The 461,373-nt window shown below is 46.1% G+C and carries 333 protein-coding genes and 2 tRNA genes (2 of these 335 cut by a window edge); 197 read left to right on the top strand and 138 right to left on the bottom strand.

From position 1 onward, the window contains the following. Positions 1-274, top strand: partial view of a DUF3857 domain-containing transglutaminase family protein gene (locus tag AAHN97_RS13235; protein ID WP_343308106.1) — the end only. Its footprint begins 1,631 nt before the window's first position; 274 of the gene's 1,905 nt are visible here — the last part of the coding sequence; the start codon falls outside the window, past its left edge; it ends in the stop codon at positions 272-274. Positions 275-439: 165 nt separating this feature from the next. Here the strand turns inward: AAHN97_RS13235 and AAHN97_RS13230 are convergent, their stop codons facing one another. Next, on the bottom strand, positions 440-1,714 hold the full coding sequence (locus AAHN97_RS13230; protein ID WP_343308105.1) for an OmpA family protein: 1,275 nt from the start codon (positions 1,712-1,714) through the stop codon (positions 440-442). A gap of 253 nt (positions 1,715-1,967) precedes the next feature. Here AAHN97_RS13230 and clpB point away from each other — a divergent pair, with 253 nt between their 5' ends. Together clpB and AAHN97_RS13220 are read left to right on the top strand one after the other, a co-directional pair. Then, a complete protein-coding gene (gene clpB / locus AAHN97_RS13225) occupies positions 1,968-4,568 on the top strand; it encodes an ATP-dependent chaperone ClpB (RefSeq protein ID WP_343308104.1) in 2,601 nt (866 codons plus the stop codon). A gap of 472 nt (positions 4,569-5,040) precedes the next feature. Continuing rightward, complete coding sequence (locus AAHN97_RS13220; protein ID WP_343308103.1) at positions 5,041-5,526, top strand: nucleoside deaminase; 486 nt, start codon at positions 5,041-5,043, stop codon at positions 5,524-5,526. Positions 5,527-5,528: 2 nt separating this feature from the next. On the opposite strand, the gene AAHN97_RS13215 is transcribed toward AAHN97_RS13220, so the two are convergent. The 4 genes from AAHN97_RS13215 to AAHN97_RS13200 form a co-directional block, all read right to left on the bottom strand. After that, entirely contained in the window at positions 5,529-5,879 is a 351-nt protein-coding gene (locus AAHN97_RS13215; protein ID WP_343308102.1) for an anti-sigma factor family protein, read from the bottom strand. Between the two features lie 23 nt (positions 5,880-5,902). Next, positions 5,903-6,472 (bottom strand): RNA polymerase sigma factor, encoded by a 570-nt coding sequence (locus tag AAHN97_RS13210; RefSeq protein WP_343308101.1) that lies wholly within the window; start codon positions 6,470-6,472, stop codon positions 5,903-5,905. 96 nt (positions 6,473-6,568) lie between these two features. Continuing rightward, the gene (locus tag AAHN97_RS13205) at positions 6,569-7,618 is read right to left on the bottom strand and encodes a tetratricopeptide repeat protein (RefSeq protein WP_343308100.1); all 1,050 of its coding nucleotides are present in this window, start codon (positions 7,616-7,618) and stop codon (positions 6,569-6,571) included. Then, positions 7,611-8,165: a hypothetical protein gene (locus tag AAHN97_RS13200; RefSeq protein ID WP_343308099.1), complete on the bottom strand. Its 555-nt coding sequence runs from the start codon at positions 8,163-8,165 to the stop codon at positions 7,611-7,613. Before AAHN97_RS13200 ends, AAHN97_RS13205 begins: the two co-directional genes overlap by 8 nt. 72 nt (positions 8,166-8,237) lie before the next feature. On the opposite strand from AAHN97_RS13200, the gene AAHN97_RS13195 reads away from it, so the two are divergent. Next, positions 8,238-8,999, top strand: a complete 762-nt coding sequence (locus AAHN97_RS13195; RefSeq protein ID WP_343308098.1) for a C40 family peptidase — start codon at positions 8,238-8,240, stop codon at positions 8,997-8,999. Positions 9,000-9,058: 59 nt separating this feature from the next. On the opposite strand, the gene AAHN97_RS13190 is transcribed toward AAHN97_RS13195, so the two are convergent. From AAHN97_RS13190 to purE, 5 genes are all read right to left on the bottom strand, one after another. After that, positions 9,059-9,433 (bottom strand): sulfite exporter TauE/SafE family protein, encoded by a 375-nt coding sequence (locus tag AAHN97_RS13190; protein ID WP_343308097.1) that lies wholly within the window; start codon positions 9,431-9,433, stop codon positions 9,059-9,061. A gap of 6 nt (positions 9,434-9,439) precedes the next feature. Further along, the gene (locus AAHN97_RS13185) at positions 9,440-9,979 is read right to left on the bottom strand and encodes an inorganic diphosphatase (protein WP_074239015.1); all 540 of its coding nucleotides are present in this window, start codon (positions 9,977-9,979) and stop codon (positions 9,440-9,442) included. A gap of 235 nt (positions 9,980-10,214) precedes the next feature. After that, complete coding sequence (locus AAHN97_RS13180) at positions 10,215-10,676, bottom strand: hypothetical protein (protein WP_343308096.1); 462 nt, start codon at positions 10,674-10,676, stop codon at positions 10,215-10,217. Between the two features lie 90 nt (positions 10,677-10,766). Then, positions 10,767-11,729, bottom strand: coding sequence for a PhoH family protein (locus tag AAHN97_RS13175; protein WP_343308095.1), 963 nt, complete (start codon positions 11,727-11,729; stop codon positions 10,767-10,769). A gap of 100 nt (positions 11,730-11,829) precedes the next feature. Beyond that, the gene (purE, locus tag AAHN97_RS13170) at positions 11,830-12,285 is read right to left on the bottom strand and encodes a 5-(carboxyamino)imidazole ribonucleotide mutase (protein WP_343308094.1); all 456 of its coding nucleotides are present in this window, start codon (positions 12,283-12,285) and stop codon (positions 11,830-11,832) included. A gap of 227 nt (positions 12,286-12,512) precedes the next feature. Here purE and AAHN97_RS13165 point away from each other — a divergent pair, with 227 nt between their 5' ends. Both AAHN97_RS13165 and AAHN97_RS13160 read left to right on the top strand, forming a co-directional pair. Next, on the top strand, positions 12,513-15,113 hold the full coding sequence (locus tag AAHN97_RS13165) for a PAS domain-containing protein (RefSeq protein ID WP_343308093.1): 2,601 nt from the start codon (positions 12,513-12,515) through the stop codon (positions 15,111-15,113). Between the two features lie 6 nt (positions 15,114-15,119). Further along, positions 15,120-15,512, top strand: a complete 393-nt coding sequence (locus AAHN97_RS13160; RefSeq protein WP_074239010.1) for a response regulator — start codon at positions 15,120-15,122, stop codon at positions 15,510-15,512. On the opposite strand, the gene rpe is transcribed toward AAHN97_RS13160, so the two are convergent. Genes rpe through thrA form a run of 5 tightly spaced genes read right to left on the bottom strand, consistent with a single transcriptional unit; the run spans position 15,513 to position 21,721 of the window. Next, complete coding sequence (gene rpe / locus AAHN97_RS13155) at positions 15,513-16,169, bottom strand: ribulose-phosphate 3-epimerase (protein ID WP_343308092.1); 657 nt, start codon at positions 16,167-16,169, stop codon at positions 15,513-15,515. It lies immediately after the preceding gene. A gap of 27 nt (positions 16,170-16,196) precedes the next feature. Then, entirely contained in the window at positions 16,197-17,012 is an 816-nt protein-coding gene (locus AAHN97_RS13150) for a tetratricopeptide repeat protein (protein ID WP_343308091.1), read from the bottom strand. 19 nt (positions 17,013-17,031) lie between these two features. After that, positions 17,032-18,327, bottom strand: coding sequence for a threonine synthase (gene thrC / locus AAHN97_RS13145; protein WP_343308090.1), 1,296 nt, complete (start codon positions 18,325-18,327; stop codon positions 17,032-17,034). 6 nt (positions 18,328-18,333) lie between these two features. Next, positions 18,334-19,272 (bottom strand): homoserine kinase, encoded by a 939-nt coding sequence (locus AAHN97_RS13140; RefSeq protein WP_343308089.1) that lies wholly within the window; start codon positions 19,270-19,272, stop codon positions 18,334-18,336. 7 nt (positions 19,273-19,279) lie between these two features. Then, on the bottom strand, positions 19,280-21,721 hold the full coding sequence (thrA, locus tag AAHN97_RS13135; RefSeq protein WP_343308088.1) for a bifunctional aspartate kinase/homoserine dehydrogenase I: 2,442 nt from the start codon (positions 21,719-21,721) through the stop codon (positions 19,280-19,282). Positions 21,722-22,338: 617 nt separating this feature from the next. Between thrA and AAHN97_RS13130 the strand changes: the two genes are divergently transcribed. The 30 genes from AAHN97_RS13130 to AAHN97_RS12985 all read left to right on the top strand — a co-directional run bounded on the left by AAHN97_RS13130 (position 22,339) and on the right by AAHN97_RS12985 (position 61,632). After that, positions 22,339-23,496, top strand: coding sequence for a homogentisate 1,2-dioxygenase (locus tag AAHN97_RS13130; protein ID WP_343308087.1), 1,158 nt, complete (start codon positions 22,339-22,341; stop codon positions 23,494-23,496). Between the two features lie 15 nt (positions 23,497-23,511). Further along, positions 23,512-24,504: an aldo/keto reductase gene (locus AAHN97_RS13125; RefSeq protein ID WP_343308086.1), complete on the top strand. Its 993-nt coding sequence runs from the start codon at positions 23,512-23,514 to the stop codon at positions 24,502-24,504. A 29-nt stretch (positions 24,505-24,533) separates the two neighbouring features. Further along, on the top strand, positions 24,534-25,664 hold the full coding sequence (hppD, locus tag AAHN97_RS13120) for a 4-hydroxyphenylpyruvate dioxygenase (RefSeq protein ID WP_343308085.1): 1,131 nt from the start codon (positions 24,534-24,536) through the stop codon (positions 25,662-25,664). Between the two features lie 328 nt (positions 25,665-25,992). Continuing rightward, on the top strand, positions 25,993-26,799 hold the full coding sequence (locus AAHN97_RS13115; protein ID WP_343308084.1) for a L,D-transpeptidase family protein: 807 nt from the start codon (positions 25,993-25,995) through the stop codon (positions 26,797-26,799). Between the two features lie 309 nt (positions 26,800-27,108). Continuing rightward, positions 27,109-27,681, top strand: coding sequence for a gluconate 2-dehydrogenase subunit 3 family protein (locus AAHN97_RS13110; RefSeq protein WP_343308083.1), 573 nt, complete (start codon positions 27,109-27,111; stop codon positions 27,679-27,681). Positions 27,682-27,711: 30 nt separating this feature from the next. Then, a complete protein-coding gene (locus tag AAHN97_RS13105; protein WP_343308082.1) occupies positions 27,712-29,406 on the top strand; it encodes a GMC family oxidoreductase in 1,695 nt (564 codons plus the stop codon). An 81-nt stretch (positions 29,407-29,487) separates the two neighbouring features. Next, the gene (locus AAHN97_RS13100; protein ID WP_343308081.1) at positions 29,488-31,188 is read left to right on the top strand and encodes a GMC family oxidoreductase; all 1,701 of its coding nucleotides are present in this window, start codon (positions 29,488-29,490) and stop codon (positions 31,186-31,188) included. A 32-nt stretch (positions 31,189-31,220) separates the two neighbouring features. Further along, complete coding sequence (locus AAHN97_RS13095; RefSeq protein WP_343308080.1) at positions 31,221-33,035, top strand: glycoside hydrolase family 35 protein; 1,815 nt, start codon at positions 31,221-31,223, stop codon at positions 33,033-33,035. A gap of 147 nt (positions 33,036-33,182) precedes the next feature. After that, on the top strand, positions 33,183-33,623 hold the full coding sequence (locus tag AAHN97_RS13090) for a CBS domain-containing protein (protein ID WP_343308079.1): 441 nt from the start codon (positions 33,183-33,185) through the stop codon (positions 33,621-33,623). A gap of 249 nt (positions 33,624-33,872) precedes the next feature. Continuing rightward, complete coding sequence (locus AAHN97_RS13085; protein ID WP_074238995.1) at positions 33,873-34,319, top strand: NADH-quinone oxidoreductase subunit A; 447 nt, start codon at positions 33,873-33,875, stop codon at positions 34,317-34,319. Then, positions 34,300-34,938 (top strand): NADH-quinone oxidoreductase subunit B, encoded by a 639-nt coding sequence (locus AAHN97_RS13080; protein WP_343308078.1) that lies wholly within the window; start codon positions 34,300-34,302, stop codon positions 34,936-34,938. The genes AAHN97_RS13085 and AAHN97_RS13080 overlap by 20 nt, the downstream gene beginning before the upstream one ends. Next, a complete protein-coding gene (locus tag AAHN97_RS13075) occupies positions 34,935-35,720 on the top strand; it encodes an MBL fold metallo-hydrolase (RefSeq protein ID WP_343308077.1) in 786 nt (261 codons plus the stop codon). Before AAHN97_RS13080 ends, AAHN97_RS13075 begins: the two co-directional genes overlap by 4 nt. Before the next feature lie 85 nt (positions 35,721-35,805). Beyond that, on the top strand, positions 35,806-37,545 hold the full coding sequence (gene nuoC, locus AAHN97_RS13070) for an NADH-quinone oxidoreductase subunit C/D (RefSeq protein WP_343308076.1): 1,740 nt from the start codon (positions 35,806-35,808) through the stop codon (positions 37,543-37,545). Positions 37,546-37,559: 14 nt separating this feature from the next. Continuing rightward, complete coding sequence (gene nuoE, locus AAHN97_RS13065; protein WP_343308075.1) at positions 37,560-38,024, top strand: NADH-quinone oxidoreductase subunit NuoE; 465 nt, start codon at positions 37,560-37,562, stop codon at positions 38,022-38,024. Between the two features lies 1 nt (position 38,025). After that, positions 38,026-39,291: an NADH-quinone oxidoreductase subunit NuoF gene (gene nuoF / locus AAHN97_RS13060; RefSeq protein ID WP_343308074.1), complete on the top strand. Its 1,266-nt coding sequence runs from the start codon at positions 38,026-38,028 to the stop codon at positions 39,289-39,291. Positions 39,292-39,302: 11 nt separating this feature from the next. Continuing rightward, on the top strand, positions 39,303-42,017 hold the full coding sequence (gene nuoG / locus AAHN97_RS13055; protein WP_343308073.1) for an NADH-quinone oxidoreductase subunit NuoG: 2,715 nt from the start codon (positions 39,303-39,305) through the stop codon (positions 42,015-42,017). A 2-nt stretch (positions 42,018-42,019) separates the two neighbouring features. Continuing rightward, on the top strand, positions 42,020-42,985 hold the full coding sequence (gene nuoH, locus AAHN97_RS13050) for an NADH-quinone oxidoreductase subunit NuoH (RefSeq protein ID WP_343308072.1): 966 nt from the start codon (positions 42,020-42,022) through the stop codon (positions 42,983-42,985). A gap of 11 nt (positions 42,986-42,996) precedes the next feature. Further along, positions 42,997-43,512 carry an NADH-quinone oxidoreductase subunit NuoI gene (nuoI, locus tag AAHN97_RS13045; RefSeq protein WP_343308071.1) on the top strand — a complete coding sequence of 172 codons (516 nt, stop codon included), beginning with the start codon at positions 42,997-42,999 and terminating at the stop codon, positions 43,510-43,512. Positions 43,513-43,522: 10 nt separating this feature from the next. Next, positions 43,523-44,050, top strand: a complete 528-nt coding sequence (gene nuoJ / locus AAHN97_RS13040) for an NADH-quinone oxidoreductase subunit J (RefSeq protein ID WP_343308070.1) — start codon at positions 43,523-43,525, stop codon at positions 44,048-44,050. Beyond that, positions 44,047-44,352, top strand: a complete 306-nt coding sequence (nuoK, locus tag AAHN97_RS13035) for an NADH-quinone oxidoreductase subunit NuoK (protein ID WP_074238985.1) — start codon at positions 44,047-44,049, stop codon at positions 44,350-44,352. The genes nuoJ and nuoK overlap by 4 nt, the downstream gene beginning before the upstream one ends. A gap of 18 nt (positions 44,353-44,370) precedes the next feature. Further along, positions 44,371-46,233 (top strand): NADH-quinone oxidoreductase subunit L, encoded by a 1,863-nt coding sequence (nuoL, locus tag AAHN97_RS13030; protein WP_343308069.1) that lies wholly within the window; start codon positions 44,371-44,373, stop codon positions 46,231-46,233. A gap of 19 nt (positions 46,234-46,252) precedes the next feature. Continuing rightward, positions 46,253-47,764, top strand: a complete 1,512-nt coding sequence (nuoM, locus tag AAHN97_RS13025) for an NADH-quinone oxidoreductase subunit M (RefSeq protein WP_343308068.1) — start codon at positions 46,253-46,255, stop codon at positions 47,762-47,764. Positions 47,765-47,771: 7 nt separating this feature from the next. Continuing rightward, positions 47,772-49,211 (top strand): NADH-quinone oxidoreductase subunit N, encoded by a 1,440-nt coding sequence (locus tag AAHN97_RS13020; RefSeq protein ID WP_343308067.1) that lies wholly within the window; start codon positions 47,772-47,774, stop codon positions 49,209-49,211. Between the two features lie 74 nt (positions 49,212-49,285). Next, complete coding sequence (locus AAHN97_RS13015; protein ID WP_343308066.1) at positions 49,286-49,888, top strand: RNA polymerase sigma factor; 603 nt, start codon at positions 49,286-49,288, stop codon at positions 49,886-49,888. A gap of 68 nt (positions 49,889-49,956) precedes the next feature. Beyond that, complete coding sequence (locus AAHN97_RS13010) at positions 49,957-51,084, top strand: FecR family protein (RefSeq protein WP_343308065.1); 1,128 nt, start codon at positions 49,957-49,959, stop codon at positions 51,082-51,084. A 136-nt stretch (positions 51,085-51,220) separates the two neighbouring features. Further along, positions 51,221-54,568 carry a SusC/RagA family TonB-linked outer membrane protein gene (locus AAHN97_RS13005; RefSeq protein WP_343308064.1) on the top strand — a complete coding sequence of 1,116 codons (3,348 nt, stop codon included), beginning with the start codon at positions 51,221-51,223 and terminating at the stop codon, positions 54,566-54,568. 10 nt (positions 54,569-54,578) lie between these two features. Beyond that, the gene (locus tag AAHN97_RS13000) at positions 54,579-56,153 is read left to right on the top strand and encodes a RagB/SusD family nutrient uptake outer membrane protein (protein ID WP_343308063.1); all 1,575 of its coding nucleotides are present in this window, start codon (positions 54,579-54,581) and stop codon (positions 56,151-56,153) included. Positions 56,154-56,362: 209 nt separating this feature from the next. Continuing rightward, positions 56,363-59,614 carry a S41 family peptidase gene (locus AAHN97_RS12995; protein ID WP_343308062.1) on the top strand — a complete coding sequence of 1,084 codons (3,252 nt, stop codon included), beginning with the start codon at positions 56,363-56,365 and terminating at the stop codon, positions 59,612-59,614. Positions 59,615-59,870: 256 nt separating this feature from the next. Then, positions 59,871-60,929, top strand: coding sequence for a sensor histidine kinase (locus AAHN97_RS12990; RefSeq protein WP_343308061.1), 1,059 nt, complete (start codon positions 59,871-59,873; stop codon positions 60,927-60,929). Further along, positions 60,916-61,632 (top strand): LytR/AlgR family response regulator transcription factor, encoded by a 717-nt coding sequence (locus tag AAHN97_RS12985; RefSeq protein WP_343308060.1) that lies wholly within the window; start codon positions 60,916-60,918, stop codon positions 61,630-61,632. Before AAHN97_RS12990 ends, AAHN97_RS12985 begins: the two co-directional genes overlap by 14 nt. Positions 61,633-62,037: 405 nt before the next feature. Here the strand turns inward: AAHN97_RS12985 and AAHN97_RS12980 are convergent, their stop codons facing one another. After that, positions 62,038-63,303: an aspartate kinase gene (locus AAHN97_RS12980; protein WP_343308059.1), complete on the bottom strand. Its 1,266-nt coding sequence runs from the start codon at positions 63,301-63,303 to the stop codon at positions 62,038-62,040. A gap of 145 nt (positions 63,304-63,448) precedes the next feature. Here AAHN97_RS12980 and fbp point away from each other — a divergent pair, with 145 nt between their 5' ends. From fbp to AAHN97_RS12955, 5 genes are all read left to right on the top strand, one after another. Then, on the top strand, positions 63,449-64,456 hold the full coding sequence (fbp, locus tag AAHN97_RS12975; protein ID WP_343308058.1) for a class 1 fructose-bisphosphatase: 1,008 nt from the start codon (positions 63,449-63,451) through the stop codon (positions 64,454-64,456). 61 nt (positions 64,457-64,517) lie between these two features. Further along, positions 64,518-65,045, top strand: a complete 528-nt coding sequence (locus AAHN97_RS12970; protein WP_343308057.1) for a CAP domain-containing protein — start codon at positions 64,518-64,520, stop codon at positions 65,043-65,045. A gap of 77 nt (positions 65,046-65,122) precedes the next feature. Then, positions 65,123-65,890: an ABC transporter ATP-binding protein gene (locus tag AAHN97_RS12965; protein ID WP_343308056.1), complete on the top strand. Its 768-nt coding sequence runs from the start codon at positions 65,123-65,125 to the stop codon at positions 65,888-65,890. 5 nt (positions 65,891-65,895) lie between these two features. Further along, entirely contained in the window at positions 65,896-66,426 is a 531-nt protein-coding gene (locus tag AAHN97_RS12960) for a YfiT family bacillithiol transferase (protein WP_343308055.1), read from the top strand. A 14-nt stretch (positions 66,427-66,440) separates the two neighbouring features. Then, positions 66,441-67,004, top strand: coding sequence for an NUDIX hydrolase (locus AAHN97_RS12955; protein WP_343308054.1), 564 nt, complete (start codon positions 66,441-66,443; stop codon positions 67,002-67,004). 84 nt (positions 67,005-67,088) lie between these two features. Here AAHN97_RS12955 and AAHN97_RS12950 read toward each other — a convergent pair whose 3' ends face one another. From AAHN97_RS12950 to AAHN97_RS12940, 3 genes are all read right to left on the bottom strand, one after another. Then, a complete protein-coding gene (locus AAHN97_RS12950) occupies positions 67,089-68,378 on the bottom strand; it encodes a bifunctional folylpolyglutamate synthase/dihydrofolate synthase (RefSeq protein ID WP_343308053.1) in 1,290 nt (429 codons plus the stop codon). 8 nt (positions 68,379-68,386) lie between these two features. Continuing rightward, complete coding sequence (locus AAHN97_RS12945; protein WP_343308052.1) at positions 68,387-69,877, bottom strand: DUF5723 family protein; 1,491 nt, start codon at positions 69,875-69,877, stop codon at positions 68,387-68,389. A 74-nt stretch (positions 69,878-69,951) separates the two neighbouring features. Continuing rightward, a complete protein-coding gene (locus tag AAHN97_RS12940; protein ID WP_343308051.1) occupies positions 69,952-70,839 on the bottom strand; it encodes an energy transducer TonB family protein in 888 nt (295 codons plus the stop codon). Positions 70,840-70,968: 129 nt separating this feature from the next. Here AAHN97_RS12940 and AAHN97_RS12935 point away from each other — a divergent pair, with 129 nt between their 5' ends. After that, complete coding sequence (locus tag AAHN97_RS12935; protein WP_343308050.1) at positions 70,969-72,195, top strand: MFS transporter; 1,227 nt, start codon at positions 70,969-70,971, stop codon at positions 72,193-72,195. On the opposite strand, the gene AAHN97_RS12930 is transcribed toward AAHN97_RS12935, so the two are convergent. The 3 genes from AAHN97_RS12930 to AAHN97_RS12920 are packed head-to-tail and all read right to left on the bottom strand — an operon-like array spanning position 72,158 to position 75,082. Beyond that, positions 72,158-73,453, bottom strand: a complete 1,296-nt coding sequence (locus tag AAHN97_RS12930; protein WP_343308049.1) for a radical SAM protein — start codon at positions 73,451-73,453, stop codon at positions 72,158-72,160. The genes AAHN97_RS12935 and AAHN97_RS12930 overlap by 38 nt on opposite strands. 1 nt (position 73,454) lies before the next feature. Then, positions 73,455-74,012: a hypothetical protein gene (locus tag AAHN97_RS12925; RefSeq protein ID WP_343308048.1), complete on the bottom strand. Its 558-nt coding sequence runs from the start codon at positions 74,010-74,012 to the stop codon at positions 73,455-73,457. A 35-nt stretch (positions 74,013-74,047) separates the two neighbouring features. Further along, the gene (locus tag AAHN97_RS12920) at positions 74,048-75,082 is read right to left on the bottom strand and encodes an agmatinase family protein (protein WP_343308047.1); all 1,035 of its coding nucleotides are present in this window, start codon (positions 75,080-75,082) and stop codon (positions 74,048-74,050) included. Between the two features lie 134 nt (positions 75,083-75,216). Between AAHN97_RS12920 and AAHN97_RS12915 the strand changes: the two genes are divergently transcribed. The 8 genes from AAHN97_RS12915 to AAHN97_RS12880 all read left to right on the top strand — a co-directional run bounded on the left by AAHN97_RS12915 (position 75,217) and on the right by AAHN97_RS12880 (position 85,627). Then, entirely contained in the window at positions 75,217-75,618 is a 402-nt protein-coding gene (locus tag AAHN97_RS12915) for a cytochrome c maturation protein CcmE (RefSeq protein WP_343308046.1), read from the top strand. A gap of 65 nt (positions 75,619-75,683) precedes the next feature. Next, the gene (ccsA, locus tag AAHN97_RS12910) at positions 75,684-78,176 is read left to right on the top strand and encodes a cytochrome c biogenesis protein CcsA (RefSeq protein WP_343308045.1); all 2,493 of its coding nucleotides are present in this window, start codon (positions 75,684-75,686) and stop codon (positions 78,174-78,176) included. 69 nt (positions 78,177-78,245) lie between these two features. Continuing rightward, positions 78,246-79,244 carry an alpha/beta hydrolase gene (locus AAHN97_RS12905; RefSeq protein ID WP_343308044.1) on the top strand — a complete coding sequence of 333 codons (999 nt, stop codon included), beginning with the start codon at positions 78,246-78,248 and terminating at the stop codon, positions 79,242-79,244. A 38-nt stretch (positions 79,245-79,282) separates the two neighbouring features. Beyond that, positions 79,283-79,882: a DUF4294 domain-containing protein gene (locus AAHN97_RS12900; RefSeq protein WP_343308043.1), complete on the top strand. Its 600-nt coding sequence runs from the start codon at positions 79,283-79,285 to the stop codon at positions 79,880-79,882. A gap of 147 nt (positions 79,883-80,029) precedes the next feature. Next, positions 80,030-82,102, top strand: a complete 2,073-nt coding sequence (locus AAHN97_RS12895) for a tetratricopeptide repeat-containing sensor histidine kinase (RefSeq protein ID WP_343308042.1) — start codon at positions 80,030-80,032, stop codon at positions 82,100-82,102. Positions 82,103-82,531: 429 nt separating this feature from the next. Next, on the top strand, positions 82,532-83,260 hold the full coding sequence (gene bshB1 / locus AAHN97_RS12890) for a bacillithiol biosynthesis deacetylase BshB1 (protein ID WP_343308041.1): 729 nt from the start codon (positions 82,532-82,534) through the stop codon (positions 83,258-83,260). Between the two features lie 127 nt (positions 83,261-83,387). After that, entirely contained in the window at positions 83,388-84,755 is a 1,368-nt protein-coding gene (locus AAHN97_RS12885; RefSeq protein WP_343308040.1) for a Fic family protein, read from the top strand. Positions 84,756-84,943: 188 nt separating this feature from the next. Beyond that, entirely contained in the window at positions 84,944-85,627 is a 684-nt protein-coding gene (locus tag AAHN97_RS12880; protein WP_343308039.1) for a GNAT family N-acetyltransferase, read from the top strand. On the opposite strand, the gene AAHN97_RS12875 is transcribed toward AAHN97_RS12880, so the two are convergent. Then, a complete protein-coding gene (locus AAHN97_RS12875; RefSeq protein WP_343308038.1) occupies positions 85,560-87,134 on the bottom strand; it encodes an ABC-F family ATP-binding cassette domain-containing protein in 1,575 nt (524 codons plus the stop codon). The genes AAHN97_RS12880 and AAHN97_RS12875 overlap by 68 nt on opposite strands. A gap of 171 nt (positions 87,135-87,305) precedes the next feature. Beyond that, a complete protein-coding gene (locus AAHN97_RS12870; RefSeq protein WP_343308037.1) occupies positions 87,306-87,803 on the bottom strand; it encodes a hypothetical protein in 498 nt (165 codons plus the stop codon). A 62-nt stretch (positions 87,804-87,865) separates the two neighbouring features. Here AAHN97_RS12870 and AAHN97_RS12865 point away from each other — a divergent pair, with 62 nt between their 5' ends. Beyond that, positions 87,866-88,357, top strand: coding sequence for a thioredoxin family protein (locus AAHN97_RS12865; RefSeq protein ID WP_343308036.1), 492 nt, complete (start codon positions 87,866-87,868; stop codon positions 88,355-88,357). A 340-nt stretch (positions 88,358-88,697) separates the two neighbouring features. Here AAHN97_RS12865 and AAHN97_RS12860 read toward each other — a convergent pair whose 3' ends face one another. The 4 genes from AAHN97_RS12860 to AAHN97_RS12845 form a co-directional block, all read right to left on the bottom strand. Beyond that, a complete protein-coding gene (locus AAHN97_RS12860) occupies positions 88,698-90,575 on the bottom strand; it encodes a metallophosphoesterase (RefSeq protein WP_343308035.1) in 1,878 nt (625 codons plus the stop codon). A 9-nt stretch (positions 90,576-90,584) separates the two neighbouring features. After that, positions 90,585-92,120, bottom strand: coding sequence for a SusD/RagB family nutrient-binding outer membrane lipoprotein (locus AAHN97_RS12855; RefSeq protein WP_343308034.1), 1,536 nt, complete (start codon positions 92,118-92,120; stop codon positions 90,585-90,587). A gap of 21 nt (positions 92,121-92,141) precedes the next feature. Then, a complete protein-coding gene (locus AAHN97_RS12850) occupies positions 92,142-95,486 on the bottom strand; it encodes a SusC/RagA family TonB-linked outer membrane protein (protein WP_343308033.1) in 3,345 nt (1,114 codons plus the stop codon). A gap of 109 nt (positions 95,487-95,595) precedes the next feature. After that, entirely contained in the window at positions 95,596-96,555 is a 960-nt protein-coding gene (locus AAHN97_RS12845) for a FecR family protein (protein WP_343308032.1), read from the bottom strand. Positions 96,556-96,681: 126 nt separating this feature from the next. Between AAHN97_RS12845 and AAHN97_RS12840 the strand changes: the two genes are divergently transcribed. The 18 genes from AAHN97_RS12840 to AAHN97_RS12755 all read left to right on the top strand — a co-directional run bounded on the left by AAHN97_RS12840 (position 96,682) and on the right by AAHN97_RS12755 (position 120,221). Next, positions 96,682-97,233: an RNA polymerase sigma factor gene (locus AAHN97_RS12840; RefSeq protein ID WP_343308031.1), complete on the top strand. Its 552-nt coding sequence runs from the start codon at positions 96,682-96,684 to the stop codon at positions 97,231-97,233. Between the two features lie 26 nt (positions 97,234-97,259). After that, the gene (locus AAHN97_RS12835; RefSeq protein WP_343308030.1) at positions 97,260-98,588 is read left to right on the top strand and encodes a glycoside hydrolase family 27 protein; all 1,329 of its coding nucleotides are present in this window, start codon (positions 97,260-97,262) and stop codon (positions 98,586-98,588) included. A 596-nt stretch (positions 98,589-99,184) separates the two neighbouring features. Further along, positions 99,185-99,739 (top strand): peroxiredoxin, encoded by a 555-nt coding sequence (locus AAHN97_RS12830; protein ID WP_074238944.1) that lies wholly within the window; start codon positions 99,185-99,187, stop codon positions 99,737-99,739. A 63-nt stretch (positions 99,740-99,802) separates the two neighbouring features. Then, the gene (locus AAHN97_RS12825; protein ID WP_343308028.1) at positions 99,803-100,390 is read left to right on the top strand and encodes a carboxymuconolactone decarboxylase family protein; all 588 of its coding nucleotides are present in this window, start codon (positions 99,803-99,805) and stop codon (positions 100,388-100,390) included. 116 nt (positions 100,391-100,506) lie between these two features. Continuing rightward, entirely contained in the window at positions 100,507-100,746 is a 240-nt protein-coding gene (gene rpmB, locus AAHN97_RS12820) for a 50S ribosomal protein L28 (protein ID WP_074238942.1), read from the top strand. A gap of 32 nt (positions 100,747-100,778) precedes the next feature. Continuing rightward, positions 100,779-100,961, top strand: coding sequence for a 50S ribosomal protein L33 (gene rpmG / locus AAHN97_RS12815; protein WP_074238941.1), 183 nt, complete (start codon positions 100,779-100,781; stop codon positions 100,959-100,961). 95 nt (positions 100,962-101,056) lie between these two features. Next, positions 101,057-101,227, top strand: coding sequence for a DUF4295 domain-containing protein (locus AAHN97_RS12810; RefSeq protein WP_074238940.1), 171 nt, complete (start codon positions 101,057-101,059; stop codon positions 101,225-101,227). Between the two features lie 172 nt (positions 101,228-101,399). Next, positions 101,400-103,793, top strand: coding sequence for a glycoside hydrolase family 95 protein (locus AAHN97_RS12805; RefSeq protein WP_343308027.1), 2,394 nt, complete (start codon positions 101,400-101,402; stop codon positions 103,791-103,793). Positions 103,794-103,869: 76 nt separating this feature from the next. Further along, positions 103,870-104,832 carry a signal recognition particle-docking protein FtsY gene (gene ftsY / locus AAHN97_RS12800; protein WP_343308026.1) on the top strand — a complete coding sequence of 321 codons (963 nt, stop codon included), beginning with the start codon at positions 103,870-103,872 and terminating at the stop codon, positions 104,830-104,832. A 182-nt stretch (positions 104,833-105,014) separates the two neighbouring features. Beyond that, complete coding sequence (locus tag AAHN97_RS12795) at positions 105,015-105,899, top strand: cupin-like domain-containing protein (RefSeq protein ID WP_343308025.1); 885 nt, start codon at positions 105,015-105,017, stop codon at positions 105,897-105,899. Between the two features lie 215 nt (positions 105,900-106,114). After that, positions 106,115-107,422 (top strand): 30S ribosomal protein S12 methylthiotransferase RimO, encoded by a 1,308-nt coding sequence (rimO, locus tag AAHN97_RS12790; protein WP_343308024.1) that lies wholly within the window; start codon positions 106,115-106,117, stop codon positions 107,420-107,422. Positions 107,423-107,493: 71 nt separating this feature from the next. After that, on the top strand, positions 107,494-109,284 hold the full coding sequence (locus AAHN97_RS12785; RefSeq protein WP_343308023.1) for a DEAD/DEAH box helicase: 1,791 nt from the start codon (positions 107,494-107,496) through the stop codon (positions 109,282-109,284). Positions 109,285-109,373: 89 nt separating this feature from the next. Then, on the top strand, positions 109,374-111,341 hold the full coding sequence (gene glgB / locus AAHN97_RS12780) for a 1,4-alpha-glucan branching protein GlgB (protein WP_343308022.1): 1,968 nt from the start codon (positions 109,374-109,376) through the stop codon (positions 111,339-111,341). A gap of 178 nt (positions 111,342-111,519) precedes the next feature. Beyond that, positions 111,520-112,413, top strand: a complete 894-nt coding sequence (locus AAHN97_RS12775; RefSeq protein ID WP_343308021.1) for a DUF4382 domain-containing protein — start codon at positions 111,520-111,522, stop codon at positions 112,411-112,413. A 117-nt stretch (positions 112,414-112,530) separates the two neighbouring features. Further along, positions 112,531-113,100 carry a toxin-antitoxin system YwqK family antitoxin gene (locus tag AAHN97_RS12770; RefSeq protein WP_343308020.1) on the top strand — a complete coding sequence of 190 codons (570 nt, stop codon included), beginning with the start codon at positions 112,531-112,533 and terminating at the stop codon, positions 113,098-113,100. 245 nt (positions 113,101-113,345) lie between these two features. After that, positions 113,346-115,274 carry an ATP-binding protein gene (locus tag AAHN97_RS12765; RefSeq protein ID WP_343308019.1) on the top strand — a complete coding sequence of 643 codons (1,929 nt, stop codon included), beginning with the start codon at positions 113,346-113,348 and terminating at the stop codon, positions 115,272-115,274. Positions 115,275-115,649: 375 nt separating this feature from the next. After that, on the top strand, positions 115,650-118,745 hold the full coding sequence (locus tag AAHN97_RS12760; RefSeq protein ID WP_343308018.1) for a SusC/RagA family TonB-linked outer membrane protein: 3,096 nt from the start codon (positions 115,650-115,652) through the stop codon (positions 118,743-118,745). 18 nt (positions 118,746-118,763) lie between these two features. Then, entirely contained in the window at positions 118,764-120,221 is a 1,458-nt protein-coding gene (locus tag AAHN97_RS12755) for a RagB/SusD family nutrient uptake outer membrane protein (protein ID WP_343308017.1), read from the top strand. A gap of 56 nt (positions 120,222-120,277) precedes the next feature. On the opposite strand, the gene AAHN97_RS12750 is transcribed toward AAHN97_RS12755, so the two are convergent. From AAHN97_RS12750 to AAHN97_RS12725, 6 genes are all read right to left on the bottom strand, one after another. After that, on the bottom strand, positions 120,278-122,626 hold the full coding sequence (locus AAHN97_RS12750) for a S8 family peptidase (RefSeq protein ID WP_343308016.1): 2,349 nt from the start codon (positions 122,624-122,626) through the stop codon (positions 120,278-120,280). 160 nt (positions 122,627-122,786) lie between these two features. Then, entirely contained in the window at positions 122,787-123,647 is an 861-nt protein-coding gene (locus tag AAHN97_RS12745; RefSeq protein ID WP_343308015.1) for a hypothetical protein, read from the bottom strand. Then, positions 123,644-124,006, bottom strand: coding sequence for a hypothetical protein (locus tag AAHN97_RS12740; protein ID WP_343308014.1), 363 nt, complete (start codon positions 124,004-124,006; stop codon positions 123,644-123,646). Before AAHN97_RS12740 ends, AAHN97_RS12745 begins: the two co-directional genes overlap by 4 nt. Before the next feature lie 15 nt (positions 124,007-124,021). Then, a complete protein-coding gene (locus tag AAHN97_RS12735; RefSeq protein WP_343308013.1) occupies positions 124,022-125,227 on the bottom strand; it encodes a sterol desaturase family protein in 1,206 nt (401 codons plus the stop codon). Positions 125,228-125,461: 234 nt separating this feature from the next. Next, the gene (locus AAHN97_RS12730) at positions 125,462-127,855 is read right to left on the bottom strand and encodes a glycoside hydrolase family 31 protein (RefSeq protein ID WP_343308012.1); all 2,394 of its coding nucleotides are present in this window, start codon (positions 127,853-127,855) and stop codon (positions 125,462-125,464) included. 293 nt (positions 127,856-128,148) lie between these two features. Next, positions 128,149-129,174, bottom strand: a complete 1,026-nt coding sequence (locus tag AAHN97_RS12725) for a WD40/YVTN/BNR-like repeat-containing protein (protein ID WP_343308011.1) — start codon at positions 129,172-129,174, stop codon at positions 128,149-128,151. Between the two features lie 114 nt (positions 129,175-129,288). Here AAHN97_RS12725 and AAHN97_RS12720 point away from each other — a divergent pair, with 114 nt between their 5' ends. Further along, positions 129,289-132,417, top strand: coding sequence for a sensor histidine kinase (locus AAHN97_RS12720; RefSeq protein ID WP_343308010.1), 3,129 nt, complete (start codon positions 129,289-129,291; stop codon positions 132,415-132,417). Between the two features lie 84 nt (positions 132,418-132,501). Next, complete coding sequence (locus AAHN97_RS12715; protein WP_234979631.1) at positions 132,502-133,131, top strand: response regulator transcription factor; 630 nt, start codon at positions 132,502-132,504, stop codon at positions 133,129-133,131. A 157-nt stretch (positions 133,132-133,288) separates the two neighbouring features. On the opposite strand, the gene murQ is transcribed toward AAHN97_RS12715, so the two are convergent. Genes murQ through AAHN97_RS12685 form a run of 6 tightly spaced genes read right to left on the bottom strand, consistent with a single transcriptional unit; the run spans position 133,289 to position 142,491 of the window. Next, complete coding sequence (murQ, locus tag AAHN97_RS12710) at positions 133,289-134,122, bottom strand: N-acetylmuramic acid 6-phosphate etherase (protein ID WP_343308008.1); 834 nt, start codon at positions 134,120-134,122, stop codon at positions 133,289-133,291. An 11-nt stretch (positions 134,123-134,133) separates the two neighbouring features. Further along, positions 134,134-135,591, bottom strand: a complete 1,458-nt coding sequence (locus AAHN97_RS12705; protein ID WP_343308007.1) for a sodium:solute symporter — start codon at positions 135,589-135,591, stop codon at positions 134,134-134,136. A 29-nt stretch (positions 135,592-135,620) separates the two neighbouring features. Next, the gene (locus tag AAHN97_RS12700) at positions 135,621-137,258 is read right to left on the bottom strand and encodes a serine hydrolase domain-containing protein (RefSeq protein ID WP_343308006.1); all 1,638 of its coding nucleotides are present in this window, start codon (positions 137,256-137,258) and stop codon (positions 135,621-135,623) included. 53 nt (positions 137,259-137,311) lie between these two features. Next, positions 137,312-138,640 carry a RagB/SusD family nutrient uptake outer membrane protein gene (locus tag AAHN97_RS12695; RefSeq protein WP_343308005.1) on the bottom strand — a complete coding sequence of 443 codons (1,329 nt, stop codon included), beginning with the start codon at positions 138,638-138,640 and terminating at the stop codon, positions 137,312-137,314. Positions 138,641-138,651: 11 nt separating this feature from the next. Further along, positions 138,652-141,684: a SusC/RagA family TonB-linked outer membrane protein gene (locus AAHN97_RS12690; RefSeq protein WP_343308004.1), complete on the bottom strand. Its 3,033-nt coding sequence runs from the start codon at positions 141,682-141,684 to the stop codon at positions 138,652-138,654. A 60-nt stretch (positions 141,685-141,744) separates the two neighbouring features. Further along, entirely contained in the window at positions 141,745-142,491 is a 747-nt protein-coding gene (locus tag AAHN97_RS12685) for a DeoR/GlpR family DNA-binding transcription regulator (RefSeq protein ID WP_343308003.1), read from the bottom strand. Between the two features lie 123 nt (positions 142,492-142,614). Between AAHN97_RS12685 and AAHN97_RS12680 the strand changes: the two genes are divergently transcribed. Both AAHN97_RS12680 and AAHN97_RS12675 read left to right on the top strand, forming a co-directional pair. Beyond that, positions 142,615-143,817 carry an anhydro-N-acetylmuramic acid kinase gene (locus tag AAHN97_RS12680; protein WP_343308002.1) on the top strand — a complete coding sequence of 401 codons (1,203 nt, stop codon included), beginning with the start codon at positions 142,615-142,617 and terminating at the stop codon, positions 143,815-143,817. A 63-nt stretch (positions 143,818-143,880) separates the two neighbouring features. Next, positions 143,881-144,798: a DUF6268 family outer membrane beta-barrel protein gene (locus AAHN97_RS12675; RefSeq protein WP_343308001.1), complete on the top strand. Its 918-nt coding sequence runs from the start codon at positions 143,881-143,883 to the stop codon at positions 144,796-144,798. Between the two features lie 38 nt (positions 144,799-144,836). Here the strand turns inward: AAHN97_RS12675 and AAHN97_RS12670 are convergent, their stop codons facing one another. From AAHN97_RS12670 to AAHN97_RS12650, 5 genes are all read right to left on the bottom strand, one after another. After that, positions 144,837-146,972: a c-type cytochrome domain-containing protein gene (locus AAHN97_RS12670; RefSeq protein WP_343308000.1), complete on the bottom strand. Its 2,136-nt coding sequence runs from the start codon at positions 146,970-146,972 to the stop codon at positions 144,837-144,839. Between the two features lies 1 nt (position 146,973). Then, positions 146,974-147,987, bottom strand: a complete 1,014-nt coding sequence (locus AAHN97_RS12665; RefSeq protein WP_343307999.1) for a 6-bladed beta-propeller — start codon at positions 147,985-147,987, stop codon at positions 146,974-146,976. 2 nt (positions 147,988-147,989) lie between these two features. Beyond that, positions 147,990-149,444, bottom strand: coding sequence for a DUF1501 domain-containing protein (locus tag AAHN97_RS12660; RefSeq protein WP_343307998.1), 1,455 nt, complete (start codon positions 149,442-149,444; stop codon positions 147,990-147,992). A gap of 3 nt (positions 149,445-149,447) precedes the next feature. After that, positions 149,448-151,760 carry a PSD1 and planctomycete cytochrome C domain-containing protein gene (locus AAHN97_RS12655; protein WP_343307997.1) on the bottom strand — a complete coding sequence of 771 codons (2,313 nt, stop codon included), beginning with the start codon at positions 151,758-151,760 and terminating at the stop codon, positions 149,448-149,450. Positions 151,761-152,223: 463 nt separating this feature from the next. Further along, positions 152,224-152,379, bottom strand: coding sequence for a hypothetical protein (locus AAHN97_RS12650; RefSeq protein ID WP_159442241.1), 156 nt, complete (start codon positions 152,377-152,379; stop codon positions 152,224-152,226). A gap of 369 nt (positions 152,380-152,748) precedes the next feature. Here AAHN97_RS12650 and AAHN97_RS12645 point away from each other — a divergent pair, with 369 nt between their 5' ends. The 5 genes from AAHN97_RS12645 (at position 152,749) to AAHN97_RS12625 (ending at position 158,892) form a co-directional block, all read left to right on the top strand. Beyond that, the gene (locus AAHN97_RS12645; protein ID WP_343307996.1) at positions 152,749-154,644 is read left to right on the top strand and encodes a DNA topoisomerase IV subunit B; all 1,896 of its coding nucleotides are present in this window, start codon (positions 152,749-152,751) and stop codon (positions 154,642-154,644) included. Positions 154,645-154,655: 11 nt separating this feature from the next. Next, positions 154,656-155,507, top strand: a complete 852-nt coding sequence (locus AAHN97_RS12640; protein WP_343307995.1) for a DUF1835 domain-containing protein — start codon at positions 154,656-154,658, stop codon at positions 155,505-155,507. A gap of 5 nt (positions 155,508-155,512) precedes the next feature. Next, on the top strand, positions 155,513-155,926 hold the full coding sequence (locus AAHN97_RS12635; RefSeq protein ID WP_343307994.1) for a hypothetical protein: 414 nt from the start codon (positions 155,513-155,515) through the stop codon (positions 155,924-155,926). A 25-nt stretch (positions 155,927-155,951) separates the two neighbouring features. Beyond that, a complete protein-coding gene (locus AAHN97_RS12630) occupies positions 155,952-158,489 on the top strand; it encodes a DNA gyrase/topoisomerase IV subunit A (protein WP_343307993.1) in 2,538 nt (845 codons plus the stop codon). Between the two features lie 76 nt (positions 158,490-158,565). After that, positions 158,566-158,892, top strand: a complete 327-nt coding sequence (locus tag AAHN97_RS12625; protein ID WP_343307992.1) for an ArsR/SmtB family transcription factor — start codon at positions 158,566-158,568, stop codon at positions 158,890-158,892. Between the two features lie 199 nt (positions 158,893-159,091). On the opposite strand, the gene AAHN97_RS12620 is transcribed toward AAHN97_RS12625, so the two are convergent. From AAHN97_RS12620 to AAHN97_RS12600, 5 genes are read right to left on the bottom strand one after another with little or no spacing between them, the layout of a single operon-like run. Further along, positions 159,092-160,081 carry a hypothetical protein gene (locus tag AAHN97_RS12620; RefSeq protein WP_343307991.1) on the bottom strand — a complete coding sequence of 330 codons (990 nt, stop codon included), beginning with the start codon at positions 160,079-160,081 and terminating at the stop codon, positions 159,092-159,094. A 28-nt stretch (positions 160,082-160,109) separates the two neighbouring features. Then, positions 160,110-161,240 (bottom strand): glycosyltransferase, encoded by a 1,131-nt coding sequence (locus tag AAHN97_RS12615; RefSeq protein WP_343307990.1) that lies wholly within the window; start codon positions 161,238-161,240, stop codon positions 160,110-160,112. Beyond that, positions 161,237-162,178 (bottom strand): glycosyltransferase family 2 protein, encoded by a 942-nt coding sequence (locus AAHN97_RS12610; RefSeq protein WP_343307989.1) that lies wholly within the window; start codon positions 162,176-162,178, stop codon positions 161,237-161,239. The genes AAHN97_RS12615 and AAHN97_RS12610 overlap by 4 nt, the downstream gene beginning before the upstream one ends. A gap of 4 nt (positions 162,179-162,182) precedes the next feature. Further along, a complete protein-coding gene (locus AAHN97_RS12605) occupies positions 162,183-162,668 on the bottom strand; it encodes a DUF4199 domain-containing protein (protein WP_343307988.1) in 486 nt (161 codons plus the stop codon). A 16-nt stretch (positions 162,669-162,684) separates the two neighbouring features. Next, positions 162,685-163,950, bottom strand: coding sequence for a dihydroorotase (locus tag AAHN97_RS12600; protein WP_343307987.1), 1,266 nt, complete (start codon positions 163,948-163,950; stop codon positions 162,685-162,687). 164 nt (positions 163,951-164,114) lie between these two features. Here AAHN97_RS12600 and AAHN97_RS12595 point away from each other — a divergent pair. From AAHN97_RS12595 to AAHN97_RS12570, 6 genes are all read left to right on the top strand, one after another. Beyond that, positions 164,115-164,188: transfer RNA gene (locus tag AAHN97_RS12595), tRNA-Pro, on the top strand. 396 nt (positions 164,189-164,584) lie between these two features. Continuing rightward, a complete protein-coding gene (locus AAHN97_RS12590; protein WP_343307986.1) occupies positions 164,585-167,575 on the top strand; it encodes an SMEK domain-containing protein in 2,991 nt (996 codons plus the stop codon). A 163-nt stretch (positions 167,576-167,738) separates the two neighbouring features. Beyond that, complete coding sequence (locus AAHN97_RS12585; RefSeq protein WP_343307985.1) at positions 167,739-168,707, top strand: hypothetical protein; 969 nt, start codon at positions 167,739-167,741, stop codon at positions 168,705-168,707. A gap of 126 nt (positions 168,708-168,833) precedes the next feature. Continuing rightward, positions 168,834-169,964 (top strand): TlpA disulfide reductase family protein, encoded by a 1,131-nt coding sequence (locus tag AAHN97_RS12580; RefSeq protein ID WP_343307984.1) that lies wholly within the window; start codon positions 168,834-168,836, stop codon positions 169,962-169,964. Positions 169,965-170,020: 56 nt separating this feature from the next. Further along, the gene (fdhD, locus tag AAHN97_RS12575) at positions 170,021-170,875 is read left to right on the top strand and encodes a formate dehydrogenase accessory sulfurtransferase FdhD (RefSeq protein ID WP_343307983.1); all 855 of its coding nucleotides are present in this window, start codon (positions 170,021-170,023) and stop codon (positions 170,873-170,875) included. Between the two features lie 11 nt (positions 170,876-170,886). Continuing rightward, on the top strand, positions 170,887-173,313 hold the full coding sequence (locus tag AAHN97_RS12570) for an FdhF/YdeP family oxidoreductase (RefSeq protein WP_343307982.1): 2,427 nt from the start codon (positions 170,887-170,889) through the stop codon (positions 173,311-173,313). Here AAHN97_RS12570 and AAHN97_RS12565 read toward each other — a convergent pair. Beyond that, positions 173,258-173,935, bottom strand: coding sequence for a helix-turn-helix domain-containing protein (locus tag AAHN97_RS12565; protein ID WP_343307981.1), 678 nt, complete (start codon positions 173,933-173,935; stop codon positions 173,258-173,260). The genes AAHN97_RS12570 and AAHN97_RS12565 overlap by 56 nt on opposite strands. Positions 173,936-174,039: 104 nt before the next feature. Between AAHN97_RS12565 and AAHN97_RS12560 the strand changes: the two genes are divergently transcribed. From AAHN97_RS12560 to AAHN97_RS12525, 8 genes are all read left to right on the top strand, one after another. Continuing rightward, complete coding sequence (locus AAHN97_RS12560; RefSeq protein WP_343307980.1) at positions 174,040-174,432, top strand: YbjN domain-containing protein; 393 nt, start codon at positions 174,040-174,042, stop codon at positions 174,430-174,432. Positions 174,433-174,455: 23 nt separating this feature from the next. Further along, the gene (locus tag AAHN97_RS12555) at positions 174,456-175,166 is read left to right on the top strand and encodes a PspA/IM30 family protein (protein WP_343307979.1); all 711 of its coding nucleotides are present in this window, start codon (positions 174,456-174,458) and stop codon (positions 175,164-175,166) included. A 6-nt stretch (positions 175,167-175,172) separates the two neighbouring features. Then, positions 175,173-175,829: a hypothetical protein gene (locus AAHN97_RS12550; RefSeq protein WP_343307978.1), complete on the top strand. Its 657-nt coding sequence runs from the start codon at positions 175,173-175,175 to the stop codon at positions 175,827-175,829. A 62-nt stretch (positions 175,830-175,891) separates the two neighbouring features. Continuing rightward, the gene (locus tag AAHN97_RS12545; protein ID WP_343307976.1) at positions 175,892-177,919 is read left to right on the top strand and encodes a flotillin family protein; all 2,028 of its coding nucleotides are present in this window, start codon (positions 175,892-175,894) and stop codon (positions 177,917-177,919) included. 17 nt (positions 177,920-177,936) lie between these two features. After that, positions 177,937-182,757, top strand: coding sequence for a DNA repair ATPase (locus tag AAHN97_RS12540; protein WP_343307975.1), 4,821 nt, complete (start codon positions 177,937-177,939; stop codon positions 182,755-182,757). 363 nt (positions 182,758-183,120) lie between these two features. Further along, complete coding sequence (locus tag AAHN97_RS12535) at positions 183,121-183,402, top strand: hypothetical protein (protein WP_343307974.1); 282 nt, start codon at positions 183,121-183,123, stop codon at positions 183,400-183,402. A 42-nt stretch (positions 183,403-183,444) separates the two neighbouring features. Further along, positions 183,445-185,046 (top strand): ABC transporter substrate-binding protein, encoded by a 1,602-nt coding sequence (locus AAHN97_RS12530; RefSeq protein ID WP_343307973.1) that lies wholly within the window; start codon positions 183,445-183,447, stop codon positions 185,044-185,046. Continuing rightward, entirely contained in the window at positions 185,043-185,798 is a 756-nt protein-coding gene (locus tag AAHN97_RS12525) for a 7-carboxy-7-deazaguanine synthase QueE (RefSeq protein WP_343307972.1), read from the top strand. Before AAHN97_RS12530 ends, AAHN97_RS12525 begins: the two co-directional genes overlap by 4 nt. A gap of 12 nt (positions 185,799-185,810) precedes the next feature. Here AAHN97_RS12525 and AAHN97_RS12520 read toward each other — a convergent pair whose 3' ends face one another. The 5 genes from AAHN97_RS12520 to AAHN97_RS12500 form a co-directional block, all read right to left on the bottom strand. Then, positions 185,811-187,178: a PQQ-binding-like beta-propeller repeat protein gene (locus AAHN97_RS12520; RefSeq protein WP_343307971.1), complete on the bottom strand. Its 1,368-nt coding sequence runs from the start codon at positions 187,176-187,178 to the stop codon at positions 185,811-185,813. Positions 187,179-187,230: 52 nt separating this feature from the next. Continuing rightward, complete coding sequence (locus AAHN97_RS12515; protein ID WP_343307970.1) at positions 187,231-187,620, bottom strand: hypothetical protein; 390 nt, start codon at positions 187,618-187,620, stop codon at positions 187,231-187,233. 49 nt (positions 187,621-187,669) lie between these two features. Then, positions 187,670-188,038, bottom strand: coding sequence for a nuclear transport factor 2 family protein (locus tag AAHN97_RS12510; protein WP_343307969.1), 369 nt, complete (start codon positions 188,036-188,038; stop codon positions 187,670-187,672). A gap of 75 nt (positions 188,039-188,113) precedes the next feature. Then, entirely contained in the window at positions 188,114-188,887 is a 774-nt protein-coding gene (locus tag AAHN97_RS12505; protein ID WP_343307968.1) for a response regulator transcription factor, read from the bottom strand. Positions 188,888-188,889: 2 nt separating this feature from the next. Next, positions 188,890-192,024, bottom strand: coding sequence for a ligand-binding sensor domain-containing protein (locus AAHN97_RS12500; protein ID WP_343307967.1), 3,135 nt, complete (start codon positions 192,022-192,024; stop codon positions 188,890-188,892). 209 nt (positions 192,025-192,233) lie between these two features. Here AAHN97_RS12500 and AAHN97_RS12495 point away from each other — a divergent pair, with 209 nt between their 5' ends. Further along, positions 192,234-193,799, top strand: coding sequence for a family 43 glycosylhydrolase (locus tag AAHN97_RS12495; RefSeq protein WP_343307966.1), 1,566 nt, complete (start codon positions 192,234-192,236; stop codon positions 193,797-193,799). 98 nt (positions 193,800-193,897) lie between these two features. On the opposite strand, the gene AAHN97_RS12490 is transcribed toward AAHN97_RS12495, so the two are convergent. Continuing rightward, positions 193,898-195,412, bottom strand: a complete 1,515-nt coding sequence (locus AAHN97_RS12490; protein ID WP_343307965.1) for a family 43 glycosylhydrolase — start codon at positions 195,410-195,412, stop codon at positions 193,898-193,900. 252 nt (positions 195,413-195,664) lie between these two features. On the opposite strand from AAHN97_RS12490, the gene AAHN97_RS12485 reads away from it, so the two are divergent. The 4 genes from AAHN97_RS12485 (at position 195,665) to AAHN97_RS12470 (ending at position 198,628) form a co-directional block, all read left to right on the top strand. Beyond that, positions 195,665-196,579 carry a hypothetical protein gene (locus tag AAHN97_RS12485; protein ID WP_343307964.1) on the top strand — a complete coding sequence of 305 codons (915 nt, stop codon included), beginning with the start codon at positions 195,665-195,667 and terminating at the stop codon, positions 196,577-196,579. 85 nt (positions 196,580-196,664) lie between these two features. Beyond that, positions 196,665-197,111 carry a hypothetical protein gene (locus AAHN97_RS12480; protein ID WP_343307963.1) on the top strand — a complete coding sequence of 149 codons (447 nt, stop codon included), beginning with the start codon at positions 196,665-196,667 and terminating at the stop codon, positions 197,109-197,111. A 5-nt stretch (positions 197,112-197,116) separates the two neighbouring features. After that, positions 197,117-197,626, top strand: coding sequence for a hypothetical protein (locus AAHN97_RS12475; RefSeq protein WP_343307962.1), 510 nt, complete (start codon positions 197,117-197,119; stop codon positions 197,624-197,626). A gap of 189 nt (positions 197,627-197,815) precedes the next feature. After that, a complete protein-coding gene (locus AAHN97_RS12470) occupies positions 197,816-198,628 on the top strand; it encodes a hypothetical protein (protein ID WP_343307961.1) in 813 nt (270 codons plus the stop codon). Between the two features lie 381 nt (positions 198,629-199,009). Here the strand turns inward: AAHN97_RS12470 and AAHN97_RS12465 are convergent, their stop codons facing one another. Beyond that, complete coding sequence (locus tag AAHN97_RS12465) at positions 199,010-199,696, bottom strand: HNH endonuclease (protein ID WP_343307960.1); 687 nt, start codon at positions 199,694-199,696, stop codon at positions 199,010-199,012. Positions 199,697-199,724: 28 nt separating this feature from the next. Between AAHN97_RS12465 and AAHN97_RS12460 the strand changes: the two genes are divergently transcribed. Then, positions 199,725-200,291 (top strand): Crp/Fnr family transcriptional regulator, encoded by a 567-nt coding sequence (locus tag AAHN97_RS12460; protein WP_343307959.1) that lies wholly within the window; start codon positions 199,725-199,727, stop codon positions 200,289-200,291. A gap of 59 nt (positions 200,292-200,350) precedes the next feature. Next, entirely contained in the window at positions 200,351-201,214 is an 864-nt protein-coding gene (locus AAHN97_RS12455; protein WP_343307958.1) for an alpha/beta fold hydrolase, read from the top strand. A 21-nt stretch (positions 201,215-201,235) separates the two neighbouring features. On the opposite strand, the gene AAHN97_RS12450 is transcribed toward AAHN97_RS12455, so the two are convergent. The 4 genes from AAHN97_RS12450 to AAHN97_RS12435 all read right to left on the bottom strand — a co-directional run bounded on the left by AAHN97_RS12450 (position 201,236) and on the right by AAHN97_RS12435 (position 205,756). Then, positions 201,236-202,243, bottom strand: coding sequence for an ABC transporter permease (locus AAHN97_RS12450; protein WP_343307957.1), 1,008 nt, complete (start codon positions 202,241-202,243; stop codon positions 201,236-201,238). Further along, the gene (locus tag AAHN97_RS12445; RefSeq protein ID WP_343307956.1) at positions 202,185-203,183 is read right to left on the bottom strand and encodes an ABC transporter ATP-binding protein; all 999 of its coding nucleotides are present in this window, start codon (positions 203,181-203,183) and stop codon (positions 202,185-202,187) included. Before AAHN97_RS12445 ends, AAHN97_RS12450 begins: the two co-directional genes overlap by 59 nt. A 6-nt stretch (positions 203,184-203,189) precedes the next feature. Continuing rightward, the gene (locus AAHN97_RS12440; protein WP_343307954.1) at positions 203,190-204,017 is read right to left on the bottom strand and encodes an NEW3 domain-containing protein; all 828 of its coding nucleotides are present in this window, start codon (positions 204,015-204,017) and stop codon (positions 203,190-203,192) included. 170 nt (positions 204,018-204,187) lie between these two features. Beyond that, the gene (locus AAHN97_RS12435; RefSeq protein ID WP_343307953.1) at positions 204,188-205,756 is read right to left on the bottom strand and encodes a serine hydrolase domain-containing protein; all 1,569 of its coding nucleotides are present in this window, start codon (positions 205,754-205,756) and stop codon (positions 204,188-204,190) included. A 48-nt stretch (positions 205,757-205,804) separates the two neighbouring features. On the opposite strand from AAHN97_RS12435, the gene AAHN97_RS12430 reads away from it, so the two are divergent. From AAHN97_RS12430 to AAHN97_RS12415, 4 genes are all read left to right on the top strand, one after another. Next, a complete protein-coding gene (locus AAHN97_RS12430; RefSeq protein ID WP_343307952.1) occupies positions 205,805-206,563 on the top strand; it encodes a sialate O-acetylesterase in 759 nt (252 codons plus the stop codon). Between the two features lie 73 nt (positions 206,564-206,636). Further along, entirely contained in the window at positions 206,637-208,562 is a 1,926-nt protein-coding gene (locus tag AAHN97_RS12425; protein WP_343307951.1) for a beta-L-arabinofuranosidase domain-containing protein, read from the top strand. Positions 208,563-208,603: 41 nt separating this feature from the next. Further along, positions 208,604-210,376, top strand: coding sequence for a carboxypeptidase-like regulatory domain-containing protein (locus tag AAHN97_RS12420; RefSeq protein ID WP_343307950.1), 1,773 nt, complete (start codon positions 208,604-208,606; stop codon positions 210,374-210,376). A 128-nt stretch (positions 210,377-210,504) separates the two neighbouring features. Then, positions 210,505-211,182, top strand: coding sequence for a hypothetical protein (locus AAHN97_RS12415; protein WP_343307949.1), 678 nt, complete (start codon positions 210,505-210,507; stop codon positions 211,180-211,182). Between the two features lie 100 nt (positions 211,183-211,282). Here the strand turns inward: AAHN97_RS12415 and AAHN97_RS12410 are convergent, their stop codons facing one another. The 3 genes from AAHN97_RS12410 to AAHN97_RS12400 are packed head-to-tail and all read right to left on the bottom strand — an operon-like array spanning position 211,283 to position 213,928. Further along, positions 211,283-211,504, bottom strand: coding sequence for a hypothetical protein (locus AAHN97_RS12410; RefSeq protein ID WP_343307948.1), 222 nt, complete (start codon positions 211,502-211,504; stop codon positions 211,283-211,285). Between the two features lie 3 nt (positions 211,505-211,507). Beyond that, positions 211,508-212,221, bottom strand: coding sequence for a hypothetical protein (locus AAHN97_RS12405; RefSeq protein WP_343307947.1), 714 nt, complete (start codon positions 212,219-212,221; stop codon positions 211,508-211,510). A gap of 9 nt (positions 212,222-212,230) precedes the next feature. Further along, positions 212,231-213,928, bottom strand: coding sequence for a hypothetical protein (locus AAHN97_RS12400; protein ID WP_343307946.1), 1,698 nt, complete (start codon positions 213,926-213,928; stop codon positions 212,231-212,233). Between the two features lie 217 nt (positions 213,929-214,145). On the opposite strand from AAHN97_RS12400, the gene AAHN97_RS12395 reads away from it, so the two are divergent. Genes AAHN97_RS12395 through AAHN97_RS12380 form a run of 4 tightly spaced genes read left to right on the top strand, consistent with a single transcriptional unit; the run spans position 214,146 to position 216,848 of the window. Then, a complete protein-coding gene (locus tag AAHN97_RS12395) occupies positions 214,146-214,781 on the top strand; it encodes a hypothetical protein (RefSeq protein ID WP_343307945.1) in 636 nt (211 codons plus the stop codon). Between the two features lie 3 nt (positions 214,782-214,784). Continuing rightward, on the top strand, positions 214,785-215,438 hold the full coding sequence (locus AAHN97_RS12390) for a hypothetical protein (protein WP_343307944.1): 654 nt from the start codon (positions 214,785-214,787) through the stop codon (positions 215,436-215,438). Then, a complete protein-coding gene (locus AAHN97_RS12385; protein ID WP_343307943.1) occupies positions 215,414-216,196 on the top strand; it encodes a sensor histidine kinase in 783 nt (260 codons plus the stop codon). Before AAHN97_RS12390 ends, AAHN97_RS12385 begins: the two co-directional genes overlap by 25 nt. Then, the gene (locus tag AAHN97_RS12380) at positions 216,189-216,848 is read left to right on the top strand and encodes a response regulator transcription factor (RefSeq protein ID WP_343307942.1); all 660 of its coding nucleotides are present in this window, start codon (positions 216,189-216,191) and stop codon (positions 216,846-216,848) included. Before AAHN97_RS12385 ends, AAHN97_RS12380 begins: the two co-directional genes overlap by 8 nt. Here AAHN97_RS12380 and AAHN97_RS12375 read toward each other — a convergent pair. Both AAHN97_RS12375 and AAHN97_RS12370 read right to left on the bottom strand, forming a co-directional pair. Next, positions 216,843-218,579, bottom strand: coding sequence for a glycoside hydrolase family 97 protein (locus AAHN97_RS12375; RefSeq protein WP_343307941.1), 1,737 nt, complete (start codon positions 218,577-218,579; stop codon positions 216,843-216,845). The two genes, AAHN97_RS12380 and AAHN97_RS12375, sit on opposite strands and share 6 nt — an antisense overlap. A 101-nt stretch (positions 218,580-218,680) precedes the next feature. Next, positions 218,681-219,187 (bottom strand): hypothetical protein, encoded by a 507-nt coding sequence (locus AAHN97_RS12370; protein ID WP_343307940.1) that lies wholly within the window; start codon positions 219,185-219,187, stop codon positions 218,681-218,683. Between the two features lie 108 nt (positions 219,188-219,295). Between AAHN97_RS12370 and AAHN97_RS12365 the strand changes: the two genes are divergently transcribed. From AAHN97_RS12365 to AAHN97_RS12355, 3 genes are all read left to right on the top strand, one after another. Next, positions 219,296-219,763 carry a hypothetical protein gene (locus tag AAHN97_RS12365; protein WP_343307939.1) on the top strand — a complete coding sequence of 156 codons (468 nt, stop codon included), beginning with the start codon at positions 219,296-219,298 and terminating at the stop codon, positions 219,761-219,763. Between the two features lie 304 nt (positions 219,764-220,067). Then, entirely contained in the window at positions 220,068-223,094 is a 3,027-nt protein-coding gene (locus tag AAHN97_RS12360; protein ID WP_343307938.1) for a SusC/RagA family TonB-linked outer membrane protein, read from the top strand. Positions 223,095-223,105: 11 nt separating this feature from the next. Next, on the top strand, positions 223,106-224,797 hold the full coding sequence (locus AAHN97_RS12355; RefSeq protein ID WP_343307937.1) for a RagB/SusD family nutrient uptake outer membrane protein: 1,692 nt from the start codon (positions 223,106-223,108) through the stop codon (positions 224,795-224,797). A gap of 67 nt (positions 224,798-224,864) precedes the next feature. Here AAHN97_RS12355 and AAHN97_RS12350 read toward each other — a convergent pair whose 3' ends face one another. From AAHN97_RS12350 to AAHN97_RS12335, 4 genes are all read right to left on the bottom strand, one after another. Next, on the bottom strand, positions 224,865-225,257 hold the full coding sequence (locus AAHN97_RS12350) for a hypothetical protein (protein ID WP_343307936.1): 393 nt from the start codon (positions 225,255-225,257) through the stop codon (positions 224,865-224,867). Positions 225,258-225,382: 125 nt separating this feature from the next. Continuing rightward, the gene (locus AAHN97_RS12345) at positions 225,383-226,879 is read right to left on the bottom strand and encodes a TlpA family protein disulfide reductase (RefSeq protein ID WP_343307935.1); all 1,497 of its coding nucleotides are present in this window, start codon (positions 226,877-226,879) and stop codon (positions 225,383-225,385) included. Positions 226,880-226,969: 90 nt separating this feature from the next. Next, positions 226,970-228,178, bottom strand: a complete 1,209-nt coding sequence (locus tag AAHN97_RS12340; protein ID WP_343307934.1) for an alpha/beta hydrolase — start codon at positions 228,176-228,178, stop codon at positions 226,970-226,972. Between the two features lie 98 nt (positions 228,179-228,276). Then, on the bottom strand, positions 228,277-229,152 hold the full coding sequence (locus AAHN97_RS12335; RefSeq protein WP_343307933.1) for an AraC family transcriptional regulator: 876 nt from the start codon (positions 229,150-229,152) through the stop codon (positions 228,277-228,279). A gap of 163 nt (positions 229,153-229,315) precedes the next feature. Between AAHN97_RS12335 and AAHN97_RS12330 the strand changes: the two genes are divergently transcribed. Genes AAHN97_RS12330 through AAHN97_RS12320 form a run of 3 tightly spaced genes read left to right on the top strand, consistent with a single transcriptional unit; the run spans position 229,316 to position 233,161 of the window. Continuing rightward, positions 229,316-231,703: a glycoside hydrolase family 127 protein gene (locus AAHN97_RS12330; protein ID WP_343307932.1), complete on the top strand. Its 2,388-nt coding sequence runs from the start codon at positions 229,316-229,318 to the stop codon at positions 231,701-231,703. A gap of 50 nt (positions 231,704-231,753) precedes the next feature. Further along, on the top strand, positions 231,754-232,611 hold the full coding sequence (locus tag AAHN97_RS12325) for a dienelactone hydrolase family protein (RefSeq protein ID WP_343307930.1): 858 nt from the start codon (positions 231,754-231,756) through the stop codon (positions 232,609-232,611). A 1-nt stretch (position 232,612) separates the two neighbouring features. Then, positions 232,613-233,161 (top strand): DUF1543 domain-containing protein, encoded by a 549-nt coding sequence (locus AAHN97_RS12320; protein WP_343307929.1) that lies wholly within the window; start codon positions 232,613-232,615, stop codon positions 233,159-233,161. Here AAHN97_RS12320 and AAHN97_RS12315 read toward each other — a convergent pair. Continuing rightward, a complete protein-coding gene (locus AAHN97_RS12315) occupies positions 233,158-234,060 on the bottom strand; it encodes an NAD(P)/FAD-dependent oxidoreductase (protein ID WP_343307928.1) in 903 nt (300 codons plus the stop codon). The two genes, AAHN97_RS12320 and AAHN97_RS12315, sit on opposite strands and share 4 nt — an antisense overlap. Positions 234,061-234,174: 114 nt before the next feature. Between AAHN97_RS12315 and AAHN97_RS12310 the strand changes: the two genes are divergently transcribed. After that, on the top strand, positions 234,175-234,522 hold the full coding sequence (locus AAHN97_RS12310) for a nuclear transport factor 2 family protein (protein WP_343307927.1): 348 nt from the start codon (positions 234,175-234,177) through the stop codon (positions 234,520-234,522). On the opposite strand, the gene AAHN97_RS12305 is transcribed toward AAHN97_RS12310, so the two are convergent. Beyond that, positions 234,494-235,453, bottom strand: a complete 960-nt coding sequence (locus tag AAHN97_RS12305) for an alpha/beta fold hydrolase (RefSeq protein WP_343307925.1) — start codon at positions 235,451-235,453, stop codon at positions 234,494-234,496. The two genes, AAHN97_RS12310 and AAHN97_RS12305, sit on opposite strands and share 29 nt — an antisense overlap. Positions 235,454-235,605: 152 nt before the next feature. On the opposite strand from AAHN97_RS12305, the gene AAHN97_RS12300 reads away from it, so the two are divergent. After that, positions 235,606-238,278 carry a family 78 glycoside hydrolase catalytic domain gene (locus AAHN97_RS12300; RefSeq protein ID WP_343307924.1) on the top strand — a complete coding sequence of 891 codons (2,673 nt, stop codon included), beginning with the start codon at positions 235,606-235,608 and terminating at the stop codon, positions 238,276-238,278. Positions 238,279-238,285: 7 nt separating this feature from the next. After that, positions 238,286-238,684 carry a hypothetical protein gene (locus AAHN97_RS12295; protein ID WP_343307923.1) on the top strand — a complete coding sequence of 133 codons (399 nt, stop codon included), beginning with the start codon at positions 238,286-238,288 and terminating at the stop codon, positions 238,682-238,684. Here AAHN97_RS12295 and AAHN97_RS12290 read toward each other — a convergent pair. The 3 genes from AAHN97_RS12290 to AAHN97_RS12280 form a co-directional block, all read right to left on the bottom strand. After that, positions 238,658-239,314: a DUF2306 domain-containing protein gene (locus AAHN97_RS12290; protein WP_343307922.1), complete on the bottom strand. Its 657-nt coding sequence runs from the start codon at positions 239,312-239,314 to the stop codon at positions 238,658-238,660. The genes AAHN97_RS12295 and AAHN97_RS12290 overlap by 27 nt on opposite strands. 93 nt (positions 239,315-239,407) lie before the next feature. Continuing rightward, the gene (locus AAHN97_RS12285; RefSeq protein ID WP_343307921.1) at positions 239,408-239,887 is read right to left on the bottom strand and encodes an SRPBCC family protein; all 480 of its coding nucleotides are present in this window, start codon (positions 239,885-239,887) and stop codon (positions 239,408-239,410) included. Continuing rightward, positions 239,871-240,200: an ArsR/SmtB family transcription factor gene (locus tag AAHN97_RS12280; RefSeq protein ID WP_343307920.1), complete on the bottom strand. Its 330-nt coding sequence runs from the start codon at positions 240,198-240,200 to the stop codon at positions 239,871-239,873. Before AAHN97_RS12280 ends, AAHN97_RS12285 begins: the two co-directional genes overlap by 17 nt. 87 nt (positions 240,201-240,287) lie before the next feature. Here AAHN97_RS12280 and AAHN97_RS12275 point away from each other — a divergent pair, with 87 nt between their 5' ends. From AAHN97_RS12275 to AAHN97_RS12265, 3 genes are read left to right on the top strand one after another with little or no spacing between them, the layout of a single operon-like run. Further along, positions 240,288-240,839 carry a hypothetical protein gene (locus AAHN97_RS12275; RefSeq protein ID WP_343307919.1) on the top strand — a complete coding sequence of 184 codons (552 nt, stop codon included), beginning with the start codon at positions 240,288-240,290 and terminating at the stop codon, positions 240,837-240,839. Between the two features lie 51 nt (positions 240,840-240,890). Next, a complete protein-coding gene (locus AAHN97_RS12270) occupies positions 240,891-241,244 on the top strand; it encodes a VOC family protein (protein WP_343307918.1) in 354 nt (117 codons plus the stop codon). Between the two features lie 11 nt (positions 241,245-241,255). Next, positions 241,256-241,834 carry a hypothetical protein gene (locus AAHN97_RS12265; RefSeq protein ID WP_343307917.1) on the top strand — a complete coding sequence of 193 codons (579 nt, stop codon included), beginning with the start codon at positions 241,256-241,258 and terminating at the stop codon, positions 241,832-241,834. 38 nt (positions 241,835-241,872) lie between these two features. Here the strand turns inward: AAHN97_RS12265 and AAHN97_RS12260 are convergent, their stop codons facing one another. After that, positions 241,873-243,174: a RagB/SusD family nutrient uptake outer membrane protein gene (locus AAHN97_RS12260; protein ID WP_343307916.1), complete on the bottom strand. Its 1,302-nt coding sequence runs from the start codon at positions 243,172-243,174 to the stop codon at positions 241,873-241,875. Between the two features lie 11 nt (positions 243,175-243,185). Then, positions 243,186-246,095, bottom strand: a complete 2,910-nt coding sequence (locus AAHN97_RS12255; RefSeq protein ID WP_343307915.1) for a SusC/RagA family TonB-linked outer membrane protein — start codon at positions 246,093-246,095, stop codon at positions 243,186-243,188. A gap of 196 nt (positions 246,096-246,291) precedes the next feature. On the opposite strand from AAHN97_RS12255, the gene AAHN97_RS12250 reads away from it, so the two are divergent. From AAHN97_RS12250 to AAHN97_RS12235, 4 genes are all read left to right on the top strand, one after another. After that, positions 246,292-247,956, top strand: a complete 1,665-nt coding sequence (locus AAHN97_RS12250) for an ATP-binding response regulator (RefSeq protein ID WP_343307914.1) — start codon at positions 246,292-246,294, stop codon at positions 247,954-247,956. A gap of 185 nt (positions 247,957-248,141) precedes the next feature. Next, entirely contained in the window at positions 248,142-249,131 is a 990-nt protein-coding gene (locus AAHN97_RS12245) for a terpene synthase family protein (protein ID WP_343307913.1), read from the top strand. Between the two features lie 94 nt (positions 249,132-249,225). Then, positions 249,226-250,863 carry a hypothetical protein gene (locus AAHN97_RS12240; RefSeq protein WP_343307912.1) on the top strand — a complete coding sequence of 546 codons (1,638 nt, stop codon included), beginning with the start codon at positions 249,226-249,228 and terminating at the stop codon, positions 250,861-250,863. Positions 250,864-251,007: 144 nt separating this feature from the next. Further along, positions 251,008-251,175, top strand: a complete 168-nt coding sequence (locus AAHN97_RS12235) for a phosphatidate cytidylyltransferase (RefSeq protein WP_153658177.1) — start codon at positions 251,008-251,010, stop codon at positions 251,173-251,175. 33 nt (positions 251,176-251,208) lie between these two features. Here AAHN97_RS12235 and AAHN97_RS12230 read toward each other — a convergent pair whose 3' ends face one another. The 8 genes from AAHN97_RS12230 to AAHN97_RS12195 are packed head-to-tail and all read right to left on the bottom strand — an operon-like array spanning position 251,209 to position 260,342. Beyond that, positions 251,209-251,823 (bottom strand): hypothetical protein, encoded by a 615-nt coding sequence (locus AAHN97_RS12230; RefSeq protein ID WP_343307910.1) that lies wholly within the window; start codon positions 251,821-251,823, stop codon positions 251,209-251,211. A 46-nt stretch (positions 251,824-251,869) separates the two neighbouring features. Then, positions 251,870-253,147, bottom strand: coding sequence for a sensor histidine kinase (locus AAHN97_RS12225; RefSeq protein ID WP_343307909.1), 1,278 nt, complete (start codon positions 253,145-253,147; stop codon positions 251,870-251,872). Further along, positions 253,128-254,501, bottom strand: a complete 1,374-nt coding sequence (locus tag AAHN97_RS12220) for a sigma-54-dependent transcriptional regulator (protein WP_343307908.1) — start codon at positions 254,499-254,501, stop codon at positions 253,128-253,130. Before AAHN97_RS12220 ends, AAHN97_RS12225 begins: the two co-directional genes overlap by 20 nt. A 22-nt stretch (positions 254,502-254,523) precedes the next feature. Then, on the bottom strand, positions 254,524-255,687 hold the full coding sequence (locus AAHN97_RS12215; protein ID WP_343307907.1) for an ABC transporter permease: 1,164 nt from the start codon (positions 255,685-255,687) through the stop codon (positions 254,524-254,526). 14 nt (positions 255,688-255,701) lie between these two features. Then, positions 255,702-256,946 carry an ABC transporter permease gene (locus AAHN97_RS12210; protein ID WP_343307905.1) on the bottom strand — a complete coding sequence of 415 codons (1,245 nt, stop codon included), beginning with the start codon at positions 256,944-256,946 and terminating at the stop codon, positions 255,702-255,704. 17 nt (positions 256,947-256,963) lie between these two features. Then, positions 256,964-257,629, bottom strand: coding sequence for an ABC transporter ATP-binding protein (locus AAHN97_RS12205; RefSeq protein ID WP_343307904.1), 666 nt, complete (start codon positions 257,627-257,629; stop codon positions 256,964-256,966). Between the two features lie 11 nt (positions 257,630-257,640). Then, positions 257,641-259,089, bottom strand: a complete 1,449-nt coding sequence (locus AAHN97_RS12200; protein WP_343307903.1) for a TolC family protein — start codon at positions 259,087-259,089, stop codon at positions 257,641-257,643. 5 nt (positions 259,090-259,094) lie between these two features. Beyond that, positions 259,095-260,342 carry an efflux RND transporter periplasmic adaptor subunit gene (locus AAHN97_RS12195; protein ID WP_343307902.1) on the bottom strand — a complete coding sequence of 416 codons (1,248 nt, stop codon included), beginning with the start codon at positions 260,340-260,342 and terminating at the stop codon, positions 259,095-259,097. 190 nt (positions 260,343-260,532) lie between these two features. On the opposite strand from AAHN97_RS12195, the gene AAHN97_RS12190 reads away from it, so the two are divergent. Further along, positions 260,533-262,257, top strand: a complete 1,725-nt coding sequence (locus AAHN97_RS12190) for a cellulase family glycosylhydrolase (protein WP_343307901.1) — start codon at positions 260,533-260,535, stop codon at positions 262,255-262,257. Between the two features lie 143 nt (positions 262,258-262,400). Continuing rightward, positions 262,401-262,856 carry a DUF5362 family protein gene (locus AAHN97_RS12185; protein ID WP_343307900.1) on the top strand — a complete coding sequence of 152 codons (456 nt, stop codon included), beginning with the start codon at positions 262,401-262,403 and terminating at the stop codon, positions 262,854-262,856. Positions 262,857-263,225: 369 nt separating this feature from the next. Here AAHN97_RS12185 and ggpS read toward each other — a convergent pair whose 3' ends face one another. Next, positions 263,226-265,460 carry a glucosylglycerol-phosphate synthase gene (gene ggpS / locus AAHN97_RS12180; RefSeq protein WP_343307899.1) on the bottom strand — a complete coding sequence of 745 codons (2,235 nt, stop codon included), beginning with the start codon at positions 265,458-265,460 and terminating at the stop codon, positions 263,226-263,228. 251 nt (positions 265,461-265,711) lie between these two features. Between ggpS and AAHN97_RS12175 the strand changes: the two genes are divergently transcribed. Beyond that, complete coding sequence (locus AAHN97_RS12175; RefSeq protein WP_343307898.1) at positions 265,712-267,532, top strand: AMP-dependent synthetase/ligase; 1,821 nt, start codon at positions 265,712-265,714, stop codon at positions 267,530-267,532. Between the two features lie 170 nt (positions 267,533-267,702). Here the strand turns inward: AAHN97_RS12175 and AAHN97_RS12170 are convergent, their stop codons facing one another. Genes AAHN97_RS12170 through AAHN97_RS12155 form a run of 4 tightly spaced genes read right to left on the bottom strand, consistent with a single transcriptional unit; the run spans position 267,703 to position 273,854 of the window. Then, complete coding sequence (locus AAHN97_RS12170; protein WP_343307897.1) at positions 267,703-270,747, bottom strand: efflux RND transporter permease subunit; 3,045 nt, start codon at positions 270,745-270,747, stop codon at positions 267,703-267,705. A gap of 18 nt (positions 270,748-270,765) precedes the next feature. Then, positions 270,766-271,818: an efflux RND transporter periplasmic adaptor subunit gene (locus AAHN97_RS12165; RefSeq protein ID WP_343307896.1), complete on the bottom strand. Its 1,053-nt coding sequence runs from the start codon at positions 271,816-271,818 to the stop codon at positions 270,766-270,768. Between the two features lie 8 nt (positions 271,819-271,826). Next, positions 271,827-273,185: a TolC family protein gene (locus tag AAHN97_RS12160; RefSeq protein ID WP_343307895.1), complete on the bottom strand. Its 1,359-nt coding sequence runs from the start codon at positions 273,183-273,185 to the stop codon at positions 271,827-271,829. Between the two features lie 54 nt (positions 273,186-273,239). Then, positions 273,240-273,854, bottom strand: a complete 615-nt coding sequence (locus AAHN97_RS12155; protein ID WP_343307894.1) for a TetR/AcrR family transcriptional regulator — start codon at positions 273,852-273,854, stop codon at positions 273,240-273,242. A 70-nt stretch (positions 273,855-273,924) separates the two neighbouring features. Between AAHN97_RS12155 and AAHN97_RS12150 the strand changes: the two genes are divergently transcribed. The 16 genes from AAHN97_RS12150 (at position 273,925) to AAHN97_RS12075 (ending at position 300,421) form a co-directional block, all read left to right on the top strand. Further along, the gene (locus tag AAHN97_RS12150; RefSeq protein ID WP_343307893.1) at positions 273,925-274,479 is read left to right on the top strand and encodes a GNAT family N-acetyltransferase; all 555 of its coding nucleotides are present in this window, start codon (positions 273,925-273,927) and stop codon (positions 274,477-274,479) included. After that, complete coding sequence (locus AAHN97_RS12145) at positions 274,476-275,861, top strand: endonuclease/exonuclease/phosphatase family protein (RefSeq protein WP_343307892.1); 1,386 nt, start codon at positions 274,476-274,478, stop codon at positions 275,859-275,861. The genes AAHN97_RS12150 and AAHN97_RS12145 overlap by 4 nt, the downstream gene beginning before the upstream one ends. Before the next feature lie 161 nt (positions 275,862-276,022). Further along, on the top strand, positions 276,023-278,482 hold the full coding sequence (locus tag AAHN97_RS12140; RefSeq protein ID WP_343307891.1) for a TonB-dependent receptor domain-containing protein: 2,460 nt from the start codon (positions 276,023-276,025) through the stop codon (positions 278,480-278,482). A 278-nt stretch (positions 278,483-278,760) separates the two neighbouring features. After that, positions 278,761-279,234: a hypothetical protein gene (locus AAHN97_RS12135; RefSeq protein WP_143197388.1), complete on the top strand. Its 474-nt coding sequence runs from the start codon at positions 278,761-278,763 to the stop codon at positions 279,232-279,234. 33 nt (positions 279,235-279,267) lie between these two features. Continuing rightward, entirely contained in the window at positions 279,268-280,707 is a 1,440-nt protein-coding gene (locus AAHN97_RS12130) for a hypothetical protein (RefSeq protein ID WP_343307890.1), read from the top strand. A gap of 19 nt (positions 280,708-280,726) precedes the next feature. Further along, positions 280,727-281,710 (top strand): hypothetical protein, encoded by a 984-nt coding sequence (locus AAHN97_RS12125; protein WP_343307888.1) that lies wholly within the window; start codon positions 280,727-280,729, stop codon positions 281,708-281,710. A gap of 45 nt (positions 281,711-281,755) precedes the next feature. Continuing rightward, complete coding sequence (locus tag AAHN97_RS12120; RefSeq protein WP_343307887.1) at positions 281,756-285,262, top strand: hypothetical protein; 3,507 nt, start codon at positions 281,756-281,758, stop codon at positions 285,260-285,262. Between the two features lie 30 nt (positions 285,263-285,292). After that, positions 285,293-289,714 carry a DUF6443 domain-containing protein gene (locus AAHN97_RS12115; RefSeq protein ID WP_343307886.1) on the top strand — a complete coding sequence of 1,474 codons (4,422 nt, stop codon included), beginning with the start codon at positions 285,293-285,295 and terminating at the stop codon, positions 289,712-289,714. An 11-nt stretch (positions 289,715-289,725) separates the two neighbouring features. Further along, the gene (locus AAHN97_RS12110; RefSeq protein WP_343307885.1) at positions 289,726-289,983 is read left to right on the top strand and encodes a hypothetical protein; all 258 of its coding nucleotides are present in this window, start codon (positions 289,726-289,728) and stop codon (positions 289,981-289,983) included. 77 nt (positions 289,984-290,060) lie between these two features. Continuing rightward, on the top strand, positions 290,061-290,729 hold the full coding sequence (locus AAHN97_RS12105; RefSeq protein ID WP_343307884.1) for a hypothetical protein: 669 nt from the start codon (positions 290,061-290,063) through the stop codon (positions 290,727-290,729). Further along, on the top strand, positions 290,692-291,270 hold the full coding sequence (locus tag AAHN97_RS12100; RefSeq protein ID WP_343307883.1) for a hypothetical protein: 579 nt from the start codon (positions 290,692-290,694) through the stop codon (positions 291,268-291,270). Before AAHN97_RS12105 ends, AAHN97_RS12100 begins: the two co-directional genes overlap by 38 nt. 108 nt (positions 291,271-291,378) lie before the next feature. Then, positions 291,379-291,606: a hypothetical protein gene (locus AAHN97_RS12095; protein ID WP_343307882.1), complete on the top strand. Its 228-nt coding sequence runs from the start codon at positions 291,379-291,381 to the stop codon at positions 291,604-291,606. Between the two features lie 48 nt (positions 291,607-291,654). After that, the gene (locus AAHN97_RS12090) at positions 291,655-291,861 is read left to right on the top strand and encodes a hypothetical protein (protein ID WP_343307880.1); all 207 of its coding nucleotides are present in this window, start codon (positions 291,655-291,657) and stop codon (positions 291,859-291,861) included. 50 nt (positions 291,862-291,911) lie between these two features. Continuing rightward, positions 291,912-295,631: a hypothetical protein gene (locus AAHN97_RS12085; RefSeq protein ID WP_343307879.1), complete on the top strand. Its 3,720-nt coding sequence runs from the start codon at positions 291,912-291,914 to the stop codon at positions 295,629-295,631. Between the two features lie 74 nt (positions 295,632-295,705). Continuing rightward, entirely contained in the window at positions 295,706-300,151 is a 4,446-nt protein-coding gene (locus AAHN97_RS12080; protein WP_343307877.1) for a DUF6443 domain-containing protein, read from the top strand. A gap of 18 nt (positions 300,152-300,169) precedes the next feature. After that, positions 300,170-300,421: a hypothetical protein gene (locus AAHN97_RS12075; RefSeq protein ID WP_343307876.1), complete on the top strand. Its 252-nt coding sequence runs from the start codon at positions 300,170-300,172 to the stop codon at positions 300,419-300,421. A 147-nt stretch (positions 300,422-300,568) separates the two neighbouring features. Here the strand turns inward: AAHN97_RS12075 and AAHN97_RS12070 are convergent, their stop codons facing one another. Both AAHN97_RS12070 and AAHN97_RS12065 read right to left on the bottom strand, forming a co-directional pair. Continuing rightward, positions 300,569-300,712 (bottom strand): hypothetical protein, encoded by a 144-nt coding sequence (locus tag AAHN97_RS12070; RefSeq protein WP_343307875.1) that lies wholly within the window; start codon positions 300,710-300,712, stop codon positions 300,569-300,571. Positions 300,713-300,731: 19 nt separating this feature from the next. Beyond that, positions 300,732-300,923: a zf-TFIIB domain-containing protein gene (locus tag AAHN97_RS12065; RefSeq protein ID WP_343308275.1), complete on the bottom strand. Its 192-nt coding sequence runs from the start codon at positions 300,921-300,923 to the stop codon at positions 300,732-300,734. Positions 300,924-301,035: 112 nt separating this feature from the next. Between AAHN97_RS12065 and AAHN97_RS12060 the strand changes: the two genes are divergently transcribed. From AAHN97_RS12060 to AAHN97_RS12040, 5 genes are all read left to right on the top strand, one after another. Continuing rightward, a complete protein-coding gene (locus tag AAHN97_RS12060; protein ID WP_343308274.1) occupies positions 301,036-301,716 on the top strand; it encodes an RHS repeat domain-containing protein in 681 nt (226 codons plus the stop codon). 64 nt (positions 301,717-301,780) lie between these two features. Next, complete coding sequence (locus AAHN97_RS12055; protein WP_343307874.1) at positions 301,781-302,197, top strand: hypothetical protein; 417 nt, start codon at positions 301,781-301,783, stop codon at positions 302,195-302,197. A gap of 161 nt (positions 302,198-302,358) precedes the next feature. After that, positions 302,359-303,006, top strand: coding sequence for an SMI1/KNR4 family protein (locus AAHN97_RS12050; RefSeq protein WP_343307873.1), 648 nt, complete (start codon positions 302,359-302,361; stop codon positions 303,004-303,006). A gap of 468 nt (positions 303,007-303,474) precedes the next feature. After that, positions 303,475-303,987: a hypothetical protein gene (locus AAHN97_RS12045; protein WP_343307872.1), complete on the top strand. Its 513-nt coding sequence runs from the start codon at positions 303,475-303,477 to the stop codon at positions 303,985-303,987. Positions 303,988-304,220: 233 nt separating this feature from the next. After that, on the top strand, positions 304,221-304,448 hold the full coding sequence (locus AAHN97_RS12040; protein ID WP_343307871.1) for a hypothetical protein: 228 nt from the start codon (positions 304,221-304,223) through the stop codon (positions 304,446-304,448). Positions 304,449-304,570: 122 nt separating this feature from the next. On the opposite strand, the gene AAHN97_RS12035 is transcribed toward AAHN97_RS12040, so the two are convergent. The 4 genes from AAHN97_RS12035 to AAHN97_RS12020 form a co-directional block, all read right to left on the bottom strand. Further along, positions 304,571-305,347 carry a TerC family protein gene (locus AAHN97_RS12035; RefSeq protein WP_343307870.1) on the bottom strand — a complete coding sequence of 259 codons (777 nt, stop codon included), beginning with the start codon at positions 305,345-305,347 and terminating at the stop codon, positions 304,571-304,573. Positions 305,348-305,365: 18 nt separating this feature from the next. Next, positions 305,366-305,611, bottom strand: coding sequence for a zf-TFIIB domain-containing protein (locus AAHN97_RS12030; RefSeq protein ID WP_343307869.1), 246 nt, complete (start codon positions 305,609-305,611; stop codon positions 305,366-305,368). 95 nt (positions 305,612-305,706) lie between these two features. Next, complete coding sequence (locus AAHN97_RS12025) at positions 305,707-306,048, bottom strand: hypothetical protein (RefSeq protein WP_343307868.1); 342 nt, start codon at positions 306,046-306,048, stop codon at positions 305,707-305,709. Positions 306,049-306,444: 396 nt separating this feature from the next. Then, complete coding sequence (locus AAHN97_RS12020) at positions 306,445-307,266, bottom strand: hypothetical protein (RefSeq protein ID WP_343307867.1); 822 nt, start codon at positions 307,264-307,266, stop codon at positions 306,445-306,447. Positions 307,267-307,397: 131 nt separating this feature from the next. On the opposite strand from AAHN97_RS12020, the gene AAHN97_RS12015 reads away from it, so the two are divergent. From AAHN97_RS12015 to AAHN97_RS12005, 3 genes are read left to right on the top strand one after another with little or no spacing between them, the layout of a single operon-like run. Further along, a complete protein-coding gene (locus AAHN97_RS12015) occupies positions 307,398-308,342 on the top strand; it encodes a hypothetical protein (protein WP_343307865.1) in 945 nt (314 codons plus the stop codon). Between the two features lies 1 nt (position 308,343). Further along, entirely contained in the window at positions 308,344-308,781 is a 438-nt protein-coding gene (locus tag AAHN97_RS12010; protein WP_343307864.1) for a DUF3592 domain-containing protein, read from the top strand. 7 nt (positions 308,782-308,788) lie between these two features. Further along, positions 308,789-309,109 carry a ribonuclease E inhibitor RraB gene (locus AAHN97_RS12005; RefSeq protein ID WP_343307863.1) on the top strand — a complete coding sequence of 107 codons (321 nt, stop codon included), beginning with the start codon at positions 308,789-308,791 and terminating at the stop codon, positions 309,107-309,109. A gap of 69 nt (positions 309,110-309,178) precedes the next feature. Here AAHN97_RS12005 and AAHN97_RS12000 read toward each other — a convergent pair whose 3' ends face one another. Then, on the bottom strand, positions 309,179-310,159 hold the full coding sequence (locus tag AAHN97_RS12000) for a terpene synthase family protein (RefSeq protein ID WP_343307862.1): 981 nt from the start codon (positions 310,157-310,159) through the stop codon (positions 309,179-309,181). Between the two features lie 331 nt (positions 310,160-310,490). Here AAHN97_RS12000 and AAHN97_RS11995 point away from each other — a divergent pair, with 331 nt between their 5' ends. Further along, positions 310,491-311,636: a molybdopterin molybdotransferase MoeA gene (locus tag AAHN97_RS11995; protein ID WP_343307861.1), complete on the top strand. Its 1,146-nt coding sequence runs from the start codon at positions 310,491-310,493 to the stop codon at positions 311,634-311,636. Here the strand turns inward: AAHN97_RS11995 and AAHN97_RS11990 are convergent. From AAHN97_RS11990 to AAHN97_RS11975, 4 genes are all read right to left on the bottom strand, one after another. Further along, positions 311,629-312,549, bottom strand: a complete 921-nt coding sequence (locus AAHN97_RS11990; RefSeq protein WP_343307860.1) for a PorP/SprF family type IX secretion system membrane protein — start codon at positions 312,547-312,549, stop codon at positions 311,629-311,631. The genes AAHN97_RS11995 and AAHN97_RS11990 overlap by 8 nt on opposite strands. Positions 312,550-312,583: 34 nt before the next feature. Further along, on the bottom strand, positions 312,584-313,264 hold the full coding sequence (locus tag AAHN97_RS11985) for a gliding motility-associated C-terminal domain-containing protein (RefSeq protein ID WP_343307859.1): 681 nt from the start codon (positions 313,262-313,264) through the stop codon (positions 312,584-312,586). 113 nt (positions 313,265-313,377) lie between these two features. Next, positions 313,378-315,699 carry a BamA/TamA family outer membrane protein gene (locus AAHN97_RS11980; protein ID WP_343307858.1) on the bottom strand — a complete coding sequence of 774 codons (2,322 nt, stop codon included), beginning with the start codon at positions 315,697-315,699 and terminating at the stop codon, positions 313,378-313,380. 7 nt (positions 315,700-315,706) lie between these two features. Further along, the gene (locus tag AAHN97_RS11975) at positions 315,707-320,614 is read right to left on the bottom strand and encodes a translocation/assembly module TamB domain-containing protein (protein ID WP_343307857.1); all 4,908 of its coding nucleotides are present in this window, start codon (positions 320,612-320,614) and stop codon (positions 315,707-315,709) included. A 336-nt stretch (positions 320,615-320,950) separates the two neighbouring features. Here AAHN97_RS11975 and AAHN97_RS11970 point away from each other — a divergent pair, with 336 nt between their 5' ends. The 3 genes from AAHN97_RS11970 to AAHN97_RS11960 all read left to right on the top strand — a co-directional run bounded on the left by AAHN97_RS11970 (position 320,951) and on the right by AAHN97_RS11960 (position 324,387). Beyond that, on the top strand, positions 320,951-321,811 hold the full coding sequence (locus tag AAHN97_RS11970; RefSeq protein WP_343307856.1) for a DUF6089 family protein: 861 nt from the start codon (positions 320,951-320,953) through the stop codon (positions 321,809-321,811). Between the two features lie 233 nt (positions 321,812-322,044). Then, entirely contained in the window at positions 322,045-322,368 is a 324-nt protein-coding gene (locus AAHN97_RS11965; protein ID WP_343307854.1) for a hypothetical protein, read from the top strand. A 93-nt stretch (positions 322,369-322,461) separates the two neighbouring features. Beyond that, positions 322,462-324,387: a menaquinone biosynthesis decarboxylase gene (locus AAHN97_RS11960; protein WP_343307853.1), complete on the top strand. Its 1,926-nt coding sequence runs from the start codon at positions 322,462-322,464 to the stop codon at positions 324,385-324,387. Between the two features lie 246 nt (positions 324,388-324,633). Here AAHN97_RS11960 and AAHN97_RS11955 read toward each other — a convergent pair whose 3' ends face one another. After that, positions 324,634-326,217, bottom strand: coding sequence for a peptide chain release factor 3 (locus tag AAHN97_RS11955; RefSeq protein WP_343307852.1), 1,584 nt, complete (start codon positions 326,215-326,217; stop codon positions 324,634-324,636). A 111-nt stretch (positions 326,218-326,328) separates the two neighbouring features. On the opposite strand from AAHN97_RS11955, the gene AAHN97_RS11950 reads away from it, so the two are divergent. From AAHN97_RS11950 to AAHN97_RS11935, 4 genes are read left to right on the top strand one after another with little or no spacing between them, the layout of a single operon-like run. Continuing rightward, positions 326,329-327,579, top strand: coding sequence for an ABC transporter permease (locus AAHN97_RS11950; RefSeq protein WP_343307851.1), 1,251 nt, complete (start codon positions 326,329-326,331; stop codon positions 327,577-327,579). Positions 327,580-327,598: 19 nt separating this feature from the next. After that, positions 327,599-328,606, top strand: coding sequence for a tRNA (adenosine(37)-N6)-threonylcarbamoyltransferase complex transferase subunit TsaD (gene tsaD, locus AAHN97_RS11945; protein WP_343307850.1), 1,008 nt, complete (start codon positions 327,599-327,601; stop codon positions 328,604-328,606). Positions 328,607-328,617: 11 nt separating this feature from the next. Then, complete coding sequence (locus AAHN97_RS11940) at positions 328,618-330,714, top strand: alpha-L-fucosidase (protein WP_343307849.1); 2,097 nt, start codon at positions 328,618-328,620, stop codon at positions 330,712-330,714. Continuing rightward, entirely contained in the window at positions 330,714-331,412 is a 699-nt protein-coding gene (locus AAHN97_RS11935; protein ID WP_343307848.1) for a tRNA1(Val) (adenine(37)-N6)-methyltransferase, read from the top strand. The genes AAHN97_RS11940 and AAHN97_RS11935 overlap by 1 nt, the downstream gene beginning before the upstream one ends. On the opposite strand, the gene AAHN97_RS11930 is transcribed toward AAHN97_RS11935, so the two are convergent. Then, positions 331,375-332,610: an NAD(P)-dependent oxidoreductase gene (locus tag AAHN97_RS11930; RefSeq protein WP_343307847.1), complete on the bottom strand. Its 1,236-nt coding sequence runs from the start codon at positions 332,608-332,610 to the stop codon at positions 331,375-331,377. The genes AAHN97_RS11935 and AAHN97_RS11930 overlap by 38 nt on opposite strands. A 54-nt stretch (positions 332,611-332,664) precedes the next feature. Between AAHN97_RS11930 and AAHN97_RS11925 the strand changes: the two genes are divergently transcribed. The 3 genes from AAHN97_RS11925 (at position 332,665) to AAHN97_RS11915 (ending at position 334,004) form a co-directional block, all read left to right on the top strand. Then, positions 332,665-333,006, top strand: coding sequence for an iron-sulfur cluster co-chaperone HscB C-terminal domain-containing protein (locus AAHN97_RS11925; protein ID WP_343307846.1), 342 nt, complete (start codon positions 332,665-332,667; stop codon positions 333,004-333,006). Between the two features lie 6 nt (positions 333,007-333,012). Further along, positions 333,013-333,096 (top strand) — tRNA-Leu (locus AAHN97_RS11920). 155 nt (positions 333,097-333,251) lie between these two features. After that, a complete protein-coding gene (locus AAHN97_RS11915) occupies positions 333,252-334,004 on the top strand; it encodes a ThuA domain-containing protein (protein ID WP_343307845.1) in 753 nt (250 codons plus the stop codon). A 27-nt stretch (positions 334,005-334,031) separates the two neighbouring features. Here the strand turns inward: AAHN97_RS11915 and AAHN97_RS11910 are convergent, their stop codons facing one another. Both AAHN97_RS11910 and AAHN97_RS11905 read right to left on the bottom strand, forming a co-directional pair. Then, positions 334,032-334,538 carry a hypothetical protein gene (locus tag AAHN97_RS11910; protein WP_343307843.1) on the bottom strand — a complete coding sequence of 169 codons (507 nt, stop codon included), beginning with the start codon at positions 334,536-334,538 and terminating at the stop codon, positions 334,032-334,034. 138 nt (positions 334,539-334,676) lie between these two features. After that, complete coding sequence (locus tag AAHN97_RS11905) at positions 334,677-335,213, bottom strand: hypothetical protein (RefSeq protein WP_343307842.1); 537 nt, start codon at positions 335,211-335,213, stop codon at positions 334,677-334,679. A gap of 785 nt (positions 335,214-335,998) precedes the next feature. Here AAHN97_RS11905 and AAHN97_RS11900 point away from each other — a divergent pair. The 3 genes from AAHN97_RS11900 (at position 335,999) to AAHN97_RS11890 (ending at position 342,021) form a co-directional block, all read left to right on the top strand. Next, a complete protein-coding gene (locus AAHN97_RS11900) occupies positions 335,999-339,961 on the top strand; it encodes an MBG domain-containing protein (protein WP_343307841.1) in 3,963 nt (1,320 codons plus the stop codon). A 60-nt stretch (positions 339,962-340,021) separates the two neighbouring features. Beyond that, a complete protein-coding gene (locus AAHN97_RS11895) occupies positions 340,022-340,984 on the top strand; it encodes a PorP/SprF family type IX secretion system membrane protein (RefSeq protein ID WP_343307839.1) in 963 nt (320 codons plus the stop codon). An 80-nt stretch (positions 340,985-341,064) separates the two neighbouring features. Then, complete coding sequence (locus tag AAHN97_RS11890) at positions 341,065-342,021, top strand: SGNH/GDSL hydrolase family protein (RefSeq protein WP_343307838.1); 957 nt, start codon at positions 341,065-341,067, stop codon at positions 342,019-342,021. Here AAHN97_RS11890 and AAHN97_RS11885 read toward each other — a convergent pair. Continuing rightward, positions 342,018-342,866, bottom strand: a complete 849-nt coding sequence (locus AAHN97_RS11885; RefSeq protein WP_343307837.1) for a hypothetical protein — start codon at positions 342,864-342,866, stop codon at positions 342,018-342,020. The two genes, AAHN97_RS11890 and AAHN97_RS11885, sit on opposite strands and share 4 nt — an antisense overlap. Positions 342,867-342,965: 99 nt before the next feature. Further along, the gene (locus tag AAHN97_RS11880) at positions 342,966-343,679 is read right to left on the bottom strand and encodes a glycine-rich domain-containing protein (RefSeq protein ID WP_343307836.1); all 714 of its coding nucleotides are present in this window, start codon (positions 343,677-343,679) and stop codon (positions 342,966-342,968) included. A gap of 84 nt (positions 343,680-343,763) precedes the next feature. Here AAHN97_RS11880 and AAHN97_RS11875 point away from each other — a divergent pair, with 84 nt between their 5' ends. From AAHN97_RS11875 to AAHN97_RS11840, 8 genes are all read left to right on the top strand, one after another. Continuing rightward, entirely contained in the window at positions 343,764-344,660 is an 897-nt protein-coding gene (locus AAHN97_RS11875) for a hypothetical protein (protein WP_343307835.1), read from the top strand. Positions 344,661-344,746: 86 nt separating this feature from the next. Then, a complete protein-coding gene (locus AAHN97_RS11870) occupies positions 344,747-345,109 on the top strand; it encodes a DUF2200 domain-containing protein (RefSeq protein ID WP_343307834.1) in 363 nt (120 codons plus the stop codon). Between the two features lie 182 nt (positions 345,110-345,291). Next, positions 345,292-349,392: a hybrid sensor histidine kinase/response regulator transcription factor gene (locus tag AAHN97_RS11865; RefSeq protein WP_343307833.1), complete on the top strand. Its 4,101-nt coding sequence runs from the start codon at positions 345,292-345,294 to the stop codon at positions 349,390-349,392. Between the two features lie 397 nt (positions 349,393-349,789). Beyond that, positions 349,790-352,933, top strand: a complete 3,144-nt coding sequence (locus AAHN97_RS11860) for a SusC/RagA family TonB-linked outer membrane protein (protein ID WP_430516966.1) — start codon at positions 349,790-349,792, stop codon at positions 352,931-352,933. Between the two features lie 27 nt (positions 352,934-352,960). Continuing rightward, positions 352,961-354,538 carry a RagB/SusD family nutrient uptake outer membrane protein gene (locus AAHN97_RS11855; protein WP_343307831.1) on the top strand — a complete coding sequence of 526 codons (1,578 nt, stop codon included), beginning with the start codon at positions 352,961-352,963 and terminating at the stop codon, positions 354,536-354,538. A 19-nt stretch (positions 354,539-354,557) separates the two neighbouring features. Continuing rightward, on the top strand, positions 354,558-355,772 hold the full coding sequence (locus AAHN97_RS11850; RefSeq protein ID WP_343307830.1) for a glycan-binding surface protein: 1,215 nt from the start codon (positions 354,558-354,560) through the stop codon (positions 355,770-355,772). A 28-nt stretch (positions 355,773-355,800) separates the two neighbouring features. Beyond that, the gene (locus tag AAHN97_RS11845; protein ID WP_343307829.1) at positions 355,801-357,003 is read left to right on the top strand and encodes a glycoside hydrolase family 5 protein; all 1,203 of its coding nucleotides are present in this window, start codon (positions 355,801-355,803) and stop codon (positions 357,001-357,003) included. Between the two features lie 131 nt (positions 357,004-357,134). Continuing rightward, positions 357,135-362,003, top strand: coding sequence for a PKD domain-containing protein (locus tag AAHN97_RS11840; RefSeq protein ID WP_343307828.1), 4,869 nt, complete (start codon positions 357,135-357,137; stop codon positions 362,001-362,003). Between the two features lie 456 nt (positions 362,004-362,459). On the opposite strand, the gene AAHN97_RS11835 is transcribed toward AAHN97_RS11840, so the two are convergent. Further along, complete coding sequence (locus tag AAHN97_RS11835; RefSeq protein ID WP_343307827.1) at positions 362,460-363,215, bottom strand: hypothetical protein; 756 nt, start codon at positions 363,213-363,215, stop codon at positions 362,460-362,462. 87 nt (positions 363,216-363,302) lie between these two features. On the opposite strand from AAHN97_RS11835, the gene AAHN97_RS11830 reads away from it, so the two are divergent. The 3 genes from AAHN97_RS11830 (at position 363,303) to AAHN97_RS11820 (ending at position 366,276) form a co-directional block, all read left to right on the top strand. Then, a complete protein-coding gene (locus tag AAHN97_RS11830; RefSeq protein WP_343307826.1) occupies positions 363,303-363,647 on the top strand; it encodes a hypothetical protein in 345 nt (114 codons plus the stop codon). Between the two features lie 19 nt (positions 363,648-363,666). Next, positions 363,667-365,133 carry a family 43 glycosylhydrolase gene (locus AAHN97_RS11825; RefSeq protein ID WP_343307825.1) on the top strand — a complete coding sequence of 489 codons (1,467 nt, stop codon included), beginning with the start codon at positions 363,667-363,669 and terminating at the stop codon, positions 365,131-365,133. 141 nt (positions 365,134-365,274) lie between these two features. After that, positions 365,275-366,276, top strand: coding sequence for a bestrophin family protein (locus AAHN97_RS11820; protein WP_343307824.1), 1,002 nt, complete (start codon positions 365,275-365,277; stop codon positions 366,274-366,276). 28 nt (positions 366,277-366,304) lie between these two features. On the opposite strand, the gene AAHN97_RS11815 is transcribed toward AAHN97_RS11820, so the two are convergent. From AAHN97_RS11815 to AAHN97_RS11795, 5 genes are all read right to left on the bottom strand, one after another. Next, positions 366,305-368,956: a GH116 family glycosyl-hydrolase gene (locus AAHN97_RS11815; RefSeq protein WP_343307823.1), complete on the bottom strand. Its 2,652-nt coding sequence runs from the start codon at positions 368,954-368,956 to the stop codon at positions 366,305-366,307. After that, entirely contained in the window at positions 368,956-370,764 is a 1,809-nt protein-coding gene (locus AAHN97_RS11810; RefSeq protein ID WP_343307822.1) for a RagB/SusD family nutrient uptake outer membrane protein, read from the bottom strand. Before AAHN97_RS11810 ends, AAHN97_RS11815 begins: the two co-directional genes overlap by 1 nt. An 18-nt stretch (positions 370,765-370,782) precedes the next feature. Beyond that, positions 370,783-373,935: a SusC/RagA family TonB-linked outer membrane protein gene (locus AAHN97_RS11805; protein WP_343307820.1), complete on the bottom strand. Its 3,153-nt coding sequence runs from the start codon at positions 373,933-373,935 to the stop codon at positions 370,783-370,785. Positions 373,936-374,028: 93 nt separating this feature from the next. Next, a complete protein-coding gene (locus AAHN97_RS11800) occupies positions 374,029-375,054 on the bottom strand; it encodes a FecR domain-containing protein (protein WP_343307819.1) in 1,026 nt (341 codons plus the stop codon). 61 nt (positions 375,055-375,115) lie between these two features. Further along, positions 375,116-375,679 (bottom strand): sigma-70 family RNA polymerase sigma factor, encoded by a 564-nt coding sequence (locus AAHN97_RS11795; protein WP_343307817.1) that lies wholly within the window; start codon positions 375,677-375,679, stop codon positions 375,116-375,118. A gap of 122 nt (positions 375,680-375,801) precedes the next feature. Between AAHN97_RS11795 and AAHN97_RS11790 the strand changes: the two genes are divergently transcribed. The 8 genes from AAHN97_RS11790 to AAHN97_RS11755 all read left to right on the top strand — a co-directional run bounded on the left by AAHN97_RS11790 (position 375,802) and on the right by AAHN97_RS11755 (position 409,990). Then, the gene (locus tag AAHN97_RS11790) at positions 375,802-376,362 is read left to right on the top strand and encodes an RNA polymerase sigma factor (protein WP_343307816.1); all 561 of its coding nucleotides are present in this window, start codon (positions 375,802-375,804) and stop codon (positions 376,360-376,362) included. Between the two features lie 50 nt (positions 376,363-376,412). Beyond that, complete coding sequence (locus tag AAHN97_RS11785) at positions 376,413-377,381, top strand: FecR family protein (RefSeq protein ID WP_343307815.1); 969 nt, start codon at positions 376,413-376,415, stop codon at positions 377,379-377,381. 66 nt (positions 377,382-377,447) lie between these two features. Beyond that, entirely contained in the window at positions 377,448-380,864 is a 3,417-nt protein-coding gene (locus AAHN97_RS11780; RefSeq protein WP_343307814.1) for a TonB-dependent receptor, read from the top strand. A gap of 10 nt (positions 380,865-380,874) precedes the next feature. Further along, positions 380,875-381,672 (top strand): hypothetical protein, encoded by a 798-nt coding sequence (locus AAHN97_RS11775; RefSeq protein ID WP_343307813.1) that lies wholly within the window; start codon positions 380,875-380,877, stop codon positions 381,670-381,672. Between the two features lie 9 nt (positions 381,673-381,681). Further along, entirely contained in the window at positions 381,682-382,443 is a 762-nt protein-coding gene (locus AAHN97_RS11770; protein WP_343307812.1) for a hypothetical protein, read from the top strand. Between the two features lie 312 nt (positions 382,444-382,755). Further along, a complete protein-coding gene (locus AAHN97_RS11765) occupies positions 382,756-407,070 on the top strand; it encodes a Calx-beta domain-containing protein (RefSeq protein WP_343307811.1) in 24,315 nt (8,104 codons plus the stop codon). A 92-nt stretch (positions 407,071-407,162) separates the two neighbouring features. Beyond that, positions 407,163-408,143, top strand: coding sequence for a PorP/SprF family type IX secretion system membrane protein (locus AAHN97_RS11760; RefSeq protein WP_343307810.1), 981 nt, complete (start codon positions 407,163-407,165; stop codon positions 408,141-408,143). A gap of 17 nt (positions 408,144-408,160) precedes the next feature. Then, positions 408,161-409,990: an OmpA family protein gene (locus AAHN97_RS11755; protein WP_343307809.1), complete on the top strand. Its 1,830-nt coding sequence runs from the start codon at positions 408,161-408,163 to the stop codon at positions 409,988-409,990. Between the two features lie 129 nt (positions 409,991-410,119). Here AAHN97_RS11755 and AAHN97_RS11750 read toward each other — a convergent pair whose 3' ends face one another. Genes AAHN97_RS11750 through AAHN97_RS11720 form a run of 7 tightly spaced genes read right to left on the bottom strand, consistent with a single transcriptional unit; the run spans position 410,120 to position 422,500 of the window. After that, entirely contained in the window at positions 410,120-411,466 is a 1,347-nt protein-coding gene (locus tag AAHN97_RS11750; protein WP_343307808.1) for a Gfo/Idh/MocA family protein, read from the bottom strand. Positions 411,467-411,470: 4 nt separating this feature from the next. Beyond that, complete coding sequence (locus tag AAHN97_RS11745) at positions 411,471-412,172, bottom strand: 3-keto-disaccharide hydrolase (protein ID WP_343307807.1); 702 nt, start codon at positions 412,170-412,172, stop codon at positions 411,471-411,473. A gap of 4 nt (positions 412,173-412,176) precedes the next feature. Continuing rightward, positions 412,177-412,566 (bottom strand): hypothetical protein, encoded by a 390-nt coding sequence (locus tag AAHN97_RS11740; RefSeq protein ID WP_343307806.1) that lies wholly within the window; start codon positions 412,564-412,566, stop codon positions 412,177-412,179. Positions 412,567-412,584: 18 nt separating this feature from the next. Continuing rightward, on the bottom strand, positions 412,585-414,438 hold the full coding sequence (locus AAHN97_RS11735) for a RagB/SusD family nutrient uptake outer membrane protein (protein ID WP_343307805.1): 1,854 nt from the start codon (positions 414,436-414,438) through the stop codon (positions 412,585-412,587). A gap of 22 nt (positions 414,439-414,460) precedes the next feature. Beyond that, on the bottom strand, positions 414,461-417,556 hold the full coding sequence (locus AAHN97_RS11730) for a SusC/RagA family TonB-linked outer membrane protein (protein ID WP_343307804.1): 3,096 nt from the start codon (positions 417,554-417,556) through the stop codon (positions 414,461-414,463). A gap of 32 nt (positions 417,557-417,588) precedes the next feature. Next, on the bottom strand, positions 417,589-419,385 hold the full coding sequence (locus tag AAHN97_RS11725; protein WP_343307803.1) for a RagB/SusD family nutrient uptake outer membrane protein: 1,797 nt from the start codon (positions 419,383-419,385) through the stop codon (positions 417,589-417,591). A 10-nt stretch (positions 419,386-419,395) separates the two neighbouring features. Next, entirely contained in the window at positions 419,396-422,500 is a 3,105-nt protein-coding gene (locus AAHN97_RS11720) for a SusC/RagA family TonB-linked outer membrane protein (RefSeq protein ID WP_343307802.1), read from the bottom strand. Positions 422,501-422,868: 368 nt separating this feature from the next. Here AAHN97_RS11720 and AAHN97_RS11715 point away from each other — a divergent pair, with 368 nt between their 5' ends. Then, entirely contained in the window at positions 422,869-423,876 is a 1,008-nt protein-coding gene (locus tag AAHN97_RS11715; RefSeq protein ID WP_343307801.1) for a LacI family DNA-binding transcriptional regulator, read from the top strand. A gap of 30 nt (positions 423,877-423,906) precedes the next feature. On the opposite strand, the gene AAHN97_RS11710 is transcribed toward AAHN97_RS11715, so the two are convergent. From AAHN97_RS11710 to AAHN97_RS11695, 4 genes are read right to left on the bottom strand one after another with little or no spacing between them, the layout of a single operon-like run. Next, a complete protein-coding gene (locus AAHN97_RS11710) occupies positions 423,907-424,284 on the bottom strand; it encodes a DUF4430 domain-containing protein (protein WP_343307800.1) in 378 nt (125 codons plus the stop codon). Beyond that, on the bottom strand, positions 424,284-425,375 hold the full coding sequence (locus AAHN97_RS11705) for a hypothetical protein (protein WP_343307799.1): 1,092 nt from the start codon (positions 425,373-425,375) through the stop codon (positions 424,284-424,286). Before AAHN97_RS11705 ends, AAHN97_RS11710 begins: the two co-directional genes overlap by 1 nt. Next, positions 425,296-425,721 carry a hypothetical protein gene (locus AAHN97_RS11700; protein ID WP_343307798.1) on the bottom strand — a complete coding sequence of 142 codons (426 nt, stop codon included), beginning with the start codon at positions 425,719-425,721 and terminating at the stop codon, positions 425,296-425,298. The genes AAHN97_RS11705 and AAHN97_RS11700 overlap by 80 nt, the downstream gene beginning before the upstream one ends. Positions 425,722-425,733: 12 nt before the next feature. Next, the gene (locus tag AAHN97_RS11695; protein ID WP_343307797.1) at positions 425,734-432,309 is read right to left on the bottom strand and encodes an RHS repeat-associated core domain-containing protein; all 6,576 of its coding nucleotides are present in this window, start codon (positions 432,307-432,309) and stop codon (positions 425,734-425,736) included. 240 nt (positions 432,310-432,549) lie between these two features. Here AAHN97_RS11695 and AAHN97_RS11690 point away from each other — a divergent pair, with 240 nt between their 5' ends. Both AAHN97_RS11690 and AAHN97_RS11685 read left to right on the top strand, forming a co-directional pair. Beyond that, complete coding sequence (locus AAHN97_RS11690; RefSeq protein WP_343307795.1) at positions 432,550-435,510, top strand: ligand-binding sensor domain-containing protein; 2,961 nt, start codon at positions 432,550-432,552, stop codon at positions 435,508-435,510. Positions 435,511-435,562: 52 nt separating this feature from the next. Next, positions 435,563-436,180: a response regulator transcription factor gene (locus AAHN97_RS11685; RefSeq protein WP_343307794.1), complete on the top strand. Its 618-nt coding sequence runs from the start codon at positions 435,563-435,565 to the stop codon at positions 436,178-436,180. A gap of 282 nt (positions 436,181-436,462) precedes the next feature. On the opposite strand, the gene AAHN97_RS11680 is transcribed toward AAHN97_RS11685, so the two are convergent. Beyond that, the gene (locus AAHN97_RS11680) at positions 436,463-436,987 is read right to left on the bottom strand and encodes a DsbA family protein (RefSeq protein WP_343307793.1); all 525 of its coding nucleotides are present in this window, start codon (positions 436,985-436,987) and stop codon (positions 436,463-436,465) included. Between the two features lie 5 nt (positions 436,988-436,992). Continuing rightward, positions 436,993-437,454 carry a redoxin domain-containing protein gene (locus AAHN97_RS11675; RefSeq protein ID WP_343307792.1) on the bottom strand — a complete coding sequence of 154 codons (462 nt, stop codon included), beginning with the start codon at positions 437,452-437,454 and terminating at the stop codon, positions 436,993-436,995. Positions 437,455-437,606: 152 nt separating this feature from the next. Here AAHN97_RS11675 and AAHN97_RS11670 point away from each other — a divergent pair, with 152 nt between their 5' ends. From AAHN97_RS11670 to AAHN97_RS11660, 3 genes are all read left to right on the top strand, one after another. Then, complete coding sequence (locus tag AAHN97_RS11670; RefSeq protein WP_343307791.1) at positions 437,607-437,735, top strand: hypothetical protein; 129 nt, start codon at positions 437,607-437,609, stop codon at positions 437,733-437,735. A 301-nt stretch (positions 437,736-438,036) separates the two neighbouring features. After that, the gene (locus AAHN97_RS11665; RefSeq protein WP_343307790.1) at positions 438,037-439,308 is read left to right on the top strand and encodes a hypothetical protein; all 1,272 of its coding nucleotides are present in this window, start codon (positions 438,037-438,039) and stop codon (positions 439,306-439,308) included. A 24-nt stretch (positions 439,309-439,332) separates the two neighbouring features. Further along, the gene (locus AAHN97_RS11660) at positions 439,333-440,589 is read left to right on the top strand and encodes a C1 family peptidase (protein WP_343307788.1); all 1,257 of its coding nucleotides are present in this window, start codon (positions 439,333-439,335) and stop codon (positions 440,587-440,589) included. 77 nt (positions 440,590-440,666) lie between these two features. On the opposite strand, the gene AAHN97_RS11655 is transcribed toward AAHN97_RS11660, so the two are convergent. From AAHN97_RS11655 to AAHN97_RS11635, 5 genes are all read right to left on the bottom strand, one after another. Then, positions 440,667-441,329: an SGNH/GDSL hydrolase family protein gene (locus AAHN97_RS11655; RefSeq protein WP_343307787.1), complete on the bottom strand. Its 663-nt coding sequence runs from the start codon at positions 441,327-441,329 to the stop codon at positions 440,667-440,669. A gap of 62 nt (positions 441,330-441,391) precedes the next feature. Then, a complete protein-coding gene (locus tag AAHN97_RS11650) occupies positions 441,392-442,657 on the bottom strand; it encodes a serine hydrolase domain-containing protein (protein ID WP_343307786.1) in 1,266 nt (421 codons plus the stop codon). A 12-nt stretch (positions 442,658-442,669) separates the two neighbouring features. Next, positions 442,670-443,464 (bottom strand): SDR family NAD(P)-dependent oxidoreductase, encoded by a 795-nt coding sequence (locus tag AAHN97_RS11645; protein WP_343307785.1) that lies wholly within the window; start codon positions 443,462-443,464, stop codon positions 442,670-442,672. 227 nt (positions 443,465-443,691) lie between these two features. Next, on the bottom strand, positions 443,692-444,858 hold the full coding sequence (locus AAHN97_RS11640; protein WP_343307784.1) for a hypothetical protein: 1,167 nt from the start codon (positions 444,856-444,858) through the stop codon (positions 443,692-443,694). After that, the gene (locus AAHN97_RS11635; RefSeq protein WP_343307783.1) at positions 444,845-445,825 is read right to left on the bottom strand and encodes a DUF2157 domain-containing protein; all 981 of its coding nucleotides are present in this window, start codon (positions 445,823-445,825) and stop codon (positions 444,845-444,847) included. Before AAHN97_RS11635 ends, AAHN97_RS11640 begins: the two co-directional genes overlap by 14 nt. 132 nt (positions 445,826-445,957) lie before the next feature. On the opposite strand from AAHN97_RS11635, the gene AAHN97_RS11630 reads away from it, so the two are divergent. After that, the gene (locus AAHN97_RS11630) at positions 445,958-447,067 is read left to right on the top strand and encodes a DUF2911 domain-containing protein (RefSeq protein WP_343307782.1); all 1,110 of its coding nucleotides are present in this window, start codon (positions 445,958-445,960) and stop codon (positions 447,065-447,067) included. Here AAHN97_RS11630 and AAHN97_RS11625 read toward each other — a convergent pair. After that, positions 447,064-447,921, bottom strand: coding sequence for a pirin family protein (locus AAHN97_RS11625; RefSeq protein ID WP_343307781.1), 858 nt, complete (start codon positions 447,919-447,921; stop codon positions 447,064-447,066). The genes AAHN97_RS11630 and AAHN97_RS11625 overlap by 4 nt on opposite strands. A gap of 13 nt (positions 447,922-447,934) precedes the next feature. Further along, positions 447,935-448,747, bottom strand: coding sequence for a glycoside hydrolase family 16 protein (locus AAHN97_RS11620; protein ID WP_343307780.1), 813 nt, complete (start codon positions 448,745-448,747; stop codon positions 447,935-447,937). 41 nt (positions 448,748-448,788) lie between these two features. On the opposite strand from AAHN97_RS11620, the gene AAHN97_RS11615 reads away from it, so the two are divergent. Both AAHN97_RS11615 and AAHN97_RS11610 read left to right on the top strand, forming a co-directional pair. Next, entirely contained in the window at positions 448,789-449,898 is a 1,110-nt protein-coding gene (locus AAHN97_RS11615) for a helix-turn-helix domain-containing protein (protein ID WP_343307779.1), read from the top strand. A 51-nt stretch (positions 449,899-449,949) separates the two neighbouring features. Then, a complete protein-coding gene (locus tag AAHN97_RS11610; protein WP_343307778.1) occupies positions 449,950-451,827 on the top strand; it encodes a M1 family metallopeptidase in 1,878 nt (625 codons plus the stop codon). Positions 451,828-451,888: 61 nt separating this feature from the next. Here AAHN97_RS11610 and AAHN97_RS11605 read toward each other — a convergent pair whose 3' ends face one another. Continuing rightward, the gene (locus AAHN97_RS11605) at positions 451,889-453,172 is read right to left on the bottom strand and encodes a M64 family metallopeptidase (protein ID WP_343307777.1); all 1,284 of its coding nucleotides are present in this window, start codon (positions 453,170-453,172) and stop codon (positions 451,889-451,891) included. A gap of 19 nt (positions 453,173-453,191) precedes the next feature. Continuing rightward, positions 453,192-453,899 (bottom strand): hypothetical protein, encoded by a 708-nt coding sequence (locus tag AAHN97_RS11600; protein WP_343307776.1) that lies wholly within the window; start codon positions 453,897-453,899, stop codon positions 453,192-453,194. Positions 453,900-454,059: 160 nt separating this feature from the next. Here AAHN97_RS11600 and AAHN97_RS11595 point away from each other — a divergent pair, with 160 nt between their 5' ends. Beyond that, positions 454,060-454,986, top strand: a complete 927-nt coding sequence (locus AAHN97_RS11595) for a bifunctional helix-turn-helix transcriptional regulator/GNAT family N-acetyltransferase (RefSeq protein WP_343307775.1) — start codon at positions 454,060-454,062, stop codon at positions 454,984-454,986. On the opposite strand, the gene AAHN97_RS11590 is transcribed toward AAHN97_RS11595, so the two are convergent. Both AAHN97_RS11590 and AAHN97_RS11585 read right to left on the bottom strand, forming a co-directional pair. Beyond that, positions 454,983-456,134, bottom strand: coding sequence for a DUF1624 domain-containing protein (locus tag AAHN97_RS11590; protein WP_343307774.1), 1,152 nt, complete (start codon positions 456,132-456,134; stop codon positions 454,983-454,985). The genes AAHN97_RS11595 and AAHN97_RS11590 overlap by 4 nt on opposite strands. Positions 456,135-456,272: 138 nt before the next feature. Continuing rightward, on the bottom strand, positions 456,273-456,731 hold the full coding sequence (locus tag AAHN97_RS11585) for a DinB family protein (protein ID WP_343307773.1): 459 nt from the start codon (positions 456,729-456,731) through the stop codon (positions 456,273-456,275). A 108-nt stretch (positions 456,732-456,839) separates the two neighbouring features. On the opposite strand from AAHN97_RS11585, the gene AAHN97_RS11580 reads away from it, so the two are divergent. The 4 genes from AAHN97_RS11580 to AAHN97_RS11565 all read left to right on the top strand — a co-directional run. Then, on the top strand, positions 456,840-458,477 hold the full coding sequence (locus tag AAHN97_RS11580) for an acyl-CoA carboxylase subunit beta (RefSeq protein ID WP_343307772.1): 1,638 nt from the start codon (positions 456,840-456,842) through the stop codon (positions 458,475-458,477). Between the two features lie 45 nt (positions 458,478-458,522). Further along, entirely contained in the window at positions 458,523-458,987 is a 465-nt protein-coding gene (rnhA, locus tag AAHN97_RS11575; protein WP_343307770.1) for a ribonuclease HI, read from the top strand. A gap of 99 nt (positions 458,988-459,086) precedes the next feature. Then, on the top strand, positions 459,087-460,238 hold the full coding sequence (locus AAHN97_RS11570; protein WP_343307769.1) for an HlyD family secretion protein: 1,152 nt from the start codon (positions 459,087-459,089) through the stop codon (positions 460,236-460,238). A 3-nt stretch (positions 460,239-460,241) separates the two neighbouring features. Continuing rightward, a protein-coding gene (locus tag AAHN97_RS11565; RefSeq protein ID WP_343307768.1) for a peptidase domain-containing ABC transporter crosses the window boundary here: on the top strand, positions 460,242-461,373 show its 5' portion. It continues 1,043 nt past the right edge of the window; only the first 1,132 of its 2,175 coding nucleotides appear in the window; it begins with the start codon at positions 460,242-460,244; its stop codon lies beyond the right edge, outside the window.

Below are 461,373 nucleotides of genomic sequence, written 5' to 3'. Positions count from 1 at the left end.
GTTGAAAACGGCCGATAAGGCTGCCGATACGGTGGAACTTAATATTCCGGAGGGATATAAACCGGAGGCTGTTTTCCCGGAACTGGTACATGAAAGCAAGTTTGGTAAGTATACCGCGAAAGTAAAAGTAGAAGGAACGAAAATAACGTATATCCGTACTTACGAAAGAAAGGCAGGCGTATTTCCTGCAAAGGATTTTGCCTTACTGGAAGAGTTCTACAACAAAGTATATAAAGCTGACCGGAGCAGGGTCATTCTTGTGAAAGCAGAATAAAAAAGGGCCGGTTGATCAACCGGCCCTTTTTCGTATTTTTGGATATACCTTACATAGGTATCATACTATTTTAACCTTTCTTCACATAGGCTTCTCCTTGTGTTCTCCTTGTGTTCAGGTTGCCTTCTCCTTGCACTGAGCCTAAGGTTAATTTAATACTATAATTTATTTTTCCCTTACACCCACAGAGATCCTTCTGTCTTTTACCCTTTCTTCATCCGGCGCATCCGCTGCGGCTTTGGCAAACTGTGAACCATATCCCTCGGCACCCAGCAGTTGAACTGGTTTTACATGATGTGCCTGTAAAGCGCTATGCACGGCATCTGCACGTTCCTGCGATAATTTCCGGTTCAGCGTGCTGTCTCCTCTTGCATCTGTATAACCGCCGATCTTTATTTTCAGTTTAGGGAATGCATTCAGTATGGCAACAAGGTTTTGCACCTGTACTTTACTGTCTTCTGTTAATTCCGCGCTGCCTGTTTTAAAGTTCAGGTTGTCGAAATCGAACCATTTATCCTTGCCGCCTTGTGTGGAAGGATCTTTCAGGAAGCTCACCAGCTGATCTTCAATTCCGCCTTTGTATGCCGCCAGTTCTACGCCATCCGGCAGCATTACTTTAATGGATTCACGGGAAACAGGAGGGCTTACATGAGAGATGGCTGAATCTTCCATATGGCTGGTTTGTACGGAGTCTACAGGTGCCATGGTATGCTGGTTGTTACATCCTTTCATGAAGTACCAGAGCAGCAGTATAATAGCCAGTAATACGATCAGCATCCATAACCAGCGGTAGCTTACGGCGCTTTCAACGGCCTTCCCTTCACTGGCGATGGCTTTTCCGGCAGTACCACCGATGCCACTGATGCCGCTCACCATGCTTCCCAGTTTTTTGCCGATATCTCCCAGGCTTCCCAGGCCCAGTATGCTGGCCAGGCCAAGGCCGGAAGGTACCGCCGCCAGGATCTTGTCCTTCTGGCTGTTTAAAAGGCCTATAAGCCCGGAAGCGCTAAGGTTCTGGCTGGCAGCCTGCTGGCCGATGATGCCCAGTGAGGCCGGGGCAGCTGACTGTAATAAGGTTTCTGCAGAAGTGGTTTTAATACCCGCATAAGAGGCTATAGCGCCTGTAATATCCGCGGCTTTACTGCCAAAGAGGGATTTGAGTATCTCGGAGCCTTTGGCCAGTAATTCGGCGGGAATTGCCCCTGCCAGGCTGCCCAGCCGGGAGAAATCCCCGGAAGCAGCTTCTTTGACCAGGCCCGCTAGACTGCCTGCATCGCCCGGGGAACCGGCTTTGTTGAGCAGGCCGGTTAATACGGTGGGTATAATGCCGCCGATGGCCTTCTGAACATTGGATTCGCTTTCGCCAAGGGAGGCGGCCGCTTTATTAGAGAATTCATTGTTAAATACATTCTTCAGGGTGTCGAGCAGGTCGAATGCCATAATGAAAGGTTTTGGTGGTTAAAAAATGAGTGCATGTCTCGAATACTGTTCTATAACAGGGATAAGAGGAAGACAGTTTAATGAGGGGGAAAATTAACAGTGAAACTGTTAAAATAGCAGGCGTAACATATATTAACTGAAATTAATGCAGGCGAAAACGGCTATTCCTGTCATAATTGCTGCTTTTGAGGATTGGACTAACATTTGCGAACCCTAAACAACGAAAAGCTAAAAGGAGACAAAAGCATACAATATGAACTTAAATAATTTCACTATTAAATCGCAGGAAACACTGCAGCAGGCACAGCAACTGGCCTTCGATCACCGTAACCCGGCGATCGAAACAGGTCATATACTTAAGGCCCTGCTCTCCGATGATGATAATAGTATAGAATATCTGCTGAAGAAGAACGATGTGAATACGGCATTCCTGGATACCAAACTCAACGAGATGATCCAGAAGTATGCTGTTATCACAACCGGCGAGGGCGGGCAGGTGTTGAGCAGAGAGGCAAACAATGCCGTTCTCCGCGCAGGTTCCAGCATTAAGGAGTTCAAAGATGAATTCGTTAGCGTGGAACACATCCTCTTGGGATTATTAGGCGGAAGTGACGATACCGCAAAGCTGCTGAAATCAGCCGGTTTAACGGAGAAAGGATTAAAGGCAGCCATCAGCGAATTACGCAAGGGCGGTACTGTTAATTCTCAAACTGCCGATGCACAATACAACAGCCTGGAAAAATACGCCAAGAACCTCAACGAGCTGGCACGTGCCGGTAAGCTGGACCCGGTGATCGGTCGTGATGAAGAGATCCGCAGAACACTGCACATCTTATCCCGCCGTTCCAAAAACAATCCTATCCTGGTAGGTGAACCCGGTGTGGGTAAAACAGCTATCGCTGAAGGACTTGCACACAGGATCATTAACGGGGATATCCCGGATAACCTGCATAACAAGATCATCTATGCGCTGGATATGGGTGCGCTCATGGCAGGTGCCAAATACCGCGGTGAGTTTGAGGAACGCCTGAAAGCCGTAGTGAAAGAAGTGGGAGACAGTAATGGCGGCATCATCCTCTTTATAGATGAGATCCATACCCTCATTGGCGCAGGTGCCATGGAAGGTGCAATGGACGCCGCTAACATCCTCAAACCTGCATTGGCCAGGGGTGAACTGCGTGCGATAGGTGCCACTACACTGAATGAATACCAGAAATACTTTGAAAAAGATAAGGCCCTGGAACGCCGCTTCCAGAAAGTGCTCATTGATGAGCCGAGTGTGGAAGATGCTATTTCCATCTTAAGGGGGCTGAAAGAAAGATACGAGAACCACCATCATGTACTGATCAAAGACGAAGCGATCATTGCTGCTGTGGAACTCTCACACCGCTATATTACGGACCGTTTCCTGCCGGACAAGGCGATTGACCTCATAGACGAGAGCGCAGCTAAATTGCGCCTTGAAATGAATTCCATGCCGGAAGAACTGGATGAACTGGAACGCCGTATCCGTCAGCTGGAAATTGAAAGAGAAGCGATCAAGCGGGAGAATGATGAAGATAAACTGAAAGAACTGGGAACAGAGATCGCCCGCTTAAGTGATGAAAGGAATACTTTCAAATCCAAATGGCAACAGGAAAAAGAACTCGTAGATAAAGTACAGAACGCAAAAGCCAGTATCGAGAACCTGAAACTGGAAGCAGAACAGGCAGAACGCAATGGTGATTTTGGAAGGGTGGCAGAGATCCGTTACGGGAAGATCAAAGAACAGGAGAAACTGGTGGAAGATCTCAGCGCAGAACTGAACACGCTTTCTACCAACCATAAAAGATTATTGAAAGAAGAAGTAGACGCGGAAGATATTGCGCAGAACGTAGCGAAAGCAACCGGCATCCCGGTAACACGCATGCTGCAAAGTGAAAGAGAAAAATTACTGCAGCTGGAAGATGAACTGCATAAAAGGGTAGTAGGGCAGGATGAAGCCATCATAGCGGTAGCGGATGCTATCCGCAGAAGCCGTGCTGGTTTGCACGATCCCAAACGCCCCATCGGTTCTTTCATCTTCCTGGGTACTACCGGGGTAGGTAAAACAGAGCTGGCCAAAGCATTGGCAGACTACCTGTTTGATGATGAAAGCATGATGACGCGGATAGACATGAGTGAATACCAGGAGAAACATGCTGTGAGCAGACTGGTGGGAGCGCCTCCGGGTTATGTGGGATATGATGAAGGCGGCCAGCTGACAGAAGCGGTGAGAAGAAAACCCTATTCTGTGGTATTGCTGGACGAAATTGAAAAAGCGCACCCGGATGTATTCAATATCCTGCTGCAGGTACTGGATGATGGACGCCTTACCGATAACAAGGGACGCGTGGTGAATTTCAAGAACACCATCATCATTATGACCAGCAATATGGGCAGCCATATCATACAGGAGAACTTTGAAAAGATCACGGATGCCAACAGGGAAGAGGTGGTGGACGCAACGAAAGAGGAAGTAATGAACCTGCTGAAACAAACCATCCGCCCCGAGTTCCTGAACCGTGTGGATGAAGTGATCATGTTCCAGCCGCTGATGCGTTCAGAAGTGAAAGGCATAATTAACATACAATTACAACAACTGAAAGAACTGGTTGCAAAGAATGGCATGATATTGGAATTCTCTGATTATGCTTTGGAATACCTGGCAGAACAGGGGTACGATCCGCAATTCGGTGCAAGACCTTTGAAACGCCTGATCCAGAAGGAGATAGTGAACCTGCTGAGTAAGAAGATACTGGGTGGAGAAATTGACCGGAGCAAACCAGTCCTGATAGATGTGTTTGACGGTGTAGTGGTGATCAGGAATAATTAACAAGTCTATTCTATATACGACGATATACAGTTACAGGTAACAAACCGGGAGATTCTTCTCCCGGTTTTTTTTGCCCCAAACAGGTAACGCTCAGGAGATTGCGAAATACAACAAATTAATATTTTGTATAATCTGATTCAGCCCTTATATTGCAGAAGGGAAAGCCGGGAGATGCCCGGTATGCTGAGAACCGTATTTATTGAAAACCTTAACTACAATATGCTGCTGTCAGCAGGCAGCCTTATGCTACCAGCACTTCTTTTTCGCATTGATTAACGGTCAGTGCTACACGATAATTACCTGTTCAGATCGGCGTGATACAAGCAAAGTTTGCCTGCCGGTGAAACGTTGTGTGTGTTAGGATGATAAAGAGAGGTAAAAGGCCTGCAGGAAGGGCGTGGAGTTTGGCTCTGCGCCTTCCCCTGTACGGTGATGGGCCTAAAGCCTTACCTTTGTAAGGAAACTGAACCCTATGTATCATATCGGCGAAAGAGAAAAGAAATTTATGGCAATAGCCGTTGAACTTTCCAGACGGGGCATGCAGCATGGAGATGGAGGGCCTTTTGGTGCTATTGTTGTGCGTGGAGAAGAAGTGGTGGGAGAAGGATGGAACCAGGTACTGAAATACAATGATCCTACGGCGCATGCAGAAGTGGTGGCTATCCGGGATGCCTGTACGAAACTGCAGACCTTTCAGTTAAATGACTGCGAGATCTATACCTCCTGCGAACCCTGCCCCATGTGCCTTGGCGCTATCTACTGGGCGCGTCCGCAAAGAGTGTTTTATGCCAATACCAAGGAAGAAGCTGCCCTGATCAATTTTGATGATTCCTTTATTTACACGGAGATCAATGTGCCGCACCGGCAAAAGAAGATACCTTTCATTCCTTTCCCCAATGAAGCGGCACAGGAAGTATTCCGCCTCTGGGACCAGAAAGGGGATAAAAAATTGTACTGATCTTATCTGCTGGTAAAATGATATAACCAGAACACCGCTATGGCCAGGAACAGTATCAGCAGGGAGATGATGGCAATATAGAGGTAATAATGTTCTTTCCTTTTCTTCCGTGTTTTTTTGCGTAGTTTCTGTAACACATCCCATTTGGCCTGCCTTAACCAGCCGGGGATCTGCTCTTTATGCCTGATAGTAGCCAGCCCTTCCACTGCTTCACTGCATAGTTCACAGTCTGCTATATGGCGCTCCACTTCATGCCTTTCGGCAGCACTCAGCTTGTTTTCCACATAAGCCAGCAACTGGTCCTGGGTAGGACAGGCAGTTTCGGTGAATATGTCTGTGAAATGATCGTTCATAATAATGCTTTCGCTAATGCAAGTTAGCGTTTATTTTTACTGTACTTTTCCAATAATAATTTCAGGTTCCTTTTCCCGTTCTGGATATAGCTCTTCACCTGTAACAGGCTATACCCCGTTTGTTCTGTGATCTCCTGGTAAGATTTCTTTTCCAGGTAGAACATCCGCACGCAGGTGCTTTGTTCCTTATTCAGCAGCTCCAGCGCGTGCTCCATGTTTTCCAGCATAATATCCTTCTGTACATATTCTGCCACATCGGGCACTTCTGCAGCGCCGGGCATCTGCAAATAGCCTTCCTTCAATTCCAGGTCTTTATGATGGCGCAACTGCATCAGGCAATGATTCCGCGCCACCTGGTAGATCCAGGCCTTGAAAAAGATCACATCATGTTTATGGATATCGGATAAAACTTTCAGGAAGATCTGCTGCACGCTATCCCGTGCATCTTCTTCGTTTTTAAGGTATTTCATACATAAACCCAGTAAAAGGATGGCATACCGGTCAAACAAAATGCCTATCCAATCACTGTTGCCATCGGTCTTATACCGCTGCAAGAGTTCCTGGTCTGTAAGATGATCGCTGGGTTGATTCACAGTGTAAAGATAGATTTCTCAATCAAAGATGCAGCAGAAAGAAGAATCCATAAAACAGGAGAAAAATTTAATTCCGGTGCCTGGATGTATGCCCCTTTAGTTCAGGTTATTCAATTCCGTTTGTGCCTGTGTTTTTAAAGGGCCTTCCATGCGAACGATCTCCCGCAGGAGCCTGCGGGCTTTGCCGTTCTGGCCTTTGGTACGGTAGCAGAGTGCCAGTTGATATTTGGCGCGTTCGGAGAACTTATAGTTGGTAGAGAGTTTTCTGAATTGATCGATGGCTTCATTTACATTGCCCTGCTGCTGGTACAACATCGCGGCACGGAAAAGGGATTCATCACCGGAGGCAACGGGTTTGGCAGGTTCTTCTTCTTTTTCCTTTTCCTTTTCTTTCGGCGCTGGAGCCGGTGGCGGCGTGGCGGCTACAGTTTTTTCTTCTTTAGGAGGTTCCTTTACTTCTGGTTCTTTGGGCTGTGTGCGTGTGTTCGTATCCGTTGCAGGCGCTTTTTTGATACTGTCTTTCGCCGCCGGCTTTTTAGTAGCGGCAGCTAACAGCGCGGAATCCTTTGCTGTTAGTCTAAGTTTATTGGTAGTAACGCTGTCCTTTGGTTTGGTGCTGTACTGCGTCTGGATAACAGGCGCTTTTGTTTCACTGGCTACTAACTCCACGGTAGGAGCCGGTGTGCTTTGCTCTGGCGGAATAACGGTACCCGCTGTTTTAACAGGAATGGCTGCCAGTGCGGGCCTGTTCTTCAGGTGTTGTTGTAATAAGAAGATGCTTCCTCCACCCAGTGCCAGGAACATGATCACCCAGAAGTAGGACAGGAGGCTTTCCCTGGTACTGTTACCCTGTACCGTACGGCGTGTTTTTAAGGGAGATTGTTGTTCAACCGCCGCATATTCTCTCTGTAAGTAGAGGCTTAGCTGTTTGCTTAAACGTTCGTAAGGCTCCTGGTTTTGTGTGTGCTGCAGGCTTTCAATAGCATCGTGGCAAAGGTCGCAGTCCACCAGGTGTTGCTCTATCAGGTGTTTTTCCCAATCGGTCATATTCCCGTTCAGGTAACGGGGAAGCTGATCCCTGTTGAGACAGCGCACAGGGGTGAAGATCTTGAAGATCCTTTCTTGTCTTGTAGAATCATTATTCATATGCCTGGTCCATCAAATGAGTAGCTAGTTTCTTCTTCACTCCTTTCAAAGTATGGCGAACTTTATCTTTCGAAATATTCTGCTTTTTGGCGATGTCGCTGAATGACTGTTGCTCCAGGTAGAATTGCGTGATCAGTTGAAGATCCTCTGCATTTAGTTTTGTAAGGGCTTTTTCCAGGTGCGTCATTAAAGCTTCCTTGGCAATAGGGTTATTCCCTGCATGTTCTATACGCGTTTCGAGGCGGTATAATGCCTGGTTGGGATAAAAAACAGGCACACTGCTGCCTTTACCGAAATAAGATTGAACCAATGCGTAAACAGATTCGTTTAACTTACCAAAGGCAGATTGAATGCGGGTATATAATTGCCTGGTGAGTTCCGGTAATGCAACCTCTGCTGTTTTTTCACTGGTGAACCTGGGCAGGCTCACTGCTACCAACAGGTGACTATACCGGTCTAATAAAACACCGGCTGCCTCCCGATCCTGGAATTTTTTGATCCGGAGTAGCAATTCTTTGTCAGTTAAGTTATTTAACAGGAGGTGCATAAGCTTATTACTATATTTACGCAGTTTTGTAGTAAAAGTTCATTCACAATTCATATTATTTAAACAATTAACATGCCATTTGCAATCACGATTGTGCCCATTATGCCCCTGCGTGCTGAGCCTTCCCACAGAAGTGAAATGGTTTCACAGGCATTGTTTGGAGAATGTGTTGAAACAGAGCCACTTATCAACGAAGGTTGGATCAAGGTAAGGATGCAGTACGATGGTTATGAGGGCTGGGTAACGGCAGCTCACCTGGAAACCATTACTCTGGAAGAGTTCAATGCCCCCTTTACGCATATTGCCAACCAGTGGGCGGCCCGTTTGTCTGTGAATGACCAGCCGATGTATATTCCTTACGGTTGCATGTTAAAGCTGGATAACCCTGTTTGGGGTAATGTTAAAGTAGTGCCGGAATCCGGTATAGAGATCTATAAGCAGCCCCGTTCTCCTAAAACGGCCTGGAATACTATTGCACATTCTTTCCTCAATACTGGCTACTTATGGGGTGGTAAATCGGTGTTTGGGATAGACTGTTCCGGTTTTACCCAATCTGTGTATAAAATCCTCGGCATACCGCTCCTGCGGGATGCCTACCAGCAGGCTACACAGGGAGAACTGGTGGCCCTGATACAGGAAGCAAAAGGAGGGGACCTGGCTTTTTTTGATAATGAGGCGGGGAAGATCACGCATGTGGGCATCATGCTCAATGATCAGCAGATCATTCATTCTTCCGGAAAGGTGCGGATAGACCCTATTGATCACCAGGGTATTGTAAATGCAGATACAGGGCTGAGAACGCATAACCTGCGGCTGATCCGCCGCTTATTCTGAAAGTAAAAAAGGCTGACCATCACTGGCCAGCCTTTCCTATAAAAACGATAATTACCGGTCTAGTTCTTGTCAAAAAACAGCATCTTCACGGCCACTGCTATCATGAACAGTGCGAAAATGCGTTTGATGAGTGTTTCAGGGATGTTTACGGCCAGTTTCCCGCCTAAGTAACCACCTGCTACAAAACCTATGGCAATAAAAGCTACCAGCTTATAATCCACAAATCCCTGCTTATAATACTGCATCACCGCCAGGATACCAACGGGCAGCATGAGCATGCCCAGTGAAGTGCCCTGTGCCTGGTGCTGGCTGAGGCCAAAAATATACACCAGTGCCGGTACCAGTATGATGCCGCCGCCTATACCCACAATTCCGGAGAACACACCGGCTACAAGGCCGAGTAATAACAGACCGAGGATGAGGGGGTAAGCCATAAGCAGTTATTTTTGCGGGAAGGTTTTATTATATAGTTCAAAGCTTTCGAGGATGATCTGTTCTGCCTTTGCTTTGTTCTGAAATTCTTCCACTTTTACGGTCTTGTTCTCGAGCTTTTTGTATTCTTCAAAGAAATGACGCATTTCGTCGATAAAGTGAGGCGGCAGTTCAGAGATGTCGTTGATATGGTTCACACTCATATCATGGGCTGCAACAGCAATGATCTTATCGTCAGCTTCGCCGCCATCGATCATTTGCATTACACCGATCACTTTCGCGTCCACCATGCATAAAGGCACGCAATCTATCTGGGAAAGGATGAGGATGTCCAGCGGATCATGATCATCGCAGTATGTTTTAGGAATGAACCCGTAGTTGGCAGGGTAGTATACAGAAGAATATAATACACGGTCCAGTTTCAGTAAACCGCTTTCTTTGTCCAGTTCGTATTTGGCACGCGATCCTTTGGGAATTTCAATGATACCTGTTACCACATGAGGTACTTTATCCCCGGGACTAACGCTGTGCCATGGATTTGTTGTCATAATTCAATGCTTCTTTTAAAATTAGTATATCAATTCACGTTTACAGTTCTAATAGGCCCAAAGCAGCTATAAAAGCCGTTCTGCAGCAACCGGTTCTTCATATACGGGACGGTGGAAAAGGCGCTTGTTTGCTATAAAGGCGCAAAATTAAGGAACAAAAGCGGGAATAGTTATAAAAAATGGAAATAATGGGTTTAAAGGGCCGGCAGGAGCGTGGACTAATGCCGGGCCAATATCAGTTAGCTTTAGTAGTATCCGTTGCCGGGGGAGTGGTCATGGAGTTCATGTCCATTGAACCTGGCGCTACATATGTAGGAAGGATGCTTTCAAGTGTCAGGGATATTTTCCATTGACCGTTTTCTTTGACCAGCTGCAGGGTTTCCTGCTGGTTGGCGGAAGAATTGAGGATGGTAACAGTTGCTTTATCCCCATCCTCTTTATGATCAACGATCTTTAACTGCGCATTTTTGATCTTTTCCCGTTCATTCTCGTTGCGTTTGCCGTCAAAAATGGAGTAAAGGAGTATAACCTGTTGTGATTCTTTGGTAGCAAATTCTTTGGCACGTTCGAAGTTTGATTCCTGAAACGCGTGCATAAATTCCATGGCTACCTCCTGTGGTTCAGGACGTTTCTTACAACTGGTAAAAAGCACTCCCAATACACACATCAAAAAAACAATTCGCCTGTAATAGCTCATGTGGTTGATAGGTTAAAGTTATATTTCATTGACAAAAATAACAGGAATCAAATAATTGCGCAACTTACAATAATGACTGTTAAGATACTGTTAATTAGTATCCTCCTTTGCAGCATCATAGGCCTTGATGATGGCTTTCACAAGGCGGTGACGAACAACATCCTCTTCGTCCAGTTCCAGGTATCCGATACCATCTATATTCCTCAATATACGGGTAGCTTTATCCAGGCCGCTTTTCTGATTTTTAGGCAGGTCGATCTGTGTTTTGTCTCCCGTAATGATGGCTTTGGCAGATGCACCTATCCGGGTAAGGAACATTTTCATCTGAAGATCTGTACAGTTCTGTGCTTCATCCAGCAGGATGAAAGCGTTATCCAGCGTACGTCCGCGCATATAGGCAAGCGGGGCAATTTCAATGATCCGGTTGGTCATGAAATAGCTGAGCTTATCTGCCGGGATCATATCGTCCAGTGCATCGTACAGAGGGCGCAGGTATGGATCGATCTTTTCCTTCAGGTCGCCGGGCAGGAAACCCAGGCTTTCGCCGGCTTCCACCGCAGGGCGGGTGAGGATGATCTTCCGTACGGCCTTGTTCTTCAGCGCCCTTACGGCAAGCGCTACTGCTGTATAGGTTTTACCGGTACCGGCGGGCCCAATGGCAAAAACGATATCGTTTTTGTCTGCCAGGCTTACCATCTTCTTCTGATTGGCAGTTTTGGCACGAATGGTCCGGCCATTGGGGCCAAATACTAATACTTCGTTGGGATTGTGGTCTTTGAAGTGATCTATATTGCTGCTTTCTTCATCGCCAAGGATCTGCTCAAAATAATTTTCGCTGAGTTGACCGTTACGTTCGAGGTAGCTAACAATCTGTCCGATCTTTTCCTTGGCCGTGGCCACTTCCTCCGGGGATCCGGAAAGCTTCAGCTGTGTACCGCGGGATAAGATCTTTAACAGGGGGAACTTCTTTTTTAACAAGTCCAGTTTTCCGTTGTTGACCCCGAAAAATTCAATGGGATTTACATTTTCCAGATTAATGATCGATTCTGTCAAGTGCGGTTCGATTTAAGGTGAGTCTGCATTTCGGATCTGAACGTTGTAAACCGGTTACGAAGAGGATGTCAGCTTTCATCCATCCGGGACAATCATTTCACTAGATCCTGTATCCGTTCTGTTTGAACGCTTCTACGCGCTCTGCTATTTTTTTATCACTTAAAGCCAGGATACGGGCTGCCATAATTCCGGCATTCCTTGCTCCGGCCTTGCCTACCGCCAGTGTACCTACGGGCAAACCTGCAGGCATCTGCACAATAGAATATAAAGCGTCTATACCACCAGGTAAACCACCTTCCAGGGGAACACCCAGTACAGGTAAGGAAGTGTAGGCAGAAACCACGCCTGGCAGGGCAGCAGCCATACCAGCAGCAGCAATAATCACACCAACACCCTGAGGTTGTGCGTTAACAACAATTTCACGTACTTTTTCCGGATTACGGTGAGCGGATGCTACCACCAGTTCGCTTTCAATGCCAAAGAACTGTAAATAAGTCTGTGATTCCTGCATTACGGGCTTATCACTCTCGGAGCCCATGATAATTAATACCTTCATCCTGCTAATTCGATTTTTTAACTTGCTTATGATTAAACGTTTAAAACGACTATTTCGTTTTATCGCTTCAAAGATATTTAAAAGTTACACGCAACCCCGAATACGGGTATGAATTTTTTGAAAACACGGAGAATGATACCCTTATCCCATTATAATAGCACTAAATTGTATAATATATTGAGTACATTTGATACTTCGCAACCGCCTATGCCAAATTGAATGCGTACATGAACAATGCCTTGCTGAACCAGGTGGTGGAGGCTTTACCGGATTCCGCCGCAGTGTTTGACACGAACCTGCAGTTACTGGCAATGAATCAAGCCTTTGTCGAGAATAACAAAAAACACCTGGGCATTGAATTGAAAGAGGGTGATAGCCTGCAGATACTCTGCAAAGGCTACCCGGACCTCGCACAGCAGTCCCTGCACAACTGGAAACGCGCCCTCGCCGGCGAACGTTTCAACTTTGTATTGTCTTTCGGGAATCCCGGCCGTCAGTATGAAATACGGTTCAATCCTTTATTTGATGAAGAAAAGCGCGTCATCAGCGTGCTGATGATCACCCGCAACATTCACCAGGAGGCGCAGGCAGAGGAAAGTGAAGGTTTCTTCCGCAGTGTGCTGGAGAACCTGCCGGTAGGCCTGCACGAATTCACCCCGGATGGCTGGCACCGGAACATGAATAATGCGCAGCGCCGGATCCTGGGCGAAGCACACCCTGCCGTTAATAATCAACCTTATAATGTACTGGAAGACCCCTTCAACCGCCGTACCGGGCTTACGGAACTGCTGGAAGAAGTAAGGATCAGGAAAGCACCGGTTAAAAAGGAAATGTTGCTGAAGTATGCGGAACAACATGAAGGCACCGTTACCCGCATTCAACCCCTTTATTACGAAGCCACCGGCTTCCCGGTGATGGACCGCAACGGGGAGATCGCCTACCTGTTCCTCATCCTCAGCGAGATCACAGAGAAAAAACTGGCCGTACTAAGCCTGGAAAAGAGTGAGCGCCTCCTGCATACTATTGTGGAGAACCTGCCGGTAGGATATATCCAGTTTGATCATTACGGTTTCATCCGCCGCGTGAACCAAACGCAACGGAAGTTCTTTTCCCAGACAGGTATTGAAGAACAGCCGGATGGCATTATGATACATGATCCTTTTTCCCGCCTGTTTGAACTGGACCAGCTCTTCCAGCAGGTGCTGCAAAAAGGCAAGGTGATCAGGATGGAGAAAAAGGTGGATATCCCCATCGGGAAAATGCAACGGGAATTCTTCCTGGACCTCACCATGTTCCCCGTGGAAGACCCGGTGGATAAAGACCAGATCGTGGTAGCACTGGTAAATGATATCACGGATAAGAAACGGCAGGAAATAGAGAATAATAAAACGCAGGACTTCCTGATGCAAACCGGGGAGATCGGTAAAATAGGAGGCTGGGAACTGGATATCATCACCAACCGGTTACGCTGGAGTGCGCAGACGTATAAGATCCATGAACTGCCCCCCTATGCGGCTATGACGATTGAAAAGGCCCTGTCCTTTTACACCCCGGAATCCCTGAAGAGGGTGGAGCAGGCCATGGCTGCCTGCCTGGAAAGGGGCAAGGCGTACGACATACAGGTAACGCTGAACACTGCACGTAATAACGTGATCCAGGCAAGGACCATCGGGAAACCGGAATACAGGAATGGCCGCCTCGTCCGTATCTATGGCGTTATCCAGGATGTAACGGAGCAATTCAAGATCAGGGACCAGCTCACCCGTAACACGGAACTGATGCGCCTGTTCTTTGATACCATAGACATGGGATATGCGGTGATGGATAAAGACGGTAAAGTGAATTTCATTAACCGCAAAGCGCAGGAGATCGTAGATCACGGCAAAGTGATAGGCCGTAATATCTTTGAAGTGTTCCCGATGCTGGTAGGTTCTACTTTCCACGCCAGGATGCAGCAGTGTATGAACCAGCAAACACCGGTTTCGTTTTCCAATTACCGGCCTGAGCTGGACAAATGGTATGAGTTTCTGCTGGCACCCATGCAGGATGGCAGCATCTCTATCTTCACCCGGAACATTACCGACAGTAAAAAGATGCAGCGGGAATTGCGGAAAGCCAACGACCAGCTCTCTTCCCTGAATAAATACCTGGTGAACCAGAACAAGCAGCTGGAAGACTTTGCACACATCACCTCCCATAACCTGCGGGCGCCGATCGCTAACCTGAAGGCGCTGATGCAGATCATGAACGAAACAGATGAAGAACAGGAGAAGGAACTGTACCGCGGCATGTTCCAGGAGGTGATCAAAAACATTGATGAAACATTGAATGATCTGATAGAAGTAGTGCAGATCCGTAAAGACCTGAATGTGGAACGGGAACGCCTGGTGTTTTCAGAGCGTTTGCAGAAAGTGAAAGACATCCTTTTTGTAGATATGGAAACCAGTGGTATCCGCCTCACAACAGACTTTGCAGAAGCGCCTGATATTGAATACCCAAAGATCTACCTGGATAGCATCCTGCAGAACCTGCTCACCAATGCCATCAAGTACCGGTCCCATGACCGCACGCCTACCTTACACCTGCGCAGCTGGACGGTGGACAGTGGTGTGATACTCACGGCAGAGGATAATGGAATGGGTATTGACATGGAACGGTATGGTGCGAAACTATTCGGATTCAGGAAAACATTTCATAAGAACAAGGATGCCAAGGGAATAGGCCTGTTTATCACCAAAAGCCAGATAGAGGCGATGGGAGGAAGTATACAGGCCGAAAGCCAACTTGGCGTTGGAACCAAATTTATCATTACCTTCAGCCCCGAATAGAACTCTATGAAGCCGTTACATTCGATCTTTATAGTAGATGATGACCCCATTCATCAGCAGATCACAGAGATCATGCTGGATCGTTTGAGCATCTCTAATGCCGTTACCAAATTTTCTGATGCGCAGGATGTGCTGGAGCATATCCGCGCCCAGTGCAGTAATGCAAGCGAATTGCCAGACGTGATCCTCCTTGACCTCAACATGCCCGTGATGGATGGCTGGGAATTCCTGGAAGCATTTTCACAGGTACGCCCATCCCTGATCAAACAGATCAAGGTGTATGTATTGACATCCTCTATCGATGAAAAGGATAAAGAAAGGGTGAGTAAGTTCACCTTTGTGGAAGGCTATCTCACAAAGCCACTGACCAATGATGTCATCCTTAGTTTAGGAAAGTAATTATTGTTTTAAAGCCAGGATCGTGGCCTGCGGATCGCGGGATGCGAATACCGTATTGCCTGCCACCAGCACGTCTGCGCCTGCATCAATGATGGCTCTGGCATTATCCACCGTTACCCCGCCATCTATTTCTATCAATGCCTTTGAGCCGCTTGCATCTATCAGTTCCCTTAATTTGCGGATCTTTGTATAGGTATGTTCAATAAAATGCTGCCCGCCGAAACCGGGGTTCACACTCATGATCAATATTACATCTGCATCTGTGATGATGTTTTCCAGCAGGTCTACGGAAGTGTGCGGGTTCAGTGCCACGCCGGCTTTCATGCCTAAGCCTTTGATCTGCTGGATGTTCCGGTGCAGGTGATGGCAGGCTTCTATATGTACAGTGAGGATATGCGCACCCGCTTTGGCGAAAGCTTCTGCATACTTCTCCGGTTCTTCTATCATTAAATGCACATCATTTACCTTCCTGGACAGTTTGGTAACCGGTGTTATAACCGGGAAACCAAAGCTGATATTCGGCACAAAACGGCCATCCATTACATCCAGGTGTAACCAGTCTGCTGCACTATTATTAACCATTTCCACTTCCCTGCCTATTTCCAGGAAGTTGGCGGCAAGCAGGGAAGGAGCGATGAGCGGTGTTTTCTTTTCCAAGGGCTGATGATTTTGAGATGTACAAACCTACTTAAAATTGTTGGCTAATGCGGAATCGAGCAGGGCCCTTGCTTCCGGGTAGTCTTTTTTGAAAGACAGTGCCTTGGTAAGGTCATCCACGCCTGCTGGTTTATTACCCAGCATCAGGAAGGCTCTGCCACGGCTGTAAAAGTTAAGGGCAACTGTAGGGTCTGCCTTTGCTGCCAGGTTGTAGTAGCGCCAGGCTTCCTGCCAGTTACGCTGCTTTGCCATCATATTTCCCAGACCAATATAAGCAGGGCTGTATGCCGGATTCAATTCAACTGTTTTCATATACCGCAGCTTTGCCTGCTTTTCATTCCCCATTTGCTCATTACATACTGCCGTGCCGTAAACAGGTTCCGCCTGCGTGGAATCTATTTCCCAGGCCAGTGCATAATAGTTAATGGCTTTATCCGGAGCATGCTGGTCTAACAGGAGATCGCCGGCCATCATCACGGCTTCATATTCACTGTTCTTACCTTTGAGTGCGATCACTTTTGCCAGGTAGGCAAGTGTGGCCGTATCATCTTTTTTATTGAATGCGATCAGGGCTTTAATGTAGTAAGCTTTATCCAGGTGCTGTGTATCCTTTGCAAGGATAATCGCCTGGCTGTCTGCCGCTTCCAGCTGGTTGTTTTCGATCAGTGCATTGGCCAGTGTGTTGCGTAATTCTGCATTCGTTGGGTTTACCTGCAGGTCTGTCCGCATGTTGGCAATAGCGATGGATAGGGAGTCTGTGATCACCGCTGTTTTTTGCTCCTGCCCGGTTGGCTGGCAGGCAGCAAAAATGATCAGCATAGAAAATAAACGTAAAAACTTCATGGCTCAAACATAAGCGATTTTATTGCATTAACCATGCCTTCATCTGCTCATAATCTGCGTCCATTTTTACGGATACTTTTTGTTTATCGAAGAGCTGCATAACGCGCTCGGGCGTGTCTATTTCTTTTTGCAGATCCTCCGGCATGGTGTTCGCAAATTTCACCGGATGAGCTGTTTCCAGGAAGATGCCGGTATGGCCGGGATGCGACTGCATATATTTTTTCAATCCCAGGTAGCCTACCGCCCCGTGAGGGTCCATGAGATACTGGTGTTTGCTGCATACTTCTTCCATCGCCGCAACGGTTTCTTCATCTGTGAAACGATAGGCGGTGAGACTGGCTTTCAGGCCTCTTTCGTTCTGCGCAAATAGTTGCAGGATACGCACAAAGTTACTGGGGTCTGTTACATCCATCGCGTTGGAGATAGTAGGAACAGGTGCCAGTGGTTCGTAAGTACCGCTTTTGAGATAGCGGGGAACGGTATCGTTTACATTTGTGGATGCAATGAAGTGAAGGATAGGCAGGCCCATTGCTGCAGCCATCATGCCCGCACAGATGTTACCGAAGTTTCCGCTGGGAACAGATACAACAGCATCTTTACGCCATTGTTTCACTTTACGGTAAGCCATAAAGTAATAGAACATCTGGGGTAGCCAGCGTGCTACATTGATAGAGTTGGCGGAAGTCAGCTGCCGGCGTGCCTGCAGTTCCTGGTCCAGGAAAGCGGTTTTTACCATCCGCTGGCAATCATCGAAGGAGCCATTGATCTCTAAGGCACTGATATTGCCGCCGAGTGTGGTGAGTTGTTTTTCCTGCAGTTCACTTACTTTGCCGGAAGGGTAGAGGATCACCACCTGAACACCGGGAACATTATAGAATCCGTTGGCTACCGCACCGCCGGTATCACCTGAAGTAGCTACCAATACGGTAACAGGTTTATCATCTCCGCGGCGGAAATAACCCAGGCAACCCGCCATGAACTTAGCGCCCACATCTTTAAAGGCCAGCGTAGGGCCATGGAACAACTCCAGTGCATATACGTTTTCTTCCACTTCCCTTAAAGGGAATGGGAAGGTGACGGTATCGCGGATGATCTGTTTTAAATAATTATCGGGGATATCCTCGCCCACAAAAGGCTGGATCACCTTGCGTGCAATATAGAGCGGATCATATTCTTCCAGCCGCTCTATGAAATCTTTTTCCAGTTTAGGTATCTCCGCAGGGAAATACAATCCTTTGTCAGGAGCAAGTCCCTGTATAACTGCTTCCCGGAATGAAACACGGTGCTGGTGATTCTGTAAACTATAGTATTGCATAATATTTTAAATTACTCTTACGCCGGAAGTGCTGATCCGGGAAACATAAATTTTGTAATCCACACCCAGGGGGGCGTAGATCTTTTCCATCATATCCGCTACGGAACGGGCATTACTTTCTCCTTTGCTCAGCATGAACACCGAAGGGCCGCTGCCGGAAATACCACCGCCTAATGCGCCGGCTTCTTTACAGCGGATCTTCAGGTCATGGAATGCAGGGATGAGGATGGAGCGGATAGGCTCAACAATCACATCTTCAAGCGAGCGGCTGATCAGGTTATAATCTTCCTGGTAAAGGCCTGCTACTAATGCGCCTACATTACCCCATTGGCGGATCGCATCTTTTAAGAGGATCTTTTGTTTGAGGATCTCCCGTGCATCTGATGTTTTTACTTCTATCTGCGGATGAATAACGGTAACCCAGAGATCATCCGGTGTATGCAGGCGCACGATATCCAGGGGCTGGTAACTCCTTACCAGTGTAAAGCCGCCGATGATGGCAGGTGCCACATTATCCGCATGCGGAGTGCCGGAGGCCAGCCGTTCGCCTTCCATGGCAAAGCGCACCAGGGCTTCCGGGGAGAAGTGATCATTCAGTAATTTATTGGCGCCCACTACGGCTCCTGCAGCGCTGGCTGCGCTGGAGCCTATGCCGCTACCGGGTTGTATATTTTTTTTGATGCTTACTTCAATACCCAGGTCAGGCTGGCCGTATTCCTGCAACATCGCTATCAAAGCCACGCCGGCTACGTTCTGCGTTGCTTCCAACGGAAGTTTTGCGCCTTCAATAGCGGTGATCTTTACGCCGGGCGTAGCGCTGATCCGCAGTTCCATTTCATCACCCGGGGCGTCCAGTGCGAGACCTATTACATCAAAACCGCAGGCCACATTGGCTACTGTGGCCGGAGAAAATACCTTAACGGATTGTAAATTTTGCTTGCTCATAAAATATTTATCTAACGGTTCTGATAATGTCTGCAAATATGCCGGAGGCGGTTACATCTGCCCCTGCACCGGCGCCTTTTACGATCAGTGGTTGTGCGGAATAACGGTTAGTGGTGAACAATACAATGTTGTCTTTCCCTTCCAGGTGATATAAAGGATGTGCCGGGCCGATGGATTGCAGGCCTACAGAGGCAAGCCCGTTATTGTATTGCGCCACAAACTTCAAACGTTCTCCTTTATCTGCCGCTGCCTGTAAAAGCTGCTGGAAATGAGGGGCGTGTACATCCAGTTGTTCGTAGAATGCAGGCACGTCTTTGGCATTCAGGCAGGCATCCGGAAGGAAGGAATTATTTTTGATATCTTCCATTTCCAATACAGCACCACTTTCCCTGGCCAGGATCAGGATCTTGCGCATCACATCTTTACCACTCAGGTCTATCCGCGGATCCGGTTCGGTATAGCCTTCATCCTGTGCGGCTTTTACTACCTCGCGGAAGTTGGCGCCATTCACAAAATGATTGAAGATGAAGTTCAGGCTTCCGCTGAGCACCGCCTGTATGGTTTGTATCTTGTCCCCGCTGCGCACCATATCATTCAGGGTATTGATCACCGGTAAGCCGGCTCCTACATTTGTTTCAAACAGGAAGGAAGCATTGAACTTACGGGCAAGGTCTTTCAGACCTTTGTAATTAGCGTAGTCAGCAGAGCAGGCTATCTTGTTGCAGGTTACAACGGAAATGCCATGCTGCAGGAAGGTAGCGTATAACCCTGCTACCTCATCGCTGGCGGTATTATCCACAAAAACACTGTTGCGCAGGTTCATGGCCTGTACCTTCTGTGCAAATTGAGCGAGATCCATATTATCGCCGGTAGCCAGTTCTTCTTTCCACTGCTGCAGGTTGAGCCCGCTTTCAGAGAAGCGCATTTTCCGGCTGTTGGAAATGGCGATGATCCTTACCTGCAGGCCAAGCTCATCCAGCAGGTATTGCTGTTGTAATTGCAACTGCTCTAATAATTTACCGCCTACATTGCCTGTGCCTGCCACAAAAACGTTCAGCTGTTTGGCTTCTGATTCAAAGAAGGCTTCGTGCATCACATTCAAGGCTTTCCTTACATCGCTTTTATTGATCACAGCGGAGATGTTCTTTTCGGTGGAACCTTGTGCAATGGCCCGCACGTTAATGGCGTTACGGCCCAGTGCGCCGAAGAATTTTCCACTCATGCCGTGGTGGTTCTTCATATTATCACCTACTACCGCCACAATGCAAAGGTCTTTTTCCACGATCAGCGGCTCTATGCGTTTGTCGTGTATCTCCTGTGCAAATTCACTGTCTACCACTGCCTTGGCTTTGAGCATATCACTTTCGTGTATGCCCACGGTAATAGAGTGTTCCGATGAGCTTTGGGTGATCAGGATCACGTTCACCTTTTCTCTAAGTAAGGCATCGAAGAGCCTTTTGGAGAACCCGGGAATTCCTACCATGCCGCTGCCTTCAAGAGTGAGCAATGCAATCTTCTGGATGCCGGAGATGCCGGTGACCGGGAAGGTTTTTTCGCCGTTATCCTGTATCAGTGTGCCGTAATCATCTGGAGCGAAAGTGTTTTTGATCCAGATAGGAATGCGGCGGTTCATTACGGGTTGAATGGTGGGCGGGTAGATCACTTTGGCGCCGAAGTGAGACAGCTCCATGGCTTCCTCATAAGAGATGCGGGGAATGGCAATGGCTTGCGGCACGAGGCGCGGATCGGCTGTCATCATCCCGCTTACATCTGTCCAGATCTCCAGTACATTGGCATCCATGGCTGCGGCTACAATAGCAGCGGTGTAGTCGGAGCCACCACGCCCAAGGGTAGTGGTTTCCTTATCGATAGTAGCGGAAATGAATCCCGGCAATACCACGTATTCAGATTGCTGATGCTGGAAATAACTGGTGATCTGGTGATCGGTGATCTCAAAATCAACGAGCGCATGACCGAACTGCGCATCTGTGGCAATCAGTTCACGACTGTCTTTCCAGGTTGCGGAAAGCCCGGAGTGTTTGAGTTTTTCTGCTACGAGCCAGGAGGAGAGGAGTTCTCCAAAACTCATGATCTTATCCAAAGAGCGTTTACTGAGCTCTTCTACCTGGAAGATACCGTCACATAAAGATTCCAGTTGATTGAGCTGTTTCTTCACCTGGCTAAGCAGGCCGCTTTGTACCGTGATAGGGAATAAGCCACGGATGGTGTCCAGGTGTTTGGCTTCAATTTCCTGCAGGAGGGTTTTGTATTGTTCCTGCCCCTGACCGGCCAGCTGGCCACATTGAATAAGCTTATCCGTTATACCGCTCATCGCCGAAACAACAATCGCCATATTACCCTTACGCTTATACGCAGCTACAATGCTGCAAACCTGCTCTATTGCCTGGGTGCTTCCAACGGAAGTACCTCCGAATTTTAAAACTTGCATGAAAAGTATATTGATGAATAGAAATAGGGCATCCCTGCCTGGGTGTACCATTAAATGGTCGATGGACGATATGTAATAATTAACCCCCTATGGGGTTGTTGTGGTTGTTGTTGTAATAATAGTGCCGTACACGCTCGAAGAGAGTGGCGCGATACGGATAATATGTGAGGAGAATAAATACACTATTATTTTATGACTTTTGCATTACAAAGGTGTGGCATTTAAACCGAAAATGCAAATGGTTGTATCAGATTTAGAAAATATCTAAAAAGGAGGGATTCTTCTCTTTATGAGCCATGATGGAGTGTTTTATGGTAATTGTACTGATGGGAATGTAAATATATTCAGACAATATTGTGACAAATTGGCTTTTAAAGCTACGCTGATGCCCAATTAAAACTTTTCCTTGTTTTATAAAAAATAACTGTAATTTTAAGGCCTCATGCATTCAATGCTATCATATAGTACACAAAGCAGTTACTGCTATCTCATGGCTACTCTTGCCATGGATTCGTCCTTATAATCTCTTCTCTTTTTCCATCTTTTTTTAATTCAATCTGTTATTAATGTATTGCCGATGTTCCGGCTTTATCGTTAATACGCTAATTAAACCCATTATGCCACAGTACCACAAGCTTGGGCAGATCCCGCATAAGCGGCATACACAGTTCCGTAAACCGGATGGCAAATTGTATTCCGAGCAGCTTTTTTCCACGGAAGGTTTTTCTTCCCACTATTCCCTGTTGTATCATTGCCACCCGCCAACGGAGATTGTAAAGGTGGATGAGCCTTACAGTGTGATGCCGCATGTAGCGGAAGAGAAAATGCTGAAACACCGCAGTTTCCAGGGCTTTAACATACAACCGGAAAGTGATTACCTGAAAAGCCGCAAGCCGGTACTGGTGAATAGTGATGTACATATTTCACTCGCTGCACCACAGCACAGCACCAAAGATTACTTCTATAAAAATGCAGATGCGGATGAACTGCTGTTCGTTCATGAAGGCAGCGGTATCCTGCATTCCCAATATGGCATGCTGGAGTTCGGATATGGGGATTATCTGGTAATACCACGCGGTACTATCTATCAGCTGGAATTCTTCAATACAGATAACCGTTTGTTCATTGTGGAATCTTTTAGTCCTATCCGTTTCCCCAAACGTTACCTCAGCCACTACGGTCAGCTGCTGGAAAACGCACCTTTCTGCGAACGGGATATCCGCCAGCCGCAACACCTGGAAACAATAGATCAGGCAGGAGATTTCACCATCCTCATTAAAAAGAAAGGCATCATGTATCCCATCCATTACGGGCATCATCCTTTTGATGTGGTAGGATGGGATGGATGTGAATACCCTTATGCTTTTTCCATTCACGATTTTGAACCGATCACAGGGCGCGTGCATCAGCCGCCGCCGGTGCATCAGACCTTTGAAGGGAATAACTTTGTGGTATGCTCCTTCTGCCCGCGTTTATTTGATTATCATCCGCTGGCTGTTCCGGCTCCTTATAATCACAGCAATATAGACAGTGATGAAGTATTGTATTATGTAGACGGGGATTTTATGAGCCGTAAACATGTTACCCGCGGTATGATCACCCTTCACCCTGCAGGTATCCCGCATGGCCCGCATCCTGGTGCCGTGGAAAAAAGTATCGGCGCAAAGGAAACAAAAGAACTGGCGGTAATGGTAGATACTTTTCATCCTTTACAGATCACAAAAGAAGCACTCGGCATTGAAGACCAGCAATACGTAATGAGCTGGGCAGAATAAAATAAAAATCTAAGCATGGAATACAGACAACTCGGACAAAGCGATCTCCAGGTTTCCGCCATCACTTTTGGCGCATGGGCTATTGGAGGATGGATGTGGGGCGGCTCAGAACGCAAGGACGCCAGGGAAGCCATCAGGGCTTCTATCGACCAGGGCGTTACTTCTATTGATACGGCTCCTATCTACGGTATGGGTACCAGTGAAGAGATCGTGGGAGAAGCATTGGAAGGCATCGCCAGGGATAAAGTACAGATCCTGACCAAATTCGGGCTCACCTGGGAAGGCACCAAAGGGCAGTTCTACTTTAAAAGTAAGGATAACAGCAACAAAGACATCGATATCTATAAGTATGCCGGTAAAGAGAATGTGATCAAAGAATGTGAGGACAGTCTCCGCCGCCTTCGTACAGACTATATCGATCTGTACCAGATCCACTGGGCAGATGAAACAACACCGATCGAAGAAACATTTGAAGCGGTATTACGCTTGCAGGAGCAGGGAAAGATCCGTGCTGCAGGTGTATGCAATTACAATGTGGAACAGATGAAACGGGCAGAGAGCGTGCTTTCCCTCGCTTCCAACCAGGTGCCTTTCAGTATGGTAGAGCGTACCGTAGAAAAAGAGCTGGTGCCTTATTGCATAGAAAATAAAAAAGGTATACTCGCCTACAGCCCTTTACAACGCGGCATCTTAACCGGCAAGATCAAACCTGGTCATCAGTTTGGAGAAGGAGATCACCGCCCCGGCACTAAATTCTATCAGCCGGATAACATTGCGCGGATCAATGCATTCCTGGGATTGATCAAACCGCTGGCGGAAACAAAGAATGCCACGCTGGCACAGTTAGTGATCCGCTGGACGATTGAGCGCCCCGGTATCACCGTTGCACTGGTAGGTGCAAGGGATGCAGGCCAGGCCGTTCAGAATGCAAAGGCCATCGATATCAAACTGGCACCGGAAGAAATAGATTTTATCAACAAGCACTTAAATGCTTTAACCTTAGTATAAATACATACACCAAAACAATCCTTTTTATTATGAACACTGCAGTAGTATCTCCTAAACAGGCTCAAAACCAAGAAGATTTCCTACCGCTCAACGGAACCGATTACGTGGAGTTTTATGTAGGCAATGCAAAACAGGCAGCTCATTTTTATAAAACAGCTTTTGGCTTTCAGTCACTGGCCTACGCAGGCCCGGAAACCGGCGTGAAAGACCGTGTTTCTTATGTGCTGGTGCAAAACAAACTTCGTTTTGTACTCACTACTTCATTACGTCAGGGAACAGAAATTTCCCGTCATGTGGATGAACATGGGGATGGTGTAAAAGTACTGGCCATCTGGGTAGATGATGCACGCGCTGCTTTTGAAGAAACCGTAAAACGTGGTGCAAAACCTTACCTGGAGCCGGTAGTAGAGAAAGATGAATTTGGAGAAGTGGTGCGCAGCGGTATTCATACCTATGGAGAAACCGTTCACCTCTTTATAGAACGTAAGAACTACCATGGTACCTTCCTGCCCGGTTTCAGGCCATGGCAGAGTTCGTATCAGCCTTTACCAACAGGCCTGGAATACGTGGACCATTGCGTAGGCAATGTGGGATGGAATGAAATGAACACCTGGGTGGATTTCTATGCCAAAACCATGGGTTTCCATAACCTCGTATCCTTTGACGATAAGGATATCTCCACGGAATATTCCGCACTGATGAGTAAGGTGATGAGCAACGGCAACGGCCGTATCAAATTCCCCATCAATGAGCCGGCTGAAGGAAAGAAAAAATCACAGATCGAAGAATACCTGGATTTCTATGGCGGCCCCGGTGTGCAGCACGTAGCCATTGCCACGAATGACATCGTGCATACAGTAAGCGAACTGCAAAAAAGGGGAATAGAATTCCTGACCGTTCCTTCATCTTATTATGAAACCTTACTGCAAAGGGTAGGTAAGATCGATGAAGACCTGCAACCGCTGCAGGACCTGGGCATCCTGGTAGACCGGGATGATGAAGGTTACCTGCTGCAGATCTTTACCAAACCATTGCAGGACAGGCCTACCGTGTTCTTCGAGATCATTCAGCGGAAAGGTGCTAAATCCTTCGGAAAAGGCAATTTCAAAGCGCTGTTTGAATCTATTGAAAGAGAACAGGAACTGAGAGGCAACTTATAATTTTCAGGGTTACAACAATATCAATCTCGGCCGGGGCCACCTTAAACGGGTGGCCCCTTTTTTTATGTTTTTAACAGTACTTTAGCCACTAAATCATTAATTTTGACGTTTATATCTATGGATTTAAGAGATTTATTCGGGTATTTGTTCATTTTAGCGGGACTTTTACAACTTTTAACCGCTTATCTGATCTTCGCGGGCCAACGGCATTACGTACTCCGTTTTGCAAACCGCAAGGTTGGTTCAATAATATATATTATTTTTGCATTTGTACTGTTCTACCTGGCGTATTATTACCTGGCCTAGGACCTGGGAAAGCTTAAAACATATGAAGCGTATTTTATTTGGCATTATTATCCTGATGGGCGCTGCGAATGTACAGGCGCAACAATCGTTCCTCGAGAATCAGAAATTATTCCCGAGGGTAGGGGAGGCATTCCGTGAGAAGGAGGAATCCATTAAAAAGGAATTCGCTAAAAAAGGCCTGAGTTACCCGGCCAAACAGATCTACATCCGCTCCTTTAAGCTGGATAGTGAACTGGAGATCTGGGTAAGGAACAATGTAACAGATACTTTCAGCCTGCTCAAAACTTACCGCGTTTGTACGCTCTCCGGTAAAATGGGGCCTAAACGTAAGGAAGGAGACCGCCAGGTGCCGGAAGGGTTCTATTACATCAACGATTTTAACCCCAACAGCAGCTTTCACCTCTCTTTAGGTATCAACTATCCCAATTACTCAGACAGGATCCTCAGTGATCCTAAAAAGCCCGGTGGAGATATCTACATCCATGGTAACTGCCTTACTATCGGATGTATTCCTTTAACTGACGAATTTATTGAAGAAGTATATATCATGGCCGTGAACGCCAAGAACAACGGACAGGATTTCATTCCTGTACATGTGTTCCCCGTGCGTTTCGGCAACTCACGGTCTATGGACTACCTGGGCAGCATTTCCCTCACGGATAATGATGCACAGAAATTCTGGCTGAACCTGAAAGCTGCGTATGACTATTTTGAGAAGAACCGGAAACTGCCGGTGATACTGGTGAACAGCCAGGGTAAATATGTACATACCAATACCCAGGCCAGCACTGAATCCCTGGCACAAACGAAAACTGCTTCGGGTAATTAAAAAAAACTAATAAAAAAAAGGCTGTATCGTTTGATACAGCCCTTTTTTTATGAGGTGTAAATTGTACGCGATTTTTAAGGCATCTATGGCTCAACCATGGGCCAACCATGGGCCATCCCCGGAGCAACCCCGGGACAGCACCGGAATTACCAGGCAAAATCTGACGGAAACTGCCCCGAAACTTCTCATTTTCTCCTCTTTGTGTTAAAATTACACACTATTGTTCCCGGAGCCTCCATTTTATTTTGGAATCTCGATTTTTTTTCGAAACTTACCGGACGGTCATAAAGGTCAAATCAATTTACTATCATGAACAGAAGAGATGCTATCAGGAATGTTGCTATCCTCATGGGAACAGCACTTTCTGCTTCCACGTTAGCGGCTCTGGAGGGGTGCACCAGCTCCGGGCCCAAAAATTATACCCTGCAAACGCCGGAAACCAAGGCCTTGCTGGCAGAGATTGCCGAAACAATTATTCCCGAAACTTCTACCCCCGGTGCCAAAGCCGCAAAAGTGGAAGACTTTATCCTCGTAATGGTAGGTGACTGCTATGACGAAAAAGCACAGAAAGAATTCACGGATGGCCTGAACAAAGTAAATGAGGAAAGCAAAAAGCAATTCTCTAAATCTTTCATGGACATCACTCCTGAACAACGTACTGAGCTTTTAACCGCCATCGATAAGGAAAGAGTGGAATACAACAAACGCAAAGACAAAAAGAAGGATGACCCTGTTCATTACTTCCAGTACATGAAGGAGCTTACGCTGCTGGGGTACTTTACGTCTGAACCAGGTGCTACCAAAGCACTGCGTTATGTAGCCGTTCCCGGGAGGTACGATGCTTGTGTGCCTTATAAGAAAGGTGACAAGGCCTGGGCATAATTTTTCTAATTTCTTCTAACAATTACCGTAATGAACCTGAACATAAAAGCACAGGACCAGCATACGTTTGATGCCATCGTAATTGGCTCCGGCGTAAGTGGCGGATGGGCTGCAAAAGAGCTCACTGAAAAAGGATTGAAAGTTTTAATGCTGGACCGGGGTAAGAACCTCGAACACGGCAAATATGAAACAGCAACCAAAAATCCATGGGAATTCGAACACCGCGGAAAGATCACACAAGAGCAAAAGAAAACCCACGAGAAACTGAGCCGTGACTACCCTTACAGCGAACACAACGAAAAATACTGGATCAACGATAGCGAAAGTCCTTATAAAGAAGACAAACGCTTCGACTGGTACCGCCCTGATATCGTGGGTGGTAAATCCATCATGTGGGGCCGCCAGAGCTACCGCCTGAGTGATATTGATTTTGAAGCAAACCTGAAAGATGGTATTGCTGTAGACTGGCCTATCCGTTATAAAGACATTGCTCCCTGGTACGATTATGTTGAACGCTTCGCAGGCATTAGCGGTCAGGCAGAAGGTTTGCCACAACTGCCCGATGGCCAGTTCCAGCCGGTTATGCCTATGAACTGTGTGGAAAAGGATGTGAAAGCCAAAGTGGAAGCTGCGTTTAAAAACCGCAGGATCACCATGGGCCGCGTGGCCAATATTACTGAAGCGCTGCCCGGCCGTACCAAATGCCAGTTCAGGAATCTTTGCAGCAGGGGCTGTCCGTTCGGCGGATACTTCAGCACGCAATCTTCCACACTGCCTGCAGCTAATGCAACAGGCAATCTCACACTGCGCCCGGATTCCATCGTAAACTCTATTATCTATGATGAGAAAGCCGGCAAAGCAACCGGAGTAAAGGTGATCGACAAACACACCAAGGAGATGGTGGAATACTATGCGAAGATCATTTTCGTAAATGGTTCCACACTGGGGTCCACTTTCGTATTAATGAACTCTATTTCCAGCCGTTTCCCGAATGGCCTGGGTAATGATAGTGGCGTACTGGGTAAATACCTGATGGACCACCATTTCCGCACAGGCGCCTCCGGTATTGCGGAAGGTTATGATGATAAATACTTCTACGGCCGCCGTCCGAACGGCATCTATGTTCCCCGTTACCGTAACCTTAATGGTGACAAACGTGATTACATCCGTGGCTTCGGCTACCAGGGTGGTGCCAGCCGCAGCGGATGGAGCAGGGGAGTTGCTGAAATGGGTGTGGGTAAAGACTTCAAAGAAATGCTTACAGAACCAGGCCAATGGAGCATGGGTATGGGTGGTTTCGGAGAATGCCTGCCTTATGAAGATAACTACGTAGCGCTGGATAATTCCGTGAAAGATGCATGGGGCCAGCCTGTTCTGCGCTTTAATGCAGAGTTCAAAGAGAATGAAATGAAAATGCGTAAGGACATGATGAATGACGCAGCGGAAATGTTGGAAGCTGCCGGCATGAAGAATGTGAAAACGTATGATAATGGTTCCTACCCGGGTATGGCTATCCATGAAATGGGTACTGCACGTATGGGCCGCGATCCTAAAACTTCCATCCTCAATGAATGGAACCAGGTACATTCCGTGAAGAATGTGTTCGTAACAGATGGAGCGGCTATGACCTCTGCATCCTGCGTGAACCCTTCGCTCACTTACATGGCTTTAACAGCCAGGGCAGCGGACTATGCGGTGAAGGAACTGAAAAAAGGAAATCTCTGATCCTGATAAAGGGTACGGAAATACTTTAATAGGTTAAAGAGCCGCCCTCCAGCGGCTCTTTATTTTTACAACCACGTTTACATGAACCTGAACATCAAAGCAGAAAAAGAAAACACCTACGATGCCATTGTTGTAGGATCTGGTATCAGTGGCGGCTGGGCTGCCAAAGAGTTGAGCGAAAAAGGGCTGAAGACCCTTGTGCTGGAAAGAGGCCGCAATGTAGAGCATATTAAAGATTATAAAACGGCCAACTGGAACCCCTGGGATTTCAAACACGGCGGCTGGCAATCCAATGAGATGAAGGGAAATCATCCTATCCAAAGCCGCTGTTACGCATTTGATGAAGCCACACAGGATTTCTGGGTGAACGATAAAGAGAATCCTTACAATGAGGTAAAGCCCTTCAACTGGCTGCGTGGTAACCACGTTGGCGGAAGATCGCTCATGTGGGGCCGCCAGGTATACCGCTGGAGTGATATTGACTTTGAAGCAAACGCTAAAGATGGCCATGGTGTTGACTGGCCTATCCGTTATAAAGACATTGCACCCTGGTACAGTTATGTGGAGAAGTTTGCCGGCATCAGCGGGCAGGCAGAAGGTTTGCCGCAATTGCCGGATGGAGAGTTCCTGCCGCCAATGGAAATGAACTGTTTGGAAAAACATGTGGCCGCAAGGATCAAAGAAACATATAAAGACCGTATCATGACCATTGGTCGTGTTGCACATATTACGAAGGCATTGGAAGGCAGTACCCGGGGTACCTGCCAGTATCGCGACCGATGCGCACGTGGCTGCCCCTTTGGTGCTTATTTCAGCAGCAACGCTTCCACACTGCCGGCAGCGGCAGCCACCGGTAATATGACGTTGCGGCCATTCTCCATTGTACTGGAAGTGATCTTTGACGATGCCACGCAGAAAGCAAAAGGTGTTCGCATCATGGATGCGGAAACAAAAGAAGTGATAGAGTATTATGCGAAGATCATTTTCCTGAATGCTTCTACATTAGGCACTGCTTCCATATTACTTAATTCGGTATCCAAACGATTCCCCACCGGTTTGGGTAACGATAGTGACCAGGTAGGCCGCAACCTGATGGATCATCACTTTGGTGTAGGTGCAGGCGGTTCCTTTGAAGGATTTGAAGATCAGTATGTATATGGAAGAAGAGCAAATGGCATTTACATTCCCCGCTTCCGCAACATCAGCGCTGCTACCAAACGTAATGATTACGTACGTGGTTTCGGTTACCAGGGTGGCGCTTCCCGCGGCCGCCACAGCGAATTAGATGGCATTGGTGTTACCTTGAAAGAATCCAATACAGAACCGGGGCAATGGGGCATGTGGATCGGTGCATGGGGTGAACATTTACCTTATGCAGATAATACGGTTCGTCTCAATAAAGAGAAAAAAGATAAGTGGGGGTTACCCACTTTGGATATTGATTGCAACTTCAGAGAGAATGAAATGGCGATGCGTAAAGATATGCTGGAGAGTGCAAAAGAAATGCTGGAAGCCGCAGGCCTGAAGAATGTAGGAGGAAATGATGAAATGCCGCCTCCTGGCCACTGTATCCACGAAATGGGTACAGCCAGGATGGGCCGTGATCCTAAAACATCCGTGCTGAACGGGTTTAACCAGATGCATGCAGTGAAGAATGTGTTTATTTCTGATGGTGCCTGCATGACTTCTTCTGCCTGCCAGAACCCTTCTATCACCTATATGGCATTAACAGCGAGAGCGGCTGATCATGCAGTTTCTGAATTAAAGAAGGGGAATATTTAATAGATTTACGGCTCAATACAGTGTAACAAAGAATGAAAGAGCTACTCTTAACTACCTGCCTGGCAGTAACCTGCTTTATGGCACAGGCACAGGCTGACCGAAAGCCACACACATTTGCCCTAAGTAAATCTGATTTCCTGCTGGATGGTAAACCTTATCAACTGATCAGTGGAGAAATGCATCCTGCCCGCATTCCGAAAGAATACTGGCGGCACCGTATCCAGATGGCGAAGGCCATGGGCTGTAATACCATTGCCGCTTACATCTTCTGGAACTATCATGAAAGCACTGAAGGTACTTTCGATTTTAAAACAGAGAACCGCAACATTGCAGAGTTTGTAAAGATCTGCCAGGAAGAGAACATGTGGGTGTTATTCCGCCCCGGCCCTTATGTATGCGCAGAATGGGAGTTTGGCGGGTTGCCGCCTTATCTGCTGCGCATCCCTGATATCAAGGTGCGCTGTCTTGATCCCCACTACATGGCAGCTGTGGAGCGTTACGTGAAAGCGCTGGCCAATGAAGTGAAAAGCCTGCAGGTAACAAATGGCGGTCCCATCCTGATGGTACAGGTGGAAAACGAATATGGCAGCTTTGGAAATGATAAAAATTACCTGCTGCGTTTGAAAGAACTCTGGGACCAGAATGGTATCAATGTTCCGTATTACACCGCTGATGGTCCTACGGCTTTTATGCTGGAAGCCGGCTCTATTCCCGGTGCAGCAATAGGTTTGGATTCAGGCGGCTCGGATGCTGACTTTGCAGCAGCTGCACGCCAGAACCCTGATGTACCTTCTTTCAGCAGTGAATCTTATCCCGGATGGTTAACACACTGGGGAGAGAAATGGGCAAGGCCGGGTATTGATGGCATTGTGAAAGAGATCAAATATCTCCTGGATAATAAAAAGTCTTTTAACTTTTATGTGATCCATGGTGGAACGAATTTCGGTTATACTGCCGGCGCTAACTCCGGTGGAAAAGGCTACGAGCCGGACCTTACCAGTTATGATTACGATGCACCTATCAATGAGAACGGAGATACCACCGCTAAGTATAATGCACTGCGTAACCTGATCGGTTCTTATCTGCCAAAAGGTAAAAAACTGCCTAAGATCCCCGCTGCTATACCCACCATCACTTTCCCGGATGTACAGCTGCAGCCTTATACCAGTATCTGGGAACACCTGCCGCAAGCCATTCCATCCGTACAACCTAAAACATTTGAAGCATACGGGCAGGATTATGGTTTCATGTTGTATAAAACAAAACTCATCGGTCACAAGAGCGGAAAGCTCACCATTACAGAGCTGCATGACTATGCTACTGTTTATCTCAATGGAAAATACATTGGTAAGCTGGATCGCAGATTAGGCGAAAACACCATCAGTATTCCAAAGAGTGATGTGAAAGATCCTGTGCTGGAGATACTCGTGGAAGGAATGGGCCGTATCAACTTTGCGCAGTACCTTATAGATCGTAAAGGAATCACAGACCGTGTGGTGTTAAATGGTATGACGCTGATGAACTGGGAAGTGTATGGTTTGCCCATGAACGAAGCATTCATTCATTCACTGAAAGCATCACAGGCAACAGCAGATAAACCTGGTCAGTACTTCAAAGGCAGTTTTCAACTGGCCAAAACAGGCGATACTTTCATTGATGTGAGTGCATATAAGAAAGGAATTGTATGGGTAAATGGCCATAATTTGGGTCGTTTCTGGGAGATAGGTCCGCAGAAAAGACTGTACTGTCCCGCAAGCTGGCTGAAAAACGGAGAGAATGAAATACTCATTTTCGACCTGCATCAGACAACCGCGGCTACTATCTCCGGCCATAGAACAATGGAGTAAAAAATGTAAAATGTAATCCGTTACATGTAAGGGGAAAGAGAGGCGTAGCTTCTTTTTCCCCTTTACTTTTTGATTTTATGGATAAAAAAAATTAACTTAAAGTAAGTTTCACGTAATTGAATTACTCACTTTCTAAAGCCGCTTACCATGGGCAGAGTCAGAAACATCTTGGTGGGCAAAGGACATGCAGTGTACTCCGTGCACCCGGACAGTACCGTTTATGAAGCCCTAAAAGTCCTTGTAGACAAGAACGTAGGTGCATTAGTAGTAATAGATAAAGACAGATTCCTCGGCATCTTCTCCGAACGCGACTATGCGCGCAGGGTGATCCTGAAAGGGCGCGCCTCTAAAGAAACAACCATTCGTGAAATCATGACGGAACATCCCATAACTGTTACGGAGGATGAAACAATAGAAGTTTGCATGAGTAAAATGACCGACAAAAGAATACGGCATTTGCCGGTAGTTGACGATGACGGCCGGCTGATAGGCTTAATATCCATAGGTGACGTGGTTAAGTACATCATGGATGAGCAACGGAATATTATTGAAAACCTCGAATGTTATATACACGGCACTCACCACTAGCCAGGCCTTTTTCCACGTAAGCAATGAGCAACATTGCCCCAGGCACTTTCCGATAACTTTGAACGCAGATGGCGTTCTCTAATTGTTTTATTGTTGCATCTGAAGAACTGATCACAGAGTAGTAGCGTGAAGAAGAGATCTGGTTGTCAGCCGTTGCTGGCATGAATGACAGGATGGCCTTGCAATAAAACAACAGATCGGAGTAATCATTAGCTGGATTTAACAGGTAACAACAATAAAACAAATGCCATGAACCCTTCCTGGCCCTTCCTCGTTTTTGGAGGTATTGTATTGGTATTGGTACTCGCCATCCTTGGCCTGTCCTACGTACTGGGGCAACGACATAAAGATCGTGCCACCGGAGAAGCATATGAATCGGGCATTCTCTCTACCGGTTCCGCCAGGTTACGTTTTCCTTCCCAGTTTTATTTAGTGGCTATGTTGTTTGTGATCTTTGATATTGAGACCGTTTTCGTGATCTCATGGGCCATCGCATTTGATGACCTGGGATGGGCCGGTTTCATTGGTGTGTCTGTTTTTATCTTTATTTTACTGATCGTACTTATATATGAATGGCGCAATGGTGCGCTGGACTTTGGCCCGGATGGAAAAAAGATATTGAAGGCATATTGGAAGATGCGGAAGCAATCAAACACTACACCTAAAACAATTCCAGATGAAGTGGTGGTTAACTGAACCTAAAGATGCCGTGGCCAGCAAGGCCGGTAACTATTCCATGGAAGAAACCCTGGGGCAGAGTGTGATGCTGACGTCTGTTGAGAGCCTTGTAGCCTGGGGCAGAAAAAATTCCATGTGGCCCTTCCATTTTGGATTGTCCTGCTGTTTTGTGGAAATGGCTACCGGTATGACGCCCAAGTACGACCTGGCCCGTTTCGGGGCAGAAGTGATCCGTGGAACGCCCAGGGAAGCGGATGTAATGATCATCGCCGGCACCGTGTTCATCAAAATGGCGCCTATCATCAAACGGCTGTATGAACAAATGATGGAGCCCCGCTGGGTGATCTCTATGGGTTCCTGTGCAAATTCCGGCGGCATGTACGATATTTACAGTGTGGTGCAGGGCGTAGATAAATTTTTACCCGTAGATGTATATGTGCCGGGTTGCCCGCCAAGGCCGGATGCCTTTATGCATGGCCTGGTATTATTACAGCAATCCGTAGGAAAAGAAAAACGCCCGCTGAGCTGGGTGATAGGAGATCAGGGCGTGATCAAACCGGAAAAGATCTCCATGAGAGAAGAACATCGTGAAAAAAGGGAGCAAATGACAGATTTTAAAACAACAGACGAAATATGAAATTGAAAAGGATCACTGCAAACGTATATGAGATACCGTTAGGTACTGTCAATGCTTTTCTCATAGAAGATGAAGAGCTGACATTGATCGATACCGGTACTCCGGGAAGCGCCGTGAAGATCCTGCATGCGATCCGGTCCATTGGCCGTGATCCGGGAGATCTGCGCCACATCCTGCTTACACACAGTCATCCTGACCATGCCGGTGGTGCCGCTGAATTGAAAGTACAAACCAATGCAAAGATCTACATGCATGAGGCAGAGGCAGATCATGTGCGGAACGGCTTTGTGCCCAAACCGGACGTGCCGGTGTTCACCGGTTTCATCAATAAGATGATGTACAACCTGTTCATTAAAAATGCCTCCGGGGATATCGCTGCCACTACCATAGATGAAATCATTGATGATGGTGACTGGTTACCCATAGCAGGCGGAATACATACCATTCACGTACCCGGTCACAGCGCAGGGCAGCTGGCATTTTTCCTGCCCGGGCAAAAGAATGTACTCTTTGCAGCAGACGCAGCTGCTAACATCATGGGGCTGGGATATTCCATCTTCTATGAAGATTTTCAACTGGCTAAGCACAGCCTGGAGAAGTTAGCCACTTTTGATTTTGATATTGCGTGTTTTGGGCATGGCGGTACCATCCGTCATTCTGCCGCCGCACGTTTCAGGAATAAGTTCATGAAACATGCGCAGAAGATCAATAAGCAATCGCAATACATTGTGCTGGATGAAGAATCCGTAATAAGAATAAAAGAACCCGAAGAAAGAATATAAATCTGATACAAGCTCATTGCAGCAAGGGACCAAAGCTTGGTTAAGCTAATCAGCATGGCGCATTGATTCAATTAAACATGTAATCATGCCCCCGAGCATCTTTAATACCCTCTGCTCCCGGTTCGGTGAGAACATTTTCCACGAACAACTCACCCGGGATGAGACGCCCACAATCTGGACGCCACAAGGGAAGATCATTGCCGTACTGGAATACCTCCGCACAGATGTGGAGCAACCCTTCCGCATGCTCTACGACCTTACTGCCATAGATGAGCGCGCCATTAAAGCAAAATTCAACGGCACCGGAGATTTCACCCTCGTTTATCATCTTTTCTCTTTTGAACGCAATGCATTTGTACGTTTAAAAGTCGCGCTGAGGGGCGAACATCCCCAACACCCCAGCTGTACAGACCTCTGGCCCTGTGCCAACTGGTACGAAAGAGAAGTGTATGATATGTTCGGTATTGTGTTTGATGGCCATCCGCTGCTGAAACGCATCCTCATGCCAGTCACCTGGGAAGGGCATCCGCTCCGGAAGGAGCATCCAGCCCGCGCCACGGAAATGGGGCCGTTCCGTCTCTTTGATGAGAAAGAGGATAGGGAGCAGGCAGCCCTGCAGTTTAATCCTGAAGAATGGGGCTTAAAACGCCAAAGCGAAGATTCTGATTTCATGTTCCTCAACATCGGCCCGCAACACCCCGGTACGCACGGCGTACTGCGCATCATCCTGCAACTGGATGGAGAGGATATTGTAGATGCGGTGCCGGATATCGGCTTCCACCACCGCGGTGCAGAGAAAATGGGAGAACGGCAATCCTGGCATACTTACATTCCTTATACAGACCGGATAGATTACCTGGGCGGAGTGAATAACAATCTCGCCTACCTGCTCTCTGTTGAAAAACTGGCAGGTATACAAATACCTGAACGTGCAGAAGTGATCAGGGTAATGCTCTGCGAACTCTTCCGCATTGCCAGCCACCTGGTATGGTACGGCACCTTTGCGCAGGATGTGGGTCAGCTCTCTCCCGTGTTCTATATGTTCACAGACAGGGAACGCATCTTTGAGATCATAGAGGCCATCTGCGGCGGACGAATGCACCCCAACTGGTTCCGCATCGGTGGTGTGGCGCAGGACCTGCCGAACGGATGGGATACGCTCGTGCGTGATTTCGTTAAATACTTTCCAAAAAAATTAAAAGAGTACGATAAAATGGTGATGCGCAATGCGCTCTTCAAAGCACGTACGGTGGGTATTGGTGTATTCACACTGGAAGAAGCGATAGACTGGGGTGCTACAGGTCCCAACCTCCGTGCCTGCGGTATGGAATGGGATATGCGTAAAAAACGCCCGTACAGCGGATATGAAAAATACGATTTTGATATTCCCACCGGGCAGAACGGCGATTGCTATGACCGTGCACAGGTAAGGGTGAATGAAATGTGGCAAAGCCTGCGCATCATAGAACAATGCCTGGAAAATATGCCTGCAGGGCCGTATAAATCAGATCATCCTTTAACCACACCCCCCATCAAACAGTTCACCATGCAGGATATTGAAACACTCATTCATCACTTCCTGAATGTGAGCTGGGGCCCCGTGATACCCGCCGGTGAAGCCATGATCGTTACAGAGGCCACCAAAGGCTGGAACAGTTATTACCTCACGAGCGATGGCAATACATCACCCTACCGCGTGAGGGTGCGCACCCCATCATTCGCGCATATGCAAATGCTGCCTTATATCAGTCGCGGATACACGGTAGCGGATATGTTATCTATCCTGGGCGCGATGGATTATGTGCTGGCTGATATTGATCGTTAAAACTTATATGACGTATGTTAACTACTTCTGAAAAGGAACAGATCGAAAAGGAGATCCGGCAGGTGCCGGTTAAAAAGGCTGCCTGCATTGAAGCATTGAAGATTGTACAGGACCACCGCAGATGGGTATCTGATGAAGGCATCCAGGATGTGGCAGATATCCTGGAAATGAGCCCGGAAGAAGTGGATAGCATCGCAACTTTCTATAACCTGATCTTTCGTCAACCCGTTGGCCGCCACATTATCCTGCTGTGCGACAGCATCAGCTGTTATGTGATGGGCTACAAAGATCTGCATCAGCAGATTGTACAATTACTCGGCATTCAATACGGTCAAACCACACCCGATGGCCGTTTTACTTTGCTTCCCAATCCTTGTCTCGGTACCTGCGATCATGCGCCTGCGCTGATGGTAGACCATGATCTGTACCGGGACCTGAAGAAGGAAGAACTGGAAAACATCCTGGCAAAATATACCTGATATGGAACGTCCCTTAACACAACATATCACTTTCCCTCCGCTCGGTCTTCGTGCATACGAAGCCGTGGGTGGTTATCAGTCAGTACGGAAAGTACTGAAGGATATGGCTCCGCAGGATATCACCGCGCTCGTGAAAGAATCGAATATGAAGGGAAGAGGAGGCGCAGGATTCAGCACCGGCATGAAGTGGAGCTTTGTACCGATGAATGTGAGCGGTCCCAAATACCTCGTGGTGAATGCAGATGAAATGGAGCCGGGTACTTTTAAAGACCGCTGGCTGCTGGAAGGCAATCCGCATCAACTGATAGAAGGTATGATCGTGGCAGCATATGCCATACAGGCTACTGAGTCTTTCGTTTTCCTGCGCTGGGCATACAAAACAGCGGCGATAGAAATACGTAAAGCCATTCATGAAGCCTACGATGCCGGTTATCTCGGTAAGAACATTATGGGTTCAGATTTTTCGCTGGAAATGCATTTGCATACCGGCGTAGGAAGATACATGTGCGGAGAAGAAACCGCCCTGCTGAATTCCCTGGAAGGGAAGAGGGCCACGCCACGCGCCAAACCGCCTTTCCCGCAGGTGAGTGGTTTGTTTGGCAGACCCACCATCGTGAATAATGTGGAAACACTTTGTTATATCCCGCATATCATCAACAACGGTGCTACATGGTTTCAATCATTGAGCCGCACGAATGATGGCGGCACAAAGATCTATGGCGTCAGCGGGCGTGTAAAGAACCCGGGCGCCTGGGAATTACCAATGGGTATTACCATGCGGGAATTAATTGAAGAACATGCAGGCGGCATGCAGGAAGGTTACAGGTTCCGGGGTGTATTACCCGGCGGTGCCTCCACAGACTTTCTTGTAGAAGAACACCTGGATATCAAAATGGATTTTGCCGGTGTGGCGGCGGCAGGCAGCCGTTTAGGCACAGGTACCATGGTGGTGCTGGACGACAGGACCTGCCCCGTTGGTTTCGTGCATAACCTGGAACACTTCTTTGCACAGGAATCCTGCGGTTTCTGTACGCCCTGCCGGGAAGGCCTCCCATGGACGGAGAAACTGCTCCTGGCGATAGAGCGGGGAGAGGGAAGAGAAGAAGACATTGCCATGTTAAGCGCGCATACTAAAATGATGGGCCCCGGCAATACCTTCTGTGCATTAGCGCCCGGTGCCATGGAACCATTGCAAAGCGCACTCAAATATTTCAGAGATGATTTTGAACAACATATCAGGGAAAAGAGATGTCCTTATCATGCTTAATCCGTTAAGAAATGGCAACTATCTATATCGACAACAAACCTTTTGACGTCAAGGACAGTAAGAACCTCCTGGAGGCTTGCCTGCAGCTGGGGCTGGATCTTCCTTACTTCTGCTGGCATCCTGCCATGGGATCAGTAGGCGCATGCAGGCAATGTGCCATTAAAGCCTACAAGGATGAAGAAGATGAAAAGGGCCGCATTGTAATGAGCTGTATGGAGCCGGTGAGAGAGAATGCGCGTATATCCGTAAAAGATATAGAGGCCACGGAGTTCCGTAACCAGGTAATAGGCCTGCTGATGACGAACCACCCGCACGACTGTGCAGTCTGTGATGAAGGCGGTGCCTGCCATTTACAGGATATGACCGTAATGACGGGGCATAGTTACCGCGATTACCGTTTTACAAAACGCACACACCGCAACCAGGACCTGGGGCCCTTCCTGAATCATGAAATGAACCGTTGTATCCAATGTTACCGTTGTGTAAGATTCTATAAAGATTATGCCGGAGGGAAAGACCTGAATGTATTTGCAGCAAATAACAAAGTGTTCTTTGGCCGGCATAAAGATGGTAAACTGGAAAGCGAATTTAGTGGCAACCTTGCTGAGGTCTGTCCTACCGGGGTTTTTACCGATAAAACCCTTTTATCCCACTATACCCGGAAATGGGACATGACCTATGCGCCCTCTATCTGCCAGGGCTGCTCCGTTGGTTGTAACATCAGTGCGGGGGAACGTTATGGTTCCATCCGCCAGATCACCAACCGTTACAATGGAGAAGTGAACGGCTATTTCCTGTGCGACAGAGGGCGTTATGGTTATGAATTTGTAAACAGTTCGCAACGCATCCATCACCCGGCCTTACGCCCGCATCACAATGGCACGCCGGATAAGGATTACATTGTGAACCACGTGGCCAACAAACTCCGCTCCGGAAAGGCCATTGGCATTGGCTCTCCGCGTGCCAGCCTGGAATCCAATTTCGCCTTGCGCCAGCTGGTGGGTGAAAAACATTTTTACCTGGGTATGTCTGATATTGATCAGGACCATACCGCACTGGCACTTAAAATACTGCGCGATGGCCCGGTGCGCACACCTTCCCTGCATGAAATGGAGAAAGCAGATATGGTGCTGATCCTGGGAGAAGATGTGACCAACACCGCCCCGATGATAGCATTGGCAATACGGCAGGCAGTAAGGCAGGAGCCCATGCACAATGCCATGAACGAAGTGCATATTGCTGCATGGCAGGATGCCGCCGTAAGAGAAGCGATGCAGGAAAAGAAAGGGCCTTGTTACATCCTGCATACATTCCCTACACCTTTGGATGAACTGGCCACGCAGATACAACGTGGTGCACCGGATAATCTTGCCCGCCTGGCCTTTGCAGTCAGCCATGAGCTGGATAAAACCATCCCTGAGGTGACAGGGCTCAGTGAAGCAGAAATGGCATTGGTGAAAGAAATAACTGCAGCTTTGCTGGCAGCAGAACATCCTTTGATCATCAGTGGATTTGGCAGCGGGTATGATTCCTTTATGAAAGCTGCAGCCAATATCAGCTGGGCATTACATAAACAGGGAAAACAACCCATGCTGAGCCTTACTGTTCCGGAATGCAACAGCCTGGGCCTTGAAATGCTGGGCGGCCATCGCCTGGATTCTGCACTGGATGTATTACGCCATGGAGATGCAGATACGATCGTGATCCTTGAGAACGATCTGTACCGCAGGGCTGATAAACACGTGATCGATGAACTGTTCCGGCATGCAAAAGAAGTGATCCTGATAGATCATCTGTATAATCAAACCGCGGAACGCGCCACGGTGATCCTGCCTGCAGGCACCTTTGCAGAAGCAGATGGAACGATCGTCAACAACGAAGGCCGTGCACAACGTTATTACCAGGTATTTGTGCCTAAGGGAGAGATCCAGGAAAGCTGGCGCTGGTGTTTGCAGATTGCACAGGCTGCAGGTATTGCACGCCTCAATGGACTGGTGAACCTGGATGATATCACCTGGGCCATGTGTGTGGCCATTCCTGCGCTGGAAAAGGTACAGCAGTTAGCACCGCATGCAGACTTCCGCATAGCAGGTCAGAAAGTACCGCGTGAGCCACATCGCTATAGTGGCCGCACGGCCATGACAGCCAATGAAAATGTAAGTGAGCCTAAACCACCGGATGATATAGATACACCATTATCCTTCACCATGGAAGGTTTCAGGGGAGAAGCACCTGCGCCTTTAATTCCTTTCTTCTGGTCTCCCGGCTGGAACTCCGTACAGGCTATCAATAAGTTCCAGACGGAAATAGGTGGTGCGCTGCATGGCGGAGATCCCGGAAAACGTTTACTGGAACCACGTAAAGATGCAGCTGTTCATTTCTTTACAGAAGCACCGGAACCTTACGTGCCCATTCCGGGGCATGTGCACCTGGTACCTATTTATCAAATCTTTGGCTCGGAAGAATTAAGCATGCATACACGCGGTATTGCAAAAAGTGCTGCGGAATTCTTCTGTATCTATATGAACCCGGAAGACCTGCATGAATGGAATATAGAGCCGGGTGCCTGGTTCAACTTTGAAATAGATGGTCATTCCTATGTGATGAACGCAACACCCAATAACTGGTTGCCACGGGGAATAGCCGCTATCAATGCAGGGCTGCCGAAAGCAGAAGTGGTGGATATTCCACAATGTATCCGTTTCATTCATTCATCAACCGTATAGTTATGCAAGCAACTGCAATCAATTACTGGTGGGTCATAGGCGGCGTATTGTTTACATTACTCAATACCGCTGCAGGCCTGATATGGCTGGAACGCAGAATGCTGGCTTTGTGGCAGGACCGCTACGGACCTAACCGTGCGGGACCTTTCGGACTATTCATTGTGCTGGCAGATACATTGAAGTTATTCTTTAAAGAAGACTGGATACCACCGTTTGCAGATAAGGTAGTGTTTGTATTTGCACCGGCTATTGTAGTAGCGAGCGTATTGATGAGTTTTACAGTGATCCCTTTTGCGCCCAATATATTAGTAGCAGATCTTAATATCGGGTTGTTGTTCTTCCTGGCCATGTCCTCACTGGGTGTGTACAGCATTGTGCTGGGAGGATGGGCCTCCAACAACAAATATGCATTGCTGGGTGCTATGCGCGGTGCTTCGCAGATGATCAGTTATGAAGTGTTCATGGGGCTGGCGCTGATGGGTGTGGTATTACTGAGTGGCAGTTTTAACCTGCGGGAGATTGTGGAGGCACAGAAGGGTATGTGGAATATTGTTCCGCAGTTCCTGGGTTTTGTAATCTTTCTGATAGCAGGTGTGGCGGAAACGCATCGCCTTCCCTTTGATATACCGGAAGCAGAAAGTGAACTGGTAGCGGGTTTCCATGCGGAATATTCCGGGATGAAGTTCGGTATGTTCTTCATTGGGGAATACCTGGGTGTAACACTCGTTTCTGCCATGGTGGTGGCCCTGTACTTTGGTGGCTGGATGGGACCCGCTTTTTTGCCTGGTGTAGTATGGTTTATCCTTAAAACATTTGTTTTTATATCCTTGTTCATCCTCATGCGTGCGGCTATGCCGCGGCCAAGGTATGATCAGTTAATGGAGTACGGATGGAAAGTATTGTTTCCGTTGTCGCTCCTCAACCTGCTGGTAACAGCAGCTATTATACTTATTATGAAGGAAGCTTAAAATTAATTACCATGTTCAGTCTGATCCGAAGCATGTGGCTGGTTTTTCTACATATGTTCCATAAAAGGGAAACCTATCAATACCCGGAAGAAAAAGCCCCGTTGCCGGCACGCTGGCGGGGCCGCATAGCCCTTACGCGGGACCCTGACGGCGGCGAACGCTGCGTGGGTTGTTATCTCTGCGCGGCTGCATGCCCGGTGGATTGCATCTCCCTGCAGGCTACGGAAGACCCTGATGGCAGAAGATATCCGGCCTTCTTCCGCATTAATTTTTCCCGCTGCATCTTCTGTGGTTTCTGTGAAGAAGCATGCCCTACTTATGCTATTCAGTTGCTGCCTGATTTTGAAATGGCGGAATACAACCGGCAGAACCTGGTATATGAAAAGGAACACCTGCTCATTAACAGCCAGGGCAAATACCCCGGATATAATTATTACAAAGTAGCAGGTATGGCTATCGGCGGCAAAGATAAAGGCGAAGCGAACCAGGAAGAACCACCGGTAGACATTAAAAGCTTATTACCATAAAACGTATCAGATGGGAGCAGCATTCTATATCGCAGGCACAATAGCAGTATTATCCACTTTGATGGTGATCACCCGGTATAACATCATGCATGCATTGTTATACTTAGTGGTATCCTTCTTAAGCGTGGCAGTGATATTCTATTTGTATGGCGCTCCTTTTATGGCTGCGCTGGAAGTGATCGTTTATGCAGGTGCCATCATGGTACTCATTATATTTTTTGTAATGATGCTGAACCTCGGCCCGCAAACGGCAGGGGACGAACAATTATGGCTAACGCCGCGGATCTGGATAGGGCCTTCCATTCTTTGCCTGGTATTACTGGCAGAGCTGGGATACCTTATTGTACAGCAATCTTCGGCGGCGGATGATATTGTAGTGGTAGACCCAAAAACAGTGGGCAAAAGTTTGTTCGGTCCCTACATTCTGGCGGTGGAGTTGGCGGGCATGTTGCTGATGGCCGGGATCGTAGGGGCCTATCATTTAGGCCGGCAAAGAAAAAAGATCACTCACAGATTCCTTGAAAGAACATCATCATGATCACCTCCACTACAGCAGGGTTGATCCTTGCAGGCGTTTTATTTGTATTGGGCCTTATCAGTATGCTGATCCGGCGCAATATCATCTTTATGCTGATCTCTGTAGAGATCATGCTCAATGCTGCAGGGCTGGCCTTCATTGTTGCAGCTGCCCGCTGGGGGCAGCCGGACGGGCAGATCATGTTCATGTTCATCCTGGCTATGGCAGCAGCAGAAGTATCTGTGGGCCTGGCCCTGATCTTACAGTTATATCACCAGTTAAAAACATTGGATAGTGATGAAGCCAGTAAAATGAGAGGATAATCAATATAAAAGTATTTTATGCAATGGATCTATCTGATACCGGCACTCCCTTTCCTGGGTGCATTGATCCTGATCCTCTTCTCAGGAAGGATCGGTAAAATGGGCGTATCGCTGATCGGATGCGGCAGTATTGGCCTGGCTGCATTGATCACCTGTATAGCGGGCGCACAGTTCATTTCCGGGAATGTACAAAGCTTTGTACTGCCTTTATGGAACTGGATGCAGATAGGCGATTTTCATGCAGGCATCACCTTAAACCTTGATCCTTTATCCCTTGCCTTTACTTTTGTGATCACTTTTGTAGGTTTTCTCATTCATGTATATTCTACCGGTTACATGGCAGACGATCCGGATTTCTCCCGCTTCTTTGCCTGTATGAACCTTTTTGTTGGCGCCATGCTCATGCTGGTGCTGGCAGATAATTTGTTGCTCCTGTATTTTGGATGGGAAGGTGTGGGCCTTTGCAGTTACCTCCTGATCGGTTTCTGGTATAAAGATCCTGCCAATGGTGCCGCTGCCCGCAAAGCCTTTATTGTAACAAGGGTAGGGGATACGGCCATGGCCATTGCATTGTTCATGCTGGTACAACATACCGGCAGTTTACAACTCAGCACTGTGTTAGCCAAAGCTTCTGTACTCTGGACCACAGGTGACAGCACCGTAGTGATCATTGCATTTTTACTGCTTGGCGGTGCAGTGGGTAAATCAGCACAGCTGCCTTTACAAACCTGGTTACCGGATGCCATGGCCGGGCCAACACCCGTGAGTGCATTGATCCATGCTGCCACAATGGTAACTGCAGGTGTATACCTGATAGCCCGTACCAATGTATTATTCACTTTATCACCTGCGGCACAGGCCGCTGTTGCTATCGTAGGTGCAGTTACGCTATTGCTGGCAGGCTGCAGTGCGTTTGTACAAACAGATATCAAAAGGGTACTGGCTTATTCCACCATCAGCCAGATAGGATATATGTTCCTGGCATTAGGTGTTGGCGCATGGTCTGCTGCTATCTTTCATTTCATCACACATGCCTTTTTCAAAGCGCTGCTCTTTATGAGTGCGGGTGCAATTATTGTAGCCCTGCATCATGAGCAGGATATGTTTAAGATGGGTGGTTTGCGTAAGAAGCTGCAGGGTGTGTTCATAGTATTCCTCATAGGTTCCGCATCGCTGGCAGCGCTGCCTTTTGTTACGGCAGGGTTCTACAGCAAAGACCAGATCGTTTGGCTGGCCTGGACCTCCGCACAGGGCAATGAGATCTATTGGATAGCCTCGCTCATTGGAGCTTTCATAACGGCCATGTATACTTTCAGGATGGTGTTCCTGGTGTTCTATGGAGAAGAGAAAACACATGTACATCACAGGCCGGGTAATAACATGATGATCCCGCTGTACATCCTGGCGGTATTATCCACACTCGCAGGTTTTATTGAACTACCACATACACTGGGACATCTTACATTGCTCAGCGACTTCCTGGCACCTGTATTGCCAGCCGCAGCAGCACATCATGGCAGCACTGCACTGGAGTGGACATCCCAGGGCATTGCTGCCTTATTATCTTTTGGAGGTATTTACCTGGTATGGCGGGTTTTACATGTTCCCTTCCCAGATGGCCTGAAGCAGTTCTGGAAGAACGGTTGGGGATTTGATGCAGCTTATAACTGGGTATTTATAAAACCCTTTGTATACCTGGCCCGCATCAATCGTAAAGATATTGTAGATAAATTATACACCGGCCTGGCTACGATCACCCGTTCTTTCCACCGCATGATGTCTGCCACGCAAAGTGGCATCCTGCGCTGGTATATCATGGGTATTGTAATGGGCGCAGTAGTGATATTGAGTGTGATCATCTGGAGACAATATGCAGTTTGAACCATAAACCCGATAACGCATGATCCTTTTTCTCTTCATACTTATCCCAATTGCCGGTGGCCTGCTGGCCTGGATAAGCGCAGCATGGAACAAAACCCTGCCCCGCTGGATAGCGTTACTCGTTATGCTTTTTGAACTGGTGCTGGCAGCCATGTTATGGTGGCAGCTGGATGATGTGACCCGCTGGAGCAGTGATCAATGGATAGATACCTTTCAACGCCCCTGGATGCCCCGTTTCGGTATCAGCTTTTCATTAGCCATGGATGGTTTGAGCCTGCTGATGCTGGTACTTACTTTTTTCCTGGGTACTTTATCCGTATTGGTATCGTGGAATGAGATCAAAGAGCGCAGCGGTTTCTTTCACTTTAACCTCCTGTTTGTACTGGGTGGCATTACCGGTGTATTCCTCACCATGGATCTCTTCCTTTTCTATTTCTTCTGGGAAGTGATGCTGATCCCCATGTACTTCCTGATAGGCATCTGGGGCCATGCCAACCGTACCTATGCAGCATTTAAATTCTTCATCTTCACACAGGCAGGCGGGTTACTGATGTTACTCGCCATCCTGGGATTATATTTTGTACATGCGCACAGTACAGGCGTATTTACCTTCTCTTATTTTGAATTGCTGGATACACCTATGGAACAGAATGTAGGCCGCTGGCTGATGTTAGGCTTTCTCATAGCCTTCATCGTAAAGCTGCCTGCTTTTCCGTTCCATACCTGGTTGCCCGATGCGCATACAGAAGCGCCTACTGCAGGTTCTGTGATATTGGCAGGCCTGTTGCTGAAAACAGGCGCCTATGGTATCCTCCGTTTTGTGATCCCTTTATTCCCGGAAGCAAGTCACTTTTTTGCACCCTGGATCATGCTGCTGGGTGCCATTGGTATCCTCTACGGCGGTAAACTCGCTTATGCACAAACAGATCTCAAGCGGCTGGTAGCCTATACCAGTGTAAGCCATATGGGATTTGTATTGCTGGGTGCATTTGCATTCAATGCACTGGCCTGGCAGGGAGTGGTGATGCAGATGATCACACATGGTATCAGTACCGGTGCATTGTTCATGATTGCCGGTTCTTTATATGAAAGACTGCATACGCGTGAGTTGGGCAAGATGGGCGGTTTGTGGCCCGCCATACCCAGGATGGGCGTAGTGTCTATGGTGTTTGTGATGGCGTCTCTTGGCTTACCGGGACTGGGGAATTTCGTTGCAGAATTCCTGATACTGGTGGGCAGCTGGCAGGCGCAGCCGGTACTTACTATTGCAGCTACCATAGGTTTGGTAGTAGCCACTGTTTATTCATTGCGGATCATGCAGAAGATTTTTTTTGGTACATCACAAAGGGAATACAAACTGCCCGATCTGTCTTTCCGCGAAGGCCTGATGATGGCGCCTTTAGTGATTGCGATCATCTGGCTGGGCGTATATCCGCAACCGGTGATCAATGCGGTGAAACCAACCATCCCGGCCGTTGTGCAGGCACCACCTGTACAGCCGGTACCTATTGCTATCCATCCAACTAAATAAAACAGGTATGTCAACATCAGATCTTTTAAGTTTAATGCCTTTGGTGATCATCAGCGGATCGGCAGTGATAGCCATGTTGCTGGTAGCCATCAAAAGGAATCACCGCATCATGCATGCTTTTTCTGTGTTGGCATTTATGGCGGCCTTATTATCCCTGTTTGTACAACCCTATACCGTTCCTTACATCATTGCCCCCTTATTTGTAGTGGACGCATTCGCATTGTTTAATACCGGCCTGATACTGGTGGCGGGATTGAGTGTGTTATTCCTTTCATTCAAATATTTTGAACAAAGGGAAGAAAGGAAAGAGGAATACTATATTCTGTTACTGCTCGCCACAGTAGGGGGCATGGTGCTGGTGATCAGCCAGCATTTTATTTCTTTGTTCCTTGGCCTGGAAACCATGAGCATCAGCCTCTATGGCCTGATCGCTTACCTGCGTGCACGCGAGCGTTCTGATGAAGCAGGTATCAAATATCTTTTATTAGCTGCACTCTCTTCTGCTTTTCTATTGTTCGGAATGGCATTGGTATATGCTTTCACCGGTACCATGGAATTTGAAGGGATAGGCGCCTATCTTAAGCAGGCCGGAACGGTACCGGTAACAGTAGTGGCTGGTTTTGGCCTGATGATGATAGGGGTTGGTTTTAAACTCGGCATTGTACCTTTTCATATGTGGACGCCGGATATTTACGAAGGCGCGCCATTACCTGTGGCCGCTTACATCGCCACTGTATCCAAAGGCAGCATGCTGGTGTTGCTTATGCGTTTCTACAGGGACATTGATGGCTATGAATACACCATCCTCTGGTGGGTGTTTGCCATCATTGCCATGGCCAGTATGTTCGTAGGCAACTGGCTGGCTTTGTTGCAACAGAATGTAAAACGCTTGCTGGCCTATTCTTCCATCGCACACATGGGGTATATCCTCATTGCTTTCCTGGCCGGGCAACTGGCAGGCCAGGAGGCCGTGATCTTTTACCTGGTGGCTTATGTGATCACCAGCATTGGTGCATTTGGGGTATTAGCCATCTTATCTGATAAAATAAGGGATGCAGAGTTGCTCGATGATTTTTCCGGCCTCTTCTGGCGGCATCCCTGGCTGGCTACTGTGTTTACAGGCATGTTGCTGTCCCTTGCCGGTATTCCGCTTACCGCCGGTTTTATAGGTAAGTTCTATATTATCGCAGCGGGGGTGGATGCAGGTTTATGGCTGCTGCTGATCTTATTGATCGTCAATAGCGTAATAGGATTGTTCTATTATATCCGCATCATTGCCGTCATGTTCCAGCCCCTTACGGAAAATACGCCTACACTTACCCGGCAGGCTTTGCCTTTCTTTGGCGTCTTTGCATTAAGCGCTTTAATGGGATTGTTAATCTGGCTGGGTGTATATCCTTCCACCCTGATAGCCCTGATCAGGGATATGATGTTAACAATGGGCTAGGGAACACAGAACTTTTTGTACATAATATGAAATTATTATTAACTTCATTTTGCAATCAGGTTAATTTTAATTCCATGTTGTCCTTTCCCGCTAACAGTGAGCACATTAATGAAAGTTCCCTTCTGAAAAAGGCTTCGGCAGGGGACAGGATTGCATTTTCCACCCTGTATACGCATTATTTCCCCCGTCTTTACCGTTTCGTTTTTTTCATTAACCAGTCCCGCGAGGATACAGAAGAAATATTGCAGGATGTATTCCTGAAGATCTGGGATAAGAAAGAATCCCTGCTCCGTATCCGTTCTTTTGAGGATTATATCTTCCGGATGGCCAAGAACAAGCTGTTTGACCTGGCGAAAAAGAACAAAGCGAATTCAAAGATGATCCACCGGCTGATGCCCCTGCAAATGGAGGCCGGCAATGACGCTACGGATGAAGTAACCTTTAAGGAGTATCACCGGGTGGCCATGGAAGCCATTACCCATTTACCGGAGCGCAAACGCACCGTTTTCCTCATGAGTGTGGAGGAAGATATGTCGCTTGATGAAATTGCCTCCGAACTGAAAATATCCCGTTCTGCCGTTAAGAAACATCTCTATGCCGCCGTCCGCACCATTAAAGAACAGCTGCGCCTGCATGCTGAATGGACGGTAGGGATAATTATTTTCCTTTTATTTTGAGAGAGGGGTATCCTTTTTTGTGGTTCAGCAGTCTTTATGTTATGAATCGGGAAGAAGTAATATCCTTAATGGAAAAATACGCCGCCGGCCGCCTGTCTGCTGAGGAAGAACAACGCTTCCGGAGCTGGATGGAAGAGGTAAGCCCTGCGGAGTTCCAGTCCCTGCTGGACGAAGCCCCTCATATTCCTGCTGTTTTTAAAGAATGGCATTCTCCTTCTCCTGCATTTATCCAACAGTTGGAACAGCGGCTGGATGAACGTTCCGGTAAAACAAAGATCTTCACGTTTACCCGTATGGTAGCGGCTGCTTCTGTTATAGTGCTGGCAGTGATCGCAGCTGTCTATTTCAATCAAAAAACACCTTTACAGCAGGTAGCACAGCAGCAGCAACAACAACCTGATATCCGCCCCGGCGGGAACAGGGCCACACTGCGGTTGGGAGATGGTACTGTCATAGCGCTGGATAGTGCTAACGAAGGAGAATTAACCCGCCAGGGGAATACCCGGATCATCAAACTCTCCAATGGCCAGTTGGCCTATCATGGCGGAGATGAACATGCTGCCCCGGTTTTCAATACGATCACTACACCTAATGGCGGCCAATACCAGGTTGAATTACCGGATGGCTCAAAAGCCTGGCTGAATGCAGCTTCTTCTTTACGTTTCCCCAGTTACTTTGCAGGAGAGGAGCGGATGGTGGAACTGGAAGGAGAAGGATATTTTGAAGTAGCTGCCAATGCTGCCAAACCTTTCCGTGTAAAGATCAGGGAAGGCGTGGTGGAAGTACTGGGTACCAGTTTCAATATCAATGCTTATGCAGACGAAAGTGCGTCCAGAACAACCCTGTTGCAGGGTGCTGTTAAAGTGCATAAAGGAACGGAGGCCATGCTGCTGAAACCCGGCCAGCAGGCCGTAATCAGCAATGGCACCATCACAAAATTACCGAACGCAGATACAGAACAGGCGATTGCCTGGAAGAATGGTTTCTTTCAGTTCGATGGGATCGGACTTCCGGAGCTGATGCGCCAGGTCTCCCGCTGGTACAACCTGGAAGTGAAGTTTGAAGGAAAGATACCCGAGCGTGAATTTGCCGGTAAGATCTCGCGGGACGTGAATTTGCGGGATGTGCTGAATGCCCTTCAGATCAATGGCGTGAATTTTAAAAGAACAGGAAATATACTCGTAGTAACACCTTAAACCAAAATCAGAAAAGGAACAGACTGCTTAAAATGAAACCGGGAGTGCAGCAACACTCCCGGTGGACTCGTTCAGGCAGGCTCTTAAAAGCGCGTTTAATCACTATTTCTTCACCAAACCTAAACTGAACAAAAGTATGAAACTACTTGCGTATGGCAAAGCCGTACCACGTTATCGGTATTTGCCTGCTAAATTGTTGCTGGTTATGAAATTAACAGCCTTTCTAATGCTCATTGCAGCGCTTCATGTAAGCGCTGCCGGTTTTGCCCAGAAGATCACGCTTTCCCGCAAGAATGCGCCGCTGGGTAAGATCTTTTCAGATATACAGGCAAAGAGTGGCCTTTCTATTTTATACGATAGCAAACTGATCAGGAGCGCAGGGAACAGAGATATCGATGTAAAGGATGCTACCCTGGAAGAGGTGCTGGACAAATGCCTGGAAGGCCTGTCCCTATCCTATGTGATCATGGACAAAATGATAGTGATCAGAACAAAAACATTACCTGCTATACCTGTTCAGCCACCACAAACAGTCAGCGGTGCTATAACAGACGAAAAAGGATTACCGGTGATCGGTGCTACCGTTTACCTGAAAGAGTTGAAGCGGGGAACACTCACGGATGTACAGGGCAAATTCACCCTGCAAAATGTTCCTCCCGGCAAGTACACGCTGAATGTTACATCCATTGGATTTGAAGCCCGGGAAGAAGTTGTTACGGTAGCCGATCAGATGGTTACCGTACAACTCTCCCTTAAAACCAGCATTAACAACCTGAAAGAACTGATCGTAGTAACAGCACTCGGGATCAGGAAAGCTGCCAAGTCTGTTACCTATAACGTGCAGACCATCTCCGGCAGCGAGGTCAACAACGTAAAAGATCCCAGCCTGGTGAACAGCCTCACCGGTAAAATAGCCGGTATGACGGTGAATACAAGTTCCTCTGGTCCCGGTGGCGCCACTAAAGTGGTGATGAGGGGGAATAAATCTATTTACGGTAATAACAATGCCCTGTACGTAGTGGATGGTATTCCTTTGCCAGACCTTTTTACGCAAAAGACCACTTCTACAGATGGCTTCTCCGTACCCGGCGGCAGCGATGGTATTGCCAACATCAACCCGGATGATATTGAAACCGTCACCGCTTTAACAGGTGCATCGGCTGCAGCCTTGTATGGCAGCCAGGCAGCGAATGGTGTGATATTGCTCACCACCAAAAAAGGAAAAGCAGGAAAGACCACCATCAATTATTCTCTCAACGCCAACTTCAGCCGGCCATTACTGTTGCCTGAATTTCAGAACACCTATGGTGCAGACCCTGCCCCGTCTTTCCAGAGCTGGGGTGCTAAAACGGCTGCCAATGCAGATATAAAGGATTTCTTCCAGACAGGGCAGAGCTATACACATGCCATCAATGTATCTACCGGTACAGATCGCAATCAAACTTATTTCTCTGCTGCCGCAGTGAATGCTACCGGTATCATTCCCCATAATACCTTCGACCGTTATAACTTCAGCATCAGGAATACCAGTACATTACTGGAAGATAAACTGAGCCTGGATGTGAATGCACAATACATCAGCCAGCAGCAGGATAATATTCCTGTTCAGGGACAGTACTATAACGCACTGCCAGGCGTTTATCTTTTCCCCCGCTCGCACAACTTCAGCAGCTTTAAGAACTTTGAACAGTACGATCCCAACCGGAACTTTGCCGTGCAGAACTGGCCTTATGGAGATCTTGGCATGATGCTGCAAAACCCCTACTGGGTAGTGAACAGGAATACCAATATGCTAAAGCGCGACAGGCTCATTGCTTCTATAGCCGCTAAATATACCATCAGCCCATCTTTGAGCCTCACCGGCCGCGTGAAGCAGGACAGGGTGAACGATCAGTGGAACGCAAAGAATTACGCATCTACCGTTGCATTCCTGGGTGGCGTGAATGGAAAGTATGATAACTCAAAGTCTTTTGGAAGACAATCATATGCAGACCTGATCTTAACCTGGAACAGGAAGATGAACGACTTTGCCCTGAATGTAAATGGAGGTGCAAGCATACAGGATATACAGGATAATACAACAGGATGGAGCAACGGATACTTATCACAGTTTGCCAACATGTTCACTTTTGCGAACGTAGACTTTACCCGCTTTGCACCATATGACCGCAACGACCGGATGCAGACACAGGCGGCATTTGCCACTGCCCAGCTGGGTTATAAGGAAATGCTGTACCTGGAAGCATCTGCGCGTAATGAATGGTCTTCTGCCTTATCCTTCACACAAAGCAGATCTTATTTCTATCCTTCCGTAGGGCTCACAGGTATCATCAGCGAAATGGCGCAGTTACCACAGGCGATCACTTTCGCCAAGGTAAGAGCAGCCTATAGTGAAGTGGCGAATGCCATTCCTCTTTACATTTCCATGCCTACCATTCCTATTCCCAACGGTGGCGCCATACAGGCTATTCATGCCAAACCTTTCCAGGAAATGAAACCGGAAAGAACAAGTTCCTTTGAAGCCGGTATCGATCTGCGTTTCTTTAATGATCAGTTCAGTGTTAGTGCCACTTATTATAATACCCATACCAAAAATCAGTTCTTCAAGGTAGAGGTTTCACCTTCTGTTGGTTATAATGCCTACTACATTAATGCCGGTAATATACAGAACCAGGGCATTGAAGCGAATGTGGGATACAATGGCAGGATCGGGAATGTGAACTGGACGCCGGCTCTCACTTTTGCACTGAACCGCAACAAGGTAGTGGAGATGCTGGACTACACAGACCCCTTCACCGGGCAGCGCAGAACGCAGGATGAGTTTATTGTGTCTGACTTTGCCGGTTATCGTTTGATCGTAAAGAAAGGTGGTTCTTATGGTGATATCTATGCAAAGGATGTGAAACGGGATGATAAAGGTGCCATCGTGCTGAATGATAAAGGACTTCCTGAAGTAGGAGATTTTATCAAAGTAGGTAATGCCAATCCCCGTTACCTGCTGGGATGGAACAATGGGCTTACTTATAACCGGTTTAACCTGAACTTCCTGGTAGATGCAAGGCTGGGAGGAGAAGTGGTGTCTTCCACGGAAGCTATCATGGATAATTTTGGTGTGTCCAAACGTACAGAAGAAGCGAGGAATAATGGCGGTGTGATGGTGAATGGTACAAAGGTGGATGCAAAAGGATATTATCAGAACCTTACCGGTGCAACTTCCTCTGCGCTGGCATTGTATACTTACAGTGCTACGAATGTGAGACTGAGAGAACTGTCCCTCGGTTACACCATTCCCGCTGCCGCACTCAATAATAAATTACAGAAGATACAATTATCCCTTGTAGCAAGGAATCTTTGGCTGATCTATAAAAAGGCGCCTTATGATCCGGAGATCACGGCATTTACCACTAACCAGTTCCAGGGTTATGATTATTTCGGTATGCCCAGTTTGAGGAACATTGGCGTAAACTTAAAAGTCACCTTTTAATTAAAAGATCATGAAAAAGCAATTATACATAGGGATATTGATCATCGCAGCTATACTGCCGGTATCCTGCACGAAGAACTTTGACCGCTTCAATACCAATCCGAATGAGTTAACGGATTCGTTATTAAAATATGATTATAAATACGTGGGCGCATTTATTCCGGGTATGCTCACAAGCCTGTATAGTACGGTAGACTGGCAATACCAGTTACAACAAAATCTGAATGCTGATCTGTATTCCGGGTTTATGGGTATCCCCACACCCTTCAACAGCGGAAAGAACAATTCCAATTACTTTATGATGGATTGGAATAACTGGCCTTTTAAAGTGGCCTTTGATAATGTAATGAGCGGCTGGAAACTGGTGAAGGACAGGGGAGAGAAAACACGCCCCGATCTCTATGCGGTAGCAACCATTATTAAAGTGGCTTCCATGCACAGAGTAACGGATGTGTTTGGTCCTATTCCTTATTCTAAATTTGGCTCCGGCGGTTTTTCCACGCCGTACGACAGCCAGGAAAGTATTTACAAAGCTTTCTTTGCAGAACTGGACCAGTCCATTCAATCGCTTACCACTTTTGATAAAACCAACCCTGCCGGCAAAGCACAACTAAAACCCTTTGATCTCCTTTTCGGCGGAGAGTATGGGGATTGGATCCGGTTTGCCAATTCACTGAAACTACGCCTTGCCATGCGCATCTCCTTTGTGAATGAAGCATTGGCGAAGCAACATGCAGAAGCCGCCGTGAACAATGAGTACGGTGTGATAACAGATAATAAGAAGAATGCGATGGTCCGTTCAGGCAGTGGCATTGCGGTAAGCAATTCCCTGTATGTGATCAGCCAGGAGTATAACGACATCCGCATGGGTGCATCCATGGAATCTTTCCTGAAAGGATACAATGATCCGCGGCTGAGTGTTTACTTCCGTGCAAGTGGTATGCCGGGCGCAGGATTCCGCGGGATCCGTAATGGTATTGATATAAAAGCTAAACCGGATTATGAGAAGTTCTCTGCATTGAACATAGAAAGGAATACCCCTATCCGTGTGCTGGCTGCATCTGAAACTTACTTCCTGCGTGCAGAAGGTGCCGTAAGAGGCTGGAATATGAAAGGAGATGCAAAGGCTTTGTATGAAGAAGGTATCCGTACTTCCTTTGCACAATACGACCTGGGTGATGCCGGTACTTACCTGAATGATGCTGCAAGCAAACCTGCGGCGTATACGGATCCGGTGAATGCATTGAACAATGTGGCAGCGAATGCGCCTTATCTCAGCACTATCACTATACGTTGGCAGGAAGGGGATAATTTTGAAACAAAGCTGGAGCGCATCATCACACAGAAGTGGATCAGCCTTTATCCTGATGGTGAAGAAGCATGGGCAGAGTTCAGGAGAACAGGTTATCCTAAATTATTTCCTGTAGTGGTAAATTATAGCGGAGGAAGTATTCCCGGTTTTATCAATCGTTTACCATTCCCCCCGGATGAATATAAAAATAACAAAGATGAAGTTACAAAAGCAGCCACTTTATTGAATGGACCAGATAATGGAGGCACCCGCCTATGGTGGGGCAGACCCTGAATTATGCTTATGAAACCCCTGGAAGGCCGGATATTTATCCGGCCTCTTTTTTATAGCAGTCATAAAATACTTCTGCTTGCTCCGGGCCTTTCATTTCTTTTTTATGCCGCCTGTCAATTTATTGGCTGGCAAAATGCATTTAGCTAAGGATTTTGCTATATTTTGCGACATTGCCCATTGCAGTACAACAAAATATACCCACAACGCTTATGATGCATAACATAATCGGCCTGTCCATCGGTGCTTTCCTCGCCCTTGGCCCTATAACCACACAGGCACAGTCTGAGACAAAATTGCTGAGGAACCCAGCAGTCAGTGAAAAGCACATTGCTTTCATGTATGCCGGCGATATCTGGATCGCTAACCGGAATGGCTCCAACCCGGTGAGACTAACAGTAAATCCTTCCTTTAAACAGGACCCTTACTTTTCTCCGGATGGCAAATGGATTGCCTTTACCGGTAACTACGATGGGAATAACGATGTATACGTTATCTCTGTGGATGGCGGTGATCCCCGCCGTATCACCTGGCATCCTTTCCGCGATGCGGTGAGAGGCTGGGTAGACAATGAGCATATCCTGTATGCTTCCGGCGCTGAATCTCCTACCGGCAGAACCAGCCAGTTATATACAGTGAGTACCAAGGGAGGGCTTGCTGCCGTACATGCTAAAATACCTGAAGCAACGCAGGGCGCAGTTTCTCCTGACGGTAAGTTCACTGCTTATATCAAGAACCCCGATCCTACGGAAGGTGGCGCTACATACCGCCCTTTCAAGAGATACCGTGGCGGATATATGCCTAAGATCTGGATCTTCAATCATGCCAACAACCAGATAGAAGAGATTCCTGCTGCTAATTCCAATAACGTGCGCCCGGTATGGGTAGGAAAGAGCGTGTACTTCCTCAGTGACCGTAATCATACCATGAACATCTTCCGGTACGATACGGATTCCAAACAGGTAACGCAGGTCACAAAATATAACAATGAGGATGTAAAGACTCTCACTACAGACGGTAAAACACTGGCCTTTGAACAAGGCGCCACCATTCACCTGCTGGATGCTGCATCCGGCAAAGTAACCGATGTGGCCGTGAGCATCCGCACAGACCTTCCTTATAAACGTCCACACTTAGAAAAGATAACAAACTTTGAACGGGTGAATATTTCGCCTACCGGCATGCGTTTGTTAGTACAGGGCAGGGGAGAGATCTTCTCTGTACCAAAAGAAAAAGGGGATGTGCGCAATATCTCTAATTCACCCGGTAGCCATGAAAGAGAGCCTGCCTGGTCTCCTGATGGCAAATGGATCTCTTATATTTCTGATATAGATGGTAATTACAAATTGATACTGCGTGATCAGAAAGCATTGGATAAACCCGTTGAAATTGAACTGGGTAAAACCGTTTATTATTTCGGCCTCACCTGGAGCCCTGATAGCAAAAAGATCTTCTACAGCGATGCGCATTTCAATCTCTATTATATAGATGTGCAAAGTAAAAAGATCGTACACATAGATACGAATGGCAATGCCTCCATTCCAAGCGGTAGTTCGAATGTATTTGCACCTGCCTGGTCGCCTGATTCCAAATGGATCACCTATCTCAAAACAAGTGCGAATGGTTATGATGCCGTGTACCTGTATAGCCTTGAATCAGGTAAGTCAACACCGGTTACAGATGGCATGAGTGATGCAGGTAATCCTACCTTCAGTGCAGACGGAAAATATATTTTCTTCCCTGCCAGTACCAATTCCGGCATGGGGCTCAGCGGCCTGCATATGCAAACATACGACCGGAATTCCACCAGCAATGTGTATGCCGTGCTCTTAGCTAAAAATACGCCTACCATCTTCACACCGGAAAGCGATGAAGAAACAGTAAAGGAAGAAAAGAAAGATACTGCCAAAACAGCCGCCGCTAAACCTGCTGATAAAAAAGAAGAGGTTGCACAGATTGATCTGGATGGTATTCAGAACCGGATCATTGCATTACCCCTGGGCAGTGGCCAGTACAGGGGTTTGAACGGCAGGGTGAAAGATAAACTGTTCTTTATTTCCGGCGACGAAGTGCGTTACTACGATCTGAAAGAACGCAAAAGCGAAACCTTTACAAAAGGAAATGGCTTCATCATTAGTGCTGATGGTAAGAAGATGTTGCTGGCGGCGAATAACGGCTATCATATTGTGAGTACAGACCGTAAACCATCTGCCGGAGAAGGAAAGGTAGATGTTTCCGCAGTGAGCATGATGGTGGACCCTGTAGCAGAATGGAAACAGGTTTTTGATGAAGTATATAAAATAGAGAAAGACTTCTTCTATGTAAAGAATATGCACGGGGTAGACTGGGATGCGAATAAAAAACGTTATGCTGCACTGCTGCCCTATGTTAGCCATCGTTCAGACCTCAACTACCTGTTGAATGAAATGATGAGTGAAATGGTGGTAGGGCATAACTATGTAGGCGCAGGTGATATGCCTGGTGGTCCTGTAGTGCCTACCGGTTTATTGGGTGCAGATTTTGAGATCAGCGAAAATAAATACCGCATTAAAAAGATCTACAGCACACTTTCCTGGAATCCTGAGCTGAAAGCTCCACTGGCAGTTCCCGGCCTGAACGTGAAAGAAGGAGAATACATCCTTTCCGTAAATGGCCGCCCGCTGGATGGAGATATCAGTATCTACAGCCTGCTGGAAAATACCGTGAACCGCCAGGTGGTATTAAAAGTGAACGATAAACCTTCCGAAGCTGGTGCCAGGGAGATCATCGTAGAACCGGTGGATGCAGGCAAAGAATCTGAATTACGCAAGATGGACTGGATCGAAGGCAACCGTAAAAAGGTAGATAAACTGAGCAATGGCCAGATCGCTTATGTATATATGTTGAACACCGGGGCGGAAGGGTATACTTTCTTCAACCGTTATTATTTTGCGCAGACAGATAAACATGCTTTACTGCTCGATGAACGCTTCAATGGCGGTGGTTCCGTAGCAGATTACGTAGTAGACTTATTAGACAGGAAAATACTCAGCTACTGGGGTGTAAGGGATGGCAGAAGCTTTACTACACCAGGTAACGGTATCTATGGCCCTAAGGCCATGCTGATCAATGAGTATGCAGGTTCCGGCGGAGATATGATGCCCTGGATGTTCCGCCAGAAACAATTGGGTAAACTGATCGGTAAACGTACCATGGGTATCCTGGTGGGTATCAGCGGATATCCTACTTTGATAGATGGCGGTTTTGTTACTTCTCCGAGTTTCGGGATCTATGATACAAAAGGTAATTGGATCATTGAAAACGAAGGTACCACTGCTGATATTGATGTGGAACAAACGCCTGCTGATGTGATCGCAGGGCGTGATCCGCAGTTGGAAAGAGGGGTACAGGTATTGCTGGAAGAGTTGAAAGCGAATCCTTATAAGCCAGTGCCCAAGCCGGCAGACCCGGTGAGGATAAAATAGTTTTACAGGCGAATGGGCTGAACATTTGTTCAGCCCATTTTCTTATATTTGGGTATACCTTCCCATAGTAATAATACTATTTTCACGTTTCTTCACATAGGCCTTGCAAAGGTCTCTCAAAGGTCTCTCAAAGCTTTATCTCAGGTCAGCCTTTTTAGTTAATATAGTACCATTAAGCATGCTGTATGGCCAAAGGAAACCTCCCTTCAAAGGTTTTTAACGGCGTTCACCTCTTTTTTAACGATTTTTGAAACCAATGAAGAGAGTACTGTTACATGTATTGTTTTGGGTAGCCTATACCCTGCAGGATGCACTTATGGAATATACCTGGACGGCTTCATCACTACCAGGTATCACAGAAAAAGCCCGCTTCCTCATGGCAACACATGCTGCAGTAGCTGCCACTTTACCTAAGCTGATCCTGACTTACTTTATATTGTACGCCGCTATCCCACAGATATTAAAAGGTACCCGGCATATAGCCTGGGTAGTGCTGCAAACAGCTCTGATGTTATGCATTACGCTTGCACTATACAGGATGGTCTTCAATTATTACATCTTCCCTGTTATTTATGATAATGTCATTAAAACAGCGCCACTGTTTAAGCTGAGCCGTCTTTTGCTGGGGGTGATGGATATGGGGTTTGTGAGTGCCACGGCAGTAGCTTTTAAGCTCATCAGGATGCAGCTCTCTGCCAAGGAAAGGGAAAAGAACCTGGTGAAAGAAAAGCTGGAAACAGAATTGAAGTACCTGCGCAATCAAACCAATCCGCATTTCCTTTTCAATACACTGAATAACATTTATGCACTGGCCCGGAAGAAGTCGGACCTCACACCGGAGATCGTAATGAAACTCTCCAAATTACTGCGGTTTATGTTGTATGAATCCGGTAAAGGGCGCATTACCCTTGCGGAGGAAATGAAGATGATGGATGATTACCTGGAACTGGAGAAGATACGGTATAACAACCGCCTCAATATTGTATTTAAGAAAGATATCGATAATGAATTGTATCCTGTATCTCCGCTTTTGTTACTGCCTTTCGTGGAAAACGCCTTTAAACACGGTGTGAGTGAAACCCGTTTCGATTCCTATATTCATATGGAGATCCGTTTGCACCAGGGTTTGCTTACATTTATTATAGAGAACAATAAGGAAAATGAATCGCAGGGCAGTAAGGACAAGATAGGGCTGGAAAATGTAAGGCGGCAGCTGGAACTGATGTACAAGGAGCATCAGTTGCTGGTGTTCAATGAACCGGCTGTATTTAAAGTAGTGCTTACCATTAACCTGGACAGTCATGCAAAAATTTAATTGCATCATAGTAGAAGATGAACCGCTGGCTGCAGAAGTGCTCAGCGATTATATCCGGCAGGTACCTTTCCTGCAGCTGAAAGGTGTTTGCATGGATGCCATCTATGCCATGGAGGTATTACAGGGAGAGCATATAGACCTCATATTCCTCGATATTCACCTGCCTAAGCTCAAAGGGCTTGCTTTCATTAAAGCGCTGAAAAACCCGCCTCAGATCATCATTACATCCGCTTACCAGGAGTATGCGCTGGAAGGGTATGAGCTGAATGTAGTGGATTACCTGTTAAAACCTATTGAATTCAGCCGCTTTTTGATGGCAGTGAATAAAGTGCGGCAGCAGGCTGTACAACCGCTTGTAATGCACTTGCCGGCCAGCGGCCCTGTGGAAAGAGCATACCTGTTCTTTAATGTAAGTAAGAAGAAAGTGAAAGTATACCTGGATGAAATATTGTACATAGAAAGCCTGAAGGAATATATTGGCATCACTACACGTCAGAAGACCATCCTCACCAAGTTTCAGCTGGGTGAAATAGAAGACCTGCTGGCGAAGAATAATTTCCTGCGGATCCACCGGTCTTTCATTGTTGCGAAAGATAAGATAGATGCCTTTACCGCTACGGATATTGAGATAAATGGCAAACCCATCCCTATCGGAAGAAGTTATAAAGAACTGGTACTCCGCATCCTGGATAAGACCCCGTAGTTTCCTCCCTATCAATAACACACATCTCCCCATGAATGCTGCAATACTGTAGCAAACCGGTATCAATTGGCGGGAAAGCACTTCCCATAGAATAAGCAAACGATGTAAGCAGTTACACGATAAATTTATGGGCAGGATTAAATTATGCTTATGAGGTAGTAATACTTACCATGGAGCGTTACGGCGAGGCATGTGGATGACACCAAAAGGGTGCCTTGTCTGTAGCGCTCCTTTTATGCTTTTTCGTTAAACAGTGAACCATTTAACCATTAGGACCTTTCCGGTAAGGGATACGCAATGGAAGTTGGCGTGATGATGCTCAGAGAGGAGTATTTTTTCCATAAGTCGTTGAAAATTATGTTCGCGCTATTCCCCCTTTCATTTGTGTGTCCCCTGCCGGTGAGGTTATTTCATGATCAATTGTACGGTACTGTCTGAACGTTGCTCCAGCAATATCTTCCGGCCTTTTGTTAACTCTTCCAGCAGCCCGTTCTTGAAATGCCTTACTGTTAATAGCTCCAGCCCTTCATTATAAGAGATCTTGAAGCCGCCATGTAATGCTTTGATGAGTAATTCTATCTTTTCCGGGTTATTGTCTATACAGCAGCTGAAACTGATAGCAGCATTCTGCGTAAGATTGATCTTTACTTTTTTGTCATGGAAGATCTCGTAGATATCGCTGATCTTATCCTCGGTGATAAAATCATATGCGCGGGAAGTGATGGTGATCAATACCTGGTTCTTCTTAAGGATGATCAGCGGAGGCAGTTTGCGGCCGTCTGCATCCCCTTTGATCACAGTGCCGGGGAGGTCCTTATCCAGGAAGCATTTAACGTATAATGGAATTTGTTTGTTCTGTAAAGGTTTGATGGTTTTCGGGTGGATCACCTGCGCGCCATAATAGGCCATTTCAATCACTTCATTGAACCCTATCTCCGGGATATTCACCGTGTTGGGAAAGAGTTTAGGGTCTGCATTCTTCAGGCCTTCTACATCCTTCCAGATGGTCTGGCTTTCTGCGTTCAGGAGGTTGGCGAAAACGGCGGCGGAGTAATCGCTGCCTTCCCGGCCAAGGGTAACGCTTTCGTTCTGATCTGTACTGCCAATGAAGCCCTGTGCTATCACAATGTCCACCGCATTGAAAACAGGCAACACCTTCTCATTCACCTGTCGCTGCGTTACCTCCCAGTCGATATTCGCGTCGCGGAAGTTATCATCCGTACGGAATACATCCCTTACATCCAGCCATACATTGGTGATCCCAACCTGGTTGAAGTAAGCGCTCACGATGGCGGTGCTTAGCAATTCGCCGAGGCCTACCAGCTGATCGTAGTAGTAATCATAGTTACGCAGTGGTTTTTCTCCTAATGTCCATTCCGCTTCTGTGAAGAACTGCTGCAGCTGGGTGAAGAGGGGATGCTCCTTAGTGCCAAGAAGGTTCTCTGCCACCTGCAGGTGATGTTGTTCTATGTTATAGAGCAGCTGGGAGGCTATCTCACGTTTACGCATGTAGAAATTCTTCGCTACATTTTCCAGCTCATTGGTTGTTTTACCCATAGCTGATATAACGATGAGCAGTTTATCTTCCGGGTAAGCCTGGATGATCTTGCCTACCTGTTGTATGCGCTCAATAGTTTCTAAACTTGCGCCGCCAAATTTGAAAACCTTCATAAGGAGAATCCTGTTCTGTTAAAAAATTGTTTGGCAAAGTACGGCAACTTTAGAATTGTTTAAAAATCTGTTTCCCAAAAAATGACAGTTTGCTAAATATTCGTACCGTTTAGCTTAATTTAGCGCACCCAAACCTAACACGTATATGAAAATGAACCAACGGGTGATGACCCTGGACGAATTTACCATTCAGGAATTGCGGAACTACCCTGGCGCAACCGGACAGCTTTCCGGGCTCCTGCGGGACATAGGGCTGGCCGCTAAACGTGTGAACGTTGAAGTGAACAAGGCCGGTATCGCAGATATCCTGGGAGAAGCGGGCAGAACCAATGTGCAGGGCGAGTCTGTTAAAAAGCTGGATGAATTTGCCAATGACCAGCTGATCAGCTCCCTCCAGACCAGCATATACTGCTGTGGTGTGGCTTCTGAAGAGAATGAAGAGTTCATTTCCTTTGATGATGAGTTCTCCAGGAACTCCAAATACGTGGTGTTAATGGATCCGCTCGATGGTTCCGGTAATATAGACGTGAATGTTTCCATCGGTACCATATTTTCTGTTTACCGCCGCTTAACCCCCAATGGCAGCTCCTGTGAGCTGGAGGACTTCCTGCAGCCCGGCAGCCAGCAGATAGCGGCAGGTTACATCATTTACGGTTCTTCTACCATGCTGGTATATGCTACCCGCAGAAGTGTACAGGGCTTTACGCTGGACCCCAGCATAGGCGAATTCTGCCTCTCTCACCCCAATATGAAGGTGCCGGACGAAAGTGATATCTTTTCCATTAACGTGGGCTACTATCACCTGTACGAGAAAAAGGTACAGAAGGCCATCGATCATTTTATGGCAAAAGATGCTACGGAAAAGGTCTACCGCCACCGTTTCATTGGCTGCATGGTGTCTGAAATACACCGTACACTGGTACAGGGAGGTATTTTTATGTACCCCGCCTTTGGTAAATATGCGCAGGGGCGTTTACGGCTCTGTTATGAATGTAATCCCATGTCATTTCTGATGGAAAAGGCCGGTGGGCTCGCGTTTTCAGATGGAAATCAGCGCTTACTGGATATCAAACCTACAGAACTGCATCAGCGTATACCCATCTTTATCGGATCTAAAAAGCTCATAGAAGAAGTGCTCCCCATCATCCGTTAAACTTTTGGCGCGATATTGGATCAAACAATTTTCTCTATTAATTAATCGTTTATAGAAAACTATGTTGAACCAGCACTTTTTTAAGGTCCTTTTTTTAGCTGTAGCCGTGATTGTTGCCACACAGGCAAGCGCTTGCAGCAAGTCAGTTTCCGGCAATACTTCTTCCGCCAGTTCAGTAAGGAATAGCGGTGATGAAGAACAAGACATCCTGTTCTATGTGAACAAATTTCGCAAATCGAAAGGTCTGGCCCCTTTATCCCTCAATGAAACACTGAGCGTGGAAGCCCGCAGCCACAGTAAATCGATGGCTAACGGCCGCACCGGTTTCGGGCATGATGGCTTTGAACGGCGTATAGACGACATTTCTAAAAAGCTGGGCCGTGTAAGCGCCGCTGCTGAGAATGTTGCTTACGGGAATTTAAGCGCGGAAGCAGTTGTGGATGGCTGGATCAAAAGTCCCGGCCACCGGAAGAACATGCTGGGCAATTTTAACCTGATAGGTATAGGCACAGCAAAAGGTAAAGGAAATATCGTTTACTTTACACAGATCTTCATCAACAAACCCGCCGATAGAACGGCATCCAAATAACAGCTTACTAACTATTTATTCAGGCAGAAGAGACGCATGTAATTGCGTCTCTTCGCTTTTTATAGTAAATTGGCGGCATGGAAAAACGCAAGATCATCGAGGTGAGGGACCTGGTAAAACAGTATGGCGACTTCACCGCCGTGAAGGGGATCAGTTTTGATGTGTATGAGAACGAAGTGTTCGGCCTGCTGGGCCCCAATGGCGCCGGGAAGTCCACCACCCTGGAGATCATTGAAACCCTCCGGCAGAAAACTTCCGGAACCGTGATGGTAGATGGCTATAACCTGGATGAAGACCCCGAAGCGATCAAGAAGATCATTGGCGTACAGTTACAGACCGCAGGTTACTACCCCGGCCTCAATCTTGTAGAACTGATAGAGATGTTTGGCGGATTGTATAACAAAAAGGTGGAACCCCGCGCTTTACTGAAGGAGTTTAACCTGGAGGACAAGGCCGGCGCTAAATTCAAATCCCTCTCCGGTGGCCAGAAACAACGCTTTTCCATTGCTACCACCCTGATCAATAAACCCCGTATCATATTCCTGGACGAGCCCACTACCGGGCTGGACCCGCAGGCCCGCCGTAATCTCTGGACGCTGATCCAGCAGGTACGTGCCCAGGGCACTACGGTAGTGATCACCACACACTATATGGACGAAGCAGAGTTCCTCTGCGACCGTTGCGCTATTGTAGACAGTGGTGAGATCATTGCACTGGATTCCCCGGATGCTTTGATCGATCAATTGGTAGCAGGTGGTTTTGAAAGGAAGAAAGAAGTGAAGCAGGCGAACCTGGAAGATGTGTTCATTCATCTCACAGGTAAAGATCTCCGCGAAAACTCATAAGATATATGGAAGATTTACGCTTTCCCATCGGCCCCTTTGTTGCACCTGCTATGGTGAATGCAGAGATGCGCAAAAGACTGATCAACGATATCCGTTACCTGCCCTCGCTGCTGGAAATAGCGGTGCAAACACTGGATGCCCATCAGCTGCAAACCCCTTACCGCCCCGGTGGCTGGACGGTTGCACAGGTTGTGCATCATGTGGCAGATTCACATATGAACGGTTTTACGCGGGTAAAGCTGGCACTCACAGAAGATAATCCTACCATCAAACCATACGACCAGGAAGCCTGGGCGGAACTGGCAGATGTGCAGTATACACCCATCAACGTGTCCATCACTTTACTGCATGCATTACACGCACGCTGGGTGGCCGTGCTGGAACATCTGGAGGCAAAAGACTGGGACCGTACTTTCTTTCATCCCGGTAACAATGCTTCTTACGATCTTTCAACGCATTTAGCCAATTATTCCTGGCACGGTTTACATCATCTTGCTCACATTGAGCGCCTGAAAGAACGCGAAGGCTGGAAGTAGTTAATTTGAATTATATGGAATGGAAATTATTATCATCAGAATACCTGCATAAAGAACCATGGCTGACCTTACGGAGAGACAGATGTGCTTTGGCAGATGGCAGGGTCGTTGACCCATATTATGTACTGGAGTATCCGGACTGGGCCAATGGCATGGCTGTAACAGAAGATAACAAAGTGATCCTGGTCCGGCAATACCGCCATGCTATCGGTAAGGTACTGCTGGAAATACCCGGTGGTGTGATAGACACAACAGATGCTTCACCTGAAATAGCCATGAAGCGCGAGCTGCTGGAAGAAACAGGTTACGCTTTTTCGGAAATATACAACCTTGGCGCTGTAGCGCCCAATCCTTCCACGAGTACGAACCTCACGCATATGTTCCTGGCATTGGGCGGAAAAAAAGTACAGGAGCAGCAGTTAGATGATAATGAAGAGATTGAAGTGATACTGGCAGATGTAGCAGAAGTGGAACAGATGCTGAAAGATCACCAGTTCCTGCAAAGCCTGCATGTGTCCTGCCTGTTCTATGGCCTGCAGAAGTACAGGGAGCTTAAAGCTGCGGTGCTGCCGAAATAAAGGCTGCTTATAGTTGCGGCGCAGTCAGGATAAATACATGCCTGCCGGTACAGATAGCTTACAGCCACCGCGCAATAAAGCAACTTAAAGCGGCACCTCTCCCACAATAAACACACTGCCGCATACCAGTACCATATCATCCTGTGCAGCTTGTTCCTGCGCAGCTTTATAGGCTGCAGGAACATCAGCATAGGCATTGCCTTGTAAACCTACGGCATGTGCTATCTGTATGAGGTCTGTTTCCTGCATGGCACGGGGGATCTGGGCTTTGGTAAAATAATAAATGGCATCAGCAGGCAGTTGTTTTAATGCTGCCTCCACATCTTTATCTTTTACAAATCCTATCACTATGTGCAGGCGTTTGTAGGACACTAAGGTCAGTTGTTCCAGTATAGCCCTGATGCCGGCTTCATTATGGCCAACATCCAATACGGTATAAGGATGTTCTTTCACTACTTCCCATCTGCCTCCCAGCCCTGTGAGCTGTTTAACGTTGGATAAAGCAGTAGTGAGGTCTGCGGTGCTGATCTTCCAGCCAGCCTGCTGCAATATTTGTACGGCACTGAGTACACCTAATATATTCTTTTCCTGGTAATGGCCGGGAAGGTCTAATACCAGGGGATAGGATGTTTTATTTAAAACATCTTCTACTGTGATCTTTAAAAGCGTTGCGGAAGATTCATGTGCTGTGATGCGCCAATCCTGGTCTGCAAAGCGGATAGGCGAATGGCGGAGATCTGCTGTTTCTTTAAACACCTGCACTACTTCTTCCTGCGTTTCACTGATCACTACGGGAACATCCGGTTTGATGATACCTGCTTTTTCAGCAGCGATCAAAGGCAGGGTGTCACCCAGTATGTTCATATGATCATAACTGATATTGGTGATCAGGGAGAGAATAGGAGTGATGATGTTGGTACTGTCCAAACGGCCGCCCAGCCCGGTTTCTATAATAGCAATGTCCACCTGCTGCTGTGCAAAATATTCAAAGGCCATGGCCACCGTTACTTCAAAGAAAGAAGGCTGAATGGTATCCATTGATGACCGCATGCGCTGTACAAACTGTATCACATCTTCTTCCGGTATCATCACACCATTTACGCGGATGCGTTCCCGGAAATCATGGAGGTGGGGGGAGGTGTACAGGCCCGTTTTATATCCGGCCTGTTGAAAGATGGCACTGAGCATGTGGCTGGTAGAGCCTTTGCCATTGGTGCCTGCTATATGTACGGATGGGAATTTTGTTTCAGGATGATCCAGTATACCGCATAACTCGCGGATATTGAGCAGGTCGTTCTTCAATGCGGAAGCGCCCACTTTACTGAACATGGGTAACTGACCGTACAGGTAATCGATGGTTTGCTGATAGTTCATATGCCTTGCTATGGTACACTGGGACAACCAAGGTTGTTCTTCCGTTTACGGAAGATGCCTCCGCCGCCTTTATCCCAGCTGCCCCTGTTGAAGCGGATGGGAATTATGCGCAAAGCTACGAATACATCCGCATGATTCACGGTGCTGCGTGCAAGGTTTGAAAACAAACTGGCGGAGCCTATCACCAATGGGCCGGCACGTAATCCGAACCCTGCATCCGCCTGCCCGTAACGGTTTACGGAAAATGGCAGGTATACACCCAGGTGTTGCGTTTCATAACGGGGTGTTACCAGTAATTGCGTCAGCGCATTCGTTTTATGATCATCCTTCTTGCCGCCCAATAAACCGATTGTAGCGCTGGCGCTTACAAAAAAGCGGCCATCGATATTATAATCTCCCATAAGGTTCAGGGAGGTGGGGAGGTTCATGTAAAATTTATCACCTGCATCCGAGTCCACATGCGCGAACTGTGTGCTCATGCGCCTGGCGTATTGGGAAATGCTTTCACCTTTCCTTTTTTCCAGCAGGTGGGCATCATAATCCTGCACCCGCATATCCAGGTTGGCTGCGTAAAGAGATTTGGTGTAGCTGATGCCGCCAATATCCACAATGGAAACGCCTATCCTGGCTTTCCATGTATCTGCATCAGGGTTCCAGGTATCATCTTCAAAATAACTGCCAAAACCATCGGAATCAGGGCGCCATTCATAGATCACACCAATGTCCGCACCAATGCCGGGGTTTTGAAATGGGCTATAGAGTGTGCCGAAACTGCCATCCCAGGCATCCATCTCAGCATTGTATGCGTAATTCAGTTTTCCGCTGTTGATATCTACCCTGCTTCTGCTTTCAAAAACGAAAGCGGCGTCACGGCCTACAGCGTATCCTGCTGCCTGACCGCCCAGGTATTTTAAGGTGATACCGCCCTTCCAGCGGTGATCGCCTACATCTTTAAACACTTTCGCGTAGGTAAAGCCGAATTCGTTCCATGCCTGGCCATAAAAGCCGCCATATTCATCCGCTATTGTACGGTTGTACATACGGGGATTGGGGTAATTCAGGCTGAAGAAATTGGCTGTGGAGGTTTGTATATTCCCGCCGTTGAAGGAAGCGCGCACCCGCCAGGTGAAAGCAATAGACTGGCGCTCATTGATGGCATAGAGGGCGGAGGGCATCATAATGTCCACACTGCCCCAGGCATGTTGCTGATTTTTGGATAGTGTATCCGGGAACCAGTCCACAAACCTTTTCAGGGAGTCGCCGGAAAGGAGGGAGGCTTTGTTGAATTTAATGTAAGTGTTGCCTGCTTTGGCGTCCGCGCCAACAATGTTCACATCCCAGCGGTACCTGCTGCCGGCAGCGCTGGCAGGGTTGAACGGAACGGCATGTATACCGGCATATTGACTGGTATGATAACCAGGGAATGTCTGCGCCTGTAAAGAGGCCGCAGTTAATAGTCCCGCTATCAGCAGTAACAAACTGTATCGGTGTTGCACCATAGATTAATCCTAGGAATGATAAATAAATAATAACGGGAAACTGCACGGAATATTCTGTACGGCCTGTTATCTTATTATTGAGCTTTGAAATAAAAACGGATAGGACCGAATTGTTCTTCCGGTGCATCCGGGCTGGCATTGTACTTCAGACGTTTTGCGGCATCAATGGCGATACGGATCGCCTGTGGGTTGTTGATGGTAGAATTCCTTATGGTATAGGTTGCATTGGTCACATTTCCATCCCGATCAACTTTGATGTTTACTGCTACATAGCCCGTTTCGTTCCCATCCCAGCTAACGGCAGGGCGGTTCACAAGGCTTCTGCCCCTCATGTTGAAATCAGATGCGCCTCTTCCTGCACCAGGTGTTCCGGTATAACCGGTGGCATTAGGATCACCACCAATTACGCCACGGTCTCCCGGTCGGCCTGTATTACCTTCTCCTGTTGAATTGTTGCTGCCATTGGCGCCGTTACCACTATTGGCACTATTGGAAGTACCGCCGGTGAATACCGCTTTAGGCTTTGGTTTCGGTGCAGGAGGGGTAGGGGCAGGTGGTTGTACGGCTTTGGGTTTAGGCGCTTTTTCCGGTTTTATATCTAAAGTTTTGGCAATCTCTTTTGGTTTAGGAGCAGGTTTAACAGGTTTGGCCACTTCCGGCGCCTCTTCTTCATTCTGTGTGGCTAATTCTTCTGTATTTCCTTCCGATTTGTCCGGTGCAGGTGAGTTTTGCGGAGCAGATGGCACCGGCTGGCTGGCAGCAGGCGGATTAGGGTTGAGGGGCTGTTCATCCCCCATACCGTCATCAGATGTACCCAGGTTCACTTCCATGCCCATATCCTGATCAGGCAATGGAGGAGGCGCGGAAAAGCCGATCAGGAACAACGCTACTAACAATAACGCATGTACTCCAATGGTTATACCCAGTGCTTTAAGATTCTTTCCTTGTTTTTGATCTGCCATCTTGTTCCAAAGTTAATATTTTTTTGTTACGGGTTATTCTTTATCCATCAGTGATAATATGTTAAATCTTATTGATCACTTTACATTTGGTAGTTGATAGATGGATGTTTAGCTTCGATTCCATAAATTATGTTCAACCAAACGTTATCGCTCTACAAAAGTGCCTATGGTGGTATCTCAAAACCCATATGGTGGCTGGCATCTGTGCTGCTGATCAATCGTAGCGGCACGATGGTGATTCCTTTCTTAACGGTTTACCTCACGTTTGAATTGCATTTTCCCCTCGAACAGGCCGGATTTACCATCACTGTTTACGGTATAGGCGCCATAGCAGGGGCTGTGCTGGGAGGAAAATTATCCGATAAGCTGGGCTTTTATCCGATCCAGTTCTGGAGCCTGATACTCAATGGAGTAATGTTCATTGTACTGGGCCAGATGCGCACTTTTCCGCAGTTTGTAGTCACCATTTTTATCCTGGGCATGGTGGGAGAAGGTTTCAGACCTGCCAACGCTGCGGCCGTAGTGCATTACAGCGATGAATCCAGCAGACTGCGTTCCTATTCCCTGATCCGCCTGGCGGTAAATATGGGTTGGGCGGTAGGCCCTGCAGTAGGTGGTTTGCTGGCCAGTTTCAATTACAATTTATTATTCTGGGCAGATGGCCTTACCTGTATCGCTGCGGCATTATTACTACGTGTTGTACTGAAGCCCGTACATGGCCCTGTGAAAAAAGAAGTGAAGAAGGAAGTTGTGAAAGGCAGTGGTTCTGCTTACCGGGATGGGCGTTATCTTTTCTTTATTATTCTCGTCATGCTGAACGGGGTTTGCCTGTTCCAGATGTTCAATATCGTTCCTGTATTCTTTAAGGAAAAATTCCTCATGTCTGAAGCCATGATAGGGCTGAGTATGTCTGTGAATGGTGTGGCGATTGCACTGTTTGAAATGATACTGGTGTATAAGCTGGAGAATAAGCGGCCGGATGTACTGTACATTGGTTACGGCGTGATCATGATGGGTTTCTCTTATCTGCTGTTTAATATATTTCCGCCTTATGTGTTTGTGGCATTTATTTATTCCCTGTCTTTCACGCTTGCGGAAATGCTCACCATGCCTTTCATGAATAACTTCTGGATCCACCGCAGCCAGGATCATAACCGCGGGGAATATGCAGGCCTGTATACGGTCGCCTATTGCGTATCCACTATTGTAGCGCCTACTTTAGGAGCATACGTGGTACGTCACCTGGGTTATGCGAACTGGTGGTATACGGTGGCAGCTATCTGCGCACTCACATTTTTTGGATTCAGGTTATTGCTGCCTAAGCGTGCGCAAAGTCCATCTCATAATTCCCATTGATCCTTTCGATAGGCGGGTTGAAATAACCAAATTTGAGATCAGGGAATTCTTCCCGGATCAATTCGATCATTTGTTTCATACCCAGGCAATCACCGGTTTCTGTAACACCGATCTTACCCAGGTACCAATCCGGATCAATGTTAAAACTGCGCCACTGGATCATGCTTAATCCTGTTTCGCGGATCAGTTCCCTTAATGCTTCATATTCTTCCACGCTATCCGTCATGCCGGGGAATACAAAGTAATTGATGGAGGCCCAGCCACCGTGTTCACGCACTACTTTAATGCTTTCCACGATGTCTCTGAAAGTGTAGTTATTGGGGCGGTAGTAAGGTGTATAGATATGTTCACGAACAGAGTTCAGGCTTACGCGGATGCTGTTCAGGCCCACTTTGCAAAGTTCCCTTACAGCATTTGGTTTACTGCCGTTCGTATTGATATTGATACTTCCTTTAGAGGTGTGTTTCCTTATTTCAATAATGGATTCGCGGATGGTTTCCCACATCAGCAAAGGTTCTCCTTCACAACCCTGTCCATAACTTACGATAGGGAAAGGTGCTGTTTCAAGATGTGGCACCGTGAACTCCACAATCTCTGCTGCCGTAGGTTTGAACGTAAGCCGGTCCTGCGGGGATACAATGGTCTCATCTTCCGGTTGAAAGGAGATGCAGCCCAGGCAGTTGGCATTACAGGCAGGAGATGTGGGGATAGGGCATTCCCATCTGCCAATGAAATAATTCCTGGCGGCTGGGCAATGATAGGTTAACGCGCAATTATTGGCGAGGTGTTGCACCAGCCTGTTGTGCGGGTATGCTTCCATCATTTGTTCAACACCACTATGCACTTTCTTGTCATCAAATCCCGCTGCTTCCTGGCGGATATCATTTTCTATCCGCATGGCGGGTACATAGAACTTATCATTGTGCCATCCGGCCGCTACATAACAGAATAGTGGCAGGGTAGGAGCATCTGGTGCTGTTTCAAACGCCGCAATGTAAAAGGCAGTATGTGCAGGCGGAATGAATGCAGCTACAGCCCAGCCTTTTTCACAAAGCCGCATATCGCCGGTTTCCACATCTATGCCAATACCACGGCGGCCGGGCAGTTCATACAACTGTCCGCCCTGCGGCAATTCTATCCATTCATCTTCAGGGATAGGCACGGCATCCCAGCCACTGCGGCCTACAACGTAGAGAGACGTATCTTCAAAAATATTTCCCTTTCCGTCTGAATACAATATATATGGCGATACGTTCATGTTATGATTGGATCCGTTTTTCAAAAAAAGCATTCATCTCTGCTGTTTTCAGTGGGGATATTTCATCGAGTACTTCCAACTGCAGGATCTTGTTGTTCTTATAGTCCAGCGTGAGCAGGTCATTCCGCAAAATTACGTTTTTCATTTCGTTCCAGCCGGTCCTGCGGTTGGAAAAGATGCCGGGGAGCGTAATGCCCGTAGTATCCATCTCTATGAAAGAGGGTTGTAATATTTTAAACTCCGCATAACCGATATAGGCCATGCCTAATCCCGCCAGCAGCATGGTGAAGCCCACAATGGGTTGCAGGTGGGAGAGGAAGTATAAACATCCGCTCATGAGGGTAAAGGCCTGCAGCATGCGCATCAGCGAATTTGCTTCACCGAATTTGCGGATGTTCTTCATGATAAAAGGAAAGAAAATGCTGGCCAGCCCCATGATCACAAAAAGTGCCGCAATCAGCCAGTTGGGATCGGCCATTTTATAGATGCCGATCACATTGAAAAGGAAAAGGATACCCGCCATGCCATGCATTACCGGCTGCAAACGCAGTCGTGTCATAGCATTGGGATGTAGTATTCTGAGTTTGTACATTTTTATTTAACGATCAGGTTACACAATTTAAAAAGCATGCGGGCGCCCACATTGGCATCCCAGTCGTCATGCCCCGCACTCACTTCATTCAGGTCAAATCCTATCAGTTTACGGCCGCTTTCCAGCACTTTCCTGAAGAGGTAGAACACCTGCGGCCCTTCCAGCCCTCCGGCCACCGGCGTACCGGTATGCGGGCACAGCTTGGGATCAAGGCCATCTATATCAAAACTGATGTACACTTGTTCCGGCAGCTGATCTACGATATTATCACAAATATTTTTCCAGCTTTCTCCTTCAAACAGCCTTTCTTTCATCTCCTGGTCAAAGAAAGTAGTCACTTTGCCTTCGCTTTTGCGGATATATTCCAGTTCTTCCTCACAATAATCGCGGATGCCTACCTGTACCAGCTTTTTCAGCTGTGGCACTTCCTGCAGTGCGTTGTACATGATGGAAGCGTGGGAGTATTTGAATCCTTCGTAACTGTCGCGCAGATCGCAGTGGGCATCTATCTGCAAAATACCAAAATCACCTTTATGCTCTCCTATCGCTTTGTAATATCCCAGGGGCGTACTGTGGTCTCCACCTATCAGCCCTACCAGTTTGCCTTTTTGCAGCAGTTCCCGGGTTTGGGTATACACCCAGTCGTTCATCTTCTGCGTACCCCGGTTCACATCTTCGAGGGATCTGCGAAGGAAGTCGTTTTCCTTCACGTCCCCGCCTTCTGCCAGGAATTTGAGGTACAATTCTGCTTCTTTACGGAGATAATCGCTGCGGAGCAGTAGCTGCCTGTCGCTTTCCCGCATAAAAAAGCCCTGTTTCCAGCCGTCTTTTACATCTGCATCGTAGAGGTCTACCTGGTGGGAGGCCTTGAAAATACGTTCCGGCCCTCGGGCTGTTCCGTTGTTATAAGACACTGTCACTTCCCAGGGCACCGGCAACAGCACCAGCCGTGCTTCATCTTCGCTGAAGGGCAGCCCGAATATGTTGTTAGACAGGAGCCCCGGGGCGTTGGGATCAAAATTCGATAGATCAGCCATGATAAATCAGTACTTTGCTTATTTCGCCGCAAAGGTAAAGGTAAAAATTGGTTCCGGCGGGATGAAACCTGACGAATATCAGCCATGGGCATTCAGGTTTTTGGCTATCTTTGTTTATTAATAATCTGGTAAGGATGAAGAAGACAAGTTTAATTTTACTGATTGTAATAGCGGTGTGCGTTGCCGGCATGGTAATGCTGGTAGGGGATTTCAGTACCTATGAAACCTTCGCTACGGCCAAAAAGAAAGAAGGAAAGGAGATCCACGTGATCGGGGCGCTGGACACTGCGAAAGCAGTGGTATATGACCCTGCCAAAGATGCCAATTATTTCAGTTTTTATATGAAGGACAAAAGCGGTGAGATCACCAAGGTGGTCTTCAACGGCACCCGTCCTACCGACTTCGAAAAATCCACAGAACTGGTGCTCACCGGCAAGATGATGGGTAATGAGTTCCATTGCAGCAAGATCTTAATGAAATGTCCTTCCAAATACAAGGAAGAACAAACTGCCTATAGCGCGTCTAAAGATATTTAAGGAAAACAACTGTATATCGTCGTTACCATTTTCCCACCCTTTTTATAACATCTTACGGTAGTATCTTGGAAAATATAAAATATATAGGGGAGCATCTGCTACCCGGCCAGTTAGGCCATTTCTTCAGCATAGTAGCATTTGTAGCGTCTTTCGTTGCTTTGGTGTCGTTCTTCAACAGTACAAGGGCTACGGATGAATTGAAAAAGACCTCCTGGCTCAAACTCGGCCGCTGGGCCTTTTTTGTGCAAACGGCTTCCATCATTGCTGTATTCAGCATCCTTTACTATATCATTGCCAATCACCTTTTTGAATACAAATATGCCTGGCAACACTCTTCCCGCGACCTGGAGGTGAAATACCTGTTTAGTTGCTTCTGGGAAGGGCAGGAGGGCAGTTTCCTGCTCTGGAGCGTATGGCAAAGCCTCCTGGGCTGTGTGCTGATCTTCACCAGCAAAAAGTGGGAGGCCCCGGTAATGACCGTGATGGCCCTTTCCCAATTGCTGATGGGCAGTATGATCCTGGGGATATATATTCCCGGTATTGAATACCGTTTAGGCAGCAATCCTTTCATCCTCATGCGCCAGGATGCACCGGATTCTCCCGTTTTCCAGAATCCTAACTACCTGCAGTTCAAGCAGTTTGTGGAAGGTAACGGATTGAATGAACTGCTGAAGAACTACTGGATGGTGATCCACCCGCCGGTATTGTTCCTGGGTTTTGCTTCCGTGATCATTCCTTTTGCATACGGCGTGGCAGGTTTATGGACCCGCCAGTACGCAGAATGGGTCAAACCTGCTTTACCCTGGACCCTGTTTTCTGCTATGATGCTGGGTACCGGTATCATGATGGGAGCAGCCTGGGCTTATGAATCCCTCACGTTTGGTGGTTACTGGGCATGGGATCCCGTGGAGAATGCCTCCCTGGTACCCTGGCTCACGATGATCGCAGGTATTCATACGATGCTGGCCTTCCGCAGTTCCGGCCATGCCCTGCGTTCCTCTTTCTTCTTTGTGATCATTTCTTACACCCTCATTTTATATTCTTCTTTCCTCACCAAAAGCGGTGTACTGGGGCAAACTTCCGTACACTCCTTTACAGACCTGGGGCTGACTGCACAGCTGCTGGTATCCATGGCTGTATTCGCTATCCCTTCGCTCTTCCTGCTGATCTGGCGGAACAAAGAGATCCCGTCTATGAAGAAGGAAGAAAGCACCTATTCCCGTGAGTTCTGGTTATTTGTAGGCGCCCTCATCCTGATGGTGGCAGCCATACAGATCACCTTCACCACCTCCATCCCTGTGTGGAACAAGGTGCTGGACGGATTAGGACTGAAAAAGCTCTTCAACCTGGAAGACTTTGCACCACCCACCGATGTGGTGTTTCACTATAACCAGATCCAGATCTGGCTGGCTACGGTGATCGGTCTCCTAACTGCTATCATACAATTCCTGAAGTATAAGGACACACCGAAGAACACCGTGATGAAGAAACTGGCCTGGCCTACACTGGTAGCAGTGTTAGCCACCGTGATGATCGGCTGGTTCGGCAAGATCGATTACGTGAATTACGGGGCAGGTTTCCTGGTAGCTATTTACCTGATGCTGTTTGCCAGCATCTATGCTATTGTGGCCAACCTTTTCTATATCTTCGGTGTACTGAAAGGAAAAGCCAAAGCCGCAGGCGCTTCTGTAGCACATATTGGTTTTGGCCTGTCACTGCTGGGCATCCTTATTTCTTCTTCCAAAAAACAGGTGCTGTCGATAGACAGTATGGGCATGCTCGCCGGTTATTTCACGAAAGAAAGCGGCCAGGATTCCAAAGAGAACATCATGCTGCCCAAGGGTTTACCCGTACAGATGGGGCCTTATTTTGTGACTTACAAGGGAGATTCCGTAGGCACGGCAGATAAAGCCAAAACCTTCTTCATCATTGATTATGAAAAGAAGGATAAACTGGAAGATGTGGCCAAAGAGCGCTTCACGCTCTACCCGGATGCCTATCTTTCCATAAGGGGCCAGGAAGGGATCACACCTAACCCGGATTCCAAACATTACCTTACCAGGGACATCTTTACCTACATCACTGCGGTACCCCGCAAAGATGTGGTAACGGACACCCTGCCTTATACAAAGCATACCATCGCTCAGGGCGATACCATTTTCTTCTCCAAAGGTTTTATGGTGCTCAGCTCACTTAAAACGGCGCCGGTACAAAAGAATTATCATGCGGAACCGGGAGATATAGCAGTAGGGGCACAGCTGGACGTACATACCCGCAGCAACGGGGATTTTGCCATGCAGCCCGTGTATTTTATCCGGGACAGCAGTTTCCAGGGTAATATTCCGGACACCATTGCTCCCCTGTCTCTCGCAGTGCGGTTCACCAAGATATTACCGAATGAAAATAAGGTGGAACTGGAGTTGAAGGAAAGCCGTGATCCCATGGATTACGTAGTGATGAAAGCCCTTATCTTCCCATATATCAATGTATTATGGATTGGTATTTTGGTGATGATCGTTGGATTTTTAATGAGTATACGGCAACGGCTCAGGAAATAACTTAACGAAGGGCGGTCTGCAAAGGCCGCCCTTTTTTATTATCTTGGGGCCAACAAACGCTCAGTACCTATGCGCCGCACTATCCGGATCGTCCTGATCACGACCGCCCTATTGGTGATCGTGTACTTCCTGGGCCCTAAACCCGCTCCTCCGGTGATCACCGGAGGCCGTTTACCAGCCGTACCTGCTACACCTGTAGCACTTGAACAATATGTTGCCAAAAAAGAAGCCCAATTCCGCCTTAAACCGGATAATGAGGCCAGGATCCTCTGGCAGGATTCCCTGCACCGTAAAACCCCTTACAGCGTGATCTACCTGCATGGTTTTTCCGCCAGCGAGAAGGAGGGAGATCCCGTACATGTGAACTTTGCCCGCCGCTTTGGATACAATCTTTACCTGTCAAGACTCGATGAACACGGCATGGACACCCCGGAGGCCCTGGCAGGTATGACCGGGGAGGGCTTATGGCGGGATGCCAAAGAAGCGCTGGCCATTGGTAAAATGCTGGGAGACAAGGTGATAGTGATCGGCACTTCCACCGGAGGTACGCTGGCCCTGCTGCTGGCCTCTGAATACCCGGAGGATGTAACAGCCGTGATCAATATGTCCCCCAACATTGCCATTAACGAATCCATGGTGTGGATGCTGGATAAACCCTGGGGCCTGGAAATAGCCCGCCTGGTAAAAGGAGGGGACTATGTGGAAAATAAACCGGATAATGCAGACCGTGCAAAATATTGGTACTCAAAATACCGTTTGGAAGCAGTGGTGCAATTACAGAACCTGGTGGACAATACCATGAAACCGGAAGTATTTGCCCGCATCCATCAGCCGGTGCTGGACCTTTACTACTATAAGAGCGAAAAGGAGCAGGACCCAACGGTAAAAGTGAGTGCCATCCTCGAAATGCATAAAGAACTGGGAACGCCGGACAGCCTGAAGCGCGCAGTGGCCATTCCCAATGCCGGAGCTCACGTAATTGGCTCCAGTATTGTATCTAAGGATGTGCCTGCCGTGGAAAGCGCTATCACGCAGTGGTGGCTGCAGATACTAAAGAATCACAACTAATTCGTAACTTGACATCAATATTTAAACCGTCATTCGTTTTGCATCGTATTCTGATCATCGCTGGTATGTGCCTTCTTTGCCTGGCAGGCACAGCCTCCGCTCAACAGCGGACGGCAACGGATACCGTGGCGGTACGTGCAATCGTAGTCGGAAATGATACCATCCCCTCTATTACCCTCCAGATCGTTGAAGTAGTGGACCGGCTACCGAGACGCCTCCGCAGAGAAAGGGAACGCTGGACGCGCCTCCGTAACGCCGTGTATGTTACGTATCCTTATGCCATCACGGCCGGCAGGGTACTGAAAGATGTGAACCAGGAACTGAATAAGTTCACCAGCAAAAAACAACGCAAAGCCTTCCTCGCTTCCAAAGAACAACTGCTGAAAAAAGAATTCGGTGATAAACTGGAAAACCTCTCTGTATACCAGGGCAAAGTATTGATGAAACTGATCCACCGCGAAACAGGGGAGAACTGTTATGAGATCGTAAAAGAATTGAAAGGTGGATTTAATGCAAGAATGTATCAGACCGTAGCTTTCTTCTTTGGCGGAAACCTGAAGAGCGAATTCAATGCACAGGATGATAAAGACATTGAAATGATCGTACAGGAGATACAATTGTACAACCGCTTTAATTAACAATCCACGCAAAAATATTTGAAAGTTTTCCTCCCGGAAAAAAATACTTTTCATACCCGTATTTTTCGTATCATTATAAAGCAGAACCCATCCGTTACTGGCAGTTAAAGTTTTCTCTCCAACTAATGCTCAGTGAAATCATTCTAAATGAACAATAAGGTTAACCATGTACGGCAGTTGAAAATGCGCTTGCATGATGTGCATGTATGTTTCCTTGTGCTATACCTGTTGGTCGCAGCCTGTAAACAGCCGCCCAGCCAAAGCCAGACGCGTCCTTACCTGGCAGACAGCATTATGGGCATGGCAGATAAATACCTGAATAGTGCGCAGCTGAACCATGCCTTACATTATGTGGACAGCGCTTATAAAGAATTTAAAGATGCCGGTAAAATAGATCTCTGGAAAAAATACTATTTCCTGGCTGATTTTTATCTGTACCATCAGTTTGATACGTTGAAGGCCAGCCTTTATACAGACAGTATGCTGTTGATGGTAGAGGACAATGAAGAACTGTATAAAGTAGAATATGCCAATACCCTGTTTGCATTCGGTAAGCTGCTGGTAGCCGAAAGGAAATATGCCGAAGCTTTTTATTATTACTATAATGGCCAGGTGTTTGCGCGTAAGAACCTGGATAGTTGCCGGCTTGCGCCGTTTAATTCCCAATTGGGCATGGTGCGGTATAAACAGGGCAAGTACCTGGAAGCTGTTCCTTTTTTAATAGATGCGCTGGCGGAGGTGCGTCAGTGTGGAGAGAATGGCAGCTTCAATGATCGTTTCGTTCAACCGCAATCGATGATGAATACGATCGCTTTATGTTACCAGAAAGCCAACCTGCCTGATAGCGCTATATTTTATTACAGGCAGGCATTGAGCTTTGTCAATGAACAGGATCGTTTATATAAGGAAGATACAGCATATGCCAGCACAGCGCGGGGAGTAATATATGGCAATATGGGCGGCACCTATGCCAATATGAATAAGTATGATGAGGCTGTTCGTTATCTGAATGAAAGCATCCGCATCAATAACCGTCCGGGATATGCAATAGGGGATGCACAGACGGCCGTGATCAAATTGGCTGATCTGAATATGCGGTTTAACCGTTTGCCTGAAGTAAAACAATTACTGGACCAGCTGGAAACTTACCTCGTACAGTACCAGGCGAAAAGTCCTGATTATGATGATACCCGTTTAAAGTGGTACCGCCTTAAATGGCGATATTATGATACCACCCATGATACCCAACTGGCCTATGATTATGCCCGGCGTTATTATGATCTGAAGGATTCCATTGCCGCGGCAAGCCAGGGTTTATCCAATGTGGATATGGATGAAAGTTTCAGGAATGCTGCAGAGCTGCTGAAGCTGGAATTGCTCAAAAAAGACAGTCAGCTAAAATCATTTTCCATCATAGCATTGGTGGTGGGATTTTTAATGGCCATCAGTTTCCTGTTTATACTATGGCGCCACTTAAGCCGTATCCGTGAAAGCAACAAGGAGATCCGTATGCAGAATGAACATCTGCAAATGGCATTAAACGCTTTGGAACAAAGCCAGGCGGATAATACGAAAATGATGAAAGTGGTAGCACATGATCTGCGATCCCCCGTTGGCGCCATCACCTCCATTGCCGCCATGCTGCTGGAGTTCAGCAAGCTCAATGAAGAAGACCGGATGATGGTGGAGCTGATCAAAACTTCCGGGCAGAATTCGCTGGACATGGTGGCGGACCTGCTGCAGATCAACTCACAGGTGGAAAAGATCGAGAAAGAGCCGGTGGACCTGCAGCAATTGCTGCATTATTGTGTGGACCTGTTACAGCATAAAGCAGCGGTTAAAAAACAACATATCCATCTGCAGGCAATGCCCGCTACGCTGTTGCTGAGCAGGGAAAAAATGTGGCGGGTGATCAGTAACCTCATTGCCAATGCTATTAAGTTCAGCCCTGTAGGAAAGGATATTACCATCCGGCTGGAAATGGAGCCGGAGGAAGCCATAATAACCGTTGAAGACAATGGCATAGGCATACCCGATAACCTGAAGGATAAGATCTTCGATATGTTCTCCGAAGCAAAAAGGAAAGGTACTGCCGGCGAGCAGCCTTTTGGCCTGGGGCTCGCTATATCAAAACAGATCGTGGAGGCACATGGGGGCAATATCTGGTTTGAAAGCAGGGAAGAGGGCGGCACTGCATTTTATGTGAAATTACCGGCTTGAGGTAGCCTCTAACTGGCCTCGTACGGCCTTGAATCGGCCTTGGATCCGCCTTAAACGGCCTCTAACTGGCCTCGTACGGCCTTGAATCGGCCTTGGATCCGCCTTAAACGGCCTCTAACTGGCCTCGTACGGCCTTGAATCGGCCTTGGATCCGCCTTAAACGGCCTCTAACTGGCCTCGTACGGCCTTGAATCGGCCTTGGATCCGCCTTAAACGGCCTCTAACTGGCCTCGTACGGCCTTGAATCGGCCTTGGATCCGCCTTGAACGGCCTCTAGCTGGCCTCGTACTGGCCTTGAACCGGCCTTAAGCCCGCCTCCAACGGCCTTCTATCGGCCTTAGCCTGCCTGCTATATATTTATCCGGGCGCCGCTTCCTTATTTGGAACATCCCTTCATAACCCCGAACTTTGCCCACCAAAATAAGGACCATGAAACTGGATATACTCGCTATTGCGGCCCACCCGGATGATGTTGAACTGTCCTGCGCCGGTACCCTGATGGTACATGCACAGCAGGGAATGAAAGTAGGGATCGTAGATCTTACACAGGGAGAACTGGGCACCCGGGGCACTCCGGAAGGCCGTTTAACAGAAGCACAGGATGCCTGTAAATTAATGGGCCTCGATGTGCGGGAGAACCTGGGCCTCGCAGATGGGTTCTTCCAGAATTCAAAAGAAGACCAGTTAAAAGTGATCCGCGCCATCCGCAAATTCAAACCGGATATTGTACTGGCCAACGCCATGGACGACCGCCATCCCGATCATGGCCGTGCCGGCCGCCTCATAGCAGATAGTTGCTTCCTTGCCGGCTTACGCAAGATCGAAACGGAAGAAAATGGTGTACCCCAGGAAGCATGGCGCCCCAAACAGGTGTTCCATTTCCTGCAGGACCGTTACCATCAGCCGGATTTTGTAATAGACATTACCTCGGTGATCGAGAAAAAGATAGAAGCGATCAAATGCTTTAAAACGCAATTCCTGGCCGCTAAAGACCATGAACCACAAACGTACATCTCTTCCCCTGAATTCTTTGAAAGTGTGTTGTATAGGGCTAAAATGCTCGGTAAAATGGTGGGTGTGCCTTATGCAGAAGGGTATACTTCTGCAAAGATGCTGGGAGTGAGGAGTATGAAAGACTTTATTAATGAGAATACCTGATAGGATGAAATGCGAGGTGATTATAGCCTCGCATTTTTAATTTATAAGCTTTTGGTTCTTTGCTTAAACAAGAGAATTTAACGAAATTCGTTGGCAACTTAGGCTTTCAAAAGCAAAACAAAGGATAATGGATAACATACTTGAAGATATATATAGGCTGTCAGGGATTCTTTCAAAGCTTTTGCCTATAGAAAAAGAGTTTCAGGATCGCCTTGATAAAAAGATCAGGCTTGAGTTTAACTATAATTCAAATCATATGGAAGGGAATACCTTAACATATGGAGAAACAGAATTGTTGTTAATTTTTGATAAAACAACGGGTAAACACGATCTGAGGGAATATGAAGAAATGAAAGCCCATGATGCTGCATTCGAATTAATGAAAGACTGGGCAAGGGACTATGAAAGACCTCTTTCGGAAGCAGCTTTAAGGTACCTTCACAAAATATTACTTGTACGCCCATATTGGAAAGAAGCATTGACACCAGATGGACAACCTACCCGAAGGGAAATAGAGGTGGGGAACTATAAAACGCAGCCTAATTCAGTTCGGCTGCAGAATGGAGAAATATTTCATTACGCTTCACCAGAAGAAACACCTATGCTGATGGGAGATTTAATTAGCTGGTATCAGGAGGAAGAAAGTAAAAAGGAATTGCATCCCATAGAACTGGCAGCTCTCTTGCATTACAGGTTTGTTCGTATTCACCCGTTTGATGACGGGAATGGCCGGATATCAAGATTATTGATGAACTATGTTTTGTTTAAGCATAATCTGCCACCTGTTGTTATTAAATCTGCTGATAAAAAGAATTACCTATTTGCACTTAATCAGGCGGATGCCGGAGATATAGGGGCTTTTATTAATTATATCAAGCAACAGATGGTTTGGAGTCTTGAGTTGTATATTAAAGCAGCAAAAGGAGAGTCGCTTGATGAAGATGGGGATTTGCAAAAGGAAATAGCGATATGGAAAAAGGAGGCAGCATCTAAGAAAGTTAATGGACTGCACCGGAATGATGGGTTGGTGTATGAAATTTATCATAATGGAGCTATAGCAGAAATGTTCGCAGAATTTGAACAGCAGCATAGGCAGTTTTATGATATGTTTTATTCCAATAAGTTCTATGCATACAAAGACAATACTGCCAGACTGACATTGGAAGAGCTAACGGAAGAGATTAATAGAATAGGACAAAGGGTTGCGGTTAAAAAGAATGAAGTAAATGAATTTAACCCGGAAGAAGATAACTTTAATAGTATTTGGGTGGGGGTATATTTATCAGAATATAAATATAACGACAAAAAAACTTTTGGAGTTACATCGCAACTCCAGGTAAACCTCGAACCATATAATTATATTGTATCTCATGGAAGTCGGGTGTTTTTTAAGAAAGACTATAACCAATATTTAACCAGCGAAGAAAGAAAATTTATAGTCACTGAAAGTATCAAAGATGTATTTAAACAGATAAAGACTGATTCACGAAAATAGTAAAGTTCATCTGACTAATACCACCGCCTCAAAATCTGTGGAACTTACCTGATCTGACTATGACCTTCTTCAAGGCTCTGTTCATCACAAAAACTTTCAGGTTTTTCAAATGATTGATCTCCTCAGGCATGATATGGACATTTTTACTTGGAAGATGAAGAAGATGAGCCCATTAAATCGTTGTTATTATGGATCAGCATATTCTTGAAAAATGGCTTAAAGGCTGGTCGCTGTCACGTGGGCTGCCATTGCCCGTTAAGTACGGCAGCGGGTTCAGGGTGGATGTGGGATGGCCTCAGCAAAAAGCCCGTTATGTTTTCCCGGATTTCAGCCATGAAATTACAGATCTGGCGAATAGTATTGTGGAGCCATGGATCTTTCTTAAAGTATGTGCAAGCCCGGAAGTCTTCAAAAGTATTTTGCCTTCCCATTGGGTGATACAGCCACCTGGTTTTATGATGAATTGTTCCAGGCCTATGTTGTCAAAGAAGATTGATCTGGCAAATGGCTACATACTGGAAGTGAAAGAAGAGATGCCTGTTTCCATAGCAAAAGTGCTTACAAATAGCGGGGATATAGCCGCTATCGGGCGCCTGATCTTTGTGGATGACTTTGTTATCTATGACCGGATAGAAACAAATGAGCTGCATCGCCGAAGGGGACTGGCAACAATTATCCTGAAGACACTTGAAAATATTGCCATTTCCAAAGGCAGCACAAATGGTGTACTGGTAGCAACAGAAGCAGGCAAAGCATTGTACGAAACGCTTGGCTGGACCTTGTCTTCTTTATATACCTCGGTGGTTATTCCCCAAGACCAATCTCCCCTTCAATCCCCACTTCTTCCAGGAACGTCCGGTCATGCGAGATAACGATCAGTGTTCCTGCATAATCTGCCATTGTACGTGTGAGTATCTTTATATTCCGGAGATCAAGATTATTGGTAGGTTCGTCCAGTACGATCATATCCGGTGCATTGTCCTTTACCATCATACAGCAAAGAGAAAGCCGCATCATTTCACCACCACTCAGCACAGCGCAGGATTTATCCCAGCTTTCCGGATCAAAGAGGAAACGGTTCAGCCGCAGCTTTAATTCATGGTCCTGCAACTTTTGCTCATTAAAAGAAGCGATCTGCCCGATCACTGTTTGCTTTCTGTCTATCAATGAATATTCCTGGTCCAGCAGCAGTGAACTGAAAGGTGCGCGGTATAACTCACCTGTGGCCGGTTCCAGTATTCCCATCATCAGTTGTACCAGTGTGGATTTACCGCTGCCATTGGCACCGGTAATGGATATACGGTCTCCGCTGCGGATCTCGAACTCCAGGTTTTCAGGCCATAAAGCCTGAGCGCCATAAGCATGATTTAAGCCGGTAGCTTTCACCAATATTTTACCTGTATGCAGCCGCGCATCCTGGAAGTTGGTTTGCATCTCTCCATGCCATGGTTCCTGTTCCCGTAACTGATCCAGTTCTGTACGCAGGCGGGCTACCTTTTCTTCATGCACATCTTTTAGCCGTGTAGTGGCACCTTCTGCCCAGTTACGGTTAACATTCTGCATGATCTTCGCCATACCGCCGTTCTTTCTTTTCCGCGCGCCCTGTGCATCTTCTTTCTGTTTACGTTCCATCGCTTCCCGCTGTTTCCTTCCTGCTTCGCGGAGGCTGCGTTCTGTATGATCAAGCTTTTGCAGTATCGCAGCTTCTTCTTCCGCCTTTCTTTCTTCATAAAAGGCAAAATCACCACCGTATACATGTATGCCGGTTGCAGAGAGTTCCCATATGGGATTACAAAGTGTGAGCAGGCTTCTGTCGTGGCTCACGATCAATACACCGGCATCCGTGGCTTGCAGCCAGTCGTACAACTGCTGTCTGCCTTGTGTATCCAGGTGATTGGTGGGCTCATCCAGCAATACCAGCTCCGGCTGGTGGATGGTAATCCCTGCGAGGAAAAGTTTTGTTTTCTCGCCACCACTCAGTTGTGTGAAAGGTGTTTCCAGGCTGACATGCGGAAGACCCCACTGGTCCAGCGCCAGCCGGCAGCGTTCTTCCAGCGTCCAGTCATCTGCCAGGGCTTCAAAGTGCGCGATCTCGGAACTCCCTTGCAGTATGGCCTGTAATGCCTGCCAGCGTTCACTGATGTTCAGTACATCAGCAATAGAAAGATGATCATACTGGCCAAAATGTTGTGGTATGTAATAAGGTTTTACGGAAGGAACAAGCACACCTTCCTGCACAGGAATACGCCCCGCAATGATCTGCAGCAGGGTGGATTTGCCGATACCGTTATCGCCAACAAGACCAATTCTTTCACCTTTATAAATGGAAAAGTGTACATCACGGAACAATACCTTCCCTGAGGGCAGGAAATACCTCATATGTTGAGCATTCAATAACATCATGGGTTGACGCATTAAAAAAGTACGGTAGAAAATTGTTTAGGAATTCAGCAGGAGACGCTGAATATATGCCGGAACGGCGCGTGTTATGGGAGAATTATAACTTCATGATGGGCACAAAGTTAAAAAATAAGGTTGCAAAATCAAAATCTAATTTTCCAAAGGCGCAACAAGCGGCTCTTCGATAATCAGCTTTAACATAACAAGCAATTCATGTTTTCCCTTCGGGGTGAGAGTGCCGGAAGCGGCAGGAATAGCAGGATTGGAAAATAGTTTATTACAGTCTAAACTAATATTTACATAACCGGTCACTACATTGTTATTAAGGATCAGCAAAGCATAATGCGTTTCTGAACAAGGCCTCTCAATGGGCCCTTCATAGGTATTACGGTCTCTTAATAAATTGATGATCTTCTTTGCATCGTCTTTCTCGAAGGACTTGAGATACTGAAAGCAGGGAGATATTTCATTGTTTTGAATGATCGATGCCTTTTTTGACTGATCGCAGCCTTTAACATTCTTATAATAATAATCAAAATGCCCATACACCTTTACCACACTTGCAGGGGATGCCTTTATCTCCTTAGATAGCTTAACCTGCCCCGATGCCGGGATGTAGAAAAGGAGGCATAATATTAGCTTGTTCATGTATGTGAAAATAAGCAATTAAGCCTGTATTTTTACTTACTTTGTAACAAATCAAAACCAACATGAAAAAGATAACGCTCCTGCTCAGTTGCCTGCTGATATTTGCTGCGGGTTTTGCTCAAACCACCAGTCAACCCAAACTCTACGACCCTGCTGCAAATGCAAAAGAGGATATCGCCGCTGCGGTGAAAAAAGCAGCCGCCTCCGGCAAACACGTTTTCCTGCAGATGGGTGGTAACTGGTGTGGATGGTGTATTGCTTTCGATAAACTGGTTAAATCCAACGATACCCTGAAAAACTACCTGGCCAGTAACTACGAAGTAGTACACGTGAATTACAGCCAGGAGAATAAGAACGAAGCGGTATTTGCATCCCTGGCGCATCCGGAACGTTTCGGCTTTCCGGTGTTTGTGATCCTGGATGGAAAAGGCCAGCGTATTCATACCCAGAACTCCGAGTACCTGGAAGAAGGGAAGGGACATAGCAGTAAAAAAGTGCTGGCGTTCTTTAAGCATTGGTCGCCCTCGGCATTAAAACCTGTAGCGCAGAAATAAATGAAACGGGCTGTCTTAATCAGGACAGCCCGTTTTGCATTAATGACATAAAGCGCTCTTTGGCAGGTGGATGACTTTCCGATCTTGCATTAATGACATAAAGCGCTCTTTGGCAGGTGGATGACTTTTCGCCCTTGCATTAATGACATAAAGCGCTCTTTGGCAGGTGGATGACTTTTCGCCCTTGCATTAATGACATAAAGCGCTCTTTGGCAGGTGGATGACTTTCCGATCTTGCATTAATGACATAAAGCGCTCTTTGGCAGGTGGATGACTTTCCGATCTTGCATTAATGACATAAAGCATCCTTTAGCAAAGGAATCACTTTTCCTTCCTTGCATTAATGAAATAAAGCACTATCCGGCAAAGGCATCACTTTCCCACCTGTTTTCTGTATATACAGATCAATGGAAGGCGGCCTCCGCAGATCATAATAAATGATCTTCACCGGATGATATCCTGCCTTCAACGCAATCTCTCCACCCAGGGTGATATCCTGATCATATTCCTCGATCAGCAACTGATCATGCACATAGAACTTTAACCAGTTCTCTGCATGGCCGCTGAATTTATACACTCCATCTTCCGCTACATACACATATCCTGTAAATTCAACTGCCCATTCTTCCCCGCGGTGTGTAATCTCTTTAAGGTCATAACTTTTTACCGCAGCCGGTTGGCTAAAGGATAATTTTTCAAAGTCTGCTTTGCTTTTCACAGTGCCTTCCGCATAACGATACAACAGTCCCGGCAAAGGTGCAACACTGCGGCTTCCGGCAAAAGGCACCTGCTTTTCAAACTTCTTCTCCACCACACGGCTGCTTCCTTCTTTACTGAAAGCAACGGCCTTCAATGTACAGCTCTGTTTTAAAGTAATCGGAGCGGTATACAGCGCAGAACGTTTCCCTGGTTCTGTACCGTCCGTTGTATAGCGGAGTTCCAGCCCCGGCAGCGCCCCTTCGAGTGTTACCTTTAATTCATCCGTAAATACATCCGAAGCAGAAGAGAACAGCGGCACAGGCGGTGTTTGACGTACCAGTGATGCATCATGCCATGGTGTGCCCTTCGTGAGATCAAAAGCATCGAATACATTCCCGTCTTCATCAATAGCCTGGAACTGCAATACATTTTCCGCAATCCTTACATAACCAAAATGAAAACCCGTTTTCACTTTATTGGTGAACCAGGAACGGGTAGGTGCAGAGTGTTCCACATCACCACCACTGCCGCCGATATTAATATACCGCACACCTTTATCACCCCGCGGCTTACCCTTTAAGATGGGCCAGGTACGTTCATAGGTATGTATGTGACCATAGAAAACTACATCCACGCCATACTTTTCGTACAATGGCGGCAGGTCTTTGAGATCCGGATCACCGAGTATGGAACGGCCGCCTTTGGCGGTTTCTCCAAAATCATCTGTGTCTGATGAAAAGGGCGGATGATGATGCATTGCTATCTTCCAGGTGGCTGTAGAACGCGCCAGTTCCCATTCCAGCCATTCATATACTTCTGTGCCGGGTTTCACATCATGATCCGTATCAAAGAGAAAGAACTGTGTGTTCCCGTATTTGAAAGTATAGTAGTATTCGGGAGCTGGATTGCTGAGGTACTGGTAATAGTAAGGTGCTCCATGTTCATGGTTCCCCATGATCGTATAGATCGGGTAACTGCGCATAAAGTTATAAGAAGGTGCGAAGAACTCTTCCACCCAATTGCGTTTTACATAACCATAATCCACCAGGTCTCCTCCGTGAATAGCAAAGTTGGGCCGTTCTTTTGCCGCCAGGGCAGTGAGTTTTCCCCAGACAGGTGCATTCTTCTGGGAATCGCTGAACACGGCAAACCCGATAGGTGTATTTTCTTTCACCGCAGTTTTAAAAGGGGAGGCCTCACTAACCAATGTATCACCTCCCCGGAGCACGGTCACCGTGCGGTAGAAATAATCGGTTTCCGCCGTTAATCCTTTCAGTTCTATTTCGTGCATGGTGGCCACATCAGGGGCCGCAGTTTTTAGCGTTAGCACCGGCTGTTCCGCCTCATATAACGCAGGGCCATATTCCACCCAGGATACACCCGGTTCAGATGTTTCCCAGAGTATCCGTATGCTCTGCTGTGTGGCCAGTTGCACGTATGGTTTTATAACGAAGTAAGGTTGCTCTCTGAATGCACTGCTGCCCAGAAAGCATACCAATAGTATCAATATCCTTTGCATAAAATAAATTTAGTTAGCCTTCAGTAACCACATCTGCCCATTCACATCATCGTTCCCATACTGGCGCTGTACAGCATCAGAGAGGTGTACGCTGTTGAAGTCCAGTTCCTTTTGCGGATACATCCAGCGGCTGGGGATCTTATCTGAAGGGATATTCATATTAGAAGCCGGGTTCACAGGGAATACAGGATAACCGGTGCGCCTGTATTCATAGAAAGCATGGCCGGGATCCTGCAGGTAAGTGGAGAGATATTTTTGCAGGAATATTTGTTTCAGTTGCTGATCAGGTTGCGAAGAGAATGTAACGGCAGGTTGTTTTAAATAAACGTTCTGCACATAATCATTAGTGATCTGCATATTATGATGATAACGCGCTTCATCCGGTGTGTTATCTGTTACAAACTTCATCGCTGCGGTTACACCTGCGTTGTAATAAGTGGCGGCATCGCCGCTGATCCATCCTCTTACCACTGCTTCTGCCTGCATGAATTTTAATTCCGCGTAACTCAGCAGGTAAATAGGCTCTCCGGTTGCTAATTCCAGGTAACGGTCGTTAATAGTGGAATAATCCCGTGAGCCTGCAATCTGCGTCAGATTGGAATAGAGCATGGAAGGATCAAGGCCAATATAGGCATTCCAGTTATTCACCGCCATGCCCTGTTCTATCTTCACCGGGGAAGGATTGGTGTAATAGAAAAGACGGCGGTCCTGCAGGTTTTTTAAAGAATCCACGATCACGCTGCTCAGCATGATGTATACGTAGGACTGGTTGCCTTCCTTGTAAAAAGGATACTTCTCGCCGGATTTGTCAAAGAATTTCAACTGGAAATTATCTTCATTCCCCTCAAACAAGGGCATACCGTTCATGATCTTCTGGAAGCGGGTGATCACCTTCAGATCTGTATCCGCCGTTTTACGGAAGAGATTGATCAGTACTTTCAGCTGAAAGGTATTCACCATTTTCCGCCACTTCAGCGTATTGCCGCCATAAATGGGGTCGCCACCAAAATTAACGCCTTTGGCAAAGAGGCTGTCTGCTTTGTCCAGTTCCTGCAGAATGCCCAGGAACACTTCTTTCTGCTGATCATAATCCGGTTTGATGATGCCTTCCGTTTCGCCTTTCAAAGCCTGGGAATAAGGAATGTCTCCCACCTGCATGGTGAGTTCAAAAAAGCGCCAGGCCCGGAGAGCATGGCCCAGGGCAGTATAGGAATTCTTCAGTTCGCTGCTGGTGGCCAGCGATATCATTTTTTCGATATTGTTCAATACCACCAAACGGTCAAAGAACTCTGTACGGCCCAGGCGGTTGTATTGCTCTTCGTTGGCGCTGGAAGACCAGCAGGTGTATTTGCCCAGCATATGCGGGCGCATGAAATCAGTACCTGATTTAAATGTGGTTTTAGTGACGTCCAGCAGCAGGGTAGTGGCCAGCATCTCTGAAGTCACGATGGTTGTTTTGTTCGGATCAGTATTGATCTTCTCAAACTTTGAGCAGCTGCTGAGCAGGATGGCCGCCAGTAATATCGTTATATATTGCTTGTACATAATTACCTTGTTTGTCTTTGATCAGAAAGTAAGCTTGATGTTCATACCAATGTACCGGTTAGAAGGAGAGTTCAGGTCATCCTTACCTTTGTCCGGATCTGCATACTTGAATTGTTTCCTCCAGATCAGCACATTCTGCCCGGTTAAAGCAACGGAAGCAGCACTGGCACCTATTTTCCTGAATACATTCACAGGAAGGTTATATTGAAGTGATACTTCGCGGAGCTTCAGGAATGTGGGATCAAGCGCACCACCCGGCGTGCCATCCGCAAACTCGCGGGAATAGGCTTCGTAGGAAACGGGGATGTCGTTCTTCGCAAACACACGTGTATCTTCTATGATCCTGCCGTATTTATCCTGTTTCATTTCCCCGGAAAGCACTTTTACACCTTTGCCGATGTAAGTGATCTTGTGGTTCACCACCTCGTCATAACGATACTGATTATCGCTTTCAGGATGCGCGCCGGTATCCCACATTTTGTTATTCATGTATTCATACATCAGGCCGCCAACTCTGCCATCGAAACTAAAGCTGAAAATGAAATTGCGGTAAGCGAAGCTGTTGGTAAAACCCCAGATCCAGCTGGGATCCATGTAACCGATACGGGCAGGGTATTTACTCATCAGCGGAAGGCCATTATCCTGGTGCACTACATTCCCCTGCGGGTCTTTTTCCCATGGTTCTGTTACGTAAGCATCTCTGCGCTCACCCACTTTCGTCCACAGGTTATCAGAGGAATATTCCTTGTCCAGCGTTTTGTAATATTCGTGGGAAGTGGACCAATTGAACATGGCATCCCAGCGCAGCACGCCGTTGATAGGTGTACCGCCAATGGTGATCTCCACGCCACGGCGTACATAGGATTCATCCGTATTTACCAGGGTTGTGGTAAAACCGGAGGCGGAAGAGATCTCTGCGTTCGCCTGCTGGTTGTAACTGTATTTGTTGTAGTAAGTGATATCTGCCTGCAGGCGGTTCTTCAGGAAATAGGCCATCGTGCCCACTTCCCAGGTGCGCGCTGTTTTAGGATTGATACTGCCATCGAAGATATTGGTAGGATAACTACCGGTATTAAGCCCTTCCCAAACACCCAGCGCAGTGGCATAGGTTCTGTTGGTAGCATAGATGCCCAGGTCGCCTTTGGATAAAGCCCAGGACCCGCGCACTTTCCAGAAGTCCATCCACTTTGGCATTTTGAACAGTTCCGATAATACCGTGCTGGCGCCCACGGAAGGGTAGAAATAAGAACGGCTGGCTTTTGGAAGGGTAGAACTCCAATCATTCCTGCCTGTTACGTCCACAAAAAATGCACTTTTCCAGGAGAGGGTGAGCTTACCGAAAAGACTGTTCACCTGTTTGGCGGACTGGCCGGCAATTACATCCGGGCGTTCCACAGAAGATGCCAGGGAGTAAAGGCCGGGAATGGAAAGCCCGCCCCTTGTTTTGCCCGTGAGCACATTATTGCGGAAATAATAGATGGTTCCTCCCGCAAGTCCGTCAATACCCAGGTTGCCCACTTTTTTATTGATGGTGAAAAGCAGGTCGTTGTTAATACTGAAACCTGTTAACTGGCTCAGCATGTACAATCCTTTGGATTCATAACCACCACGGGTAGAATTGATATTGATAGGATTACGTTTGGTATCCTCATTGCCATAGTAATCCATACCGCTCCTGAATTGCAGGCGTGCACCGGAGAATAAGGTGTAACCTGCAGAAAGACTGGCATTATAGGTATTCTGATCTATTGCATTCAGTTTTTCATAGGCGATCAGGTAAGGGTTATCGTACCATGTTTTATACATCCAGTTCTGTTCTTTACCCGGTGTAACCCAGTAATCACGGAACTGTGTAACATCGTATTCAGGGCCTGTCCACATCAGCAGGTTATAGATATAACCCTGGTTGCCATAACCGCTGCCCCAGATCTGTGGAGACTTGCGCTTATTGTAACCCACTGTTGCTTCCAGGTTGAACCGGCTGCCCACTTTTATTTCGCCGCCCATGGAGAAATTGATCATATTCCCTTTGGCGTTAGGGTATTGGCCTTTATTATAGATATCGGTTAAAGAAACACGGAAACTTCCGTTCTCCCCGGTTTGTGTAACGCTGATATTATTATTGGTGATGAAACTGGGCTCCAGGAAATTCTTAAAGTTATCCTTACCACGGGAAGTGAGTGGCATCTCTTTCAGTGATTTGCTCACGGGATCCCATTGTACAGCCGTTCTGCCGATATCCAGCCGGTCTCCCCAGATATAATCCGTAGCGCTGTAAGTACCGCCGAGACCGGCACTGTAATTATGCTGTACTTCAGGCAGGGTGAGAAAGCCTGCATTGAACATGGTATTACTATTGAGGGAAACCGTAACACCTTTCCTCCCGCTTTTTTTGGTGGTGATGATGAGCACGCCATCTCCGCCGCGCTGCCCGTATAATGCAGCGGCGGTGGAACCTTTGAGCACATCCATGCTTTCAATGTCATCAGGACTGATATCCCGGAGCGTCATGTTACCATAAGGCACGCCATTGATCACCAGCAGGGGAGTACCGCCTCTCAAAGAGATGGTGGGGGCTTCAAAGAATTCTGTACTGTTTTGAATTAAGAGCCCGGCTACTTTACCGGTGAGGGAAGTGGCAATGTCAACCCCCTTCACACGCTGTACTTCTTCCCCGGCTACTTTCTGTACGGCATAACCCAGTGCTTTTTCATCCCGTTTGATACCCAGGGCTGTTACTACTACCTGTTTAAGCCGCCGCTGGTCTGGTGCCAGGGAGATGTTGATAACAGCAGGCTGGTTTTTCAGTGCTATTTCCTTAGTGATGTAACCAATGAAGCTAATAATGAGGGTGGCATCTGCTTTGGCCCGGATGCTGAATTCCCCTTTTTCATTGGTGGATGTACCTGCATCACCATCCTTTACGCGAACAGTGGCGCCAATGATGACTTCTCCCGTTTCCGCGTCGGTAATAACGCCGGAGCGGATATCGGACACCTGTTGTACAGGCGCTGGCCTGGGTGCGGGCGCAGCATATCGGAGGGATACTGTTTTCCCGTCCAGCATATATTTTAAACCATATTGCTGTAACTGGTCCAGTGCATCCTTTAGTTTGCCTGTTTCCAGGTGTACACGCTCCAGCTTTACTTTTGCCAGGGCCTCTTCCTGGTAGGAGAATTCATAACCGCTGGCCTGCCGCTGAATAACGTCCACCACACGGGCAAGGTCCGTTCTGGCAAGGTCCACTTTGATGTTCTGCGCTATAGCGTATGGCGCATGTAAGAGGGACAAAAGGAACAGGCCCCATGCCTTCCAGTACAGGGGACCGCATTTTTTTGACAACACGCTTTCTGGTTTTTTTGTCATAGCTTTGTTGTTGATTGTTTTATTGTTTAAGTAAAGCACTTCCAATAGCGCTGTCCTGCCCGACAGCGCTTTATTTTTGAGTGCGTGAAAATGATTGATCTGTTACCCCTTACTTTACATAGATACTGTCTCCCCGTTGTTCAAAGCGGATATTCCATACAAAAGAAATATGCTGTAATACCTTACTTAGCGGTACGCTATCAAAAGTGGCGGTCACTGTTCTCTCTGCTATTTCATGGTCTTTACTGAAATGTACATCGTACCGCTGCTCCAGTTGGCTGAACACATCTTTTCCAGGTGTTTTGAAAAACACCAGCTTTCCCGTGGTCCAGGCGCCCAGCTTTTCCGGTGCCTGGTTTTCTATAGATACCGTTTTATTTTCCTTGTTGTAGATCAGCAGTTCACCGGGCACCAGCATCTTTTCCTGTTCCTCATTTGCTGTATCGGATATTACGCCAATGCTTCCCCGCTGCAATCCTACACGCAACTGGCCGGATGAAGTATAGGCGGATACACTGAAAGCTGTACCATATACCCGGGTGGAAGCATTCCCTGCTTTTACAATGAAGGGTTTTTCCTTATCGTGATGCACTTCAAAAAACGCTTCGCCGCTGAGAAATACCGTTCTGTTCTTTTTATTATAGGAAGAAGGATATTTCAAACTGGAATGTTCATTCAGCGTAATGATCGTACCATCCGGCAAAGTGTCCCGCAGCATGATATGTCCGCCGCCGTTATTGCTCACCGTATACCATTGCGGAGGGGCCTGTTGCTGCTGCATCCACCACCAGGCACCCGCGCTAAGGAGCAGCAAGATAGCTGCTGCGCGGCCGATTTCCAACCATAGTTTACGCACAGGTTGCTGCGCCCTGATATTTTCTATCACCCTGGCCTTCATGGAAGCTTTCTGCCGGGGAGGAATCTGATGCGCCACCGGCAGATCCCAGTTATCCTGTATATAGGTATCTATCCAGCCTTCACCCTGCTCTGTTACCCATTGCATTACCTGCTCCCGCTCCTCGCCGGTTAAATGCCCCTTGAAAAAATCTTCCAGTGTTTTCTTATCCATAAATAAGTACGGTAAATATATTTTACAGTATCAACACGTTCGCCATTTAATTTGCCCGTACAGCAATTACACGCTTAATGATTAGTTAACCTTGGCCTTTTATCTTTAACGCAAATAAGGTATCCCTTGCAGAAATATCATGAAAACAGGTTAAAGCGGATCATTGACGAAACACATGACAAGCTCTTTTCCATATTGTTTGCCATGTGCGGAGAAGCACATTTGTGCGAAGATATCATGCAGGAATGTTACATCCGCCTCTGGCAGCATATACACACCGTAAAGGACGATCATGCCATCCTTGCCCTGTTGCGGCAATACGCCCGGAATATATTTCTGGATGAAATGAGAAAGCGGGGGAGGCAGAAAGAATTACTCTTAAAAATTACCCCTGAAGATATTGCCCCATCGCCGGATGAAAAGGTAATGAACGAAGAAAAACACCAGTTGATCCAACAGGCCATCAATAAACTCCCGCAACAGCAGCAACTCATTTTCAGGATGCACAAGGAGCACGACATGAGTTACCGGCAAATAGCCGCCGAGCTGGAGATAGCTACCGGCACAATAGAAAAACAGATGAACCGTGCCCTGCGATCCCTGAAGCATGAACTCATTCACCTGAAAAGGATGGATGCAGGGCTCATTATATATTTCAGCATAATAACTGTATATTAGACAATTAAAATGTCTGATATACAGTTATGAAAATTATCACCTTCCTTTCCTTCATCTTTTTAGCCAATACAGTGAATGCCCAAAACTTCCACAATTGGGCTGCTACACCTCCCATGGGCTGGAACAGCTGGGACTGCTTTGGGCCCACAGTCACAGAAGCTGAAGTAAAAGCAAATGCAGATTATATGGCCCGGCATTTAAAGTCGTATGGCTGGAATTACATTGTGGTGGACATCCGCTGGTATGTAGCGAACGATAAAGCGCATGGGTATAATGAAACCAACCCGGAGTTCACCATGGATGAGTACGGCCGCTTTCTGCCTGCCGTAAACCGTTTCCCTTCAGCGGCCGGCGGAAAGGGATTCAAGCCGCTGGCAGACTATATACACAGCAAAGGCCTGAAATTCGGTATTCATATTATGCGCGGTGTGCCGGTGGAGGCCGTGAAAAAGAATGTAGCCATAAAAGGAACAAAACTGAGGGTAAAGGATATCTATTCTGAGAAAGACCAGTGCCTGTGGCTGCACGATATGTATACCGTGTTGCCAGGGAAGCCCGGGGCGCAGGAGTATTACAACTCCCTGTTTGAAATGTATGCCTCCTGGGGGCTGGATTTTGTTAAGGTAGATGATCTTTCTTCTCCCATCTATTTTGCAGGGGAAGTGGAGATGATCCGCAAGGCGATTGACAGAACAGGCAGAAAGATCGTATTGAGCACATCCCCCGGCGAAACACCGCTGGCACATGCAGGGCATGTACAGCAGCATGCAAACATGTGGCGTACGGTGGGCGACTTCTGGGATAACTGGAAACAATTAAAAGAGCATTTTGAAGTGTTTGAACGCTGGAATAAATGGCGCAAGCCTGGTGCTTTCCCGGATGGGGATATGTTACCGCTTGGCCGTATTGGCATACGTGCGGAAAGAGGGGAGCCCAGGATGGCCCGCTTCACGCGTGATGAGCAATATACACTCATGACCTTGTGGGCCATTTTTAAGTCCCCCCTGATGTTTGGCGGAAACCTGCCGGATAACGACCCGTTCACCCTTTCGCTCCTGACCAATAAGGAGGTATTGCGGGTGTTGAATAAAAGCACCGGGAACCGCCCTCTTTTCAGGGATCAGGATAAAGCGGCCTGGACGGCGGCGGAGCCTGGTATTAAATACCTGGCGCTGTTCAATATCTCCGAAGAGCAAAGGAAGGTGCCGGTAGCGCTGAAAGACATCGGGGTAGGGGTGCCGGGTGTGATCACGGATCTGTGGACGGGCAAAGTACTTGGAACGTTTACAGGAGATTTTGCCCCTGAGATCAACCCGCATGGCGCAGGCCTGTATAAGATCGTAGCTGCTAAGTAAAAAAAATAAGGCGGACCATCTTTTGGTCCGCCTTTAAAGCCTTTAGGGGAAAACTGTCTACATATGCTGCCGGGGCACTGTGGCTGGCTGAGCAAAAAAGTTCCCACGCCCAGGTCCGGGGCGAAACGAACATCACGGTACAATGGAGCCCGCTGCGGTCATACTACCTGTATGCACCCGCCTAAACTAGATGAACAAATCCTGTGTAGCATCAAATTCATCCTGTTTGTTGATACTGTTTTTGATAAACGGAATCAAAGCAAGGCCTACCGTAAGGATCACTAAAAGTACATTTCTAAATTTCATAACCAATCATTTTAATCTTGCTTACTTATATAACTAAATAACGTGCCAAAAGGTTACGTGTATCTACGTAAAAAAGATGCCTTTTGGTTCAAAAAAGAAGAGCTGAAATGCATATCCCTTACTGGTACAGCATCTTATAGAACCTACGTCTATAAAATTTAAAAACAATATAGATAAAGTCGATATCTAGCGTTGGTAAATCTATTTGATTTATAATTTTTTGCGGGGCAACTTTGCGGCGGCTTTACAAAAATAGCATAGCATTAAATCAATAAATCCGACATAGTATCATGAAAAATGCAGTTTTATCAGTAGGGGCGGAGTTCCCGGCGTTCGCAAAAAAGGCAGTTGTATCAATCGAGAAAGGAAAAGAGTTTTATGAGATCTCTTCTGAAGAGATCAAAGCTTCCGGCAAATGGATGGTTATGTTCTGGTGGCCGAAGGATTTCACTTTCGTTTGCCCTACAGAGATCGCTGAATTCAACAAACACTACCAGGACTTCGCAGACCGCGATGCTATCCTGATCGGTGCTTCTACAGATTCTGAATTCGTTCACCTTGCCTGGAGAAATAATCACGATGACCTCCGTGGTTTGCAATTTCCTATGCTGGCAGACACTTCTAAAAGTCTCGCACAGGAACTGGGTATCCTGGAAGCAGAAGAGAAGATCGCTTACCGTGCTACTTTTGTGGTAGATCCTCAGGGTATTGTTCGCTGGACTTCCGTATACGACCTGTCTGTAGGCCGTAACGTAAAAGAAGTACTGCGCGTAATGGACGCACTGCAATCAGATGAGCTGTGCCCCTGCAACTGGCAGAAAGGTGAAGCTACCATCAAAGCTTAATCCAATGAATTATTGTATACCGGGCAGGAACCTCTGCCCGGTATTTCGTTAAAAGAAAAAGATATGTTCACTACAAATACACAGGATACCGCTCAGCAATTATTGCAGGTGGTAGGCCTCCCCGGTACGGAAGTGCCTGCAAAGCTGGCTGCACTTGCTGCCGCTGATGCCCGTTACTTGAAAGATCTTAAGATCAATGTATCCAATGCGCTCGATGCAGCCACGCTTCCTAAAAAGGATGCTTACCTGATAGGGCTTTCTGTGGCCATCAACGAAAAGCTGCCTGCCCTGCAGAGCGGTTTTGAGCAACTGGCCCTCGCTGCAGGTGCTACCGATAAGGAGATAGCTGATATCCTGAGCTGCACCTCCCTGATGAATGCCAATAACGTATACTACCGTTTCCGCCATTTCGTGGAGAAGGAATTCTATACCACGGCGCCGGCAGGTATCCGCATGAGCATAATGGCCAATCCCCTGATCGGAAAAGAGCTGTTTGAACTGGTGAGCCTGGTGATTTCTGCCCTGAATGGTTGCCAGATGTGTGTAACCTCCCACGAAGAGGCCCTGCTGAAACATGGTACAGAACAACAGCGGATCCTGGATGCGGTGAGGCTGGGCGCGGTTATTAAGAGCTTAGGGGTGTTACTTTGAGGTGGCCGGACTGTCCATAAAAAAGGACAGTCCAAAATAGTGTGAATAAAAACACTGGCCAGAATTTGATTATTAAACAAATTAGTGCGACTTTTGCAGTCCAAAATTTTAAGAACATGGCAAGAGTATGTCAGGTGACAGGGAAAAAACCAATTACAGGTCATCACGTATCTTTCTCGAACATTAAGACTAACAGGAGGTTTCTGCCTAATCTGCAAACCAAACGTTTCTTCTTAGCGGAAGAGGATAAGTGGATCACTTTGAAAGTGTCTGCAGATGGTTTAAGAACCATTAACAAACGTGGCCTGTATGCCGTAGTGAAAGAACTGCGCGCAGGTGGCAACAAGGACATCTAATCCATTAAGGATCAACTTAATAAGAATACAAAATGGCAAAGAAAGGTAACAGGGTACAAGTTATACTGGAGTGCACCGAGCATAAAAACTCTGGTCAGCCAGGTACTTCCCGCTACATCAGCAACAAGAACAAGAAAAATACTCCCGAGCGTCTGGAGTTGAAAAAGTACAACCCTATCCTGAGGAAGGTAACTGTACACAAAGAAATCAAATAAGTCAATGCTAATTGCTTTGTAGTTAATCGTTTAGAGTTCATACGATTAGCTCTGGATGATTGACAATTTCAATTAACATTTAACACAATAAGAAAATGGCAAAAGCAGCGAAAACCGCGATCAAGAAAGATGCAAAGGCAGCAGCCGAAGCTAAGGTGTGGACTAAAGTGATCAGAGCGGTACGTTCTCCTAAATCCGGTGCGTATACTTTTAAAGAAGCGATCGTACACAAGGATAAAGTTCAGGAGTTCATCAGCAACAAATAATTCGGCTTTACTAATCATACTGCAAAAAAGCTGTCTCATTACGGGACGGCTTTTTGTGTTTCGGGGAAAGCAGGTTAGAAGGAGTTAAAATAAAACAGGGATTTGCCGGTTTACTGGAATATTCCCGGTCAAATACTCCTTATACTTGCTGGCGTAACCTGAAAACACCGTTATGATGATCCGTTTTATTTTCCTTGTCTTTTGCCTCGCAGCCACACCCGCCGCAGCACAGCAACCTTTAAAGCTCTGGTACAAACAACCCGCCGATAAATGGACGGAAGCCATGCCAATTGGTAACGGCAGATTAGGAGCCATGGTATTTGGCCGTCCGCAGGAGGAACTGATCCATTTGAACGAGGAAACCCTCTGGTCCGGCGGCCCAGCAAACCTGAACCCCAATCCCCAGGCCCCGGAATTCCTTCCCAAAGTCAGGGAAGCACTCTTCAAAGGAGATTACAAAACTGCTGAACAACTCTGTAAAAAGATCCAGGGCCTGTATACGGAATCCTATATGCCATTAGGCAACCTCCTCATAAAACATCGCTTTGGCGGTACACCTGAAGCGCTTTACCGGGATCTGGATATCAGCCATGCTACCACACTCACCCGTTTTTCCGTGAACGGTGTGCAATATACCCGGGAGATCTTTGCCTCCGCGCCAGACCAGGTGATCATGATCCGCCTGCGTTCAGATAAAAAAGGCCAGCTCAGCTTTGATGCATCTACCAATAGTCTCGTTCGTTTTAAGAATATTGCTGCAGGAAAGAATGAGCTGATCATGAAAGGAAAGGCGCCTTCCCATGCAGATCCTAATTATGTAGGATATAACCCCGAGCCTGTTATCTATGATGTGGCTTGCAGGGGAATGCGGTACGAATTAAGGATTAAAGCACAGCTCAAAGATGGTAGTGTTACCACAGATACCGCAGGTCTGCATATCACAAATGCTACAGAAGCCGTATTATATATCTCCGCCGCCACCAGCTTTAATGGCTTTGACAAATGCCCGGATAAAGATGAATCACAGTTAGCTCAGGGATACTTAAATAAAGCTTTTACTAAAAGTTTCGACCAGATTAAAAAGGATCACATCAGGGATTATCAGCAATATTTCAACCGGGTTACGCTTTCTCTCAACAATAATCCTGAAGTAACAAGTTCTACACTCGAGCGCCTGATGGAATATACCCGCGGGGCTGCAGACCCTGCCCTGGAAGCGCTTTATTTTCAGTACGGCCGCTATCTGCTGATTGCCAGTTCCCGCCCCGGCGGTATCCCTGCTAATTTGCAAGGGATCTGGAATCCCATCCTGCGGGCACCCTGGAGCAGCAACTTCACCACCAATATCAATGCGCAGATGAATTACTGGCCGGCGGAAATGGTGAACCTTTCTGAAATGCACCTGCCTTTTATGGAGTTCATTAAGAACACTGCGGTAACAGGCCGGGAAACTGCAAAGAACTTTTACAAAGCCAGAGGCTGGGCGGTGCACCACAACTCGGATATCTGGGCTACTTCCAATCCTGTAGGTGATCTTGGAAAAGGCAGTCCCACCTGGGCTAACTGGGCTATGGGCAGTCCCTGGCTTTCACAGCACCTTTGGGAACATTACGCTTTTACGGGAGATAAGGATTTTCTGCAGAACACGGCTTACCCGCTGATGAAAGAGGCCGCCTTGTTTTGCCTGGATTGGCTGGTAGAAGACCCTAACGGCCTGCTGGTAACAGCACCGGCTTCCTCACCTGAAAATGTATTTATTACAGAGAGCGGGGAGAAGGGCAGTATCTCTATTGCCACAACCATGGACATGTCTATCATCCGCGATCTTTTCACGAACCTGGTAGAAGCCTCGGAGATCCTGGGTAAGGATGAGGCTTTCCGCAATCTGCTCAAAGAAAAACAACGTAAACTCTTCCCTTTGCAGATCGGCAAAAAAGGCAACCTGCAGGAATGGTATAAGGATTGGGAAGATGAAGACCCGCGGCACCGGCATGTATCTCATTTATTCGGGTTGCACCCGGGAAGGGAGATCTCACCCATCGTAACACCAGCTTTTGCCCAGGCGGCCAGGAAAACTTTGGAGATAAGAGGAGATGAAGGGACCGGCTGGAGCATTGCCTGGAAGATCAATTTCTGGGCACGCCTGCACGATGGCGATCATGCCTATAAACTTATCCGCAACCTCTTAAGGCTCACCGGTATGGAAGGAACAGAATATTCCAGGGGCGGCGGCTCCTATGCCAACCTGTTCTGCGCCCATCCGCCTTTTCAGATAGACGGTAACTTCGGCGGTATTTCAGGAATGGGGGAAATGATGCTGCAAAGTCATGCCGGGTTCATACATCTCTTACCTGCCATACCAGCCGGCTGGAAGGATGGAAAGGTAACGGGACTACGTGCACGCGGCGGTTTTGAAGTGGATATGGAGTGGAAGAACGGGAAGCTGTTTACAGCTACTATCAGAAGCATTAAGGGGACTACCGCTAAGGTGCGGTATGGAAACAAAGTGATAGACCTGCAGCTAAAACCGGGACAGGCTAAAAAGCTGGACGGGCTCTTCCTTTAAACAAAACATAATACTTCGTCCAGAACAACCTATTTTTGCACCACGAATTGTAATTGCTAATCCGTAATGTATTTAAATGGGTTTTTTCAATAAACTCTTTTCCCGGGAAAAGAAAGAAAGTCTGGATCAGGGCTTGCAGAAAACAAAAGAAAGCTTCCTTTCAAAAATAGGCCGCGCCATCGCCGGTAAGTCCACCGTAGACGCAGAAGTGCTGGATAATCTCGAAGAAGCGCTTGTTTCCGCAGACGTAGGAGTAGATACCACAGTACGCATCATCAGTAAAATTGAAGAACGCGTAGCTAAAGATAAATATCTGAATACCAGTGAATTGAACAGGATACTGCAAGAAGAAGTTGCAAACCTCCTGGTAGATGCGCCGGATAGTGGCTTTAAGGATTTCGATATCCCTGAAGGTAAAAAGCCCTATGTGATCATGGTGGTAGGCGTGAACGGTGTGGGTAAAACCACCACTATCGGTAAACTGGCCTATAACTTCAAAAAGGCCGGTAAATCCGTAATGCTGGGCGCTGCAGATACCTTCCGCGCTGCCGCAGTAGACCAGCTCACCATCTGGAGTGAAAGAACCGGTGTGCCCATCGTTAAACAGCAAATGGGTTCAGATCCCGCAGCCGTTGCCTTTGATACCGTGCAAAGCGGTGTGGCAAAGAATGTGGATGTGATCATCATAGATACTGCCGGCCGCCTGCATAACAAGCTGCACCTCATGGATGAACTCAGTAAGATCAAAAGGGTAATGAACAAAGTGATCCCCGATGCGCCGCATGATGTATTACTGGTGCTCGATGGTTCCACCGGCCAGAATGCCCTGGAGCAGGCCCGTCAGTTCACGGCCGCTACGGAAGTGACCTCCCTGGCCATTACCAAACTGGATGGTACCGCTAAAGGCGGGGTAGTGCTGGCCATCGCCAATCAGTTTAAAATACCTGTAAAATATATCGGTATAGGAGAGAAAATGGAAGATCTGCAGGTTTTTGATAAGACAGAATTCGTAGACTCATTATTTAGCTTAAATAGTTGATTATTAAATAATTATGTAAAATGCCGGAAGTATCACTTCCGGCATTTTTATTTTGTGTAAACTATACAAATACAATAATTATCAACCTTTTATGCACCCTGCACTTCTAACCCCGCAATTGCTTAAATTTGATTACGTTTTAGTGTTGCAATTGTTTCACCCTTATTAACAATTCGAAATTTATGCAAATACAATCCATAGATCGAGTTGAGAACATATCTGCCCAGGACTTTAAGACCCAATATTATGAGCCACGCAAACCCTTGATCATTACAGGATTGTCGAAAGACTGGCCAGCCCGGGATAAATGGACCTGGGATTACTTTAAATCAATAGTTGGAGATAAAACCGTAGGGGTTTATAACAATACGAGGGCAGGCGCCAAAACGCTTGTCAATGGCGCAGATGATTACATTCCTTTTGGAGAATACCTTGATATGATACAGCAGGGGCCGGTAAGCCTGCGGATCTTCCTTTTTAACATTTTTCAACATGCGCCGCAACTGGTGAATGATTTTACCTGGCCGGATTTCCTTTTAAAAGGTTTCCTGAAACGCTACCCCATGCTCTTTGTAGGTGGAGCCGGCTCCATTGCGCACATGCACTACGATATCGACCTCAGTCATATCATGCATACCCAGTTCGTTGGCCGCAAAAGAGTGCTGCTGCTGGACAATCAGCAATCCACCCTCATCTACCGCATGCCGCTGACCGTGGAAAGTGCGGCGAGCTTCGAGAACTGGCCGGAACGCCTCAACGAAACAGAAACCAAATTTCCTGCCCTTCAGTATGCCCGTGGTTATACCACCGTGCTGGAACACGGGGATACCATGTTCATGCCTGCAGGTTACTGGCATCATATGGAGTACCTGGATGGTGGTTTTGCCATGAGCCTCCGGGCGCTGGATCAGACCCTGAGCGGTAAACTGAACGGTTTATACCATCTCATGGGTAAAAGGAGCATGAATAACCTGCTCATTAAAATGGCCCCGGAGTGGTGGTATCACTATAAACGGAAGGTAGCAAAGCAACGCGCGGAGAAAGAGATCAGGAAGCACCTGGCATAAAACGGGCTTAAAAAGCTGCGTAACACCCTGATAATGGATATTAAATATGTGTGAACACATGTAATTTCAATATTTATCACTAACTTTGCAACTTCTCATTAGTCCTCCACTAAGACTCATAGTCACTCAAACAGCTGCCTGCTGTGTATTTAAAGCGTGTCTGCGTGTCTTCGTGGCAAATGCCTGCCGAAAGTGGGAATTTAAAACATTGCTATTTGAAGACAAGAACTTTAAAGAAAGACAAGGTTAATATTATTACGTTAGGTTGTTCAAAGAACATGGTTGATTCTGAGGTGTTAAGCGGTCAGCTTATTGCCAATGATATCAATGTAGTGCATGAAAGCGAAAAACGCGATCATAACATCGTAGTAGTGAACACCTGCGGATTCATTGATAAAGCAAAAGAAGAATCCATCAATACCATCCTGGAACAGGTAGACCTGAAACAGCGTGGTAAACTGGATAAAGTATTTGTGACAGGTTGCCTGAGCGAACGCTACCGCGGAGATCTTGAAAAAGAGATAGAAGGTGTGGATGCCTGGTTTGGTACCATGGAATTACCCCTTATCCTCAAACGTTTTGATGCGGACTATAAAGCGGAACTGATTGGTGAGCGTTTGTTAAGCACCCCTTCTCATTATGCCTACCTGAAAATTTCCGAAGGTTGTAACCGTACCTGCTCTTTCTGTGCTATCCCGCTGATGCGCGGCCAGCACGTATCTAAACCCATTGAGGCTTTAGTGGCCGAAGCGGAGAAACTGGTAAAGAGTGGCGTGAAGGAGATCATGCTGATTGCACAGGAACTTACCTATTATGGGCTGGACCTGTACAAACAACGCCGTCTTCCCGAACTGTTACATGCACTGGCTGATGTGAAAGGATTGGAATGGATCAGGCTGCATTACGCCTATCCCACCAAATTCCCGATGGAGATACTGGAGGTAATGAAGCAAAGAGATAATATCTGTAATTACCTGGATATGCCTTTGCAGCACATTGCAGACCCCATGCTCAAAGCCATGAAGCGCCAGATCACCCGCAAGGAGATCCTGGACCTGGTGAAATCCATCCGTGAACAGGTGCCGGGTATTGCCCTGCGTACCACGCTCATTGCTGGTTTCCCCGGAGAAACACTGGAAGATGTGGAGGATGTAAAACGTTTCCTGGAAGAAGTGCGGTTTGACAGGGTAGGGGTATTCACTTACAGTCATGAGGAAGGTACTTCCGCACATGACCTGGTGGATGATATTCCTGCAGAAGAGAAAGAGCGCCGCGCGCAGGACATCATGGAAACACAACAGGAGATCTCCCTGGAAAAGAACCAGGAGATGGTTGGTAAAGTATTTAAAGTAATAATAGATAAAAAAGAATCCGGCCGATACCTGGGCCGCACGGAGTTCGATTCAGTTGAGGTGGATAATGAGGTGATCATTAACACGGACAGAAAGTTGAAACCCGGAGATTTTGTACAGGTTAAAATAACCAGGGCGTTCGACTACGACCTGGAAGGAGAGCTGGTTTAAACTAATTTGAAGACCGGCTAATTGATCACCCGGCCTGTTTAAAAAAACAAGCGGGCCAACACAACAAACAGATGATAACATTCGAATCATTAGGACTTCAGGAAAACATTCTGAAAGGCGTTACAGACTTAGGCTTTGTAACCCCAACCCCTATCCAGGAAAAAGCAATCCCGGCCCTTCTCGGAGGAGACCGCGATTTTGTGGGCCTGGCACAAACCGGTACCGGTAAAACCGCCGCATTTGGTTTACCATTACTGCAAAACCTTGATCTTAAAGTACGTCAGCCACAAGGCCTGATCCTTTGTCCTACACGTGAGCTGTGCATGCAGATCACGAGCGATCTTAATAACTTCTCCAAACACCTCGGTGATGTAAGCATCGTAGCCGTATATGGTGGTACCAGCATTGGTTTGCAACTGCGCGAACTGAAACGCGGTGTACACATAGTGGTAGCTACTCCGGGCCGTTTGCTGGATATCATAGACCGTGGTGCAGTTAACTTCGACAATGTACGTTATGCCGTACTGGACGAAGCAGACGAAATGCTGAACATGGGTTTCCAGGAAGATATCAATAGCATTCTTTCCAATACACCGGCAGAAAAAACAACCTGGTTGTTCTCTGCTACCATGCCACAGGAAGTTCGCCGTATTGCACAGAAATACATGAAGGACCCCTTTGAGCTTACCGTAGGCAGCAAGAATGCAGGTAATGTGAACATTGAGCATGAATACTACGTGGTGCGCCCACGCGATAAATATGCTGCGCTGAAACGTATCGTGGATTTCAACCCTGAGATCTTCGGTATCATCTTCACCCGCACCAAGATTGAATCACAGGAGATCGCTGAATCCCTCATCCGTGATGGTTATAACGCTGATGCACTGCATGGCGACCTTACCCAGCAACAAAGGGATAAAGTAATGAAACGCTTCCGTGAGAAATCCATCCAGATGCTGGTAGCTACAGATGTGGCTGCACGCGGTATCGATGTGGATAACGTAACGCACGTAATTAACTACGATCTGCCGGATGATGTAGAGAACTACACACACAGAAGCGGACGTACTGCCCGCGCTGGCCGTTCCGGTGTATCCATTGCCATCATTGGTGCCCGTGATATCGGTAAGATCCGTCAGATAGAGCGCGTACTTGGCAACAAAAAGTTCATCAAAGCAGAAGTGCCCGATGGATTTGCCGTATGCGAAAAACAACTCTTTGCCATGGTGCATAAAGTGCACAACGTGGTAGTGAACGAAGAACAGATAGATCCATACCTGGGCCGTATATACGAAGAGTTTGCAGACCTCACCAAAGAAGAACTGATCCGCCGTTTTGCTTCCCTGGAATTCAATGAATTCCTCGAGTACTACCAGGATGCAGTAGACCTGAACGTGAAAGAAGAACGCCGTGGCGAAGACAGAGGGGGTACATTCTCCCGTGGCAGCGGTAACAGCAAATTCACCCGCCTGTTCATCAACCTGGGTTCTGTAGATAATTTCACCCGTGGCGATATGCTGCGTTTCATTTGCGACAGCACCGGCCTGCGTGGTAACTCCATCGGCCGTATCGACCTGAAAGGCGTTTACTCCTTCTTTGAAGTAGAGAACGATGTGGTGGAAAAAGTACAACAGAGCTTTAAGAAGGTAGAACATAACGGCCGCTCCGTTAGGATCGAAACTTCCCAGGATGGAGATAAACGCGCTGGTGGCGGCGGAAGGCCAGGTGGCAACCGCTCCTATGGCGGCGGTGGCGATCGCAAGAAAAGCTGGTCCGGTAGCGAAGATGGCGGATTCCGTCAACGCAGGGAGTTTTCCAAAAGCGGTAGCGGAAGCGGCGGTGGATACCGTGGTAAACGTTAATCAGTTTTTTCCTGATAATTAATTTAACCCGCAGGCGTTTGTTTGCGGGTTATTTTTTATCTTGTAAAAAATAGCTGTTACAGCAAGGTATGGCGACCCAACAAAAGAAAAATAGCATTCCACTTGATGAAGAGCCCTTCCGCAAGCTAAAACCCGTAGAATCGTTCTCGTTGTTTTCCGCAAAGGACATCCAGTTATTCCAGGAAGGTTCCCACGACAGATTATACGAAAAGTTTGGTTCCCACACCGTTACCTACGAAGGGGTGGCAGGTACTTACTTTGCCGTTTGGGCACCCAATGCCGCCTATGTTTCCGTGATCGGCGACTTCAATGAATGGAACACCTACAGCCATACACTCCTGCCCAGGTGGGATAAATCCGGTATCTGGGAAGGTTTCCTGCCCGGTATTAAAGAAGATCAGCTGTATAAGTACTTCATCCGTTCCAACTCAGGCGAAGAACTCCGGAAAGGAGACCCGTATGCCAACAGATGGGAGCTAAGGCCCAAAACCGCTTCCGTAGTCAGTAACCTGGAGTACAAATGGAAAGATGCCGCCTGGATGAAATCACGCGGCAAAAAGAACAGCCTTAAAAGTCCTTTCTCCGTATATGAAATGCATCTGGGTTCCTGGCGCAGGCCGGATGCCAATAACCACGAAGTATTCTATTCTTATAAAGAAATAGGGGCCATGCTGGTGCCCTATGTAAAAGAGATGGGTTTTACCCACGTTGAGTTCATGCCCGTAATGGAACATCCCTTTGATGGTTCCTGGGGTTACCAGCTCACCGGATTTTATGCGCCTACCGCCCGTTACGGCACCCCGCAGGAATTCATGGCATTGGTGGATGCTTTTCACCATGCAGGGATAGGAGTGATCCTGGATTGGGTGCCTTCCCATTTCCCTTACGATGATCATGGTCTTTATCGCTTTGATGGTACCCATACCTATGAGTATGCGGATATGCGGAAGGGGTTTCATCCTGACTGGAACAGTTATGTTTTCAACTATGCCCGCAACGAAGTCCGGTCCTTTTTGCTCAGCAATGCCTTGTTCTGGCTGGATAAATTCCATATTGATGGTTTAAGGGTAGATGCAGTGGCCTCTATGATCCACCTGGATTATTCCCGCAAAGCCGGTCAGTGGGAGCCTAATGACCAGGGCGGTAATGAAAACCTGGAAGCCATCTCTTTCCTCAAAGAGATGAACAGTACTATCTATTCCCGCTTCCCGGATGTGCAGACCATCGCAGAAGAATCCACTTCCTTTTACGGTGTATCCCGCCCCGTTTTCATGGGAGGCCTTGGCTTTGGTATGAAATGGATGATGGGTTGGATGAACGACACCCTGGATTACTTTAAAAAGGATCCCTACTTCCGTAAATGGTATCATAACCAGATCACTTTCAGTATCATGTATACTTTTAGTGAGAACTTCATGCTACCCCTCAGTCATGATGAAGTGGTGCACGGTAAAAGCCCCATGATCTATAAAATGCCGGGAGACGACTGGCAGCAGTTTGCCAACCTCCGGTTAATGTATAGTTATATGTTCACCCATCCCGGCACCAAGTTGTTATTCATGGGAGACGAAATTGCGGATACCAAAGAATGGAATTATAAGTCTGAACTGAGTTGGGATCTGCTGAAACATAAAACCCACGAGGGTTTGCAGCAGTATGTGAAAGCATTGAACAAGTTGTATACCAGTGAACCCGTGCTGTATGGATCCCAGTTTGACATCAACACCTTTGAGTGGATCAATGCAGACGATCATGAAAACAGCGTGCTGATATATGCCCGTAAAAGCCCTGAAGGGGAGGTGATCCTCATTGCGCTTAACATGACCCCTATACCCCGGGAAGACTATCCGGTGGCTATTCCCTGGAAGAACTCATTTAAAGAGATCCTCAATAGCGATGCTGCTGTTTTCTATGGCAGTAATGTGGTGAATGCCGGTACCCTTAAACCCCGGCCCGGTAAGTATGGCAAGCCATACGACCTGCTGTTGCGCCTCCCGCCGCTTGGTGCCAGCATCCTTAAGATGCAGTCCAAATAATTTGGAACGAAGATTGCTGTCATTCCATCATGCGAAAAATATTTTTTTGCATCGATTAAACCTTTAAAGAAAGACCATATCTAACCACAGTGGGCAATAAGAATTTGCGGCAGGCGTTTCTGTATCAGTATCCATATAAGGTTGAAAAACGATCACTAATCTAAAACCATTCTTTATTATGAAAAACGTGTTCCGCAAGCTGGGCATGCCAATATTGCTATTGGGCACCCTTTCCGTAATCATTTATGCCTGCAGCAAAGACAGTTCCAATGAACCGGCTGCTATTCCACCAGGCCAGCAAAGAGTAAGCCTCATGCTCACAGATGACCCCGGCCTTTTTGACAAAGTAAATATTGATATCAGGAAAGTAGAAGTGTTGATCGATACCTGTGCAAAAGATAAAGACGATGACCGCTGGGATGACCGCGACCGTTGTGGCTGGTGGGAAGACCGCCGCGATAAAGATGATAGTTGTGAAGTATGGGATTCTTTAGGTATCCGCCCCGGTGTATATGACCTGCTGCAATTACGTAATGGTGTAGATACCAACCTTGCTACCGGTACCATCCGTAAAGGCCGTATAGAAAAGATCCGCATTACATTAGGTCCAAACAATTCATTAATGAAGGACAGTATTTCTTATCCGCTGCGTTCTGTGAACGGCCAGGTAAAATTGGTGATCAAAGTAAGGCATAACGAGTGGGATCAGGTATCTGCGGATAACCTGCAACTCTGGCTGGACTTTGACGTACAACGCTCTATCATCCAGGTGAGCAGAGGTACCTTCATCCTCAAACCAGTGATCCATGTATGGACGGTTAAGCAAACAGGTGCAGTGTCCGGTAAAGTATTACCGAAAGATGCACAATCCATTATCACCGTATACAACAACCTTGATTCTCTGTATGCTATTCCAGGCAGGGATGGCGAATACAAAGTACGCGGTTTGAAACCAGGTACTTACAGCGTATTCGTAAATGCAGGCAATGGTTACAGAGATACTACCATTGCAGATGTGAAAGTGGAGCGAGGGAAAGAAACCAAGGTGCCTACCATCACCGTGAAGAAATAATTGAAGTCATATAACGTTAAGAAAGGAGCCTGCAAAAACGGGCTCCTTTCTTGCTTTATGCCGGAAAAAAACTTACATTGTGAATAGAATTAAACAACCATAAAATCCTGAATTCCTGTGAAACAACTTAGTTTACTTATTATACTCGCATGCACTACACTTATCACTTCCGCCCAGGAAGTGACTAACCAGACAGATGCCAAAAAACGTAAGCAGGGCCCATGGATAGAGCAGGTTGAATCTATTCGCGGAGAACCCGGTTTCAGCTGGGAAGGCGTATACAAAAATGACCGTAAAGAAGGTATCTGGAAAAAGTTCACCATCAATGGAGATCTGCTGGCAGAAGAAACATTTAAGAACGGTACCCTCGATGGCCTTTGCAAATACTTCTACCCGGATGGTAAGATCAGCGCGGTAGGCATGATGGTAGCCACAGATATTGAAGGCCAGAAAGATACTATTATGGTGATCGATCCCGTAACACAGGAAGAAAAACTTACCGAGGTAACGCGTAAGGGTAATTCCGTGCGTCAGGGAGAGTGGAGGATTTATGATGAAGAGGGTGTAATGTTAAGGGAAACCTATGAACGGGGAGAGCTGAGTAACTCCGTTATGGGCAACCGCAGACCCGCTAATGCAGCCCCTTTGCCTCATGAACAGGGGGGAGGAAAGAAGAAAAAGAACTGATTATTAATAAGATAGAAGGGGATCGGATTTTTTTGATTTCCGCAATCCATATGCCTGTGAACTGCGTAAATACCCACGAATGCACTTAGCTTAATTGTTAATGACCATTTAGTTTATGTACACGTTCAACCAAAACTGTTTACGCTAACACATGCCTTTTATTCAGCCCGGACAGTGAAATGAAAAACCCGATTTGAACAACTGTTATATTGCTTTACTGTTTGTTTTAATTAAACCTATTCGTGATGGCGAATATCATATCCCAAACACTCCGTACCTGGATGCAGGAGATCTGCATGATGGGCATCCTGCAAAATTCCAATAAGGAAGACGCAAGGAGGATCAAAGTCGTAAATATTGTCAGCCTGGTTACGGGAATACTCGTGGCTATTTATGGTGTGACATTTTACCTGCTCTTACATTCCCTGTACATACTGATACCGGCAGTATTACTTTTTTGCCCGGCATTCTTTGCAATGATCTGGCTGAATTATAAAAAGCATTTCATCGCTTCCCGCATTGGCTTGCATGCCATCTTCATTTCCATTATCCTGTATTATGGCAGCATTCTTGGCCGCGTTACGGAAGTACAGCTGCTGGCCGTGTTCCTGATGAGTGTTGCACTGCTGATCTGGCGCCCCCAGGAAAAAATTCCCCGGTTTATTTGCGCTTTGATGCCAATTATTTGCCTGGTGCTATTGGAGTTCATTTATTATTATGATCTTGTGGAACCTTTGCCACTTACAGAAACCACCCAGAACTTGTACCGCTGGATGGTGATGCCTGTAGTATTGTTCCTTAATTACCTGGCTATCAGCCTGTACCAGCACAATATCATGGACCTGCTCCGTACCCTGCGCAGCAGGAACACTTCCCTGATGAAAAGCCGGAACGAAAATGAGAAACAGCGTAAGCAGCTCCTGGTTTACAGCCAGCACCTGGAACAACTGGTGGAAGAGCGTACCAGTGCCCTCAATAAGGCCAATGTGGCTAAATCGCAGTTCATCAGTGAACTGAGCCATGAAATACGTACGCCTTTGCACGCTATTATAGGCATCAGTGAAATGCTCAGCAATGTGCTGAGCAATGCAGAAGCAGCAGATCCACAGGCAAGGCAGATGGCCAAAAGCCTGGGTGCAACGAGTAATAATATCATGGAATTAATTAACAACGTGTTAGAGTTATCAAAAATAGAAGCCGGTAAAAACGATGACGTGAAGCTGGAACCTTTCTCCCTGAAAGAATGGTTGCAGAATACCGTGAGTATCTACCAAAGTATTGCCAGTACTAAATCCGTAGTACTACACCTGGAAATGGACAGCCGTTTCCCGGAAACCATCATGAGCGATAAAGTGATGCTGGCACAAGTGATCAATAACGTGTTATCCAACTCTATCAAATTTACCCCGGCGGAGAAAGACATCCGGATAAAATGTCTGCACAACAGTAACAGCATCCTGATCCAGATCTGCGATCAGGGTAATGGCATTTCACTCACGCAGCAGGAGGCTATTTTCAGGCCTTTTGAGCAGGGAGATAAAGAAGTGTACAGGCAGTATGGCGGAAGCGGCCTGGGCCTGGCTATTGCCAAGCGCAAAGCAGAATTACTGGGCGGTAACATCCAGGTGAGCAGTGTGCCCGGGGAAGGAAGTAATTTCCTCATCACCCTGCCACTTAAACTAAGCACAGATACCGATAATGGACAATCCTCTTCCACAGCATTGTTGCCGCTGCCGGCAGACACTAAAGTGGTAGTGATGGATGATAACGAAATTGATCACATGATCATGAAGCACTTCCTGGCCCGCATCGGCATTACCCAGGTAAGTTTTGCCCACGATGGGGCAGAAGGGGTAATGATGGCACGCAGCGTGATGCCGGACGTGATCCTGATGGACCTGCATATGCCCGTTATGAGCGGCCGCGAAACCTTCTGCACATTACGGGAAGATGAACAGCTGAAACACATCCCCATTGTAGCTGTTTCATCAGATGCCTTTAAAGAGCAGGAACAGGAGTTCATCCTGCTGGGGATGGATGGTTATATCCGCAAGCCTGTAGACACCAGGGTGCTCCATGCTATATTGCAGAAGTTGTTGCTGTATGGCACCAAACATCTCAATGCCGGTATCAATGGTACCGTAGTAGATAAGGTGGACGAAGCAATTGCATAACCTCTTTTCGGACTACAAATAATTAATATTAATATCTGATTCTCAAACTTTTCATGTTTTGGAATCAAACGTTTGTGTTATTAACTGGATAAGCGGTTATTCTTATCTTGCCCCCATACAGAAATCTAGATCGACGAAACGTGGGAATCCCTTATTATTCCTTTTTACTTAACCTAAACTTATCGTGCTTATGCTGAAGTTTTACTTCCATGCCCTTCATTAATTTTTCGCATACGTGAACCAATTTCCCATCTGGCCTACCGCCACCCATGCCAGGTATGAATCTAAGTTTTACATGCCCCCCTATCATAACTAAATCGGGACTAAATCGGGATACCAAATCTAAATTACTCAACAATCAAAACGCTAATGATTATGAAGCAAGCGCTTTTCCTTTGGCTTGCCATGATGGCGATCCTGCCAGCCATTGCACAGACCAGGACCATTTCGGGGAAAGTCACAGATAACACTTCTGCCCCTATTGCCTTTGCCACTGTCAGTATTAAAGGCAGCAGCTCCGGCTCTATCACCAAAGAAGATGGGACCTACTCTTTACAAGTACCTTCTACGGCCAAAGCTCTGATCTTTTCTTCTATCGGATTAGAAACAAAAGAAATAGCTATCGGCACACAATCCGTGATCAATGTTGTGCTACTCTCCAGCGAAAAAGCACTGGATGAAGTAGTGGTATTAGCTTATGGCAGCCAGAAAAAATCATCCTTTACCGGAAGTGCTTCTACCATCAAAGGAGAAGTACTGGAAGCCCGGCCTGTAGCTTCATTTGAAAAAGCCCTGCAAGGGCAGGCTACGGGTATTACCGTGCAAAGCGCATCCGGTCAGCCCGGTGGTTCCAGCACTGTAAGGATCCGCGGGGTGGGATCATTCCTGGCCGGTAGTCAGCCGCTCTATGTATTAGACGGAGTAGCTATCACAGAAGGAGATTTCACACAGGCTTCAACTACAGCTAACGTACTCGCTACATTAGACCCAAAAGATATTGAAACCATTACTGTACTGAAAGATGCTACTGCAGCAGGTTTGTATGGATCAAGGGCTGCTAACGGTGTGATTGTGATCACCACTAAAAAAGGCCGCGCAGGTAAATCCAATATTAACTTCACTGCTAATAACGGCTGGTCTTCTATTGCAGTAGATCGCCACGCAATGATGAATGCCTCGCAGTATTACAAGTACTGGTGGGATTATTACTATAATGCTAACCTGGCTGCCGGAGATAATCCTGCTACCGCAGCTAACAAAGCTAACATGAGCGATTCCGCTGCGCTTGGAGTAACGGGTATTCCTTATAACAGCACACGCCCTTACGGAGCAGATGGTACGCTCAATCCCGGTGTAAGATTACTCTATGATACAGATTGGAGGGATGCTATCCTGAACCAGGGCCGTACACAGGATTACGGTATTAATGTTTCCGGAGGTAATGAAAAAACAAAGTTCTACCTCGCAGGCAGCTACTTTAATCAAAAAGGTATTGTACTGGCATCCGATTTTAAACGCTATAATGCCAAGATCAATCTTGAAAATAATGCTACCAGCTTCCTGAAAGTAGGTACTAATACCACACTGTCTTATACAGAACAAAATACACCTGCGGGTGCAGGTGGTGCAGCAAACCCCGTTCGGTTTGCAGAAACAGTGGCCAGCGTATATCCTTTATACAGGCTGGATGCACAGGGAGCACCTATTCCAGACCCTGCCGGCGGTTACCTGTACAACTACCGCACACCTGTAGTGTTTGATTACAATCCGGTAGGATTGGGCAAAAAGAACATCTACCAGGCTAAAACGGTAAGAGGTATCGTGAATGGATGGGCTGAGCTCAACTTCCTGAAAGATTTCAGATTCAAAACATCCGGAACAGCGGACTATATAGACATCCTTGAAACACAATTCTACAACCCGGTGAATGGAGATGGTGCGAGTGTAAAAGGCCGTACTATTAAATTCCGTCCGAGAGATATCGTGCTCACCCTCACCAATACATTAACCTACAATCACCAGTTTGGCAGACACGCAGTAGATGTGCTGGTAGGTCAGGAAGCGGTAAAGTACAGGTATGAAAACTTCAGCGCCAACGCTACCGGTTTTCCTTTCGATGGTATCGTGGAACTTTCTGCAGCAGCAACACCTGTAGCTACTTCTTCTTCCATTACAGAAAAAAGGATCTCTTCCCTTTTCTCCAGGATCAACTATAATTTTGCTGATCGCTATTACCTCACAGCCGGTTTACGGAGAGATGGTTCTTCTATTTTTGGAGAAGACAGCCGCTTCGGAACATTCTGGTCAGTAGGTGGCGGATGGAGAATTGGTAGAGAACAATTCCTGCAAAGCCAGGAATGGATAGATGAGCTGAAGATCAAAGCCAGCTATGGTACTTCAGGTAATGATAACCTTACCGGCAGATATGCCCGCCTTGGCTTGTATGGAACTGCTAATAAATACAACGGTTTACCCGGTATCAGTTACACGCAGCTGGAAAATACAAAGCTGCGCTGGGAAACCAATGAAGTACTTGATCTTGGTGTTGAATTCGCTTTCCTGAAACGCTTCAGGGCTGAATTCACTTACTTTTCAAGACAATCAAAAGATGTATTGTTTGATCAGCCCTTATCCAACCTCACCGGGTTCACCACTATTGCTACCAACCTTGCAAAAATGAAGAACTCAGGTATTGAAGCCATGGTAGAGGCTAATATTTTCCAAACCGGCAAGTTTAACTGGACCGCTTCTTTAAACATTACTACTACAAAGAACGTGATCCAGAAAATGAACGTAGACTCCCTCCTCAACGGTGCCCAGCGCTGGAAAGTAGGTCAGGACCGTTACCAATGGTATATCAGGGAGTATGCCGGCGTAGATCCTGCAGATGGCAGACCCCAATGGTACCAGGATTCGGCTACTGGTAAAAAAGTAAAGACCAAAGATTACAATTTCGCTACGAGATATGATCTTGGTTCAGCATTGCCAAAATTCTATGGCGGTTTCAATAACAACCTTTCTTATAAAGATTTCGACCTGAGTATCCTCACCTTTTTCAGTGTAGGTGGTAAGATCTACGATAACTCACTCGCACAACTTTCACATGATGGTGTTACTCCCGGTCAACAATTGGGAACAGACGCATTCAGGGCCTGGAAAAAAGCAGGTGATGTTACCGATGTTCCAAGGTTTGTACCAAGGAACACAGATCTCGGCAACAGTACTTCTTCCCGTTTCCTTTTTGACGGAACATATGCCAGGCTGAAAAATATAACACTGGGTTACAGACTTTCAAAGTCATTGATCAATAGAACACCTTTAGCAAACGTTCGTGTGTATGTGTCAGCTGAAAACATAGCTACATGGGCTAAGCATAAAGGAGTAGATCCCGAAATGGCCATTGGTGGAACAGCAGATAATGATGTTCCCAATGTGAAAACATATTCTGTGGGATTGAATGTTGGTTTCTAACTTGAAAAACTTTTAATTATGAAACGATTACTTTTTATACTTGCTATCACTACTGTATCCTGCAGCAAGGACTTTTTAGATACAAAGCCTTTTGCGCAGATCGATGCAGCTTCCGCTTTCTCTACGCCGGAAAGAGTAGAGGCAGCGATGAATGGATTGTACGATCTCATTACTACCTCAACATACAATACACAGGCATCCTTAACCTCTGATGTAAAAGGCGGGGATCTGCTGGTTGTATCAACAGGTAACTACAACCGCTTTGTAACAGAATACCAATATCTGCAATCACCCACAGCTGGTTATGGCGGAGGATTCTTTACAGGTGGTTACAAGCTGATCACCAACACCAATGTGGCTATCACAGAATTGCCTAAATCAACAACGCTGAGTGAAGCAACCAGGAAAGATTTCCTGGCAGAAGCAAGAGCGTTACGTGCCTGGGCATATCTGCAACTGGTACGCCAGTTTGCACAACCTTTTTCTGTTGATCCCGCCTCACAGGGCATTCCTGTTGTGGACAAAGTATTGGGACCAAATGATAAAATACCAGAAAGAGGTACGGTGAAAGATGACTATGATTTCATCCTGGCAGACCTTCTCTTTGCAAAGGAAAATATCAGTACTACCCGCTCCCATGGTGTAGGACGAATGACGATCAATGTAGTGAATGGTTTACTGGCAAGGGTTTACCAGGATATGCAGATCTGGGATAAATCAGTAGAACACGCAAAACTGGCCCGTGCCGCAACTCCAACTAATCCAGCAGGTTTTCCATTGCCTGCCGGAAGTGTACTGCTGAACGGATTCGTAGATAAAACACCTGAATGGATCTGGACCCTGGTATACCGTTCTGACGACAATACCGGTTACGTGCAGATTGCATCTTTCCTGGATCCTTATGATATTGGATACAGCACTTTCCGTGCAACAAAAACCTTCCTTGATCTTTTTGCAGATGCTGATATCCGCAAGAAACAATTCTTTGTGAACAAAGCCATGGTGGGTGGTGCAGCCGGAAACCCCCTGCAACGGGATGAGATCATGTTCTCCAGAGACGGTTACCTCATCAATAAATTCCTGTTCCGTGGTTCATGGGACCTGAACGTACCAATGATCCGTTCTGCTGAAATGTACCTGATTGAAGCAGAAGGAGAATCTGAACAAGGCCATGATGCTTTAGCACAGGATGCATTGTTTGAAGTACAGAAGAGAGCTATCACAGGCGCTGTTAAATCCGTAAATACCGGAGCAGCCCTGAAGCTGGAGATCCGTAACGAAAGAAGAAAAGAACTTTTCGGAGAAGGCTTCCGCCTGTATGACCTTACCAGGAAGAAAGAAACACTGGTAAGAGCAGCACCGGACCATTGGAAAGCGATTACACTGGCACCGGGGGATTACAGGAATATCCTGCCTATCCCAAGAAGTGAAATAGATGTGAGTGGCATGAAACAGAATACCGGGTATCCACAATAAAATAAAAAAGGCTGACCATTGGGTCAGCCTTTTTTTTGGCCCTGTTTGTGTAAGTTTTACCTGGTGACCATCAGTTTTGCCGTATGCGAAACACCGCCATTACGAGTTTCAACAATGTACATACCGGCAGGTAATCCTCCGATCTCCAGTGGTACATTATTAGTACCCTGCGGTACACGTTTAGTTAGTTTCACCGCGCCATTCATATCCAATACGCGGATTTCTGTGGACTGCATGCCGCCTGTTTTACTGATCTTCTGCTGCCCGTTGAAAGTGACCACTGCGGTTTTGTAAGCAGGGTTAGGGCTAACAGTGATGCCCTTACCGGAAGCGCTGGTTTTGGAGCCAGGAGCAGAACGTGCAGAGAATAATGAACAGTCCACCGCATCAAAATCAAATACCACCGCGGCACCGGTACCACAGGCATTTACCGGTGTTACTGAAATGGTATGTGTACCTGGTCTCCTCACTGGTACTACGAATTCAGTACCGAATGTAGTGAAGTTGTTCGGAGAGCCAGTAGGAGGTGTTACCGTTACATCAAAGTAGTCTGCATGAGATCCCGGAGGCTCCATAATGGGATAAGCATTATTGAAGGGATCTGTATAGCAGATATTCCCGGGATAATTTAAATTTTCGATGTTAACTGTTGTGAGTATTGGAAGTCCTATAGTCACCACTTTATTTACAGCCATGGTTCCTCCGCAGGGAGAAGTATAAGTAGCCGTGAGCATAACAGCTGCATCCATTAACTTGGTTAAGGTTGCGGAATTACCATTTGTGCTGAGGGTTACGCGTGTTTCCCCAACAGGAATGGACCAGCCCTGAAAAGTAAAACCGGGATAGTTGCTGATGCTGTAGGAGGCGGAGGAGCCGCAAAAAACAGCTGGTCCGGAAATACCTGTTTCTATAATTGCCTGCTCTAAAGCCCTGCAGGCATTTGCCCTGCCAAAACCATATATATGATCAAATCCGGCAGGCCCTACATCAGTAGCAGAACGCTGAATGGCGTTAGTGACCTGGCTGACTGTTAAATTAGGATTAATACTAAGGATCAATGCCGCGATGCCTGAAACCTGTGGGCATGCGGCAGAGGTGCCACCGAAATTATTCATATAATTGCCGGCATTGGCCCCATTTGCGCCCATCCGGTCTGTCGTAAATATACCGCCTGCATCATCATCATCTGCAGAGGGAGCAACCACGTCCATGGAAGCGCCCCGTTGACTGTATCCGCAGACAACGCCATTGTGGTCGCAGGCGCCTACTGTAATAATGCCCGGAAGGTTGCTGGGAAAACTGGCATCCTCATTCCCACCGTTTCCTGAAGAAGCTACAACAATACTTCCGAGACCACCTCTGCCCAGGGTCATGGCAGAATTGAATGCGTCTCTAATCGCATTGGAAGGCTCGCCTCCACCCCAGGAGCAACTCAACACATCTGCCGCTCCGGAATTCCAGGCCCAGTTAATAGCTGCAGCAATATCAGCGTCAGAAGCAACGCCCGATGGAAAGATATTGACCGGTATTAACTGAACTCCAGGTGCGACACCTCTGATCCCTAAACCATTATTATGTGTGGCGCCTATGATACCAGTGCAGGCAACACCGTGATAAGCACCCGCATACCCCGGGGCTCCGTTTCCGGAAGGATTTCCGATAGTATACCCGCTTAGCAGCCGGCCTGCATAATCTTCGTGTGCATCCATTCCCTCATCTATTACCGCCACCCGCAATGTCCCTGCCCCTGTTGTGGACAGCCATGCGCCTTCCGCCCTGATATCAACACCTGCAGTGCCCCCGGACTGACCAGTATTGTTCAGATAATACTGATCCGGGTAAAGTGGCCCTCTCCTGTGGGGCTTAATATCACTAAAAAAGTCAGGTTCACACCAGGTTATATTTTTATCTTCTGCTATCCTGTTGCATATTTTCAACAACTCCCGGTAAGGCCCTTTCAGGTATGTTATTTTATACATCCCCGGGCTGCCTAATGATTCATATTTTGAATCCCCCAGTGCATATTTGTCCAATACGGCTTTAATAGCACCTTCTCCATTCTTTAGCTGCAGGAGAATAAAAGGACGGGGAATAATGAATGATTTTTCCGTTCTCAGGATGGGAGTACTGAACAGGATGTTTTTTTCTCTTGATACCGCTTTATTCCAGAATTCATTTCTGGCGTTATGGAACAGGATACCCTGAGTTCCATACAAAATAGCGCTGGATACGCCGCTGTTTTTTGCTAAATTAAGTTTCGCAGATTCAGGCTTGTCAAATTCCACATAAACAGCACTGCTATCTGCTTTTAATGGAATCTTTTTGCCATGGTAAGTGTAATAAAGGTCTTGCCCATATCCATGTATGGACAATAAAAGCATAAGTGGGTAAAACAATTTTCTCATGTCTGTATTTTTAAATGAAGGATTAACGTGCGGGTAACATCACGGGGTAAGGATTTCAGGATATTTGCATGGTTCAGGGCAATCGCGGATAGTTCTTGATATCCTTAGGGCTTACATAAACAAATTAATATTTTTTTAATTAAAAAGAGAACATAATTTATCATTTCAACTTCATCACATGCTCCAAAAGCGGCGGGAGCCCACTCGGATTCACTACATCATTATTCCAGAAACTCATCACACAACTCACATAATGTTCTCTTACCGGGGCACTTACAAAATAAATGGTGAGGGTTTTTCCACCACTCATGCCTGCTAACAGACCAGTAACCCCTTTAAAATCGTACACTGCCTTTTCTGCTTTTACAGCAGCGGCTTCAAAGATTACTTCCACAGGTTCTTCAGACACGATCTTACCACCTTTCTTTGCTTTGATCATATTCTTCTGATTGGTTACACTTTGTGCAGCATCTTCCTGCGTTTGATGCACACTCCAGTTCAATTGCCCGTAATGAGGGCATTGCACATTGTTGATGCCCATCCAGTAACAGCTTCTTCCCAAAGGTATTTTCCTGCCTGCAAAATTGATACTGTCTATTTCAACCGGTGTATATACACTTTTAGGAATGCTTTTATCCCTGATCAGTTTTACAAACGCTCTTTCAAATGCCTGATCTTTTTTGTTGATGGAGGCAAACGTAATAGCCGTTACACCTTCAATGAAATAATAAGAAGTGATCTGCGTAGTACCGGGAACCACTTCGGTGGAAACAGAACTATAGAAGTTGGGAAAGGGAAGCAGGCTGTCTGTTCCCAGCGTTTTAAGATCGTAACGTTTATATTTCTTCTGAATGCCCTTTTCAGTGAAAGGGATGGCTACCTGCTGGCTCGTAATCTCAATACCATCTACATTGAAGAAATCAGTGCCGCTGTTAGAAATGGCCTGCAGCCTGGCAAACAGGTCCTGCCCCATAGCGGTAAGGCCGGAGCATAGGAAGAGGAGAATAAAAAGAACTCTCATTTGGCAAGGTTAAAAGTATAAACAGGTTTACCTTTTGCATCAATTGTTTTTACCCAGTTATCTGCATTCTTAGGATCATTCAGCCGCACACTGTCCACAGGGAAGATGATGAACTCAGTGAACCAGGCCGTGGGAGGGGCGTCTTTCCTGAGCTTAACATATCTTGCCAATACACTGTCCTGAGGCAGCACAGTAAAAGGTTGTGTAACAACAAAGGGACCCATGCTGCTCAATTTCTCCACACTTGCTTTGAAGTTGATAGGTTTATTGGCGTTATTCTTCACATAAAAGGTGGTGGACTGGTAATTGGATACACAGCCTGAAAACAGGACTACACAGGTCAGGAGATATTTTTTCATAGAGGGAATAATTACCTATTGGAATAACCAGCGGTGAAAATATGCTCTGATCCTTGAAAAGTAGAACGTCAGCAATCCAACAAACAGTAATACGCTCATAAATACATACAGGTGTGGAACGTAGAACAGGAAAGCGATGGCCAGCAGCAGCATTCTGCTGTATTCAAGGTAGAAAAACCATTTCTTTTGCTCCAGGATAGCCCCTGAGTTCATCAGGCTCACAATAATGAACAACACAATGAAAACAGATAATCCCGCCGGGATATAATGTTCAAATAAAGTGGTCAGAAAGAGGAGTATAATGCTCAGGCCTGTTTGCAGTACCACATAGATCCGCTGGCCCTTTGTTTGTTCCTGCGGCCCGCGTTGCCTTAGCCATATCAGTTCCAGCTGCGGCCTGATGTTGGGATCAATATCATCGGGTTTGCCGAAGAGTACTTTCCAGCGGCCTTTCCAGCTGGTAGCCCTTTTAAAGGCGGTCCCCAATTCCAGCATGAAGTGGAACTGCTGCCAGAGGAAACTGTGGCTTTTCAGCGGAGTGGTCAATCCATATACGCAAGGTTCAGCATCTTCCTCTTTCGTGAAAGTGCCAAACATTTTGTCCCAGATGATCAACACATCTCCATAGTTCTTATCCAGGTATTTTTCGTTGGAGGAGTGGTGCACACGGTGATGAGAAGGTGTTACCATGAAATACTCCAGGATCCCCAGTTTACCGATAGTTTGTGTATGAATGAAGAAAGGATACAGGCCATGTACCAGCAGGAGGGAAGTGATCATGGCAGGAGAGAAGCCCATTAATGGCAGCACTGCCCAGAACAGGGAACGGAAAGCTGCCTGGAAAACTGTAATACGGGCAGAAACCGTGTAATTGAAGTCCTCACTCTGATGATGCACCACATGTGCCGCCCAGAGGATGTTTACCTCATGTGCAAGGCGATGGTACCAGTACCACACAAAATCTGTGGCCAGGAACAGGAGGAACCAGGTATACCAGGTGGGCTTAAAATGCCACAAGGCAAAATTGCGGTAGATAAAATCAAAGAAGAAATAGAATAACCCCGTTACAAAAATATCCAGTAATCTTTCCGCGATACCTATATTAAGGTTGGCGATGGATTCCGCAAACTGAAAATAATTCTTTCCGGTCCTGCGCGAAACAAGGTATTCAAGTCCTATGAAGAACATGAACCCGCCAATCGAAAATGCTAACAAGTTCAAATGGGCCATGATGTTATTAGTCTATCAAATTTGTGGACAAATATAGTTGATTGGTGTTCTTTAGCCAAGTCTTTTTTATTGTACCTATCTGCTAATGGCAATAAATAAGCCGGAATTTGCGGACTACCCTCAGGCAGCACGCATATTCCGGCCCCGATCGACTGGCAAAAGCGGTATAGTGATCTTGTTTTCAGCTAATTTAAAGACGGAAAACACAGGGGCTACCCCTATCATCTACCTCAGTATTAATTCTTCAAACTTTCTTTCCAGCAGCAGTTCCACAATTCCGTTCACCCAATGCTGCGGCTGAAGTGGTTTAGCTTCTCCGTCTACTACGTATTCTGTTGGCTTGAAGGGCAACCCGTGTACTCTCACCCGGTGATGCAGGTAATCCGCTTCATAACGGCCCACAAACTTCTTTTTCAGCCTGAAATGCTGCGCTTCAGATGTTTGTTTGAAGCGTATCAGGTTATATTGCCCTGTTTTGTAAGCGTAATGATCGCCGGCATCTTCGTACAGTATGCTGTGGGTAGTGCCTTCTCCATGGTATACCTGGAGGATCATTTCCATGATCTGGCGTTCTCCCACATACTGCATGTCAGGATACTGCGGGATCACTGAGCCGCCTTTTATGAACACAGGCATTTCTGCAAGAGGGGTAGGTACTGTTACAGCCTTACCTCCGCTGAAACGCTCGTCGTTGAAATAGTAGTACCAGGTACCTGCAGGCAGGTATACTGATTTTTCTTTCATGCCTTTTTCGCTGACATGGCTGATGAGGATACTGTCTCCCATCAGGAATTCATGATTGAGATCGTGCGTGTTCTCATCTTCCTGCGCCACAAAAGCCAGCGGGCGCAGCATAGGCGTTCCATATGCTGCGTATTGCCAGAATGTGGTGTATAAGTATGGCAGCAGGCGGTAACGCAGCTGGATAAACGATTTTACCACGGCTTCGTATTCCGGCCCAAAGCTCCAGGGATCCTGGTCAAAACCTGTATCGTTACTGGCAGAGTGGGTGCGCATCAACGGGTGGAAAGCGCCCAGCTGGATCCAGCGGGTATACAATTCACCATCCGGTTCCCCGATAAATCCGCCGATATCGCTGCCGGCAAAAGACAAACCGGAAACTGCCAGGCGCTGGCATTGTACGGAAGCCAGCCAGAGATGTTCCCAGGAAGCAATGTTATCTCCCGTCCATACAGAACTCCAGCGTTGTGTGCCGGAATAGGCGGAACGGGTGATCACAAAGGGGCGGTGCGGCATCAGGTGTTTTTTCAGCCCTGCAGCCGTAGCCTTACTCATGAGGTGGCCATATACATTATGTGCTTTACGGTGACTTACATTTTCTCCGTCGTAATCATGTCGTACATCTTCCGGGAATGTGCCCAGTTCGAATACCGCAGGTTCATTCATATCATTCCAAACACCCCGCACGCCGGTATCTGTAAGGCCCTGGAACAGGCTGGCCCACCATTCCCTTACTTTGGGATTGGTGAAGTCAGGAAATACGCATTTACCAGGCCATACATCCCCTTCCATCAAAGCACCATCTGCCCGTTTACAGGCATATCCTTCCTCTACCATTTCCTTATATATGGGATATTCCGGATCTACTTTGATACCGGGGTCTATGATCACCACGGTTTTGAAGCCTTGCTGGGCAAGGTCCTTCAAAAGGCCTTTAGGGTCAGGGAAACCTTCTTTACTCCAGGTAAAGCAGCGGAACCCTTCCATATAATCAATATCGAGGTAAAGTGCATCGCAGGGAATGCCTTTTTCGCGGAAGGTTTTACCTATTTCCTGCACTTTTTTGTCAGGGAAATAGCTCCAGCGGCATTGATGGTACCCCAGTGCCCATAAAGGGGGCAGTTCTGCGGTTCCGGTGATGCGGGCATATGATTCGGCCACCTTTAAAAGCTCGGGGCCATAAATGAAGTAATAGTTCATTTCTCCTCCGCGTGCCCAGAAACTGCTCACATCATCTCTTTCATGACCGAAGTCGAACAGGGTGCGGAAAGTGTTGTCGAAGAAGATACCATATCCTATGCCGTTATGCAGGCCATAGTAGAAAGGAATATTCCGGTATAAAGGGTCGGTATCCTTACTAAATCCGTAGGAATCCGTACCAAAGTTCTCTAACCGTTTACCGCGGAGGTTCAGTTCTGTAGCTTTATCACCCAAGCCGTAAAAAGCCTCGCCTTCCTGTACCAGTTTGGTGCAGTACACGATCTTTCCGCCTTTTTGCAGGTAATATTGCCAGTGAAAACCAGTTTCATCCTGGTTGATGATCCGCCCGTCTATATCCGTGATAGTGATCCGCAGGTTTTCCCGGGATACGAACACCCGGATAGCGGTAGTGATGATCTCAAAGGAATCCGCCCATTCGCGGATGTCGAAGAATTCAGGGGATTCTTCCAGTTTCTCAGTCACAGCATAAGAGAAATCCCGTTGGAATTGCCCATCCGCCGCATAGCGGAACCGAACGATCTTATCGGAAATAACCCGAAGTTCGAGGATGGTGGTAGAGGTATAGAAATAAAAATAGTTCCCTTCCTTTTTCCACGTTTGAATTGTGTCCGGATAATGTTTTATCGAGTACTTACCCGAAGATGTTGCCACTTGCATCGCGCCGATCTATTTCAATTACAATAATAGTTACCAGGGCCTTTAACAGCCTAAATCAATCTAAATTAATGAAAAAATCTACGGTTGTAGTATATTTTTTGTTGCATTTAAAGGACTAAAAGGCGCTTTTACAATAAAAAATGCAGTATTGGCGAAGTTCGCTGAAATATTGCAGTCATATGTGTTAACTTAGGTAACATGTACTTTTTGCTTTAACCTATTGTTCCGGTTGTGATACAATAAGCGTATTAAAAATTACGGCGCTCCTTTCCAGGGCGCCTTTTTCGTGGCCCTTATTGCTTTATATCGAATACTGCTATACGACCTTTTCCTCCTGCCATGTAAACCCTGCTGCCGTTTTTTGCTTTGCGGGTTACGTGATATCCCTGCGGGTCATTACCCAGTGGAAGCCAGGTGCTGCCGCCATCCCCAGAAAGCTCTGTGCCAAAGGGGCCGGTAACGATCAGCCGTTTACTGTCCAGGTATTCAACACTTGTGCGGTAACCGCGGGGAGCCAATACCGGGGCCGTCCAGCTGCGGCCGCCATCTTTGGTGATCAGGCAGTTGCGGTTTTCCTGCATCACATCCTTGTAATCTCCTCCCACAGCAACACCATTTGATCCGTCACGAAAGGCAAAAGAAAAAATACCGGTTGTAGAAAGGCCCTGCGTGGCGGGCCAGGCAGTAATATGCCAGGATTTGCCATTAAAACGGAAGAAACGGGAAACGGTACCTCCGCTGGCAAATGCAAAGTTATTGTCTTTCAGCACCCTTAAAGTAGTGCCGCTGGCAGCAAAACAGGCTTCACCGGAAGATGCTTTGGGGCCCGCCATCGGCTCCCAGGTTTCCCCGCCATTGCTGGTACGGAGGATGGTGAACAGATCGTTAATAGGGTCTCCGATGATCACACCTTCCCGCTCATTCCAGAAATCCATGGCGTCTAAAAAAATGCCTCTTGTGTCGTTGTAATAGGTTTGTTTCCAGTTTTTTCCACCATCAACGGTGAGATATATCCTGGCCGGTTCCCCCGAAGATACAATGACGGCCCTCTCACTGTTAAAGGCTTCTATATCCCGGAAATCCACCGTGTCGCAACCAGGAATATCATACCATTCCCAGGTGCTGCCGGCATCTGTACTTCTGCCCGCTTTACCCTGTGTGCCGGATACCCACAGAATGGAATCCGTTACAACACTCAGGCCGCGGATGCTGTTAATAGGGGAAGTGGTTAATGAACGGATGCTGTAAGGTGATGTAGATATTTGTGCATAGGCAGGTGTTCCCATGAACAGGATGAAAAGCAATATAGCAGGTTTCATATCTGATGATTATAAGAATAATATATAAGAAAAATACGAATAAATTAGAAAGTGTAGCGCAGAATTCTATATTTGCATCTACCGTAAACCAGCTAATAGCTTTATAACCAATTAATGCGATCAGCAATACAACTTGGCATCCTGGTTACCCTATGGTTTATCGCCATTGCCCTACCTGCTCCTGCACAGGACAGGACGTATAATTTCGACGCGTACGGGGTAGACAAAGGAATGTCTCAAAGCAGTATTTACAGTATCATTCAGGGAGATGAAGGATTCCTTTGGATCTCTACTTTTGATGGGGTGAACCGCTTTGATGGCTATGTTTTTAACGAATACCGTTTCAATCCTTCTGAAAACAGGTCTAATCCAAAACCGGAAGAGCGTATCCTGTATAATTCCGTATCCCAGCAGGGGCGTGCTATTATTAAAAGCTTTGGCCTGCAGGGTACCCGCAACCATTCTTTTTACCAGGACAGCCGCCGTCAAATGCTCGTGTCCCATAACCTGGGCATCAGTTTGTACGACCGGTATAAGAACACCTTCCGCGCCATTTTCCTGGACACTACCTATGTAAATGAAAACGAAAGGGACTTCACCCGCAAATTCCTCATCCTGGGAGAAGATGAAGCCACACAAACCCTCTGGGTATGGCGCCCGCTGAAAGGATTATACCTCCTCGATAATATCACTTATGAACTGAAGAAGATCATCCTCTATCCACCCGCGATCGTAAAACGCAAAAAGGTACCACAGGCGGTAGTGAAACAGGGCAATAATATCTGGATGTCCTTCGAATCCCAGCAACTGGTGAAAATGGATATCCATACAGCCCGCTTAACTACTTTCTGCCTGCCTACGCTGGCTGAGAAAACGATCATGAAAGTATTGAACGGAGATTCTTTGCTGTTAGCGAGTGCCGGTCATATCACCATTTTCGATACCAAACGGAATAAGTATACAGACCTTCCCATTGTGGACCGCAATGAACTCGGGGAACTGTTCATACCCACTGCCATAGAAGTAGACGACAGAGGAAATGCATGGATAGGCGGAAATAACGGTATTGTGATCTACAGCATAACCAATCACGAAGTGGTGAATCATATCACCAGCTTTAACACCTTCGAGGCTAATTCCTACAACAAGATCATTTCCCTTTACCGGGACGGGGCCGATAATATGTGGATAGGAACAGACGGAGATGGCCTGAAGAAATATTCGCCCAATAAAAAAGTATTCTCTCTCTACCGTTCTCCGCGGATCACCCACAACATTGTTAAAGCCGTTTATAAACATGACGATGGCCGTTTGTATGTGGGACTGCTGCAGGATGGGCTGGATATTTATGAGAAAGGAGGGAAGTACCTCAAAAGGATCTCCAACGAAACTACACCGGGCAAATTCCCGGTGAACAGCCTGCACAGCATTTGCCGGGAAGACTATGAATCACTCTGGCTGCATTTTGTAAAAGGGAGTATAGGGCTGTTCAACATAAAAACAGAACAATTCCGTGACCTGACGCCGCGTTTGCAGTCACTGGGCCTGCCGGTGCAGGACGATGTCTATCCCTTCATCAGCAAACGCCCCAATGGCGAAACCTATTTCAACTACGGGGAATACCTGCTCATGTTCTCTGAAGCAGAGAAAGGATATAAGGCGGCGATCGTTCACCGTTTCCCCGGGGAGCAGCTGACCTGTTTCTTTGAAGACTTCTGGGGCAACCAGTATATAGGCACCCGGGCTAATCTCTACTGGAGGGATGCGAAGGGGAGTGTATGGGAAAAGATCCCCCTAGAGCTGAAAGACCTGGAGATCAAATCCATCAACAAGAATGCGCATAAGGAACTGTTGTTAGGCACCAATAAGGGCCTGCTCATCCTTACAGAACAATACAAGCTGAAATCCCATTATAACAGCTATGACTATACGGGCATGGTGAGTGATTACGTATATGGGGTACTGTTAGATGACAAAGATGGTATATGGGTCAGTCATAATAAAGGACTCACACAGATCAAGCAGAACTCCGATAACCTGGTGACCTATAACTTTGAAGACGGGCTGCAATCCAACGAATTCAACACGGGAGCCTACTTCAAGTCTATGGACGGGGAGTTGTTCTTTGGCGGTATCCGCGGCGTAACTGGTTTCTATCCCCGTAACTTCAGGAATAACCCCTTCACCCCACAGGTGATCATTAAACGCCTGGAGGTACTGGATAAACCTTTTAAGTCAGATACAACCATTTCACTGCTCAGAAAGGTGGAACTGCCGTATAACCAGAACACCATTGCTATTGAATATGTGCCGCTGGAATTCACCAATCCCCTCAAGAACAAAGTACAGTACATGCTGGAAGGGGCGGACGAGGATTGGCTGATGGCAGGTAACCAGAGCGTGGCGCGTTATACCAATCTGCGGCCCGGTAATTACACCTTCAAGGTGAAAGCCTGTAATAATGATGAAGTATGGAACCCCGTGCCTACCACCCTGGAGATCGTTATCAGGATACCCTTCTGGCAATCACTCTGGTTCAGGTTCCTGTTACTGTTGTTAGTATTGGGTATCGCGTACTACTTCTCTGCCCTCTACCTGGATTACAAGATCAGGAACGAGAAGCTGAAGCTGGAAAAGGAACAGGCGGTAGACCAGGAAAGAGCACGTATTTCCAGCGATATGCACGATGATCTGGGTTCTGGCCTGTCTACTATCCGTTTGCTGAGCGAGATCGCCAAACGGAAGATCAAGGATACCGGGCAAACGAAAGAGATAGAACGCATTTCTGAAGCAGCAGGGGAGCTGGTGGACAAAATGAGTGAGATCATCTGGGCGATGAGTTCCTCCAACGATTCCCTGGCCAACCTCATTGCTTATATGCGGAGTTTTGCGGCAGACTTCCTGGAGCATGCGCATATTCAACATCACTTCATTATCCCGGAAAATATCCCCAACGTTAAGTTAAGCGGAGGTACCCGCCGGCACATTTACCTGGCAGTTAAGGAAGCTTTACACAACGTTTTGAAGCATTCCAAGGCTACAGATGTTATTATTGAGGTAAAAGTTTTTAAAAATATGACCATCATGATCAAGGATAATGGGAAGGGCTTCGATCCTGAAAAGGTACGCCTGTTCGGCAATGGCCTCAAAAATATAGAGAAGCGGATGCAGCAGGTGAATGGTCAGGCAGACATTATCTCTCAGGATGGTACAACAGTTTTCTTAGATATACCATTAAATTAAATTAAATTTGATTTTTATAACATTTTGGTGTTATGACTTTAAACTGAAATGATGGTATATTCGAAAAAAAAGCTACAAAATAGCATGGATATCATCTCTGTGGCTATTGTTGAAGATAATCATGATATCCGGTCTGCCATGGAGCTCCTGATCAATGGCTCGGAAGGATACGCGTGTATTGGAGCTTTCAACAATGCAGAAATTGCTCTTGAAAAGGTGCCCCAATTGTTGCCCAATGTAGTGTTGATGGACTTCAACCTACCCGGAATGAATGGAATTGAATGTATTATCCGGTTGAAAGCTGAATACCCCGACATGCAATTCATGATGCTGACGGTTTATGAAGATGACGACAAGATCTTTATGGCCCTTGAAGCAGGTGCCAGTGGATACATACTCAAGAAAACATCACCTGGAGAATTACTGGACGCTATACGTGACTTACACGATGGCGGTTCGCCTATGAGTTCTCAGATTGCAAGAAGGGTAGTAGCTTATTTCCAGAAACAGGCAAAACCTAATCCCGCACTGGAAGCACTGACCTCCAGGGAAAAAGAGATCCTGGACCAGCTGTCCAAAGGTTTCCTGTACAAAGAGATTGCCGGAAACTTATTCATTAGCATTGAAACTGTGCGCCGGCACGTACATAACATTTACGAGAAGCTGCATGTACGCAGCAGAACAGACGCTGTGAACAAGTACTTTAACAGATAACTGAAAGGGTCCCGGTAAAACCAGGACCCTTTTTTTATTTGGTTGATGTAAGCGTTTACGCATTAAGAACACAAGTGCCGGCGGCGCCTTCTTTATGAAGACCTGTGCGTTTGCAGATTTAAGAACCAATGAATAGTTTGATGTAAGCGTTTATGCGTTAAGAACCAATAGCCATCAGCGCCTTCTTCACAGAGCCATGTTCCACCAGCAATTGTTTTGCCTTTTCATAATCGCTGATATGCGCTCTTTCCATCAGCATTTTCACCCCTCTGTCCACCAGCTTATCGTTGGTAAGTTGCATGTTCACCATCTTATTATCCTCTACACGGCCTAATTGTATCATGAGGGAGGTAGAGATCATATTCAATACCAGCTTTTGCGCAGTGCCGCTTTTCATGCGGGTACTGCCTGTTACAAATTCAGGCCCTACCACTACTTCGATCGGGAAGTCAGCCGTATCGCTCACCGGGCTGCCCGGGTTGCAGGAAATGCTGCCCGTGAGGATCCCGTTCTCCCTGCATTTGCGCAATGCACCAATCACGTATGGCGTAGTGCCACTGGCTGCAATACCTACCACAACATCTTTCTCTGAAATATTGAACTGCTGAAGGTCTCTCCAGCCTTGTGTTTCATCATCTTCCGCATTTTCCACTGCTCTGCGGATGGCACTGTCGCCTCCGGCAATGAGCCCTATCACCAGGTCAAAAGGCACGCCGTAAGTGGGTGGGCACTCAGATGCATCCAGGATGCCCAGCCGCCCGCTGGTGCCAGCTCCCATGTAGAATAAACGGCCGCCAGACAGCATCTTGTCTGCCGCTGCCAGCACAAATGCTTCTATGGCGGGGATCGCTAACTGCACTGCTGCAGGTACCCCGGTATCTTCTTCGTTGATGTGGGTTAGTATTTCTTTCACGCTCATCTGCTCTAAATGCCGGTGGCGGGAAGACTGCTCTGTTACTTTCACAAATTGCTTTTTTGCATCAGGGTTCATGTTCGATCAGATTAAGGGTTACTAATTTCTTTCTTTCCCGGTATTAACCATAGGCCAATGAAAGTTAAAAGGCCATTGATGAAAAGTAGCTCCAGGCCTATCTGGTAACTACCGAATATCTTCGACTGGAACATATCCAGTATAAAACACAATATAGGGGAAATCACTACTACTACAGGCACCAGCGTATCATTTACGCTGCGTTTAGTGAGGATGCCAAAGGCAAAAAGCCCTAGCAGCGGCCCATACGTGAAGGCAGCGATCTTCAGGATCAAACCTATCATGCTCGGATTATTCATCCATTTGAACACCATTACCATCAGTAAAAAGAGTGCGGCAAACGAAAGGTGCACGATCTGGCGGATGCGTTTTTTCTCTTTATCCGGCATATGGTCATTCCGCTGAATCCCCAGGATATCTATACAGAAAGAGGCGGTCAATGCAGTGATGGCACCATCCGCACTGGGGAACAGTGCAGAGATCAGCGCAATGATAAAGATGATGGATACTGCAGCAGGCATATATTCCAATGCAATGGTAGGGAAAAGACTGTCACCACGGGCAGCAATACCTTTACTTTCCGCAAACAGTTGCAGCAATCCGCCGAGGAAGAGGAACAATAGTACCACCAGCATAAAGATCACGGCAAAGGTCATCATGTTCTTCTGAGAGTCTTTCAGTGTTCTCACGCTAATGTTCTTTTGCATCATTTCCTGGTCCATACCCGTCATCGTAATGGAGATGAAGGCCCCCGCCACAATCTGTTTCACAAAGAAATATTTACTGGCAGGGTCAGTAACAAAGATGTTGGAATAACCTTTTTCTGCCAGCGCCTGCGTGCCATCCATGAGGCTCATATCCAGGTTGTTCAGGATATAGAACACACATACAACAAGGCCTATGAGCATACAGGCTGTTTGCAGCGTATCGGTCCATACAATGGTTTTCACCCCGCCTTCAAAAGTATACAGCAGGATCATCAGGAGGATCACAAAGGCTGCTACCCAGAAGGGCAGTCCAAAACGTTCCAGTATTGTAAAATGCAGGATGTTCACCACGAGGTACAACCTGGCTGTGGCACCAAGTATGCGGGAGAGGATAAAGAAGGAGGCGCCTACTTTATAGGAAGCAAAACCCAGCCGCACCTTCAGGTAATTGTAGATGGAGGTGAGGTTCATCCTGTAATAGATGGGCAGCAGTACATATGCCACTACAATATAACCGATCAGGTTACCGATAATGATCTGGAAATAAGAGAAGGATTCTATCCCCACAGTTCCCGGTACGCTTACAAACGTTACGCCGCTGAGCGAAGTGCCTATCATCCCGAAAGCCACGAGCATCCAGTTGGAGCCGCGGTTCCCGATGAAAAAGGATTCATTGTTGGCGTTACGGGAAGTGAACCAGGCCACCACCAATAACAGCAGGAAATAAACGATAACCAGGGAAAATAATAAGACTGGTGACATGCATGTATATTTTGATAAACGTTTCCAATTTAATCATTCTTTTTTTGGATTGCCAGATATACCTGGTCTAATATCCGGCCGCGGATGTTCATGCGCAGCAGCGTGTTCACATTATCAATCACTTCAGGATATACCCTGTTGGTGAGGATAATGCAGATCATATCTGATGCAGGGTCCACCCATACAAAGGTTCCCGTGTAACCCGAATGCCCGTATGACTTTGCAGATGCAAACCGGGAAGGGTATTGCTTCGCAGGATCAGGGCGGTCAAATCCAAGGCCCCTGGGGCTTACGGCGGATTGTTTGGAGGTGAATAGTGCTATTGTGGAGGCCTTGTAAAACCGTTCTCCGCCATATATCCCTTTATTGAGGAACATCTGGTAGAGGATGGCGAGATCGTTGGCATCCGAAAATAAGCCGGCATGCCCGCTCACGTTCCCTGCCATTGCCGCACCCGGATCATGGGCATATCCGCGGATCTGCATGGTGCGGAACCAGCTGTCGTTCTCCGTGGCAGGCACAATGCGGGTACTGTCAAAACGGTTCCTTGGAAGGAAACCTGTGGTTTGTAACCCAAGTGGCAGATAAAGCGAATCCAGCAGGTATTCGTTCATCCTGCGATGAGTGATCTTTTCCACCACTTCCCGCAACATATACATACTCACATCACTGTATACGAACTTACCCCTGGTCAGTACCGGCGAAGCCAGTGTTACCGGCCACATCACCTCTTCAAAGTAATGGGCACGGAGATAATATCCGTCAGCTACTTTCACCGGGTATTGCGCGGAAGAATCTGTGCTGAGATCCGATGGTTGCAGTTTTTCGAAGTGTTTGATATAAGGTGTGTAGCCTGCTTCGTGCAGCAATGCTTCACGGATGCGGATGTCCTTTTTATCATCTATAGTGCGGGCACGGGCTACATACTTACTAACATAATCCTGCAAGCTAAGCCTGCCCTCATCATATAATTTCATCACGGCAGGGGTAGTAGCTGCAATCTTTGTAACAGATGCGAGATCATACAGATCATCTGTGCGTACGGCTCTTGTGCCATAATAGGTTTGATGGCCATAAGCCTGTTCAAACACTACATTGCCATTTTTTACAACGAGCACAACACCACCGGGTGTGGCTTTCCCCCGGATGGCCTGCTCCATGATAAGGGCAATGGAATCGATTTGCAGGGGCTTTTCGGCATAACCCAATCTTATCTTAGCTGTTCCTTTAGATGCCATGCCCCCAAAGAGAAGTTGTGCGGCAGAGAACAGATCGCTTTCTTTTGGTGCCAGGAGCACCGGCGTATTGATGCCGGCAAGTTTCTTAGCATCATTGCCTTGCAGTACCACAATGGCTTTACGTTCCCTGATAAAATCCAGCAGGGCTTTGTCAAATATCGTTTGGGGAGATAAACGGAGAATGAGAAGATCATATAGTTTCAGCCGGTCGTTGAGATCATTCCAATCGCCGGTGGTGTGGAAGAAAGTAACAGGCGCATACTTTGCAACAATACTGTCGAACAGAGGATGGCTGTTATCGCTGATCACGGCAATGCTGTGATGTTGCAGGTCCTTTAGTGGAATTTTTTTGCTGTTATTGTTCAGTAATACCGTTTGTGAAAAAGCATTCAGGCTACAGAACAGCAGAAGGAAAACTATTTTATTCATGCGGAATTATTGAAAGAAGGGAAGCTGTGCAGGCACAGCTTCCCTTGTATACATCAGATTGCCGGATCGGCCGGTGTGTTTGGATTGGTAAGCCTTTCCTGGTCAGGATAAGGATAGAAGTTCCTGTTCCTTTCAAATGTCGTGGGAACAGGGTTTACATTGGTAGGTGGTGCCGGCCTTCCAAACCTGCGGCTGTCTTCTAAGCGAAGGCCTTGCAGGAATAACTCAATACTCCGTTGTTTGTAAACTTCCAGGAGCAAAGCATCTGTAGTTACAGCACCGCTGTAAGGAGGCAGGTTGGCATTTACATCAAAAAGGTCTCCTGCGGCCTGTGTACGTACCGCGTTGATCTGTGTTACAGCATCAGCAAGGTTTCCGCCACTTCTGATAATAGCTTCTGCTTTTAGCAGCCGTACTTCATCAGGCATGTAAATAGGGATAGATTTTGCAATATCATCAAAAAAGCCCTTAAGCGTTTTCAGTGTTTCGCCACCTACAACAACATCCGGTGTTGAGAGGTAAAAAGCAAGTCTTCCATCGCCTGCTTCCACAAAGCCTGCCGGTAAGCCAAAATTTGCACGGGGTTTGAAATTAGCTGAAAAAAATACCTGCTGCTGTACCGGGTTGGGGTTTTGGTTCGTATAAAGGAATCGCGATCTTGAATTGAGATTTACAGCATTGGCTGCGGCCAGTGCTTCAGGGTATTTACCCAACATCATGTTATAGCGAGCGCGATAAGCATTGATCACATCCAATAATACAAGATCACTTCCCAGTACCCTTGTATTGAATTCTGTAGATGGAGGATTGGCTGCCAGTCCTGCTACCGCATCATCCAGCAGTTTTACAGCTGCTGTTAATCCTGCTATCCTTGTAACAAAAGTAGACTTTCCCTCCAGATCTGTCTGGATAGGGAACTGTTCGAAAGCAGTAGCCAGACCTCCTATAGACATGGCTTTGAAAAGATTGCCAAAAGCTACCAGGCCTGATTGCATGGACACTTCCTGTGAAATCACCTGCGGTGTATATTTGATCAGTCTCTCTGCCATTCCCATGCTGCGCAGCATACTACTCCATAATCCGTTTACATTACCATTGAAAGTAGGTAAAGCAGTACCGCCGGCTTCCAGCTCAAGGATGTTAGTGAAGGTGGTTATTCCTTTCAGTTCCCGGGATGTAGTACCAGGTGCGGTGATCAGGGCTTGGAGCCCGCTTGTGGAGTAATATGATTTCACCCCAACAGCCAGGGATATCAAACCTTCGCGCGTGGTGATCACCTGGTCTTCTACCGGGCCGTTCGGATTCTCGTAATCAAGTTTGCAGCTGCCCAATAACAGCATAGCTGCAGACAGGTATATACTATATAATGATTTCTTTTTCATGATGTAAGGTTTTAGAAATTAACGTTCAGTCCCAGTTGGAAGGTTCTTGGTAAAGGCACTTCCACAAAGTCAAATCCTCTTACTGCATTATCCTGACCGGCGGCGTTCACTTCCGGATCATAACCGCTGTAGTTGTCTATTGACAGAAGGTTCCTCCCGGATAAAGTAACCCTGATATCACGGAACCTGCCTGCCTTAGGGGTGATCATATAAGCAGCAGACAATTCCCGTAATTTCACGAAGCCCCCTTTTTCAATCCAGTTTTCAAAGATTGAAAACAGCGCTGCGCTGGTACCTTTTGCTACCTCACCTTTTAATTCAGACTCGTAGCCTTTCAACCCTCCATAGTTAGCATTGTCTCCAAGACGCCTGGTGAAATTGAAAACATCAAAACCAAGCATGCCATCCCATTGCATCCGGAATGTGAATTTTTTATAATTCACCTCATTAATCCATGACAGCACATGTTTGGGATTGGGGTTGCCGATCACTTTACTCAGAATAACACCGCTCGGCTGACCATTGGCATCACGGCCTACTGTATATGTGCCATTAGACTTCTGTACACCTCTTTCTCTCTGGGGAAGACCGCCAGGAGTCAATAAAAGGGAACCATCAGGATTCCTTGCAAAGAAAGTAGCATAGAATGCACCCAGGGAATATCCGTTCACTGCTGCCACCTGGCCAAAACCACCGGCAAACGGCAATACACCATTTCCTTCTACGCCATTAATAACGTTTTTATTATTGGTATAACTGAACGTGGAAACCCAGTTGAGGTTTTTAGTCTGAACGGGCACCCCTTTGATCATGATCTCAAAACCCTTATTCGTCATGGTACCAATGTTGAGGAAGCGATTGTTGAAACCCGTGCTCGGCGCCAGTGTTCTGTTCAGGATCAGGTCCTTTACATCTTTGTTGAAATAAGTGAATTCAAGGCTCAGGCGATCCTTGAACATACTGATGTCAGTACCCAGCTCAAGTTCTGTCTGGCGTTCCGGTTTGATCAGTGGATTACCCAGTTGAGCCGGAGAAACAGAACCCGCGCTACCGCCATAAATAACAGGACTATAATTAGTGAAGCGGTCAAATACACCAATGGCAGTAAGGTTACCCGATTGCCCCCATGCCGCACGTAATTTGAAAGAAGGGATGATGTCTGCCAGTTTGGAATCCCGCCAGAAATCCTCTTCAGAAATAAGATAGGAGCCACTTAGTTTGGGGAAGAACTGCCAGCGGTTATCTTTACCATATACAGACGATGCATCCGTTCTCGCAGCACCCGTGATGTATATCTTGTCAAAGAAACCGAATGTCTGTTGCAGGAATCCTCCATAAATGGTCCTCTCTGCACGGGACTCTGTAGCTACTATAGTACCGTTATTCAACGTCTGGCCAAATGCACCCAGCTGCTGTGCTGTACCACCGATCAGGTAAGTCCTGTCATACTGCATGGTACCACCCAGTCCGGTAGTAGATTCCAGCCAGCTGTTCACCTTCTTGCGATAACTGACGTTGAGGTCAGTATTGGTTTGTAATACCGTTGCATCCGCTCTTCTTGATAAACCTCCGTCATAACTGGGGGTGGTATTTTTGGGTGGAATATAACCGGTAGCATTTTGTGTGTAATTATCCAATCCAAAAATAAGATCAACATTCAGCCCCTCAACTGGTTTTGCATTCAGTTGTACGTTCCCGATAAAACGGTTCACCTTCTGACGGAAATCAAAACGATTGATCGCTTCAAGCGGGTTGGTACGGCGGAGAATAGCCACAGGAGCTGTAGAAGGATAAAGACCGGTAATAGGGTCCTGATCAGGATTGATAAAGTTATTGCTGAATATAAAACCTGTAAGTGCACCATATGCTTCGTTAATACCACCATTGGGTATTTCCCGGCTATTGCTCAACGTATAATTGGCACCTGCAGAAAGCGTAAGTATTTTATTCAGCTTTTGCGAAATATTCACCCGCAGTCCGTTTCTGTTGAAATTGGTGTTTTTGATGATCCCTTCATTATACAAGGTGGATGCTGCAATATAGTATTTGGTATCTTCTGTACCACCGGAAACAGATAAGGTATTATCCGTGCCGATACCCGTGCTGAAGATCTTATCCTGGTAATCATAACGGGTTACCGCAGTCTGGCCTTTGTCGTTCACATCCGTGTTGTTGAAGCGGAAAGGATATTCATTGTATTCCAGTTTCTTGCGGATGCTGTTTGTTTTAAACTGCGTGGAGAAAGATACCTGTGGTTTACCGCTTTTCCCTCTTTTAGTGAAGATCTGTACCACCCCGTTATTTGCGCGGGACCCATAGATCGCAGCAGCCGCGGCCCCTTTGATCACTTCTATCCTTTCGATATCTGCGGGGTTGATGTCCACCAGGCGGTTCTGTGCATATCCGCCGAGGTCTATCAGTTGTTTGGAATCATTGTTCACGATCACACCATCCACAATGTAAAGCGGATCAGAAGAACCTACGATGGTACTTGGACCTCTTAAACGTACACTGATACCACCCGCCGGGTTACCGGAGTTCTGTGTGATCTGTGCGCCCGCTACCTTTCCCTGCAAAGCACCATCAATACCAGTAGCAGCACTGTATTGAATGTCCTTTGCAGAAACGGTAGATACGGCATTGCCCAGCTTCTTTTTGGAAGTAGCCACACTTGTACCCGTAACAATCACTTCATTCAATCCCAACACATCCTCCTGTAATTGCACATCAAAAGAAAATGTTTTGGTAGCGCCTACCTGGAATGTTTTTTCCTGCGGCTTCAAACCTACACCCGTAAAAGCAAGTGTATAACTGCCATCCTTCAGATTGGCGTTGATGGAGTAAGCGCCATTCCCATCTGTGTAAGCACCAGAGGTTGTGTTACGAATCTGAACTGCTATAGATGGAATCCCCTTTCCATCTGCTCCGGTTACTTTTCCGGAGATGCGAACCTGTGCCAGGGCGAGAAGCGACACAAGTTGCAACGACAGGGCAATTGAAGCAAATTTCCAATTGCTCCGCCATAACCATAGCCTTTTTTTCATAATCCTTCTTTTAAAGTATTAATTGTAATTGGTTGGATAAAATCCCGAACATTAAGTGAACTATAAAATCTCTATGCCGGCTTCCCGATATGGTTTTAAAATCTGATCCTGCGGATCCACTTCTGTAATAAGTGTCGTAAGCTTCGAAAGATCGCATACTTTGATGCGTTGTGTAGTGTTAAGTTTCTCTGTGATAGAAAGAGAAATGACCCTGTCTGAAGCCTCGATCATGGCCTTTTTTACTTCCACTACTTCCCAGTCGTTATCCGTGATGCCATGTTTGAGATCAATGGAATTGGTACCCAGGAAGCAGAGGTCTGCTTTGATGCCGTTTAATTTGGAAACTACGCCGCCACCGATGGAGATCTGTGAGTTCTTGGAGATCCTGTCTCCAATGAAGATCACTTCTATGTTCGGATGGTGGATATATTCATAAGCTGCGGGTAAACTAACGGTGATGAAAGTAGCAGATAGCTCAGGCGGCAGCGCCTTGGCCAGTTCTATGATGGTGGTACCGCCGGTAGTGAGTACAAACATACCGTCCTTGATCAGGCGGCATGCTTTCATGGCAATAATTTTTTTACTGTCTAATGCATATACGTGGTCTGAAGCAATGGATAAGTGGAATGATTTGGAGAGCGCTCCACCATGTACCTTGATCAGTTTATCCTGTTTGGCCATTTCATTCAGGTCCCTGCGGATGGTATCCTCTGAAACGTCCATTTCCTGGCACAGGTCTACCGACAATACCTTATTGTGGAGATTCACCTGGCGAAGGATAAATGACTGACGTTCCCTTTTAAGCATGGCGTGAATGATTTTGGTCTCCAGCAATTTACTGCAATAATTCTGATAAAACCGCAAAAAGATGCATATATTTACTGAAATACCCGTAAAAACCAGCAGGATGGCCTGTGTAAACAAATACTGATGAATACGAACATTTCACGTCTTTATGAGATCTCTGGGAAAGCGGAGCGTTTGATTATCGGCTTAATGTCCGGTACTTCCGTGGACGGGCTGGATGTGGCCCTTTGCCGCTTTTCCGGTACCGGCATGGATTCCCGGATAGAACTGGTGGCATTTGAAACAGTGCCTTACGGGGAAGAGTACAAAGGGGAGATCAGCAGTGTGTTCTCCAAAAGGAATGTGGACCTGGAGAAAGTTTGCCTCCTGAACGGCTGGGTAGCGCAACAACATGCAGGCATAATCCTGCAATGCCTGCAGAAATGGGGTAAAAAACCCGCAGAAGTGGACCTGGTCGCCAGTCACGGGCAAACCATCTTCCATGCCCCCAAATCCCTGCATAAACATGCAAAATTCAGCAATGCTACCCTGCAGATCGGGGATGGCGACCATATGGCCGTAGAAACCGGCATTATCACCCTCAGCGATTTCCGGCAGAAACATGTAGCGGCAGGAGGGGAAGGAGCGCCGCTTGCAGCTTATGGCGATTTCCTCATCTTTTCAAAGAAAAACGAAAACCGCATTATGCTGAATATTGGCGGTATTGCCAATTTCACCTATCTGCCGGGTAACCTCAATGCAGATGAAGTGTTCTGCAGTGATACCGGTTCCGGTAATACGCTGATGGATGCCTTCACCCAAAAACATTACCCAGGGCAATACTTCGATGAAAATTCCGCCATTGCTTCCAAAGGAACAGTGCACCCCGCATTACTTAATGCACTGAAAGATCACCCTTTCTTCCAGCAACCCTTCCCGAAAACTACTGGCCCGGAATTGTTCAACATCGCTTATCTCGATAAAGCCATTGAAAGATCAGGTGCAACAGGCATCAGCATCGAAGATACCATGGCCACCCTTAACCGTTTTTCTGCAGAAACCATCACGGAAGCCATCAAAGCAGTTACAAAGGACGGCAGCGGTTTTCATTTTTATGTAAGCGGTGGTGGTATGCACAATCCACTGTTGATGAAAAACATCACGGAATTACTCCCTGGCTGCACCTTTAAAAGCACAAAGGAATTACACATCAACCCGGATGCGAAAGAAGCGGTATTGTTTGCAGTACTGGCCAATGAGGCGGTATGCGGAGGAGCTATTAATTTCGGAAAAGGAAGGAATGGTATTCCGAATGTATCCATGGGAAAAGTGAGTTTTCCGGGTTAGGCATAGGGGTGTTCAATGTTTTACAGGTCTAGATAATATACACACTCAAAACATTGAACCTTTATGCCAAAAAGTTTTGCCATAAGCTTTCTGCTGCTATTCCTATGCATCAGCCAGCGGACATTTGCCCAGTTACCACCTTCCGGTATCACTGTAAACGTTGATTATCTGCCTGCTTCCAAATACAGGAAACCGATAGGCGAAGAGAAATATGAAAAAACGAAAGCCTCTTCCTCCCAGCAGCGCGTTCGTTTTAACGGTAATTTCCTGCTGGCGAATAAAGGAGACCTGGCCTCGGGAAATATCCGCTCCTGGGGAATTACGGTGAACGGATCTTATACACAAATGAACAACAAAGGGTATGAGCAAAAAGTAATACCGGGCGAGTTGCTGGAAATAGATGCCGGTATTCAGCATTTCCGCAGCCTGAAGAATAACTGGGGCTTATATAGTGCCGTGTCCGTAGGCCTTTACACAGATATGGAAAAAATAAACGGCAATGATGTGTTTATCAATGGTGTGGCCATGTTCATCAAACGCAAACCCAAATACGCTTATGGTTTCGGTGCTGGTATAACCAATGCAACAGGCGTACCGCTTATATTACCCGGCCTGTTCTTCCAATGGCAGACCGGCAATAAACTGAAGGTGAATGTTACCCTGCCTGAAAATATCAGTGCTACTTACCTGCTCAGTCAGCAAACAGATCTTACCTTATACTTCCGTCCTAAATTTGGCGTCTATGATGTGGAGAATATGCCGGAAGGGAAACGGCTGATGAGTTTTATCCAGTTGCCTCTTGGGCTTGAGCACACCTGGCATTTGAAAAAGCTGGACCTCTTCTATGGCGGAGGTATCATGCCGCTCAGATCTTTTGACTATAGTGATAAAAGTATTTCCGGCATATTTAAGAATAACCCCTCTCATCAGCTTTCTACCAATGTATTCCTGAACGCAGGTGTTCGCTGGAACTTCAGATAAATGAAAAAGGTGCAGTTACCTACTGCACCTTTTTTTAATCAGTTCACCAATATTTCATCTATAAATATCCAGGCTGGTTTGCCTTTGCCATCATGCCACTGGGGCAGTTTTGCTAAAGGCACCGCTACGATCCTGATGCAGCTTACTTCCTGTGCGGGGAATTCGCATTTGATGCCCGACATCATATTCGGATCATCTTTACCCGGTATCGTGGGTTGCACTTTCTTCAGTAAACGCATTTTAGAAGGCTCCGGACCACCCCATATTTCCACCTTGGTTGGCGGGAAGATATATGCACGTGTATTGCGCATGGTATTCAGTGTGATCTGCTGCACGTTCACGGGCTGTTTGAATAACATTAACAGCTCCATTTCAGTGAACCGGAAGCCCAGCCATTTGCCGCTGCTGATATCAAAATTGCCCGTCTGCAGGTCCCAGAATGTTTTGGGGCCTTCTCCCTGGTACTTTTCATTAGCAGGTTTCAGCAATACGGAGCTATCCGGTTTGTAGGTAGTTTTCAGGAAACGTGCTTCTATAGCATCGCTGCCGTACCAGCCGGTTTTATACGCTTTTGCTTTTACTGTGAAACTGGAATCTACTGTGATGGAATCTTTATAAACAGGTGAGTTCACACTGTCCACCTCAGAGCCATCCAGCGTATACCTGATCTCCACGCCCTTGATAGGATGTGTAATGGCCAGTGTTTGTTTGCTCAGGAAGATAGCATGATCATTGTTGACCATGGGCGCATTCAGTTTCAATGGCTCCTGGCCGCGATTATCATACCCTTTCTCGAAGCGGATATTTTTTACTGCAGCTAATTGCTGCCAGTCTTTTTCTGTAAGCGGCGTATTCCAGCAATACACTTCTTCCAGGCTTTTGCTGGCCCTTAGTTTCTGCAGGTTTTGCAGGTTGACGCCGGTTCCGGAAATAGCCAGTGAACGCAGGTGTTTAAGTCCTGTGAGTTCCTGCAGTGTACTGCCGGTGATGGCAGAGAAATCAAGATTGATCTTCCGCAGATTGCTGAATTGTTTGATGACAGATAGTTCTGCATCTTTCACCGGCATTTTCTGCAGGTGTAATTCCACGATCTGTGTTTTCAAAGGAAGCAGTTCTTCCAATGCTTTCGCACTGTATTGTTCTTTGTTGTAGAAGTTAACGATCAGTGCAGGTGAGTTCCTGGATAAAGGAAAGATCACCCGGTAATTATTGCTCAGTTTTTTTATAGTTGCCTCGCTGGCTGCAGCAAAAGAGAACTGATCTTCTGATACTTCAGGTTTTAACAACTGCGCTGCCAGAATATATAAGCTGTCTTCTTTCTTCAGAGAAGTTACCGTCTTTCTAAAATCACCACCTAAACGGATCCAGTGTTGCAGTACTTCTATCTCCTGCAGGCTGAGTTGTGTTTTGCCTGTAGGGGGCATGTGTTTCTTTTCTTCCATCGGCAGATGGATGCGTTCTATCATCAGGCTGGCCATGGGGTTGCCGGCAATGAACAAAGGCCCGCTCTTTCCACCTTTCAGGATCTGTGCAGGTGTTTCCATCAGCAGTTCGCCTTTTGCCTTATCAGAATTATGGCAGCTGAGGCATTTTTGCTCAAGGATGGGTTTTACCAGGTGCTCAAAGATCACAGCCTGTTCTATAGGTACAGTTACTTTGGAATGTTGCGGAGTAACCGGCGCCAGCAGGAAATCACTTCCATGTGTGAGATTCGCACCAAAATGCCCTGCTACTGCTAAACTTACCAATGTCAGTGCGCTGCCTGTTATCATGATGGATTTTCTCACATAGCGGTACCAGTATAACAGGGAGGCTAACCACACGATAGCGATGCCGGACCATTTATGCCAGGCCAGCATATCTCCTGTGTAACCTTCTTCGCGGGAGAGGAATAAACCCATGATCACCGTAATGGCAGCCGTAAGTGCTCCGGCCAGCCAGAGATGACCGATCAGCGGCCTTAGCGAAGCAGCAAGCTGTTCACTGCGTATGGTCAGCAGGTCCAATACCAGCGCAAGGATCAGTAATACGATAGGGAAGTGTAACAGCAGGGGATGCATTCTGCCTATCACCTGCAACCATGCAGGTAAATGCAGGTGCTGATAAAACACCAGGAGGAAAAGGATAAAAATATTTGCAGCGATCAATAGATTTTCGGCCAGTCTTTTCAACATGCTATACCCGTTTGAATTTATAGGGATATACTTTCCCGGAAGCCCATTGCGCTACATAAATATTTTCTTCATCATCCACACATACATCATGCGGATTGGCAAAGATCTTTTCTGCCTGCAACATAGGTTGCAGTTTACCATCTTTATACTCAGGTGCAGTGCCACCGATATTGGAAACTACTTTGTTGTTTTTATCCAGGATGGTAACAAAACCACTGTTTTCTTTACCAAGATCAGGAGAACGTAATACTGCGGCATAGAGATGATCTCCTTTGATCACCGGGCGACATACGCATGCACCTGGCAATGGTATCACTTCTATTAATTCTCCTGCCATGCTGAAGCGTTTAAAGCAATTGCGCGTACGGTCCGTAACCAGCAGGGTAGGAGTACCGTTACGTTTGTCTATGCAAATGCCGTGTGCATTATCTAGGTGTTTATCTTCTTTTCCTCTTCCGCCGAAAAAGCTTTGCAGTTTTCCTTCGGCATTATAATGCAGGATGTACTGGGAGCCGTAACCATCTGCAATGTAAAAGTCGCCATTGTCTGCCACGGTGGTTTCAGTGGGTACAAAAGCTTTTGCTTCTTTGTATACGCCGCTTTCTTCCGGGAAGTTAATGGTCAGTAATATTTTACCATCCAGTGTGGTTTTAAACACCTGGTGTTTATCCGTATCCGTTATGTAGAGATGATCATGCGCCAGCGTTAAGCCATGCGCACCGGGGAATTCATGGCCCCAGCTGTTGAGCAGTTTGCCGGATTTGTTATAGATGAGGATATTGTTCTTTGTTTCATTGGTAAGCAGGATGATGCGTCCTTTTTTATCCTGCACCATTTCATGGCAATCTTTTACGGGGTATTTGGATGGGTCCAGGTTGCCCCATTTATTGTCCATCCTGTAGCGCATGTTGTTATGGCCATAAACAGCGCCATTGTCTTTTGCGAACAGATCTTTGCTGATGTAAAAACTACCGGCTATTAACGCGGATGCCTGTATAAAATTCCTTCTATCCATTTTTATGCAATAAGATTGGTGATTACATTGCCAGCCACGTCTGTAAGGCGATAGCGGCGGCCAAGGTGTTTATAGATCAATTTTTCGTGGTCAAGGCCAAGGAGGTTCATTACGGTAGCCTGGAAGTCGTGCACATGCACAGGATCTTTGGTAACGTTATAGCCGAAATCATCCGTTTCGCCATATACGATACCCGGTTTTACACCACCGCCTGCCATCCAGATGGAGAAGCAGCGGGGATGGTGATCACGGCCATAATTATCTGCCGTCCACTTACCCTGGCTGTAATTGCTTCTGCCAAATTCACCGCCCCAGATCACCAGTGTTTCATCCAGGAGGCCACGTTGTTTCAGGTCAGTGATCAGTGCTGCAGAAGCCTGGTCCACATCTTTTGCCTGCCCTGCCATTTCATTGGGCAGATTGCCGTGCTGATCCCATCCCTGGTGATACAGCTGTACAAAACGTACCCCGTTTTCGGAGAGTTTGCGGGCCAGCAGACAGTTGGAAGCAAAGGTGCCGGGAACAAGGCAGTTAGGACCATACAGTTTGATAATATCATCCGGCTCTTTGGAAAGGTCCGTGATATCCGGCACTGCCGTTTGCATGCGGTAAGCCATTTCGTACTGCTGGATCTTGGTATTGATCTCTGGGTCACCGAACTGATCATAGGAAAGCTGGTTCAGCTCGGAGAGTTTATCCAGCATTTTGCGGCGTCCGGTGGAATCCATACCTGCCGGATCGTTCAGGTATAATACAGGGCTTTCGCCGCTGCTGAACTGAACACCCTGGTGAATACTATCCAGGAAACCATTTGTCCAGAGTTTGGAATATACACCCTGTCCGTTCCCTTTTCCTCTGGAAAGTAGTACGCAGAATGCAGGAAGGTTTTTGTTCTCACTGCCTAAACCATAACTGAGCCATGCTCCCATACTTGGCCGGTTCCCTTGCTGGGCGCCGGTTTGGAAGAAGGTCAATGCAGGGTCGTGATTAATGGCTTCCGTATACATGGATTTGATGATACAGATATCATCCACCACTTTGGCTGTATAAGGGAACAGGTCGCTGATCCATGCTCTGGACTGACCATATTGTTTGAAGTCATAGAAAGAACCTACCAGCGGGAAGGAGGCCTGGCCGGAAGTCATACCAGTAAGGCGTTGCCCGTTGCGGATAGAAGCAGGTAATTCCTGCCCCATCATCTGGCGCAGCATAGGTTTGTAATCAAAGGTCTCCAGTTGGGAAGGTGCGCCGTTCTGAAAAAGGTAGATCACTCTTTTTGCTTTCGGCGCAAAGTGTGGAATGCCGGGAGGGAATCCCATTTCTTCTGCACCCCCGCCATTCAGCAGATCAGGTATCAGCAGCGAGCCCAATGCTACGCTTCCCAATCCCAGGCTTAAACGGGAAAGGAATCTCCGGCGATTCATATTCAACCCGTGTTCTAAAAATTCTTTGTCCATATATCAGGATTTAGAGAGGGTTTCTTCCAGGTTATAAATAGTGGTGACCACCTGCATCAATGCAGCCAGTGCCGGTTTGTTTGCTTTCTCCGGCAAAGGGTATTCACCCACGTTCAGGATCTTTGTAGCTTCTGCAGGTTTACCCTGGTAATGCTGTTGCTGATCCTTATAATATTCCTGCAGTAATGCGAGTTCTTTTTCACTTGGTTTGCGGCATACGATGAGGCGGAATGCTTTTTCCACCGGATCGCTTTTTTCCTGCATCAGTTTAGCTGCCAATACCCTGGAAGCTTCCAGCACCTGGGGATCGTTCAGCATCACCAAAGCCTGCAGCGGTGTATTGGTATTGGAACGTTTTATTTCACACTGATCGCGGTTGCTGCCATCAAAGATCATCAGCGAAGGTGGAGGCACCGTACGTTTGATGAACGTATACAGTCCTCTCCGGTAGAGGCTTTCACCATGGTCCTGCTGATACCTTGCCAGCAGCCCCCGGCCCGATGTAGCCAGTTCCCACAACCCTTTCGGCTGATAAGGTTTCACGCTCGGCCCACCGATCTTTTTTGTGAGCAGGCCACTGCTGCTGAGTACCAGGTCTCTTACCAGTTCTGCAGGTAAGCGGAAACGTGGTGCGCGGGACAGCCATACATTATCAGGGTCTTTCTGCAATTTTTCTTTCGGTACAACGGCAGACTGACGATAAGTAGCAGAGGTCAGCATTTGCTTCATCAGGCGTTTAATATCCCATCCATGTGTGCGGAAATCCACTGCCAGCCAATCCAGCAGGGCAGGATGGGAGGGGAGTTCTCCCTGCATACCAAAGTCTCCGGAAGTTTTAACAATACCTCTGCCGAATACTTCCTGCCACATACGGTTTACAAATACCCTGGCCGCAAGCGGGTTCTTTGGACTGAATAACCAGTCCGCCAGTCCCAGCCGGTTAGGCGTGGCATTATTAAAGGAAAGAATAGATTTGGGAGTGCCGGGAAATACTTCTGTTCCATGCGCATCATACACACCACGGTTGAGGATATACGTTTTACGCACGGTAGTATCCTGGTCGCCCATTACAGAAACGATCAGGCGGTTGGTATCCGGTTTATTAATAAAGGACAATACACCCTTCACCTCTTCATTGGAGATTTCCATATAAGGCTTCTTGGCGAATGTTTCCGGCCCGCCTACTGTAGATTCCAGTCCTACTTCTTTTACATTATTGAAGAAGGCATACAGTTGATAGTATTCCTGCTGAGAGAAAGGATCATATTTATGGTCATGGCAGTGTGCGCATTCCATGGTAACACCCAGGAATGATTTGGCGAATGAATTGGTACGGTCTGAAACATATTCCACCCGGTATTCTTCATCGATCACACCACCTTCTTCCGTGATCTTATGATTACGGTTATAACCCGTTGCCAGCAATTGTTCGCGGGTAGCGCCGGGGATGAGGTCCCCGGCCAGTTGCCAGGTCACGAATTTATTATAGGGAAGATTTTCGTTGAAAGCATGGATCACCCAGTCACGCCAGGGCCATTGGCTGCGGTAGTTATCATCCTGGTAGCCATGGGAATCTGCAAAGCGCGCTACGTCCATCCAGTGTATGGCCATTTTCTCTCCATACTGTGGCATGGCCAGCAGGGTATCTATGATCTTTTCATAGGCATTTGCGCTATTATCCGCCAGGAAACGGTCCATCATCTCAACCGTGGGCGGCAGCCCGATAATATCCAGGCAGGCACGTTTTAACAGCCTTTCCTTGTCAGCTTCCCCGTTGGGTTTTAACCCGGCATTTTCCATACCCTGCAGAACGAACTTATCTATTTCGTTACGCGGCCATTTTTCATCATCCACTACCGGTGGTTTTACCGGTTGCGGTGCCACAAAGGCCCAGTGCGGTTTATATTTCGCTCCCTGTTTGATCCATTTTTCAATAAGGTCTATTTCATGCTCTGTAAGTGCCAGGTTGGAATTCACCGGCGGCATGCGCAAGGAAGTATCTTCGGTAGTGATGCGTTTGTATACTTCAGACTGGTGTGGTTTGCCCGGTACAAATGCAAAAGCGCCCGGTGTTTCCTTCAGGGCTTTGAATGCACTGTCCCCGATATCCAGCCTTAAACCAGCTTCCCGCTTATTGGCATCGGGGCCATGGCAGGTGAAACATTTGTCTGAAAGGATAGGCCTGATGTGGAAATTGTAGTCTACTTCGTCAGGTAGCTTACTTGTCTGGGCACCTTTGTTTGCTCCAGACCGGTTGCACGCAATGTAAGCCAGTAAACAGATAGCCGCCAGGGCGACACTTAGTCGTTGTCTCATTTAAGTGGAATATGTATGGCCGTTTTTAATACATAGATAATAAAGTATTACAAAACGGGGAATAAATTACAAATGCTTTTCACTGTAGAAGTCAATACCAGACTGCTTGTTCCAAGATAAAGGAATCTTTTGTAGAATACAAAAGTATGCGGGGATAATCCATCAAAATAATAAGATAATGCAGTAAAAAAAGAAAGATCCGCCTCATGAAGCGGATCTTTCTTTTTAACTTTTTCCTGTCACAGGGTAATGACAGGGGCGCCCGTGAATTCTAGTGGGCAGAACGCACGCGCGCAATACGTACTCTTTGAAAATATTTGCGCGCAAAATGTGCCATCAACACCATGGAAGCAATGCACAGACATGCCAGTTTGAATAGTAAGCCGGTTTTCATAGGTATAGGGATTTATAGATCAATGATCCAATAAGTAAAAGATTCAATAATAAATGTGGGAAATTACCCTCAGCGCATCATTTGCCAGGAGTCGAATTTTTGCATCAGCCTGATACACACATCTTTTAAACGATACATGCTTTGCTGCTCTTGCTTTATCAATACAGTTACAATTAGTGCGATCACCAAAACAGATAATACTACTGCAAAGAAAAATGTTTTCATAGTTATAAGGTTTTTCTGTTCTCAAATAGGCTGGGTGTAAATATAGAGAATTTAATCATATAAAATAATAAACGAATGGAATTTTCTGATATTTAGTACCTGGGGTATGTAATTAATAAAATATGCAAATATTTGTAACATGTTATATCACGAAAGTGCTATTTATTTGCCCATGGGCGCGGGGAATTGTGAATCTGCATGTTCAAGGGTTTCATTTACAATAATATAGGTATAGTGTATAAAATCTACTTGGGATATTGTTCTAATCCTTTATTTTTGCCAACGACCGGGTTTTGCTAAAAGAATTAGTAATGGGCCGGGGCGATCCCCTCCCAACGGTTTCAACATCAAGCGATTAATAGAAAGACTATGGCAGAAGATAATAAGTTACATGCCTATACGGAAGACTCCATCCGCTCGCTGGACTGGCGGGAACATATCCGTCTCCGCCCGGGTATGTACATCGGTAAACTGGGAGATGGCAGCAGCATGGACGATGGGATCTACATCCTGATCAAAGAGGTGGTGGATAACTGTATCGATGAACATATGATGGGCTTTGGTAAACAGGTGGATATCAAAGTATCTGAACACAGCGTAACAGTAAGGGACTATGGCCGGGGTATTCCCCTGGGCAAAGTGGTGGATGTAGTGAGTAAGATCAATACCGGTGCTAAATACGACAGTAAAGCCTTCCAGAAATCTGTAGGATTGAATGGGGTGGGTACCAAAGCGGTGAACGCCCTCTCCAGTTATTTTAAAGTAACCTCCTTCAGGGAAGGGAAAGCCAAAGCAGCAGAATTTGAAAGAGGCGTATTGCTGAAAGACCATAAAGAAACCAGTACTTCCGAAACCAATGGTACCCTGGTCACTTTTTCACCTGACGATACCGTATTTAAGAACTATCAATATATACCGGACTTCCTGGAGAACCAGATCTGGAACTATTGTTTCCTGAATGCCGGGCTGACCATCAATTTCAATGGCCAGAAATATATTTCCAAAAACGGCCTGCTGGACCTCCTGCAAAGGAAAACCACCGCGGAGGACCTGCGTTACCCTATCATTCACCTGAAAGGAGAAGATATAGAGGTGGCCATCACCCACGAGAACTCCTACGGCGAAGAATACTATTCCTTCGTGAACGGGCAGCATACCACCCAGGGCGGTACGCACCTGGCCGCTTTCCGCGAAGCATTCGTGAAAACCGTGCGTGATTTCTTCAAGAAAGATTACGATGCCACAGATATCCGCGGCTCCATCTGCGCCGCTATTTCAGTAAGGGTACAGGAACCGGTATTTGAAAGCCAGACCAAGACCAAACTGGGATCAATCGCCGTAGCAGAAGGCGGGCAGTCCATGAAGAACTTTGTGCTGGAATTCTTAACCAAACAACTGGACGATTACCTGCATAAGAACCCTTCCGTGGCAGATGCCATGAAGAAGCGGATAGAACAAAGTGAAAGAGAAAGAAAGGAACTGGCCGGTATCAAAAAACTGGCAAACGACAGGGCGAAGAAAGCCAACCTGCACAATAAGAAACTGCGCGATTGCCGCATTCATATGAATGAGGAATACACTGGGAAAGGGAAGGAGGACATGATCACCCGCCAGCAGGATACCACCCTGTTCATCACAGAGGGAGATTCTGCGAGCGGTTCCATCACCAAATCCCGTAATGTGGAAACACAGGCGGTGTTCAGTTTAAGAGGTAAACCCCTCAACTGTTACGGCCTTACTAAAAAGATCGTGTACGAGAATGAGGAATTCAACCTTCTGCAGCACGCACTGAATATTGAAGAAGGACTGGAAGGATTACGCTATAATAACATTGTGATCGCTACCGATGCCGATGTGGATGGTATGCACATCCGCCTGCTAATGCTCACCTTCTTCCTGCAGTTTTTCCCGGACCTGGTGAAGAACGGGCATATCTACATCCTGGAAACACCACTTTTCAGGGTGCGTAATAAACAGGAAACGATCTATTGTTATAGTGAAGACGAAAAGCTGAAGGCGGTGAAGAAACTCGGCGGCAAACCAGAGATCACCCGGTTCAAAGGATTGGGAGAAATATCTCCGGATGAATTCGGCCAATTCATTGGTGAAGACATGCGCAAAGAGCCGATCATTCCGGCGAAAGATATGCCTGTAGCCAAGATGTTGGAGTATTACATGGGTAAGAATACACAACACCGCCAGGATTTTATTATTGGTAACCTTAGAAGTGAAAAAGACCTGGCAGATGCAGTGCCGGTGAGTTAAGAATTTAAAGTATGATACTACATATTGTATTTGGGCAATCATCTGAAGCTAACCTCAAAGCCGCTTTTGATCTGGATCCGCAGTTAGCGGGTGAAATACTGTGTTTTGAAGACGACCTCGCGGTAGGCCCTTTATTTATCCTGGACACGCCGGAGGGCAGAACAGCCCGCAGGGAGTGGTGGAACAATATGCTGGAAATACCGGCAGTTGTACCGGCAGAAGGAGAAGAAGTAGTGCCACCGGAAGATCCGGTAAGATCACTGAAGGGCAGACTGAGAGAAGAAGAGGAACTGGAGGTTTGGATCTGGGCCGGGCAGAACGCCTGCGATGTGTCCGGTTATTTCTGGCTGATCAGCCAACTGGATCGCTTCTCCGGACGTATCCACCTGGTATACCTGAACAACCTTCCTTTCCTGAATGAGAAAAACGGGGTGTTTTATCCTACTCATCTCAGCCAGATACTGCCAAAGGAATTCATCAAAGCCAAAAAGCTGGCCCGCGAAGTATCGCTGGCGGAATTTGAACTGGATGGAGATGAATGGCATCGCCTGATGAATGAGAATGCCGGCATCCGTTTGCTGGAAGGAGGAAAGAAACTGAGGGGAGAACCTGCCAGCTTTTTTGATAAAGACTTACTGCAGGCCACTTCTAAAGACTTCCAGAAAGCCAACAAAGTGATTGTACAGGTAACCGGTAAGTTTAAATATCCCGTGATGGACCAGTTCCTTTCCTGGCGCATCAAAGAATTGATCAAAGAAGGAAAGATAGAAAGTAAGGGTGAATTGAAAACGATGCGTGACTTTGAAGTAAAATTACCGGGCGGTGGTGCTGAAGCAACATCGGCTCCCGTTGAAAACGCATAAAACCTATGGCACAGATCGATATTACTCCCTTAAACCTGATAGGCTCAGACGACAGAGGCCAGGGCTATGAATGGGAAACATTCCGCACCGGCACTTTCATCCTCTGTTACCGCAACGCCGGTTCCAGCAGCGGACAGCATTATCACGAAGGGAACAGTGATTACAAGAATCCAGAGATCATGTACCTGCTCAGCGGAAAAGCTGCTTTGCACTGGTGCCCCATAACAGAAAGTGAATTGCGGACGGAGATCATAGAAGCGCCGGCAAGAGTAGAAATAGCCATACATATATGGCATGAACTGGAAGCGCTGACGGATTGTTCTTTCATAGAACTGAATACGCTGGATGATGTGAAACAGGATTCCGTGAGGATCTGGAGAAATGATTTCCTGGCCGGCAGAAGGACCGCATCATTATAATTAAAGAAAGTTTTTAAAGGATCATATGAGTAATACAATCGAATCACCGGAAGAATCGCTGCATGGCAGAGAGCACGTAGATGACAAGTATAAAGGCTGGTTCCTGGACTACGCATCCTATGTTATCCTGGAGCGTGCAGTGCCGGGGGTAGAGGATGGTTTTAAACCTGTTCAGCGCCGCATCATGCATGCCATGAAGGAAATGGATGATGGCCGTTTTAACAAGGTGGCTAACGTGATCGGGCAAACGATGCAGTATCACCCGCATGGTGATGCTTCCATTACAGATGCCATGGTGAACCTGGGGCAGAAAGAACTGCTGATAGAAACCCAGGGTAACTGGGGAGATATCCGCACAGGAGATGATGCAGCTGCAGCGCGTTATATTGAGGCACGACTCTCCAAATTTGCACTGGATGTAGCCTTCAACCCCAAAACCACTACCTGGCAGCTGAGCTACGATGGCAGAAAGAACGAACCGCTCCACCTGCCTATGAAATTCCCGCTGCTGCTGGCACAAGGCGCGGAAGGTATTGCCGTAGGTTTGAGCACCAAGATATTACCACATAACTTTTCAGAGCTGATCGAAGCTTCCATTAAATACCTCAGAGGCAGAAAGTTTGAACTCTACCCGGACTTCCTCACCGGCGGTATGGTGGATGTAGCCAGCTACAATGATGGCAAAAGAGGCGGTAAGGTGCGCGTAAGGGCACATATTGAAGAGAAGGACAAAAAGACCCTGCTCATCAAAGATGTACCTTATGGTGTTACCACCACAGCTCTGATGGAATCCATCGTAAAGGCCAACGACAATGGTAAGATCAAGATCAAAAAGGTAATAGATAATACCGCAAAGGAAGTAGAGATAGAAGTGCAGCTGGCACCTGGTATTTCGCCGGATATCACCATCGATGCATTGTACGCATTCACGGACTGTGAAGTGTCCATTTCCCCGAATGCCTGTGTGATCATTGATGAAAAGCCCCGCTTTATCACCGTTACCGAGCTGCTGAAGTACGCCACCGATTATACCAAAGAACTGCTGAAGCGCGAACTGGAGATAAAACTGGCGGAACTGGAAGAGAAGTGGCATTACACCTCGCTTGAAAAGATCTTCTTCGAGAAAGGCATCTATAAGGAACTGGAACAAAAGCACAAGGACTGGGAAGCCGTTCTGGTAGCAATAGACAAAGGTTTCACTCCCTATAAAAAGAACCTGAAGCGTGCGATAGAAAGAGAAGATATCCTCAAATTAACGGAAAAGCCGGTACGCAGGATCTACCGCCTGGATATCAATGAACTTACGGAGCAGATCAAAAACATTGAAGCTGAGATCAAAGAGGTAAAGCATAACCTTGCTAACCTTACAGACTTTGCAGTGCAATATTATGAAGGTCTGCAGAAGAAATATGGCAAAGGCCGCGAACGCAAAACAGAGATCAAGGTGTTTGACACCATCCAGGTGCAGCAGGTAGCAATTGCCAATACCAAGATCTATGTGAACCGCGCCGATGGCTTTATCGGAACTTCCTTAAAGAAAGATGAATTTGTAGCAGATTGTTCTGACCTGGATAATATCATCGTGTTCCGCAGGGATGGTAAGATGCTGGTAACCAAAGTGGCAGATAAAACCTTTGTGGGTAAGGATATCATTCATATAGATGTATTCCGCAAAGGCGATGAGCGCATGACCTATAACATGATCTATGTTGACAATAAAACCGGGTACAGTCTTGCCAAACGTTTTAATGTAACAGGGATCACGCGTGATAAGGAATACGATCTCACGAAAGGAGAGAAGAATTCCAAAGTGCATTATTTCACTGCCAACCCTAATGGAGAAGCGGAAGTAGTGACCGTACGCCTCAGCCCCAATTGCGCTGCCAAGAAGAAAGAATTTGATTTCTACTTTGAAACTATTCCGATCAAAGGCCGTAGTTCCATGGGGAATGTGGTCACCAAATACCCGATCAAGAGTGTGAAGTTCAAAGAGAAAGGTGTTTCCACTTTATCCGGTATCAAGATCTGGTATGATGATGCAGTGGGCAGGCTGAATACCGAACAACGTGGTTTATATGTGGGTAGCTTTGAAGGAGATGATAAGATCCTGGTATTCTACAAGAACGGTACATACGAGCTGACTAACTATGAGATCACCAACCGCTACGAATCCAACGATGCGGTGTATATAGAAAAGTTCAATCCGGAGAAGGTTGTTACGGCCATTTATTTTGATGGAGATAAGAAACAGTACAATGCCAAACGTTTCGTGATCGAAACACAGACATTGAACAACAAGTTCCTCTTTATCAAAGAAGGCGCGAATAATCACCTTGAACTGGTGACCACACAGGCAGAACCTATCGTACTGTTAAGGACCGGTAAGAAACGCGATCCGGAAGAGGAAGAAATATCCCTCCATGAAACCATTGAGGTAACCGGCTGGAAAGCTGTAGGGACCAAGGTGGCCGGTGACGACTTCATAGACGTGGAATTACTGACGGAAGAAGAGGAAGAGGCACCACCTGAAGAGGAAGGCAATGTGCAGGGCGAATTGTTCTAAAACATACAACGCATCATACAATACCGGGCTTCAGGTCCGGTATTTTTTTGTACTTTTGTAACCAAACGGTTTCAAGATGAGAAGAGATGTATTCCAGGCGATAGCAGACCCAACCCGCAGAGAGATCATCAGCCTGCTGGCTAACCAATCCCTGAACCTTAATGCAGTAGCGGAGAACTTTGATATCAGCAGGCCTGCTATATCCAAACACATCAGGATCCTGACGGAATGTGGCCTGGTTACCATTAAACAACAAGGCCGGGAGCGTTTCTGCCACGCAGAGTTGCAGCAGTTGAAACAGGTATCTGAATGGGCGGAAAAATACCGTGTTTTCTGGACAAAGAAACTGGATGCATTAGAGGATTTCCTGGAAAAGGAACAAGGCAGGAAAAAGAAGAAATAGTTGAAGAGTGCGACGCAACGGTGGCCGAATAATGAACTGAAGCCGGGTTCAAAAGAATTGATTACGTGCTGTCATATAGTGCTGAAAGCTTGCAGCGAACAAACAGTTGCCGGAAAGAGTTTCTTTTTTAGGTTGAAGGCCTGTTAATCCTTCGAACAGACAGTTGCTGGAAGTGGTTTTTTTATGATTGAAGTGCCTGTTAATCCTTCTTCTTTTTCTTCCCTTTCTTAGCCGCTTCTGCTGCTGCCTTTGCAGCTTCTTCCTCCTGGATCTCAAAATCCATCTTCGGTTTTACATAATCCGTTTTTTTCTTATCCGCAGGCTGGCCAATAGGATATTTTCCCAGCTGTAATGCATCGTGGAACACCTTCTCCACATGCACCCATCTGCCTGCCTGCCATTTAAAACCCTCATAATCGAGATCGGGAATGTAAGTGTATTTCTTCAGCGGTTCATTGGTTTCGGAGATGAGGTGATCAAAGATGATCATATCCATTTCCTTGTCAAAGTTCATCGCAGCAACTGCTTCTCTTTTATATTCAATGAAGAAACGGTTGCGTACCGGTTTGGGTACAGTATCTTCTGCAAAGCTGAAGAAAGGCCCGCCAAATACAGGTTCACCATTCTTAAACGTCAGCATTTCAATCACTTTCTTCTGGCTGGTCTGGGAATTAGCGTCCCAGCCAAAGAGCGTATAATACTCCGCATTGAAATAGCGCTTTTGTATCATGGCATAATACAGGCAACCGATCCATCCCCTGTTGTTGGTGATGGTATCTATGTTCTTCGAGAAATCAGAATTATCGAACAGCGGGAAGAGCTTCACCGAACCATCTTTCGTATTCATCTGTATCACCCCGAAATGCCGGAAAGTGCTGTTATCATTTTCAAGCGGCCAGGTAAAGATGCGGAAGGTGCTATCCTGCGGATATACTTTGGCTACTGTTTTCAGGGAATCGAAAGGGTAGTAGTAGGAGTATTTGGTTTTGAGGGCATTGACCAGCTGGGGAATGAAGTAATCGTTACGATCTTCGCGTATACTTTGTTCTTTTCCGTTGATCACATCATAACTGATAGCACGCAGGGAATCCTGCAGCTTATCCAGCTTAGCCCTGTCTGCCGGAGACAGCCGTTGAGCCACAGCGGAAAAGGAGGAGAAACTAAGCAGTATGATAAAAAGACGTTTCATAGTAAGGTATAACATTAAATTCCGCAGATTATTGTGTGTCCGTTAAAGATCCGAGCGAATCCGCGAAGTGTTCCCAGGAATATAATTCCTTCTGTTCCCTGATAAAACTACTGAAAACATCCGCAGGTTGCGCAAGGAAGCGCAGGATGCCATCCGCAACAGATTTTGAGTCTGGTGCTACCACATATCCCGCTTTTCCATCCGGCACAATTTCCGGTAATCCGCCTACAGCTGTTACGAGCATGGGTTTCTCAAAATGATAGGCCATCTGTGAAATGCCGCTCTGGGTAGCTGTTTTATAAGGCTGTACAACCAGGTCAGCCGCTGAGAAGTAGTATTTCACCTCCTCATTTGGAATGAAATCCGAGAATATTTTCACCTGTTCTGTGATCAGGGGATCGTACTTTTTACGGTCCTCATAGAATTCTCCCGCCACAACCAGTTCCAGGTTCTCAATAGCCTGGATCCGCCGGTCTGCAAAGGCTTCCAGCAGAAGGTCCAGCCCTTTGTAAGCACGGATGAAACCAAAGAACAGCAGGTATCTTTTATTGGCATCCCAGCCCAGGTGTTGTTTTGCAACGGTCGCCGGAACGGGATCACCAAAGCTGTCGTATACCGGATGCGGAGAGTATACCACCGGTTTATTGGTCATTTGTTTGATATCTGCCAGCACTTCCTTACTGAGGGTAATAAACGCATGGCATTGATTCACGAAATAACGGGTGAAGGGCTTGTCCCCCGGCCGTTTTTCATGCGGTATGAGGTTGTGTACCAGGCCAATGATCCGGGAGTGTTTATTCTTACGGATGATACTGGCAATGGTACCCAATGCCGGGCCCATCAGGGGCAGCCAGTAAGCGACGATCACAATATCCGGCTTTTCTTTCCGGATCCTGCTGCCTGTCTTTAGCCAGTTGAAGGGGTTCATGGAATGAACAGTACGCTCAATCTGCAGCCCTTCCGGTGCAGGGCCATCTGCATACTGCGTTTTGCCGGGGAACATAAAACCCGGGTATTGAAAGGAAAAAGTGTGAATGCTCACTTCATTACCCTGAGCTATCAGCTGACGGGCGAGGCGTTCATTAAAAGCAGCCAGCCCGCCCCGTAAGGGATGGGCCGGACCTATGATCACAATTTTTTTGTGCCGGAGTTTCGTCATCTTTCCAATGTTTCTTCCACCAGGTAAGCGTTACGCTCAGGTGCATTGCGATTCACCATTTCCGCCAGGAAGCCCGTCAGGAAAAGCTGGGAACCAATGATCAGTAATAACATGGCCAGGTAAAAGATCGGTCTTTCCGTCATTTTATATTGCAGGTAGAAGATCTTTTCAACAGAAAGATAAATAGCGATAGAAAATCCTATAATGAAGAACAGCGTGCCCAGTGCACCAAAAAAGTGCATAGGGCGTTTGCCGAACCTTCCTACAAAGGTAATGGAAGCGAGGTCCAGGAACCCGTTCACAAAACGTTCCAGCCCGAATTTGGTGGTGCCGTATTTACGTTTGCGGTGTTCCACTACTTTTTCACCGATCTTCCGGAAACCGCTCCACTTGGCAATCACAGGGATGTAGCGATGCATTTCGCCATACACCTCGATTGTTTTCACCACTTTATTCTTGTAGGATTTCAGGCCGCAGTTGAAGTCGTGCAGCTTGATACCACTCATTTTCACCGTGGCCCAGTTGAATAGTTTGGAAGGAATATTTTTAGTGAGGGTATTATCGTAGCGTACTTTTTTCCAGCCGCTTACGAGATCGAACCCATCTTCTTTGATCATTTTGTACAGGCCCGGAATTTCATCCGGACTATCCTGCAGGTCCGCATCCATGGTGATCACCACATCACCTTTGGCTTTGCGGAAACCTTCATTTAAAGCAGCGGATTTGCCGTAGTTACGTTGAAATTTGATGCCTTTGATGTGCGGGTTTTCAGCAGAGAGGTTGCGGATCACTTCCCAGGATTCGTCTGTACTGCCATCGTCCACCATCCATACTTCATAGGAATAGTTGTTCTCCTGCATCACACGTGCGATCCAGGCTGCCAGTTCCGGCAGTGATTCTTCTTCGTTTTTTAAAGGAACTATTACGGATATGTCCATTAGTTTATTTCTTTCTTTTTGCGATGGCTGCGCCTATGAGAGAGGCAACTACCCCGATCAGCAGGTCAAGGAAAACAACGCCTCCTACTGCAAATGCGAGGAAGTACTTTTCCATCATTCCTCTGGCTGCTGCTACCTGGTCCGCGGTTGCTCCAGCGTCAACCTGCTGCTTGGTACTGAATTCGATCATTGATTCTTTGTAATCCGGCACAAGCAGGTAGAATATGATATAGACCAGGGCAAAGAGCACCGTGATCACTGCTGTTGTTCTGAAACCGTTGGCGAATATCTGGCCGAAAGTAACATCCCCACCGTTGATCTTGCTGTAGTTGATACAGCTAAGAATAATGATAATACCAAAAATGAGGACAGATCCCCATCTGAAAGCCGCATTGTCGGGTGCTACTTTGGCAAACCATTGACTCAGGAACAATACAACACAGATAGCGGCGCCAATGAGTCCATAAGTAATATGATTTTTGTTTTGCATAATAGGGTATTTAGGATTACAAGTTAAGGTAAGATTGTTTGTTATTGAACACCCCCAGCACTTTACCCTTCAATTCCGTATTCAGCAGGGGGGAGTTTTTGCTTTTGGAACCGATCTCCTTATCCGTAAAGGTATAGGTAGTATCAGGCTCAAAAAAGGTGAGGTTGGCGGGTTCTCCTTTGGCAATGATCACATTTGCCAGGCCAAAAATGCTCCTGGGGGCCGTGCTCAGCAGTTCTGTGAGTTTCTCCAGGCTCAGGTCCGGCAGGGCCGTGCGGAGTGCGCCGAAACAGCTTTCCAGGCCTATCATGCCATGTTTGGCATATTCAAATTCCACTTGTTTGGCATCCCAGTCCTGTGGCTGATGGTGTGTAGCGATACAGTCGATCACCCCGTTCCGGATGGCATCTTTGAGTGCGTTCACATCGTCCTGGCTCCTCAGTGGCGGGTTTACCTTCAGGAAACTATTGTAAGTACCCAGGTCAGCATCTGTAAAGAGCAGGTGGTAGGGCGTTACAGAGCAGGTCACTTTTAATCCTTCTGCCTTTGCTGCGGCAATCAGTTCCACGCTTTGGCGGGTGCTGATACCTGTGAAGTGGATATTGGAATCAGTGTATTTAGCCAGTTCGATATCCCTGCGGAGCATGATCTCCTCTGCGATGGCCGGTTTGCCGGGCATGCCCAACTGGGTGGAATGGATCCCTTCATGCATGAGGCCGTGGCCGGAGATGCTGGTATCGTCAGGGATCTGTATGATGGTGCCGTTGAAAGCTTTAACGTATTGGAGGGCTTTGAGCATGATGCCGGAGGACTGTACGGGTTTGAGGCCGTCAGAAAAGGCAACTGCGCCGGTTTGTCGCATTTCGTACATTTCCGCCAGGGTAGTGCCTTCCAGGTTTTTGCTGATGGCACCGATGGGGAGTACATTTACTACACCGTAGCGGGTTTTGCTGAGTACGTATTCTATCTGGGTTTTAGTGTAAAGGGCAGGTTGCGTATTGGGCACGATCATCACAGTTGTGAAGCCTCCTTTAGCTGCTGCAGTGGCTCCGCTGTTCAGGTCTTCCTTGTATTCCTGACCCGGGTCGCAAAAGTGTGCAAAAACGTCCATCCACCCGGCGCTAACGTGAAGGTTGTTGCCGGAGATCACTTTCACGTTGTCCGCCTTGATGTTTTTGGCGATATCAGCGATGATCCCGTTTTGTATAAGAATGTCATTTGTTTGCCCGTGAAAAGGGGAGAGAGGTGCTACTATCCTGACGTTTTTGAGTAAAATGTCCATTGCAGAAAAAATGATCTTTTTGTTTTATCCCAGTCAGGTGCAAATGTAAGCATTTATGCTTTCGTCTGTTCCCTGAAATTGGGATAAAAAGGGGGCTAATAATTTTTATAAATCAAATTAATGTTTACTTTTGCATCCCGTCAAATAGAACGGGTACCGGTTTTCGGGACGTAGCGCAGCCCGGTAGCGCGCTTGCATGGGGTGCAAGAGGTCGCTAGTTCGAATCTAGTCGTCCCGACAAGCTTTAAGGTCATCTGAGAAATCGGGTGGCCTTTTTTGTTTGGGTATTTCTTTCTTTGCAATTAAGAAATTAACCTATCTGTTCTTTTACCTTGAATTTCTTCCGCGTGCCCTGCATTCACATATTTTAGCGATTTATCTGCCCCATGGCTATTAATTTTTCGCAGACTGATTGGTAGCCAAACTGGTTCATGTCGTATATTGGGGATAATTAAGCGTGAATACAAATTAGTATTAACTTATAATTTGCACTTCCCTTCCTGCAACAAAACATATTGCTGCTTTTCCATAATGACTTTTTTTTATTATTTTAGATAATATGGAAATATAACCCATCATCTACGATATATAAGCAATTGTTGTTTCCAAATTTAGCAGCTAATAATTTGTTATAATGGTAAGGAAGGATCTGATTGAAAGTATTGTTAACTATGCAAGTCTTTTTGTTTTACAGATAAAAGGCCAATCTGCCATGGATTATCATGATGTCAGTATTCATGCAGAACAAACTTCCATTCCCATTTTAAACAAAGTCTTTGACTTAGAACTTAAAAGTGCGAATGAGATCAAAAGAAATCATCCTGCGATAGATTTAATTGATGATAAAAAAGGAGTTGCTTTTCAGATTACTTCCACAGCTACTCAAGAAAAGATTGAAAAAACACTACGGGGGTTTGTTGATAATAATCTATACGAGTTATATCCGACCCTCTATATCTATATTTTAACCGAGAAAAGATCAAGCTACAGTATTGCCAAACTTAAGCGTATTGTAAACGATAAATTCGACTTTGATCCCAATGTTCATATTATTGATTACAGGCATATTCTTGCACGTATCAGATTTATAAGCTCTCTTGATGCCTTAAATGAAATTGCGAATTTTTACGAAAAATTATCGGCCATATCCATATCTCATGTAACTAGCTCTATAGAGAATCAGCAGCATGTGGCTAGATTTAAGGCTGGAAAGCAATTGTCTTATATCGATCGTGTGAAGAATGAACTGGAAGACGTAATAGGCACGAAAAATATTCACAGAATTCCTGAGCTTCCTGAATTATTTAGTAAGATTTCGGGTTTGGAAGATAAATTATCAGATAAAGAAAAAGAACTGAAGGAATGCCGTACAGCCCTGGATAATTACCCGGATCATGAAGCTTTACACGATGTTCTGACCCGAGCATATGTGAATTCGATGAATGAGTGTGAGGTTTTAAAGCAAATGATTGAACAGGAGAAGATGGTAGTGAGTACATTGTCTCAGAACATCAGACACCAGAAAGAATTTCTTGATCAAATTAACCAGCAACAGGTTTCTGAAAGAATGAAAGAGGCTAAAAGACTCTTTGAGGAAGGTGAATATGTGATGGTTAATCTACTACTAAACTATGAAGGCCGACAGAATTATATTAGCAAAAAATTGGAAGAAAAGGGAAGGCAGTCTATTGAATTAAAAGCCCTGGCTAATGAAGAAGTATTTCTTGCTTTAAGTATGCTACAAAAACAGAACTGGTCACAAAATATCCACGAGATCAGAGAGCATTTTGAGCAGTCCATTGAATTAGGGGGATACGGGTTTAATTCCTATCAATATTCATTTTTTCTGGAAGATATAGAGCTGCAGAAAGAGGCCATCGATATTTTAACAAAAACAATAGCACACATTCCCGATGATGAAATGGAGAACAAAGCAGCCTCATTGAGAAGATTAGGTAAGTTATTACAGGATTCTGATGAAGGAGGTGCTTTAAAAGCATTTACAGAGGCCATTGCTATTTATGAAGATTTATCTGAAAAGGATAGTGATGGCTATGCATTTTTATTGGCGGATTGCTTATTCGGATGTGGTACGCTGCAGATGAAAAAATCGCTGGAGCTGGCGAGAGTTTCTTTAGATCGGGCTGTAATAATATTGGGAACACGTAAAAAGCCACCGGACCTGAACATCCGGAAGCTACAATACCTGACGCTGATTGGTTTAGGATCATTGCATCAAAAACGTGATGATACAGACTCGTCAATTGCTTTTCTTAATCTTGCCTTATATATGGGGGCCGGAATTTCTCTTGACAATCCGGAAGATGATCTTTTATATCTTCTTGAAGCCGTTAAGCGATTTCGTATTTTATTCGGAGAGGAAAAAGAGGGGCCTCATTCGGATGTAATTTATAAACATGGCCTTCGTCACTTTGTGAGAATTCAGAAGTGGCACTCTCAGGATGACGCTTATAATAATGCAAAGGCATTAAACAAACTAGGCCTATTTCTGCTTCAGGCCCAAGAAACTACAGGAGCTGGTATTTGCTTTAGGGGCGCTTTAAAGATATTTAAAGCCTTGGATAAAGAGGGTTATTCCTGTCTGCCCGATATTTCTTCCAGTTTGGAATGGGTTGGATTTATCCATATGACCGCTAACAATGTAAAGGCACAAAAAAAAGTATTATTGGAGGCATTGAATATACGTAAGCAACTTGCTGAAACGGATCCTGTTGGAAATTTGCCGGAGGTAGCATCTTTATTGAATAATTTATATAATAATTCATTTATAGCTGTTGGACCTTCTCAGTACTATAAAGCGTATCCTTTTTTTGATGAAGCTTTGGGGATTTATAAGCAACTTGATGAGCGATACGAGAAGCCACACTTTATAGGTTGGTTGCAGTTGTTGCAAAACAGAAGCATCTTTCTTTCAAAAGGTCTGGATAAGACAGATGTGATCGTTTGGTATCAGGAGTTTATTGGTCTAATAAGCCGTATACCGCCTAAATCGCTTCCATCTTACGAAAAAAATATATGCAAGAGTATTCATGAGGTAGGGGAGTTATTACTTAAGAATGTAAGCGCAGACCATCATCTTTTTTTAACAATGGCAGAAGATCTTATCAAGGCGAGAAATAATCTGGTTAATAAAAACCCTAAAGAATACGATATTTATTTATTATATGCATTTCTTGAAGTGGGGTATAAACTTGCTGATATAGAGCAATGGGAAAAAGCCTGTCCTTATCTTAGAAACGGCATAGATCTATTGAAAGAACTAACAAAAAAATATCCAGATAAATATGATAAAGAAATTGTGATGCCAACGCTTAAACTGGCTCAAGGATATGATAAACTGAAGGATTATGCCAGCTCAGCAGGCTGTTTCGCGGATTTATGCAGCTATTTTGAATCCAGGCTAATAGAACATCCTGAATATCATGATATTATGGTGTCAATCATGCTTTCTCTTACCGAACAATTGTTGTTGGATGATCAGAAAGAGCAGGCGTTAAATTATATTACCAAAGCGATGACATATTTGTCAACAATGACGGATTCTTCTGAACAAAATCGCTTAAAAGGTTCATTTGAAGAATTGATAAAGGAACACTTTTTATAATTCTTTAAAGTGGAATTTGTTTTATGAGAGCTCTTATTATTACTTTACTGAAATATAGGCAAGAGGCCGCTAGTTCGAATCTAGTCGTCCCGACAAGCTTTAAAGGTCATCAGTTTACTGGTGGCCTTTTTTGTTGTAAATTGGGCTTAATTAATTTGACCCTATGAATAAATTAACAATTGCCCTATACAGCCTATTGCTACCTGCTTTAACCTATGGCCAATCCCGGGAGCATAAAAAGGACTTCAACAAAGACGGTGTAATGGACCAGCTTATTATTACTGAGGAGGCCGGTTCTGCATTTTCATCAAAGGAAATTCAATACTTTGATGGTAAAACAAAGAAGCAATATGGGTTTTCTATGCTTTGTTCATTTGGGAGTTTCTTTGAGATCTGCAATATTCCCAATGTAGTAGGTAGTTCAGGCCGAGAATCAATCGGGGAGCTATTATTTTGCAGGAAAGATACTATTGATCCTTCATTAAATTGGTTGATGGAAGCTTGTTCCAATAAGATTGACCTGAACGGATCACAGTTGGTAGATTTCTCAACAAGATATACACCTGTATGGATAGCTGGTGAGCCAAAGGTCACACAAGGATATTATACAATTTTGAGTAATAAGAAGTACGAAAAGTTGCTCAAAAACACAGAAGGTTCACCTGACTTTGATTTTAATAAAATGAAATCTGATTTCTTCTGGATTGATTACTACCCGCATAACCATACAGATTTCAAAATCACAAAAGGAGAAGGAAACAGCTGGATCTATACAACTTCCCATGGTGTTGTGATTAAAAAAGATGATAAATATAGCTGGGCCTTTATAAACGATAACAAACTTTTTGAAGCAAACGAAAAATTAAGATGGCCTTCAATCGATGATGTTCAAATGATCCAGGAGTTAGTATTGGTGAAGCAAGATATTAATACAGGAGACACGAATCTGTTTATCATTAATCCTATATCAGGTTTTGTAATGCGCTTAAATAAAGTTTTTGCTGGTCTAGGGTCAATTGCGAAAGTGGTAGTAAACAAGGAGGAAGATAGTGTTGAATTAAGTGATACATCTGGTAAAAATTACTCCCTGACTTTAAAAGTTATTAAGGAGGCTTTTTATAAAGCGTTCTGAGTATGATTTGTCTTTTTCATTTAAAATCGATTAATTCGTTTAAATCAGATTTTAATGGCAAATGCAAGGCATTATCAAATACCTGCAGATCAAACCCCGGATATGGCAAATAGTAAAATCCTATTCATGATAAAAAACGCCATTTTAACCACACTGCTCATCTTACCCGTACTCATGGTATCAGGACAAAGCAACGTGACGATCGAAGGTCATATCAAAGGCTTGCCTGCCGGTCAGTCTGTCTATTTACAGTCATTCTCCGCTCCCACGAAAGACTCTGCCGTAACTACATCCGGACGTTTTATCATTAGCACCCGTATCGAACCCGGTGAGGCGAATGCTTATATACTGCAGATTGGCAGGTCTCACGGCAATTACGATGGAATGGTCTTATACCTCGATGAAGGAAAGGTGCGCATCAATGGTAAAGGCCCTGGATTCAAGGATGCCAAAGCAACCGGTACCACCGCACTGAAGGATTACAATAGCCTCCATGCTGAGATGGATAAAATACCACAACTGCAACATCGCAAAGCGTTGTATGAGAAGTCGCATGAACTATACAGAAAAGATTCCGTTGCTTACCGGGCCATACTACCTGAACTGCAGCAAATGCAGGAAGCAGAGTCCGCCTTCACCATTAATTGGGTGAAGAAACATCCGTCTTCCCCCATCGGTGCCTATCTGATTATGGATCTTGGGCGTAATATAAAGCTTGCTGAAAAAGAGACGCTGTACAATTCCCTGGACGAATCCGCCCGGAATAACACGCCGGCGAAGGAACTGGAAGAGAAATTCCGTTCCGTCAAAGCCGCTGTATTAGGAAAAGCAGCTCCGCTTTTTACACAGAACGATACACTTGGTAAACCGGTAAACCTCGCAGATTTTAAAGGGAAATATGTGTTGGTGGACTTCTGGGCGAGCTGGTGCGTGCCCTGCCGCGCTGAGAATCCGAATGTAGTAAAAGCTTTCAAACAATATCAATCCAGGAACTTCACCGTGCTCGGCGTTGCTTTCGAGCGACCAGGGGATAAGGATAAATGGATGAAAGCTATTCACGATGATAAACTAACCTGGACACATGTATCCGATCTCAGGCATTGGGATAATGCTGCGCGCCAGTTGTTCGGTATCCACTCAATTCCTTCCAATGTGCTCATAGGGCCGGATGGCGTCATCGTAGGCAAGAACCTCCGCGGGGAAGAGCTGTTCAGAAAACTGAAAGAACTGTTAGGGCCCGCTTCTGCGGAAGAGTAATGGATCGGAATATCTCATTAATATCGTAAATTCAGGAGCACATTAATAATTTGATTATGGAAATAAACAGTCTGGAAATGCCTTCCATCAAACAGGTTGTTATCAGCAGGAGGGATGGTCTCTCCATCTCAGAGTTTTCCGATATACTTTCTGTAGAAGAGCCGTTGGAAATAAAAATAACCTACAATACCGGGAAGGAGAGAACCCAAAAGAACATCTCAGTCACAATGCGCACCCCCGGAAACGATCAGGAACTGGCTGCCGGCTTCTTATTCACAGAAGGCATAATTTCTTCCAAAGAAGATATAAAAACCATCTCCAACATAGGTAATACCGTGATCGTAGAACTCACGGAAGGATTTATGCCGAATCTGATGCAATCCGACAGGAACTTCTATACAACTTCCAGTTGCGGTGTTTGCGGAAAAGATTCCATTCAATCCATAAGAACAGTAAACGCATTCTGTCATTTAAATAAACCGCAGCTAACCCTGCCAACTGATCTGCTTTTCCAGCTGCCGGATAAGCTAAGAGAAGCCCAAAGAGGCTTCGCAGCCTCTGGTGGCCTCCATGCATCTGGCCTTTTCTCCCTGGATGGAAAATTGTTGCTGCTGAGGGAAGATGTAGGCAGGCACAATGCGTTGGATAAACTAATTGGCGCCGTGCTGTTCGAAGAAGGCCTGATGCCCTTGAACCAGCACGTTTTACTCCTCAGCGGAAGAGCAAGTTTTGAATTAATTCAAAAAGCTGCCATGGCAGGTATTTCAATTGTTGCCGCCATTGGTGCCCCATCAAGCCTGGCTGTAGAGCTTGCTAAAGAGTTTGATATAACCCTCCTGGGATTTCTGAAGGAGAACAGGTTTAATATATACAATGCAGGCAAGAACGTTTTATTCGCGAATAAATCCTAAATAAAAGGAACATGCAGGAAGGTCAACATAATAAAGAAGCATTGCGGGTAGATCAATTTAAATTATTACCCAATGCAGAAAACCCCTATAAACTAACCGGTCTGAAACTAACACCGCTAAAAAAATGGGCTGCCGGTATTCCTGCTGTTAAAGCTGCATTGGCGGATCTTTTTGAGCAAGGCATACCTCTTCGCGGAGCAAAAGCTTTATTCAAAATGAACCAGTTTGGCGGCTTCGACTGCTCCAGCTGCGCATGGCCAGACCCTGATGATGACCGGTCTGCCCTGGGTGAATATTGCGAAAATGGCGTGAAAGCACTGGCAGAAGAAGCAACCACCAAAAAAATAACTGCATCGTTCTTTAAACAAAATTCCATTTATGACCTGGCCAAATTGAACGATTACGAAATTGGCCGTTTAGGAAGACTAACAGAGCCGATGTATCTCCCCGCAGGCGGTACCCACTATCAGCCGATCACCTGGGATGATGCTTTTAAGAAAATAGCCACACATCTCAACGCATTGGATTCCCCGGATGAAGCTGCATTTTACACTTCCGGAAGAACGAGTAATGAAGCATCATTTGTCTACCAGCTTTTTGTCCGGGAGTATGGCACCAACAATATGCCGGACTGTTCCAATATGTGCCATGAAACATCCGGAACCGCTTTGCGCCCTACTATAGGGATCGGAAAGGGAACAGTAAAACTGGAGGATTTCTATGACACAGATGTAATTATGATCATCGGCCAAAACCCGGGTACCAATGCCCCCAGGATGCTGAGTGCGCTGGAAAAGGGCAAAAAGAACGGCGCTAAGATCATTGCCGTCAACCCTTTGCCCGAAGCCGGATTAATGGGCTTTCGTAATCCCCAGGAGATTGGCGGCGTTATAGGCCATGGCGGTAAACTCGCAGACCTGTATCTACCGGTAAAAATAAACGGGGATATGGCGGTATTAAAGGCCATCGAATTGCTGTTGCTCGATTTTGAAAGGAAATCTCCCGGCGAAGTATTTGATCATGAATTCATAAAAGAAAAGACGGTAGGTTATGATGCGTTTGTAAAACAGTTTGAAAATTACACATTAGCAGAACTGGCAGAAGCATCCGGTGTATCTCAGGCAGATCTTTATGAAGCCGCTCAAATGCTGGCATTTAAAAAACGGATAATTATATGCTGGGGAATGGGTATCACCCAGCAACCCAATGGGGTGGACATGATCAAAGAAATGCTCAACATACTTTTATTAAAAGGAAGTATGGGAAAACCCGGAGCCGGTGTTTGTCCTGTGAGAGGTCATAGTAATGTGCAGGGGAACAGAACCATGATGATCAATGAAAAACCAACCAATGCGCAATTGGACCGTCTGCAGGAAGTTTTTGGTTTTAACCCGCCGCGTAAACATGGATATGATGTAGTGAGGGCCATAAAAGCAATGCAGGAAGGGAAACTGAAGGTGCTTTTCTGCATGGGCGGCAATTTCTTATCCGCTACACCAGATACCACTTATACCGCTGCTGCCATCAGGAAATTGAATTTAACAGCATGGGTTTCCACAAAGCTTAACAGAGGACATTTAATACATGGCAAAGAGGCGATCATCCTGCCCACGTTATCCCGTAGTGATCTCGATATTGTAAATGGGGAACTACAGATTGTCAGTACGGAAAACTCCATGGGTGTTGTGCAGTCATCCAAAGGAATGCTAACACCTGTATCTGATAACCTTATTAACGAAACGCAGATTGCCTGCCGCTTAGCAATAGCCACACTTCAGAACACAGTTGTAAACTGGCAGCGTTATGCCGATAGCTATGATGCAGTAAGGGATGATATAGAAAAATGTATTCCCGGCTTTGAAAATTACAACACAAGGGTACGGGAGAAAGGAGGGTTCTATCTGCCGAATGCCGCACGGGATGGGGAATTTGAAAACCAAGTGCCCTTTACGCTGACTAGCGTACCTGAAAACAGGCTTGCTGCTGATGAATATATGATGGCTACTACACGTACGCATGACCAGTTTAATACCACCATTTACGGATTGGATGATCGTTACCGGGGCGTTAAGAATGAACGCCGTGTGATATTCATGAATGAAAAAGATATGGAGAAGGCAGGTTTCAAAGCAGGGGATAAGGTAGATCTTTTTAACTATGATGATAACAGGGAGCGGATTGCCCCTTTATTCATTATCGTTGCCTACCCGATACCTGAGAAAAATACAGTCACGTATTTCCCTGAAACAAACGTTTTGGTTTCTGTGAATAATGTGGTGAAAGAGAGTAATATGCCCGCATCAAAGTATGTGAAGATTAAGATTAAAAAACACACACCTGAAATATATGAACGGGTGAAAGAACTGGAGGCAGAGCAGGCTTTTAGCCTACCCGCTGATACACCCCAAACAATTTCCAGAACAACTTCTCCTGCTTAAAGTTAAAGCGGTGTTTCTTAAAATCATTTAGTACCAGGTCTGTTTGCCCGTCCTTTATTTCAAACTGGCCGATCATAATTTCATGCTCAGCAGCATACAGCCCCGTTTTATGCTGGCACAAATGAATATTTTGCTGCGTTACTTCTTCAAAGATCAATACGTTGTTCACCTGGAATTGGGAAGTAGAAGCGTGGCGGGGTATGTTATGGTTAAAAGTAAGTGCCACCAGTTGCAGGTTGCCAGCCTCCGGCAATACCAGCTTCGGAAATGTAGCCCATTCATTAAACTGCAGTTCGCGGTGACTGCATTTCATATAGATATTATCGTTCATGAAAGGCACCTCGCGCATCTGCAGGTTGATGATATGATTGGCATCATCAATGAGCTTGTCCCCATTGAATTGCAGGATTTCATTGATCGTCAGCGTCTGCTTCACAAAGTTATCCAGCGGAATGCAAAAATGATTGGCAATGCGTACCACGGTATCAATCCGCGGTTCCGCCCGGTTTTCCTCATAAGACGAAATATTCCCCCTGGTAAGCTCAAAGAGATCGGCAAAAGCCTGCTGGCTAAGGCCCTTTGTTGTTCTTATCTTCTTGATGTTGGCTCCTATATTTGTCATCCCCACAAATATAAGGCAAAATATTTTATCATAACTGCTAATTTAATTTGCAATTGTGTTTTGTTTTTGTACATTTGATGAGGAAAAAGCATAAAACAACCCGAATGAACTATATCGATACCATTGAAGATTTTGCTACCAGGCTCAATTGCCGGATCGTTTACAAAAATGAGCAGAACGGTATTCTGAAGATCGATAATCAGCCTGATGGTATTCATAATCTGATCATTGGCATTGCCCCGCCTATTTTAATTATGGAGCAGTACCTTTTTTCGTTCCGTGGTGACCATGCGGAAATGTTTAAAAAACTGCTGCAGAAAAACAGGGATACCATACACGGTGCCTTTGTAATTAATGAAGAAGGTAATAAAGTGTTGTTCCGGTACACCATGCAGCTGGGGAATATCGATTTTAATGAGTTCGAAGGTGCCATTAACTCACTGGGCCTGCTGCTGAGCGAGTATGCACAGCAGATCATTGACTTTTCGAAATTATAGGAATATAAATAAAACATTAAGCCATGAACATTTTCAAACGACTTTTCAGAATAGGCCAGGCGGAAATACATGCCGCTGTAGAAAAAATGGAAGATCCTGTTAAAATGACGGAGCAGGGGCTGCGTGAATTGCGGCAGGACCTGGTGGACGCAACGGAAGCCTACGCGAAAGTGAAGGCCCTCGCTATCCGCACGGAAAATGAACAGGCCAGTTGCCAAAAAGAATCGCTTAATTATGGAGAAAAGGCTATTTTGATCATGCAAAAAGCCCAGGCTGGACAAGTTGACCTGGTAAAAGCGGAAGAACTGGCCCGGGAAGCGCTTTCTTTACGGCGCAAATTCTATACGGAATCCGAAGAGCTGAGCGCACAGGTAGTGGCTTTACAACAATCTTCCGCTGAGATGCTCCGGAACACCGAGATCCTCAGGGATAACATGGATAAGTGGGAAAAGGAACTGAGAACACTGAAGGCCAGGGCCAAAGTAAGCAAAGCTACCGAGCAGGTGAACAAACAACTCGCCCAGCTGGATAATAACGGAACCATTGCCATGCTGGAGAGGATGAAAGCCAAAGTGGAAGATCAGGAAGCATTGGCCAAAGCCTATGGGGAAATTGCCCGCGAGAAAAACACATTGAAAGATGAATTGAATACACTTTTAAAAGACGACTCTTTATCTATTGAAAAAGACTTAAAGGCGATCAAAGAAAAACTGGGTATCGCTGATAATTCCTGATGATCTATGAATATAGTTGACCTGTTATTTAATCCACTCAGTAACGCCATTATGACTGTAACTACAGGCGTTACCGTTATATACTGGATCTTTAACCTCATTTTCGGCAACGTGCTGGGCGATGGAGACCTGGATGCAGATGGCATTGACACGGATGTGGATGCCGATGCCGACCTGGATGGTGATGCCTCCACCTGGGATAAGTTGCTGGCCTTTGTGAATGTAGGCAAGGTGCCCTTCATGATCGTTTTATCTGTTTTCAAACTAATTGCCTGGATTTTTACGCTGGCCTCGTCCATTGTGTTTAACCTTATTACCTGGGGCTGGATGTCCGTTTTCATCCTGATACCTGTTATTATCGTAGCTTTCATCATTACCCGCTTCGCTACCAGGCCACTCATTAAACTATACCATGCTATGGGCTATAACGGGGAAGAGGCGTACGACCTGCTGGGCCGCAACGCCCGCATGCTGTCTGCCATTTCCGGCGATACCATTGGATTCGCGGAACTGAAGGTGCAGGGGGATGTAGTGCGTATTAACGTAAAAAGCAAAACCGGTGAAGCCATCCGTTTCGATGCTGATGTGATGATCATGGATGAATCGCCGGATAAAAAATATTATATCGTAGTGCCCGAAGTTAACCTGGCAAATATTGTGTAGGCATACTTCTCTTACCTGAATGAAAATACATCAATCTTAACATTAAAATCAAATTCAAGACTATGGGAGCTTTAGGAGGAATCACCTTGCTGTTTGTTGGCGGTGTTGTTTTTCTGTTGTTCATTATTCTGTATGCCTTCGCCGCATGGTACCGGAAAATACCTCAGGGCAAAGCTATTGTGCGCACCGGTGTGGGTGGCGGCAAAGTGGCCTTTAACAGAGGTATGTACGTGATCCCCATTTTGCACAAAATGGAAATCATGGATATATCCGTGAAGAAACTGCAGATTGACCGGATGGAAACGGATGGTTTGATCTGTAAAGACAATATCCGTGCAGATATCAAAGTGGCGTTCTTTGTTCGGGTGAACAAAAACATCGATGACGTACTGAACGTGGCACAGATCATTGGTACGGAAAGAGCCAGTGATGTAGACACACTGCGCAATCTTTTTGAGGCCAAGTTCTCTGAAGCACTGAAAACCGTTGGTAAGAAATTTGATTTCATTGAGCTGTACGAAGCACGCCGCGAATTCAGAACAGAGATCCTCAATATCATCGGCACCGACCTGAACGGTTATATCCTTGATGACTGCGCCATCGACTACCTGGAGCAAACGGAAATGAAATTCCTGAGCGCACAGAACATTCTCGATTCGCAGGGTATCAAAAAGATCACCGAGCTCACAGCGGAACAAAATATCAAAGCCAACCTGATCAAACGGGAGGAAGAAAAAGTGATCAAGAAGCAGGACGTGGAAGCACGGGAAGCTATTCTTGAGCTGGAGCGTCAAATGGCAGAGAAAGAAGAGAAACAGAAAAGAGAGATCGACAACATCCGTGCACGCGAAAATGCAGAGATCATAAAGGTGCGTGAGGAAGAACGCCTCAGATCCACGTCTGTCCGTATTAAAACAGATGAATCACTGGCCGTTCAGGAAGAAAATAAACTTCGCCAGATCATCATTGCGGAGAAAAATAAACAACGTACGGATGCGGTAGAAACAGAAAGAGTGGAGAAAGACCGTGCCCTGGAAGCCACCGAGCGTGAGAAGATTGTAACACTGGCGCAGATCGAAAAGGAGAAAACCCTGGAGGTAGAACGTAAAAATATCCAGGATGTGATCCGCGACCGCGTACGCCTCGAGAAAGGTGTGGTAGAAGAGCAACAGGGCGTAAAAGACCTGGAAGCCTTCCGTGGCGTTGAACGTGAAAAAACAGTAGGTATCACCAAGGCTACCCAGCAGGCAGAAGAAAAACTGATCTACACGGTGAAAGCTGCCGAAGCTGAAAAGAAAGCGGCAGAAGAAAAAGCCAAACAAATGGTGATCGATGCAGAAGCGAAGAAAGAATCAGCCATCAAGGAAGCGGAAGCCCGCAAAATGCTGGCGGAAGCGCAGGCGAGGGAAGAAGCTGCTGTAGGTTTGTCTGAAGCTGAAGTGATGATTGCGAAAGCAGAAGCTACAGAAAGACAAGGTATCGCGGATGCCAACATCATTGAGAAAGTGGCGGAAGCGAGAAGGAAAGAAGGGCTTTCCCAGGCTGAAGTAACCAAAGAAAAAGCCATGGCGGAAGCTGCAGGTATAGAAGAAAAAGCGGAAGCCATGAAGAAGCTGGACGCAGTAGGCAAGGAGCACGAAGAGTTCAAATTGCTGCTCACCAAGGAAAAAGATATCGCATTGGCGCAGATCAATATCCAGAAAGATATTGCAGACGCACAGGCCGCGGTACTCGGCGATGCCCTCAAATCTGCCAGAATTGATATCGTAGGTGGTGAAACCATGTTCTTCCAGAACATCATCAACCAGGTATCTAACGCCAAAGGCTTCGACCGCCTGATCAACGAAAGCGAACATGCTACACATATCAAAACTGCCCTCATCGGCGATGGCACCAATAGTGGTGATCTGCTGGCACGCATCCGGGATTTTGCGGATAAATACAACATTTCATCCAACGATATTAAAAACCTGACAATCTCCAGCCTGCTCCTGAAAATGCAGCAGAACAGCACGGAAAGCGACCGCTCTTCACTGCTGAACCTGGCGGCACTGGCCAACAGTCTGGGTATCTCTAATAAGAAGTTGTAAAAATACCAGGAGAACGCATGGCAGGTACTGAAAACAACACAACAGCCATACTGGATGCAGGTACGTATGAGATCATCCGGAACCGTTTAAATGAGCAGCGGCAAGACCTGGTGCAGCGTTTGGCGAAACTGAACGCTGCCCGTAAGGAAATATTCAATTCCAAAGGCTTCCAGCTCATCGCCAACCAGCGCATCACCACTGAAAACAATGGTGTGGCGCGCGGTATTATGGCACTCGGTAACCTGACTATATTTGCCTATAACGTTCACTTTGGTTTAAGGGAAGATATCAAACTGAGTGATGTGTTCAGCATCTATAAGTTCAGTGGCAGCCACTTTGAGATGCAGCCGCTGGTACTGATAGAAGATGCCGGTTTCATCACAGATTTCACCAATCTGTACAAATACTACCGCGATTCTATCTTCGCCCGCTTCGTGCGCACGGAAAATTATCTCTACATGATTTTCCAGACTAGCAAGAACCCGGACGACAGAAAAGCATTCAAATGGCTGATAAAAGAACATCAGTTGTTGTATGTGGACGATCGTAGTATTCATGAAGTAAGGAGCGCCGCGCAGCACGATTTCGACTGGACACAGACGGATCTGAGCAACCGCCGCCTCGGCAGGCATCCGCACATTTCAGTGCTGGACAAGGTTTTTATTGAAGCCCTCCACGGCGATATCACTTTCAAAATTGAAAATAACACAGACTCGGGGAAAGGTATTTTCTCTGAGCCTGTGCAGAACAGTGATCAGCAACTGGATGATGCTGAATATCACTATGCTGATCTGGGCAACCTCATCGCCATTAAAATAAAGCCCTACCAGGAGACATTTCGCGGGTATATTTTCAATGTGCGTACCAAACAGGTGGTACCCATCCCCGCACTGGTAGATGCAGGCGTACTGCTGCCGGATAACCAGGGCGTTATTTTCGCCAACGGATATTATCTCCAGAACGGAGAATACAAAATATTCGAATCGGATATTGCCGGGCTGGAATTTGTCCGCAGCATTGCTTCGCCCAACGGAGAAGATTTTCTGTACATTTTCTACCAGAAAGCTACCAATACCTACCTGCTGATGTCGTACAACATGATTGCGCAGCAGGTGGAAACGCCCATCATCTGTAATGGCTTCACGGTGTTTAATGATGGTACGCTGGTGTATTTCCGTTCGGAAAATGAAGCGGTAAGGCATCACCAGGTGCAGATCTGGCAAACGCCTTATACGGCCGCCCTCCAGGAAAATACCGCCATGAGTGACAATGTGCTCTACAAGATCGGGAACAAGGATATTGTAAGTGCCATGAGCGAAAGCCAGGAGGTGATCCTGCTGCTGCAGAAGGAGGATAGTTACGAAAATCTGTATGAGGATATTTACAAAAGAGCTAATGACCTGCTGGATGCCTACTTCTGGATAAAAGATGAGGCTACCTTCAACATGGCTGCGCCTTTGGCCAGCATCCGCGAAATTGCGGATACCGCCATCGATGAATTTGCGAAGGTGCAGGCACAACGCCAGCACGCCCGTGAAGCATTGCAGGCAGTGGAAAAGCGGGTGGAACAGCTGGTGATAGATATTAAGAATGTAACCGTTACCTCCCTGGATCAATTGGTGGAACTGCTGGCAGCAACCCGCAGCATGCAGGGCGCCGTGATCGATCTGCTGAATATCCGCTACATGAATGTGGATGCAGTAAATGCACTGAAGGAAACGTTGCAGCAATACAACAGCTCACTATCACAGGATACCATTCAATTCTTGCTGAAAGAAGAAGCACTGGCGCCTTATGAGGCAAAAGTAGCTGTACAGAAGCAGGCCGTGGCCGGCGTAACCAAAGTGGTGGATGCCGTACCGGTAGACGATGCGGTGAAGAACATTGCAGCCGGGCTGGAAATGTTGATCGACATTCTCAACAGCCTCAAAATTGGCGATACCACCCAAACCACCCGGATCGTTGAGAAAATTTCGCTGATCTTCGCCTCACTGAACGAAGTAAAAGCTGATCTGGTAAGGGTAACCACGGCGTTGCGTTCCAAAGAGTCCACTGGTGAATTTTATGCACAGTTAACCCTGCTGGATCAAAGCACGGTCAATTTCCTCGATCTCTCTACCTCTCCGGAAAAGTGCGAAGATTATTTTACCAAGATCAGCATACAGATCGAAGAGCTGGAAAGCAAATTCGCCGATTTTGAAGAGTTCGTGAACAAGATTGCTGATAAGCGGGACGAAGTGATCAAAGCCTTCAACGGCAAGAAGGAAATGCTGATGGCGCAGATCAGCAAACGGGCTACCGCACTGGAACAGATCGGTATACGGGTGTTGAAGAACATTGAAAACAAAGCACAGTCGTTCAGCGATAAAGCCAGTATCTACGCTTTCTTTTCTACAGATCTGATGATCGACAAAGTGCGCGATCTCGTGGAGGAATTGAAAAGCCTGGGTGATGTGGCTAAAGCAGAGAACCTGGAAAACCTGGTGAAGGTGGCCCAGGAGAGCGCGCTCCGCAACCTTCGCGACAAATCGGAATTGTTTGCCGATGGCAACAATATCATATCACTGGGCACTTATAAGTTCGTAGTGAACAAGCAGGTGCTGGACCTTACAATTATCCGCCGCAACGAACGCCTGTTCTATCACCTGATCGGTACCAGTTTTTACAAGGAAGTAACGTCCGAAACCCTTTATCAGCACCGCGCCATATGGGAGCAGGAGCTGGTTTCCGAGAACAGTACTGTGTACCGCTCCGAATACCTGGCGTACCAGGCATTTGCAGAAAGCGATTACGAAACATACATCAACGACCGTACAGAACGTGATTATGGCGCCGCTTACCTTAAAGGCGTGCACAATGCAGATGCGCTGCTGATCACAAAAGGCCTGAAAACATTACAGGAAGAACTGGGTATACTTCAGTTCAACCCTGCCGTACGCGTAGCCGCGCAACTGTTTTGGTTCGCGCTGGAAGATGCTGTTAAACACAAATTGCAGCAGCTTATCACGGCAGCACATACCATCCAGGAAAGTTTCCCGCAAAGCCGCCGCGCCCCCTTCGTAGAAAAGGAAATTGCTGACCGGTTTAACCAGTCGTTGCCATCTCCCACACCCGTAGATGCACAGGATGTGGCAGATTACCTCTGCAGGGAGCTGGCCGTAACACAGCATTTCACCTGCAGTCAGCAGGCCGCGCATTTGAGGAAGGAATTCAAAGAATACCTGCAGGCGAAAAAACGCACAGAGGTATTCCTGAGAGAAACGGACAATACAGGATTTAGTACCATAGAGCGTTTTTACATGATCCGCAGCTGGTTACTCGCATTTCTGCAATCGCAGCAGGATGTAGTGGATGAACAGTATGTGAACGAGGCCGTTTGTTTGCTCCTGTTCAGGGAACATGCCTACAGAGAAAAAGCGGCTGCCGACACCCTGGTGCTGGAAGGCCTCAAAGGTACTCACCCGGTTATCCGGGAAGGAGGGAAGTATGTGCTGAATTTCCATCTCTTCATGCGAAAGCTGAGTGAGTATTTTGAAACAATTGTGCCGGCCTTTGCAGCATTCAGCCAACAGAAAGAACAGCTGGTAACGCAGTACAGGCAGCAGTTGAAAGTGCGGGAATTTGAACCGAAAGTACTGAACTCGTTTGTGCGGAACCGTTTGATCAATGAAGTATATTTTCCATTGATCGGCGCCAACCTGGCCAAACAGATCGGCGCGGCAGGCAACGATAAACGTACCGCCAGAATGGGCATGCTGCTGCTGGTATCCCCACCGGGATATGGTAAAACCACCCTGATGGAGTACCTCGCCAAAACAATGGGACTGCATTTTGTGAAGATCAACGGCCCTACCATCGGGCACAACATCACTTCCATTGATCCGCTGGAAGCTACCACTTCCGGTGCAAGAGAGGAGTTGAAGAAGATCAATCTCTCTTTTGAAATGGCGGATAACGTGATGTTATACATCGATGATATTCAGCACTGCAGCCCGGAATTTTTGCAGAAGTTCATTTCCCTGGCCGATGGACAGCGTAAAATGGACGGCATTTTCGAAGGCGAAAGCAAAACCTACGACCTGCGTGGCAAGCGCTTTTGCGTGGTAATGGCGGGCAACCCCTACACGGAAAGCGGCGAGCAGTTTAAAATTCCAGACATGCTGGCCAACCGCGCCGATGTATACAATTTGGGCGATGTCATTGGCGGATCGGATCAGCTTTTCAGGCTGAGCCTGATCGAAAACAGTGTGGCGGAAAATAGTTTCGTGCAACGCATTGCTAACCGCAGCTTCGATGATCTGTACAAACTGATTGAAGGTATAGAAACCGGCAACGATCTGCTGCCGGAACTGGAAGGTAACTACAGTGCGCAGGAATGCGATGATGCCGTGGCGGTGCTAAAAAATATTCTCCGCATCCGCGATATTGTGATCCGTGTGAATGAGCAATACATTGCCAGTGCGGCCATGAAAGATGCATACCGTACTGAACCTGCCTTCAAATTGCAGGGCTCTTACCGGAACATGAATAAAATGGCGGGCAAAGTAGTGCCGCTCATGAATGTGGAAGAAATTGACACCCTGATCCGCTCGCATTACGAAGGCGAATCACAAACCCTCACTTCCGATGCGGAGGCGAATCTGCTCAAACTGAAGGAACTGGCAGGTTTCCTGTCTGCCGAAGAAACCACACGTTGGGAGCATATCAAAGAGATCTTCAGGAAGAACAACAAGTTCGGCGGGCTGGAAGCCAATGATACTTCCGGGCAAATGCTGCTGCAGTTAAGTACATTTAACGAGCACCTGGAGGCCATTGCCAATGCGATGAACAGGAAGTGATTCCCTGATAAAATAACAAGAAAGGCTATCAGCAATGATGGCCTTTCTTGTTTTAACCATTGCCTGGGCGGCATATTAACACATGAATAACATCATAGCAGCCTCGTTTTTTGAATATTTAGAATTCACTTGCACTATTCATATATTAGTTTGGTATATGTAATATCATATATTCCAGCAATGTAGATTTTTATAGCAAGATCGTTATTGAAATCTGTTTGTATTTTTTAACTTTAGCACCAGCCAAAATCATCGCTCATATAGCATCAGCAGATAAATCCCTAACAAATGATTATAATATTAGTGCGTTGGTCGATCAAAGTGGGTGAGGAAGACAAGTTTTTGAATACATGGAGTAACCACATGAAAGTCCCCAAAGAAAAAGGCCTGTACCGTGAGATGCTTACCTCTGAGGATACCAGCCTGGACGACATCAGGTATCACACCTTTCAATTAGGAAACCCCGCCTGCAGTACTTTCATCAATATCGGAGTCTGGCGAAGTCTTGATGATTTCGAAACGCTGATCGGATCAAAATATATTGGAACGCAGCACGACTTCGAATACAAAATGAGAGAGCGGATCATTTTAAAAGTTATCGCCGACCGCGGGCAAGAACTGCCTCCTGCAACAATGGAAGAGTAGGAACATTTTCACTTATATTATTAACAGGGCAACTAATTTACTATGTTGATTTCTATTCAATTAGAGGCGATTAAAGTAGACTTTGATATTACTTCTGTCAAAACGATTATTCAGCTGCTGGCAATAGTAGCCACTTTAATCGCTATCTACTATTACAAAGTAACACGTGATAAAAATAAAACGCTGGTAGAACTCTACAAGCTGGCTGATAAAGATGATGTTGGCCAACTCATCGAGAGATCAAAATCGATCGTTCACGTTCCTGATACACTAACAGTAAATCAGCAATTCAAGATCGTAAAAGAGCAAATAGATAAAAAGCACAAACAGTATATTCTCCAGGTAACTGTGGTGATAATTTTTATCGTACTGTTCTTTTTAACGGCGATACTACTATTGTTTAAATGGCCCGGACAAAAAGAAACTTCATCCATATTTAAGTCTGTCCGTTTTACGAAAGAAGTGCCTAAAGTAGTAGGCATTTATCCCAAGGACACGTTTGGCCCGGATCAGAAAAAAGGATTACATGCCGGCCTAAGAAATGCTGACCTGGCATTTAAAGTGATAGATCTTGATTTTTTGTCAACAAGCCAGATGAAAACCGGCGATATTCAGCCCCTGCTTGATACCTTGCAGCAATTGATCAGATCTGAAAATGTGATCGCTATTGTTGGCCCCTCTGTAACAGAATGCACGGACGATATACTGGAATTAATGCTGCAGCTGAAATCTAAAATACCCATCTTTATTACCAGCGCAGCATCTCAGGACTTCCTAAAATGGAAGAAATTTTCAAATAATGTTCATTTGTTCAGAACCGGCTCTGGTATTGATCAGCGGGCAGATCTGATAGCCAACTTCCTGAAAGAAACAGACATCACCAGGAATTCCCTGTTCCTGATTGAAGACAACAAGGAGCATAAAACATTTGGGAGGATGTATTATGAACAATTAGTCAACAGGTCCGATATACTGAGCAATGCTATTGCCTATCGTCATATTGATACTTTCTATTATAACCTGGAGGATTTTCCGAGGATGTATAAGTATTTGAATAAGGAAATAAGCAAATACGAATGTATCTTCATTTTGGGGGTAGGAGAGTGTTTTACCAGGATAATTGATTCCTTTTACGTTCCATTCCGGTACAAGGGAAAGCTCCCTAAGATCGGGGGATGGATGAATGCTTATTCCCTCAATAACCGCCTGGGGAAGCCGGAAACCCAGTTATACAACAATAAAATTTTTGAGATCACAGACATAAATCTTCATAGGGCGTTAAACTATGATGTGTCGCCTGATAAGCACATCAGGAATTTTGAGAAATTCATAGGCCACCGCCTGAACCCAGGGGCAAGAGACATAGGGATTGCGTATGACGCGGCCATTTGTATATCGGAGACTTACCAGGCCATCAGTGATTCTCTCGAAAGGAAAGGAACTGACGATTTTCTAAAGCTTGATAATAAAACTCTTAATATCTTTGCAGCCTTAATGAAGAGTATTCCATTCGAAGGAGTTTTGTCCAAAGTGCGTTTTACGAATGAAGGGATCAATGAGAATATAAGCATGGATTGTGCTTATTATGACTCAACGGTGAACCAGTGGCAACGAATGGATATCCAGAAATTGTTGAAATTATGATCAAGCTCGCTAAACTAAATAACAAACCGGAAATATTTCATTCGGTACAAGGTGAAGGAAAAAACATGGGTAAGCCTTCCATCTTTATCCGTTTATCTTTATGTAATTTATACTGCCAGTGGTGCGATACTGATTATACCTGGAATTGGGAAGGTACACCCTTCAAACATAACTACGATCAATTACCCGGTTATAAGAAATATCATAAAGAAGACCTTATTGAATTACTCTCTGACGAGCAGATCCTGGAAACTGTGCGGGCAATGAACTGTAACAATATTGTAATTACAGGAGGAGAGCCATTAGCGCAGCAGAAAGACCTGCGAAGCCTGATGAAAGCATTGAAAGAACAAAACCCGTCAACGCATATTGAGTTTGAAACAAACGGTACATTAAAGCCATTGCCGGAAGTGGATAGTTTAGCAGATCAATATAATGTATCCATTAAACTAAGCAACTCGAATGTTGCAATAGAAGACAGGATCAAACCTGATGCCATCACTTTTTTTGCAAATTCTCCGAAAGCAAATTTCAAATTCGTAGTAGATACAAATGAGGATCTTCTTGAAATACAGGAATTAATCGAAAAGTATAAGATCCCCCGGCAGGCAGTATATCTAATGCCACAAGGAACTACCGTAGCATCGCTGAAACAAAAGCAGCAATGGATTGTAGAGATCTGCAAACAGTACAATTTTAATTATACTGACAGGTTGCATATTCACATCTGGGGAGACAAACGAGGCGTATAATCCCTAAAGACTTTAGTTATTCATCCCACTTTCTGCCGGGTAATACGCAACCCCTTTATTTATGATTATTGGCAGTGCGTCAAATGTATACACGTCATAAATAATCTTGATGAAATCCCCTGTTTTAGCATCCAGCACATGACCACATGCATATACTTTACCATCTGCAAATATGGGATATTCAGCTCCTATATACTTCCTGTCCCATACCCTCTTTCCTGTTAACGCATTCACGGCCGTTACGTGGTTACCTACAGCAGCGTTAGAATAAGAATAATAGATCAATCCATCTCCATATGTTGCCGAATGAGCCCCATATTCCTCTAAATTCCATACAGTTGCGCCCGTTTTTGCATTTAATGCGTAATACCCGGTATTCCCGGAGTAAACATATACGTAGTCATTTACAATAAGAGGAGATACCCAATTAGCTCCGAAATTACTGTATTCTCTGCTAAAATCCCGCTTCCATACTATTGCCCCTGTTTTAATATCTAAAGCCTCAACCATCCCATCCAGGGTTGTTATTATCACAAGACCTTTATAAGATGCGGGGCCAACACACATCGCGCTTTTTGATTTGTAGGTCCATTCCATCTTTTTTGTGTCAATATTAAAACCAGTCAAAGTATATACACCGCCTGTGATCAATATATTTTCAGCCAGCAGGGTGTTTGTGTGAAAAGTAAAATAATCCGGATTAGTATAGGGATATTGCCATTTGGTTGCGCCATTAGAGCTGTTAAGTGCAAAAATGGCATTGGGCCCGATTGTATAAAGCGTTTGATCACGATATATTACCCCTTTGCCAGCAGACTTAAGGGTCTTTGCCAGCCACAGCTTTTCTCCTGATTTAAGACTATATGCTGCTACTCCCACACCAGGAAGATCCATATACACCGTATCATTTACTACCACTGGAATAGCGGTGAAATTAAACTCACTGTTATAGTTCATGTCTGCCCATGCTGCCCGCCCGTAAGTCAGATCAACGCAATGCAATTCATAGGAGGCTGAATATATCGAATAACTATCAATCCGTTCCAGGGTAAAGGGGGCGGATGTAGTATCGCCTGATTGCGTATAGGCAATAACCTTTCCATTATAAGTTACATCAGGTTTCAATTGCCGCAGGGTATCCGTATACCTTAATGCATCATTCTTTATGAGCTGATCATTGAGCATGATCTTATACCTTACTACATCCGCATTACGGAGATTTTCTGAAGAGGTCCATTTAATAATGGCCCTGGTGGCGGAACGTTCGGCAACCGTCACTTCAAAAGGAGACATTGTTCTTATAAAACCTGGGAGGAGATCTTTATTGCTTTGTTTACAGGAAAATAATAGGAAGAGGAACGCCAATGCCAATAATCTCATACAGATAAGGGATATTTCATACAAAAGTATAAAAAATATGGCAGAAACCCTCTCACCCCGGCATACTATACCGCTTGTAAACCCTTGTGGAATCCTTTACAGTCAGCTCAATCTGTGAATTATCCAGCCGCTCAATGATCAAGGTATCATGCAGCAGGTGCACCTCCAGGCTATCCGGGTTACCATAGTTCCTGGTATGGAAACGGCCTTCTTCTTTGAAGCCCACTATGCGGGCATCACGGCGCTGGTAAATACTGTCCCGGGTATAGAAAATGATGGCGTTCGGGCCCCATTTATTATCGATCATAATTCTCCATAAACCATCGATCGAAAGCGGGCGGTATTGCTGTGGGCCGGGAGGCTCAGGAGGAGGAGCTTCTGTTTTACCTTTCTTACAGGCAACAAAGGCCATTAAGCTGAGTATAAGGATGATTTTCTGCATATGGGTGAAACGGAGGAGCAGAAGCAAAAGTTACATGGAAACTTTATCCTCAATAAAAGAACTGCTCCAGTACAATCTGCCCATCTTTTACTTCATACAGCATGATCTGGTGGATCCGGATCCTTCCATGTGGTTCTACGGTGAAGTCTTTCTCTCTTACCACCGCAAAGTGATTGCCTGTAACAACCGGCTCACCGGTATAAAGGCTGTGCACTTCTTTGATCCGGGACACAAAGTCTTCCCCCTTCTTACGAACAGCCGCCTTTCCTTCAGCATAGCCAAAATAGGGAGAATGCTCAGGGTCTACGCTCTTTACGTTTTCAGCAAAGAGTTCATCCTGGATCTCAAACCATTTTTCCTGTTTAGCCAGTTCGTTGAACCGGGCTGCTACTTCCTGGGTTGTTAATGTATTTTTCATATTGCAAAGTTAAGGGCAGGGCATTACCCTGCCAGGGGGCAATATAGACTTTAATGTGGGGCTATTTGGCCATTGCTATTGTGTGGGCATTTTGGGCAGTGACTTCAGGTATTCATGCGGAGATACCTTAAAGTGTTTTTGAAAATTCCTGCTGAAAAGGCTTTGTGTACTATAACCCACCATTCTGGAGATCTCCGCCAGGCTGTAAGCGTTCTCCGCAATGAGCCCGGCTGCCTTTTTGAGCCGGGTGATATCAATCAGCTCTTTGGGCGATAGCGCGGATAGCGATTTGATCTTTCTATAAAAAGTAGGCCGGCTCATATTCATATGTTCAGCCAGCTTATCAATATCTATCTGTGAATCCTGGATGTTTTTACGGATATAGTCATCCAGTTGTTTGAGAAAAGTTTCATCTGTTTTGGAATGAGCCATCACCCGCACATCCTCAAAAGGTGAGGTGGCAAAATGCGCTTTTATTTTCAAACGGTTATTGAGCAGATTTGCAATCTGTACCTGGAGGAATTCGGGAGAGAAAGGTTTCCTGATATAGGCATCTGCTCCGGCCTCCAGTCCCGTTATATGTGAACGATGGCTGTTTTTGGACGTTAGTAATACAATCGGAATATGGCAGTATTCAACATTTGATTTCACCAGCTGGCATAACTCAAAGCCATCCATGCCCGGCAGCATAACATCTAATACGATGAGCTGTATCACTTCCGTATCCATTACCTGCAGGGCTGTTTCAGCACTTTCTGCCAGGTGTATTTTATAGGTTTCACCTAAAACTTCTGATAAAAATTCCAGGATCTCCCGGTTGTCGTCTACCACTAAAATGCTCTCTGTCATAACTATGGTACTTTTTTCCAGCTGCTCAGGTTAAATTCGAACTGCTGGTGTATTGGTAATGTTAATTCGAAAACAATGTCGTTACTATTGCCGGAAACCAGTTCTAATGACCCGTTATGTAATTCTGTTAATGACCTGGCCAACGGTAACCCGATACCTGTTCCCGGCTTTAGCTTATTGTTCAGTCTGAAGAATGGTTCAAAGATCTTTTTCCTGAATGCCACCGGGATCTCTTTGCCATCGTTACAAAAGCTGACGGTGAATTTTTCATCGCCGGTTTGCAGCGGTGCCATCTTTACGGTTGCAGAAGATGCGGCATATTTAATGGCATTGGAGAGCAGGTTAGCGCAGATCTTCACCAGGGCTTCCCGGTCTACAAATGCTTCAATATCAGTTTCAGGAAGGTCTATATTTAAACGGATGTTGTTCTCTTTGGCAAATTCCCTGAATGAATCTGCCTGTTCCCGGAGGAGCTTATTGATGTGTACGTTTACAAAGTTTAATCCGAACTGCTCTATCTCCGTTTGCCTGAAATCCAGCAACTGCCCTGTGAGGTCTGTTAACCGGTGGGCATTCTTTTGAACGGTGAGCAGGCCCTTTTTAATAGGCTCCTGGTGATCCGCCATTTTTATCAGCCTTTCTATAGGGCCTACGATCAGCGTGAGCGGGGTTTGAATTTCATGTGCAATATTGGTGAAGAAATCAATCTTAAACTGGTAGATCTCTTTTTCTTTCTGGTGTTCGAACAGTTGTAATTTAGCCAGGTTTTTTCTGCTCAGGTAAGCATGATAATAGCGGACCAGCAGGAACAGCATTATACCTGATAAAAACAGGTAGGATACATAAGCCGTATTGCTCTTCCAGAAAGGAGGTAAAATGCGGATAAAAAGGTGCCGCTCTTCACCCGTCCAGTCACCCACATTACTTTCTGCACATACGGTAAACGTATAACTCCCCGGTGAAAGATCTGTAAACCAGGCATTCCTGTTGGTGTTAAGATAGGTCCATTCTTTATCCAGGCCGGTCATGAAGTATTTATACTTTGTGGCCCTGGCGGAGGAATAGTTCAGCGCTGCAAATTCAATGCTGAAGTTATTCTGATCGTGCGTGAGCACAATGGTGTCTGTAAACAGCACAGACCTGCTGAGGGGGCCATCTTTGTCGCTGGGGGTTATCTCCTTGTTGTCTATTTGAAACCCGGTGATATATGTTGGCGGAGATACATTTTTCCGGTCAAATTCAGCCGGGTTAAAAGCAATCATTCCTTTCACAGATCCGAAATACATTTTCCCATCAGCGTCTTTGTAAGCAGAATTATAATTGAATTGATCTGTTATAAGCCCGTCCGGTTGCGTATAGGTCTTACAGTGACCAGTACCTGGATCAAGGGAAATCAGCCCTTTTAAGGAGCTGATCCATAAGTGTTTTGAGCTGTCTTCCAGGATACAGAACACCACATTGCTGGGCAGGCCGTTTTCTGTGGTGAATTTTTTAATGGTTTTCCTGTCCGGCGCCAACTGTATCAGGCCGCCACCATTAGTGGCAAACCAGAGGGAGTGCCGGCTGTCTTCAAAAATATAATGTACGGGAAACTCATTCACTTTATCACCAAAGCGGAAATTCCCATGCCGGCCGGTTTTGGGATGGTAATAAAATGCACCCTGCGATACGCTGCCCGTCCAGATATTCCCTTCGCTATCTTCTGTGATATCGAAAACATAGGAGTTATAGGGGATCTGTTTAATGCGGTTGAATGTCCTTCGCTTCCTGTCGTAATGGAACAGACCGGAACCATTGTAGGCAGTGCCAACGAGTAGGGTACTGTCTTTTGTGAGATAAAAACGATGCACAAAGTCACTCACCTTATCATCTTTATCACCAATGAATTCAAAATGGTCAGTTACCTTCCCGGTACGCATATCCATTACTTCCATACCATGTAAGAACGAGCCAATAAACAACTGGTCCCCCAAGGCCAGCAGTCCGTGGATATTGGGATAGGAAATATCTCCCTTTTTACCGGTGGCAGCATAATGCGTGAATTGCCCTGTTTTAGGATTGAATTGATTGATCCCCGCATCTTCCGTACCGATCCATAAGTTACCCCTGGTATCAGCACAGATGGTTCTCACGGCGTTGCCGGATATGGAATTACTGCCTTGCAAGGGGTAGTATTTTTCAAAGCGGGCATTTTCTTTCGAATAATAATTTAAGCCGCCGAAATAAGTACCCACCCACATACCTCCCTGGTTATCCTTACATATCGTATACACAGCGTTGTCTGATAGAGAATAAGGGTCGCTGATCTGTTTTCGCAGGTTTTGACTGGTGTTGGTCACAGGGTCGTACAGGTAGATCCCTGATTCTGTGGCTATCCAGTACTGCTGGTGACAACCTGCCGTAATATCCCGTACGTATATATCGGTTTTGTTGTTGCTTTGAAGCTGTAAAGATGTGATGGTTCCCGTTGCCGTGTTATAACTTTTCAGACCCTGTTTAAAACATCCTACCAAAACCTCCTTTTCATTGACGGGATATATTTTGCTGATGGAGCGCATATTGGCAGGGATATGCTGATCGATGATCCGGATATGGGTAACAGAACGGTTGCGGTATGAGTAGATGCCAATTACCCCATCATCATTTCCTACCCATAAATTCCTGTTACTGTCTAAGGCTATACAGGATGCGGGGATCTTTAGATCTTCCACCTTTTTTTTACCCTGATCATATTTGCAGAGGGAATAATTAGCCACGAACCATAGATTGTTATCGTTATCCGTGAGCAGGTGGCTGATGTATGTTTGCGGAGCAGCTTCGAGTAAAGTAAAAACCTCATTATAGGGATTGTACATAAAAATGCCCTTACCCGTACCAATCCATAACATGCCCTTTTTATCCTCGGTGATAACGGTGATCACATTATTCCCTATCCTGCCAAATTTGTTCTGAGGATTTTTGCAGGTTTTGAAGGTATAACCATCAAAACGACTTAACCCTCCCCGGGTACCGATCCATATCAAGCCTTTACTGTCCTGTAAAATGGAAGTCACCGCATTGTGTACCAATCCATCTTCAACCTGGTAATGTGTAAAATAATACTTCCCGCAACAGGGTAGCGTTGCAAGTTGTAACACCAGGCTTAGTAAAAGGGAACATAAGTATAATCGCATAACGGGTAACCAAATATAATAAAAATCAACTGTTTGCATAAGGGAGGCTTAGGGCATGAGACAAACAGGCAAAAAGTTGAACAATTTAAGCACTGGCTATTCATTTATTTTGACTGGCAGTAAAATTGAGATTCAGCACCCCGTGTAAATTGATAACCTAACAACAATTCCACATGAAAAATGCATTATTTACCAAAGCTGTTATCGCCATCGCATTGCTGGCAGCCGGCTGTCAGAAGAGGCAGCCGGACAGTATCACGAATGAAAAAGTTCAGTTGCCGGCTCAGCTGATCAGTGCTGCGCCTCCATTGGGAACGGTGATCGACAGCGGCATTTACCGCATCCGGCCTGTGGTGTCATTACCCAATGGCCCGGTAGTTGAAGTAACCGGCAACTCCACTGCTGCCGGACAAAAAATTCAGCAATGGGGATGGTTTCCCAATAACGGGCAGAAATGGAAACTGGTAAAGGTGGATGCCACCTATTATAAGGTGATCAGTGTTACCAGTAATAAATGCCTCGAATCCCCCTCTGCCACTTCAGGGGATATATTGCAGCAGGGAACGGATATTGGTTCCGATGCGCAACGCTGGGCTATTACCTATTCCCCCGGCAGTACCAATCTTTTCTCCCTGACCAATAAACAAACGGGCATGAAAATGGTGCTGGACCCTGACGATTCGGTGCCTGGCAGAAAGATCAGGCAGAAAAGCAGTGTAACAGGTACGCAGGACCTCTTTGAATTCCGTAACCTTTATTTTCAGAACCCCCTGGTGAATGCCAGCCGTGCAGATCCTCACGTAGCGCAGAAAGATGGGTATTATTATTTCCTGTATACCAAAGGCAATAAGATTGGCATTACCAAAACCCCCTCCGTGTCCTTATTAGCAGCGATGACAGAAACCATTGTCTGGACGCCTCCTACTGGCACCGCCTATTCAACTGCCATATGGGCTCCTGAATTACATTTCCTGTCTGGTAAATGGTATATCTATTTTGCTGCGGATGATGCGGCGGCAGGAGATGTTCACCGCATGTATGTATTGGAGAATGCCAATGCCGATCCCACAACCGGCACATGGACGTTCAAAGGAAAGATCTTTGATTCAACAGACCAGTGGGCAATTGATGGTTCCGTGCTGACTATCGGCACAAACAATTATTTTATCTGGTCCGGCTGGGCGAGTGAAGCCACCAAGTTCAAACAATACATCTACCTGGCGCCGATGTCCAACCCCTGGACTATCAGTGGTCCCAGGGTGGCCATATCATCACCTACCAATACCTGGGAAAAACATGAACCCAGTTCAATCGGAGCGGGTGTTAATGAAGGGCCCATTATGCTGCAAAAAGATGCCAGCAGCCCGGTATTCATTATATATTCTGCCAGTCGTTACACGAGCGATAATTATTGCCTGGCACAAATACAATTGAAAAGCGGCGGGAATCCTACTGTGGCAGCGGACTGGATCAATAAAAAACAGGTGTTTGTGAGGAATGATGCGAATGCTGTGTACGGGCCGGGCCATAACAGTTTTTTTGTGAGTAGCTATACAGATGCAAATGGGGTGTTACATACTGAAAACTGGTTTGTCTATCATGCCCGCAGCGTAGCCGCCACCACCAATGGTTCCAGAACGGCAAGGATGCAAAAACTAACATGGAATACAGACGGATCACCAAACTTTGGCACAGCCCAGGCAACAGGGGTTAATACGCCTATCCCGATTGGTGACTGATAAATTATTAAAACTGGCTCTTACTATCGGATCTGAAAAGTTCTGGTAGTTACTACTAAAAACGAACGAGGCCCTGGTTTACACCGGGGCTTCTTTATTTAATCAAGTATAAAAGCACTTACTTCTGCCAAACCAGGCTGAGGCTGTGCATCGAGGCCGGAAACAGGTACCAGTTTAAAATACCGGGCTTGCTTCCTTACAGGCAGTGTGAAATACTGCTTATTAGGATGGAGATTGAGCAGCTGAATAGTGCCAAGGCTTTCCCATGTTGTAGTGTCGTTAGCCACCAGTACCTCCATGTCTTTTATTTTCCGGTCGCCATCTTTCTGCACAAAAATGAAACCATCTACGTTAAGCGTATCCTGCATATCCACGGCGATCCAATGATCAGGATAATTGGTTGCGGGAGCGGAATAACGTGCTATCCAGGGAGTAGTTACATTATCATCTATGATCTTTGTTGCAATGCGGTTGTTGTTGAGCTCCTGTGAGCTGTAACCGGCTATAGACCAACTGGCTTTTTTATACACGTACCGGATAGGTTCTCCGGAAGGTTTGGTCACGGGAGAATTAATAGCGACAGGGATCCCGAAATTCGGCGAGCCATCCATATTCCAGGTGAATTTTTGTATGCGTGCATTACGGCCTCCTCCTCCGGCAGCACTGCGTGCATGATAAATGAGCCAGTCTTCCGTACCATCCGGTGATTTGAAAAATCCATTGTGCCCGGGCCCATAAGCTCCGCTGGCCGCGTTCATGGAAAAAACAGGGGTGGATGTTTTTACCCAGTGTGCAGGATTCAGGGGATCCCCATTTACCTGCAACGTTAATAATCCCAGGCAATAGGTATCCACCCAGTAACCGCTGCCGGAATAAACCACCAGCAATTGTCCGCCTGGATTGATGATCGGTTGGGGTCCTTCGTTGATGGCACTGCCATTCATTTCCCAGGAATAGGAGGGACTGGAAATAGCTACCCTGGGGCCTGAAATCGTCCAGGGATCACTCATCGGCGCAATGTAAATCCGCTGCGGTGCAGCGCCCGCATTACCGCCAGACCATAACATGTACAATTGCCCGCCATACTCAACTACTGTTCCATCAATAGCCCATTGGTCCGTAGAATCGGCAACTTTTCCTTTCAGCACCCATGTGCCCTGCATGGGATCAGCCGAAGTATTTTCTACGGCATACATGCGATGATTGGCATTGGTGCCGTTATCCGCAGCAAAATACATGTACCACTTGTTGTTGAGCCGGTGCAGTTCAGGTGCCCAGATGTTTTTTGAGTAAGGCATGCCTGCAGGAGGGACCCAGGCTTCATCATACTTAGCCAATGCCAGTTCAGACATGGCTGTTGTTTCATACAGTACCAGTTTGCTACCCTGGGTATAGGTGTAATAATACTTCCCGTTGTGTTGGGTTACCCAGGGATCGGCACCACTCGATTTCAGCGGATTGGTGAAAGTGCTTTCAATGTTAAAATCGTCCTCTGAAATACTGTCTGTCATACTTAGTAGCAGTGGCCGTTCCAGAGAGATCTTTTTTTGGCACGCAGAGAGGAGCGCAAGGCTTAAACAGCCTAGCAAACAAATAGAGATGTTTGTTTTCATGGAGTTTTGGATTAACGATTAAAGTAACGTGGACAACTATATCAAAATACAAAAAAAATAATAGAACGCACAACTTGTTTTGTCTGATGTTAAGCCTCTTACTGGTTCACTGCTATTCATAAATATACAAAGCCTTAAAATAGAAATGTAGGACTTGTGATCCCACCAATCAATGCGGAATGTGTGATTGGATCCTTTATGAGGCAGGTAAATAAACATTGCATTACCTTTACAAGCGTACAACATCTGGAAATGAAAAAGAATATAAGCACTCATATTATCAGCAGGTTGGATCTGCAGAGTTTCGTCAGTGTCTTAGCAAGGGAACTAAACGGTTCGGAATTGAATACCGTCCTGCTGGATGTATTTAATAAACGTGTTCAGCAGGAAACGGCTTCTACTCTGCTGAACAAATATGCCCGGAATAAGCTGGTTAAACCTTTTGAAACAGATGTTATAAAGCTTAAAGAGAACGAATTAAGTTGCTATAAATTATTAGCATCAAAAGGATTCGAACCCATAGAACTGTCGCCTGTTGCCCAGTTGGGAACAAGTAGCGTGGTAGCTACAGTAGATCAGAAGAAAGTGCTCACAGCTTTAAGGAATACAGAAGTACAGGCAGACCCAACCAATGCGATAGCGCTGCATTATGCCTGGCTAAAGAAAAAAAGAGTGTTGGGAAAAACAACCCGCAACTATAGCAATATTTCCAGGATCCTGCGCACACAGGCATTTTCCAATCCTCATTTCACCCCTCATTTTTCAGTGCTTTGCCTGGTTTCCTGTGGCAGGGATACCGGCAGCTTTAATTTTGAGCGGGAAGAACTGCTGAAACAAATATCTATATCCTCGCAGATCTGCAAAGAGGTATTCGGCATACAACAGCTGTATTTTGAGATCATCCCGGGTAAAGGATACGATAGCCTGAGTCCCATGATAACAGATCTCCCGGATAGCCTGGCAATCTCTGTTGTTGAGCCGGACAATAGTAATAATTATTACTACGGCTTCAGGATAAAGATGAAGATCGTACTGGATGATGTTGTGTATGAAATCGGTGATGGCGGATTGCTCGATTGGACCCAGCAGCTGTTGGCCAACAAAAAGGAACGTATGATGACAATGGGCATCGGCTTCCAGATCTTACATCAGTTAACCGCTAAATAGCACTTCATCAAGGAAATACGGCACTACATGTAAAAAGTATATACAGCGCGCTCTTTTAAGTAGCTTGTAGTATAAATCCCATGTTATGCAACTGTTTTTAGCCACCTGGTTCTTTCTTTCAACGTTTGGCACTTCTCCCCGGGAAGTATATGCAGCCACCACACCCTGCGGCCAGTTAATAAGACCGCTGCATAATATCCCCGCTAATAAAGATTGCGCCCTTGTGAAATGGGAACTTACCCTGTTTCGTGACCCTCGTACACAGCAGCCCACCACTTACAGGCTAACGGGGGAAAGCCGTCATATTCTGCCGGATAATAATTATTCCCAGCCAGACGTCAAAAGCGAATCTGCCGGTAAATGGAGCATTCAGGAGGGAACGGGGAAATTCACTGGCTATCTCATTTATCAACTGAATCCATCGGTACGCTTTGTAAAACTAAATGATGATCTCCTGCATCTGCTGGACGAACAGGGCCGTTATATGACCGGCGATCCCTTTCAAAGCTATACCCTCAACCGCATCAAATAGATCCTATGCAAAAGATATTGCTGCTGATTATGTTTATAGTATCTGCCGCAGAGTTACAGGCACAGGTTCTTCCCAAAGATTCCATTCCGCCAGGCTCCGCTACCCTGGCTTTTTATGAAGGCAGAACCGCCTGCCGGGAAATTTTGCCGGTATTGAATATGCCGCACCGGGAGGAATGCGCTAAACGGAAAGTATGGCTGGTGTTGTATGTAGACAAGGTCACCCATCTTCCTTCGATGTACAGGATAGGAGGTATGGGCATAAGGTCCGGTACCGGAAAATGGGCAATAGAGAAAGGAATACCTCATCACCCGGAAGCCATAGTATACAGGCTGGATATGGGAGAGGTAAGCCTGTTCTTACTGAAAGGAGACGAACAGGTATTGTTCATCCTGGATAAACAAAAGAATTTCCTCGTAGGCAATGCGCAATACAGTTATACCCTGAACCGGGTGAAGGATAAGAGATCCTGGAGCAAATGGAGGGAACTGATCCACAGCGGAGCGTCTTTTTAACAGGAATTCGTAAATATCTAAGCGCTTATGCACTCCCTTTAGACAATCACTAACGCCCAATGCACTCCCTTTGAACAATCGTTAACCCCGCTTTATAGCACCTTAAACGTTCTCGAAACTTGATGTATATCAAGATTTTAGGGGGCTATTATCCGTAAATTCGGGTATTAATTAACCAAAACAAATTTTATGGGTAAACAAAGAAGTATCGTAAGGTACACAGGTAAGGTCGGCAACACGGTCGGCTATTACCACAAAGGGAAGCTCTGTATTCGCAGCCTCCCTGAACACGTGAACATCAGCGAGGCCACGAAACGCTCCGCCACTGATTTCGGCACGGCCAGCAAAGCCGGGAAACTGGTCCGCCATGCACTGAAGCCGGAGCTGGGGATCCGCCACGACAGTGATCTCACCAACCGGCTGAACACCTCCATGCTGAAAGTCCTCTATGCAGGCAGCAAGCAAAGAGGGGCCAGGAACATCAACCGCAAATACCTGGACATGCTGGCTGGCTTTAAGCTCAACGTGAACACCGAGCTGGACAAACTCTTGCCCTTCAAACCACAAGTGGTGCAGAACGCCAACAGCCTCCGCATTGCCATACCGGCTATTGAAGAAGGAGGTATCCGTCATGCAAAGAACACCACTCACATTGAGCTGAAAGCTATTGCCGTAGGGTTGAACTTCAGCGAAGGGAATTATGAGCAGGCTGTCTCTGCTAAGGTATTGATCGATCTGCGCAAACCTGCTGCAGCAACGGAGCTGGTGCTTCCCTTTAAAGCAGGAGATACAGAAACCATTGTAGTGTTCCAGGTGAGAGCCTTTAGCGAAGAAGGAGGGAAGCGCTATGCATCAGGGAACCGCAAATACTTTGCGGCCGATATCATTGATGTCATTCCCTCGCTGCCGGAGGAAACTATTGTACCAACGTATAACATCGAACGGGAGCAAAAGCCGGTATTCATGTGGAAGGATACCCTCGTTGTTCCCCAAATGGAATAAGGCCAGGGGAGGCGGGTGACAGGAATTAACGTGAAGTAAAGGCCTCCGCCGGGATAACTATGTGAAGGCAGCAAAAAATGCACTAAAAATGAACGATCTTCAACAAAAAACGACTTTTCTTAAAGGCTACGGCATAAAATCATGCCCAAAACATACCCTATCATACTCAAATTGCATCCAATTCCTCTCAAAACACACCTGCCAGCCGAGATCAACATCCCTTCAACTTCTCTTTCACCCCATCTCCACCAATCTCCCGGTTATCTGCCGTCAATCCCTTAACTGCACTATATCTTTCCCTTATACTATATCCAATGATCAATACCAGACTGCTTCTTCCTAAGAACCTCTACTCCCATAAAGCCAATAACATGCTCCCTCCTAAGAACCATAGAGCCCCCTATGGCGCTCAATAACCTTCATCAGTCTTTCATAACGCACATCCGTAGCCTCAATTCCCCTCAGCCCCTCCAGTTCCTGCTTCCCCAACTGAAACGTTACATCCTTAGCCAGCTCTTTGCTTTGCACCACATCCCGGCAGTAAGTAACATGAATATCCTCCCCGGTATAATCCGTACTGAATATAATAACCCGGTTCAGCATATTGAACAACTCTATATAAGCATATAAAACACCGCCACCACCGTGCAGGTGTATGATATGGGAAACCTCGTCTTCTTCATGTATATCAGAAACGGGTAAATAGTAAAAGGAAACAGATTCCTCCTCCCCGCGAACAAAAGCCTTCACCAGGCCAATATATTCTTTAGGATACCCCTTCGACAAATAATAGTTAAGGCATATTTTAGCAATAGCACGGTCGCAGTCTATAACACCCAACTCAGTGGATAATGAATGCACCCCACGATCCAACGGAATTTTCAGCAAACGCCCAAAAATACCCAGCTGTCTCCCCAACTCAAAATCGATTGTTCTCCCGAACGCTTTGTTACAGGAAGCGCATAAGAGGTTATATCCCTTCCTGAAGCCCCCGATAGAAGCATTGATAATATGCTCCACCGACCTGTTTTTCCTGTTCAGGATAACGCCACAATTGTAACAGTTCATGCGGCAAAAATAGATATATTTGGCGGTGATGACACAATATGAATACTTTAAGCTTTTTCATGCTATCAGCAAAGCAGATTACGACCTGCTCATCAGCCAGCTGCAAACAAAGTTCTACCGGAAGAACGACCTCATCATCGTTCCCGGCCAAACGCAGAAAGAACTGTACTTCGTAAAAAGCGGCATCCAGATGTCTTACTTCGCGGCAGAAAAGAAACCGGAAGTGATCGCCTTCACCTATCCCCCGAATATCTGCGCCATCCCGGAATCGTTTTCATTGCAGATCCCTTCAAAATGTTACCTGACCTGCTTAACGGACAGTGAAGTGGATTACATTACATTCGATGATCTCCAAAAGCTGTTCGATCAATCACAACAGATAGAAAGGTTATTCAGGAAGATGACGGAAGCTGTACTGGCAGGGATCATCAACCGCCACCATGAATTACAGGCATTATCTATGGAAGAAAGATATAGAGCCTTCTGCCAGCGAAGCGCCCATCTGCTGCACCTGGTAAGCCATAAATACATTGCTTCCTACTTAGGCATCAGTCCCACCAATTTCAGCAAATTATTCAACACGGTGAAGATCTGATGTTGGTATAGAAGAACTTTTATCTGGAAAGTTGTTCCCAACTTTGCAAATAAAAAGAGATGAAACACGCCTGGTTAAATAAGAACGAATACCCTTTCCCCTCCAAATTCTTCCACATCAACGGGCACCAGCTGCATTACATAGAAGAAGGACAGGGCGATACTGTTTTATTCGTTCACGGAACCCCTTCCTGGAGCTTTGATTTCCGGCACATCATAAAGGAACTAAGGAAAACCCACCGCTGCATAGCCATTGATCACATCGGCTTCGGACTCTCAGATAAACCGGCGCAGTACGACTATTCCACACAGAATCACAGCAAAACACTCGAAGCATTCATTGCACAAAAGAACTTACAGAACATCACCTTAGTAGTACACGATTTCGGCGGTCCGATAGGATTGAATTATGCTATATCCAACCCCGGAAAAATAAAGAATATAATAATCCTAAACTCCTGGTTATGGAGCAGCAGGGAAGATCCCGATTTTATCAAAGTAAGCAGGATCTTAAAAAGCCCCTTATTACCCTTTCTATACCGCTATCTGAACTTCTCCCCAAAGTTCATTCTCCCAAAATCATTCGGCGATAACAAACTCCCCAAAGCATTATTATCCCAGTACACGAAACCCTTCGCAAACAAAAACGAGCGCAACGGTGCGCTCGCATTTGCAAGATCATTGCTGAATGACCAGGATTGGTTTGAAGAACTATGGCAAAATAAACGGCCCATAGAAAATAAACCAGCACTGTTCATCTGGGGGATGAAAGACCCCGTTATTAAACCGGATCACCTGTACAAATTTGTAAGCGGCTTCTCCAATGCCACCATCGTAAAACTGGAAACCGCCGGCCATTTCCCGCAGGAAGAACAGCCTGTAAAAGTAACCAATGCGGTTCTCGGGTTTTTATCACTACTTTAAAACAGGCAAAAGGGATCATCCTTACGTTCTTATCTCCCTCCGCATAAAGAGAAAATAAGAAAGCGCAAAACACACCACCGTTGCAGCAATCAGCCCGCTCACCTGTGGCCATACCACCAACAGGCTTTCACGAACAGATAAGGGAGAAGGAATGGCGCCTGCCATCTGTTCCATGGTTAAAGGCCCCAGGCTGCGTACGGAAGGCATCAGCAATGTAGTGGTAGCATCCGAATAGAGCTGGCTGGGCACTAAACGCAGGAAGGTTAAGATGATGCCGTTATAAGATATCACCTGGTCCTGCGTGAGCTGATTGGGATCAGGCAGAAATGCCTTGATCGCAATATTCAGGATGATCTGGTAGAACACCGTAAAGAACAGCCAGATAGCAATGGCTGTAAGCGCAGAGGTAGCTGCCTGTTTGAACTTAACGGATAAAAGTATGGAGAGGTTCAGCCAGAACGCTACGTAAATGATGCTTAGTAATACAAAGCCAAGGATCCGTATAAATTCAGATGGCTCAATGCTTACGCCGGTAATATACAGTCCGCCGCCTATCATCAGCAGGTTGAGGGAAAGGAAGAGCGTGCTGATCACGATCAGCGATGCCACAAATTTGGCGTTGAGCACCGCATCCCGGTAAACAGGTTGCGCCATGAGCCTGATCAGTGTACCGTTAGACTGTTCGGAATTGATGGCATCAAAACCAAGACTGATCCCCAGCAATGGCCCCAGAAATCCGATGAATACATGGAAAGGCGGAAGCGCGCCATCCGATGTGGTCAGCAATTTCAGGTATAAGAAGAGCCTGTCCGGATCATCATAATTTGAAACGGCTTTGCTGATATTGATCATAGACACATACATGGACGCAAAGAAGGTGAGCAGGATCAATCCTCCCAGGATGATAAAACGCCAACTGCGCACCTGGTCTGCCACTTCCTTTCTCACCATTACGGAGAACGGCGAGGGACTAACGCTTTTTGAACTTGCCGAAAAAAGACCGTTGAAAAAGGCCGCTTGACTTTTCATTAGAAACGTTTTCCTTTATATTATTTTCGAAATATTGTTGATAGATCTCATCCAGGCCATAACTTTTCTTCTGCACACTGCTAACGTCAAAACCCTTTCCCACAAATAACCGTACGATGTCCGGCGTAATATCCTTTTGCCCGGATATCTCCACTGTTCCATCTGTTGCCGTTACCTTTTCAATGCCGGGCATTTGCAGGAGCTCGCTTTCCGGTACTGTACCGGAACCGGTGATCTGCACTACATAAGGAGCTGCTTTAAACAGGTCTGCCGCCAGTTTGTTTACATTCCCTTCTGCCAGTAATTGCCCGCCCACGAAGATGCCTACACGATTACATACCTGCTGCACCTGGTGCAGATGATGAGAGGAGAGGAGTATGGTTAATCCCCGCTGCTCACTCAGTTGCTGAATGAGTGCCAGGAAATCCCGCACCCCTGTAGGATCAATCCCAAGCGTAGGTTCATCCAGGATGATCACTTCCGGTTGTTTGATCAGCACATCCGCTAATCCAAGGCGTTGTTTCATGCCCCGGGAAAAGGTGCCGGTTTTCTTATGCATGGCATTTTCCAGCCCAACCTCCGCAAGCATTTCACGGGCACGGTCTTCTGCTGCAGTTATGCCGTTCAGCCGTCCTATATAGCTGAGGTTTTCCAGTGCCGTGAGTTCGTTATAAAAACCCACGTTATCCGGCATATAGCCCACTTTTCGTTTAACAGGAATGGGATTGCGTGATGCATTGATCCCGCAGATCTGCGCCATACCCGAGGAAGGTTCTGTTAAACCAAGCAACATGAGTATGGTGGTGGATTTACCGGCCCCGTTAGGGCCCAGCAACCCGAAGATCTCACCTTTGCTGATAGACAGGTGAAGATTGTCCACGGCCTTCAGGGAGCCATAGTATTTGGTCAGCCCAATGATCTCGATGATTGGTTGTTCCATAATGTACTATCTCCTGCCATATTTACGGATAAGGTAATAAACAGCGCCCAGTGCCGCGAGTATGATCAATATGCCCAGCCATCCCGTGAGGATAGAAGTTTTAACCGTCATGCGGAAAGCGGCATTCGATGTGGCGTTGGTATTCTTAGCGGTGAAAGTGGTCACGTAATCACCGGCGATAGTTTTGTTAGGTACCTTCAATGTAACGGTAACCGTGGATTCTTTATTAGGTTCCAGCTGTTTAATGGTAGCCGGTGAAAAGCTGGCTTCCCATTGGGGAGGCGCCTGTGCAGAGAGTTCCAGGTTGTCCAGCGCAATGGTACCAGTGTTCTTTACCACCAGCTGAATTTCCCGGCGGCTGCCTTCTGTGATATCATCGCTGAGCCTTCCGGAAGGGGTGGAGAGGGTAACATTATAAGTACCCTTCACTACGGCTTCCAGGTTTAGTTTGAGCGAATCTGTGCCTGTTAATGCGGTTACCGTGATGTTGTACTTGCCGGGTTTGGTTTCCAGGGCAGGATTGATCTCTATGTTGATGTCCTGCGTTTTGCCTGAATCCACGTTGATGGAAGTTACCTGGTAACCTTCTGTTTTGTAAGCAATGTTCCATCCCGGAGGTACATTGGCAAAGAGCTGATAGATCCGCGGAACTTTGGCTGAATTGGTAAGCCTGGCATTGTAGGTGAACGTGGTGTTGGCTGCTGCTTCAAGGTTGATCAGTCTTGCTGTAAACGGGGAGCTGGTCTGTTGTGCGATCCCCTTTGAACTGAATAAAACGCAGAATAGAAAAAGTGCCTTGATTGGCCACTGGTACTTTACTTTACGTGCTAACATAAGATTAATAAATAATGATTATTCTTTTATTGAAATAATAGCTATTTACCTTTCCTAAACGGCGACGAATTTAAAAAGAATTATGAAATTCTAAAACAAAAAATTCATTTCCGGGCTTAAAATTTCCTTAAAAAATTCTCAGTATAGGGGCCATGGGGGCTGAGAGCCAATCACTGACCGGTGGTTAGGTTATTCATCTCTGCAATAACAGAATTGATCACCTCATCTCCTTCGTTCATCAGCTTGAGGATATTGATAGCCCGCCAGAAATACATTCTGCCTTCTTCTACTTTGCCTTTGGCAAATAAAAACCTGCCCGTGGCTTTGCAAGCAGCAAGTGTTTGGGTCCAATCCTCAAAACCTTTGCTGTCGGCCAGCATTTTGTAATATAACAGGGCATTTTCTGCGTCCCCCTTCTTTTTATAATAAACAGCCAGATCGGTGAGCACCACAGGATTGAGATGGCCATCTTTCAGATAAGCCTTAATAAGATGTTGCAAAGGCGCAGCAAAACTTTCTTCGCCCAGGTCTGTCAATAGGTATATCAGGGAAGGATCATACTGGTCAAACCGGCCGGGATGTTTTTTAAATAATGAAGCCATCATCCGGGACGCTTCGTTTTTATGTGTTCCATAAGTATGCTCTGCATATCTTAAAAACAGCGCATTGCCTATAGCGGTTTCTTCCTCCATTTTTAATCCGGCAAAATATTTCAGAAAGGTCATGGCAAAAGGAGATTGCCATATATGACCGGAAGCCAGGCGCAGGGCTTCAGATGGGGCATTGGAGTTGGAAAGAAAAATGAACGTGAGTTTCTTTGCAGGTACTCTTATGAATAACGCCGCATAAGCATCCGCATGGCCATAATGCCAATGGATCTTTTCTCCTTTTATTTCTTCGGTGAACCAACCTATGCCATAGGGGATCCGGGTGCCATCGTTTAAAATGCCGGGTGTGGTGATTTTACGATAACTGGCAGCTGAAATAAGCTGACCGTTATCATATGCATTGGTGTATTTAACCAGGTCATCGATGGTGGAAAGGATGCCTGTAGCCGGGTAAGCCTTTTTCCACCTGTAATTGAAAGTATCTTCCACAAATGCCTGCTTTGATCTGTCGTACAGGTAAGGTTTGGCTATCCGGGCAAATGCCGGATCATCTTTCTTTTCGGGGAATCCTGCCAGCGTATGCATCATATTAAGCGGTGTAAATATCCGCTGCTGCAACTCGTAGTCGTAAGCTTCAGAGAAAGGGGCATGAGCGCCTGCTTTTTCAAAAAGTCCGTATATAAAATTAAAGCGCCGCCCGTTATAAACGAATGTAGAACCCGCAGTGTTTCCCTCAGAAGTATGTGATAGAAAATGCCTGAGCCGTGAATTGGGGTCGATATTATAAGGCCAGCCAAAGTAGGTATTAATGAAGCGGTAATTAAGAACATAATCTTCCAGTGATGCCTTGCCTTCCTGCTCATACTGCATCACCAGCGCTGCAGTAAATGTTTTGGTAACAGAAGCTATCTGGAACAGTTGCTCTTCTCCCATAGGGATCTGCTTCTCTATGTCTGCATACCCTTCCATCTGACGGTAGATCACCTTTCCATCCTTTACTACTGCCAGTGAAAACCCTGGTAATTGTAAAATATCCGCCTGGGATTTGAATTCTTCTTTATATTGAGCACTAACACGGCTGCCGCATATGATTGAAGCTATCAATATCGGTACAAATAGCTGAAAATTCATAGATGAATATACATTAATTTAGGAGCGAAAATACCTGATAAAGTTATCATGCAAAAAAAGCTGTCCTATTTCATCGCTGTTCTGCTGTTCTTAGCAACAGCCACGCAGGCTCAAACCAAAAAACAAAACTTCCACCTCTATCTCCTTGCCGGCCAGTCCAACATGGCAGGAAGAGGGATCGTAGAACCGCAGGATACCATTGGCAACCCACGCATACTGAGTTTGAACAAAGAAGGCAACTGGGTGATCGCCAAAGACCCCGTTCACTTTGATAAAAGCGCGGCCGGCGTAGGCCCCGGGTTAACCTTTGCCCGCGAAATGCTGAAGCAGGACCCGAACATCGTCATAGGCCTGATCCCCTGTGCCGCAGGCGGTTCCGGAATAGATAACTGGCTCTATAATCAATACTGGGAACAAACAAAATCCTATCCCTGGGATAACGCCGTTATGAGAACAGAACTCGCCATGAAAGAAGGTACACTGAAAGGTATCCTCTGGCATCAGGGCGAATCAGATTCCGCTCCCGAAAAAGCGAAACTTTACGCCGGTAAGCTGGAAAGCCTGGTGATCAGGTTCAGAAAGGAATTCAACCTGCCTAAATTACCTTTTATTGCAGGCGAATTACCGGAGTTCAATAAACGCGCAGCAGCAATAAATACCCAATTATATGAAGCTGGCAAAAAATTACGGTTTTATGGGGTGGTATCGGGGAAAGGGCTCACACCCAATGCAGACAACCTGCATATAGACGCAGCCTCACAACGTATATTCGGAAAGAGGTATGCCGAGAAAATGAAGCAACTCTAATTTGATACGAATGAATGAGATAATGATTCAAAATGACTATCTCTTTATCATTTATCCTGTTAATTTAACCCGCATGAGAATATTATTCATACTCTTCCTTGTATGCACTTTGCAAACAAGCGCCCAGAACCCTTACAAAGAACTTCCACTCGGCGCCATCAAAGCAGATGGCTGGCTGAAAGAAATGCTGGTACGTCAGAAAACCGGCTCCACCGGCAACCTGGACAAGCTCTATCCCTTAGTGATGAACAACCGCAACGGATGGCTGGGAGGTGATGGCGACCAATGGGAACGTGGCCCTTACTGGATTGATGGCTTATTACCGCTCGCTTATATTTTAGATGATAAAGAACTCATCGCCAAAACCAAACCATGGATAGAATGGACGATCAACAGCCAACAGGCAGATGGTTACTTCGGCCCCTCAAAAGATTATGGTCCGGAGCCTGGCATACAAAGAGATAACAGCCGCGACTGGTGGCCCAAAATGGTGATGCTGAAGGTACTCAAACAATACTACTCCGCTACGCAGGATCAAAGGGTCATCAAACTGATGACCAACTATTTCCGCTACCAGCTAAAAGAACTCCCCAACAATCCTTTGGACAAATGGACCTTCTGGGCAAGGTACCGCGGTGGCGATAACCTCATGGTTGTCTACTGGCTCTACGATATCACAAAAGATGCTTTCTTGCTGGAACTCGGCGAACTCATTCACAAACAAACCTTCGATTATACCACCGCATTCCTCGAAAGGAATATGCTGGCTACCGAAGGAAGCATTCACTGCGTGAACCTTGCACAAGGCATCAAGGAACCCATCATTTATTACCAACGCCATAAAGAACAAAAATACCTCGATGCTGTAAAAACCGGTTTCGCAGACATTCGTAAATTCAATGGCCTGGCCCATGGATTATACGGGGGAGATGAAGCCCTCCACGGCAATAACCCCACACAGGGCTCTGAGTTTTGTTCCGCGGTAGAGATGATGTTCTCACTGGAAAGCATCCTCGAAATTACCGGCCAGGTAAGCTATGCAGATCACCTGGAAAAGATAGCCTTCAATGCATTACCCGCACAGGCCACAGATGATTTCCTGTACCGCCAGTACTTCCAGCAGGCTAACCAGGTAATGGCCACCAACAAAATGCGCAACTTCGACACGAATCATGATGGTACCGACGTATGTTACGGCCTGCTCACAGGTTATCCCTGCTGCACAGCCAATATGCATCAGGGCTGGCCAAAATTCACACAGAACCTCTGGTATGCAACCGCGGATGGAGGGTTGGCCGCACTCGTATATTCTCCCAGTGAAGTGAAAACCAAAGACGTTACTATTAAAGAAGAAACAAATTACCCTTTCAGCGAGGATATCAAATTTACCATCACTTCAGTAAAAAAATCAGGTTTCCCTTTTCACCTTCGCATACCTGCATGGTGTAAGAACGCCACTATTAAAATCAACGGCCAGACATGGAAACAATCAGAAGGCAACCAGGTAGTGAAGATCGAACGCGAATGGAAATCCGGTGATGTGGTAGAACTTAATTTACCCATGCACATTTATAAAAACACCTGGCAGGAGAATTCCATTTCCATAGAACGTGGCCCGCTTACTTATGGGTTAAAAATAGGAGAGGAAATGAAGTTGGTGAAATATCCTAATCCTCCGGGCTCATATGGTGGTGAGGAATTCTACGAAGTACGCCCCACCACCCCCTGGAATTACGGCCTCACGGAAGATCATTACAAAGTATCGCAAAGCAGCGCTGTCAGCAAATATCCCTGGAACCTGGAGAACGCGCCGATAAGCATAAAAACCAAAGCCAGGCGCATCCCTTCCTGGCAATTATACAACGAAATGGCAGGCCCACTGCCTTTCAGTAAAACGTACAGGATGGAGACTGCAAAGGAAGAAGAAGAGATCATTCTTATCCCTTACGGCTGTACGAACCTCAGGATTTCACAGTTCCCGGTGCTGAACAAACGGTAAAAATGCTTAGATTTGCTGCTTCAAAGCACCCTCTACCTATCATGATACGTACGATAAGCATTTCCCTTTGCACCTTACTGCTATTTTCCTGCGGAAAGAAGAAAGACGCTCAACCGGAACCTAAACCAGAAATGGTAACCGCCTCGATACAAGGCAGGGTATTGGATGAATCCGGCAGACTCGTAGATAATATCACCGTAAAAACGCTGGATGCTTCCACTATTACCAATAAAGAGGGAGAATTCCGCTTTGATAAGGTGAACCTGGATAAAACGAATGCATTTGTGTATGCAGAAGTAACAGGATATTTCAAAACCGGAAAAACATTCACTCCCCAAACAGGTAATACAGGTTTCACAGAGATCCAGCTCATCCGTAAAAATAAAATAACCGCTGTACCCTCCGCCTCGCCAGGCCTGGTAACTTTCGAAACAAGGAACACCATTCAGTTACCGGACAACGGTATGATCAATAAAACACAAAAAACGCCTTACCAGGGTGAGATCAGCATTTTTGCCAGCTACATAGATCCGGCAACATTGAAAAACACTTCCAAAAGACCCGGCGGCAACTATGGGTACGATAGGTCAGGCAAAAAGAAAGCATTGCGTCCTTACGGTATGCTGGCTATAGAACTGGAAGGCACAGGAGGGGAGAAGTTGCAGCTCGCCAATGGAAAAACCGCCGTTATTAAAATAGCGATCCCTGCCAGCATGGCTCCCACAGCTCCTGCCTCCATTCCCTTATGGTATTTTGATGAAGAGAAGGGCATATGGAAAGAAGAAGGCACTGCCACCAAACAGGGAGATGTTTACACAGGCACCGTAAGTCATTTTTCTTTCTGGAGTGCAGACATGCCGGAAGAGATGATCAACCTCAGCATGCAATTTAAGAACACAGAAGACAAGCCTTTTTCATTTCATAGAATGAGGATCTCAGAAACAGGAAACGACTCTTCCTACATCTATTTATACACAGATTCTTCCGGCCGTATTAATACAGCAGTTCCAAGAAATAAAGAACTGCGCGTGCGCCTGTATAGTACCTGCATGAATGAATTAAAGAATTTTACAGTTCCCCCAATGGCGGAGGATAAGGATCTGAACCTGCTAACGGTGGATGCGCTCACTACCAGGTATGCTATAATTCGTGGTAAGGTAACTACCTGCGATGGCACACCTTTAAGGAAGGGATATGCGCTGATACAGCAAAAGAACGGGCATTCCCGGATGCCGTTAGATGAGCAGGGACAATATATGGCCAGGATTCTCATATGCCAGGGTACTGAAGCAACTATTGCAGTGATAGGCGTGGATACTTTAAACAAACAGGAAAGCACCACGCCCTATTATCAGAAGATAGCACCCGGCGGAGAATATAATATCCCCACTGTACAGGCCTGCGGGTTTACCGGTGAAACGTATTTTGATGTGGTGATAGATGGTAAGACATTTAGTTTTACCCCTCCGGAGTATGGTTCTTTTGGAACAAGGAATCTCTATGCCAGCGGCCAGGATACCGGAACTCATGTTTATACAATGAAGCAGGACGGCTCTTTTTTCCAAAATGTGTCTATAACCTATTGGGGCCCTTCCCGGGCAGGCTATGGCCACCAGCTTAAAGAAGTAAAAGTATACACTGGCCCGGATACAGATCTCAAAGGTATTCTTACTGGAGGGAACTGGTATATAGCAGAATATGGCGTTGCGGGGCAATATATTGCCGGTAATTTTACCATAAATATGGAAAATCGTGCACAGCAGAATAAAATAGTACCCGTAACTATCCGTTTCAGGGTGAGAAGATTAATGTAGGATCATTCAGTCAGGAAAAAAATCCCCAAAAACCAGTAGATACTTCCTACCGTCATTCCGGTATTTTTGCATTTCCCCTTCAAAATCAACCCATAGGGCATTATTTTTGGCTTCGGAAACCAAACTATATGAAAATGAAACAATCCTTTGTGTTGTTAACAATGGCCCTATGCATGGCCTTTTCGATGAACGCCTGTAAGAAAGGTAGTGGTGATAACAAACCCGCCGAACAGGCAGGTAAGATCCCCGGAATGGGAGAAAACACCGGAACCCCCAACGGAGAACAGTTCGTATTGCCAACTGGTATTTCCGTGGTAGGAACCATTAAAGGGGATGATTGCGATACCGTGTACCAGGTAGGTAGCGGCAGCCTCGTAGAGGTTTGTGTGGCACTCTTCAACAGCAAACAGGAAGATGTCACCCTCGTTATCCCGGCCGGCCTTGTCATCCTTGCTACCAATGCTCAGGAATATCAGCATGGTATTGTTATCCAGGAAACGCGTATTACGCTGAAAGCAAACAAGCTTACGCGTGTAAGCATTGATTCGTATTGTATCAATGCAACCAAACATGCGAGCAGGGAAAGCGCTATCTATACCCTCGGCCCCGTTTCTAACAGCACACTGATGAGGGAACTGATCAATCTGCTGAAGAACAAGAAACTGGAAGAAAGTGAATACCCTGAATATGGAGATTACATGGATGTAAATTCAGATGTACAGGACCTGGTGTGGTTAGTTACAGATCATGATGGCCTCGACCGTGCCACTTTAAACGCGATCCTCGCTACTATACCTAACAGATAATAATCGGATGCTGTATTGCAAATGGGAAAAAACATCCCCCGGCTTAAAACCCGGGGGATTTTTATTTGAGGAACAAGAGATAAAAAGGCCAGCGATGAACTTAGGGGCGGCCACATTCAATCCTTCTCCGTGCGGGATTCCAACGGCAAATGCCGCTTAAGATGAGTTTTGTTCCCTCGGGCCCGGGATGCTCTTCACCGTGAATTTGTCTGCTCGGGTCCAGCACGAACTCTACCGAACTGATCTCTTCATTTTTTAATTCAGCATGGAATTCTTCCATAATCGTGTTAAAAGCGGCTTTAAATTTTTCTGAGTTTGACATACATTATTGTTTTTTGGTGATAAAAATCTTTAAGGTATCTGTAACTACGCCAGATCTGGCGTAGGCTGTTGCAATGATCCGCAGGGGACCGGTATAAGTAGTGTCCTTCAGTACAAAAATGGCGTTTACAATCCCCTTGTCATTACTTCCTCCCGGATCGATGGCCCTGAATTCTCCCAGCTGTCCGCCGTTCTCCTTTATGGCATTGAATGTTACAATCTGATGCAGGCTGGGTGTGCCCTGCTGCCTCAACAGAAAAGCCTGTAACGGTGCTTCACTTCCAAAATTGGCCGGTATACTGGCTATGGCAGATTCCAGGTTCACAGCTTCCGGAAATGCCTGCGTAAAGGCCACCAGGACCTGTTTCTCCAGACCTTTGATAGAAGCCGCGACCTTCACTTCCGGCGTAACTTCCAGGGAGGATACAAGTACTGCCGTTACACGCATGGTATCCTCTTTTAAAGCAGCATCCAGTGTTGCTTGTTTAGCACTGTCAGCAAACTTTCCGTGGCTGGTTGTAAACAGGATACCTTTACTGATGGAATAGTCCGGTATAATTGCCGTAACGTTCAGTGTGCTGACGCCATCTGCCTCTATCTGCGTTTTGCTGGCAGAGATCTTCAACAAATGCTGTTCATTTTCTTTTAAGTATTTGTCCTGGTCTGTTTCACAGCCTGCCAGGAAAAGGCATACGAGGAGTTGAGGTAATATTTTCATATACTGTTTTTAGAAGATACCTGCAAAGCTTTCATAAATACCCTTTAACCTGAAATCGATCGAAAGGCTTATATACGGTACTGCCGCTGTTGTTTTTCTCGATTTCAATGGGTTTACTTCTTCTTTCCTATACCATAATGCACCGGATGTTAGTCTTAACCAATCCGTAAATGCCCATCCAAGACCGGTGAAGATGGCCGTATTGCCAATAAGCCCATCCCGTTTGCCCGCTTCTGCAAAGGAGCCTATCAGGGCGCCTCCGTTAAATGAAAGATGCCCCAGTACCCCTTCATTCCCGATGGCTCCAAAAGGGATATTAGTATCCAGTGGCCTGAAGTTGATATGAAAACCCAGATACGCGGCGAAGCCATTGAAAGAGGAGCGCTTATTAAGGCTTCCGTAATACATGAAGCCAAAATCAGGCTTGAGGAGAAAATCTGCACGGGTTTCAAAATTATAGGTATAGCTGTCTGAGTGAAAACTGGATGAGGGGCTAAAGAATATTTCTGAATATTGTTGCAGGCTGTCGCTCAGGTGTTTTATTTTCGCAATACTGTCTTTATACCCTGTTTCTGTTTTCGCCAATTCCGCAAAAATGGCCGCATTCTTTTTTAAAGTATCAATGGCATCCTGTATCTCATCTCTTAATCCTGCATATCTCCTTTCGTGGTAAGCATGCCTGGCATGGAAGTAATCCATTAGTATCAATAACTTCTCCAGCCCTGTGATGGTAGTAGAAAGGTTCTTTAAGCGGGTTGCATAATTGACATTGGTATTTGGCACAAGGGGAATGGTATAAATATCATGATACCCGAATGTTATGCCGGTATCTTTACTTAGCGCCGTTAATCTTAGCAAAGGCGTTAATGCATCGATCTTACCTGTAACAGACCATTCCTGTTGCCAGATGGAATCCTTGCATGCAGGGCATTGCTGGGAATGATTTACAATGGCCCGGATAAGGCCGGTATCTATCTTTACAGGATCGATACTGATCTTTCCCGGTACTGGTTTGGAGGATAACAGCCCTTTTAATAAACCTTCCACCTTTTTGATCGAATCTTCAAGCGTCTTCAGTTGCTTATAGTAAAAAGGTTCGAATACATGAAACGAGTCGATCGTAAAATCCTTCTCACATTTACCGCAACCGGCGTTTTTATTAAGAGAGAGATGATAGGTATTATCACGTTGGAGCTGCTCGTACATTATTCTGGCCTTCATGGTATCAACACGCATGGTGTCAACAATTGCCTGTATACCTTCTATTCTTTTGAAAGACATAAAGACAAGCGTATATCTTTTGTTGGGTTTCAGGGCGGGCATATCAAATTTAACGCCTTTGGTAGATGTGTCCTGCATATCGTAATAGAGTGTTTCGCTGGGTATCACATCCAGCTCTTTTTTCAATGCAGAGTCGCGGTCTTTTTTTGTTTTTAAAGTTTTGTCGTTCCGTATTTTCGCCTTGATACATTTTAAAGATCCCATTCTTTGGAAGCAGCCATCTCTGCCTACCTGGAAAAGGCCCACGTATTTTATAGCGATCTTCTTTTCAGGAGTATACCTGATCTGGAATGGCCGGTCAAAAGGCAGGCTGCGGGGATATTTCCCGGCGGCAACATCTATTACCAGCGGCTCCGTGACCTCCTGCGCGGATACAGCCAGGAAAAGAAACAGGAAGGGGATAATGAAAATGAATTTTTTATGCATAACTTGAATATGTATAGGTGAAATAATATTTGGAGTTTACCCTGGACCTTGATTGATTATACAGCAAAACTACACCGGTTACCAACAGTGAAACAAGGGGGAAAGACCCGTTTATAAAGGGGGTGTTTTTGGGGGATTCACCGGGGATCTTCCCGTGTTTTTGATTTGTGAAGTGAACTAACTTGCGTTCATTCTCTAACCTCAAACAGTTATAACAATGAAGAAAAGTAAATTACTTATCCCTGTTCTGTCTTTAGCACTGCTGGCTGCCTGTGATAATTCAGGCAAAAACACGGAATCAAACCAACCCCAGGCAGATAGTCAACGCCCCCAACCAGATGTACGCCAATCCCAGGTGGATAGTTCTCGTCTAAATACGCACGGCTTTGCTGCCAGCCAGCTCGAATTTTTTCAGGAAGCTTTTAATTCAGCAGACCCCAATGATGGAGAAATTGTGAAGTATGGATTTGCGCAACCTTGTATTCAGAAGTATAGAGCGGAAATGCTGCAACAGGGATTCGATGACACGGATGTGGCTCCGGGTATAAGAGTGACCGTTACTAAAAGGATCATGACGCAAAGTGTAAATTTCCGCGGCTGGAAATTCGGTGATTGGATCTATAAGGTGCTTTCAACTGCCGGCTCCAGGGAGGATGTGGATTTCAGGGTCGAATTCGGGATCTACGATGCCGCATTTATCAGGGAGTATGTTCCCGATGATGCATCACAACAAAGGCCGAGATTAAACAGGATCACCGCGTTTGTTGTTCCTTATAAAACAGGTACCAGCACAATACTTGCCGATCTTCCTCCTGATGAAGAAGTATACAACCTCGGAGGCCTTAAACCCTGATAAATGCACGCAGACTTTTATCAATATTTTCAGTTTTTGAGCCTCCTTGTAGCATTGATCTGCTACAGGGGGCTCAAAGCTTATTCCATCCAGGCCTTTGTTCCCCTGATAATGATTGCTAATATCGCAGAAACCGCCGGCACCAATTATCATGCTTTCGCCGGTTTAGATAATGATTTCATTTATAATCTATACCTGCTTTTTTCCACGCCGCTGAGATTATATCTTTTCGGAAAAATGCTGGACCTGAAACAGAATGAAAAGAGTACGTTCCTGTTTATCACCATACTGTGTATGTTAATCCTGGTACTAAACTATTTCTTTTACCAGGGTATCAATGTATTCAATACTATTTCTGCTATCCTCGTAGAGATCATCAGCATTATCTTTTCCTGTTTTGTATTACTCCGGATGGCCGTTCAGCAAAATATGGAAACCAATTTGCTGCAGGAACCTTATTTCTGGATCAATGCCGCCAGTCTGTTATTTGGTTTGATGTCCCTGGTTGTTTTAGGCTTAGTTCCCTATATCCGCGGTAATCATATTGAACTCTTTGGCATGAGCATGTATTCGCTCATTCTCGCCATCGTGAATATTATCCTTTATTCCGCTTATACTTATTCATTCATATTATGCAGGATACAAAGGGCCAGGTGATCATCACCATCATTGCAGCAATCGCCGTATTGCTATTCATCGGAATCCTTTTCCTGGTGATGATCTGGGCATACAATAATAAAAAACGGCAGATGGAACGGGATAAACGGCAGATCCAGGATGATTTCGAAAAGCAGTTATTACAATCCAAACTGGAAATGCAGGAAGAAACATTTAATACCATCAGCCAGGAGATACACGATAACGTGGGGCAAATGTTGAGCCTGGCCAAGATCCGGCTCAATATCCTTGAACAGCAGGTGCTGACGGGAGTGGAAGGACTGGAAGAAGTAAAAGAGATCATTGGTTCCGCCATGACCGACCTCCGTAATATTGCCAAAAGCCTGAGCAGTGAAAGGATCCATTTACTCAGCCTGCCGGATTGTATACGGGAAGAGATCAGGCGATTGCACAATAGTGGATTGCTGATTACTTTTCACCTGGAAGGGGAGGAGCAGGTGATGGAAAAACAGGTGAAGCTGATCCTCTTCCGTATCATACAGGAAGCATTGCAGAATATCCTGAAACATGCCAGCGCCAGTAATGTAAAGATCCTCTTTAGTTACCTGCCAGGCCTGATGCAGATCAGTGTTACAGACGATGGTGTTGGTTTTGATGTGAATAGCCCGCATCTTCAATTGAACGGCCTCGGCCTGCAGAATATACGTAACAGAACAACCCTCATCGGTGGTGTGTCTTCCATTCACAGCGTTATAAACGGAGGTACCACCATCACCATTAATATACCATATGCCTGATACCAGATACATTGCCATTGTAGACGACCACACGATGTTCAGGAAAGGGTTGGCTGCCCTGATCAACCTCTTTCCCAACTACGAGGTGCTATTCGAATCCGCCAACGGAAAAGAAATGATCTCCTGCCTTCAGCACCACCGGCAACCGGATATTGTGTTGCTGGACATTACCATGCCCGAAATGGATGGATATGCCACCGCGGAATGGCTGCGGATGAACCATCCTGAAATAAAGGTGCTGGCACTTAGCACCATGGAGTCCGAAACATCCATCATCAAAATGATCCGGCATGGCGCCAAAGGGTATATCCTGAAAGATGCGGAACCTTCAGAGTTGAAATTTGCTTTCGATGAACTATTTGGAAAGGGCTTCTTTTTTAATGAGCTGGTCACCCGGAAAGTGATGCAATCGATTCATCAACTGGTGGGCGAAGATTCCACACTGCATACATTTGTAAAACTTTCACCAAGGGAATTGGAATTTATCCGGTATGCCTGTAGCGAAAAAAGCTACCAGCATATTGCAAAGGAAATGTTCGTCAGCGAGAGAACGGTAGATGGATACAGGGAAGCATTATTCAAAAAGCTGAATGTTACCACCCGGGTAGGACTGGTCATGTATGCCATTAAGAATAATTTAGTGCAGCTATAAAGGGCTGAACTGTATCACTATTCCTCCTGTTGCCGGGATCATGAATTTTTTTGTAGTGGTTGGGCTGATCTTTTCATTCTTCTGCATAAAACCCTCCCGCCCGTCTGTTATAATCACCGCTTTGGAACTACGCTCCAGGAAACCAGGACGCAGTACAAACTCCTTCGGCTGTGCAGTGCCGTTAATAACAGCCACATACCATACCTTGCCTTTTCTTTTAGCAAAAGCCGCCAGTTCACCGATCACACTTCCCGGCAGCACTTTCGTTTCATCCCAGGTCACCGGTAATGTTTGCAGTAAGGGAATGATAGGAGCATACAGGGGATCATTCACAATGGTCACAGGGTTCTCTGCCATACATTGGAACGGAGAGTTGAAGAGGTACATTAAAGCCAGCTGATGCGTATAGGTAGTGGGCCCTTTATTGGAAAAGAAACCAGGCGTATAATCTCCATGCCCAACAAGAAAACGGGTGAAAGGAAGTGCCGCATTATGCCAGGCAGGGATCGGTTCCTTCATGATATTCAACTCCATTCCCCTGATCCCTTCCCGCGTCATTTCATTAGGATAGGTAACACTTTCTCCGGTAGGCGCATGGCATCCATGAAAGTTCACCATCAGTTTGCGCGCTGCACAGGCCTGGAGAAAACCGATCTCAAAATCAACCAGCGCTTTCGCTTCGCTGTTCATGAAATCCGTTTTAATACCTACCGCGCCATATAATACAACACTATCCAGGAAGGCATCCCGTTGTGCAGGTTCTCTCAGCCATTTGGAATCCTTCCATACCCATACCTTCACTTTCCTGGCCGCTGCATAGGTGCAGATCTCTTTCAGTTGTTCCCATTTGTTGGCCCAGGCAGTTTCCCATCCATCATCTAATAAAGTATAATTGAATTGCAGTGTAGTAGCCGCATCTATAAAACGTTTTTCTTCCTCCGGCTGCATGTAATTATCCTTACGTGTGATCCAGCTCCAAACGGCTTTACCGGGTTGTATATAAGAAACATCTTTAAATAATGTTTTATCCGGTGAAGGATTGAGCGCTGTTATGATCTGGTTATTCACCAGGCTGTTCAGGTCAGCCGCATGAAGGATCACCCGCCAGGGGGTATATTGCCCGCCCTGTACATCAAAGCTGCTTTCCGTAAAGTTCACCTGCACCGTTCTGTTCCCAATAGCTTCCAGCCGCATACCGCTGTAATTATATAATGCCGCCTCCGTGATCACCATATAGCTTTTATCCGCCAGTTGTACCACGAGTGGTTTCCCTTGTATAGGGCCGGTAGGGGAGATGATGGGAAGGCTGTCGATAGGAGTACTCGTCCACCATCCGGCATAGGATTTCAATTTCCAGTCGCTGTTCCTTTCAAAGAACCATACCCTTGAGGCCGCAGGGATCACAAATGAGGTAAGTTCTTTCTTTATTGTAGTGGCAACCGGGATCTTATAACGGAAAGCACAGCCGTCTTTGAACAGCCGGAATTCCAGCCGGGAATCTATTTCATACACACGGGAGTTACCTGTTATATATTGCCGGGAGATCCTCCCGCTTTTTACGTTCAGCGCGGAAGGTTCAAGGATCATCCGTTTACCCACACTCACGCTATAGGTATTTGCCGATATGGATACGGAGGTATTGCCGGAAGGGTCTGTTAACCGGAGAGATTGTGCATTTGCCTGCAATGATAACAGGCAGAAGATGATATGAATTACGTGGAATCTGGCCATTGTATAGCCAAATTAATAGTAGCCGTTTATTTCCGCTACATGGAAAGGCCCATAAATGAATAGGGAACATTCCCATTTTACGGGAAGGTTCCCAGCCCGCTTTAATCCAGCTTAAAGGACCAGGAGGCTGTTTTGGCACTGCTGATGATATTCACCTTTACAATACCTGAATCCTTTGGCACCTTAAAAAGGAAAAACTTCTTTTTGTAACCATCCGGCGGGATCGAATCCTCCCAGCGGGTAGCCGTAAAAACAAGGTTCAGTTCACAGTTTTTCATATAAGTGCTGTCTATCTTTAACGTTAGATGAATATCGTGCAAGGCAGGCTCGCCATGGTCCAGTACCGCCACTTTATTATCCAGGAGGATAGCCCCCACTGCGTAGGTGGAAAAATCAATATCGGGCGAAGGCAGGAAACGCTTTTCAAAATCTTCTTTCTCCGGGTAAAACGAAGCATCCACCACTGTTATAAACTCAGCGTTATGCCGCAGTCTGACGGATGTCAGTTCTTCTACCGTAAAAGGCTTGCAGGGACCTGTATATTTCTTTTTAACAGGTTTGGCTTTGCAGGAAGCAAATACAAGGAGTAACAGGTATAAGGGTCTCATAGGAAATAAAGATAATGCTTATTTCATTGTTTTTTATGTCAAAATCCCGGATGCCTTTAGCATTGTAAAGAAAGGAATCCTAATTTTGCAGAAATTCAAACAGACAAAATGAAGAACCTTTTATTAATGATCACCTGCTTTACATTCGCGGCTTGCGGAAACATGCAAAAGAACACCACCGCCAACAATGAATTGATCACGGAAATATCCGTTCCGGAAACTGTAAAGGCCGGTAACCCCATCCCTTTAAAATTCACCGTAAGAAATCCCTCTTCCAAAGAACTGAAGTTCTGCAAATGGCATACACCGTTTGAAGGTTTCATGGCCATGTTCCTGGACATCACAGATGCCGGCGGTACCAATGCACAATACAGAGGCGCAATGGCAAAAAGGATCATGCCGCCTCCGGAAGAAGCTTATATTAAAGTACCTGCAGGTGATAGCGTAACCGTTGAAATAGATCTCTTAAAAGGATACCAGATCACCGCAGCCGGTAAATACAAAATCGTTTACCAGGCAGGTGGTATGAGTGGCCTTACAAAAGTGAATGAAACCTCCTTCAACTTAGTGTACTAAGTACGCTTTAAACAATTAGAACTCCTTATTTGTTGATAGTATATCGTAATCCGATGTGAAGTCTGTGTTAACTTTTTAACACGCAAAAAAAAAGCGTGTTTCTGAGTAAATGCAGGCCCATCGGTTACTAAACCGTTTTCGTAGAATTCCCCAGCCATGTGATTTAAATCGTCTAAATTGACCCCGTAATTCGCTAACATTCAACCAAAAAACTGATACGACCAAAATTCCACGTAACAATCCGGTAACATAGGGTTGTTTCCTTTGTCCCGTTATTAACGTAACCAAAACTCAATTGCTTTCCATGAACAAAATTTACGTACCTAAACGCAACATGCAATTGGTGTTCGCCTCACTGCTTTGCTGTAGTTGCTTATTCATGCAAGGGAATGCCCAGGCGGCCGCAACCACGCCTGTTGAAAAAAGCAAAGTCCCGTTTGACCAAACAATTACAGGAACAGTGAAAGATGCCGCAACAGGCGAACCGTTGGTGGGTGCAACTATTGGAGTGAAAGGATTCTCCAAAACCACCAGCACAGATGTTAAAGGAGCTTTTTCCCTCACAGTTCCAGACAAAACACCCGCACTGGTAGTTAGTTTCATCGGGTATGTTACCCAGGAGGTGCTTATCAGAGACCGGTCTAATATCGAGATCTTATTACAGTCTGCCGCTACAGATCTTACACAGGTAGTGGTAGTAGGTTATGGTACACAAAACAAAAAGGACGTTACCGGAGCAGTTAAAACGTTGAAGAGCGAATCCTTCAACAAAGGTATTATCAACAACCCGCAGGAATTACTGCAGGGTAAAGTAGCAGGTGTGAATGTTACAACTGCAAGTGGTGAACCAGGGCAAAGATTAGGTATCACTATCCGTGGCGCCGGTGGCGTACGTGGTGGTAACACACCCCTGTTCGTAATTGATGGATTGCCGCTGGATAACTCCAGCACAGGAGGTGGCGGCGATCCTTTAAATACGATCAACCCGCAGGATATTGAATCCATCGATGTATTAAAAGATGCATCTGCAACGGCTATTTATGGTACAAGAGGTGCCAATGGTGTGATCATCATCACTACCAAAAAAGGTAAAGCAGGTTCTTCTACATTGTCCCTCAATTCCAGCCTTGGTTTTTCAAAGATGGCAAGGAAACTGCCTGTACTCACCGCTGCTGAATTCCGCGCAGAAGTACCCAAACTGGGTGGTTCCGCTCTGGATGATAAAGGTGGTAATACAGACTGGCAGGATGTGATCAGCAGAACAGCTATCACACAAACACATAACCTCGCATTAAGCGGTGGCGCAGATAAACTCACTTACTATGCATCTTTCGGCGTGCAGTCTCAACAGGGTGTGATCAAACGCAGCCAGTTAGACCGCTACAACGGACGCTTCAATGCTACACAGAAATTCCTGGACGATGCATTGATCATAGATGTGAACCTCGGTGTTGCCAATACAAAGCAGGTACGTCCGCCACTCGGGGTCGGAGAAGCTATCAGCAATAACCCTACCTATCCTGCATATAATGCAGATGGTAGTGCTGCACGGTATGATAATATGACCAACCCCTTATTGAACTTTGATCTGGACAGAGAGCAGATTGTTACCAACAGGGTAACCGGGAGCATCAGCCCCTCTATCAGGATCATCAAAGGTTTGGTATATAAATTCACTCTGGGCGTGGATAATTCCACCGCTACGCAGGACTTCGTAAATAAACCCAGTGCTGTTCCCCAACGGGATGGCAGACTGGAAACCTATAATTTCGTGAACAGGAATACACTCCTGGAAAACTACCTGACCTATACCGCTACTGTAAAAGCACATAGCTTCTCCGTACTGGCCGGTCAGTCTTATCAGAAATTCTTTATCCAGTCAAGATCTTCCAGCATCAATAAATTCCCGATCTCTCCACTGGATCCTATTTACAATCCAAACCAGGGGCAGGAGTTAACACTGGCTAATAACAGGCCCAACAGTGGCGCTACAGAGAATAAACTGAACTCTTACTTTGGAAGGGTGAACTATTCTTTTGACGACAGATACCTGGTAACCGTGAACTTCAGGGCAGACGGTTCTTCTAAGTTCGGTTCCAACAACCGGTACGGATACTTCCCATCTTTCTCTTTAGGATGGAGGATCTCAGAAGAGGAATTCATGAAGAACTCTCCCTTCAGTAATTTAAAACTGAGAGGTGGTTATGGTGAAACAGGTAACCAGGAAATTGATCCGAAAAGTACCCAGCCACTTTTCCGTACAGAAGTTACAGCTGCTAACAGTTATCCGCTTTATCCAACCGGCGCATATCCTGCCGGATCTGTTTTCGTGAGATTGGCTAACCCGGACCTGCAATGGGAGAAATCCAAACAAACCAACATCGGTTTGGACTTCGGTATCCTGAATGGTGATCTGACAGGTTCTATTGACGTGTTCAATAAAGTATCCAGCAACATATTACTGAAGGTGCCACCTACTGATCCGGTACAACCGGCTACTACCTTATGGGCCAATATACCGAACATGACGGTGACCAATAAAGGGATTGAACTGGACCTGGCTTATACTAAAAAATTAACGAAGGATATCACATTCGGTATTGGTGGTAACTTCTCTTATATCAGGAATAAAGTAGCCGGTTCACCTTATTCTATCATAGCATCAGGTTCCGCACAGGGTGCTGGCCTTACTTCTGCTACGGTGAACGGTTACATTAACGGTGAACCAGTTGGTACTTACTTCCTGAAAGAATTTACAGGATTTGATGCCAATGGTATCAGTACTTTCCTGGATAAAGACAAGGATGGTGTTGTTACAGATAAAGACAGGATCTATGCTGGTGTTGCCATCCCTGATAAACTGTATAGCTTCTACCTGAACTTCGCCTGGAAAGGCCTGGACCTTGTAGCCAACTTCAACGGTGTATCCGGCAACAAGGTATACGACAATACAGCTAATGCAAACTTCTATAAACTGAGATTATCTAAAAACGTAAACGTTACCAAAGAAGCACTCGCTTTCACACAGGAGTCCATCAACAACTCTGCACCTGTTAGTACAAGGTATTTGAAAGATGGCGCTTTCCTCCGCCTGAACAACCTGGCAATCGGGTATAACTTTAATACCACTGCACTGGGTATCAGCAAATGGGTGCCAACCATCCGTTTGTCTGCAACAGGTCAGAACCTTTTTGTGATCACCAAATATGATGGTTACGATCCAGAGGTGAACTTAGACAGGAATATCGATGGATTCACTTCCTATGGAATGGATTACCTGAGCTATCCTAAAGCGAGATCTTTTATTGTTAGTTTAAATGCTTCATTTTAATATTTCAGTATATGAAAAAGACGAAATTATTGCTGCTGGCTACTTGTGCAGGTATTACAATGATGGCTGGTTGTGCAAAATTAGATGAGAACGTTCTGGATGAATCGTCCGTAACAGGACTTACCGATAAACAAATTGCAGAGGGCGCTATTGCCCCTGTTTACGCAAGGCTCCCGGATATCTGGTTGCACACTAACTATTTCGCCCTGCAGGAGATCTCTACAGATGAGGCGATCCTGCCATACCGTGGTGGTACGGACTGGGGTGATAATGGTATCTACCTGCAATTGCACAAACATGAAAACGTAAGTTCTGATGTGAACGTGCGGAATACCTGGAACAATATCACCCAGGCAACGTCAAGAGCTGTGTCTGCTATTGAGGTGCTGGCAACTAACAAAGATGCGAGTGCTGCTTTGTTCCTGGCAGAAGCAAGAGGTATGAAAGCTTACTACTCCATGCTCACACTGGACCTTTTTGGCCTGGTATTTAAGAAGGAAGATCCTAAAGCGGTTTCCACTATCTTAAGAGGTAATGATGCGGTAGAGTACATCAAATCTGAACTGCTGGCTATTGAGCCTATACTGGATAACACCACAGGCCCCGGCCGTATCACCAAAGCAGCCGTTTGGGGTTTACTGGCACGCCTTCACCTGAATGCTGCCGTTTACCGCGATCGTTATGCCGCTACTTTCGACTTCAAGAAAGAAGACATGGATAAAGTAGTAGAGTATTGCGATAAGATCATTGCTACACCACAATTCGTTTTATCTCCCAGCTACTTTGCGCTGTTTGATGATGCGAACCATACTAACAAAGAACTGATCTTTGCAGTAGACCAGCGCTCAGACCTGAATGGTCATAACCGTATGGCTTATTTCTCCCTCTCCGGCGATCAGTTCCCGATCCCTGCCTATACCGGTGCTAACGGTACTGATGGTCCTGCTATCACTTCTGATTTCTACCGTAGCTGGGTGAATGCCTATACGCCTATCGATCCTGCTGCTGCAGATCCGCGCTTTTACAAACAGAACCTGGGTATTTACACGAACCCTGGTGACTCCTGTGTAGACGCTGCTGCGTTCAACATCAACCGTGGTATCTTAAGAGGTCAGCAATACGGCCTGATCCGCAAGAGTGGCGTGTTCCTGAAATGCACCAGCGGAAAGATGTTAGTAGGTAAATTATTCTACGATACCCGCAGCAAACCTACCAAACCGGTTGAGTTCACTGAGCAGTGCGACTTCACCGTTGCCGGCAGCGATTACAACACCGGCTTCAGGGTTTCTAAATATGAATTCAGCAAAACTTCTGTGAGCGGAAGGAACTTCGGAGAGCATGATATCGTGATCCTGCGCCTCGCGGATATTTACCTGATGCGTGCAGAAGCCAAACTGAGAAGAGGTGACGCTGCTGCTACCGCACTGACTGACGTGAACACTGTAAGGGCTTCCAGAACAGCTTCCACACCAGCTCCTGCATTAACTGCTATCACGCTGGACCTGCTGTTCCGTGAAAGAGGTTTTGAATTCTACTGGGAAAGCCAACGCCGTACAGACATGGTACGCTTTGGTAAATACGAAGGCACCTGGACGGAAAAAACCAACACCGATAAGCAAAAGAGGATCTTCCCGATTCCTCTGACAGCGATAGATGCTGCTTCGAACCTGCCCGGATACCTGGTACAGAATCCTGGATACTAGGCGTTCTTTTACTTTCCATAATTAAAAAATGCCACCTGCAGACAGGTGGCATTTTTTATGGGGAGGATTATTTTATCCGGTGGTAATAGATAACCGAGCCATCCATTATCCTGGGGTCCGATGAGAAGATTAACCGATCACCCTCGATGCGGTAAAATTCCCTCGAGGCATTTGTTTCGCCGTCATAGATGATCCGGTTGCCCATCTCGTTATTCAGTAATTCATCTTTTATTAACCGGAAGGTCCCCTGCTTTATTATTTGCCCGTCAATGGTCCTTTGATACTGGTTTAGAGTGAATTTTATCAATGTATCGTTCCCCGGTGTATAGACCCTGTTGATCCAGGGGGTCATATATCTTTGTATTTCCCATGTTCCTGAAATGGAAGGGGGCATATCTTTCGATTTTTTACAGCATACCAGGAGGAGAAGTAATAAAGAGGGTAGAACAAATTGTTTCATATGTGGCTTTTTTGTGAAACGGCTTATAGCACAAAAAGTTACTGTGGCAGGACTTAATTAACAATGGGGGAGAGTATTTTGTTCCTGTAAAGTTCCGCTATTGGGCCCAAATATAGGAAAAGAAATTATAAGGCCCCCAGCAGCTGGGTATACAATGCCTCTTCATCACTGGGCCGTTTTGCCTTTTTGATCAGTACTTTACCCTCCCGGTCAAAGATGAAGAAAGTAGGGTAGTACCTGTTTTCTTCTCCCGGCAGCAGGGTTTGCCAGATGGTTTCAATGGCTGCTCCGGTGATCCGCACATGTTCGCCCGTAATATTATTCACCTGTATGTATTCCCGCCATTTTTTATCTGCCAGGTCCTTATCGTTGCTGAGGTAGAGGAATACCACATCTTTCCCTTTCATCTGCTCCTTCAGTTTGGGGGCATAACGCATTTCTGCTTTACAGGGGCTGCACCAGGTTCCCCAGATATCCAGGTATACGAGTTTGCCTTTATAGGGTGCCAGCAACTGCTCCAGGGTAGTAATGCCCGTATGGATCACAATCTTGTCGTTCTCCTTTCCTGTTGCCAGCATACTTTCCAGTTTGGCCATCCTTTGGCTGGCATCTTTCTCCTCCTTACTGCCGGCGAAATGTTTTGTGAGTTCCGTCATCACCCTGCGGGCCATGGTGGTTTCCTTTTCATTACTGTAATAGATCACCCTGTTGGCCAGCAGTCTTTCATGTTGCGCCGGCGGCAGGAACTTTTTGGCGGAGAGGAGGGTAATGATCTCATCCCCATATTCCTCCGCCATAGACATCAGTGAATCAAAGGGCAACCCTGCTGCTGCTGCCAGCATTTTAGCCCCCTGGGCCTTGTCTTTCCTGTAAACCTGCCCGATCTCCATCATCTTATATTTAGCGTAAGCATACAGGAAATAATTGGCGGCAGGGCTTCTGTAGAGCTCAGTCATGGAAGGCATACCGGTGAGTTTCATCACCGTATCCTTCCAGGCCTGGGCTGCCGGATTCCTGGTATAGTTATCCAGCACAATGCTGAACTCTTCCATGTTCAGTGCATAATAATATTTGATCTGCGTATGCAGGGAGGCTTTTACAACTGCCGGAAGTTTTGCTTTGGTAACATTCAGGGAGAGGTGGTTTGCCGTATCCAGGATGTCAGGCAGTAATATATTCATCAGGGAATCCCGGCCCATTTTTCCATAGGCATTCTCCGCAGAGAAAGGATTCATAAAAAAAGGGCGTTGCTGCGGAAAGCTGGCATGCACCAGCATGTTTTCTGCAGCACCTTTGCCGCTGAACTGAATAGTACCGGGCAGGTCTGCATCATCAAAGGTGACGTGTAAGTGCCTGCCGGGACTTAGTAATAACTGCTGCTTTTGTTTGTTGTAGTGTAAGGTTACAAACAATGGGTCCGTTCCCGGAACGGTAAAAGAAAAGCTGCCATCCGGCTTTACTTCGCTGAAAACGGAATTATCCTTTTGATACCATACATCCCGGGAAATATTCAATTCGGTTTCTTTCCCCGCAGCGCCATTGATCTTTCCCGTAAGGATACATTGCGCCAGGCATTGGGTGATACAGCAAACGGCAAGGATGAGCATCCCATACTTTTTCATGGTGTATATTTTATGCAAGGATATAACACCAGGAGAAGCAGGAAAACGGAATGTGATGAACCGTAATGGATGTGTTACGAAACCACCGGATTAAGGTAGTTCCTCTTTGGCAAACCGGATGAATTGTTCCCAGTCGTACCACAGGATATCATGTTTGCCTGTACGCAGATGATAGCGTATACGTTTTCCCACCGGATGGTCCGGTGCAGGGATTGCCGATACACCCAATCCTTCATATTTGAATAGTTTATAGACGGGTTCGGCAGCTTTGGCAGCAAGGAATTCTCCTGTGGGGTCAGTCCACAGGTCTTCTGTTGCACTGGCAACATATAAAGGGCGTGGCGCTATCAGTGCCAGCAGCATATGCTGATCAAAAGGTAATGTTTCCGGTTTTTCATTGTATTGTTTATAGGCAGCAATGAACCAATGCGGGAAACGGGTATTAATGCGTAAAGTGGTTTCCCCAAACCAGCGGGTTGATAAAGCGGCGCCGCCTTCTCCGGAGTTGTTGGACACTACAGCGGCAAAACGGGTATCATTTGCTGCCGCCCATAAAGCGGCTTTACCCAAACGGCTATGGCCTGTGATGATCACTCTTTTGGCATCTACATTCTTTTCTGTTTCCAGGTGATCCATCAGCCGGCTTAAGCCCCATGCCCATACACCAATTGCACTCCATGCTTCGGGGGCTGTTTTCAATTCCTCCTGCATCCTGCTGCGCACGCCTGTTTTCCATCCATTTGAACTATCCGGCTCTACATCCCCATAGTGAAAGGTAGCGAGGCCGTATCCTTTTTCAATTATTTTGGCTGCCTCCCAGCGCCTTTCCTGGAAGCCCAGTGCAACAGGGTTGATCACCTGTTTAACCAGGATATTCGTATCTCCTGAAATGGTATGATTGCCCAGGAAATTACAGCCGATGAACACCGGCACTGGTTTGCTGGTTTTTTTAGGAAGGTAAAGGAGTATATCCATAAAAGGCGCCTGGTCTCCTTTTGCCAGGAACAGCCTTACCTGTTTAGAGATGGCGGTGCCGCCCAGCGCATTACTGTCTATCCGTTGTACAAGGGTATGCATATGAGCAGGTTTACCCGGGTATACGCCATACATATGTGTTGTGAAGAGTTGCAGGATCTCCGGTCTGCGACTGCGTTTCCAGTCCGCTGCAGTTTTTACGTCAGGCGTTAACAGTACAGGCAGGGGAAGGTTGCCCACTTTCGCTTCGTCATAATTAAAAACCTCCTGGGCACTCAGTTGCAGAGATAGGGTTACCAGGGAAAAGAGAAGGATTTTTTTCATACGGGTAAATAATCTTGGTCGCAGCTAAAATAATCAGGATAATTATTACAATTATACCCTATTTCCATTTAATAATTACCCTATTCCCATCATATGTCTTAATAAATATCCTGCTTTTCTTCTATCTGCCCGAACTCCCGGATATAATCCCGGGGGGACTTGCCCGCAATGGATTTAAACACCCGGTTAAAATTGGCGATGCTGTTGAACCCGCATTGATAAGCCACGGTGGAGATACTGTCGAAATTACCATCTGCCAGTTTCTTGCAGGCTTCACTTACCCGCACTTCATTTAAGAAAGAAATGAATGTCAACCGCGTATGTTTTTTGAAATAACGGCAGAACGCCTGGGCAGACATATTTGCATGCTGCGCGATATCTTCCAGGGTGATATCCGCATCGTAATGCTGCATGATGTAATCATAGATATAGCTGATCCTGATCCCTTCCTGTTCGTTCACGGCTATTAAACGTGTGCCGGAAATAAGAGAAGGCAGGTCGTTCATGCTCTGAAAAGTATGCAGCAGGTCCATGAAATGGATCAGTTGTTTGGCGCAGGTGGTTTGATCTATCTGCAGCATCCGCAGAAAGATATCTTCCTTTTGATCTTCCGGTACTTTGAAGCCGGCATCTGATTTCTGAAGGAAGGCTTTTATTTTCTTCAGTTCCTGTAATTCAAATACAGCACCCAGCATACCCTGTGGATTAAAGAAGAGGGTTAAAGCCTGTACAGGTGAAGTGTTTCCATCTCCTTTAAATACATGTGGCTGATTACTGCCTATCCAGAAAATATCTCCTTCCTGGAAAGGATACATGTTATTTTCTACTACTAATGTACCGCTCCCACGGATCACCCGCGTGAGCTGGATCTCTTCATGGCGGTGCAGCCAGGGATAAAATTCCGGAAGAAGATCGCTTTGCGTGATAATTGCTTTGTCACGTGCAACAGGAATGGTAAACTGTAGAACTTTCATGTATGGAAATTACCGAAAAACTTTGTGATAATAAAATTCAAATTGACACTATAAAATATTTTATGACAGGGATAAAATCCGATAAATATTGATTAAAATCCATAAACTAAGTACAATATCATTACTATATATTTAAATGTTGTTTTGACATTTAAATGCCGATATGAAGAAGATTCTGATCTGTTTGCTGCTCAGTGCCGGACCTGCCATGGCACAAAGAGATTACCCTATTCAACCTGTTGCATTTACACAGGTGAAAGTGAATGATAATTTCTGGGCACCAAAAATAAAAGTGAATGCGGACGTGACCATCCCCTACACTTTAGAGCAATGCCGAAAAACCGGCAGGGTAGATAATTTTTTACGTGCTGCAGGCAAACTGCCCGGAGATAAACTAACGGAATTCACTTTTGATGATACCGATATCTATAAAGTAATAGAAGGTGCTTCTTATAGCTTACAGGTACAAAAGAACCCGGAGCTGGAAAAATATTTGGACACGTTGATCTCTTATATTGCGATCGCACAGGAACCGGATGGGTATCTCTATACTTTCCGTACTGTAAAAGCAGCGAAACCACATGATTGGATTGGTTCACAACGCTGGGAGAAGGAAGAAGACCTGAGTCATGAACTCTACAATTCCGGGCACCTGTTTGAAGCGGCTGTGGCGCATTTTCAGGCTACGGGCAAAAGAACAATGCTCAATATCGCTATTAAGAATGCGGACCTGCTGGTGCGTGATTTCGGCTTTGGCAAAACAGAAAGGTTCCCCGGCCACCAGATCGTGGAAACCGGCTTAACCAAACTGTACCGTGTAACAGGCAATAAACAATACCTGGACCTCGCCAAGTTCTTCCTGGATGTACGCGGCCCCGGGAAAAAATATAGCCAGGAATATAACCAGGCACATAAGAAAGTAACAGACCAGCACGAAGCCGTAGGGCATGCCGTTCGTGCTACTTATATGTACACCGGTATGGCAGATGTGGCAGCATTGACCGGTGATGAAGATTATCTGCATGCCATTGATGATATCTGGCATGATGTAGTGGAAAGGAAAATGTATATCACCGGCGGCATTGGCGCAACCGGGGCAGGAGAGGCATTTGGCAAAGCATACCAGTTGCCTAATATGAGCGCCTATGCAGAAACCTGCGCATCCATAGCCAACGTATACTGGAACAGCCGCATGTTCCTGCTCCATGGAGATGCGAAGTATATAGATGTATTGGAACGTACCTTATACAATGGTTTACTTTCCGGCGTATCCTTAAGCGGAGACCGTTTCTTCTATCCCAATCCATTGGCCTCTATGGGCCAGCACCAGCGTAGTGCCTGGTTCAGCTGTGCCTGCTGCATTTCCAACATGACGCGTTTTCTGCCTTCCATGCCGGGTTATATCTACGCACAGAATAAAAATAATCTCTACCTGAACCTGTTCGTAGGTAATACCGCCAGTATTCAATTACCTGTAACAAAAGTAGCGCTCACACAACAAACCAATTATCCCTGGGAAGGAAAGAATGAGATCACTGTTAATCCTGAAAAGGCCGCTGCCTTTACCCTGCACATCCGCATACCAGGCTGGGCGCAGAATAATCCGGTGCCGGGTGATCTTTATCATGCACAGGATGCTGCTGTTAAGAAAATACCGCTGTTGCTGAATGGTAAACCCTATCAATATAAAATAGAAAAAGGATATGCCGTGATCAACCGTACCTGGAAGAAAGGAGATAAGGTAACGATAGAGCTGCCCATGAAAGCAGAGAAAATCTTAGCCAACGAACAGGTGAAAGACGATAAATTCCGTTTTGCATTGGAGCGCGGCCCATTGATGTATTGCATTGAAGGTCCGGATAACCTGGATAGCAGTGTACAGAACATTGTTGTAGACCGGTACGCAGCCGTTAGCGAAGTTTTTAAACCGGCCTTACTCAATGGCGTAACCGTACTGGAAATGAAAGGCGCGTCCACAAAACGGCAGCTGAACAGTGATGAACTGATCCGTACCACGCAAACCGTTACCGCCATTCCCTATTACGCATGGGCCAATCGCGGTCCTTCAGATATGACGGTTTGGATACCCTACGAAGCCTCAGCAGCAAAACCTAAACCCGCACCCACCATTGCCTCCAAAGCTAAGGTTAGTGCCTCTCTTCGTAACCAGCGCATGTTCAAAGCCCTGAATGATCAGTATGAGCCTGCAGATGCTAAAGATAACAATGCACCTTACCTGCATTGGTGGCCAAAGAAGAATTCACTGGAATGGGTACAATATGATTTTGATTCCCCGCAGACTATTTCTTCTTCCAGCGTATATTGGTATGATGATGGCCCATGGGGTGGATGCCGCATCCCGGTTTCCTGGAAACTGTATTACAAAAAAGGAGAGGAATGGGTAGAAGTGAAACCCACCAGTTCATATAGCATCACAAAAGACAAATACGATACCGTTCATTTTGAACCACTGACCACCACTGCTTTAAAAATGGAAATACAGCAACCGGTGGACTACTCTGCCGGCCTGCATGAATGGAGCGTAAAATAAGGGATTGGTTAAGATCACGATAATTTGTAACTTTCTACAAATGCTATCTTATGGATCAGAATATCATCCGCCTTTTTGATGAGTATACCCACAAACCCCTTACCCGGGAAGATTTCCTCAAACGCCTCGTAAAACTCACCGGAGGGATGGCTGCCGCCATGGCTGTATTGCCATTGCTGGAATCCAACTATGCCCATGCGGCCACGGTGCAGCCGCTGGATCCGGACCTTACGGAAGAGGACATCACCTATCCAGGCGAAGGCACTACCATGAAGGGATATCTTGTTCGCCCCAAAGCTGCAGGTAAAAGGGGAGCGGTGGTAGTGATCCATGAGAACCGTGGCCTTACGCCTCATATAAAAGATGTGGCCCGCCGCGTTGCCAAAGCTGGTTACCTGGCGCTGGCACCGGATGCCTTATCTGTATTTGGCGGTACTACTGCCAATGAAGATGAAAGCCGTGCCCAATTCGGCAAACTGGATGCTGCACAGAACCTGCAGAACTTCCTCAAGGCATTTCCTTATCTCAAATCACTTCCTGCATCCAATGGCAAAACAGCCTGTGTTGGTTTCTGCTGGGGAGGTGCATTGGCTAATCAGCTGGCCGTGAATGATCCTGATCTGAAAGCAGCCGTTGCATTTTACGGCCGCCAACCGGCAGCAGCAGATGTGCCAAAGATCAAAGCAGCAGTACAACTGCATTACGGCGGACTGGATGAAAGAGTGAATGAAGGTATTCCTGCTTACGAAGCCGCTTTAAAAGCAGCGCATACAAAATATGAACTGTACATCTACGAGGGTGCACAACACGCCTTCCATAACGATACTTCCGCAGCCCGTTATAACGAAGCTGCTGCTAAACTTGCCTGGGAGAGAACACTGAAGCTGTTTAAAGAAACCATACAATAGCATGGTGAAATTATTCATGGTACTGATCGGCTGTAAACCCGCAGGCCGTCATACGGAGCAGCATGATGTTTTCTTTGGCATAGCAGCATCCCTGAAAGAACTCATACCCGCTATTATCGCTTTCTGGCCGGAGGCGGATGATCTGCATATAGACGGATACCGGGAAGTAACCAAAGTGGATGGATACCGCATTGGCATCAATGAAACAGCTCCATCCTCCGAATATCTTTTCTTTATTAACCTGGGCGGTTATAAAGAAAATGAAATGGAAGAATTCCATTACAAAATGCTGGCCACCGGCAAAGATAAAAACGAAGCACTCCGTAAAGCGAAGGCCACGGCCTTTTTCAAACATACCGGGTTTAAAGGTGCCACTTCACATATCGATGATAAATACGGTGTGGGTGTGGACGATATGGCGCTGGTGGAAGAGATCCTCCCTGCTGCTGTGCGCAAGCAATACAGGCTTTCTTTAACACCAGCTCCGCAGGATATGGCGGAGGATGTTTTGCACCTGGGGTATTTTAAAATATCGGATATCCTGGCTTAGAATGTTTCATCAATCAATTCCTTATTGATCATGGCGCCAGCTTTTGTGCCCGCAGCAACAGCCATGGAAACACCACGGAATTTGTTGCTGTTATCACCTGCCGCATAAACACCGGGAACAGTGGTCTGCTGTAATTCCGTTACTTCAATATATCCCTGTTCATCAATAGCACAACCCAATTGCTGCGGTATATCACTGTGCTGTTTAAAAGGCAGTCTTATGTAGGCTGCTTCCAGCGGATGTTTTGAACCATCCTTTAATACAATGTTTTGCAGTTGCCCGTTTTCCTGTTCAAATTCACTGATCTCTGCTTCAACAACTGTTATCCCGTGGTTTTTGATCTTCGCTGCCTGTTCTGCTGTTAAAGCAGAAGGGCCATTGGTGAACAACGTTAGTTTGTTACTCCAGTTGGAAATTAACCGGCATAACTCAAAAGCCATGTCCCCGTTTGCAATCAGCCCTGTAGCTTTACCCCTGATCTCATAACCATGGCAGTAAGGGCAATGCACAAGCGATATCCCCCATGTTTCTGCCAGTCCTTTCACCGGCAGTAACTGATCTTTGACGCCCGTTGCAAACAATACCTTTTTAGCCCGGAAGGTTTCTCCCGCTGCCGTACTGATCTCAAAACCAGCAGGAGTGCTGACTACATTGGATACCAAACCCTGGTGCCATGAAATGGTATTGTATTGCAGTACCTGCTGCTTTGCTGTGTCAGCAATCTGTGCAGGTGTTTGCCCATCCTGTGTAAGAAAGTTATGCGAATGCGGTGTTTGTTTATTACAGGGATCACCGCTGTCAATGATCAATACGTTTCTCAATGCCCGCCCTAAGGCCATAGCTGCTGAAAGGCCGGCATAACTGCCGCCCGCTATCATTACATCGTATGTTGCGTTCATAAAGCAAATGTAAATAAAAATCCTGTATGCAACAAAGTTGCAAATAATATAAATGGAACAACCGCAACATGGCATAGTAATTACGGTGTAATAATTAACTAAACACCATTAAAAATGACACGTAATACAACCACTATGAGCAGTGCAAAAGAGATCGTATTATCCTGTGTAAACGCCATCAATGAACAGGATTTCAAGATAGCCAGGACATTTGTGGATGATAATATGCAGTTCATCGGCGTAATGGGCTCACGGGATGGGGCACAGGCATATTTTGATGATATGGAAAAAATGAAACTGAAGTATAATGTGAAAAAGGCTTTTGCAGATGGAGATGATGTATGCCTCCTGTATGATCTGCAGATCTCAGGGAAAACTATTTTCGGCTGTGGCTGGTATCATGTGGAAGATGAGAAGATCACTTCCCTCAAAGTTATTTTTGATCCGCGGCCCTTGCTTTGATAAACCCACAAACAGCTTTTACAAACGCAGCATTCTGTTCATAATAGAGCAGATGCCCGCCATCTATCTTCACTACTTCCTGTTGCGGGAATCTGAACTTTTCATAATGATGAATGCCGATCGCATGATCATTGCTGCCGGTAATGGTGAGCACGGGAAGTTGTAATAGGAGTGTTTGAATGGTATAATCAAGCGAGTATTCAGGATAACGTACTTTCTGCAAAGTATCCAATAAGGGTGCCACGATGGCCATGCCAAAATCATTCGTGCGTGGAAAGTTATCGTCCAGGCTATCCAGTTTCACGATGGTTTGTATATCATCCGTGAGGAACTTATAGCCGATGCGCTGTTTACTCATTTCTTTTCTTACCACCGCCATCAGCTGCAGGAGGGAATCTGTTTCCTGTATAACGGTATCCTTACCCAGCAGGCGATAGCCATATTCTACCTGTTCTTTGATAGAAGCGGTATTGAAGAAATGCAGGGTGGAATTGGCCAGCACCAAACCGTATACATGAGCGGGGTATTTCTTTGCGTAGTTGAAAGCAATAATGCCGCCGAAAGAATGGCTGAGCAGGTATACCTTCTCCAGTTTCATGGCTTGCCGGAGTTCTTCTATATCCTGCACCATGCGGTCAAGACTGTAATCTGCCGCGTTCTGTGAAGAGCCTGAACCTCTCTGGTCGTAATACACCATGGTCATACACTGCTCCAGGTTCTTTCCTCCCATCTTTTCAAAAGACATAAAGCCACCGCCAGGCCCGCCATGCACAAAGATGCAGGGAACTCCCTGTCCGGCCACTTTCACAACCAGCTGAACGGAATCACTGGTGAGGATAGTGGTATCCATGTTGGTTAACTGTGTGTAAGTACCTTTGGGCTGGCATGCTGCCATGAAAAGGATGATAGAAATAATAGCAGGTAGTTTCATATTCGGGTATTAGTCCTCAATATGGTCTTATATCTCATATAGCGGGTTATGTGACGCAAATATAAGCAATAGGTCTAACCAACCTGTACCTACCTGCTTTGCTACCTACGAATATGTATTTGTACCTATATTGCCCGGTAAATTCGAAACCGATGCAATTAAGGACCACTATATGCATGGCGCTGTTATGCCTTGTTAGTTATGCTGAAGCTACAGCTGCACCGGCATTGCAACCGGCAAAACTCACCTGTGAATACCTGCAGAACCCGCTGGGCATAGCTACTGCTGCACCCCGTTTCAGCTGGACGTTGACAGGTTATGGGCAAAACCAATGGCAATCCGCCTATGAGATAGTGGTAAGGGATCCCGGTAAGAATATTGTCTGGCAGACCGGTAAAGTAAATTCCGCCGAAAACCTGCATGTAACTTATGCGGGTAAAGCCCTTGAACCCTTTTCCCGTTACACCTGGCAGGTGAAAGTATATGACCAGGATGGCAGGGCATCTGCCTGGAGTTTACCACAATGGTTTGAAACCGCTTCGTCAGCCTGGGCCGCGCAATGGATAGGAGATGGCAGCAAGCAATTTGAAAAGGATGAAGAATTCTACAAAGAAGATCCCATGCCTTTGTTCCGGAAGTCTTTCGAAGCAAAGAAGAAGATCGCCTCCGCCCGTTTGTACATCAGCGGCCTGGGTTATTATGAAGCTTATCTGAATGGAAAGAAAATAGGAGACCATGTGCTGGATCCCGGCTTAACGGCTTACCGCAAACAGGTTTTATACACCGTATATGATATCACGGCACAGGTACGTAATGGCATAAACGCCGCCAGCATTATGCTGGGCAACGGATGGTACAATACCCTCCCTTTGCGTTTCTGGGGCAGCATCAATATGCGTGCGCAGCTTACAACCGGCAGGCCATGTGTAAAAGCCCTGATCCGGATAACCTATGCAGATGGCAGTACTGCCCTGGTACCAACAGACGAAACCTGGCAAACAGCGCCGGGCCCTGTAGTGCGCAACAGCATTTTCCTGGGGGAACATTACGATGCCCGCCTGGAAGATCCGCAAACAGGCTGGAAACAGGCCGTAAAGGTCCAGGGTCCGGCTGGTGAACTCACACCTCAGATGCAGCCGCCTATACGGGTCACAAAGATTGTAAAGCCCATTAGCATCAACGAAATAAAACCCGGCGTGTTCATACTGGATATGGGACAGAACTTTGCGGGCGTAGTACGCCTGAAAGTAAAGGGCGCTGCCGGTACTAAAGTAAGTATCCGTTACGGAGAAGATAAATACCCCGATGGCAGCCTGAATGGTATGACGGCCGTAGCCGGACAGATCAAAAAGAGCAACGGAGGCCCCGGAGCACCAGCCATCGCATGGCAGGAAGATAGTTATATCCTGAAAGGAAAAGGGCTCGAAACCTGGGCCCCGCGTTTCACCTTCCATGGCTTCCGTTTCATTGAAGTAACTGGCTGGCCTGGTAAACCCACTTTACAGGATATAGAGGGCCTTCGCATGAATTCCGATCTGGAAAAGAACGGCACCTTCACCAGTTCCAACAAGATGTTCAACCAGCTGAACGAAGTGATCCAATGGACATTCCTCAGTAATGTGTTCAGCGTGGAATCTGATTGCCCTGCAAGGGAAAAGCTCCAGTATGGCGGAGATATATTGTGTGTAGCAGAAACCTACATGTACAATTACCACATGCCGCAGTTCTATGCCAAAACCATCCGGGACTTTGCCAATGACCAGCGCCCGCTGGGTGGTATCACGGAAACAGCCCCTTTTGTGGGCATTGCGGACAGCGGCCCCGGGGATGGCTCCGGTCCCTTAGGCTGGCAGGCAGCATATCCTTTCCTCATCAAAAAAATGTATGAGTACTACGGAGATAAAAGGATCGTTGAAGAGAACTATGCAGCCCTGGCCCGTTTGATCACTTTCCTGGAATCCCGCGCAGTAGATAATCTTTCCGATAAATGCCTGGGCGATCATGAATCGCTGGACGGGAAAGCTTCGCCTTTGGTGGCTGCCATCTTTTATTTAACGCAGGTGAGGATCATCGCAGAACTCGCGGAGGTATTGCATAAGGAAGAAGACAAAGCAAAGTATACTGCATTGGCAGAAAACATCCGCAAAGCGATTGTAACGAAATACTACGTGAACGGCGCATTTGAAAAAGCCAATCAATCAGCACAGGTGATAGGTGTGTGGTCTGATGTGGTGAAAGGTGCAGATGCACAGAAAGCGGCAGATACACTGGAAGCGGTATTCGCAAGACGTAACTGGCATGTAACCACCGGGATCTTTGGCACCAAGATGTTGTTTGATGTGTTCCGCGAAAGGGATCAGAATGATCTGGCATATCGTATTGCAGATCAGCGCAGTTTCCCCGGCTGGGGCCATATGCTGGAAAACGGCGCTACCACTTTGTGGGAAACCTGGGCCGCTTCAGATAATACCTATTCCAAAAACCACCCCATGTTCGGTTCAATAGGAGAGTGGTTCTACAGGTCTTTGCTGGGCATTAACCCAGCAGCCCCCGGTTTCAAAAAGATCATCATAAAACCACAGCCTGCAGGGGATCTTACCTTCGCCAAAGGAAGTTATGAATCTCCTTACGGCCCTATTTCCAGCGACTGGAAAATAACAAACGGGAAGTTTAACCTGAAGGTGGGTATACCGGCTAATACCAAAGCAGAAATATGGGTGCCGCTGAAATATGGCAAAGTATCCGGGGGGAAGTTATTGCGTGAAGAAAAAGGGTATGCAATATTTGGTACAGGTTCAGGAAATCATATATTCGTATCTGAATAATGAACCTATGGAAATTGTCTTGATAACCTTAATGATCTTTTTTGCGATAGCAGTGATGTCTGCTCTTTGTTTCTTTTTATCCTTGCAGATCCACAAAGCATTACGTGCTAAGTTTTTGTGGCTTTTTGTACCGTATGTACTGCTCTTTTGCATTATTTTTATCCTGATAAACAGGTATGGCTTAGCGATATCTTTTGATCCCCCCGGTTTAGCACTTGTGTTGGGGGCAGTGATAATTGCTGCAGGCAGTGCTTTCATTGTTGCCGAAGGCTTTTACAGGCCCTTGCTGATTAAAAAACGTCCATCCGCAGGTTCCTGGCGTTTCGTTGCTTTTGTGCTAAGCTTTTCTATCATTTTCAGTACTATGGAAATGATCTACTTATCTAATCTTGATTTCGGGCGTTAGCCTTTTTTTCTTCCTCCGGATCAGCCATTCTGCCAATAACAGGTTGGGTACAAATCCCAGCCAGGCATCGATCATGTACAGTGTTACGGGATCGATGGTGAAACTATTGGATAAGATCAGTTTCCAGGCCCTTAGTGTTAAAGCTGAGCAGGTAAGGGCATAACTTCTTATCATGTAACGTTTGTGCGCCGCAATATTCCCTCTTTTTATTTCTATCACTGCCTTGAGTGTGAACCAGAACCAAAGACTGTCCAGTATAATAAATGCCAGTTTAGAAGGCAGATAGCCATTTGCATAAATAGCCATGATCATGCCTGCAGGGAAATTGATCAGAAGAATATTCCATGCATACAATCTGCCTATCAAACGATGTAACTGCCTGTGTTCTTTTAAGAGTTGATTTGAAAATTGCGTAAAGCCGGCCAGCAAAGTGAAAATGCTGGAGAATACATGCGTGTAAAAGGCCACTTTCCACACCGTGATATGCAGGTAATCCTGTTTGAAAGCAAGGAAACCCGTATCGCTTTTAAAAGTGCTGTAAGCAAGGATACCTCTGAGCATCAGGAAGGTACCCACACAGAGCAGGAGATAAATGAAAAGATAGCGCAGGGTGTTGGTGAATGTTTTCAAGCATTCAAAAATAATCATTAACAGGCACAAAGCATCCGCCAGCGCCTGTTAATGATAACAGCACCATTCACATGGGGTTTGCCGTATGATTGATTATTTGCGCAGGTATGCTTCGAGGATATCTAACATCTGCAGCCAGCTTGGATAAGCGCCGGTGCGTTTAGCGAGAGTTTCGTTGACGGTCTGATGCAAAGTGAATTCGGTTTTATTGCCTATTGCACCCAGGGTAACCGTGACTGTGGTAGATGTTGGCCATTCCGGGTCCATACCTGCTTCCACGGCAGTAAGCGGATTTCCTTTTTCATCTGCATTCACCATCGTGAAAACAATACGTTCCGGTTTAACGATCTCCAGGTAAGTACCCACACACCAGCAATCCTTGTAGTCAGGATTTTTAATACAGGAGTGAAACGTACCGCCCTCGCGGATATCGATCTGTTTAAAATGAATGGTGCATCCTTTCGGTGCAAACCATTGTTCCAGGCCTTCCGGATCTGTCCATGCCTGGAATACCTGCTCCCTCGGAGCATCTACAATTCGGGATATCAGTACATCCTCATTTTTCTTTACCATGTTTTTTATTTTTTAAGAAGTTTTCCATTGCATCAATTGTTTCATTCCATGCCTTGCTGTATTGTGCTACCCAGGAAGATACTTCCTGCAACTTATCCAGCTTTGCCTCGCAGAACCTTTCCCTGCCTTGTTTTTTAATGATGATGAGCCCACATTCCGTTAGTATCTTAATATGCTGGGAAATAGTAGGGCGCGCAGAATCAAAGTGATCTGCTATTGCGTTGAGGTTCAGGGATTCCCCGGAGATCAGGTGAATGATCTCCCGCCGGGTAGGGTCCGCGATTGCCTGGAATACATCTCTTCGTTTTTCCATTATGAAGCCATTTGACTACAAATATAAGGAAAGGAAGTTAAATGGCTACATATTAGGGTATTTATTTTTTCCGATTATCTTTATTTCATGCCTGAACACCTGATCAAAAAACCTGCAGACTTAACCAGCATGGAGATCAAAACGATCCTCGCATGCTGGGATATAGAACCCTGGACGGGCATAGAAGATAAAGACTTCATTCACAAATACCGCCATTCGGAATTTCATTTCCTCACAGGTGTAAGCGCAACCATCTTATGCGTGGCCCGCATTAATTTTGATTTCAGGATCAGGGTCAGGCATGAGATCTATCCTTTCGCGGAACTGGTGGGTTTTGTATCAATAGAAGAAAGGAACGGGAACGGAAAATTCTTTCTGCACCAGATCAAAACCAATATGGAGAGCCGGAAAATAGAAGCGCTGGGATGTTGTGAAAAAGCAGCCAGGGGTTTTTATGAAAAATGCCGGGTGCCGGTGTTATACGGACAGGCCAAATACTTAAGAGAACTCCCCAACGACCCCTTCAGCGTGCCGGCAGATGATGATCTGTTCAGTCTTACTTTATCAGATCAGCACTACAAATTGCTGGAAGGCCTGAATATGAACAACCTGGCCTGGTTGCTGCCGGAGAGCGAATAACTTGTTTTCTCATACCTTATCCTTTACTTTGCAGAATTAATTGAGGTAAGTATGATACAGTTTTCGCGGTTAGACCATGTTACGCAAATGGTACCGATCGGCAAAAAAGAAGCAGCCAAAACATTCTACAAAGAGATATTACAGCTGGAAGAGATCCCCGGCAATCATCCGCGGGGCGCTATATGGTTCAATATCGGCAATATTCAATTGCATATTGTGGAAGAGGAACCGGGTCCAATATCCGGCCGTCACCCTGCTTTTGAAGTGAAGGACCTCGAAGCGGCAAAGGCCTACCTGGAAAGCAAAGGCATTGAAATTTCATATTCCTCTGTTATAGAAGGCCGTTCCAGGTGTTTTTTCAGAGACCCTTTTAACAACAGGATAGAGTTATTGGAATACCTGTAAATCAACAAGCAATGGACAAATTAGTAGATTGGATAAGAGCCGGTCAGATAGATGCTGCTATCCGTTATACGGAAGATAAATTGGCTGAACTGCCGGAAACTCCTTTTCACAAGGTGATCGGGAAAGACCTCCTTCACCTGCAGCCCATCCTGGGCCAGTTCCTGAATAGTTTTTATAAAGCCATGAAGGAAGAAGAAGAATTGGAGATTAAAGCCATGCTTTGTGAAATGAACGCCTTTACGGTGAACTATGAACATTGGTTCATAGACCTCTTTGCGTATGAAACGGTAGAAGAAGAAGATACCCTGAACTGGCTGGCGGAGTTTGATGGCCAGTCTGAAAAGAGCATGAGCATTACCGGCTTTGAAGCCTTGCAGGAAGCCAACAGGGAATACATGAAAACAGAAGGATACCGGGATGATAATTTACGCGCGGCCTGTGAATTGCATGAATACCTGGTGATCCTGCGCTTATACCAGCTTTTCAAACAAACAGTAACACAGCATAAGAACAGGGCAGCCTGGGCAGGCATTCCCATGTTTGTGTCCGCACATGACTATGAAGATCTGATCTTTGTTGTAATGAACTGATAAAAAAAGGCTGGCCCCAACGGACCAGCCTTTTTAATTTATTCTCCATCCGGCAGCGGTACACGCGGCCATACATCATCCCCCACACGGTCAATAGGAAGTGCAGCCAGCCTGTTATAACGGCGCATATCCACCCAGCGGTGTCCTTCTCCAAAAAGGGAATACCTTCTTTGCTTTAAGAGCTCATCAATAAGTTTCGCTTTCGTATCAAGGTCCAGCCGCGGTGCGAGATTGTGTTTGCTGCGAATGATGTTCAACGCATCCGCCGCTTCTGCCAGTGCATTGGTTTGCAGCCTGGCTTCTGCATAGATCAATATCAGCTCTTCATTCCGGATGAAAGGCACCGGAGTGACAGGCGTGGCATAAAGTGCCACGTCCCGGGTACTGGTTAACCCGTCAAAAGCTGCCGGTACAGCCCTTATATGTGTTTTGTTGATGCGGTCGTCGCCGGCTTCCAGGTCTGCTTCAAAAGTAGGGTGGGCGGCCCTGATATCACTCTGGCCATCCAGTGCGAGGTACAGTTCATTTAAGAGGTCTCCGCTGGAAGAAGAGAAAACATGATAAACACCTGCGTACAGGTTACTTCCGGCTGAAAGGTCCAGGAAGGAAGCATTGAGATCGGTAAGCGCTTTGGGCCATTGCTCCCGGTAAATGGATACACGGGCAGAAAGCGCGCGGTTGAACTTTCTGAAGCCCGGCACATCACTGAAGCCCTCAAACCCATCGGAAAGCGGGAAGATGATCGCTGCATTATTCAGCAGCGCATCTGCATCATCCAGTAATTTGGCAATGTCTGTTAAAGCCTGTGTTTTGTTGACGATCGGCCCCAGGTGTTTGGGATCATTTACATCTGTTCTGATCCCCAGATCATCCGTATGGGTAAGATTGAGCAATAACTGGTAAGCAGCGATGGTTTTGGCAAAAGCATAATACCCGTTCTTTTGTGCTTCATTTTCCAGTAAGGTGCAATTTTTCGTAGCCTGTATCAGCAGGTTGCAGTTCTTTACCACGGAATAACGGGCCAGCCAGCTGTTGACGGCATAATAGGAGTTAGGGTCCAGTGTAATATTTCCTTTTCCTAAAAGATCTTCTGTATTACGACTGTCTGAATTGGAGTAACGCCAGAATTCACGGCCAAATACACCCACGAGATCATGATACAGGCCCAGTTGTGCACGCAGGCCTCCTTCGGAACCTGTTACCAGGTTGTTTAACTGAGAGATGGAGGGATTTTTAATGATCTCTTCCATCGTGGGGGCGTTGGGGTTAGGAATGAATTCATGGGTGCAGGCAGTAAGCACACAGGTCACGCCAAAAACGAATGATAAAATATGTTTCATTGATAAATGGTTTAGAAGTCAAGCGATAAATGGAATTGCAGGCGTTTGGAAGCAGGGTAGGGAGCTACATCCACTCCGGCACCAAAACCGGCACCGAAATTCGATACTTCCGGATCGTATCCTTTATACGGGGTCCATGTAATAAAGTTGTTGGCAGAAACGCCCAGCCGGATGTTCTGGATATGCCGGCATACCAGGGGCAGGCGGTAATACAAAGCAATTTCCCGGAAGCGCAAATAGCTTGCATCCTGCACATATCTGTAAGGTTGCCCGGAGCGCACACGGCCTGTAGGGTTACCACCTGCATCCGGTACATCCCAGTCGGGAGAAGTGCCGCCATAGTCCTGCAGTAATTGAGAGAGGTTGATATTGGAACTGCCCTTCCGCGCATGCAGCAGGAAGCGCAGGCTGATGTTCTTAAGGAAGGTGAGTTCATTGTAGAAACTGAGCTGATAATCCGGTTCCAGGTCGCCAAACTTTTGCAGTTCACCATCATCGTTAAGTGCCAGGATCTGCGTGGCGGATTTTCCTTCTTCAATAAAGAAAGTACCATAGTTTGCACCGAAAGCAGAACCCTGGTCAAAACGCGGAACGTTGAGCTTCGTTACTTTGGAGCGGTTGAGCCAGAAGTTGAGTGTAGAGTTCCAGCGCAGGAACTTATTGTCAACAGGGATGGTCCTTAAGCCTAATTCCAGCCCGCGGTTGCGCAGGGAACCTGCATTCACCCAACGATTGGTAAAACCACTGGATGCCGGGAAATTAGCTGCCACCAGCAGGTCTTTGATCACCTTGTTGTACAGCGTAGCTTCAAAGCTGATCTTCCCGTTCAGGAAACTGATATCCATACCACCTTCCAGTTCCGTTTGCCTTTCAGATTCAATATCCGCATCTCCTAAAGTGATACCGATCAATGAACCCGGGCGCCCGCCAATGCTCATACCCGGCAATGTGGTAAAGCGGCTGTTGAAAGTAGGGAAACCACTGCTTTCACCATAAGCGATACGGAACTTCAGATCATTGACCGTACTGTTATCCCAATTGCCCATCTTAGCAATGTTCCAGGACATATTGGCTTTGGGATATACATTGAACTTCTTGTAGTTCCCGTTATTGGTAGACCTGTCGAAACGAACACCGGCAGTGAAATTCAGGAACTCTTTCAATGCAATTTCTTCCTGGAAGAAAATACCATCGTTACGGAAAAGATAACGTGTTTGCTGTGCGCTTACAGAGCTGGCCTGTCCTCCGCTGGTTTCTTCTCCTACCAGTTGCGAAGCCACATTCAGCAACTGATCAAAGGAACCATATTCGTGTGTTAAACCGGCAGTGGTTACAAACGACAATTGTTTTGCACTGAGCGTGTTCACCAGGAAGGCGGCCCAGCTGGTATTGAGGTCGTTGGCATTCCCCTGCACGTTACGGCCACCGGTACCTGCAGCTGTTTCAAGGTGAAGGATGGCGGGGAACAGTAATTGCGATTTCTGGTTATAGAAATCCACGCCACCTCTTGCTACCAGCCTGGTGATGGAAACATCTGATTGTTGCAGCGTAGCATCAATATTGATACCGCTGATCACCCGGTTGATCTTTTCATTGTTCTTCATCAATGCAATGGTCTGCAGGATATTGTTACCATTCAGGGGATTGGGATATTGCCCTTTCTCATTGGGATGCAGTTCCCTGTAAGGACGCATGGAAGCTAATTGTACACCAATGGAAACACCGGTATTATCGTTGTTGGTAATACCACGGTCAGAAGAGGAATTGGTGTAGGAAGAAGTAATACCTACTTTGATCCTGTCTGATACCCGGTGGTTCACATTTAAGCGGAGACTGTTATTGGCATAACCGGTATTCTTAATGATCCCTTCTTCTTTACGCATGCCTGCGGAGAAAAGGAAGGTGGTTTTCTCTGTTCCGCCGCTGGCAGTAAAACTGGTGTTGCGCAGGAAGCCCGTGTTGCCATAAATCTCTTTTTCATAATCATATAATTTGCCGGCTGTTTCTGCTGTTCTGTACAATCCCACATTCCATCTGCGTGCAGTGATCTGTGCATCCGTCAATGATTTCATACCCATCAGGTGACGGGCGGTGATAAATCCCATATCCTGGGAAACATTCACTTTTGTAGTGCCTGCTTTCCCTTTTTTGGTAGTGATGATCACCACCCCGGCAGAGGCCTGGGAACCATATATGGCAGAAGCGGAAGCGCCTTTCAGTATTTCCACATTTTCAATATCCTGCGGGTTGATGTCTGCAATGCGGGAAGTAGCATTATCCTGTGCGGAAGTGGCACTGCCACCGCCTTGTGCATTGGTAATAACATTGGTACCGGTAGAAATGGTACGGTTGCTGATGATCACGCCGTCTATTACGTACAGCGGCTGGGTAGTACCAAAAACAGAGGATACGCCGCGGAGTTTAACAGAAAGCCCGCCACCCGGTGCACCGGAATTAGCTACAATGTTGGCGCCTGTTATTTTACCGCTTAAAGCGGCATCGAAGGTTTGGGCAGGTGCCACGCCCGTTAGTTCCTTTGCGGAAACAGAGGCCACGGAATTGGCCGCATTTCTTCGTTTTACTGTGGTAGCCAGCCCCGTCACCACAATTTCATCCAGTTTGGCGATATCTTCTTCCAGCACAATGGCCAATATGGCATCGCCCGTGAGTTTAATATTGCGGGATCTGAAACCGGTGAAGTTGACTACAAGTATGGCACCTTCAGGGGCATTGATCTCAAATCTGCCTTCCATATTGGTAATGGTGCCTTGTTTGGTCTTTTGGATGCTCACACTGGCACCGGGTAAGGGGTTACCATTCACATCGGTCACTCTTCCGGAAAAGGTTTTTTGCTGTGCCTGCATAACAAGCGGTAATAACAGGCATACGAGGTATAATATGCCTTTCAGGGATTGTCTCATTTTTCAGTTTATTGGTTGATAAAAAACAACTGGCAGGGATGTAAATTAGGCTGCTGAAGGACTCAGGGTGTCAGGCTTTGTGTTACATGTAGATTAATCGGTTTTAACTGTAGGATTTCTTATCCGAAGCGTTAACTTTGCCCTGTTACACTGATCAAAACTCTGAAAACCTACAGCTAATTGAAAACAAGCTCTGATGAATCCACGTGACATCCTAAAGAAGGTCATTAATGCTGGTGCGCAGACTCAGGATGGAACAAAAGCGAGAACTGTAGTGATCGTAAATATCATGGCTGCGATACCAGCCCTGTTTGCTTTCTTACTGGCTCCGATCTTATTTTTTATCACGGGCCAGCTGCGGTTACTGTACTGCCCTGTTATTGAAGGTCTTATACTGATAACAGTACCCTTTTTCAACAGATCCGGAAAATACATTACGGCTAAATTTATCATGTTCTGCACGCACTGTGCGGGCACCTTATTCTTTGGGGTGATCATGGGCCCTGCTGCCAATGTGGAGCTGATCGTGATCTTCCTGATAGGCATGTCCTTCCTGTTATTTACCACCAACCCGCAAAGGGTATTCAGCCTGCTGGCGGTATTCAGCGTATTAACAGCCCTGGGTATCCATTATGGTTATGAGATCACCAAACTGGTGGTGCTTATGGCGGTGGTTACACTGAACATCCTGGTGTTCTACTTTTATTCGGAACATTTTAAGGAATCCATCGATAAACTGATGGCCAAAACAAAGACGCTGGAAGATGTGAACATCTCCAAAAGCCTTTCCTTCAACAAAACAAACCACGAAACCAGGAATCATCTTAACGTAGTGACCTCCATCAGTGAGGAACTGTTGCGGCAGAGCAAAGGCGCAGATAAGATCGTTATAGCAGCAGACCGCGTGAAGGCGCTGAACATTGCCTGTAAACAGATGACCCTGGTGATCAATAACGTGCTGGATTATTCAGCATTGGAAAACGGCAAGTTTGAACTGGTGAATTCCAATTTCGATCTGCGGGAACTAATCACGGAAATAACAGCCTCCTTCCAGGTGATGGCGGATGAAAAACAGGTGAAGATCAGTACTGAACTGTCCCCGGCCCTGCCGGAGATCATTCTCAGCGATGAAAGGGAATTGACCACCGTGATCAGCAATCTTGTTTCCAATGCCGTGAAATTCACGGCGGCGGATAGCGGGATAAAGATCAAAGCATTCCCGAATGAAAAGAACCAGCTGGTGATCAGTATCACAGATGCCGGCCCCGGTTTAAACGACCAGCAAAGGATCCAGATCTTTAAACCTTATGTGAGCCAGCGCCACAGTACTTACCGTGGTACAGGGCTTGGCCTTCCGCTGGTGAAGAAAACGGTGGAGTCCATGGGTGGTAATATCCGCGTGGAAAGCAAAACCGGCATAGGCAGCACCTTCATTGTTACCCTGCCACTGGTAGCGGGTATCAAACAGCTGGAAGAAAAGATCAGCTATAAGAAGTTCAATAAAACCGTACTGGTAATTGACGATAATCAGATGAACCTGCGGGCAGTAGAATTGCTGCTACAGCGGATGGGATGCCAGGTGCTCCTTTCCGCAGACCTTTTCAAAGGTATTGAAGCAGCCAGTCATGAACGGCCGGACCTGGTATTACTCGATATCGGTTTACCCGGCATCTATGGAAAAGAAGCCCTGAAAGTAGTACAGGAAGCCCTGGATGGCACCCCGGTGATCAGCGTTACGGGAGAAACAGCCCCCGCCGTAAAAGAAGAGATGCTGGCCGCCGGTGCGGTAGGTTTTCTATCCAAACCCCTTATTTTTGACACTTTTTACAGTGAACTCGAAACTTTTTTTAGTAAAAAGTAATATTTTTTTCACCTACTTATTACTTATTTAGCTATTGTAAACGCCTGTTATTCTCAGGGATTTGCAAGAGCAAATAATGCTCCTGATACCCCTCTGGTTACCTTTCCACGATTTAACTTGTTATGCCTGATAAGAGCATCCTTGCGGTTGTTCTATTAACTTTTCAATCATTAAATCATGTGTTTATGTTCACCATTACCAAAAAACAGGAGCTTTTCTGCCCTTTTCAGCCAAGTATTAGTCCTTATGTGCAGTCTGTAGAAAACCACACTCTCCAATGGTGTGAAACATTTCAGCTGTATCCCGGTGCCATGTTTAACGAATTAAAAACATCCAACTTCGGGTACATGACCTGCAGATTTTATCCCACTGCCTCACATGAGCGACTTTGTATCACCAACGATCTGTTGGTATTGTTATTCCTGCTGGATGATCTCTTTGATCACCAGGATGCGGTAGCGCAGGACCCTGCTGCATTGAAAATGCTGATGAAGAATTTCCTCGGCGTGCTCACAGAGGATAAACACTTTACCATGGAAAACGGCGGCCATGTGCTGGCCGCACTATCTGATGTATGGCAGCGTATGAAAGCCTGCAGCAGCGCTGCATTCCAAAGGGAATTTGTGCAGGACATCCTGCTCTTGTTCAATGCCATTGAATGGCAGAACAAAAATGCGAACAGCTGGAAGACGCCCAGCATTTCCGAGTACATTGAAAGACGCCCCATTATTGGAGGTGCCCACATTGCGGGCCGCCTTATTTACTTTGCAGAGGACATTGCCCTGCCTGCTTCCATAAAAGACCATCCCACACTGCAACGCCTGAACGAACTCTGTGGTCACCTGGGTTGCTGGGCAAACGATCTGTTTTCCTTAAGTAAGGAAATTGCACATGGAGACACGCATAACCTGGTGATGGTGATCCGGCAGGAGAAACACCTGGAGCTGGATGATGCCATTCATGAAACGGTATTGCTGCACAACGAAGAAATGCGCGAGTTCCATGAACTCTACAACGCCATGGAAGATTTCCCTGCCGGGGCCAGGAAGTATGCATATGACCTCGCCATGATCCTGCGCGGGAATATGGACTGGAGCTTTGAAGATACCGCCCGGTATGAGTTTAATTGCGTAGAGAATTACACGATCACTGACCGCCTGACTGAAACAGTATAGGCAGTATGCGAAAGCCGTCCCAACGCATTGGGACGGCTTTTCTGAAATAATCCCTACATTTGGCCCTGATTTTAAACAAATTAGCCCTGTACATATGAAAAAAACACTGCTCTTTTTAGGGCTAACCCTCTGCCATGTGGCAGCTGTTGCCCAATTCAAAACCATTGCGGAAGGTCCTGTTTTTGTTGAACCGGAAGAGGGCATGGCCCGTATCCTGCAATTGAAGAACGGGAATACCATGTTTGTGTTGATCACAGAGAAAGGGGGACTGGACCTCAGGATCTATGATGCTAAACATAAACCCAAAGCATCCAAACATCTTACCCCTAAATACGGGAAACTGGAGCATCCCGCAATTGAAGCCATCTTTGAATCAAATGGCAACGCCGTGTTCCTGATTGGCGAATGGGAAGGTAAAAAAACACCTGTATTACACCGTCTGATAGTGGATGGCACTACAGGTGCCATGAAGAAAGATGAAAAGATCGGGGAATTATTGCGTATGGACGTTAAAAACAGGTTAGCCACGGGATTTGGCGTACCCAAACCCGGTTTCCATGTAAAAAAGGACCCGCTTTCAGATAACTATGCCGTGGCCATATTCAATACACTTGTGTCAGACAGGAATGAGCGGATCGAGGTGATCCTCTTTGGCGCTGAACACCAGGAATTAAGCCGCGCATTCTACAAGTCTCCGGAGGATAAATACAAGTACATGGAGTACATAGATATGACCATTATAGACAGTAAAGCGGTAAGTATACTGGCAAAAGGCTATAATACTGAGGCCAGTGGCGGAAAAGAAAACGTGCTCTTATTGGGCACACTCGAAAAGGGGGCAGCGACTGTGGATATACGTGAACTGGAATTTGCTTACAATAAGGAATTGGACAAAGGAGTGGTGAAATATAATCCTGTTACAAAGAAACTGATCATGATTGCCAGTATAGCGGAATCTGATAAGTGGAATGCGAAAAAATTCACCACCCTGGCTTTAATTGATCCCCTTCAAAAAAGAGTGGACAAGGTAAGTACCGTGTATCCGGACAAGGCCAATGAAAAGAGCAAAGAGTTGTTTGGGAAAAAGAATAAGTTCGAGGGAAAACCACAGAACTTCTATGTGAACCCGGATGGCACTTTTTCCATAGTATACGAAGAGCAGGAGCGGGTGGATGTTACTTTTTCCAACGCTACAGCTACAACAGGTTATGGCTCTGCAAACCGTCCTGTAACATCCCAGTACCTGGAACTGAATCATATTGCGGTATCTACTTTTGATGCGAACGGTAAAGAGATCAGCAGTTACTTTGTGCCTAAAAAACATTTCCTGTTTTCTTTTACAATTCATCCGTTCTATCTGGCTGAAAGGGAGGGGACCGTTGCGAAGCTGTCCAAGGGAGATCAGTTCAAATCATTTGCCTTTGTGAATGGAAAAGATAAGATCTACATATTGTTCAACGACGTGGAAGAGAATGAAAAGCGTGTGCTGAAAGGTAAGATCACCACTATCAAAGGGGTGAGTGAGTGTGATGGTTTTTATTATACGCTGGAAGGGAATAATACATTGCCACCAAGAGAATTTCTTTTTGGTAAGCCGGACAGAGGCCGGGATCACAACCTGGTATTATTTGCCATTTCTGATTACGATAGGGAAAAGAACGTGTATGTAACATTGAAACTTTCTATACAAGGAGAGAGGAAGGGTGTGCGGCTGGTATGGATGGAGCCTTAGTGTAGAGAATAATACACAGGTAACCTTGCCGCGTAGCAGAGGGCGGTGTTTTTTTTCTTTTTGAGGATGTTTTTTGGGATTATGAGGGCGGTTTTTGTAACGGCATGAAATATGTTCTGCTATTGTTGTATCAAACTCTTTAGTATGAAAAACTACGCATATTTCTTGTTAGCGATCTTAGCCGTTTCTTTGAGCAGTTGTGAAGTGATAGGTGGTATCTTTAAAGCAGGTGTGTGGGTAGGAATACTGGCTGTTGCCGCAGTGGCAGGACTGATCATTTTTCTTTTTACCCGCGGGCGCGGTAAAGAATAAAAAAAGGCGGACTTTAACGGTCCGCCTTTTTAATTATTTCTTTTTCAGTCTGGTGATGATCGTTGCCACATCAGTTTGGGTGATCCTTACACCTCCCTGTGTAGTGATTGCTTTATTATTATAGCCCTGGTATAGTATCAGGGTATCTCCGGAAAATGCAAACCGGGCTTTTGATTCCGGCGTAGCTATACCACCGCCACCCGAAGGAGCGTTGATGATCCCGCCTGTAAAATACAAAGAGTCTGTACCCACCAGCCTGTAAGGCGCCACACTGCTGAGCGGGGGCGTAGAGAACTGGAAGTCGGATTCAAACGTATCGTCCAGTACACCATTCACATAAAAATAGCCCTTAACGGTAGTGTCTACACTATATCCCATACCGATAGCGGTAAATTTACCGGCATCGATCACTACTGAACCCACATTATCTTTGGTGATGTAATTACTGATGGATACCATTTTCTCTGTATCTGTTCCATCGGTGGCTTCTACAGTTCCTTCAGTATGTGCCTGCATGTTGATGAAGGTATAAGTTCCTTTCAGCTTATCTACGTTAACAGCGCCTGAGTTATCTATTATTTCCAGGCTTTCTTCTTTTGTACAGGAGGCAAAGAGCACCGCGATAAAAACCAGTTTGCGGACATTCATAAGTACCGGGTTTGTGTAATTAATGCTGCAATGTAGCACATAAAATCTAAAACCTGATCTGAAATTGTGTATCTCTTTCCCCAATGGTGCGTAAAGAGAACTCCCATCCATGGTTCATCAGGATCTCCCTCACCAGGGTGAGTCCGATGCCCTGGCCATCCCTTTTGGTGCTGTAAAAAGGAGAGAAGATATGTTCTGCATCTGCCGGGGCTATGCCCTTGCCGGTATCAGCAATGATCAACTTCTGCCCATGGGTGGTAAGGGTAATAGCCCCCGTATTCGCTATAGATTCAATACTATTCTTCAGGATATTGATAAGGGCCTGTTCCAGTTGCTGTTCATCTGCCATAACCGTAAAGGTGCCGGGTTTTAAAGCCAGTACCAGCTGAATATCCCGCTCTGCTGCTTTCATCTGCATTAAGCGGGTAACGGCAACGATCAGCTGATGCAGGTCTATCCTTTTTTTGTCCGGTTCCGGCAGCTTCACCAGCTCTGCAAAATTGCGCATGAATACATTGAGGTTCTGATTACGGTCTATCGCCACTTCCAGCGCATCCCGCAATACCTGGTGTTCCGGATCTGTCCATAAAGGATGCACTTTTAATGTAGATTGGATAATGGAGTTAACAGGGCCGATGGTATTGTTCACTTCATGTGCCATCATGCGGATCACCTTCTCATATACTTTCTTTTCTGCTGCCAGTATTTCCACAGTTAATTCTTCTATCATCACAAAGTGCCGTGGAAAACCGCGATCAATGAAATGTGATTTCTGCAGTTTGTAGGTGGCAATACCGGTCAGGGAAATAGTCCGGCTTTCGCCTGAACGTAATTGTAATACCTGCTGAAAGATAGGATGGGCGGGTGCCTGGGCAATATGTTCAATGCCCAGTAATTGCAGGGCCTTGGGGTTGATCTGTTGTACCTCATCATCGTAGTTCAGTATAATGATGCCGGTTGGTGAGGTATAGATCAGTTTCTCCAGGAAAAAGTGTTGTTGTTCCTGCCGTACTCTCTCTGTTTTCAACTGTTCCATCATCTGGTTGAACACTTTTACCAGCTGATCCATTTCATATTTACCGGTGAGCGGGAACTTTACGGTGAAATCTTTCTCCCTGATCACATCAACTCCCTCCATCAATGTTTTCAGGGGTTGCAGCAATTGCCGGTATAAACTCCAGGCTATCCATACAGAGAGCAGAATAAATACTTCGGAGGCAATGAAGAGGATCTTGTTTTCCCTGAATATGAAATAACTCAGCACCAGTGCGAGCAGGTGCAGGATCATAACAAACAGGATATATTTAGTCCGAAGTTTCATCATATGGAATGTTGTATTTCTCCAGCCGCCTGTACAGCGCGCTGCGCGTAAGACCCAGTGATACCGCTGCTTTGGAGATCCTGTTATGATGGAATAACATCGCTTTTTTGATCATTTCCACTTCCAGCTCTTCCAGCGTGATAGCACCTACACCCGGTAATTGCAGGTTGCCGCTTTTAACGGGAGACAGTTCCAGCTGGGAACGGAAATCATCTACCTGCAGGAGGTCTGCCCTGCTCACCAGGATGGCTCTTTCCACGAGGTTCTTTAACTGCCGGATATTGCCGGGTAAAGGTAATTGCTGCAGCCACTTCATGGCTTCCGGTGTTACCTGCAGGTTGGGGCGGTTATAGATCTCACGGAGATTGCGGATAAAGCTCTTTACCAGCAGGGGGATGTCCTTGGGCCGCTCCCTTAATGCCGGCAGTTGTATAGTGATCAGGTTGATGCGGTAGAGGAGGTCTTCCCGGAAATTCCCTGCTGCCACCATATCCCGGAGGCTTTTATTGGTAGCGCAAACCACGCGTACATCCACTGTTTTGGTGCGGCTGCTGCCCAGTACTTCATAAGTTCTGTCCTGCAATACCCTTAGCAGTTTTACCTGGCTGCCGGGATCGAGGTCTCCTATTTCATCCAGGAAAATGGTGCCTTTATGCGCCATTTCAAAACGGCCGGTACGGTCGTAACGCGCATCCGTAAAAGCACCGCGTACATGCCCGAACATTTCGCTTTCAAAGAGTGTGGTGGAAATACCGCCAAGGTTCACTTTGATGAAGGGTTTGTTCCTGCGCAGGCTGTTCTGGTGAACGGCTTCTGCGATCAGTTCCTTACCCGTACCGCTTTCGCCCATGATGAGTATAGAAGCATCAGTACCGGCAACCCGGCCGATGGTTTCCAGTATTTGCAGCATGGCGGGATCTTCTCCCACAATATGACTGAAGTCGTATAAGGTATCCAGTTGTTTCCGGGTATGGTTACCGGCTTTTTTATCCTGCAGGTCCAGGAGTGTTTTTACGGATTGAAGGAGGTTCTCATTGTCCCAGGGTTTATTGATGAAGTCATTCGCCCCCAGTTTCATACCCTGCACGGCCAGCTCAATACTGCCCCAGCCGGTGATCAGGATCACGGGAATGGATGTATCATATCGTTTGATCTCCTGCAGTAAAGCCATGCCTTCCTTACCTGATGTACCCAGTGAAAAATTCAGGTCCAGCAGGATCAGGGAGGGTTTACTGCGTTTTATCATTTCCAGTGCTTCCTCCGGCGTGCCTGCTCCGGCGGCTTTGTAGCCTTCCTGCTGCAGGATCAGTAAGAGGGAAGTCCTCACAGCTATATCATCGTCAATGATCAATATCATAGTGTCGTAAAAATAGCATTAATTAATCTTCATGAAGCGCTACGGCCGGTAAAATATTGGAAGCCTGTTTGCCGGGGTAAATAGCACAGATGATCACCAGCGCATAAATAAAGAGGATGGCCAGTATCAATGCGGTGACGTATACACCGGAGGGCAGATCAAATACATTGAGCAAAGGGAATTGAACGGCGAAGAAAGACCCGATGATCAGTGAGAAAGTGGATAATATCAGGGTTTCACTCACGATCTGCAGCACAATATTGTTGCCGGAGGCCCCAATAGCTTTTCTAAGCCCGATTTCTGCCTTGCGCCTGCTGATGTTATACCAGAGCACGCCAAACAGTCCCAGGGCCACGTTCACGATCAGGAAGCCGGCTACAACCAGCAGGATGATCATAGGCACCAGTGTAATACTGTTTTTGGCTACCCGTTTCTTTGTTAAATGTTCTATTTCAATATTAGCGGTGGGCATCATGCCCGTGAGCAGTTTATTCAGTTTACTTTCAAATGCGGCACCTGCATCCGGGTGAATAGAAACCAGCATCCTGCTCTGCCATCCGCTACGCATAAACTGGGCGGCTTCCTGTTTCATGTAATCCCCTTTGTCTTTCAGGTCCTGTACAACACCTATTATCACCACTTCGTCTTCATTTACTTTGAAACGCTGTCCGATCGCTTCTTTATTACCAAATGCTTTTTCTTTCATAGTGGCATTGATCACAATGGGCTTGTTTTTAGAGCCGTCATCCAGTTTGGAGAACCATCGGCCTGCTATCATATGTACTTGCAGGAGCCGGGCATAATCATCATCCACCCAATACTGGTTGGCCATCAGGGACACTTTATTTACCGTTACATTGCTGTTGCTGGTACTGGCACTGAAAGGACTATTACTGCTTACAAAACTTGCCTCCCGTACCTCAGGAAGCGCAGCAACGGTCCTTTTGATGTTTTCGTAATACATGTTGATAGAGTCTTCATTCTCCGTATGCAGCTTATTGTTGGGGTAACTCACAGCCCATACGTTTTCATATACAAAACCCATCGGGCGTTTGTAATTATTGTAGTAATACACTATTAAAGTAAATACGGCAAACATGACCATGAAGGAAACAAGCATTTCAATGATTAAGAGAAAATTCTGTTTCTTTTTATTCCATATCAGCTTAAAGAGATGCCTGATCATAAAAGGAGTTTTTATTAATTAGATTTCAAGGCAGTGACTACCTGTAACCTGGACATGCGCCAGGCAGGATATACACCGGATAACAAGCCGAACACCAAACAGGCACCAAGCGTTGCGGCCAGTACCATTAAGTTGATCTGCAAGGCTGCATTAGGGATGAGCTGGCTATTATTGAATACCCACAATACAATGGCAGAGAGCGCAACGCCAATAATGCCACCAAAGAAAGTAAGGATCAGGTTCTCTATAATGAACTGTATAGCCAGTGTGCCGGAAGATGCGCCAAAAGCTTTTCTGACAGCGATCTCGGAAGAGCGTTCCATGATGCGGCTGCTGTTGATATTTACAAGGTTAATAGTTGGCAGGAGCATAAAAAGGAATAATACCAGGCCAATGATCAGGAAAAACTTTGTAACACCTGTACCGGAATCATCTCCGAGGAATACCCGTGTGAAGCCTGCCAGGTAAGGATCTGCATATCCCGTGATCTTATCATATTCCATGGTGGAATCTACCGGGATCTTCCGGATGACCTGCTGATACTCCTGTTCCATAGCAGGGAGGTCTGCCTTTGAACGCCCCAGAAGGATGGCCATGTATTTACCATTCATGCCCTTGTTATCTCCTTTGTCCTCTTTGGAGAGCGTATAGGGAAGGTACATATCTGCATATGAATAGATCATGGTAATGGGCACATTTTTTACCACGCCTATCACCCGGTATTGTTCATTATCTGTTTCCAGGAATTTCCCTACAACCGAAGGCACTTCTCCAAAATATGCGTGCTTTATCTCTTCAGAAATAACGGTTACCTTTTCTGCCCTGGCGATCTGTTCTGCGGTATAAGGTTTCCCTTCCAGGAATTGGTATTCCTCTACTTCCCAATAATCATGATTGGTGTGTTTGACATTGATAACGAGTTTTTTGCTGTTGATATAGGTGTTAGTAGGACTGAACATGCTGAAGATGGCTACTTTCTCCGGTGTTTTCATACTGCCCACAAAATGGTTGAGATAATGGAAGGTCATTGGCCCCGTCATTCTCATTCCTTTTTTGGTATGTTCAAGCCTTAGCATGTTCACATACAGGGAGCGTTCTCTTTTAACGTCCGGATGGGAGGGGCTTAGCAGGTAATCCATGAAAGCCGTGAGCACAATGATGATGGTGAGTGTTAAGCTGATACCGAAGAGACTGATGAAAGTAAAGAACTTCCTTCTCTTCAGTACCGCGATGGCTATTTTGAAATAATTGACGAGCATAAGAGGGATGTTAAATATTATTGAACCTGTGTACCATCGAAAAGCCTTACCAGCCGGTGTGTTTTTTGGGCCATGTTTTCATCGTGCGTAACCATTACGATGGTAGTGCCTTCTGTTTTGTTCAGGTGTATGAGGATGTCCATCACTTCATTACCCATGGCGCTATCCAGGTTACCGGTAGGTTCATCTGCAAGAATGATCTCCGGGCGCCCCACAATGGCACGTGCAATGGCCACCCTTTGTTTTTGCCCGCCGGAAAGCTGGGTGGGGAAGTGTTTGGAACGATGTCCCAGGCCTACTTTTTCCAATGCGGTAAGGGCCAGGTCCTTCCTCTCTTTGGCAGTGGTTTTACGATAGAGCAGGGGGAGTTCCACATTGTCAAGTACACGCAGGTCGTTGATCAGGTGGTAGCTTTGGAAGATGAAACCGATCTTTTTGTTCCTGAACTGTGCCAGTTGTTTATCTGATAGGTGGTTCGTATTGCTCTCGGAGATCCTGATCTCCCCGCGGGTAGGTTCATCCAGTAAGCCCATGATGTTCAGCAGGGTACTTTTGCCGCAGCCGGAAGGGCCCATAATGGAAAGGAACTCACCTTTGGCAATGTTGAGGCTGATACTGTTCAGTGCCTGTGTTTCCACCGTATCCGTACGGTAAACTTTTTCAATATTCTGTAAGCGGATCATAATGCGTTTTTTTAATTATAATGGATCTTTTCGTTCTTTTCAAAATCGTATAGGGATAAATAGCGCAGCTCATAATAGGCGCCCCAGAAATCACGGAGGGCTACCACGTAATCCCTTTTGGCCTGGTCTTTTTCCTGGAAGGCAATACTGAGGTCTGTGATACTCAGGTTGCCCAGTACATAGCGGGTCTGGGCTATCTGGTATTTCTCAGAGGCAATACTGTCTGCATGCGCACTCAGGGCCACCTGGTCCTTCATCATATCAAAGAGGGTCACCTGCGTAGTAACAGCCTGTGCGAAACTTTGTTTATCCTGCTCTACCGCATATTCCGTAAACCGCAGATTGGCCTCTGCCGTTTTGGTCCTGGACTTTGATCTTCCCCAATCTAAGATAGGGATGGCAAATTCCAGTGATACCAGTTGCTGGTTCTGCGGTGAAGTATATACCTTGGGAATAGTGCTCGCCCTGTTTGCAAAACCCAGGTTGGCTGTTAAGGTAGCATTCAGCCCGTTATCTCCCTTGGCCTGCGCCACATCCCTTTTAGCTTCTATTACTTTCCGGATGAAAGCAATGGCATTGGCATTATTCACATAAGCCTCCGCCAGTACTTTCTCTGCTGTTACTTCCATATTGATGGCGGAAGGAGGGAGTATCAGCTCTATTTTTCCTTTTTCCTGCAAACCGATATAAGAGCGAAGGTTCAGCATGGCTATTTCCATATCCCTTCTTGCCTTGCCTACGGCCTTTTGTGATTTAAGGTGCTCCAGTTGCAATTGAAGGATCTCGTTTTTGGAGATCTTGCCCAGGTTGAATTTCTCGTCTGCTATCTTTTGGATCTGTAACGTGTTCTGCAGGTTGGTCTCCGCGATCTGGAAGTTCACCTGTGCCAGCAGCAGATCAAAAAAGTACCCGCTCACGGTAACGGCTATCTGTTCCATGGCCGAAATATAGTTCTGTTTGCTTTCAGAGAACTTCAGGGGTTCTATGCGTTTGTCCCACTTCAGTTTATTGAACTGGAAGAGCGGCTGCTGGTACCCGATGGTGTACGGGATGGCATTATAGAGGGTGTTCTTCCTGTCAAAATCATCAAACCTTTGCAGTTCCGTTGCCCCGTATATTTTCCCGCCTGTAGGTGTGATGCTCTGGCTGAAAGCGAGGTTCAGGGATGAATTGTTATTGTGTACCGGCTGGAACTCTACCGTTCCGTTGGGTTGCTGCACCTGGTTGAACGTTTTTGAATAGCCCGGTAAATTGCCATTTAAAGCCAGTTGCGGCTGGTAATTGGATTTATAGGTACGCCATTCCCAATAACGGGTTTCTTTCACCGTAACGGCCTGTTTAGAGGCAATAGAGCTGGCTTTGGCCATGCTTACGGCTTCTGCCAGGCTGAGACGGAGAGTGTCCTGGCTGTAGGCTGTACAGGCAAATGCGAGGAGTATAAAGATCAATCCTGTTTTCATCATCATTAATTATTGATCGTTATTTCCTTTGCATGTTTGAACTCACTCATGTCTGACGTGATCACCACTTCTCCCGGTTTTACGTTGTTCTTCAATTCCACGTAATCGAAATTGCTCATGCCTGTCTGTACTTTTCTGCGTTCAGCTTTTCCATCCCGTACAATAAAGATGTCCTGGCTTTCCAGGCCGCTGAAAGCCGGTCCGTTTGCTACCCGCATTACATTATTGCCGGTAGCGGTAACGAGGAATACTTCTACTTTCAGATTGGGGCGGAGCAGTTTGTTATTCCTTTCATTCAACTGGATATCGAATGTAACAATGCCGTTTTCCACAGCGGGATAGATATTGGTAATACTGCCCCGTACTTCTGTTTCGCTGATGCGGATAATGGCAGGCATGCCAGTACGCAGGTGATTCAGCTGAACATCTGAAATAGTGCCGGTCACTTTAAAACTGCTGAGGTCTGCGATCCTGGCCAATGCTTCTCCTTCCCGGATAACGGCGCCGATGTTCTTGTTCACCCAGGTAACCACACCGCCGCGTGTACTTTGGATACTGGCCAGTGATACTTTACGCATCAGTTCTTTCAGTTCATTTTGCTGGATGGCGGCGGCGATCTCTGATTCCCTTATTTCCACCTGCATGGTCTGTTGTTTGCTTTTGATCTCATTTTCCAGCTGCTCTTTTTCCAGCTGTGCCACTTTCAGGTTCAGCTCTGCTTTCTCCACATCTTCCCTTGTGCCGCCACCTGCCTTGTATAGACGTTTGCTGTTTTCTACATCTGCTGTCAGACTATTGATCCGTAATTGTTTGATATTGTTATTTGATTTGAGATCGAAGTAACTCTTATCCAGTTCCAGTTTTAGTTTGCGGATCTCGTTCTGTTTGGATTCCAGCTGGAACTTTCCTTTTTCATATTCCACCTGGATGGCAGTTTTGTCCAGCTTAAGGATAGACTGCCCGGTAGTTACCTTACTACCGGCATCGAGTATGATCTCCTGGATAGAAGCGCTCACGGGGCTGGTGATCACTTCTTCAAATTCAGGCCTGATCTCTCCCGTGGCGTTGATGGTATTCTCAATATTGCCTATTTCTACAATAGCGGTGGTAATGGCGGAACGTTTGATCGTACTGGAAAAGAAGCTGCGCAGCAGGAAGAGTGCAACAGCCAGCACTGCGATACACAGGAGGGTGATCAGCAGGTATTGCTTCTTCCTTTTTTGTTTTACTTCTGCTTCTATGGTTTTGTCCATTGGTATAAGCTGATTTTTAGACCATTCTTGTTTCAATAGGGATGCCAGTCTTAGTTATCAGATTATCAGTATATTAGAGCGTTTGGCTTTTGAAAAGCTGTTCGATATCGAACAACTTTTCCGATAATGGGAAAAATTAATTTCCTATTTTGATCTCTTATTCAAATCCCTAAAATTCCACCGTCTTAACATGAAAACAGTCTTTTTATTCCTGACCATTCTATTTTCCAGCAGTATTGGTTATGCACAGGGTTTCCTGAAAACAGCCGGCACAAAGATCGTGAACGCCAAGGGAGAGAACGTTTTGCTCCGGGGTATTGGTCTCGGTGGCTGGATGCTCCAGGAAGGTTATATGCTGAGGGTCTACAGAGAAGCACAGCAACACCGGATCCGTGCAAGGGCAGAAGAACTGATAGGCCCTGAAAAAACGCAGGCGTTCTATGATGCCTGGTTAAAGAACCATACCACAAAGGCAGACATCGATGCCATGAAGGCCTGGGGCTTCAACTCTGTGCGCCTGCCCATGCATTTCAACCTCTACACTTTACCGGTTGATAAGGAACCGGTAACCGGTCAGCATACCTGGCTGGAAAAAGGTTTTGCTATTACAGACAGTTTACTGGCCTGGTGTAAAGCCAACCAGATGTACCTGATCCTGGACCTCCATGCCGCACCCGGCGGGCAGGGGAACGACCTGAACATTTCAGACCGGGACGGTGCTAAACCTTCTCTCTGGGAAAGCGAGGCACATCAGCAGAAAACCATTGCGCTCTGGCGTAAACTGGCAGAACGTTATAAAGACGAGCCTTGGATTGCTGGTTATGATGTGCTTAATGAACCTAACTGGGGTTTTGAAGATCCACAGAATGATAAGAATGGTTTGAAGGAAAAAGGTAATGTACCTTTAAAGCGATTGATGGTAGACATTACCAAGGCCATTCGTGAAGTAGATCAAAAACACATCATTATCATTGAAGGAAATGGCTGGGGCAATAATTACAACGGCATGCTGCCGCCATGGGATAAAAACATGGTGCTGAGCTTTCACAAATACTGGAACTATAATAACGAGGAGTCCATTGCACATATCCTGCGTTTCCGGGAGCAATACCAGGTGCCGGTATGGTTAGGTGAAACAGGTGAGAACTCCAATGTATGGTTTACGGAAGCCATCCGTTTGCTGGAAACACATAACATCGGATGGGCCTGGTGGCCGTTGAAGAAACTGGGCACCAACAATCCGCTGGAAGTGATCATGAACGAAGGTTACAAGGCAGTGGTAGATTACTGGAACGATCCGAAGAAACCAAAACCTTCAGCAGAGCAGGCTTACAGCGGCCTGATGGAACTGGCCAACAGCACCCGTTTTGATAAGAACATCTATCATAAAGATGTGATCGATGCCATGATACGCCAGCCCTTCAGCAGGGAAACCAAACCCTTTAATGCCAACGTGGTGAAGGGGATGGCCTTGATACCCGCAGTGGAGTATGACCTGGGTATTAACGGAGAGGCTTATTATGATCTGGATACCGCTAATTACCGGGTATCAGATCCTAAAAAGAACACAGCCGGCAACAAAGGCAGAGGTTACCGCAATGATGGTGTTGATATCGGCCTGGATGATAGCTATTTTGTATCCGATATAGAAACGGGAGAGTGGCTGCAGTATACGATTGATGTAGCGGAGAAAGGTACTTATAAATTGCAGTTACATACATCTGCAGACAATGCCAATGGAAAGATCACCCTGCTGCTGGATGGCAAAAAAGTTGGCAATGAGCTGGCGGTTCCCAAAGGGAACTGGCAGGCGCATGATGCGGGAAGTATTACGCTTTCCAAAGGGAAACATAAACTGCGTGTGCTGGCAGAAAGGGGTGGGTTTAACCTGAAGGAATTACAGTTCTCTAAATAATCTGTAAAACAGGCTGACCAAATGAACTGGTCAGCCTGTTTTGTTTTTGCAGAAAAGCCATGGTAGCTTCATCCCTGCTTTATCTGCCCCCTTATTTTATTATATCAGTTAAATTGGTATTTTAGGTACCAAATAGTTAATGCATGGAAACACCAAACTTATTCGAACTCTCTATTGACGGAGCATCTTCCGGCTTTTTAAATGAAACCAGCCGCTGGGCTAAGTTTCTCGCTATTGTGGGGTTTGTGATGGTAGGTTTTATGATCTTATTCAGCCTGGCCATTATAGGGCTGGGTAATTCAAACCCTATGATGCAAGCCAGTTTCCAAAGCGCGGGGTATAGCAACCCTGCCGTGCTGGGCATCGTTTACCTGGTGATGGCAGTTGTTTCGATCTTCCCCTACCTGTATCTTTTTCAGTTTGCCACGAAAATGAAAGCTGCTTTAAGTTCTTCTGAACAGGATGTATTGAACAGTGCCTTTTCCAGTCTGAAATCCTGTTTTAAGTTTGTAGGTGTTTTTACGATCATTCTGCTGGGCTTTTTTGTACTGGCATTCGCAATTGGGATTGTCGCAATTATGACGAGTTCGCAGATATAGGAAAAAGGCCGTAGTTAACACCCGGCCTTTTTTAAATTCGCAAAATGAATAGATCAATGCTGTTGGGCAGGATTGAAACGTATCTGCCTTTTATCAAGCTGGTTATGAGGATAGTGCTGATATGCACCTCTTCCTTAATTCTTATCTCTGCTATCCTGGTGCATCTTTTCGGGAAGATCAACGGCGATACTTACAATGATATACATAGCTATATTATCTGGTATTCACTCATGTTTAATTTCTGGACATTGATCTGTTCAGTTCCCCTTTTGCTAAGTATTGCTCTTTATAAAAAGTTAACAGGAAAAAATGTATGGGAATCAGTTAAAAAAGAAACCATCCTTCTTCTGATAAATGTTATTGGCGTGGCTATTTTTGCGCTGTCTGTTTTTTTAATTCCTGCATAAATTCATCTGCCCAGTATCCTATGTTGTGATGACTAACGTTCTCATATAGACGTTTCATCCTGATCTGTCTTTCCTGTTTATTCATGCTGATCGCCCGCAGCAAACTGCGCTTCATGGAATCATTGTCATAAGGATTGGTAAGGATGGCATGCGGCAATTCTACCGAAGCCCCTGCAAACTCAGATAATACCAATACGCCGTCTGATTCAGGATTGAGCCCCTGCACGGCAATGTATTCCTTGGCCACCAGGTTTAAACCATCCCTTAATGGCGTGATCCAGGCTATGTCTGAGATGGCATAATAAGCCAGCACTTCTTCAAAAGAAAAGGAACGGAAAAAGAAATGGATCGGCACCCAGTCGATCGTGGAATACTTACCATTGATAGCCCCGATAGCCTGTTCCAGTTCATGCTGCACCTGTTCGTATATTTTCATGCCACTGGCAGGAGGGGTGCAGATATTGATCAGTTCTATCTTTCCATGCAGGCCGGGATGTTCGTCCAGGAACTGCCCGAAGGCCCTGATCTTTTCCAGCGGGCCTTTCACATAATCCAGCCGCTCTATGCTGAGGATAGTTTTTTTGCCTGTAGTGCTTTTCTTTAATTCCGCGATCAGGTCTTGTGTGGCGGGTTGTTGTGTGAGTTCTTTGATATAATCCACATGTACGCCAACGGGGTTAGCGCCTAAACGTACTTTTCTTCTGCCTGCCTGGATCTCCCGCGTCATTACACCGGTGCCCATGGCACAGCTGTAAGTAAGGAAGCGGGGTGCTGCACTTTCCTGTTCTATGATCTTTACGGGCATGAGGCTTTTCACTACATCCACAAAGTTCTCTACATAACGGGGTATATGAAAGCTCACATAGTCACATTGTAATAAACTGCCGATGATCTCTGCCCGCCAGGGGATGATGTTGAAAGTATTGGCAGCAGGGAAGGCTGTGTGATGAAAGAAACCGATCGTAAGGTCAGGTCTTAGCTGGCGGAGATAACCGGGTACCATCCATAAATTGTAATCATGGATCCATACGGTGGCATTCAGTTCAGCTTCTGCAGCTGCTTTCTCTGCAAACCTTTTATTGATCTTCAGGTAATGTTCCCAGTGTTCATGATTGAACTGCGCTTTTTCTATAAAGGAAAAGATGGCAGGCCAGAATGCTTCTTTGGAGAAGAGTTTGTAGAAGATATCGATATCGTTTTTCTCCATCATCACAGGGCTGGCCTGTAAATGGGGATATACTTCTTTGTCAATATAAAAATTGGCTGCCGGCGCATCTCCTTCCTTCATTTCCTGCCAGGCGATCCATAATCCCGGGCGGTTGGATTTGAAGAAATTAGTGAGTGTGGGCAGAATGCCGTTAGGGCTTTTGGGTGCACGTTTGATGATCTTCCCGTTCTCTTCCACTGTTTCAAATGGGAAACGGTGATAGAGCATCACCAATTGAGAAGAATCTGTATTACAATCTTTAGCCGTTTTCTTTTGATAGAAGGGTTTAAAATCTTCAAAATGCGCCATGGCTTCCATGATGCCACCGGCACCACGGACCTCGGAATGGAATACACCGGGGAGGCCCTGTGTGGCAGTTACCAGTGCAGGTTCTGCTTCACCCACTACTACACCTTTGTATCCCCGGCCATATAAGGCAAGGTCGTTCAGGGTATCGCCGGCAACGAGTACTTTTTCTTCCGGGATCTTCAGGTGATCGATCAGTTGTGTAAGTGTGGTGCCTTTATTGACATTGATGGGTAATACATCAAAAAACCTGTTGTCTGATAAGAGGATGTCGCAACCCAGTTGTTGTTCCAGTGCGCCGATCCCTTCATGTTCCAGGTGTTCATCGAATATAAAGGAGCAGCGGCGTTGCTGTGGTACCGGTTGAATGCGGATGCCTTTTACATCTTTTAACTGTTGCAGGATGGCCTGTTTGCCGGGCCATTTGCTTTCGATATTATTCTGAATAGGCTGAACGGGCTGAAGGGTAGTGCCATCGAGGATGGTGGCGCCCACATCGCAGATGATGAATTCAGGCCTTGGGATAACGGGATCACTCAGTAAGGGTAATACGCTTTCCATGCCACGGCCGGTTACAAAAACGAGGCGGAAATCCTTGTTATTCCTGATCATTTCGTATAACTCTTCCATGTGTTGGCGGGTTCCCCCTAAAAATGTTCCGTCAAGGTCTGTCGCTAAGATCATGCTTGTGTTTTTCGTGATATAAATAAGTTGCCTCAAGCCGATATACGGATGGCTCGCAACCCTGTTGTGCTCAATAAATGAGATGTTATTTTGGGTAAAAACGGGATCACAAAGGTACACATTAAATAGGTCTGAAAAGGTGACATCATGGCGTTATTTGGTGACTATTAGGCACTTATTAGCTAAAAATACCCCTGATTTGAATATCTGTTGTTTTTCGTTAACTTACCGTATATCAAGCTCTGAAATGTATGATGATTCAGCCCAAACGCCTATTTGATGCGGTAGCTCACCAATTGCAGTTTTTTCCCAAGCCCGATATGCTGGTGGCTAAGATAAATGGGGCATGGAAGCCTGTTTCCACGAAAGAAGTACAGCAAACCGTGAACCGCCTGAGCGCAGGACTTTTAAGCCTGGGGGTAAGCGGAAACGACCAGACAGTGGAAGGGGCAGATAAAGTTGCCATCATTAGCAATAACCGCCCGGAATGGATCATTACAGACCTTGCCGTGCAGCAGACCGGGGCCATCCTGGTGCCGCTTTATCCCACAACAAGCCCCACAGAACTGCAATTCATCCTCAATGATGCAGCCGTGAAGTACATTTTTGTGAGCAACGTGGAATTATGTGAGCGAGTGAAAGGCATGATGAAAGATATTCCTTCCCTGCAAAACATTTTTACTTTTGATGAGGTACCCGGTGCAGATCACTGGACGAAGGTAACAGACCTGAGCAACGATGCCCTGCTGGCCCGGGTGGAGGCTATAACACCTGCCATCAGCGAAGAACATGTAGCCACTATCATTTATACTTCCGGTACCACAGGCACACCCAAAGGAGTGATGCTTACCCATAAGAATATTGTCAGCAACGCCTATCATTCCAAAGAGAGCTTTCCTTTCCCGGATGCGCCGCAAACCAGGGTATTGAGCTTTCTGCCACTGAACCATATCTTTGAAAAGATGTGTACCTACATTTACCTGTTCAGTGGTATCAGCATTTACTATGCGGAAAGCATGGATAAGATCGGGGATAACCTGAAAGAGGTAAAACCGGATGGCTTCACTACTGTACCCCGTTTGCTGGAGAAAGTGTATGAGAAGATCATGAGCAAAGGCCATGAGCTCACAGGTATCAAACGTGGATTGTTCTTCTGGGCGGTAGCGTTGGGTAAGCGATACGACAATAATATCAGCGGCGGATGGTGGTATAACCTCCAGCTATCCATTGCCAATAAACTCATTTTTTCCAAGTGGCGCGATGCATTGGGCAACCGCATTTCCTATATCGTTACAGGAGGCGCCGCCTGCCAGGAAAACCTTTTGCGGATCTTCACCGCAGCCCGCATTCCGGTATATGAGGGATACGGCCCTACAGAGAATAGCCCCGTAATCAGCGTAAACAGGCGCGATAAGCCGGAAAATACCCGTTTTGGTACCACCGGGCCAGTGATAACAGGGCAGGAGGTAAAACTGACGGAAGAAGGCGAAATACTGGTGAAAGGGCCTTCCGTAATGAAGGGATACTACAAACGCCAGGACCTCACAGACGAAACCGTGAAAGATGGCTGGTTGTATACCGGGGATATCGGCACCTTTGTAGACGGAAAATTCCTCAAGATCACAGACCGTAAAAAGGAGCTGTTCAAAACCAGTGGTGGTAAATATGTGGCGCCGCAGCCGATTGAAAATAAATGTAAGGAAAGCCCTTTCATTGAACAGATCATGGTGATCGGTTCCGAACGGAAGTTTGTGGCTGCTTTGATCGTACCTTCTGTCAGCAGGCTGAAACAGTGGATGGCGCAGAATAACATTCCTTTCACCACGCCGGAAGAAGCTGTTAAGAATAAAGAGGTATTAGCGATGTTTGATAAGGTGGTGGAGAAATACAATGCCTTATTCAATCATGTGGAACAGATCAAGAAGTTTGAATTACTGCCGAAGGAGTGGGGAGTGGATACCGGGGAGATGACGCCGAAACTGAGCCTGAAAAGGAAGGCGATCATGGAGAAGTATAAGGATGTAGTAGAAAAGATCTACGCCGATAGTGCTGAAGGGGTAAAAAGGCATTGAGGCCGTTTATTGGCTGATTAAGGCGGTTGCAAGGCCGGTTCAAGGCCGTGAAAGGCCGTCACGAGGCTGTTAAAGGCCATTACAAGGCCGTAAAAGGCTAAAAAAAGCACGAAAAACAGGAATTATAATAAGCGGGGGTGTTCTTATCATAGAACGCCCCCGCTTATTATTTAGGCTTTGATCTTAGGTGGTATCAGCTTGTACACCACCGGAGTTACTATCCTCGAAAGCAAGGTAGAACTGATCAATCCCCCGATCAGTACAATCGCTAATGGTGAGATCAATGGATTATTTGAAATAGCGATAGGTATCAAACCGCCGATAGCCGTTAAAGAAGTAAGTACGATGGGTAAGAACCTCACTTCCCCTGCTTCCCTGATAGCTGTTTCCAGGTCTTTCCCCTGCGCCCGCAACTGGTTGGTGAAATCCACCAGCAGGATGGTATTTTTCACTTCAATCCCCGCCAATGCTATCAACCCGATGATGGCAACGAAAGACAATGAATTACCCGTGATCCATAGCGCAATGGCTGCACCTACTATACCCAGCGGAATAACGGAAAGGATGATGAGCGTACTTTTGAAGGTGCCGAATTCCAGGATCAGCACGGCAATAAAGAGGAATACCGTTACAATGATGATATTCTGGAAACCGCCGAATGATTGCTGGCGTGATTCCACTTCACCTCCCATTTCATAGCTATATCCCACGGGCAATGCCATCGCATCCATTCTGCCGATCACATCGGTGATCACCCTATCCACCAGGAAACCCTGCTGCACAAATGCTTTCACGGAAACTACCCTTCTTTTCTCCTGGTGATTGATGTGTACCGGAGATGTTTCCATTTTCAGATCAGCCACCTGTGACAAGGGGATGGCTTTTCCCTGCAGGTTGTTCACATAGAGGTTGCTGAACACATCCAGTGTAGGCCTTCCTTCTTTTGCGCGGGTGAGCAGGATGTTATAATCATTGGTATTATCATCTGTGTATTTACCCAGTGTTAATCCTGCTACGGCGAGGCGCACGGTACGGTCTATCTGTACAAAGGGGATGCCCAGCTGTTGTGCTTTCTCCGGCTGAATGGCTACTCTGATGTCGCTTTTCAGCAGGTCTACCGGGTTATCGATGTACATGGTGCCGGGTGTTTTGTGCAGCATTTTTTCCACGCGGGAGGCCAGTTGGCGCAGGGTATCCAGGTCGTCTCCAAAGATGCGGACTTCCACAGGAGCTACTACGGGAGGGCCCTGCTCAAAGTCCTTCACTTCCACTTTCGCACCGGGATAAGGCGTCCAGGCTTTGCGGAATTTTTCCATCAATGCCTGTTTCTCTTTGGGATTGGTTTCTTCTCCCAATTGTACAAACACCTGTGCAAAATCACTCTGTTCTTCCTTTTGGATCACATTGTAATAGATCCTCGGATTTCCTTTCCCTACGTTGGTGGCAAAGTATTTCACCAGCGGTTCCTTTTTCAGGGTTTGTTCTATCTGTTTTGCAATACTGTTCGTGTATAACAGATTGGATTGCGAAGGCGCCGTGATATTGATCATGAACTGCGGCTTTTCAGAAGGAGGAAATAAACTGAAACCGATCAGTTTAAACACTCCCAATGAGCCTGCAAAGATGATCACGGTGATCACGAGTGTGAGTGCGGGGCGTTGCAGGGCTTTGTCCAGCAGGCGGGAATAACTGCCGTGGATAAGCTTCTTCAATCCGCGCATGAACAGGTTGCCATCCGGATGGCCGGTATGTGGTTTTAATACTTTGCTGGTAAGGAAGGGTATGATGGTGAGCGACACGAACATAGAAGCCAGTACGCAGAAGATCACGGCCAGCGGCATACTCCGGATAAAGTCCCCTGATCCTTCCGGCATAAATACCAGTGGCATAAATGCAATGATCAATGTTACCGTACAACCTAATACAGCCATACCGATCTGTTTGGTGGCTTTCAGCGTAGCTTCCAGTGCACTATGCCCTTCAAGCATCCATCGTTCTATATTTTCCACTACCACAATGCTATCATCCACCAATAGTCCTAATGCAACTACCAATCCCACAATGCTCAGCTGGTTGAGGTTATATCCAAATAACTGCAGCAGGATGATACCGATGGACAGAGAGAGCGGTACAGAGATCATTACGATCACGGCCTGCCGGAAACCCAATGGCAGCAAAGTAATGGCCACCAGGAAGATGGCGATCATGAAATCGATACCCAGGCTGCCGAGACGCCTGTTCACATTGGCGGCCTGGTCAAAATGTTCGATCAGGTCAATGTTGGCCGGTAATGTTTTCCGGAACTTTTCAATGACCGGTTTATAGAGTAATTGTGTTTTGCTGATATTTTCTCCTTCCTTCTGTGCGGCAGCTACAAATATGCAGCGGAAGCCATTCAGGCGGGTTTGGTAAGTTTCATCTGCATAACCGTAATACACTTTGGCAATGTCTTTCAGGTAAACGTTACGCCCTGCGCCGGTGTAAACGATGGTGTTGCTGATCTCTTCCAGCGAGTGGAAATTACCGCTGGTTTTGATGTTAAAGGTTTTGTTACCGGCATCGATGCTGCCACCAGGGATACTCAGGGTTTCATTCTGCAGGCTGCTGATCACATTGTTCACGGGCAGGTTCATCTGCGCCATCTTTTCCAGGTCCAGCTCCGCACGTACCTGTTGTACAGGTAATCCGTGGATCTCTACTTTCTTGAGCGGACTGAGTTTTTCCAGTTCGTCCTGTAGTTTCTCTGCATAGAATTTCAGTTTATCGCGCGGTGCATTTTCAGAGATCAGGGCGATCTGCATGATGTTCACATCAGAAGGCTGGAACTTCTGTACTTCAATGAAGATGTTATCGGAAGGAAGTTCCCGTTGTTTGTTGTTGACAACGCGTACCATCTCCTGGTACTTATCATCCACATTGCTGCTGTATTTATATTCTACCCGCATAACGGCCAGGCCATCGCTGATGCTGGTGCGGATGCGCAATACGTTCTCAAGTTCATTGATCTCTTTCTCCAATGGGTCAACAATCAGTTCCTCCATGTCCTTCGGACTGGTGCCGGGATATACCACCACTACGGAATAAGTGGGGGCATGCATCTCCGGATCTTCCGAACGTGGCATGTTGAGAATGGTAGTGATACCCAGCGCAATGATCATGATAAAGATCACCAGTGTGAACTGGTAATTCTTAACGGCATAGTCAGATATTTTCATGTTTGCAGGCTTGGAAGGTTATTGAATAATGCGGATAGTGCTGCTGTCCGTCAGGTAGGCGCTGCCGGAAATGATCAGCTGGCGCGCGTTTTCCAGTCCGCCACTGATGATCACATGGTCCTTTTCCATCCCTGCGATCGTCACTTTCACTTTTTGCGCCTGCTTGTTATCGTTGGTGATGAAAACATATCCGCTGTTGCCATCTCCATCCAGCACAGCATCGTAGGGAACGGCCCAGCTGCTGGTGTTGCTATTGCTTTGTGCAGTGGTATGTATCACCGCTTTGCCGAACATGCCAAAAGCAATGGCTTCGGGTTTTTCTCCCGTGAGGCGAATGTCTATTGCAAAAGAACCGGTGGAAGGGTCGATCCCTTCTGAGCGGCGGGATACCAGGCCGGTGAAGGTTTTTCCGGGAACGGATTCCACTTCTACCGTAGCGGTATCCTTCAGGCGGATGGCCGCCCATTCTTTATTACTGATGCTGGTGCGTAATAACCAGTTGCCGGATTGGGCGCCATTGGTTTGCAGGATAGGGGTGCCGGCTCCAACGAGCTGGCCTTCTGCCGCCAGTTTGCGGAGCACAAAACCATTACGCGGAGCAGTGATCACACTATGATTACGATTGAACTGCGCCGTTTTTAATTGTTGTTGTGCAATGTCTTTCGCCGTTTGTGCATTCTGTAATTGTTCCAGTGTGGCTACGCTGTCGTTATACAAATTGGTGGCCCGCTGATGATCACGTGTGGCTTTTTCAAAGGCCAGTTGTGCCTGCTGTACCTGCGCGTCTATCTCTACAGGATTCAGAATGGCTACTGTTTGTCCCTGGCGGATGGCATCACCTTCCTTCACGAGTATGCGTTGAATGATGCCGCCTGTTTTGAAAGAAAGCAGTACTTCATCGTCAGTGGTGAAGACTCCGGAAACAGGAATGCTCGCGGAAGCCGACTGGCTTTGCAGGGGGAGGATCTTTACAGGGATATCTGCCTGTGGTGGTATTTCGGATGCAGCAGATCCTGCACCGCAGGCACTCAATCCTATTGCACCGGATAATAATAAAATATACAGTTTCATATAGTTAGTTATTGAAGGTTAGTTAAAGGGTATCCTGCCTGTGCGCGTTCAATTTCAGCTTGTGAGATCTGCACCTGTGCGTAGGCCTGCAGTAATTGTAAACGGCTGTTGGTGAGCTGGTTCTGAGCATCGAGTAATTCAATGTACAGGAGCTGGCCTTCTTTATAGACCTTCATCTGGTCCCGGAAATATTTTTCAGCCAGCTGTAATTGTGTTTGCGCGCTTTTATAATTCACGTAAGCAGTGCGGTAATTATTGTTCGCGCGGTTGAGTTCCAGCTCCAGCCCCTGTACGGTTTCGGTCAATGCCGTTTGTGCGATGGCAGCATCTGCGCCGGCCTGTTTGGTACGGTATTTCCGTTGTCCGCCGGTGAAGATGTCCCATTGCAGATTTACACCCCAGAGGTAATATCTGCTGGAATTATTGAAGGCCCAGTTAAAACCCTGTGAGCCCAGATCCAGGAAGGTGTTCACTTTAGGCGTGAAGAGGGAATGTTGCATTTTCTCCTGCAGGAGTGCTATCTTTTTAACAGAAGTGAGTTGCTGGATCTCTTCCCTGCTCTGAACGCCGGTAGTTGGAATGTATTCCGCTACCAGGAGTGCTGTGCTATCCAGCTCAATAGAATCCGTTAAAGGTTTATTCAGCAGGAAGTTGAAATAGGAGCGGGCGTTCTGTTGGGTGTTTTCTGCCTGCGTGATCGCTGCTTCTGTTTTCTGTTGTTCTGTTTGTGCGCGGGTGAGTGAAGTGTTGTTACGGATACCGTTGTTCAGCATGCTTTGATTCACCCGGATGTTTTCTTTCACCAGCAGGAGGGCATTGTTATAGATATCTACTGCACGGGTGGCCTGAAAGTATTGGTAGTAGGCCGTTTTAATGTCTTTTACCAATTGGCGTTTATAGACATTTACCGTGGCCTGCTGGCGGGAGATATCTTCCTGCCTGATCTTTTTTGCATACATGATCTCTGTATTGATCAGTGGCATGGAGGTGCGCACTTTTGCATCATAGAAATTATCCGGGGCGAGCAAAATGGATTGATTTTCCAGCTGCGGAAACTTCTGGCTACCGGTTAATTGATTGAGTGTGGCATATACACCGTTCAGCATATCGCCCACCGGGATATCAATAGTACGGCCACCGCCGGCTTTGGTATAACTGCTGATTAAACTGGCAGAGGGCATGAAGAGTGCTTTTGCTTCCTGCAAAGCGTACATGTTCTTTTCCAGTTGAAAGTTCTGCCGGGCTATGGCCTGGTTGCGGGAGAAAGCTTCCTGGATATATTGATCCAGCCGGCTTTGAGCAGTGGCCACCTGTGTGATAAAACCAACACTAATAAACAAGTGTAGTTTAATGATCTTCGGTAACATAATGAACGGTGTTTAGCGCATGGGCAAAAAAAAGCCAATCGCCAGGGCGACTGACTATGCTTTTATAAGTCTTAAGTGTTCGTTCAAAGCCATTTCCATGGCTTTGTTGATCTGTTCGGGTTCCATATCCATTACTTTGAAACGGCAGCGCACATTGAGGGATACCAGGCCATGGGCGAGGGACCAAACCGACAATGCAGCGAGTCTTTTATCTGTATACCGCAGTAGTTTTTTGTCCACACACTGAGAGATACAATCAGACAGATAATCAAAGCAGGCATCTCCATTTTCCCAACCGGCTTTTTCGTCCACGGTGTTCATAGGAGCGCGGATGATGAACATCAGATCGTAAAGGTCCGGATGTTCCATGCCAAAGCTCACATAGGTGTGCGCTATCTGCTCCAGGCGTTTCCAGGGACTTTTGCTGGGGGCGTTTTGTACAAAGGCTTCGTACAACCTGCCAAATGCTTCCCGCTGTACTTCGTACAACAGTTCGTCTTTGTCTTTATAATAGAGATAGATGGTGCCGGGGCTGTATTCTATCTTATCGGCAATGTTACGGATAGATGTTTTTTCGTACCCTTCTTCCAGGAACATCTGCATCGCCGCCTCAATGATCAGCCGCTTCATTTCCAACTTTTCTCTTTCTTTCCTGTCAGTTATACCCATGTTAATAATATTTACAATGCAAATATAATGAACACTGTTCAGTAAAACCAAATTTATTTATCTTTATGTTATGATCAGACCTGCCAGAAAGGAGGATGCCTCCACCGTAGTACCTTTGCTTTTCCAGGCCATGAAGGAAATAGCCGTTAAACTGGCGGGTACCAATAACCCCGATGTGGTACAGGCTTTATTTGAGTATTTCTTTCAACAGGATGTAAACCAGTATAGTTATAAGAACGCGCTGGTGTATGAGGATGAAGAGGGGATCGGGGGGATGATCCTTTCTTATGATGGTGACGACCTGGACCTTTTGCGGGACCCGGTGCTGGACCATATCCGCGAGCACCTTCAGAATGATTTTGTGCCGGGCCGGGAAACCGGGAACGGGGAATATTACCTGGATAGTATTGCGGTAGCACCCGGCAGGCAGGGTAAGGGTATCGGCAAACAACTGATTGCTGCTGCCATAGAGAAAGCGCGGCAGGAAGGGCAATCCAGTGTTGGATTGCTGGTGCATGAACATAATGCGGATGCGCTGCGTTTGTACGAACGGCTGGGGTTTAAAGCGGTTAAAATGCGCGAGTTTGCCGGAGGGCAGTACCGGCACATGGTGAAAAGTTTATGAAGCATCTATTGATATTAGCAGCGCTGAGCCTTTCTTTATCAGCGGCGGCACAGGTTTACAAACAGGAAAAGGTTGTTTTGAATGGGAGACCACAACAGGTACCTAATATGCTGCAGGGCAGTTTTACTGCAGTACTATGGGTAAAGGCAGCAGAACAGGGATCAGCAGCTTATGAAATATTGGGCACTAAACGCTGGCAGATAGGTGTGCAGGAAAATGGTGCCTGGTACTGGAAAGCCGGTGACTATGAATACAAGCCAACACCGCAGCGCCAAAACATCCGGGATGGCAGAACACATATGCTGGCCTTTGTTTATGATACGCTTAAGAAAGAAACTTCTTTATACTATGATGGTAAAAACGTGGCCATCTACTATACACCCGGACTGGACAGCCTGAATGCTTCTGCATTGAACATAGGAGGTGTAACAAAAGGAGAGCTGGGCGAATGGGAAACCTTCTACGGAGAGATCCCGGAGCTGAGCCTGTATAAATCATCCGCAGAAAACATCGCTTACCTGTATTCGCTGAAAGTGCCGCCACCAAGGCCTATGGGCCCACCCAAAGCACCCACGGTACTGCGGGTGATGAATTACAATATCTGGCATGGCGGTAATGAAACCGGTAAGGAAATTGGCCCGCAGCGGATCGTGGACATCATTCAATCTTCCGGTGCAGATATTGTTTCCATGCAGGAAACCTATGGCTCCGGCGCAAAGATCGCAGATGCACTGGGATATTATTTCTACCTGCGGAGCACAAACCTGAGTATTATGAGCCGTTACCCCATCTCGGAAACACTGGAGGGAGATGCGCCTTTTTACAACGGCGGCGCCTATATTAAAATAAGTGATCAGCAGAAAGTAGCCTTCTTCACCAACTGGCTGAACTACCCCTATGATTACTGGGATATGCTGGAAAAGAAACGTCCCATCAACCCGGATTCGCTGGCGGTACATATGGAAAAGGGTAACACCGCGCGCCTGCGGAGCATCCTGAAAACCATTCAGGCGCATACCGCCAATGCAGACAAAATACCTGTGTTTTTCTGCGGCGATTTCAATACCGGTTCCCATCTCGATTGGGTAAACGCCACCAGGAAATTCAATAATGGTTATACCGTACGTTTCCCCGCAGGCCTTGCATTATATGATACCGGTTATAAAGATGCCTTCCGCGTGGTACATCCTGATCCGCTGAAGGAGCGGGGCATTACCTGGACGCCGCAGTTCCCGCATGCTTTCCAGGACCGGATCGATTATATTTACTATAAAGGTGCTTTGATACAACCCCTGAAAGCATGGACGATCACCACTCATCCTGTAAAGTATCCTTCTGATCATGCAGCGCTGGTAGTGGAGTTTAAGATACAGCCCAAATAAGGCACGGTATTTCTTTCTTATAACCGCAAGAAACATTTGATTGTGGCGTCTAACTCAATGAGGGTGATGCTTAATTAACCACCCATCCATTAAATATCAAATCTAAGGGCTTGAATTACTACTTTTGGCCGCATTGTAAATAAATCTGTGTAAAGGTAAACATGAGGAAAATTGTCATATTGCTGTTAGGCTGGGTCTTGTGTATAAATAGCGGGGCATTTGCGCAACGGCAGCAACAAGGGGAGGCGCATGCCGAACTAATGGGTAAATTGTTGGACGATCAGACAGGCAAACCTGTAGAATACGCTTCCGTAGCGCTTTTGAATGCATCTGACTCTGCACTTGTTACCGGGATGCTCTCCAAAGGTAACGGGGATTTTAGTTTCAGTCCGGTCAAGCCAGGAAGTTACATCCTGAAAATATATTTCATCGGGTATCAAACCTTCTTCAAAGCTGTTACTGTGAAAACAGTATCAGATGTAGGTAATATCCGATTGAAAACAACGGCGCGTAACCTGAAAGGTGTGGAAGTGGTAGGGGAGAAACCTGCCTTTACCATGGCTATCGACAAAAGAGTGTTCAATGTAGATAAGAACCTGGCCAGCGTTGGAGGTACTGCAACAGATGTACTCCGGCAGGTGCCTTCCGTGAATGTGGATATTGACGGAAATGTTTCTGTACGGAACGGTTCGCCCACCATCTTTATAGACGGCCGCCCCAGTACACTCACACTGGACCAGATCCCTGCAGACGCTATTGCCAATATAGAAGTGGTGACCAATCCTTCCGCGAAATATGATGCAGAAGGTATGAGCGGCATTTTGAACATTGTATTGAAAAAGAACCGCAGAGCAGGGATCAATGGACTCATCACCGGTGGTTATTCCACGACCAAAAGCAGCAATGCCGGTATTGACCTCAATATCCGCCAGGATAAGATCAACTTCTTTGTAAACTATAATTTGCGCGACAGGAAGAGTCCTATGAAGCAGCATCTTTTCCGCCAGAACTTTGATGGGGCAGATACTACTTTCCTGGATCAGTACCAGGATGGCGATTTCGGCCGCCGGTTCCAATCCGGAAGGATAGGATTCGACTGGTTCATTGATAACCGTAATACCATCACCTTATCACAAGGGATGGTTAGCGGAGATTTCGATAACCTCAATGAACAAACCACCTACGACCTGGATGCACATCAAACCAGGCTGCGTTATGGTATTGGCCGGAACGACAGCAAGAACAACTTCCGCAATTACACCACGCAGGTAGGTTACAAACGCACTTTTGCAAAAGAGGGCATGGAGCTGACAGGAGACTTTACCTATAACCGCTCCACCGGTAAAAATAATAACGACTACAGCCTGCAATACTACGATATGCAGGGGCAGCCAAGCAATTCGCCTAATCAGCCGGAACTTCGGACAGGCAGGGGAAACAGCACTACCACGTATTATACCGGCCAGATCGATTTCGTGAATCCGCTTTCCGAAAAGTCTAAACTGGAAGCAGGGCTTCGTACGAATGTGCGTACGTTCAATAGCTTGCTGAATACACTGGGTAAGAATTTCAATACCGGAGAATTTGAATACGATTCAGCTTTATCCAATAACTATCATTATTCGGAACAGATCAATGCTGCTTATGTAAGTTATACCGGTGGGTATGGCAACTTTGGCTTCCAGACTGGTTTACGTGCGGAGCAATCTTTCTACAGCGGTGAAATGCGCAATGTGAAAGATGCCAACTATAAGATCGATTATCCGATCGGATTGTTCCCCAGCATTTTCCTGACACAGAAGTTTAAAGGAGATCATGAGCTGCAACTGAACTACAGCCGCCGTATCCAGCGCCCCTGGTTCCGCGACCTGCTGCCAAATATCCAATACAACGCCAACTCTGCTAACCGTGGTAACCCTGCGCTGATGCCGGAGTTCACGAACTCTTTCGAGCTGTCTTACCTGAAAGACTTCGACAGGAAGCACAACGTACTTGTATCCATTTACTACCGCAATACCAATAATGCCATCACCAATTTTTACGTGGATACCACGCTGAACCTGGATGGCCAGGAACGTAAAGTGGTATTGAACTATCCTATCAATGCAGATCAGCGGAACTCTTATGGTGCGGAACTCACTGTAAGGAACCAGATCACCAAAAGCTGGGATATCACTACCAACCTGAACGCTTCCCAAACAAAGATCAGTGCAAATAACCTGAATAACTCAGGATTTGTATGGTTCGGTAAAGTGAACAGTAATACCAAACTCCCCTGGAACCTGACCTTACAGGTAACCGGCGAATATGAATCCCGGCAGATCCTGCCACAGGGAGAAGACGCGCCGGAATACCAGGTAGACCTGGCCATGAAGAAAGACTTCTTTAAAAAGAAGAACTTCTCTGTATCGCTGGGTTTAACAGATATCTTCAATACAGACCGTGACCTCAGCTGGACCAATACCAGCTTCTCTTCATCAGAACGTTACCGCAAACGTGTTTCCCGCGAACTGCGTTTGAACCTGAGCTGGCGTTTCGGAAAGATGGATACTAAGCTCTTTAAGAAAAAAGGCAAGGGCGAAGGCGGAGAAGGTGGTGATATGGGTGGAGACGGGTTCTAAATATCATTAAAACAGGTTAAAGGGCCGGGCTTTCAGTCCGGCCCTTTATTTTATACATTATCATAAAGTGCTATGCGTCAGGACTATAATTTTATCCCCACATTTTAAAATGTGAAAAATTGATATATATTTATACTGCGGTTTAGTTCCGCTCAACCTATGCAACTCGAATCCCTATTCATTCCCCACGTTTCTTACGGTGGCTTTCGAAAGCATCCAGGGCGAGGCGTATCCCCGCGTGTATCAATATTTCAGTGCAGAACTTAAAGAACAATTGTATGGATATTATAGCGTACCAGGACTTCCATAACATCCGGCTGAGTGACTTTTATGCCGGTCCTGACTACAGGGAGGTAGATAATTATGATTTCATGGGTGAGCAATGGATAGGCGAACTTTCGGGGTTTAATACCTTCCTGCGCCTGATCACCGAGCCGGAAGATACCCGGGCCATTTCCCTGGATTTTACCAAAGACGATAATAATATGGCGGGAAAAGTGCTGGAAGCCTTACATCTGCCCATTAAATCCGCCTGTTCTGAATCAGATCTGATAGAGTTGTTTGGCGAGCCGCAGAAGAAACTTCGTTTGGCGAAGGATACGGTGACGATGGATTATATCATTGGGGAGCGGTTTACGTATTATTTGTCCTGTACCCTGCATCATGCGAATGGGTTGATGTACCTGGATATTATGAATGAGGAAAAAGTTATTAAGAAATTGAAAGGCAAAGAGAAAAAGAAGAAAGAATAATATTATTATTGCGGTACACCTTATACCATTATTATGCTAACCCGGTTCACCTTTATTGTCGTTTTCTTATTTGCATTCTCTAACCCAGGGATAGCACAGGATAGTATAATGGCAAAAGCCGGGCAGGTTCCGCAAAAATACCTCTCACAAGTAAGTAACAAAAGCCGTCAACTGGAAAAGCAGGTGGACAAACGTACTGCCAGGGCGTTAGACCGGATGATCAAACAGGAGAAGAAATTGCAGCGTAAGCTGTCGAAGATCGATTCCCTGGCGGCTAAGAATATCTTTACGAGATCTATTGACTCTTTGGGCGGACTGAAAGCGCGCCTTAAGAGCAAAACGGGTAAGGCTGAAAAGGCGCTGAATGGCCAGTATTTCGGTTACCTGGATACCTTGTCCAATTCCCTGGGCTTTTTAAAGGAATCCAAACAGTTACTTGGTAAAAGCAAAGAAGTCCAGGGGAAACTCGCAAAGTCCATGGAGAGTGTGAAAGAACTCCAATCCAAATTGCAGCAGGCAGAGAATATCAAGAAGTATATCAATGAACGGAAGCAGTTGCTGAAATCGCAATTATCCCAATATACCAGTTTGACCAAAGATCTGCAAAAGATCAATAAAGAAGCTTATTACTACGCACAGCAACTGAAAGAATACAAAGAAGTTTTTAAAGACTCCAAAAAGGCAGAGAAAAAAGCCATGGAGCTTTTGCAGAAGGTACCTGCTTATAAAGATTTTATTTCCCGCAATTCACAACTGGCCAGTTTATTCAACCTTCCTTCCGGCGGTGGCAGTGCAGACCTGGCCCAAAGCCTCGAAGGGCTACAAACCCGTGCGCAGGTGGATCAGTTACTCCAGCAGCGTATCGGTAGTGGCGGTCCCAATGCCCGTCAGGCACTAACGCAGCAGATGGAAGCAGCGCGTTCCCAGTTCGATGAATTGAAGAAGAACTTCCCGGACCTGGATAATGCAGGAGAGATGCCGGATTTTAAGCCGAAAGAGTTAAAAACAAAAAGCCTGCTGCAACGCCTGGAATTTGGTACGAATGTGCAGTTCCAGCGGTCTACGCAGTTCTTTCCTACTACCGGAGATTTTGCAGGGCAGGTGGGGTATAAGTTTTCCAAAAATGGAATTCTTGGATTGGGTGCATCTTATAAACTGGGTATGGGAACCGGGTTTAATAATATCCGGTTTTCGCATCAGGGGGTGGGTTTCCGTTCTTTCGGGGATTATAAGCTGAAGGGGACGTTTTTTGTGAATGGAGGTTTTGAGTATAATTATAATCAGCCGTTTGCAGATGCAGCGCAGTTGTATAAGCAGAATAACTGGTCGCGCAGTGCCTTGCTGGGGATCAGTAAGAAATATAAGATCAATAATAAGTTGAAGGGGAATATGATGTTGTTGTATGATTTCCTGGCTAATTCCCAAGTGCCAAGGATGGACCCTGTGAAGTTTAGGTTGGGGTATAATTTTTAACCTTAGTTCATAAATACCTATGAAAAGAATTTTTCTAAGCAGCTTTGCTGTTTTGTTTGTTAGTAGTGTGGTGTTGGCCCAGGATTTACAGACAGTTACAAGTAATGGTAATGAGACCAATAAGCGCATTATAGTAAATGGGCTAGGTGCTTTATTTGCCTTAAAAGGCGATGCGGGCCGGTACATTCATTGGACCAATTCTGATAATATAGAAAAAGCATGGGTTGGATATGGATCTTCAGGCTCTAATTCATTTGGTATTGCTAACTCACTTGGTGATATAACCGTTTACTCCTCATTATTTGATGTCAGGAGCCGTGCTCTGGTGAACAGTGCTGTTGATGATGGTGCCTCAGCGCTGATCGTTAACGGAAATGTTTCACTCAGTAACAGGGGGCAGAATTATATCGTTAAGAACTTTGCCACGTTTGGGGAAACTGTTTCGGGTGCGGCTACTATTATAGGGAACAATGCTATTGCTAACAGGGATGTAGCGCAAAGAGTGGATTATTCTTACACTACCAGTGATGGCAGTAATGCGATGGTGATGTCTTACCTGCATGGCACTATGTTCCATGTAAAAGCTTCGGGTGTTTCGCGGAATGCAGGAGAGCAATGGTTTACAGTGGGAAATGGCGTAGATGAAGTGATGCGGCTCACGCCTTCTCACAATGTACTGATAGGTACTGCTACTGACGATCCTGCCTATAAGTTGCAGGTGAGGGGGAATGTGAAGGCGCAAAAGGTGAAGGTGACATTGCAGGGCTGGGCGGATTTTGTGTTTGAGCCGGAATATAGGTTGCCTTCTTTATTTGAGGTGGAACAGTTTATTCTGCAGCATAAGCATCTGCCGGAGATTCCTTCGGCGAAGGAGGTGGCGGAGAATGGGGTGGATTTGGGGGAGATGAATAAGAAGTTATTGCAGAAGATAGAGGAGCAGACCTTGTATATTATTGAGATCAATAAGCGGTTGAAGGCATTGGAGGAGAAGGTGGGGAAGTGATTCATATAAATTTATTATTTCTGATATTTCAAAATCAATATAAAGATGAAGCTAGCCCGGATCAAATTTATCCTTATTCTCTGTTTTTGCTGGGGAACCAGCTATGCGCAAATAGGTGCAAGTTTAGGCATGGACCAGCGGATCTATAAGACGAGTCATCACTCCCCGGAAGCTGCAGCAATGGGTAAATATGGTGAAATACCGGTTTCTCTTCATACAGGGGTGCCGGATATCTCTGTGCCTATATATTTAATTGATTTGCCGGATCTACAGATCCCTATTTCACTTAACTATCATGCAGGAGGAATTAAGGTAGAAGAGGTTGCGAGTAATGTAGGGCTGGGATGGTCTCTTAGTTATGGCGGCGTAATTAACCAGGTTAAAAATGGAATGAATGATTTTACCTGGAACCTGGGCTGGCTGCATACGAGTGAAAAGGTAGATAGTATGATGAGTTTGAGTGATTTGTTTGTGAATAATGGTACTGTCGGAGCTCTAACTCCCGAGTTTTCTTATGCAATACGCTCTTCGTTAAAACATGTTGATTCAGAAGCAGACTTATTCTCCTATAGCTTTCCTGGACAATCCGGGAAATTCTATTTTAACCAGTCTGCGAAATATTTCTTCATGCCAAAAAATAAGAACAGACTTGAGTTTTCACAGGGAGGTACAAGTCCGGTTGCTGACAATATTACCATAACAGATGAAAAGGGGAATAGATTTATTTTTTCAGATATAGTATCAACTACTATTGTTAAACACGGAGGTTCACAAAGTAATTTAAGTCCGGGCATAGCTTGGGCTGCACTGACTTTAGATAATAATGAATATAACTATTCTTACTATCTTACTCAGATCATTACTAAGAATAGTGATACAGTGAAATATACCTATGCACCTGGGGGCTCAATTTTCAGGAATCAATATACAGAATCCAGATCCAAAAATATTACTGGAGGGATCTGCCCTGATCTCGAAGGTACAATAACCTATACTGAAAGTTTTTCGGGGGAATTGAGAGTCACAGAGATCACAACTTCAAGGGGCCAGAAAGTACAATTCACTTATGATCCTACAGCAAGAAGGGATCTGAATGGTTCCAATACTTCTTTGAAAGGGATTAAAGTCTTGTCCTATGATAAAACAATAAAGGAGTTTAGCCTTGCTCATGACTACTTTAATGGGACCTCTACATCTACTTCTCCTGATGACTTTAGACTTAAACTATTAAGTGTAACAGAAAGTGGTAAACCTGCTTATAAGTTTAAGTATAATGAAGGTTCCGTATTTCCGAACCGACTTTCATTTTCACAGGATCATTGGGGATATTATAATGCTGCAAGCAACACAACCCTGCTCCCTCAGAATATAGCTAAGGGATTTCTTACAGGAGCTAACCGGGAAATTGCATTCTGGGCTGCTGAGATAGGTGTTTTAGAAGAAATAGAATATCCTACGGGGGGCAAAACTGTTTTTGATTATGAGTCTAATGATTGTAAAGTACATGATACCTCAAGTATAATAACTTCCGTGACAAGGAGAGCTCTTTCAATGCCGGGAGAAGTAGTTGAGGTTGGCATCACTATTCCCCCGGGAGCTTATGAAATAAGGGCTTTTTGGAATGCACCAAATGTGACAGGCACAGAGTATGTGCGGCTTGTTTCTCCTACAACAAGCTACGTTCTTAACTGTACAGCAAGTTCTCCGGTCAATGGAGTTGAACATAATATTCCCCCCGGTAATTATACCATACAGGTTTATGAAGAAGCACCAGGCAATAATAATTATTACTTCAGATTGATGTGGAATGAGTCTCAGAGTGTCGATACCACTTATAATAAGCTGGTTGGCGGACTTAGGGTTAAAAGTATTAAAAGCTTCTCCAACAAGAATGATCAAACACCTGCAGTATCAAAGTTTTATAGTTATAAGAGTTTTGAGAATCCGGCATTTTCCAGTGGTCTAATGGGGCTTTTGCCTAAATATGAATATACAACGGAATCTTTTAATCCCAATGATGGGATAGGCACGCTGTGTCCCTATCTAAACCAGGTAGCCAGTAGCGTTACTCCCCTTGGCATGTTTCAGGGAGGTAGTGTTGCTTATGATAATATAGCTGTTAGCGAAGATAGCCTGGGCTATAATGGGTTAAGTCGTTATTATTACAGGAACTCCGATTACTTTAAAGGGTTTGATGTGTTTCCGTTTAGCCCTATGATGTTTAAAGATTGGAAAAATGGGCGTGTGGAGCAAACTGTTCAATCCGGGAAATCAGCCAGTACGGCCTTCAATGTAGCAAAGAGTAGAAATGAGTATTATACTGATGAACATGATTTCTCAACCAATGTATTGAATATATTATATGGAATTGAATACATAAGAGTGTTTGAAGGTGAACCAGCGCAGTATATAGTAAAGTTCGGTCTGGCAACTTATTATCATTTTTCCGGAGAATCCAGAATTATAAAAGAGGAGAAAATTGATTTTTCATCTCAAAGCCAGCAAGATTCAATCGTAACAGTAAAAAGATACTATTATGATAATGCCTCCCATCCTTTCCCTACCAGGATGGAAACCGAATCAAGCAACAAATTGCTGCTAACGAAGGTGAAATATCCACTTGACTATGATACTTCAGCCATTACAAATGCCGCAGATAAAGGGATTACATTGCTTGCCAGGAGGAATATTTTAATTGCCCCTGTTGAGACTTATGCTCAGATCCGGAAAAATGGAAGTAATGATTCATTGACTACAGCCGGTGTACTAAATTATTACAACCCCGGCAGGCCGTTACTTGATTCGATTGCTGTACTGAATGTTGAATCGCCCATTTCTTCCTTTGTAGCATCTTCTATTGTAAGTGGTTCATTGAACAAAAGTGTATATTATAAAACGGAAGGAGTTGTAAGCCTGTATGATGATAAGAGTAATGTACTCGAGCAGCGATTCAAAAATAAGAGCATGACCGAATCATTAATATGGGATTATAAGCAGCAGTATCCGGTTGCGCAAGTGCAGAATGCTGCTTATAATGACATTGCCTATACGAGCTTTGAAGCAGAGGGAAAAGGGAATTGGAGTTTTTCTGGTACTGTAGGTGCTGATATTACTGCACCTACCGGCAGAAAAGTATATAATATACAAACCGGGGCAATCAGTAAATCTGTATCGGCTGCTCAGACCTACATAGTATCCTATTGGACAACGAATGCTACTCCATATACAATTACAGGAACGCAGAGTGGTTATCCCATTAAATTGCGTTCTTATAATGGTTGGAATTACTACGAGCATAAAGTTAGTAATGTCATGAATGTAAGCCTATCAGGTAATGGATATATCGATGAATTGCGCTTATATCCTTTGGATGCGCAGATGGTTACCTATACGTATGATCCTCATATTGGAATTACCAGTGAGTGTAGTTCTGCCGGTAAGATCCAGTATTACCAGTATGATGCACTGAACCGGCTATATGTGATCAAAGACCAGTTTGGTAAGATCCTGAAGCAATACGATTATCAGTACCAAGTTCCTATCACCCAATAACCTGTGACCATGCGCTCTATTTATATTTGTTTGTCCTTTATCCTATTTAGTGTTGCACTGTATGCACAGAAGCCGAGCGATGGCAGTGTGCGTCCTTCTGCCGTTCCTGTAGCCACTCCGGGTGCTTATACCATTACGACTATCAACTATGTACGTACCTGGGAACCTAGTATGCCCACAGCGGACTCGGCAACAGTGGTGACAGGTACCATTGCTCAGGTGAAACAAACCACGCAATATATGGATGGTTTAGGCAGGCCGCTGCAAACCGTTTCCAAAGGAATGGGCGGGGCCGGAAAAGATATTGTAGCTCCCGTGCTGTATGATGCTTTTGGCCGTGAGCAGTTAAGGTATTTGCCCTATGTTGATCAGGGCACCATTAATGGTCTGTTCAAAACAGATCCCTTTAACAACCAGAAGAACTTTTACGAGAGCAATAGCTTGAGTCCCGGCACCAACGGGGAAACGGTGTTTTATAGCCGTATGGATTTTGAATCATCTCCCTTAAACCGGGTGTTGAGCACTTATGCTCCTGGCAACAGTTGGGCCAAGAATGACTTAAGCACGGTAGAACGGGGAGGCCATAAACCTGTGCAGCAACAATATCTCGTCAATGCCGTAAATGACTCTGTGCGGATCTGGAACATGGGTTCCGGGAGCATCCCTGTTTCTTCGGCTGCCTATCCTGCCGGCCAGTTGTACAAAAATGTTACCATCGATGAAGGCGGTAACCAGGTAGTGGAATATAAAGACAAGGAAGGGCGTGTGATCTTAAAGAAAGTACAATTGGATGCCAGCCCAGCCGGAGCACATGCAGGCTGGTTGTGTACCTACTATGTATATGACGACTTGAATAACCTTCGTTTTGTGATCCCTCCCAAAGCAATTGGCTTGATCAACAGCAGCTGGACGATCGCTCAGACGATTGCAGACGGGCTTTGTTTCCAATACCAGTATGACAGCCGGCAACGCATGATCATCAAAAAGGTACCGGATGCAGGAGAAGTGCACCTGGTCTATGATATAAGGGATCGGTTAGTATTCACCCAGGATACTGTACAACGTGCTAAATCCCCCCAGGAGTGGCATACCACTTTCTATGATGGGCTGAACCGTCCGGTCATGACGGCGATCTATCCCAGCAATAGTGGCCGTGCTGCTTTGCAAAGTACCATGGATGGCGTTACGGGCAGTAGTAATGAACAAAATTATGCAATTCCCGGTCCTGATCAGTTAGTGATCGGTTCCAGGGAAATAGGCAGACCACTCTATCAGGCACGCAGGGAGATTATCTTCCAGGGAGGCTTTGAGAGTGAAACGAATGCAGATTTCACTGCAGAAATTGATTCAACGCTCACCCTGGGCACAGAGACACTGATCGTCACTAATCCCTTACCGGGCATCAGTGGGTATGAACCGCTGACCTATACCTATTACGATAACTATTCTTATAACGGGGCTAAAACCTATGATGGCAGCTATGCTTCCAAACCCCAGGCTGGCAGTAATCCTTATGCAGAAAGCATTGTTAAAAGCAATGCTACTTATGGACTGGTGACCGGCAGCAAAGTAAGGGTGCTGGGCACCAGCCAATGGCTGACCAGTAGTGTTTTTTATGATGAAAAGGGACACGTGATACAGACCCGGGGTGACAATGCCAATAACGGTGAGGACATTTTCACCAATCTCTATGATTTTAACGGCAAAGTGCTTAGTACTTACCTGCATCACAAGAACCCACGTAGTGGCACCAATCCAGACACGAAAGTGCTGACGATGACTGCCTACGACAATGCCGGCAGGGTAATAGAGATTAAAAAACGCCTCAATGATGACGGCAACCTGGAACGTACCATCGCTACGATGACCTACGATGAACTGGGCCAGTTAAAAAAGAAGTCGATCGGGAAGGCTTTTGGTGGCAGTACTTACCTGGATGAACTCAATTACGAGAATAATATCCGTGGCTGGCTCAAAAGCATCAACAAAGACTTCGTGACCACAGCAGGCAGCACGGCCAACTGGTTTGGACAGGTGTTGAGCTATGATTATGGCTTTGAGAATAACAAACAATACAACGGCAACATCTCCGGCGCTCAGTGGAAGAGCCGTACCAATGGGCTGGAACGGGCCTATGGTTACAGTTATGACAGGTCTAACCGATTAACCAAAGCAGACTTCAACCAGCATAACACCACCAGCAGCCCTAACTGGGAGAAGGACCAGGTAGACTTCACGGTAGATAACCTGGCTTATGATGCTAACGGCAATATCGGGAGCATGAAGCAAATGGGACTGGTGGCCGGTGCACCCACCCCGATGGATGAACTACATTACAATTACACCGATCATTCTAATAAACTGCTAAACGTCTGGGACGGCGCCAATGATGCCACCCGTAACCTGGGCGACTTTAAAGAACCGGATGCGAACAATGTCACTAACCGGGTTAATGAAACAACGCATGTTGACTATGCCTACGACCCGAATGGCAACCTGAAATTAGATAACAACAAAGCGATCGTAGCTATTACTTACAACCACCTGAACCTGCCAGAGCAGATTACGATTACAGATAAAGGGACAATCCGTTATCTCTATGATGCAGTTGGTATCAAACTGCGTAAAACGGTAACAGATATTACTGTCAACCCAGCCAAGATCACCACCACAGATTACATCAACGGATTTGTATACGAGCAGGATACTTTACGATTTACCGGCCATGAGGAAGGCCGCATCCGTACGGTATTCAAAACAGGAGAACCGCAGGCCTGGTATTACGACTACTTTGAAAAAGACCACCTGGGCAATATCCGGATCGTACTGACAGAACAAACGGACTTTAGCATGTACCTGGCTTCGATGGAGCAGGAGAGTTCAGCCAAAGAGAATGCTTTGTTCAGCAACATTGAAAGCAGCCGGAGTGTGAAACCAGCAGGATACCCTGAAGATAACAGTGCCTCCAACACCAACAGTTCGGTAGCCAAACTCAATGCCACGAACCCGGACAAGAAGATCGGCCCTTCATTGGTGATCAAAGTAATGGCGGGAGATACCATCCGTATCGGAGCTAGGGCTTTCTATAAATCCCAAGGGCCAACTAACAGTAAGAAGCTGCAACCGGCGGAAGACATGGTCACCGCCCTGGCACAAGCCTTTGGCAATGGTGGTAGCAACAACCCGGGCGCCCACGCTTCCAGGAGTACCAACAATACCCCCTTCACATCAGACTTTTACAACAACCAATACCAACACTTAAAGGAGAAGGATAAACAACAAAACCTCAGTGGTAGACCAAAGGCATATCTGAACTTTGTGCTGTTCAATGAACAGTTTAAGATGGTGGATGAGAACAGTGGTGTGAAACAGGTGAAGGCAGAACCAGACCAGTTGCAGACCTTAGCCCAGGACAAGATGGTGGTGAAGGAGAGTGGTTTTCTGTATATTTATACCAGTAATGAGAGCCCGCAGGATGTGTTCTTTGACAATGTGATATTGGAGCATATCACAGGACCGGTACTGGAAGAAACTCATTATTATCCTTTTGGCTTAGTAATGGATGGGATCAGTGGAAGGGCACCCGGAACATTGGAGAACAAATATCTCTACAACGGAAAGGAGTTACAGCATAACGAGTTCAGCACTGGTAGTGGTCTGGAATGGTATGATTATGGAGCCAGGATGATGGATGTACAGATTGGACGCTGGCATGTAGTTGATCCTCTTAGTGAAATATCTAGAAGATGGAGTCCTTATAACTATGCAGTTAATAATCCTATCCGCTTCATCGACCCTGATGGAATGAGCATAGAAGATACGCAGCATGAGGAAGGTAAAAGGGATTTTCAAGATTTTTTGAGAAATGAAAAAGATAGGCAAGTTGGGAAAATGGTCCTAATTAAAAGGGCTCCTCAGCCAGATAGAAAAGGACTTATAGTACAAGCGACTGAGGAACGAAAAAAGCAGGCACCATTTGAGGCATTCTTAATAAATATGACATTTGAGCTTCTGAGTGGTCTTAATTCTATTGATAATTTTGTTGTTAACCGAATTGATGGAGAGAATTCACCTGGTGAAATTTTGGCTGATGGCGGGAATGTTGTGATGGCAAATATATCAATAGGGTTCAAAGGAAAAGGACCGGGAAAACCAGGCTTATGGACTCCTGATTATAAACGCGGGTTAACCCCGGCTGGGAATGCGTATAGACATTTTGAAGATCATGGTAAGGAATTCCCAGAACTTTATAATGCGAAGCAATACGCAGAAGCTACAAAGGAATTTTTACATAATTCACCTGAAGGTACGTTGGTTAAGACAAGAACTAATGGTGATGTGTTGAAGTATCATCCTCCTACGAATACATTTGGTGTAATGAATGTTGATGGTACTCCAAGAACGATGTTTAAGCCCACGGATGCTATATTTTACTGGCAGAAACAAAAATAATACTTACAAATATGATAGAACTTAATTGCAGAGTTTGCGGAATATACTTGGAAGAATCTCCCTGGGGAGAAGATGGAAATTGTCCTACTTATGAAATGTGTACTTGTTGTGGAGTAGAGTTTGGTAATCAAGATTATACTGTTGAGTCTGTTAAGCGGTACAGGGAAAAGTGGTTAAGTGATGGTGCTAAGTGGTCTTTGCCCAAGTTTAAGCCCAGTGATTGGGATCTTAATGAGCAGATGAAAAATATACCAAAGGAATATCTTTAATACAAATCCATTTTTCTCGTTTTTGAGAGAATTAATGGATTGTAGATATTAGTCATATAGAGGCTAGGTAGAATCCATTGTCTAATGAAGATGGACAAGAAGCGGGTAGTCCTTATCATTTTTCTTACAACAATCCTGTTAGGTTTGGAGATCCGGATGGCAAACTCCCAATTGTGTTACCGATTATTTATGCTATAGGAGTGGGATTGGTAGCTCTTGGCGCTTCAGCTGGTCTTGTGATGGTTGTGGATAGAATGGTAGAAATAGGAAGTGAGATGCAATTGGATTTGCCAGCAGCACCAGCTGGAAATATGACATTTGTTCCGCACATAACAATACCGCAGTCGTCGCTGCGTGAAATGTCGGCAGCAAAACGGAATGAGAATATTGCGGTTTCCGGACCAATTCACGATGGACGGGATCTGGTAAAAGACCTGTTATCTAATAATAGAGCTTATGCACAAAAGAAGGGGCCAAAGGATTTAATACAAGAAGCAAAAGAAAAGGCCACGGAAGCTAGTCAAAGAGCAGCTAAGAGAGAGCAAGCTACTAAGAAAGGAAAGACAAAAACAGGAAATAGTAATCAGACGGTTAGAGGTGAGCATTCTACCAGAACAGGTGGAGGCAGCAGGAATAAACATGAAGCGGCTAATGCAAGAAGGGCCAGAGAGCAGGCGGCGGCTGATACTAAGAAAAAAACAACTGAAAATGAGGCAAAAAAACCAAAAGAGTCTGGTTCTAACTAGGAACAGAGAGATAATATTGGATAAGTTCTATGATGTTATTTCAAAGGACTCAGTACGTGCAAGAAATTTGATTAAAAGATTGGATTTTAGAAATGACCCTTATCTTTTACAATGTATTGCGCAGACTTATCTTGATGAAAGCCGTTTCAATGAAGACGGAACTCAAAGGGAATATGTTGAACAAAGAAAATGGAGAATGGCGGAAAGATATATTATCAAGGCATTTGAGTTAAATCCTGATTGCCTGATAGTACTTTCCACAATGGGATCAACAAGAAAGTCATCGGATCAGAATGATATAGCAATTTATTGTTTTGAAAGGATTATACAGTTAGGTGTGAAGGCGGCAAAGGGGTATCAGTATGGCCTTAACCCTTCTTTAGCCAGTGAGTTAGTAAATGATGCCAAATTTGAATTATACCGTTTGTACTACGAAAAAGACAAAAAACAGGCTGAAAAATATTTAAATAGTTATAAAAAAGGATTAAAGAAAGGAGTAACTACTATGTTTATTCCGTTAGATAGATTTTTGCTGGACTAATGCAGATATAAGAATCCAATGGAAACGTGATATTTACGGGAGAGGATGCGGTTGCTGCTGGTAATATGCTGAAATCAATGTATAGCAATAGCAGTGAAAATAATGAGGATGGTGATGTCTTACCTGTATGGCACTATGTTCCATGTAAAAGCTTCGGGTGTTTGGCGGAATGCAGGAGAGCAATGGTTTACAGTGGGGAATGGCGTAGATGAAGTGATGCGGCTCAGGCCATCGCACAATGTACTGATAGGTACTGCTACTGATGATCCTGCATATAAGTTGCAGGTGAAGGGGAATGTGAAGACACAAAAGGTGAAGGTGACATTGCAGGGCTAGGCGGATTTTGTGTTTGAGCCGGATTATAGATTGCCTTCTTTGTATGAGGTGGAGCAGTTTATTCTGCAGCATAAGCGCTTGCCGGAGATCCCATCGGCGAAGGAGGTGGAGGAGAATGGGGTGGATTTGGGGGAGATGAATAAGAAGTTGTTGCAGAAGATAGAGGAATTGACACTGTATATTATTCAGCAGGATAAGGAAATAAAGGAAGTGAAGAAGAGATTAGGGAGACTGGAAGAGGCTGATAACAAATAAAACACCTGATAATTCACGTTTGAATTCAACTCAATAAACCAGTTGACCGTATGAAGTTTCTTTTAACCTTTTTTGCTGTACTTACACCCTTATTTGCCGCCGCGCAATATCCTCAAATTGTACCTGTAACACCTGAAGCAGCGGCGTTAACTAAAATTGTTAATTATCCAGTAGATCTGAATACCGGAGTGCCCAATATTAATATACCGCTTCACGAGATTAAAACGGGAGGTTTGGTGTTGCCTATTGGTATTTCTTATCATGCCGGAGGTTTTAAGATCAATGAACAGGCAACCAGGCTGGGGCTGGGGTGGTCATTAGATTGTGAGTTGCAGATAACCAGAACCGTAAATGGGTTGGATGATCTGTCATTATCCGGATACTATAACAATTCCAAGGTAAAAGCATATCATACCAGTAATCCGGGTTCCGGGGGGTATCCGTTTAAAAATACTTCAAGTGATTTTTATTCCAGGGATGAACATGCATTGGCAACAGGTTTGGTTGATGGACAACCGGATCAGTTTTCCTATAAACTGCTGAATAAAGCGGGATCTTTTTATTTCCAGAAGGACGATAACGGGAATGTGGCAGCAATCGTACCTGTCCCTTATGATAATATTAAAATTGAATTTGTTGGCGGGCGGTTTATAATAACGGATACTGATGGAACTGTATATTATTTTGGTGAACCCGGTACAAGCACGCCTACTTCCAGAGGGATAGAATACACGGAAGGATCACAATATATAGGTGAAAAGATACTCACCACCTGGAAGTGTAAGAAAATTGAGAATGCAACTAAAACCGCAGAGATAGGGTTTGAATATGTTTTGAAGCCAGTTGCAATATTTAAAAAAGCAACTGATTTTATAGAATTCTATCAATCAATGCAGATCAATTTTAGTACGATGGGTGGGCCAGATTGCGCAACGGTAACAAAACGTGGTGATGAAGTCCCTGCATCGCAGTACAATGACTATGACCAATTGTTAGGGGCCATTTCGTTTTATCTTCTAGCATCACCTAAATACATGGAAAATTATGGCGGAGGGCTGAGAACGTTTCATATGCCTTATATAAACCTTCAGAATGATCAGCTCGTAGATAAAACTTATTCTGTAAGCAGCGGAGGGTTCGGCTTTGTACAGCAATCAGTAATTGCAGGGGTGGCACTGGCCAGAATAACCTTTAACGGCGGTTCAGTTGAATTTCCGGGAAGCGATAAGCTGAATCAAATCATCGTGCGGGATAAATTCAATAACCAGGTGAAAAACGTAGTGTTTAATCAATCCCTGACGGCTCCCGTTTATACACAGGCCGCACAGGTTTACAACGGGAATTCTTATTATGGCACATACTATCTGGACGATATTCAGATCAATGGAAGCGATCTTTACAGGTTCATGTATAAGCAAAAGGTGGCTTTTGGTAATCATCTGATAGGACAGGATGCATGGGGGTACCGGAATAACCTGACAACTGAAATATCCAGTTACCCGGCAGCATACGCCAGTAATGTCCCCCGGCAATCCGATCTTGTACAAAAACACATGCTGCGTTTCCCTTTCGGTTGTACTGAGATACCTGTGGAACGTGAATTCTCTGTTGGAGGTAATCCTGCAGCAGAAATTCCTGATGGAGAATATATGGCATTTGGTACGTTACAACGGATTGTTTATCCAACAGGTGGTTATACTGACTTTGATCTGGAGCCTAATAAGTATAATGAAAAGATCAATATTTTTAATGACGATCAACCTAATTTAGATGCTATTCCAAGAACAGGAGGCGGCTTAAGGGTGAGAAGTATCAGCTATTACGATGGAGTACATGAGGGAGTACCGGCCTGGCGGAAAATATATAAGTATGGAGAGTTGCAGAATGGGATGGGCATTGCACTTAATAAACCTGCAGCCATCTATAATGAGCTTACGCGCAAACTGGATGCCTTCAGTTATGAGCAATACATCGGCTATATTGTTAATGAACAACCATGTTCCAGTCCATATGGCTGTTTAAGATTATCTGCCACGGAGTCAAAAAGAACATTGGCGCCTGCTTCTTATCTGAACTATACTTATTCCAACGGTTCACCTATTTATTATACAAAGGTCACAGAATACCAGCATGACCTGGGGGTGGCTACCGGAAAAAAGGAGTATGCATATTACAGGCCGGGCGCCTTCAACCTGATCGATGGTATTCCTCCACTGGAACTAATGCACACCACAAGCGTTGTAGACGGAACGAATATTCCATGGCAGCACAGCAGTGGGTTAATGGGGATGCTAAAGTCTCAATCAGATTATAAATTTGAGAACTGTGAGTTAAAACTCGTTCATCAGAAAAATTATACCTATAAGCCCTATATCCGGCCACTACAGGTGCGTGTAGTTTATTCTTTTCTTAAAACCATCTACCAGCTTGTTGCCGGTCCTGCACCAACTGTGGCGGGCGGGGTTTATAATGATCAGGCAACTTTCTTCGGCGTCTCTACACCTCCTGAAATCTATAAAAGCGGTGAATATGGCATCGCAGTTGGCAAACTGTTATTAGAACAGGAAGAAGAAAAGTGGTTTGAGGGGAGTACAAATTTGACAACAAACACCTATTATTACTACGATAATAGTCAATATCTTCAGCCATCGAGAATCCTTACGTCCAATAGTAAGGGAGAACAAATACAAAAACAGCTTAAATATACCTACGATCTGAGTGGTGAAACAGTGCTTAATACCATGTTGGGGAAAAACATCATTAGCCCTGTTATTGAGGAAACCACAACAAATATTGCAAAAAGCAAAGAGTTGTATAAGATAAGGAACAACTATGCGAACTTCTCTGCCGGACCAGGTTTTATTGCCGCTTCTTCTGTTCAGAAATCATACAACGGAGGAGCTCTGGAAAACGAATTTACGTTCGATCAGTATGATCAGTGGGCTAACCCGATACAACTGACAGCAAAAGATCAGATCGTAAGATCTTTTGTATGGGCTTACGATGGGCAGTATCCTGTTTCCGAAGTAACAGGTATGAGCTATTCTTCAGTTAATGCTATTGTAAATCCCGGCGGCGCAACACCAGATATTAGTGCCAGTTACGATGAAAACGATATTAATAGCAGGATAGCCAATCTCAGGAATGCAACCAATACCGGTAAAACATTTATAACAACATTTACCCATAAACCTTTGATCGGCGTGACCAGTAAAACAGACGAGAGAGGAAGGAAAGAATTTTATGAGTATGATGTTTTTGGCCGGTTAAAAATTATCAGGAACAACGAAACCCATATTGTTAAACAATTGGAGTACTATACTGTGGGCAATGTTTCAACCTGGCATCAGAATGGTGCTTTTTATACGCTTCCTGGTAATGCCGCGCCAGTTCTGCCTGCTGCCTGTTCAACTGCTTTACAGCGTACAGATGCTGTTCTTGAAACGTACGTGCCACCAATTAACATACCATCACCTAATACAAATATAGAGTTTTATAAAGACGGATTTTTGAATGAAACCGGTTCGTTTCCGGTAGTGTCTTATGACAATATTTATACTAACCAGATAAATATTCCGATAGGTAATTATGAGGTCCGCTTTGTGCCCTCTGAGTTTTATACCGGACCGGAGGTGAAGTATTTTTATACCACACCTGCTAATCCGGGTACTTTCATACGTATTTATTCAGGCAGTGTACTCAACATTCAGCAACCTACTTCCGGTAGTTATAGGTTTTATGCAGATAACACAGGGACAATTGTTGAATAGTAAAGAAGTAACCTATGCAAAAAGTATCCCCTAAACATCAGTATAAAACATCCATCACTCTACAATCAGTGATTATGCGATCCATTTATATTTGCTTAGCCTTTATCATCTTTAGTGTAGGTCTGTATGCACAGGCACCGAGTGGCAGCAGTGTTCGCCCTTCTGCAGTTCCTTTAGCTAAACCCGGTGCCTATACGAACACGACCATCAACTATGTGCGTACCTGGGAACCGAATATGCCTACAGCGGACCCTGTTGCAGTGAGCACGGGCACTATTGCCCAGGTGAAGCAAAGAACAGAATACATAGATGGTTTAGGCAGGCCGCTACAAGCTGTTTCTAAAGGGATGGGGGGTAGTGGAAAGGATATTGTAGTCCCCACGCTCTATGATGCCTATGGCCGTGAGCAGTTAAAATACCTGCCTTATGCAGACGGCACCAGCAATGGTCTTTTTAAAACGGACCCTTTTACAAACCAGAAGACCTTTTACGAGAGCAATAGCTTAAGCCCTGGCACCAACGGGGAAACGGTGTTTTATAGCCGCACGGATTTTGAAGCGTCTCCACTAAACCGTGTGCTGAGTACTTATGCCCCCGGTAACAGCTGGGCAAAAAATGACCTGAGTACAGTGGAACGCGGTGGTAACAAGCCGGTACAGCAGCAATACCTGATGAATGGAACAGCCGATGGAGTGAGGATCTGGGAGATGAGTTCCGGGAGTATCCCTGTTTCTTCTGCAGCTTATTCTGCCGGTCAGCTATACAAAAATGTTGGTATCAATGAAGCTGGTAATCAGTTGGTGGAATATAAAGACAAGCAGGGCCAGGTGATCTTAAGGAAAGTACAAATGGCAGCGATCCCTGGTGCCAGCCATGGCGACTGGTTATGCACTTACTATGTATATGATGATCTGGGGAACCTTCGTTTTGTGATCCCTCCCAAAGCGGTAGAACTGATCAGTAGCAGTTGGACGATCTCCCAGGCCATCGCCGACGGCCTTTGTTTTCGATACCAATATGATAATCGTCAGCGGATGATCATCAAAAAGGTACCGGATGCGGGAGAAGTACACATGGTCTACGATGTGCGGGATCGGCTGGTGTTCACCCAGGATGGGGCACAACGGGCTAAATCCCCTAAAGAATGGCATACTACTTTCTATGATGAACTGAACCGTCCGGTTATGACGGCGATCTATCCGAGCAATAGTGACAGGGCCTCGTTAGAACTTACTATGAATGGGGTGACGGGTAGCACCAGCACAGAGAACTATGTTGTGCCCGGCCCTGATCAACTGGTGATCGGTTCCAGGGAAACCGGCAGAGCATTTTACCGGGCCCGCCAGGAGATCATCTTCCAGAATGGCTTTGAGAGTGAGACGAATGCCGATTTCCTGGCAGAGATCGTTCCATCCCTGACGCAGGGAACTGAAACACTTATCGTCACCAATCCCTTGCCCGGCATCAGTGGGTATGAACCCCTGACCTATACTTATTACGACAAGTATTCGTATAACGGGGCTAAAACTTATGATGGTACTTATGCTTCCAAACCCCAGGCTGACGGTAATCCCTATGCAGAAAGCTTCGCCCAAAGCAATGTTACGAAAGGTTTAACCACCGGCAGCAAAGTGAGGGTATTAGGTACAGACCAATGGCTGACCAGCAGTGTTTTTTATGATGAAAAGGGACGCGTCATACAGACCAGGAGTGATAATGCCAATGGTGGAGAAGACATTGTTACCAATCTATATGATTTTAATGATAAGGTGCTTAGTACCTATGTGCATCATAAAAACCCGCGCAGTGGCTCCAACCCGGATACAAAGGTGCTAACGATGACAGCTTATGACGATGCTGGCCGGGCAACAGCCATCAAAAAGCGGCTTAATGATGACAGCAACATGGAACGTACGATCGCTACGATGACCTACGATGAGCTGGGCCAGTTAAAAAAGAAGTCGATCGGGAAAACTTTTGGTGGCAGTACTTACCTGGATGAACTGAATTATGAGCACAACATCCGTGGCTGGCTGAAAAGCATCAACAAAGACTTTGTAAACACCCCGAATAGTACAGCTAATTGGTTCGGGCAGGTGTTGAGTTATGATTATGGGTTTGAGAACAACCAACAATACAATGGCAACATCTCCGGTACCCAATGGAAGAGCCGTACCAATGGGCTGGAACGGGCCCATGGTTACACTTATGACAGATCCAACCGGTTAACGAAAGCAGACTTCAATCAGCATAACACTACCAGCAGTACGGCTTGGGAGAAGAACCTGGTTGATTTCACTGTAGATAATCTCACCTACGATGCCAATGGCAATATTGGCAGCATGAAGCAGATGGGGCTGGTGGCCGGCGGGATCACCCCGATGGATGAACTGCATTACAATTACAACCTTCACTCTAATAAGCTGTTGAATGTCTGGGACGGCGCCAATAATGCCACCCGTAACCTGGGCGACTTTAAAGAACCGGATGCGAATAATGCCACCAACCAGGTTAATGAAACAACGCATATTGACTATGACTACGACCCGAATGGCAACCTGAAAATAGACCATAACAAAGCCATCGCAGGTATTACCTATAACCACCTGGACCTGCCGGAGCAGATCACGATTACTGGCAAAGGCACGATCAATTATTTATATGATGCGGCCGGCAATAAATTGCGTAAAACGGTGACAGACATTACGGTGAACCCAGCTAAAACCACCGTGACTGATTACATCGATGGATTTGTTTATGAGCAAGATACATTACAGTTCTTAGGTCATGAAGAAGGCCGCATCCGTACGGTATTCAAAACTGGTGAACCACAAGCCTGGTATTACGACTACTTCGAAAAAGACTACCTGGGCAATATCCGGATCGTACTGACAGAACAAACGGACTTTAGTATGTATCTGGCTTCGATGGAGCAGGAGAGTTCCGCCATAGAAAATGCTTTGTTCAGCAACATAGAAAGCAGCCGGAGTGCCAAACCGGCAGGCTACCCGGAAGACAACAGTACCTCCAAAACCAACAGTTCGGTAGCCAAACTCAATGCCACGAATCCAGATAAGAAGATAGGCCCCTCATTAGTGATCAAGGTAATGGCGGGAGATACGATCCGTATTGGGGCTAGGGCTTTCTATAAATCCCAAGGCCCCACCAACAATAAGAAGCTGCAACCGGCCGAAGATATGGTCACCGCGTTGGCACAAGCCTTTGGCAATGGTGGTAGCAACAACCCGGGTGCCCACGCATCCAGGAGCACTAATAATACCCCCTTCACATCCGACTTTTACAACAACCAATACCAGCATTTAAAGGAGAAGGACAAACAGCAGAACCTCAGCAGCAGACCAAAGGCTTACCTGAACTTTGTGTTGTTCAACGAGCAGTTTAAGATGGTAGAAGAGAACAGTGGGGTAAAACAGGTAAAGGCAGAACCAGATCAATTACAGACCTTGGCGCAGGGCAAGATGGTGGTGAAGGAGAGTGGTTTTCTGTATATTTATACGAGCAACGAAAGCCCGCAGGATGTGTTCTTTGACAATTTGATCCTTGACCATATCACAGGCCCGGTGTTGGAGGAGACCCATTATTATCCGTTTGGGTTGACGATGGATGGGATCAGTTCAAAAGCACCAGGGAAGCTGGAGAATAGGAAACATTTTAACGGAATAGAGCATACGGAGGATTTAGATCTTAATCAATACGATGCTTTTTATAGAACATTGGATCCACAGATAGGCAGATGGTGGCAGATTGACCCTGAAGCAGAATCATTGACAAATTCTTCCCCCTATGAAAGTATGGGTAATAACCCTGTTAACGAAGTTGATCCTTTAGGTGATTTTAAGACAAGGGTTGGAGCAATGTTACACTCTTTGTTTAATGGTGGCGCAGTGCATAAGAACGAGTTTGGAGAGTGGTATGTGCTAAAGACAAAAACCTCAGTGGGAGAAAATGGTATTCTTAATGTTAGCCCACAGGTGTCATATGGAGAGGGACGGCATAAGTATAGTGCGGCAGGAGAAAAGATACTTGATGAAGTTGAGGATCAACAGTTTGTAAATACGTTAGTAAAAGCAAAAATATGGGATGAGGAATTGTCGCAGGAGGAAGCAGGTAGAAATGCAGCTAATTTGGGATTTATGGTCATTTCTATGGCAAAACTGCTACCTGCTAAAGCTGCTAACTCCCCTACGGTGGCGCCTGTAGCTAATGTGGTTACTAAAGCCAGGGGTACAACTTTAACTCGTTTTTTAGAATCTCTGGGTAAAAACACAAAAGAAGCAGCTGAGTTTTTTGGATGGGGGAGTAAGACAAATTTGACAAAATCTATTTCAGACTTTAGCAGGAAAGAATTGTTAAAGAATGGATGGACAAAGGAGAACTTAGTTAAATTGGCTAGAGCATATAATGATCAGATAGTAAAAGCTCAGAAAATGGGATCACAAAATGCCGCTGCAGTAGTTAGAAGGGATCAAGCCATGGAATTAGCAAGAACTTTCTTTTGAAATTAGAACAATAAAAAAATGAAACAAAAAACAAGTTTTAAAATTTTCAATAGTTCAGATTCTGAAATGGAAATAATACACGAACCTGAATGCTTTATTTTTAAACTACCTGTTAACGAAGAAATTAAAGTTGAAACAGATTCTTGTGAAGAAAGCATTCAGTTGAAGGTATTTATTGACAGTGGTAAAGCTGTAATTTCAATTTTAGATGAAAACAGTTTGTACAGTGTTTTTTATAAAGGAGAGAATATCTTTGAGAAATATTTATAGTTATCTGTTACGGCTTCGCCGTTCAAATATTTCTTAATAGAACATAAAAAATAGTTACCCAGATCATGAAAAAACTTATCCTGTTACCTATGTTCGCTTTGTTAAGCGTGTTCAGCTTTGCATCTCCTAACGTCAGTGACGAATACTCTATCTACGTGACTTTCCCCGCCGGTTATGTAGTAGGAGATTATATCGAATATTGTCAATACCCAGTACTACTTCCAGGAAGCAAAGGGTGATCAGGCTGATCCATACGGAAGCATCGGCGAAATCGGGAATAATAAATTCCATTATCTGAGGTTTTTAAGAATTAATCGAAATCAAAAAAGTCGCCAAGGAAGCCTTTCTTTTTCCTGGGATGTTGATGTTTATGGCGGTCGTGGCCATGGTCGTCATCATACCGGCGGTATTCATCGCTGCTGCGTTTGTTGTCATGTTCCAGCAGCTTGTCCAGTTCACCTTTATCCAGCCAGATGCCACGGCATTTCGGGCAATAATCGATCTCAACGTTGTTCCGCCCTTCACTTCAGACTTTTATAACAAGCAATACGAGCATTTAAAAGAGAAGGATAAACAGTAGATCTGACCGGCAGACCTAAGCTTATTTGAACTTCGTGTTGTTCAATGAGCAGTTTAAGATGGTGGAAGAGAACGGTGGGGTGAAGCAGGTGAAAGCAGAGCCAGATCAGCTGCAGACACTGGCACAGGATAAGATGGTGGTAAAGGAAAGTGGTTTTTTGTATATTTATACCAGCAATGAGAGTCCGCAGGATGTGTTCTTTGACAATGTGATACTGGATCATATTACAGGGCCTGTATTAGAGGAAACACACTATTATCCATTTGGGCTCACCATGAGTGGGATCAGTTCAAGTGCTGTTGGTAAGTTAGAAAACAAAATACTATTTAATGGAAATGAGCTTCAGCAGAAGGAGTTTACTGATGGTAGCGGACTAGCTTGGTATGATTTTAATGCAAGAACCTATGATCAGCAGACGGGAAGATTTTTACAAATAGATCCGTTTACGGATGAGGGTGGTCAGGAAGCAATCAGCCCATATCACTTCTCATATAACAATCCAATACGGTTTAGCGATCCAGATGGTAAATGCCCTATCTGTCCTGCTTTACCTTTTATTGGGGAAGCAATTGCGGAGGGGATTATTGCAGGAGGAGCAGCGGCGGGAATAGTGATGGTCGTTGATAAAGCAATTGATATTCTCAAGGAATTGCCAGTGCCAGCGGGAGGAGCTAATTTAACAACTGTACCGTTACTGCCAATGCCGAGGGAGTAATGGGCGTGTGATTTATTATGATCCAACTAAACCGGTAACCAAACCTAATCCTTAAACGTTTTGTATGAATGAATATAAATCTAAATCAAATATATTTTCAATTAAAGTTCCAGCTAGTTATTTGATTGAAGAAGGCGGAAATACAATAAGTATAACTGATGATAAAAATGGGGTTGGCGCAATAAATTTATCTGCGTATGTCATCCCAGCTACGTATAATTTTGATGTTGGTATGGAGCTGTCAGATTTTGTATCATCCAACGAAAATGCGAATAATGCAGAAAATTTGCTTGCCCAGGTAAGTGCTGATAATTATGAAGAGAAAGAGTTTGTACTTGAAGGGCAATATTACTGGAAGTACTGGGTATTATACAAAAACAATAAAGCTGTATTTGGAACATACAATTGTAACTTTAGCGATCGACTTGTAGAAAAGGATATCGTTAAAGAAATGGTTGATTCGATAAACATACTTACATAAATTGTATCTATCATCTTTCAACAACAAAGACCCCGCGACTGCGGAGGCTTTATTGTTACTGGTTATGTGCTTTTTTTGCTTTAAAATCCCTGAGTGCCATATCGAGGAGGTTGAGGATAAATTTTCTATTCTCCTCCGGTAAATTTAAAACCTAAACAATAATGATAAAGAATGAAATATCTGTCTTCTTAAACAACAAGAGTGAGACGATGTTAGATAATAATGTAGATCAAACATTGCTCATCAGTTATAAGGAAATTTTAAAGGATGATCAGTATTTTGATTTTATCAAATCGATTGGTAATGGAGGCTTTTTCTTCAATCAATCATTACATATATATTCTTTTATTTCTACTAGTGATTTTTCCAATATTCAATTAGTAAATGATGTCCTAAGTAAGGAGTTTGGATATTTGTTTGAAGGGTTATTTTCTTTTGGACAGGAAGTATTTGGGAATCAGTTTGCTTTCGATAAAAGCGATGGTAGCATAGTTCTTTTTAATGTTGAAACTGGCGATAGAGAGAGGTTGTCAGATGATTTTGAGGGCTGGTTAAAATATCTGATTGAAAATTTGGATTATCTAACAGGAAATGGATTTGTTAAAAGTTGGTGTGAGGTTAATTCATTTCACTACAATCAAAGATTGGTACCTAAGGTGCCATTTGTTATAGGAGGCGAATATGAAATGAAGAATTTTTATGCAAGCGCCTTCCCTAAATTTCTTCTTTATTATGCTGATTTGGCAAAACAAATACATAATCTAAAAGATGGGGAAAAGGTACGGCTTAGAATAGAAAATTATGAGTAATTAATGTTTGTTTATTAATAATGAGATCCATTTTTGCTTTATTCAGCGTCTCTAATTGAGAGTTTTTCATAGAGATCGATAAGTACTTTATGACTATTCTTCAGACAAGGATACAAAAAAGGATTTTATAGAATAGCTGGAGGACAGGCGAGGCATTTTTCATACAGTATTGTAGTGGACAAGGATAAGTAAAAGCCCAATCCAATAGTGTTGAATAATATGATATTGCTTTTAGGCTGGAATAATAAGTTGAAAGGGAATACGATGTTTTGTTGTATGATTTCTTGGCTAATTCCCAAGTGCCAGGGATGGACCCGGAAAATTTAGGCTGGGGTATAATTTTTAACCTTGGATAAACGTATCTATGAAAAAGATCTTTATTGGCAGTATTGCCATATTTTTTGTTGATAGTGTTGTGGAGGACCTGGATGAACACGGAGATTTTAAGGACAAGAAATAATCATACATATGAAAACTGTATTCTTTTTTATAACGTTTTCTATTGCTATGAGTTCCTGTAATTACAGATTATTCGTGTATAAGGACAATATTTACCATAAACGAACAGGTTACCTGGTGTTCTTTAACAGGAACATGATCTTCTATCCTTCAAAACATATTACAGGCAATGATTTCTTTAACGCTAAGATCAGTAAAGGATATCTTGTTAACTTTGAAAGAGATGAGGCAGCTCTTTACAATGCCAGTGAAAAATATACCATCGATTATGAGTATCTGCAGGATGACAGGAAGATATTTGTAAGGGATACTGTCAGGGTAATTCCTGTTGAAACAAGATCTGTTCCCATGAACCTGGGATTGACAAACGGGGAAACAGATTTTATTATCAGGTATAATAACACGCTGCATAATTTTCCATATCGTGTTAGGAATAACGAGTCTATTTTGAATGTTTATCCTATTCTTGAAAAAGATATCAGGGAGGCTTCGGAGTTTTATAGTAAAGGGCTTAATAATTGATAATTGTATAATATCATTTCGAGTCAATATATTACAGAACTTATAAATATTGAAGATGGGAAAAATGAAGATTATACGTTTGATTCCTTTTATTATCGTAGTAGTGATGATGATATTTACATGGAAGGAAATTATGTTTGTTAGTCATGCAGGACGATACAGGCATCTGATAGCTGCGGTGTTGTTTATTATAGCGCTAATTACTTTTTTTTTTCAGCTTCAGATATTCAACATTGATAACGGGCATATTATTATTATTAGCTACTTTTGATCTGGCTGCCATTACCTATGAGATCTGGTCAGAGGCCTTTTTTATATCAATAGCAGGGCGGGAGATCTCTACCCCATACGTACAGCCCTGGTCTTTACTTGTATTTGTCACATTCCTTATTATTAATGGTAAATACCTGGTGAATTCCTTCAAGAGAAAGGACAATAAAATGCAGCGCGATACTGTTTAATGCAGTTCTCATATTTACAAGACCTTAGCATAAAACCCCGGCTATATGCCGGGGTTTATTTTCTTTTATAAGAAACCTTTCTGCTGCTGTCGCATAAAAGGCTGCCCTGGTTGCATAAATAACTATTTAACGTCCCTCGGCGTATTCAATTCAATATTCTTCGCATTTTTCCCTCTCAGCCGTATATTCAGTAGTTCCACGATCAATGAGAAGCCCAAACAGGAATAAATGATACTCTTGCTGATCTCCTGGTGGAAACCACTGGCAATCAGTACCACACCTATTACTATCAGGAATGTAAGCGCCAGCATTTGCAGCGTGGGCTGCTTGTTGATGACCTTTGTAACGGGCCCTGCAAACAGCATCATGATCAGGATAGACACTACTACTGCAATGATCATCACCAGCACATTGTCCACAAGACCTACTGCAGTTAGGATAGAATCAAAGGAAAAGACGGCATCTACCAGCACTATCTGTAATAGCACGGAAGCCAGGCTATGGGGTGCACGGGTCTTTTTATGTCCCTCTTCTGCATCTGTCTGCAACTTATGATGTATCTCCAGTGTGCTTTTAACGATCAGGAAAAGGCCGCCTGCCAGCAGGATGATATCCTTCCAACTGAGTGGGATCACCGTACCGTTCAGCCATTTGAAATTAATCACGGGGTCTTTGAGACCAATGATCCAGTTGATGCATAATAACAGGCCTACCCTGAACAACATGGCCAGCCCCAACCCGATGTTCCGGGCTTTGCGCTGCTGGTGTTCCGGCAGTTTCCCTGCCACGATGGATATGAAGATGATATTGTCAATGCCCAGCACTACTTCAAGGAAACAAAGTGTGATCAGGCTGATCCAGACGGAAGCGTCGGCGAAATCGGGAATAATAAATTCCATTATCTGAGTTTTTAAGCATTAATCGAAATCAAAAAAGTCGCCAAGGAAGCCTCGTTTTTTCCTGGGATGTTGTTTATGGCGGTCATGATCATGGTCGTTGTCATACCGGTGGTGCTCATCGTTGCTGCGTTTGTTGTCATATTCCAGCAGTTTGTCCAGCTCTCCTTTATCCAGCCAGATGCCGCGGCATTTCGGGCAATAGTCGATCTCAACATTGTTCCGCTGTGTCATGAGCAGCGTTTCGCTGCAATTTGGACATTTCATCAGTACTTGAGTTTATAATTTACGGAAATAAAAATACAATGGCTTGTTCCCGGCAGGAAACATGCGGCAATTCGTGTGCGGCAAAAAGGAGGAGATCAAAAAAGACTGAACCGGTAAAGGAAAATATAATACGCGGGCCTCATCCAGGAGGCCAGGCGGAAGTATTTATGGTTGTTATTGTTGTGGGTAACGGTATTATAAACCCGCGGAAACTGCTGTTTGTTGAAAGTGCGTTTATTCTTTACTGTAGTTTCTATGCCAAGGCTAAGTTTGCAGGCTTCCTGGTTTTCATTTTCATAAAGTGGTGATTCCTGGAGATAACCCTGGCCGGGGCCGGAAGGGAGAATGTAAGATACGCAGGAGCACAGGCTCAGTACTAACAATAAGATAATACGAAACCTGCCTTTGAAAGATATGTCCGGAGCGTAGTTGAGCAATTCCCTGCGATTTTCCCAGCTAAAGTAAATAATTATTCTGATCTGCCGCAGTTTGGTATGGAGCGTTTATAGAAGAACCTTTCTATTACAGTGTTTGGCTTATACCATGGGCGTGTAATGATTAGCTGATAAGGGATTGATAAGAGAAAGACGGGAGAATGGTGGACTATATATGGAGCGGATGTGTACCGGATATGGAGGGGAGGTGAAGGAGAGGTTTAGATGCTTTCGCGGGATATAATCACTCTTTTGGAGCTATGAAGTATAAATATTCTGTGAGAAGAAGCTTTCATTGTACAAATTTACGGCAAATTACGTGCTGATTTTGGTTTGCAGGCATAGTTTTCCTGGCGGGAGTAATACTTTCCGTCAGATGTTTGACCGCCTCGCCTTGTTTTATTCTCTTTGAGGTACGGCGTAAGTGTGATCTCCCAGCAGCTGAAAGAGTGGTTTCCTTTCAGTTTTCGTTTGGTGCACCATGTTAACCTCCTCTTCCTGCGGTAACGATGGTATCACATCAATGATATCTGCAGCAAAGTATTTCAGGTTATCTAACTTATACATGCTGCCATTCCACTCATGGTATGCAGTGATCTGCAGCACGACAATCGTTTCTTCTTCACCTGCTTTAAAAGGAAGTATCAGTTCCTTTGCAGCAGCAGGTTCCCTGAAATCGATCATGACCTTGTCCGTCACGGCATCCTGGTAATCGCCGCCATTAAAGTTTACTCCCACAGCGATCACTTTGATCTCAATGTGTGTGGTATTCTTTGCATGGCGGATATCCCGGGCAGTTAATGCCGGCAGGGCAATGCGGAGACCCTCTTTGCTTTGCACCACTTTAGGCCTGAAGTTCAATAGCCGGTCTAGCCTTGTTTCCTTGTTAAAGCTGAAGCCTGCTAATGCAGCAATTTCTTCCCGCTTAAAGCCTCTAAAGCCCCTTTGTTCACTGCTGGCATAAAGGACTTTCAGCAGTTCCTTATTCAGGCGGTTGACGAGTTGGTGATCTGTGCGGATGTTCAGCCCCTGGCGTACTCCCTGGCGGATCAGTTTTCCTGCCTTACTGGCTGCGCCAAAGTCGGTAGCGGACTCTTTGGTGGCTTCACTTCTCCGTACATGTTTTGCTTTGCGGCGGAAGCAGAGCTTTCCTTTTCGTTTGTACCCAACGATTTCGCCGAGTGAACCTGTTAAAGTAATAATTCCATCTTGCAATGCCATAAGATTGAGTTTTGGTGAAATCCAATTTACGGAATATGATCTTTCAAAAAGTTGATCTATATCAACAAATTGACTATGCAATCCATTGAAATATGCTTATTTTGCAGGACTCATAAAAACCCCGATCACCCATGAAAAAATTCATCCTGTTACCTATGTTCGCTTTGTTAAGCGTGTTCAGCTTTGCATCTCCTAACGTCAGTGACGAATACTCTATCTACGTGACTTTCCCCGCAGGTTATGTAGTAGGAGATTATATCGAATTTCTGAGAGTCCTGCCTATAGATGCGGCCGCCTCCGGATACTATGATATTTCTATATCCTATACCCGGGGCAATATAGCTGCCGCAGCTACCCATCGGGCCAGCATTTCTCATGCAAATCCTGCCGTTTGGCGTGAAACGGGAATGGTGAACAATAATGGATATATTCTGGCAACACAACGAAATTTTACAGTGGATTGTAATACCGAATATGGTAATGCCCGCTTCAGGATACGTGCCATCAATACCCTGGGTATTACTACCGACCCTCTCACTGTTAACATTAAGGTAAGATCAATTAATATAAATGCGGGCTGGGTACCATTGTCCGTTACTGGAAACGATCTTACCGTCACAAAATTACAGCCAATGACAAATGAATGGAGCCTGTATGTGGGTAATCCTGTTACAGCTAATTCTGCTGTAGCTGCATTAAACGTCAAAGAAAACGGATATGTGGGTGTTGGAACGAGGAACCCGCAATCAGAATTATCTGTAGCTGGTACTATTACTGCAAAAAAAGTAAAAGTGCTTGCCACCGGCTGGCCTGATTTTGTATTTGAAGAAGGTTACCCTTTACCAGACCTCTCAGAAGTAGCGAAATTTATTGAAGATAAGAAACATCTTCCTGGCATTCCTTCAGCCAACCAGGTCGAACAGGGCGGGCATGATATAGGAGAGATGAACAGTAAGCTGTTGCTGAAAGTAGAGGAGCTGACATTATATTTGATTGAAGAGCAGAAGCAGCGTAAGAAGCTGGAGGAAGTAGTGAAGGAATTAAAGCAGCAGGTGAATTCCCTAAAGCACAAATAACTTGAGTACGCTAAATGAGTTATTGAAATGGGCGAGGTACTTTAATCCCGAGGCGATCTTTTACCTGATCATAGCCGGCGTTGTGATTGGAAATGGCATTGCTTCTTATATAAAAAGGAAGAAGATCCTTTCAGGAGGCATTGCCGTAATTGGCGAGATCGTAGGGTTTAAAATCCGGTTCGGTGCTCAAAGCCTGAGCAGATTTCCTGTTGTTCAATTCAGCACAAAGGAAGGTAAGCGTATTAAACTGACTTACGGAACCGGTGGTTTTTTGGCTTCCTTTAAAAAGGGTGATGAAGTAACCGTTGTCTACGATAAGAACAGGCCCAGTTCCTTTTTAATTAAGGGAGATGATTTAGGTACAATAGTACCCCTGTTATGTTTTGTAGTGGGATGTGTGATGATAATAATAGCCATTAGGCAATTCCTTTCAAACTGATCATTTAATGCTACCTGATTTAGATAACCTGCTGATCTTATTTGAAAAGATACACAAGGGAGGATTTGATACCAGTAAAGAACTTAAATGGGGCTTTTTCTTTGTTAATGATAATAAAGAAGGTTTGGAGCGTGTATTTGATGAATTGAAAGATCACGGCTATCTGATGGAGAAGCTAGAATCAGACGATGAAGAATGGACACTGCAAGTGAGTAAAGTGGATATTTTAACAGCTGAAAAGCTGCATAAAAGGAATATTGCCTTCAATGCATTGGCAGCGCATTGTAATGTGGATCTGTATGATGGATGGGATGTTGAAAAACTTTGATAAAATAACATGCGCTGATTACAGCATATTAAACCAACAGGCCGGCAAAATTACCGGCCTGCAGAACAATCACACAACTACTTCAACCCCTCTGAACTGGTCAGCTTCAGGATGCCCGCCCGGTTTATACCGTTGCGTATCCTTTTCGTACCATGATTTGTGTCCCTGGATCATCAGGTTATTGTGATGGATGAATTCCTTTACTTTTTCATTATGGATGCCGAAATGCGGCATATGATTGCAGAGGTTGATGTATTCGTCTACATCAGCCTGGTGGATCCTTACGGCTTCTGCAAAAGCTTCTTCCCTTGATATATCATATTCATGTTGCACGACCATGATGATGTTCATGATATCTTTATCTTCTTCTTTCCAGATAGAGAAATAATCATTACACCATGCTACAATGCGGCAGGTAAGATCTGCGAGGCGGCGCATAAGCGGGTGGTAGATCACTTCCCGGGGAAAGGTGTAACCGATCACTACTTCCGCAAATGAAACCAGCGGGTATACATCCACTGCTTTCATGCGTATTTCCATGTATTCGCTGAGGCTCGGGGAAATGAGCCTTTGTTTAAAAGGTGCTTCTTCCACCATGCCCTGTACATATTCTCCCATACTATTAGAGAACCGGGCCAGCCAGTTGGTAGGCATGAATTGTGCAAATGAGTCCCGCATAACTGCCAGCTGCCAGAAGATATCATTCTCTTCTTTTAAAGGCGGTGCGCCGATCAGGATGTCTTCCACCCGGTGTTTCAGTCTTCTTAACTGATCAATGGTACAATGTTCATGGTAGTCATCAAAAGCAATGCCCCAGAGTGAATTCATGTTTAAAGGGGTTAACCTTTCCCGGCTGGCCATAGGGAAAAAGCGCGCGGTAATGTGGCCCAATTGGGTCTTTTCATACTTCCGCTTGATGTCCGGAGGGATACATCTGTAAGAATGTAACAACCAGTAATTTATCTCCTCTTCCAGTTCATCAACATAAGGACTGATCAGGTCCGGCCAGGGATAATATAAACGTGGGCGTTCCTTAAGATCTTGATGCATTTTTGACATAGTTTACTCGTGATGAAATAGGACTACAAGCCGATTATTTCAGCTGAATATTCTACACAGATGTTGACTATAAGTTAGATTGGATAATTAAATTTAAGAAAAGTTGTTAACAACCACTTAACATTAACATGGCGCTTCCATTTGTTAATAAGATATAATAAAAATTGAATGTTAAATAAATCAATATGATAAATATATCAATCTAATCTGTTCATATTCATAAATAATAATGAAATATTAAACAAGTATGAAATAATAATAAAGAAATGTATTTTACCTCCCTCGGAATATAAATATTATTAAATATTGTATGTGATAGATTATGATTAGTGTCACCGCTGCCATACAGCAGATTGCAGCTTGCCGTACAAGCTGGGGTATAGAGCGCATACCATTAGAACAAGCTATCGGCCGTGTACTAGCAGCACCCATATCAGCAGACAGAGATTATCCACCCTTTAACCGTTCTCTCCGGGATGGATTTGCCATCCGCATCAGTGATTATACCGCCGCTAAAAAGAAATTATTTCCTATCAGCTCAGTTGAAGAAGCATTACAGGGGCATGTGATCCGTATTCAGAACGGCGACATCCTGCCACCTGAAATGGACACAGTGATAGGAGGGGAGGACGTGGAAGAAAAGAAAGGAAATGTATCTGTTTCCAATGACCGGGTGAAAGTTCATCAGCATGTGATCCGTAAAGGAACAGATGCAGCAGAAGGAGATCTTTTACTGGAACCGGGCTGCAGGATACAATTTCAGCATATCGGACTTTTAGCAGCACTGGGTATTCATCATATCACGGTCCATCGCCCGCCCAGGGTGGTGATCATTTCTGTGGGGAATGAATTGCGGGATGCGAATAGTTATATTTTTGCGGGTTTGCTGGCACAGTATGGTATACAGCCGGTATCGCGGTTTGTTGTGCAGGAGCCTGCTCTGGAGCAAACGGTCATTGAATCGCTGGATGCGGACCTTTTATTGATCAGTGCCGGTTTAACCACAGTGGATACACCGGTATTGCCAAAGGTGCTGCAGGATTGTGGTGTGGAGCAGGTGTTCCACCGGGTAAGGGCAAAACCATGCAAACCTTTCTGGTTTGGTTATAGCCCTACCAAAACAAGGGTGATGTTATTTCCTGCCAATGCATTTTCCGTTGAGGCCGGCGCTAAATTATTCCTTGAATCCTATATCCGTGCCTGTTGGAACCTGCCCATGGTAAAACCATGGCTTTTACCTTTCCTGGATTACCGGGCTGCGGTGCATACATTAGATGATATCGTGCCAGCTATCCTGACCAATAAAAATGGTTTAAGGATAAGAGCTGCACACGCATCCGGCGCAGGAGACATTATTGCTGCTTCGCGTACAGATGGTATTTTTCTGCACAGTACAGATACAGGTCACCTTGAGCCAGGCTCACTGGTCCCATTTTATCCCTGGGCAGATCATCAGCTGACTACTTAAATAAACGGATCTTCATACTCAGCCCAAAGTTGCCATCCACATTGGTTTTGATGCCGGCTGTCTGCGATGTATAGCTGGCTTGTACTTCCACTGTGTTCTTGAACTGGAAGCCAACGCCTGCCGTAAAACTTTTACTGGTATGGTACATCGCGAACAGGCTTGCGAAACCTTTGGCCATTTTCACATTACCACCAATATCTATAATGCTCTTATAACCTCTTACACCGCGGAAAGCGATCATTGGTTCAAATGAGTTGATCTGCGGGTGGCCGGTACCGATCTTGTAACTGGCAGCTGCATAGAATGTAGAAGTGTTGCGTGTTTCCACATCATTCTTATTCTGGAACATGCTCACCATATTAGGCATAGCAGCCTGTAAAGTGAAACGGTCGTTCGCATACGTTAAACCGAAGTCTGATTCAAAGAAGTTATCCCGGCTGTTATAACGGGGGATGGATGGATCGTCCATATCACCTATTACTTTGGAGGGGATCGCGCGTTTATTATCCAGCGCCATGGTTAAACCCAGGTGGAGGTATTCGTTGTTTGCTTCACTCAATGCAACGTGATAAGCATAGGTGATCCCCACGCGTGTGCGGTCGAGGATACCTGCCTGATCATTGAATACGGTGAGCCCGAGGCCCATCTTTTTATCAATCTGGTAGTCTGCCGTGATCAGTTTGGTAACAGGCCCATCCTTTACTTCCGTCCATTGTTTGCGGTAGCTGATGTTAATGTTGAGACCAGTGTCCAGCCCAGCCATGGCGGGATTGCCAAGGAAAGGATTAAGGAAATACTGGGAGGCTAATGGGTCCTGCTGTGCATTACCATTGCCAAAAGATTGTGCTTTTGTGAGCACTGGTAACAGTGCGGGCAAAAGTATAAGGGTGAGTTTGTAGAAATATGTTTTCATCCGGTATGGGATTAGTGTTACAGTTATAGGTTTATCATCGGTTGCGGTCCCTGATCAGGGTAATGGTGCCTTTGAACAGGTTGAGCCCCGCCCCGAAATCTATTACGTAGAAGTAAACACCTTCTGCCAGTAATTCTCCGCTGGAGGTTCTGCCATCCCATTCATTGCTATAGTTCTTCTTATAATATACCACGCGGCCGGAACGGTCCAGGATGCGCACTTCATTATTACCGTGTGTGGGAAGATTGCGGATGATCCATTTATCGTTTTTACCATCTCCGTTAGGTGTAACAAGGTTGGTAGCTTCCACACTGTTGGTCACTTCATATACATCCACCACCAGTATCAGGAATGATCTTTCCAGGAAACCTCCGCTACCGTCTGTACATCTAACACGGATGAAGTAGTTCTCCTTTGTTTCATAATCAAATACCACCTTGGCTTTCAGGGCATTTCCGGTGATGGTGAAGTAGTCATTGTCCGTATCATCTGCTCCTTCCGCGAGGCTATAAGTACATACACCGGATTGCGGATCCGTGGCAAAACTGCCGATCACCTGACCGATGGTATTGTTCTCATGGATGTGGGAGATGTCCAGCTGAAGTATGGTGGGGATCTGGCCTGCCCTTGCTAAAGGAACCTGCAGCATTATGGCAAAAGCCATGCATACCAGCACTTGTACCACCTTTTTGGTAAAGGGTAAAAATGTTTTCATCTAGGATAGGTTTTTTGATGTATAGGGCTGCTAAAGGCCCTCTTATGGAGGACCCGCTTAATACAAATATATTAAATAAATTTATTAATAAACAAAATAAATATATGTATCCCTTAGAAGGGATACCCGATGGCAATGTTCAGGATGAGGTTTTCTTTCCTCCAATCCGCGTCGCCAAAGGCAATCTGTTTGAATACCCAGCGTTCCTTTTCAGGCAGCCATGGCTTGCGGAGGGGGAAGGAAATATCGAACCGCACCAGGAGGATGGAAGCATCTATACGAATACCCAGACCGGTACCTACCGCCAGTTCTTTCAGGAAGCGGTTGGTTTTAAATACTTTGGGTTGCTGTGAAACAGAGTCTGTTTTCCCCAGCCAGATATTACCTGCATCCACAAAGGCGGCGAATTCTAATAGCTTGGTAGGTTTAAACCGTAATTCCGTATTGCCTTCCAGTTTGATATCTCCGGCAGCATTGGCCAGCAGGAGGTTCTTTCTGGTGGGATCATTAGGATCATCAGGGGCATCCCTGTAAGAACCGGGGCCTAATGTACGGGCACGGAAAGCACGTAAACTATTACTTCCGCCATTAAAGAACTGTTTTACAAATGGCAGTGTGGTAGAGTTACCGTATGCAATCCCGTATCCTGCAAATAAACGGTTCACCCAGCGCAGTTTTTCACTTAATTTGAAATAATGACGGCCGTCTACCGAGAACCTTATGTACTGGGAGAAGTCGTTATTGATAATGGTCTTTTTACCATCCGCTTGCTTTTTAGCAAACAGCCCTACGAGGTTACCGGCTACATCGGTATTAAAATATGCATAGAAGCTATGGTATTTTTCCGGGGATTGATTATTGTAGGTGAGTGTATAATTGCTTCCCAGGATAAACTGTTTGGAGATGGATTGCGCAAGCGCGGGGTCCAGCTTTTTCTGTTCAAGGAATTCATCTGATTCACTGGAAGGCAATACATATGTAATGGCTACGGGGTACAATGCATGATCCAGGAATTTAGTCTGCTTCCAGATATAACCATATTGAAGGTTGAATGCGTTGAGGTTGTACAGGTTAGGCCTGCTCAGCATTTCATAACCAAGACTGAACCTGGTCCTGGGCACATAAGGTGTACGCGGGTTAAACTTGATAACAGGGGTAAAGAACCGCGGAATGGTAATGGATACCTCACCATTAAGGCTATACGCATTGGTAGATACCTGTGTGGTTTTGCCGCCTACCTGTGTTTCAAAACCTCCGCCGAGGGAGATCTCCAGTAAATTGGCTTTCCGTTGGAAGTTCCTGTTCTTGGCAGAGATCTTCAATTGTGAACCAACAAAACTGTTGGATTTGGAGGTGCCGGAAACTTCTACCTGTAAAGACCGTTTAGGGTAGGGGGTTAGGAAGAAACGTGCATAGAGCAGGCTGCTATCCCTTGCCGGCCTGAAGTTTCCCCGCACAAATTTAAAAGTACCCAGGTTCACCAGCCGTTGTAAAGTGATGTTATGCGAACTCAGGCGGTACATACTGTCCCTTTGCAGGAATACCGTTCTGTCGAACACAATGGGTTTAAACAGGGAGTCCGGATCTATAATGGTGAAATTCTGATACTGTATACCTTTGCTGAATTGCTGCGCACTATCTTTTGCAAGATCGTAATTGGTGAACAGTTCCACACTCTTCATGTAATATTGCCGCAGAGCTGTGGGGGGAGTGGTTTTTTTGGTGGTAAGATAAAGGTCCACCTGGTGTTTTCCCAACGCACTATCTATACGTATCAGCAGATAATCCGGTGTGAAGTAATAGAAACCATTTTCCTTCAGGAAGTCATGGATCCTTTCTCTTTCCCCTACTATTTTATCAAGACTGTAATTATCATTGGGTTTCAATAATGTTTGGCGGGTGGTCAGCATGATATGATGCCCCAGCAGGCCGGTGTCCGTATCAAACCGCACGCGGCGGATCGTATAGCGGTAATCAGGAAAGGCGGTGAAGCTGAGGCTTGCTTTCTTTTTACCTTTATTTTTTACAGCATGAGCTACATCTGCATTAAAGTATCCGTTGTCTTCCAGGTAACTGGTAAGGATATCATCCGTTCTCTCCACTTTCACCTGGCTTAGTAATACCGGCGCTTCGCCCCATTTCTTACGCAGCAGGTAATTCAGGCCTTTTCCTTTGGGTTCATTACCCAGGTTATATAACCACAACTTAATGGGCATGCCCAGGAACCTGCGGTTCGGCAAAGGCCTGATCCGTTCTTCCATACCGGTTTTGAGCGTGCTGTAGTCCTTTGGTTTTTTCTTTACAATAGTATCCTGCCACTTTACGTCTGCGCCTGTATACAGTCTGTCTCCCTCCGGTACTGTACGTGTTGTAGAGCATGCTGCCAGGAGCAATATGCTGATTACAAATGGTATGTATCGTACTGATCTGATCATGATGCTTTTACTTATTGTCCTTGCGAATGCGTTCCTGTTTCTTTTCTTTAGGGGCTCTCCTGAAGATCTCCCTGAATTCGTTATAGTCCATTACCAGCATAAAAGTGAGGCCTGTTTCTACGATCTGGCCCTGCACCACGGTTTCGGTGAGGTTACGTTGATAAGCTCTCACGCGGTAACGGCCATCTTTGGTTAATGTATATTCTGCAGATACATCTCCGATGATGGAGCTGGCATTCTGGTTCTGCGTTTGTGCACCGGAAATGCCGATGTTAGATCCCACACTTACTGTTAACCGGTCACTGAACAAACGTTTGGATACATCTACTTTCAGATTGGTGGTTTCTGATCTGCTGCCCTGATCGTTATAAGCATTTTCACTCTGCAGATCGAAGTTTACATCAAAGCCTTTGATCAGGCTGCCGGCAAGGTTATTCAGCTGCTGGGAAACAATCTTGCTCACGCTCTTCCGTGCAATATCTTCTGCTGCGCTGCCGCTCTGGCTATCCAGCTGATCGAATGGATTTTCGGAGATAAAGCGGTTGAGCACCAGTAATCCCATTACCTGTTTATTCAGTTCGGAAGGTACCTGGTTGATCTGTTTGATACGGGTGTATACCTGCCCATCCAATGCGCCCTGGTCCTTTTCCGGCATATCCAGTTCAAATGCTATTTCCGGTTTCATTAATTCTCCCGTGATCTTCAGGTATACTTCCACCGGTACTTTCTGATTATACCGGCCTCTTGTTGGATCGGAGCTGCTGATCTGGTCCTGTATCAGATCACCGGCCACCGCATTTACATCATACCTGGCTTTGATATTTACATCCGCACTCAAAGGATCGCCGTTCCAGATGATGGTACTTCCTTTTACTATCTTAAATTCCCTTTTGATCAGCTGATTGAGGGACATGGCGTACTTTCCTTCATTGATCTCATACCGGCCGGTGAGGCTCATCTTGCTGCTGGGGTCCATGGTAAGGTTAAGGGTTGCATTTCCTTTTACTTCCAGGTAGTCCCCGTTGTTCCGGTCTATAACCAGCTTCAGGCTGGATTCAGGTGTTACTTCTATATCCCCGGAGAAAATAATGCCTTTGAGCCTGGTGGCTATGGTATCTTTTTTTATACGCAGCGTGGTATCCTGCCATTCAGCGGGATCAAAGAATTCAACAATACCTTCCCTGCTGGCAATACCGGGTTCTTCTTCCGGCAGCAGCACCGTTACCTGCGATTTTTCGCGCAGCTTCAGGTTCATTTCCACCCTGGGGAGATCCAGTGTTCCACGCACACGTGCACGCACATCTATATATGCAGGGCCGTAATAGAACTGCTCCGGATCTTTAGGATCTGCATGGCCCAATGCCATGAAGTTTTCTGCATTCACCTCCAGTTGCAGTTGGAACTTTTCGAGGTCTTTTGTAAGGATCTGTCCGTTCACCACTGCCTCGTTGCCGGAACTGTCTGCAACTACAAACTGGTTAAAACGGATGCCGTTATCATCGAGCACCAGGTCTTCTGAAGGTAATTGCAGGTAGTTATTGATCATGGTTATACGGCCTGCTACTTTTTCGAAATGCAGGTTGCCGCGTATGATGGGTTTATCTGTTGTGCCTTTTACGGTTATCCTGCCATTCACATCTCCTTTCATGGCGGTTACATTTCCAAACGTAAATGCTTCAGCACTTTTCATATTCAGTTTGGCGATATCCAGCGTGAGGTCCATTACTTCAGCATAGGTTCCTTTTAAACGCACATCATTTCCATTACCCTGGATAGTGGCATCCAGCTGCACTGCTTTTTCTGCAGTGGTATTGGCGGTCAGCTGCAATTGCCCAACTGGGGTGCCCATCGCGGCAAGACTATCAATCGTTAGCTTGCCATCTATCAGCGGATTATCATCCAGGTTGGTGACGGTGATGCTGCCGTTGGTGATACCTTCGGCCAGCGCTGTATCTTTTTCTATGAGGCTGGTAATGGTGCTCAGGCGGAAGTCCTTTACCGTAACATTAAGATCGGGTAAGGTATAGTTGCTTCGTTCAGGCGGAGGTACCGTTGTGATCTTTAAACCTTGTCCGCTTTTTTCTATGCCGATGTCTGCAAATGCCACACCGCCGCTCCTGATCAGTAATTTATTATCCCCGCTCACTGTCCATGCCTGCCGGTTTAATATCAGGTCCTTTTTCAGTGAGATGAGCATGCTGTCGTTAGGCAGGAAGTGTACCAGGCCGCCTATTTTGTATTTTTCCCTGCCCATCAGCAGGTCCCAGTCTACCAGGCCTTTGCTGGCAACTACAGATATCCTGGTGCGCCGCAATGGTATCTGCGGGTGCCGCAGATGTGCCAGCAATACTTTCGCATCCATTTTTGCGGTGTCTACAATCACATCTGCAATGAGTGTATCTACTTTAAAAGAATCGTACCGCATAGCGGGGAGGGAGAAATGCGCATCGAGGAAGCTGCTGTCTGTGTTCAGCCTGCCATACAAACTAAGCGGTTTCTCCAGTTGTATATCGGGGAAGAGTTTGCGTAATGATTTGGGAATGGAAATGCTTCCGGAAAATTGCATCCACTGGCTTTCTGTTTTAGCGGTGGGCTGTGTGGACACTGCTTCCAGGTGCCGTGTTACAAGATTACCTGCTGCGGTGGCAAAGGTCTGGTAGTTGAAATCGCCGGAAGTGCTGAGGTATCCAAAGGGACCGGTAAGGCGGAGTTTCTGCAGGCCTTCTTCCACACTGGCTCTTAGCAGGATGCTATCCATAGCATACATCTGTGTATCGTCTAAGAGCTGCAGCTTATGTATGGCAGCGTATCCGTTTAATTTACGCGGAGCCAGGTTGTCCAGCTGTACATCCAGGCAGGATTTTACGATCAGCGGGTCCGTGGTAAAATGGGTGGCCAGCAGATCAAATTTATCTATATCCATTTTTGCGCTGATGGCAGGGTGGAGTGAATCCAGTTTGCCGGCCAGGTCAAAAACGGCTTTTGCATTGGGATCGTTGATGCCTCCTTTGGCAGTATAGGCGCCTTTTAGCAGGGTTGCATCCATTTGAATGTCCTGGTAGGTGTAGCGGTTATACGTGAAAGAGCGGATGTCTATATTCGCCTGTGCATCTGCCGTTTGGGGATCAACTCCTTTTCCTTTGGCCGTTACGGTACCATCCAGGTTACCCATGGCGGTATCTCCCAGCATCCGGCCCAGTTGCAGGTTTTGTGCATCGAGGGTCATGTTGTAACGGATCTTTTTCATGTCCATAAAATCCGCTACTTCTCCTTTCAGTTTGGCATTGCCCATATCGGTGCTCAGCATCAGGTCCGGCTTCAGTTGCTGCATGCCGCCTCTGATAGCACCATTCAGAATGAGTTTATTCGGCAGCTGCATAGAAGAAGGGAGCGTATTGGGAGGCAGCCAGGATTCAATGCCCCGTTTGCTGCTCAGCATTTTCACCGTCACAAGATCTGCACCCATCCGTTCAGGATCAGTTACCTGGTAAGCAGTTCCTTTTACATAGAGGTAATTCTGATCGTTATCTTTTACTTCCAGGCCGGGTACATTCAATTGTGCGAGGCTACCGGTAATCTCTCCATGTATAGCGAGATGTTTCCTCCACATAGGCTGCAGAGAAGGATTGCTGCGCATGTCCGGCACAAAGAACAGTGCTTCTTTGAGGGTGAGGGAAGAAGGCCTAACGCTGGCTTTTATCTCCAGTAAACCTAACTGTTCAGAGATGGTAGACCAGGAGGGAACTTTCAGATGAATGTCTGCATCAATATTACTTTCGCTGGTTTGTAATATGAAGTCTGATAATTGCGCTTCCTGGTTGGTGTAACGCACTTTACCTTTCAGGCGCTTTAATTGCAGGCCGCTTTGTTCTTCCACGGAACCGGCCAGCAGGGTAGCGGTGGTACTGTCTGCACTATATGCAATATCGCTGGCATCCAGCAGCAGGTGTTTAATGTTGAGATGGTTATAATCGACCGCCTGTTTGTAGGAAAGGCGCGGAGCGAGGTGGTTGCTCATGGCAAAATCCACTTCCTTTGCCTGTAACGATTTAGCCAGTACCTTCCAGGTATTGGGTGCAGTGCTGGTATCTTCCCCTACGTTGGTGGTATCCATCGCTTTCCGGAAATCGAGGGTAGCTCTTGACTTTTCCAGGGAAAGCAGGTCTGTGGTGATGAGGGTTTTGACGAGATCGAAATGTAAACGGCGGGATGCCAGCTGGCCGATACTGCCTTCAGTGGATAATCCGCTGGCTTCATCGCTATAGCTCCATTGCGTGTTGCGGATGGTGAGTTCTTTTACGGCAAGATCAAACGGCGTGGGCGCTCCCGTGCTTTCAGCAACGGGGGCTTTCACTGATGGCCGGTATTGCTGCACGATAGAGGCTTGTAAACCGTCCGCCAGGAAATTTTTTATATAGTAAGTACCATTGTCCGGCTGGAGGGTATCCGGCAGTACTTCCAGGTTTTTAAGGGTTACAGATGCGAGCATGCCGCCGAGTGAGTCGTTAAAACGGATGTTCATTCTTTCCAGCTGAACGTTGCCGATATGATAGCTGAGGGTAGTGCCCGATTCTTCAATCAGCGTATCCTTCTCTGCGGCAGGGGAGCTGAATGCATCGATCACAAACTGGTAATTGAAAGAAGAATCTTTTGCCGGCCGGTAGATATTGACCACAGCATCCTCCCAATGGAGGGTGTGGATCTTTAGTTCATTGCTCATGAGGGCCAGCAGGTTGTATTTCACAGACAGTTCTCCGCTGGACAGGAGCGTGTCTTTCCGGGTATCGCCAACATATACCTGCTTCAGGGTCATGGAATTCCACCAGGAGAAACGCAGCCCGCCGATCCTTACATCTGTTTTTAATTGTTTTTGCAGGTAAGACTCTGCCTTGGCACGCACGAAGTTCTGTACCACAGGTAGTTGCAGTAGGATTAGTAACAGAACGGGCAGCAGCAGCAAGGCTATTATACTACCAAAGATCCAGCGTATAATTTTTTTCCGGCGGGGACTACTCACTTAGTAATTACTTTTTTATATGGTAAATGGTTAAACAGGCTGCTCAAATATCGTACCTGCGGCAAAAATAAGGCTTTAGGCCCTACTGTGGGCCAAAAGGCTTTTATTATCATATGATTATAATTGTAATAAATGAGAAAAATGTATAATTTCGTACACGATTATAGTCGTGGCGAATACTAATTCTCTTATACGCAACGTTTTATTATCGGTAACCTATTAAAACCATCAACCTTGAAAAAGAAGATCCTTGGGTTTGTTATAATGATCTCTACCCCTTTATGCTGCATTGCTCAGGATTGGCATGTAGGCGCTACTGCCGGTATTAGTAACTATAGCGGAGACCTTTCAGAAAAGAGGGTCGATTTTGGTTACACGCGTCCCATGATCGGGCTGTTTGTGAAAAAGGACATCAACCGTTATCTCACGCTGCGTGCAGGAGGTACCTTTGGCATGGTAGCAGCTAATGACAGAACGAATAGCAGCATTGCCCTGCAAAGCCGTAACCTCAGTTTCAGTTCTCCTATCTGGGAGGGACACCTGGGAGCAGAGTTAAACTTCTTTGATATTGATGAAAAAGGATTTACGCCTTATCTCTTCGGAGGTGTGGCGCTGTTCAGTTTTTATCCTACCGCAAAAGATTCTTTAGGTAATAAAATAAGATTACGCCGCCTCAGTACAGAAGGGCAGGGATTGCCGCAGTATCCTGAAAGAGGTAATCAATATAGTCTTTACCAGGTATCTATTCCATTCGGTGCCGGTTTTAAATATCTTTTTACAGACCGTTTAACGCTTGGGTTTGAAATAGGCCTTCGTGCTACTTTCACGGATTACCTGGATGATGTAAGTACCACTTACGTTGATCAGAATACTTTGCTGGCAGAAAGAGGCCAGCTGGCAGTAGATTATGCTTATCGTGGTGATGAACCTGATACAAAAGGTATCCCCGGAACTTACCCGCAGGATGGTGCACAGAGAGGTTCTGCAAAGTATAAAGACTGGTATACATTTACCGGGCTGACTATTATGTACCGTATAGGCGGAGGCTCTGATGGCCGCCGCAGCACCAACTTCTCGAAGTGTTTTAAGATGTAAATAATTTTGGCATGATGGTTGCATTTACAAATGCATTCATCCCCCAATCAAGTCCAAATAGAAAAGTAAAAAGACAGTTCTGCTGAAAAGCGGAACTGTCTTTTTTTGTGCCTAACGTATTGGTATAAACGTAGTTACAGGAATTGGCATGCTTCTTGAATTTACTATCACGAGTCCGTCCGCCAATGGCAAAAGGGGACAACGGATAGAAAGACAAATTAAAACAGCAGGCTATGAAAAAGCTTCTTTTGATGTCGCTCCTGGTAATTGGAGCATCCTATGCTACGCAAGCGCAACGCAGCCGTCACCATCATTACCCGCCGCCACCACCACGTCCGGTTGTTGTAGTAGATCACCACTATGACGATGATTATTATGATGATGACAGAAGGGGAAGAGGACATTACAAACACAAAAAGTACCGGGGCCGCGACTACCGGAGAGATGATTGCAGAGAGAGAGTGGTAGTGGTTCGCCCACGTTATCCATATCCTCCTCCGCCACCGCCGCCTCCGCGCAGGCCAAGGATATCTGGTGTAATTGTATTTAATCACTAGGTAGTATACTCAATAAGGCTCCGATCTGTCGGGGCCTTTTTTTATGTCTTTATTGGCGTACTTTTGCCTACTGAACGAAAAGCAGCAAACAGTATGGCATATAAGCATCTCAGGCACTTTATAGATACGCTGGAAAAAGCGGGGGAACTGGTGCGCATCAGCACTTATGTGGATCCTCACCTGGAAATAGCAGAGATAACGGACCGGATCAGCAAATCTCCCGATGGCGGCAAGGCCCTGTTATTTGAGAACACAGGATATGATTTCCCTGTGCTGATCAATTCCATGGGCAGTTACCGCAGGATGTGCATGGCGCTGGGCGTGCAGGAGCTGGATGATGTGGCCCGTGAGATAGAAGGGCTTTTCAAAATGCTTTCAAAACCTAAGGAAAGCATCCTCGATAAACTGGCGCTGCTGCCTAAGCTGAGCCAGTTCGCTTCCTGGATGCCCAAAGTGATCTCCGGCCGCGGCGCCTGCCAGGAAGTGGTGATCAATAATCCTGACCTGGGCAAATTGCCGGTAATGACCTGCTGGCCTAAAGATGGCGGGCCTTTTATCACCCTCCCTGTTATTCATACCAAAGACCCTAACACCGGTTCCCGCAATGTGGGTATGTACCGCATGCAGGTATTTGAAAAAGACATGACGGGCATGCACTGGCACATGCACAAAGTATCCGCCAAACATTTCTCTGAATATAAGAAGCTCAATAAACGCATGCCTGTGGCTGTAGCCCTGGGCGGCGATCCCGTATACACCTATTCTGCTACCGCTCCCTTACCGGAGAATGTGGATGAATACATGCTGGCGGGTTTCCTCCGGAAGAAAAAAGTAGAGCTTGTAAAATGTATCACGCAACCGGATATTGAAGTGCCGGCAGATGCGGACTTTGTAATAGAAGGGTATGTTGAACCGGGAGAAGAACTGATCTGGGAAGGGCCTTTCGGGGACCATACCGGTTATTATTCCCTGGCGGACTGGTACCCCCGTTTCCATGTTACCGCTATCACCCATCGTAAAGATGCCGTGTATCCTTCTACCATCGTAGGTATTCCTCCGCAGGAAGATGCCTGGATCGGTAAAGCCACCGAAAGGATCTTCCTCGCACCGATCAAAATGACGCTGGTGCCGGAAATTGTGGATATGGAAATGCCGGTGGAAGGTGTTTTCCATAACCTGGTGATTGCGCAGATCCACAAAGATTATCCCGGCCAGGCACAAAAAGTGATGAATGCTATGTGGGGTGCCGGGCAGATGATGTTTAACAAGATACTGGCGGTTACCGATACCGGCACAAAGATCACAGACTATAAATCACTGGCGCAATATGCATTTAAAGACCTGAACCCTGCCACGGATGTTTATTTCAGCCAGGGGCCGATGGACGTGCTGGACCATTCCTGCTCCAGGATGGGATTTGGCGGTAAGATGTGTATTGACGGAACCGGCAAACTGCCGGAAGAAAGAGATGACCGTTTTGACCGGACGGTATTCAAACCCAACGTGAACGCCACAGCATTACAGGCTGCATACCCTGAAGTAAAAGGTGTGAACACCGCTTTACTGCAAATGGATATTCCCTGCCTGATCATAGCGGTAGAGAAATCGCGCCGTAATCATGTGCGGGAGCTGCATCCCCGGCTGGTAGCAGAACAGGGCATGGAAGGGGTTAAAATGATCCTGTATGTAGAGCATACGGTAGATCCGCAGGACCTGCCTTCCGCACTCTGGCGTTTCTGTAATAACCTGGATCCTAAGCGGGATAACATCCTCACGGAAAGGCCTTCCGGTAAGGACGCTCACCTGGTGACGGCCTGCCTGGGACTGGATGGTACCATTAAAACAAAAGCACATGATGATTTTCAGCGGGACTGGCCGAACATTATCGTGGCAGACGATGCTACCATTAAAAAGATAGATGAGAAATGGAGTACGCTGAACCTGGGGCCTTTTATTGTTTCGCCGTCTTTAAAGTACAAACAACAGATCTATGGAGATGGGGCAGTAGTTGCCCTGTAGTTTTCCGCATTGCGTAAATCTAATTTCCAAATCCATAAATAACGCGGTACGCATTCAATTACTTTTGCTGCGGAATTTGCCCTAACAAGCAAAAGTCTTTCACGCAATAATTGAGTTGGTCGTACATGAAAACGGCGCCTTTTTCAGGGCGCCGTTTATTATTGGTTGTTATAATTATCAAATTGTACATTCAGCTGTACAGAGGTCTGTGGGCAGAAAGTAGTACCAGCTATTACCGATCTTAATTTATTTGTGGATCTCTGAAGTAAAGTGAAACTCAATCTCCGGGTTATTGGCCCGTTCTGTATTGAGGTACCATTCTGATTGTGCGAGGTACACCAGGTGACCGTCTTTATCCTGTACTACGTTAGCGCCTTTAAAGCGGGTGAATTCTTCCAGCTTCTGTTTAGGCCCTGTGATCCAGCAGGCTTTGTAGAAAGGTAAGGTATTGAACTGGCAGGATGCACCATATTCCTGTAACAGCCGGTATTGTATCACTTCAAACTGCAGATCTCCCACGCAACCGATGATCTTACGGTTACCGTTGTGCTGCGTGAAGAGCTGTGCTACTCCTTCGTCTGTTAACTGGTTGATCCCTTTTTCCAGTTGTTTTGTTTTCATCGGGTCTTTATTCACCAGTTCCTTGAACAACTCAGGGGAGAAGCTGGGAATGCCGGTGAAGTAGAAGTTTTCTCCTTCCGTTAAAGTATCGCCGATCTTGAAGTTACCGGTATCGAATAAACCTACCACGTCTCCGGGATAAGCATCATCGATGATATTCTTTTCCCGTGCAAGGAAGCTGTAAGGGTTCGCGAAACGCACATCCTTATCCAGCCTTACGTGGTGGAAGTATTTATTTCTTTCAAACTTACCGGAGCAAACACGGAGGAAGGCAATCCGGTCGCGGTGGCGGGGATCCAGGTTAGCGTGGATCTTGAAAATGAAACCGGAGAATTTAGGTTCGTTTACTTTCACTTCCCGCGTAGTGGATTGCCGGTCACGTGGCGTGGGGGCAATTTCCACGAAAGTATCCAGCAGGTCTTTTACGCCAAAGTTGTTTACGGCAGAGCCGAAGAACACAGGGGCCAGTTTCCCTTCCAGGTAAGCTTCTTTATCAAACTGATCGTACACCCCTTCAATCAGCTCCACATCGTTGCGCAGTTGTTTGGCATCGGTGGGGTTGAAGAGTTCATCCACCTCAGCACTGCTGAGGTCCTGCAGCGGTACAATATCATCATCCGTTGCTTTCCTGTTGGCAGCAAAGGAAACAAAGCTCTTATCGTAGAGGTTGAATACGCCTTTGAAGTCCTTACCCATATTGATAGGCCAGCTCAGCGGGCGTACGCGGATGTTGAGGAGTTCTTCCAGTTCATCCAGCAGGTCGAAGGGGTTTTTGCCATCGCGGTCCAGTTTGTTCACGAAGATGATCACCGGCGTATCGCGCATGCGGCAAACTTCCATGAGTTTTTTGGTTTGCTCTTCCACCCCCTTTACACAGTCAATCACCAGCACAACGCTGTCTACTGCTGTAAGGGTGCGGTAGGTATCTTCGGCAAAGTCCTTGTGACCGGGGGTATCCAGCAGGTTCACAAGAATATCCCTGTATTCAAAGGTCATCACGGAAGTGGCCACAGAGATACCTCTCTGGCGTTCAATTTCCATGAAGTCTGAAGTAGTATGTTTCTTGATCTTATTGGATTTTACCGCGCCCGCCGTTTGGATAGCGCCCCCGAAGAGGAGGAACTTTTCCGTGAGGGTTGTTTTTCCGGCATCCGGGTGAGCGATGATGGCAAATGACTTCCTTTTGTTGATCTCGTTTTCGTATTTCATCCGTCTTTAATAAAATGGGGGCAAAGGTACATTTTTTCTCCCGAAATAAGGGTTTACAGCCATTGGTCACAAACCCCTTGGTTGCATTGCTTTATATAGTAAATTTGAAATATGCTTTCAACCCTCAAGATCTTATGGAGCAGCCTTGGTATGGCCTTGTCCGAATTACGGGTGAATAAACTGCGCACCTTTCTTTCGCTGCTGGGTATTACCATTGGTATCTTCTGTATCATAGCCGTACTCACGGTAACAGACAGTATGGAATCCAGTATCAGGAAAGACCTGAAGTCCATGGGTACCAATGTGATCTATTTGCAGAAATGGCCATGGGATGGAGATGGGGACTGGTGGAAGTATATCAACCGCCCTGAGCCGCAGTATTCTGAGATGAAGCAGATTAAAGACAAGGTGGCCTCAGCAGACGCCGTTACTTACCTCTTCAGCTCCAGCGGCCGTAAGATAGAATACGGGATCGATTACATGGAAAACGTAGAGCTGCTGGCCGTGACCATGGACCTTGAAAAGATGCAGTCTGTGGACATAGCCATGGGCCGGTATTTCAGTCCTTCTGAACTGATAGCAGGTTCCAACGTGATCGTACTGGGAGCCAACGTATGGGAAGGCCTGTTCTTTACCCCCGAGGCTGCACTGGGAAAGGTGGTGCGTTTTGCGGGAAGGAACTGTAAGGTGGTAGGGGCATTGAAGAAAAAAGGCGACAGTATGTTAGGCGGAGTATTTGGTGATAATACCATCCTGATGCCTTACCTGTTTGCCAGGACCATTATAGACGAGCGCCGTTTTGCGGATCCTTTTTACATGATCCGCGCAAGAGAGGGTGTAGCCGTAGGGCAGCTGAAAGACGACCTCACTGGCGCCATGCGGGCTATACACCGTTTGAAACCCGGGCAGGACAATGATTTTGCCCTGAACGAGATCACCACAGCGCAGGATGAACTGGAAAGTATCTTTGGCGTGATCAACCTGGGCGGCTGGATCATTGCAGGTTTTGCACTGATCGTAGGTGGTTTCGGGATCGCGAATATCATGTTTGTAACTGTTAAAGAAAGAACCAATATCATAGGTCTGAAAAAGGCTATCGGCGCACGGCCGGGTATCATCCTGCTGGAATTTCTCTTTGAAGCCGTGATGCTTTGCATGATTGGCGGGGGATTGGGGCTGCTGATGGTATTTGGCTCGGCCAAACTGGCCCAGAATATGTTCTCCGGTTTTGAGATAGCCCTGTCTACAGGGAATATTATCCTGGGATTGTCCATATCCGCTATAGTAGGTGTACTGGCTGGATTTATCCCTGCTTTTTCTGCCAGCAGACTGAACCCGGTAGTTGCGATCCGCAGCAATTAGCGTATTTTTGCGCCCAATTATGCCGGTTAATATTTTAGCAATAGAGTCTTCATGCGATGAAACAAGCGCCGCTGTGATAGCGGATGGAAAGGTTTTGTCCAATATCATCGCCAATCAATCCGTACATGAACAATATGGGGGTGTAGTACCTGAACTGGCCTCCCGTGCTCACCAGGAGAATATCGTACCTGTGGTGGATGCCGCTTTGAAGAAAGCAGGCATGGTGCCAGCTGATCTGAATGCCATTGCCTTCACCCAATCCCCGGGTTTAATAGGTTCCCTGCTGGTAGGCAGTTGTTTTGCCAAGTCCATGGCCCTGGCCCTGGATGTGCCGCTGATAGCAGTGCATCATATGCAGGCGCATGTGCTGGCTAATTTCATTGAAGATCCGAAACCGGCCTTCCCTTTTCTTTGCTTAACCGTATCCGGCGGCCATACGCAGATCGTATTGTGCGAAAGCCCTTTGCAGATGCGGGTGATCGGGGAAACTACAGACGATGCGGCAGGAGAGGCCTTTGATAAAAGCGCCAAGTTACTGGGGCTTCCTTATCCCGGAGGGCCGCTGATCGATAAGTATGCGAAAGAAGGTGATCCTTTTAAGTTTAAATTCCCGGAGCCACAGATACCCGGACTGAACTTCAGTTTCAGCGGACTGAAAACGGCGATCTTATATTTCTTACAGGACAATCGTGCAAAACAGGCTGATTTTGTGGAAGCCAACCTGCGTGATATCTGTGCTTCCATTCAGCATCGCATTGTAACCATCCTGTTGAACAAACTGGTGAAAGCATCGCAGGAAACAGGTGTGCGGGAGATCAGTATAGCCGGTGGCGTGAGTGCTAATTCAGGCTTGCGCCAGGGTTTGAAGGAGTATGGAGAAAAGCATCAGTGGAACGTATACATCCCTAAATTTGAATACTGCACAGATAATGCTGCCATGATAGCTATGACGGCACATTATAAATACCTGGCCGGAGCCTTCAGTCCGTTAGATACTATACCCAGCGCCCGTGCTGCTTTTGAATAAATTTTTACTGTATGATGAAAAGAACTATCCTCGCAATTGTTGTGCTGTGTTTTACCCATGGTGCTATGTCTCAGTCTAAGGCCTTACAGGAATGGAAAGATCAGAAGTATTCCATGTTCATTCACTGGGGTGCTATTTATTCAACGCTGGGCGGTATGTGGGAAGGAGAGAAGGTGAGCCGTGGATTAAGTGAACAGATCCGTGCGCATCACGGAGGTATCTATAGCGATAACTATGCTGCTGTGGCCAAACGTTTTAACCCTTCTTTATGGAACCCGGATTCTATTGTGCTGCTTGCTAAAGCAGCGGGGATGAAGAGTGTGGTGATCACTTCCAAACACCACGATGGCTTTTGCATGTTTAAATCGGCCTACACAAAATTCAATGTCGTAGATGCCACGCCATATAAAAAAGATGTGATCAAAGAACTTTCTGAGGCCTGCAAAAGGAATGGCCTGAAGATGGGGCTTTACTTCTCCCTGATAGATTGGAATTACCCGCAGGCTTCTCCTATTTCTTCCAGTAACAGTGATCCTATTACACCTGAGCATCATCAGTATAACTTAAACCAGGTAACAGAATTACTAACCAATTACGGGCCTATATCGGAACTCTGGTTTGATATGGGTTCCTTAACATCCGCGCAAAGTTATGAAATAGCGAAGCTGGTGCATAAACTGCAACCGGATTGCATGGTAAGCGGCCGCCTGGGCAATGATGCCGGGGATTTCTGTGTGATGGGAGATAATTCTTATCCTGATTATAAAATAGCTACGCCCTGGCAAACGCCAGCCTCTGTGTATGATGAAACATGGGGTTACCGTTCCTGGCAGGAGCATGGTAAAATGGAAGATAAAGCACATGAAAAATTGCTGGGCCTAATTAAAGTAGTGAGCCGTGGTGGTAATTACCTGCTGAATATCGGACCCCGTGGAGATGGGTCAGTAGTAGCGTTTGAAAGGGATATATTGCTGCGTAACGGAGAATGGCTGAAAGCAAACGGAGAAGGGATTTATGGTGCATCTGCCAACCCTTTCGATCATACTTTTGAGTGGGGTGAGGTAACCACTAAAAATGATGTGGTTTACCTGTTTGTAACGAAACTGCCTGCGGACAGAGTACTTGATCTGAAAGGTGTATTTGGCCCCATTAAAGTAACGGATAATGCCGGTAAACGTTTTGCAACAAAGGACACCAAAGAAGGCAAGCAGATCCTTTTGCCTGCGGACTTTACATTGGAAGAAGTAAAGGTTTTACATTTCCCGCATGCAAAGTCTGTTTATATAGAAACGAATAAAGGTATAGATGTTCCGGTACTGAGCAGGGATAATGCTGTGAAGCATTACAGCATCTCCGGTGTAGATTATAACAGTTATTACCGCAGTACTGTAGCCTATTCCTGGCATTTTAAAGGAGGAAGGGTGAAGCCTCCGGTGCTATCCTATACGGAGCAGGAAAAGGGAAAGACTATTTTAGTAAACCTGAATGGCAATGAGCAACAAGTATTGCTGAATGGGAGTGTGGTGAAGATTGATCCGGTAGCTGTAAGTTTTGGACAAATGTTTTTGAACGGCCCTTACTGGTGCGGCATTGGCTGGAACATTGGAGACCTGCATAATATAGATCCTTCACAATACTGGCCTAAACAGAATGGTCATGTCTGGACGGCCCAGCCTGCCTGGAAGAATGGTGAACAGTATGAACTGGAGGCAGCACCAGATCATTCCTATTATGTTTTGCAGGAGATCAATGCTGCTAAAGCAACGCCTTACATTATTCGTTTAACCAGCGGAGATGGTATACAGGTGTTATTGAACGGCGAAGAGCAAACGGTGCATAACAATCCTGAACGTGGTACCTTGCAAAAGGAGTACCTGTTGCTGAATTTGCGTGAAGGTAAGAACCAGCTCGTAGTTAAGTTCCATAACCGCTTTGCAGAGAAAACAGCGTTTTCTATTGATAAGGATGTTCCGCAGGAATTATACGAGCAGCCATTGAACATAAGTTTCGGGGAGAAGAGTGTTTACAGTGACCTGGAAGTGAAATTATATCAGCCTGTATCTCCGCACAGGGATATGCGTTTACCCAGTTTGATGATCCGTTTGTAATGGCGAATACATTTTTTGAATTTAAGCAGTTTAAGGTACACCAGGATAAGACTGCCATGAAAGTCTGTACGGATGCCTGTATCCAGGGGGCCTTTACGGCTGCACATATGCCTGCTGTATCGCGGGTGCTGGATATTGGCACAGGTACCGGGTTGCTGAGCCTGATGCTGGCACAGCAGTCTGCTGCATCCATAGATGCCATTGAGCTGGATGAACAGGCTGCGTTGCAGGCTGCTGCCAACTTTGAGGCTTCACCCTGGAGGGATCGTTTAAACGTTTTTAAAGAAGATGTACGTGAGTTTGCTGGCGTTAAGTATCCCTTCATCATCACCAATCCTCCTTTTTACGAGAACGATCTGAAGAGCCCTTCTCATACGCGGAATGCGGCGATGCATGCTGTTTCTCTCGGCTATGAGGAATTGCTGGCTGCTGTAAAACGCCTGTTGACCAGTGATGGTTCTTTCTCCATATTACTGCCCTATGAAGGGTTTCAGCGGTTCAGGGAACTGGCTGTTGATTTTACACTGCGTGAATTGCTACTGGTACGCCAAACACCTGCACATAACTATTTCAGGGCAGTAGGGATCTTTGGCCCTTCAGGTGGTTTAAATACCACTGAAATAGCTATCTACGATGCACAGCGGAATTATACCCCGGAGTTCAGTGCGTTGCTTCAACAGTACTACCTTTACCTTTAGCATAATCTTCCATGTAGGAATACCTTTCCGTCAATACACCATCACGGGTAATGGTGGCCTTTTCGATCATGGTTGTATCTCCTTTCATCAATTCATCAAACACATATTTCATTAATTGATCGCCAAAGAACTGGGAGGCATCCCGGGGAAGTTCATTAGGGAGGTTGCTCACGCACATCATGGTAACAGAATCCGCTTCATAAGGGGCCGTTTTCTGCCTGTTATAGCGGTTTACGCCATAAACGGGCTCCTCGATGGTTGCGTCTTCTATATTGCAGGGAATGGAGCCGTTCTGATCATCTGTGATGTCTGCTATTACCTGTATGCGGAAGTTATCTTTGGTAAGATCGTCCCAGGTGAAGAGGGGTTCTATGCTCTTGTCCCAATAGATGCCATTCATGAGTACATCACTGCAGGTAACATAGGGGAGGAACTTGCAGTCATATTTACCAGGGTTGGCGTGGAAGTCTTCCCGGCTGTAGGTTTTATCCGTCTTCCTTAAATACAATTCCCCTGCCTTCAGCTGTGTGTACACAGGGTAGGCGTAGGAGTTGATCATAAACTCTTCAGGCGGGATGTACTTGATGGCCAGCAGCCCCATTACCTCCAGTATGCCTGCGGTAACGCGGCCGGAGCCGGTAGCCACTATCTTCAGGGGAGGCAGTTTTACGCCGAAGTAGTGCGTGATCAGTTCCTGGAAGTCGTGGCACTCGTGTACCCGCTTGAAGTTGAACAGGCCAGTTCTGCGGCCATATTCCAGCAGTCCGTTATGTGCACCTACCACGCCGGCAAAGAACCCGAAGCCCAGGATGCGCTGGCCATCTTCATGTACCAGGCATTCATAGTCAATGAGCCGGATGTTCTTTTTGAGGATGTTCTGCAGCATGGCCTGGTTCTGCGGCTGTTTCTTTTTGGTATGGGAGAAGAAGAGGTATGTTTTACCGGGTAACAGACTGTTTACCGGAACTTCCTTAATCCCCAGCAGGATGCTGCAATGGGAGAGGTCTTCTGCCATATTAATACCGGCAGCCCGGTATTCTTCATCTTTATAACAGCGGTGCGGCGAGGGCTGTACCGTGATCTGAACGTTAGGGTAGTGGGTAAGGATCCACTGGCATTGCAGCGGCGTAAAAGCTACGCGGTTATCCAGTGGTATTTTTTCTTCCCTTATGAGGCCAATGTGAATTGTATTTGTCATGATTGTTCTTGGGTACACAACATTACTGTAAATTTGCTTTTCAGCAAAATAAGGATGGACTACGAATTAATACTGAAAGAGATCCTGGGGCAGGGAGAGCGGCAGCCTTTACCTCAGCTTTTTTTAATGGAGATGCTGGTAGTGAATGAGAAATTGATGCAGTTAGAGCTGGCGCCGGATGCTGCGGCTATCGCTAAACTTCGTGAGCAGCTGAATGGATTGGAGCAGCAGCTTTGCAGCAGGATACAGCCGGTGATAGATATGTACCTTGCGGGGAATGCTACGGTAGGGGATGTAGTACAGTTAAAGGAGTTTTACGTATCGAGAAAATATTTGTTGCGGATTATTGAGAGATTATCTACATTTGCATCCCGCGATCAGGTATTTAAGTCCTGAATCGTTGCCCAGATGGCGGAATTGGTAGACGCGCTAGACTCAAAATCTTGTTTCGGCAACGGAGTGCAGGTTCGATTCCTGTTCTGGGCACAATGATCTATAAAGGTTCGCTTCGGCGGACCTTTCGCTTTTTACAAAAGGCCTCAAAAGCAGCCTTCTGATCCTATCATTATCCGGATGACTTCCCCAAAAAACACCCTGAAAAGCTTGCCTTTTAAGCAAACGAAAATTTGTAATTTAACTGTATGAAGAAAATCTCCTTTTTCCCGGCAACAACCTTCATGCTACTTTTGATCCTTTCAGGATGTGTTCATTTTTCTTTCGCGCAGCAGAAAAAGATTAGGGTGCTTATTGTAAGCGGGGGACATGGATTTGCACGCAAACCTTTTTATAATATTTTTGATTCCATCCCTTCCATTACATACGATACCCTGGTTCAGCCACAGGCGAATGCACTCATCGCTTCTCCCGAAGCAAACAGCTATGATGTGCTCGTGTTTTACGATATGTTCGATCCCATCTCTCCCGAACAACAAAAGGCCTATATCAGCTTGCTCAATAAAGGCACATCCATGATCTTCCTTCATCATGCACTGGTGTCTTACCAGAAATGGCCTGAATTCATAAAGATACTGGGCGGACAATACCATACTGATCCCGTGATAGTAAATGGCGATACCCTGAAGGCCAACTACGAACATGATGTGAACATTCCCGTGAAAGTGGAAGACAAAAAGCATCCGGTGACACGCGGTATCAGCGATTTTGAAATAGTTGATGAGGTGTATGGTAACGTTGAAATATTGCCGCGTGTCAAACCCCTGCTCAGCACCACGCATCCCAAAAGCATGCGCTATCTCGCCTGGATCAATCATTACGGAAATTCTGATGTCGTTTACATACAATTGGGCCACGGACCCTCCGGTTATTCTAATCCTAATTTCCGCAGGCTGGTACGGCAGGCCATTGAGTGGTCTGCAAAACAGTCAAAAAAATAACCGGATATATTGGGTGCCTTTGCTTTCTCATTGGGCGGCGGTGATCACATATTTGAACGTGTAATCAGGAAGGGGGTAAGTATTCAGCCCGGTAGGAACGCCGGCACCCGTTGTATTGGAGCTCCAAAAGTAATGAAGGCGAATTTTCCCCGGCATATACTCGTACATGAAATTGAAAAAATAATTGCGGGTAACATCCAGGAATATATAAGGAAATGGCACCCATCCTTTATTATCAGGCTTAAAGAAAACCTGCACTGAACCTTTGTCTGCAATTTCCTGTGTGATCAGCTCTGTGCTGATCTCCGCATATCTTGTGTAATAGATGGTAGAAGACCCGGTACTGGTAGTTAATGCCCAGGATGAACCCCATTTCCAATCGGCATTGGTCAGAGCAACTGTACCCGAGCGTACATTGGCATTGCCCGGAGGTCCCATGGGGCCTTCTTTTTTACAGGAAATGAAAAGGAATGACCCGGTTAAGAGTATAAAATACCAGGACAATTTGCCATGCATCCGGTTGTGAGTAAGCATATTGAAGGCTGTTTATTATAGCTTCAATGTTAATGATAATACCCTCACGGTAAAAAGAAGAATGAGCAATTCCCGGAAATGAATGAGTGAATAACATGCTAAGTCCTGAATCGTTACCGGGATGTTGGAATTGGGAGATTAAAAGCGGGTATTTCCCCGCACAGGAGAAAACACCGGCGTATAAAGGGGAGAATAGCTGTTGAAATTGCCTCTGCTTACGCCAATGCTACCGGAAATGGAGAATGTTCTTTCAGTGTTGATATACATCATGCCTATTTTCGCATCTGAATAGGTAGTAAAGTTGTTGGACTGCAGGAAGCTCTTGTTCTTGCTAATCATGGTTTGATAGGGGGCTCTGGTATCAGGGAAAATATAAGGAGCCACAGATACACCTCCGAAGGCGTACAGGTTATTGGTCAGCTGGCGGTTAACCTGCAATGCCAAAGGTACGGACAGGAAGGAGTTACCTCTCCCTCCGGATACCAGAAAGCCGGAAGAAATGCCTGCGTATTTTGTAACAAACCATTTCTTATGGATCTTGTTGGTATCGCTTACCTGCAGAGGATGCCTAAAGTCAGATTCCGTAGCATTAACAGCTCCGAAAGGTGAAACCACCTGTGCCTTTACAGCTACACCCGACATCAAAATAGCAGCAAAAAGGATCGTCCGTATCATGCTAATAAAGATAAGTATCCTTTTTTTATTATAATGCTAACATAATCACAATAATAGTCCTGTGCCTTAATTCCTTTGATCTATTGAGCAGCAGGTAACCGGGGTTCCCGGTTGTTAGTCAATTGTAAAGACCGTTGTTACAGGTGGCTTGAATGTACCAACAAATGCAGTGGCCACATTTGTTCTTAATAAGCAGTATAGTTAACGATATACTCCTTCCCGGCTTCCAGTGCTATTTCGTAATAATTATTACCAATGTACACCAGGAAGTTCAGGTGGTGATCGTCAATAATAGCAGCGTTGGGATCTTTATGCTGAAACGATTGAATTTCATACTATTTATAGTGGGGGTGTTAGGGAGTACAAAATAGTAGATTTTTATTTGCAGCATAGGTAAAAAATAGAAATAGGGTGGTTGTTTAGGTAGCGGTCAGGTTAGTTAACTAACTCTGTATGTTACTGTTATTAATAAACTTTTTTTAATATGATATTTTTTCACTACTTTTTTAGACTGAATCTATTACATTGCACTGGCTTTAGACACGAGGTTGGCAGTAACCTCATTTTAGCTGATCCCTTTTACCTTGTGAAAAAACAACACGAATGAACTATTATTTACTTTTTGAAAGGCATTTTTCCTGCTATTTCTCTTCAGAAAATCTTTCACCAGGCGGCTTATATTTTTAGTATAGCCAACCGCTGAATAGCTTCATTAGTCCTCAGGACTAACATACCGCTGTTCATTCAATCCTACGTTTTAAAAATTAAGCAACATATTCCTCTCCATGAAACGAAAATCCCGAGCTTATAGCTTTGTATTTACCTGGAAAAGCTGGTTACTCCTTTCACTAACATTCCTGATGCGGTTTAATGCCGGCTACGCGCAGGGATACACGGAAAGTTTTAATGATATCACTACCCTTCCCGGATCAGGTTGGTTTTTACAAAACAACAGTAGCCCATTAGGCCCAAACAGATGGTTTCAGGGAACTCCAACTTCTGCATTCCCTGACGCTGGACCTTTCGATGCTTATGCCGGCGTTGATAATGCATACATAGCTGCCAGCTTCGCCAGCACAACAGGAGGCACAGGAACGATCAGCAACTGGCTGGTAACACCAAACCGAACATTGCGTAACGGAGATGTTTTTACATTCTATACACGTAAGTCCCTTATTGGACCTACCATGACTGATTTTCCTGACCGGCTGGAAGTGCGGTTAAGTACTAACGGGGCCAGTACCAACGTAGGGACCACCGCTTTCGGATTTGGTGATTTTACTACCACCCTGCTGTCTATTAACCCTACACTGGTGACAAACGTATATCCGCAGACCTGGACGTTATATACCATCACCATATCCGGATTGCCGGCTCCTACTTCCGGGCGCATCGCATTCCGGTATTTTGTTACAAATGGCGGCCCTAGCGGAGCAAACAGTGACTATATTGGCGTTGATGAAGTAACTTATACACCATATGTATGTCCGGTACTCACCGTTAACCCATCGACCTTAACTGGTGGTGTAGCAGGTTCGGCATATAATCGATCATTGTCGCAGACCGGCGCATTAGGGGCTCCGGGATACACCATTACTGCCGGCGCATTACCTCCGGGCCTTATCCTCTCCGCTAGTGGTACTATATCCGGAACACCTACAGCAACAGGTACTTTTAATTTTACCGTTACAACATCTGATGCAAGCGGATGCTCGGGATCAAGGGCGTATTCAATTACGGTTGTCTGTCCTGCCAACCCCATTAGTTTTACGGCACCATCGGTTATTTGTTCCAATTCAGCTCCTATTGTATTGACTACAGGATCACCAGCAGGCGGAACTTATTCCGGGACTGGTGTTTCCGGCGGGCTCTTTGATCCGGCTGTTGGTACACAGGTAATTTGGTACGATTATACAGATCCATATGGATGTGCGCATCAGCGAACAGCAACATTTACAGTAACAGATCCTGGTGCGGCCCAGGCTACCCCTTCTTCACAATCTATTTGCTCCGGGGCGTCTATCACCACGATTGCATTAACGAATCCGGCTTCGGGAGCAGCTACCTTCAACTGGACCCGTGATAATACCACTGAAGTAACAGGTATGGCAGCAAGCGGCACCGGAGATATTAGTGGTGTGCTCGTTAATACCACTGCATCACCGGTAATAGTCACCTTTACCATTACTTCTACAGTGGATGGTTGTACAACCCCTCCCATCACGGTTACAGTAGAGGTGAAGAATAAAGCATCGGTTACTTCGCCAACAACTCTTACGCAAACAATTTGTTCGGGTAGTAATATCACGCCCATCGTACCGGGAGGATCAGCCGGCGTAACCGCATTCAATTGGACGAGGAACAACACCGCATCCGTAACAGGTATTACAGCTTCCGGTTCAGGTAATATCAGTGGTGCATTGACGAATACAACTCATACACCGGTAAATGTAATCTTCACCGTTACACCTGTTGCTGGTACCTGCATTGGTACTCCAACTAATTTTACGATAACGGTAAATCCAACACCGGTTGTTGCTGCTGTAACAGTTCCTGCAGATGCAACCTATCATGGTAATGATCCGCTGAATTTTAAAGTAGATTATACGGAGGATGTGGTTGTAAATACTACAGGAGGAGTTCCTTCTGTTCCTGTTACACTGAATACCGGGGGAACTGTTCAGGCAACTTATATTTCAGGCAGCGGTTCATCTTCACTAATATTCCAATACACTGTAACCGCTACAGATCAGGACCCGGATGGTATTTCAGTTGGCAGCAGCCTAAACCTCAATGGTGCCATTATTGAAAGTACACATGGCTGCAATTCCACCACTACACTTAACAATATCTCACCTGCTGCAGGTGTTAAGATCCACAACCCGGTTCCGCAGACCATTACGTTTAATGGTAGTACGCTACTGTCTAAAACTTATGGTGATCCTGATTTTAATCCTGGTGCTTCAAGCAGTTCAACATTAGCTATTACCTATACCAGCAGCGATCATAGCGTAGCAACAATTGTTGGCGGCCATGTACATATTGTTGGTGCCGGCACTACTACTATTACAGCTTCCCAGGCCGGTGACGGAAATTATCTTCCCGCTGCCCCCATTGGTCATGCACTGGTAGTAAACCCCAGAAACATAACTGTTACAGCTGAGTCAAAAAGCAAAATATATGGCAGTGCTGATCCGGCATTGACGTATACTGTTTCTCCTGCGCTGGTAGCTGGTGATGCATTTACAGGTTCATTAAGCAGGGTTATCGGAGAGAATACCGGAGTGTATGCCATTAACCAGGGGACATTGGCATTGAACAGTAATTATGCAGTTTCTTATGCAGGGAATAACTTAGCTATTACAGCGAAAGTGATCACCGTTACTGCTGAGACGAAAAGCAAAGTATATGGTAATGCTGATCCTGCATTGACCTATACTTTTTCACCTGCACTGGTAACTGGTGATGCATTTACGGGTGCATTAAGCAGGCCCGCCGGAGAGTACGCCGGAGCATATACCATTAACCAGGGAACACTGGCATTGAGCAGCAATTACACAATTTCTTATACAAGTGCCAGTTTAACCATTACAGCAAAAGCGATCACCGTTACTGCTGAGGCAAAAAGCAAAGTTTATGGCAGCGCTGATCCGGTATTGACCTATACCGTGTCTCCTGCTCTGGCAGCTGGCGATGCATTTACCGGTGCATTAAGCAGGGCAACCGGAGAGAATACCGGTGTGTATGCCATTAACCAGGGAACATTGGCATTGAACAGCAATTATGCAATTTCTTATACAGGTAACAATTTAACTGTTACAGGAAAACCGATCACCGTTACTGCTGAGGCGAAAAGCAAAGTGTATGGCGATGCTGATCCTGTATTGACCTATACTTTTTCACCTGCACTTATTGCCGGTGATGCATTTACAGGTGCATTGGGCAGAGCAGCAGGTGAGAATGCAGGCAGTTATGTTATAGCACAAAATACGCTGGCATTGAATAGTAACTATGTGCTTAATTACAGCCCGGCTAACCTGGTGATCAGCAAAGCTGTACTCACAGCCACAGCAGGTGATAAAACGATCTGTCCTGCAGATGTGCTTGCATCGGTGCCTCTGAGCTATACAGGGTTTAAAAACGGAGAGAATGCTTCTGCCCTAAGCAGTGCGCCGGTTGTTAATATACCATCCCACACGGCAGCAGGTAATTATCCCTTAACTCCTTCCGGGGGATCTGCCACAAACTATAGTTTCAGTTATGTAAGCGGCCAGCTAACAGTATTGCAGGCGCCTTCAGGTAGTATAACGCAAAGCCCGGCAGGAGCAGGGGCATATCAGCTGACAGCACCGACCGGGGCCAGCTATTTATGGGGCAAAGGCGAGACTACGAATGCGATCACCGTAAGAGTATCCGATAATTACTCCGTAACTGTTACCAACCAGCAGGGTTGTAGCAGCCGTTTTACCCTGCAGGTAAATATACAGACCTTTAACATTCCTAATACTTTTTCACCTAATGGCGATGGTATTAATGATTACTGGACTATTCCGGAACTGGCCAATTATCAGCAGGCTGATGTGGCAGTAGTGAACCGTGATGGACAGGTTGTATTTAATTCAAAGAATTTTACCCGCTGGGATGGAAGGAATGCAGGTAGAGACCTGCCTGCCGGTGTTTATTTCTACCGCATTATTAAGGCTCCCGGTGAAGCGCCTGTTACAGGATGGTTGAACCTGGTAAGGTGAGTTTTTAAATAGCCATTAATCATTAATCGTCTTGAAGTTTGATGTTCAAAAAATAATTACATGAAACAATTTATAATAACGTTTTTGCTCGCAATGACCCTCAGTTATGAAGGCATTGCACAAACACGGCCACAACAATCGATGTTCAACCTGAATCCTTCATTCCTTAATCCTGCTGCCACCGGTATAGAAGATTATGGCCAGTTTCGGATGGGCTTGCACAGGCAATGGGTAGGTATCGATGGTGCTCCTGCTACTGCATGGCTGAATGGCGAAATGCGGTTACGGACAGATGTAGATGAACTATCGGATTCCATTGTCAGCAAAGGCCATGGTATCGGTTTTAATCTTTATTATGATAAGATAGGGCCTTATGCCAGCGTAAATCTGAATGTTGGCTATGCTTATCATTTGCCTTTATCCCAGGGCCTGGTTTTGTCCGCCGGATTTGCAGGCGGGCTGCACCGTACCCAATATGATATTTCTAAAAGCGTTAACCCGGACCAGCCTGTTGATCCTGCAACGGCCGGGCAGGCATCCCTGTCAAAAAAATATTCTCCTGATCTGAATGCAGGGTTACAATTGAACGGGAAAAACTTTTTTGGAGGTGTATCGTTTATGCAGATCATCCCCTCCAGATTTATTGATGCGCCTAAGAGTGAGTCGAAATACAAAGGACAGCTACTGGGATCTCTCGGGTACGTTTTCCGGTTTAATGATGAGGCTACCAGCCTCTGGCTGTCTGGTATCGTCAAATCTGATTTTGCTAATCCCCTCCGCTATGATTTAAATGCAAAGTTCTGGTACAGGGATCTGCTCTGGATAGGAGGCACGTATAGAAAGAATGATGCATTGGGTGCCGGTCTGGGCCTTAATTTCCTCAAGAATATTTCATTCAGTTATTTATACGAGTGGGGAGTTAGTTCGTATGTATCATCTTACAGCAAAGGTAGCCATGTGCTAAGTATTGGGTTTAAGTTTTTGAGAGATGATCAGTCCGGAATGCCTAAAATGGGCTGGTGATTTGCCGTATTATGATCACTGTTTTTCCGGAAAATAAATTATCTTACTTTTTATTCCTCCATCTTATAATCTATTCGCTCATGCGAAGAAATACGGCGGCCGCTCAATTGTCAGCGGCGATCATGTGCTTGTTGCTGACCGCTGGCTGCAAAAATACGTTGGATAATCACCGGTATACAATCGTTGTAGTGGGCTCTTCTACAGCAGAAGGATACGGCATCAAGCCAAAAGACAGCTGCTGGGTTAACCGCTTTGCCCATTCACTGGGACCGGAAGTAGCGGTGCGGAACATCTCGAAGACTGGCTATTCTACTTACGAAGTAATGCCCACCGGCACCAGGAAAGAAGGCCGGCCGGAGCCGGACGAAAAAAGAAATATTACCAAAGCACTTAGCTTTCATCCGGATGCTATCATTCTCAATCTACCCACCAATGACGCGGCTGCTGGTTATAGCCTGGAAGAGCAGAAGGCTAATTTTCGTACGATCATACAAGCCGCAACAGATAAAAATATTCCTGTGTGGGTAACCACTACCCAGCCACGTACCAATACTTTCGGACGTTCGCGTAATACATTGCCACAGATGCGGGACTGGCTGCTGGCTACATATGGCAATAAAGTAATTAATTTCTGGGAGCCCTTTGCCAATGCTGATTATACTATCAATAAGCAATATGATCAGGATGGTATCCATCTGAATATACCAGGGCACCGCATTCTGTTTGAGCGCGTGGCAGAAAAAAATATTATGGATACTGTACGGAGAGGGCCTGTGAAATTGTTATCTGTTGATCAAACAGCAAAAGGCCTGCACTGGCGTACGGGCGGAGAAAGATATATCGATAGTTTCAGGATACAGGCCAGTAAAGACTCCGTTCAGTGGATGGACGCCGGACGGATAAAAGCAGCCGGTACCACGGTACAGGTAAAGGATTATAATCTGGACGTAGATGGAGTGGCGAAATACCGTTATTTTCGTATCTCTGCAAAGGATTTATTGAACAGAACCTTCCTGCTTGGCAGTTTCAGACTTTAGTAATAAGTCAACCATGTTATTCCCAAAGCACCTTTATGTTTTTCAATATGGAAAGTATCTCCTTTTTCAAACTGAGCGTATTGCAATTCAGTGATCACCCTTGATTGAACAGGGCCATTGATCTTTTGCAGCAACAAAGAACACTGATGCATGTGATTTGAAAAAGTCTTTTTGTCCAGTACCATGAATGTTTCATTTTCAAGTTCAATCGTTTTATACATCCAGCTATTATGATAGTATTGGCAGGCTTTCTGATCTATCGCCACCCAGTTGGCAGATGAAGGAATGCTGTCTATATGGATAAGGTTAAAATGGAAACTTTCTCCTTTATCCCCCGCAGCATCAGATCCGGTAGTTACGGAGAATTTTTTTGCCAGGAAATATTGCTCCAATGCAGGATTGGATCGATCAAACGAATAATTTAATACAAGCAGAAGAAATAATATATATCCAAAGATCCCTGCCCACAAAGTTCTTTTACTCATTCCCTGATCTGGTTCCCGTGCAAATAAGAAGGTATACATGAAGGCAGGCAAAAACAGGCTGACCAACAGCACTAAAAAATCTGACTCGTATATGGATAAGATATGATACAGCAGGAATCCATATAAACAAGGCGTGATCAGGTCAAGCAGGAAGTTGTAGATATTATCCGGTACCGGTTCCGTAAAGTAAAACAGAAGATGCCGGGCAACAGCAACGCAGTATAAAATGATACAGATATTTCCGAATCCCCGTGATACAGGGTCTGCACCTAACAAACAAATGACCAATACCAGTCTTACAATCCCAAGAAATATGCTGCTAAGCGCTGGTACACCGATTGGGTTTACGAATTGTTCCATTCTAATAGTGTTTTTAAAGTGAAGTGCTAACCCGACTACGGGATTCGAATAGCAGCCGAAAGAAAAGCCTTCACTTCAGTGTTTTACATGTTCTATCAATTATCCCCCACATCCTCCGCACCCGCCTCCGCATCCACTTCCGCATCCACCACTGCCGCTGCTACATCCGCTTCCACATCCACCACCGCTGCAGGAGTTATTGTCAGTTCCTTTCTTTCCTCCTTTCGCAAGCGAGCTTGAAATAGTGAGCAGGGCAAAGAAACCAAACAATACCACTATTGTTATCGTAACCGGCCCTGAGTTGCAGCCTGTGAGCAGAACGATACCTGAAAAGAACAGGAATACAAGGTGCCAGCTTGAAAAGGGAACTGATCGTTCGCGGGGCAAACCAAAAGCGGAGTATTTCTTCCAGATATCATCCGGAGGATTTTTTCTGAAAACCTGCTTATAGGTTTTGAGCGTGTCTTTCAGCCAGTGTGCGTACTTCTTCTTTTCGTGTGGCCCTCCTTTGGAAGGGTGGTGGTGTAATTTTCTGCCCAGCGTTTTATCACAGAAGTCCTCCCAGTAGTTTTGGGTGTATTCGAGGTGAAGATGCCATACTTCGTCAACGATCTGGGAAGGGGAGGCGCCGGTGGGAGATACGCAGCAGAGGTAAACAAACCGTTTGTATTCATGGATAGCTCTTTGGGTAAAGGTTGCACTCCAGTTCTGCTCCCTGGCCAGTTTGCCGGAGAAGGGGATAAGGGCTTCCGGGTCATCCGGACTAAAATCGTTGATCCTTTGCCAGAGTGGATCTTTGGAATAATCTATCATAAAACAAAGATGACATAATGCCACAATACGAAAATCTTGCAGTAATATTATTAAGCCTTATATTCGTATTATAATCGTATTATCATGACTAAGGAAGAACTCCAGAACCTGGAACGGCTGATGAACTATATTGCGCATCATTTTCTGAAGAAAAGGAAATGGGAGGATGTTTCAAAGATAGAATGGACGCATATTTCAGGGGAATTTAACGTGTTGCTCAAAAAACAGCAGAAAGCTAAAAAGATCAGTATCGATCCTTTAGTGCTGGGCGACAATTATTTTTACGAGCACCTGGTGATCAGGAAACTCAAACCCTGGAAAAGCCGCAAGGCCATTGCCTCCATCAGCAGTCCGAACTTCACTAAACTGAATATCATTGTTGGAGCTCTGGGGTATAACAACTATATCGATTTTATCAACAATTCCACGGAAAGCTTCAGCTTCCATGAGCTGAAGATCAACATTCCGCTTGCCACTGTGAATACTGAGCTGCTGGAACACCTGGTAGGTTATTGGTATTGCTATAACCGAAATCTGCCCTTCAGAGCTGAACAGGAAACAGAAGAACGCATCTGGCGGTCTGCCCTGGAGATCTATAAATCAGGAGATGAATACCTGGTAGAGCGTACGGGGAAAGACAATCATATGTACTATGGTAAAATAACATCCTATGCGAACTATATTTTCATTATTATGAACAGCACTACATTTATCCGGCAGCGGCATTTTATAGGCCGGTTAAAGGATATAGAGGATAAAATGAAAACGCCGGGATATGTTATCAATGAATTGAACTTTATCAGTACCTGCGTGAGTTTTAATGAGGAGCCGATTGCATTGTACGAGATCTTTGACCGGGTGGCACATGTGAAGGATTTCCAGAAAGTATCTGTGGACCTCGCACTGAACAGCCCTCTCTTGCCCAAACATATTATGGTGCATCTGAAAGACCGCCAGCAGAATCGTATCACGGAGCATTAATGATCAAATTTACCTTCAGGATATTACTTTCTTAGTGTAATTTTAAATGCTAATAACATTCCCCGGACCCTCTAAACTTTAAAGGTATGGATACCAGCAAACACAATGAACGTATCGCCAAGATGATCTTTGCCTCAGTCTATCCCATGTATGTAGAAAAAGTAGAGAAGAAAGGCAGAACAAAAGAAGAATTAGATGAGGTTATAATGTGGCTGACAGGTTTCAATCATAAAAAGCTGCATGAACTCATAAAAGAAAGGGTGACTTTTGAAGCCTTCTTCCAGCAAGCTACCCTAAATCCTAATGCAGGTCTTATAACCGGGGTGATCTGTGGCTATCGTGTAGAAGAGATCGAGAATCCTTTGACCCAGAAGGCCAGGTACCTGGATAAACTGGTAGATGAGCTGGCTAAGGGCAGAAAGATGGAGAAGATCCTGCGTGGATCGTAGGAAGCGAATTATATGGCAAACCCAGGGTTCAATGCATTGGGCTCACGCTGCATACAAGAAAATTCGCATCGTTATTCCTACGCATACGTTGCCGGTAATTTGTTGTATATTAATGTGATTTTGGGTTAGCATACCCTTATTGGAAGAGATGCTGAAATCTTTTCTAAGCTAAACACACTGTGATGCGTTTTTGTATTTGGATCATTTTACTACTGCAGTCGCTCGCTACCTTTGCCCAAAGTGAATATTATAATTTCTCCAGGCTCGATATACATACCGGTCTTTCCCACAACCAGGTGAATGCAGTGTTAAAAGACCCTGATGGTTTTTTGTGGTTCGCTACCATGTCCGGCCTCAATCGTTATGACCGGTATTCGTATAGGATATTTCGTAAAAACCATAACGACAGCTCTTCGCTAATGGATAATAATGTGCTGGCGCTGTATGAACTTCCTGATAGAAAGATGTGGGTATCTACAAGGGGAGGACCTTGTATTTACAACCCGGATACGGAAAAATTCGATGCAGACTATTATAAATATTTGCATCTCCTGGGTTTACCTTCCGGCATGATTGAGCATATCATAAAAGGAAATAATGGCAGATACTGGTTCCTGTACAACGATAAGGGGCTATTCCTGTATTCAGCTGCAGACAAAAGTGCAAAACCGTTCAGGAGACAGGAATCCATAGATCCTTCTGTAAAGATCACTTCCGTCAGGGAAGCAAAAGACGGGAAGTTATGGCTGGTATATGAAAATGGTTTTCTGCAGGAATATGACATCGCGTTGGACAAAGTAATATTTTCCAGCACTGCTTTGCAGGAGCAGCTTAAAGGGGATAATCCTGATAATCTTTTTATAGACAACGATGGCGATATCTGGCTCTGGTGTTATACATGCGGCGTTTTTCTTTTTCATCCGCAGGATAATACCATCAGGCAGTTTAATAAAAATACCTCTCCCTCAAAGTTGAATTCGGAAATGGTCAGTCAGATAGTTCAGGATAATAGGGGGCTGATCTGGGTAGGGACGGACCATGGCGGCGTAACACTGATCGATAAAAAGAATAATTTCCGAACGGGTTATCTGCTGAATGATCCAAAAGCTCCTAAGAGCCTCAGCCAAAATAGTATCACAACGATTTATAAGGATGTTGATGGGATTATCTGGCTGGGGACCTATAAGCAGGGTGTAAATTATTTAAACAGTAACATCGTTCAGTTTCCATATTATCATTACCAGGAGCTAAATACGAAAAGCCTTCAATATAATGATGTAAACCGTTTTGTTGAAGACAGGTTGGGAAATATCTGGATTGGAACCAATGGTGGAGGATTGATTTATTTTGACAGGAAAAACAATACTTTCAAACAATACTTACACGATCCGAACAACAAAAACAGCCTGAGTAACAATGTAGTGGTAAGCTTGTGGATCGATCATAAAGATGTGCTCTGGATCGGAACTTACATGGGAGGACTCAATAGTTTGGAGGGGTCTAAGTTCTCACACTACAGGCATAATGATGCTGACTCATCCAGTTTGGCAGATGACAGGGTTTGGGAAATATTTGAAGATAAGGAGCATAATTTATGGGTAGGTACTTTGGGCGGTGGTTTAGACCGTTTTAACAGAAAAACCAACAAGTTTGATCACTTCAACAATAGCACAGGTTCTTCACTTCCCGGTTATATTTTTGCTATCCTGCAGGATAAAAAAGGCAATTTATGGGTTGGGACCAATGCAGGTGTAACTGTTATTGATAAGGATAAAAATATCCAGGCCTCTTACGGGCATACAAACGATAAAGGCAGTTTGAGCAGCAATGCAGTTACCTGTCTTTTAGAAGACAGCAAGGGCCGGATCTGGCTGGGCACCCCGGAAGGTTTGAATTTGTTTAACGGGGAAACAAAGGAATTTCAGGTATTCACTACTCAGGATGGCCTGCCTGGTAATTTGATCCTGAATATTCTTGAAGACGATCATCATACCATCTGGCTTTCCACACCTGATGGGCTTTGTAATGCCATTCCTCAAAACAGTAATAAGGGCCTTACCTTCTCTGTTATTAATTATGATGAAACGAATAATTTGCAGAACCGTGAGTTTAACGACAATGCGGCGCTCAAAACAGGATCCGGCGAATTGATCTTTGGCGGCCCTTTCGGCTTTAATATCATTAACCCGGATGAAATTAAAAGGTACGCTTATCATCCCAAAATTGTTTTCACCGGTTTGCAGGTATTAAATAAGGATGTTGAACCAGGGGAACTGATCAATAACAGGATACTGCTTCCAAGGTCTTTATCAAAACTGGAGCATATTGATCTTAAGTACAAAGAGAATGTTTTCTCCATTGAATTTGCTTCACTCGATTTTGGCCGGAGCACCCATGATAAGTATGCATACATGCTGGAAGGCTTTAATACTGATTGGTTTTATACTGATGGTGATCAAAGAAGAGCTACTTACACCAACCTCAACCCCGGGCATTATGTTTTTAAAGTAAAAGTTTTGGACAGGGATGGCTCCTGGAGTAATATTAAAACTTTGCAGATCAATATTGAGCCCCCATTCTGGAAAACTCCTCTTGCATATATCATATACATCTCGATCATTGCAGGATTGTTTTTACTTGGCCGGCGTATTGTTTTGGAAAGGATCCGGATGCGCTTTGAAGTACAGCAACAGAGGAGGGAAGCTGAAAGGGCACACGCAATGGACCAGCTAAAAACGAAATTCTTTACAAATGTCAGCCATGAATTCCGTACCCCTTTAAGCCTTATCATTGCGCCATTAGACAGGATCATTAAACAAACCGCCGATAAAGAACAGAAAAAGCAATTAGGACTCGTACAACGGAATGCAAAGCGCTTGCTGAACCTGGTAAACCAGTTACTCGATTTCAGAAAGTTAGAGGTGCAGGAAGTGAAGTTACACCCTTCAATAGGCGACATTATCCGGTTCAGTGCAGATATCAGCCAGTCATTTATGGATATTGCGGAAAAGAAGAAGATCCAGTTCTCATTTTCCTCCAGCATTGAAAGCCTGGAGATCTATTTTGACAAGGATAAAATTGAAAAGATCCTGTTCAACCTGCTTTCAAATGCTTTTAAATATACGCATGATGATGGGGTGGTTAGCATTAACCTGGTATATGATCCGCCGGCAAATAATGAAGGAGATGGAACGCTTACCATTGAAGTGAAAGATACTGGTATTGGCATTCCGGCTGATCAGCATGAGAAGATATTCGAACGGTTTTTTCAAACGGAAGTACCGGAAAGCATGGTGAATCAGGGGACAGGTATTGGCCTCTCCATTACAAAAGAATTTGTGAGATTGCATAACGGGATCATCACCGTAAAAAGCGAACCTGAACAGGGTACCTGTTTTACCGTGATACTTCCTGCAAAGAAAATTTATGAACCTTCTGTACGGACTGTAAGCAACCTGATATCGGCAGAAAATGCGGAACAGATCATATCTGAAGAAAGTAAAAAGAGCGGCAGAAAAAAAACAATTGTAATAGTAGAAGACAATGAAGACCTGCGCTTTTATTTAAAGGATAACCTGAAGGGGCAATATCATATAGAAGAAGCGACAAACGGAAAGGAGGGCTGGGATAAAATAAAATTGATAAATCCTGACCTGGTGGTAAGCGACATTATGATGCCTTTAATGGACGGGGTGGAACTGGCCAGGAAGATCAAAACAGAAACTTTAACGGCTCATATCCCCGTTATTTTGCTTACAGCCATGGGAAGTGAGGAAAAGCAGCTGGAGGGTTTAAGGGCAGGGGTGAACGACTACATTACCAAACCCTTCACTTTTGAGATCCTGGCTTCGCGGATCAGGAATTTGCTGGCACAGCAAAAAATATTGCAGAAAAGGTTCCAGGCGCAGTTAGAGGTCAATCCCGGGGAGGTTACCATAACGCCGGTGGACGAAAAATTCCTGAAACAGGCCCTGGAAGTTGTTGAAAAGCAAATAGATAACCCGGACTTTTCGGTGGAGGACCTCAGTCGTGAGATGCACATGAGCCGGGTTACATTATATAGAAAGATAGTTTCCCTCACCGGCAGGTCCCCCCTGGATTTTATCCGTTCTATCCGCTTAAAGAGGGCTGCTCAGCTATTGGATAAAAGTGGATTGTCTGTTTCAGAGATCGCATACCGGGTTGGATTTAATGATCCCAAGGTTTTCACTAAATCTTTCAAAGAAGAGTTTAACATCCTGCCTTCACAATACATGGCAAATAACAGAAACAAGGATAGCTAGCCCCTTTTGCTAAGTAAATAACTATGAAAATCAGCTATTTGTAACATTTAATACCCCAGGTTGAAACATTTCGCTACCCCGTTTGTGATACGCTGGCAATAGCTTTACAGGTATCTAATCCACGTATATGATATTCCAATTGCTACTGCTTAGTCTGTTGACTTCTGCGTTATTGAATGTCTTAATGGTAGTGCTATCTGCCAATATCTCAGTTTTTAATGGTTTTGCCGACGCAGCTTACCTGTTTACCCGTTCACATTCTCCGGTTCCCGGCAAAAAAATGGTGCTCAATAAAGGTCCTGTAATTCTTTAAGTAGGTCCGGCCTTGCGTAGCATATCATCCCCTGGAACAAACTGTCAAAATCAAGTTAAAGATATTTATATGTATTCAACCAAAATGATTCGCTTGCGAATATTGTTACCATGGAGTATCCTTTTTACATTCCTTCTCAGCATCCACGTTTCTGCACAAACAATCAAGATAAAAGGTACCATCACTAATCAAGCTAACTCCAGCCCGGTTCCCGGAGCATCGGTTGCCGTAAAGAACACCAATCGTTTTGCTGTTACGGATGAAGCGGGACGGTTCACTATTGACGCTTCAGCGGGGAACACCCTGATAATTACAATGATTGGTTTTCAGAAAAAAGAAGTGCCGGTTGGTCAAAACAGTTCCATTGAGGTGAAGCTGACCGAAAATATTTCACAGCTGGAAGATGTGGTAGTTATCGGTTACGGTAAAACAAAACGGAAAGACGTTACCGGTGCTATATCTTCTGTAAGCGGAGATGAGATCCGTAAAACACAACCGGTCACACTCGATCAGGCCTTGCAGGGGAAAGTTCCCGGGCTGGTGGCGCAACAAATATCAGGTCAGCCGGGCGGAGCAGTGTCCGTACAGATCCGGGGCCTGTCTTCTTTTGGTGGAAGTTCGCCCATGTATGTAATAGATGGGGTTATTATTGGCAATACAGCCGCATTAGGTACCGGCGTTAATCCTCTGGCAGGTATCAATCCTTCTGAAATTGAATCTGTGGATGTTTTGAAAGATGCATCTGCAACGGCAATTTATGGCTCGCAGGCAACAAATGGCGTAATTGTAATAACCACCAGGAGGGGGCAGGTTGCTCCGCCAAGTGTTACCTATGACATGTATGCAGGGTATCAGCAAATAGCAAAAAGGCTGCCTGTGATGAATTTAAGGGAATATGCAACCTTTATAAATGAAAGGAACGGAGGTTTAGGCTGGGGATTTGATACCCGGCCGGAATTTGTAAATCCCAAATACCTGGGTGAAGGCACTAACTGGCAAAAAGAGCTTTTTAGAAATGCACCGATGTATAACCATACTTTAACCATAAATGGGGGCGATGCAAGAACACAGTACCTGCTGTCCGGCTCCTATTTTAAACAGGAAGGTATTGCCCTTGGATCAGATTTCCGGAGGATATCATTAAGACTGAACCTCGACAATAAAACTACCAGCTGGTTAAAGATCGGCACCAGCCTGCAACTTGTTAATATCAAAGAAAACGTAAATTCTTCCAGTTCGAATGTAATCAATACGGCGTTAAGTCAAACCCCGGATATAGCGGTGAAAAATGAGGATGGAAGCTGGGGAGGAGCTTATAACCCGAATGGCTGGGTCAATAGTACGGTGAACCCATATGCTATAGCCCTTATTAATAAAGACCAGGCAACCAGGTACCAGCTTTTTGGCAATGGCTATGCAGAAATCTCTTTTACTAAAGACCTGAGCCTGAGAAATGAAGCAACTGCCACCTTTTCAACAGCAACGGAAGATCGCTTCAATCCATCTTATACATTTGGGCTGGTAAAGAACAATAATAACAGCGCGTCTTATAGTTCTTCACAAAACCTGTTTACAACTATAAGAAACTTCCTGACCTACTCACATCTGTTTAAAGGGAAGTACAATGTAAATGTACTATTGGGGCATGAAGCGCAATTAAGCACAAGTGAGCTTTCCAGTGCAGGCAGGTCTAACTTCCCTTCCAACAATGTTCAGGTGATCAGCAGCGGTGATCCCACCACGGCAACGAATGCCGGTACCAAAGGGCAAAGTGCCCAGGAATCATACTTTGGCCGTATGAATTTTGGGCTTAACGACAAGTATTTGTTAACTGTCAATGTGAGGGCGGATGGGTCTTCGAAGTTCGCTCCTGAAAACCGATGGGTAACTACCTACTCAGGAGCATTTGCCTGGAAATTGAAGAATGAAGGATTTCTGCAGAAAGTAGAAGATATCAATGAATTGAAGCTGCGCCTGGGTTACGGGTTAACGAATAACCAGAATATCCGGGATTATGCATACACCTCCACACTGGCTACTGTTGCTACCGGTCTCACGGGCATAGCACAACTTACCTTAAATGTCGGGAATCCATATGTGGAGTGGGAAAAAACAAAGTATACCAATATAGGGCTGGATGGTACCCTTTTTAACTGGAGATTGAACTTCTCCGTGGATTTTTATAATCGCAGAACTGATGGTCTTGTTATGCAGATCCCTCTGCCTTTATATTCCGGTACTTCTATCGGATGGTCTCCCGGCTCGCTTGATGCGCCATATGTAAACGTAGGAACGGTTAATAACAAAGGCTTTGACTTCAGGATCAGTTCCACCAATATTAAAAGCAAAAATTTAACGTGGAAAACTGATCTGACCGTTTCCCGTAACATCAATGAAGTGCTGAAGCTTAATACGGATGGTGCTTCGCTGAACAGGCAATACAACAAAACCGTAGTGGGCAGGTCAATTGGTGAGTTTTACGGATACGTTGTGGACGGAGGTGTATTTGCAACGAGCGAAGATTTTAAAACCCATGCATTACCCACTAAAAATGGTGTGCGCCTCCCCGTAGGTGCCGCCGGGGGCAGTATCTGGTATGGCGATCTGAAGTTCAAAGACTTTGATGGTGACGGGGATATTGATGAGCACGATCAAACGTTCCTTGGTTCCCCCATACCCAGGTACCAGGTTGGATTAAACAACACCTTCTCTTATAAGAATTTTGATCTGAATGTGTTTTTTGTGGCAAACATTGGTAATAAGGTATACAATCAGCTTCGTATAAACGGAGAATACCCGGGTACAAGCTTTGGGTATTTCAGGTCACTGAAGAATTATGCAAAACTGGCATTGAGAGACCCGAACGGATCTGCGACTGATATCAATAATGTATACGTAACCAACCCTGATACAAGGATTGCCGGTATCAGAAACGATAATACAAACGATAATAACAGGAACTCGGACAAGTTTGTAGAAGATGGAAGTTTTCTGCGATGCAAGAACATTTCCCTGGGGTATGCTTTTCCTGAAAAGTTGCTTGCCAGGGCCCACGTTCAGTACCTGAGAATTTACTTTAATGTTTCAAATGCTTTCGTGCTTACAAAGTATTCAGGAATGGATCCGGAGATCGGGTCGTGGGATCCCTTAAGTGCTGGTATTGACGGTGGTTTTTATCCGCAGCCCCGGGTATTTACCATTGGTGCAAATATCAAGCTGTCCAAATAAAATATTCATCTATTAATATCAATAATTATGGCGTCAATATTGAATAAGATGCTTGCCTTCCTGCTCATTATAATAGTTATGGCAGGGTGCTCAAAAAGTTTTCTGGATCGTCCGCCATTGTCGCAAATAAGCGCCGATAACTTCTATCAGACACCCAACGATCTCAGGCTCGCAACCGCTGCATTGTATGCTGGTTCGCCCTGGGGAGACTGGAATTATAATTGTTATTTACCTGTTGGTGAAGTGCTTAGCGGCAATATGGCTGTTGGTTACTGGGGAGATGCGGTACAGCTTAATACATTTACAATTACAGGTCTAAACGGGATCATGATCTCCAACTGGAAAGCTATGTATAATATCATAGCGTACTGTAATGTTACCATTAATGCCATTACAACAAAAGCATCCAATACAATTCCTGATAAGGACAAAAAGGCAGCTATTGCTGAAGCCCGGTTTATCCGCGGGTTTGCATACTATAATTTAGCGGTGTTGTGGGGCGCTGTGCCCGTTATTGAAGATAACAGTAAGCTGATCATATCACCTTTGATAAACCGGATAAAAACAGAAGATGTATTTAAGTTTGTTGTCAATGACCTGACGTATGCTACCCAAAACCTTCCGGTTACTGATGCCCCCGGAAGGCTTACCACATGGTCTGCGCAAGGCATGTTGAGCAAGGTTTACCTGACGGCAGCCGGTTTAAATCAGAGTGGGGGAGGAAGGAATCAGTCCTTCCTGGATAGTGCAAAAAAATACGCCGGAAATGTATGTAAGAATAGCGGATTAGCACTCGTGTCCAATTATCCTGATCTTTTTAAGACCCAGTTTAACGATAACCCGGAGTCGTTGTTTGCCTTACAATGGGCGCCGGGCAGTGCCTGGCTTGAAGGAAATATGTTGCAGATCTATTCGCCCGGTGGTACGGAAATATCAGCCAATGGCCAGGCGGGCTGGTTTGGCATTCGCCCAACCGTAGATATGTACCTGCTTTACTCTCCCAAAGATACCATCAGGCGGAAGGCCACTTTTATGCTGAATGGTGATTATTATCCGGAGCTGAATGCAGCCGGCGGTGGTTATAGATTTACCGGTGATTGTGGATTGAAGAAACATATTATCGGTACGAATAAGGATAATAATGCACCCACGATGACCCTGACTTCTTCTACAGAGCATAATGCTTTATTAAGATTGGCTGATGTTTATCTCATTTACGCTGAAGCTATACTTGGAAACGGTGCTGCCAGCAGTGATGCCGAGGCGCTGCTCTATTTTAATAAAGTTCGTGCAAGGGCCGGGCTGCTTCCAACCGATAAGATAGATATTGATACGGTACTTAACGAAAGAAGGATTGAACTGGCAGGAGAAGGACAATACTGGATAGATCTTGTAAGGTTGTCTTATTATAATCCTACCAAAGCCATCAGCAAGTTAAACGGGGAAAAACGTGTAACATTCTCCTTCGCTAATGGTGTTTTAACGCCTGCTGATCCATTTGGTATTGTTACTCCGGCAACTATTCAAAGTTTCTCTTTCCCAATACCTTCTTCTGAGGTTACTGCCAACCCGAAATTGTCTGAGCCTCCGATACCATATTATTAAAAATTAAAAAGATCATACTGTGAATAATATCATATTCAACCGGATCTATAACAATTCACTGTTTATTTTCCTTGCTGCCTTTGCATTCACGCAATCCGCCTGTAAGAAAGATGCAACAGAAAGGGCACCTGTTATAACAAGCGTTAGAAATTATGCAGCTTCACCTGCTGATACGCTTGTGAATTCCATCACTACCGGCCAATGGGTGGTGCTGATCGGGCATAACTTAAAAGATGCTGTACAGATCTCTTTCAATGGCATACCTGCTACCATCAACAGCGTAATGTTCTCAGACACCAGCGCAACAGTACAGATACCTGATGTGATACCATTTCCATCTGTACCTGCAGAAGAGCTGAATACTATCCGCTATGTTACCCGGCAGGGAGTTACCACTTTTACATTCAATATTGCTGCCCCGCCGCCCACCATCACTTCCATTTCAAATGAAAATGCCAACCAGGGGGATTCTGTTTACATCTATGGGCTGAATTTATTTTTTATTGAGGAGATCACTTTTGCCGGAACGCCGGTCACCAAATATTCCACAGCGGGTGATGGTACAGCCATCAGATTTGTATTGCCGGCGCTTACCCGGAGCGGGCCTGTAGTTGTTACTACAAAATCAGGGACCGTTTCCACCGCCTTTAATGTAAACGATGTTACCAGCGGTATGCTCTGCAATTTTGATGATATCAATACCTTAAACTGGGGCACCGGTACAGACAACAGCAGCGTTAATTTTCCCGGCAACAAGGGCACCTATGCCGTGTTAAGCAATGGCATCCTGCCGGCAGGAGATGGTAACTGGTGGGACTGGCAAAGAAGTATCAATACAAACGATGTACAGTGGGTACCTGCAGACAGTTTAAGTCTTCCCATGGATGCATATGGCCTTAAGTTTGAGATCAGCGTTGCCGACACATGGACCGGTACTTCTATCTATGTAATAAAAGGTTACGCGTTTGACTACCTGGCCCGCTATGAACCGTGGCAAGGCACAAATGGTACTATTTCTCCCTATACCACAAAAGGCTGGCGTACAGTAACCATTCCTTTGAATATGTTCAGGACCAATGAGGGCAAAGGTACAGCAGCTGCAAACTTATCCGCTTTGCTGGGTAGTTCAGGCATGGGTTCCGTAAATATTCAAACCAAAAACTTTTCATCTTCACCTTCAGCTTCTGGTTTAAAAGCGGCAATTGATAATATCAGGGTAGTGAAGATCAGGTAGAACAGATTTTTAACCAAATAGCATGAATATGAAGACCAGAAGCTGGCATGTGCTTACCGGCATTGCCATTGCAGCCGTTATGTGTGCATACTGCGGCAAAAAGAACGTGTCCATACCCCTAAAGGCCCGTGGTTTATACCCGGACTATAACACTTCTCCTGTACCACCTGATGCAACCGGTATGGGGAGTACGGCCGTGCAACTCGCTTCCAGATTCAGCCTGGGCTGGAACGTTGGAAATACACTGGAAGCTATCGGAGGCGAAACTGCCTGGGGGAATCCCTTGATCAGCGAAAGTTATATCCGGTTTGTAAAACAACAGGGATTTAATGCTATTCGCCTGCCTTGTTCCTGGGACCAGCATTCGGACAAAGCAACCGCTAAGATCCATGACGCATGGCTCAACAGGGTGAAAGAGGTAGTGCAGTACTGCGTTAAAAACGATATGTATGTTCTGCTTAATATCCACTGGGACGGGGGCTGGCTGGATCACAATATCAACAAGGCAAAACAGGACTCAGTGAATGCCAAACAAAAAGCATTCTGGGAACAGATTGCCACCGCTATGCGCGATTTTGATGAACACCTGCTGTTTGCAAGCGCTAACGAACCTCCGGCAGACAATGCAGAACAGATGGAAATACTCAGCAGTTATCATCAGACCTTCGTCAATACAGTAAGGGCCACCGGTGGGCGCAACAGTTACAGGGTACTTGTAGTGCAGGGGCCGTCCACGGACATCGATAAAACCAATAACCTGATGAATAGCCTTCCCGGGGATGTTGCGAAGGATCGCATGATGGTTGAGGTGCATTATTATACGCCTTACCAGTTCTGCTTAATGGATGGTGATGCCAGTTGGGGTAAAATGTTCTATTACTGGGGTGCCGGATATCATTCAACAATTGAACCTGATCGTAATGCCAGCTGGGGAGAGGAGAGTGATGTCAACACTTCCTTCGGCAGAATGAAAACGAAATTCACTGATAAGCAAATACCTGTGATAATGGGTGAATATGGCGCTTACAGGCGCAACGGTGGTACCAATGTTCCGAAAGACCTGAACACTCACAATAATGCGGTGGATCATTGGCTGACGTATGTAACCAAACAGGCAATAGCGAATGGAATTAAACCATTTTTCTGGGATACAGGCGGGGCTTTGGACAGGCGAAATAATACGGTACTTGATAAACAAACAATCGATGCCCTCATGGCAGGTGCGAAATAAACGAAACATAAAAATTAATTATCAGAACCGGCCTGGTTTTGAATGAGTTCAGGCAGATCTCTTATCCAGGCCGGGTTTTGCATTGCCGGGATTGAAATTAATGCGTACTTTTCAGGCCGAATTTGTTTTTCATGTCCCTAATTACCAAAGCAGCCTGTACCTGTATTGTATTTTTCCTGTTTAGCATTGCTGCGCATGCGCAGCAATTGAAAGCGGAATTTACGCCCACTAAAACCAGCGATTGCGAAAGCCTGATCACCAAATTCGTTGATAACTCAACTGGTACCCCTGTTTCCTGGCAATGGGACCTGGGAAATGGTTCCACTTCTACACAACAAAGCCCAAGTGCTTCTTACACAGCTGCCGGCACTTACAAAGTGAAACTCACTGTGAAGAACGCTGCCGGTGCTACCAGCAGCATAGAAAAGTCTGTGACCGTATGGGAAAAACCCCAACCGGATTTTACTGCCAGCCCAGCCAAAGGCTGTATTCCCTTCAATGTTACTTTTACGGATAAGTCCAATCCGGTGAACGGTACTATCTCTACCTATAGCTGGGATTTCGGGGATGGTACAACCGGTTCCGGCAGTGCGCCTGTGCATACTTACAACAACGTCTTGTCGCCCACAGTTACCCTCACCGTTACGAATAGCAATGGTTGTACGGCATCCAAGCAGATCAGTAATATAGTGGATGCAGCTGCGTCCCTGGTTCCTAATTTTACCGTGTCTGATAAATTCCTTTGTTCTGCTCCTGGAGCATTGACCATCACCAATAGTACTACTGGTCCCGGTACGCTTACTTATCAATGGGATTTTGGCGATGGCGGTACTGCTTCGGAAGCCAGTCCTGCCCCACATACTTATACTGCCAAGGGTGTTTACAAAGTAAAACTCACTGTTACCAGCGATAAAGGTTGTACCGCCACCAAAACCTCCGAAGACATCAATGTAGCCAACTTTAAGACGGATTTTCAGATGCCGGCCAATATTTGCGAGAATGTTACCGGCACGACCTTCACCGCTGCCACCAGTCCGCAGGCAAATAATATTACCTGGGGCGTTGACAAAGGTTACATCAGTTTTTACTATGGCACTTCTGCTTCTTATTATCCTGCAGGTACCGGTATCGTAAAAGTGACCATGACGGCGGACTATGGCAGCTGCCGTGAATCAGTGATCAAAGAACTTGAAGTGAAGCCTGCGCCAAGGGCCGATTTTGTGAGCGATCAGACTGCTATCTGCGATGTACCTGCTACTGTTAAATTTACAGACAAATCGCAGGGCGCTACCAGCTGGAGCTGGACCTTCGGCAACGGGCAATCGTCCACCCAGCAAAATCCTTCTGTTACCTACAACAGCCTGGGATATTTCAACATAAAACTTACAGCCAGCAATGCATCCGGCTGCTCCAGCGTATCAGAACGTTATATAGATGTGAGGAAACCAACAATCCTGGCATACGCAAGTACTTCTGAGGGCTGTGAAGGTTTAACCCCTTCTTTTAGCACCTATGTGGATCCCGGAGATGCCATTGTAGCTTATGAATGGGATTTTGGCGATGGTAGCCCTGTATCCACTGCGGCCAAACCTTCGCATACCTATAACAAGGAGGGCACATACCAGGTAAAGCTAAGCTATACAACCGCCAATGGCTGTAAAGGAACAGTGAGCCTGAATACCTTTAATCATATCCGGGTATATAAAAAACCAAAGCCTGATTTTTCATCTCCGGAAGCTCCCCAGATCTGTGGTAATAACTGGGTGCATTTCAATGGTACTACAGATGTGGGCTACACCTGGACCTGGAATTTCGGTGACGGTTATGGTGACTTTGGTCAGAATCCTATGCATAGCTACAGGCAGCCCGGCACTTATACGGTAAGCCTCACCGTTTCAAATTACAGTTGCGCCAGCGAAACGATTATCAAAACGGCCTATATCAAAGCCGTGAACCCTTTTCCGCGTTTCGCCATGCAGCCCATTAAATGTGATAACCGCACAGAGATCGGCTTTGAGGACCAATCCATCGGTACCATTACCAGTTGGAAATGGAGTTGGGGAGATGGAAAGGAAGATACTTACACGACAAAAACAAATCCTACACATAAATACGACAAAACAGGCGCCTACAAGGTAAAGCTGACTGTTACAGACGGAACATGTACCAGTTCTGATTCACTGAACATCAATGTGTATGCGCCATCGCCCATTACCATTACCACAGACAAAATATCGCTCTGTGGTAACGAAACACTTAAGGCCACCTTATTATCCATTAACGCATCTATATATCCCTCCTCGTATAGTTATTCCTGGCGCTCTTCAGATGGTACGCCCGCTTACTGGTATAACTACGGTTATGATGCGGTTACTTTTACCAACCTGAAACCCGGCAAGGATACCATCCGCATGGTAGCGTATAACTTCCAGGGATGCACGGATACCAGTAACGGGGTTGTTGTGGATGTGCACGGCCCCCTGGCTAAATTTCTCTCACCGCCGGTGCTGGAATGCCGCGGTACGGAACTGACCTTTACGGATCAGACAGATGTTTCCAAAGGAAAGCCCATAAAAACCTGGGCATTTGATTTTGGCGATGGCACTCCTACAAAAGTATATACGGCACCTCCTTTCAAATACACCTACAATAAAGCAGGCGCTTTCTATCCCAGGCTCACCGTCACTGATCAGGATGGTTGTACCAGTTCTGCTGTCGGCAACTATCTCCAGGTGAACGGCCCTAATGCGGATTTTTCACCCAGCTCTACACTGATACGGCCGGGCGGTACGGTATGGTTCTATAACTATACCAGTGAAACAGGTGGTTACCCTACTTACCAGTGGGACTTCGGAGATAATACTTTCTCAGCACAGAACAGTCCTTCCAAATCCTATCCTGATAAAGGCGTTTACACCGTGAAGCTGCTGGTAAAGGACAACAACGGTTGTTCAGACAGTGCTAAGAAACAGATCAAGGTATCCAGTGTAAGCGCAAGTTTTACGGTCAGCACTTCGTTTGTAAATAATAGCGGCTGCCCGCCGGTGATAGCCCGTTTTACTAATACATCCGTTAACGCCAGCAGTTCCTATTGGGATTTCGGTGACGGGAGTTTTGCTACCATCAGCAATCCTTCTCATACTTATACCTATGCAGGGAAATACAAAGTGAAACTGAAAGTAGTAGGTGATGCAGGCACTGAAGATGAATATGAGGAAGCAGTAGAAGTTAAAGGACCTTATGCTACTATCACAACCTCTTCCAAAGGCGGTTGCCTCTCTAAAGAAATCGAGTTCCAGGTAAGTGCCCTGAATGCTATTGATTTTGCCTGGGATTTTACGGATGGTAATGTTATCACCACAACCGAGAGCATCATTAAACATACTTTCAAAGAACCCGGCATTTACAAACCGCGCCTCATCCTCTCAGATCAGGCGGGCTGTAAGGGTACGGCCTTCCTGCAGGATCCTATTGTTATAGACAAGCTGGATGTGAAGCTGGCCGCAACGCCGGAATTTATATGTGACGAAGGCTGGATCACTTTTGCGCCTACATTCAATAGTTACTCCATTGATGAACTGAAAGAAGAGGCGGAATACAAATGGACATTTGATGCAGGGCTGCAGGTAGAAGATGATGCCACTGCCACACCTCGTTTTTTCCTGGATAAAATACAGGCATTCAATTTTACGCTGACCACTACTACCGCCTATGGCTGCACGCAAACCGTGAGTAAAACGATATCCGCCTATCCCAAACCCGTAGCAATTATTACCGCACCATTGCAGGCTTGCCAGGATGTGCCGGTAAGCTTCAGCGGAGCGGTGAGCAAAGTGAATGATGTTACCTGGAAATGGGATTTTGGTAATGGCAGTACAGGCAATGTGCAGGAGCCTCCTCAGCTGGCATATAGCAAACCGGGACTTTCTGAAGTACAGCTTATCGTTGCCAGCCAGGATGGTTGCAAGGATACGGCGCTTCATAGTATAACCATACAACCTAAACCGGTGATCAATGCTGCTGCGGCCTCTGCTGTTATATGCCAGGGCAAAAGCACAACATTGAGCGCAGGTGGCGGGGTTACTTATCTATGGTCACCGGCGCTGGATTTAAGCAATCCACAAGCGCCGGATCCTGTTGCGGCTCCCAGGGTAAGTACTACTTACCAGGTGGCCGTTACTGATGCTAATGGCTGCAGTAATACAGATAACGTAAGTATCCGCGTGGCAGAGCCATTCAGGATACAAGCCACGCCGGATACTACCATGTGCTTAGGGTATGTATTACCACTGTGGGTAAAAGGCGCAGATCATTATGTATGGAAGGGAGAGGGGCTGGATGCTGCTAACATTCCTAATCCGCGGGCTACTATTAAAACGCAGGGTTTCTATACCTATACTGTAACAGGTTATGATGCTGATGGTTGCTTTACGCATGATACATCGCTGATAGCAAGTGTTTACCCGGCACCTTTCGTTAGTGCGGGGCCGGATCGTATAAGAATGACGGGAATGCCTGTGACCTTGCAGGGACAGGGGAGTCCGGATATTGTAAAATGGAAATGGTCACCACCGGATCAGTTGGACTGTGCTACTTGTCCTAAACCTTTGGCCTCACCAAACTTGTCCACTAAGTACAAAGTAGAGGTGGAGAACCGCTATGGTTGTAAGGCTACGGATGAAGTAGTGGTGATGGTGACCTGTGACAGGGGAGCGGTGTTCCTGCCGACTGCCTTTACACCTAACAGGGATGGGACGAATGAATGGTTCTATCCTAAAGGGCGTGGGATTAAAGAAGTAGCGTCATTGCGCATTTATGATAGATGGGGGAGTTTGGTGTTTGAGAAAACGCATTTCCAGATGAACATTGCGAGTGCAGGGTGGGATGGGAACTGGAAGGGTTCGATAGCGCCTATGGGGAATTATGTGTATGCTATTGAGACGATTTGTGAGGATGGGACTAGTTTTCTGTTTAGGGGGACGGTGACGTTGATTAAGTAGGGGGGATTTAAAATTGTTTTCGTTTCAAAGAGCTATTGCGAAAACTAATTCCTTTCGCTTTGTTACAAAGAATGACTTCCCGGTTTACATGTATTCGGTGCCGATAGAACAAAAGTAAATTGGGAATACAAGCAGGAAAAATCAGCGGGTGGTTTTTGAGGTTTTTAAGTGGATTTTGCAGGAATTGATGTGTTTTGCGGGAATAGAGGGTTTATGATGGAATTGGTGTCATTTGAGGAGATTTGAGCATGTTTTTTTGTCAGGTACCCCGGGTTAATACGGGATGGATACGGGATTGATACGGGATTGATACGGGATTGGTACGGGATTGCTCTGCTTTGCATAAACAAAAAACCTTTATCACTTTAGCCCCTCACGGCGCCTCAAACTTCGTTTAAATATACCTACGCTCAGGCTTTTCAACGCTATAATAACATAACAAAGAAAAACTCCTGATCAATTATACCCCGTAGCAAAAAGCCTCCTTGCCCCCTTCAACCCACAACGCTGGTATTGATGATAAGCCTGGGCTACCTTTTCATGGGTAATAGCAGGCTTTTCCTTTTGCAGCCAGCTGTCTATCATCGCATCCAGGGTATATGCCTCCGGAGACATCAGGTGTGTGGTCCAGATCAAGGGATTGGCACCTGTTCTGCGAATAGGTGCCGAGAAGTATTGCTTACTGGCACAGGCAAAGATGGCTACATCACGGGCACGGTTATCCGACTTTTCAGGATAAGAGGGCAAGGCTGCATCCATAAGGCCATTGTGCCCTACAAAACAGATCAAACGGGCATTTCCGCCTGCAGGCAGGGTATCTTTATCTAATTGGATATCAAAAGCATTACGCCCTGAGGCATACTGTAAAAAGGAAGTGATCGTCTCTTTCATACGGGCGCCATCATAAGCATCGGCAACCAGGTAAACGTTCTGAAGCGTACGGTGTTTGAAAACAAGGCGTTCATGAATATAGGGTGCAGGCTGTTTGATCAGCTTTGTGAGCTGCCATTCAGGCTGCTTTTTCAGGAAGGTTTTAACGCCATAACCACATCCCCAGTATAGATTATTGGCGGGGTCCTGCCCGTTGCCAATTTTAGCAGGTACGGGAACAATGCCCTGGTATTTGTTGTCGCAAAGCGCTACCAGCACATGGATGGTCACAGGAGGGGTGTAGTTGCCAAAGGTGGATAAGAGGAAAAAAAGGAAATGCATAAGGCCATTTATAATGAGATGCAGAAATGTTGTTTTTACATACTTAGCTGCGTATATTGCTGGCATTATAAATCAATTAGTTAAACTATGAACACTCCGCAACCCAGCCCGAACAGATCCATTCTTTACGGGCTTTTAAGCCTTGCAGGCGGCATTGGTTTCATCTATTACTTTATCTGGCGTCCCCTGGAGGCCATGGCCCAGAAGCAGGATAACATAAGCTATTCATATAAAGGAGTGGGCATAGGACCATTTTTTGTAGTGTTTGGTCTTTATCTGCTGATCATGCGGCCGGCCGTTTTAAAGCCCGCCCAGATGTCCCAGGGGCAGCGTGTAATATATTGGGTGATGGTTGGACTGTCTCTTGTATTAGCAATTGGTACATTCCTGTGGTTCAAACACCGTGTGGGGGAATTGGGATATAGTATTTAAACCTGTAAATAGGAACCACATGCACCGGACTAAGATCCTGTTCTCTATTATCTGCCTGTTAAAATGCACCCTGCTTGACGCACAAATTATCGCCGGTGATCTGGCCGACCCTTCTATCATAAGGGTGGATAGTGTTTATTACGCAACAGGCACCTCTTCAGAATGGGCGCCTTATTTCCCCATTTACAAATCATCCAACCTCAGAGACTGGCATCAAACGGGTTATGTTTTCGATAAAGCCCCGGAATGGACAACCGGCTCTTTCTGGGCGCCTGAGTATTATAAGATAGGAGACACTTATTACATTTATTATACGGCCAGGCGAAAGTCTGATAACCGCTCTTACATAGGGGTAGCAACTTCAAAATACCCGGACCGCGGATTTACAGACCACGGTATAATCATTGAACACGGAAAGGAAGCGATCGATGCCTTCGTATTTAACGATGGCGGGCAGCTTTACATCACCTTTAAAGCCTATGGTCTGGACGACAGGCCAATTGAGTTGTTAGGCGCCAGGTTATCGGCAGACGGACTTAAAACAGAAGGGGAGTTTTTTACTTTGCTGAAGGATACCAGCCGTGCTGGTATGGAAGGGCAAAGCATATTGAAAATGAATAATTACTATTACCTGTTCTACTCAGGTGGTAATTGCTGCGGGCAGGGATGCAGCTATAACGTTAGCGTAGCCCGTTCTGCGAACTTCAAAGGCCCTTATCAAAACTTTAATGGCAATCCAATTCTCAGTGAGAATGATGCATGGAAATGCATGGGCCACGGAACTTTCGTTTCTTCGGAAGACGGCACCATGTATTACCTGCACCATGCTTACAATAAAAAGAGCAATGTATTTACAGGTCGCGAAGCACTTATTTCGCAAATGATCTACCAGGAGTACACAGGCTGGCCTTTACTTAAATTACTTCCAAATAATACTGCAGTCAAAACAGAAGAAAATAGTTTTGACCGCTATTGGCAATGGGATTTCCGGCATGCTACCCCTTCGTACAAACTGCAGAATGGCCGCCTTCTTTTATCCGGAAAGCAAACAAAGGATAACCTCTGCGGCATTGCATTAACGGTAAGGCCCACTTCAGATAACTTTGAAATGATCACCGCTGTTGTTAACCGCAACAAAGCACTCAAAGGATTGACCATTTACGGCGATGCTAATGCTGCGATTGGAATTGGTGTTGAAGGGGATAGTGTTAAAGTATGGAAGGTTGAGAAGAATGAAAGAATAATTATTAAAGGCGTACGGGTGCCGCCACTTAACGTCCGGCTGAAAATAAAAATGTCGCCAGACAAGACCTGCAGCTTTTTCTACGAAACAGGAAAAACGACATGGATTAAACTGGCTTCAGATATTGATATTAAGTTCCTGCCGCAATGGGATAGAAGCCCCCGACCGGGATTGCATTACAGGGGGAGTGAAGAAGATAAAGCGGAGTTTTCTTTCTTCAGCATTGATAATAAACAGCAGTAGTGCCTTGGTATAGTTTTCGTGCGATAGCCACATGAGAAAGCTAAAGATACCTCAGGAATAGTCATCAACACTTACCTGCCAAAGAGCAGGCTATGAATCATTGAAAATTAATATCTTCATTGGGATATTAAACCTTTCAATATGTACACTAACCGGACCCTGAAGTTACAGTATGTTCTGCCACGCTCTTACATCCAATTGCTGATACACGTCACGCCTATGGTCATAGCCTACGTGCTGTACGTGGTATGTGGTTTTAAAGAAGCAATCATTCCCCTTTTGCCTATTGGTGTCATAGGCACAGCAGTTGCCTTTTACGTGGGTTTTAAAAACAACTCATCATACGACAGGATGTGGGAGGGCCGCAGGTTATGGGGAAGTATTACCAATGCCAGCAGGGTATGGGCTGCCATGGTGCTTGATCTTGCCGGTAATAATTCCAATGAAGAGGTTCGGGCCATGGCACGGCATATGGTATTAAGGCAGATTGGCTGGTGTAACGCCCTCAGGCTGCAACTAAGGCGTAATAAGGTATGGACACAAAAGTATTATCAGAGCTATATCTCCAGTATACAATATAAGGGTGACCAGGACTATCCGGCTTTGATGCAGGAAACATTGGATAAGTTTTGCGGCGCCGCTGAAAGGGAATATGCACTCAGTAAGGTGAATCCCGCTACCCACCTGTTACACCTGCAAAGCAGAGATATAAAAAGCTTGAAAGAACAGGGCGTAATTGATAATATTGAACATGCCAATCTGACCAATGTTATTACGGACCTCTACAACCAGCAGGGTGGCTGCGAGCGTATAAAGAATTATCCCTTCCCGAGGCAGTACGCTGTTTTTAGCCGCCTGTTCGTGGATATCTTTATTATGCTTTTGCCATTCGGACTAATTGCAGAAATTGCCCGTCATACGCCCCATGCACAATGGCTTTTATTTCCGGTTTGTATCATAGTGAACTGGGTATTTAATGCCATGGAAGCAGTGGGTGACCTGAGTGAGAATCCTTTTGAAAATGCATTGACGGATATCCCAATGAGTTCCATCTGCCGGAATATTGAAATTGATCTGCGGGAAATGATGGATGATAAAGATATACCGGAAAGACTCACGCCCGTTAATGGCGTTTTAATGTAAAAAAGGCCGATCATCTGATCGGCCTTTTTTATTGCACTTGCAGGAACTCCACTTCATCCGCACGGGGAAGTACAGCTTCAGTAGTAACAGCACCATTCAGCGCTGTATACCACTTACTCAGGTCCAGCGAACTGCCTTTTACGATAGAGAAAGCAGGCAGTGAAAAAGTTTTCTTTTGATCAGCAGGTGTACCCGCCGCTTCCACCACCAGTTTGCTCAGTGTAAACGTAGTATCCCCGAACGTTTTGATGATCTTGAGGGAAGCTGTTTTGCGCACATGGTCCATTTGCAGGGTAGCCCAGAATGTAGGGAAATACAATGGGTAGGTGGCAACAGCGCTGTCTTTGAAAACCGGAGCCAGCCTTATTTCCCGGGCAGGTAAATTCACCCCTGCGCCAGCAAGCACATCCGTGGAGAACCATGTAACAGGTGCCGTCATGTAAGTGATGTTTCCGGGGTTCCAGAGGTTTTGGCTCCAGGTAAGGCCTCTGCGCAGATGTACGAGCTGAATATGTTTCATGATATCCATGCCATCTGCTACAAAGCCTGCCTGGATTGCGGGGTAGGCGGTATAACTTTCAAGGTAGAAAGGCCAGCATTGTGAGCCGCGCTGGTCAATTCCTTTTCCCAGCTGCATGTCCCACACTTTGTTAGCGTAGTAATCCGGCGTTTTGGACAAAGAGATCTTGAACTGTGATACCAGCGATGCCTGCACATAGGGCAGGGGGATCACATCTCCCCAACCCGCATAGCGGCTTACGAAAGAACCGGCAAGCTGGCCGGTGAACAGGATATTATCGAGACGCCCGGTGCCATCAACCTGGCAACCATAAGAAAAAAAGCGGCCGTTCCATAACATTTGCAGGACTGCTTTTCGTGACGAATTTAACTGCTGGTCAGATTCATTGGCCCAGGCGGTATCCTTCAGTGCCTTCGCTGCTTTGGAAGCAGCTTTCAGCGCCGAAAGATACATACCTGCACCATAACTATAGATTGGCGGATGCGTAAAGTCATCGTAGGTGGTAGGGCCAACAGGGATAGGAACACCTGCGGGCATTTTGCTCTTGAGGAATTTCATCCCGTCCTTCATGCGGCCCGCGAATTTCCGCAGATAATGCAGGTCGCCGGTTTGTTCATAATCCTTCACGATCTGTATGATCCAGCCTTCTGTATTATCTAACATCCAGTGATTTTCAGTAGGTACGCGGCCCCCCACAGTGCCCATTCCCACATAATAATGACCGATGAAGTGATTGATACTTCCGTCAAATGCCTGTGCATCACCAAAGATCTGCATCTCGGAACGGTCCAGCTGCGTAAAGAATTTCTGGTAGAAAGGGTGGGCGCTGATACGCTGGTCCATTGTACCGGCAAGGCCCCCCATGCCACCTTCATTCACGGTAACATCCCCCTTTTTGTTCAGGATCATGTTGGTGTAAATAACATATCCGCTGTTGATGAGCTTGAACTTATACCAGTCCGGCAGGGTGGATTGCAATACAGGTTGCTGCCATTCCATGGTTTTCGCCAGCAGTTCATTACGATGCGTTAAGGCATAGGCAGCTAATGATGAAAGATTGGAGAAGTAATTGTGAAAGTAACGTCCGTAATCGCTTCCACCTACCCAATAAGAACCAGGCACTGCATTTTCTTTATCGATCTTTAATTCAGGAAAGAACCATACGAGCATAAAACGGATGGTTTTCTTTTCTCCTTTCTTCAGCGATGTTTTTACAGCTACTGCACTGCCTGCGGTACTACCAGGAGTGCTTAATGACTGGTGCTTATTTCCATAGACCGGGAAGGCACCGTTTTTCACGAAACTTTCCCAACCGTTCTGCTCATAAGCAGGTAGTATACTGATGGAAGTGCCCGGTGTTTGAACAGCCATCAATGCTACTTCCTGTACATAGTTCTGGAAGGTGGCTTTTACGGGAACAATAGGAGCAGCAGCAAATTGGCGGATACCTTTGAAACCCATGCCATTAAAAGCTTCCGAGAAAGTAGCAATAGGTTTGCGTTCCGGCCATTCTTCCCCATTCATCAACTCGCCACGGGAAAGCACCTGCCCATCCATTCCCTCAACTGATAAGGGGTCCTTGATGCCTTTACCGATAAAATCTTCCCATGAAAAAGCGATAGCCGTTTCTGTGTTTTCTGTGGCTTCCAGCTCTACATCAAAATAAGCAACAGGTAAAGAAGAGTTTTTAACATCATGCGGCACCAGGGAAGACCATGCATGGATATTCACTTTGACATGTCCGGTTGCTGCCTGTAATGTGGCCCGGGGAAACAGACCGGTGTAGGAAGTATGTTCCAGCCCTTTCATGCCCCAACTGCTGTCGTTATCCCTTACGAGCCTTCTGCTTTCAGAGGACGTCCATAAAGCAAAAAAGCAGTTTTTACTGTTGGCAATAGGTTGGTGTATATTATTCAGCCCAATGCGTACAAACCTGCCATCAGGTGCAAATTGTACATTCCCGGCGCCGATCCCTCCCAGCGGCACACCGCTGCGGGAGGGATGGTCTTTCAGTGCCAGGTATTCGAAATCTTCTTTACCACCCAGCATGTTGCTGCCGGGGATATTCCTCTTGTTGGCTTTGTCAGCGCCATAATTATCGTTCTGTGCAAATGCAGGAAAAGATAAAAGGCCTAATACTAATAAATGAAGTAAGCGCATCAATAATTCGGGTTCTGTTTTATTTTGCTGTTCTGGTCAATCACGTTCTGCGGAATAGGATTCATGTACATCTTCTGTGTGAATATGTGCGGATGGTTCAATGCTACGGGTTCGTATTTCCATACACCGCTGTTGTTCGCAGGTACAGTGTTGGAGATCTTCATGCCGTGGAAGTCTTTGCTTAAAACATCCAATGCAATGCGCCAGCGAACGATATCGTAGAACCGTTTGTTCTCGAAGCACAATTCCACTCTTCTTTCATTGCGTACCACATCGCGCATCTGCTGTTGCGTGAGTACCTGCCCGCCGTAAGTAACTTCCAGTGTGGGAAGGTTGGAACGTTTTCTCACTTCATTGATGGCACTGTACACACTATTATCCGGGCCAACGGCTTCATTCTGTGCTTCTGCATAGTTCAGCAGCACTTCAGCATAACGGAAGAAAACATAGTTCAAACCGTCTGAACGGTTACCACTCGGCCTTCTGTCCGGATTGATACGCTTTTTGAAATAATAACCGGTATTGGTTACATCGGAAGAGCCGAAGTCGATCTCGTTTTTAGAAGGACTTACTTTATCTATCCGTGTGTAAATGGTATCGGTACTGGTCATCCAGTTCATTTTGTAAGGCGCACCATCGTATACAATGAAATCATAGAAACGTTTTTCCCTGTTCACATAAGGCTTTTGCGGATCGTAGCCGGAAGCAGGATCGCTGATGGGCAGGCCGTTAGCCATGCGGAACTGATCTACCAGCTCCTGTGTGGGATTGTAGTTGCCCCAGGTGAAGTATTGCCCCTGAATGAACACAGGCCCGCCAAACAGGAGAAAATCACTACCTATGGTGCCTCCGGTATTACCCACTGTTTGCCTGTCCCAGATCACTTCGGAATTGTATTCATTTGCTTCTGACCAGAAGGTGGCCAGATTGGGATAAAGCGTGTATGCACTATTGCCTAATTCTGTGATGAACTTTTTGTTGGTAGCGGCAGCTTTTGCGTACCGCGTAAGATCAGCACCGGCGAAACTTACAAAATGTTCGGGATCGCTTCCCACAACAGGAGAACCTGTGTTGAATGCAGGGCTCGCAGCATATAATTCTATCCATCCTTTCAAAGCCAATGCAGCACCCAGGGTAGCCCTGCCGGCATCTGTATGGCCGGTACTGTATTTAGCCGGGAGATATTGATGTGTTACCACACTGTCCAGCTCCGCGTCAATAAAATCAAATGTTTCCGCAAAGGTGTTCCTTGATCTGTACAATTGCTCAGGTGTATTGGTTGTGCGGTTCTGTGGTTCGGTGATAATGGGAAGGCCGCCTATATGCATCCACAGATAACTGTAGAAGAAAGCCCTCAGAAAGCGTGCTTCATCCAGGCGTTTGTTTTTCCATGCCGGGGTGAAATTGGCAGCATGCGCATTTACTTCCATGATGAAAGTATTGCAGCGTCTGATCTTTCCATATACAGCGCCCCAATCCGTATAATTGGAGGCATCACCATCATTGTTCATGGGAGTGCCGCCTTCTACAGTAGGCCCTATAATACCCTGGCGCCAGCGCCATGATTTCCAGTAAGGGCCGCCATCGTTATCATCCGTATAGCTATCCAGCGGATCAGGTGTATTGCAAAGGTTATTCACCTGCTGGTAAATATCATTCAGGAAAAGATCAGCAGCTGATTCATCTTTCCACTGCGTATCGCCGGTGATGGCACTTTTGGATTCATTATCCAGGAAGTCCTTCTGGCAGGAAGCGGAAAAAAGCAAGGCCGTGAAAAGCAGCAGTGATTTGATATGATGTTTATTCATAACAGAGAAATTCAGGAATTAGAAATTAACGTTCAGGCCGAAAATGAGTGTCTTCTGTACCGGGTAAGCTTCCTCACGTTGTGAGTAACCGGTTTCGGGATCCATGAACTTCAGGTCGCTGATGGTGAACAGGTTCTGCCCGGAAACATAGAACCGCAAAGATTGCATATGGATCCTGTTAGAGAGGGAAGAAGGTAAGGTATAACCCAGTACGCCTGTTTTTAACCGGAGGAAGCCGGTGTTCTTCATCCATATGGAGGAAGACATCGGGCCAAAACCATCACCATTCAAAGGATTGGTGGTATTGTTGGTATTCTTGGAGGCATAGGCACGCGGGTACCTTGCATCCTGATTATCCGGTGTCCAGCGGTTGTTATAATACTCGTAGGAAGTATTGGTGTTATTGATGCGGAAAGGCACGGTTTGGTAACCCTGGGTGTTGAGACTGGCCAGTGCTGCTCCCTGGAAGAACAAGGTCATATCAAAACCTTTCCAGCTTGCAATGAAGTTGATACCGTAAGTGATCTGTGGATAAACAGGATAACCCACCACTGTTTCATCATTACCATCAATTCTGCCATCGCCGTTGATATCCGCATACTTCACATCACCCGGGCGCAGTGTGCCGAACTGTGTGATGGTATAACCATCCTGTGCATTGATAACGCCGTCTTTATTTACATCCTCCGCTGTGGTGAAAAGCCCCAGGGCTTTATAACCGAAAGGTGTATTCAACTGGCGGCCTGTTCTTCTGCGTTCGGGATTGTTGTAAGTAGCATTTGTTTCAAATACCTGCAGCAGTTTGTTTTTGGCATAACTGAAGTTACCATTCACACCCAGTTGGAGGCCGTTCCTTAATGTACGGGTGGTACCCAATACCACTTCAATACCCTTGTTCTCCATTGCACCGGCATTCTCCTGCGCAAGGCTCAAACCATATTCCACCGGAACGGTAATAGCAGGCGGTAATAACATGCCAGTTCTCTTTTCCCGGAACACATCCAGTTCAAAGTTCAGCTTGCCCTTCCACAGAGAAGCTTCCAGGCCGATATCTGTTTTGGTGGATTTTTCCCAGGTAATGTTGGGATTGGATTCTCTTGGAACGGCAGAGCCTTGTACCAGGTTGCCGGTACCAAACGCATAGGCATTGCCGAACAGGTTATACGCAGGCAGGTATTGGAAAGCCTGGCCGGCAAGGTTACCGGATTTACCCCAACTGCCGCGGAGTTTAAGATTGTCTACCCAGGTGATATTGTCTCTGATAAAACGTTCTTCAGAAAGCCGCCATCCTGCTGAGAAAGCAGGGAAGTAAGCCCAGCGTTTACCCGGTGCAAAGAAGTAATGGCCATCGTATCTGCCGGTAGCTTCCAGTAAATATTTATCGGCATAGGCATAGTTCAAACGATACACATAACCAATCTGGCTGCCGGTACCGGATGATCCGCCATTGTTGAAGTTCAGGCGGTTGGAAGTACCCAGGTCAAGCTCATCTACATTCACACTGAAACCACGCCTGGATGCAGAAAGACTGCTGCCTTTATTATTGCGTGCTTCCGCTACCAGCAAACCGGTAACGCTGTGATTCCCGAAGCTGTTCTTGTAATTCAGATAACCCTGGTAGGTGAAATTCTGGCCGCGGTTATAGCTTTGGCTGAGAGAGGTAATACCATCGCCCAGTAATGTTTTTGTATACGAAGCCGGTGTTGTGGCAGGATTGTACAGATAATAATAAGATGGGCGGCTCCATGTTTTGCCTGATGAATGGGTAGGGTCATAGCTGAAAGTACCCTTAATGCTTAATCCTTTTATAAAAGGCAATTGTTGCTCGATGGACAGGATGCTCAGCAGTGTGCTGGTATAGATCCTGTTGTAGGAACCGCTGTTCAGATCACCTGCAGGAGAGTAACCACCAGATTCACCCCACAATCCATTGCTGTAATAAATGGCTTTGGTGGGGATGTAAGAGATACCCTGTGGATTGGGGCTCGTTTGGTTTGTTTCTTCAGCACCATTCAGCGAAAGGCTTACTTTGGTAGTGTTGGTTGCGTTTACATCCAGTGAAATGTTGTAACTGTAACGCGTATAGTCCAGTGGTGCTGCAATACCCTTCTGATTATAATAGTTCAGCCCGGCATAATACTGTATTTTATCATTACCACCGGATAACTGCAGGTTATGATTCTGTTGCGGTGTGTTTAACCTTACCAGTTCCTTTTGTGCATTGCTGCTGGGATACCGGTCAGGATTTTCCGCATGAAGTTTATCGTAGTCGGCGATCAGGTCAGCTGCAAATTCAGGCTGCAGGCCGGAGTTGACATTGCCTTCGTTCTTGAGAATCATGTAATCCTTTGCATTCAGCATGTGTGGCGGTTGGGTTGGTCTTTGCCAGCCATAATAACTGCCGAGTGATAACCTGGGGGCTCCACTTTTTCCGCGTTTGGTAGTGATGAGTATTACACCGTTTGCACCACCGAGGCCATAAGGCGCAACAGCAGCAGCATCTTTCAATACGGTAACGGATTCAATGGCGTTGGGATCTACCTGGTTGATATTATTCCTGATAATACCATCGATCACAATCAATGCACCATTACTGCCTGTAGTGGCAATACCGCGTACACGGATATCCGGATTGTCCTGCCCGGGTACACCACCATTTGGTCTTGCACTGATACCTGCAACGCGGCCAGCGAGGGCAGCAGTGATATTGGGAACAGGTGCTTTAATGATCTCACTTCCTTTTACCGTGGAAATGGCGCCTGTGGCAGAAGTTTTATTCTGTCTGCCGTAACCTACCACCACTACATCGTTCAATGAAAAAGTAGCTTCCATCATTTTAACGGAGAGGGAGAAAACAGTACCTCCTTTGAGCACGTTGTGCTCTATTACCTGGCGTGTAAATCCGACGCTGGAAAAGGTGAAGGTATAGTCGGTACCAGCCTGAAGGCTGGAGAACCGGAATACACCATTGCTATCTGTCTGCGTGCCCGCAGTATAATTGGTTTGTAAGTTGGCTACCGTTACGGTAACATTGGAGAGTGGCGCGCCGAAAGTATTCTTAACAATGCCGGCCACATCCGTCTTCCCGCTTTGTGCCCATAATGTTACCGGCATCAGCAGGCCGATGAGGAGGCAGAAAAATGAGGAATAGGTAAATTTGTTCTTTCTCATACGTGAATTGTTTGTTAGGTGCAAAGCATCCCCAGGCCTTATTCCTGTGGAGGAATACGCAATACTGTCTGGTTGATGGAAATTAACGGGATGTTATTTCTTCTTTCTCATAATGTAAACGCCTTGTACTTTTTTCAGGCTCAGGTCGTGCATCAGCGAAATGTCTTTCAGAATTACATCTACAGAATCCTGATCAGAGAATTTCCCCGTGAAATAGCGGTTGCTTACTTCAGACGCCAGGTAGTTGATCTCAATGCCGTAGTAGCTGCTGAGCTGTTCAAATACCTGTGTGAGCGGCTGACCTCCGAAATTGTACCAGTCGGGCTTCAGGCTGGCCTTGCCTTTGCTGCCGGTAGTAACGGAGGCTTCCGCAAATTCAGGAGCGGTGGTTGATCTGACGCTCGCCAGGAATGTGTGTTTGTTATAGGTCAGCAGGTCTCCGGGCTGCAGATAATAATCTTTTCTGCTGTCTGAAGACTGTACCACCACTTTACCCGTAAGGAGATGTACTTTGATCACATCCGCCTGCTCTTCTGCAGTAACGATAAAGGAAGTACCCAGCACGGTGGTAGCGAGTGCATCGCTCATTACCGTGAAAGGATGTGAAGCATTCTGGCTGACGTTAAAAAGACCTGTTCCTTTTAAATACACTATACGGTTTTTGGTTGACATGAACTGGTTCCGGTATTCAACGGAACTTCCGGGGTTTAACTCAACAGTAGATGAATCCGGTAAGGTGAACATCATTTTCCCAGTGCCTGTGTTGAGCATTTTGAGCATGCCATTCCCTTCTTCCGAAACAGCCAATTGTGTGGCTTTTTTGCCGGGAGCCCCGATCAGGAAGAGGCTGATCACCAAAGCGATGCATGCTGCAGCAGCAACGCCCCATTTCAGCCTGCGGATGATGGTTTTCCGGCGGAAGAGAGTATGATGTAACGATCTGTATAAATGTTCGGATTGAGCGATATCCGGTTCACTGTGTTCCGCTTCAAATTCATGTTCGGGAAGCAGTTGTTCAACCGCTCCGGGATGTTCTTCTATATACCGGAGTATAAGCTGCCGTTCTGCCGCCGTGCATTCATTTTTCAGGAAACGTTCCAGTAACGCTTGTGTGATCATTTAATACGGATGTTATAATGTATACGTTTGATAATACCCGGTACCCTGACAAGGCATTAAATTATTTTTGAAAAAGCAGGAAAAAAACAATGAAGGAGAGGTGCTGCTTCAGGAATTTGAGTGCCCGGGAGATATGTGTTTCCACAGTTTTAACAGAAATAGAGAGGCTCAGGGATATTTCGCGGTAGCTCATTCCCTGGAAACGGTTCATTTCAAACACCTTTTTCTGCATAACGGGCATTTTGTTGAGCACGGCTGCCAGTGACCGTTTCAGGTCGTTTTCTTCCACCTGTTCGCTGACCGGGTTGAACCCATCCTCACCGGGGGCGGCAGCTTTGAGGTTTTCGAGGGAAAGGATCTTGGTTTGTTCTTTCCGGATCTGGTCTATCATGGTGGTGCGTACGATCCGGAAGAGCTGGGTGAGCAGGGGGATGTTCTCATCCAGCGTATGGCGATAGTTCCATAGCTTGAGAAAACTCAACTGCCTGGTTTCTTCAGCCAGGAAGGTAGAGTTGGTCTTTTTCAGCACATAATTATACACCCGCTGGTGGTGTTCAAAAAAAACAGCCTTGAATACAACTTCATCGCCGTTTTTCAATGAAATGATCGTGTCGTAACTGCTCACGGTGAGAGGTTATAGTTAGATTCCTGGGCAAATTATAAATTATTTGGGTTATAGGTTACAATAATTTATTATCGATAAAGGAGGAATCCTTCTAATTTTGCCCGGATCTATTTTCAAACTACATGCAGGATACCGGCGCAGAATCACTTTTATTGCATGCTATCCGCCAGGGTGACGAAAAAGCCCTGGAGATGGTGTTCTTACGTTATTACAACCTTTTAAGCCGTTATGCGGCAAGGTTACTCAAAAGTGAAGCGGACGGGCAGGAAGTGGCTGCTGATGTTTTTTTGACCTTCTGGGAAAAACGGCAATCCATAGAAGTGAAAGAAAGCCTGCGGCAATATCTGTTCGCCATGACCCGCCATCGTGCCCTGCGCCTCCTGAAAGCAAAGGACCGTGTGCCGGCTTCGCTGGAACTCACTAAAGAATACGAGATCAATGCCGAACCAGAGGAAGAAACCCCTGTTAGCACGGATCACCTGACCGCCTATATCAATCAACTTCCCCCGCAAAGAAGACATATCTTCCGGCTAAATAAAATAGAAGGGCTTTCTTACCCCGAGATTGCCCAAAGGCTGGGCATTTCAGAAAAAACAGTTAAGAACCATGTATACCGTGCCATGCTGCAGTTAAAGGAACTATCTGTAGTGCTTTTCCTCCTTTATTCGAGAGATAACATTTAGTTAATATAGGCGAGTGAGCCGCAGGACCCCTTTGATGTCTCTTTATCTATATGTCAAAGGAAAAAGAACTGGATTGGGACCTGATCTCTAAAATACAGGAAGGAACCGCCACACAGGAGGAATCTTTAAGATGGGAGGCGCTTACCCGCCAACAGGCAGCATATGCTGCATTGATCCCCTGGCTGCGCCGTGTACAGGAAGAGCAGCAGGATAAAAACTCTCCTTATTATGCCATGGATGCTTGGGAGAATTTCAAAACGAAACTCCCCGCCAAACAACCTGTCTTCTATTTATGGCCAAAAGCAGCAGCCATCGCGGCAGCGGTTGCGCTCATCTTCAGTTTGGGCTGGTGGTTATATCCTGCACCCGAAAAAACAGCTACTGCACTGCTCACTTATACTGTTCCTAACGGTCAGAGAAAACTTATTACACTGCCAGATAGCACGCAGATCTGGATCAATGCAGGCTCATTAGTTAAAGTGCCGGCTGAAGCCCCTTCCCGGGAGATCTATTTGGAAGGAGAAGGCTTTTTTGAAGTGCGGGAAGATGCTTCCCATCCTTTCATAGTGCATACCCCGGAAGCCACAGTTCATGTACTGGGAACTTCTTTTAATATAGAAGCTTATAACCAGGCCCCTGTTGCAGTAACGGTAGCAACTGGTAAGGTGCAGTTTTCCAATAAAAACGGCCAATCCATTACCCTCACGCAAAATCAACGCGCTATATGGATAGCAGGGGCATTTCAAACCACCGGAACGGATGCTTCCCTGTATAATGGATGGCGGCAAGGTGTATTGCAGTTCAATGACGACCCATTGCTAAAAGTGATTGCCACACTGGAACGCAGGTTTAATGTACCTATGAAAGTAACCGGGGTAATAGGGAAGGACCAATACTGCACAGCTAAGTTTGCTGCCGGGGAATCTCTTGATAACATCCTGGAAAGCCTACATCATATCTACGGATTAACAATCACCCGGAAAGAAGGCGCCATCTTCATTCAACCAAAGAAAAAATAAAACACCCGGTACGCATCGCCAAATGACATTACCGGGCATTCATTCAAATAAAATCAATTCAAAAGTATGAAAAAAAAGATCTACAGGATGCTATTTTGCCTGTTACTACTATGTGAGCAGTTAAATGCACAGGACACAGGCAGACTGAAAGTGAACCTGCAGGCAGACAATCAACCATTGGAAAGCATTTTTCGTTCACTGGAACAACAAACGGGTTATACGTTCGCATACAATAGCCGGGAAATAAAAGATAAACTGGAAGAGAAGTTCAGCCTTAAAGGAACGGACAGGTCTTTACCGGGAATACTTAATGAGATAACAAAACGTACCGGTCTTCAGTTTAAACAATCCGGCAGCATCGTATCCGTACAAAAAGGAACTGTACAAGCCGCGCAGGTGAAAGAAGGTAAGGTAAGCGGAAAGATTGTTGATGAAGAGAACGGGCAACCGGTATTTGGTGCTACCATCCGTATTGGTAACACAGGAACTACTACAGGTATAGACGGTTCTTTCACTATTTCCCTGCCAAAAGGAACTTATACCGCCACTGTGAGCAATATTGGTTATGGCTCCAAAGAGGTGAGCGGAGTAGAGGTGGATGAAAATAAAACCTTTGAGCTGAATGTAGTGATCAAAAGGAAAAAAGGGCAGCTGGCTGGTGTTACGGTAATGTCTTCCGCCAGGAAAGAAGGGGTGGCCGCTTTATACGCACGCCAGAAGAACACAGCAGAAATTTCGAATGGCATTTCGGCGGAACAGATCTCTGCCACACCAGATAAAAACGTAGGCGATGTGCTGAAGCGGATCTCAGGAGTAAGCACCAACGATAACCGCCGGGTAGTGATCCGCGGAATTGCAGAGCGTTATAATGTAGCGATGCTGGATGGTGTTACGCTCCCCAGTACGGATGTACAGGTGCGTGATTTTGAGTTCGACATTATTCCCAGCAACCTGGTAGATAATATCGTGGTGTCAAAAGGGTATACACCAGATATGAGCTTTGGCTTTGGTGGAGGATTGGTGCAGATCAACACGCTCACCATCCCCACTAAGAATTTCACCAATATCAACTTTGGGGCTAAATACAACGATGCCAGCACCGGAAAAGAATTCCTCGGGTACAAGCGGGGAAAGCAGGATTATCTTGGATTTGATGATGGAGGAAGAAAAGATCGCTTTCCTGATGACCTGTTTTACTTTCAGCTTGACCGCTATAGCCCGGGCAGGCCGTATGAAGATGTAACGCCTCCGGGATCAGGTCTTACGCCGATCACACCTGAAATGATTGCAGCGCAGAATGAAAAGATCGGCGGCACGGAACGCCTGGGTACGCGTATTTATAAAACCCGCCCATCGCAGAACTACCAGTTCAGTCTTGGAAGGACCTATAACCTGGGTAAAGGCCGGCTTGGTTTTGTTGGCTCAGTGAGCTACCGCAACGAACAGAATATTGATAATATCTCCCATTTCGAAAGAGGCAACTGGATAAAAGGAAACAATACTTACGATGCCAAAACAGGGAATGAGATCCATGAAACTGTAAGCAAACAATACAATTTTAATACTACCTGGGCAGCGTTGGTGAATGGTGGCTGGCAGACTAAAAACCATAAGATCATTACCCGGAATTTTTATTCCCGCGGATTTCAAAGCCGTTTCATCCGTACCGTAGGCTGGGGTAACGATATCGGCTACGGAGAGGATCCCGCTGTACTGGAAAACGACAGCCCCAAGTTTATAGAACTGCTGCAGAACAAACTCACCGGTGAGCACAGATTCGGACGTTTTGTAATAGACTGGAACCTGGCGAAGAACAAGATTGCCAATTACGAGTACGATGCGGTTGAAGCATGGTTAGGACCTGTAAAAACAGCTAACTCCACGGTGTATACACATGGTCCCAATAGCGTTACCGATCCGGGTGTAGGATCTTTTAACAGGGCACAGTACCTGTATGATGAGGATAACCTGATGGCAGACGCTGCACTCAGCTATCAGTTCAAAGTAGGCAACCAGGAGCAAAAGATCAAAGGTGGTTACCAATACCTGGAGCGCCATGGTAAATATGAGTGGGACATTCTGCCAATTGGTTCATTGAACCCCAACCGCTTCAGTGGCATCCCTATACATCAATGGTCTAAGTTTTTCGAATTTAAAGATCCTTTAAACGACATCTATTATTATCCCGGAAGTTTTTCTCTGAACAATTACGAGGGGAAAAACACCAATACAGCATTTTTTGGGATGGTGGACAATCGTATCCGCAAATGGTTACGGCTGGTATGGGGAATGAGGGTTGAATCATATGTATATGAAGAAATAAAGGACGCCACCAGTACTGTCAGCCAATCGCTGGAACAGCAGGCAGAAGCAAAAAGACGTTACGTGGACCCTGAAACAGGGGAGATTGTACACAAGTACCTGAATGCTGCTACCGAAGAGCAAAAATGGCGATACCTTCCTTCCGCAAACCTTACCATCACACCCCTGCAGGACCTTAACATCCGGGTTTCCTATGCGCAGTCCGTTGTAAGGCCTTCGCTGATCGAGAACTCCGGTTTCTCCCGCCTTAATCCAACCATCGGCCGCATTCAGCATAATATAGGCGTATTAACCACTGTTATTGATCACTATGATACAAAACTGGAATGGTATCCTGCTGCAGGAGAAGTAATATCAATAGGGTATTTCTACAAATATTTTAAGAACCCCGTGGAATTATACCTGGATGTTACCAACTCAAGCCAGTCGATTGATGCCATCACGGGTAACTCAGACTGGGCTAAAATTAAAGGTTTCGAATTCGACATTCGCAAAAGCCTCGGCTTTTTATATCCCGGATGGAAACCGCTGCAAAACATATATCTGAGCGGTAACCTTACACTGCAGAATTCAGAAGTGCAGGCCAGCAGGTTCGAGTATAATACCTTCGGTGAAGGTGGTTATGATAAAGAAGAATTAAACTATGCATACCGTAAAAAAACACTGCTGAAAGAAAAACGTCCGCTGTACGGCCAGGTGCCCGTTCTGTATAATGTAGGTTTATTGTACAATGATAGCCGGTTAAGTTTGAATGTGGTATTCAATCACATGGGCTATAAAACCTTTACAGTGGGTATGAAGCCGGAATATGTGGAATATGAACGCCCGCGTAGCCAGACGGATGCACAGATCAGTTATACTTTCCTCAAAAGCCGGGCATTAAAAGTGAAACTGAACATGAGTAACCTGTTTGATAATCCTTATCGTTTTTATATCAATTCCGGCAGCACCTATAAAGAGAAGGATAATATGCAGAATGTGTATGGTTTCACAGAGTGGTCCGAGCGCTACGAATGGAAATTTGGTTTTTCTGAAAAGTATGAAGAAGGATATTATGAAACTTCTGCAGATGGAAAAACGAAGACCCGTATCGGGGATATAGACACCTTTAAAAGGAGGGTGGGCCGTTCTTTCAGTTTCTCTGTTTCTTATTCATTTTAAAACCAGCAACATGAAATTTATATATACATGTATTACCGCCTTGATCCTGCTGTCTGCCTGCCAGAAGGACGACAATTTTTTTGTAAAAGATGAAGCATTTGCCGTTACAACCAGTGGCTTCAATGGCAGCAGCAGCCCCCTGGAGCTAACGATAGACACATTGCGATTTGACTACCTTATTGCAGCCGGCGAAAGTTTTAACCGTACTGATAAATACACCTTTCCTCCGGGAAAGGACAGTGTAAAGATGACCATTAAAGAAAAAGAAACCGGTAAGTCCATTTATGAAAAACAGGTAAAGAGAGGCGAGTACAGCGTAACGCTCCAGTTGATCTATGTGGGCGGCAAGCTGATCGAAAAGCCAGCTGCACCGGCTGCTAATCCGGAAGGTTTCCGGCTCGTGAGTTACCTGTTCCTGCCTAACGTTACCGGTTACACAGGAGATATAGACATTGTTTACATTAAATATTACGATGTGGTAGAAAACGGAAGGCTGGTACGTGAAAAGGAAGAAGAACTCACAAGGATCACTATAAAGCCTTATGTATTCTCTGAATTTATGAAAGCAGCTATTTTCCAGGGTGGCCGGCATGAAATAGATGGGAAAGTCTATTTTATAAATCCGGATGTAAGGGCCTTCAGATCAGGCACCAATATCCGCTATTACGAAGATGCAGGATTCACCCTTCGCCAGGGTGCCAATTTACCTCTTCCGAATAGTGTTAAACCACAGGTAGTTGGTATAGCAGAACTGGGAGACGGAGGTAATAGCACGGTTATTAATAACTACCAGAGGATAAACTTTTAAATTGATTTTATGATAAGAAGATATATACAGGCATTAGCCATATTGGCGCTGGTAGCCTGCAACAAGGAAATAGAAACAAAAAAAGCGATCAGCGTTACCATTCACGGGTATAACATCAGCGATATGAAGCTGGAAGTAGCGGTGGATACAGTGGTGTTTGATAAAGATGTACTGCAGGAGAATAAAAGGATCGGTTTCAGCAAGGTATATCCCTATTTTGGAAATAAAAAAGAAGCCATCCTGCATGTTAAAGATCCGGTAAGCGGAAAAGAACTCTTACAGAAAGCGCTGCCTTTGTCCACCAGCCAGCTGGAGTATTTCTTTCCTTTAATAAACATTAACGGCAGCCTTATAGAGGTAACACCTCCCAAGCCAGATCCTGCCACCAATAAACTGGGTTTTTATATCTATTATCCTGAAAGCAATGACCCGATCGATATTCTAATGTATAATCCAAATACAGGCCAGCAGGTTTACCTGGCGCAAAATGTGATCCCTCAGACCTGGGTGTATACGGATTACTTACCTGTGGAAGGGTTTATGGATAAAAATGATGTGGGCAGCAGCACTATTTATTTCTTAAAAGCCGGAACACTGGATCAGTGGGCCTTTAACAATGACGAAAATCTCAGCAAGACCACCGCATTCAGCTGGTATCTCCCATACGAAAAATTCAACCTGAACAAAGTACAACCTTACTTTATCTTACCGCAACCCCAGGGCTGGGGGGCAGAGGAAGTACCGTTGTTTCCCATTCCAAGGGAATATTAATGTAGTAAAAATGGCCGGTTAGATGACTGGTCATTTTTATTTAGAATTTAAAAGCAACACTCGCCAGGGAATTCAGCTGCTTCCGGGCCGGGCCGCCAGGATTCCGGTATTCCTGATCCAAGATATTATAATAATCCGGAATCTCTTTTACGCAAAATGCAATATGTGTGTAGTGCAGATACTACAACTTGTTAGTTTTTCTGCTACATCCCCTTCTTCCTGCTACAGTTACCTTAGCGTTTTGAAACCCAAACCTTTACCGAGAACAGTCAAGTAGGGCAATACCATATTCCTTTTAACCATAGTACTCCTATGAAGAAATTTCTACAACCTATGTGGGTGCGCACTGCTGCGTGTTCGAGATATCTTTTATTGATCCCTTGTTTGTTAGGGGCAATGTGTGCCAAAGCGGCTTCATTCCCGGTCACCAACACCAATGATGCCGGTCTTGGTTCATTGAGGCAGGCCATCCTTGATGCAAACGCAGGAGGGGTAGGACCGCATAGTATCGTATTCAACGTTCATGGTGTCATTAATATTGCCAGCAACCTGCCCGCAATAACGGTGGCAAACCTCACTATTGACGGGGAAAACAGGGTTTCGATCAACGCCAATAATGGCGCTGCACTTGCTTTCTTTACCGTCAACTCCAATTTTGTTACCATTAAAAATTTTGAACTGCTCAATACAAGAGGAAGTGGAGTGTTGGTAAATGCCAATACGGAGGATGTAACCATTGAGGGGTTAAAGGTGAACACAACAGGTACTGTAGCGGACCTGCTGAACAATATCGTGACAGTGGCCGGGGCATCCCGGCGTTTGACCATCCGGAACATTATATCAGAAATGGGGCTGGAAGCAGTCAATACAAACCCGTCAGGCCGGGCTTTTGCATTTACAGCCGGCCGGCACGCATCCCTGACAATTGAAGATGTAAATATCAATGCCCGCAATTCAGGAGGTACAGCTACCGGGGCTATGTTCATGGAATTCATGGGCACCGCGTCCCTGGATACTGCGCTGATAAAAGATGTAGAGATGTCTCCGCTTGCCAGAGGTATCCAGGTGCTGGGCAGCCTTAAGAATGCAACGTTTGATAATATTAATTTTTCAGGTTGGACGAATGGAACGGACTATGCATTCCGTGCAGGTGCCACCACCGAAAAGGTGGAATTCCGAAATTCTTATTTTGATCTTGCCGCGCCAACGATCACTGCTAATCCGGAGGCGGATTACGGGATTGACTTTATGGGAGCGGTAAATACCCTGTTGATCCATAATACAAAAGTATTGCAGGGTGGTTTTAACAATCTTCATTTTCGTGCAGCGGCGAATAATATTACGATCACCGCTTCTGAATTCACCAATGCCAATCTGGCGCATAACGCCAGCGATACCTCCATACGGTTCAGGGGAGCTGTTACCGGCCTTACGATGGATGATGTATTGATAGGCGGGGACCCGCTGGACAAGGTAGCGCTGGGTATCTACTTTGATGGCCTGGTTACTAATGCCAGCCTGAAAACGGTGAGTATCTCACACTTGCGTGCCGATGGGATCAACTTCCGCAATGGTCTTACAAATGTGGTAATGGATAACCTGGTCATAGATGACATTGCACAGGGGATGACCATAGCCGGGGCCGTGAATACTTTTGAACTGAAAAATTCTACCATCAGCAAAGCAGGTGGTGCACAGAGCGATGGGATAGAGTTTGCCGGAACCTTTCCCAAATCCAATGTGAAGATCACGAACAATATTATTGAAAGATGTGGCCGGGCAGGTATCGTGATCAACCAGGTGCATGCAACAGCACAGATCGATATAACCGGAAATGATATACGGAACGATACGCTCCACGGTATCTGGCTGCATGCAGGCGCAAGCGGCACACGGAATATAAGTATCACCGGCAACAGGATACATGATAACCGCGGCCATGGTGTTTATTTTAACACCAACGATAATACACAGGGTACGATCATCACCGGTAACAGTATATATAATAACGTTACAAATGGTATTTTCATCGCAGCGGCTGCCAATGGCAGTTATAAAGGGGCCAACCGCCCGGTTATCACTTCATCTTCCGGTAGTGGCGGTACTTACAATGTGGGTATACGCATCCCGGTGATTGCTGCGGATGGCGCCGGGCCTGTTTATACAGTACACCTTTATGCAAATGAAGCGGGTACTACTCCCAACAGCGGCCGTGAACTGGTGGCTACCTACAACAACGTACCAGCAGGCACAGCCATACAAACAGCTACTTACAATGGTACGCCGGGCGGCTTCTGGACCGCCACACTTACCTCCGCCAAAGGCACTTCAGAATTCAGTGATGCGGTGCCCGTGAACATCTCAGGACCTGCCGGCGTAAACGCCGGCATTGCTGCATGGTACCGGGGCGATATGGGATTGAGCGGCGCCCAGTGGAATGATATCAGCGGAAATGCCAAGAACCTTCCAAGGGTTGGCGCGCCGGGAGTGGACAGTGTGACTGGTATCAACTTTAATACTACAGCCACATTTTCAGGCACCGCGCAATACTTCGGTAAAAGCGGTGTAGTAGATCCTGCCTTTTCTGTACTTGGCAATGGTAATATGGAGAAGATCGCAGTGTTTGGCGTTTCATCTTCGTCTGCACTGAAAAATGGAGCCTTGTTTAACCAGTTGACAAGCAATAACTACTACGTAGCTGCGTCACCCAGTTGGAGCAACGGAAATGTGCTGTGGGATGCGCCTTACGGTTTTCGCCTTACTGGGGTGGCCTGGGGTGGTACCCTGAAGCTCCCCAATGTATGGAGCTTTACCAAAACGCTGACCAATATGAGCGTTTTCCGTGATCATAATATATTGAAGAGTCAGTCGGCAAACTATGCATTCGCAGGCAATGGGGGGAATAATGGTTCCCTTATCGGCGTATATGCAGGCCAGGATTATTTCGCGGGTGAAATTCCGGAGGTGATCATTTATAAAGATATTACCGCTCTCACTAATGACGACCGCCTGAAAATTGAAAGCTACCTGGCGATCAAATACGGCGTTACACTGGATACAACCGACTACCTGGCCAGCAATGGTTCGGTGATCTTCAGCAAAACCGCGAATGCAGGTTTTGGCAAACGCATTACTGGTATCGGCAAAGACAATGTTTCCTGGCTGCACCAAAAACAATCTATCAATCAGGTGGCCGGTAGCGTTACCCTTGCAATAGGCGCAACCGTTGCTGCCGCTAACCGCCTCAATAATAATAACATTACCAACAACCTCGCTTTCCTTGTTGTTAGCGATAACAATGGTAGTGTTGCCTACACTATGCCGGTTGCTTTACCAGGCGTTATAGCCACTGAGCGTTCGGCGCGTGTATGGCGTGTGCAAAAGACCGCCAGCTGGGATGATATGCAGGATGTAACGCTGCAACTCAAAGGAGGCAGTACTAACAATTACCTGTTGATCAGCACGGATGGAGCTTTTGGCACAGTCACTAAAGAAGTGCCGTTGAACAACGGGGGGATGGCCACAGTAAAAGGCTCAGACCTGCCGGACGGTGCATTCTTTACCTTTGGAAGAGTACAAAAATATCCCGGCGGTGTAAACAATGGTTTGCAATCATGGGTAAAAGCAGATCAGGATGTAGTGACTGTTGGCAGTGATGCTACAAGGTGGGTGGACCAGGCGCCGGTGGACAGAGTATGGGCCAAGATAGGCACAGAGACATTAGCCTGGGAGAACACAGCCATTAACTTTAATCCCGCCATTAATTCTACAGGTGTCAGCTATTTTAGCGTCCCTAAATTTGCGGAAGGGTTCACACAGGGGGAAGTGTTTTCTGTACAGTATTCCAATCTGCCTTCTACTTCCACTACGGCAAGTTTTCCCTTTGAATTCGGGGGAGATGCCACTTTTACGCTGACCTATTATCACTATAGTAACGGGCAGCACTATACGTCCTTTGGTACTAACGCCCGCAGAAATTTTTCATTCGGCGGGATCAATATGCAGATCCCTCACCTGTTGAATAACTGGAGCGCTCCCGCAAGCTGGGCAGTGAATTTTGATGGAAAGCTGGCCACGAGCAGCACCACATTCCCCGTTAGCTTTAGCCGGGGAACGGGTATCAACAACGCCATTTTTGCAGGGCATAGTTCCGTTTTCAACGGCCGGATGTCTGAGCTTGTGCTTTATAACAGGAAACTGACTGATCCGGAACGCACCCGCGTGAACAGCTATCTCTCCCTGAAATATGGATTGACTATGCTGAACGCTGCTGGTACTGCCACAGATTATATTGCCAGCAACGGCACCACCAATATGTGGACGGTTTCTAAAAATACCGGCTATGGTCAACGGATCACGGGTATCGGTCGTGACGACAACGGAACGCTGTATCAGAAACAAAGCCGCTCAGAAGGAGCGGGGGCAAATGTTACCATTGCCATTGGCAATGATGTGCCCGCTTCCAACCTCGTCAATAATAATATAATAACCAACGATCTCTCTTTCCTCACATTCAGTGATAACGGCGGAGTGCTTACCTACACACAACGGGTGACCGGTGTGCCAGGTGTTACTTATCGCATGCCACGCATCTATAAAGTAGACAAAACCAACTGGGCAAGTGGAAATGTCACGCTGGTATTGGACGGAGGAGAAGGTTATATCCACTTACTGGTCAGCAACGACAATACTTTCGGTGCAGGCGATGTTACTTATCCTTTGGATGATAATGGCCAGGTAACTATTAACAGTGACCTGTTGCCGGATGGCGCCTATTTCACATTTGCGAGGAACATCCAGGGGCCGGGTGCTGTGGCAACGTCTATCAAACTCTGGCTTCGTTCAGACAAGGACGTTATAGTTACCGGCGCAAATGCAACAGCATGGAATGATTTCTCCGGTCAGCGTAATCATACCAGCGGAGTGGCCGGCACTATTGAATACCTGCCGGGTATCATGAACTTCAATCCTTCTTTGCAGTTCTCAGACATGACCAAAGATGCCTTTAACGGCACGGACCTGAAAATGGGAGGCAGTGGCAGTTATGCCCTGTTCTTTGCTTTGGAGCCGCTGAAGGGTACCAATGCAACGGACATTTTTGTGATAGCAGAAGGTACTAATTCCGCCCGGGTAGAATATACTACCGCTGTTGCTGGTGGAGGTTACCAGCTGATCACCAATAATTCCGGACTTACCGCAGGAAATGCCTTTACAGATAAACCGCATATCGCGGGCTTTGTAGCCAATGCCGGCACCGGCACAGGTTACCTCAACGGTTTGGCTGGTACCGGGCAAACACCGGGAACAATTGCAGCTGCAACAGGCGGGTACAATGTAGGTGATGTAGTAGACAATGGTGATGGAACAGGCATGAACATGGGAGAAGTGATCGTGTACAGCAAAGCGCCCACGGCTGCAGAGATACTGCGAATAAACGCTTACCTGGCGCTCAAATACGGCGTTACGCTCAACCAGGCTACACCTACCAATTATGTGGCCAGCGATGGCACCACGATGATGTGGACGGCTGCAAACAATACCGGTTATAACAGGCGAATCACCGGCATTGGCCGTGACGATGGGTCTATATTATATCAAAAACAATCCCGTTCCGTAGCGGCCGGCGCATTGGTGACTATTGCCATGGGCAGCACTGTGCAGCCAACCAACGAAGCGAATACAAGCACCATTACTAACGATCTTTCTTTCTTCACTTTTGCGGATAATAATGCCGCTGCTTCCTACCGTATATCTATTGTGGGCGGGGCCGGTCTGGCTTCCCATATGAGCCGCATTTTCAAAGTGGAGAAATCCGCCACCTGGGCAGATGCAGACATTACGTTGAAAATAACAGGAGGGAATGATGATACTTATCTGCTGTTGCATAACAGTGCAAACTTCACCACGGGAACACCGGTTTGGAAACAATTGAACGCTGATGGCTCCGTTACTTTGAACAGCAGCGAGATGCCAAATGGTTCTTTCTTTACCCTTGCCCATTATGTACGCGGGCCAAATGCCATTAAGAATGGTATGACCTTCTGGTTACGTGCCGATGATATGGTGTCTGACGCAGCAGAATGGCAGGACTATGGCGGATTAGGCAATGACGCCGCTCAGACCGTTCTGGCAAGCAAACCTATCATGGATGCACGCGGCATCAACTTCAATTATACCTTCCGGTTTGATGGTACGGATGATTTCTTTGATATCAATACAACCAGGATCGATCCTGTCAATTCCACCATATTTGCCGTAGCGAAAGGCACAGGTTATAACGCTGTCAGGGAACTGGTGGGCTCCGGTTTAGTGGGCGGTAATCAGGGGATGGAATTCCGGATCACCGGTACTGCCCAGTTACAAACCCTGGAAAACGCTGCCGCAATAGAGGCGGCAACAACTACCACAACTTTCCTGGAGAACAGGCCTTATCTTTTCGGTGCTACCCAAACGAACGCAGCGAATGGCTTCAAATTATACGGTAATAATAAACTGGAAGCCCAGGCCAATAACACACTCAGCCCCACCACAACCAATCTTGTGTCTATCGGTTCCCGAACAACTGCCGGACGCGGTGCGTACTGGAGGGGGGACATGGCTGAAGTAGTAGCGTACAACCGGGTGTTGAGCACTGTGGAACGCCAGCAGGTTTCTTCTTACCTGGCATTGAAATATGGTATCACGCTGGACCAGACTATACCTACCAATTACCTGGCTACGAATGGCAGCACATACTGGACAGCCGATGCCACTTACAGGCATCGCATCACCGGTATTGGCCGTGATGATGAGACCAGTCTTAATACCAAACAATCTCTGAACGCAGATGCGGGTTTTGTTACCATAGCCCTGGGTTCAAAAATAGCGCTGACAAATGAGTTGATCTCTGAAACCATTACAAACGATCTTTCTTTCTTGACGTTTGCTGATAATGGCTTGTCCGCTGTTGGTTATAGTGTGGTGCAGGCCCCACTGCCTGGCGTTAGTTCAACCCGCCATATGGAAAGGGTTTGGAAAGTGGAGAAAACCAACTGGGCAGATCAGAATATTACACTGGCCGCCAATATTGTTGGCGGTGATAAATACCTCCTGATCAGTACTGATCCCACCTTTGCTACGGTTGATCAGGAACTGCCTTTAGACAGCAAGGGTACTGTTACGCTTAATTCAAACCTGCTGCCGCAGGGAGTTTACTTTACTTACGGGGCTATTGTAAAATACCCGGGTAATGTAGCTGCTACCAGTTTGTGGTTACGTGCTGATGCCAATACTTTAGACGATGGCAGTAATAACGTTACCCAATGGATAGATTATGCAGGTTCTGGCTTAATCGCAGAGCAGCTGACTGTTGCCAGCCAGCCGGTGCTGGAGCTGGGGTATCTTAATTTTAACCGCGCCCTGAAGTTTGATGGCATAAATGATTTTCTGAAGATTTCACAAGCCTCCATCACCGGGAAATTCCCTGTGGGCAATGCTGCGAGAACCATCATGGGAGTTGCGGTCACCAACTCAAATGCTACAGACCAGGCCCTCTTCACTTATGGCGCCTTCGTAGGTAACCAGTCTTCCGGTTTCAGGAGATCGGTAACCGGAGAGGCTATATTTGAAGCAAATGGAAATCCCAGCAATATTATAGGCCCTGCGAATTCCTTCCCTATAAACATGGCTACAATTATCAGTGGCCGGTACGCAGGAGGAGCCACGGGGGATGCCCGTGTGTATGCGAATGGTATTACTTCCCTTGCCAACGCAGCCAGGAACTGGAATACCATTCTCACTGCTGAAGGCGCACAGGTAGGTAAATTTGTAGGAGAAAACCGCCAGTGGAATGGCCGTATCGGTGAAGTCATCCTTTACAACAGGGATATTACTAATGATGAGTTTCAGCGTGTCAGTTCCTACCTTGCTATAAAATACGGTGTTACATTGAACCAGTCGGTTGCTGCCAACTACCTGGCAACAGATGGTACCGTGATCTGGGATGGTACAGCCAATGCTGCTTACAAGAACAACATTGCAGGTATAGGTTGGGATAATATGGAAGACCTGAACCAGAAACAATCCCGTAGCGTGAACACTGGTTTACAGGTAACTGTTGGCCTGGGGGATATCGCTGAAACAAATGAACTGAACGCTAATATTTTTGCAACAGATAAATCATACCTCACCTGGGGCGATGATAACGCCAGCACACTGTTCAAAACTGTCATAACCGGTAACCCGGCGGTGAACTACCGCATGGCCCGCGTATGGAAAGTTCAGGAGAGCGGTACCGTTGGTAATGTGCAGATAGCAGTACCCTATGATGTGTTGCCTAACTCAATGGAAACCTATCTCGTAGTAAGTAGCGACGCCACTTTGGATGGAACAGACCAGTTCATCCCCTTAACTGAAATTACCCTGAAAGGTGTGAAGCATTATGCTGCTGCAGCGGATCTTACAACCGGGCAGTATTTCAGTTTTGCATCTTCCATCAAGGCGCCCGGCGGCATAGTGGGAACTACCATCTGGTTACGTGCTGATAAAGGTACTTCCAGTAATACGGATAATACCGCTATTAATGGATGGATAGATTATGCGTCTGATCTGAATAACGTTACGCAGGCAACTGCGCTTAATCAACCCCTGTATCTCAACAATACTGCCGGCAACATCAACTTTAATCCGGTAGTGAAATATGATGGTGTCAATTCAGGCATGACGGGAGGCTCTATTCTGAAAACAGGTACTTATAACGCCGCTGCCGCATTCTTTGTGGGTAACCAAGCAACTGCCAATAACGCCGTAATTTTTACGGAGTCAGCTCTCACCGGTGCGGCTGCTAACTATTTTACCCTGCATGCTACCTGGTCAGATAATATTGTTTCCTGGGATGCTCCGGCTACAAACCGACTCACTTTTAATACAGGAGGGATCAACAATCAGACAAATCTTTGGACTACCACCAGTAATATTACATTGCCTCTCGCCAACCGGAAGGCCATTTACAAGAATGGTGTGACCGTGGCTACCGGAGGTGGTTCCGGAGGTGGTGCGGATCTCTTTACAGGTAATAACAGTCCCTTCCTGCTGGGCAGAAATACGGCAGCTAATGTTCCCTACAACGGCCGTTTCGGTGAATTGATCATCTATACTTCTGCGCTCACAGCCGCCCAGCAGCAGCAGGTAAATACCTATCTCTCGATCAAATATGGTATTACACTGAATAATGGCGCAACGGATTATATCGCTACGGATGGGACTACTAAAGTATGGGATGCCACTGCGAATACAACTTATAAGAACAATATAGCCGGTATTGGCCGGGATGATGTGGAAGGGTTAGATCAGAAACAATCCCGTAGTGTTAATACCGGTCTGCAAATAGCCGTGGGCCTTGGCACACTGGCAGAAGAGAATCTTTCAAATACCAATACTTTCGGCAGCAATTTGTCTTACCTCGTATGGGGGGATGATAATGGCAGCACAACATTTAATACAGCTATCACCGGTAGTTCCAATGTGAATTACCGCATGTCGCGTGTGTGGAAAACACAGCGTACTGGTGCGGCAGGCGATGTACAGATAGCTGTTCCTAAAAGCGTATTGCCGGTTAATGGCACTACGCCTTATCTTGTGGTAAGTAATGATGCTGTATTCGATGCGGCTGATCAGTTTTATGAATTGTCTGAATTAGCCCTGAATGGAACGGACCATTATGCTGCTTCGGCTAATCTTACAAATGGACAGTATTTCACTTTTGCCGCGTTTATAACAGCGCCTGGCGGAGTTATAGGAAGTTCCCTATGGGTGAAGGCGAACGCAGGCCTGACGGTGAACGGCAGCGACCAAGTTGAGCAGTGGGCCGATCAGAGCGGTAGCGGCATTGTTACCACTGAGCTACGAGCAGCAGCTACGACCCATACTGATCCTGTTGCGGCATCAGCGGATATCATCAAAGTGCCGGTTGGTCTTAACTTTAACCCCGCTGTAGATTTTACGGGTGCTGTTAGTAAGTCATTAAAGGGAAATTCTACTACGGACTGGGATGCTACACAATTGTCGATTTTTTCAACCAGCGTAGTGGAAGGACCACTGGCAGGCCCCACTAACATGGCGGGTGTATTTTCCGGGTTAGCAAACTGGACAGTTGATGGTGGATCTGGATCCGGTGGTATTGGCCTGAACGCAGTAGGGGCAGCTTATACACTTGACGGAAGCGGTTGCTTCGGAGCAACAAGTACATCGGGTAACACAATACCAAGGGTAGTTCGTGGCGTTTATACAACTATTGGTACTGGGCTGGGTGGTTCGATGACGATTGATGGCAGAACTGAAGTTGCTTCAGGACCAGGCTGCGGTACTTCTGCCGGCTCATTCTTTGAGGTGGGAGGACGCACTTCAGGGGCCGCCTCATTTGATGGCCGCGTTTTCAATGGTAAGATCCCTGAGGTGATCGTATACAAATCAGTGCTCAACTCCACACAGGCAAGGCAGATCGAATCTTACCTGGGTATTAAATATGGTATTACACTTAACCAAACTACACCGCAGGACTACCTGGCTACAGACGGCACTACCAAAACATGGGAAGCCGCAATTAATGGCACTTATAATGTGAATATAGCCGGTATCGGACGCGATGATGCAACAGCATTGAATCAGAAACAAAGCCGCAGTATAAATGCCGGTGCCATCCTAACAATAGGCCTGGGCAATATTGCGCTTGATAATATTTCCAACAGCGCCAGCTTCACAACAGATAAAAGTTATCTGACCTGGGGCAGCAACGCCGGTGCAGTAACTGCAAATAGTGCAGACCTGCCAGGTTGTATCAAAGAAAGGCTGACCCGTGAATGGAAAGTACAGTTTTCAAACTTTGATAATTCTACAGCACCGGTAGATCTTGAATTTGATCTTACCGGTATTACCCGTACCGGTACTTTGCCGGAACATTATGCGCTGCTGATAGATAAGACCGGCAGCGGCAATTTCGCATCCCTGGCGCCTGCGGATTATACACTGATCCCTGCCAGCGAACTGGATGTTGATAAAGTGAAATTCGATAACGTGGGAAGCCTCACCAATGGTGCTGTATTTACACTGGTAACGCGTAATGTGGCAGCTCCCGCAGCCTTCCTGGTGCCAGACGCTGCAGATGCCACAACAGCCAGTGTATGCCTGGATGCCAATGGCATGTTGTACTTCAAAGACCCTGCGGACCCTGATAAATACATCGCCGCAATAGATCCAAATGGTAATACGATCAACCCTGCTCAGTTCTCAGCTTACATTTCCGTAAACAGGGATATGGCCACAGAACTGGGCAAAGCCAGTGGTACAGATTATGGAACACAATTGATGCGCCGCATGCTGCAGATCACTTACACCGGTACACCGCTCACAGTGAATGGTGGGGTGAAAGTCCGTTTCTTATGGAATGATGCGGAAAGAACGGCGGCAGAAAATTACCTGGCTAACGACCGTGGTGTTACAACTCCACAAAACTGGAAATGGTTTAAACATTCCGGTACAGTAGCGAATGTGATCACTGACCTGACGGAAACCGGCCTGAATAATATGACAGAAATAACACCTACCGGAAATGGTGAAGAGAATGGTGTGAAATATGTTGAGTTCAGCAATATCCAGAGCTTCTCTACTTTTGGAGGGCTAACATCAGCTACCGGCGTAATAAGCGTACTGAAAACTACAGATGGCACCGAAGGCGCCACAGATGGTAAGTTCAGGATCAAACTGCCGGGTACTTTGGCTGCTACCGAAGATGTTACCGTTCAATACCTCATCAGCGGAACCGCCGCTAACATAAATGATTATACGATTGCCGGCCTGGATGCTGTTGCGCTTACAGGTGTTGCGGTAATACCTGCCGGCAGCAACGGTGTGGATGTAGATGTGCCCGTAGTGAATGACCAGGTAATAGAGCTGACTGAAACAGTTAAGCTCACACTTACCAGTGCCAGTGGCTCATCTCCTTACGGTTTACATACAACTGAATTTGAAGCAACAGCAAATATCAACGACAACGATAATATTCCTGCCAATACGGTAGTAGGCGTAACAGCCACTATTACACCAGCCAAAGAAGACGGGCCGGTACATGGCCAGTTCACCTTCAGCCTGCCATCAGGATATTCCAGTTCGGAAGATATCACTGTCACTTATAACCTGGGTGCAGGAACGGCCGTTTATGCAACGGACTATACGCTGCTCAATTATAATGCAGGTACAGGCACCGGCACGCTCATCATCCCTGCCGGTCAGAACAGCGCTACGCTGGAAGTGACCGTTCAAACGGACGATCTGCTGGAAGCAAATGAAACCGTGGTCCTCAACCAGGTTTCCGCCGGTTCTACGAGCTTTACCTTTACCAACAGCCCAACTGCGGCCACGGCTACGGTGGTGATTGAAGACAATAATCCTCCTTCTGCCCGCTACCTCAGTATCACCAAAGTACAGGATGGTTATGAGAAAGCACCGGGTAATACGGTGCCGCAAAACGCCCAGTACAAAGTAAGCCTGCCTGCGGGTGTGCGCTCTTCTGAGGATATCACATTTAATTATGCAATTAATGTAAGCAGTACGGCGGCAAACGGTACGGACTATACGTATCCTGCTACTGGCACAGCTACTATCCTGTCCGGCCAAAGCGAAGTGATCGTTACAATCCCTGTAACAGATGATAATATCATCGAAACAGATGAAACGATTGTTCTGGACCTGGGTGATGGCAATGGCGGCTTGTATCCGGCTCATCCGCTGGACGCAGCGATGCGTACCACCACCCTGAGCATTTTTGATGATGAGCGCACAGATCCCGCCAAAACACTGGTGACGATCACCGCTACTGATAATACTTCTACAGAACCTCCGGTTGGGGACGATGGCACTTTTGTTATCAGCCTGCCAGCCACCTTTACTGCGGCGAACGATATTACTGTAACGTTTGGCGAAAGTGGTACCGGTGTACGTGGTGTGGATTATGAACTGCGCGATGCAACCAATGCCATTATCACTGGCAATACTATAACCATCCCTGCAGGTCAGACCAGCGTACCTGTAACTCTGCGCGTGTTGCATGATCTGATCATAGAAGGCAGCGAAACGGCCATCCTCACGATGACCAATGTTACAGCCACAGGATTGACGCTAACCGCTTCATCTGTTCCGGCTACAGTTAACATTGGTGATGATGATGCTGTACCCGCTAACCTGGTACTGAACATTGATGCAACACAACATGCAGCAGAACCTGCTACAAACGGTTACTTTACGATCAGCCTTCCGCTGAACGTAACCGCTTCCCGCGATATTAATGTGACTTATTCATTTGATGATCCTAATTCCAGTGCAGTACCGGGAATAGATTTTGCCGCACTGACAGGTACAGCGGTGATAAAAGCAGGCGACAACGGGGTTAGGGTGAATGTGAATGTGATCAACAACTTTGTTATTGATGGCACGCGTACAGTTAAAGTGGATGTAACCGCCGGAGACGATGGGATACATGCCTACACTCCGGGTACTGCTACTGCCACTGTAAATATTACAGATGAAGACTACAATGCGAACTCGGATGTGCTGTTGCTCACCCGTGTGTCCGATGCAGTAGAAGCCGGTGCAAAAGGAAGGTTTGAAATTGCACTTCCTCCCGGCATTACCAGCTCTACACCAATCACAGTAACTTATGCGCTTTCAGGTACTGCCACCTACAACGATCCAAACGGGTATGATCTGGTACCGGCTGCGCACATCAACACAGGCACTAACACGCTGACGATCCCTGCAGGCCAGAACTCCATAATCGTGGAAGTAAATGCATTCGGAGATTTGCTGATAGAACCTACTCAAACAGTTATACTCACCCTGTCAAACGCTGTGAATGGAAATGGCGATCCATTCACATTGAACCCTGCCAGCGCTACCGTGAATATCCTGGATGTAAATGGTAGTGTGGCTAATGAACTGGTGATCAGTCCGGCTACTGCAAGCGCCGGTGAAGCGGGCGGTACCGTAAATCTCACGGTGGGTACCAAAACCGGCTTTGCATATCCAAACCCGATATCCGTGTCTATTGCCATCACTGGCACTGGCGCACAGGGTGTGGATTATCAGACGATCCTGCCGGTTGTTATTCCTGGAGGGCAGGCATCTGCCCCGGTAACGGTAAGTATGCTGGACGATCATATCATCGAAGGGCTGGAGAATATTGTGATCACCGTTTTGGGCGGAAATGCAGACGATGCTGCAACCCCGGGACAAACGGTTTCATTCCCCGCAGATCCTGCTGCTAATGTGAGTACAATAGATATTCTTGATGATGATATTTTAAATGCAGCAGCACATGTATTGGAAGTAGTGAAACTGAACGATGGCACAGAACCTGGCGCTAACGGCCTGTTTGAAATACGCTTGCCTGAATACGCAGCTGGTTTACGTTATACTTCTTCCATACCGCTGAATATTACATTCGGCATCACGGGTACAGCAACTGAAGGCAGCGACTATAGTAATATCGGCACTACGGTTACGCTGCCGGCAAATGAAGGCAGCAAACAAGTGACAGTGACCGTGCAAGACGACTTTATACTGGAAGGTACCGAAACCGTAATTCTCACATTGCCGGCTACACCTGCCACAGCTACCTATGGTGCTACAGTAGTGTCCTTCACTGCTGCCCCGTCACCAGGAGAAACCGCAACAGTGAATATCACAGATAATGAAATAACTGCCAGCATCAGCACAACCGGAGTGAATGATGCCTTTGAAGGAGCGGCAAATGGTTACATCCGTTTTGCACTGACCAATTCAGCGGTGGCCGGTAATGATCTGACTGTTAGCTTCAACGTATTACCCACCGGCACCGCGGTTACATCAGACTATGTGATCGATTTCGGTGCGCTCACCGGCACTTATGACCCGGGAACAGGAGCAGGCACGGTAAAAATACCTGCAGGACAGCCATCAGTGGATCTCCCCATCAGGGCGTTAACTGACGATCTGATAGAAGGGGAAGAATCCGTAAACATCCGCCTGAACGGAGCAACAGCCGTGTTGTCGTCCGGCAGCCAGGCAATACCTGTACAAGGTACTGCTGAACGCACCGTGTTCATCCAGGATGATCCGGGTTATGACATGACGGTAGCTGCAACCGTCCTTACCAACGGTGCAGAACCAACCGCTGCAGGTACTTACCGCGTACACCTGGCAGGTACATTAAAAGCCGGCAAGGATATTACGGTAACCTATACCGTACAACCGGGTAGTACTGCTACCGCAGGTGTAGACTACACCAACCTGAGCGGTACAGTGGTGATCACCCAGGGCAACAATTATGCAGATATCACCTTACCGGTGCTGAATGATAACATTATTGAACCAACAGAGAATGTGGTGATCCGCCTGCAGAACGCAACGGCAGGTACACTGCCATTTGTTGCCAGCACGGCAGATGTGTCTCTGGATATCATAGACGAAGACGGTGGTGTCAAGGAATTGAGCGCAGCTGTACAACGTCAGGCTACAGAACCAGGCGGTGGCGCTAATAACGGCGTGTTCCGCATTAGTCTCCCCACCGGTATGACGGTGGCAGGAGCTATTACGGTCAACTATGTACTGGATGCCGGTACAGCTACCTATGGCGCTGATTTCACACTGGCCGATTACATTCAGGGAACCAATACCGGCACGGCCACTATTGCAGCAGGCCAGGCTTATGTGGATGTACCTGTTACCGTATTGGACGATTATAACATAGAGTTAAACGAGAATATAGTGCTGCGCATCACCGGCGGTACTTCTCCGGTAGGGCCATTCACACCATCGGCTACAGCATCCGCAGATATGACCATTTCTGACGATGACAATAAACCGGAGAACCGTGTGGTGAGCGTATTAAAAACAAGTGCGGACGGTGATGAAACTGGTCCTGTGAACGGAAACTTCCGCTTCAAGCTGCCGGGTACAGCTGGCGGTGCGGACCTGGTACTGACCAATGAAGCAGTTACCATCAATTATACGATTGCTGGTACAGCCAAACCTGGCACAAATACCGGCGCAACCGATATGGATTATGTACAACTCAGCGGACAGGTGATCATTCCTGCCGGTGCAGGATACATTGATGTACCGGTGAACGTGATTGATAATAACATCATTGATGGTACGCGCAACGTTACCGTAACAATCAGCAATACCGGCATCAGCACTGTGAGCGGCGCAGTATTTACAGCACACGCTACAGAGAACACCGCTAATTTCAACATTGCCGATAACGACAATATAGCGGCTAACTTTGTGCTGACACTGGCGGCTACGGTACCAGATGCACAGGAAAATATCACACCGGTGAATGGCGTATTTACGTTCAGCCTGCCCAACGGCGTGAAAGCATCCCGCGATCTGACCATCAGTTATACACTCAGCGGTAAAGCAGTGAATGGAACGGATTACCAGACCATCAGTTTGCTGACCGCAACTATTCCGGCCGGTCAGACTGCTGTGGATGTTAACATCATCCCTGTTAACAACAACATCATAGACGGCGACCGTCCGGTGATCCTCACAGCAGGTGCAGTGAGCGTTTTTGGTGGTAACCCATATGGCACGCCATTTACGGTGAACCCAACCAATACTACACTCACCATTCATGATGATGATAACACAGCGGCTAACCGCACACTCATCATTACGGCTACCCAACCTGATGCGCAGGAAGGTGTTACGCCGGTAAATGGAACATTTACCATTAGCCTGCCTAATGGCATCACTGTAGCGGAACCGCTCACAGTGAACCTGGCGCTTACAGGCAGCCAGGCGGTAAATGGCACAGACTATCAAACCATTCCGCTCTCTGTAACTATTCCTGCAGGCCAGCCTTCAGCTACCGTTACGATCAGGCCAATCAACAATTCGCTGATAGATGGGGACAGAAGTGTTGTGATGAGCATTACCGGCATTGATCTGCCTGTTGGCAGCACACTAGGTGCATTTACGGCGCCGGCGCCAGGTAATGAAGCAACGCTGACGATCCATGATGATGATGCGGCCAATGTTAAACTGCAGATCACGGCCAGCATACCAAATGCAGCAGAGCCGGGCACACCAGGTGAATTCACCCTGAGCCTGCCGGGAGGTATTACTGCAACACAGCCGCTCACCGTATACTACCAGATCACTGGCACGGCCGTACCAGGTGCAAGCGCAGCTGAAGTAAATAAAGACTATATCACAATAAGCGGTTCCATGATCATTCCTGCATCTTCTTCAAATGCAACGATCCCGGTAACTGTTATAGATAACACAATTATTGATGGTAACAGAACAGTGATAGTGACCCTGAACCGTGGTGAGGCCACTATCAATGGCAAGCTGGTAAATGTTGGCGTGGATGCTGTTGCAGACGATGCTACAGTTACCATTGCAGATAATGACGCCGCTTTGGCAGAACTGTCCATCACAGCAGGTACACCTAATGCGGGCGAACCTTCCACAGACGGAAGCTTTACCATCAGCCTGCCAGCGGGCGTAACCGCTACGGAACCTGTAACAGTTGGATATACGATCACCGGCACTGCAGCTAACGGTACAGATTATACGTTGTTAGGCAGTACGGCTATCATCCCTGCCGGTGCTCCTTCCGTGGATGTTCCGGTGGATGTGATCAATAATCTGATCATTGATGGTACACGCACTGTGATACTCACCCTTACTAATGGTACAACTACTACCATTGGTACCATAGGTGTGAAAGCAGGAGAAGGTACTGCGCAGGTAAATATTGCGGATGATGATGCTGGTATTGCCCGCTTGTCTGTTACGGCTACAACACCTAATGCAGCAGAACCGGGAACAGACGGTTTATTCACCATCAGTCTGCCAAACGGCGTAACAGCAACAGAGCCTGTTACGGTGGCTTATAATATGACTGGCACGGCGGTGAACGGTACGCACTATGCCAACCTCACAGGCACCGTTGTGATACCTGCGGGAGCTTCTTCCGTAACGGTTCCTGTTGATGTGATAGACAACAATATTATAGATGGGTCCCGTAATGTGGTGATCACTATCACCGGCGGTACAACTGCTACCGTAGGCAGCATTGGTGTGAACACAACAGAAGCTGTAGCCACTGTAACGATTGCAGATGATGACCTGGGTAACGCGAAAGTGGAAGTAGTGGCTTCCAATGCAAATGCAGCAGAGCCTGCTACGAATGGTACATTTACCATCCGCCTGGCCAATAACCAAACTACCACGGCCGCCATTGATGTTACCTACAGTATTGCAGGTACAGCAGTGAACGGAACGGATTATACATTAACAGATGCAGGCGGCGCCCTGATCAGCGGTAATACCGTAAGGATCCCGGCGGGCAGCGGCGAAGTACAGGTAACGGTGAAAGTGACTGACGACAAGATCATTGAGTTGTCAGAAACCGCATCTTTAAAATTACAAAGTGCTGACCTGGGTGGTGTAACTGTGCCCATTGGTACACCGGATGAAGCGGTGGTGAACATTGCAGATGACGATAATGATATCACTTATCGTGTGCTGACAGCTACAGCTACGGTAGCCAATGCATCCGAAACCGGGCCGGTGAACGGGGCTGTTACATTCAGTTTCCCGGATCCGAATATCACCGCAGCAGAAGATGTGGAGATCACTTACACCGTAAGTGGTACCGCAGCTGAAGGTGTGGATTTCCAACCTATGCAACGCACGGTTATCCTGAAAGCAGGTGATAAGAGCGTGACAGTGCCGGTGAATGTGATCGATAACAACATCATCGATGGGAGCCGTACAGTAGTACTGACTACTGTGAGCGGTACGTCCGGCCTGGGGCTTTTCACGCCTGCCACAGCTCCGGCACATATTGCTACTGTAACGATCGCAGATAACGACAATACAGCAGACAAACTTCAACTAAGCATCCTCAAAACAGCGGATGGCGCAGAACCAGCCAGCTCCGGCTCCTTCACCATCAAACTGCCTGACGGACTGACTGCGTTGAAAGATATCTTTGTAAACTATAACATAGATGCATCAGGTACGGCAGGTGCAGGTACAGATTACCAGGCCATCACCGGCACGGTAATAATACCAGCAGGCCAGCCGGGTGTAACAGTACCTGTGAATGTGCTGAACGACCAGGTGATTGAACTCACTGAAACCGTGATCATGAATATCACCGGAGGCACAGGCCTTGAAGCGGATGGTAGTACTGCTATCAGCTTTACTGCAGCCATCGCACAGGCTACTGTTGACATTATTGATAACGACCTTACTCCGGCCACAGGTGCGGTACAGATCACCAAAGTATCTGACGCCGTGGAAGGAGGGGCTAAAGGCCAATACCGTATTGCATTGCAACCTGGTATTACCTCATCGCAGGATATTACCCTGACTTTCGCACTCAGTGGTAATGCGGCACGCAGTGGCGATTATCAACTTACTAACGTACCTGGCGGCGCTGTTATCAGTGGTAATTCTGTTACTATTCCCGCCGGTGCCAATGAAGTACTGATCGATGTGGATGCACCTGATGATGGTGTGATAGAAGGGCAGGAGCAGGTAGTACTTACCCTGAATGGCATTACTTCTTCATTGCCTTTCACCATAGATCCCGCACAGGCAGCTGCCACGGTGAATATTGTGGATGTGAACGGAGCGGCCAGCGGTCAGCTTTCCATTGCAAAAGTAACGGACGCCGCAGAGCCAGCTACCAATGGCCGGTTCAGGATAACCCTGCCAACAGGCATCACGTCTGCAGGAGCCATTACAGTGTCTTATGCACTCAGCGGTACTGCATTGGCGGGTACTGACTTTACAACAGGCACAGTGATCATACCGGCTGGTGCGAATGGTGTAGATGTGGATGTAACAGTGACAGATGATTATATCCTGGAAAGCACAGAAACAGTGATCCTGAAAGTACTGGGTGGTAATGGGCAGGATATTAATGGTAACAACCTGTTGTTCCCTGCACATGCTACAGACCACACCGCAACGATCAATATTACAGACAACGATAACACAACGGCTAACCGCATCCTCGAAGTAGTGAAGGTAACTGATGCTGCGGAACCAGCCACCAATGGACGGTTCGAGATCAGGCTGCCGGAAGCTGTGCCAGGCACACGTTATACCGTAGCAGAAAATATCAATGTAGTATTTGCCGCCAGCGGTACTGCTGCATCAGATATTGATTACATATCAACAGGCACAGGCATTGTTCTGCCTGCGGGAAGCAGCAGTGTATTTGTACCGGTGACCGTGAAAGACGACAAAGTGCTGGAAGGTACTGAAACGGTAATACTTACACTGGCCAATTCAACGGCAACCGGTGGTGATGTTTACGCTCCATCCGGCAGCGCAGCCACAGTGAACATTGCAGACGATGACCTCATTCCGGCAAACCTGCAACTGGAAGCTACTGCCACTATTGCCAATGCGCACGAAACAGGGCCGGTGAATGGTGAATTCACCATCAGCCTTCCTGCGGGTATTACTATAGCAGCGCCTGTTACAGTTACTTATACTTTAGGAGGCACTGCGCAACCTGGTGCTGACCTTACGGTGATGAATAAAGATTACGTGCAGATGAGTGGTACTGCAACGATTGCAGCCAATACCAATAGTGTGACCATCCCGGTGAATGTGATCAACAATACAATAATAGACGGTGACCGCACGGTTATACTCTCCATCAGCAGCGGAGCGGTGACCATAGGTACAACAGGATATGATTTAACACCTGCAGGTACACCGGCTACGGTGACCATTGCAGACAATGATAATACTCCTGCCAACCTGCAGTTGACCATCATTAAAAAGAAAGATGGTGCAGAACCTTTTACCAGCGGGGAGTTTGAGATCAGCCTGCCTGCAGGCATTACATCCGCAAGGCCGGTAACGGTGAACTTCACGATCGGTAATACCAGCACAGCACTTACAGGTGCAGATTACAGCAGTATCAGCGTACCGGTTACTATTCCAGCCTACCAGCAAAGTGTAACCGTTCCCGTAAATGTGCTGAACGACCAGATCATAGAAGCCACAGAAACGGTGATCATGAATATCAGCGGCGGCAACGATGGCCAGTTCACTTATACCGCAGGTGCAACAGGCAGCGCTACGGTGCCCATCATGGACGATGATGCCGGCACAGGTGCAAGAGTGGTATTGCTCACCAAAGTATCTGATGCTATTGAAGGCGCTGCACGTGGACGATTCCGCCTGGCATTACCTGCGGGTTACACCAGCGCTGAAGATGTAACCGTAACCTTTAACATGAGCGGTGCAGCGATACGGAACACCATCACAGATTACCAGCTGTTGCAGGTACCTGGTGGCGCCGTACTCAGCAGTAATACGCTCACTATTCCTGCCGGTTCCAATGAAATACTGGTAGATGTTGAAGCATATAACGATGGTAACATAGAAGGGCCTGAAGATGTGGTGATGATGCTTACCGGCGTTACCTCGGCTATACCATTTACACTTGATCCGGCACGCACCAGCGCCACGGTGAATATTGTGGATGTAAATGCCGCCGCGGATAATCCAATCTCTGTAACATGGGTTAGTCATGCCGCAGAGCCTGCCACTACCGGTAAATTCAGGATCAGCCTGCCACCTGGCATCGCTGCTGCAAGAGACATCACCGTGATGTATAATCTCTCCGGCTCTGCTACTGCAGGTCTTGATTACACTGTTGGCACAGCAGTGATACCGGCAGGCGCCAATGATGCAGAGATAGATGTGAATGTAACAGATGACTATATCATTGAGGCCACTGAAACTATCAGCCTGCAAATACTGGGAGGTAACGGCAAGGATAATACGAATGCAGATGTTTATTTCCCGGCGCATCCTGTTGATCATACTGCGGCGATGGACATTGCAGATGATGATAATACACCAGCCAACCGCACACTTGAAGTGGTAAGACTGGATGATGCAGTAGAACCTGCCGATAATGGACATTTTGAGATCAGGCTGCCTGAAGCGGCTCCTGGCATACGATATACTACGGCCAAAAACATCAACGTAGTATTTGCCGCCAGTGGTACTGCCGTACAGGCAACAGATTACGAGGCCCTGGGCATAGGCATTATCCTGCCTGCAGCCAATAGCAGTGTGATCGTCGAAGTGAAAGTGAAAGACGACAGGATCATTGAAAACGATGAAACAGTGTTGCTCACCATCGATCCGAATGCTTCTTCATCTGAAGCAGGCGCCTTCACTGCCGGAACTGCTAATACGGCTACTGTTTTGATCACGGATAATGATGCCACAGCAGCTAACCAGGTGCTGGCCATCACCGCCAGCATCCCGGATGCTGCAGAACCTGCCAGAGACGGAGAGTTCACCATCAGCCTGCCACAGGGTGTAACTGCGGCTGTGCCAGTGACAGTAACCTATAGCATAGGTGGCACAGCTAAACCAGGTGCAGATGCCGGTGCAATCACTATGGATTATGTGCAACTCAGTGGTACGGTAACTATACCTGCCAATTCAAACGCGGTGACTATACCGGTAGATGTGATCAATAACAGTATCATAGACGGTAACCGCACAGTAATAGTAACGATCACAAACGGCACAGCCACTGTGAATGGCGCAGGTATCAACTTTACATCTGGTGCAACAGCTGCCGCAACTGTGAATATTGCGGATAATGACAACACTGCAGCTAACCGCACAGTGAGTATTACTGCATCAGTTGCCAATGCACACGAAACGGGGCCTGTAAACGGAGCATATACCATCAGGCTGCCGCTGAACATTACGGCTGCTGAAGACATTACCCTGAACCTGGCTGTTAGCGGAAACGCATTGGCAGGTAGTGATTACGAAACGCTTTCAGCTACTGTGATCATACCGGCAGGCAGTAATGAGGTAAGTGTACCGGTGAAAGTGATCGATGATATCCTTGTAGATGGCAGCAGAACGGTAACAGTATCCATCGTGAATGGAAGCACGGCTACACTGGGCAGCTTTACGCCGGCCACAACTACCGGCGCAACAGTGACCATTGCGGATAATGATTTCAAAGGTTCTGTAAAATGGAAGAGTGTAGGTTATACCGGCACCGGTGCAAGTGGCAGTGTGAAAGCAGGTGATCAAATTACCTACACTATTCATGTGCGTAATACCGGTAATGTAAAACTGGACCAGGTAGTGATAACTGATAATGTGCCGCTTTATACAGACTTTGTAAATGCGGATGAAAATATCACCCCAGCAGGCCGCCGCCTCACCTGGACTATTCCTGAAGTAGCGGTGGGCACTACTGTCACCCGCAGCTTTAGGGTAAAAGTAGCCAATGATCTGACAGGCGCATCTGCTATCACCAATACTGCACAGGTGGATGACGGCAAGGGTACCGGACCTGAGAACACAGTTCCGGAAGATCCGAACAACCCGGGCAATCCGCATCCGAATCCGGGTCCGAATACACCTTCTACCAGCATACCGGTAGACAATGGCGGAGATGGTTCCATCAGCTGGAAAACGGTGAGTTATACTGGTACCGGCAGCAATGGTGCGGTACGCCCGGGCAACCAGATCACCTATACGATCCATGTGCGGAACAATGGTAATGTTACCCTCTCCAATGTGAAAGTGGCAGACGTTGTGCCGGCAGGTACCAACTTCGTAAGCATTGCTAACGGTGGTGTACAAACGAACAGGAACCTTAGCTGGACCATTCCTGCAATTCAGATCGGAGCTACACAGAGCGTAAGTTTTGTTGCGCAGGTAGCTACAGATCTTACCGGTATCACTAATATCACCAACACGGCACAAACTGATGGCGGTGGCGGTATGAAACCTACCCGCCCGGAAGATCCTGCAAACCCTGGTAATCCAATGCCGAACCCTGATCCGTCCAAACCTTCCACGCAAATACCGGTGGATGGCGGCGGCCCGGTAACCATCAGCTGGAAGAGCGCAGCTTACACAGCGGTTGGCAGCAATGGTTCCGTACGCTCCGGCAGCAGGATCACTTACACCATGCATGTACGTAATACGGGCAGTATAGCAGTGACCAATATCCAGGTAAAAGACGTACTGCCAAATGGTACCGTATTCGAAAGCATCAACAATAATGGCATAAGGAATGGTAATGATCTTTCCTGGACGATCCCTGCTGTAGCCGTAGGCGCAACAGAAACCGTGAGCTTTACTGTAACAGTAGCTATGGCCAGCAGCCTGACGGGTATCACCAGCATTGAGAATACCGCGATGGTAGACAATGGGAACGGACCGCAGCCAACACTGCCTGCAGATCCGGCTAACCCTGACCAGCCGCATCCTTCGCCACAGGCAGGCGCACCATCTACCAGCATACCGATAGAAGTGAAAGACCTGAATTTCCCGAATGTATTCACGCCGAACGGCGATGGCAAGAACGAACGGTTCATCATCGCAGGCCTGGAAAAATACCCGGGATCGAAGATCTATATCTATAACCGCTGGGGCGGCATGGTATACCAAAACAAGGATTACCGGAACGACTGGAATGGTTCAGGTTTGAACGAAGGAACCTATTACTATATCCTGGAAGTGAAACGCCCCGAAGGCACAAGTGCCTATAAAGGGTGGATAGAAATACTGAGATAAAAACAGACGCGGATCACCGGACGCTGTATCTTTTGTACAGTGTCCGGCATCAGCTTAAAAAAGCGGTTATGCAGTGTAGAAAAACCATTTACTTGACCCTTCTGTTGTTAACGGCAGCCATCATATCCGGCAAAGCGCAGCAGAACATACAGTTCAGCCAGTATGTATTTAACGGGCTGGCAGTGAATCCCGCATATGCAGGTTACAAGCAGGATTGGTACCTCAATTCCATCTACCGGCATCAATGGGCAGGGTTTCCCGGTGCTCCCCGTACAGGAGGCATTTCTATTGATGGGTTGACCAATGCGCCTGAAAGTAAAGTGGGCATTGGGTTACAGGCAATGTTTGACAGGCTGGGGCCTCAGGAGTCATTGTCATTGTACGCTTCCTATGCATACCGCATTCCGCTGGATGATGAAGACACAAGGCGTTTATGCCTGGGCATAGGAGCCGGCGTATCGCAATATGCTATTGACGGCGCTGCGTTGCAGTATGTGGATAATGACGACCAGGCAATTCCCACCGGCAAAACCAGCACATGGGTGCCGGATGCACGCTTTGGCGTTTATTATTACAGCTCAAGGTTTTATGCCGGCGTATCTGTGATGGACCTTTTTTCGCTGTACAGCGATGCTACCCGCTATTCCTGGAAAGGGAACAATTACGCGGCGATCCGTAAAACGCAGCACATGTACCTCACCACAGGCACTGCTTTGACATTGTCTCCCAACCTGATCCTGAAGCCTTCCCTTATGATCAAGGAAGATTTCAAAGGTCCCACCAGTGTGGATCTTAATGCCTTCCTGCTCATCGATGAAAAGATATGGATCGGTGGTTCTTATCGTACGAATATGAAACTCTGGAACAAAGAGAACCTTTCCAGGGATCTTACTCCTGCCAACGCAGCCAGTATTATGCTTGAGTATTATGTGAATGAAAAACTGCGGATCGGATATGCCTACGATCTTAATGTGAATAAAATGGCCGGCACACAGGGTGGATCACATGAGATCTCAATCGGATTACTTTTCCCTTCTAAAAAATATTCACTTACCAATCCGCGCTATTTCTAAACTTAAACCTTCTGACCTTGAAGCAGTATTACTTTCTTTTTCTTGCATGGCTCGTCTTGTTCAGCCAGCAGCTTTCCGCACAGGAACAGAAAAGTGAACTCCGCCTGGCGGAGGAAGCTTATGCCAGGCAGGAATATGCATTGGCCGGAAGCCTTTTTAACAGGATAGCGAAAAATAAGGGCAGTCGTACGCCTACAGACCTGATGATGAAACTGGCAGTTTGCCATCGTGAAACAGGCAATTTCTACCAGGCTGCAGGCTGGTATGCAGAAGTGATCAGGCGGCCCGATCATGCTTCAGGCGCTTATTTTGCTTATGGAGAAGTATTGCGGAACATGGAACAATATGATTCCGCCCGCAAACAATATAACCTCTTCGAATCTGCACAGCCCGATAGTCTTGTTTTTAAAGCGGTTGCGCTGCAAGGATGTGACAGTGCCGTATTATGGCAATCGCACAAAGTGAATACAGATCATCTTAAAGGGCTGAAAGAACTGAACACACCTTATTCCGAATGGATCAGCGGCATGATGCAGCAGGGCTTGCTCATTACAGGTAATGGTTACCGTAAGATGATACAGGGGGATGGAGGAGGAGCCAATCCTGCTTCTGATAAACGTACCTTTCAGCCTTATTATAAAGCATATGTGTACCAGCAATACCAGGGTACTAATTCCAATATGTACCTCGAAGATATGTTACCGAAGATCCTGGGAAAATATGATTATCACATCGGGCCGGCCTGTTTTAATAAAACGGAAGACACGCTGTATGTGACCGTGAATGAACAGGAAAGGCCTGAAATCATTCAGAAACGCGGACCTCTGAACGGCAGGCGCCTGCTTACATTATACCGCTCTGTAAAGAAAGATAATAAATGGACACCCCTTGAAATATTGGCCGGCCTTAATATGGACGGCTTCTCTTCCAGCCATCCTGTATTGAACAGTGCTGGAGATTTGCTTTACTTTGTGTCCGACAGGCCGGGAGGTTATGGGCAGACGGACATCTGGTATAGTGAAAAACTGGCAGACAGTAACTGGGGCAAGCCGGTAAACTGTGGCCCCCGTATAAATACAGTAGCTGCTGAAACTTTTCCCTCCTTTAATGCAGAAGGTACGCTGTACTTTTCCAGTAAAGGTCATCCCGGCATGGGCGGCTACGACATTTTTCGGGTAACCGGCAATAAAGCAGAATGGACTATGCCATTCAACCTTCAGCCACCCTTTAATTCCGGGGCAGATGATATGAGCTTTATCCTCGGGCTAAATGGTTACGAAGGTTATTTTGCATCCAACCGTGCAGGTGGTGCAGGTTCTGATGATGTATACCATTTTATGGATCCGGCATATTCCGGCTGGTTTACTAATGGTATCCGGGGCACTGCCGTGGATAAAAATGTTGCAGCGGGCAATCCTTCTGCAACAGGTAATAACACGGCTGCAACCATACCTTCCAAAGTAACGCATACTGCGGATGAGTTGGAAATAAAACGAAACATCGAAAAACACAAATTCCTCTACGATTTCAACAGTGCTGAACTATTAAGTGAATCCCGTAAAATACTTGATGAAGTAGCAGGCACCTTACAACAACATCCAGACTGGAAGTTAATGGTACATTCATTTACAGATAGCCGTGGTACAGATCAGTATAACGTAGATCTTTCTGCACTGCGTTGTTATGCTGTGATCGATTACCTCGTAAAAAAGGGCATCTCGCCTAAACGGCTATTTTATAAGAATATGGGAGAGCAGCACCTCATAAATCCTTGTAGCGAAGCTGCACCTTGTACAGAGGAACAGCAAAGAGAGAACAGGAGATCAGAATTACGGGTAATATGGTAGGAGAGCGTTTTATAGGAGGAAAGCCGCGATACAGATGCTGTCGCGGCTTTTTTATTTGTTTCATTTTATGAGTAGTTCATAAACATAAAAAAAGGGTTGAGTATTTTCTACTCAGCCCCTTTTTACATCTTATATCTTCGGTTCCCAACCTTTCTCATAACTCCTGCGCCATAACTTCTCCGCATCCTTATCGCCAATGATATGCCCGTTCTTAGGGTCTACTTTCAGATCACGGCCAACACGCCAGGATATATTACCCAGCTGCATAGCAACGGTACTCTTATGCCCTGACTCAACATCACAATTAGGCTTGCGGTTATTCCTCATTGCATCCAGGAAGTCCATTACATGCAGGTTGTCAAGGCCAATGCTTGGGCTGGAAGTATTACGTCCATCTAACTCACTTTCCTTCATGGCGGTTTTTCCTTCTTTGATCAGCTTGCCATCGAGATCATATACTTTGTAGTTGTCTCCGCCGGTATCCAGGCTGCCTTTTTCTCCATAGAAAATAACACCTCTGTCAAGTCCTTCAATTTTCCTTCCATTGGAACTTCTGTTCTCCCACATCAGGGAAACACGGCCGGGATAATCCATGGTAACGATCTGTGTATCCGGTGTTTCCCAATCATCTGAAAACTGGTAACGGCCTCCCACAGAACTTACGCGGGTAGGGAAATCAACACCCAGTCCCCAGCGTGCCACATCTACTTCATGTGTGCCGTTGTTGAGGGCTTCGCCTGTACCCCAATGCCAGAACCAATGCCAGTTGTAATGGATCAGTCCATCCTTGTAGGGGGTGCGGGGAGCAGGTCCCTGCCAAAGATCATAATCCAGCCAATCCGGAACTTCTGCGGGTTTGAGTACGTTTGATTTGCGGGTATTGGTATACCATGCTTTTGCGAAGTATACTCTTCCGATAACTCCGTTATGCAATTCTTCAATCCCTTTTGTAAGGATGGGAGCAGAGCGGCGTTGCGCACCCATTTGCACTACGCGGTTGTATTTCCGCGCTGCTGCAACCGCCATTTCACCTTCGTGAGGATTGTGGCTTAAGGGTTTTTCAACGTATACATGTTTGCCTGTCTGGCATCCCATAATAGTTAAAGGTGCATGCCAGTGATCCGGTGTGGCTGTGTAGATGGCATCAACGGATTTATCTTCCAATACCTTGCGGAGATCTTTTTCTCCTTTGGGGGTATTGGTATGCCCGGTGGCCATCACTGTTTTAATGGCTTTGGGAATGGCCCTGCTGTCCACATCACAGATAGAAGCTATTTCCGTATCCTTCTGTTTTGCGAAAACACCGGCCATGCCATTGCCACGCCCGTTCACGCCAATAATGGATACCCTGATCCTGTTATTGGCGCCTATGATATTTTTATAACTCTTTGCACTAAAACCAAGTGCTGAATTGCCAATGGCGAAACCTGCGGAACTTAATGCGAGCTTCTTAATAAAATCGCGTCTTTTTTCCATGGTGCTATTTTAATGATAAGATCTTAATGTTTCTGAAAGATACCTGTCCGCCATGTTCCTGTAACAGGATGTGACCTTTTTCCACGGTACCGAATGCCGGCTCTGCTTTGCTGAATTTGCTTTTGGCCACCGCGGCTGAAAATGCAGCATCACCTCGCGTGAAGGAAAGGATCTTTTTTCCGTTCAGCCAGTGTTCCACTTTGCCTTTTTTAGATACAATGCGGATGGTGTTCCATTGTCCGGGCGGGTTTATTTTTTTATCAGATGCAGTCACAGGCATTACATCATAAAAAGAACCTACGCGGTGATTTTCCAGCTTATTATCTTCTGCCAGTGCATCATCCAGGATCTGGAATTCCATGCCCAGGTTGCCACCCTTTTCATACTTGGTAAAGAAGTACTTCACGCCGCTGTTGCAGCCGGGTTCAATGTTATAATCCACGGACAACTCAAAGTCGCTGTACTCACCGGTGGTGATAATATCGCCGCCTTTGCCGCCTTTAATGGCAGTGATGCTGCCATCTTTCACCTGCCATCCTGCCGGAACGGGTTTACCGCCGGGTGTTGTAAATCCATTCGTGCTGGTGCCATCAAAAAGCAGCGTCCAGCCTTGTTTTTTCTCTTTTGCCGTGAGCGTGTTCTCCTGCGAAAATCCTGCAAGGGAAAGTAATGTACAGCTCACTATTAAGCAAAGCGGCTTTTTCATGTGATTAGTTTACTTTAATGATAAAAGTTCTGGTAGTGCTTTTATTATCTGCATCCACCGCCACTATCTTCATGGTGGTTTCTGCCGTGATACCTGTTACCACCCGCTGCACGTTGAATACAGTGGGTGTTAGCTGAAAGTCCTTATAAGTTTCCAGGAGGTCCTGCCCTTTATACAGTTTTATTTCCTTCAGCTTCATGGGAGCGCTCACCCTTGCTTTTACGGTCCATTCTGTGGTGCCGGCGGGCAGTGTGGTGGAAACAAAATCCGCGTTCTCCACTTTATCTTTTTCGTAGAACAACACTTCAGGAACAAACTTCGCATAAAAGTCATCCTTTTTACAACTGCTGAAAGCGGTGAGTGCCAGTATGAAAATTACAAATACTTTTTTCATGATCAATACAATTTAATTTTACCAACCCGGGTTTTGCTGCATATTAGGATTGTTGTTCACTTCTGACTGCGGTAAAGGCAACAGGTTGTGTTTGGGTTGGAATACCCTTCTTTCCCAAACCTTAATAGTGTACACAAAGGAACCATCCAGTTTTTTGAAGATATCGTGTTCATATACCACCTTTTGTGTTTGTTCACCGATCAGCCAGCGGCGGATATCAAAGAAACGGTGTTCTTCAAAGGCGAGTTCTATCCGGCGTTCGTTACGGATGAATTTGCGCATTTGTTTCTGATCGTTCACATTCCAGCCATTGGTGGTAAAGGTGGTGTTCACATTCGGCATATCTGCCCGGAGCCTGATCTGGTCCAGGGTCTGGATCACTTCCACGCGGGCTGCCCCGTCAGGCAGGAACTCATTGAGGGCTTCTGCATAGTTTAACAGCATTTCCACATAGCGGTATAAAGGGAAGTTGTGATTGGTTTGCCCGGTTACACCATTACTGAGGGAAATGTTCTTGGGGTCCATAAACTTACGGAGGAAGAGGCCGGTATGTGCATAACCGCTGAGGAATTCAGGTCCGAAGGTACCATCCTCACCGCGCCATGGATTAAAGGTGGTGCCGCCAAACATGGAGCCGTTATACCAGATGGAATGGTAGAACCGGGAATCCCTGTTGAGGTAAGGCTTCTGCGGATCGAAACCGGAAGCAGAGTTTACGGTGAACTGTCCATTGGCATCTATTACAGGTACGCCGTATTCATCAGTTACATAAACGGGTCTGCCGTCTTTGGTTTCAAAACAGGCGGCATAGTTATAAGTAGGCAGGGTATAAGAGGCGTCACCGGCTTTTTGCATAGCGCCGGGTAGTTGCCACTTATCCAATTCATTGGTAGTTCCTTTTTTACCATAAGCCAGCATCATTTCTGTATTCACCCTTGTAATGAATACATTGAACCAACCCATGGCTTTAAGAGAGCCGGGATAGGTAACCTTTGCCCCGAAATAATTGGCAGCTTCTGTTTTTACAACCAGGCTGTAAACAGGTGCGCCTAATTCATCTTTATGGTCCATCACGGCCTTTGCTGCATTTGCGGCATCCTTCCAGCGGTTGGCATCATAATTTCCCCAGGACCATGGACTGGCAGGGCCAGCTGTGGTACTGTTAAACAGCGGGCTTGCCAGGTGTAGCAGCAAACGTGCTTTAATGGCTTTGGCCACACCACTGGTAACACGCATGTAGTCTACACCTGTTTGCCTTGCAGGCAAATGGGCTGCAGCGGAATCACAATCTTTGATGATGAACTCCTGCATTTCAGCAAGGCTGGCGCGTTTGGAATAGAGTTCCGGAGAATCGCGCGTAAGCACTTTGGTGATGATGGGAACAGCACCGTACCAGCGGACCAGTTCTGTATAGTAATAAGCACGCAGGCAAACTGCTTCGTATTTCATGCGCTCTTTTACTTCTTCAGAGTTCATGTATTGTTCTGCATCTATAGGTGCACCATCAATTTTACTGAGGAAGAGATTACATGCCCTGATAGCAGCATAGTAATCTGCCCAGCGTTTGAATTTATTTGGCATGCTGGTAGGATTGTAGGCGCCAACGTGGATGTTGTTCACCCATCCCCACCAGGGGCGCGCTTCCCCATCATCCGTAGAAGCGTCAAGATAAACGTTGTCGTCCCAGCCATAAGGGATACGGCGGTAAATATCCGTGAGGAATTCCTTGGTGTATTTTGCATTGGTAAATACCCTTTCCTCATTCAGGTCGCCTGATTCTGCTTTATCCAGCAGGCCTGCACCGTCTTTTGTGCAGGAAGTGAATACTGCGCAAAATGAAATAATGGTGAGTATATATTTTAGTTGTTGCATGATCGTTCGTTTTAATAAAGCATTACAGGGAAATTCTTGCACCCAGGTTCCATGTTCTGAATTGCGGATAGGAATTACCTGTTTCACTACCGGATTCAGGATCCCAGTTCATCATCTTGTCCCATGAGATGAGGTTGGTGCCATTGACGAATAACCGTGCGCTGGAAAACCTCGCCCTGGAGAGCAATGATTTGGGCAGGTTGTATCCTATTTCCACATTCTTTAAACGGATGTAGTTGCGGGAGTATAACCAATAAGTAGATTTCTGGTGATTATTGGTATTCTCGCTGGGGTGCAGCCTTGGGTAAGTTGCTTTATCCCATGAAGAAGGATCGTTGGGATTATACCTGCCCAGGTGATGCTCCATTACTTTACCCAGTGCAAAGAATTCCCATACTGCATCTTCTTTAAAATACATATCTGCTCCGCCTGCGCCCTGGAACAATACACTGATATCAAAGTTGGCGTAGTTAGCGCCGAAGGAGATACCATAGATGTATTGGGGTACTCTGCCTTTACCGATAGCGCCTACATCATAACTGTCTATGATGCCATCACCATTGAGGTCTTTATACCGGATATCTCCGGGATATACCACACCATAGGAGGGAAGAGCTATGTCTTTTTTCAACACAGGGAATCCGCCTTCCAGTAACAGTTCACCATTTCCATCGAGTTGAAAATCGTTCCTGGAATACAGGCCCATATCTGTAAGGCCAAAGTGCTGACCGATCTGTTTTCCTTCTATTTTTTGCCAGTCGTATTTTTTACCTTCTTCATCTATCCTGTCAATTACGTTGCGGGAGTAAGTGAAATTACCTTTGATGAAATAACCGAAGGTGCCGATCTTATCACTATAGCCCAGTTCCATATCTATCCCTTTATTGGTAACCCTGCCGATGTTTTCAGGAGGAAGGCCCTGCCCGTCTGTTCTGACAGTTCCCTGGGGATTGTTCATGCCAAATAAGAGGGGAACAGAATAGGGGATTGCCAGGATATCTCTGCGGTTTTCGTGGAACAGGTCTACCGTAACAGATATTTTGCTGTCCAGCATTTTTGCATCGAAACCAATATTTGATTTCTTGGCTCTTTCCCAGGTTACATTGGCGTTGCCTGGTTGCCCTTCAACAATACCGCGTTCACCGAAAGCATTTTCACCCCATACATATTTCCAGCCATCTGAATCCGGTACGTAGAGATAACGCTGCTCATACAGATAGTTGAAGTTCCCGATCTGGTCGTTCCCGATCTCTCCATAAGAACCTCTTATTTTCAGGTAATTCATGAAGTGGATATTGTCCTTCCAGAAGCGTTCTTCTGATGGTACCCAACCTGCTGATACAGCGGGGAAAAATCCATAACGCCTGCTGGGATCAAATTGTTTGGAACCATTGTACCCGGCATTCACTTCAAATAAATACTTGTTCTTGTATGCATACGTAGCACGGCCTACCCAGCCTAAATACCCGGTTGGTACTTTGGCTTCATCAAAATATTGACTCTGCTGATAGAGTACCATAGCGGTAACGGCATGGTCACCAAAAGTGCGGTTGTAGTTCAGGGCGCCTTCAAAAGATTCTCTTCTCCTGCCGGGACCTTTGCCGGTTGATATAGAGATTTCAGTAGCAGCTCTGTTGGGAATGTAACTGCCAAAGCGGTTGTATTCCCACAATGCAGCTTTCTCTACAATATCACGGCGGCTTTGGTAGCTGCTGTTAAAACCAATGAGCGAGCGGAATGACAATCCTTTCAGGATCTTGCCCAGGTCCTGTTTGATGGTGAATGCACCTTCCAGTACATTGGTATTCCTTTCACGGTTCCCGTACTGAGAAAGCAGGGCGAAAGGAGAGAGACGCGATTCATCAGAACGGCCTCCTAAAGAACCATCCGGATTGAGGTATGGCGCCCAGTTGGGCGGCAGCCTGCGGAGTTTATCAAACAGGTCCTCTCCGTTATCATCTCCAAAGTTGGGCCGTTTTCTTACTTCAAACCTGCCGGTAAGGTCCACACCGATCTTCAGGGTGGGGTTTACTGTAAAGTCCAGGTTGGAGCGGAAACTGAAACGCTCATAATTGGTGTTGGTGTTATATTGTGTATTGGGGAATTGTTTATAGATCCCTTCCTGGTGCAGGTGGTTGGCAGATATAAAATAAGCCAGTACTTCATTTCCTCCTCTTACATTCACATTCGTCATTTGCTGCCAGGAAGCATCCCTTACAAAGTCGTTATAATAATCATTGTTCGGATGTGTGTAGGGTGAATTGTTCAGCCGGTAATGTTCCAGGTCGCTGGCAGAATATTCTGCCGGTTTGCCTTCATTGGTCAATGCTTCATTGGTCAGTAAGGCAAAGTTGTAAGAGTCCAGGTATTTGGGCGTGCGGATGGACTGTTGCGCAGCAGCCTGTGTAGAGATGCTCAACACCGGTCTTCCTTTTGTACCGCGTTTAGTGGTAATGAGGATAACGCCGTTTGCACCCCTTACACCATATACTGCGGTGGCAGATGCATCTTTCAGCACAGAGAATGTTTCAATGTCTATCGGATCTATCTGGCGCCATTCCCGCTCCAGGCCATCTACCAGTACAAGCGGTGCAGTGGTATTGGTGGTAGCCATACCGCGGATAAAGATCTCTGCATTATCACTGCCGGGTTTACCGTTCCCCATAATAGTCACCACACCAGACACACGGCCGGCGATGGCATTGGAAAGGTTAGGTGTGGAAGATTGTTGCAGCTCTTCCGCTTTCACCTGTGAAATAGCTCCTACCACGCTGGCTTTCTTCTGTGTGCCGTAACCAACTACTACAGCCTCTCCCAGTTTGGTAGCGTCTGCGTTTAAAGTGATGTGAACGATTGCCTGACCTTTGATAGGCAGTTCCTGCGTTACATATCCTACATAGGAGATCTGCAGCACAGGACTGGCACTGGTAAGCGTCAGTTTAAATTCTCCTTTGGGATCTGTGATGGCCCGGTTAGTGGTGCCTTTTTCCATCACGTTGGCACCTATCAGTATTTCGCCATCACTATCTATCACCTTGCCGGTGATCACTTTTCCCTGTGCCCATAACTGCGGCAGGGATATGAAAAGAAGTAAGGCGATCAATAATATTTTTTTCATCCTTCTGAATTTTAATTGTAAGAACTGTATGCTTACCAGCCCGGATTTTGTTTCATGTTAGGGTTCCGGTTCACTTCTGTTTGCGGGATAGGGAAGAAGTAATGTTTGATTTCAAACACTTTGTTTTCCACTACTATATCCGGCTTGTAAGTGAACGTGCCATTAGCAGCCCTGATGATCTGGCAGCCTTTGATGAATTTTGGTAATTGCTCAATGATCATCCATCTGCGCACATCATAATACCGGTGATCTTCAAAGGCCAGTTCTATACGTCTTTCATTGCGGATAAATTCGCGCAGGTTTTCTTGGTTTAAAGGCAGGCCCCTGTTGGTAAAGGAAGCTTGTACAGTGGGCATGCCTGCACGTGCTCTGATAAGGTCTAATGCTGCCACGGGTGTTAGCGGATTGGTAGCTCCGGGTGCTGAATAACCTGGCCCGCCAGCTTCATTGCCTGCTTCGGCAAGGTTCAGCAATACTTCCGCATAACGGAGGTACATCCAGTTATGGTAAGCAGAACCTGTAGCCCCTGCCGGGTTTACGTTGGCATAGTCCATGAACTTATTCAGGTAATAGGAAGTTTCACTTTTTGCCAGTCCTGTTGCATTTTCGCCACCGTCATAAGTGGAGAAGGTGTAATTGGTTTTGTTGGCGAACTTGGCATATTTAGCGCCGTTGTAGATAATGCTGGCATAGAAACGGGGGTCTCTTTTCAGATAAGGGTCTTTTGCCTGTGCGGCATTTGCCCAGCTGAAAACAGTACCGTTATCCATTTCATAGGCATCCACCAGGTCCTGTGAAGGACAGGTGCCGCCTTTTGCATTGGTGAAACCTGCAGGGAAGTTATCGTTTTCCGTATCCCTGTTAGGCGTTCTTAAACGGGCAAAAATAAGTTCTTTGTTACCTGTGCCTGCACCCCATGCAGTAAACAACGTCTGGTAGTTCTGCTGGCCGTTTGCAGTAGGTTTGTACAACTGGTACCAGTTGAGATCAACCACATCCTGCGCTGCTTTGGCAGCAAGCTCCCAGCGGGTGATATCAACATTTCCATAAGAAGTGAGGCTGTCGTTACCTGCCCGGTTATACAATGGGCTGGCGGCATACAGTAATGCTTTTGCTTTCAGCGCCATGCAGGTACCGCGGTCTATACGGCCTACTTCATTGGGTTCTGTATATGGGTCATTAGGAAAGAGAGCACTGGCTTCATCACAGGAATTGACGATGAAGTCTATCACAGACTTTACGGAACTCCTAGGCACCAGTACATCATCAGATGCTTCAAAAGATTTATCTACAATAGGAATGCCACCCCATTTCTGAAACATGAACCAATGTTGAAATGCCCTGATCATCAGTGCTTCCCCTTTGAACCTGTTCCTGAACCTTTCACTTGTAGTACTGGGAAGCAGGTGTGCATTTTTCAAAGCAGTATTGGCTTTACGGTTGCCATGATAACCTCCCCATTTCAGCCAGGAGCCTATTTCTCCGGCTCCATCACTGGCGCGGTAATACCGCATATTGGAAGGGTTCCAGTTACCGGCACTCATCCGTTGCGCGGCAGAGGGTGTGGTTTTATTAGTAGAGATATGCATCGCTTCATCTGAAGCAGATGCCAGCATGGCATTACCATCCAGCCAGTTGTAACTGGCGGATACTTCCGCCGGCATGTCTGTATAAGCGTTGTTGATAAAGTATTCAGCGCGTGCGGAATCGGAGAATACATCTTCTGCCGATTTAAACTCTACAGGCACCACATACAAAGGGCGTTTGCAACTGAATATTACCCCGGCTGACAAGGCAGCTATTGAAAATATTAAAGTGGACTTCTTCATGATAATGAGTTTAGAATGTTACGTTTAAGCCGCCATTAATAATGCGCTGGATCGGGTATATCACATAATGGCTTGAACGCGCTTCTGTGTCCATCAGATCTGTGGACGACCAGGTGAGCAGATTATAACCGTTCACATAGAAGCGGATCTTTTCGATCCTCATCCTGGAGGTAAGACTTACCGGCAGGGTATAACCGAGTTCCATGGACTTCAGTCTTACCATTGCGCCATTGATTAACCAGTAAGTGGAAGTGCGCTGGTTATTGGCCTTATTGGAAAGTGATAAACGCGGATAGCTGGCATTCTCCCAGCTGGCAGGATCATTGGGATTAAATCTCCCCAGGTGATGCTCACGTACGGTACCATTGTCGTGGAATTCCCAGATGGCTTCTCCTGTCAGGTTTTGCTGTGTGCCCCGTTGCCCGGTGAACAGTACATTCATGTCAAAGCCTTTGTATTTCAATCCCAGGCCGGCGCCATATTGCAGATCAGGCATATTGCTCTGCCCAAGGTATACTTCATCATAAGCATCTATCTGGTTATCGCCATTCTGGTCTTTATATTTGATGTCTCCGGGTTTTACTACGCCGAATGTTTGTGTTGGGCTTGCATCGATCTCTGTCTGATCACGGAAAAGACCCAGGGCCTGTAATCCGAAGATGGCATCCAGCGGCCTGCCGGTGCGGGCCTGGTAAGCGAAACGTTGTGTTTCTTCTCCTCTGTCTATTACTTTGTTATTTGCTTTGGAGATCATACCATTGATAGAGAATTCCAGGTCGCCTATCCTGTCAGTATATCCCAGGGAGGCATCAAAACCTTTGTTCTCTATGATACCGATGGGGAAGTCCGGGAAGCGGATACCCATGATATTGGGCAGCGCGGGCTGGATCATGATATCCTGGTTGCGCTCATGGAAATAATCGAATGTGAGGTTCACTTTGTTCTTTACCAGCACAGCGTCTATTCCTATGTTTGTTTTCTTCACTCTCTCCCAGGTAACATTATTCAGCGCAAATGCATTTTCGTTCCAACCGGGGTAGGAGATAGAAGTATAACCAAAGTTCACGCCGCCGGAAGATGCATATTTCTGATACCAGAGGAAATATCCGCCTACATCATCATTACCGGTGATACCGTAGGAACCCCTGAGTTTCAGGAAATTCACCCACTTATTATCCTTCAGGAAATTCTCTTCGGACAATACCCAGCCCAATGAAGCAGCGGGGAAGAAGCCGAATTTATGAGTAGCCAGGAACTGCTCAGAACCCTGGTAACCGAAATTGAATTCCGCCAGGTAACGTTTATTATAACTGTAGGAAACTTTTCCGTTTGAGCCAAGATATGCCCTGGGAACGTTCCCATCGTTCTCATCTGACATAATCCGCTGTGCAACGGCTACATAAGCAGAAACGGCATGGCGTCCGAACTCCTTGTCATAGTTCAAAGAGGCATCTGTATTAAAGACACGCTGGGTGCCGGGATAATCTATGCCGGACGACATTTGTGAATCGGATCCGGTTTCAACATATTTGATATTACCATTAGGCAGATACTCCACAGTGCCGTTAGGCTGGCGCAGATCATATACTTTGAAGCTTTTGCTGCGGTTGGTGTTCTGATCGTACCAGCTGTCAAAAGCCACATTGGCCCTCAGGGAGAGGCCGGGTGTGATAAAATCAAGATCATGTTTTGCCCTTAAAGTGGCAAACATGCTGCGCACATAATAAAGGGAATATCCCTGTTTGTTGAGTAAACCGTATGGATTGTCTTTATAGTCTTTGGTGCCTCCCAACTGGCCACCGGGTGTAAATACGGGGAAAGCATTGGGGGGTGTTTTGTATAAGGCGCGGAATACGCGGAGGGCTGCATCTGTTCTTGAGCCGGGATAGGTACGTTGTTCCTGCCTGCCGGCGATGTCCAGTGAGAGGGAGAACCGTTTGTTCACGGTAATGTCCACATTGGAGCGCAGCGTGATCATATTGAAATCTGCATTGGTGTTATACGTGTTGGCGTTTTTATCCACTTTATAGGAACCGGAGTTATCTGTATATCCGGCGGAGATAAAGTATTTCGCCACTTTGGAACCACCTTCAATATTTAAACTGTAGCGTTGCTGTACAGTGGATGGATTCATGTATTGATCGTACCAGTTGATATCAGGGTAGAGATAGCGGTCCAGTTCATTTTCATAAATCCCCTGGGAGGCTTTCTCATATTTGGCAAGGTCTGCCGCATTGTATTTTGGTACAGCCCCATCATTGGTCAGCGCTTCATTATAAAGTGTTGCGTACTGGAAGGAGTTGAGGAATTTCGGTTCGGTGGTAGGGGCTTTGATACCGGCCCTGGCATTGAGGGACACTCTGATCTTACCCTCTTCCCCGCGTTTAGTGGTAACGAGGATAATGCCATTGCCACCGCGTAAGCCATACTGTGCCGTAGCCGCAGCATCTTTCAACACAGTGATGGTGGCTATTTCATTCGGGTCCAGGAAGTCCATGCCTCTTTCATATCCATCTACCAGAACAATCGGGGAATTACTCCTGAAAGTGCGTTTGCCGCGAACCAGCAGGGAGGCGCCTTCATCTCCCGGCTCTCCATTATTCTGCATCACAAAAAGACCCGGCAGCAGGCCTTGCATCCTGTTGTCGTTATTGATCACCGGGTTGTTTTCTATGGGTTGCCCATAGATCTGTGAATAGGCACCTGTTACGTTGTGCTTCAGCTGGCGGCCATTATAGACAGTATTGATATACACACTGTCTTTGTTTTTGTCCGTGCCGCTGTTCAACACCACGTATAATTTAGTGCGGCCTGTGAGCGATTCTTCCCGCCTGGCATATTCAGGATGTGTAAAGATCAGTATGGCATCCTTATCAGCCTTAATGGAGAAATGACCATTCTTGCCGGTAATGGCATTGGTGCCGCTGCCTTTCAGCTGTACCACCACGCCGGGAAGGGCAGTGCCATCAGATGCAGTAACAGTTCCTGTAATGGTAATGATCTCATTGTTGTTGACCGGAGTGCCCAGGACGGGTAGGTACAACAGACAGAAAATAACCCCAAAGAGGCGCCGCAGGCTGAAGAGGGCTCTTTTCCGCTTTCTTAAATTTTCCATAACGTAATAATTCATAATTAAAAATCAGGGATGAGCAGGCACAGGAATTTCCATCTCTGTGCAGATTGCACATAGCTCGTATAGATCAGAACACACGAAGAACCATCCTCTCCGGCCGGAAAAGGATAGTGGGTATGTGATTTTACTGTATGTTAAACAGGCATGGTCAGCTTACTGCAGGCATTTGTTCTTTGTATTTTGGTTTGCTTGTAACGTGGACAACATTAACGCGCAGGTGTAATGTTATAAAAAAGAATCAGGCTTTTTGTAAATTCGCGGATTTATTTACGGAAACGTTTCCGTGAAAAGAGGGAATGGTAATTGGTAGTTCCAACTAATAGTTTTATATTAATAGGTGGATTCAAATCATGAGTAAAGTTAATATCAAACAACTGGCCAAGGAGTTAAATTTATCCATTTCTACAGTATCACGTGCATTGAGGGACAGTTATGAGATTAGTGCTGACACCAAAAAGAAGGTATTTGCCTTAGCGAAACAATTAAATTACCAACCTAATCCCAATGCAAGTGGCCTGAGGGGGCAAAAGACAAAAACTATTGCTGTTGTTATCCCTGAAATGGTGAATGATTTTTTTTCTCTTGTAATTGGCGGCATAGAAAAAGTAACCCAGGAACAGGGTTATTACTTACTCTTTTATTTTACGCACGGTGATTATGAACTGGAAGTATCCTTTATCAATACACTGGCAAATGGGAGAGTGGACGGGGTATTATTATCCATGTCCAGAGAAAACAATGATAACAGTCATTTACTGGAATTGAATAAAAATGGCATCCCGCTGGTGCTGTTTGACCGGGTGAGCGATAACCTGGACAGTGTGAAAGTTACTTCTGATAATTATGAAAGCGCGGTAACGGCTACCCGCCACCTGATAGATGCAGGTTGTAAAAAGATCGCTTATCTGCAGGTGCATAAAAATATCTCCATCGGAAAGATCAGGATGAATGGTTACCTGGATGCACTGCAGGGTTCCACCCGCCAGCAGCCGCTGATCGTTGAATGCAGCAATGAAAATGATGAAACCTTTGAGACCATCGAAAAAATGCTGCTGGAGGAAAAACCTGACGGCATCTTTGCCTCTGTGGAAAAGCTGGCCGTTATCTGTTACAGGGTATGTGAGAAGATCAACCTGCGGATCCCGCGTGATATAAAGATCATCAGTTTCTCCAACCTGCAGACGGCTTCTCTGCTGAACCCCTCTTTAACCACCATTACACAGCCGGCCTTTGATATGGGGGAAGCAGCAGCGAAAGAATTACTGCATATCATCAATAAGAAAAGCATGTCTGCTCCAAAAGAAAAACATGTTATTTTGAAATCCCTGCTGATGAAAAGGAAATCTACTTCTGTTTGATGTACCGGATGGCAGCCTGTTCTCCCTGGTTTATTTCGTTTTCAGCGCATGTACCTGTGCCATGAGTGTATGGCCATGCAGCCCCGGGGAATATGCCTGGTATTTAAAAGATACGGCATCCCCATCGTTTACAATAGTGGTATCTATTCCTTCGGTTGCCAGTACATCATTTACATACAGCATCCAGTACTTGTTGCCCATCTGGGTAGTGCCGTCCAGCATGCTAACAAAGTATCCCAGTGAAGCGCCGAAGTATTCCACCCAATAAGAGAGCCTGGGTAGCATAGGCGGATTCACGAACGTGTTGTAAGCGGCTTCCATCACCTGCTGTGCATTCATGCCGCTTGTCCAGGGAATATTATTGATGGTGGCCCCTCCCTGTACGGCCAGGCTTATTGTGTTCGGCATCAGGATAATAATTTCTTCAGGAGTTGATGTTGATGTGCTACGATCAGTGTTTTGCGTTCGTCATCGCCCAGGCTGATAGTGATCTCAAAAGTGTAAGAGCCCAGGAAATCATATTTGCCGCTGCTACTGGCTGCGTATTGTTGTGCTACAATACTGTACAGCCCTGGTTGTGCATTACCGGGTGGCTGAAAGATGAGCTGCAGCGTACCCTGGAAATTAGCAGGGAACATGGTGGAAGCAATCACATTCTGATTGTTATCAGTACCGAGGATGGTTACTGGCCCTGTACTGATGGGTGGATTTAATTGTGGTGCGCTGCAATACAAAGCTACAGTAGATCCTTCCGGAACATTACACACGGCCACAACAGTATGCAGCAGTGGGTTCGGATCAGGATTCAGGAGGTCCAGGTTCCATTCCACACGATTGTTCGGTTTTACATTCACCATCTCCATATTCCGTTGTGCAATGGTATTGTTATTCCTGCAGTAGGTCCACCAGGCTGCGAGATTGGGAAAGGTAGTGGCTTTGGTAATGCCATTGAATCCATTCCAGGTGACCTGTGCAATGAGGCAGTAGTGACCCAGGTCCGGTAATTGCAAAGGCGTCCAGATAAAAGGTTCGGGTGCAGCCCTCACAGTGCTGGCGGGTATGGTGATCTGCTGGCTTTGGCCTATCTGCTGATTGATCCACTGGGAAGGTATCTGCAAAGTACCGCCTGAAGACCAATATAAGGATAATTGAACGGTTAAAGAGGCGGTAGTGGGATTTTTGGCCCGCATGTAAATGTAATTACTCTGGCCTGCTTCAATATTGATCTTTTCCTGCGTGGCAATATCCTGGCCATAGGTAGGTAAGCCATATAATTGCTGCACTTTTGAAGGATCGGCAGGAGACAATTGGGGAACAATATCCGGACTGAGGTTCAGCCCGCCGTAATTAGGTACATCTCCGTTGTCTGTAAGGTAATCGCGAACGAAAACATTGGTAGGTTTGGCCATGTGTTGTTGTTTAGAGTGAAAGAAGCGCTTTTTCTGCCAGGAGGAAAGTGTGATAGAATGAACCGGGAGGCGAAGCTGCTGCTTCTGCATATGTTTCAAATTTGAATTCAATCACGTCTCCCGGATTCAAGGGTATTGCGTTCAGGCTGTTATTGGTTTTTACATTGTTCAGGTATACATACCATATATACCCCGCTGCCCTGAAAGTACCGTTAACAGCTACCACCATGTAACCAATGAATTTTTTATCGTAAGTGCCGTAGTATTGGATCTGAAAGGTGAAAGGCGGTGTGCCGGGCCCCGGAGTAGTATTGTAACAGGCTTCCATGGCGCTCTGGATATAAAGGCCGGGAGACCATGGAATGTTGTAAGTGATAATATTGGGGCTGTTGTAGAACTTCACTTCTATAGTGAAGGAATTAGCTGTTTGTTGCATGAGGTAGTTTGTTTATTTGAAGCCAAGGAAATTAGGAATAGGACGATGCAGGCGCAGATTACCATTGTATGTATCCATGGGCAGACTGGAAATGGTGGTAGCGTTTTTCTTATAATAAAATGCGCTGGACCCATCGCCATCCAGGTTCATTACATTATTGTATCCGCGGCTGGTGAAAAATTTTACCATGTCAGCAAACGTAACGCCCTCACTTGTCCCCTGGAGTTTGCTATCTACTTCAAGCACCAGGAGATGTGTACCCGAATCATCTATGCCTACTGCAGTACGTCCTTTGGGAGAAGTTCTGCTCACAATATCTCCAAATACCTTGCTGGTATCTTCCCCGTTGCGGATGTAGTACATGCCGCCTACTGCATAAGCCACGTTTTGCGTAATGAAATCAGGTGTAAGGTCTTTGTAACGGACCATCTCTGCTTTTTTTCCGTTAGCTGCCGGTGCGCCATCTTTGTAGATCACCATTGCATCCAGGTAATAGCTCAGTCCACCGGATGACCATGCCGGGTAAGTCTGCCAGTTGGATATAGCGTTATTATTGCTGACGCTGAGACCGAGGATATTTGTGCAGGATGCTATGTAAGGATTCAGCCCATCGCTGATATCAAAGAAATTGGAATTGATATATAAAGTTTGATCATAGAGATCTGTCCATGGAGCGTTAATAGGTGTTTGCCCTGATGCTGCAATAATAGGCCTGTAAGGGAAAACAGCATAAGGAGGGGCGCCGCCTGTTGGGCAGTTAACTGTGCTGTTAGATGAGTTATCAGGTACAAAGGGAGTAGCCTTTGTAAGATTAACGATGGAATACCTGCCGGCAATAGGTCTGCTGGTAACACCAAAATCTTTCTGCGTTACATTTACAGGGGCTGTGATGCCATCTCCTGTGGCATCTATCGGAGGGGCTACAGGAGGTGGTGCTACAGGAGTTGTGGAGTTAGTGTTGTTGCTTGTTGATATTACAGGGCTACTGGGTAGATTTGCTGCATTAGACACATACAAAACAGATCCCGCAGCAAGCCCTGCAACCACAGCGACTTTGAGAACAGCCGCTGAAGTGGCTGTTAAAGCTGCTGCACCGGCCGCTACAGGAGCAGCTACTACTATTATTGCAACTACTGCCACTACCACTACAGCCACTGCCACTGCGGTTACCACACCCCAAAAACTCCAGGCACCTGTTGGGTCTGTATAGGAGATGGGGTTATTTCCTGCGTACACATAAGGGCTGGGGTACTGCTGTGCCGGATCTGTTGAATAGAAGCGCCCGCTCCCGGGATCATATAACCTTGCCCGGTAATTGTATAACCCGCTTTCTGCATCGTATTCCTGCCCCGTATACAGGTAATCTACCGGCATTTTTACGAGAGCCGTATCTACTGAAGAATAGGAAATGGTACCGTAGGAATTATAATTGAATGTGGCTTTTGTAACATTATTGGTATCTATCAGCAGCCTCGTAGAATTGAGATAATCCCGTATTACAAAATACCGTTTAGCACCCTGTTGCATGGCTACCATGCCTTTGGGGCCATAAATGTAAAAGGTGTTGACCGCTGGTGTTGTAGTTGTTTTGGTGACCTCATATAATGGATAATCATTTAAGCCGTGTACATATAAACGTTGCTGTGTGGAGTCGTTACCATACTGCACGGTTTTTAATACACGCTGATCTTTACCATCGTATTCAAAAGATAAGGTATTTCCGGACCTGTTCTTCATACTAAGTGTAAGACCGGATAGGGGATCGTATTGAATGCTGTTCACACCATAAGGCGCAGCTGTGATACTGCCGTTCCCGTTATACGTATAATTCTGGTTGAAGCCCTGCACCGTATTTACTTTATTGGTGCCTGCCTGGTACTGGAATTGCAAAGCATTGGTAGTTCCCGTCTGCAACGAAAGGATGTTGCCGTTGTTATCATAACTGAGTGGTGTTTTAATACCCATACTCCAGGGATTATTTGCACCCAGGTTGGCTACTGCCAGCCTGCCATTATTATCGTAGCTGTAACTGGCTTGTATGGACTGGTTGGTGTTTTTATAATAATCACTGAGCGCCTGGATCTTCCCATCGTAATATTGCGGGCCGTCTTTTGTATTCTTATAAGCATAGGTCACTTTTTCGTTGAAGAGCTGATCATTGATACTATTGATCCAGCCGTTCTCTGTATAATTGTAGCTACGCATGAATGTTCCCTTGTTCAGCCGTTCCGTGGTGGCATAGCCATAGTCGTAAGTGGCGTAGTAAGAAGTATCTCCCGGAATTCCTATGGAGGTGAGGTTGCTGGTGCCATCATAGGTGTAAACCAATCCGGGGTAACCTGTGCCGGGGAATTGAACACCAGTGGTACGGCCTTGCTGATCATAAGTATACTGTACAATCCTTGTAGTAGTATCAAAGTCCAGTACCTTTAATCCTTTACCTGTAACCTGTCCGTAACGGTCGTACCAGTATGTTTCGTAGATATCGGGGATGGCATCTGCATTCCAGTTCACGGCTACACCCGTGAGTTTTCCCTGGTAGATGCTATCGCCGGTATAAGTGTCATAGGTATATCTCTTCCGCCAGAAATAATTTCCGCTGGTAGGATAGGAGTTGCTGGTATCTGCGATATCCTGTAAAGTGGTGCTGTTCCAGTTCTGTTGCAGGAAACCTTCTTCTATCACCCTGTTCTGCTGATCGTATTTAATGTAAATGATCGTATCCGGGTTGGCTGCCATACCCGCAGCATCAATACGGAAACGCAAACGTCCTGAGAGATCATAAATGTATTGGCTGGTACCGGCATCGGAAGATGTTTCACTGATCTTATTGCCGGTATAATCATAGTCCTGTGTGCGGATGAAATTACTGTTGCCGGCTAATGAGGAATTATAATAATTAGGTTGATAAGTAGCAACCAGGCGCATGTTGCGATCATATTCGTATTGTGTTTTCAGTGTGTCGTTTCCTTTGATACGTGCTTCTGCAAAAGCCACCTCTTCTTTATTCAGGTAAGTGATAGTAGTGGTACTGTCACTGGATACACGGGTGATGCTGATCAGATCGTTTGGTGTATAGTTGAAGATGTTTCCCTGTGCATTACCATAGGTGAGTTGCAGGTAATGATCATCTTTTTTACCTGCCGTGAAATTGCCGCCACTGCCAATGCCGGTGATCTGCATCAAAGGATCTTTACTATAAGCTACAGATGAGCTGAAAGGATTTTCATATCCTGCTGCTGCACCCAATACACTCGTTTTACTCAGCGTCATGGAATCATAATTAAAGCCGCTGGCGAAGTTGGGTTTGTAGCTAAGACCCAGGCTGTCTGCATTCCTGCCGCCAATGATCCCTGCTCTTGTTTCTGCTACAGGTAAGTTAAGCGGCCCGCCATACAGTATTTCTTTTACCTGCAATTCATTTACACTGCGCCTGATCAGTTGCTGCCTCGGCCGCATCAGGGCATCGAATGTTTGCTGCGTGGCCTGTACATCGTTGAGGAAAAGAAAGTTGTCGAAGTTCACGTGCACATTGGTGGCTATCAGTTGCGCAGGTGCTTTGATACGTCCGTTCGGGAAGTAATATTCAAAAACATACCGGCCATTGAGATAAGCGATCAGGAAGTTACCATTTGAGATGGTGACCATCATGGTGTTGTAATGTGGCACATGCATCAGGGGCTGAGTTTTACAGATCATGTTACCATGATATAGTTTGGCAAACCCCTGTGTAAGTACAAACTTCAGCGTGCTGGTAGATATGATGCTGTCTTTACCAGCCGCCAGGCTATCCAGCTGAAAGGCAAAACCTGTTTCGCTGTTGGCGGTCAGACTGTCAGGGAAGATCTCGGTATACAGCGCAATATTCTCCTGGTTAATATTGCCCGCAAAGGTGGCCGATGCGGGAGAGCCTGTTGTAGTAAGCCAGTTGTTGATAATCTGCATATTCACCATGCCGCTGGCCGGAAAGACCTTTGAATTGGGATTAGCGAAGGGATCCCAGGTACCGCCTTTATGTGCATTAAGGTTCAGTGACATGTTAGGGTAGATGGGATCGAAAGTATCTTTGCCGGTAGTATGCAAACTGCCTTCCCTGGAATTGTAGGGGATGGTCACCTGGCTTATCTGATCACCGCTGCCGGGGCCTATTTCTGCTATAGTTTTGTTGTAGCGGTCCCGCACATAGAAAGTAGCCTGGCCGTTCATGCCTAAGCTGGCAGTTGTAAATCCCCGATGCGTTTCATACACGCTGGCATCGAAGCTGCTGTTCACCGGCATAAAGCTTACATCATCCACTGCAAGATTCGACTGCGGGTCATTCGTATAAATGTAAGTATCTACCTGGAAGATCACATTGGGGTGTAATATTTGTTCTGCAGGAAAATCCATTACACAGGAGAACCAGGTCCATTTTCCATTGGTGGGCAGCAAGGGATATGCCTTGGTTTCGTACCTGTTGTTCAGGCTGTCAAAATACTGGTACTGCATATAGGCAGATAAAGTATCCATGCGATACCAGAAACCATACCGGTAAACCTGGTTCTGACGTACAGGCCGGAATCTGTTCAAAGGATAACCTCCTGCTCCGGGCATGTAACATGACCTGCCGGTATGTGAATAAGCATTTGTAACAGTGCCCTGATCCGGATTCCATCCACTGGAGTTCTCATAAGATTCAAACCCTGTGTAGGCGGCTTCCTGGTTAGTAACACTGGCATTTGTGAATTGTGCCACCAAACGTCCTGCATTTGGAGATACCGCATAAATGGCTGCATCACGGTCTCCTGTTGCATCACTGCTGTCTGTGGCAAAACCTGCCTGGTTCCGGCTGTTATAAGTTGTGTTCACGATCCATTGCGAAGAAGATGCCGTGATAGTAGGGCAATCTTCTACAGTGGCAAGACTATCCCGCATGCTTACACGTTTCCATGGCCCCCAGTTTCCGCTGCTGCCAGGTAAGCCCTGCTGGTTCCATTGTGTCCACTGTGTACATTTGCAGGCGGTGATCTTAAATGCACCCTGCAGGTCTTCCTGCACAGATTCAATTTCTCCTGCCGTTGCACTGATCAGGTGGATATTGGGAGCTGCCAGCGCAGGATATTGCTGGAAGGCATATTGAATGGAGGTAGTAACAGAGTCCGTATTCACTGCAGGGCTTAGTGGTTCCGGCGTTCTGCGGGAAGTAGCCACCTGCACAATTAAATTGTAAGGAGTACCATAAGTATAAGATACCCACTTGCCCACACCATGTAACTGGTTGTAGAATTTATCCAGCTGTGGAAAAGTGTTGCCACTCCAGTAATGAAGTGTGGTGGTGATATTGCTGGTATCGCTGTTCACCAGGTACAGGTACTGGCATCCCTGCAGGGCAGGGCTGTGTACACTGCCGATACTGTATCCGCCCGGCAGTTGCTTTAATGATTGAGCAGGGAGGCCATTTAAGAATCCATATGTTATACTGCCATAATTGTATGGCATGCCATAACGGATCCCCGGATAAGTATTCACGATATTGTAATAATGGTAAATGCCGGAAAGGTCTGTGATCACATTCGTTGTATCATATACAATGGCGGTGTAGGTATTGAGATCAGTAGTATCACCGGAGTTATTACTATAGCCGTCATTCACGGCCAGTTGTACCGTTCTGTAACTATTGCCACCGGCATTGGGAATGTAGGAGTAGGTGGTAACAGCACCGGCCTGATCAGTGAAGGTGGCCATGGCATTAGCATAATTGTTTCCTGTGTTTGGCCAGTAAGTGAAGTTATAACCGCCTGCCATCTGATCCGCATGCTGCCCATAAACCTGGTGATAATGTTTGATGGCCGATAAATTAGGATGGCCGTTCACCTGCTGATAGCTAAGCCCTATATTGGCGATCAGGTTCCCGTTCTTACGATGTGTAACAGATTGCAGTATGCCATTGTAGTTTAGTAACAGCGTATCTCCGGAGGTGTTGTTCACGCTGGTCAGGTTGCCTGTTCCGGAGTAATTGAAACGCAGGGAATCTCCCCATACCGCATCTTTGATGGTGGTCATATTCCATACATTCGCGTTGGGCAATGGTACGGACCTGGTATTAAAAAGATAATGGAGACCTTCTGCAGTGGCTATATCCCAGCTGCTGTTATTGATGAGGCTCACCTGCCATAAATAATATTTGCCGCCTGGTGTGTAGGTATTAGTACCCGTTTGGGTTAAAGGGTAAACCGCATAACCATCCAGCATGTAGATCCCTGATGCATCCTTTGCTATTTTGGGATAGTCCATCAGTTTCCAGCCGTTACCTCCTAATGCATTGTTCTGGTATCCGTTGGGGTTAGCATTATTGAGAGCGGCAGATCGACTGTTATACAAAGCCGTAAGATTGAAGCTGACGTTATTGCCCGTAATACCTATCAGATCAAACGTATTGTTGACGTCACCGGTGAACAGGTTGATGTCCTTATGCAATAAGGTATATGCAGGATTGGGAGGTATGGGATAAATAGCGTCCGGATGAGATTGAGCCTGAACAAAGCAGGACGATAAGATGGATACATAGAACAGCAATGCCTTGGGGCGGCCTGGATGAATTAGTTTCATACTCCGGTTAAAGGGTTAAATGTGAATAAAATGCTTAGGATCGGCGGCAAATAGGGAGCTTGACGGCTAACGATGATAAATGTAGGGGATTTATTCTTAAACAACCGTTACATTAACAATTGAAGCCTAAAATATGAGCAATCAATTATATACGCGTCTTGACATTTGACAGAAAATATCAGTTATTTGTGAAAATATACCGCAGTAATGACCCGCTTCCTGTTATGCTTCTATCTATGTATGTTATCGGAAACCTTATTCGCCAATAATGGTTTTCGTTTTCGTTATATAGACCTGCCTAACACTTTGCGGGAAGGTAATATCAAAGATATGGAGATAGACCGGCATGGTCTTTTATGGATCAGTACCAGTCGCGGTCTCCACCGGTACGACGGCAACCGCCTCCTCACTTTCGACCTGGTCAGTAAACCCGCTATCATCAATATTGCCATCACAAGATTGTATGCGGATAGATCGGATAACCTATGGGTGGGCACACAAAGCGGTATCAGTAAATTTGATCTGAAGAACTGGACCACTACTGCTATTAATCAAAAGGGCCAGCCGGGGCGGCCTGCCAGGAGCCTGTTCGTAAAAGAATTTTATGAAGCAAAAGACGGCACTATCTATGTTGGCTCCAGTGATGCAAAGATCTACCGCATTGTGAAGGACCAGCTGGAACTGGTAGCGGACCTTACAAAGATCAATCCTAATCCCTCCGGCTTATCGTCTATTGATATGATCCGTGAAATTGAAGGAGGGGAGTTGCTGGTTACCTGCAACGGAAAATTTGTGACCCTCAAAAAGCAGAACGGAAATTATACAGTGAACCGGTATTATTCCATGCCGGAGATAGATGGGCATATCAGTAAAGAGGTCTTTTATCACCCTTCCGGCAAAGTGATCTTTTATGTGGAAACACGTGGCGTATATACATTGAACCTGCAAACAAGCAGTGTTTTACCTTTGGCATATGCTGCCAAAGACAGTATTACAAAGGAAGACAGGGCTTACCTTTTTCCATTACCGCATAACCGGCTGGGGATCTTTTTCAACAACCGCGGCTTTTTTTCTTATGATGTGAACGATGCAACCGCACAGGCTTATGCGCCGGGCCTGGCAGATTATTTCAGGAATATCAGGGTAAGGTATATCCGCGAGAATAAACGGAAATTGTATTTCGGTTTTCATAAAGGAATTGCAGAAGTGCAGCAGGTGAATTCTCCTTTTAGGAATACACTCAGCACACCTTCCATAGAAACTTCCCCGCTTAGTATCCGCAGCATTTACCGGCATGCTGATGGCATGTTCTATATCGGATCTTATAAAGATGGTTTTTCCCGTTTGAACATGAACACCGGTGAACGGGAGGTACTGTCTAAAAAGATCGTATATACTTCACTGCTATGGTCAAAAGACCGTTTGCTCCTGGCCACAGAAGGAGATGGCCTGCAGTGGTTTGATCTGAAAACACAAACGATGCGGCCGCTGCTGCTGGATACCACTAACCTGCCCTTTAATAAACGGCCGCATAACAGGTATATGCTGAGCCTGAACAGGGAGAATGATTCCATGGTATGGGTAGGTACTTACTTCGGCGTATACCTGTTAAATGTGAATACGGGCATTTCCCGGACGGCATTCAAAGGTGCTGCTGAAGAAATTCTCCGTCAGTCCAAAGTATACGATATCATTATTCATGGTAGTAAAAGATATTTCGCCACACTGGAAGGCATCTTTGCTTATACACCTCAAAGCGGCCAATTGATAAGGCTCTTCGAAGACGGGGATGCTTCCCATGCAGGAGGGGATTATTATTGTATAGAACCTGTACAGAAGGAATTATGGGCAGGCACAAACGGAAGGGGTATACTGGTGTTTAATGAGGATGGAAAGGTATTGCGGGAAATAAATGTCAGTGACGGCCTCGCGGGTAATGCGGTATATACGTTGATCAGGCGGGGAGAAGAAGTAATAGTAGGAACAGATCAGGGGCTGAGCCTGATCAATATACATGATCAGCATATCCGCAATTATACCCGGCTGGATCACCTGCCTTCCAATGAATTCAATCACTCGGCTTTCCTTACCTATGATGACCAGGTTTTTCTTGGAACACTGAACGGTATCACTGCATTTACGGTGAATGACCTTAAAGCATATAAACCTGCAGATACACTGGTATCACTTTGCTTTACAGACTTCACAACAGGTACCAGGAATAAGCTGCTGCATGATTTTACCATGCCTTACAAACCTTTGACGGCCATAGAGGTGAACCCTGAAGTACAATATTTCTCCCTGCGTTTCGGAGGGGTGGATAATGCCATAGAGCAGCTGCATTATTATTACCGCTTAACAGATAAAGCGGCATGGCAGGAGATAGGGCGGCAACACGAAATGAGTTTTGTGGGTCTTGCCCCGGGAGATTATAACCTGGAACTGGTGACCCTGCTGCCGGGAGAGAAGGTATACAAAACAATTATGTCCATTCCGCTGATCGTGAACCCTGCTTATTATCAGACCTGGTGGTTCAGGATCTTAGTGTTGCTGGTACTCACAGGTATAGGTTGGCTGATCTTCCGCTACCGCATGCGGGAGCTGTTGAAGGAACAGCAGCTGAGAACAAAGATTGCCGGAGACCTGCATGATGAGGTGGGGAGTTCCCTTACCCGCATTTATTTTCAGGCAGACAGGCTGAGTACGCAGCCCGGAGATGCAGCGTCTTTGCAAAAGATAGCCGCTTCCAGCAAAGATGCACTGAGTACCATGAGCGATATGGTATGGTCCATCGACTCAAGGTTTGATACAGCGGCAGATCTTGTTTCCCGGATAAAGGACCATCTTATGAACCTGCAGAACGACCTTGATCTCACCTGTTCACTTACACTGAAAGGAGATTATGCGGCACGTTCACTGAGCCAGATGGTACGGCAGAACTTTTTCCTGATCTTTAAAGAAGCGGTGAACAATGCAGCACGTTATGCCAGCGAGCCGCATATGAAAATAACGCTCACATTCGGGCCGGAGATTGTATTACAGGTGAGCAATGTGTATGATGGCAGCAGGATGAAGATGAAGCATTACCAGGGAGGGCAGGGCTTGCAGCATATGCAGTTAAGGGCCGCGAAAATGAAAGGAACACTGGAGGTGCATGCAGAAGAGAAAGTGTTTGAGCTTTGTTTGACAGTACCGGGGTAGGCCCCCCAAAGTAGGGATGGCGCTGTTTCACTTATATTATCATCTTTGTTTCATGGTACATTTAGGCATTATAGAAGACGATGCGGAGATCAGAAATACACTGGTTGAATTCTTTAATGATCAACCCGGCTTTACCTGTGTTGTTACCGCCGGTACGGTAGAAGCCTTTATGCATACCTGGGAAAATGATGTACGCCTGGATATTGTACTCTCAGACATTGGCCTGCCCGGTGAATCCGGTATTGCCGGCATCAGCCAGATAAAGAAACGTTCCCCGCAATGCCAGGTGGTGATGCTCACGGTATATGATGATCCGGACAGGATCTTTCAGGCCCTGTGCGCCGGTGCTACCGGTTATTTACTGAAACAAACACCTTTATTAAAGATAAAAGAAGGCCTGCTTTCCCTGAATGAAGGAGGTGCGCCCATGTCTCCGGGGATTGCACGTAAAGTGGTCGCTTATTTCAATCCTAAAACCCCGGATACCATCCCTTTAAAGATCACTCCCCGGGAAGCTCAGGTGGTGCAGGCCATTGAAGAAGGACTGACCAATAAAGAAGTAGCTATCCGCCTGGGCATTTCTCTTGAGACGGTTAAATCCCACATCAAAAGCATCTACCAGAAGCTGGAAGTGAACAGCCGCCATGCCATTATCAGGGGCAAATACTAAGCTCTCCCCCAAAGTAGGGATACCCCGTTAACTTTTTATCAGCTTTCTTTACAACGACATATTGTGTTATCCCAAATCTATGTGACTCAATCAACAACAACACTTGAAATCCTATAGTTTCTCTGCCTCATGAAATAATGGTAATGCAAAGTGGCCCGGACAATTCTACCTGTCCGGGCAATTACCAGCCTCGGGTTTAAATTTTCCGTACTTTAACAAGTCTATTATGTTTTATGATGAAAATAGGCTTACATCTGCTCACATTCCTCACCTTTTCCCGTACTATTGTGCTGCAGCCGTAATGGCTTCAGATAAGGAAGCGGCATCGTAGCCACCGTTATATTTGCTGCCGTTGATAAAGAAGGAAGGAGTGCCATTCACGCCACTGCGTACACCACTTTCAAAAGAAGCATCCACTTTTTCCGCCAAAGATTCATCTTCACTGTCTGCTTCAAAAGCTTTTATATTCAGCTTTAACTTACCGGCAAACTTTACAAATGCTTCAGGGCTTAACTCATTCTGGTGTTCAAAGATCATATCATGCATTTCCCAGAACTTATCCTGCCTTGCCGCGGCTTCTGCTGCTATTGCTGCAGGAATAGCCATGGGGTGTGAATTGGATAAAGGGAAATGACGGAAGATGAGGCGCAGGTCTTTGCCATGCATCTGTTGTAATTGCTTTAAAATAGGATGCGCTGCGCCACAATGGGGGCATTGAAAATCACCGTATTCTACAAGGGTAACAGGTGCATCTGCAGCACCTTCTGCATGATCTTCTTTATTAACCGGCGGGGTAAGTTTAGCCATGATCGTTATTTTTGGGTGATGGTCTCCAGCGCTTCAATGATCCCGTCTGCACCCGGATTGATGCCGATGGGGGAGAGATAATGCCAGCGTACGATCCCTTCTCCATCCAATACATATAAACCTCTTTCACATTGGCCTTCTTTGGCATCGTATACATCATATTTCTTGGCTACTGCTCCTTTGGGCTCAAAGTCGGAGAGGAGGGGGAAATGCAATTTCCTGTCCTGCGAATAGGCGGTATGACTCCATGCGCTGTCCACAGAAATGCCCAGGATCTGCGCATCGTATTTTCTGAAGATAGATAACATCTCATTGTATAAAGCCATCTGGTCGCCGCAAACAGGGCTCCAGTCTGCCGGGTAAAAAGCCAGTATTACATTCTTCCCTTTAAAATCCTGTAAAGATACTTTTTGATCAGGGGTGGAATGAAGTGAAAAGTCAGGAGCTTGGGTTCCTATTTCTAACATGCAGCACATTTTATTAAGCGTGAACAATAAGGGGCCTTTTAATATAGGCCTTTTTAATACGCTGCTGCAGACCTGCAACAGCTACATCTGTTAATTTACCTAACGTTAATCACAGCCAGGATGTTTATGATACTTAAAAAAAATATCCCTGTATGGCGTACAAATTCCGTTCCATTTACCGCAGTGCAACTGTTACCAGTTTATCAGACACCGGGCAACCCAGTAATGGGAATAAAGTTACCCAACCTGTACAGGAAAAGACTTTGCCATATCCTTTTTAACTGGCAGGAGGCCTTACGGCTCCAGGGTACGAATGAAGGCCTTTTTTGACAAAGTAGTGAGTATTTTAAAAGGCTTCTAAATAACCATACTACGAATGTTGGATTTGCGGGTAAGATTATTTAATGTATTTTTATCTTAAGATAATCAATTAATGCTTAAGACTTTAGTGTAGCCCCGCGTATTATTCAGCATTTATAATTTTAGCCTTATACCTAATTGGAAGAACACAACCATCGTGTATTACTTATTCCAATTTACTAAAATGCCTTTCCTGTATCTATTCATTCCCAAACTACACACATGCGAAAAACAGTATTACTATTAAGCATCATTATGCTTACTCAGACCATTTATGCACAAGACATTCAGGTTTATCATGGGCGAAAAAAAGAGACCACCGTGTACAATTCGAAAGGTGAGTCAGTAACCAATTACCGTCTTTATAAAAAACAGAAAGATGCCGTTAGTATTCGCATTCTGAATCCGAATCCCATATTCTACAAGTATGAACTTAAATACCAGGAATCGGAAATTGAAGCTGAATCAAAAGAAATTACCGATTTACTGGTGCAGATCAGCGTTGCATTGGTAGCACGCACTACTCCTCCGGTAGCTGGCGCTGCACCAGGTGTTGAGCCCACTTATAAAATTTATCAGGATGCATTGAACAAATTGCTTGACGAAATAAATACTGCCAAAAAATATGTCGCAGGCTCTGATAATCCTGAATTACCTAAGGAAGCCAGGGAGTTCAGAAGAACAGGTGGTTTACGCAAAGCAATAGATCAGATAGATGCATTACCTGCAACGGCTAACCACTTTAATGACCCTAAGTTACTCGACAACCTGAATACCCTTTGCAACCAGATTGTGAATATCGATGACTACATTAAAAAAGGGTTGCTGTTATTAAATACCAGTATTGTTCAGAATGTAAATAATATTAAAAAGTCGGCTACTGATCAGGCCGTGGCAACAGTAATCACGGCAGATTTTAATGTGACGGAGAAAAAGGGTGAAATTTACCTCGTTATCAGCAAAGCTGATCCCAATGCCACAGTTAAAAGGGATTTTCACTCAGGCACCGAACAAATAAAGCTGGCTACCGTAATCCCTTATTATGAACGTGCAGTATTGGAAATAGTACCTGTGGGTAATTTCCTGTTTGCCGGACAGGAAAAAGAGTTTTTCATAGAGAACAATATTGTAGGAAGCCGTGAAGTTAAAAAAACACGCTTCATGCCAGGTGTGGTGCTAAATGTGAATGCATTCCGGTTTGGCGAAACCAGGGAAATGTCGCTGGGATTTGGCCCCGGATATAACTTCACAAGTGCAAACAATGCATTCAATAACTTTTACTTATCCACGCTTTTCTCTTACAAGAATATTATCCGCGTTGGTGCCGGTTTTGGCTTTGCACAATATGCTGATGGGTTGAAAGATGGCGCCACTGTAGATAATCCACTCCCTGCCAAAATTGAAAACCTGGATAAAGTGATTGTGTATAAAGAAAAGCCCACTTTCTTTCTCACTATTGCCATTGCCGGTCTGAACCTCACTAAGAAAAATTAACCCTTATACCTTCAATTAATTTCCATGAGAGCATTACTTATAATTACTACCCTTTTAATTCTCCAGGGGGCAGAAGCCCAGGTTACAGGCCTTCGCATTCCCACTGCTGATCAAACCGGTAAGGTCGCTAAGGTGCGGCCCAGGGCTGGTGTACCACCCCAATCGCTGCCGCTGGAAATAGACCTTGCGCCATTAACGCCACCACCAGGAAACCAGGGTACCATTCAAGGTTCCTGCGTAGGTTGGTCTGTAGCCTATGGTATGACAAGTTACCTTAAAGCCCGGCAAATGGGATGGAGTGTTTACAGGCCGGATAACACGGCAAACACAAACAATATCCTTAGCCCTGCATTTTTGTATAATCAAATGAATACAGACCCATCCTGCAGAAGCGGCCTGCTTTTATTTGAAGCCATGACGTTTGCTGAAACAAACGGCGCTATCCCGATTTCGCAATTTGCATACGATGGTACCAGGTGCAGTCGCAAACCCACACCACTACAGCAACAAGTTGCGAAAACTTACCGTACTATGGCGCACAACCGTGTATTTGATGTATTCAGCGAGCCGGGCACTATTGTGAACACGGATGTAATAAGGCAACATCTTGCAGACAGCAATGTTGTGGTTTTAGGCGTACACCTGGATAACAGCTTTTTACATAATACATATGGTGACCGCTCCAACCCTTCGCAGCCAATTGTGTGGAGTACGTTCACGCCTGATTGCCCGCTGGAGTCCTGCTATCATGCCATGCTTTGTGTTGGGTATAACAATGAGATCAATGCATTCAAAGTAATGAATTCCTGGGGAACGGAACACGGGAACGATGGTTACGTTTGGATCTCATATGATGTATTCCGGCAAGCGGTGAAGGAAGCATACATTGGATATATGCAACCACGTAACGCGACCTTTGCGCAGGTGCGATCGTTTATATCCACAGTCGTGCCTGGTGAAAAAAGCCTGCAAAATGAAATTTCAGATATTAATTGGATCAAAAAAGGTTACTACCGCCGTTATAATGATCTAAGGGTAGGTTGCGTAGATCTTAACGAAAGTGATAGTACTGCGATAATCCGTCTTACCAATACTGCTGATAAAGTGGTTATTTCTACTGTTGAATTAAAAGTGGGCGATGACTTTATTGAATTTGAATACGGAGGTAGAACTATCAGTATCAGAGCGCGCGGCATCATCAATGCAGGCCTTAATCCTCGAACCAAAGCGGTAGAATACGAACTTATTTACCGTAACAGTACCGGCGTTCCGTTCAAATAGCTTTAACTGCAGCTATATATGTCAGCGGATAACGTTGTATCACAACGTTATCCGCTATGTTTTTCTACGGGTATACCTTAAAGCTTAGCAATAATATCCGCTAAATTCTTTGCCACCAGCGCATTTCCCTCTTTGTTCAGGTGCACCCGGTCCGAAGTGAGGATCCCTTTTTCATTGTTCTCCGCATTATGCTGAAGGTTGTAGTCCATAAACAATTTGCGCAGATCACACAAAGGTAGTTTTGTATCCTCGCTGATCTTGCGGATCACGTTGCTGAATTTATTTAAGTCTGCATCCTGGGCATTTTCTCCATCCTTCTTTTCTCCGATCACTGCAGGTGTGCATAATACTACTTTCGCATTGCCGGCCTGGATCTTTTTGATCAGTGCACGGTAGAACTTTTCAAATTTATCCAGGTCAGTGCCGGTGCCATGTGAGCTTTTATGCCATACATCATTTACACCGATATAGATCACTACAATGTCAGGCTGTTTATTCAGCACATCGTCTTCCATGCGCAGGTAAAGATCATATACTTTGTTGCCGCCGATGCCGGCACCTATCAGTTCATATCCATCTGCAGGAAGCATGGATTTCATCTGCGTAATATATCCTTCCGGGCCTACACCTGCCTGCGTAATGGAATCACCAAAGAAGATCACTTTTTTCTTTTTGGCCGGAGTAAAAGAGAATAAGGCCAGGGCACTGCAAACGAGGAACATTGTTGAGAGTCTTTTCATTGGAATTGATAATTTGCAAAAAAGTACGCATTATCAATTTATGATCAAAACTTTCCCGCCATTTAATCCTTCAATGCCTGGTAGGTCAATACTTTGAATTCCTCTCCGATGCTGTACCAGGGAGACAAATACTCCTGTGTGAACAGCAGCCCGATCAGTTTTTCCTGTGGGTCCACCCAAGCATGTGTATTGAAGGCGCCGCCCCAGGTAAATGAGCCAATGCTAAATGGAGAGAGGTAATCGTTTTTAGCTGTTTCCACCGCAAAACCTCCCAGGCTGAACTGGAAGTCTTCCGCCTGTGCGGGATTGGGGGAGATGCCCATCTTATCTGTGAGTTGATTCGTAAGCATGAGTGCTACTGTTTTCCGGCTGAGGATCTTTTTATCTTTATATACCCCTTTATTTAACAGCATGCTGAGGAAGTGTGCATAATCTTCCATGGTTGAACTAAGCCCTGCACCACCGGATAGATAGCTGCCCTGTAAAGTGGGGAATAAAGGGTTTACGCCTTCATACAGCGGGTGTGTTACTTTATCCAGACTGCCTTTATTCCATTCATACAGGCTCACTAAACGGGCTTGCTTTTCTTTCGGGAGATGGAAATAAGTGTCTTTCATTTCCAGCGGTTCAAAGATGTGTTGCTGCATGTATACATCCAGTGGCTGGCCGCTCCATATTTCTATGAGATAACCCAGCAGGTCTGTATTCAAACCATAGGTCCATGCCTCTCCGGGATTGTGTTGCAGCGGGAGGCTGGCCAGGAGGGTCATCTTTTCTTTCAGGTTGGAAACGTGTGTGCCAATGCCACTGGGCACACCTGCTTTCTGATAGATCGCCCACATTACGGGATCGCTGAAAACAGCAGGGTAGGCGATACCGGAAGTATGCCTTAACAGGTCCCGGATGGTGATCTCCCGGGATGCCGGTTTACTGGTGTAGCTGGAATCTTTTGGGTTGAAGGATACCAGTACGCTCGGGTTTTTGAATGCGGGGATGTATTGGCTGACTGCATCATCCAGCAGGAACTTCCCATCCTCCCATAATTGCATCACAGCCAGGCTGGTGATAGCTTTGGACTGGGAGGCGATGCGGAAGATGTCTGTAGTCTGCATCTTTCTTTTTGAAGCCACATCTGCATAACCGAATGCATTTTTATAAATGACTTTCCCGTTGCGGATAATGAGTGCGGTAGCACCGGGAATATGCTGTTGCGCCATGTGGCGCGTAATGAGAGAATCTATTTTACTGAATTCCTGTTGTGCCCGGGAATTTTGGGCAATAGAAAGGAAGGCTGCTCCTGTGAGGAGCAGCTTTATGAGGTGTTTCATCTTAATATTGGTTTAAACGATAGATTTCACCAATCCTCCGTCTGCCCGTAAAGCAGCGCCATTGGTGGCTGCGGAAAGCGGACTGGCTACATAAGTTACGAGGTTGGCTATTTCGGATACATCCGCAAAGCGCTGAATGAGAGAAGAGGGGCGCATGGTTTTGAAGAAATCCTTCTCTGCTTCTTCCGGTGTGATCTGTTTGCTGATCGCCACCTGTTTAATAAATTCCACCACACCTTCGGATTTTGTAGGGCCGGGCATCACCGTATTCACGGTTACATTGGTGTTTTTGGTGAGTTCTGCCAATCCGCGGCTGATAGAGAGCTGTGCTGTTTTAGTCATCCCGTAGTGGATCATTTCTTCCGGAATCATCACGGCAGATTCACTGGAGATGAAGATGATCCTGCCCCAGTTCTGTTGCAGCATATGTTGGAAATAGTGGCGGGATAAGCGCACACCACTCAGTACATTCACTTCAAAGAAACGGAGCCATTCTTCGTCTGTTATTTCTTCGAATGGCTTAGGTTCAAAAATACCTGCGTTGTTCACGAGGATATCTACCACCGGCAGCTTTTCGATCAGTTTATTGACGTCTGCCGCTTTTGAGAAATCTGCGGCCACACCTGATACCGTAGCTCCGGGTACCTGCTGTTGGAGTTTCTCCACCGCTTCCTTCACCCGGTCTTCCGTTCTGCCATTAATGACTACGGAGGCCCCTTCTTTTAACAACTGTAATGCGATGGCAAAACCGATCCCTTGCGTAGAGCCACTGATAAAAGCCGTTTTTCCTTTTAATTGTAAGTCCATCTTGTGTTTGTTTTAACGGGTACAAAGTTCAGTACTATTCTGGTATAAATAATATAGGATTACTTATGGGTATCTATTATTAAACTGATGGATAGGGGTAAAAAGGGGACAGAATTGTGCAAAAGTGTATTAATCTTTGCTTTATGGTTGTGTAATCCTAGCTTCATCCTAGCTTCAAAGTTGTGCAAATAGCAGGGATGAAGCTAGGATAAAGCAAGGATAAAGCTTCAGTAACTATCAGAAGCACCCCCTCCGCCACCTGTTCCGCCTCCAAATTTAAAGCTTTCGTCCGGTTGGGGAGTAGTGCTCATGGTTTGGGCGATCACCAGGGATTCCAGTTGTATGGCGCCCTCTGCATCAGTCTCTTCTTCCTCATAGGTAAAGCCATATTTAGGTTCTTTCAGATAGCGGATCACCCCATAAGCCAGTGCGATCATCAGGATGCCTCCGAGGGTCATGGCTCCTTCAATAGGCATAACGCTATGATAGTAACGGATGGTGAATACAATGGCGCCCACGAGTACAAGTCCTGTGCGGAGCAGGATGGCATCTTTTTTACGGATGCCCAGGAAGATATAGATCAGCGGAATAATAACGGTAAAGATCCAGAAAAGCCAGCCTCCGGGAATGCTGTCTTCCGGCGCCAGGTGCATGCCGAACATTTCATTACCCACTTCTCTTACTACAAAGTAATTCCCGCCGATGTATAAGCTGAGCAGGGAGGCAATGGATACTAAGTTCAGGCAGTTAAAGTAAGGGCGGTTGCCTTCTTTTTTAGATAAACGTGCTGCCGTGAGGTATACCAGCAATGAGGCAATCATCACCACAAATGGCATGATCATTTTAGCGATACTGCCCAGTTGTAAGGTGATGCAGAACAGCGTACCCAGCAGGCCGATAAAAGATACAACGGCCATGAGACTATCCAGGAAACGCAGGGCGAAGTAACCAGCCAGCAGGCACACAATAATGTAATAGATGGGCTGATCACCATCCCATTGGCCAAGCAGTATAAAAGCTGTGATCACCAAAGCCCCCGCCATCCACATTAACGCTTCATCCACACCGGCGCCAAAATGTTTTTTCTCTTTTACAATGAGTTCCAGGCAGCCATAAGCTACCAGCGCAAAAAAGATAGCAATGCCGCCGAATGTTTCTTCATTCAGGGCACTGGCCATGAACAGCAGCAGCAAACCGAATGAAAAAACACCTATCACGGCCGTGGCCAGGAATAACCCGATACGGATAAAGATATTAGGCGTATATAATCCTGTAGGATATTGTGCTTTTATTTGCTGCAGCTCTTCCTTCGTAATACACGCTTTTAAACAGGCTTCTTTTGCATCCTGCCGGATCCAGCTGTTTTCGAGGTCAATCTTTTTATAAGCTATCATGCTGTTTTACTTTTTTGTTGAGGTGAACAAGGAGTACCACTAAACCAATGCCGGAGCCAACGAGGTAGAACAGTGCCAGCGCAATGGTATCCAGGTCCTGGATGAATAAGGAACGCAATACTACATAGGTAAGCCCCACATAAGCATAGAGAATGGTGATCAGTAAAAAGTAAAAGGAACGGTTCTTTAATGCCATGGTATAAATAGCAAAAGCAACACCGGTAAGTATCAGGAACCAGAGCAGGTACATATGCTCAAACACCACCATTGCAGAGATCAGGGAGATGAATAAAATATGCGTACCGAAGTTGTGATAAGTGAACGAGAAGTGTTGCTTGATGTTCTTTCTTGTACTGAATAAACCTGCTGCAATCAGGAACACGCCTAAAAACAAACCGGTATAGATCAGCCTGTCGCTCGTGAAATCATTTTGTGAGAAGATATGATAGGGCGTGATAGAAACACCCAGCCAGGCAGCAAAGTTGGTGATCGCTAAACTGAGTACGCCGATATGATCAAAGTAATAAGCACTGAACGATAAGAGCACCATCGGGAAAAAAGCGGCCAGGCCATAACGTGTGCCAAAAACATTGTATTGCGCCTGCATATAGGAGATGAAGGTCACGAACAGCAAACAGCCCAGTAATACACTGTAATCGAAAAGACTGTTAGGTGAAAGTACCTTGTGCCAGGAAAAACGCGGTTTATGGCGTTGTGCGTAATAAAAACATCCCAGGCAAAGGGCGGCAATGGTAAACAAAATAGCCTGGTGCCCGATGGTATCGATATTCTTGTAGATCAGGATGCCCAGCCCGCCGCTGAGTAACAATACGCCCAGGTAGAGGATGGTCTTTAATTCCCAATGCAGGGAAAAGAGCTTTTTGCTTTCCGCAGCTTTTACTTTTTGGAGTGATTCAGGGGAAACAAGGCCTTCTCCTGAAAGTTTTTCAAACAATTGTATGTTCATATTTTCCTTAATATGGCGAAATATAGGACAATTTTAGCATTCCTTTCATCCAGAAATGCTAACCCCTGATCACATTTTAGCAGAAATGCTCATGCAGGCAGTTTAGATTACAGGTACAAAATCTTATTGCTTATGAAAACATTAACCTTCACCATTTGCCTAACGTGGTGCGTAACATCCTTATTTGCACAATCCTTATTAAACATCCCTCACCAGGGAGGTAACAAAAAAGCCGCTGTTTCAGAGCGGATCGGTCTCACAGAAGTAACCATTCATTACGACAGGCCCGGTGTGAAAGGCCGGGAGGGTAAGGTCTGGGGACAACTTGTTCATGTTGGATTTGAGAACCCCGGTTTCGGTAGCAGCAAATCTGCTCCCTGGCGTGCCGGTGCTAATGAAAACACCACCATTGAATTCAGCAGCGATGTAAAGATCGAGGGACAGCCCCTGGCTAAAGGAAAGTATGGTTTCTTTATTGCTTATGGCCCTGAAGAGTCTACCCTTATCTTTTCTAAAAACTCCAGCTCCTGGGGGCATTATTTTTATGACGAAAAGGAAGATGCCCTGCGGGTAAAAGTGAAACCCGTAGCATTAGATACGAGTGTAGAATGGCTGAAGTATGAGTTTTTGAATGAAACGGATAACTCCGCCACCATTGGCCTGGAATGGGAAAAACTGATGATCCCTTTCAAGGTAGAAGTGAATGTAGTGGAAGAACAACTGGCTTCCATCCGCAAGGAATTACGTTCTGAAAAAGGTTTTATGTGGGAGAGCTGGAATCATGCCGCAATGTACTGTATAGAACACAACACCAACCTCAATGAAGCGCTGCTCTGGACAGATACAGCAACAGGACCTAATTTTGGCGGAGAAAAAAGCTTCGGCGCATGGAGCACCAAAGCGCAGGTGCTTTCCAAACTGGGTCAGGAGGCTAAAGCTGCGGAGATCATGAAGAAGGCGTTGCCTTTCGGCAGTGTGAATGATATACACCAGTATGGCCGTCAGTTACTGGCACAGAAAAAAAGCAAAGAAGCACTGGAGATCTTTAAGATGAACCATGATCATCATCCTAATGAGTATACTACACTGATGGGGTTAACACGTGGTTATTCCGGTGCAGGGGATTATAAAAATGCCCTCAAATTTGCAACGCAGGCACTGGCAGCAGCTCCCGGCGCGGACGCCAAAAAGCAGCTGCAACAGCACATTGCGAAGTTGAAAGAGGGAAAAGATATTAATTAGTATTGCAGTGTTCCGAACAGGCCATTTTTGTAATCGGAGATGGCCTGTTCCACTTCTTCCGCCGTATTCATCACAAAATTATCCTTGGCAGCTACGGGTTCATCGATCGGTTCTGCGGAGAGGAAGAGGATGGCTGCATCCTCCAGCGCGGTGATAACGATCTCATCATTTTCTTTTTCAAAAACGATCAGGTTATGGAAGGGAACGGCATCTCTATCATTAGCGGAGATACTGCCTTTTGAAACATATAGTAATGCCTGGTAACCTGGTGTTGCATCTATCTTCACCGTTTTACCTTTTTGAATGGTACCAATGATAGCAATAACAGGCGTGAAGCTTTTCATGGGGCTCTTTTTGCCTTCATATTCCCCACTGGCCAGCCTTAACTGCACACCTTCCTGTTCCAGCACTACGGGCAACTGATCTTTTACAGCAGATTGGTAATAAGGATCATCCCACTTATTAGCTTTGGGTACATTCACCCAGATCTGGATCCATTCCTGTGTACCGCCTTTTTCCAAGATCGCTTTGGTAGGCCCTTCGCTGTGCAGCAATCCTTTTCCTGCAAACATCCACTGAATGCCACCTGCGGAGATAGTACCGGAATGGCCGGCATTATCCATATGATAACCTTCTCCCTGTATGGAAAAAGTAACAGGGGAGAACCCGCGATGCGGATGTGGGTGAATACGCAATTCCGATCCGGGTTTTATCACTTCCGGGCCAATGTGATGGATCACAATAAAGGGGTTGGCAAATCTGAAATCTTTATGCGGCAAAGGCTGTATCACTGTTTCTTCTTCGGTGATCTTTTTCTCCCGGCCCAATAATACGTGCAGGATCGCTTTTTTCATATGCTTTATCTATTTACTGGTAAACTCTAACGTAATCAACAATGAACTTAGCCGGAATGTTTTCAGCAGGTATTTCTTCGCCTGCCTGTCCTAATGCGAAGTTGAGCAGTAAAAAGAAATTCTCCTTAAAGGGATTATCTCCACGATGTACATTGATGGTTTTGCTCATATCCACCTGGTTCAGTTCTTTACCGTCTACAGAGATCACCATTTTCTGCTCATCCCATATCAGCTGCCATTCATGGAACTTTTCTGCCCAGGCGGCACCACCCATATCTGCCACAGGCCATTTTGCTTCGTCCCAGGCGGATGACTTTTCTCCTTCCCAGCAGGCATTGGCCAGCAGGTTGCCACGGTAGTATTCCATGATATCTACTTCACCGCAGGCAGGCCAGCGGGTGGCACCTTTTTTATTGCCCAGCATCCAGAAGGCGGGCCACATGCCTTTGCGGATATCTATCTTTGCCCGCATGGTCACCTTGCCATATTTGAAATCAAATTTCCCTTTTGTGATCAGGCAGGCAGAGGTATATTCTGCATATTCCCGGTTCCGTTGCCAATGTTTGCTGGTGGAATCGTAGCTGGTGTTCTTTTTTCTTTCCTTTTTAGCTTCAATGATCAGGAAGCCGTCTTTACAGCTGGCATTTTCCGGCTGGTACCATTGCGGTTCCTGGTTACGTACAAAACCGTATTCATAATCCCATTTTGCAGGATCGGGCGCGCCATCCTTATTGAATTCGTCTGCCCATACGAGTTTATAATTATCCTTCGCCGGTATAAAGGAAGAAGTAACGAGTGCTGTTAAAATGATGATGATATGTTTCATAGATAATAAAGTGTTCTTTCAAATTTATATCTTTAAGTGGTATGAAACTGGATGTTTTTTCACTGATCGTGTTATTGGGTGCGCTACAGGCTCTTTTCTTCGGCCTGTACCTTTATTTTTCTCCCGGTGATAATAAACTGCAGAAGCGTTCGCTTGCTTTCTTCATACTCATATTGAGTTATAATGGTTTTGAAACACTGAACTGGAGTTCGGAACTTTTCAGGTTCATGTACCTCTTTAACCTGTTCCCTTTTGTATTGATCTTTGGATTAGGGGCATCCTTTTATCTCTACGTGCGTTCTTTTCGCACAGCTGTTCCCATCCGCAATGCCTGGCGGTATTATATATTCGTGTGGGCGGCTTTTACGATCCGGGCATCTTTATTAGTGATCTGGATCCTGCATGTGAATGGTAAGCAGGTTATTCTTGATCCCTTTTTACTGGATGCCTGGTATGGCACCATCCTGGAACCACTGAGCGTGATCGTTTTTACGGTCTTTTATATCATGGCCCTCCGGGAGTTCCGCTTACTGACCAGGATGCAGGAAGAAGAAAAAATGGTCACCCGCTGGCTGAAACTCCTGCTGACGGTGATGGGTGTATTTGCTTTACTCTGGATCTGTACGGTGGGGCTTCCCTTCTTTATGAATATAGGCGCAGAAAAGTATTATGTGATAGAGATTTCCCTGGTGGTCTTTATTTATTGGATAGGATACACCAGTTACCATCGCACCCGGGTTATTTATATCATCCAGCAAAAGAAAACCCAGTCTTATTTTGACAACCTGCCGGCCGCTGAAGTGGACAGCTGTATAAGCGCCTTACAGCAGGCCATGGAAAAAGACAAATTATACTTAGACCCTGAGTTAACCACTGCCAGCCTGGCAGCACATATCGGTGTGCATCCCAAAACATTATCCGCGGTCTTGAACCAGGGATTACAAAAGGGGTTTTCGGAATATGTTAACACCTGGCGGGTGGAAGCAGTTAAACAAATGATCCTGGACCCTGCGAACCGGAAGATGACCATTGCCGGTATCGCCTATGATTGCGGGTTCAATTCCCAGCCAACTTTTCAACGGGCATTTAAGGCCGTAACCGGGCAAACTCCCCGCGATTTCATGCAAAATACTATTCAAATCCGGAATTGAATAGGCCACAGTCGGGCTTTTTCATTGGTTTGCAGTCTAAACTGGAACCATATGAATATTCGGATGATGATCCTCTTTTTATTGCTGGCGCAATTTGCAAAAGCCCAACAAAGCAGCTTTGCGGGTACGTATCAATTTAATTTAAACCCCATCCGCATTTTTGCCGTGAAGGAAGAAAATGATTCCCTGCGCTTTTCCGAGAACGGGAAGAATTTTCTTACCATGTTCCCCCTCGGCGGAAATAAATACAGGATCGATGTAGTGAAACCAGAAGCGATCGTGGAGTTCACTAAAAGTAAAATGATCGTTCACCAGGGAGGAGGAGATTATGATTGCCTGAAAATATGGGATATGCCAAATTTTCCGAAAGCCAAAAGAATACCCAACCGGAAGAACGGTTTTACCCGGGCAGATACTTTACGGGGTAAGCTGAGCCCGCTGAGGTCCTGTTACGATGTTATCTATTATCACCTTACGGTAGAAGTGTTTCCTGCCACGCATACGCTCCAGGGGAATACCCTCATACGTTTCAATACGGTCAGCCCTTTCCGGGAATTACAGGTAGACCTATATGAGAACATGCCCATTGACAGTATTATATACAAAGGCCAGTCCTTAAAGTATACGAGGGAATTTGATGCGGTATTTGTACAGTTCCCAGCACTTATTCCAAAGGGCAGCAAAGACGAATTCAGGGTGTATTATCATGGCCAGCCACAGGAGCCGGATATGACGGTTGGTATGAATGGTGGTGTGCTGTGGCGTAAGGATACAAGCGGAAAAACCTTCGCGCAGGTAGTGATGCAGGGCTCCGGCGCCAGCCTCTGGTGGCCGAATAAAGATCATCTCTCCGATGAATCAGATAGCACACTGATCAGTGTGATCGTACCGGATGATGTGCAGAACATCTCTAATGGCAGATTACGGAATAAGGTAAACCTCCCTGGCAACAGGACCTTAACAGAATGGTTCGTGAGCTATCCCATTAATAATTACAACGTCACCTTCAATATCGGGGACTATGCTCATTTCTCAGACACCTATGGTGATCTCACACTGGATTATTATTGCCTGCCCACTCACCTGGAAAGGGCACGCTGGCTCTCCACAAAAGTGAAACCAATGCTGGAGCAATTTGAGAAACATTTTGGCCCCTATCCATTTAAACGGGATGGTTTTAAACTGATAGAAACCCTACATGCCATGGAGCACCAGAGTGCTGTGGCCCTGGGTGGCTTTTATGGAGATACCACAGAACTGATGAGACTGATGTGGCATGAGGTTGCGCATGAATGGTGGGGGAACAATGTGTCCATGAAAGACTTTGCAGATTTCTGGCTGCATGAAGGTTTTGCTACCTATGCAGAGAAAATGATGGTAGAGTACAAGGATGGATATGAGGCAGCATTAAAAGCGCTGGAACGGGAAAAGGCAGATAATAAGGAACCCATGATCGGAGAGTATGATGTGAACCATGTTTTTTACAACCTCTATGATGTGTATTCCAAAGGTTGCCGGGTGATCCATACCCTGCGGAGTGTGCTGAATAATGATACACTGTTCTTTGACATACTGCGCGGCATCCAGAAAGATTTTGCCTGTAAAACCGTTACCACGCAGGAGATAGAAACCTATATCAGTAAAAAGGCCAACATGGACCTCAGGGCTTTCTTTGATCAATACTTAAGGACCATCAAAGTGCCCGAACTGGCCTATTACATGGAGGGTAACGAATTGCATTATAAATGGAATAACACCGTTCCCGGATTTAAGATGCCGGTGAAGGTGATGCTGGATAATGAGATGTATGTATTCCTCTATCCTGAAAACGACTGGAAATCCATCACCACTAAATACCTGAAAGAGAAGAGCTTTAAAGTGGATAAGGATAATTTCTATGTAGAACTGAAGAAAGAGAAGGCCCGGTAGATCCGGGCCCTCGGGCATTCAGGAATTATGCTTCTAACTATTGGAAAGGAAAAAAAATTATTTAGTACATCGCCACCTCTTTGTTGTTGATGAACAGGTTGGTTTTGATAGTAGACACTTTACCCTGGCTGGCTTCACTTTTGGCAGATACTTCCACGAAGTAATTGGTTTTACTGCCTGATTTACGGCTAAAGGAAAGTTCTATGCCTTTTTCAGAACCCTGGCCCATGGTTACTACTTTACCGGTGGCATCGATCACTGATATATTGAACTCACGGGGATCGATACCTTCCAGTACCACACGGATAATATCATCCCTGTTGAAATCCGGCGGGCAGAAGGGGCAGCCTGGAATTGGCCAGCGGAACCTACAGCGCCAGTTGATCCATTTAAAGCGGTCCAGGTTTTTGAGGATGGCGCAGAGTAAACCTGCCGGATCAATTTCACAGGGTGTACATTTTCCGGTAAGGATGACATTCATTTCCTGGTTACAGGCTGCACAGAACTCATTGAGATCACGCATCTGGCAGTTGAACTGCGCACGGTAAATACCAAAACGGTAGTATCCGCCGCCTTCCCATAATCCTACTACACCTGCAGGTACGTTGGAAGTGGTAGGAAGGGGAGTAGCTGCATTAATGAATGAACCCCATTTGATAGTGGCGCGGTTTGTATTGATGGTGAGGTTTTTGGCAGCAGGTTCTCCCCAGGCTGCCTGGTAGGTGCGGTTATCATCTGAACCATCGCACATGTAACAATCGTATTCATCTGCGAGCCCGCCTACTTTATGTCCTAATTCATGCGTAATGATACCGGCAAAACCTTCAGAGATAGAAGAGAAAACAAGCCCTCCGGCACAACCGCCCCATTGCGTATCATTCACTAATACAAATACGGCATCTGCTGCGGGGGCAAAATTGCCTGCTTCATAACATTTAGCAGGAGAACTGCTGGTGATACATCTTTCCGCTTCCATGGCTGCGGGATTACCATACCGGCAATCCAGTTCCGTGTTAACGAAAACCCCATCTGCGGGATGGTCTACGCCGGATTGGGCAGACACCACATTCACGCGCCAGATATTAAAGGCACACATTCTGCTGCCATAGGGTTGAAGATTGCGTAATGCCTGAACGGCTTGATCTACCGCTGTATTGAAAGCAGCCTGTTGTGCAGCGGTGAATCCGTCACCTACAAATACGATATCGTATTTCACAGAAGCAGAACCGTTATTAAGTATGGGTGTGTAGTTGAGGGCCCCATTCCTTTGTATATTGATAGCACCGCTTACGCGAACGGATATTAAGATCAACAACACGCATAATCCTTTAACAAGTGTTTTCATGATGAAAGAGATTTAGGGGTTAGTTATTAAAGGTTACTTCGGAAATTAATTTGCGTGCGCTGCTGAAATTACCGGAAGTAATGCTCAGGTTACTGTCTGGCTCATAGAATTTGATCGTGAGCTTTCCTTTTGCATTGGGGATGGTAATGGAAAAGAAGGAAGGCATGTGTTCATGCATGGATTCCCGGTGGATCACTTTGGGTTCCACAAATACTTCCATGGCGCCGGGATGTGCTACCGTGCCCGTCATTACCAGTGCGCCTTTTGCATCCAGTACATCAAATGCCAGCATGCGGCCTTCTGTGCCCTGGTATTGTTCTACGGCATTATTGGTGCCTTTGCTGGTGAGTACCCTAAACTCTTTGCCCTGCATACTGAAGGCGATGGATTTAGCGGAGTTATCCTGGATCGTGAATTCTGATTCGCCCAGAATTTTATCTTTCCGCTTTACCTGCAGTTTTACTTTTCCGGCAGGCGCATCCGGTACCAGCACAGCAAGATCTCCCTGCTGGCCCAGCCCGGTAATGAGGGCCGCTTCTTTTCCAAAGCTCACTTCCATACCGCTGGTATCTACTTCTGTGGTATCAGAGAATTGAATGAGTACAATTTCCCCGGGGGAGGAAATATCTGTTGAAACAGTGAAAGAAGTGGATTGCCCGGTCTTCCGTATACAGGCTACTGCAAAGAGCATGAGCAATACGGCCGTTATGCAAATAATTTGTTTCATAGAAATTGAATTTGGGGTGATTCTGATGCAAGTAACGTTTAAGATGCTTTTTAGAACAGGTAATTAATACGTTTTTACGATAGGTATTAATACGCAAATAAATAGTTGCCTTTGTCAAATAAATTAGTTGACAAAAACAACTAATTATTATATTTGCAGTATGGACCAGCTTATTTCCAACATCCGCCAGTTCAACCGGTATTATACTAAGCAACTGGGATTACTGCAGCAGCACTTCTTTGATACGGACTATTCATTGACGGACATCAGGGTGCTTTACGAAATAGATTTTAACGGGCAGACCACGGCTACCGGCATCCGGGAGGCTTTGCAGATAGACGCGGGGTACCTCAGCAGGATCCTGCGCAATTTTGAAAAGAAAGGATTGATCCTCAAACATCCTTTGCCGGAAGACGGCCGTTCTTATTATTTGCAGTTAACGGCCCGTGGTAAGAAACTGATGGCAGGGATGAATGAACTTTCCAACGAGCAGATCCGCGAAATGCTGAAAAACCTGGCACCGGCGCAACAGGAAAAAATAGCCAACTCCATGAGTATCCTCCGCAATCTCCTGAAAGCGCCCGGCAGTTCACCCACACTGGAAGATGTGGTTATTCGCCATGGCCTGCAGCCGGGAGATATTGGAGATATGATCCGTTTACATGGCATCCTCTATGCACAGGAGTATCAATACGATCTGGCATTTGAAACCTATGTTACCCAAACCCTCTATGAATTCATGCAAACCTATGATCCTGCAAGGGACAGGGTTTGGCTGGCACATTGTTACGGAGAACTAGTGGGGATGATTGCGATCATCGGGAAAGGGAGAGGTGTGGCACAATTACGCTGGTTCCTGCTCCGGCCTGAATTCAGGGGTATGGGCCTTGGCAAAAAGCTCATGAGCGAAGCCATGGCTTTTTGCAGGCAACAAAATTTCAGGTCCGTTTACCTGCTCACCACACATCAGCAAACTACAGCAGGCAGCATGTATGCAAAAGCCGGTTTTGTTAAAACAGCTTCCATACCACAGCGCATCTGGGGGCAGGACCTGTATGAAGAAAGATATGAACTAAAGTTGCGTTAAAGGTAGCTTAACCACCATTGTTTATGCGTTCGCTTATACTGAGAGAACCATTTGCAGGGCCGGTACAAAACAGCCACCACAGCTATCCAGATAATATACACTACCCATAACGAAAAACCGAACTCCGGTGGCCGGAATAAAAACAGCGTCTGCATGCTCACGATCTGATCTGTACCATATCCTGATGCAAAGAATACGATCACACATAAGCTGTGAATGATATAAAAATGCAGGATGTAGTAGAAGAAAGGAACACTGCCATATACTTTCGCGATATCTGCCAGTTTTCCGCGTGCATGTTCCAAAGCAGCCAGGGCCAGGAGTCCTATCCCTATCGTGATCAGCGAGTACATCAGGGATGGCGGGTATTTAGTTACGTTCATGAAAGAATAGAATGTTTTCAATGCAGTAACCTGGGAGGCCCAGGTACGGGGATCGCCGTATGCATTAATACCTCTGAGTACAAAGAAGAGCAGCACCATGGTTGATCCTGCTGTGAGCAATATCCTGCGGCGTGTTGCAACAGGTACATCCTGCTGAAAGATCCTGCCCAACCCGTAACCCATCAGCAGAATACCTATCCATGGAAGGAAAGGATAGACTATGATCACACCATGACCCGGAAAGAGCTGGTAATAGGTGAAATTGGAATTGTGCGCAAACTCCATGAACATGCTATGGCCTGCGGTATCCAGCAGGTTATGGCCGAGGGTGATCAGCAAACCTATGCCCAGTACGGCCTGCCATGGCAGGAACACTAATAAGGATAAAGCCAGGAAACTTACACCGATGGCCCAGATCACCTGCAGGATGAGCGTGTTCATTAAAGGGTTGAAAGTAAGACCAAAAGATACAACGGTGACTTCTATGAACACGAGCCAGAGACCACGCGTAAATAAGTATTTAGCGATGGCAGCTTTACTTTTCCTGCCATTCATCAGATGAACGGATAAACCGGAGAGAAAAACAAACAACGGGGCACAAAAATGGGTGATCCACCGGGTGAAATAGAGAGCGGGGTTTGTTGTTTCCAGGTCCAAGGGATCACTCGTCATCGCAGATACGTGAAAGAAGTCACGTACATGGTCTAACGCCATAATGATCATAATCAGTCCCCGCAAAACGTCAATTGAATAAATTCGATGCATGGCAAGATAATTTGGCGGTTAATTTGGATTTCAATATTGAAAATAAAACTATATATTGAATACTGAACCACCAATAGTACTTTTTAACCATCTCCTATGTAAAAAAGAAACGCCGCTGATCAGCGGCGTTTTATCATTTTAAGCATATTTCCTTAGCAGTACTATCTGCCCCAGATGGTAGGGCACATGCTGCAATACGCCCTGTATATAATAATAGGCATTGTGCTGGGTGTTGGGCACCGGCGTGAATAGCTTTTCCTCAGGGAAGTTCCTGACGGTTTCCACCATTTCGGTGATGGAATGTTCCAGGCGGTTTAAGGTGGCCTGCCAGTTATTTTCCCCGTGATTTTCAGGGAAATAGAAATCGGGCAGGTCTCCGTCCTGATCAGGTGCTTCCCCATATAGTTTGCGGATCACGTTCTTGTTCCACCAGATCAGGTGGTTCACCAGCTCCCAGATATTGTGGGAGCCGCCTATCCGTTTAGATGCCTGTACTGCATCTGTTTCCTGCAAATGCTCCATAACGGTTACCTCCAGCCAGGGCTGACCGTGGTAGATATGCTGCAATGATTCCGATAATACGATGAGTGTGGACATGCTGTAAAGTTATAGGTTTCTTCCAATGATATGATTCCAATCACCATTTCACAATTAGCAGGCCATTTCCTCCATTTCCCTTATTTTTAATCAAATATCTACCACTTTATGGAGGAACAGCAATTGGAATTTAATAAGAATGAAGACCATATGCGCAGGCTGGTCAGCACCATGAAACAACGTTTATCGGTGATTGAACAGGGCGGCGGAAAGAAAAGTATAGAGAAACTTCGCCAGCGTGGTAAAATGACTGTCCGCGAGCGTATCGACTACCTGACTGACAAGAATACCCCCTTTACAGAAATTGGTGCATTTACGGCTTATGAAATGTACCCCGAGCATGGAGGATGCCCTGCAGGAGGCACTGTAGCCGGATTAGGTTATGTAAGTGGCCGGCAGTGCATGATCATAGCCAACGATATGACGGTGAAAGCAGGGGCCTGGTTCCCGCTCACCGGTAAAAAGAACCTCCGCCTGCAGGAAATAGCCATGGAAAACCACCTGCCGGTTATTTACCTGGTAGATAGCGCAGGGGTATACCTTCCCATGCAGGACGAAATATTCCCGGATAAAGAACACTTTGGCAGGATCTTCCGGAACAATGCTAAAATGAGTGCCATGGGCATCACGCAGATAGCTGCGGTAATGGGTAGCTGTGTAGCCGGTGGCGCCTATCTTCCTATTATGAGTGATGAGGTGTTAATGGTGGAAGGCAACGGCTCCATTTTCCTGGCAGGGCCTTACCTCGTTAAAGCTGCCATTGGGGAAGATGTGGACGCAGAAACACTAGGCGGCGCCGTTACCCATACAGAGATCTCTGGTATTGCAGATTATAAGTTCAAAACAGAAGCGGAATGCCTGGACCGGATCAAACAGATTGTGTCCCGGCTGGGAAAACCTGCGGATGCGGGATTTGATCATATAACCCCTGTAGCTCCCCTGAAATCTGCAGATGAATTATATGGCATCATTCCGGTGGACAGCTCAAAGTCATATGACGTACATGAAGTGATCAAACGTTTGGTGGACGGCTCTGTGTTTGATGAATACAAAGAAGATTATGGTAAAACCATCCTTTGCGGATACGCCCGTATAGAAGGCTGGGCCGTAGGTATAGTAGCCAACCAGCGCAAGATAGTGAAGAGCAAAAAAGGAGAGATGCAGATGGGTGGCGTGATCTATAACGACAGCGCAGATAAAGCGGCACGTTTTATCATGAACTGTAACCAAAAGAAAATACCCCTGCTCTTTTTACAGGATGTAACGGGTTTTATGGTGGGCAGCAGAAGTGAACATGCCGGTATTATTAAAGACGGCGCTAAACTGGTGAATGCCGTAGCAAATTCCGTAGTACCCAAGATCACCGTGATCATTGGCAACTCTTATGGCGCAGGTAATTACGCGATGTGCGGAAAAGCCTACGACCCGCGTTTCATCTTTGCATGGCCGAATGCAAAAATAGCGGTGATGGGAGGAGAGCAGGCCGCCAAAACATTGTTGCAGATCCAGGTAGCTTCCCTCAAAGCAAAAGGAGAAGTGATCACACCGGAAGCAGAAGAGAAATTGCTGAAGGATATCACAGACAGGTATAATGCACAAACCACTCCCTATTATGCCGCCGCAAGGTTATGGGTGGATGAGATCATTGAACCGGTGAACACCAGGAAGATTGTGGCAGAATGCCTGAAAGCCTGTAACCATGCACCTGTTGCCGAAACGTTCCGCACAGGGGTGATACAGGTGTAAGGGAGAAGTATTACATTTGCTCCCTTAAAACGAAAACCAGGGATTTTGACGACTCAGCAACTTATTATATATACAGATGGCGCCGCCCGTGGTAATCCCGGCAGAGGCGGTTATGGCATTGTGCTCCTTTGGGGAAAGGTAAGAAAGGAATTATCACAGGGGTACAGGATGACCACCAATAACCGCATGGAGTTGCTGGCCGTGATCGTTGCATTGGAAACGCTTACAAAAGACGGGCTCTCCGTTGTTATTTATACTGACAGCCAATACGTGGTGAACTCTGTTGAAAAAGGCTGGTTATGGAGCTGGGTAAAGACTGGCTTCAAAGACAAAAAGAACCGTGATCTCTGGGAACGTTTTATTCCTGCCTTCAAAAGGCAAAAGGTGAAATTCCAATGGGTAAAAGGCCATGCCACCAACCCGGAAAACAACCGTTGCGATGAACTGGCCACCGCTGCTGCGGATGGCGGAGGTTTACTCGTAGATGTGGGATATGAACAGGGAGCATAGGAGTTTCAATAAATATTTGTAAATTGCTATTCAATCTCTAAGCAGGATTTCACCTATCTGAACCGTTAAGCATCATTTTTCATTATTGAAATTTGTTGCATGCCTCAACTCTTTCCAGTGGAGGTCATTGAGCATTCTACCTTTACATGGTTACCCCGTGTGCAGGTAAGAACGCAGGTGATCTATACAACGGTTCTCCTGGCAGTGCTGGTCAGCATACTTGCCTTACCTTTTATTAAAGTAGATGTTTCCGTGAAGTCCGGCGGTATTGTACGCCCGATCACAGAAAAGAATGAATTACGCAGCCTGATTGCCGGCACTATAGAAGAAGTGATGGTAACAGAAGGGCAGCACGTTCAAAAAGGCCAGCTGATCCTGCGCCTGCAGGAAGACATCAGCAACAGCAAACTCCTGCAAAACTCCTTTGAACTCAAACAACGGGAATCCTATGTGAACGACCTGTCCCGCCTGGCCTCCGGCGGCGGTGGCGGCGGATTACAGTCTGCCCTCTACCAGCAGCAATACTCCCGCTTTATGTCCACACTGAATGAACAGCAGGCCACCATGCGCAAGCTGCAAAGTGACCTGGACATGTATAAAAAACTCTTCGCAGATAAAGTAATTGCGGAAAAAGAACTGCGCGATAAACAATATGAATATGATAAAAGTGTGGCCGTGTACCGCTCTTCTGTACAGCAGCAGCGCAGTGCCTGGCAGGAAGAATTAAGCCGCTACAGATCAGAGAGCAGCCGCCTGCAGGCAGATGCCGCGCAACTGGAAAAACAAAAGGAATGGAACCTGATCAAAGCCCCGGTAAGTGGTACCCTGCAACAGTTCAGCGGAAGGTATGCAGGTGGGTATGTACAGGTGGGTGAGCTGATGGGGACTATTTCTCCTGATTCCAACCTGGTAGCAGAATGCCTCGTTTCTCCCAAAGATATTGGTTACCTCAAAGCAGGCATGCCGGTGAAGTTCCAGGTAGATGCTTTTAATTATAATGAATGGGGTGTGGTGGAAGGTACTGTGCAATCTGTAGATAATGATTTCACGCTCGTGGATAACCAGCCTGTATTTAAAGTAAGATGTGAGTTTGCCGATACGGAAGTGCGTACCGCCAGTGGCGTGAAAGGCAAACTGAAAAAAGGTATGACGCTGCAGGCCCGCTTCATTCTTACACAACGTAGTTTGTTTCAGCTCCTGTATGATAAAACCGATGATTGGATGAATCCGAATAGTATCGGAAAAAAATAAACCATGTCCTCTATACGATTAAAAAATAGTTCCCGTATCCGCCAGCGCGATATCAGCGATTGCGGTGCCGCATGCCTTGCTTCCATTGCGGCATTCTACCAATTGCAGTTACCCGTTGCCCGCATCCGCCAGTTAGCCGCTACGGATAATAAAGGCACCAATGTATTAGGCATCATTGAAGCCGCTACTAAACTGGGCTTTGAAGCTAAAGGTGTGAAAGGCCCATGGGAAGCGCTCTTCAACATCCCTAAACCTGCTATTGCGCATGTGGTGATCAAAGAAAAGTTACATCACTTTGTGGTGATCTATAAGGTCACTAAAACACATGTGGTGGTAATGGACCCGGCAGACGGATTGTTCCATAAACTAACCCACGAGGCATTCAAAGCCATCTGGACGAATGTGCTCATTCTCCTCATGCCCGGCGAAGATTTCAGGGCAGGCAATGAAAAGATCTCTCATCTGCAACGTTTCTGGTATCTTCTGAAACCGCATAGAACGGTTGTGCTGCAGGCACTTTTCGGGGCCATTGTATATACCATTCTTGGGCTGTCCACTTCCATCTACGTACAGAAAATAGTGGACAATGTACTGGTAGAAGGTAACAAGAACCTGCTAAACCTCCTGGGCATCATTATGCTCCTGATCCTGGTGCTGCAATTGTTCATCGGGCAACTGAAAAGTGTATTCGCTTTAAAAACAGGTCAGCAGATAGATGCGCGGCTGATCCTTGGTTATTATAAACACCTGCTCCGCCTGCCGCAGCAGTTCTTTGATACCATGCGGGTAGGGGAGATCACTTCCCGGATCAGCGATGCTGTTAAAATACGTGTATTCATCAACGATATAGCCATCGGCCTGGTGGTGAATGTTTTCATCGTGATCTTTTCTTTCTGCCTGATGTTCACCTATTACTGGAAGCTCGCCATTATTATGCTGGCTATTCTTCCTGTATATGGTATTATCTACTGGATCAGTAACCAGGTGAACAGGAAGATGCAGCGGAAGCTGATGGAAGAGAATGCGGAACTGGGCGGCCAGCTGGTGGAATCCCTGAACTCTGTGTCTACCATCAAACGTTTCGGGCTGGAAGATTATGCGAACATGAAAACGGAGAACCGTTTTGTGAAACTCC

This window comes from Chitinophaga niabensis (assembly GCF_039545795.1).
GTDB lineage: Bacteria > Bacteroidota > Bacteroidia > Chitinophagales > Chitinophagaceae > Chitinophaga > Chitinophaga niabensis_B.
This window is presented reverse-complemented; position numbering and strand designations above follow the sequence as displayed.

What these genes read in the sequence shown, in the direction of transcription:
- AAHN97_RS12460 (WP_343307959.1), top strand. Translation starts at nt 199,725, where the DNA reads ATGACACAATATGAATACTTTAAGCTTTTTCATGCTATCAGCAAAGCA.
- AAHN97_RS12430 (WP_343307952.1), top strand. Translation starts at nt 205,805, where the DNA reads ATGCAAAAAAAGCTGTCCTATTTCATCGCTGTTCTGCTGTTCTTAGCA.
- AAHN97_RS12450 (WP_343307957.1), bottom strand. Translation starts at nt 202,243, where the DNA reads ATGAAAAGTCAAGCGGCCTTTTTCAACGGTCTTTTTTCGGCAAGTTCA.
- AAHN97_RS13090 (WP_343308079.1), top strand. Translation starts at nt 33,183, where the DNA reads ATGGGCAGAGTCAGAAACATCTTGGTGGGCAAAGGACATGCAGTGTAC.
- AAHN97_RS12805 (WP_343308027.1), top strand. Translation starts at nt 101,400, where the DNA reads ATGATGATCCGTTTTATTTTCCTTGTCTTTTGCCTCGCAGCCACACCC.
- AAHN97_RS11960 (WP_343307853.1), top strand. Translation starts at nt 322,462, where the DNA reads ATGGCATATAAGCATCTCAGGCACTTTATAGATACGCTGGAAAAAGCG.
- AAHN97_RS11580 (WP_343307772.1), top strand. Translation starts at nt 456,840, where the DNA reads ATGGAGGAACAGCAATTGGAATTTAATAAGAATGAAGACCATATGCGC.
- AAHN97_RS12510 (WP_343307969.1), bottom strand. Translation starts at nt 188,038, where the DNA reads ATGAAAAATACATTAACAACCCAGGAAGTAGCAGCCCGGTTCAACGAA.
- AAHN97_RS13215 (WP_343308102.1), bottom strand. Translation starts at nt 5,879, where the DNA reads ATGAACGATCATTTCACAGACATATTCACCGAAACTGCCTGTCCTACC.
- AAHN97_RS12625 (WP_343307992.1), top strand. Translation starts at nt 158,566, where the DNA reads ATGAGAAGAGATGTATTCCAGGCGATAGCAGACCCAACCCGCAGAGAG.
- AAHN97_RS12345 (WP_343307935.1), bottom strand. Translation starts at nt 226,879, where the DNA reads ATGAAAAAGTATGGGATGCTCATCCTTGCCGTTTGCTGTATCACCCAA.
- AAHN97_RS12715 (WP_234979631.1), top strand. Translation starts at nt 132,502, where the DNA reads ATGGATATCATCTCTGTGGCTATTGTTGAAGATAATCATGATATCCGG.
- AAHN97_RS12150 (WP_343307893.1), top strand. Translation starts at nt 273,925, where the DNA reads ATGATCAGACCTGCCAGAAAGGAGGATGCCTCCACCGTAGTACCTTTG.
- AAHN97_RS12355 (WP_343307937.1), top strand. Translation starts at nt 223,106, where the DNA reads ATGAAAAAGACGAAATTATTGCTGCTGGCTACTTGTGCAGGTATTACA.
- AAHN97_RS12280 (WP_343307920.1), bottom strand. Translation starts at nt 240,200, where the DNA reads ATGGAAAAACGAAGAGATGTATTCCAGGCAATCGCGGACCCTACCCGG.
- AAHN97_RS11990 (WP_343307860.1), bottom strand. Translation starts at nt 312,549, where the DNA reads ATGAAAACATATTTCTACAAACTCACCCTTATACTTTTGCCCGCACTG.
- AAHN97_RS12945 (WP_343308052.1), bottom strand. Translation starts at nt 69,877, where the DNA reads ATGGTGCAACACCGATACAGTTTGTTACTGCTGATAGCGGGACTATTA.
- AAHN97_RS12170 (WP_343307897.1), bottom strand. Translation starts at nt 270,747, where the DNA reads ATGAAAATATCTGACTATGCCGTTAAGAATTACCAGTTCACACTGGTG.
- nuoC (WP_343308076.1), top strand. Translation starts at nt 35,806, where the DNA reads ATGCCCCCGAGCATCTTTAATACCCTCTGCTCCCGGTTCGGTGAGAAC.
- AAHN97_RS12720 (WP_343308010.1), top strand. Translation starts at nt 129,289, where the DNA reads ATGCGATCAGCAATACAACTTGGCATCCTGGTTACCCTATGGTTTATC.
- AAHN97_RS12690 (WP_343308004.1), bottom strand. Translation starts at nt 141,684, where the DNA reads ATGAAAAAAAGGCTATGGTTATGGCGGAGCAATTGGAAATTTGCTTCA.
- AAHN97_RS11910 (WP_343307843.1), bottom strand. Translation starts at nt 334,538, where the DNA reads ATGCTTACTCACAACCGGATGCATGGCAAATTGTCCTGGTATTTTATA.
- AAHN97_RS12615 (WP_343307990.1), bottom strand. Translation starts at nt 161,240, where the DNA reads ATGACGAAACTCCGGCACAAAAAAATTGTGATCATAGGTCCGGCCCAT.
- AAHN97_RS12340 (WP_343307934.1), bottom strand. Translation starts at nt 228,178, where the DNA reads ATGAAAAAAATCCTTCTCTTTTCCCTGGTAACCCTATCTCTGCAACTG.
- nuoM (WP_343308068.1), top strand. Translation starts at nt 46,253, where the DNA reads ATGATCCTTTTTCTCTTCATACTTATCCCAATTGCCGGTGGCCTGCTG.
- AAHN97_RS11695 (WP_343307797.1), bottom strand. Translation starts at nt 432,309, where the DNA reads ATGAAACTAATTCATCCAGGCCGCCCCAAGGCATTGCTGTTCTATGTA.
- AAHN97_RS11855 (WP_343307831.1), top strand. Translation starts at nt 352,961, where the DNA reads ATGGCGTCAATATTGAATAAGATGCTTGCCTTCCTGCTCATTATAATA.
- AAHN97_RS11720 (WP_343307802.1), bottom strand. Translation starts at nt 422,500, where the DNA reads ATGGAAAATTTAAGAAAGCGGAAAAGAGCCCTCTTCAGCCTGCGGCGC.
- AAHN97_RS11890 (WP_343307838.1), top strand. Translation starts at nt 341,065, where the DNA reads ATGCGAAGAAATACGGCGGCCGCTCAATTGTCAGCGGCGATCATGTGC.
- AAHN97_RS12200 (WP_343307903.1), bottom strand. Translation starts at nt 259,089, where the DNA reads ATGAAAACAGGATTGATCTTTATACTCCTCGCATTTGCCTGTACAGCC.
- AAHN97_RS13125 (WP_343308086.1), top strand. Translation starts at nt 23,512, where the DNA reads ATGGAATACAGACAACTCGGACAAAGCGATCTCCAGGTTTCCGCCATC.
- AAHN97_RS11995 (WP_343307861.1), top strand. Translation starts at nt 310,491, where the DNA reads ATGATTAGTGTCACCGCTGCCATACAGCAGATTGCAGCTTGCCGTACA.
- AAHN97_RS12545 (WP_343307976.1), top strand. Translation starts at nt 175,892, where the DNA reads ATGGGAGCTTTAGGAGGAATCACCTTGCTGTTTGTTGGCGGTGTTGTT.
- AAHN97_RS13010 (WP_343308065.1), top strand. Translation starts at nt 49,957, where the DNA reads ATGGAAAAATACGCCGCCGGCCGCCTGTCTGCTGAGGAAGAACAACGC.
- AAHN97_RS12125 (WP_343307888.1), top strand. Translation starts at nt 280,727, where the DNA reads ATGAAAAGAATTTTTCTAAGCAGCTTTGCTGTTTTGTTTGTTAGTAGT.
- AAHN97_RS12220 (WP_343307908.1), bottom strand. Translation starts at nt 254,501, where the DNA reads ATGATATTGATCATTGACGATGATATAGCTGTGAGGACTTCCCTCTTA.
- AAHN97_RS11925 (WP_343307846.1), top strand. Translation starts at nt 332,665, where the DNA reads ATGGACTACGAATTAATACTGAAAGAGATCCTGGGGCAGGGAGAGCGG.
- AAHN97_RS12505 (WP_343307968.1), bottom strand. Translation starts at nt 188,887, where the DNA reads ATGACAGAGAGCATTTTAGTGGTAGACGACAACCGGGAGATCCTGGAA.
- AAHN97_RS12980 (WP_343308059.1), bottom strand. Translation starts at nt 63,303, where the DNA reads ATGAAGGTTTTCAAATTTGGCGGCGCAAGTTTAGAAACTATTGAGCGC.
- fdhD (WP_343307983.1), top strand. Translation starts at nt 170,021, where the DNA reads ATGGAAATAAACAGTCTGGAAATGCCTTCCATCAAACAGGTTGTTATC.
- AAHN97_RS12935 (WP_343308050.1), top strand. Translation starts at nt 70,969, where the DNA reads ATGTTCAACCAAACGTTATCGCTCTACAAAAGTGCCTATGGTGGTATC.
- AAHN97_RS11790 (WP_343307816.1), top strand. Translation starts at nt 375,802, where the DNA reads ATGCAGGATACCGGCGCAGAATCACTTTTATTGCATGCTATCCGCCAG.
- purE (WP_343308094.1), bottom strand. Translation starts at nt 12,285, where the DNA reads ATGAAGGTATTAATTATCATGGGCTCCGAGAGTGATAAGCCCGTAATG.
- nuoL (WP_343308069.1), top strand. Translation starts at nt 44,371, where the DNA reads ATGCAATGGATCTATCTGATACCGGCACTCCCTTTCCTGGGTGCATTG.
- AAHN97_RS12775 (WP_343308021.1), top strand. Translation starts at nt 111,520, where the DNA reads ATGAAAAACGTGTTCCGCAAGCTGGGCATGCCAATATTGCTATTGGGC.
- AAHN97_RS12245 (WP_343307913.1), top strand. Translation starts at nt 248,142, where the DNA reads ATGTTCACCATTACCAAAAAACAGGAGCTTTTCTGCCCTTTTCAGCCA.
- AAHN97_RS11660 (WP_343307788.1), top strand. Translation starts at nt 439,333, where the DNA reads ATGAGAGCATTACTTATAATTACTACCCTTTTAATTCTCCAGGGGGCA.
- AAHN97_RS11615 (WP_343307779.1), top strand. Translation starts at nt 448,789, where the DNA reads ATGAAACTGGATGTTTTTTCACTGATCGTGTTATTGGGTGCGCTACAG.
- nuoJ (WP_343308070.1), top strand. Translation starts at nt 43,523, where the DNA reads ATGGGAGCAGCATTCTATATCGCAGGCACAATAGCAGTATTATCCACT.
- AAHN97_RS11905 (WP_343307842.1), bottom strand. Translation starts at nt 335,213, where the DNA reads ATGATACGGACGATCCTTTTTGCTGCTATTTTGATGTCGGGTGTAGCT.
- AAHN97_RS11750 (WP_343307808.1), bottom strand. Translation starts at nt 411,466, where the DNA reads ATGGAAAAAAGACGCGATTTTATTAAGAAGCTCGCATTAAGTTCCGCA.
- AAHN97_RS12705 (WP_343308007.1), bottom strand. Translation starts at nt 135,591, where the DNA reads ATGTCACCAGTCTTATTATTTTCCCTGGTTATCGTTTATTTCCTGCTG.
- AAHN97_RS12205 (WP_343307904.1), bottom strand. Translation starts at nt 257,629, where the DNA reads ATGATCCGCTTACAGAATATTGAAAAAGTTTACCGTACGGATACGGTG.
- AAHN97_RS11830 (WP_343307826.1), top strand. Translation starts at nt 363,303, where the DNA reads ATGAACACTCCGCAACCCAGCCCGAACAGATCCATTCTTTACGGGCTT.
- bshB1 (WP_343308041.1), top strand. Translation starts at nt 82,532, where the DNA reads ATGAAACTGGATATACTCGCTATTGCGGCCCACCCGGATGATGTTGAA.
- ggpS (WP_343307899.1), bottom strand. Translation starts at nt 265,460, where the DNA reads ATGATCTTAGCGACAGACCTTGACGGAACATTTTTAGGGGGAACCCGC.
- AAHN97_RS12680 (WP_343308002.1), top strand. Translation starts at nt 142,615, where the DNA reads ATGAATACGAACATTTCACGTCTTTATGAGATCTCTGGGAAAGCGGAG.
- AAHN97_RS13140 (WP_343308089.1), bottom strand. Translation starts at nt 19,272, where the DNA reads ATGAGCAAGCAAAATTTACAATCCGTTAAGGTATTTTCTCCGGCCACA.
- AAHN97_RS12755 (WP_343308017.1), top strand. Translation starts at nt 118,764, where the DNA reads ATGAAACGATTACTTTTTATACTTGCTATCACTACTGTATCCTGCAGC.
- AAHN97_RS11665 (WP_343307790.1), top strand. Translation starts at nt 438,037, where the DNA reads ATGCGAAAAACAGTATTACTATTAAGCATCATTATGCTTACTCAGACC.
- AAHN97_RS12665 (WP_343307999.1), bottom strand. Translation starts at nt 147,987, where the DNA reads ATGGATAGAAGGAATTTTATACAGGCATCCGCGTTAATAGCCGGTAGT.
- AAHN97_RS12930 (WP_343308049.1), bottom strand. Translation starts at nt 73,453, where the DNA reads ATGAACGTATCGCCATATATATTGTATTCAGACGGAAAGGGAAATATT.
- AAHN97_RS13005 (WP_343308064.1), top strand. Translation starts at nt 51,221, where the DNA reads ATGAAACTACTTGCGTATGGCAAAGCCGTACCACGTTATCGGTATTTG.
- AAHN97_RS11595 (WP_343307775.1), top strand. Translation starts at nt 454,060, where the DNA reads ATGGACCAGCTTATTTCCAACATCCGCCAGTTCAACCGGTATTATACT.
- AAHN97_RS12445 (WP_343307956.1), bottom strand. Translation starts at nt 203,183, where the DNA reads ATGGAACAACCAATCATCGAGATCATTGGGCTGACCAAATACTATGGC.
- AAHN97_RS12590 (WP_343307986.1), top strand. Translation starts at nt 164,585, where the DNA reads ATGGTAAGGAAGGATCTGATTGAAAGTATTGTTAACTATGCAAGTCTT.
- AAHN97_RS11805 (WP_343307820.1), bottom strand. Translation starts at nt 373,935, where the DNA reads ATGAGAAAGAACAAATTTACCTATTCCTCATTTTTCTGCCTCCTCATC.
- AAHN97_RS12765 (WP_343308019.1), top strand. Translation starts at nt 113,346, where the DNA reads ATGGCGAATATCATATCCCAAACACTCCGTACCTGGATGCAGGAGATC.
- nuoK (WP_074238985.1), top strand. Translation starts at nt 44,047, where the DNA reads ATGATCACCTCCACTACAGCAGGGTTGATCCTTGCAGGCGTTTTATTT.
- AAHN97_RS12265 (WP_343307917.1), top strand. Translation starts at nt 241,256, where the DNA reads ATGGACAAATTAGTAGATTGGATAAGAGCCGGTCAGATAGATGCTGCT.
- AAHN97_RS12730 (WP_343308012.1), bottom strand. Translation starts at nt 127,855, where the DNA reads ATGCAAGTGGCAACATCTTCGGGTAAGTACTCGATAAAACATTATCCG.
- AAHN97_RS12950 (WP_343308053.1), bottom strand. Translation starts at nt 68,378, where the DNA reads ATGAACTATCAGCAAACCATCGATTACCTGTACGGTCAGTTACCCATG.
- AAHN97_RS13205 (WP_343308100.1), bottom strand. Translation starts at nt 7,618, where the DNA reads ATGAATAATGATTCTACAAGACAAGAAAGGATCTTCAAGATCTTCACC.
- AAHN97_RS12185 (WP_343307900.1), top strand. Translation starts at nt 262,401, where the DNA reads ATGGAAACACCAAACTTATTCGAACTCTCTATTGACGGAGCATCTTCC.
- AAHN97_RS12085 (WP_343307879.1), top strand. Translation starts at nt 291,912, where the DNA reads ATGAAGTTTCTTTTAACCTTTTTTGCTGTACTTACACCCTTATTTGCC.
- AAHN97_RS12325 (WP_343307930.1), top strand. Translation starts at nt 231,754, where the DNA reads ATGGATCAGAATATCATCCGCCTTTTTGATGAGTATACCCACAAACCC.
- AAHN97_RS12880 (WP_343308039.1), top strand. Translation starts at nt 84,944, where the DNA reads ATGGATCAGCATATTCTTGAAAAATGGCTTAAAGGCTGGTCGCTGTCA.
- AAHN97_RS13000 (WP_343308063.1), top strand. Translation starts at nt 54,579, where the DNA reads ATGAAAAAGCAATTATACATAGGGATATTGATCATCGCAGCTATACTG.
- AAHN97_RS12375 (WP_343307941.1), bottom strand. Translation starts at nt 218,579, where the DNA reads ATGGCCAGATTCCACGTAATTCATATCATCTTCTGCCTGTTATCATTG.
- AAHN97_RS12415 (WP_343307949.1), top strand. Translation starts at nt 210,505, where the DNA reads ATGAAAATGAAACAATCCTTTGTGTTGTTAACAATGGCCCTATGCATG.
- hppD (WP_343308085.1), top strand. Translation starts at nt 24,534, where the DNA reads ATGAACACTGCAGTAGTATCTCCTAAACAGGCTCAAAACCAAGAAGAT.
- AAHN97_RS12035 (WP_343307870.1), bottom strand. Translation starts at nt 305,347, where the DNA reads ATGGAATTTATTATTCCCGATTTCGCCGACGCTTCCGTCTGGATCAGC.
- AAHN97_RS12530 (WP_343307973.1), top strand. Translation starts at nt 183,445, where the DNA reads ATGTTGATTTCTATTCAATTAGAGGCGATTAAAGTAGACTTTGATATT.
- AAHN97_RS12335 (WP_343307933.1), bottom strand. Translation starts at nt 229,152, where the DNA reads ATGAAAGTTCTACAGTTTACCATTCCTGTTGCACGTGACAAAGCAATT.
- AAHN97_RS12845 (WP_343308032.1), bottom strand. Translation starts at nt 96,555, where the DNA reads ATGGATAAGAAAACACTGGAAGATTTTTTCAAGGGGCATTTAACCGGC.
- AAHN97_RS12230 (WP_343307910.1), bottom strand. Translation starts at nt 251,823, where the DNA reads ATGAATGTCCGCAAACTGGTTTTTATCGCGGTGCTCTTTGCCTCCTGT.
- AAHN97_RS12640 (WP_343307995.1), top strand. Translation starts at nt 154,656, where the DNA reads ATGATACTACATATTGTATTTGGGCAATCATCTGAAGCTAACCTCAAA.
- nuoE (WP_343308075.1), top strand. Translation starts at nt 37,560, where the DNA reads ATGTTAACTACTTCTGAAAAGGAACAGATCGAAAAGGAGATCCGGCAG.
- AAHN97_RS12165 (WP_343307896.1), bottom strand. Translation starts at nt 271,818, where the DNA reads ATGAAACTGTATATTTTATTATTATCCGGTGCAATAGGATTGAGTGCC.
- AAHN97_RS13165 (WP_343308093.1), top strand. Translation starts at nt 12,513, where the DNA reads ATGAACAATGCCTTGCTGAACCAGGTGGTGGAGGCTTTACCGGATTCC.
- AAHN97_RS13190 (WP_343308097.1), bottom strand. Translation starts at nt 9,433, where the DNA reads ATGGCTTACCCCCTCATCCTCGGTCTGTTATTACTCGGCCTTGTAGCC.
- AAHN97_RS12795 (WP_343308025.1), top strand. Translation starts at nt 105,015, where the DNA reads ATGCAAATACAATCCATAGATCGAGTTGAGAACATATCTGCCCAGGAC.
- AAHN97_RS12385 (WP_343307943.1), top strand. Translation starts at nt 215,414, where the DNA reads ATGCAGGATACAAAGGGCCAGGTGATCATCACCATCATTGCAGCAATC.
- AAHN97_RS11825 (WP_343307825.1), top strand. Translation starts at nt 363,667, where the DNA reads ATGCACCGGACTAAGATCCTGTTCTCTATTATCTGCCTGTTAAAATGC.
- AAHN97_RS12270 (WP_343307918.1), top strand. Translation starts at nt 240,891, where the DNA reads ATGATACAGTTTTCGCGGTTAGACCATGTTACGCAAATGGTACCGATC.
- AAHN97_RS11835 (WP_343307827.1), bottom strand. Translation starts at nt 363,215, where the DNA reads ATGCATTTCCTTTTTTTCCTCTTATCCACCTTTGGCAACTACACCCCT.
- AAHN97_RS11700 (WP_343307798.1), bottom strand. Translation starts at nt 425,721, where the DNA reads ATGCAACAAACAGCTAATTCCTTCACTATAGAAGTGAAGTTCTACAAC.
- AAHN97_RS13085 (WP_074238995.1), top strand. Translation starts at nt 33,873, where the DNA reads ATGAACCCTTCCTGGCCCTTCCTCGTTTTTGGAGGTATTGTATTGGTA.
- AAHN97_RS12985 (WP_343308060.1), top strand. Translation starts at nt 60,916, where the DNA reads ATGCAAAAATTTAATTGCATCATAGTAGAAGATGAACCGCTGGCTGCA.
- AAHN97_RS11780 (WP_343307814.1), top strand. Translation starts at nt 377,448, where the DNA reads ATGAAAAAAAAGATCTACAGGATGCTATTTTGCCTGTTACTACTATGT.
- AAHN97_RS12995 (WP_343308062.1), top strand. Translation starts at nt 56,363, where the DNA reads ATGATGCATAACATAATCGGCCTGTCCATCGGTGCTTTCCTCGCCCTT.
- AAHN97_RS12240 (WP_343307912.1), top strand. Translation starts at nt 249,226, where the DNA reads ATGAAAAAAACACTGCTCTTTTTAGGGCTAACCCTCTGCCATGTGGCA.
- AAHN97_RS12190 (WP_343307901.1), top strand. Translation starts at nt 260,533, where the DNA reads ATGAAAACAGTCTTTTTATTCCTGACCATTCTATTTTCCAGCAGTATT.
- AAHN97_RS12225 (WP_343307909.1), bottom strand. Translation starts at nt 253,147, where the DNA reads ATGATGAAACTTCGGACTAAATATATCCTGTTTGTTATGATCCTGCAC.
- AAHN97_RS12050 (WP_343307873.1), top strand. Translation starts at nt 302,359, where the DNA reads ATGATAAAGAATGAAATATCTGTCTTCTTAAACAACAAGAGTGAGACG.
- AAHN97_RS13020 (WP_343308067.1), top strand. Translation starts at nt 47,772, where the DNA reads ATGTCAACATCAGATCTTTTAAGTTTAATGCCTTTGGTGATCATCAGC.
- AAHN97_RS11630 (WP_343307782.1), top strand. Translation starts at nt 445,958, where the DNA reads ATGAAAACATTAACCTTCACCATTTGCCTAACGTGGTGCGTAACATCC.
- AAHN97_RS12380 (WP_343307942.1), top strand. Translation starts at nt 216,189, where the DNA reads ATGCCTGATACCAGATACATTGCCATTGTAGACGACCACACGATGTTC.
- tsaD (WP_343307850.1), top strand. Translation starts at nt 327,599, where the DNA reads ATGCCGGTTAATATTTTAGCAATAGAGTCTTCATGCGATGAAACAAGC.
- AAHN97_RS12155 (WP_343307894.1), bottom strand. Translation starts at nt 273,854, where the DNA reads ATGGGTATAACTGACAGGAAAGAAAGAGAAAAGTTGGAAATGAAGCGG.
- AAHN97_RS11875 (WP_343307835.1), top strand. Translation starts at nt 343,764, where the DNA reads ATGACTAAGGAAGAACTCCAGAACCTGGAACGGCTGATGAACTATATT.
- AAHN97_RS13100 (WP_343308081.1), top strand. Translation starts at nt 29,488, where the DNA reads ATGAACCTGAACATCAAAGCAGAAAAAGAAAACACCTACGATGCCATT.
- AAHN97_RS12895 (WP_343308042.1), top strand. Translation starts at nt 80,030, where the DNA reads ATGAACAATAAGGTTAACCATGTACGGCAGTTGAAAATGCGCTTGCAT.
- AAHN97_RS11810 (WP_343307822.1), bottom strand. Translation starts at nt 370,764, where the DNA reads ATGAATAAACATCATATCAAATCACTGCTGCTTTTCACGGCCTTGCTT.
- AAHN97_RS12540 (WP_343307975.1), top strand. Translation starts at nt 177,937, where the DNA reads ATGGCAGGTACTGAAAACAACACAACAGCCATACTGGATGCAGGTACG.
- AAHN97_RS11705 (WP_343307799.1), bottom strand. Translation starts at nt 425,375, where the DNA reads ATGCAGAAGCAGCAGCTTCGCCTCCCGGTTCATTCTATCACACTTTCC.
- AAHN97_RS12550 (WP_343307978.1), top strand. Translation starts at nt 175,173, where the DNA reads ATGAATATAGTTGACCTGTTATTTAATCCACTCAGTAACGCCATTATG.
- AAHN97_RS12570 (WP_343307982.1), top strand. Translation starts at nt 170,887, where the DNA reads ATGCAGGAAGGTCAACATAATAAAGAAGCATTGCGGGTAGATCAATTT.
- AAHN97_RS12860 (WP_343308035.1), bottom strand. Translation starts at nt 90,575, where the DNA reads ATGCAAAGGATATTGATACTATTGGTATGCTTTCTGGGCAGCAGTGCA.
- AAHN97_RS12580 (WP_343307984.1), top strand. Translation starts at nt 168,834, where the DNA reads ATGATAAAAAACGCCATTTTAACCACACTGCTCATCTTACCCGTACTC.
- AAHN97_RS11900 (WP_343307841.1), top strand. Translation starts at nt 335,999, where the DNA reads ATGAAACGAAAATCCCGAGCTTATAGCTTTGTATTTACCTGGAAAAGC.
- AAHN97_RS12490 (WP_343307965.1), bottom strand. Translation starts at nt 195,412, where the DNA reads ATGAAAACAAACATCTCTATTTGTTTGCTAGGCTGTTTAAGCCTTGCG.
- AAHN97_RS12830 (WP_074238944.1), top strand. Translation starts at nt 99,185, where the DNA reads ATGAAAAATGCAGTTTTATCAGTAGGGGCGGAGTTCCCGGCGTTCGCA.
- nuoI (WP_343308071.1), top strand. Translation starts at nt 42,997, where the DNA reads ATGTTCAGTCTGATCCGAAGCATGTGGCTGGTTTTTCTACATATGTTC.
- AAHN97_RS12960 (WP_343308055.1), top strand. Translation starts at nt 65,896, where the DNA reads ATGGAAGATTTACGCTTTCCCATCGGCCCCTTTGTTGCACCTGCTATG.
- AAHN97_RS12395 (WP_343307945.1), top strand. Translation starts at nt 214,146, where the DNA reads ATGAAGAAAAGTAAATTACTTATCCCTGTTCTGTCTTTAGCACTGCTG.
- AAHN97_RS12920 (WP_343308047.1), bottom strand. Translation starts at nt 75,082, where the DNA reads ATGGCTGATCTATCGAATTTTGATCCCAACGCCCCGGGGCTCCTGTCT.
- AAHN97_RS13115 (WP_343308084.1), top strand. Translation starts at nt 25,993, where the DNA reads ATGAAGCGTATTTTATTTGGCATTATTATCCTGATGGGCGCTGCGAAT.
- AAHN97_RS12275 (WP_343307919.1), top strand. Translation starts at nt 240,288, where the DNA reads ATGCCTGAACACCTGATCAAAAAACCTGCAGACTTAACCAGCATGGAG.
- AAHN97_RS12070 (WP_343307875.1), bottom strand. Translation starts at nt 300,712, where the DNA reads ATGGAATTTATTATTCCCGATTTCGCCGATGCTTCCGTATGGATCAGC.
- AAHN97_RS12915 (WP_343308046.1), top strand. Translation starts at nt 75,217, where the DNA reads ATGAAGAAGACAAGTTTAATTTTACTGATTGTAATAGCGGTGTGCGTT.
- AAHN97_RS11670 (WP_343307791.1), top strand. Translation starts at nt 437,607, where the DNA reads ATGGCGTACAAATTCCGTTCCATTTACCGCAGTGCAACTGTTACCAGT.
- AAHN97_RS12520 (WP_343307971.1), bottom strand. Translation starts at nt 187,178, where the DNA reads ATGAGATTATTGGCATTGGCGTTCCTCTTCCTATTATTTTCCTGTAAA.
- AAHN97_RS12100 (WP_343307883.1), top strand. Translation starts at nt 290,692, where the DNA reads ATGAGGCAAAAAAACCAAAAGAGTCTGGTTCTAACTAGGAACAGAGAG.
- AAHN97_RS11590 (WP_343307774.1), bottom strand. Translation starts at nt 456,134, where the DNA reads ATGCATCGAATTTATTCAATTGACGTTTTGCGGGGACTGATTATGATC.
- AAHN97_RS12455 (WP_343307958.1), top strand. Translation starts at nt 200,351, where the DNA reads ATGAAACACGCCTGGTTAAATAAGAACGAATACCCTTTCCCCTCCAAA.
- AAHN97_RS13110 (WP_343308083.1), top strand. Translation starts at nt 27,109, where the DNA reads ATGAACAGAAGAGATGCTATCAGGAATGTTGCTATCCTCATGGGAACA.
- AAHN97_RS11625 (WP_343307781.1), bottom strand. Translation starts at nt 447,921, where the DNA reads ATGAAAAAAGCGATCCTGCACGTATTATTGGGCCGGGAGAAAAAGATC.
- AAHN97_RS12940 (WP_343308051.1), bottom strand. Translation starts at nt 70,839, where the DNA reads ATGGCAGATCAAAAACAAGGAAAGAATCTTAAAGCACTGGGTATAACC.
- AAHN97_RS12145 (WP_343307892.1), top strand. Translation starts at nt 274,476, where the DNA reads ATGAAGCATCTATTGATATTAGCAGCGCTGAGCCTTTCTTTATCAGCG.
- AAHN97_RS12250 (WP_343307914.1), top strand. Translation starts at nt 246,292, where the DNA reads ATGAATCCACGTGACATCCTAAAGAAGGTCATTAATGCTGGTGCGCAG.
- glgB (WP_343308022.1), top strand. Translation starts at nt 109,374, where the DNA reads ATGGCGACCCAACAAAAGAAAAATAGCATTCCACTTGATGAAGAGCCC.
- AAHN97_RS13130 (WP_343308087.1), top strand. Translation starts at nt 22,339, where the DNA reads ATGCCACAGTACCACAAGCTTGGGCAGATCCCGCATAAGCGGCATACA.
- AAHN97_RS11570 (WP_343307769.1), top strand. Translation starts at nt 459,087, where the DNA reads ATGCCTCAACTCTTTCCAGTGGAGGTCATTGAGCATTCTACCTTTACA.
- AAHN97_RS12695 (WP_343308005.1), bottom strand. Translation starts at nt 138,640, where the DNA reads ATGAAAAAGAAATCATTATATAGTATATACCTGTCTGCAGCTATGCTG.
- AAHN97_RS12000 (WP_343307862.1), bottom strand. Translation starts at nt 310,159, where the DNA reads ATGCATCAAGATCTTAAGGAACGCCCACGTTTATATTATCCCTGGCCG.
- AAHN97_RS12260 (WP_343307916.1), bottom strand. Translation starts at nt 243,174, where the DNA reads ATGAAACATATTTTATCATTCGTTTTTGGCGTGACCTGTGTGCTTACT.
- rpmB (WP_074238942.1), top strand. Translation starts at nt 100,507, where the DNA reads ATGGCAAGAGTATGTCAGGTGACAGGGAAAAAACCAATTACAGGTCAT.
- AAHN97_RS12745 (WP_343308015.1), bottom strand. Translation starts at nt 123,647, where the DNA reads ATGAGAGTTCTTTTTATTCTCCTCTTCCTATGCTCCGGCCTTACCGCT.
- AAHN97_RS12875 (WP_343308038.1), bottom strand. Translation starts at nt 87,134, where the DNA reads ATGAGGTATTTCCTGCCCTCAGGGAAGGTATTGTTCCGTGATGTACAC.
- AAHN97_RS11685 (WP_343307794.1), top strand. Translation starts at nt 435,563, where the DNA reads ATGGTACATTTAGGCATTATAGAAGACGATGCGGAGATCAGAAATACA.
- AAHN97_RS12870 (WP_343308037.1), bottom strand. Translation starts at nt 87,803, where the DNA reads ATGAACAAGCTAATATTATGCCTCCTTTTCTACATCCCGGCATCGGGG.
- AAHN97_RS11815 (WP_343307823.1), bottom strand. Translation starts at nt 368,956, where the DNA reads ATGCGCTTACTTCATTTATTAGTATTAGGCCTTTTATCTTTTCCTGCA.
- AAHN97_RS12785 (WP_343308023.1), top strand. Translation starts at nt 107,494, where the DNA reads ATGATAACATTCGAATCATTAGGACTTCAGGAAAACATTCTGAAAGGC.
- AAHN97_RS12030 (WP_343307869.1), bottom strand. Translation starts at nt 305,611, where the DNA reads ATGAAATGTCCAAATTGCAGCGAAACGCTGCTCATGACACAGCGGAAC.
- AAHN97_RS11710 (WP_343307800.1), bottom strand. Translation starts at nt 424,284, where the DNA reads ATGCCGAACACAATAAGCCTGGCCGTACAGGGAGGGGCCACCATCAAT.
- AAHN97_RS12515 (WP_343307970.1), bottom strand. Translation starts at nt 187,620, where the DNA reads ATGCAGAAAATCATCCTTATACTCAGCTTAATGGCCTTTGTTGCCTGT.
- AAHN97_RS12135 (WP_143197388.1), top strand. Translation starts at nt 278,761, where the DNA reads ATGGATATTATAGCGTACCAGGACTTCCATAACATCCGGCTGAGTGAC.
- AAHN97_RS12495 (WP_343307966.1), top strand. Translation starts at nt 192,234, where the DNA reads ATGAAAAATGCATTATTTACCAAAGCTGTTATCGCCATCGCATTGCTG.
- AAHN97_RS12360 (WP_343307938.1), top strand. Translation starts at nt 220,068, where the DNA reads ATGAACAAAATTTACGTACCTAAACGCAACATGCAATTGGTGTTCGCC.
- AAHN97_RS12285 (WP_343307921.1), bottom strand. Translation starts at nt 239,887, where the DNA reads ATGGTAAAGAAAAATGAGGATGTACTGATATCCCGAATTGTAGATGCT.
- AAHN97_RS12760 (WP_343308018.1), top strand. Translation starts at nt 115,650, where the DNA reads ATGAAGCAAGCGCTTTTCCTTTGGCTTGCCATGATGGCGATCCTGCCA.
- AAHN97_RS12740 (WP_343308014.1), bottom strand. Translation starts at nt 124,006, where the DNA reads ATGAAAAAATATCTCCTGACCTGTGTAGTCCTGTTTTCAGGCTGTGTA.
- AAHN97_RS12420 (WP_343307950.1), top strand. Translation starts at nt 208,604, where the DNA reads ATGATACGTACGATAAGCATTTCCCTTTGCACCTTACTGCTATTTTCC.
- AAHN97_RS12130 (WP_343307890.1), top strand. Translation starts at nt 279,268, where the DNA reads ATGCTAACCCGGTTCACCTTTATTGTCGTTTTCTTATTTGCATTCTCT.
- AAHN97_RS12600 (WP_343307987.1), bottom strand. Translation starts at nt 163,950, where the DNA reads ATGGACATTTTACTCAAAAACGTCAGGATAGTAGCACCTCTCTCCCCT.
- AAHN97_RS12525 (WP_343307972.1), top strand. Translation starts at nt 185,043, where the DNA reads ATGATCAAGCTCGCTAAACTAAATAACAAACCGGAAATATTTCATTCG.
- AAHN97_RS11640 (WP_343307784.1), bottom strand. Translation starts at nt 444,858, where the DNA reads ATGATAGCTTATAAAAAGATTGACCTCGAAAACAGCTGGATCCGGCAG.
- AAHN97_RS12120 (WP_343307887.1), top strand. Translation starts at nt 281,756, where the DNA reads ATGAAGCTAGCCCGGATCAAATTTATCCTTATTCTCTGTTTTTGCTGG.
- AAHN97_RS11620 (WP_343307780.1), bottom strand. Translation starts at nt 448,747, where the DNA reads ATGAAACATATCATCATCATTTTAACAGCACTCGTTACTTCTTCCTTT.
- AAHN97_RS11915 (WP_343307845.1), top strand. Translation starts at nt 333,252, where the DNA reads ATGAAGAAAATCTCCTTTTTCCCGGCAACAACCTTCATGCTACTTTTG.
- AAHN97_RS12235 (WP_153658177.1), top strand. Translation starts at nt 251,008, where the DNA reads ATGAAAAACTACGCATATTTCTTGTTAGCGATCTTAGCCGTTTCTTTG.
- AAHN97_RS11765 (WP_343307811.1), top strand. Translation starts at nt 382,756, where the DNA reads ATGAAGAAATTTCTACAACCTATGTGGGTGCGCACTGCTGCGTGTTCG.
- AAHN97_RS13095 (WP_343308080.1), top strand. Translation starts at nt 31,221, where the DNA reads ATGAAAGAGCTACTCTTAACTACCTGCCTGGCAGTAACCTGCTTTATG.
- AAHN97_RS12810 (WP_074238940.1), top strand. Translation starts at nt 101,057, where the DNA reads ATGGCAAAAGCAGCGAAAACCGCGATCAAGAAAGATGCAAAGGCAGCA.
- AAHN97_RS11980 (WP_343307858.1), bottom strand. Translation starts at nt 315,699, where the DNA reads ATGATCAGATCAGTACGATACATACCATTTGTAATCAGCATATTGCTC.
- AAHN97_RS11930 (WP_343307847.1), bottom strand. Translation starts at nt 332,610, where the DNA reads ATGACAAATACAATTCACATTGGCCTCATAAGGGAAGAAAAAATACCA.
- AAHN97_RS12020 (WP_343307867.1), bottom strand. Translation starts at nt 307,266, where the DNA reads ATGGCATTGCAAGATGGAATTATTACTTTAACAGGTTCACTCGGCGAA.
- AAHN97_RS11870 (WP_343307834.1), top strand. Translation starts at nt 344,747, where the DNA reads ATGGATACCAGCAAACACAATGAACGTATCGCCAAGATGATCTTTGCC.
- AAHN97_RS12725 (WP_343308011.1), bottom strand. Translation starts at nt 129,174, where the DNA reads ATGAAACCTGCTATATTGCTTTTCATCCTGTTCATGGGAACACCTGCC.
- AAHN97_RS12410 (WP_343307948.1), bottom strand. Translation starts at nt 211,504, where the DNA reads ATGTCAAACTCAGAAAAATTTAAAGCCGCTTTTAACACGATTATGGAA.
- AAHN97_RS12965 (WP_343308056.1), top strand. Translation starts at nt 65,123, where the DNA reads ATGGAAAAACGCAAGATCATCGAGGTGAGGGACCTGGTAAAACAGTAT.
- nuoH (WP_343308072.1), top strand. Translation starts at nt 42,020, where the DNA reads ATGCAAGCAACTGCAATCAATTACTGGTGGGTCATAGGCGGCGTATTG.
- AAHN97_RS12315 (WP_343307928.1), bottom strand. Translation starts at nt 234,060, where the DNA reads ATGAACGCAACATACGATGTAATGATAGCGGGCGGCAGTTATGCCGGC.
- AAHN97_RS12670 (WP_343308000.1), bottom strand. Translation starts at nt 146,972, where the DNA reads ATGTTGAAAAGACTGGCCGAAAATCTATTGATCGCTGCAAATATTTTT.
- AAHN97_RS13180 (WP_343308096.1), bottom strand. Translation starts at nt 10,676, where the DNA reads ATGAGCTATTACAGGCGAATTGTTTTTTTGATGTGTGTATTGGGAGTG.
- murQ (WP_343308008.1), bottom strand. Translation starts at nt 134,122, where the DNA reads ATGAACCCTGATGCAAAAAAGCAATTTGTGAAAGTAACAGAGCAGTCT.
- AAHN97_RS12480 (WP_343307963.1), top strand. Translation starts at nt 196,665, where the DNA reads ATGCAACTGTTTTTAGCCACCTGGTTCTTTCTTTCAACGTTTGGCACT.
- AAHN97_RS13160 (WP_074239010.1), top strand. Translation starts at nt 15,120, where the DNA reads ATGAAGCCGTTACATTCGATCTTTATAGTAGATGATGACCCCATTCAT.
- AAHN97_RS13150 (WP_343308091.1), bottom strand. Translation starts at nt 17,012, where the DNA reads ATGAAGTTTTTACGTTTATTTTCTATGCTGATCATTTTTGCTGCCTGC.
- AAHN97_RS12955 (WP_343308054.1), top strand. Translation starts at nt 66,441, where the DNA reads ATGGAATGGAAATTATTATCATCAGAATACCTGCATAAAGAACCATGG.
- AAHN97_RS12650 (WP_159442241.1), bottom strand. Translation starts at nt 152,379, where the DNA reads ATGAAAACATTTTTCTTTGCAGTAGTATTATCTGTTTTGGTGATCGCA.
- AAHN97_RS11965 (WP_343307854.1), top strand. Translation starts at nt 322,045, where the DNA reads ATGAAAAAGCTTCTTTTGATGTCGCTCCTGGTAATTGGAGCATCCTAT.
- AAHN97_RS11585 (WP_343307773.1), bottom strand. Translation starts at nt 456,731, where the DNA reads ATGTCCACACTCATCGTATTATCGGAATCATTGCAGCATATCTACCAC.
- AAHN97_RS12855 (WP_343308034.1), bottom strand. Translation starts at nt 92,120, where the DNA reads ATGTACAAGCAATATATAACGATATTACTGGCGGCCATCCTGCTCAGC.
- fbp (WP_343308058.1), top strand. Translation starts at nt 63,449, where the DNA reads ATGAAAATGAACCAACGGGTGATGACCCTGGACGAATTTACCATTCAG.
- AAHN97_RS12255 (WP_343307915.1), bottom strand. Translation starts at nt 246,095, where the DNA reads ATGAGACAATCCCTGAAAGGCATATTATACCTCGTATGCCTGTTATTA.
- AAHN97_RS12685 (WP_343308003.1), bottom strand. Translation starts at nt 142,491, where the DNA reads ATGCTTAAAAGGGAACGTCAGTCATTTATCCTTCGCCAGGTGAATCTC.
- AAHN97_RS12160 (WP_343307895.1), bottom strand. Translation starts at nt 273,185, where the DNA reads ATGTTACCGAAGATCATTAAACTACACTTGTTTATTAGTGTTGGTTTT.
- AAHN97_RS12585 (WP_343307985.1), top strand. Translation starts at nt 167,739, where the DNA reads ATGAATAAATTAACAATTGCCCTATACAGCCTATTGCTACCTGCTTTA.
- AAHN97_RS13230 (WP_343308105.1), bottom strand. Translation starts at nt 1,714, where the DNA reads ATGGCATTCGACCTGCTCGACACCCTGAAGAATGTATTTAACAATGAA.
- AAHN97_RS12055 (WP_343307874.1), top strand. Translation starts at nt 301,781, where the DNA reads ATGAATGAATATAAATCTAAATCAAATATATTTTCAATTAAAGTTCCA.
- AAHN97_RS11775 (WP_343307813.1), top strand. Translation starts at nt 380,875, where the DNA reads ATGAAATTTATATATACATGTATTACCGCCTTGATCCTGCTGTCTGCC.
- AAHN97_RS12645 (WP_343307996.1), top strand. Translation starts at nt 152,749, where the DNA reads ATGGCAGAAGATAATAAGTTACATGCCTATACGGAAGACTCCATCCGC.
- AAHN97_RS11935 (WP_343307848.1), top strand. Translation starts at nt 330,714, where the DNA reads ATGGCGAATACATTTTTTGAATTTAAGCAGTTTAAGGTACACCAGGAT.
- AAHN97_RS12610 (WP_343307989.1), bottom strand. Translation starts at nt 162,178, where the DNA reads ATGGACATATCCGTAATAGTTCCTTTAAAAAACGAAGAAGAATCACTG.
- AAHN97_RS13075 (WP_343308077.1), top strand. Translation starts at nt 34,935, where the DNA reads ATGAAATTGAAAAGGATCACTGCAAACGTATATGAGATACCGTTAGGT.
- AAHN97_RS11675 (WP_343307792.1), bottom strand. Translation starts at nt 437,454, where the DNA reads ATGTTAGAAATAGGAACCCAAGCTCCTGACTTTTCACTTCATTCCACC.
- AAHN97_RS13200 (WP_343308099.1), bottom strand. Translation starts at nt 8,165, where the DNA reads ATGCACCTCCTGTTAAATAACTTAACTGACAAAGAATTGCTACTCCGG.
- AAHN97_RS12295 (WP_343307923.1), top strand. Translation starts at nt 238,286, where the DNA reads ATGGAAATTGTCTTGATAACCTTAATGATCTTTTTTGCGATAGCAGTG.
- AAHN97_RS11800 (WP_343307819.1), bottom strand. Translation starts at nt 375,054, where the DNA reads ATGATCACACAAGCGTTACTGGAACGTTTCCTGAAAAATGAATGCACG.
- AAHN97_RS12605 (WP_343307988.1), bottom strand. Translation starts at nt 162,668, where the DNA reads ATGCAAAACAAAAATCATATTACTTATGGACTCATTGGCGCCGCTATC.
- AAHN97_RS12400 (WP_343307946.1), bottom strand. Translation starts at nt 213,928, where the DNA reads ATGCATAAAAAATTCATTTTCATTATCCCCTTCCTGTTTCTTTTCCTG.
- AAHN97_RS12320 (WP_343307929.1), top strand. Translation starts at nt 232,613, where the DNA reads ATGGTGAAATTATTCATGGTACTGATCGGCTGTAAACCCGCAGGCCGT.
- AAHN97_RS12850 (WP_343308033.1), bottom strand. Translation starts at nt 95,486, where the DNA reads ATGACAAAAAAACCAGAAAGCGTGTTGTCAAAAAAATGCGGTCCCCTG.
- AAHN97_RS11860 (WP_430516966.1), top strand. Translation starts at nt 349,790, where the DNA reads ATGATTCGCTTGCGAATATTGTTACCATGGAGTATCCTTTTTACATTC.
- AAHN97_RS12140 (WP_343307891.1), top strand. Translation starts at nt 276,023, where the DNA reads ATGAGGAAAATTGTCATATTGCTGTTAGGCTGGGTCTTGTGTATAAAT.
- AAHN97_RS13105 (WP_343308082.1), top strand. Translation starts at nt 27,712, where the DNA reads ATGAACCTGAACATAAAAGCACAGGACCAGCATACGTTTGATGCCATC.
- AAHN97_RS13015 (WP_343308066.1), top strand. Translation starts at nt 49,286, where the DNA reads ATGTTGTCCTTTCCCGCTAACAGTGAGCACATTAATGAAAGTTCCCTT.
- AAHN97_RS12075 (WP_343307876.1), top strand. Translation starts at nt 300,170, where the DNA reads ATGAAACAAAAAACAAGTTTTAAAATTTTCAATAGTTCAGATTCTGAA.
- AAHN97_RS12675 (WP_343308001.1), top strand. Translation starts at nt 143,881, where the DNA reads ATGCCAAAAAGTTTTGCCATAAGCTTTCTGCTGCTATTCCTATGCATC.
- AAHN97_RS11820 (WP_343307824.1), top strand. Translation starts at nt 365,275, where the DNA reads ATGTACACTAACCGGACCCTGAAGTTACAGTATGTTCTGCCACGCTCT.
- AAHN97_RS11605 (WP_343307777.1), bottom strand. Translation starts at nt 453,172, where the DNA reads ATGAAAACACTTGTTAAAGGATTATGCGTGTTGTTGATCTTAATATCC.
- AAHN97_RS11745 (WP_343307807.1), bottom strand. Translation starts at nt 412,172, where the DNA reads ATGAAAAAGCCGCTTTGCTTAATAGTGAGCTGTACATTACTTTCCCTT.
- AAHN97_RS12885 (WP_343308040.1), top strand. Translation starts at nt 83,388, where the DNA reads ATGGATAACATACTTGAAGATATATATAGGCTGTCAGGGATTCTTTCA.
- AAHN97_RS12905 (WP_343308044.1), top strand. Translation starts at nt 78,246, where the DNA reads ATGCGCCGCACTATCCGGATCGTCCTGATCACGACCGCCCTATTGGTG.
- nuoG (WP_343308073.1), top strand. Translation starts at nt 39,303, where the DNA reads ATGGCAACTATCTATATCGACAACAAACCTTTTGACGTCAAGGACAGT.
- AAHN97_RS11715 (WP_343307801.1), top strand. Translation starts at nt 422,869, where the DNA reads ATGAGTAAAGTTAATATCAAACAACTGGCCAAGGAGTTAAATTTATCC.
- AAHN97_RS12405 (WP_343307947.1), bottom strand. Translation starts at nt 212,221, where the DNA reads ATGAAAATATTACCTCAACTCCTCGTATGCCTTTTCCTGGCAGGCTGT.
- AAHN97_RS12485 (WP_343307964.1), top strand. Translation starts at nt 195,665, where the DNA reads ATGAAAAAGAATATAAGCACTCATATTATCAGCAGGTTGGATCTGCAG.
- AAHN97_RS12390 (WP_343307944.1), top strand. Translation starts at nt 214,785, where the DNA reads ATGCACGCAGACTTTTATCAATATTTTCAGTTTTTGAGCCTCCTTGTA.
- AAHN97_RS12470 (WP_343307961.1), top strand. Translation starts at nt 197,816, where the DNA reads ATGGGTAAACAAAGAAGTATCGTAAGGTACACAGGTAAGGTCGGCAAC.
- AAHN97_RS11770 (WP_343307812.1), top strand. Translation starts at nt 381,682, where the DNA reads ATGATAAGAAGATATATACAGGCATTAGCCATATTGGCGCTGGTAGCC.
- AAHN97_RS11865 (WP_343307833.1), top strand. Translation starts at nt 345,292, where the DNA reads ATGCGTTTTTGTATTTGGATCATTTTACTACTGCAGTCGCTCGCTACC.
- clpB (WP_343308104.1), top strand. Translation starts at nt 1,968, where the DNA reads ATGAACTTAAATAATTTCACTATTAAATCGCAGGAAACACTGCAGCAG.
- AAHN97_RS11690 (WP_343307795.1), top strand. Translation starts at nt 432,550, where the DNA reads ATGTTATCGGAAACCTTATTCGCCAATAATGGTTTTCGTTTTCGTTAT.
- thrA (WP_343308088.1), bottom strand. Translation starts at nt 21,721, where the DNA reads ATGCAAGTTTTAAAATTCGGAGGTACTTCCGTTGGAAGCACCCAGGCA.
- AAHN97_RS12700 (WP_343308006.1), bottom strand. Translation starts at nt 137,258, where the DNA reads ATGAATAAAATAGTTTTCCTTCTGCTGTTCTGTAGCCTGAATGCTTTT.
- AAHN97_RS13195 (WP_343308098.1), top strand. Translation starts at nt 8,238, where the DNA reads ATGCCATTTGCAATCACGATTGTGCCCATTATGCCCCTGCGTGCTGAG.
- AAHN97_RS12015 (WP_343307865.1), top strand. Translation starts at nt 307,398, where the DNA reads ATGAAAAAATTCATCCTGTTACCTATGTTCGCTTTGTTAAGCGTGTTC.
- AAHN97_RS12175 (WP_343307898.1), top strand. Translation starts at nt 265,712, where the DNA reads ATGATGATTCAGCCCAAACGCCTATTTGATGCGGTAGCTCACCAATTG.
- AAHN97_RS12835 (WP_343308030.1), top strand. Translation starts at nt 97,260, where the DNA reads ATGAAAATTATCACCTTCCTTTCCTTCATCTTTTTAGCCAATACAGTG.
- AAHN97_RS11610 (WP_343307778.1), top strand. Translation starts at nt 449,950, where the DNA reads ATGAATATTCGGATGATGATCCTCTTTTTATTGCTGGCGCAATTTGCA.
- AAHN97_RS11880 (WP_343307836.1), bottom strand. Translation starts at nt 343,679, where the DNA reads ATGATAGATTATTCCAAAGATCCACTCTGGCAAAGGATCAACGATTTT.
- AAHN97_RS12465 (WP_343307960.1), bottom strand. Translation starts at nt 199,696, where the DNA reads ATGAACTGTTACAATTGTGGCGTTATCCTGAACAGGAAAAACAGGTCG.
- AAHN97_RS13185 (WP_074239015.1), bottom strand. Translation starts at nt 9,979, where the DNA reads ATGACAACAAATCCATGGCACAGCGTTAGTCCCGGGGATAAAGTACCT.
- AAHN97_RS12555 (WP_343307979.1), top strand. Translation starts at nt 174,456, where the DNA reads ATGAACATTTTCAAACGACTTTTCAGAATAGGCCAGGCGGAAATACAT.
- AAHN97_RS12825 (WP_343308028.1), top strand. Translation starts at nt 99,803, where the DNA reads ATGTTCACTACAAATACACAGGATACCGCTCAGCAATTATTGCAGGTG.
- AAHN97_RS13080 (WP_343308078.1), top strand. Translation starts at nt 34,300, where the DNA reads ATGAAGTGGTGGTTAACTGAACCTAAAGATGCCGTGGCCAGCAAGGCC.
- AAHN97_RS12660 (WP_343307998.1), bottom strand. Translation starts at nt 149,444, where the DNA reads ATGGACAAAGAATTTTTAGAACACGGGTTGAATATGAATCGCCGGAGA.
- AAHN97_RS12865 (WP_343308036.1), top strand. Translation starts at nt 87,866, where the DNA reads ATGAAAAAGATAACGCTCCTGCTCAGTTGCCTGCTGATATTTGCTGCG.
- AAHN97_RS11955 (WP_343307852.1), bottom strand. Translation starts at nt 326,217, where the DNA reads ATGAAATACGAAAACGAGATCAACAAAAGGAAGTCATTTGCCATCATC.
- AAHN97_RS11725 (WP_343307803.1), bottom strand. Translation starts at nt 419,385, where the DNA reads ATGAAGAAGTCCACTTTAATATTTTCAATAGCTGCCTTGTCAGCCGGG.
- AAHN97_RS11730 (WP_343307804.1), bottom strand. Translation starts at nt 417,556, where the DNA reads ATGAAAAAAATATTATTGATCGCCTTACTTCTTTTCATATCCCTGCCG.
- AAHN97_RS11740 (WP_343307806.1), bottom strand. Translation starts at nt 412,566, where the DNA reads ATGAAAAAAGTATTTGTAATTTTCATACTGGCACTCACCGCTTTCAGC.
- AAHN97_RS12080 (WP_343307877.1), top strand. Translation starts at nt 295,706, where the DNA reads ATGCGATCCATTTATATTTGCTTAGCCTTTATCATCTTTAGTGTAGGT.
- nuoF (WP_343308074.1), top strand. Translation starts at nt 38,026, where the DNA reads ATGGAACGTCCCTTAACACAACATATCACTTTCCCTCCGCTCGGTCTT.
- AAHN97_RS11845 (WP_343307829.1), top strand. Translation starts at nt 355,801, where the DNA reads ATGAAGACCAGAAGCTGGCATGTGCTTACCGGCATTGCCATTGCAGCC.
- AAHN97_RS11895 (WP_343307839.1), top strand. Translation starts at nt 340,022, where the DNA reads ATGAAACAATTTATAATAACGTTTTTGCTCGCAATGACCCTCAGTTAT.
- AAHN97_RS12330 (WP_343307932.1), top strand. Translation starts at nt 229,316, where the DNA reads ATGAAGAAGATTCTGATCTGTTTGCTGCTCAGTGCCGGACCTGCCATG.
- AAHN97_RS12435 (WP_343307953.1), bottom strand. Translation starts at nt 205,756, where the DNA reads ATGAATTTTCAGCTATTTGTACCGATATTGATAGCTTCAATCATATGC.
- AAHN97_RS12440 (WP_343307954.1), bottom strand. Translation starts at nt 204,017, where the DNA reads ATGTTAGCACGTAAAGTAAAGTACCAGTGGCCAATCAAGGCACTTTTT.
- AAHN97_RS12210 (WP_343307905.1), bottom strand. Translation starts at nt 256,946, where the DNA reads ATGCTCGTCAATTATTTCAAAATAGCCATCGCGGTACTGAAGAGAAGG.
- AAHN97_RS12475 (WP_343307962.1), top strand. Translation starts at nt 197,117, where the DNA reads ATGCAAAAGATATTGCTGCTGATTATGTTTATAGTATCTGCCGCAGAG.
- AAHN97_RS11680 (WP_343307793.1), bottom strand. Translation starts at nt 436,987, where the DNA reads ATGGCTAAACTTACCCCGCCGGTTAATAAAGAAGATCATGCAGAAGGT.
- AAHN97_RS12655 (WP_343307997.1), bottom strand. Translation starts at nt 151,760, where the DNA reads ATGAGACAACGACTAAGTGTCGCCCTGGCGGCTATCTGTTTACTGGCT.
- AAHN97_RS11655 (WP_343307787.1), bottom strand. Translation starts at nt 441,329, where the DNA reads ATGAAAAGACTCTCAACAATGTTCCTCGTTTGCAGTGCCCTGGCCTTA.
- AAHN97_RS12535 (WP_343307974.1), top strand. Translation starts at nt 183,121, where the DNA reads ATGAAAGTCCCCAAAGAAAAAGGCCTGTACCGTGAGATGCTTACCTCT.
- AAHN97_RS12045 (WP_343307872.1), top strand. Translation starts at nt 303,475, where the DNA reads ATGAAAACTGTATTCTTTTTTATAACGTTTTCTATTGCTATGAGTTCC.
- AAHN97_RS11645 (WP_343307785.1), bottom strand. Translation starts at nt 443,464, where the DNA reads ATGGACTTACAATTAAAAGGAAAAACGGCTTTTATCAGTGGCTCTACG.
- AAHN97_RS11635 (WP_343307783.1), bottom strand. Translation starts at nt 445,825, where the DNA reads ATGAACATACAATTGTTTGAAAAACTTTCAGGAGAAGGCCTTGTTTCC.
- ftsY (WP_343308026.1), top strand. Translation starts at nt 103,870, where the DNA reads ATGGGTTTTTTCAATAAACTCTTTTCCCGGGAAAAGAAAGAAAGTCTG.
- AAHN97_RS12560 (WP_343307980.1), top strand. Translation starts at nt 174,040, where the DNA reads ATGAACTATATCGATACCATTGAAGATTTTGCTACCAGGCTCAATTGC.
- AAHN97_RS12565 (WP_343307981.1), bottom strand. Translation starts at nt 173,935, where the DNA reads ATGACAAATATAGGAGCCAACATCAAGAAGATAAGAACAACAAAGGGC.
- AAHN97_RS13220 (WP_343308103.1), top strand. Translation starts at nt 5,041, where the DNA reads ATGTATCATATCGGCGAAAGAGAAAAGAAATTTATGGCAATAGCCGTT.
- AAHN97_RS12305 (WP_343307925.1), bottom strand. Translation starts at nt 235,453, where the DNA reads ATGAAACTACCTGCTATTATTTCTATCATCCTTTTCATGGCAGCATGC.
- AAHN97_RS12630 (WP_343307993.1), top strand. Translation starts at nt 155,952, where the DNA reads ATGAGTAATACAATCGAATCACCGGAAGAATCGCTGCATGGCAGAGAG.
- AAHN97_RS12300 (WP_343307924.1), top strand. Translation starts at nt 235,606, where the DNA reads ATGCAATTAAGGACCACTATATGCATGGCGCTGTTATGCCTTGTTAGT.
- AAHN97_RS12095 (WP_343307882.1), top strand. Translation starts at nt 291,379, where the DNA reads ATGGTGATGTCTTACCTGTATGGCACTATGTTCCATGTAAAAGCTTCG.
- AAHN97_RS11985 (WP_343307859.1), bottom strand. Translation starts at nt 313,264, where the DNA reads ATGAAAACATTTTTACCCTTTACCAAAAAGGTGGTACAAGTGCTGGTA.
- rpmG (WP_074238941.1), top strand. Translation starts at nt 100,779, where the DNA reads ATGGCAAAGAAAGGTAACAGGGTACAAGTTATACTGGAGTGCACCGAG.
- AAHN97_RS12005 (WP_343307863.1), top strand. Translation starts at nt 308,789, where the DNA reads ATGCTACCTGATTTAGATAACCTGCTGATCTTATTTGAAAAGATACAC.
- AAHN97_RS12990 (WP_343308061.1), top strand. Translation starts at nt 59,871, where the DNA reads ATGAAGAGAGTACTGTTACATGTATTGTTTTGGGTAGCCTATACCCTG.
- AAHN97_RS11885 (WP_343307837.1), bottom strand. Translation starts at nt 342,866, where the DNA reads ATGGAACAATTCGTAAACCCAATCGGTGTACCAGCGCTTAGCAGCATA.
- AAHN97_RS11785 (WP_343307815.1), top strand. Translation starts at nt 376,413, where the DNA reads ATGTCAAAGGAAAAAGAACTGGATTGGGACCTGATCTCTAAAATACAG.
- thrC (WP_343308090.1), bottom strand. Translation starts at nt 18,327, where the DNA reads ATGCAATACTATAGTTTACAGAATCACCAGCACCGTGTTTCATTCCGG.
- AAHN97_RS11840 (WP_343307828.1), top strand. Translation starts at nt 357,135, where the DNA reads ATGTCCCTAATTACCAAAGCAGCCTGTACCTGTATTGTATTTTTCCTG.
- AAHN97_RS12925 (WP_343308048.1), bottom strand. Translation starts at nt 74,012, where the DNA reads ATGACACGACTGCGTTTGCAGCCGGTAATGCATGGCATGGCGGGTATC.
- AAHN97_RS12970 (WP_343308057.1), top strand. Translation starts at nt 64,518, where the DNA reads ATGTTGAACCAGCACTTTTTTAAGGTCCTTTTTTTAGCTGTAGCCGTG.
- AAHN97_RS12195 (WP_343307902.1), bottom strand. Translation starts at nt 260,342, where the DNA reads ATGGACAAAACCATAGAAGCAGAAGTAAAACAAAAAAGGAAGAAGCAA.
- AAHN97_RS12365 (WP_343307939.1), top strand. Translation starts at nt 219,296, where the DNA reads ATGAAGAACCTTTTATTAATGATCACCTGCTTTACATTCGCGGCTTGC.
- AAHN97_RS12750 (WP_343308016.1), bottom strand. Translation starts at nt 122,626, where the DNA reads ATGAGAAAATTGTTTTACCCACTTATGCTTTTATTGTCCATACATGGA.
- AAHN97_RS11950 (WP_343307851.1), top strand. Translation starts at nt 326,329, where the DNA reads ATGCTTTCAACCCTCAAGATCTTATGGAGCAGCCTTGGTATGGCCTTG.
- AAHN97_RS11600 (WP_343307776.1), bottom strand. Translation starts at nt 453,899, where the DNA reads ATGAAACAAATTATTTGCATAACGGCCGTATTGCTCATGCTCTTTGCA.
- AAHN97_RS12425 (WP_343307951.1), top strand. Translation starts at nt 206,637, where the DNA reads ATGAGAATATTATTCATACTCTTCCTTGTATGCACTTTGCAAACAAGC.
- AAHN97_RS12110 (WP_343307885.1), top strand. Translation starts at nt 289,726, where the DNA reads ATGATAGAACTTAATTGCAGAGTTTGCGGAATATACTTGGAAGAATCT.
- AAHN97_RS12635 (WP_343307994.1), top strand. Translation starts at nt 155,513, where the DNA reads ATGGCACAGATCGATATTACTCCCTTAAACCTGATAGGCTCAGACGAC.
- AAHN97_RS11650 (WP_343307786.1), bottom strand. Translation starts at nt 442,657, where the DNA reads ATGAAACACCTCATAAAGCTGCTCCTCACAGGAGCAGCCTTCCTTTCT.
- AAHN97_RS12370 (WP_343307940.1), bottom strand. Translation starts at nt 219,187, where the DNA reads ATGAGACCCTTATACCTGTTACTCCTTGTATTTGCTTCCTGCAAAGCC.
- AAHN97_RS12350 (WP_343307936.1), bottom strand. Translation starts at nt 225,257, where the DNA reads ATGAAACAATTTGTTCTACCCTCTTTATTACTTCTCCTCCTGGTATGC.
- AAHN97_RS12310 (WP_343307927.1), top strand. Translation starts at nt 234,175, where the DNA reads ATGACACGTAATACAACCACTATGAGCAGTGCAAAAGAGATCGTATTA.
- AAHN97_RS12620 (WP_343307991.1), bottom strand. Translation starts at nt 160,081, where the DNA reads ATGAAACGTCTTTTTATCATACTGCTTAGTTTCTCCTCCTTTTCCGCT.
- AAHN97_RS11735 (WP_343307805.1), bottom strand. Translation starts at nt 414,438, where the DNA reads ATGCAACAACTAAAATATATACTCACCATTATTTCATTTTGCGCAGTA.
- AAHN97_RS12215 (WP_343307907.1), bottom strand. Translation starts at nt 255,687, where the DNA reads ATGATCAGGCATCTCTTTAAGCTGATATGGAATAAAAAGAAACAGAAT.
- AAHN97_RS11940 (WP_343307849.1), top strand. Translation starts at nt 328,618, where the DNA reads ATGATGAAAAGAACTATCCTCGCAATTGTTGTGCTGTGTTTTACCCAT.